The organism is Tessaracoccus palaemonis, assembly GCF_019316905.1.
In the GTDB taxonomy this organism is placed as follows: domain Bacteria; phylum Actinomycetota; class Actinomycetes; order Propionibacteriales; family Propionibacteriaceae; genus Arachnia; species Arachnia palaemonis.
This window is the reverse complement of sequence record NZ_CP079216.1, coordinates 1603938-2059109: the sequence shown is the minus strand read 5'-3', so window position 1 is coordinate 2059109 and position 455172 is coordinate 1603938. Positions and strand designations below refer to the sequence as shown.

The 455172-nt window shown below is 69.6% G+C and carries 426 protein-coding genes, 8 tRNA genes, 3 rRNA genes, 1 other RNA gene, 4 pseudogenes and 1 riboswitch (2 of these 443 running past the window's edge); of the genes and pseudogenes, 287 read left to right on the top strand and 155 right to left on the bottom strand.

Going from position 1 to position 455172, the window contains the following annotated elements; all coding sequences use genetic code 11:
* The 10 genes from KDB89_RS09370 to KDB89_RS09325 all read left to right on the top strand — a co-directional run.
* Nucleotides 1-70, top strand: the 3' end of a protein-coding gene (locus tag KDB89_RS09370) for an energy-coupling factor ABC transporter ATP-binding protein (RefSeq protein ID WP_219080457.1). The gene continues 635 nt to the left of window position 1, outside the view; 70 of the gene's 705 nt are visible here — the last part of the coding sequence; the start codon falls outside the window, past its left edge; the stop codon is at nt 68-70.
* The gene (locus tag KDB89_RS09365; RefSeq protein ID WP_219080455.1) at nt 67-693 is read left to right on the top strand and encodes an energy-coupling factor transporter transmembrane component T family protein; all 627 of its coding nucleotides are present in this window, start codon (nt 67-69) and stop codon (nt 691-693) included. The genes KDB89_RS09370 and KDB89_RS09365 overlap by 4 nt, the downstream gene beginning before the upstream one ends.
* Before the next feature lie 35 nt (nt 694-728).
* Nucleotides 729-1589 carry an RNase adapter RapZ gene (rapZ, locus tag KDB89_RS09360; protein WP_219080453.1) on the top strand — a complete coding sequence of 287 codons (861 nt, stop codon included), beginning with the start codon at nt 729-731 and terminating at the stop codon, nt 1587-1589.
* Complete coding sequence (locus KDB89_RS09355) at nt 1586-2530, top strand: gluconeogenesis factor YvcK family protein (RefSeq protein ID WP_219080451.1); 945 nt, start codon at nt 1586-1588, stop codon at nt 2528-2530. The genes rapZ and KDB89_RS09355 overlap by 4 nt, the downstream gene beginning before the upstream one ends.
* A 55-nt stretch (nt 2531-2585) precedes the next feature.
* A complete protein-coding gene (gene whiA / locus KDB89_RS09350) occupies nt 2586-3569 on the top strand; it encodes a DNA-binding protein WhiA (RefSeq protein WP_255555866.1) in 984 nt (327 codons plus the stop codon).
* Between the two features lie 111 nt (nt 3570-3680).
* Nucleotides 3681-4676, top strand: coding sequence for a type I glyceraldehyde-3-phosphate dehydrogenase (gene gap / locus KDB89_RS09345; protein WP_219080447.1), 996 nt, complete (start codon nt 3681-3683; stop codon nt 4674-4676).
* A 102-nt stretch (nt 4677-4778) separates the two neighbouring features.
* On the top strand, nt 4779-5993 hold the full coding sequence (locus KDB89_RS09340) for a phosphoglycerate kinase (RefSeq protein WP_219080445.1): 1215 nt from the start codon (nt 4779-4781) through the stop codon (nt 5991-5993).
* Nucleotides 5993-6772, top strand: coding sequence for a triose-phosphate isomerase (tpiA, locus tag KDB89_RS09335; protein WP_219080444.1), 780 nt, complete (start codon nt 5993-5995; stop codon nt 6770-6772). The genes KDB89_RS09340 and tpiA overlap by 1 nt, the downstream gene beginning before the upstream one ends.
* 132 nt (nt 6773-6904) lie before the next feature.
* On the top strand, nt 6905-7165 hold the full coding sequence (gene secG / locus KDB89_RS09330) for a preprotein translocase subunit SecG (protein ID WP_255555865.1): 261 nt from the start codon (nt 6905-6907) through the stop codon (nt 7163-7165).
* 57 nt (nt 7166-7222) lie between these two features.
* Entirely contained in the window at nt 7223-7579 is a 357-nt protein-coding gene (locus KDB89_RS09325; RefSeq protein WP_219080443.1) for an RNA polymerase-binding protein RbpA, read from the top strand.
* A gap of 80 nt (nt 7580-7659) precedes the next feature.
* Here KDB89_RS09325 and pgl read toward each other — a convergent pair whose 3' ends face one another.
* The 3 genes from pgl to zwf are packed head-to-tail and all read right to left on the bottom strand — an operon-like array spanning nt 7660 to nt 10848.
* Nucleotides 7660-8394, bottom strand: coding sequence for a 6-phosphogluconolactonase (gene pgl / locus KDB89_RS09320; RefSeq protein WP_219080442.1), 735 nt, complete (start codon nt 8392-8394; stop codon nt 7660-7662).
* Nucleotides 8394-9305 (bottom strand): glucose-6-phosphate dehydrogenase assembly protein OpcA, encoded by a 912-nt coding sequence (locus KDB89_RS09315; RefSeq protein WP_219080440.1) that lies wholly within the window; start codon nt 9303-9305, stop codon nt 8394-8396. Before KDB89_RS09315 ends, pgl begins: the two co-directional genes overlap by 1 nt.
* 13 nt (nt 9306-9318) lie before the next feature.
* Complete coding sequence (gene zwf, locus KDB89_RS09310) at nt 9319-10848, bottom strand: glucose-6-phosphate dehydrogenase (protein ID WP_255555864.1); 1530 nt, start codon at nt 10846-10848, stop codon at nt 9319-9321.
* A gap of 158 nt (nt 10849-11006) precedes the next feature.
* On the opposite strand from zwf, the gene KDB89_RS09305 reads away from it, so the two are divergent.
* The 9 genes from KDB89_RS09305 (at nt 11007) to KDB89_RS09265 (ending at nt 24214) form a co-directional block, all read left to right on the top strand.
* Nucleotides 11007-11942, top strand: coding sequence for a heme o synthase (locus tag KDB89_RS09305; protein ID WP_219080438.1), 936 nt, complete (start codon nt 11007-11009; stop codon nt 11940-11942).
* Between the two features lie 7 nt (nt 11943-11949).
* Nucleotides 11950-13230 carry a DUF4921 family protein gene (locus KDB89_RS09300; protein WP_219080436.1) on the top strand — a complete coding sequence of 427 codons (1281 nt, stop codon included), beginning with the start codon at nt 11950-11952 and terminating at the stop codon, nt 13228-13230.
* A 124-nt stretch (nt 13231-13354) separates the two neighbouring features.
* Nucleotides 13355-14071, top strand: coding sequence for a restriction endonuclease (locus KDB89_RS09295; protein ID WP_219080435.1), 717 nt, complete (start codon nt 13355-13357; stop codon nt 14069-14071).
* Nucleotides 14026-18099: a type ISP restriction/modification enzyme gene (locus KDB89_RS09290; RefSeq protein WP_219080433.1), complete on the top strand. Its 4074-nt coding sequence runs from the start codon at nt 14026-14028 to the stop codon at nt 18097-18099. The genes KDB89_RS09295 and KDB89_RS09290 overlap by 46 nt, the downstream gene beginning before the upstream one ends.
* An 86-nt stretch (nt 18100-18185) precedes the next feature.
* A complete protein-coding gene (locus KDB89_RS09285) occupies nt 18186-18821 on the top strand; it encodes an ATP-binding cassette domain-containing protein (protein WP_219080431.1) in 636 nt (211 codons plus the stop codon).
* Nucleotides 18818-19492, top strand: a complete 675-nt coding sequence (locus KDB89_RS09280; RefSeq protein WP_219080429.1) for an ATP-binding cassette domain-containing protein — start codon at nt 18818-18820, stop codon at nt 19490-19492. Before KDB89_RS09285 ends, KDB89_RS09280 begins: the two co-directional genes overlap by 4 nt.
* Nucleotides 19489-21027: an ABC transporter substrate-binding protein gene (locus KDB89_RS09275; protein WP_255555863.1), complete on the top strand. Its 1539-nt coding sequence runs from the start codon at nt 19489-19491 to the stop codon at nt 21025-21027. The genes KDB89_RS09280 and KDB89_RS09275 overlap by 4 nt, the downstream gene beginning before the upstream one ends.
* The gene (locus KDB89_RS09270) at nt 21017-22735 is read left to right on the top strand and encodes an ABC transporter permease subunit (RefSeq protein WP_219080427.1); all 1719 of its coding nucleotides are present in this window, start codon (nt 21017-21019) and stop codon (nt 22733-22735) included. Before KDB89_RS09275 ends, KDB89_RS09270 begins: the two co-directional genes overlap by 11 nt.
* Before the next feature lie 42 nt (nt 22736-22777).
* Nucleotides 22778-24214: an MDR family MFS transporter gene (locus KDB89_RS09265; protein ID WP_219080425.1), complete on the top strand. Its 1437-nt coding sequence runs from the start codon at nt 22778-22780 to the stop codon at nt 24212-24214.
* A 4-nt stretch (nt 24215-24218) separates the two neighbouring features.
* On the opposite strand, the gene KDB89_RS09260 is transcribed toward KDB89_RS09265, so the two are convergent.
* From KDB89_RS09260 to KDB89_RS09240, 5 genes are read right to left on the bottom strand one after another with little or no spacing between them, the layout of a single operon-like run.
* A complete protein-coding gene (locus KDB89_RS09260) occupies nt 24219-24794 on the bottom strand; it encodes a DinB family protein (protein WP_219080423.1) in 576 nt (191 codons plus the stop codon).
* A gap of 9 nt (nt 24795-24803) precedes the next feature.
* On the bottom strand, nt 24804-26780 hold the full coding sequence (locus KDB89_RS09255; protein WP_219080422.1) for a M3 family metallopeptidase: 1977 nt from the start codon (nt 26778-26780) through the stop codon (nt 24804-24806).
* Nucleotides 26758-27687, bottom strand: a complete 930-nt coding sequence (locus KDB89_RS09250; protein ID WP_219080419.1) for a COX15/CtaA family protein — start codon at nt 27685-27687, stop codon at nt 26758-26760. Before KDB89_RS09250 ends, KDB89_RS09255 begins: the two co-directional genes overlap by 23 nt.
* Nucleotides 27675-28436, bottom strand: coding sequence for an ABC transporter permease (locus KDB89_RS09245; protein WP_219080417.1), 762 nt, complete (start codon nt 28434-28436; stop codon nt 27675-27677). The genes KDB89_RS09250 and KDB89_RS09245 overlap by 13 nt, the downstream gene beginning before the upstream one ends.
* Nucleotides 28433-29134, bottom strand: coding sequence for an ABC transporter ATP-binding protein (locus KDB89_RS09240; RefSeq protein WP_255555862.1), 702 nt, complete (start codon nt 29132-29134; stop codon nt 28433-28435). The genes KDB89_RS09245 and KDB89_RS09240 overlap by 4 nt, the downstream gene beginning before the upstream one ends.
* A gap of 187 nt (nt 29135-29321) precedes the next feature.
* Between KDB89_RS09240 and KDB89_RS09235 the strand changes: the two genes are divergently transcribed.
* The 9 genes from KDB89_RS09235 to KDB89_RS09195 all read left to right on the top strand — a co-directional run bounded on the left by KDB89_RS09235 (nt 29322) and on the right by KDB89_RS09195 (nt 36974).
* A complete protein-coding gene (locus KDB89_RS09235; RefSeq protein WP_219080415.1) occupies nt 29322-30020 on the top strand; it encodes a helix-turn-helix transcriptional regulator in 699 nt (232 codons plus the stop codon).
* 6 nt (nt 30021-30026) lie between these two features.
* Nucleotides 30027-31469, top strand: coding sequence for a Fe-S cluster assembly protein SufB (gene sufB, locus KDB89_RS09230; RefSeq protein ID WP_219080414.1), 1443 nt, complete (start codon nt 30027-30029; stop codon nt 31467-31469).
* 39 nt (nt 31470-31508) lie between these two features.
* Nucleotides 31509-32681: a Fe-S cluster assembly protein SufD gene (gene sufD / locus KDB89_RS09225; protein ID WP_255555861.1), complete on the top strand. Its 1173-nt coding sequence runs from the start codon at nt 31509-31511 to the stop codon at nt 32679-32681.
* Complete coding sequence (locus tag KDB89_RS09220; RefSeq protein ID WP_219080412.1) at nt 32678-33004, top strand: non-heme iron oxygenase ferredoxin subunit; 327 nt, start codon at nt 32678-32680, stop codon at nt 33002-33004. Before sufD ends, KDB89_RS09220 begins: the two co-directional genes overlap by 4 nt.
* Before the next feature lie 21 nt (nt 33005-33025).
* Nucleotides 33026-33796, top strand: coding sequence for a Fe-S cluster assembly ATPase SufC (gene sufC / locus KDB89_RS09215; protein ID WP_219080410.1), 771 nt, complete (start codon nt 33026-33028; stop codon nt 33794-33796).
* Nucleotides 33797-33879: 83 nt separating this feature from the next.
* A complete protein-coding gene (locus tag KDB89_RS09210; protein WP_219080408.1) occupies nt 33880-35127 on the top strand; it encodes a cysteine desulfurase in 1248 nt (415 codons plus the stop codon).
* Nucleotides 35124-35564 (top strand): Fe-S cluster assembly sulfur transfer protein SufU, encoded by a 441-nt coding sequence (sufU, locus tag KDB89_RS09205; protein ID WP_219080406.1) that lies wholly within the window; start codon nt 35124-35126, stop codon nt 35562-35564. The genes KDB89_RS09210 and sufU overlap by 4 nt, the downstream gene beginning before the upstream one ends.
* Nucleotides 35564-35959, top strand: coding sequence for a metal-sulfur cluster assembly factor (locus KDB89_RS09200; RefSeq protein ID WP_439654843.1), 396 nt, complete (start codon nt 35564-35566; stop codon nt 35957-35959). Before sufU ends, KDB89_RS09200 begins: the two co-directional genes overlap by 1 nt.
* A 7-nt stretch (nt 35960-35966) precedes the next feature.
* Complete coding sequence (locus tag KDB89_RS09195; RefSeq protein ID WP_219080399.1) at nt 35967-36974, top strand: aminoglycoside phosphotransferase family protein; 1008 nt, start codon at nt 35967-35969, stop codon at nt 36972-36974.
* On the opposite strand, the gene KDB89_RS09190 is transcribed toward KDB89_RS09195, so the two are convergent.
* Nucleotides 36956-38272: an HNH endonuclease signature motif containing protein gene (locus KDB89_RS09190; protein WP_219080397.1), complete on the bottom strand. Its 1317-nt coding sequence runs from the start codon at nt 38270-38272 to the stop codon at nt 36956-36958. The two genes, KDB89_RS09195 and KDB89_RS09190, sit on opposite strands and share 19 nt — an antisense overlap.
* A 288-nt stretch (nt 38273-38560) precedes the next feature.
* Nucleotides 38561-39475, bottom strand: coding sequence for a glycosyltransferase family 2 protein (locus tag KDB89_RS09185; RefSeq protein ID WP_219080395.1), 915 nt, complete (start codon nt 39473-39475; stop codon nt 38561-38563).
* 214 nt (nt 39476-39689) lie between these two features.
* Here KDB89_RS09185 and KDB89_RS09180 point away from each other — a divergent pair, with 214 nt between their 5' ends.
* The 3 genes from KDB89_RS09180 to KDB89_RS09170 all read left to right on the top strand — a co-directional run bounded on the left by KDB89_RS09180 (nt 39690) and on the right by KDB89_RS09170 (nt 43643).
* Nucleotides 39690-40517, top strand: coding sequence for an alpha/beta fold hydrolase (locus KDB89_RS09180; protein WP_219080393.1), 828 nt, complete (start codon nt 39690-39692; stop codon nt 40515-40517).
* A 316-nt stretch (nt 40518-40833) separates the two neighbouring features.
* On the top strand, nt 40834-41724 hold the full coding sequence (rarD, locus tag KDB89_RS09175; protein ID WP_219080391.1) for an EamA family transporter RarD: 891 nt from the start codon (nt 40834-40836) through the stop codon (nt 41722-41724).
* A 320-nt stretch (nt 41725-42044) separates the two neighbouring features.
* A complete protein-coding gene (locus tag KDB89_RS09170) occupies nt 42045-43643 on the top strand; it encodes an ABC-F family ATP-binding cassette domain-containing protein (protein WP_219080389.1) in 1599 nt (532 codons plus the stop codon).
* Nucleotides 43644-43666: 23 nt separating this feature from the next.
* Here the strand turns inward: KDB89_RS09170 and KDB89_RS09165 are convergent, their stop codons facing one another.
* The 5 genes from KDB89_RS09165 to KDB89_RS09145 are packed head-to-tail and all read right to left on the bottom strand — an operon-like array spanning nt 43667 to nt 48923.
* Nucleotides 43667-45625, bottom strand: coding sequence for an alpha-glucosidase (locus KDB89_RS09165; RefSeq protein WP_219080387.1), 1959 nt, complete (start codon nt 45623-45625; stop codon nt 43667-43669).
* Complete coding sequence (locus KDB89_RS09160; RefSeq protein ID WP_219080385.1) at nt 45612-46970, bottom strand: glycoside-pentoside-hexuronide (GPH):cation symporter; 1359 nt, start codon at nt 46968-46970, stop codon at nt 45612-45614. The genes KDB89_RS09165 and KDB89_RS09160 overlap by 14 nt, the downstream gene beginning before the upstream one ends.
* Nucleotides 46971-46999: 29 nt before the next feature.
* Complete coding sequence (locus KDB89_RS09155) at nt 47000-47794, bottom strand: putative RNA methyltransferase (protein WP_219080383.1); 795 nt, start codon at nt 47792-47794, stop codon at nt 47000-47002.
* A complete protein-coding gene (locus KDB89_RS09150) occupies nt 47791-48597 on the bottom strand; it encodes an SURF1 family cytochrome oxidase biogenesis protein (RefSeq protein WP_219080381.1) in 807 nt (268 codons plus the stop codon). The genes KDB89_RS09155 and KDB89_RS09150 overlap by 4 nt, the downstream gene beginning before the upstream one ends.
* Entirely contained in the window at nt 48594-48923 is a 330-nt protein-coding gene (locus tag KDB89_RS09145; protein WP_219080379.1) for a DUF3099 domain-containing protein, read from the bottom strand. The genes KDB89_RS09150 and KDB89_RS09145 overlap by 4 nt, the downstream gene beginning before the upstream one ends.
* A 91-nt stretch (nt 48924-49014) precedes the next feature.
* Between KDB89_RS09145 and fabG the strand changes: the two genes are divergently transcribed.
* The 5 genes from fabG to KDB89_RS09120 are packed head-to-tail and all read left to right on the top strand — an operon-like array spanning nt 49015 to nt 53013.
* Nucleotides 49015-49728: a 3-oxoacyl-ACP reductase FabG gene (gene fabG, locus KDB89_RS09140; RefSeq protein WP_219080377.1), complete on the top strand. Its 714-nt coding sequence runs from the start codon at nt 49015-49017 to the stop codon at nt 49726-49728.
* A gap of 13 nt (nt 49729-49741) precedes the next feature.
* Nucleotides 49742-50515 (top strand): enoyl-ACP reductase FabI, encoded by a 774-nt coding sequence (gene fabI / locus KDB89_RS09135; protein WP_219080375.1) that lies wholly within the window; start codon nt 49742-49744, stop codon nt 50513-50515.
* Nucleotides 50516-50551: 36 nt separating this feature from the next.
* Nucleotides 50552-51337: an ABC transporter ATP-binding protein gene (locus KDB89_RS09130; protein ID WP_219080373.1), complete on the top strand. Its 786-nt coding sequence runs from the start codon at nt 50552-50554 to the stop codon at nt 51335-51337.
* Entirely contained in the window at nt 51334-51810 is a 477-nt protein-coding gene (locus tag KDB89_RS09125; protein WP_219080371.1) for an NfeD family protein, read from the top strand. The genes KDB89_RS09130 and KDB89_RS09125 overlap by 4 nt, the downstream gene beginning before the upstream one ends.
* A 15-nt stretch (nt 51811-51825) precedes the next feature.
* Nucleotides 51826-53013, top strand: coding sequence for an SPFH domain-containing protein (locus KDB89_RS09120; RefSeq protein WP_219084263.1), 1188 nt, complete (start codon nt 51826-51828; stop codon nt 53011-53013).
* Here the strand turns inward: KDB89_RS09120 and KDB89_RS09115 are convergent.
* Nucleotides 53010-53972, bottom strand: coding sequence for a bile acid:sodium symporter family protein (locus tag KDB89_RS09115; RefSeq protein ID WP_219080369.1), 963 nt, complete (start codon nt 53970-53972; stop codon nt 53010-53012). The two genes, KDB89_RS09120 and KDB89_RS09115, sit on opposite strands and share 4 nt — an antisense overlap.
* Nucleotides 53973-54022: 50 nt before the next feature.
* Here KDB89_RS09115 and KDB89_RS09110 point away from each other — a divergent pair, with 50 nt between their 5' ends.
* Nucleotides 54023-54796 (top strand): TrmH family RNA methyltransferase, encoded by a 774-nt coding sequence (locus tag KDB89_RS09110; RefSeq protein WP_219080367.1) that lies wholly within the window; start codon nt 54023-54025, stop codon nt 54794-54796.
* Between the two features lie 238 nt (nt 54797-55034).
* Here the strand turns inward: KDB89_RS09110 and KDB89_RS09105 are convergent, their stop codons facing one another.
* The 3 genes from KDB89_RS09105 to def all read right to left on the bottom strand — a co-directional run bounded on the left by KDB89_RS09105 (nt 55035) and on the right by def (nt 58542).
* On the bottom strand, nt 55035-55673 hold the full coding sequence (locus KDB89_RS09105) for a TetR/AcrR family transcriptional regulator (protein WP_255555859.1): 639 nt from the start codon (nt 55671-55673) through the stop codon (nt 55035-55037).
* 59 nt (nt 55674-55732) lie between these two features.
* The gene (locus KDB89_RS09100) at nt 55733-57787 is read right to left on the bottom strand and encodes a beta-galactosidase (protein WP_219080363.1); all 2055 of its coding nucleotides are present in this window, start codon (nt 57785-57787) and stop codon (nt 55733-55735) included.
* A gap of 107 nt (nt 57788-57894) precedes the next feature.
* Nucleotides 57895-58542: a peptide deformylase gene (gene def, locus KDB89_RS09095; RefSeq protein WP_219080361.1), complete on the bottom strand. Its 648-nt coding sequence runs from the start codon at nt 58540-58542 to the stop codon at nt 57895-57897.
* Nucleotides 58543-58637: 95 nt separating this feature from the next.
* Here def and KDB89_RS09090 point away from each other — a divergent pair, with 95 nt between their 5' ends.
* On the top strand, nt 58638-59534 hold the full coding sequence (locus KDB89_RS09090) for a tyrosine recombinase XerC (protein WP_219080359.1): 897 nt from the start codon (nt 58638-58640) through the stop codon (nt 59532-59534).
* 3 nt (nt 59535-59537) lie between these two features.
* On the opposite strand, the gene KDB89_RS09085 is transcribed toward KDB89_RS09090, so the two are convergent.
* Nucleotides 59538-60422 (bottom strand): M23 family metallopeptidase, encoded by an 885-nt coding sequence (locus KDB89_RS09085; RefSeq protein WP_219080357.1) that lies wholly within the window; start codon nt 60420-60422, stop codon nt 59538-59540.
* Between the two features lie 234 nt (nt 60423-60656).
* On the opposite strand from KDB89_RS09085, the gene rpsB reads away from it, so the two are divergent.
* From rpsB to KDB89_RS09040, 9 genes are all read left to right on the top strand, one after another.
* On the top strand, nt 60657-61544 hold the full coding sequence (gene rpsB, locus KDB89_RS09080; RefSeq protein ID WP_219080356.1) for a 30S ribosomal protein S2: 888 nt from the start codon (nt 60657-60659) through the stop codon (nt 61542-61544).
* A 34-nt stretch (nt 61545-61578) separates the two neighbouring features.
* The gene (gene tsf / locus KDB89_RS09075; protein WP_219080354.1) at nt 61579-62388 is read left to right on the top strand and encodes a translation elongation factor Ts; all 810 of its coding nucleotides are present in this window, start codon (nt 61579-61581) and stop codon (nt 62386-62388) included.
* A 66-nt stretch (nt 62389-62454) separates the two neighbouring features.
* The gene (gene pyrH / locus KDB89_RS09070; protein ID WP_219080352.1) at nt 62455-63195 is read left to right on the top strand and encodes a UMP kinase; all 741 of its coding nucleotides are present in this window, start codon (nt 62455-62457) and stop codon (nt 63193-63195) included.
* Nucleotides 63196-63226: 31 nt separating this feature from the next.
* Entirely contained in the window at nt 63227-63781 is a 555-nt protein-coding gene (gene frr / locus KDB89_RS09065; RefSeq protein ID WP_219084262.1) for a ribosome recycling factor, read from the top strand.
* Nucleotide 63782: 1 nt separating this feature from the next.
* Nucleotides 63783-64643 (top strand): phosphatidate cytidylyltransferase, encoded by an 861-nt coding sequence (locus KDB89_RS09060; protein WP_219080349.1) that lies wholly within the window; start codon nt 63783-63785, stop codon nt 64641-64643.
* A gap of 91 nt (nt 64644-64734) precedes the next feature.
* Nucleotides 64735-65874 (top strand): dual-specificity RNA methyltransferase RlmN, encoded by a 1140-nt coding sequence (gene rlmN, locus KDB89_RS09055; RefSeq protein ID WP_219080347.1) that lies wholly within the window; start codon nt 64735-64737, stop codon nt 65872-65874.
* Nucleotides 65875-65926: 52 nt separating this feature from the next.
* On the top strand, nt 65927-66652 hold the full coding sequence (locus KDB89_RS09050) for a GntR family transcriptional regulator (RefSeq protein WP_219080345.1): 726 nt from the start codon (nt 65927-65929) through the stop codon (nt 66650-66652).
* A 1-nt stretch (nt 66653) separates the two neighbouring features.
* Nucleotides 66654-67169, top strand: coding sequence for an ECF transporter S component (locus KDB89_RS09045; RefSeq protein WP_219080343.1), 516 nt, complete (start codon nt 66654-66656; stop codon nt 67167-67169).
* Nucleotides 67166-69121 carry an ATP-binding cassette domain-containing protein gene (locus tag KDB89_RS09040; protein ID WP_219080341.1) on the top strand — a complete coding sequence of 652 codons (1956 nt, stop codon included), beginning with the start codon at nt 67166-67168 and terminating at the stop codon, nt 69119-69121. The genes KDB89_RS09045 and KDB89_RS09040 overlap by 4 nt, the downstream gene beginning before the upstream one ends.
* Here KDB89_RS09040 and KDB89_RS09035 read toward each other — a convergent pair.
* The gene (locus tag KDB89_RS09035) at nt 69118-70263 is read right to left on the bottom strand and encodes a hypothetical protein (protein WP_219080339.1); all 1146 of its coding nucleotides are present in this window, start codon (nt 70261-70263) and stop codon (nt 69118-69120) included. The two genes, KDB89_RS09040 and KDB89_RS09035, sit on opposite strands and share 4 nt — an antisense overlap.
* Nucleotides 70264-70332: 69 nt before the next feature.
* Here KDB89_RS09035 and gdhA point away from each other — a divergent pair, with 69 nt between their 5' ends.
* From gdhA to KDB89_RS08985, 10 genes are all read left to right on the top strand, one after another.
* On the top strand, nt 70333-71688 hold the full coding sequence (gene gdhA, locus KDB89_RS09030; protein WP_219080337.1) for an NADP-specific glutamate dehydrogenase: 1356 nt from the start codon (nt 70333-70335) through the stop codon (nt 71686-71688).
* 122 nt (nt 71689-71810) lie between these two features.
* Nucleotides 71811-72140: a hypothetical protein gene (locus KDB89_RS09025; RefSeq protein WP_219080335.1), complete on the top strand. Its 330-nt coding sequence runs from the start codon at nt 71811-71813 to the stop codon at nt 72138-72140.
* Nucleotides 72141-72176: 36 nt separating this feature from the next.
* The gene (locus tag KDB89_RS09020; RefSeq protein WP_219080333.1) at nt 72177-73016 is read left to right on the top strand and encodes an HNH endonuclease signature motif containing protein; all 840 of its coding nucleotides are present in this window, start codon (nt 72177-72179) and stop codon (nt 73014-73016) included.
* A 634-nt stretch (nt 73017-73650) separates the two neighbouring features.
* A complete protein-coding gene (locus KDB89_RS09015) occupies nt 73651-74991 on the top strand; it encodes an amidohydrolase family protein (protein WP_219080331.1) in 1341 nt (446 codons plus the stop codon).
* Between the two features lie 17 nt (nt 74992-75008).
* A complete protein-coding gene (locus KDB89_RS09010; protein ID WP_219080328.1) occupies nt 75009-76103 on the top strand; it encodes a glutathione S-transferase C-terminal domain-containing protein in 1095 nt (364 codons plus the stop codon).
* A 34-nt stretch (nt 76104-76137) separates the two neighbouring features.
* The gene (locus tag KDB89_RS09005) at nt 76138-77496 is read left to right on the top strand and encodes a GNAT family N-acetyltransferase (protein WP_219080326.1); all 1359 of its coding nucleotides are present in this window, start codon (nt 76138-76140) and stop codon (nt 77494-77496) included.
* Entirely contained in the window at nt 77493-78476 is a 984-nt protein-coding gene (locus tag KDB89_RS09000; RefSeq protein WP_219080324.1) for an ABC transporter permease, read from the top strand. Before KDB89_RS09005 ends, KDB89_RS09000 begins: the two co-directional genes overlap by 4 nt.
* The gene (locus KDB89_RS08995; RefSeq protein ID WP_219080322.1) at nt 78473-79342 is read left to right on the top strand and encodes an ABC transporter permease; all 870 of its coding nucleotides are present in this window, start codon (nt 78473-78475) and stop codon (nt 79340-79342) included. The genes KDB89_RS09000 and KDB89_RS08995 overlap by 4 nt, the downstream gene beginning before the upstream one ends.
* Entirely contained in the window at nt 79339-80961 is a 1623-nt protein-coding gene (locus tag KDB89_RS08990) for a dipeptide ABC transporter ATP-binding protein (protein ID WP_219080320.1), read from the top strand. Before KDB89_RS08995 ends, KDB89_RS08990 begins: the two co-directional genes overlap by 4 nt.
* A 102-nt stretch (nt 80962-81063) precedes the next feature.
* Nucleotides 81064-82743 (top strand): ABC transporter substrate-binding protein, encoded by a 1680-nt coding sequence (locus KDB89_RS08985; RefSeq protein ID WP_219080318.1) that lies wholly within the window; start codon nt 81064-81066, stop codon nt 82741-82743.
* 67 nt (nt 82744-82810) lie between these two features.
* Here KDB89_RS08985 and purT read toward each other — a convergent pair whose 3' ends face one another.
* The 3 genes from purT to KDB89_RS08970 form a co-directional block, all read right to left on the bottom strand.
* On the bottom strand, nt 82811-84019 hold the full coding sequence (gene purT, locus KDB89_RS08980; RefSeq protein WP_219080316.1) for a formate-dependent phosphoribosylglycinamide formyltransferase: 1209 nt from the start codon (nt 84017-84019) through the stop codon (nt 82811-82813).
* A gap of 40 nt (nt 84020-84059) precedes the next feature.
* On the bottom strand, nt 84060-84575 hold the full coding sequence (locus KDB89_RS08975; RefSeq protein ID WP_219080314.1) for a hypothetical protein: 516 nt from the start codon (nt 84573-84575) through the stop codon (nt 84060-84062).
* Nucleotides 84576-84678: 103 nt separating this feature from the next.
* Nucleotides 84679-85383, bottom strand: coding sequence for a phosphotransferase (locus KDB89_RS08970; protein ID WP_219080312.1), 705 nt, complete (start codon nt 85381-85383; stop codon nt 84679-84681).
* A 90-nt stretch (nt 85384-85473) separates the two neighbouring features.
* Here KDB89_RS08970 and dxr point away from each other — a divergent pair, with 90 nt between their 5' ends.
* The 5 genes from dxr (at nt 85474) to KDB89_RS08945 (ending at nt 91886) form a co-directional block, all read left to right on the top strand.
* Nucleotides 85474-86676, top strand: a complete 1203-nt coding sequence (gene dxr / locus KDB89_RS08965) for a 1-deoxy-D-xylulose-5-phosphate reductoisomerase (protein WP_219080310.1) — start codon at nt 85474-85476, stop codon at nt 86674-86676.
* Entirely contained in the window at nt 86673-87956 is a 1284-nt protein-coding gene (locus KDB89_RS08960; protein WP_219080308.1) for a M50 family metallopeptidase, read from the top strand. Before dxr ends, KDB89_RS08960 begins: the two co-directional genes overlap by 4 nt.
* A gap of 56 nt (nt 87957-88012) precedes the next feature.
* A complete protein-coding gene (gene ispG / locus KDB89_RS08955) occupies nt 88013-89155 on the top strand; it encodes a flavodoxin-dependent (E)-4-hydroxy-3-methylbut-2-enyl-diphosphate synthase (RefSeq protein ID WP_219080306.1) in 1143 nt (380 codons plus the stop codon).
* Nucleotides 89156-89233: 78 nt separating this feature from the next.
* Nucleotides 89234-90067, top strand: a complete 834-nt coding sequence (locus tag KDB89_RS08950) for a GNAT family N-acetyltransferase (protein ID WP_219080304.1) — start codon at nt 89234-89236, stop codon at nt 90065-90067.
* Between the two features lie 43 nt (nt 90068-90110).
* Nucleotides 90111-91886 (top strand): proline--tRNA ligase, encoded by a 1776-nt coding sequence (locus tag KDB89_RS08945; protein WP_219080302.1) that lies wholly within the window; start codon nt 90111-90113, stop codon nt 91884-91886.
* 51 nt (nt 91887-91937) lie between these two features.
* Here KDB89_RS08945 and KDB89_RS08940 read toward each other — a convergent pair whose 3' ends face one another.
* Nucleotides 91938-92867: a hypothetical protein gene (locus tag KDB89_RS08940; protein ID WP_219080300.1), complete on the bottom strand. Its 930-nt coding sequence runs from the start codon at nt 92865-92867 to the stop codon at nt 91938-91940.
* Nucleotides 92868-92957: 90 nt separating this feature from the next.
* On the opposite strand from KDB89_RS08940, the gene rimP reads away from it, so the two are divergent.
* The 8 genes from rimP (at nt 92958) to KDB89_RS08900 (ending at nt 101941) form a co-directional block, all read left to right on the top strand.
* Nucleotides 92958-93443 (top strand): ribosome maturation factor RimP, encoded by a 486-nt coding sequence (gene rimP, locus KDB89_RS08935; protein ID WP_219080298.1) that lies wholly within the window; start codon nt 92958-92960, stop codon nt 93441-93443.
* A 2-nt stretch (nt 93444-93445) separates the two neighbouring features.
* Complete coding sequence (gene nusA / locus KDB89_RS08930; RefSeq protein ID WP_219080296.1) at nt 93446-94414, top strand: transcription termination factor NusA; 969 nt, start codon at nt 93446-93448, stop codon at nt 94412-94414.
* Between the two features lie 134 nt (nt 94415-94548).
* Nucleotides 94549-96426 (top strand): sulfatase-like hydrolase/transferase, encoded by a 1878-nt coding sequence (locus KDB89_RS08925; RefSeq protein WP_219080294.1) that lies wholly within the window; start codon nt 94549-94551, stop codon nt 96424-96426.
* An 8-nt stretch (nt 96427-96434) separates the two neighbouring features.
* Nucleotides 96435-96659, top strand: coding sequence for a YlxR family protein (locus KDB89_RS08920; RefSeq protein WP_219080292.1), 225 nt, complete (start codon nt 96435-96437; stop codon nt 96657-96659).
* Nucleotides 96660-96878: 219 nt separating this feature from the next.
* Entirely contained in the window at nt 96879-99716 is a 2838-nt protein-coding gene (infB, locus tag KDB89_RS08915) for a translation initiation factor IF-2 (RefSeq protein WP_219080290.1), read from the top strand.
* The gene (rbfA, locus tag KDB89_RS08910; RefSeq protein WP_219080288.1) at nt 99716-100156 is read left to right on the top strand and encodes a 30S ribosome-binding factor RbfA; all 441 of its coding nucleotides are present in this window, start codon (nt 99716-99718) and stop codon (nt 100154-100156) included. Before infB ends, rbfA begins: the two co-directional genes overlap by 1 nt.
* Nucleotides 100153-101016 carry a tRNA pseudouridine(55) synthase TruB gene (truB, locus tag KDB89_RS08905; RefSeq protein WP_219080286.1) on the top strand — a complete coding sequence of 288 codons (864 nt, stop codon included), beginning with the start codon at nt 100153-100155 and terminating at the stop codon, nt 101014-101016. Before rbfA ends, truB begins: the two co-directional genes overlap by 4 nt.
* Nucleotides 101017-101026: 10 nt before the next feature.
* Nucleotides 101027-101941, top strand: coding sequence for a bifunctional riboflavin kinase/FAD synthetase (locus KDB89_RS08900; RefSeq protein WP_255555857.1), 915 nt, complete (start codon nt 101027-101029; stop codon nt 101939-101941).
* A gap of 4 nt (nt 101942-101945) precedes the next feature.
* On the opposite strand, the gene KDB89_RS08895 is transcribed toward KDB89_RS08900, so the two are convergent.
* The gene (locus KDB89_RS08895; protein ID WP_219080283.1) at nt 101946-102425 is read right to left on the bottom strand and encodes a GNAT family N-acetyltransferase; all 480 of its coding nucleotides are present in this window, start codon (nt 102423-102425) and stop codon (nt 101946-101948) included.
* Nucleotides 102426-102653: 228 nt separating this feature from the next.
* Here KDB89_RS08895 and rpsO point away from each other — a divergent pair, with 228 nt between their 5' ends.
* A complete protein-coding gene (rpsO, locus tag KDB89_RS08890; protein WP_219080282.1) occupies nt 102654-102917 on the top strand; it encodes a 30S ribosomal protein S15 in 264 nt (87 codons plus the stop codon).
* A gap of 198 nt (nt 102918-103115) precedes the next feature.
* On the opposite strand, the gene KDB89_RS08885 is transcribed toward rpsO, so the two are convergent.
* Complete coding sequence (locus KDB89_RS08885; RefSeq protein ID WP_219080280.1) at nt 103116-106466, bottom strand: proline dehydrogenase family protein; 3351 nt, start codon at nt 106464-106466, stop codon at nt 103116-103118.
* Between the two features lie 247 nt (nt 106467-106713).
* Between KDB89_RS08885 and KDB89_RS08880 the strand changes: the two genes are divergently transcribed.
* The 16 genes from KDB89_RS08880 to KDB89_RS08805 all read left to right on the top strand — a co-directional run bounded on the left by KDB89_RS08880 (nt 106714) and on the right by KDB89_RS08805 (nt 121736).
* Nucleotides 106714-108918 (top strand): polyribonucleotide nucleotidyltransferase, encoded by a 2205-nt coding sequence (locus KDB89_RS08880; RefSeq protein WP_219080278.1) that lies wholly within the window; start codon nt 106714-106716, stop codon nt 108916-108918.
* Between the two features lie 116 nt (nt 108919-109034).
* Entirely contained in the window at nt 109035-109775 is a 741-nt protein-coding gene (gene dapB, locus KDB89_RS08875) for a 4-hydroxy-tetrahydrodipicolinate reductase (RefSeq protein WP_219080276.1), read from the top strand.
* Nucleotides 109776-109916: 141 nt separating this feature from the next.
* Nucleotides 109917-110450 (top strand): GNAT family N-acetyltransferase, encoded by a 534-nt coding sequence (locus KDB89_RS08870; protein WP_219080274.1) that lies wholly within the window; start codon nt 109917-109919, stop codon nt 110448-110450.
* A 284-nt stretch (nt 110451-110734) separates the two neighbouring features.
* Nucleotides 110735-112027, top strand: coding sequence for a DDE-type integrase/transposase/recombinase (locus KDB89_RS08865; protein WP_219080272.1), 1293 nt, complete (start codon nt 110735-110737; stop codon nt 112025-112027).
* Nucleotides 112028-112199: 172 nt separating this feature from the next.
* Complete coding sequence (locus tag KDB89_RS08860; RefSeq protein WP_219080270.1) at nt 112200-113876, top strand: ribonuclease J; 1677 nt, start codon at nt 112200-112202, stop codon at nt 113874-113876.
* 139 nt (nt 113877-114015) lie between these two features.
* A complete protein-coding gene (rplU, locus tag KDB89_RS08855; RefSeq protein ID WP_219080268.1) occupies nt 114016-114324 on the top strand; it encodes a 50S ribosomal protein L21 in 309 nt (102 codons plus the stop codon).
* 13 nt (nt 114325-114337) lie between these two features.
* Nucleotides 114338-114589 (top strand): 50S ribosomal protein L27, encoded by a 252-nt coding sequence (gene rpmA, locus KDB89_RS08850; protein ID WP_219080266.1) that lies wholly within the window; start codon nt 114338-114340, stop codon nt 114587-114589.
* A gap of 128 nt (nt 114590-114717) precedes the next feature.
* On the top strand, nt 114718-116217 hold the full coding sequence (gene obgE / locus KDB89_RS08845; protein WP_219080264.1) for a GTPase ObgE: 1500 nt from the start codon (nt 114718-114720) through the stop codon (nt 116215-116217).
* On the top strand, nt 116207-117301 hold the full coding sequence (gene proB / locus KDB89_RS08840; protein ID WP_219080262.1) for a glutamate 5-kinase: 1095 nt from the start codon (nt 116207-116209) through the stop codon (nt 117299-117301). The genes obgE and proB overlap by 11 nt, the downstream gene beginning before the upstream one ends.
* 198 nt (nt 117302-117499) lie before the next feature.
* Nucleotides 117500-118117: a PQ-loop domain-containing transporter gene (locus tag KDB89_RS08835; RefSeq protein WP_219080260.1), complete on the top strand. Its 618-nt coding sequence runs from the start codon at nt 117500-117502 to the stop codon at nt 118115-118117.
* Between the two features lie 64 nt (nt 118118-118181).
* Entirely contained in the window at nt 118182-119423 is a 1242-nt protein-coding gene (locus tag KDB89_RS08830; RefSeq protein WP_219080258.1) for a glutamate-5-semialdehyde dehydrogenase, read from the top strand.
* 36 nt (nt 119424-119459) lie between these two features.
* The gene (locus tag KDB89_RS08825) at nt 119460-119597 is read left to right on the top strand and encodes a hypothetical protein (protein ID WP_219080255.1); all 138 of its coding nucleotides are present in this window, start codon (nt 119460-119462) and stop codon (nt 119595-119597) included.
* Nucleotides 119594-120265, top strand: coding sequence for a nicotinate-nucleotide adenylyltransferase (gene nadD / locus KDB89_RS08820; protein ID WP_219080253.1), 672 nt, complete (start codon nt 119594-119596; stop codon nt 120263-120265). Before KDB89_RS08825 ends, nadD begins: the two co-directional genes overlap by 4 nt.
* Nucleotides 120252-120632 carry a ribosome silencing factor gene (gene rsfS / locus KDB89_RS08815; protein WP_219080251.1) on the top strand — a complete coding sequence of 127 codons (381 nt, stop codon included), beginning with the start codon at nt 120252-120254 and terminating at the stop codon, nt 120630-120632. The genes nadD and rsfS overlap by 14 nt, the downstream gene beginning before the upstream one ends.
* Nucleotides 120629-121228, top strand: coding sequence for a histidine phosphatase family protein (locus KDB89_RS08810; protein ID WP_219080249.1), 600 nt, complete (start codon nt 120629-120631; stop codon nt 121226-121228). Before rsfS ends, KDB89_RS08810 begins: the two co-directional genes overlap by 4 nt.
* A gap of 19 nt (nt 121229-121247) precedes the next feature.
* The gene (locus KDB89_RS08805) at nt 121248-121736 is read left to right on the top strand and encodes a hypothetical protein (RefSeq protein ID WP_219080247.1); all 489 of its coding nucleotides are present in this window, start codon (nt 121248-121250) and stop codon (nt 121734-121736) included.
* A 98-nt stretch (nt 121737-121834) separates the two neighbouring features.
* On the opposite strand, the gene hemQ is transcribed toward KDB89_RS08805, so the two are convergent.
* The 3 genes from hemQ to KDB89_RS08795 are packed head-to-tail and all read right to left on the bottom strand — an operon-like array spanning nt 121835 to nt 124883.
* Nucleotides 121835-122557: a hydrogen peroxide-dependent heme synthase gene (gene hemQ / locus KDB89_RS14655; RefSeq protein WP_255555856.1), complete on the bottom strand. Its 723-nt coding sequence runs from the start codon at nt 122555-122557 to the stop codon at nt 121835-121837.
* Between the two features lie 26 nt (nt 122558-122583).
* Nucleotides 122584-123615: a ferrochelatase gene (locus tag KDB89_RS14650; protein WP_255555855.1), complete on the bottom strand. Its 1032-nt coding sequence runs from the start codon at nt 123613-123615 to the stop codon at nt 122584-122586.
* Complete coding sequence (locus tag KDB89_RS08795; protein ID WP_219080245.1) at nt 123612-124883, bottom strand: glutamyl-tRNA reductase; 1272 nt, start codon at nt 124881-124883, stop codon at nt 123612-123614. The genes KDB89_RS14650 and KDB89_RS08795 overlap by 4 nt, the downstream gene beginning before the upstream one ends.
* A gap of 56 nt (nt 124884-124939) precedes the next feature.
* On the opposite strand from KDB89_RS08795, the gene hemE reads away from it, so the two are divergent.
* The 10 genes from hemE to KDB89_RS08745 all read left to right on the top strand — a co-directional run bounded on the left by hemE (nt 124940) and on the right by KDB89_RS08745 (nt 135667).
* The gene (gene hemE / locus KDB89_RS08790) at nt 124940-125947 is read left to right on the top strand and encodes a uroporphyrinogen decarboxylase (protein ID WP_219080243.1); all 1008 of its coding nucleotides are present in this window, start codon (nt 124940-124942) and stop codon (nt 125945-125947) included.
* Entirely contained in the window at nt 125944-127233 is a 1290-nt protein-coding gene (locus KDB89_RS08785) for a protoporphyrinogen/coproporphyrinogen oxidase (protein WP_219080241.1), read from the top strand. Before hemE ends, KDB89_RS08785 begins: the two co-directional genes overlap by 4 nt.
* Entirely contained in the window at nt 127230-128858 is a 1629-nt protein-coding gene (hemC, locus tag KDB89_RS14760; RefSeq protein ID WP_219080239.1) for a hydroxymethylbilane synthase, read from the top strand. Before KDB89_RS08785 ends, hemC (KDB89_RS14760) begins: the two co-directional genes overlap by 4 nt.
* Entirely contained in the window at nt 128855-129820 is a 966-nt protein-coding gene (gene hemB, locus KDB89_RS08775; protein ID WP_219080237.1) for a porphobilinogen synthase, read from the top strand. The genes hemC (KDB89_RS14760) and hemB overlap by 4 nt, the downstream gene beginning before the upstream one ends.
* The gene (gene hemL, locus KDB89_RS08770; protein WP_219080235.1) at nt 129817-131106 is read left to right on the top strand and encodes a glutamate-1-semialdehyde 2,1-aminomutase; all 1290 of its coding nucleotides are present in this window, start codon (nt 129817-129819) and stop codon (nt 131104-131106) included. Before hemB ends, hemL begins: the two co-directional genes overlap by 4 nt.
* Nucleotides 131107-131171: 65 nt before the next feature.
* On the top strand, nt 131172-132851 hold the full coding sequence (gene hemC / locus KDB89_RS08765) for a hydroxymethylbilane synthase (RefSeq protein ID WP_219080233.1): 1680 nt from the start codon (nt 131172-131174) through the stop codon (nt 132849-132851).
* A gap of 120 nt (nt 132852-132971) precedes the next feature.
* Nucleotides 132972-133044, top strand: a tRNA-Ala gene (locus KDB89_RS08760).
* A gap of 141 nt (nt 133045-133185) precedes the next feature.
* Nucleotides 133186-134445 (top strand): APC family permease, encoded by a 1260-nt coding sequence (locus tag KDB89_RS08755; protein ID WP_219080231.1) that lies wholly within the window; start codon nt 133186-133188, stop codon nt 134443-134445.
* A 74-nt stretch (nt 134446-134519) separates the two neighbouring features.
* The gene (locus tag KDB89_RS08750) at nt 134520-134951 is read left to right on the top strand and encodes a DUF6153 family protein (protein ID WP_219080229.1); all 432 of its coding nucleotides are present in this window, start codon (nt 134520-134522) and stop codon (nt 134949-134951) included.
* A 107-nt stretch (nt 134952-135058) separates the two neighbouring features.
* On the top strand, nt 135059-135667 hold the full coding sequence (locus tag KDB89_RS08745) for a CueP family metal-binding protein (RefSeq protein ID WP_219080227.1): 609 nt from the start codon (nt 135059-135061) through the stop codon (nt 135665-135667).
* An 80-nt stretch (nt 135668-135747) separates the two neighbouring features.
* Here KDB89_RS08745 and KDB89_RS08740 read toward each other — a convergent pair whose 3' ends face one another.
* Nucleotides 135748-136698: a 2-hydroxyacid dehydrogenase gene (locus KDB89_RS08740; protein WP_219080225.1), complete on the bottom strand. Its 951-nt coding sequence runs from the start codon at nt 136696-136698 to the stop codon at nt 135748-135750.
* Between the two features lie 175 nt (nt 136699-136873).
* On the opposite strand from KDB89_RS08740, the gene arr reads away from it, so the two are divergent.
* The gene (arr, locus tag KDB89_RS08735; protein ID WP_219080223.1) at nt 136874-137284 is read left to right on the top strand and encodes an NAD(+)--rifampin ADP-ribosyltransferase; all 411 of its coding nucleotides are present in this window, start codon (nt 136874-136876) and stop codon (nt 137282-137284) included.
* Nucleotides 137285-138384: 1100 nt separating this feature from the next.
* On the opposite strand, the gene arfA is transcribed toward arr, so the two are convergent.
* Nucleotides 138385-139896 carry an arabinosylfuranosidase ArfA gene (gene arfA, locus KDB89_RS08730; protein WP_219080221.1) on the bottom strand — a complete coding sequence of 504 codons (1512 nt, stop codon included), beginning with the start codon at nt 139894-139896 and terminating at the stop codon, nt 138385-138387.
* Between the two features lie 112 nt (nt 139897-140008).
* On the opposite strand from arfA, the gene KDB89_RS08725 reads away from it, so the two are divergent.
* The 5 genes from KDB89_RS08725 to rrf all read left to right on the top strand — a co-directional run bounded on the left by KDB89_RS08725 (nt 140009) and on the right by rrf (nt 148415).
* Nucleotides 140009-142117 (top strand): glycoside hydrolase family 36 protein, encoded by a 2109-nt coding sequence (locus tag KDB89_RS08725; RefSeq protein WP_219080219.1) that lies wholly within the window; start codon nt 140009-140011, stop codon nt 142115-142117.
* Nucleotides 142118-142364: 247 nt separating this feature from the next.
* Nucleotides 142365-142613 (top strand): hypothetical protein, encoded by a 249-nt coding sequence (locus tag KDB89_RS08720; RefSeq protein WP_219080218.1) that lies wholly within the window; start codon nt 142365-142367, stop codon nt 142611-142613.
* Between the two features lie 612 nt (nt 142614-143225).
* Nucleotides 143226-144747, top strand: a 16S ribosomal RNA gene (locus tag KDB89_RS08715).
* Between the two features lie 326 nt (nt 144748-145073).
* Nucleotides 145074-148180: ribosomal RNA gene (locus KDB89_RS08710) — 23S ribosomal RNA — on the top strand.
* Nucleotides 148181-148298: 118 nt separating this feature from the next.
* Nucleotides 148299-148415 (top strand): 5S ribosomal RNA (gene rrf, locus KDB89_RS08705).
* The 16S, 23S and 5S rRNA genes sit together here, the layout of an rRNA operon.
* Before the next feature lie 440 nt (nt 148416-148855).
* On the opposite strand, the gene KDB89_RS08700 is transcribed toward rrf, so the two are convergent.
* Together KDB89_RS08700 and KDB89_RS08695 are read right to left on the bottom strand one after the other, a co-directional pair.
* Nucleotides 148856-149599 carry a hypothetical protein gene (locus KDB89_RS08700; RefSeq protein ID WP_219080216.1) on the bottom strand — a complete coding sequence of 248 codons (744 nt, stop codon included), beginning with the start codon at nt 149597-149599 and terminating at the stop codon, nt 148856-148858.
* A gap of 585 nt (nt 149600-150184) precedes the next feature.
* On the bottom strand, nt 150185-151516 hold the full coding sequence (locus KDB89_RS08695; protein WP_219080214.1) for a family 4 glycosyl hydrolase: 1332 nt from the start codon (nt 151514-151516) through the stop codon (nt 150185-150187).
* 163 nt (nt 151517-151679) lie between these two features.
* On the opposite strand from KDB89_RS08695, the gene KDB89_RS08690 reads away from it, so the two are divergent.
* Genes KDB89_RS08690 through KDB89_RS08675 form a run of 4 tightly spaced genes read left to right on the top strand, consistent with a single transcriptional unit; the run spans nt 151680 to nt 155830 of the window.
* Nucleotides 151680-153041 carry an ABC transporter substrate-binding protein gene (locus tag KDB89_RS08690; RefSeq protein ID WP_219080212.1) on the top strand — a complete coding sequence of 454 codons (1362 nt, stop codon included), beginning with the start codon at nt 151680-151682 and terminating at the stop codon, nt 153039-153041.
* Nucleotides 153013-153933 carry a carbohydrate ABC transporter permease gene (locus KDB89_RS08685; RefSeq protein WP_219080210.1) on the top strand — a complete coding sequence of 307 codons (921 nt, stop codon included), beginning with the start codon at nt 153013-153015 and terminating at the stop codon, nt 153931-153933. Before KDB89_RS08690 ends, KDB89_RS08685 begins: the two co-directional genes overlap by 29 nt.
* Nucleotides 153930-154736: a carbohydrate ABC transporter permease gene (locus tag KDB89_RS08680; protein WP_219080208.1), complete on the top strand. Its 807-nt coding sequence runs from the start codon at nt 153930-153932 to the stop codon at nt 154734-154736. Before KDB89_RS08685 ends, KDB89_RS08680 begins: the two co-directional genes overlap by 4 nt.
* Complete coding sequence (locus tag KDB89_RS08675) at nt 154733-155830, top strand: carbohydrate kinase family protein (RefSeq protein WP_219080206.1); 1098 nt, start codon at nt 154733-154735, stop codon at nt 155828-155830. The genes KDB89_RS08680 and KDB89_RS08675 overlap by 4 nt, the downstream gene beginning before the upstream one ends.
* A 219-nt stretch (nt 155831-156049) precedes the next feature.
* Here the strand turns inward: KDB89_RS08675 and KDB89_RS08670 are convergent, their stop codons facing one another.
* Together KDB89_RS08670 and KDB89_RS08665 are read right to left on the bottom strand one after the other, a co-directional pair.
* On the bottom strand, nt 156050-157702 hold the full coding sequence (locus KDB89_RS08670) for a SulP family inorganic anion transporter (RefSeq protein WP_219080204.1): 1653 nt from the start codon (nt 157700-157702) through the stop codon (nt 156050-156052).
* The gene (locus tag KDB89_RS08665) at nt 157699-158064 is read right to left on the bottom strand and encodes an ArsR/SmtB family transcription factor (protein WP_255555854.1); all 366 of its coding nucleotides are present in this window, start codon (nt 158062-158064) and stop codon (nt 157699-157701) included. The genes KDB89_RS08670 and KDB89_RS08665 overlap by 4 nt, the downstream gene beginning before the upstream one ends.
* 117 nt (nt 158065-158181) lie before the next feature.
* Here KDB89_RS08665 and KDB89_RS08660 point away from each other — a divergent pair, with 117 nt between their 5' ends.
* Nucleotides 158182-159879 (top strand): cation:proton antiporter, encoded by a 1698-nt coding sequence (locus tag KDB89_RS08660; RefSeq protein ID WP_219080202.1) that lies wholly within the window; start codon nt 158182-158184, stop codon nt 159877-159879.
* Here KDB89_RS08660 and KDB89_RS08655 read toward each other — a convergent pair whose 3' ends face one another.
* Complete coding sequence (locus KDB89_RS08655) at nt 159880-160875, bottom strand: YeiH family protein (protein ID WP_219080200.1); 996 nt, start codon at nt 160873-160875, stop codon at nt 159880-159882.
* Nucleotides 160876-160945: 70 nt separating this feature from the next.
* On the opposite strand from KDB89_RS08655, the gene KDB89_RS08650 reads away from it, so the two are divergent.
* Nucleotides 160946-161851, top strand: a complete 906-nt coding sequence (locus KDB89_RS08650) for a LysR family transcriptional regulator (protein WP_219080198.1) — start codon at nt 160946-160948, stop codon at nt 161849-161851.
* Here KDB89_RS08650 and KDB89_RS08645 read toward each other — a convergent pair.
* Nucleotides 161827-162111 (bottom strand): hypothetical protein, encoded by a 285-nt coding sequence (locus tag KDB89_RS08645; RefSeq protein WP_219080196.1) that lies wholly within the window; start codon nt 162109-162111, stop codon nt 161827-161829. The genes KDB89_RS08650 and KDB89_RS08645 overlap by 25 nt on opposite strands.
* Nucleotides 162108-163340 (bottom strand): inorganic phosphate transporter, encoded by a 1233-nt coding sequence (locus tag KDB89_RS08640; protein ID WP_219080194.1) that lies wholly within the window; start codon nt 163338-163340, stop codon nt 162108-162110. The genes KDB89_RS08645 and KDB89_RS08640 overlap by 4 nt, the downstream gene beginning before the upstream one ends.
* A gap of 152 nt (nt 163341-163492) precedes the next feature.
* Between KDB89_RS08640 and KDB89_RS08635 the strand changes: the two genes are divergently transcribed.
* From KDB89_RS08635 to KDB89_RS08625, 3 genes are all read left to right on the top strand, one after another.
* On the top strand, nt 163493-164206 hold the full coding sequence (locus KDB89_RS08635; RefSeq protein ID WP_219080192.1) for a M48 family metallopeptidase: 714 nt from the start codon (nt 163493-163495) through the stop codon (nt 164204-164206).
* Nucleotides 164207-164261: 55 nt separating this feature from the next.
* Entirely contained in the window at nt 164262-165431 is a 1170-nt protein-coding gene (locus tag KDB89_RS08630; protein ID WP_219080190.1) for a L,D-transpeptidase family protein, read from the top strand.
* A 104-nt stretch (nt 165432-165535) separates the two neighbouring features.
* The gene (locus KDB89_RS08625) at nt 165536-166468 is read left to right on the top strand and encodes a DMT family transporter (protein WP_219080188.1); all 933 of its coding nucleotides are present in this window, start codon (nt 165536-165538) and stop codon (nt 166466-166468) included.
* A 7-nt stretch (nt 166469-166475) separates the two neighbouring features.
* Here the strand turns inward: KDB89_RS08625 and KDB89_RS08620 are convergent, their stop codons facing one another.
* Nucleotides 166476-167120: a hypothetical protein gene (locus tag KDB89_RS08620; RefSeq protein WP_219080185.1), complete on the bottom strand. Its 645-nt coding sequence runs from the start codon at nt 167118-167120 to the stop codon at nt 166476-166478.
* An 81-nt stretch (nt 167121-167201) separates the two neighbouring features.
* On the opposite strand from KDB89_RS08620, the gene KDB89_RS08615 reads away from it, so the two are divergent.
* The 6 genes from KDB89_RS08615 (at nt 167202) to KDB89_RS08590 (ending at nt 179207) form a co-directional block, all read left to right on the top strand.
* The gene (locus KDB89_RS08615) at nt 167202-168128 is read left to right on the top strand and encodes a DUF4192 family protein (protein WP_219080183.1); all 927 of its coding nucleotides are present in this window, start codon (nt 167202-167204) and stop codon (nt 168126-168128) included.
* A 22-nt stretch (nt 168129-168150) separates the two neighbouring features.
* Nucleotides 168151-169074, top strand: a complete 924-nt coding sequence (locus KDB89_RS08610) for a PfkB family carbohydrate kinase (RefSeq protein ID WP_219080181.1) — start codon at nt 168151-168153, stop codon at nt 169072-169074.
* 113 nt (nt 169075-169187) lie between these two features.
* Nucleotides 169188-171656, top strand: a complete 2469-nt coding sequence (gene leuS / locus KDB89_RS08605; protein WP_219080179.1) for a leucine--tRNA ligase — start codon at nt 169188-169190, stop codon at nt 171654-171656.
* Between the two features lie 80 nt (nt 171657-171736).
* Nucleotides 171737-172495 carry a ComEA family DNA-binding protein gene (locus KDB89_RS08600; RefSeq protein ID WP_219080177.1) on the top strand — a complete coding sequence of 253 codons (759 nt, stop codon included), beginning with the start codon at nt 171737-171739 and terminating at the stop codon, nt 172493-172495.
* Nucleotides 172492-174804 (top strand): ComEC/Rec2 family competence protein, encoded by a 2313-nt coding sequence (locus tag KDB89_RS08595; RefSeq protein WP_219080175.1) that lies wholly within the window; start codon nt 172492-172494, stop codon nt 174802-174804. The genes KDB89_RS08600 and KDB89_RS08595 overlap by 4 nt, the downstream gene beginning before the upstream one ends.
* A 74-nt stretch (nt 174805-174878) precedes the next feature.
* Nucleotides 174879-179207, top strand: a complete 4329-nt coding sequence (locus KDB89_RS08590; protein ID WP_219080173.1) for an acyl-CoA dehydratase activase-related protein — start codon at nt 174879-174881, stop codon at nt 179205-179207.
* On the opposite strand, the gene KDB89_RS08585 is transcribed toward KDB89_RS08590, so the two are convergent.
* Nucleotides 179197-179790 carry a TetR/AcrR family transcriptional regulator gene (locus KDB89_RS08585; RefSeq protein WP_219080171.1) on the bottom strand — a complete coding sequence of 198 codons (594 nt, stop codon included), beginning with the start codon at nt 179788-179790 and terminating at the stop codon, nt 179197-179199. The genes KDB89_RS08590 and KDB89_RS08585 overlap by 11 nt on opposite strands.
* 2 nt (nt 179791-179792) lie before the next feature.
* The gene (locus KDB89_RS08580) at nt 179793-180785 is read right to left on the bottom strand and encodes a Gfo/Idh/MocA family protein (protein ID WP_219080169.1); all 993 of its coding nucleotides are present in this window, start codon (nt 180783-180785) and stop codon (nt 179793-179795) included.
* Nucleotides 180786-180906: 121 nt separating this feature from the next.
* Here KDB89_RS08580 and holA point away from each other — a divergent pair, with 121 nt between their 5' ends.
* Complete coding sequence (gene holA, locus KDB89_RS08575) at nt 180907-181869, top strand: DNA polymerase III subunit delta (protein WP_219080167.1); 963 nt, start codon at nt 180907-180909, stop codon at nt 181867-181869.
* A gap of 106 nt (nt 181870-181975) precedes the next feature.
* Here holA and rpsT read toward each other — a convergent pair whose 3' ends face one another.
* Nucleotides 181976-182236, bottom strand: coding sequence for a 30S ribosomal protein S20 (gene rpsT / locus KDB89_RS08570; protein ID WP_219080165.1), 261 nt, complete (start codon nt 182234-182236; stop codon nt 181976-181978).
* Nucleotides 182237-182456: 220 nt separating this feature from the next.
* Here rpsT and lepA point away from each other — a divergent pair, with 220 nt between their 5' ends.
* The 11 genes from lepA to araA all read left to right on the top strand — a co-directional run bounded on the left by lepA (nt 182457) and on the right by araA (nt 194199).
* On the top strand, nt 182457-184289 hold the full coding sequence (gene lepA / locus KDB89_RS08565) for a translation elongation factor 4 (RefSeq protein ID WP_219080163.1): 1833 nt from the start codon (nt 182457-182459) through the stop codon (nt 184287-184289).
* An 8-nt stretch (nt 184290-184297) separates the two neighbouring features.
* A complete protein-coding gene (gene hemW, locus KDB89_RS08560) occupies nt 184298-185488 on the top strand; it encodes a radical SAM family heme chaperone HemW (protein ID WP_219080161.1) in 1191 nt (396 codons plus the stop codon).
* Nucleotides 185489-185580: 92 nt separating this feature from the next.
* Nucleotides 185581-187023, top strand: a complete 1443-nt coding sequence (locus KDB89_RS08555; RefSeq protein WP_219080159.1) for a glycoside hydrolase family 1 protein — start codon at nt 185581-185583, stop codon at nt 187021-187023.
* Between the two features lie 249 nt (nt 187024-187272).
* On the top strand, nt 187273-187653 hold the full coding sequence (locus tag KDB89_RS08550; protein WP_219080157.1) for a GntR family transcriptional regulator: 381 nt from the start codon (nt 187273-187275) through the stop codon (nt 187651-187653).
* Nucleotides 187650-188342, top strand: a complete 693-nt coding sequence (locus KDB89_RS08545) for an ABC transporter ATP-binding protein (RefSeq protein ID WP_255555853.1) — start codon at nt 187650-187652, stop codon at nt 188340-188342. The genes KDB89_RS08550 and KDB89_RS08545 overlap by 4 nt, the downstream gene beginning before the upstream one ends.
* Complete coding sequence (locus KDB89_RS14635; protein ID WP_255555852.1) at nt 188339-189154, top strand: hypothetical protein; 816 nt, start codon at nt 188339-188341, stop codon at nt 189152-189154. The genes KDB89_RS08545 and KDB89_RS14635 overlap by 4 nt, the downstream gene beginning before the upstream one ends.
* 14 nt (nt 189155-189168) lie before the next feature.
* Nucleotides 189169-190008: a DUF3097 domain-containing protein gene (locus KDB89_RS08540; RefSeq protein WP_255555851.1), complete on the top strand. Its 840-nt coding sequence runs from the start codon at nt 189169-189171 to the stop codon at nt 190006-190008.
* A 48-nt stretch (nt 190009-190056) separates the two neighbouring features.
* A complete protein-coding gene (locus tag KDB89_RS08535) occupies nt 190057-190830 on the top strand; it encodes an inositol monophosphatase family protein (RefSeq protein ID WP_219080151.1) in 774 nt (257 codons plus the stop codon).
* A complete protein-coding gene (locus KDB89_RS08530; protein WP_219080150.1) occupies nt 190830-191840 on the top strand; it encodes a LacI family DNA-binding transcriptional regulator in 1011 nt (336 codons plus the stop codon). Before KDB89_RS08535 ends, KDB89_RS08530 begins: the two co-directional genes overlap by 1 nt.
* A gap of 119 nt (nt 191841-191959) precedes the next feature.
* Entirely contained in the window at nt 191960-192679 is a 720-nt protein-coding gene (locus tag KDB89_RS08525) for an L-ribulose-5-phosphate 4-epimerase (RefSeq protein ID WP_219080148.1), read from the top strand.
* Between the two features lie 8 nt (nt 192680-192687).
* Nucleotides 192688-194199, top strand: coding sequence for an L-arabinose isomerase (araA, locus tag KDB89_RS08520; protein WP_219080145.1), 1512 nt, complete (start codon nt 192688-192690; stop codon nt 194197-194199).
* 65 nt (nt 194200-194264) lie between these two features.
* On the opposite strand, the gene KDB89_RS08515 is transcribed toward araA, so the two are convergent.
* On the bottom strand, nt 194265-195035 hold the full coding sequence (locus tag KDB89_RS08515) for an MBL fold metallo-hydrolase (protein WP_219080143.1): 771 nt from the start codon (nt 195033-195035) through the stop codon (nt 194265-194267).
* 71 nt (nt 195036-195106) lie between these two features.
* Between KDB89_RS08515 and hrcA the strand changes: the two genes are divergently transcribed.
* From hrcA to KDB89_RS08490, 5 genes are read left to right on the top strand one after another with little or no spacing between them, the layout of a single operon-like run.
* On the top strand, nt 195107-196108 hold the full coding sequence (hrcA, locus tag KDB89_RS08510; protein ID WP_219080141.1) for a heat-inducible transcriptional repressor HrcA: 1002 nt from the start codon (nt 195107-195109) through the stop codon (nt 196106-196108).
* 20 nt (nt 196109-196128) lie between these two features.
* Nucleotides 196129-197301, top strand: coding sequence for a molecular chaperone DnaJ (gene dnaJ, locus KDB89_RS08505; RefSeq protein ID WP_219080139.1), 1173 nt, complete (start codon nt 196129-196131; stop codon nt 197299-197301).
* Nucleotides 197298-198026, top strand: a complete 729-nt coding sequence (locus KDB89_RS08500) for a 16S rRNA (uracil(1498)-N(3))-methyltransferase (RefSeq protein ID WP_219080137.1) — start codon at nt 197298-197300, stop codon at nt 198024-198026. Before dnaJ ends, KDB89_RS08500 begins: the two co-directional genes overlap by 4 nt.
* A complete protein-coding gene (tgt, locus tag KDB89_RS08495) occupies nt 198023-199258 on the top strand; it encodes a tRNA guanosine(34) transglycosylase Tgt (RefSeq protein WP_219080135.1) in 1236 nt (411 codons plus the stop codon). Before KDB89_RS08500 ends, tgt begins: the two co-directional genes overlap by 4 nt.
* A 35-nt stretch (nt 199259-199293) precedes the next feature.
* Nucleotides 199294-200244: an aldo/keto reductase gene (locus KDB89_RS08490; RefSeq protein ID WP_219080133.1), complete on the top strand. Its 951-nt coding sequence runs from the start codon at nt 199294-199296 to the stop codon at nt 200242-200244.
* 19 nt (nt 200245-200263) lie between these two features.
* Here the strand turns inward: KDB89_RS08490 and KDB89_RS08485 are convergent, their stop codons facing one another.
* Nucleotides 200264-200986 (bottom strand): queuosine precursor transporter, encoded by a 723-nt coding sequence (locus KDB89_RS08485; protein ID WP_219080131.1) that lies wholly within the window; start codon nt 200984-200986, stop codon nt 200264-200266.
* A 141-nt stretch (nt 200987-201127) separates the two neighbouring features.
* Here KDB89_RS08485 and KDB89_RS08480 point away from each other — a divergent pair, with 141 nt between their 5' ends.
* The 9 genes from KDB89_RS08480 (at nt 201128) to leuA (ending at nt 210659) form a co-directional block, all read left to right on the top strand.
* The gene (locus KDB89_RS08480) at nt 201128-201556 is read left to right on the top strand and encodes a DUF5709 domain-containing protein (protein WP_219080129.1); all 429 of its coding nucleotides are present in this window, start codon (nt 201128-201130) and stop codon (nt 201554-201556) included.
* A gap of 117 nt (nt 201557-201673) precedes the next feature.
* Complete coding sequence (locus KDB89_RS08475) at nt 201674-202630, top strand: PhoH family protein (RefSeq protein WP_255555850.1); 957 nt, start codon at nt 201674-201676, stop codon at nt 202628-202630.
* Nucleotides 202627-203079, top strand: a complete 453-nt coding sequence (gene ybeY / locus KDB89_RS08470; RefSeq protein WP_219080127.1) for an rRNA maturation RNase YbeY — start codon at nt 202627-202629, stop codon at nt 203077-203079. The genes KDB89_RS08475 and ybeY overlap by 4 nt, the downstream gene beginning before the upstream one ends.
* On the top strand, nt 203076-204392 hold the full coding sequence (locus tag KDB89_RS08465; protein ID WP_219080125.1) for a hemolysin family protein: 1317 nt from the start codon (nt 203076-203078) through the stop codon (nt 204390-204392). Before ybeY ends, KDB89_RS08465 begins: the two co-directional genes overlap by 4 nt.
* Complete coding sequence (gene era / locus KDB89_RS08460; protein ID WP_219080123.1) at nt 204385-205311, top strand: GTPase Era; 927 nt, start codon at nt 204385-204387, stop codon at nt 205309-205311. The genes KDB89_RS08465 and era overlap by 8 nt, the downstream gene beginning before the upstream one ends.
* Before the next feature lie 152 nt (nt 205312-205463).
* The gene (locus KDB89_RS08455; protein WP_219080121.1) at nt 205464-206744 is read left to right on the top strand and encodes an extracellular solute-binding protein; all 1281 of its coding nucleotides are present in this window, start codon (nt 205464-205466) and stop codon (nt 206742-206744) included.
* Nucleotides 206745-206831: 87 nt separating this feature from the next.
* On the top strand, nt 206832-207773 hold the full coding sequence (locus KDB89_RS08450) for a carbohydrate ABC transporter permease (protein WP_219080119.1): 942 nt from the start codon (nt 206832-206834) through the stop codon (nt 207771-207773).
* Between the two features lies 1 nt (nt 207774).
* Nucleotides 207775-208623, top strand: a complete 849-nt coding sequence (locus tag KDB89_RS08445; RefSeq protein WP_219080117.1) for a carbohydrate ABC transporter permease — start codon at nt 207775-207777, stop codon at nt 208621-208623.
* A 290-nt stretch (nt 208624-208913) separates the two neighbouring features.
* Nucleotides 208914-210659 (top strand): 2-isopropylmalate synthase, encoded by a 1746-nt coding sequence (gene leuA / locus KDB89_RS08440; RefSeq protein WP_219080115.1) that lies wholly within the window; start codon nt 208914-208916, stop codon nt 210657-210659.
* 30 nt (nt 210660-210689) lie between these two features.
* Here leuA and KDB89_RS08435 read toward each other — a convergent pair whose 3' ends face one another.
* Nucleotides 210690-211481 carry a transglutaminase-like domain-containing protein gene (locus KDB89_RS08435; protein WP_219080113.1) on the bottom strand — a complete coding sequence of 264 codons (792 nt, stop codon included), beginning with the start codon at nt 211479-211481 and terminating at the stop codon, nt 210690-210692.
* Between the two features lie 137 nt (nt 211482-211618).
* On the opposite strand from KDB89_RS08435, the gene KDB89_RS08430 reads away from it, so the two are divergent.
* Both KDB89_RS08430 and KDB89_RS08425 read left to right on the top strand, forming a co-directional pair.
* Nucleotides 211619-212386 (top strand): C40 family peptidase, encoded by a 768-nt coding sequence (locus KDB89_RS08430; RefSeq protein ID WP_219080111.1) that lies wholly within the window; start codon nt 211619-211621, stop codon nt 212384-212386.
* Nucleotides 212387-212580: 194 nt separating this feature from the next.
* On the top strand, nt 212581-215115 hold the full coding sequence (locus KDB89_RS08425; RefSeq protein ID WP_219080109.1) for a DEAD/DEAH box helicase: 2535 nt from the start codon (nt 212581-212583) through the stop codon (nt 215113-215115).
* 580 nt (nt 215116-215695) lie between these two features.
* On the opposite strand, the gene KDB89_RS08420 is transcribed toward KDB89_RS08425, so the two are convergent.
* The 5 genes and pseudogenes from KDB89_RS08420 to KDB89_RS08400 form a co-directional block, all read right to left on the bottom strand.
* Nucleotides 215696-216964: an IS256 family transposase gene (locus KDB89_RS08420; RefSeq protein ID WP_219080107.1), complete on the bottom strand. Its 1269-nt coding sequence runs from the start codon at nt 216962-216964 to the stop codon at nt 215696-215698.
* 223 nt (nt 216965-217187) lie between these two features.
* The gene (locus KDB89_RS08415) at nt 217188-217757 is read right to left on the bottom strand and encodes an HNH endonuclease signature motif containing protein (RefSeq protein ID WP_219080104.1); all 570 of its coding nucleotides are present in this window, start codon (nt 217755-217757) and stop codon (nt 217188-217190) included.
* Between the two features lie 18 nt (nt 217758-217775).
* A protein-coding gene (locus tag KDB89_RS08410; protein WP_219079980.1) for an IS3 family transposase occupies nt 217776-218992 on the bottom strand; the annotation gives its coding sequence in 2 pieces (ribosomal slippage) (nt 217776-218716 and nt 218716-218992; 1218 coding nt in all).
* Between the two features lie 349 nt (nt 218993-219341).
* Nucleotides 219342-219905 (bottom strand): annotated as a pseudogene (locus KDB89_RS14755) (DUF222 domain-containing protein); the annotation flags it as partial.
* A gap of 520 nt (nt 219906-220425) precedes the next feature.
* Nucleotides 220426-221199: an isoprenyl transferase gene (locus KDB89_RS08400; protein ID WP_219084259.1), complete on the bottom strand. Its 774-nt coding sequence runs from the start codon at nt 221197-221199 to the stop codon at nt 220426-220428.
* Nucleotides 221200-221220: 21 nt separating this feature from the next.
* Between KDB89_RS08400 and recO the strand changes: the two genes are divergently transcribed.
* Together recO and KDB89_RS08390 are read left to right on the top strand one after the other, a co-directional pair.
* Nucleotides 221221-221940, top strand: a complete 720-nt coding sequence (gene recO, locus KDB89_RS08395; protein WP_219080102.1) for a DNA repair protein RecO — start codon at nt 221221-221223, stop codon at nt 221938-221940.
* A gap of 10 nt (nt 221941-221950) precedes the next feature.
* On the top strand, nt 221951-222754 hold the full coding sequence (locus KDB89_RS08390) for a Cof-type HAD-IIB family hydrolase (RefSeq protein ID WP_219080101.1): 804 nt from the start codon (nt 221951-221953) through the stop codon (nt 222752-222754).
* 4 nt (nt 222755-222758) lie between these two features.
* Here KDB89_RS08390 and KDB89_RS08385 read toward each other — a convergent pair whose 3' ends face one another.
* Genes KDB89_RS08385 through KDB89_RS08365 form a run of 5 tightly spaced genes read right to left on the bottom strand, consistent with a single transcriptional unit; the run spans nt 222759 to nt 226727 of the window.
* Nucleotides 222759-223616 carry a PhzF family phenazine biosynthesis protein gene (locus KDB89_RS08385; RefSeq protein ID WP_219080099.1) on the bottom strand — a complete coding sequence of 286 codons (858 nt, stop codon included), beginning with the start codon at nt 223614-223616 and terminating at the stop codon, nt 222759-222761.
* Nucleotides 223617-223648: 32 nt separating this feature from the next.
* Nucleotides 223649-224065: a Fur family transcriptional regulator gene (locus KDB89_RS08380; protein ID WP_219080097.1), complete on the bottom strand. Its 417-nt coding sequence runs from the start codon at nt 224063-224065 to the stop codon at nt 223649-223651.
* Nucleotides 224052-225038: a metal ABC transporter permease gene (locus KDB89_RS08375; protein WP_369408082.1), complete on the bottom strand. Its 987-nt coding sequence runs from the start codon at nt 225036-225038 to the stop codon at nt 224052-224054. The genes KDB89_RS08380 and KDB89_RS08375 overlap by 14 nt, the downstream gene beginning before the upstream one ends.
* Nucleotides 225035-225790, bottom strand: a complete 756-nt coding sequence (locus KDB89_RS08370; protein ID WP_219080096.1) for a metal ABC transporter ATP-binding protein — start codon at nt 225788-225790, stop codon at nt 225035-225037. Before KDB89_RS08370 ends, KDB89_RS08375 begins: the two co-directional genes overlap by 4 nt.
* Nucleotides 225777-226727 carry a metal ABC transporter substrate-binding protein gene (locus KDB89_RS08365; protein ID WP_255555849.1) on the bottom strand — a complete coding sequence of 317 codons (951 nt, stop codon included), beginning with the start codon at nt 226725-226727 and terminating at the stop codon, nt 225777-225779. Before KDB89_RS08365 ends, KDB89_RS08370 begins: the two co-directional genes overlap by 14 nt.
* Nucleotides 226728-226810: 83 nt before the next feature.
* On the opposite strand from KDB89_RS08365, the gene KDB89_RS08360 reads away from it, so the two are divergent.
* The gene (locus tag KDB89_RS08360; protein WP_219080093.1) at nt 226811-227110 is read left to right on the top strand and encodes an antibiotic biosynthesis monooxygenase family protein; all 300 of its coding nucleotides are present in this window, start codon (nt 226811-226813) and stop codon (nt 227108-227110) included.
* Between the two features lie 18 nt (nt 227111-227128).
* Entirely contained in the window at nt 227129-229261 is a 2133-nt protein-coding gene (locus KDB89_RS08355; RefSeq protein ID WP_219080090.1) for an alpha-galactosidase, read from the top strand.
* A 21-nt stretch (nt 229262-229282) separates the two neighbouring features.
* Here the strand turns inward: KDB89_RS08355 and KDB89_RS08350 are convergent, their stop codons facing one another.
* On the bottom strand, nt 229283-229972 hold the full coding sequence (locus KDB89_RS08350; protein ID WP_219080088.1) for a GNAT family N-acetyltransferase: 690 nt from the start codon (nt 229970-229972) through the stop codon (nt 229283-229285).
* Nucleotides 229973-230117: 145 nt separating this feature from the next.
* On the opposite strand from KDB89_RS08350, the gene KDB89_RS08345 reads away from it, so the two are divergent.
* The 8 genes from KDB89_RS08345 to dnaG all read left to right on the top strand — a co-directional run bounded on the left by KDB89_RS08345 (nt 230118) and on the right by dnaG (nt 240215).
* The gene (locus tag KDB89_RS08345; RefSeq protein WP_219080085.1) at nt 230118-231164 is read left to right on the top strand and encodes an iron-siderophore ABC transporter substrate-binding protein; all 1047 of its coding nucleotides are present in this window, start codon (nt 230118-230120) and stop codon (nt 231162-231164) included.
* Nucleotides 231165-231240: 76 nt separating this feature from the next.
* Entirely contained in the window at nt 231241-232209 is a 969-nt protein-coding gene (locus tag KDB89_RS08340) for a FecCD family ABC transporter permease (protein WP_255555848.1), read from the top strand.
* On the top strand, nt 232206-233234 hold the full coding sequence (locus KDB89_RS08335; protein ID WP_219080083.1) for a FecCD family ABC transporter permease: 1029 nt from the start codon (nt 232206-232208) through the stop codon (nt 233232-233234). The genes KDB89_RS08340 and KDB89_RS08335 overlap by 4 nt, the downstream gene beginning before the upstream one ends.
* Nucleotides 233231-234037, top strand: coding sequence for an ABC transporter ATP-binding protein (locus KDB89_RS08330; RefSeq protein WP_219080081.1), 807 nt, complete (start codon nt 233231-233233; stop codon nt 234035-234037). Before KDB89_RS08335 ends, KDB89_RS08330 begins: the two co-directional genes overlap by 4 nt.
* 231 nt (nt 234038-234268) lie before the next feature.
* Nucleotides 234269-235432, top strand: coding sequence for a tRNA dihydrouridine synthase DusB (gene dusB / locus KDB89_RS08325; RefSeq protein WP_219080079.1), 1164 nt, complete (start codon nt 234269-234271; stop codon nt 235430-235432).
* A 109-nt stretch (nt 235433-235541) separates the two neighbouring features.
* Nucleotides 235542-236879, top strand: coding sequence for a citrate synthase (locus tag KDB89_RS08320; RefSeq protein ID WP_219080077.1), 1338 nt, complete (start codon nt 235542-235544; stop codon nt 236877-236879).
* Nucleotides 236880-236920: 41 nt separating this feature from the next.
* A complete protein-coding gene (locus tag KDB89_RS08315) occupies nt 236921-237985 on the top strand; it encodes an HD domain-containing protein (RefSeq protein WP_219084256.1) in 1065 nt (354 codons plus the stop codon).
* Between the two features lie 388 nt (nt 237986-238373).
* Nucleotides 238374-240215 (top strand): DNA primase, encoded by a 1842-nt coding sequence (gene dnaG, locus KDB89_RS08310; protein ID WP_219080075.1) that lies wholly within the window; start codon nt 238374-238376, stop codon nt 240213-240215.
* Here dnaG and KDB89_RS08305 read toward each other — a convergent pair.
* Nucleotides 240212-241048: a sigma-70 family RNA polymerase sigma factor gene (locus KDB89_RS08305; RefSeq protein WP_219080073.1), complete on the bottom strand. Its 837-nt coding sequence runs from the start codon at nt 241046-241048 to the stop codon at nt 240212-240214. The two genes, dnaG and KDB89_RS08305, sit on opposite strands and share 4 nt — an antisense overlap.
* 206 nt (nt 241049-241254) lie before the next feature.
* On the opposite strand from KDB89_RS08305, the gene KDB89_RS08300 reads away from it, so the two are divergent.
* The 3 genes from KDB89_RS08300 (at nt 241255) to KDB89_RS08290 (ending at nt 242998) form a co-directional block, all read left to right on the top strand.
* Nucleotides 241255-241749 carry a hypothetical protein gene (locus KDB89_RS08300; protein ID WP_219080071.1) on the top strand — a complete coding sequence of 165 codons (495 nt, stop codon included), beginning with the start codon at nt 241255-241257 and terminating at the stop codon, nt 241747-241749.
* Nucleotides 241750-242014: 265 nt separating this feature from the next.
* Nucleotides 242015-242090: transfer RNA gene (locus tag KDB89_RS08295), tRNA-Asn, on the top strand.
* Between the two features lie 254 nt (nt 242091-242344).
* Complete coding sequence (locus KDB89_RS08290; protein ID WP_219080069.1) at nt 242345-242998, top strand: GNAT family N-acetyltransferase; 654 nt, start codon at nt 242345-242347, stop codon at nt 242996-242998.
* A 19-nt stretch (nt 242999-243017) separates the two neighbouring features.
* Here the strand turns inward: KDB89_RS08290 and KDB89_RS08285 are convergent, their stop codons facing one another.
* Entirely contained in the window at nt 243018-243503 is a 486-nt protein-coding gene (locus KDB89_RS08285; protein ID WP_219080068.1) for a VOC family protein, read from the bottom strand.
* 57 nt (nt 243504-243560) lie between these two features.
* Nucleotides 243561-244955, bottom strand: coding sequence for an alpha,alpha-trehalose-phosphate synthase (UDP-forming) (locus KDB89_RS08280; RefSeq protein ID WP_219080066.1), 1395 nt, complete (start codon nt 244953-244955; stop codon nt 243561-243563).
* A 221-nt stretch (nt 244956-245176) separates the two neighbouring features.
* Between KDB89_RS08280 and otsB the strand changes: the two genes are divergently transcribed.
* Nucleotides 245177-246004: a trehalose-phosphatase gene (otsB, locus tag KDB89_RS08275; protein ID WP_219080064.1), complete on the top strand. Its 828-nt coding sequence runs from the start codon at nt 245177-245179 to the stop codon at nt 246002-246004.
* Between the two features lie 107 nt (nt 246005-246111).
* The gene (locus tag KDB89_RS08270) at nt 246112-246744 is read left to right on the top strand and encodes a bactofilin family protein (protein WP_219080062.1); all 633 of its coding nucleotides are present in this window, start codon (nt 246112-246114) and stop codon (nt 246742-246744) included.
* Here the strand turns inward: KDB89_RS08270 and KDB89_RS08265 are convergent.
* From KDB89_RS08265 to KDB89_RS08240, 6 genes are all read right to left on the bottom strand, one after another.
* Nucleotides 246734-247663, bottom strand: coding sequence for a ketopantoate reductase family protein (locus KDB89_RS08265; protein WP_219080060.1), 930 nt, complete (start codon nt 247661-247663; stop codon nt 246734-246736). The genes KDB89_RS08270 and KDB89_RS08265 overlap by 11 nt on opposite strands.
* Nucleotides 247664-247707: 44 nt before the next feature.
* Nucleotides 247708-249414 carry a serine/threonine-protein kinase gene (locus KDB89_RS08260; RefSeq protein ID WP_219080058.1) on the bottom strand — a complete coding sequence of 569 codons (1707 nt, stop codon included), beginning with the start codon at nt 249412-249414 and terminating at the stop codon, nt 247708-247710.
* The gene (locus tag KDB89_RS08255; RefSeq protein ID WP_219080056.1) at nt 249411-251105 is read right to left on the bottom strand and encodes a hypothetical protein; all 1695 of its coding nucleotides are present in this window, start codon (nt 251103-251105) and stop codon (nt 249411-249413) included. Before KDB89_RS08255 ends, KDB89_RS08260 begins: the two co-directional genes overlap by 4 nt.
* Before the next feature lie 4 nt (nt 251106-251109).
* Nucleotides 251110-251379: a hypothetical protein gene (locus KDB89_RS08250; RefSeq protein ID WP_219080054.1), complete on the bottom strand. Its 270-nt coding sequence runs from the start codon at nt 251377-251379 to the stop codon at nt 251110-251112.
* Complete coding sequence (locus KDB89_RS08245) at nt 251376-252584, bottom strand: serine/threonine protein kinase (protein ID WP_219080052.1); 1209 nt, start codon at nt 252582-252584, stop codon at nt 251376-251378. Before KDB89_RS08245 ends, KDB89_RS08250 begins: the two co-directional genes overlap by 4 nt.
* Nucleotides 252585-252712: 128 nt before the next feature.
* Nucleotides 252713-253261 (bottom strand): KH domain-containing protein, encoded by a 549-nt coding sequence (locus KDB89_RS08240; protein WP_219080050.1) that lies wholly within the window; start codon nt 253259-253261, stop codon nt 252713-252715.
* Nucleotides 253262-253471: 210 nt separating this feature from the next.
* Between KDB89_RS08240 and KDB89_RS08235 the strand changes: the two genes are divergently transcribed.
* From KDB89_RS08235 to KDB89_RS08220, 4 genes are all read left to right on the top strand, one after another.
* Entirely contained in the window at nt 253472-253969 is a 498-nt protein-coding gene (locus KDB89_RS08235; RefSeq protein ID WP_219080048.1) for an ASCH domain-containing protein, read from the top strand.
* Between the two features lie 318 nt (nt 253970-254287).
* Nucleotides 254288-256000 carry an IlvD/Edd family dehydratase gene (locus KDB89_RS08230; RefSeq protein ID WP_219080046.1) on the top strand — a complete coding sequence of 571 codons (1713 nt, stop codon included), beginning with the start codon at nt 254288-254290 and terminating at the stop codon, nt 255998-256000.
* Nucleotides 255895-256932, top strand: coding sequence for an SMP-30/gluconolactonase/LRE family protein (locus KDB89_RS08225; protein ID WP_369408081.1), 1038 nt, complete (start codon nt 255895-255897; stop codon nt 256930-256932). Before KDB89_RS08230 ends, KDB89_RS08225 begins: the two co-directional genes overlap by 106 nt.
* Before the next feature lie 22 nt (nt 256933-256954).
* A complete protein-coding gene (locus tag KDB89_RS08220) occupies nt 256955-257782 on the top strand; it encodes an HpcH/HpaI aldolase family protein (protein WP_219080042.1) in 828 nt (275 codons plus the stop codon).
* 10 nt (nt 257783-257792) lie between these two features.
* Here KDB89_RS08220 and KDB89_RS08215 read toward each other — a convergent pair whose 3' ends face one another.
* Nucleotides 257793-258809, bottom strand: a complete 1017-nt coding sequence (locus tag KDB89_RS08215) for a zinc-dependent alcohol dehydrogenase (protein WP_219080040.1) — start codon at nt 258807-258809, stop codon at nt 257793-257795.
* Between the two features lie 129 nt (nt 258810-258938).
* Between KDB89_RS08215 and KDB89_RS14750 the strand changes: the two are divergent.
* A pseudogene (locus KDB89_RS14750) lies at nt 258939-259124 on the top strand (helix-turn-helix domain-containing protein); the annotation flags it as partial.
* Between the two features lie 93 nt (nt 259125-259217).
* Complete coding sequence (locus KDB89_RS08210; protein ID WP_255555847.1) at nt 259218-259748, top strand: IclR family transcriptional regulator; 531 nt, start codon at nt 259218-259220, stop codon at nt 259746-259748.
* Nucleotides 259749-259895: 147 nt separating this feature from the next.
* Here KDB89_RS08210 and KDB89_RS08205 read toward each other — a convergent pair whose 3' ends face one another.
* The 3 genes from KDB89_RS08205 to KDB89_RS08195 all read right to left on the bottom strand — a co-directional run bounded on the left by KDB89_RS08205 (nt 259896) and on the right by KDB89_RS08195 (nt 261524).
* Entirely contained in the window at nt 259896-260363 is a 468-nt protein-coding gene (locus tag KDB89_RS08205; protein WP_219080036.1) for a hypothetical protein, read from the bottom strand.
* A 128-nt stretch (nt 260364-260491) separates the two neighbouring features.
* A tRNA-Ile gene (locus KDB89_RS08200) sits at nt 260492-260568 on the bottom strand.
* 38 nt (nt 260569-260606) lie between these two features.
* A complete protein-coding gene (locus KDB89_RS08195; protein ID WP_219080034.1) occupies nt 260607-261524 on the bottom strand; it encodes a hypothetical protein in 918 nt (305 codons plus the stop codon).
* Between the two features lie 61 nt (nt 261525-261585).
* Here KDB89_RS08195 and KDB89_RS08190 point away from each other — a divergent pair, with 61 nt between their 5' ends.
* Genes KDB89_RS08190 through KDB89_RS08175 form a run of 4 tightly spaced genes read left to right on the top strand, consistent with a single transcriptional unit; the run spans nt 261586 to nt 265729 of the window.
* Nucleotides 261586-262728, top strand: coding sequence for an AAA family ATPase (locus KDB89_RS08190; protein ID WP_219084255.1), 1143 nt, complete (start codon nt 261586-261588; stop codon nt 262726-262728).
* A 59-nt stretch (nt 262729-262787) separates the two neighbouring features.
* The gene (locus tag KDB89_RS08185) at nt 262788-263810 is read left to right on the top strand and encodes a DUF58 domain-containing protein (protein WP_219084254.1); all 1023 of its coding nucleotides are present in this window, start codon (nt 262788-262790) and stop codon (nt 263808-263810) included.
* The gene (locus tag KDB89_RS08180) at nt 263811-264776 is read left to right on the top strand and encodes a VWA domain-containing protein (RefSeq protein WP_219080033.1); all 966 of its coding nucleotides are present in this window, start codon (nt 263811-263813) and stop codon (nt 264774-264776) included.
* Complete coding sequence (locus tag KDB89_RS08175; RefSeq protein ID WP_219080031.1) at nt 264773-265729, top strand: VWA domain-containing protein; 957 nt, start codon at nt 264773-264775, stop codon at nt 265727-265729. Before KDB89_RS08180 ends, KDB89_RS08175 begins: the two co-directional genes overlap by 4 nt.
* A 125-nt stretch (nt 265730-265854) precedes the next feature.
* Here the strand turns inward: KDB89_RS08175 and KDB89_RS08170 are convergent, their stop codons facing one another.
* Nucleotides 265855-267684 (bottom strand): alpha/beta hydrolase family protein, encoded by a 1830-nt coding sequence (locus tag KDB89_RS08170; RefSeq protein WP_219080029.1) that lies wholly within the window; start codon nt 267682-267684, stop codon nt 265855-265857.
* A gap of 142 nt (nt 267685-267826) precedes the next feature.
* On the opposite strand from KDB89_RS08170, the gene KDB89_RS08165 reads away from it, so the two are divergent.
* Nucleotides 267827-268351, top strand: a complete 525-nt coding sequence (locus tag KDB89_RS08165; RefSeq protein ID WP_219080027.1) for a DUF3145 domain-containing protein — start codon at nt 267827-267829, stop codon at nt 268349-268351.
* A gap of 117 nt (nt 268352-268468) precedes the next feature.
* Here the strand turns inward: KDB89_RS08165 and KDB89_RS08160 are convergent, their stop codons facing one another.
* From KDB89_RS08160 to KDB89_RS08140, 5 genes are all read right to left on the bottom strand, one after another.
* The gene (locus tag KDB89_RS08160; RefSeq protein WP_219080025.1) at nt 268469-269728 is read right to left on the bottom strand and encodes a beta-ketoacyl-[acyl-carrier-protein] synthase family protein; all 1260 of its coding nucleotides are present in this window, start codon (nt 269726-269728) and stop codon (nt 268469-268471) included.
* Between the two features lie 101 nt (nt 269729-269829).
* Nucleotides 269830-270075 carry an acyl carrier protein gene (locus KDB89_RS08155; protein ID WP_219080023.1) on the bottom strand — a complete coding sequence of 82 codons (246 nt, stop codon included), beginning with the start codon at nt 270073-270075 and terminating at the stop codon, nt 269830-269832.
* 43 nt (nt 270076-270118) lie between these two features.
* Nucleotides 270119-271105, bottom strand: coding sequence for a beta-ketoacyl-ACP synthase III (locus KDB89_RS08150; protein WP_439654885.1), 987 nt, complete (start codon nt 271103-271105; stop codon nt 270119-270121).
* 1 nt (nt 271106) lies between these two features.
* Nucleotides 271107-272039: an ACP S-malonyltransferase gene (locus KDB89_RS08145; RefSeq protein ID WP_219080019.1), complete on the bottom strand. Its 933-nt coding sequence runs from the start codon at nt 272037-272039 to the stop codon at nt 271107-271109.
* Between the two features lie 150 nt (nt 272040-272189).
* Entirely contained in the window at nt 272190-273371 is a 1182-nt protein-coding gene (locus KDB89_RS08140) for a PucR family transcriptional regulator (RefSeq protein ID WP_219080017.1), read from the bottom strand.
* A 62-nt stretch (nt 273372-273433) separates the two neighbouring features.
* Here KDB89_RS08140 and cobF point away from each other — a divergent pair, with 62 nt between their 5' ends.
* The 4 genes from cobF (at nt 273434) to KDB89_RS08120 (ending at nt 279839) form a co-directional block, all read left to right on the top strand.
* A complete protein-coding gene (gene cobF, locus KDB89_RS08135) occupies nt 273434-274168 on the top strand; it encodes a precorrin-6A synthase (deacetylating) (RefSeq protein ID WP_219080015.1) in 735 nt (244 codons plus the stop codon).
* A 122-nt stretch (nt 274169-274290) separates the two neighbouring features.
* A complete protein-coding gene (gene aceE, locus KDB89_RS08130) occupies nt 274291-277074 on the top strand; it encodes a pyruvate dehydrogenase (acetyl-transferring), homodimeric type (RefSeq protein ID WP_219080013.1) in 2784 nt (927 codons plus the stop codon).
* A gap of 120 nt (nt 277075-277194) precedes the next feature.
* Nucleotides 277195-277632 (top strand): DUF3052 domain-containing protein, encoded by a 438-nt coding sequence (locus KDB89_RS08125; protein WP_219080011.1) that lies wholly within the window; start codon nt 277195-277197, stop codon nt 277630-277632.
* Nucleotides 277633-277649: 17 nt separating this feature from the next.
* On the top strand, nt 277650-279839 hold the full coding sequence (locus KDB89_RS08120; protein WP_219084253.1) for a 6-phosphofructokinase: 2190 nt from the start codon (nt 277650-277652) through the stop codon (nt 279837-279839).
* Nucleotides 279840-279848: 9 nt separating this feature from the next.
* Here KDB89_RS08120 and KDB89_RS08115 read toward each other — a convergent pair whose 3' ends face one another.
* Complete coding sequence (locus tag KDB89_RS08115; protein WP_219080009.1) at nt 279849-280658, bottom strand: hypothetical protein; 810 nt, start codon at nt 280656-280658, stop codon at nt 279849-279851.
* Between the two features lie 97 nt (nt 280659-280755).
* Between KDB89_RS08115 and KDB89_RS08110 the strand changes: the two genes are divergently transcribed.
* Nucleotides 280756-281601, top strand: coding sequence for a TspO-related membrane protein (locus KDB89_RS08110; RefSeq protein WP_219080007.1), 846 nt, complete (start codon nt 280756-280758; stop codon nt 281599-281601).
* On the opposite strand, the gene KDB89_RS08105 is transcribed toward KDB89_RS08110, so the two are convergent.
* Nucleotides 281592-282626 carry a LacI family DNA-binding transcriptional regulator gene (locus KDB89_RS08105; RefSeq protein WP_219080005.1) on the bottom strand — a complete coding sequence of 345 codons (1035 nt, stop codon included), beginning with the start codon at nt 282624-282626 and terminating at the stop codon, nt 281592-281594. The two genes, KDB89_RS08110 and KDB89_RS08105, sit on opposite strands and share 10 nt — an antisense overlap.
* A gap of 83 nt (nt 282627-282709) precedes the next feature.
* Between KDB89_RS08105 and KDB89_RS08100 the strand changes: the two genes are divergently transcribed.
* Nucleotides 282710-283711 (top strand): Gfo/Idh/MocA family oxidoreductase, encoded by a 1002-nt coding sequence (locus KDB89_RS08100; RefSeq protein ID WP_219080003.1) that lies wholly within the window; start codon nt 282710-282712, stop codon nt 283709-283711.
* 13 nt (nt 283712-283724) lie between these two features.
* A complete protein-coding gene (locus KDB89_RS08095; RefSeq protein WP_219080001.1) occupies nt 283725-284513 on the top strand; it encodes a TIM barrel protein in 789 nt (262 codons plus the stop codon).
* Nucleotides 284514-284753: 240 nt separating this feature from the next.
* On the opposite strand, the gene KDB89_RS08090 is transcribed toward KDB89_RS08095, so the two are convergent.
* Nucleotides 284754-285941 (bottom strand): zinc-dependent alcohol dehydrogenase, encoded by a 1188-nt coding sequence (locus KDB89_RS08090; protein WP_219079999.1) that lies wholly within the window; start codon nt 285939-285941, stop codon nt 284754-284756.
* Nucleotides 285942-286208: 267 nt separating this feature from the next.
* Here KDB89_RS08090 and KDB89_RS08085 point away from each other — a divergent pair, with 267 nt between their 5' ends.
* Genes KDB89_RS08085 through KDB89_RS08075 form a run of 3 tightly spaced genes read left to right on the top strand, consistent with a single transcriptional unit; the run spans nt 286209 to nt 288403 of the window.
* Entirely contained in the window at nt 286209-287915 is a 1707-nt protein-coding gene (locus KDB89_RS08085; protein ID WP_219079997.1) for an FAD-dependent oxidoreductase, read from the top strand.
* A gap of 18 nt (nt 287916-287933) precedes the next feature.
* Nucleotides 287934-288203 (top strand): metal-sensitive transcriptional regulator, encoded by a 270-nt coding sequence (locus KDB89_RS08080; protein ID WP_219079995.1) that lies wholly within the window; start codon nt 287934-287936, stop codon nt 288201-288203.
* A 29-nt stretch (nt 288204-288232) separates the two neighbouring features.
* Nucleotides 288233-288403 (top strand): DUF8730 family Cys-rich protein, encoded by a 171-nt coding sequence (locus KDB89_RS08075; protein ID WP_219079994.1) that lies wholly within the window; start codon nt 288233-288235, stop codon nt 288401-288403.
* Here the strand turns inward: KDB89_RS08075 and KDB89_RS08070 are convergent.
* Nucleotides 288389-289798: a dihydrolipoyl dehydrogenase family protein gene (locus KDB89_RS08070; RefSeq protein ID WP_219079993.1), complete on the bottom strand. Its 1410-nt coding sequence runs from the start codon at nt 289796-289798 to the stop codon at nt 288389-288391. The two genes, KDB89_RS08075 and KDB89_RS08070, sit on opposite strands and share 15 nt — an antisense overlap.
* Before the next feature lie 104 nt (nt 289799-289902).
* Here KDB89_RS08070 and KDB89_RS08065 point away from each other — a divergent pair, with 104 nt between their 5' ends.
* The 9 genes from KDB89_RS08065 (at nt 289903) to KDB89_RS08025 (ending at nt 296310) form a co-directional block, all read left to right on the top strand.
* Entirely contained in the window at nt 289903-290715 is an 813-nt protein-coding gene (locus KDB89_RS08065) for an ABC transporter ATP-binding protein (RefSeq protein ID WP_219079991.1), read from the top strand.
* The gene (locus KDB89_RS08060) at nt 290712-291404 is read left to right on the top strand and encodes an ABC transporter permease (protein WP_219079988.1); all 693 of its coding nucleotides are present in this window, start codon (nt 290712-290714) and stop codon (nt 291402-291404) included. The genes KDB89_RS08065 and KDB89_RS08060 overlap by 4 nt, the downstream gene beginning before the upstream one ends.
* A complete protein-coding gene (locus KDB89_RS08055; protein ID WP_219079986.1) occupies nt 291401-292087 on the top strand; it encodes an ABC transporter permease in 687 nt (228 codons plus the stop codon). The genes KDB89_RS08060 and KDB89_RS08055 overlap by 4 nt, the downstream gene beginning before the upstream one ends.
* Nucleotides 292088-292100: 13 nt before the next feature.
* A complete protein-coding gene (locus KDB89_RS08050; protein ID WP_219079984.1) occupies nt 292101-293015 on the top strand; it encodes an ABC transporter substrate-binding protein in 915 nt (304 codons plus the stop codon).
* A gap of 69 nt (nt 293016-293084) precedes the next feature.
* Nucleotides 293085-293258, top strand: a complete 174-nt coding sequence (locus tag KDB89_RS08045; protein WP_219079982.1) for an SDR family oxidoreductase — start codon at nt 293085-293087, stop codon at nt 293256-293258.
* A gap of 36 nt (nt 293259-293294) precedes the next feature.
* Nucleotides 293295-294511, top strand: a protein-coding gene (locus KDB89_RS08040; RefSeq protein WP_219079980.1) for an IS3 family transposase whose coding sequence is annotated in 2 segments (ribosomal slippage) — nt 293295-293571 and nt 293571-294511 — 1218 coding nt in all. Because the reading frame shifts where the segments join, the coding sequence is not laid out codon by codon here.
* Between the two features lie 7 nt (nt 294512-294518).
* Nucleotides 294519-295250, top strand: a complete 732-nt coding sequence (locus KDB89_RS08035) for an NmrA family NAD(P)-binding protein (RefSeq protein ID WP_255555841.1) — start codon at nt 294519-294521, stop codon at nt 295248-295250.
* A 32-nt stretch (nt 295251-295282) separates the two neighbouring features.
* A complete protein-coding gene (cmtR, locus tag KDB89_RS08030) occupies nt 295283-295642 on the top strand; it encodes a Cd(II)/Pb(II)-sensing metalloregulatory transcriptional regulator CmtR (protein ID WP_219079977.1) in 360 nt (119 codons plus the stop codon).
* On the top strand, nt 295639-296310 hold the full coding sequence (locus tag KDB89_RS08025) for a cation diffusion facilitator family transporter (protein WP_219079975.1): 672 nt from the start codon (nt 295639-295641) through the stop codon (nt 296308-296310). Before cmtR ends, KDB89_RS08025 begins: the two co-directional genes overlap by 4 nt.
* Nucleotides 296311-296337: 27 nt before the next feature.
* On the opposite strand, the gene KDB89_RS08020 is transcribed toward KDB89_RS08025, so the two are convergent.
* Nucleotides 296338-297039 (bottom strand): glutamine amidotransferase, encoded by a 702-nt coding sequence (locus tag KDB89_RS08020; RefSeq protein ID WP_219079973.1) that lies wholly within the window; start codon nt 297037-297039, stop codon nt 296338-296340.
* Between the two features lie 9 nt (nt 297040-297048).
* Nucleotides 297049-297489, bottom strand: coding sequence for a DUF4262 domain-containing protein (locus tag KDB89_RS08015; protein ID WP_219079971.1), 441 nt, complete (start codon nt 297487-297489; stop codon nt 297049-297051).
* Between the two features lie 226 nt (nt 297490-297715).
* Between KDB89_RS08015 and KDB89_RS08010 the strand changes: the two genes are divergently transcribed.
* Entirely contained in the window at nt 297716-299383 is a 1668-nt protein-coding gene (locus tag KDB89_RS08010) for a DUF222 domain-containing protein (protein WP_219079970.1), read from the top strand.
* A gap of 420 nt (nt 299384-299803) precedes the next feature.
* Here the strand turns inward: KDB89_RS08010 and KDB89_RS08005 are convergent, their stop codons facing one another.
* Both KDB89_RS08005 and KDB89_RS08000 read right to left on the bottom strand, forming a co-directional pair.
* Nucleotides 299804-300289: a ribbon-helix-helix domain-containing protein gene (locus KDB89_RS08005; RefSeq protein ID WP_255555840.1), complete on the bottom strand. Its 486-nt coding sequence runs from the start codon at nt 300287-300289 to the stop codon at nt 299804-299806.
* Nucleotides 300290-300430: 141 nt separating this feature from the next.
* Complete coding sequence (locus tag KDB89_RS08000) at nt 300431-301234, bottom strand: DeoR/GlpR family DNA-binding transcription regulator (protein WP_219079968.1); 804 nt, start codon at nt 301232-301234, stop codon at nt 300431-300433.
* Nucleotides 301235-301281: 47 nt separating this feature from the next.
* Between KDB89_RS08000 and KDB89_RS07995 the strand changes: the two genes are divergently transcribed.
* Nucleotides 301282-301665 carry a DUF4406 domain-containing protein gene (locus tag KDB89_RS07995; protein ID WP_219079966.1) on the top strand — a complete coding sequence of 128 codons (384 nt, stop codon included), beginning with the start codon at nt 301282-301284 and terminating at the stop codon, nt 301663-301665.
* Nucleotides 301662-302327 (top strand): NUDIX domain-containing protein, encoded by a 666-nt coding sequence (locus tag KDB89_RS07990; protein ID WP_219079964.1) that lies wholly within the window; start codon nt 301662-301664, stop codon nt 302325-302327. Before KDB89_RS07995 ends, KDB89_RS07990 begins: the two co-directional genes overlap by 4 nt.
* Before the next feature lie 168 nt (nt 302328-302495).
* Here the strand turns inward: KDB89_RS07990 and KDB89_RS07985 are convergent.
* Nucleotides 302496-302569 (bottom strand) — tRNA-Val (locus KDB89_RS07985).
* Nucleotides 302570-302615: 46 nt separating this feature from the next.
* Nucleotides 302616-303074 carry a GatB/YqeY domain-containing protein gene (locus tag KDB89_RS07980; RefSeq protein ID WP_219079962.1) on the bottom strand — a complete coding sequence of 153 codons (459 nt, stop codon included), beginning with the start codon at nt 303072-303074 and terminating at the stop codon, nt 302616-302618.
* An 82-nt stretch (nt 303075-303156) separates the two neighbouring features.
* Here KDB89_RS07980 and prfB point away from each other — a divergent pair, with 82 nt between their 5' ends.
* The 7 genes from prfB to ssrA all read left to right on the top strand — a co-directional run bounded on the left by prfB (nt 303157) and on the right by ssrA (nt 308957).
* Nucleotides 303157-304269, top strand: a complete 1113-nt coding sequence (gene prfB / locus KDB89_RS07975; RefSeq protein WP_255555839.1) for a peptide chain release factor 2 — start codon at nt 303157-303159, stop codon at nt 304267-304269.
* A gap of 119 nt (nt 304270-304388) precedes the next feature.
* Complete coding sequence (gene ftsE / locus KDB89_RS07970; RefSeq protein WP_219079959.1) at nt 304389-305075, top strand: cell division ATP-binding protein FtsE; 687 nt, start codon at nt 304389-304391, stop codon at nt 305073-305075.
* Between the two features lie 19 nt (nt 305076-305094).
* The gene (gene ftsX, locus KDB89_RS07965) at nt 305095-305997 is read left to right on the top strand and encodes a permease-like cell division protein FtsX (RefSeq protein ID WP_219079957.1); all 903 of its coding nucleotides are present in this window, start codon (nt 305095-305097) and stop codon (nt 305995-305997) included.
* A 19-nt stretch (nt 305998-306016) separates the two neighbouring features.
* Complete coding sequence (locus tag KDB89_RS07960) at nt 306017-307399, top strand: M23 family metallopeptidase (protein ID WP_219079954.1); 1383 nt, start codon at nt 306017-306019, stop codon at nt 307397-307399.
* Between the two features lie 19 nt (nt 307400-307418).
* Nucleotides 307419-307901 (top strand): SsrA-binding protein SmpB, encoded by a 483-nt coding sequence (smpB, locus tag KDB89_RS07955; protein ID WP_219079953.1) that lies wholly within the window; start codon nt 307419-307421, stop codon nt 307899-307901.
* Nucleotides 307902-307965: 64 nt separating this feature from the next.
* Entirely contained in the window at nt 307966-308568 is a 603-nt protein-coding gene (locus KDB89_RS07950) for a DUF1707 domain-containing protein (protein WP_219079951.1), read from the top strand.
* 22 nt (nt 308569-308590) lie between these two features.
* Nucleotides 308591-308957: a transfer-messenger RNA gene (gene ssrA / locus KDB89_RS07945) on the top strand.
* Between the two features lie 71 nt (nt 308958-309028).
* On the opposite strand, the gene KDB89_RS07940 is transcribed toward ssrA, so the two are convergent.
* Nucleotides 309029-310345, bottom strand: coding sequence for a glycoside hydrolase domain-containing protein (locus KDB89_RS07940; protein WP_219079949.1), 1317 nt, complete (start codon nt 310343-310345; stop codon nt 309029-309031).
* 230 nt (nt 310346-310575) lie between these two features.
* On the opposite strand from KDB89_RS07940, the gene KDB89_RS07935 reads away from it, so the two are divergent.
* The gene (locus KDB89_RS07935) at nt 310576-310938 is read left to right on the top strand and encodes a 13E12 repeat family protein (RefSeq protein ID WP_219079947.1); all 363 of its coding nucleotides are present in this window, start codon (nt 310576-310578) and stop codon (nt 310936-310938) included.
* Entirely contained in the window at nt 310884-312029 is a 1146-nt protein-coding gene (locus KDB89_RS07930; RefSeq protein WP_219079945.1) for an HNH endonuclease signature motif containing protein, read from the top strand. Before KDB89_RS07935 ends, KDB89_RS07930 begins: the two co-directional genes overlap by 55 nt.
* Nucleotides 312030-312043: 14 nt before the next feature.
* On the opposite strand, the gene KDB89_RS07925 is transcribed toward KDB89_RS07930, so the two are convergent.
* On the bottom strand, nt 312044-312595 hold the full coding sequence (locus KDB89_RS07925; protein ID WP_219079943.1) for a type 1 glutamine amidotransferase domain-containing protein: 552 nt from the start codon (nt 312593-312595) through the stop codon (nt 312044-312046).
* A gap of 39 nt (nt 312596-312634) precedes the next feature.
* A complete protein-coding gene (locus tag KDB89_RS07920) occupies nt 312635-313402 on the bottom strand; it encodes a DeoR/GlpR family DNA-binding transcription regulator (protein WP_219079941.1) in 768 nt (255 codons plus the stop codon).
* Nucleotides 313403-313540: 138 nt separating this feature from the next.
* Between KDB89_RS07920 and KDB89_RS07915 the strand changes: the two genes are divergently transcribed.
* The 9 genes from KDB89_RS07915 (at nt 313541) to secA (ending at nt 324854) form a co-directional block, all read left to right on the top strand.
* Nucleotides 313541-314527 carry a phosphotransferase family protein gene (locus tag KDB89_RS07915; RefSeq protein WP_219079939.1) on the top strand — a complete coding sequence of 329 codons (987 nt, stop codon included), beginning with the start codon at nt 313541-313543 and terminating at the stop codon, nt 314525-314527.
* Nucleotides 314528-314533: 6 nt separating this feature from the next.
* A complete protein-coding gene (locus KDB89_RS07910; protein ID WP_219079937.1) occupies nt 314534-315877 on the top strand; it encodes an MATE family efflux transporter in 1344 nt (447 codons plus the stop codon).
* Nucleotides 315878-315904: 27 nt separating this feature from the next.
* The gene (locus tag KDB89_RS07905) at nt 315905-316468 is read left to right on the top strand and encodes a YqgE/AlgH family protein (RefSeq protein WP_219079935.1); all 564 of its coding nucleotides are present in this window, start codon (nt 315905-315907) and stop codon (nt 316466-316468) included.
* A 108-nt stretch (nt 316469-316576) separates the two neighbouring features.
* Nucleotides 316577-317278, top strand: coding sequence for an MtrAB system response regulator MtrA (gene mtrA / locus KDB89_RS07900; RefSeq protein WP_219079933.1), 702 nt, complete (start codon nt 316577-316579; stop codon nt 317276-317278).
* 52 nt (nt 317279-317330) lie between these two features.
* Nucleotides 317331-318818 (top strand): MtrAB system histidine kinase MtrB, encoded by a 1488-nt coding sequence (gene mtrB, locus KDB89_RS07895; protein ID WP_439654842.1) that lies wholly within the window; start codon nt 317331-317333, stop codon nt 318816-318818.
* A complete protein-coding gene (locus KDB89_RS07890; protein ID WP_219079929.1) occupies nt 318815-320506 on the top strand; it encodes an LpqB family beta-propeller domain-containing protein in 1692 nt (563 codons plus the stop codon). The genes mtrB and KDB89_RS07890 overlap by 4 nt, the downstream gene beginning before the upstream one ends.
* A gap of 57 nt (nt 320507-320563) precedes the next feature.
* Nucleotides 320564-321205 carry a ComF family protein gene (locus tag KDB89_RS07885; RefSeq protein ID WP_219079927.1) on the top strand — a complete coding sequence of 214 codons (642 nt, stop codon included), beginning with the start codon at nt 320564-320566 and terminating at the stop codon, nt 321203-321205.
* 105 nt (nt 321206-321310) lie between these two features.
* Entirely contained in the window at nt 321311-321910 is a 600-nt protein-coding gene (gene hpf / locus KDB89_RS07880; protein ID WP_219079925.1) for a ribosome hibernation-promoting factor, HPF/YfiA family, read from the top strand.
* Nucleotides 321911-322055: 145 nt separating this feature from the next.
* Entirely contained in the window at nt 322056-324854 is a 2799-nt protein-coding gene (gene secA, locus KDB89_RS07875) for a preprotein translocase subunit SecA (RefSeq protein ID WP_500809352.1), read from the top strand.
* Between the two features lie 4 nt (nt 324855-324858).
* On the opposite strand, the gene KDB89_RS07870 is transcribed toward secA, so the two are convergent.
* The gene (locus KDB89_RS07870; protein WP_219079921.1) at nt 324859-325233 is read right to left on the bottom strand and encodes an Rv3235 family protein; all 375 of its coding nucleotides are present in this window, start codon (nt 325231-325233) and stop codon (nt 324859-324861) included.
* 131 nt (nt 325234-325364) lie between these two features.
* On the opposite strand from KDB89_RS07870, the gene KDB89_RS07865 reads away from it, so the two are divergent.
* Genes KDB89_RS07865 through KDB89_RS07855 form a run of 3 tightly spaced genes read left to right on the top strand, consistent with a single transcriptional unit; the run spans nt 325365 to nt 326855 of the window.
* Nucleotides 325365-325841 (top strand): DUF6912 family protein, encoded by a 477-nt coding sequence (locus KDB89_RS07865; protein ID WP_219079919.1) that lies wholly within the window; start codon nt 325365-325367, stop codon nt 325839-325841.
* Nucleotide 325842: 1 nt separating this feature from the next.
* On the top strand, nt 325843-326649 hold the full coding sequence (gene ku, locus KDB89_RS07860; RefSeq protein WP_219079917.1) for a non-homologous end joining protein Ku: 807 nt from the start codon (nt 325843-325845) through the stop codon (nt 326647-326649).
* Nucleotides 326649-326855: a hypothetical protein gene (locus tag KDB89_RS07855; protein ID WP_219079915.1), complete on the top strand. Its 207-nt coding sequence runs from the start codon at nt 326649-326651 to the stop codon at nt 326853-326855. The genes ku and KDB89_RS07855 overlap by 1 nt, the downstream gene beginning before the upstream one ends.
* A 20-nt stretch (nt 326856-326875) precedes the next feature.
* Here KDB89_RS07855 and KDB89_RS07850 read toward each other — a convergent pair whose 3' ends face one another.
* Nucleotides 326876-327346 carry a DUF2505 domain-containing protein gene (locus KDB89_RS07850; protein ID WP_219079913.1) on the bottom strand — a complete coding sequence of 157 codons (471 nt, stop codon included), beginning with the start codon at nt 327344-327346 and terminating at the stop codon, nt 326876-326878.
* Nucleotides 327347-327396: 50 nt separating this feature from the next.
* Here KDB89_RS07850 and KDB89_RS07845 point away from each other — a divergent pair, with 50 nt between their 5' ends.
* Together KDB89_RS07845 and trpS are read left to right on the top strand one after the other, a co-directional pair.
* Nucleotides 327397-328248: a PHP domain-containing protein gene (locus KDB89_RS07845; protein ID WP_219079911.1), complete on the top strand. Its 852-nt coding sequence runs from the start codon at nt 327397-327399 to the stop codon at nt 328246-328248.
* Between the two features lie 67 nt (nt 328249-328315).
* Entirely contained in the window at nt 328316-329407 is a 1092-nt protein-coding gene (trpS, locus tag KDB89_RS07840; protein WP_219079909.1) for a tryptophan--tRNA ligase, read from the top strand.
* Between the two features lie 49 nt (nt 329408-329456).
* On the opposite strand, the pseudogene KDB89_RS07835 reads toward trpS, so the two are convergent.
* From KDB89_RS07835 to ligD, 5 genes and pseudogenes are all read right to left on the bottom strand, one after another.
* Nucleotides 329457-330940: pseudogene (locus tag KDB89_RS07835) on the bottom strand (IS1634 family transposase).
* Nucleotides 330941-331173: 233 nt separating this feature from the next.
* Entirely contained in the window at nt 331174-332520 is a 1347-nt protein-coding gene (locus tag KDB89_RS07830; protein WP_219084251.1) for a DEAD/DEAH box helicase, read from the bottom strand.
* A 201-nt stretch (nt 332521-332721) separates the two neighbouring features.
* Nucleotides 332722-332946: a DUF3107 domain-containing protein gene (locus KDB89_RS07825; RefSeq protein WP_219079907.1), complete on the bottom strand. Its 225-nt coding sequence runs from the start codon at nt 332944-332946 to the stop codon at nt 332722-332724.
* Nucleotides 332947-332990: 44 nt separating this feature from the next.
* Nucleotides 332991-333782 carry a PP2C family protein-serine/threonine phosphatase gene (locus KDB89_RS07820; protein WP_255556427.1) on the bottom strand — a complete coding sequence of 264 codons (792 nt, stop codon included), beginning with the start codon at nt 333780-333782 and terminating at the stop codon, nt 332991-332993.
* A gap of 36 nt (nt 333783-333818) precedes the next feature.
* Complete coding sequence (gene ligD, locus KDB89_RS07815) at nt 333819-334763, bottom strand: non-homologous end-joining DNA ligase (RefSeq protein WP_219079903.1); 945 nt, start codon at nt 334761-334763, stop codon at nt 333819-333821.
* A 61-nt stretch (nt 334764-334824) separates the two neighbouring features.
* Here ligD and KDB89_RS07810 point away from each other — a divergent pair, with 61 nt between their 5' ends.
* The 3 genes from KDB89_RS07810 to nudC are packed head-to-tail and all read left to right on the top strand — an operon-like array spanning nt 334825 to nt 341899.
* Complete coding sequence (locus tag KDB89_RS07810; protein WP_219079901.1) at nt 334825-337914, top strand: ATP-dependent DNA helicase; 3090 nt, start codon at nt 334825-334827, stop codon at nt 337912-337914.
* Nucleotides 337911-341072 (top strand): ATP-dependent helicase, encoded by a 3162-nt coding sequence (locus tag KDB89_RS07805; protein WP_219079899.1) that lies wholly within the window; start codon nt 337911-337913, stop codon nt 341070-341072. The genes KDB89_RS07810 and KDB89_RS07805 overlap by 4 nt, the downstream gene beginning before the upstream one ends.
* On the top strand, nt 341069-341899 hold the full coding sequence (gene nudC, locus KDB89_RS07800; RefSeq protein WP_219079897.1) for an NAD(+) diphosphatase: 831 nt from the start codon (nt 341069-341071) through the stop codon (nt 341897-341899). Before KDB89_RS07805 ends, nudC begins: the two co-directional genes overlap by 4 nt.
* Here the strand turns inward: nudC and KDB89_RS07795 are convergent.
* Entirely contained in the window at nt 341886-342086 is a 201-nt protein-coding gene (locus tag KDB89_RS07795; protein ID WP_219079895.1) for a DUF7455 domain-containing protein, read from the bottom strand. The genes nudC and KDB89_RS07795 overlap by 14 nt on opposite strands.
* A 163-nt stretch (nt 342087-342249) precedes the next feature.
* On the opposite strand from KDB89_RS07795, the gene KDB89_RS07790 reads away from it, so the two are divergent.
* On the top strand, nt 342250-344328 hold the full coding sequence (locus tag KDB89_RS07790) for a DNA gyrase/topoisomerase IV subunit B (protein ID WP_219079893.1): 2079 nt from the start codon (nt 342250-342252) through the stop codon (nt 344326-344328).
* An 84-nt stretch (nt 344329-344412) separates the two neighbouring features.
* Here KDB89_RS07790 and KDB89_RS07785 read toward each other — a convergent pair whose 3' ends face one another.
* The 4 genes from KDB89_RS07785 to KDB89_RS07770 are packed head-to-tail and all read right to left on the bottom strand — an operon-like array spanning nt 344413 to nt 348990.
* Nucleotides 344413-345066: a LutC/YkgG family protein gene (locus tag KDB89_RS07785; RefSeq protein ID WP_219079891.1), complete on the bottom strand. Its 654-nt coding sequence runs from the start codon at nt 345064-345066 to the stop codon at nt 344413-344415.
* Nucleotides 345063-346547: a LutB/LldF family L-lactate oxidation iron-sulfur protein gene (locus KDB89_RS07780; protein WP_219079889.1), complete on the bottom strand. Its 1485-nt coding sequence runs from the start codon at nt 346545-346547 to the stop codon at nt 345063-345065. The genes KDB89_RS07785 and KDB89_RS07780 overlap by 4 nt, the downstream gene beginning before the upstream one ends.
* The gene (locus tag KDB89_RS07775; RefSeq protein ID WP_219079887.1) at nt 346544-347302 is read right to left on the bottom strand and encodes a (Fe-S)-binding protein; all 759 of its coding nucleotides are present in this window, start codon (nt 347300-347302) and stop codon (nt 346544-346546) included. The genes KDB89_RS07780 and KDB89_RS07775 overlap by 4 nt, the downstream gene beginning before the upstream one ends.
* Nucleotides 347303-347322: 20 nt before the next feature.
* Entirely contained in the window at nt 347323-348990 is a 1668-nt protein-coding gene (locus KDB89_RS07770) for an L-lactate permease (RefSeq protein WP_219079884.1), read from the bottom strand.
* A gap of 145 nt (nt 348991-349135) precedes the next feature.
* On the opposite strand from KDB89_RS07770, the gene KDB89_RS07765 reads away from it, so the two are divergent.
* On the top strand, nt 349136-349816 hold the full coding sequence (locus KDB89_RS07765; RefSeq protein WP_219079882.1) for a FadR/GntR family transcriptional regulator: 681 nt from the start codon (nt 349136-349138) through the stop codon (nt 349814-349816).
* A gap of 6 nt (nt 349817-349822) precedes the next feature.
* Here the strand turns inward: KDB89_RS07765 and KDB89_RS07760 are convergent, their stop codons facing one another.
* The 3 genes from KDB89_RS07760 to KDB89_RS07750 are packed head-to-tail and all read right to left on the bottom strand — an operon-like array spanning nt 349823 to nt 353697.
* The gene (locus KDB89_RS07760) at nt 349823-350314 is read right to left on the bottom strand and encodes a beta-class carbonic anhydrase (RefSeq protein WP_219079881.1); all 492 of its coding nucleotides are present in this window, start codon (nt 350312-350314) and stop codon (nt 349823-349825) included.
* A 21-nt stretch (nt 350315-350335) separates the two neighbouring features.
* Nucleotides 350336-352840, bottom strand: a complete 2505-nt coding sequence (locus KDB89_RS07755; protein ID WP_219079879.1) for a DNA gyrase/topoisomerase IV subunit A — start codon at nt 352838-352840, stop codon at nt 350336-350338.
* A 59-nt stretch (nt 352841-352899) separates the two neighbouring features.
* Nucleotides 352900-353697, bottom strand: coding sequence for an App1 family protein phosphatidate phosphatase (locus KDB89_RS07750; protein ID WP_255556426.1), 798 nt, complete (start codon nt 353695-353697; stop codon nt 352900-352902).
* Nucleotides 353698-353967: 270 nt separating this feature from the next.
* Here KDB89_RS07750 and KDB89_RS07745 point away from each other — a divergent pair, with 270 nt between their 5' ends.
* Genes KDB89_RS07745 through KDB89_RS07730 form a run of 4 tightly spaced genes read left to right on the top strand, consistent with a single transcriptional unit; the run spans nt 353968 to nt 357533 of the window.
* Nucleotides 353968-354525 (top strand): DUF5998 family protein, encoded by a 558-nt coding sequence (locus KDB89_RS07745; protein WP_219079875.1) that lies wholly within the window; start codon nt 353968-353970, stop codon nt 354523-354525.
* On the top strand, nt 354525-355646 hold the full coding sequence (locus KDB89_RS07740) for an alkaline phosphatase family protein (RefSeq protein ID WP_219079873.1): 1122 nt from the start codon (nt 354525-354527) through the stop codon (nt 355644-355646). Before KDB89_RS07745 ends, KDB89_RS07740 begins: the two co-directional genes overlap by 1 nt.
* On the top strand, nt 355643-356890 hold the full coding sequence (locus tag KDB89_RS07735) for a glycosyltransferase (RefSeq protein ID WP_219079871.1): 1248 nt from the start codon (nt 355643-355645) through the stop codon (nt 356888-356890). The genes KDB89_RS07740 and KDB89_RS07735 overlap by 4 nt, the downstream gene beginning before the upstream one ends.
* Nucleotides 356883-357533: a thymidine kinase gene (locus tag KDB89_RS07730; protein ID WP_219079869.1), complete on the top strand. Its 651-nt coding sequence runs from the start codon at nt 356883-356885 to the stop codon at nt 357531-357533. The genes KDB89_RS07735 and KDB89_RS07730 overlap by 8 nt, the downstream gene beginning before the upstream one ends.
* Before the next feature lies 1 nt (nt 357534).
* On the opposite strand, the gene sepH is transcribed toward KDB89_RS07730, so the two are convergent.
* Nucleotides 357535-358479 carry a septation protein SepH gene (gene sepH, locus KDB89_RS07725; protein WP_255556425.1) on the bottom strand — a complete coding sequence of 315 codons (945 nt, stop codon included), beginning with the start codon at nt 358477-358479 and terminating at the stop codon, nt 357535-357537.
* A 151-nt stretch (nt 358480-358630) separates the two neighbouring features.
* Between sepH and KDB89_RS07720 the strand changes: the two genes are divergently transcribed.
* On the top strand, nt 358631-358927 hold the full coding sequence (locus KDB89_RS07720) for a DUF4193 domain-containing protein (protein WP_219079865.1): 297 nt from the start codon (nt 358631-358633) through the stop codon (nt 358925-358927).
* Nucleotides 358928-358994: 67 nt separating this feature from the next.
* Here KDB89_RS07720 and KDB89_RS07715 read toward each other — a convergent pair whose 3' ends face one another.
* The gene (locus KDB89_RS07715; protein WP_219079863.1) at nt 358995-359288 is read right to left on the bottom strand and encodes a DUF4235 domain-containing protein; all 294 of its coding nucleotides are present in this window, start codon (nt 359286-359288) and stop codon (nt 358995-358997) included.
* 63 nt (nt 359289-359351) lie between these two features.
* Between KDB89_RS07715 and KDB89_RS07710 the strand changes: the two genes are divergently transcribed.
* The 4 genes from KDB89_RS07710 to KDB89_RS07695 are packed head-to-tail and all read left to right on the top strand — an operon-like array spanning nt 359352 to nt 361371.
* Nucleotides 359352-359813, top strand: coding sequence for a DUF3093 domain-containing protein (locus tag KDB89_RS07710; protein ID WP_219079861.1), 462 nt, complete (start codon nt 359352-359354; stop codon nt 359811-359813).
* On the top strand, nt 359810-360271 hold the full coding sequence (gene dut, locus KDB89_RS07705; RefSeq protein ID WP_219079859.1) for a dUTP diphosphatase: 462 nt from the start codon (nt 359810-359812) through the stop codon (nt 360269-360271). Before KDB89_RS07710 ends, dut begins: the two co-directional genes overlap by 4 nt.
* Nucleotides 360268-361011, top strand: coding sequence for a DUF3710 domain-containing protein (locus KDB89_RS07700; RefSeq protein ID WP_255555836.1), 744 nt, complete (start codon nt 360268-360270; stop codon nt 361009-361011). The genes dut and KDB89_RS07700 overlap by 4 nt, the downstream gene beginning before the upstream one ends.
* A 3-nt stretch (nt 361012-361014) precedes the next feature.
* Complete coding sequence (locus KDB89_RS07695) at nt 361015-361371, top strand: OB-fold nucleic acid binding domain-containing protein (RefSeq protein ID WP_219079857.1); 357 nt, start codon at nt 361015-361017, stop codon at nt 361369-361371.
* Nucleotides 361372-361383: 12 nt separating this feature from the next.
* Here the strand turns inward: KDB89_RS07695 and KDB89_RS07690 are convergent, their stop codons facing one another.
* Together KDB89_RS07690 and KDB89_RS07685 are read right to left on the bottom strand one after the other, a co-directional pair.
* Entirely contained in the window at nt 361384-362055 is a 672-nt protein-coding gene (locus KDB89_RS07690) for a potassium channel family protein (protein WP_219079855.1), read from the bottom strand.
* 16 nt (nt 362056-362071) lie between these two features.
* Nucleotides 362072-362719, bottom strand: a complete 648-nt coding sequence (locus KDB89_RS07685; RefSeq protein ID WP_219084249.1) for a potassium channel family protein — start codon at nt 362717-362719, stop codon at nt 362072-362074.
* 133 nt (nt 362720-362852) lie between these two features.
* Here KDB89_RS07685 and KDB89_RS07680 point away from each other — a divergent pair, with 133 nt between their 5' ends.
* The 5 genes from KDB89_RS07680 to dxs all read left to right on the top strand — a co-directional run bounded on the left by KDB89_RS07680 (nt 362853) and on the right by dxs (nt 371385).
* The gene (locus KDB89_RS07680) at nt 362853-364847 is read left to right on the top strand and encodes an APC family permease (RefSeq protein ID WP_439654841.1); all 1995 of its coding nucleotides are present in this window, start codon (nt 362853-362855) and stop codon (nt 364845-364847) included.
* The gene (locus KDB89_RS07675) at nt 364844-365968 is read left to right on the top strand and encodes a class I SAM-dependent RNA methyltransferase (protein WP_219079853.1); all 1125 of its coding nucleotides are present in this window, start codon (nt 364844-364846) and stop codon (nt 365966-365968) included. Before KDB89_RS07680 ends, KDB89_RS07675 begins: the two co-directional genes overlap by 4 nt.
* 263 nt (nt 365969-366231) lie before the next feature.
* Entirely contained in the window at nt 366232-368910 is a 2679-nt protein-coding gene (acnA, locus tag KDB89_RS07670; RefSeq protein ID WP_219079852.1) for an aconitate hydratase AcnA, read from the top strand.
* A 96-nt stretch (nt 368911-369006) separates the two neighbouring features.
* Nucleotides 369007-369396: a hypothetical protein gene (locus KDB89_RS07665; protein ID WP_219079850.1), complete on the top strand. Its 390-nt coding sequence runs from the start codon at nt 369007-369009 to the stop codon at nt 369394-369396.
* A gap of 69 nt (nt 369397-369465) precedes the next feature.
* A complete protein-coding gene (dxs, locus tag KDB89_RS07660) occupies nt 369466-371385 on the top strand; it encodes a 1-deoxy-D-xylulose-5-phosphate synthase (protein ID WP_219079848.1) in 1920 nt (639 codons plus the stop codon).
* A 12-nt stretch (nt 371386-371397) separates the two neighbouring features.
* Here dxs and KDB89_RS07655 read toward each other — a convergent pair whose 3' ends face one another.
* The 5 genes from KDB89_RS07655 to KDB89_RS07635 form a co-directional block, all read right to left on the bottom strand.
* The gene (locus tag KDB89_RS07655; RefSeq protein WP_219079846.1) at nt 371398-372600 is read right to left on the bottom strand and encodes an HRDC domain-containing protein; all 1203 of its coding nucleotides are present in this window, start codon (nt 372598-372600) and stop codon (nt 371398-371400) included.
* Nucleotides 372597-373178 (bottom strand): DUF3000 domain-containing protein, encoded by a 582-nt coding sequence (locus KDB89_RS07650; RefSeq protein ID WP_255555835.1) that lies wholly within the window; start codon nt 373176-373178, stop codon nt 372597-372599. The genes KDB89_RS07655 and KDB89_RS07650 overlap by 4 nt, the downstream gene beginning before the upstream one ends.
* Nucleotides 373179-373226: 48 nt before the next feature.
* A complete protein-coding gene (gene msrB / locus KDB89_RS07645) occupies nt 373227-373643 on the bottom strand; it encodes a peptide-methionine (R)-S-oxide reductase MsrB (RefSeq protein ID WP_219079844.1) in 417 nt (138 codons plus the stop codon).
* Nucleotides 373644-373680: 37 nt separating this feature from the next.
* Complete coding sequence (locus tag KDB89_RS07640) at nt 373681-374451, bottom strand: sirohydrochlorin chelatase (RefSeq protein ID WP_219079843.1); 771 nt, start codon at nt 374449-374451, stop codon at nt 373681-373683.
* A gap of 70 nt (nt 374452-374521) precedes the next feature.
* Nucleotides 374522-374593, bottom strand: a tRNA-Val gene (locus KDB89_RS07635).
* Nucleotides 374594-375122: 529 nt separating this feature from the next.
* On the opposite strand from KDB89_RS07635, the gene KDB89_RS07630 reads away from it, so the two are divergent.
* The 19 genes from KDB89_RS07630 (at nt 375123) to KDB89_RS07540 (ending at nt 387886) form a co-directional block, all read left to right on the top strand.
* Nucleotides 375123-375195: transfer RNA gene (locus KDB89_RS07630), tRNA-Gly, on the top strand.
* 48 nt (nt 375196-375243) lie between these two features.
* A tRNA-Cys gene (locus tag KDB89_RS07625) sits at nt 375244-375314 on the top strand.
* Between the two features lies 1 nt (nt 375315).
* Nucleotides 375316-375387, top strand: a tRNA-Val gene (locus tag KDB89_RS07620).
* A 160-nt stretch (nt 375388-375547) separates the two neighbouring features.
* Nucleotides 375548-376432 carry an EamA family transporter gene (locus KDB89_RS07615; RefSeq protein ID WP_219079841.1) on the top strand — a complete coding sequence of 295 codons (885 nt, stop codon included), beginning with the start codon at nt 375548-375550 and terminating at the stop codon, nt 376430-376432.
* Nucleotides 376389-376874: a Cys-tRNA(Pro) deacylase gene (gene ybaK / locus KDB89_RS07610; protein ID WP_219079839.1), complete on the top strand. Its 486-nt coding sequence runs from the start codon at nt 376389-376391 to the stop codon at nt 376872-376874. The genes KDB89_RS07615 and ybaK overlap by 44 nt, the downstream gene beginning before the upstream one ends.
* A 9-nt stretch (nt 376875-376883) precedes the next feature.
* A complete protein-coding gene (locus tag KDB89_RS07605; protein ID WP_219079837.1) occupies nt 376884-377174 on the top strand; it encodes a GNAT family N-acetyltransferase in 291 nt (96 codons plus the stop codon).
* An 80-nt stretch (nt 377175-377254) separates the two neighbouring features.
* Nucleotides 377255-379291, top strand: a complete 2037-nt coding sequence (thrS, locus tag KDB89_RS07600; RefSeq protein ID WP_219079835.1) for a threonine--tRNA ligase — start codon at nt 377255-377257, stop codon at nt 379289-379291.
* Complete coding sequence (locus KDB89_RS07595) at nt 379284-379820, top strand: HIT family protein (protein ID WP_219079833.1); 537 nt, start codon at nt 379284-379286, stop codon at nt 379818-379820. Before thrS ends, KDB89_RS07595 begins: the two co-directional genes overlap by 8 nt.
* Nucleotide 379821: 1 nt before the next feature.
* A complete protein-coding gene (locus KDB89_RS07590; RefSeq protein WP_219079831.1) occupies nt 379822-380646 on the top strand; it encodes an LpxL/LpxP family acyltransferase in 825 nt (274 codons plus the stop codon).
* Entirely contained in the window at nt 380643-381671 is a 1029-nt protein-coding gene (locus KDB89_RS07585) for a glycosyltransferase family 4 protein (RefSeq protein WP_219079829.1), read from the top strand. Before KDB89_RS07590 ends, KDB89_RS07585 begins: the two co-directional genes overlap by 4 nt.
* A gap of 9 nt (nt 381672-381680) precedes the next feature.
* Nucleotides 381681-382268 carry a CDP-alcohol phosphatidyltransferase family protein gene (locus KDB89_RS07580; RefSeq protein ID WP_219079827.1) on the top strand — a complete coding sequence of 196 codons (588 nt, stop codon included), beginning with the start codon at nt 381681-381683 and terminating at the stop codon, nt 382266-382268.
* Nucleotides 382265-383032: a DUF881 domain-containing protein gene (locus KDB89_RS07575; RefSeq protein ID WP_219079825.1), complete on the top strand. Its 768-nt coding sequence runs from the start codon at nt 382265-382267 to the stop codon at nt 383030-383032. Before KDB89_RS07580 ends, KDB89_RS07575 begins: the two co-directional genes overlap by 4 nt.
* 9 nt (nt 383033-383041) lie before the next feature.
* On the top strand, nt 383042-383374 hold the full coding sequence (locus tag KDB89_RS07570; RefSeq protein WP_219079823.1) for a small basic family protein: 333 nt from the start codon (nt 383042-383044) through the stop codon (nt 383372-383374).
* On the top strand, nt 383367-384161 hold the full coding sequence (locus KDB89_RS07565; RefSeq protein WP_219079821.1) for a DUF881 domain-containing protein: 795 nt from the start codon (nt 383367-383369) through the stop codon (nt 384159-384161). Before KDB89_RS07570 ends, KDB89_RS07565 begins: the two co-directional genes overlap by 8 nt.
* Before the next feature lie 96 nt (nt 384162-384257).
* Entirely contained in the window at nt 384258-384740 is a 483-nt protein-coding gene (locus KDB89_RS07560) for a double zinc ribbon and FHA domain-containing protein (RefSeq protein ID WP_219079819.1), read from the top strand.
* Nucleotides 384740-385414 (top strand): transcriptional regulator FtsR, encoded by a 675-nt coding sequence (gene ftsR, locus KDB89_RS07555; RefSeq protein WP_219079817.1) that lies wholly within the window; start codon nt 384740-384742, stop codon nt 385412-385414. The genes KDB89_RS07560 and ftsR overlap by 1 nt, the downstream gene beginning before the upstream one ends.
* Nucleotides 385415-385448: 34 nt before the next feature.
* The gene (locus KDB89_RS07550) at nt 385449-385919 is read left to right on the top strand and encodes a bifunctional nuclease family protein (RefSeq protein WP_219079816.1); all 471 of its coding nucleotides are present in this window, start codon (nt 385449-385451) and stop codon (nt 385917-385919) included.
* A gap of 171 nt (nt 385920-386090) precedes the next feature.
* Nucleotides 386091-386642, top strand: a complete 552-nt coding sequence (locus tag KDB89_RS07545; protein WP_304650870.1) for a MerR family transcriptional regulator — start codon at nt 386091-386093, stop codon at nt 386640-386642.
* Between the two features lie 38 nt (nt 386643-386680).
* Nucleotides 386681-387886, top strand: coding sequence for a YhjD/YihY/BrkB family envelope integrity protein (locus KDB89_RS07540; RefSeq protein ID WP_219079814.1), 1206 nt, complete (start codon nt 386681-386683; stop codon nt 387884-387886).
* A gap of 54 nt (nt 387887-387940) precedes the next feature.
* On the opposite strand, the gene KDB89_RS07535 is transcribed toward KDB89_RS07540, so the two are convergent.
* Entirely contained in the window at nt 387941-389161 is a 1221-nt protein-coding gene (locus KDB89_RS07535) for a pyrophosphate--fructose-6-phosphate 1-phosphotransferase (RefSeq protein ID WP_219079812.1), read from the bottom strand.
* Between the two features lie 152 nt (nt 389162-389313).
* Here KDB89_RS07535 and KDB89_RS07530 point away from each other — a divergent pair, with 152 nt between their 5' ends.
* The 3 genes from KDB89_RS07530 to KDB89_RS07520 are packed head-to-tail and all read left to right on the top strand — an operon-like array spanning nt 389314 to nt 390743.
* Nucleotides 389314-389673 carry a TadE/TadG family type IV pilus assembly protein gene (locus KDB89_RS07530; protein ID WP_219079810.1) on the top strand — a complete coding sequence of 120 codons (360 nt, stop codon included), beginning with the start codon at nt 389314-389316 and terminating at the stop codon, nt 389671-389673.
* Nucleotides 389670-390089, top strand: coding sequence for a TadE/TadG family type IV pilus assembly protein (locus tag KDB89_RS07525; protein WP_219079808.1), 420 nt, complete (start codon nt 389670-389672; stop codon nt 390087-390089). Before KDB89_RS07530 ends, KDB89_RS07525 begins: the two co-directional genes overlap by 4 nt.
* Before the next feature lie 33 nt (nt 390090-390122).
* Nucleotides 390123-390743 carry an L-threonylcarbamoyladenylate synthase gene (locus tag KDB89_RS07520; protein ID WP_219079807.1) on the top strand — a complete coding sequence of 207 codons (621 nt, stop codon included), beginning with the start codon at nt 390123-390125 and terminating at the stop codon, nt 390741-390743.
* A gap of 18 nt (nt 390744-390761) precedes the next feature.
* On the opposite strand, the gene KDB89_RS07515 is transcribed toward KDB89_RS07520, so the two are convergent.
* The 5 genes from KDB89_RS07515 to KDB89_RS07495 form a co-directional block, all read right to left on the bottom strand.
* A complete protein-coding gene (locus KDB89_RS07515; RefSeq protein ID WP_219079805.1) occupies nt 390762-391331 on the bottom strand; it encodes a DUF4870 domain-containing protein in 570 nt (189 codons plus the stop codon).
* A gap of 5 nt (nt 391332-391336) precedes the next feature.
* Nucleotides 391337-392035 carry a DUF937 domain-containing protein gene (locus tag KDB89_RS07510; RefSeq protein ID WP_219079803.1) on the bottom strand — a complete coding sequence of 233 codons (699 nt, stop codon included), beginning with the start codon at nt 392033-392035 and terminating at the stop codon, nt 391337-391339.
* A 100-nt stretch (nt 392036-392135) separates the two neighbouring features.
* The gene (locus KDB89_RS07505; RefSeq protein ID WP_219079800.1) at nt 392136-392768 is read right to left on the bottom strand and encodes an MBL fold metallo-hydrolase; all 633 of its coding nucleotides are present in this window, start codon (nt 392766-392768) and stop codon (nt 392136-392138) included.
* Nucleotides 392769-392935: 167 nt separating this feature from the next.
* On the bottom strand, nt 392936-393205 hold the full coding sequence (locus KDB89_RS07500) for a Txe/YoeB family addiction module toxin (protein WP_219079798.1): 270 nt from the start codon (nt 393203-393205) through the stop codon (nt 392936-392938).
* Nucleotides 393202-393444: a type II toxin-antitoxin system Phd/YefM family antitoxin gene (locus KDB89_RS07495; protein WP_219079796.1), complete on the bottom strand. Its 243-nt coding sequence runs from the start codon at nt 393442-393444 to the stop codon at nt 393202-393204. Before KDB89_RS07495 ends, KDB89_RS07500 begins: the two co-directional genes overlap by 4 nt.
* 160 nt (nt 393445-393604) lie before the next feature.
* On the opposite strand from KDB89_RS07495, the gene KDB89_RS07490 reads away from it, so the two are divergent.
* Nucleotides 393605-394048 (top strand): PTS sugar transporter subunit IIA, encoded by a 444-nt coding sequence (locus KDB89_RS07490; protein ID WP_219079794.1) that lies wholly within the window; start codon nt 393605-393607, stop codon nt 394046-394048.
* Nucleotides 394049-394248: 200 nt separating this feature from the next.
* Here the strand turns inward: KDB89_RS07490 and lpdA are convergent, their stop codons facing one another.
* The gene (gene lpdA / locus KDB89_RS07485) at nt 394249-395649 is read right to left on the bottom strand and encodes a dihydrolipoyl dehydrogenase (RefSeq protein WP_219079792.1); all 1401 of its coding nucleotides are present in this window, start codon (nt 395647-395649) and stop codon (nt 394249-394251) included.
* A gap of 94 nt (nt 395650-395743) precedes the next feature.
* On the opposite strand from lpdA, the gene KDB89_RS07480 reads away from it, so the two are divergent.
* Nucleotides 395744-397288, top strand: coding sequence for a UDP-N-acetylglucosamine 1-carboxyvinyltransferase (locus KDB89_RS07480; protein ID WP_219079790.1), 1545 nt, complete (start codon nt 395744-395746; stop codon nt 397286-397288).
* On the opposite strand, the gene pdxY is transcribed toward KDB89_RS07480, so the two are convergent.
* Nucleotides 397289-398143 (bottom strand): pyridoxal kinase PdxY, encoded by an 855-nt coding sequence (gene pdxY / locus KDB89_RS07475; protein WP_219079788.1) that lies wholly within the window; start codon nt 398141-398143, stop codon nt 397289-397291. It lies immediately after the preceding gene.
* 51 nt (nt 398144-398194) lie between these two features.
* Between pdxY and KDB89_RS07470 the strand changes: the two genes are divergently transcribed.
* Both KDB89_RS07470 and KDB89_RS07465 read left to right on the top strand, forming a co-directional pair.
* Nucleotides 398195-398965, top strand: a complete 771-nt coding sequence (locus tag KDB89_RS07470) for a glycerophosphodiester phosphodiesterase family protein (protein WP_219079786.1) — start codon at nt 398195-398197, stop codon at nt 398963-398965.
* Between the two features lie 59 nt (nt 398966-399024).
* A complete protein-coding gene (locus tag KDB89_RS07465) occupies nt 399025-399366 on the top strand; it encodes an RNA polymerase-binding protein RbpA (RefSeq protein ID WP_219079784.1) in 342 nt (113 codons plus the stop codon).
* A gap of 60 nt (nt 399367-399426) precedes the next feature.
* Here the strand turns inward: KDB89_RS07465 and KDB89_RS07460 are convergent, their stop codons facing one another.
* The 4 genes from KDB89_RS07460 to KDB89_RS07445 are packed head-to-tail and all read right to left on the bottom strand — an operon-like array spanning nt 399427 to nt 403579.
* Nucleotides 399427-399939 carry an FxsA family protein gene (locus KDB89_RS07460; RefSeq protein WP_219079782.1) on the bottom strand — a complete coding sequence of 171 codons (513 nt, stop codon included), beginning with the start codon at nt 399937-399939 and terminating at the stop codon, nt 399427-399429.
* Nucleotides 399940-399944: 5 nt separating this feature from the next.
* A complete protein-coding gene (locus KDB89_RS07455) occupies nt 399945-400727 on the bottom strand; it encodes a polyprenol monophosphomannose synthase (protein ID WP_219079780.1) in 783 nt (260 codons plus the stop codon).
* Between the two features lie 31 nt (nt 400728-400758).
* Nucleotides 400759-402273: an apolipoprotein N-acyltransferase gene (gene lnt, locus KDB89_RS07450; RefSeq protein WP_219079778.1), complete on the bottom strand. Its 1515-nt coding sequence runs from the start codon at nt 402271-402273 to the stop codon at nt 400759-400761.
* Nucleotides 402274-402307: 34 nt separating this feature from the next.
* On the bottom strand, nt 402308-403579 hold the full coding sequence (locus KDB89_RS07445; protein ID WP_219079777.1) for an ion channel protein: 1272 nt from the start codon (nt 403577-403579) through the stop codon (nt 402308-402310).
* An 86-nt stretch (nt 403580-403665) separates the two neighbouring features.
* On the opposite strand from KDB89_RS07445, the gene KDB89_RS07440 reads away from it, so the two are divergent.
* On the top strand, nt 403666-404586 hold the full coding sequence (locus KDB89_RS07440) for a 5'-3' exonuclease (RefSeq protein ID WP_255555832.1): 921 nt from the start codon (nt 403666-403668) through the stop codon (nt 404584-404586).
* A gap of 40 nt (nt 404587-404626) precedes the next feature.
* Here KDB89_RS07440 and metW read toward each other — a convergent pair whose 3' ends face one another.
* Together metW and metX are read right to left on the bottom strand one after the other, a co-directional pair.
* Nucleotides 404627-405229: a methionine biosynthesis protein MetW gene (metW, locus tag KDB89_RS07435; RefSeq protein WP_219079775.1), complete on the bottom strand. Its 603-nt coding sequence runs from the start codon at nt 405227-405229 to the stop codon at nt 404627-404629.
* Nucleotides 405226-406368 carry a homoserine O-acetyltransferase MetX gene (metX, locus tag KDB89_RS07430; protein ID WP_219079773.1) on the bottom strand — a complete coding sequence of 381 codons (1143 nt, stop codon included), beginning with the start codon at nt 406366-406368 and terminating at the stop codon, nt 405226-405228. The genes metW and metX overlap by 4 nt, the downstream gene beginning before the upstream one ends.
* A gap of 55 nt (nt 406369-406423) precedes the next feature.
* Here metX and KDB89_RS07425 point away from each other — a divergent pair, with 55 nt between their 5' ends.
* The 3 genes from KDB89_RS07425 (at nt 406424) to KDB89_RS07415 (ending at nt 409529) form a co-directional block, all read left to right on the top strand.
* Entirely contained in the window at nt 406424-406855 is a 432-nt protein-coding gene (locus tag KDB89_RS07425; protein WP_219079771.1) for a VOC family protein, read from the top strand.
* Between the two features lie 116 nt (nt 406856-406971).
* The gene (locus tag KDB89_RS07420; protein WP_219079769.1) at nt 406972-407349 is read left to right on the top strand and encodes a hypothetical protein; all 378 of its coding nucleotides are present in this window, start codon (nt 406972-406974) and stop codon (nt 407347-407349) included.
* Nucleotides 407350-408218: 869 nt separating this feature from the next.
* Nucleotides 408219-409529 (top strand): ISL3 family transposase, encoded by a 1311-nt coding sequence (locus KDB89_RS07415; protein WP_219079767.1) that lies wholly within the window; start codon nt 408219-408221, stop codon nt 409527-409529.
* A 145-nt stretch (nt 409530-409674) separates the two neighbouring features.
* On the opposite strand, the gene KDB89_RS07410 is transcribed toward KDB89_RS07415, so the two are convergent.
* The 6 genes from KDB89_RS07410 to KDB89_RS07385 all read right to left on the bottom strand — a co-directional run bounded on the left by KDB89_RS07410 (nt 409675) and on the right by KDB89_RS07385 (nt 415066).
* Nucleotides 409675-410019, bottom strand: coding sequence for a hypothetical protein (locus KDB89_RS07410; protein ID WP_219079764.1), 345 nt, complete (start codon nt 410017-410019; stop codon nt 409675-409677).
* A gap of 30 nt (nt 410020-410049) precedes the next feature.
* Nucleotides 410050-410463 (bottom strand): hypothetical protein, encoded by a 414-nt coding sequence (locus KDB89_RS07405; RefSeq protein WP_219079762.1) that lies wholly within the window; start codon nt 410461-410463, stop codon nt 410050-410052.
* 470 nt (nt 410464-410933) lie between these two features.
* Nucleotides 410934-411794: a carbohydrate ABC transporter permease gene (locus tag KDB89_RS07400; protein ID WP_219079760.1), complete on the bottom strand. Its 861-nt coding sequence runs from the start codon at nt 411792-411794 to the stop codon at nt 410934-410936.
* Nucleotide 411795: 1 nt separating this feature from the next.
* Nucleotides 411796-412764: a carbohydrate ABC transporter permease gene (locus KDB89_RS07395; RefSeq protein WP_255555831.1), complete on the bottom strand. Its 969-nt coding sequence runs from the start codon at nt 412762-412764 to the stop codon at nt 411796-411798.
* 73 nt (nt 412765-412837) lie between these two features.
* Nucleotides 412838-414229, bottom strand: a complete 1392-nt coding sequence (locus KDB89_RS07390; protein ID WP_255555830.1) for an ABC transporter substrate-binding protein — start codon at nt 414227-414229, stop codon at nt 412838-412840.
* A 120-nt stretch (nt 414230-414349) separates the two neighbouring features.
* On the bottom strand, nt 414350-415066 hold the full coding sequence (locus tag KDB89_RS07385; RefSeq protein ID WP_219079758.1) for a YggS family pyridoxal phosphate-dependent enzyme: 717 nt from the start codon (nt 415064-415066) through the stop codon (nt 414350-414352).
* A gap of 113 nt (nt 415067-415179) precedes the next feature.
* On the opposite strand from KDB89_RS07385, the gene KDB89_RS07380 reads away from it, so the two are divergent.
* From KDB89_RS07380 to KDB89_RS07370, 3 genes are read left to right on the top strand one after another with little or no spacing between them, the layout of a single operon-like run.
* Nucleotides 415180-416271, top strand: coding sequence for an LLM class flavin-dependent oxidoreductase (locus KDB89_RS07380; protein ID WP_219079756.1), 1092 nt, complete (start codon nt 415180-415182; stop codon nt 416269-416271).
* Between the two features lie 40 nt (nt 416272-416311).
* A complete protein-coding gene (locus KDB89_RS07375) occupies nt 416312-417418 on the top strand; it encodes an AI-2E family transporter (RefSeq protein ID WP_219079754.1) in 1107 nt (368 codons plus the stop codon).
* Between the two features lie 43 nt (nt 417419-417461).
* Nucleotides 417462-418202 carry a class I SAM-dependent methyltransferase gene (locus KDB89_RS07370; protein ID WP_219079752.1) on the top strand — a complete coding sequence of 247 codons (741 nt, stop codon included), beginning with the start codon at nt 417462-417464 and terminating at the stop codon, nt 418200-418202.
* Between the two features lies 1 nt (nt 418203).
* On the opposite strand, the gene KDB89_RS07365 is transcribed toward KDB89_RS07370, so the two are convergent.
* The 7 genes from KDB89_RS07365 to KDB89_RS07345 form a co-directional block, all read right to left on the bottom strand.
* Nucleotides 418204-418563 (bottom strand): DUF2200 domain-containing protein, encoded by a 360-nt coding sequence (locus KDB89_RS07365; RefSeq protein ID WP_219079750.1) that lies wholly within the window; start codon nt 418561-418563, stop codon nt 418204-418206.
* Between the two features lie 24 nt (nt 418564-418587).
* A complete protein-coding gene (gene yddG / locus KDB89_RS07360; RefSeq protein WP_219079748.1) occupies nt 418588-419496 on the bottom strand; it encodes an aromatic amino acid DMT transporter YddG in 909 nt (302 codons plus the stop codon).
* Between the two features lie 63 nt (nt 419497-419559).
* Complete coding sequence (locus KDB89_RS07355; RefSeq protein ID WP_219079747.1) at nt 419560-420219, bottom strand: VOC family protein; 660 nt, start codon at nt 420217-420219, stop codon at nt 419560-419562.
* Between the two features lie 259 nt (nt 420220-420478).
* Nucleotides 420479-420952, bottom strand: coding sequence for an IS30 family transposase (locus tag KDB89_RS14625; protein WP_255556422.1), 474 nt, complete (start codon nt 420950-420952; stop codon nt 420479-420481).
* A gap of 2 nt (nt 420953-420954) precedes the next feature.
* Nucleotides 420955-421200 (bottom strand): hypothetical protein, encoded by a 246-nt coding sequence (locus KDB89_RS14620; RefSeq protein ID WP_255555829.1) that lies wholly within the window; start codon nt 421198-421200, stop codon nt 420955-420957.
* 4 nt (nt 421201-421204) lie between these two features.
* On the bottom strand, nt 421205-421522 hold the full coding sequence (locus tag KDB89_RS14615; RefSeq protein ID WP_255555828.1) for a helix-turn-helix domain-containing protein: 318 nt from the start codon (nt 421520-421522) through the stop codon (nt 421205-421207).
* Nucleotides 421523-421694: 172 nt separating this feature from the next.
* On the bottom strand, nt 421695-422246 hold the full coding sequence (locus KDB89_RS07345) for a hypothetical protein (RefSeq protein WP_219079746.1): 552 nt from the start codon (nt 422244-422246) through the stop codon (nt 421695-421697).
* 113 nt (nt 422247-422359) lie between these two features.
* Between KDB89_RS07345 and KDB89_RS07340 the strand changes: the two genes are divergently transcribed.
* On the top strand, nt 422360-423430 hold the full coding sequence (locus tag KDB89_RS07340) for an IS30 family transposase (protein ID WP_255555827.1): 1071 nt from the start codon (nt 422360-422362) through the stop codon (nt 423428-423430).
* 749 nt (nt 423431-424179) lie between these two features.
* Here KDB89_RS07340 and KDB89_RS07335 read toward each other — a convergent pair.
* Entirely contained in the window at nt 424180-424341 is a 162-nt protein-coding gene (locus tag KDB89_RS07335; RefSeq protein WP_219079745.1) for a hypothetical protein, read from the bottom strand.
* A gap of 122 nt (nt 424342-424463) precedes the next feature.
* Between KDB89_RS07335 and KDB89_RS07330 the strand changes: the two genes are divergently transcribed.
* On the top strand, nt 424464-424862 hold the full coding sequence (locus tag KDB89_RS07330; RefSeq protein ID WP_219079744.1) for a hypothetical protein: 399 nt from the start codon (nt 424464-424466) through the stop codon (nt 424860-424862).
* Between the two features lie 9 nt (nt 424863-424871).
* Here KDB89_RS07330 and KDB89_RS07325 read toward each other — a convergent pair whose 3' ends face one another.
* The 4 genes from KDB89_RS07325 to KDB89_RS07310 all read right to left on the bottom strand — a co-directional run bounded on the left by KDB89_RS07325 (nt 424872) and on the right by KDB89_RS07310 (nt 429672).
* Nucleotides 424872-425339, bottom strand: a complete 468-nt coding sequence (locus tag KDB89_RS07325; RefSeq protein WP_219079742.1) for a MarR family winged helix-turn-helix transcriptional regulator — start codon at nt 425337-425339, stop codon at nt 424872-424874.
* Nucleotides 425340-426950 carry an MDR family MFS transporter gene (locus KDB89_RS07320; RefSeq protein ID WP_219079740.1) on the bottom strand — a complete coding sequence of 537 codons (1611 nt, stop codon included), beginning with the start codon at nt 426948-426950 and terminating at the stop codon, nt 425340-425342. It lies immediately after the preceding gene.
* Nucleotides 426951-427114: 164 nt separating this feature from the next.
* Nucleotides 427115-428788, bottom strand: coding sequence for a nuclease-related domain-containing DEAD/DEAH box helicase (locus KDB89_RS07315; protein WP_219079738.1), 1674 nt, complete (start codon nt 428786-428788; stop codon nt 427115-427117).
* 116 nt (nt 428789-428904) lie between these two features.
* Nucleotides 428905-429672, bottom strand: a complete 768-nt coding sequence (locus tag KDB89_RS07310; RefSeq protein ID WP_219079736.1) for an SGNH/GDSL hydrolase family protein — start codon at nt 429670-429672, stop codon at nt 428905-428907.
* 110 nt (nt 429673-429782) lie between these two features.
* On the opposite strand from KDB89_RS07310, the gene KDB89_RS07305 reads away from it, so the two are divergent.
* On the top strand, nt 429783-430493 hold the full coding sequence (locus KDB89_RS07305; RefSeq protein ID WP_255555826.1) for an NYN domain-containing protein: 711 nt from the start codon (nt 429783-429785) through the stop codon (nt 430491-430493).
* Between the two features lie 24 nt (nt 430494-430517).
* Here the strand turns inward: KDB89_RS07305 and KDB89_RS14610 are convergent, their stop codons facing one another.
* The 4 genes and pseudogenes from KDB89_RS14610 to KDB89_RS07285 all read right to left on the bottom strand — a co-directional run bounded on the left by KDB89_RS14610 (nt 430518) and on the right by KDB89_RS07285 (nt 433641).
* On the bottom strand, nt 430518-431114 hold the full coding sequence (locus tag KDB89_RS14610; RefSeq protein ID WP_255555825.1) for an HAD hydrolase family protein: 597 nt from the start codon (nt 431112-431114) through the stop codon (nt 430518-430520).
* Nucleotides 431115-431134: 20 nt separating this feature from the next.
* A pseudogene (locus KDB89_RS14745) lies at nt 431135-431353 on the bottom strand (HAD hydrolase family protein); the annotation flags it as partial.
* Between the two features lie 105 nt (nt 431354-431458).
* Nucleotides 431459-432136, bottom strand: coding sequence for a TY-Chap domain-containing protein (locus KDB89_RS07290; protein ID WP_219079730.1), 678 nt, complete (start codon nt 432134-432136; stop codon nt 431459-431461).
* A gap of 38 nt (nt 432137-432174) precedes the next feature.
* On the bottom strand, nt 432175-433641 hold the full coding sequence (locus tag KDB89_RS07285) for an ADP-ribosylglycohydrolase family protein (protein ID WP_219079728.1): 1467 nt from the start codon (nt 433639-433641) through the stop codon (nt 432175-432177).
* A 91-nt stretch (nt 433642-433732) separates the two neighbouring features.
* On the opposite strand from KDB89_RS07285, the gene KDB89_RS07280 reads away from it, so the two are divergent.
* Both KDB89_RS07280 and KDB89_RS07275 read left to right on the top strand, forming a co-directional pair.
* On the top strand, nt 433733-434470 hold the full coding sequence (locus KDB89_RS07280; RefSeq protein WP_219079726.1) for an NUDIX hydrolase: 738 nt from the start codon (nt 433733-433735) through the stop codon (nt 434468-434470).
* 28 nt (nt 434471-434498) lie between these two features.
* Nucleotides 434499-435353 (top strand): NAD-dependent epimerase/dehydratase family protein, encoded by an 855-nt coding sequence (locus KDB89_RS07275; protein WP_219079724.1) that lies wholly within the window; start codon nt 434499-434501, stop codon nt 435351-435353.
* Nucleotides 435354-435406: 53 nt separating this feature from the next.
* Here KDB89_RS07275 and KDB89_RS07270 read toward each other — a convergent pair whose 3' ends face one another.
* The gene (locus tag KDB89_RS07270; protein ID WP_219079722.1) at nt 435407-435769 is read right to left on the bottom strand and encodes a hypothetical protein; all 363 of its coding nucleotides are present in this window, start codon (nt 435767-435769) and stop codon (nt 435407-435409) included.
* A 42-nt stretch (nt 435770-435811) separates the two neighbouring features.
* On the bottom strand, nt 435812-436171 hold the full coding sequence (locus KDB89_RS07265; protein ID WP_255555824.1) for an iron chaperone: 360 nt from the start codon (nt 436169-436171) through the stop codon (nt 435812-435814).
* 110 nt (nt 436172-436281) lie between these two features.
* Between KDB89_RS07265 and KDB89_RS07260 the strand changes: the two genes are divergently transcribed.
* On the top strand, nt 436282-437280 hold the full coding sequence (locus tag KDB89_RS07260; RefSeq protein ID WP_219079720.1) for an NAD(P)/FAD-dependent oxidoreductase: 999 nt from the start codon (nt 436282-436284) through the stop codon (nt 437278-437280).
* Nucleotides 437281-437781: 501 nt separating this feature from the next.
* Here the strand turns inward: KDB89_RS07260 and KDB89_RS07255 are convergent.
* Nucleotides 437782-439242 (bottom strand): HNH endonuclease signature motif containing protein, encoded by a 1461-nt coding sequence (locus KDB89_RS07255; RefSeq protein WP_219079718.1) that lies wholly within the window; start codon nt 439240-439242, stop codon nt 437782-437784.
* 318 nt (nt 439243-439560) lie between these two features.
* On the opposite strand from KDB89_RS07255, the gene KDB89_RS07250 reads away from it, so the two are divergent.
* Nucleotides 439561-439827 (top strand): acylphosphatase, encoded by a 267-nt coding sequence (locus KDB89_RS07250; RefSeq protein ID WP_219079716.1) that lies wholly within the window; start codon nt 439561-439563, stop codon nt 439825-439827.
* Nucleotides 439828-439885: 58 nt separating this feature from the next.
* Nucleotides 439886-439998: riboswitch (SAM riboswitch) on the top strand.
* Between the two features lie 34 nt (nt 439999-440032).
* Nucleotides 440033-440866 carry a DUF3293 domain-containing protein gene (locus KDB89_RS07245; RefSeq protein ID WP_219079714.1) on the top strand — a complete coding sequence of 278 codons (834 nt, stop codon included), beginning with the start codon at nt 440033-440035 and terminating at the stop codon, nt 440864-440866.
* A 48-nt stretch (nt 440867-440914) separates the two neighbouring features.
* Here KDB89_RS07245 and KDB89_RS07240 read toward each other — a convergent pair whose 3' ends face one another.
* Nucleotides 440915-442726, bottom strand: a complete 1812-nt coding sequence (locus tag KDB89_RS07240; RefSeq protein WP_219079712.1) for a phosphoenolpyruvate carboxykinase (GTP) — start codon at nt 442724-442726, stop codon at nt 440915-440917.
* 128 nt (nt 442727-442854) lie between these two features.
* On the opposite strand from KDB89_RS07240, the gene KDB89_RS07235 reads away from it, so the two are divergent.
* Entirely contained in the window at nt 442855-444285 is a 1431-nt protein-coding gene (locus KDB89_RS07235; protein ID WP_219079710.1) for a helix-turn-helix domain-containing protein, read from the top strand.
* Here the strand turns inward: KDB89_RS07235 and KDB89_RS07230 are convergent.
* Both KDB89_RS07230 and KDB89_RS07225 read right to left on the bottom strand, forming a co-directional pair.
* On the bottom strand, nt 444270-446063 hold the full coding sequence (locus KDB89_RS07230) for an ABC transporter ATP-binding protein (RefSeq protein WP_219079708.1): 1794 nt from the start codon (nt 446061-446063) through the stop codon (nt 444270-444272). The two genes, KDB89_RS07235 and KDB89_RS07230, sit on opposite strands and share 16 nt — an antisense overlap.
* Complete coding sequence (locus KDB89_RS07225; protein WP_219079706.1) at nt 446060-447721, bottom strand: ABC transporter transmembrane domain-containing protein; 1662 nt, start codon at nt 447719-447721, stop codon at nt 446060-446062. The genes KDB89_RS07230 and KDB89_RS07225 overlap by 4 nt, the downstream gene beginning before the upstream one ends.
* Nucleotides 447722-447846: 125 nt before the next feature.
* On the opposite strand from KDB89_RS07225, the gene KDB89_RS07220 reads away from it, so the two are divergent.
* The 7 genes from KDB89_RS07220 to KDB89_RS07190 all read left to right on the top strand — a co-directional run.
* Nucleotides 447847-448665 (top strand): helix-turn-helix transcriptional regulator, encoded by an 819-nt coding sequence (locus KDB89_RS07220; RefSeq protein ID WP_219079704.1) that lies wholly within the window; start codon nt 447847-447849, stop codon nt 448663-448665.
* A 123-nt stretch (nt 448666-448788) separates the two neighbouring features.
* Entirely contained in the window at nt 448789-449841 is a 1053-nt protein-coding gene (locus tag KDB89_RS07215; RefSeq protein ID WP_219079702.1) for an iron-siderophore ABC transporter substrate-binding protein, read from the top strand.
* A gap of 43 nt (nt 449842-449884) precedes the next feature.
* The gene (locus KDB89_RS07210) at nt 449885-450781 is read left to right on the top strand and encodes a siderophore-interacting protein (RefSeq protein ID WP_219079700.1); all 897 of its coding nucleotides are present in this window, start codon (nt 449885-449887) and stop codon (nt 450779-450781) included.
* A 38-nt stretch (nt 450782-450819) separates the two neighbouring features.
* Nucleotides 450820-451827: a FecCD family ABC transporter permease gene (locus tag KDB89_RS07205; RefSeq protein WP_255555823.1), complete on the top strand. Its 1008-nt coding sequence runs from the start codon at nt 450820-450822 to the stop codon at nt 451825-451827.
* Entirely contained in the window at nt 451824-452870 is a 1047-nt protein-coding gene (locus tag KDB89_RS07200; RefSeq protein ID WP_219079697.1) for a FecCD family ABC transporter permease, read from the top strand. Before KDB89_RS07205 ends, KDB89_RS07200 begins: the two co-directional genes overlap by 4 nt.
* Nucleotides 452867-453670 (top strand): ABC transporter ATP-binding protein, encoded by an 804-nt coding sequence (locus KDB89_RS07195; RefSeq protein WP_219079695.1) that lies wholly within the window; start codon nt 452867-452869, stop codon nt 453668-453670. Before KDB89_RS07200 ends, KDB89_RS07195 begins: the two co-directional genes overlap by 4 nt.
* Nucleotides 453671-454002: 332 nt before the next feature.
* Nucleotides 454003-455172, top strand: the 5' portion of a protein-coding gene (locus KDB89_RS07190; protein WP_219079693.1) for a hypothetical protein. The gene runs 690 nt beyond the window's last position; the window shows 1170 of its 1860 coding nt (coding positions 1-1170); its start codon is at nt 454003-454005; its stop codon lies beyond the right edge, outside the window.

The following is a 455172-nucleotide window of genomic DNA, read 5'->3' as shown; positions in this document are numbered from 1 at the left end:
CATCGTCGCGGACGGCGACCCCGGCACCGTGATCGACGGCTACGTATCGGCGATGCAGGCCCTGCGGTGAGCGCCCACACCAGCCTGCTGGGGCTCTACGAGCCGGGAGACGGGTGGCTGTTCCGGCTGCCGGTCGGCTGGAAGTACGTCCTGATGCTCGCCGTCGCGCTCGTCCCGATGGCGCTGTGGACCTGGCAGGCCACAGCGGCCGCGCTGGTCGTGGCCGTCGCCTCGATGCTGACCTCGGGGATCGCGTGGCGCCGCATCTTCGCGCTGGGCGGCTACCTGTGGGTGCTGCTCGGCACGCTGGCGGCCTACCAGCTGATCTCCACGCGCCTCGTGCTGGCCTTCGTGTCTCCCGGCACCGTGCTCGCCGCCGTGCTCGCGGCCCGCATGCTGACCCTGACCACGTCGACCCCCGTGCTGCTCGACGCCCTGACGACCGGGCTCCGTCCGCTGCGTCTGGTCCGGCTGAACCCGGACGCCGCCGCGCTGGCCGTCGCACTGATGATCCGCTCGATCCCCTTCCTGGCCGGCTCCGTCGCCGATGCCCGCGACGCCGCGCGGGCCAGGGGGGTCGACCGCAACCCGGCCCTGCTGCTGACGCCGGCCGTCGTGGGCGCCGTCGCCTATGCGCAACGCACCGGCGAGGCGCTGCACGCCCGCGGCCTGCCGGGCGACGCCCTGCCCTGACCCGGCCCCGCGGCGCGACCGGTAGTGTGGCGGGCATGACGAATGCCCCCGAGATCGCGCTCATCACGGGCCTCTCCGGCGCCGGCCGCCGGACGGCGGCGCACGCCATGGAGGACCTCGGCTGGTATGTCGTCGACAACCTGCCTCCGCTGATGATGGCGAGCCTGGCCCGCACCGCGGCCGGCTTCGGGGCAGACCGCGTCGCCATCGTGGTCGACGTGCGCTCCCGCGAGCAGTTCGACCAGCTTCCCCAGGCGCTGCGCGAGCTGAAGGACATGGGGTGCAGCATCACCAGCGTGTTCCTGGAGGCGGACGACGACGTGATCGTGCAGCGCCAGGAGTCCAACCGCCGCCCGCTGCCGCTGCAGTTCGGCGGCAGGCTCATCGAGGGCATCGACCGCGAGCGCCGGTTGCTGGCCGACCAGCGCGCCAAGGCCGACATCGTGGTCGACACCACCCGGCTCTCGGCCCGGCAGCTGGTCCAGCGCATCGTCAACCACTTCGGCGACGAGGCCACGGACCGCCTGAAGATCGCGCTCATCAGCTTCGGGTTCAAGAACGGCGTCCCGATCGACGCCGACATGGTCTTCGATGTGCGGTTCCTGCCCAACCCGTACTGGATCCCGGAGCTCCGGCCCAAGTCGGGGCTCAGCCGCGACGTGGCGAGCTACGTCCTGAAACACGACGCCGCGCAGCGCTTCCAGGACCACATGCTCGCGCTCCTCGCCACCGTCGCGCCCGGCTACCTGGCCGAGTCCAAGCGCCAGGTGACGGTGGCGATCGGCTGCACGGGCGGCAAACACCGCTCCACGTCGATGAGTGAGGAGCTGGCCGTCAGGCTGCGGGGGCAGGGCTTCCCGACGACGGTGCTGCACCGGGATCTGGGGAAGGAATGAGCCTGGCCCGGCTGCCGGCGGTCGTCGCGCTGGGCGGTGGTCACGGCCTCGCGGCCTCCCTGACGGCGCTCCGGCGCATCACCGACCGCCTCACGGCGGTGGTCACCGTCGCCGACGACGGCGGCTCGTCCGGTCGGCTGCGCGACGAGTTCGACATCCTCCCGCCCGGGGACCTCAGGATGGCGCTGGCGGCGCTGTGCTCCGACGACCACGAGGGGCGCACCTGGGCCAACGTGCTGCAGGCGCGCTTCGACGGGAACGGGCCGCTGGCGGGGCACGCGATCGGCAACCTCCTGATCGCGGGTCTGTGGCAGCACCTCGGTGATCCCGTCGCCGGCCTCGACATGGTCGGCGACCTGCTGCGGACCCGCGGCCGGGTCCTGCCGATGAGTTCGGTTCCGCTCGAGATCGAGGCGGACGTGCTGGGCCTCGATCCGCTGGAGCCCGACGAGCTCTGCACGCTCAGCGGGCAGGCCACCGTCGCGAAGACCCGCGCCACCGTCGAGTCCGTGCGGCTCGTACCGGACAGGCCTCCGGCGTGTCCCGAGGCCGTGCGGGCGATCCGCGACGCGGATGCCGTCGTGCTCGGCCCCGGTTCCTGGTTCACCAGCGTCATCCCGCACCTGCTCGTGCCCGATCTCGCCGACGCCATCCTCACCACGCGGGCCCGCCGGGTGCTGATCCTCAACGTCGCGTCCGCGGCGGAGACCGACGGCTTCAGCGCATCGCGGCACATCGAGCTGCTCGCGGAGCACACGCCCGAGCTCAGGCTCGACGTCGTGATCGCCGACGAGCGCTTCGGATCGGCCGACGGCCACCTCGAGCCGTTCGTCACGTCGCTCGGCGGGCGCCTGGTGATGGCGGACGTCGCCGCGCGCGACGGGTCGGCCACGCATGATCCACTGCGGCTCGCCTCGGTCCTCAGCGAGGTCATCGTCTGATCTCTCCCAGCCTCGGTCGGCGGAGCGCAGGGGAGCGATATGGCACAATCCACGGGTGGCACTGACGCAGAAGGTGAAATCCGAACTCGCGACCGTCGCCGCCCCGCACGCCTCCGTGCGGCGCGCGGAGGTGGCCGCCATGCTGCGTTTCGCCGGCGGACTGCACCTGGTCGGGGGCCGCATCGTCGTGGAGGCGGAGCTCGACACGGGCTCGGCGGCCCGTCGCCTGCGCGCCTTCATCGCCGACCAGTACAACGTCGAGTCCGAGCTGCTCGTCATCAACGGCTCCGGCGTCCGACGGGGACCCCGCTACGCGCTGCGCGTCGTGCGCGAGGGGGAGCAGCTCGCCCGCCTCGTCGGCCTCGTCGACCAGCACCGCCGGCCCGTCCGGGGCCTCCCGCCCGTCGTGGTGGGCGGCTCGCTCGCCGACGCTGTCGGCGCCTGGCGCGGGGCGTTCCTTGCGAGGGGCTCGCTGATCGAACCCGGTCGTTCGATGTCCCTCGAAATAACATGTCCCGGGTCCGAGGCCGCGCTCGCGCTGGTGGGCGCGGCCCGCCGGATGGGGATCACCGTCAAGTCGCGCGAGGTCCGCGGAGTCGACCGCGTCGTGATCCGCGACGGGGACGCCATCGCCGACCTGCTCACCCGGCTCGGGGCCGTCGCGACCCGGCTCGAGTGGGACGAGCGCCGCCGCCGACGCGAGGTCCGTTCGTCGGTCAACCGGCTGGCCAACTTCGACGACGCGAACCTCCGCCGCTCCGCCCGCGCGGCTGTCACCGCCAGCGCCCGCGTCGAGCGCGCCATGGAGATCCTGGGCGACGACGTGCCCGAGCACCTGCGCGAGGCGGGCCAGCTGCGCCTCCAGCACCGCCAGGCCAGCCTCGAGGAGCTCGGCCAGCTGCACACTCCGCCGCTCACCAAGGACGCCATCGCGGGCCGGATCCGACGGTTGCTGGCGACCGCGGACAGGGTCGCGGAAGCGACCGGGGTGCCGGGCACGGAGGCCTCGCTGCCGGCCGACCTGCGCGACCCCGAATGACGCCGCGGGGTTCAGCACCCCCCCGGTTGATTGTGGGCGCCCGGGGGATAGGATGATTCTCGTCCGTAGGCGCCCGTCGGCGCTAGGTTAAGGAAAGGGATCAAATTCCTCATGACCGTTAAGGTTGCAATCAACGGCTTCGGCCGCATCGGCCGTAACTACTTCCACGCGCTCACCAAGCTGGGCGCCGATCTTGATGTGGTCGCCGTCAACGACCTGACTGACAACAAGACTCTTGCCCACCTCCTGAAGTTCGACTCGATCCTGGGTCGCTGGGACGGGGAGATCACCTACTCCGATGACGCCATCACCGTGGGCGGCAAGGAGATCAAGGCGTTCGCCGAGAAGGATCCCGCGAACCTCCCCTGGGCCGAGCTGGGTGTTGACATCGTCATCGAGTCCACCGGCTTCTTCACCGACGCCACCAAGGCCAACGCGCACATCGCGGCCGGCGCCAAGAAGGTCCTGATCTCGGCTCCCGCCAAGAACGAGGACATCACGATCGTCATGGGCGTCAACGACGACCTGTACGACACCGAGAAGCACAACATCATCTCGAACGCTTCCTGCACCACCAACTGCCTCGCCCCGATGGCCAAGGCGCTCAACGACGGTCTCGGCATCGTCAAGGGCCTCATGACCACCATCCACGCGTACACGCAGGACCAGAACCTGCAGGACGCCCCGCACAAGGACCTGCGTCGCGCCCGCGCCGCCGCCCTGAACATCGTCCCCACCTCCACCGGTGCCGCCAAGGCTGTCGCCCTGGTCCTGCCCGAGCTGAAGGGCAAGCTGGACGGTTTCGCGATGCGCGTTCCCACCCCGACCGGTTCCGCGACCGACCTCACCTTCGAGGCCTCCCGCGAGACCACCGTCGAAGAGGTCAACGCGATCGTCAAGGCTGCTGCCGACGGCAAGGTGCTCGTCTACACCGAGGACGAGATCGTCTCCAAGGACATCGAGACCGACCCGGCCTCCTGCATCTTCGACTCGAAGCTGACCAAGGTCATCGGCAACCAGGTCAAGGTCGTCGGCTGGTACGACAACGAGTGGGGTTACTCCAACCGCCTCGTGAACCTGACCGAGCTCGTCGCCTCGAAGCTCTGAGCTTCGGCACTCCAGTGCTCTGAAACGACGGCCCTGCGCCCCCGACGGGGTCCGCAGGGCCGTCGTCTCGTCCGACGCATCTTTCGAAGAAAGGCTGAACCTATGAAGTCCGTTGCAGATCTCGGCGATCTCACCGGCAAGCGGGTCCTCATCCGCTGCGATTTCAACGTCCCGCTGGACGCTGACAAGAACATCACCGACGACGGCCGCATCAAGGCCGCACTCCCGACGCTGACCGCGCTGCGCGACGCCGGCGCCCGCATCGTCATCATGGCCCACCTCGGCCGCCCGAAGGGCGAGGCCAACCCCAAGTACTCGCTGGCCCCCGTCGCCAACCGCCTCGGCGAGCTGCTGGGCGTCGACGTGAAGCTGGCCACCGACGTGGTCGGCGACTCCGCCAAGGCCACCGTCGCCTCCCTGGAGGCCGGCGACGTCGCCCTCCTGGAGAACGTGCGCTACGAGCCGGCCGAGGAGTCCAAGGACGAGGCCGCCCGCGCTGAGCTGGCCGCCAGGTACGCCGCCTTCGGCGACGTCTTCGTCTCCGACGGCTTCGGCGTCGTGCACCGCAAGCAGGCGTCCGTCTACGACGTCGCGAAGCTGCTGCCGAACGCCGCGGGCTTCCTCGTCGCGAAGGAGGTCGGCGTCCTCAAGCAGCTGACCGAGAACCCCGAGCGCCCCTACGTCGTCGTGCTCGGCGGCGCCAAGGTCGCCGACAAGCTGTCTGTGATCGACAACCTGCTCAAGGTAGCTGACACGCTCGTCATCGGCGGCGGCATGCTCTTCACCTTCCTGAAGGCCGAGGGCAGGAACATCGGCGGCTCGCTGCTCGACGAGTCGAACCTCGAGACCTGCCGCAACTACCTGGCCGAGGCCAAGGTCGCCGGCAAGACGATCCTGCTGCCCGTCGACGTCCGCGTCGCCGACGGCATGGACTTCGACGCCCGCGAGGCCAAGGGCGAGGTGGAGGTCGTCTCCGTCGACGAGATCCCCGAGTCCAAGATGGGCCTCGACATCGGCCCCGAGACCGAGAAGCTGTTCGCCGACGCCGTCAAGGGTGCAAAGACGGTGTTCTGGAACGGCCCGATGGGCGTCTTCGAGATCCCCGCCTTCGCCCAGGGTACCGCCGCGGTCGCGCAGGCGCTGACCGAGGTCGACGGCCTGAGCGTCGTCGGCGGTGGCGACTCCGCCGCAGCCGTGCGCGTCCTCGGCCACGCCGACGATGAGTTCGGCCACATCTCGACCGGCGGTGGCGCGTCGCTCGAGTTCCTGGAGGGCAAGGAACTGCCCGGTATCGCCGTTCTGGAGGAGAGCAAGTAATGGCACGCAAGCCGATCATGGCCGGCAACTGGAAGATGAACATCGACCACGTCGAGGCCACTGGACTCGTGGAGAAGCTCCACTACACCCTCGTCGACAAGGAATGGGACCCGGCGAAGTCGGAGGCGGTGCTGTGCGTGCCGTTCACCGACCTGCGCACCGTCCGTACCCTCATCGACGGCGACCGCCTGCACTTCGGGCTCGGCGCGCAGGACGTGTCCGCGCACGACAACGGCGCCTACACCGGCGAGATCTCGACCGCCATGCTCAGCAAGCTGGGCGTCGGCTACGTCATCGTCGGCCACTCGGAGCGTCGTGAGTACCACGGCGAGACCGACGAGGTCGTCAACGCCAAGGCCACCAAGGCACTGTCCGCCGGCCTGACCCCGATCATCTGCGTCGGCGAGGGCCTGGACGTCCGCAAGGCCGGCCAGCACGTCGAGCACACCCTGGCGCAGGTCCGTGGCGCCCTGGCAGGCCTCACCGCCGAGCAGGTCGCCTCGCTGGTGATCGCCTACGAGCCCATCTGGGCCATCGGCACCGGCGAGGTCGCCACCGCTGCCGACGCGCAGGAGGTGTGTGGCGCCATCCGCAAGGAGGTCGCCGCGCTGTACGACGAGCCCACCGCTGAGGCCGTCCGCATCCAGTACGGCGGCTCGGTCAAGTCGGGCAACGTCGCGGAGATCATGGGCCAGCCCGACATCGACGGCGCGCTCGTCGGTGGCGCGTCGCTGAAGCCGGAGGAGTTCGCGGCGATCGTGCGCTTCTACCAGCTCTGACAAGCCTGAAACGACGACGGCGCGGGCCAATCGGCCCCCGCCGTTTCGCGTTCCGATGACCCTCGCCCGGCGCCCGTGACGCGTCGCACCCCCGATGTGGAGAAACCAGACCGGTCCGTTAACATTGGGCCCGTGATTGTCCCCCTCGTGTCCTGGCCCATCACCACGCTCTCGATCATCGTGGTGATCCTCAGTGTGCTGCTGGCAGCCACCGTCCTCCTCCACAAGGGTCGTGGTGGAGGCATGTCCGACCTCTTCGGAGGTGGCATGTCCACCTCGATGGGTGGCGCGTCGACCGCCGAGCGTCGTCTCGACCGGATCACCGTGGTCCTCGGCCTGCTGTGGCTGGTGACCATCATCGGTCTCCTGGTCCTGTACCGCCTGGCCAACTGACGCCCGGACACGGGTCACAAGAACACCACAACTTCACGCTCAAGGGAGAACAGCAAAGTGGCAGGTGGCAACGCCATTCGCGGCAGCAGGGTCGGAGCAGGACCGATGGGCGAGGCCGAGCGCGGCGATTCCGCGCCCCGCTTCCAGGTGTCCTACTACTGCGCCAGCGGGCACGTGACCAGGCCGTCGTTCGCGGCGGAAGCACAGGTTCCCGAGTCGTGGGACTGCCCGCGCTGCGGGCTCCCTGCCAACACGGACGCGGAGAACCCCCCGCCGCCCCCGAAGATCACCCCGTACAAGACGCACCTCGCCTACGTGAAGGAGCGTCGCACGGAGGCCGAGGCGGCCCAGATCCTCGAGGAGGCCGTGACCGCGCTCCGCGCGCGCCGCGCCTCCGGGGAGATCATCTACTGATCCCGCGACGGGCCTGACAGACTAAAGAGTCCGGGGACCGACCAGCTGGTCGGTCCCCGGACTCGTGTCGTCTGGTGTGCTCAGAAAGGGCAGACGTAGCGCGGGGGCAGCCCGGAGGCGGCCGCCTCGTCGAGGAACCACCACGTCGACCGGCGCCCGTGCACGTGGGAAGCGGGGAGGTCCGGGTCGCCGTCGAGGGCCCCGGCGACGGCGGTGGCCTTCGTGGGCCCGGTGGTCATGAACCAGACCTCGTCGGACCTGTTGAACATCGGGATCGTCAGCGAGATGCGCTCGTCAGGGGCCTTGGGTGAGTCCTCGACGCCGATCACGCGGCGGGTCGTGTTCGGGTCGAAGCTCGGGTGGCGCGGGAAGATCGAGCCGATGTGCCCGTCGGCGCCCAGCCCGAGCAGCGTGATGTCGAAGGTGGTGTCACCCAGCTCCGTGGCGTACTCCGCGGCCGCCTCGTGGCTGTCCTTCCGCCCGTCCTTCGCCGCCATCATGTGCGTGTCGGCCGAGCTGATCGACACCGTCCGCGCCAGCCGAGTGATGGCCTGCAGCGAGTTGCGTTCCGGGTCCGTCGACGGCAGGAACCTCTCATCGCCCCACCACAGCTGCAGGCGGGACGCGTCGACCTCGGCGCCGGCGGCCAGCGCCGCGAACCTCTCGTACAGGTGGTTCGCGGCATCGCCCCCGGTCAGACACAGGTGCACGATGTGCTGGCGGGCCTGGAGGTCGATGATGCGCTCGAGCAGCCGGACGGCGACGAGCTCCGGAACATCCCACTCGTCGTCGAGGCGCACCACCCGCGTAAACATCAGCATCCGCCGTCGGAGTCCCGGCAGACGCGCTGCGTGGCGGCCTCGAAGATCTCGTCGGCGTCCGTGCGACGGAGCTCCTCGGTCAGCAGGTCGGGCAGCGACCGGCGGCGCAGAGCCACGGAGCGCCGGGGCTCGCCCGGCACCTGGTAGACGGCGGTGATGTCATCGATCCGGCGCACGCTGATGTCTCCCTCCTCGGTGCTCAGCACGACCTCGTTCACTCCGACCATATCGCCGTCGAGCCGCTCGACGTGCAGGCCGAGCCGTTCGCTCAGCCAGGCGGCCAGCAGCGTGGCCGGCGCGTTGTCGGGGGCGGAGACCACGCGTGCGGACGTCACGGGCAGCTGCGTCTGGTCCATGGCGGCCGCCAGAAGAGCCCGCCACCTCGTCAGCCGGGTCCACGCCAGGTCCGTGTCGCCGTCCGCGTGCGCGCCCGCACGGCGCACCAGCGCGGCCTGAGGATCGGCGCTGCCACTCGCGTCGGTGATCCTGCGGTCGGCCAGCGACCCGATCGGGTCGGCGGACAGGTTGTCGGGGGCCTCGTTCGGCCACCACACGATGGTGGGCGAGTCGGGCAGCAGCAGGGGAAGACACACCGAGTCGCCGTGCGCACGGAGCCCCCCGTGCAGGCGAAGCACCACGAGATCGCCGGGGATGCCCTCGCCGACCTCGATGGAGGCGTCGAGCCGCGCGTCGTCGTCATCGTCGACGAAGGTCACCACGATCACGCGGGACGGGTGCGCCGTGGCGGACTCCTTCGCGGCGTGCAGCACCTCCTCGAAGTGGGCGTCGTCGGTCACGATCAGCAGCGTCAGCACCATGCCGGACGCGGTCCCGACGAAGCGGCGGCCCTTCAGCAGCGCCTCGTCGATGTCACGCGCCGAGGTGTCCTTGAGCTCGACGATCATCAGCTCACTCCTTTCACGGCCTGCGCCAGGCGAAGCCGTCGCGGGCCAGCATGTCGTCGCCGACCTTCGGACCCCACGTGCCGGAAGGATACTGCTCGGGCTCCTCGTCGAGCGAAGCCCAGTAGTCGATGACGGGGTCGAGGATCTTCCAGCTCAGCTCCACCTCCTCCTGCTGCGGGAACAGCGGGGGGTCGCCGAGCAGCACATCGAGGATGAGGCGCTCATAGGCCTCGGGTGACGTCTCGGTGAAGGAGCCGCCGTAGCCGAAGTCCATCGAGACCTCGCGGATGTCCATCTGGGTGCCGGGCACCTTGGCCCCGAACCGCAGGGTGACGCCCTCGTCGGGCTGGATGCGCATCACCAGCGCGTTCGTGCCGAGCTCGGTGGTGTCGGTGGCGGCGAACGGCAGATGCGGGGCGCGCTTGAAACTCAGCGCCACCTCCGTCACGCGGCGCGGCATCCGCTTCGCGGTGCGCAGATAGAAGGGGACCCCCGCCCAGCGCCGGTTGTCGATGTCGACGCGCATCGCGGCGAAGGTCTCGGTGTGCGAGTCCGGCGCGACGCCGTCCTCCTGCCGGTACCCGCCCACGGCCCGCCCGCCCTGCCAGCCCGCGGCATACTGGCCGCGCGCCGTCGAGAGGTCGTAGCGGTCCGGCACGTGTGCCGCGGCCAGGACCTTCTGCTTCTCCGCGCGCAGCTGCGAGGCCTCGAAGCTCGTCGGCTCCTCCATCGCGGTCAGCGCCAGCAGCTGCAGGAGGTGGTTCTGCATGACGTCGCGGGCGATGCCGATGCCGTCGAAGTAGCCTGCGCGGCCGCCGATGCCGATGTCCTCGGCCATCGTGACCTGCACCTGGCTGACGTAGTGGTTGTTCCAGATCGGCTCGAACATCTGGTTCGCGAAGCGCAGCGCCAGCATGTTCTGCACCGTCTCCTTGCCCAGGTAGTGGTCGATGCGGAAGACCTCCTGCGGGAGGAACAGCGTCTCGACAACGTCGTTCAGCTCGCGCGCGGAGGCCAGGTCGTGCCCGAAGGGCTTCTCGATGACGACGCGGTGCCAGGTGCCGGGACGGCGCTCGGCCAGCCCGTGCCTGGACAGCTGGCTCATCACCTGCTCGAAGCCCGACGGGGGGATGGAGAGGTAGAACGCGTGGTTCCCGCCGGTGCCACGCGCGGTGTCCAGCTCCTCGAGCGTCGCGCGGAGCCGCTCGAACGACTCGTCCGAGTCGAACTGGCCAGGCACGAAGCGGATGCCCTCCAGCAGCTGCTGCCAGACCTCCTCGCGGAACGGTGTCCTGGCGTGTTCCTTGACCGCCTCGTGGACCACCTGGGCGAAGTCCTGATCCTCCCAGTCCCGGCGGGCGAAACCGACGAGCCCGAAGCCCGGCGGCAGGAGCCCGCGGTTGGCCAGGTCATAGACGGCCGGCATGAGCTTCTTGCGGGACAGGTCGCCCGTGACGCCGAAGATCACCAGCACGCAGGGGCCCGCGATGCGCGGCAGCCTCCGGTCGAGCGGGTCACGCAGTGGGTTCACGTAGTCGTTCATCAGTAGGCCACCCTAGTCCGACCGGCCGCCGACGGGACTCATGTGCGCCAGTGGCGATCGCGCGAGTCTCATCAATCGGGTTCGGTGTCCGGCCGAGCCCGGCTAGACTGCCGTGGACGGTCGCCGCTACCGGTGTGCGGGCGTCTCACCGGTAGCGGATGAATGGGGAGTTTGTGGCTGTCAGCTCAGTGGCCGCGGTGTCGGAGGTTCGCCTCGGCGACGTCGTGAAGGCATACGTCGCGTTGACGAAACCGCGCATCATCGAGTTGCTGCTCGTCACGACCCTGCCTGCCATGTTCCTGGCCGCCGGTGGCGTGCCGCCGTGGCAGCTCATGCTGGTGACGTTCGTGGGCGGCCTGTTCGCGGCCGCGTCCGCGAACACGTTCAACTGTGTGCTGGATGCCGACATCGACGAGGTAATGCGCCGCACCCGACGCCGTCCCGTGCCGCGGCACCAGGTCACTCCCGCGGCCGCGACGACCTTCGGTGCCGTGCTGGCGGTCCTCGCGACGGTCATCCTCGGCTTCGGCGCGAACTGGCTCTCGGCCATCCTGGCGCTGGCCGCGAACGCCTTCTACATCTTCGTCTACACGATGTGGCTGAAGCGCCGCACGTCGCAGAACATCGTCTGGGGCGGCATCGCCGGCTGCTTCCCGCCCCTGATCGGCTGGACGGCCGTCACCGGGGCGGTGGCCTGGCCCCCGCTGGTCCTGTTCGCGGTGGTCTTCCTCTGGACGCCCCCGCACACCTGGGCGTTGAGCTTCCGCTACAAGGACGACTACGCCGCTGCGGGCGTGCCGATGCTGCCCGTGGTGATGGGTGCCCCGCGGGTTGCCAAGCGCATCTTCTGGTACTCGGTGGCGACCGTCGCCGTTTCGCTGCTGCTGTGGCCGCTGGCCCCGACGGGATGGCTGTACCCCGTGGCCGCGGCCGTGTTCGGTGCCGTGATGCTGCGGGAGGCCTGGGCACTCTGGTCGCGGGCCCGTGCCGGACTCGAGGGCGCCCAGCTGAAGGCCATGCGCCTGTTCCACTGGTCGAACACATATCTCGCGCTGCTGTTCCTCGCGGTGGCGATCGACCCGCTGATCTTCTGAGGCCCGTGTGCCACGGTTCCTCCAGACGCTGCCCGACGGCACCGTCAAGCAGGTCAACCCGTTCACCGGCACCCAGGTGTGGACGGTGCCCGGCCGCGGCAACCGCCCGCTGGGCCTCCCGCATCCTGATCCCCGTCCGCTGACCGACGAGCGCCGCACTCGCGAGTGCGCCTTCTGCCAGGACCGCTACCTCGACACGCCGCCGGAGAAGGCCCGCATGGTGGCGGGGGCGACGTTCGACTGGCTGCCGGCCGCCCGACTGTTCGACACCGTCGCCGACTTCCGCCGGGTGCCCAACCTGTTCGAGATCCTGAGCTACGACTACTGGCGCCTCAACCACGGCTACGAGGTGGCCCCGAGGATTGCGAGACGCCGCGCCGACTACCTGGCCGACCCCGCCGGCCGCGCCCACGTCCTGCGCGTGATCGACGCAAAGCTGCGGGCCGCGGGGGAGGACCCCGGTGAGCTGGCCGAGGACGAGCGGCTCGCCAGGGCCGACGGCTTCTTCGGGGGCGGCCACGACGTCGTGATCGCCCGCCGCCACTTCACCGACGGCGCAGTGGACGACTCCGGCCTCGCGTCGTCGGGCACGCTGAGCCCCGACGAGCACCGCGCGTTCGTCGGCTTCGCCGCCGACTCCGCGCGGCGGCTGTACGCAGTCAACCCGTACGCCCGCTACGTCGCGGTCTTCCAGAACTGGCTGCGCCCCGCGGGCGCGTCGTTCGACCACCTGCACAAGCAGCTCGTCGCCATCGACGAGCTGGGTGCATCGCAGGAGGCGACGCTGGCGCGGCTCGAGGCGGAGCCCGACCTCTTCAACGCCGCCGGGGTGGACCACGCCGCGGCCGCCGGGCTGATCATCGCCACCACGGAGCACGCCGTCGCGTGGGCCGGGTTCGGGCACCGGTATCCGACGATCGAGATCGCCTCCCGCAGCCCGCACACCCGGCCGTGGGAGCACACGCGCGCCGAGCTCGACTCCGTCAGCGACCTGCTGCACGCCATGCACGCCGCCACCGGGGCGGACGTGCCGTGCAACGAGGAGTGGTACTACCAGCCGCCCGGCGTCGCGACGGCGATGCCGTGGCGCGTGCTGCTGAAGTGGCGCGTCTCCACGCTGGCGGGCTTCGAGGGGGCCACCCGGATCTACCTCAACACCGTCTCGCCCGCGGCACTGCACGAGCGCGTGGTGACACGGCTCGTGGCGCTGCAGGCATCGGGCGCGGTCGCGGACTCCGTCCGGATCGGCGGGGATCCGGGGCCCGCGCCGCTGCGCTACCTGGGCTGAACGGCCAACCGCACGGAACGATCCGACTTGGCCGTCTCGTGGAGGCGATCGACCCACTGATCTTCTCAGGCTGCACATCAGAACCCGGCCACGGGCCGGGGCGGATAACGGTATACATTGAAGCGTGCTGACAACCATCGATGACGTGATCGCTTCGCTCGACAAGTTGCCGACGAACTCCGAGAAGGGGACGAAGTTCGAGGAGTTGATGGTCGGCTACTTCGCGCACGACCCGATGCTTTCCTCCCAGTACAAGAACGTGTCGCGGTGGATCGACTGGGCGCATCGCGGCAGTACGGCCGATGTGGGTATCGACCTGGTGGCCCAGGACAGGGCCACCGACGAGTGGACGGCGATCCAGTGCAAGTTCTATGCCCCCACCCAACCCCTGGCCAAGAGCAGCATCGACTCGTTCTTCACCGCATCGGGAAAATCGTGGGATGGGGTCGGGTTCACGAATCGGATCATCATCTCCACCACCGACAAGTGGACATCGCATGCTGAGGATGCGCTGGACGATCAGGCGATTCCGGTCCAGCGCATCGGGCTGCCGGAGATCGCTGCTTCCCCCATCGACTGGGTCGTCGCGAACCCGGCCAGGCCCCTCGACCTGAACTTGGCGAGGGGCACGAGGTTTGCCGCCCGTCCTCACCAGGTTTCTGCGATCGAGAAGATCCTGGAGGGCTTCGCTTCCTCTGACCGGGGTCAGTGGATCTCGGCCTGCGGCACGGGCAAGACATTCACGTCATTGAAGCTCGCCGAGTCGATGGCCAAGGAAGCGGGGGGGGGCTTCGGGTGCTGTTCCTGGCGCCGTCGATCCAGCTCGTTGCACAGACTCTGAGGGAGTGGACCGCACAGGCCACGTTGGATCTGCGGGCCAATGTCGTGTGCTCCGATTCGAAGGCCTCGTGCGCGGCCGAGGACATCAGCCCCCACGACCTGCCGCTGCCGGCCACCACTGACGCCGAGGTACTAACCGGGCGGCTGACCGCAGGCAAGCGACTGGCAGGCCTGAATGTGGTGTTCTCCACCTACCAGTCCCTGGACGTGGTGGCCCGGGCGCAGAAGGCCGGCGCCCCGGACTTCGACCTGATCCTGTGCGACGAGGCGCATCGCACCACGGGTGTGACGCTGTCGGGTGCGGACGAGTCGGCGTTTGTGAAGGTCCACGATTCCACCTACATTCGCGGGGGAAAGCGGCTCTACATGACCGCGACTCCTCGGATGTTCGGCGATGAGGTCGCGAAGAAGGCAGACGAGCATGGCGCGGTGCTCTCGTCGATGGATGACGAGACGGTTTTCGGGCCAGTGTTCCACCGCCTCGGGTTCGGCGAGGCCGTTGAACTGGATCTGCTGACCGACTACAAGGTGTTGGTGCTGGTGGTCTCCGAGGACCAGATGACCGGCCCCGTGCAAGACATGGTCGCCACCAACGAGCTGGAGATCCCACTTGATGACGCGGCGAAAATCCTAGGCTGCTGGAACTCGCTGGCCAAGCGCTCCCATCAGGGCGATCCCAACCCGTCGTTCCCGCCCGGCGCATTGCCGATGCGCCGGGCGGTGGGGTTCCTGGAGAACATCAGGAGCTCCAAGCGCGTGGCAGAGGCATTCGAGACAGTGGTCGAAGCTGCTGGCGGTTTTGATGCCACCGCTCATCTCGCGGTCGAGGCCCACCATGTCGACGGCACCATGAACGCTTTGGAGCGCGGCGAGCAGCTCAAGTGGCTCAAAGCTCCCGTGCCGGCAGGGCAGTGCCGGATCCTGACCAACGCCCGCTGCCTGTCCGAGGGGGTCGACGTGCCAGCGCTGGATGCGGTGATGTTCCTGTCCCCGAGGAACTCTCCCGTCGACGTGGTGCAGTCGGTAGGCCGTGTGATGCGTAAGGCCCCCGGCAAGGAGTACGGCTACATCATCTTGCCGGTGGCGGTCCCCGTCGGCGTCAAGCCCGAGGATGCGCTGAAGGACAATAAGCGGTTCAAGGTCGTCTGGGACGTCCTCAACGCGTTGCGTGCCCACGATGACCGGTTCGAGTCGCTTGTGCAGTCGATCAACCTCAACGGCGGCACTGATCCCTCCGGAAAACTCATCATCGATACGCCCGACACCCCCAATACCGACAGCGGCACCGAGGGCAAGGGCCTTCAGTTGCCGTTGCTGGCGTTGGATGCGTGGCGAGATTCGATCTATGCCCGCATCGTGGCCAAGGTCGGCACCCGCGAATACTGGGACCAATGGGCCGCCGACGTCGCGACGATGTCGGCAGCTCAGATCGCCCGCATCAACCAGATCCTGGCCAGCTCCAGTCGCGAGGTCACTGCCACCTTCGACGCGTTCCTCAGCGGGCTGCGCGCCAACCTGAACGAGCGGGTCACCCGCGATGACGCGATCTCGATGCTGTCGCAGCACCTGATCACCGCACCCGTTTTCGATGCCCTGTTCGGCGGCTCCGGGTTCGCCTCATCCAACCCGGTTTCCATCAGCATGCAGACCATGCTCGACGTCCTTGAGGGCCAGGGACTCGACAGCGAGACCGCCGCACTGGAGCGCTTTTACGACTCCGTGCGGGTGCGTGCCTCCCAGGTCACCGACGCCGCCGGTCGACAGACCGTGATCCACGACCTGTACGAGAAGTTCTTCAAGAACGCCTTCCCGAAGCAGGCCGAGGCCCTCGGCATCGTCTACACCCCCGTGGAGGTGGTCGACTTCATGCTGCGCGCCGCCGACGAACTCAGCCGCCGCCACTTCGGTCAGGGCCTCACGGATGAGGGCGTGACGATCCTCGACCCGTTCACCGGCACCGGCACCTTCATCGTGCGCCTCCTCGAATCGGGCATCATCACCCCTGCCGACCTAGCCCGCAAATACACCTCCGAGTTGCTGTGCAACGAGATCATGCTGCTGGCCTACTACATCGCGGCCGTCAACATCGAAGCCACCTACGAAGCCGTCACCGGCAGCACCGACTACCTGCCGTTCCCGGGCGCGACCCTGACCGACACGTTCCAGATCAGCGAGGAAGGTGACCGCGCCGACACCTCCCTGATCCCCGCAAACAGCGAACGCATCGCGATCCAGCTGGCCACCGACATCACCGTCATCATCGGCAACCCGCCCTACTCGGTGGGGCAGACCAGCGCCAACGACAACAACGCCAACCCCTCCTACCCCACCCTCGACGCCCGGATCCGCGACACCTATGCCGGGCTGTCGACCGCGACGAACAAGAACAGCCTCTACGACTCCTACATCCGCGCGCACCGCTGGGCAACCGACCGCCTCGGGGAACGCGGCATCATGGCCTTCGTTTCCAACGGAGGCTGGCTGGACGGCAACACCGCAGACGGCATGCGCCTGTCGCTCCAGCAGGAGTTCAGCGAGATCTGGGTCTTCAACCTCCGCGGAAACCAGCGCACCGCCGGCGAGCTGTCCCGCAAGGAGGGCGGGAAGATCTTCGGATCCGGTAGCCGGAACACCGTGGCCATCACCCTCGGCGTCAAGACGCCCGGCCACACCGGACCCGCCACCATCCACTACCGCGACATCGGGGATTACCTCGACCGGGACACCAAACTGGGCATCCTCACCAAAGCCACCCTCCGTGACCCCTCCTGGAGCCGGATCCAGCCCAACGCTCACGGCGACTGGCTGAACCTCCGCGACGACACGTTCACCAGTCACACAGCCATCAACGACATCTTCACAATCCATGGACGTGGCGTCGAAACGACCCGTGATGCTTGGTGCTACAACTTCTCCGCAGCCGCGGTCGAAACCAACATGCGTCGCATGATCAACACTTACAACGCCGAAGCGGCCCGACATGTCACCGACGATCGTGATCTGCTCAACGACCCCACCCAGATCAGTTGGTCGCGCGATATCAAGCGCATGGCCATCAAGGGCCTTACCGCCCAGTTCCACAACGACAGCCTGCGTACGTCCATGTACCGCCCCTTCACTCGGCAGGCTGTCTACTTCGACGACGTTATGAACTCCGTTCCGGGGAAGAATCGCAAGTACTTCCCCACCCCCCACACGCCCAACATCGGCTTCCAGGTCATCGAGCCGAACCAGCGGACGCCTTTTTCTGTGCTGGCTTCGGAGCTGCTGCCTGATAGCAAGCTCTACGTCGATGCGGCCCAGTTCTTCCCGCGCTGGACCTACGTGCTCGCGGCGAAACGCGCCGAGCCCTCGGGCATGCTGTTCGATCCGGATCAGGGTGAGGTCGTTGATGGTTACCGGCGGGTCGACAACATCACCGACGAGGCCCTGGTCCAGTACCGCGAGGCGTTCGGTCCTCGGGTCAGCAAGGACGACATCTTCTCCTACGTCTACGGCGTGCTGCATTCATCTGACTACCGGACCCGTTATGCGGCGGATCTGAAGAAGCAGTTGCCGCGGATCCCGCTGGCGGCTTCTGCACCGGACTTCCTGGCGTTCGTGGCTGCAGGCAAGCAACTGCTGGACCTGCACACCGGCTACGAGCAGGTGGCCCCGTACCCGCTGGATGAGATTGTCACCCCGGCGGCGGGTGTGGACGAGTTCGAGCTGTTCTCCGTCACGGACAGGAAGATGCGGTTCGTCTCGAAGGCGGATCGCTCCACGCTGCTCTTCAACCCGCATGTGAGGCTGAGCGGCATCCCGGAGGAAGCCCACGAGTACCAGCTGGGTTCCCGCTCGGCGCTGGAGTGGATCATCGACCGCTACTGGATCAAGACGGACAAAGCCTCCGGGATCGTCAACGACCCCAACGCCTACTCGCGTGAACAGGGCGATCCCCGTTACATCGTGGACCTGGTCAAGAGGGTCGTCACCGTGTCGGTCGAGACGATGAAGATCGTCAACGCACTCCCAGCACTCAGCCTCTGACGCCGCTGCGCTACCTGGGCTGAACACCCAACCGTACGGAACGGTCCGATTTGCGCCACGGGCCGTTATAGAGAATGATTATCACTATGTCTTCCTGTGCCGCGCTGCTGTCCCTCCGGGGCGTCGCCGTCGCGACCCGCGACGGCCGGGAGCTGCTGCGGGTCGACGCCCTCGACCTGGCGGCCGGCGAGCGGGTCGCCGTGACCGGCGCATCGGGCAGCGGCAAGTCGATGCTCCTGCGCGCGCTCGCCGGCCGCGTGCCCGCCGGGCTGACGCTGTCCGGGGAGCGAGCCACGGAGCTGACCCGCATCGGCATCGTCCCGCAGCGCGGTCTCGACGCGCTGCACCCCCTGATCCCGCTGCGCCGCCAGCTGGGGCTCGTCACCCGGGCCGACTGGGCGGAGGTCGGGCGCGTGCTCGACCGCGTGGGGCTCGACGACGACGCGCTGCAGGGACGCCGCCCCGCGGAGATGAGCGGCGGGCAGCGCCAGCGAGCCGCCCTCGCCCTGGCGGTCCTCACCCGGGCCCGCGTGATCCTCGCCGACGAGCCGACCAGCGCCCTCGACCACGACACCCGCGACCAGATCCTCGACCTGCTGACCGCGGTCGTCGAGCCGGAGCAGACGCTGGTCGTCGCCACGCACGACGAGGCCGTCGCCGACGCGCTGGCCACCCGCCGCATCTGCGTCTCCGCCGACCGCCTGGAGAGTTCCGACGCATGACCGCCCTCGAACTGCGCGGCGTGACCGCCGCCTACGGTCGCGGCGCCCGCGCCCGCCATGTCCTCGACCGGGTCGACCTCGGCGTCGAGCCGGGGGAGAGCGTCGCCGTCGTCGGCCGCTCCGGGTCCGGCAAGTCCACCCTGGCAGACGTCGTCCTCGGGCTGAGGCGCCCGACCGGCGGCATCGTGCACGTCGACGGGCGGCCGTGGATCTCGGCCTCGGCCGCCGCGCGGCGCGCCGACCGGCACCTGGTCCAGGGCATCCCGCAGGACCCGGCCGCCGCGTTCGTGCCCGGCTGGACGCTGCGCCGGTCGATCGGGCTGGCCGCCGCCCGGCTCCTGGGGGACCACGACGCCACCGAGCGCATCGAGCGCGCGGCTCGCCTCGCCCGGCTGGACGCCGCGCTTCTCGACCGCACCCCCCGGGAGGTGTCCGGAGGCCAGGCGCAGCGCGCGGCCATCGCCCGGGCGGTCGCCATGGGTCCCGCCGTCCTGGTGGCCGACGAGCCCACCAGCGCCCTCGACGGCCCGACCGCCGCGGCGGTCGCCGACGCGCTGTTCCAGGTGGCCGAGGTCACCGGCACCGCGCTGCTGCTCGTCACCCATGACCCTGCGCTCGCAGCCCGCTGCGCGCACACCGTGACCATCACCGCCCCGGAAGGACGACGATGACCCGAACCCCTCGCCCCGCCCGACTGAAGCTGCTCGCGGCCGGTTCCCTGGCCGCCACGCTGCTGGCCACCGGCTGCTTCGCCGAATCGCCCGAGGCCGCGACCGGAGCGGGCTCCGCCGGCGACGACCGCATCGCGCTCGCCATGCTGCAGCCCCCGCGCTCCGGGCTGAGCCCGCTCAGCGACGACGCGTTCAAGCTGTCGCGCTGGTCTACGGCGGAGACGCTCGTCACGCTCGGCGACGACGACTCCGTGCAGCCCGCGCTCGCCACCTCCTGGGAGCGCGTCGGCGACGACACGCTGCGCCTCACCATCCGCGACGGCGTGACCTTCCACAATGGCGAGTCCCTGACACCGGAGGCCGTCGCCAACTCCCTGCAGCAGGCGATCGACGCCTCCCCGACGCCGCGCATCCTCGACGGCATCGACATGTCCGTCACTCTCGACGGCGACACCGTCGTCGTCAGCACCGCGGACCCCGACCCGCTGCTCGCCAACCGGCTCTCCAGCCCCCAGCTCGTCATCCTCGCCCCCGCCGCGTACACCGACTCGGGCGTCAGCCCGCTCGGCACCGGCACCGGCGCGTTCGAGCTCACCACGATCGACGGCGTCACCGGCGCCACGCTCGAACGCTACGACGACTACTGGGGCGAGAAGGCCAAGGCGTCCGGCATCGACGCGACCTATGTCCCGTCCGGCACCGCCCGCGCCGCCGCGCTCCGCACCGGCACCGCCGACATCGTCGAGGCCGTCCCCGCGGGCCAGGCCGCCAGCATCGACGAGGACCTCCTCACGGAGGTGCCGATGCCGCGCACCAATACCCTGTACCTGAACACCGAGTCCGGCCCCTTCGCCGACCCGGCCGTCCGCGCCGCCGCCCGCGAGGCGATCGAACGCGCCTCCATCATCGCGAGCGTGTACGAGGGCCGCGCCGACGAGGCCGCCGGCCTGCTCGGCCCCGCGCTGGCCTGGGCCGCCGACCACCGCGACGACGCCGACTACCGCGAGATCCTGGCCGGCCGGGCCGAGGCCGCCACCGTCGACGGGGTCGAGATCACGCTCGGCACCTTCACCGACCGCGCCGAGCTGCCCGAGGTCGCCGTCCTGATCGAGCAGCAGCTCGAGGCCGCGGGCTTCGTCGTCACGCAGGACGTCCGCGAGTACCAGTTCATCGAGGCCGACGCGCTCGACGGCGCCTTCGACGCCTTCATCCTGTCCCGCGCCACCGTCCTCGACTCCGGCGACCCCGTCGCCTACCTCGCCTCGGACTTCTCCTGCGACGGCGGCTTCTCCATCGCCCAGCTGTGCGACGAGACCGTCGACGAGCTGATCGCCCGGGCCTCGGCCACCGAGGCCGGCGACGACCGCCACCACGCCACCATGCTCGCCGAGGCCTCCATCCTGGCCGCCGACGCCGCCATCCCGCTGCTGCACGAGCGCGTCATCCAGGGCGAGGCCGCCGGCGTCACCGGCGCCGAGCGCGACCCGCGCGAGCGCATGCTCATCACGCCCGGGACGAGCGTGCATGCGTCATAGCAGGGCGCTGGGCGTCGCCTCCCGCATCGGGTCCGTCGTCGTCCTGCTGCTCCTGGCCGGGGCCCTGCCCTGGCTGTCGCGCCGGGACCCCGCGGCCTCCGTGCTGCGGGCCCGGTACGCGGACCTCGAGGCCACCCCGGAGGCCCTCGCGCAGGTCCGCGCCGAGCTCGGGCTCGACGACGGCCCCGTGGCCATCAGCCTGCGCTGGTGGGCCGGGGTGCTGCGGGGCGACCTCGGCACCTCCTGGGTCAGCGGCGGCTCCGTGGGGCCGTCCGCGGTCCGCGCCTTCGGCGTCTCGCTGACGCTGGCCGGGTTCGCTCTGCTGGTGGCCGTCGTGATCGCCGCGCTGCTGGTGCTGCCCGCCTGTCGACGCGTCCTCCGCGACCGCCCGCAGCGCGGCTCCGGCCCCGTAGGCGTCGCGCTCACCGCCCTCCCGGAGTTCCTGCTCGGCAGCGCACTGCTGATCGTCGTCGCCGTCCAGCTGCAGTGGATGCCGCCCTACGGCTGGACCGGCCTCGACACGGCCGTCCTCCCGGCCCTGTCGCTCGGCATCCCCGCGGGCGGACTGCTGGGGCGCCTCCTCAGCGACGCCGTCGCCGGCGTGTCCGAGGAAAGCTGGGTCGACGTGTGGCGGCTGGCCGACGCGCCCCGCACCGTGATCCTCGGCGGGGTCCTGCGCCGCGCCGGGGCCGCCGTCGTCGACCAGTTCGGCCTCGCGCTGATCGGCCTGCTCGGCGGCGCGGTCGCCGTCGAACAGATCTTCGCCATCCCCGGCATCGGCCGCTACCTGCTCGGCGCGGCCAAGTCCCAGGACCTGCCCGCGCTGCAGGCGGGCATCCTGCTGATGGCCGCCGCCGCGGTGGCCGTCGGGGTCCTCACGGGCGTCGCCCGGTGGGCGCTGCGCGGCGGCCGGCTAGAGCCGGGCAGCCTCCCGGCGCCGCCGGAGCACCGCGGCGACGGCGTGGGAGCGCGCTGGGCCGCCGGGATCTCGCTGGGCGCCATGGCCCTGATCCTCGCCGTCGGCCTGCCCCGCGACCCGTACTCCATCGCCTACGAGCGTCTCGCCGCGCCCAGCCTCCAGCTGCCCTTCGGCGCCGACGCCAGCGGCCGCGACCTCATCGCCCGCGTGGCGCACGGCACGCTCAGCACGCTGGCGCCCGCCCTGCTCATCGTCGCCGCCGCGGTCCTGGTCGGCCTGGTGCTCGCCGTCGCGGGCGAGGCGGCCCGCGGCCCGGCCGAGATCGCCAACGCGACCCCCACCATCCTGGCCGGCGTCATCATCGCCGCCCTCACCGGCCCGTCCGTGGCCGGGGCCGCCGTCGCCGTGCTGTGGGTGACGTGGCCGCCGCTCACCACGCACGCGGCGGCGCTGATCGACGAGGCGCTGGCGCAGCCCCACGTGCGCTGGTTGCCGCTCTCGGGCGTCTCCCGCCTCGAGATCTGGGTACGCCACGTACTGCCCGCGACCCTGTGGCCGCTGATCCGGCACGCGCTGCTCAGGCTGCCCGGCGTCGCCCTGGCGCTCGCCTCCCTCGGCTTCCTCGGGCTCGGCGCCCAGCCCCCGACGCCCGACTGGGGCCTCCTGCTCAGCGAGGGCCTCGACTACGTCGAGCGCGCACCCTGGACCTCGCTGGCGCCCACCGCCGCCATCGTGCTGACCTCCGTGCTCGCCGTCGCGCTGGCCGGATTGCGGCGCAGCGGTCGCTGAGCCCCGCCGGGGTTAGTGTGTCCCCCGACCGAGGGGGGAGACATGTCCGCTGCAGCGCCCGGACCCGACGCTCCCAGGGGAGTCATCGGGGTCCTGATCGTCGCCGCCTTCATCGTCATCCTCAACGAGACGACGATGAACGTGGCGCTGAGCAGCATCATGGCCTCGCTCGGCGTCACCGAGCGCACCGCGCAGTGGCTGACCACCGCGTTCCTGCTGACGATGGCCGTCGTGATCCCCGTCACCGGGTGGCTGCTCGACAGGCTCACGACCCGCCAGGTGTTCACGATCGCCATGACCACCTTCACGATCGGCACGGCCGTGTGCGCGCTCGCGCCCGGCTTCCCCGTGCTGCTGCTCGGGCGCATCGTGCAGGCCTCCGGCACCGCCGTCATGATGCCCCTGCTGATGACCACCGTGATGAGGCTCGTGCCGGCCGACAACCGCGGCGCCATGATGGGCAACATCTCCATGGTGATCGCGGTCGCCCCCGCCATCGGGCCGACGCTGTCCGGGGTGCTGCTGCAGCTGGGCAGCTGGCGCTACGTGTTCTGCCTCGTCGCTCCCGTCGCCGCGGTGATGCTGCTGCTCGGGCGCCGGCGGCTCGTCAACGTCGGCCGCCCCGTCGACACCCCGCTCGACCTGGTCTCGGTGCCGCTGACCATCCTGGCGTTCGGGCCGCTGGTCTACGGGCTCAGCCTGATCGGCGCCAAGCACGTCGCGTGGTGGCAGCCCTGGCTGTCCATCGGCATCGGGGTCGGGGCGCTGGTCGCCTTCGTCGCCCGCCAGCTCGTGCTGCAGGGCCGCGACGCCGCCTTCCTCGATCTGCGAACCTTCACCGTCTCCTCGTTCACGGTGTCGGTGGTGATGATGGCCGTGGCGATGATGGCGCTGTTCGGGACCATCATCATGCTCCCGCTGCTGCTCCAGCGCGCCTTCGGGCTGGCCCCGCTGCAGGTCGGGCTGATGCTGCTGCCCGGCGGCATCGCGATGGGCCTGCTGTCGCCGGTGGTCGGCCGGCTCTACGACCGGCTCGGGCCGCGCGTGCTGGTGGTGCCGGCCAGCCTCGCGGTGCTGGCCGTGTTCGCCTTCCTCAGCACCATCTCGCTCGCCACGCCCTGGTGGGCCGTGATGGCCTCGCACATCGTGCTGAGCCTCGGCTTCGCCTGCCTCTTCACACCCCTGTTCACCGTCGGCCTCGGGTCGCTGCCCGAGAGCCTCTACGCGCACGGGTCCGCGGTGATGGGAGCCACGCAGCAGGTCGCGGGCGCGGCGGGCACCGCGGTGTTCGTCACGATCTTCGCGACGCAGAGCGCCGCGGCGTCTGCCACCGCCCCGAGCGAGGCCGCCGCGATGCTGGTCGGCGCGCACTGGGCCTTCCTCGGCGCCGGCGCCATCTGGACCGCGGGCGTCGTGTGCTCCTTCTTCGTCCGCCGGCCCGCGGAGGAGCGCGCACCCGCGGAGGGCGCCCACACCTGACGGCTCAGGCCCGCCCGGCCTGCTCCGCCAGCGTGGTGAGCCGCGCGACGTGGGCCTCCCAGCCGTCGGCGGGCTCGCCGATGTTGTCGCCGGGGGAGCGCAGGCCGACGGTGCCGTCGGCCTGCTCGCGGAGGATGTCGGCCTGCCCGGCGTGCTGGGCCAGGTCGCCGAGCGTGTGCACCAGGAGGTGTCCCAGCGTCGTCTCGCCGCGGTCGCCCCACCACGGCACGCGGCCTGGCGCGTCCAGCGGCAGCGCCTCCACCGAGGCACGCACGGCCTCGCCGACGCGGGCGTACAGCTCCAGCACCCCGGCGACCGACTCGCCGGCGGCCAGGTACAGGTCCGCGTTCGGGTCGGCGTCGAAGTCCGGCTCTGCGACGCCCGGCACCGCGTCGCGCCCGACGCAGGCGACCAGGTAGCCGTGCTCGATGAAGCAGCAGTGCTTGACGAGCCCCGCCAGGTTGGTGCCCGTGGGCGTTCGGGGGAGCCGCGCGGCGCGCTCATCGAGGCCGGAGAGATTGCCGATCAGGTTGCCGCGGACGGTCTCCAGTTCCCGCAGCAGCGACTCCCCGACGCCCATGGTCAGTCCTCAGCCGAGGGTCAGGCCGAGGCGGTCGAGGAGGGCCTGCAGCTGCGGGTCGCGGCCGCGGAACCGGCGGTAGGTCTCCATCGGGTCGACGGAGCCACCGGGCTGCAGCAGGGTGCGGCGGAAGTGCTCGCCGGCCTCGCGGACGCTGCCGGTCTGCTCCTCGAACCACGCAACGGCGTCGGCGTCCATGACCTTGGCCCAGGCGTAGCCGTAGTAGCTGGCCGCGTAGCCGCCGCCCCAGATGTGCGCGAAGTACGAGGTGCGGTAGCGCGGCGGGACCAGCGGGTCGGCCAGGCCGAGCTTCTCCAGCGCGGCGGACTCGAAGGCCTCCACCTCGTCGGCCGACGTCGGCAGCTCGTCGAGCGGGGTCGTGTGCCACACCATGTCCAGCAGGGCCGCGATCTCGGTCTCGGCGGTCGCGTAGCCCTGGCCGAACCTGTCGGCCTCCGTGAGCCGCGCCACCCACTCGGCGGGCAGCACGCGGCCGGGCGTCCAGGCCCAGTGCTCGTTGACCTGGCTCGGGAACTCGACGAAGTCCCGCGGGGTGTTCGTCCCGGACCGCGACGCGTAGCGCGAGTGCGCCAGCAGGCCGTGCAGCGCGTGGCCGAACTCGTGGAACATCGTGATGACGCCGTCCCACGTGATCGTGGTGGTGCCGGGCGTGTAGTTGCAGTTGTTGGTGACCACCGGCAGCGTCTGGTCGCGCAGCGACTGGTCGACGATGTTGCTCATCCACGCCCCGCCGTTCTTGGTGGGGCGGGCCCAGAAGTCCATCACGAAGGCGCCGATGACGCCCTGCTCGTCGTGCACCTCGTAGACCTGGGAGCCGGGGGCGTGCCCGACGAGGTCCTCGCGGGGCACGAACGTCAGCCCGTACAGCTCCTCGGCCGCGGCGTAGACGGCGGCCAGCACCTTGTCGACCTGCAGGTACTCGCCGAGCTCCGACTCGTCGAACGCGTAGCGCTCCTTCCGGACGATCGCCTCGACGAAGGTCCAGTCGGCGGCGGTGAACTCGGCGCCGGGGTTGAGCTCGGCGTAGCGCGCGGCCAGTACCTTCGCCTCCTCGCGGGCCTTCGCCAGGGCGGCGCGGGCCAGCGGCACCTCCATGTCGAAGATCGCGTCGGTGGTCTTGGCGCAGCCGGCGTCGGCGATCAGCGCGGCGTGGTTCGCGTAGCCCAGCAGCGCGGCGCGCTCGGCCCGCGCCCGCGCGGTGGCGACGACGACCCCGCGGGTGTCGAACTCGCCGCCCAGCGCCCTGCCGGTCGAGGCGGCCAGCAGCCGGGCGCGCACGCCGGCGTCGGTGAGCTTCGCGGCCAGGAACTGCTGCGTGGTGTTGACCAGCTCGATGCGGTAGCCGCCGTCCTCGGTGCGCAGCGCCTCGCGCTCGGCGTCGCCGAGCCCGGCCAGCTCCGCCTCGGTGACGGCGAAGCCGCCCGCGTTGCGGGCGCCGCGGTTGAGGACCTCGAAGCGCGTCGAGAGGTTCGCCAGCTCCTTGTTCAGCTCGCGGAGGCGGTCCTGCTGCGCGTCGTCGAGCGTGACGCCCGCGCGGCGGAAGGAGCGCAGCGTCTCGTCGAGCGCGTAGCGGTCCTCCTCGTCGGCCTCCACTTCGCCCGCGTCGATGCGGGCCTGCAGCGCCTCGAGGCGCGCGTAGAGGCCGCGGTCGAGGAAGATCGCGTCGTTGTGCTCGGCCAGCAGCGGGGAGAACTCCTCGTCGATGGCGTCGAGTTCGTCGGTCGCGTTGGACGAGCGGACGGCCCAGAACGCGCTGAGCGCCCGGCGGAGCACGGCCTCGGCGTCGTCCCAGGCGCCGAGCACGTTGGCGACGGTGGGCGGCTCGGGGTTGTCGCGCAGCGACACGAGCCCGGTCAGGTGCGAGTCCATGCCCGCCTCGATGGCGGCGCGGTAGTCGGCCGCGGTGGCCGCCGCGAAGTCGGGCAGCAGGAAGTCAAGCTCTTCAGTCAGTACCGGATTCGGCATGGACACTCCTCGAGGGATCGGTGGTGGTGGGCGCGGCCGGCGAGCCGGCCGTGGAGAACAGGAGCCAGGCGGAGGCCGCGGCCACGAGCGTCATCCCCACCATATGCAGGGCGACGATCCAGGCCGGCACGCCCAGGAAGTACTGCGTGTAGCCGATCACGCCCTGCAGCAGGACGGTGCCGAGCAGCAGCCGCGTGGCGTGCGCGGGGCGGCCGGTGCCGCGGAGCAGCCACAGCGACGCGACGGTGCACGCGACGACCAGCCAGGCCGACAGGCCGTGCAGCCGGGAGACGACCTCGATGTCGAACCCGGTCCGGACGGCGTCGAGGTCGCCCGCGTGCGGGCCGGAGCCTGTGACGACCGTGCCGACCCAGATCGACAGCATCGTCGCGGCGAAGGTCGCGAGGACGACGAGGCGCGCCGCCCGGCCGACCGGGGTGGGGACGACACGGTAGCCGATCCGCAGGGCGAGCACGCACAGCACGATGAGGACGACGGACAGCAGCAGGTGCAGCGCGACCACGAACGGGTTGAGCCCCGACCACACGGTGAAGCCGCCGATGACGCCCTGGAACGGGATGCCGATCCCGATGCCCAGCGTCAGGCGCCACAGCGTCGAGCGGCGGCCGCGGTTCACCCAGGCGGCGAAGAACGCGCCGAGCGCGACGGCGATCAGCACGAACGTCAGCGTCCGGTTGCCGAACTCGATCAGCCCGTGGATGCCGGACTCGGGGTGGGGCACGTAGCTCTCGTCGGTGCACTTCGGCCAGGTGGGGCAGCCGAGGCCCGAGCTGGTGAGCCGGACGATCGCGCCCGTGACGACGATCGCCATGTTGCCCACCAGCGACGCCCAGAGCCAGCGCCGCAGCGCCTTCTCCCCGGCGACGAGCTTCTTCATGAGGTCCATCGGAACACCTTCCAGGCGAGGGCCAGGGTTGCGGCGCACCACAGCGCCGCGACGAGGATCGGCCAGCCGGGGACCGGCCCGACGGCGGCGGCCCGCAGCGTCTCGCCGAGCGCCCCGGTAGGCAGGCACGAGATGACGGTCCCGGCCCAGCCGGGGAAGCGATCGAGCGGGATGAGGATGCCGAGCGGCATGCCGACCAGGTACAGCAGGTTCGCGACGCCGAGCGTCGCCTCGGGCCGCAGCGAGCCGGCGATCGCCAGGCCCAGGCCCGCGAAGGCGCCCATCGACAGCACGGAGACGAGCACCGCCACGACGAGGCCGCCCAGCGTCGGCGTGGGCCGCCAGCCGAGCGCGAGCGCGGCCAGCGCGAGGACGACCACCTGGCCCAGCGTGATCAGGGCGATCGCGAGTCCCTTCCCGGCCAGGATGCCTGGGCGGCCGAGGGGAGTGGCGGCCATCCGCTCCAGCACGTTGTAGCGGCGCTCGAAGCCCGTCGAGATCGCGAGCGTCGTCAGGCAGGAGCTCCACATCACCAGGCCGAGGATCGACGGCGCGGACGTGGTCAGGCCGAGCCCGAGGGTGTCGCCGAACAGCGCCGCGCCGACGAGCACGCCGAGCGGGATCACGATCGCGAGCAGAATCTGCTCGCCGTTGCGCAGGATCAGCCCGGCCTCAGTGCGGGCGTGCGCGAGAACGCGTCGGGTCACGGGGGCGGCCCCGGGACGGGGCGTGAGGTCGAGCGTGGTCACCTGGCGGCTCCCGTCGTGTGCCGCAGGTAGGCCGTCTCGAGGCTGTCGTCGACCGCGAGCTCGGCGACGGTGCCGCTGGCGGTGACGCGGCCGCCGTCGATGATGTGCACGTGGTCGGCCAGCTGTGCCGCCTCCACCATGTCGTGCGTCGTCAGCAGCACGGCGACGCCGGCGTCGCGGGCCGCCGTCACCAGATCCCAGGTCAGGCGGCGGGCGCGCGGGTCGAGGCCCGCGGTGGGCTCGTCGAGGAAGACGAGCTCCGGGCGCCCGATCAGCGCGCCGGCCAGGTTGACGGCCTGCTGCTGCCCGCCGGAGAGCCGCCGGTACGGCGTGGATACGAAGGGCGCGATGCCGAGCAGGTCGATCAGGTCGTCGACGGGCTGCGGGTTCGCGTACAGCGAAGCCAGGTAGCGCAGCAGCTCCCCTGCCCGAATTCCCGACCAGGCGCCGGTCGACTGGGGCATCAGGCCGATCCGGGGGAGCACACCCGGGGATCCGGCCGGCATTCCGAGGACCCGTAGGGTTCCCGAATTCGGCTCTGCCAGGCCGGTGCAGCAGCGGATGAAGGTGGTCTTCCCGGCCCCGTTCGGACCCAGCAGGGCAGTGATCCGGCCGTCTGCGGCGCTCAGGGTCAGGCCGTCGAGCGCCGTGGTTTGCCCGAACGTCACCGTCAGGTCATGGGCTTCGAGGGCAGTCACGGCCTCAGCCTAGTCGAGGCGGCGCCGGAAGTGCGCCCACGAGGCGGGTACCGTGTTGCGTAAATGCGGCCTACCGGCCCCTGAGGTAAGGGAACCCTCACTTGAACGCGGCGAACGAATTGGCAACACTGGCATGTGGTAATTGGGTTGACCACGACCCGGACATGCGCGGCTGGAGGTGACCGACATGACTACAGAGCTCCACGCTCCGAACCCGACCCAGGCTGAAGCCGACGTGCCTACGCGTCAGCGCGTCGTGCAACTGATCCTGAACGACGGTCCGCAGACCGCCAAACAGCTCGCCGACAAGCTCGAGCTGACCCCTGCGGCGATCCGCCGTCACCTCGCTGCGCTCCTCGACGAGGGGACCCTCGCCTCGCGGGCCGAGCGCGTCTACGGCTCCCGCGGCCGGGGACGCCCGTCGAAGGTGTTCGTGCTGACCGACGAGGGTCGCGCCGAGTTCCGCCAGGCCTACGACGACCTGGCGATCGCCGCGCTGCGTCGCCTCGTCGCCGCCACCGGGCCCACCGCGATCCGCGAGCTGGCCAAGGACCGGCTCGACGAGGTCGAGGCGAGGTTCCGGCAGAACCGCGCCGACCATCCCGACGCCCCGCCGATCGATGCGCTGGTAGAGGCGCTCGCCGTCGACGGGTACGCCCCGTCGGTCAGGCCGGTGGCCTCGGGAGACCAGCTCCTGCAGCACCACTGCCCGGTGGCCCACGTGGCTGCCGAGTTCCCGGTGTTCTGCGAGGTCGAGACCCTGCTCTTCTCGCGGCTGCTGGACTCCCACGTCCAGCGGCTCGCGACCATCGCCCACGGCGACGGGGTGTGCACCACGCACGTCCCCCGCCCCCTTCCGACTCCCCGCATCCCCAAGAGAAAGTAGACGCAGATGACTCAGACAGCTCCCCAGGCGCCCGGGCTGGGCGCCACCCAGGACGAGCACATCGAGGCCCTCTCCAACTACCAGTGGGGATGGCACGACAAGGACGTGGCCGGCTCGTCGGCCAAGCGCGGCCTCAACGAGGACGTCGTCAACAACATCTCGCACATGAAGGACGAGCCGGAGTGGATGCGTGAGCTCCGACTCAAGGCCCTGCGCCTGTTCGACAAGAAGCCCATGCCGAAGTGGGGCGCCGACCTGACGGACATCGACTTCGACAACATCAAGTACTTCGTGCGGTCCACCGAGAAGCAGGCCCAGACCTGGGAGGACCTGCCCGAGGACATCAAGAACACCTACGACCGGCTCGGCATCCCGGAGGCCGAGAAGGCCCGCCTCGTCGCGGGTGTCGCGGCCCAGTACGAGTCCGAGGTGGTCTACCACAAGATCAACGAGGAGCTCGAGCGTCAGGGCGTCATCTTCCTCGACACCGACACCGCGCTCAAGGAGCACCCGGAGATCTTCCAGGAGTACTTCGGCACCGTCATCCCCGTCGGAGACAACAAGTTCGCGTCGCTGAACACGGCCGTCTGGTCGGGCGGCTCCTTCATCTACGTGCCCAAGGGCGTGCAGGTGTCCATCCCGCTGCAGGCCTACTTCCGCATCAACACGGAGAACATGGGCCAGTTCGAGCGGACGCTGATCATCGTCGACGAGGGCGCGTACGTGCACTACGTCGAGGGCTGCACCGCCCCGATCTACAAGTCGGACTCGCTGCACTCCGCCGTCGTCGAGATCATCGTGAAGAAGGGCGCCCGCTGCCGCTACACGACGATCCAGAACTGGTCGAACAACGTGTACAACCTGGTCACCAAGCGCGCCACCTGCGAGGAGGGCGCGACCATGGAGTGGATTGACGGCAACATCGGTTCCAAGGTCACCATGAAGTACCCCGCCGTCTACCTGATGGGCGAGAACGCGCGCGGCGAGACCCTGTCGATCGCGTTCGCGGGCGAGGGCCAGCACCAGGACACCGGCTCCAAGATGGTGCACTGCGCCCCGCACACCTCCAGCTCGATCATCAGCAAGTCCGTCGCACGCGCCGGCGGCCGCGCGTCCTACCGCGGCCTCGTGCAGGTCGACCCCGGCGCGAGCTTCTCGTCGTCGTCGGTCAAGTGCGACGCCCTGCTGGTGGACAACGTGTCGCGCTCCGACACCTACCCCTACGTCGACGTGCGCGAGGACGACGTGTCCATGGCGCACGAGGCCACCGTGTCCAAGGTCTCCGACGACCAGCTGTTCTACCTGATGAGCCGCGGCATGGAGGAGGACGAGGCGATGGCGATGATCGTGCGCGGCTTCATCGAGCCCATCGCGCGCGAGCTCCCGATGGAGTACGCCCTGGAGCTGAACCGGCTCATCGAGCTCCAGATGGAAGGCGCGGTCGGCTGACGCCGCCGGCACGACAACGAGATAAGGACAAGGCAACAATTGACTACCGCAACCGTGCCGAACGTCGCTGAGGCGATCGAGACCGTCGAGTCGCACCTGCACCCCACCCCGTCGTGGAGCATCGCCGACCACCCCATGCCCACGGGCCGCGAGGAGATCTGGCGCTTCACCCCCGTCAAGCGCTTCAGGAAGCTGCTCGACGAGACCGCGACCGGCGCCACCCCGAACTGGGCCGAGGCCCTCCCCGAGGGCGTCACCGTCCGTCAGCTGAGCGTCGACGAGGCGCGCGAACTGTCCGTCGAGGCCCCCGTCGACCGCATCGCCGCGCTGGCCCACGACCTGTCGGGCGGCGCACAGCTGATCGAGGTGCCCGACGACTTCGTCGCGCACGAGCCCATCACCCTGACGCTCGAGGCCGACGGGGGCAACCTCTACGGCCACACCATCATCCGCATCGGTCGCCACGCACAGCTGACGCTGGTCATCGTGCACCGCGGCACCGCCTCCTACGCCGAGAAGACCGACATCCGCGTCGGCGACGGCGCGCAGCTGAACCTCGTGACGCTGCAGGACTGGGAGGCCGACGCGGTGCACGGCGGTCAGCGCTCGCTGAGCATCGGCCGCGACGCCCAGGTCAAGGCGATCACCGCCTCGATGGGCGGCGTCATCCGCCTGCAGGAGAACGCCCGCTACGAGGGCCCGGGCGGCGACCTGCACGCCTACGGCCTGTACTTCGTCGACGGCGGCCAGCACGTCCAGCACCGCCTGTTCGTCGACCACAACCAGCCCAACACCGCCAGCAACGTCGACTACCGCGGCGCGCTGCAGGGCGAGGGCGCGCACTCCGTGTGGATCGGCGACGTGCTGATCCGCAAGGTGGCGCTGGGTATCGAGACCTACGAGGCCAACAAGAACCTCGTGCTCACCGACGGCTGCCAGGCCGACTCCGTGCCGAACCTGGAGATCGAGACCGGCGAGATCGTCGGCGCCGGCCACAGCTCGACCACGGGTCGCTTCGACGACACGCAGCTCTTCTACCTGATGAGCCGCGGCGTCCCGGAGGAGGAGGCGCGTCGCCTGATCGTGCACGGCTTCTTCAACGACATCATCCGCCGGATCGGCGTCGACAGCATCGAGGAGAAGCTCCTCGCCCAGGTCGAGCGCGAGCTCGAGCTGGTGCACGGCACGACCCGCACGGCGGTCGAGGCGTGAGTTTCCGCACCGTCGCCACCGTCGATGAGCTCGTCGACGACACGCCGCTCGCCTGCGACGTGACGGACGAGCTGACGGTGGCGATCGTGCGGCAGCAGGGCGACCTGTACGCCATCGAGGACGAGTGCAGCCACGGCAAGGTGGCGCTCAGCGAAGGCGACGTGTACGGCTGCAGCATTGAGTGCTACCTGCACGGATCGAGCTTCGACCTGCGCACCGGCGCTCCGCTCAACCCGCCCGCCACGCAGCCCGTCCGCGTGTTTCCCGTCCGTCTCTCGGGTGACGACATCCAGGTCGACCCCGACAACCCACTTTCCTTCTGACATCTAGGAGTACCGCTTACCATGTCCACGCTCGTCATCACCGACCTGCACGCCGACGTCATCACCGAGGAGGGCGACAAGCCGATCCTCAAGGGCGTCAACCTCACCATCAACCCCGGTGAGATCCACGCCATCATGGGCCCCAACGGTTCCGGCAAGTCCACGATGGCCTACGCCATCGCCGGGCACCCGAAGTACAAGATCACCTCCGGCTCCGTGAAGCTCGACGGCGTCGAGCTGACCGACCTGACGGTCGACGAGCGCGCCCGCGCCGGCCTGTTCCTGGCCATGCAGTACCCCGTCGAGGTCCCCGGCGTCTCCGTCGCGAACTTCCTGCGCACCGCCAAGACCGCCCTCGCCGGTCAGGCGCCCAAGGTCCGCCACTGGGTCAAGGACGTCGAGTCCGCGCTCGGCCGCATGCAGCTGGACAAGACCTTCGCCGGCCGCTCGGTCAACGAGGGGTTCTCCGGCGGCGAGAAGAAGCGCCACGAGATCGCGCAGCTCGAGCTGCTCAACCCGAAGGCCGCGATCCTCGACGAGACCGACTCCGGCCTCGACATCGACGCGCTGAAGGTCGTCTCCGAGGGCGTGAACCGCTACGCCGGGCAGGGCGACCGCGCCGTCGTGCTCATCACGCATTACACGCGCATCCTGCGCTACATCGAGCCCACCGTCGTGCACGTGTTCGTCGACGGCAAGGTCGTCGAGACCGGCGGCCGTGAGCTCGCCGACAAGCTCGAGGCCGAGGGCTACGAGTCCTACGTCCGGGCCAACGAGGCTGCGGGCGTCTGACCGTTGCCCGGTCCCGGTGGGTCCGCCGCACGGCGGGCCCGCCGGCACACTCTTCAGACAGCTCAGCCAAGGTGAGGAATCCCGTGTACGACGTCGAAGCCATCCGGCAGCTCTTCCCGATCCTGCAGCGCGGGGTGGGTGACTACCCGCTGGTCTACCTCGACTCGGCCAACACCTCGCAGAAGCCGCAGCAGGTCGTCGACGCCATCGCCGAGCACTACCTGCAGCACAACGCGAACGTCGCGCGCGCCATGCACCTGCTCGGCGCCGAGGCGACAGGCGCCTTCGAGGGGGCCCGCGCGAACGTCGCGACGTTCGTCGGAGCCGGCCGGCCCGAGGAGATCGTCTTCACGAAGAACGCCTCCGAGGCGCTCAACCTCGCGGCCAACACCCTCGGCGCGAAGCTCGGCCCCGGCGACGAGATCGTCATCTCCGTCATGGAGCACCACTCGAACATCGTCCCGTGGCAGCTGGTCGCCCAGCGCACCGGCGCGACGCTGCGCTGGTTCGACGTCACCGACGAGGGCCGGCTCGACCTCGAGGCCGCCGAGCGGGACTCGCTGATCAACGAGCGCACGAAGGTCGTGTCGCTGACCTGGGTCAGCAACGTGCTCGGCACGCGTAACCCCGTCGCCGACATCGCAGCTCAGGCGCACGCCGTCGGCGCGGTGATGGTGGTCGACGCGTCGCAGGCCGTCCCGCACCAGGCGATCGACGTCGCGACGCTGGGCGCCGACCTCGTCGCCTTCACGGGCCACAAGATGTGCGGCCCGACCGGCGTCGGCGTCCTGTGGGGACGCTACGACCTGCTCGAGTCCCTGCCCCCGTTCCTCGGCGGCGGCGAGATGATCGAGATCGTCGAGATGGAGCGCTCCACCTACGCCGCGCCGCCCGCGCGCTTCGAGGCCGGCACGCCCCCGATCGCGCAGGCCGTCGGGCTGGGCGCCGCCGTCGACTTCCTGACCGGCATCGGCATGGACGCCATCGAGGCGCACGAGCACGAGATCACCGCCTACGCGCTGGCGAAGCTGACCGCGATCGACGGGCTCACCATCCTCGGCCCGACCGAGGCCGTCGAACGCGGCAGCGCCATCTCCTTCAACCTCGACGGGGTCCACCCGCACGACGTGATGCAGGTCCTCGACTCGCGCGGCGTCGCCATCCGCGGCGGGCACCACTGCGCCAGGCCGCTCCACAGGCGGCTCGGGCACCAGAGCTCCACGCGCGCGTCGAGCTACCTCTACACCACACCCGCCGAGATCGACGCACTGGCCGACGCGCTAGTGTTCACGCGCGACTACTTCGCGCCGCGACTGGGAGGAGTCAAGTGAACATCGACGAGCTGTACCAGACGATCATCCTCGACCACTACCGCGAGAAGCACCACGCGGGACTGCGCGCCGGCGACGTCGAGGTGCACCACGTGAACCCCTCGTGCGGCGACGAGCTGACGCTGCGGGTCAAGGTCGACGGTGACACCGTCACCGACATCTCGTACGACGCCGAGGGCTGCTCCATCTCGCAGGCCTCCACCTCCGTGATGACCGACCTGCTCATCGGCGGCTCGGTCGGGCACGCGCTCGACCTGCACGACCGGTTCCTGGAGATGATGCAGTCGCAGGGCAGGATCGAACCCGACGAGGACGTCTTCGAGGACGCCATCGCCTTCGCCGGAGTGTCCAAGTTCCCGGCGCGCGTGAAGTGCGCCCTCCTCGGGTGGTCCGCCCTGCGCGATGCCGCCCTGCAAGCCACCGCCAAGGAGAAGTGATGTACGACGCTGAACAGCGGCCCAGCGACCTGGTCCGCGACGAACTGCCCGACGTCGACGCCGTCGACGCCCCCAAGGCGACCGCCGTCGCCACCCGTGACGAGATCATCGAGGCGATGAAGGACGTCGTCGACCCCGAGCTGATGGTCAACGTCGTCGACCTCGGCCTGCTGTACGGCTGCCAGGTCGACGAGCAGGGCAACGTCACGCTCGACATGACCCTGACGTCGCCCACCTGCCCGCTGACCGACAAGATCGAGTACGACACCAAGTACGTGCTGGACACGCTGGCGAACTCCGTGACGATCAACTGGGTCTGGCTGCCGCCGTGGACGCTGGAGATGATCACCGAGGACGGCCGCGAGCAGCTGCGCGCCATTGGCTACAACCTCTGATGACCACGTGAAGGCCGCCCCCGGAGAGTTCCGGCGGGCGGCCTTCGTCGCTGGTGCGCGGCTCGAGGGCGTGCTGCGCGCCGGCGGGCTGGCGCTGCCCGTCGCGCTGGACCCGGCGGTGGTGCGCGTCGAGGCGCTGGGGGTGGGGGAGAGCTACGCCGCCTGGCTGGCGAGCGACGGGCGAGGCTCGCTGGTGTTCCGGCTGCCGGTTCGGCCCGTCGACGAGCTGCCGCGCGGGATGGCCGGGGAGTTGCGCGCGGCTCCGCTGATCCCGGCCGGGGTCGGGTCGGTGCCGCTCGCCGTCGACGAGGCGTCGGACAACGCGCTGGGGCACCCGTACCTGGTGTCGTCGCACGTGGCCGGTCGTCACGTGCCGGCCGGGGAGTGGGACGACGCGCTGCTGGCCCGCCACGCCGGCCAGCTGGCGCGCCTGCACCGTCGGCGATTCCCGGTCGAGGACGTGGACCGGCTGGACCTGGTCGCGGAGTTCGACGCGGGTGCGGAGTGGTGGGCGGCGCATCACCCGGAGGTCGGCGACACGCCCGAGGCGCGTCGGCTGGCCGGTGAGATCCACCGTCGGCTCGACGACGTGGCGGGGGAGTTCGAGGCGATCACCTACGCGTTCGTGCACGCGGACCTCGTCGCGACCAACGTCGTCGTCGGCGACGACGGGGTGCCGCGATTCATCGACTGGGAGTGGTCGCGGATCGGCGACGTCGCGAACGACCTGGCCATGATCGGCGGCACCATCATGGGTGGTCGCTGGTACGTCCCGATGGACGACGCCGCGATCGACCGTTTCATCCGCGCGTACGTCGAGGAGTCACGCTCGCTCGGGTCACCGCCCGAGGACCCCGCCGGGCTCCGTGCGCGCCGCGACGCGTGGGAACTGCACGAGAGGTTCCAGAACAGCCTGCACTGCGACGCGCGGTCGCGTGAAGAGGGCGCCGACCCGAGCTACGCCCGGGCGACGGCACAGCTCCGCCACGGACTCCGTCAGCGCCTCAGCCTGTAGACCTCCCGCTGGAGGAGGTAGCGGTGGTGGATGCGTGGTTGTCTGTTGCCGGGCATGGTGGTGGGTGGGGTGAAGGCGGGGAGCAGGGTGTCGGGGTCGAGGTGGACCTGCCATTGGAGTTCGGGTGGTCTGGCGGGGTCGGGTTCGACGAGTCGGTGGTGGGCGGGGCAGAGGAGGGCGGCGTTGGTGAGTTTCGTTTCTCCGCCGTTCTGCCAGGGGTTGATGTGGTGTCCTTCGCAGGCGATGGGGGGTGCGTCGCAGCCGGGGAAGGCGCAGCCGCGGTCGCGGGCGGCGAGCGCGCGGCGTAGTGGGCCGGTGAAGAGTCGTCTGGTCTGGCCGAGGTCGAGGGGGGCGCCTTCGGCGTTCAGGACGAGGCGGGCGAAGCGGGCGTCGCAGGCGAGCCGGCGGGTCTCGGCTGCGGAGAGCCGTTCGCCGGTGTTGAGGAGGGTGGCCTGGGTTTCGCGGTTGTCTGCTTCGGTGGCGGTCATGGTGAGGTAGATCACGGGCCGGTCGCCGGCTTTGGAGGGGAGGGTGTGGTCTCCGGCGAGGCGTGCGGTCCATTCCTCGAGGGCGTCGGCTCTGCGCGCGGCCATGGAGGGGACGGGCTCGCCGGCGTCGGCGTAGGACTGGGCGGTGGGGATGAGTGCGTCGAGTTGGGCGCGGAGGGCTTCGCCGATGGCGCGGGGGACGCGGCCGTGGATGAGGGTGGAGCCGGCGTGGTCGTCGGCGATGAGGATTTCGCGGGTGGCGTGGGCGGTGCGGGCGTCGAGTTCGATCTTGCGGGCTTCGGCCTGGTCGGCGGCGTGGGGGTTGAGGAGGGTGCCGAGGTGTGCGGCGAGGTGTTCGTAGGCCTGGGGGTCGAGCTGGTCGTGCCACTGGAGGAGTTCCTGCTGCGCGGTGTCGAGTTGGGCGGGGCCGAGCGTGATGGGGATGCGGCGCAGGCCGCGGATGATGCCGCGGAGCTGGGCCTGGGAGAGGGTGCCGTCGCTCCAGGCATCCCTGAGCAGGGGGTAGGTCTCGAGGTCTTTGGCGAGGCGGACCTGTGCGGCGGCTTCGCGCGCGGTGACGCGCGAGGTGGCGTGGATCAGTGGGGCGAGGTCGGTGCTCTTCGTGGCGGCGAGGTCTGCTTCGCGGATGATGGTGGATCGGAGGGCGGCGACGCGGTCTTCGAAGCCGGCGAGGAGGTGGAGGATCTTGACCTGTTCGGCGAAGCTCAGCCCGGCGACGCGGGCGTGGGCGAGCTGCTGCACGGTACCGTCGAGGTACTGCGCGAGCTCGGCTGCCGGCGTCGTTTCCATACCTCTAGTACAGCCGTCGGGACTGACAGAAAGTGCGTCGGAATAGGCGAATGTGCCTAATCGGCCCAACCGTTATTCAATCGTTACACGCTTGTTGTCGGAGGCCGCTGTTTCCTGTCGGCCGCCCCTTCCGTAGACGCCAACGAAATACGCAGACGCCAACGAAATACGCGCGAATACCCTTGGCGTCTGTGCATATCGTTGGCGTCTGGGAAATCTCGGATCACGCCCGGGGTGTCAACCAGCAGTGAACCGACTCCGGCGATGACGTGACACCGGGAGCGTCGATCAAATTGCCTCGCCCAACTGCGGTTCCCTGAGAAGCACAGGCAAGCTGTCGCGCTTGAGTGTGTAGTAATGCCAGTAGCCCGCCAGTCGTCCTGCGGAATCGACGAGCCATTTCACCTCCCGGATGCGGGAATGGCGTGGGCGGAGAAGCCTGATGGGCAGGAGGGCCGCGTGGGTGGCAAGATCGCGGACGCAGTAGCCGAGCGAATAGGGGCGGTCCACGAAGTGTGGATGGCGCTGTGCCAGCGCGACGCGGGCCTTGGAGGAGAGGAACTCCTTGCGGACAACCCGTGACCGAGGCGTGGGGATGAAGGTGATCCACAGATCGTGCTCGTACGCCAGTGCGTAGCCCGCCTCCTGAATCCGCCAGGACACATCGACGTCCTCAAACCCGTACGGCGGCAGCGACTCGTCGAAACCGCCGATGTCGAAGTAGGCCTCACGGCTGACGGCGAAACTGCCTCCCAGGGCAAAGGGCAGATATCCGAAGGACCACAATCCCTCGGGTAACTGATCGCGTCCGGAGCCCTCCGCAACGACCGCCCGGCCTCCCACGGCGTCGACAGTGGGGGTGATGCTGGAATGAGCGATCGAAACCCAGCGCTCAGACACCTCATCATCGGAGTCGCAGAATGCGAACACGGACCCTTTCGCAACGCGCGCGGCCGTGTTCTTCGCAAAGGAGATCCCTGGTTTGGCCCCGGCGTCGACGACGCGTAGCTCGAACGCGGGCCGTTGCTCGGCTGCCCAGCGGTGGACGACGTCGCGGGTCCCATCGGTCGATCCATTATCGGAGATGATCACCTCGAAGGTGGGTGCGTCGACCTGTCTCGCGAGTGCATCCAGCTGTCGCCCGATGTGGGGCGCACCGTTCTTGACGACGATGATGACCGAGGTGCTCGGCTGCTGGTCCACGGATACGCCCTTCCGGCTGTTGCCATCGCAGATTCCCGCTGCCTGGGGCGCCGATCAGCGCAGGGAGGGGCAGTCCGAAACCCTATCCGAGCAACAAGTCGGTGATCAGGCAGGGCCCTGTCGGTGTGGAACTCCACCTCATCTGCCACCAGATCTTCAGGGTCGACCCGCGCTCCGGTATTTTCCAGGTATAGGCCCACGAGAAGGAGCAACGATGCCAACTCTCACCACGCCCAGCGGCGTCAACCTGCACTACACCGACTCGGGCGGTGACGGTCGCCCGCTGGTCCTCATCCATGGCTGGCCGTTGTCGGGGGAGTCGTTCACGGCGAACATCCCGACGTTCGCGTCGGCCGGATACCGGGTCGTGACCTACGACCGGCGCGGGTTCGGCCAGTCCGACAAGCCGCAGGTCGCCGTCGACTACGACGAGCTGGCCGACGACCTCGCCGTCGTGCTGGAGGCACTCGACCTCCGGGACGGCGTCATCCTCGGGTTCTCGATGGGCGGGGGCGAGGTCGCACGGTTCCTGGGCCGCCACGACCCGTGGCGCATCGCCGGGGCGATCTTCTCCGGCGCGATCACGCCCGCGCTGTGCATCACCGACGACAATCCCGACGGCGGCATGCCTATCGACGGCTTCACCGGGATGGCCGAGAGCTGCCGCGACGACCGCGACGGCTTCCTCGACTCGTTCATCACCACGTTCTTCAGCAACGACGCGGGTATCCAGGTGCCCGAGGAGGTCCGCGCGGAGGCGCTGCGGATCGCGCACCAGAGCGACCCCGTCAACGCCGTCGCGTGCATCCTGATCTGGGCGACGGACCTGCGCAAGGACTGCGAGGCCATCAAGGTCCCGACCCTCGTGGTGCACGGGACGCAGGACCAGAACGTGCCGTACCAGCCGTCGGCCGCGCGCATGAAGAACTACATCCCGCAGGCCGAGGTCGTCCCGATCGAGGGTGGGCCGCACGGGGCGAACCTGTCGCACAAGGAGGAGTGGGAGAAGGCGATCCTCGACTTCCTGGCCGGGCTGGGCTGAGGCGGTGGCTCGTTGAGCACTTCGACAGGCTCAGCACAGGCCTGTCGAAACGCCCTGAGCGAAGCGAGGGGTGCCAGGCCGAGTTCGACACCTCGCTCCGCTCGGCGCCCTTCGACAAGCTCAGGGAACCGGCGCAAGCTCAGGGAACCGGGACAAGCTCAGGGAACCGGGACAAGCTCAGGGAACCACGGGTCGTTGAGCCTGTCGAAACGCCCCGAGCGCAGCGAGGGTCCCAGATCCGGCGGGGCTCATGGGCGACGGGGCAGGCGGCGAGACGACGCCGAGCCGCCGGGCGCGGCGCCCCTAGTCTGGGCCGGTGGAGAAGACGAAGACCGGCCTGATCAGCGGCATCACCGCCTATGCGCTGTGGGGGCTGTTCCCGCTCTACTTCGTGCTGTTCGCCAGGTCGGGTGCGTTCGAGGTCGTGGCCTACCGCGCGTTGTGGTCGCTGGTCTTCTGCCTGCTGCTGCTCGCCGTCACGCGCAGCCTCGGCCAGCTGCGCGCCATCCTCCGCGACCGACGCTCCGCCCTCGTGCTCGGCGTCGCCGGTCTGCTGATCGCGATCAACTGGACGACCTACGTCTACGGCGTCGCGACGGGGCGGACGCTCGACGCGGCACTGGGGTACTTCATCAACCCCCTTGCCGTCACGCTGCTCGGCGTCCTGGTGCTGGGGGAGCGGCTCCGGAGGGCGCAGTGGATCGCGCTCGGATTCGGGGCCGCGGCGGTGGTGGTGCTGGTCGTCGCCTACGGCGAGTTCCCGTTCATCGCGATCACCCTGGCGCTGAGCTTCGGGACGTACTCGCTCGTGAAGAAGCTGGCCGGCCGCTCCGTCGCGCCGACCCCCGGCCTCGCCATGGAGACCGCCGCCGTCGCGCCGATCGCGCTCGGCTACTTGATCTACCTCGGTGTCACCGGCGGGGGCACCGTCGACCTGTTCAGCGGCTACGGCCTGCTGATGGCGACGACGGGCATCGTCACCGCCATCCCGCTGATCCTGTTCGCCGACGCGGCCCGGAAGGTGTCGCTGGTGACGATCGGCATGCTGCAGTACCTCGCGCCGATCGGCCAGTTCCTTGTCGGCTGGCTGGCCTTCGGCGAGCCAATGCCCGCGGCCCGCTGGGCGGGTTTCGCGCTGGTGTGGGTCGCGGTGCTGATCTTCGCCGTCGACGCGGTCCTCCTCGCGCGTCGCCGTCGCCTGGGCTGACGCGGCGAACGGTCGTCGCCTTGGCTGACCCGGCGCACCGCCGTCCCCAACGGGCCTTCGCCGCCCACGTCGTCCGGCCCCTCACGAAAAGCGGGCAGTGGTCGCTTCTCCTCGAATGACCGGGGAGAAGCGGGCAGTGGTCGCTTTTCGCGCTCGCGGCGGCCGAAGGCAGTGGGCGATTCTCGTGACCGGACCGGGGAGAAGCGGGCACTGGTCGATTTTCGGAGAAGGTCCGGCAGATCCGGGGTGTCGGGGTGTGGTCGGACGGGGACGACGGGGCGCGGTTTGGACTCTGCGGGCGCAGCGGGGAAAATGGGTAGGTGCTACAGGTCAATGACATCGAGGTGCGCGTCGGCGCAAGGCTGCTGCTCAGCCCCGTGAGCTTCCAGGTGACCCCCGGTGACAGGATCGGACTCGTCGGGCGCAACGGCGCCGGCAAGACGACCCTGACCAAGATCCTCTCCGGCGAGGCGCTGCCCGCCGGCGGCACCGTGACCCGCTCCGGCCAGCTCGGCTACCTCCCTCAGGACCCCCGATCCGGCGACCCCGAGCAGATCTCCCGCGACCGCATCCTCGGCGCGCGAGGCCTGGACGAGACCATGCGCCGCATGCGCAAGGCCGAGGAGACCATGGCTACCGCCGCCGGCGTCGGACGCGACGAGGCCATGGCCGCCTACACGCGCGCCGAGGCGGCGTTCGTCGCGGCCGGCGGCTACGGCGCCGAGTCCGAGGCGGCGCGCATCGCGTCGAACCTTGGCCTGCCCGACCGCGTGCTGTCGCAGCCCCTGAAGACGCTGTCCGGCGGCCAGCGACGACGGATCGAGCTCGCACGGATCCTGTTCAGCCACGCCGACACCCTGCTGCTCGACGAGCCGACCAACCACCTCGACCACGACTCCATCCTGTGGCTGCGCAGCTATCTGCAGGGGTTCAGCGGCGGCCTCATCGTCATCTCGCACGACACCGAGCTGCTCGACGCCGTCGTCAACAAGGTGTTCCACCTCGACGCGAACCGCTCGGTGCTCGACATCTACTCCATGAACTGGAAGCGCTACCTGCTGCAGCGCGAGACCGACGAGAAGCGCCGACGCCGCGAGCTCGCCAACGCCGAGCGCAAGGCCACTCAGCTGATGGCGCAGGCCGACAAGATGCGTGCCAAGGCCACCAAGGCCGTCGCGGCGCAGAACATGGCCCGCCGGGCCGAGAAGCTGATGGCCGGAGTCGAGGGGGAGCGAGTCAGCGACCAGGTCGCCAAGATCCGCTTCCCGGAACCCGCCCCGTGCGGCAAGACGCCGCTGCGCGGCTACGACCTCAGCCGTTCCTACGGCTCGCTCGAGGTGTTCACGGCCGTCGACCTCGCCATCGACAAGGGCTCGAAGGTCGTCATCCTCGGCCTCAACGGCGCCGGCAAGACGACCATGCTGCGCATCCTGGCAGGCATCGACGAGGCGTCGTCGGGTCGGGTCGAGCTGGGTCACGGCGCCAAGATCGGCTACTACGCGCAGGAGCACGAGACGCTGGACGTCAACCAGTCCGTGCTACACAACATGGTCAGCGCCTCGCCCAACCTCAACGACACCGACGTCCGCAAGGTGCTCGGTTCGTTCCTCTTCACCGGCGACGACGTCGAGAAGCCGGCACGCGTCCTCTCCGGCGGCGAGAAGACCCGCCTGGCGCTGGCGATGCTCGTCGTGTCGGCCGCGAACGTCCTGCTGCTCGACGAGCCCACCAATAACCTCGACCCCGCCTCCCGCGCTGAGGTGCTCAATGCCATCCGCACCTACGCGGGCGCGGTCGTGCTCGTGACGCACGACCCGGGGGCGGTCGAGGCCCTCGAACCCGACCGGGTGCTGGTGCTGCCCGACGGTGTCGAGGACCTGTGGAGCGACGACTACGCCGAGCTGATCGACCTGGCCTGACAGGGCCAGTCCACGGTGAGGCGTCACAGCACCCGGCTCACGCTCGCCTCCCACGGAGCCAGGCGGCGCCCGTCCCTGATCCCCAGCACCGGCTCGGCCGGCGGGGCGGCGGACGGGCGACGCATCGCCGTGTCCGACGCGTTGCACTCGACCAGGAAGGCCTCCCCGCCCAGTTCGCGCACGTAGGCGAGGTAGTTGCGGCGGCGCGGCGCGACCCAGGTGAGTGACCCGCGGGTCAGCGCCGGGTGCCGACGGCGCAGCGCGATCAGCGCGCGGTGCCAGGAGTACACGGAGTCAGGGTCGGCGGCCTGCTCGGCCGCGGAGAAGCCGGGGACCTCGTCGGTGCCGGCGAGCCACGGGACCCCGGTGGTGAAGCCGCCGCCCGGCGTCCACCGCATCGGCACCCGCGCGTGGTCCCTGGTGCCCGACAGGATCTGCGCCCACGCCGCGCGGGGCCCCAGGCCGGAGGCCATCAGCTCCGGCAGGCGGTTGATCGACTCGACGTCGCGCAGGTCGTCCAGCGACGCGAACTCCTGGTTCACGGCCCCCAGCTCCTGACCCTGGAACAGGAAGGGAGTGCCGCGCATCGTCAGCTGCAGCGTGGCCAGCAGCTTGCCGATGGCCGTGCGGACGGCGGGGTCGGCCTCGCGCCCCGCCCCGATCTTGCTGAGCATCCGCGGGTTGTCGTGGTTGTCGAGGAACACCGAGATCCAGTCGCGCGGGCCGAGCCTCGCCAGGTAGTCGCGCCAGTAGCGCTTCAGGTACTCCGGGTCGTAGGCGTAGCTGTCCCAGCGCACGCGTCCGGGCGGCTCGAGCACGTCGAAGTTGAACGTCAGGTCCAGCTCGTCGCGGCCCCGGGCGCTCAGCATCCGGCCGAGCTCAACGCCGATGCCGGGGGTCTCGCCGACCATCACGCCCACCTCGTCGGCGGGCAGCGGGCCGCCCAGCGCGCCGTCGGCCAGCCGCTCCCGCGGCGTCGAGGCCGGCGGCCGGTCCCGCGTGAACCCGTCGCGGCGCAGCGTCCGCAGGAACTCGCCCAGCCTGGGTCCGTAGAAGTAGTGCTCGACCCCGGTGAACTCCAGCAGCTGCCCGACGAAGGGGTGACCGTCCGGCAGGCCGGGCGCCTTGGAGATGTAGTTGATGACGTCGAGGCGGAAGCCGTCGATGCCGCGGCCCAGCCACCACTGCACGACGTCGGCCACCTCGCGCTGCACGTCGGGATTGTCCCAGCGCAGATCCATCTGCGAGTCGGCGAACAGGTGAAGCGCCCACCGCTTCGCCTCCGGGATCCAGCGCCACGCCGGGCCGGAGAAGAACGACTTCCAGTTGTTCGGCGGCGCGTCCTCGGTACCTTCCTCGAGGAAGTAGTAGCGGCCGTACGGCCCGTCCGGGTCGGCGACGGCGCGGCGGAACCACTCGTGCTCGTCGGAGGTGTGGTTGACGACGAGGTCGAGGATGATCCGCATGCCGCGCTCGTGGCAGCCGGCGATCAGGTCGTCGACGTCGGCCAGCGTGCCCATCTCGTCCATCACCGCGCGGTAGTCGCTGATGTCGTAGCCCATGTCCCGGTTCGGGGAGGCGAAGATGGGGGAGAGCCACAGGCAGTCGACGCCGAGGTCCTCCAGGTGGTCGAGGTGTTCGATGATGCCCCGGATGTCGCCGACGCCGTCGCCGTCGGAGTCCGCGAACGAGCGGGGATAGACCTGGTAGAACACGGCGGAGCGCCACCAGGGGTCGTCGCCCTCGGCCTCGCCGGTCAGCGGCACGTCCGGCTCCGCGTTGACCAGGCCGAGGACCGTCTCCATCACGCCGGGCCCCATCAGGCGGTCGGTGAGCTTGTCCACCGTCCCGATCCGCAGCCCCGAGACGGCCTTCACCAGGCCGCGGGGGAGCGCCGACTGCAGCAGGATCTTGTCGATCACGTCGCGCCCGACCGGCGTCGCGTACAGGTCGCCGAGCCGGTCTCCCTTATCGAGTGGCATGTCGCTCCTCCAGGTCCGCGACGATGCCGGCGTAGGTGGCCTCGTCGAGCCGGTACCCGGCCCGCATGATCAGCCAGCTCGCCGCCATCAGCGCGGCGGGCAGGGCCAGCATCGCGACCTTGAACAGCCCGGCCCCCTCGGCGGTCACGTCGGCGGGGCCGGCCGCGCGGTCGATGCCCGACGCGATCACCGTCGCGCCGACGACGCCCGACGCGATCGCGTTGCCCAGCTTGTAGATGAACGGCTGCAGCGAGAACGTGACCGACTCGTTGCGGCGGCCGAGCTTCCACTCGCCGTACTCGACGCTGTCCGCGATGAACATCACCAGCAGCAGCTGGATGGCGCCCTGCCCGGTGAAGAGCAGCACGCCGGCGACCCCGACGAGCCCGAGAGACGTGCCGGACAGCCAGAACACGGCGTAGCCGGCGATGGACAGCACCGTGGCGGTCAGGTGGATGCGGCCGCGCGTCAGCCGCTTCGACACGACGGGGAACAGCGCCAGCGCCACGATCTGGGTTACGCCCAGCACCGCGGCGAAGATCGGATACGCGCCCTCGTCGCCGAAGATGTACTTGAAGTAGTAGAGGCCGAACGACGTCGTGGTCAGGTATCCGGCCATGTAGGCGATCATCGCCAGCGTCACCCACATCAGCTGGTCGTTGCGCCAGATCACCTGGAACAGCTCCCGCAGCGGGGTGGACTGCGGCTCCGCAGCCACCTGCTCCCGCGCGAACAGGAGCGTGAACGTCTGGAACACCAGCATGATGACCACCAGCGCCGCGGCCAACGCGAACCACGCTGCCTCCGCGGAGCCCAGCGCCTCGGTCAGCGCGGCGGTGACCGGCACCAGGCCGACGACCACCGAGAACAGCCCGACGTTCGCGCAGATCCGCGCGACGCCCGCGATCTTCTCGCGCTCCTTCTGGTCCTTGGTCAGGGCCGGCAGCATCGACCAGAACGCGATGTCGTTGATGGTGTAGGACACCTCATAGACCAGGTAGATCACCGTGAACGCGATGACATAGCCCCAGCCGTCGGCGCCGAAGTCGAAGAACATCAGCAGCGTCGCGACGGCCCAGGCGAGCGCTCCCCAGAAGATCCAGGGCCGGAACTTGCCCCAGCGCGTGTGCGTGTTGTCGACGATGACGCCCATCACGGGGTCGTTGACCGCGTCGAAGACGCGCATGACCACCAGGATCGTCGTGATGACGCCCAGCTGGGCGCCCGAGATGTCCAGCACGTCGGTGAGGTAGAACATCAGGTACAGCGACACGAGCGCGGCGACCATGTCGCGCCCGAGCGTGCCCAGTCCGAATCCCCAGCGGGTGCCCGCTGCGTTGCGCATGGCCGTCACTCTAGCCAGCATCACGCGGCTCAGGGGCGTGCGAACTCCAGCACGTCGACGTCGAGGGTGGTCGTGATGGGGGCGGCCGCATCGCCGTGCTCGTGGAAGGCGTTCGGCCCCATGCCGACCAGGTCGGCGGCCTCCCGCGCGGTCAGGTCCATGGATCCGGAGACCCGCTCGCCGCCGAGGTGTGCCCAGCCCGCGTCGCCGAGGGAGGCGACGAGCGCGTCCGCCTTGTCGTCGGCGACCTCCAGTAGGCCGTCCCGCTCACGGAGTTCGGCCAGGTGCCCGGCGCGGGGGACGACGACGACCAGCCGCCCGCCCGGGGCGAGGATGCGGGCGAAGTCGGCCGCGTTGCGCGGGGCGAAGACGCACAGCACCAGGTCGACGGCCCCGTCCTGCACGGGCAGCCCCACCCAGGTGTCCGCGACGACCGCGTCCATCCGCGGGTGGGCTCTGGCGCAGCGCTTCGCGGCGGCGACGGACACGTCGGTCGCCAGCCCCTCCGCGGCGGGGGACGCGTCGAGCGCGCGGGCCAGGTACCAGCCGGTGCCGGCGCCTACCTCGACGATCCGCCTCGCATCGCCGACACGGGAGTCGATCGCGTCGGCGATGGGCCGGTACCGACCCGTCGCGAGGAAGCTGGCTCGGGCCTCGAGCATGGCCGGGGTGTCGGCGTTGGCCGGGGCAGCCCGGCCGAGCAGGTTCACGTAACCCTGCCTGGCGACGTCGTAGCCGTGGCCCGCGGCGCAGCGCAGCGAGCCCTCGACGCGGCCCAGCGGCAGCGAGCAGTGCGGGCAGCGGGTCCAGTCGAGTCCGCTCACGAGCCGCCGACCTTGCCGCCCGCGTCGACCGCGTCGGGGGAGCCCACCGGCGACTCTGGGGAGGCCGCAGCCTCCGCGGCCTTCCGCTTCGCCTTCTTCCGGTCGCGGATGTCGGCGCGGATCAGCACCACGAGCCCTCCGACGGCGATGGCCGCGAACGAGAACCACTGCAGCGCGTAGCTGAAGTGCGACCCCTCCGTGAGCTCGGGCGTGCCGAGCGGCGTCAGGCCGCCGGTGTCGGCAGGATCCGACTCGATCAGGATCACGTAGCCGTTGACCAGGTCCATGCCCAGTGCCTCGCCCAGCGAGTCGGAGTTGATCAGCCGCACCTGGTCCCCGTGCGGGGTCTGGGCGTTCTCGTCGCCGTACTCGTTGCGGTGCACGTAGCCGGTGATGGTGACCTCGCCCGTCATGACCGGCGGCATCTCGCCGTCGGGCTGACCGGACTCGCGCGCCAGGAACCCGCGGTCGACCAGGAGGTGGTCCCCCTCCTGCGTCGTCAGCACCCCGACGACCTCGGTGCCGTAGGCGTTGTCGTGGGTGCGGTAGCGGACCTGGAACTGCTGTGGCTCGAACGTGCCCGTGGCGGTGACCGTGAACCACTGGTCACCCTCCTCGATCGTCTTGTTCATCACGTCGGTGTAGTGCTGCACCTCGTCGTTCTCGTGCGCCACGACCGCCGAGTTACGCTCCCGGCGCTGCTCCAGCCGGTCCAGCTGCCAGCGGCCGAGCATGATGAAGGCCGTCACGAGCACCACGACCAGCACCCCCATGCTGATCCAGCGCATTACCTGTCGTCTCACGGGTGGTCAGTCTCCTCGTTCTCGACGGTGCCCCTCACCACGGGGCCGGGGGCGATGGCGGGGCGCGGCGACGGGTCCTCGTCGTCGGCCACCGTTGCCGGTGTGTGGTGGTCGGCGTTGTTGGCGAGCAGGACGCCGACGGCGGGCAGCACCGCTGCGCCGATCAGGCACGCCACCTTCCACCAGCCGGGCACGAACAGGAAGGCGATGAAGCAGGCGGTGCGGAGCCCCATCGTGATCAGGTAGCGGCGCTGCCGCTCCGCCACGTCGAGGCTGGCGCCCTTCCGCGCGCTCGTGATGAGCGTCGCGTCGCTGCTCCTGGACATGGCCGCCAGCTTAGCCGCGCGCCACCCCCGCGGGAGCCGCCCGTGAGTCCGCTCAGGGGTGAACCCCCGCCCTGCGGTAAGTTGCTGCCTTGTGACAGATCAAGCACGAGTAGTCCTGGTGACCGGCGGCTCGAAAGGCATCGGCCGGGCCATCGCAGAGGCGTTCCGCGACGCCGGGTACCGCGTCGCCGCCACCTGCCGCTCCGGAGGAGTCCCCGACGGGGTCCTGCCCGTGGTGTGCGACATCACCGACCAGGTCCAGGTCGACGCGGCCTTCGAGCACGTCGAGGCCGAGCTTGGCTTCGTCGAGATCCTCATCGCCAACGCGGGCGTGACGAAGGACACGCTGCTGATGCGCATGTCGGACGACGACTGGGACACCGTCATCGACACCAACCTCACCGGCACCTTCCGCGTCGTCCGTCGCGCGTCCCGCGCAATGATGCGCGCCCGCTTCGGCCGCATCGTGCTCGTCTCCTCGGTCGTGGCGCTGCTCGGCTCGCCCGGCCAGGTCAACTATTCCTCCTCCAAGGCTGCGCTGGTGGGCATGGCCCGCAGCGTGACGCGCGAGATCGGCACCCGCGGCGTGACGTGCAACGTCGTCGCGCCCGGCTTCATCGACACCGACATGACCGCGGTCCTCGGCGACGACGTCATCGCGGACTACAAGAAGCGGATCCCCGCGGGCCGCCTCGGCAGCGTCGACGACGTCGCCTCCACCGCGCTCTTCCTCGCCAGCGACCAGGCTGGCTACATCTCCGGAGCCGTGCTGCCCGTCGACGGCGGCCTCGGCATGGGTCACTGAAAGGCAACTGAACATGGGTCTGCTTGAGGGCAAGAACATCCTGGTGACGGGCGTCACCATGCGCACGTCCATCGCGTACGCCGTCGTCGAGATCGCGCAGCGGGAGGGCGCCAACGTCGTGGTGTCCGCCGCCGGCCGCGCCGTCGCCCCCGCCACGCGGGCGCTGTCGAAGCTGGAGACGGTCCCGCCGATCATCGAGCTCGACATCACCGACCCCGAGCACCTCGCCGCGCTGCCGGCGAAGCTCGAGGAACACCTCACCGGCGGGCTCGACGGCATCGTGCACTCCATCGCCTATGCCGACCCGGAGAAGGCGCTGGGCGGCGCGTTCCTGACGACCGACTGGGACACCGTCGGCAACGCGCTGCACATCTCGGCGTACTCGCTGCAGTCGCTGACCATGGCCGCGAAGCCCGTGCTGAACACCGGCGCGAGCGTCGTCGGCCTGACGTTCGACGCGCGCGTCTCCTGGCCGGCCTACGACTGGATGGGCGTCGCCAAGGCCGCGCTCGAGTCCACGTCGCGCTACCTCGCCCGCTACCTCGGACCCGACGGCATCCGCTGCAACCTGGTCGCGGCCGGCCCCGTCGACACCGTCGCGAAGAAGGCGATCCCCGGAGCCGCGTCGTTCAACGACATCTGGGCCGAGCGCGCGCCGCTGTCGTGGGACTCCTCGGACGCGGTGCCGTCGGCCAAGGCCGTCGTCGCCCTGCTGAGCGACTGGTTCCCCGCCACCACCGGCGAGATGGTCCACGTCGACGGCGGGCTGCACTCCACCGGCGCCTGACCCACTTCGAGGGGCGAACCCTAGTAGGTTGGTCGCATGGCATCGGTGGCAGAACTCGCGGGGGTTACGGTCAGGCGCGGGGACGCCGTCCTGTTGGACAGCATCTCCCTCATCGTCGACGAGGGCGAGAGGTGGGTCGTGATCGGCCCCAACGGCGCCGGCAAGACCACCCTGCTGCAGCTGCTGTCGGCACAGATGTACCCGAGCGACGGCGTCGTCGGTCTGCTGGGTGAGGTCGTCGGGGCCGTCGACATTTTCGAGCTGCGCCCGCGCATCGGGCTCACGTCCTCGGCGCTGGCACACCGCATCCCCGACCACGAGACCGTCCGTGACGTGGTGCTCTCGGCCGCCTACGCCATCGTGGGGCGCTGGCGCGAGGAGTACGACGAGTACGACGTCGCCCGCGCGGACGAGCTGCTCGCCTCGCTGCGCGTCGACCACCTGGCCGACCGGACCTTCGGCACCCTGAGCGAGGGCGAACGCAAGCGGGTCCAGATCGCCCGCTCGCTGATGACCGACCCCGAGCTCCTGCTGCTCGACGAGCCCGCCGGGGGCCTCGACCTGGCCGGCCGCGAGGCCCTCGTACAGACCCTGTCCGACCTGTGCCTCGACCCCGACTCCCCGGCGACGGTGCTCGTCACGCACCACGTCGAGGAGATCCCCGACGGCATCACGCACTGCCTGCTGCTGGACCACGGCCGCGTCGTCGCGGAGGGCCCGATCGGGCAGACGCTGACCGCGGCCAACCTGTCGGCGGCCTTCGGGCTGCCGCTCGAGGTCGGGCACGTCGACGGCAGGTGGAGCGCCCGGGGAATCAGATGAGCGAGTTCTTCGACTGGATCTCCAGCCACCTGTGGGCCGGGTGGGGGATCCTCGCGCTTCTGCTCGCCGCCGCCGAGCTGCTCACGCTCGACCTGACGCTGCTCATGCTCGCCTCCGGCGCGCTGATGGGGGGCGTCACCGCACTGATCTTCCCGTCGATGGTGTGGCTGCAGGCGCTGGTCGCGCTCGCCACCGCCGTCGCCACGCTGTTCCTGCTGCGCCCGACCCTGCTCGAGCGCGTGCGCCGGGCGCCCGGCTACCGCTCCAGCCTCGACAACCTGATCGGCTCCCAGACGACCAACTCCGTGCCCATCACGGGCAGCAGCGGGGAGGTCACCATCCAGGGCGAGACGTGGCCCGCGCGGTCCTACGATCCGTCCATGACCATCGAGGCGGGCGAGAGCATCGAGGTGCTCGGCATCGAGGGCATCGTGCTGCTCGTCTACCCGACAAACCGCCCGCTCGGAAGGTAGTCCGCCATGCCCGACATGAGTGTCTTCGTCCTCATCGCGCTCGCGATCCTCGTCGTGCTGCTGCTGATGGCGACGCTGAAGATCATCCGGCAGCAGCAGGTCGCGATCGTCGAGCGGCTCGGCAAGTTCCGCAAGGCGCTCGAGCCCGGGCCGCACCTCGTCGTCCCGTTCTTCGACCAGATCCGCTACACGCTCGACATGCGCGAGCAGGTCGTCCCGTTCCCGCCGCAGGGCGTGATCACCGAGGACAACCTGATGGTGTCGATCGACTCGGTGATCTACTTCCAGATCGTCGACCCGGTGCGGGCGGCCTACGAGGCGCAGAATTACCGCGCCGCCATCGAGCAGCTCACCATGACGACGCTGCGCAACATCATCGGAGGCATGGACCTCGAGGCCGCGCTGACGTCGCGCGAGGAGATCAACCAGCGGCTGCGCGCCGTGCTCGACGACGCCACCGGCAAGTGGGGTATCAAGGTCAACCGCGTGGAGCTGCGCGCGATCGAGCCGCCGCCCACCATCCGCGACGCCATGGAGAAGGGCGCGCGCGCCGAGCGCGACAAGCGCGCCCAGATCCTGCTGGCCGAGGGCCAGCGCCAGTCGCAGATCCTCGCCGCGGGCGGCGACCGCGAGGCAGCGATCCTCAGGGCGCAGGGCGACCGCGAGGCGCAGGTGCTGCGCGCCCAGGCCGACCGGCAGGCGCAGATGCTCCGCGCCGAGGGCGAGGCGCAGGCCATCACCGCGGTGTTCGAAGCCATCCACGCCGGGCAGCCCGACCAGGCGCTGCTGGCCTACCAGTACATGCAGATGATGCCGAAGCTGGCTGCCGGGGACGCGAACAAGGTGTGGATCGTCCCGAGCGAGCTGAACGACGCACTGAAGGGACTCGGCCAGGTGTCCGGCGAGAGGGACGTCCGCGAGTACGTCTCCAGGGCTGCCGCGCAGTTCACTGCGCCCGAGCGGGTCGACGTGCAGGCCGAGATCGAGGAGCAGGCCCGCCGCGACCGCGAGCTCTCGAACAAGACCGTGGAGAAGGCGATCTCGGAGGCCCAGTCCCTGGATGCCCCCCGCGCCAAGCGGACCCTGGGCGGCAACACTCCGCACCCGCACGGTGCGCCGGCCATCGGGGACGCCGTCGACCCGGCGTCGTCGGGCGGGTCCCCTGACGGTCAGCCATCCGCCGGTCCGGATTTCCACGTCTAGCCCGAGGGCGTCCCCCGACGCAGGCGGCCGGCCAGGAAGCTGCTGACCAGCAGCTGGAGCTGGTGGTAGAGCATCAGCGGGATCACGATCACGCTGACCGCGCTGGCGGAGAACAGCACGCTCGCCATCGGCACGCCGGTCGCGAGCGACTTCTTGGTGCCGCAGAACATCACGGCGATCCGGTTGGCGCGGTCGAAGCCGAGCCAGCCGCCCACGTGCCAGGTGAACCAGAACATGAAGGCCAGCACCGCCGCGACGATCACGACGATGAGCACGAGGTCGGTCCACGCCACCTGGCGCCACACGCCGGAGACGCGCAGGTGCGAGAAGGCGCCGTAGACGATCAGGAAGATCACCGCCTGGTCCAGCAGCCTCAGCCGCGACCGGTGCCGCGCCATGAACGACGCGGTCACGAACCGGGAGGCCTGCCCCAGCACGAAGGGCAGCAGCAGCTTCACGACGACGTCGAGCAGCTGGTCGAACCCGATCGCGCCGCCGCTCGAGGCAGGGATGAACAGCATCGCCAGCAGGGGCGTGACGATCACGCCGATCACGTTCGACGCGGTCGCCGCCACCATCGCGGAGGCGATGTTGCCGCCCGCCAGCGACGTGAAAGTCACGCTCGACTGCACCGTCGACGGCACCAGGCACAGGAAGACCAGTCCGATGCGCATCGGCTCGGACAGGATCGCGTCGGGGATGGCCAGGATCGGGAGCGCGATCAGCGGGAACACCACGAACGTGCAGCCCAGGATGGCCAGGTGCAGCTTCCAGTTCCGGACCCCCGCGAGCGCCTCCGCGCCGGACAGGCGCGCGCCGTAGCCGAAGAACAGGACGAAGATGCCGACGTTCGTCACGACCTCCAGCACGTCGGCGGCGGTGCCGCTCACCGGCAGCACCAGCGCCAGCGCGAGCGTGCCGAGGATGATGACCAGGATCGGGTCCGGCTTGAACTTCACCGGCTCAGGCTAGCGGCATGCCATCCTCCACGTCGGGGTAGCCTCGTCGGGTGCAGATCGACATCACGGACGCCGCCGACCCCCGACTGGCCGACTTCGTCGGCCTGCGCGACGCGCAGCTGCGCCGCGGCGAGGAGCGCTTCATCGCCGAGGGGCTGAAGATCATCGAGCGCGCGTTCGCCGCCGGCTGCCGACCCCGCTCGCTGCTGCTGCAGCCCCGCTGGCTCGCCGACCTCGAGCCCCTCCTGGAGCGGTTCCCCGACGTGCCCGTCTACGTCGCCACCGAGAAGCTGATCGAGAAGGTCAGCGGCTTCCACGTGCACCGCGGCGCGCTCGGCTCCTTCGACCGCCCCGCGGAGGCCGGCTGGGACCAGCTGCTCGAGGCGCGCCGCCTCATCGTGTGCGAGGAGGTCGTCGACCACGCCAACACCGGCGCCATCATCCGCGTCGCCGCCGGGCTGGGCTGGGACGGGGTGCTCGTCTCGGCCGGGGGAGCGGACCCGCTCTACCGTCGCGCCATCAAGTCGTCGATGGGCGCCTCGCTGGAGCTGCCCTGGCGCCGCCTCGACGGAGACGCCGACCTCGCCCGGCTGAAGGAGGCCGGCTTCCGGCTGGTCGCGTCCACGTTGTCGCCGCGCGCCGTCCCGCTGAAGGACTACGAGGCGCCGGAGAAGCTCGCGCTGCTGCTCGGCACCGAGGGCAGCGGGCTGAGCGACGCCTGGCTGGCCGCCGCCGATGACCACGTGACCATCCCGATGACGGACCTGGTCGACTCACTCAACGTCGCCACCGCCGCGTCGATCTTCGCCTACGCGCTGCGCTGACTGTCGGGCGGGACCCTTCGCTGCGCTCAGGGCGTTTCGACAGGCTCAACGAACCGGTTGCGGTTGCCTGAGCTTGTCTTCGGTTCCCTGAGCTCGTCTTCGGTTCCCTGAGCTCGTCGAAGGGCGTCGAGCGGAGCGAGACGTGGCGGTGGTTGGGTTGGGACCCTTCGCTGCGCTCAGGGCGTTTCGACAAGCTCAACGAACCGGGTTGGCGTTCGACAAGCTCAACGACCCGCGGTCAGCGGCAGTCGTCCCACAGCGGCGACGGGAAGAGGACGCGCTCGTAGCGGTCCCATTCCTCGACCAGGTCGATGGGGGGCTCGCGGAACGAGCGGATCTGCATCCCGTCCATGGCCGCGATCGCCATCTCGACCAGGCCGCGCTGGTCCTTCCAGGCGCCGACCGCCTCCGGCAGCCGCCACCGCGTGCCGGAGTACAGCCCCCACACGGCGTCCGGGCGGTTGCGGAAGTAGTCGTGGGCCGGGTGCTCCGGGGAGGCGGCCTCGACGCCCAGCACCATGTAGAGCCGCATCAGCTGCGGGTTCTCCGCATTGTGGGCCACCAGGTAGCGCAGGTAGCCGGGCAGCGAGGCGCCGTCGGGGTGCGTGGCCGACGGGTCCCCGGTCGCGATGTAGTCCTCGGGGTCGAAGCGGCGGTCGTAGCCCTCCTCGACCAGCAGCCGCAGCAGGCCGTCCTTGGAGCCCACGTAGTGCAGCAGCCCCGGCTGCGTCAGGTCCACGGCGTCCGCGACATCCTGCAGGGAGACGCCGTAGAAGCCCCGCTCGCCGACCAGCCGCACGGCGGCGTCAACGATCTGGCGACGACGCACCTCCGGCGTCAGGCGGACGCGTCTGCGGGGGGTCGTCTGGCTCGGCACGTCACCCAACGTACCGCGTGGGACGCGGGGCGCACGGGGCATGGCATGGACCACCGGGGTCAGGACTCGATGATCGCCAGGTCCCAGGCGTCGACGGTGACGGGCGCGCCCTCGGCGATCTCGACGCCGTCCAGCACCGTCGTGCCGGCCACGGGGGAGTCGATCGTCACCGGGGAGCCGGAGTAGTTCAGCAGATAGGTGATCTCGCGGCCGCGGCCGTTGGTCCCGCGCCGGACGGTGACCGTCCCCGCCAGGTCCTGCGGCCAGGACCACAGCCCGGCCTCACGCAGCACCAGCTCGAGGACGCCCCGCAGCACCTCCGGCGACGTGACGGTCGCCACATACGTAGCGGTGCCGTCGCCGAACCGGTTGCGCGTGACCGCGGCGTAGTCGGACCACGCCGGGTGGTCGTAACCGGCCAGGACGTCGGCGCCCCGCGGCACGAGCAGCTCCAGCAGCCTCCCGGCCGCCTGATCGGCGCCGTCGACCAGCGGTGCGAGCGCCGCGCCGGGGGCGATCAGCGCCCCGTCGGGCCTGGTGAACTGGTTGTACGTCATGCCGAAGACGTCCGTCAGCGCGTGCGGCGCCCGGTCGTGCCAGACCTTGACGTGCTCGTCGGCCACTGCCGTGCGGAGCGTCGAGACCAGGTGGCCGCCGCGCTCGACGAAGGCCCGCAGCGAGGCGAGCGTCTCCTCCGACGCCGTGTACAGCGCCGGAGTCAGCAGCACGTCGTACGTCGAGAGGTCCGCGTCGACGGGGACGAAGTCCACCTCGACGTTCAGGTCGAACAGCGCGTCGTAGACCCAGCGGAGCACGTCGTTGTAGGTCGCCGACGGCCCGGCGAACTCCGGGAAGCCCGTCTCGAGCGTGAACCACTTCAGCGCCGTGAGGGCCTCGTTGCTCACCATCACCGCGACGCGGTTGGCCTTGCGCAGGTGCAGCAGCGAGGGCGAGTGCTCGGCCCACTCGCGCCCGACGACGGCGGCCTCGTCGTAGGTGGGGTTGGTCTCGAAGTCGTGAGACAGCAGCCCCTTCCAGTACGTCTCGAAGGAGTTGTGCAGCGAGTGCCAGTGCCAGTACATGACGCCGTCGGCCCCGCTCGCGAGGTGGCTGTAGGCATGCAGCCGCAGCTGGCCGGGGTAGGGGAGCCAGCCCATCTGGCCCTGCGCCTGGGTCTCGAGCACGAGGTAGTTCGCGCCGCCCTTGATCGAGCGCGTCATGTCGCCGCCGAACGCGATCTCGCGCCCGGTCAGCTGCGACTGTGTCGGGTGGTAGATGTCGACGCCCGCCAGGTCGACCGTGCGGGCGGCGGTGAAGTGGTTCACGGCGGGCTGCAGCCCGTAGGACCAGCCCGGCGCCCAGTCGAAGTCGAAGTTCTGCGTCACGAACTGGTCCTCGCGCGCGTACTCGCGCACGATGCCGGCCTGCCAGCCCAGGAAGTTGTCCACCAGCGAGCGGCGGAACTCGTCCCACGCGGCCCCGAGCGAGCCGTTGATCGTGCCGCGGACATCCGGGAAGTCCTCCCAGGCATCCACGCGGTTCGACCAGTAGGCCAGGCCGAACGCGTCGTTCAGGGCGCCGAGGTCGCCGTCGAAGCGGGCCTTCAGGTGCTTGACGAAGGCCCTCTGCGCCCCGACCGAGGCGGTGTCGTAGTACTTGGTCTCGTTGTCGACCTGGAAGCCGATGACCGCGGGGTGGTCCGCCACGTGGCTCAGCAGGGCCCGCATCGCGCGCTCGGCGTGGAACAGGTACGCCGGCGAGGTGATGTCCATAATCTGGCGGGCGCCGTAGCGCGCCTCACCGCGGGACGTCTCCGCCAGCACCTCGGGGTGCGAGGCGACCAGCCAGGCCGGCACCGCGTACGTCGGGGTGCCGACGATGACCTTCATCCCGGCAGCCGCCATGGTCTCCAGCGCCTTGTCGACGTGGCTGAGGTCGAAGACCCCGGGCTGCGGCTCGAGCGAACTCCAGGTGGACTCTGCGATGCGCACGACGTTCAGGCCGGCGTCGCGCATCATGCCGGCGTCCGCCTCGACTCGGTCGCAGGGCAGGTACTCCTCGTAGTAGGCCGCCCCGTACAGCAGGCGGTCGTTCGTCGCACGGTTCGTCGTCACGGCGCTCTCCCTTGTCAGCTCGCCCTCGTTGGCGATGAGGGCGAGTTTACCAAGTAACCACTAGATAAGTGATGGTGGAGGCGGTCGCGACGCCCGTGCCGGACGGGTCAGCGGCGCTGCGGGCCCTTCGGGGTGGGCTCGGCCTGCGGCTCGGTTGAGCCGGGCGGGGTGGCGGCCTTCGCCTTGGGGGAGACGGGCCAGTCGTCCGGGTAGCGCCAGGCCAGCTCCTCGACCTGGCTGTCGAGCTTGCGGCGCGAACGCGCCGAGAGGCGGTCGCCGAAGACGGTGCCGTTCAGGTGGTCGGTCTCGTGCTGGAGGCAGCGGGCGAGCAGCCCGGTGCCGTCGATCGTGATGTCGTTGCCGAACGCGTCCTGGCCGGTGCAGGTGGACAGGTCGGGGCGGGGGACGCTCTGGTAGCCGCCCGGCCACGACAGGCAGCCCTCCTCCGACGGGTCGAGGTTGCGGTCCCTGCCCTCGGGGAGGGTGACCACCGGGTTGCAGACCACGCCGCGGCGGATCCGGTCGTCGCCGTCGGGGCACTCGTAGATGAACACGGCCAGCCCCACGCCGACCTGCGTCGCGGCCAGTCCGACGCCCTCGGCGGCGCGCATGGTCGCGAACATGTCGCGCACCAGCGTGTGGAGATCCTCGCCGAACTCGGTCACGGGCTCGGTCTGCTGGTGCATCACAGGGGTGCCCCACCGTGTGATGGGCAGGATCCTGCCGCCCTTGGTCAGATCCGGCTGCGTGCTCATGCGGCGTCCTCCTGCTCGTCTACAACAGTGGTCAAGTATGCCGCACCGCGTGGCGGTGGCCCCGCTTGCGGTGGGTCCGGGCCAGACTGGGCGGCATGGACCTCGCGCCCGGCTGGGACGCCCTGATCGACGAGTACCGCTCCCACCTGACGGCCGAGCGGGGACTGTCCGTGCACACCGTGCGCGCCTACGCCTCCGACCTCACCGACCTCGCCGCGCAGGTGGCGGTGCCGCCGTCGGCTGTCACGCTGGGGGGGCTGCGCGGCTGGCTCGCGGCGATGGCCGACGCCGAGGCCGCGCCCGCCACCGTGCAGCGTCGCGTCGCGTGCGTGCGGGGGTTCTTCGCGTGGGCCGCCCGAGAGGGATATGTGGCGGCCGACCCCGCGGCCCGCCTGAAGGCGCCGAAGCGGGGCGGGCGCCTGCCGAAGGTGCTGTCCGCCGACACCATGGCCGAGGTGCTCGACGGCGCCGAGGTTCGCGCGGTGGAGGAGGGCAGTGCGATCGCGGTGCGCGACGCCGCCCTGCTGGAGATCCTCTACTCGAGCGGGCTGCGCGTCTCCGAACTGGTGGGGCTGCGGCTGCGCGACGTCGACGGCGAGCGGCGCGCCGTCATGGTTCTGGGCAAGGGGGGCAAGGAGCGCACCGTCCCGCTCGGTGCGCCGGCCCTTGCTGCGCTGAAGGCCTGGCTGGTGAGGCGGCCGGAGCTGGCCGGCCCGGCCAGCCCCGACACGGTCTTCCTCGGTGAGCGCGGCGGCGCCCTCGACCCGCGGGTCGCCCGCCGAGTCGTGCACGCCGCCACCGGACCGGGGGAGGGGGTCGGCCCGCACGCCCTTCGGCACGCCATGGCGACACACCTCGTGGAGGGCGGCGCGGACCTGCGCAGCGTGCAGGAGATGCTCGGCCACGCGTCGGTCGCCACCACCCAGATCTACACGCATGTCACCTCCGAGCGGCTCAACCAGGCCTACCGCCAGGCGCATCCCCGGGCCTGAGGGTCACAGGGTGAGCGGGTCGATCAGCTGCCCATCCCGCCAGGCCATCCAGTGCAGGTGGCACCCCGTCGACAGGCCCGTCGTCCCGACGCTGCCGAGCCGCTCTCCGGTGCCGAGCCGCTGCCCCACCTGCACCTCGATACCGGGCAGGTGGTTGTAGGCGGTCACCAGAGCGGTGCCGTGGTCGACGAACACCCGCCATCCGTAGGCCGGGTTCCAGAGTGTCCGGGTCACCGTCCCCGCCCACGGGGTCACCACCGCCGTGCCGCAGTCCGCGGCGATGTCGGAGCCGTCGTGGAGTGATGTCACGCCGGTGATCGGATGCACCCGCATCCCAAAGCGTGAGGTGATCCGCCCCTGCACGGGCAGCCCGCCCGGCGAGGAGCGCGCGGGCCCGATGGTCCGGGGCGTCGGCGGCGAGGCCCCGAGGGGGAGGAGCGCGACGACCGGGGCGTCGAGGTAGCCGAGCGGGTCCGCGTAGTCCGCCCCGTCCGTCAGCCCCCAGTGCAGGCAGGCCCGCGGGCAGTGCCCGGCCAGCAGCGTGCCGATGACCTCGCCCGCCGCGACCACCGTCCCTGCCGATACCGCGGCCCGCACGGGCTGATAGGTCGTGCGCCAGCCGTTGCCGTGGTCCACCGAGACCGTGGCCGTCCCGGCGACGGTGCCCGCGAAGGACACGGTGCCTGCGGCGCCCGCGGTCACGCTCTGGCCGACCTCGCCGGCCAGGTCGACTCCCCGATGCCCCGCCGCATAGCGGCCCACGTCGTCGAAGGCTCGCAGCACCTCGCCGTCCACCGGACGGGTCAGCCTGAGGCCCTCTGCCTGGGCCGGGCGAGGGCCGGAAAGGAGCGCGAGGACGGTGACGAGGAGCAGCAGGAGACGTCGCATATGACAGTGATGACCGAACCGGGCCGTCGCGCGTCGAGGAGCGTGCCGCCTGTGGACAGGGCAGGGTACCCGCGGTTTGTCGCCCGCGAGGTCGCGGGCGTAAGATGGGCGGTCGCAACCCGCACGGGTTGACAACGCATGCGCTGCACGGGAGACCGTCGGCCGTCGCAGGGTCCCGCAACGGCGGGTGCGGCGGACGGGCGCATCAGGCAAGAACCTACGAAAGGAACGGCCATGGCCGTCGTCACCACGCGTCAGCTGCTCGAGAGCGGCGTCCACTTCGGGCACCAGACCCGTCGCTGGAACCCCAAGATGAAGCGATTCATCTTCACCGAGCGCAACGGCATCTACATCATCGACCTGCAGCTGTCGCTGACCTACATCGACAAGGCGTACAAGTTCGTCAAGAGCACCGTCGCCCGCGGCGGACAGGTCCTGTTCGTCGGCACCAAGAAGCAGGCCCAGGAGGCAATCGCCGAGCAGGCCACCCGCGTCGGCATGCCCTATGTCAACCAGCGTTGGCTCGGCGGCATGCTCACCAACTTCCACACCGTCACCAAGCGGATCCAGCGCCTGAAGGAGCTCGAGGCCCTCGACTCCGACACCGCTGCCTCCAGCGGCCTGACGAAGAAGGAGCTCCTGCAGCTCGACCGCGAGCGCACCAAGCTCGACAAGACCCTCGGCGGCATCCGCGACATGGCCAAGACCCCGCAGGCCGTGTGGATCGTCGACACCAAGAAGGAGCACCTCGCCGTTGACGAGGCCCGCAAGCTGAACATCCCGGTCGTCGGCATCCTCGACACCAACTGCGACCCCGACGAGGTCGACTACGCCGTTCCGGGCAACGACGACGCGATCCGCTCCGTCGCCCTGCTGACCCGCATCATCGCCGACGCCGTCGCCGAGGGCCTCATCGAGCGCTCCGCCGGCAAGTCCGGTGACGAGGCCCAGGCCGAGCCCATGCCCGACTGGGAGCGCGAGCTCCTTGGCGCCGACCAGGCTCCCGCCGAGGTCGCCGAGGAGGCCACCGACGCCCAGGCCGCCGAGCTGACCGAGGCCGTCGAGGCCGTCGAGGCTCCCGCTGCCGAGGCTCCCGCCGCCGAGGCCACCGAAGCCAACTGATCTCCACACTCGAGAAGACGGGAAGAACCGACACATGGCAATCACTGCCGCTGATGTGAAGAAGCTCCGCGACGCCACCGGCGCGGGCATGATGGACGCCAAGAACGCCCTCGTCGAGGCCGACGGCGACTTCGAGAAGGCCGTCGAGGGCCTGCGTATCTCGGGTCTCGCCAAGGCCGCGAAGCGCGCCGACCGCGAGGCCACCAACGGCATCGTCGCGGGCCGCGACGGCGTCCTGATCCAGTTCGCCGCCGAGACGGACTTCGTCGCGAAGAACGCCGAGTTCGTCGGCCTGGCCGACCAGATCGTCGACGCGGTCGCCGCCGCCGGCGCGTCCGACATCGACGCCGCCAACGATGCCACCCTCGCCTCCGGCGAGAAGGTCATCGACGCCGTCAAGCACCTCGGCGCGAAGATCGGCGAGAACCTCTCGCTGGCCGCCGTCGCCAACTTCGGCCCCAACTCGCACCTCTACCTCCACCGCCGCGCCGCGGACCTGCCCCCGCAGGTCGGCGTGATGGTCGAGTTCGAGGGCGACGAGGACCTGGTGCACTCCACCGCGCTGCACATCGCCGCGATGTCCCCCCGCTGGGTGAACCGTGACGACGTCCCGGCCGACCTCGTCGAGAGCGAGCGTCGCATCGCCGAGGCCACCGCCCGCGAGGAGGGCAAGCCCGAGAAGGCTCTCGTCCGCATCGTCGAGGGCCGCGTCGGCGGCTTCTTCAAGGACGTCGTGCTCGTCGACCAGGCCGCGGTCTGGGAGGACAAGAAGACCGTCGGCGACGCGCTCAACGACGGCTCCACCAAGGTGGTGCGTTTCGTTCGCTTCGCCATCGGTGAGTGAGCGTCACCCACCCCAAGTGAAGTAGAGTTACGTGCGCCGTGGCCTTCGGGCTACGGCGCACGTGCCATGTCTGACCACAACCGAAGTTCAGGAGTACTGGTGGCATACCAGCGAGTGTTGTTGAAGCTGTCCGGCGAGGAGTTCGGGGGTGGCAAGCTCGGCGTCGACCCGCTGGTCGTCGCCGCCATCGCCAAGGAGATCGCCGACGTGGTCCGGTCCGGCACCCAGGTCGCGGTCGTCGTGGGCGGAGGAAACTACTTCCGCGGTGCGGAGCTATCCACCAACGGCATGGCCCGCGACCGCGCCGACTACATGGGCATGCTCGGCACCGTGATGAACTCCATCGCGTTGCAGGACTTCTGCGAGAAGGAGGGCATCGAGACCCGCGTGCAGTCGGCCATCAGCATGGCGCAGGTCGCCGAGCCCTACATCCCGCGCCGCGCCGAGCGCCACATGGAGAAGGGCCGCCTTGTCATCTTCGGCGCCGGCTCCGGCATGCCGTACTTCTCGACCGACACCGTCGCGGCCCAGCGCGCGCTCGAGATCGGGGCCGAGGTGCTGCTGATGGGCAAGCGCGGCGCCGACGGCGTGTACAACAAGGACCCGAACGTCCACGACGACGCTGTCAAGTTCGACTCCCTGACCTACGACCAGTTCCTCGCGGCCAACCTCAAGGTCGCCGACGCGACGGCCATCTCGCTGGCCCGCGACAACGACCTGCGCATGGTCTTCTTCAACCTTTCCGTGCCCGGCAACATCGCCCGCGCGGTCGCCGGTGAGCCCATCGGCACCATCCTCACCCGCTGACCTGACGGTCGAAACCCAAGGAGATCTCATGATCGACACCATCTCGAAGGACGCGGCCGCCAAGATGCAGCAGGCCGTCGACTACGCCCGCGAGGACATGGCCACCATCCGCACCGGCCGCGCCCACCCCGCGATGTTCAACAAGCTCACGGCCGACTACTACGGCGCGCCGACCCCGATCCAGCAGCTTGCCAGCTTCACGTCGCCCGACCCCCGCTCGCTGCTGATCACCCCCTTCGACCGTTCCGCCATCGGCGCGATCGAGAAGGCCATCCGTGACGCCGACCTCGGCGTGAACCCGAGCAACGACGGCAACGCCGTGCGCATCGTGATGCCGCAGCTGACCCAGGAGCGCCGCAAGGAGTACATCAAGATGGCCAAGGGCAAGGCCGAGGACGCGAAGATCGCCGTCCGCAACGCCCGCCGTGGCGCCATCGACGCCTTGAAGAAGGCCCAGAAGGAGGGCGAGATCAGCGAGGACGACCTGACCCGCGCCGAGAAGGCCCTCGACGCCTCCACCAAGAAGTACGTCGAGAGCGTCGACGAGGTCCTCAAGAACAAGGAAGCCGAGCTCTCCGAGGTCTGAGATGACCGATTCCCCGACGCACACCACCACGCCGAAGGCCGGCCGGGACCTCCCGGCGGCCATCGGCGTGGGCGTCGGTATCTTCCTGGCCGTCGCCGTCGGCCTGCTGTGGGCGCCGTGGTTCTTCGTGGCCGTCGTCGCGCTGGGCCTGTGCCTTGCCTCGATCGAGATCCACCGGGCCCTGCTGCGGAAGGGGATGAAGGCCGAGGTCGTGCCCATCGCCATCGGCACCGTGGCATCGGTGCTCGGCGGGTACTTCTTCTCGCGCTGGGACATCGGCATCGTCCCGATCGCCTGGGTGGTGATATGCCTTGCGGCCACCCTGTTGGCCTCGCTCGTCGCGCGCCTGTTCCGCGGCGCCGAGGGTTTCATCCGCGATGTCAGCGCCAGCGCTTTCATCATCGCCTACATCCCCATGCTCGGCGTGTTCATGCCCCTGCTGATGACTCCCGACGACGGACGGCTCAGGATGCTCGCCGTGATCTGCTGCGTCATCGCCTCCGACACGGGTGCCTTCGCCGTCGGCGTCCTGACCGGGCGCCACAAGATGGCCCCCGCCATCAGCCCGAGCAAGACATGGGAGGGCTTCGCGGGCGGCGTCGCCTTCTCGGCGATCGTCGGCGCGCTGATGGGCGTGTTCCTGCTCGGCACCTCGTGGTGGGCCGGCCTGGTCCTCGGTATCCTCTGCAGCCTCGCGGGCACCGTCGGCGACCTCGTCGAGTCGCTCATCAAGCGCGACGCCGGCATCAAGGACATGTCGAACTTCCTGCCCGGCCACGGCGGCGTGATGGACCGCCTGGACTCGATGCTGGTGGCCGTCCCCGTCGGCTGGCTGGTGCTCTACCTGGCGCTCGGGGGCTGACCGGCCTCGACGATGCGGCCTTCCGGGGCTCCTCGCGTACAATGGCTTGTCGCCGTTCGGCGGAACCTCCCGAGGAGAGCCTGAGTTTTTCATGACCGGCACCATGCTGCCCATCGTCTTCGACCCGCCCATGCGCGGTAAGCCGCCGCGCCACTGGTTCGACCTCACGCACGACGAGCGCGTCGACGCCACCGTCCGCCTCGGGCTCCCGAAGTTCCGTGCAGACCAGATCTCCCGCCACGTCTTCGACCGCCTCGAGGACGACGCCACCCGCTTCACCGACATCCCGGCCGCGATCCGCGGCGAGCTCGGCGAGCAGCTGTTCCCCGAGCTCCTCGAGAGGGTGACCCAGCGCGCCACCGACGACGGTCGCACGGTCAAGACGCTGTGGAAGCTGTTCGACGGCTCGCTGCTCGAGTCGGTCCTGATGCGCTACACGCACCGCACCACGCTCTGCATCTCCTCGCAGGCGGGCTGCGGCATGGCATGCCCGTTCTGCGCCACCGGCCAGGGCGGCCTCAAGCGCAACCTGTCGCAGGCCGAGATCGTCGCCCAGGTGCTCAAGGCAGACCAGCAGCTGGCCGCGGGCGCCGTGCCCGGCACCACCGGTCGTCTCAACAACATCGTGTTCATGGGCATGGGGGAGCCGCTCGCCAACTATCGTCAGGTGCTCGGCTCCATCCGAACGTTCCTGGAGCCCGGGCCCAACGGGTTCGGCATGAGCGCGCGCGGCATCACGGTCTCCACGGTCGGCCTGGTGCCCCGCATCCAGCAGCTCACCGAGGAGGGGCTGCCGCTCACGCTCGCCGTGTCGCTGCACGCCCCCGATGACGAGCTCCGCGACGAGATCGTGCCGATCAACAACCGGTACAAGGTCGACGAGGTCGTCGATGCCGCGTGGGAGTACGCGAAGGCGACCAAGCGCCGGGTCTCGATCGAGTACGCCATGATGCGCGACATCAACGATCAGGTCGAGCGCGCAGAGCTCCTCGCCCAGGTGCTCAAGCGCCGCGGCGACTGGGGCTGGGTGCACGTCAACCTCATCCCGCTGAACCCGACGCCGGGATCGCGCTGGACGGCGTCGCGCAAGGCCGACGAGAAGGCGTTCATCGAGACGCTCGAGCGCCGCGGCGTGCCCGTGACCCTGCGCGACACGCGGGGCCAGGACATCGACGGCGCCTGCGGCCAGCTGGCGGCCAAGAACACCCCGGAGCCACAGCCGGCCGCCTGATCGGCACCCCGCCGTCGCGTCGGGGCGGCACCGGAGTATGGTTCGAACCAATATGAACCAATTGACCTCCGATCACGAGTCCCGTCGCGCGGCCGAGCGCATCCGGCTGCGCGTGGCCGGCCTGGCCCCGGGTACCCGACTGCCTCCCGAGCGCGAGCTCGCCGACCAGCTCGGCGTGACCCGGACCCTGCTGCGTCACGTGCTCGCCGACCTCGCTGACGAGGGCCTCGTCACGCGGCGCCAGGGGGCCGGCACCTTCGTCTCCCAGGCGCCCGCCACCGTCGCCTCCGGCCTGTCGCAGGAGCTGTCCCGGCACGGCCTCACCTCGACGGTGCGCCTGCTGTCCGTGGACCGGGCACCCGCACCGGCAGGGGGACCGATGACCGGAGAGGTCACCGTGCTCCGGCGGACCAGGGACGTCGCAGCCACGACGGTGTCCTACGAGACCTCGCTGGTCCCCGGGGACGTCGACCTCGACGTCGAGGCCGTCGCCCACGGCTCCCTCTACGCCCAGCTGGCGCGACTGGGGCTCGCCCCCGTCGTCGCCCGCGAGCAGCTGACAGCGGTCGTCGCCGACGACGAGGCGGCCGCCGTCCTCGGGTGCAGGACCGGAGCCCCGCTCCTGCGCGTCCGCCGGATCGGCAGCGCCGCCTCCGGGCGGATCGTCGAGGACGTCGTCACCCTGCTGCGCGGCGACCGCTTCCGGCTCGCCACGGGCGCCGACGGCCAGGGTGGCCTCGCGTCCATGCTCACCTACACCCATCCAGATCAGGACTGACATGACCACTGCCACCACCCACCGACCCGTCGCCCCCGCCGTGCGCATCGCCCGCGTCGCGATCCTCATCGCGCTCAGCGCCGTCGGGGCGCTGATCAAGATCCCCAGCCCCGTCGGCACCGTCGCGTTCGACGCGGCCCCGGCCTTCGTCGCCGCTTTCGCGTTCACCATGCCCGAGGCGGCGCTCGTCTCGTTCCTCGGCCACCTGTTCACCGCCGCCACGAGCGGGTTCCCCCTGACGGTGCCGGTGCACCTGATCGTGGCGGCCATGATGGTCGTCGCCGTGCTCGCCGGCGGCTGGCTCGCGCGCCGCGTCAACCTATGGCTCGGCGTGGTCGTGGCCGTCGTCGTCAACGCGGTCGTCGCTCCGCTGGTGCTCGTCCCGATGTTCGGCTGGGGCTTCTTCATCGGGTCGCTCGTGCCCCTGCTGGTCGGGGCGGCCGCGAACGTCGCCGTCGGCGTGCTCGTCGCCAGGGCACTCGCGGCGGCGGGGCTCGCGGAGACGCCGACGAAGTGACCCTGGTCGAGGGCCTCACGGTCGACTTCGACGACGCCCGCGCGCTGGATGACGTGACCGTCGAGCTGGCCGCTGGCGGGTCGGTGGTCGTCCTGGGTGCCGCCGGTGCCGGGAAGAGTACCCTCGCGCGGACCGTCGTGGGGCTGATTCCCGACCTGACGCCCGCCGCCGTCGCCGGTCGCGTGGACCGGCCCGACGTCGTGGGCTTCGTCCCGCAGGACGCGGCCGCCGCGCTCATCGAGCCGCGCGTCGGCGACGACGTGGGGTATGGGCTACCGGCCGACGTGGCGGAGACGGCCGTCGCCGCGGCGCTGGCACGCGTCGGCATGGCCGGGTTTGAGGATCGTCTCACCGGGCAGCTCAGCGGAGGCCAGGTGCAGCGCGTCGCGATCGCGGGGGCGCTCGCCCGGGACGCCGACCTGGTCGTGCTCGACGACCCCACCTCCGAGCTGGACGCCGAGGGGCGTCGCTCGGTCCTCGACGCGCTGGCCGGCGTCTCGTCGCTCGTCACGACGCAGGATCCGGTGGTCGCGGCGGCGGCCGACCGCGTGATCGTCCTCAGCAGTGGCCGCGTCGCCTACGACGGGACGCCCGGGCGGCTGTACGTCGACGCGGACCGGTGCCGGGGCCTCGGCCTGCGGGTCCCCGCGGCCGGCGGCCTGCGGGAGCGGCTCGCCCTGCCCTCCGCAGCAGACCCGGGTGCCCCGGTCGCGCGCGTGTCGGGACTCGACTTCACCTACCCGAACGGGGTCCGGGCGCTGTCCGGCGCCGACCTGACCGTGGCGCGCGGCGAGGTCGTCGCGCTGCGGGGAGACAACGGGTCGGGCAAGTCCACGCTCGCGCGCTGCCTCGCCGGCCTGCTCGACGGCGGCGACGCCGTGCGCGTCGATGGTCTCGTCGCGATGGTCTTCCAGGACCCGGACGCGCAGCTGTTCGCCTCGACGGTGCGGGAGGAGGCGGGCTACGCCGCCCGCTGTCAGGGTGCCACGCCCGACGAGGTCAGGGCGCGCGTGGACCGGGCGCTGGCCGCGCTCGGGTTGGCCGGCGAGGCGGAGCTGCATCCCATGCGGCTGTCCCGCTCGGCGCGACAGCTGGTGGCCGTCGCCTCGGCGCTCGCTGCCGGCCCGGACCTGCTGATCCTCGACGAGCCGACCGCCGGCCTGGACGCCGCCTCCTTCGACGCCGTCGCTCGCGCGATCGCCGCCGCGGCCGCCGGGGGAGCGGCGGTGCTGCTCGTCACGCACGACGAGGAGCTCGCCTCGCTGGCCACCCGCGTCGTCACCCTGACCGCCCCCGCGCAGTCGGCCCCGGAGGCCGGGACCGCGAGGGCCGAGGTCGCACCCACCCGGCGCCCCTGGGACCCGCGGCTGGTCGCCGCGACCCTGCTCGTGGTCGTCGTCGCGCTGGCGCTGCTGAGCTCGTGGCAGGTTCTTGGCGCCATGCTCGTGGCGGGGTTGGTCGCGCTCGCGCTGACCGCCGGCGGGGCGTCGCGCCTCCGGTCGGCGCTGCTGCCGATCCTCCCGCTCGTCGCCCTGATCGGCGTCTTCGGCTACCTGTTGCCCCCGACCTTCGCGACCAACCCGCTCGCCTACGCCGCGTCGCTGGTGCTGAGGCTGCTGGCCATGCTCACGTGGACGCTGTGGGCGCTGGCGCGGTTCGACGCGGAGCGGGCGATCGCGCTGGCCCGCGCGTCCCGGTTGCCGACGCAGCTGGTCCTCGTCGTCACGATCGCCGTGCGGTTCATCCCGACGCTGACCGCACGCCTCGATCAGATCCGCCAGGCCCAGCGGTCGCGCGGCGCCCGCCTGGACGGCGGCCCGGTGCAGCGGACCAGGTCGCTGCTCAGCGTCCTGATCCCGCTGTTCGTCGGCGCGATCCGCACGTCGAACGACCTCGCAGCGGCGCTGGTGGTCCGCGGCGTCGCGTCGGGCGGCAGAGCCAGGGAGCGCTAGACCCAGCCCTGGTCGCCGTCGTCGTCCTCCACGCGGCGCCATGGGACGGCCTCGCCGTCGATGTCCGTGAGGTCGGTGAGCCAGTAGGTGGCGTCCGGGTTCCATCCCGCGATCAGGCTGCAGGCGGGATCACCCGGCACGGCTCCCTCGACGGGGATCGCCCGTCCGGCCGCGGACAGGTACCCGGCGTAGCTCAGGTGCACCGCGTCGTAGTGCTCGGCGACCGCGGCCCAGTCCGGGACCAGCCAGCGCCCCGCCCACCCCGGCTCGAGGACACCGCCCGTGGCGCGGTACCAGTCGTGGCGCCGCAGGGCGGTGACCTCGAAGGGGTACGCGCGGCAGAGCGACGCCCAGTCTCCGGGTCCGTCGATCTCGAGGACGCGTGCGTCGAGGGGGAGCGCCACGTGCCGCGCGGTGGCCCGGTCCCACCCGAGGGCGTCCTCGACGAACCACAACCCCGACGGGGTTGCGTCGAACAGCTCCCCGCAGGTCACGGGCAGCCCGTGCGGGGGAGTCGACCACCACTCGCCGGTCCAGTTCGCGGCCGGGTCTGCCGGGCGCTCTCGCCTGGCCACGGCCTCCTCCTCCGAGACCGCGTCGCGCCACGTCGCCAGCACCGCGACAGCCGGGCGGGGCGGCGGATCCTGCGCCTCCTGCCAGTCCAGGATCACCTGCCGCCCGGGCTCGAAGCCCCCGGCCAGCCAGGCGGACCCGGGCGCGGCGCACAGCCGGTCCGCAACGCGTCGCAGGGCCTCCCTTACGGCCGGGTCCGCGCACAGCAGGTCGTCGCCGTCCGGCCCCTGCCAGTACATGGCCGCGTCGACGGAGCTGGCCAGGCACGACCGCAGCAGCTGGGGGGTGGGCGTCGACAGGGGCGAGGTCTCGAGCGCGGCGGCGACGTCTGCCGGCATGGCCGACGGGATCTCCTCCGGGTCCACGGGCGGCCATCCGAATCGCGTGACGGACCGGCCGGCCAGCTTCGCCAGTCGATAGCTGGCGTCGAAGGCGGCGGAGCCGAGCGGGTGCCTGTCCGCGACGTCGGCCTCCCTCCCGAACTCCTGGGCGAAGTCGAGCAGCATCCTGCGGCCGCGAGGGCCGGCGAGCAGCTGGTCGGCGGAGATCCCACGGCGGGTGGTCGTCATGGCCCGATGCTAGTGGGATCACCGCGACCCCAGTAGTGTGGCGGCGAATGTCCAACCCCGAGGAGTTACATGTTCACGAAGTCCACCGCGCTCGACCAGCTGGAGGCCATCTACGGGGAGGTCATCGGCCGAAATCCCGGGGAGGCCGAGTTCCATCAGGCCGTGCGTGAGGTCTTCGACAGCCTCGCGCCGGTGGTGCAGCGGCACCCGGAGTACCTGGACATGAAGATGCTGGAGCGGATCTGCGAGCCGGAGCGGCAGATCATCTTCCGCGTGCCGTGGACCGACGACAAGGGCGAGGTCCACATCAACCGCGGCTTCCGCGTCGAGTTCAACTCCGCGCTCGGCCCCTACAAGGGCGGCCTGCGGTTCCACCCCAGCGTCTACCTGGGCGTCATCAAGTTCCTCGGCTTCGAGCAGGTCTTCAAGAACTCCCTGACCGGGCTGCCGATCGGCGGCGGCAAGGGCGGCTCCGACTTCGACCCCCGCGGCCGCTCCGACGGTGAGGTCATGCGGTTCTGCCAGTCGTTCATGACGGAGCTGTACCGCCACATCGGCGAGTACACGGATGTGCCGGCGGGCGACATCGGCGTCGGCGGTCGCGAGATCGGCTACCTGTTCGGTCAGTACAAGCGCATCACCAATCGCTACGAGTCCGGCACGCTGACCGGCAAGGGCCTGGCCTGGGGCGGATCGCTGGTCCGCACGGAGGCCACCGGCTACGGCACCGTCGTGTTCGCCAGCGAGATGCTCGCCACCCGCGGCGACTCCTTCGAGGGCAGGCGCGTGACGGTCTCCGGATCCGGCAACGTCGCGATCTACGCGATCGAGAAGGTCCACCAGCTCGGTGGCAGGGTCGTCGGCTTCTCCGACTCCAGCGGCTACGTCGTCGACGAGGCAGGTGTCGACGTCGGCCTGCTCAAGCAGATCAAGGAGGTCGAGCGCGGCCGCGTCGCCGACTACGCCGACCTGCGTGACTCCGCGACGTTCTCCGACCGCGGCTCCATCTGGGACGTCCCCGTCGACGTCGCGCTGCCCTGCGCGACGCAGAACGAGCTCAACGGGCCGCAGGCCGCCGCGCTCGTGAAGAACGGCGTCATCGCGGTGGCCGAGGGCGCCAACATGCCCACCACGCCGGAGGGCATCCGCACCCTGCAGGCCGCCGGGGTGCTGTTCGCGCCAGGCAAGGCGGCGAACGCGGGCGGCGTCGCCACGTCGGCCCTGGAGATGCAGCAGAACGCGTCGCGCGACTCGTGGAGCTTCAAGCACACCGAGGCCCGCCTGACGGAGATCATGCAGGGCATCCACGAGACGTGCGCCGCGACGGCCGACGAGTACGACGCCCCCGGCGACTACGTCGTCGGCGCCAACATCGCCGGCTTCACCAAGGTCGCTGACGCCATCGCCGCCTTCGGCCTGATCTGAGAGCCGACCTCGGCAATAGGTAGGCGCCGCCCACCCGGGCGACTGCCGGACCGGCCGGACTTTGAACGGTTTTCGGGGGTGAGAACCCTTCTCCCTGGATTCGTACGGGTGTATGATTAAGTATGGATTCGTTGGGTGACGCCGGAGCGGACGCGTGGGAGGTTGCCTCCCGTCGTGCTGGCGTCATCGCGGGCCAGGTCGCCCAGCTGAATGCCGATCTGGTGGATCTGATGGTCGAGGTGCTGGAGACCAACTGCTGGTCCGGTGGCGGGATCAGATCCCCTGAGCATTGGCTGCACTTGATGACCGCCGTCTCACCCTCCCGCGCCGCCGACATCGTGGCGGTGGCGCGTCGGAAGGGCGACTTCCCTGGGTTGGAGGCCCGGCTGGCGCGGGGGACGGTGAGTCTTGATCGGTTGGTCGTCGTGGCGCGCCATGTGCCGGCCGAGTAGGCCGAATCGGTCACCGAGTTCGTGCAGGCCGCGACCGTGTCCCAGCTACGCCGCGTGTTGCCGAAGTACCTGTTCGAGCCCGGCACCCCGGGACCGGTCGAGGATCCTCCCGAGCCCGTGGCGCCGGTCGATGACGCACCGAGACTGCAGATGAGTCTGACCGATGGCCGGTTCGTGCTGCGGTTCGACGCGAACCCCCTGGACGGGGCCCTGGTGGAACAGGCCATTCGGGAAGCCAAGGACGCCCTGTTCACCGCCGGCGACCCCGACGCCACGCTGGCGGACGGGCTCGTGGAGTGCGCATCCCGCAGCCTGCACCAGGCCGCGCCGGCGTCGCGTCGAGAGCACTACCGCGTCCTTGTCCACCTCGACGCCGACGGCAACGGCTGGATCAACAAACGTGGCTCGTTACCGTCACGGCTGATGAAGAAGCTGACCTGCGACGGGACCCTGAAGCCCGTCTGGACCCAGGAAGCGAAACCCGTCTCCGTGGGGCGCAGTATGCGGATCGTGCCCGAACGCACCCGCCGGTTGATCGAGGACCGCGACGGGGGCTGTCGGTTCCCCGGCTGCACCGTGACCGGGTTCCTGGAGAACCACCACCTGTTCCACTGGTCAGAGGGTGGTTCCACGGACATGGACACGCTGATCTCGCTGTGTTCCAGGCATCACCGGGAACACCACCAGGGAGAGTTCACTATCACCGGCGATCCGGGCACTCCGACCGGACTCAGGTTCACGAACCGCCACGGACTGCCCATCGAACGCGACATCCCCGACGAGATACCCCCACCCGATCATCCTCCACCCGAGAAGCAGCCGACCCGAGGCTGGATCATGGACACCACCTCCATCAACTTCCGCCCCACCGGCTGAAGCACCGACCGAACCCCCTCCGATCCGTGTCAGTGTGGTCGCGTCGGTGCGCGGTTGAGGGCCGAGGCCTCCCGATGATGGAGTCTCTCACCGCCCATCCGGTAGTCCCGGCGTGGGCTGCGGTGGGTGTTGGAAGGCCCTCGGCTTCGGGAACCTCACCCAGTACATCGCGCGGAGTCTGCTCGAAGCCGGCGGTTTCAGACCACACCTGCACCCCCATGTGCGATGAGCCGCTTTACCCTCGATCGTGAAGAGCCCCATTTCTTTTCCATCAATGAGACGGGCGTTGCGTTCCCGGTTCCTTCCTGCTAGGTTTCCCGTACAGCCACTTGAAGGGAAACCCATGAACGAGAGCATGCACGGTCGCTCGGCCGCCGCGTCCTTCGTCATGCGAATGAGCCCCTGCCGCTGTTGCTGTCGCTTCTGCTGACCCGCACGCAGCCACTGACACCGCTGTACGCCGGCCGGGTCTCGCACCCGCAGCCATCTGCTAGGTCCTGACAGACCACCTGCGCCCCCTGCCGGGCGTTATTGAGTCACCCCCATTGCGTCACGAATGCAACGTGCCCTTTTGCCGGCCGAATTGCGGACCCTGGGTGGCGACGCATTCATTTCCTCAGATAAGGACTTCGGCATGCCCGAATATGCCCATTCTCTCCGTGATGTCGATCCGGCTGCCCCGCGTGAGAGCCACGTGATCATCGCCTCGAGGGTCTTTCCCGCCACGGGTGCCGCAACCATCATCGACGGGGCAGTCGTCACCGACGGCGACGGCATCGTCTGGGTCGGTCCCGCCTCCGACCTGCCTCACCGCTGGGCGGAGCAGGCCGTCCACCATCCGGGCGCGACGATCCTTCCCGGCCTCATCGAGACGCACGCGCACCTTGGCTCGTACGCCCCGCGTCTTGACCCCCGGCCCGAAGGTGACCGGGAGGTGGCCCTCACTGCGCTGTCGTCGGCCGCCATGGCCCGTCAGCTCGCCTCCCTCGGCGTGACAACAGTGCAGAGCCTCGGGTCTCCCCACTATGCGGACGTCGCGCTCCGGGACGCGATCGCCTCCGGGATCCTCGCGGGTCCCAGGATCGTTGCCGCGGGGCCGCAGCTGACCACGACGGGCGGACATGCCTGGCGAAACGGAGCGGAGGTCGATTCCCTGAGCCAGATCCGAGCCGAGGTGCGGGCCCACCACAAGGCAGGCGTCGACGTCATCAAGGTGATGGCCACAGGAGGGTTCATGACCGCGGGCACCGCCCCGTGGAACGCGCAGTTCACCGAGGAGGAGCTTCGCACGGTGGTGGAGGAGGCCCACCGCCTCGGACACCACACCGCAGCTCATGCACACGGCACCGAGGGAATCCGACGTGCTGTCCGTGCCGGGTTCGACTACATCGCCCACGCGAGCTTCGTCGACAAGGAAGGGCGCACGGCATTCGACAGTGAGCTCGCCGACGAGCTGGCCCGCAACGGAACCTTCGTGGACGTCTGCAGCCCGCCGTCCTGGCCCGCCGTGGCCGGCGAGACGATTGCTCCTCGGGCAGGCGAGTTGTACCGCCACGGCGTCCGGTTGGTCACCGGTCACGACATCGGTGCCGTGATCCCAGCCAGCGCCTTCATCCACGGGCTCGAACAGCTCCACGAGGCCGGTCTGCCAATCACCGAGGTGCTCCTGTCGGCCACGTCGCGTGCCGCGGCCGCCGTCGGGCTGGCGGGCCGCACCGGAGTACTGGCGCAGGGCTACGCAGCGGACCTCATCGTCGTCGACGGCGACCCGACAGCTGACCTTTCCTCGCTGCGCAACCTGCGATTCATCCTCACCGACGGGCATCGCTTCATTCCGCAGGCCGTCGAGCCCTTCGATCCGAACCGCCTGCACTCGCCCGGCGGTGCAGGGCCACAGGAGGCCCGCTCCGCGTACGCGGCCGGTCTCAGACGCCGGCTCACACATCCCGATCCCATCCCTCAGCCCATCGCCTGACAAACCAAGGAGTACCGATGTCCACCCTGACCAATGATCTCGAGAATGACGTGCGCTCCCGACCGGCGCGCGTCTCCACCGCCTCGTTCCCGGAGACCAATGTCGAGCAGACGCCCGACGGCGCGTTCCGGCGCCAACGCAACTGGTTCACCGCGCGGTTCGGCGAGGGCGAAGGGAGGGTGATCCCTGAGGCCGGGCGCTACCTGCTGCTGGGCAACCCCGGGTGCGGCTGGAACCGCCGCCAGCTCATCACGCTCCGGCTGCTCGGCCTGACCGAGGTCGTCCCCTTCGTGCTGCTCACGGGCCGCGATGATCAGGGGTGGCGCATCGCCCCCAGCGGCAACGATCTCGCCCAGCGCTTCGGCAGCAACCTTCTCAACGACTTCTACCGCCGCACCGATCCCGACTTCCGTGGCCGAGGCACCTCGCCGACCGTCATCGACTCCGTCACCGGCACCGTCGTGACCAACAACTACCACCCGCTCAGCCTTGACTGGGAGACTGCCTGGGCACCGTTCCACCGGGCTGGTGCCCCGGACCTGTACCCGGAGGCCCTCCGCGCAGAGATCGATCTGCTCAACCAGCAGATCTTCGACGACGTCAACAACGGCACGTACAAGGTCATCTTCGCCACCAACCCCGAGGCCGCCCGGGCGGCGAAGACAGTGTTCGAGGCACGACTCGCCGACTTCGACTTCCGCCTTGCCTCACGCCGATACCTGTTCGGCGACCAGCTCACCGACTCCGACATCCGCCTCTTCGTGACGCTCTCGAGCTTCGAGCGAGGCTATCGCCCGGGGATCGCGCGGATCTTCGGCGAGGAGAACACGGCGCGGGTGCAGGACTTCCCGAGCCTGTGGGCCTACGCACGCGACCTGTTCTCCCAGGGACTCGTGGATGACCGGGAGCTGTACTTCCTCGGGCTGGTCCCCGGGCCGTCGGGGGACTATCTCGAGGGCAGCCTCCTCGTCGGCGACGCACCGCTGCCGACTCCCGAGGAGTCCCTGGCCGCATGGCGAGAGCCTCACGGGCGAGATGCCCTTGGCGGATCGCCGCTGTACTCCGGCCCCGGCGGTGGCGGCAGCTACGAGCTGTGGCACTTCGCCGACTGAGGCGTGACGGACCAACCATCGAGGAACTGAGGCCATGAACGGACAGGACACCACCCACATTCCGGAGGACCTGCTGCGGTGGGAACTCGGCGACGGGCGTGAGTTGCGGCTTGCGCGCACCGACGAGTTCTGTCGCATCGGCGCCCTCCTCCAGGAGGCGTTCACAGCCGGCTGCTGGGTCACCCCGCGCTATCTGGAGCACCTGGCTGACGTCGCGGGCCGTGCCGCCGTCTCCCACGTGTGGGTCGTGTCCGACTCCGCGGGCCTGCTCGGAGCCGTCCTCACGCCGAAGCCGCAGCACCACCGGGGCCGCCAGTTCACATTCAATGTGCTGGGAGTCGGACCCCGGGGGCGCGGGCTCCAGGTCGGCTGGGCACTGGTGGACCACAGCGTCGCCCTGGCCAGCGCGCTCGGGTACGCGGGACTCGAGCTGCGCTCCAGCCCGCAGATGACCGCAGCGCACGCGTTGTACCAGCGCTACGGATTTGTCCGAAGGCCCGAGTTCGAGACCGCGGTCGTCGACTCAGGCCAGCGGCTCTTCGCCTTCACCTACCGAGTCATCGACCCGGCGTCGACGACGCCGATCGCCTACCAGGAACCAGAGGTGGTCTGGGCCTTCCCTGGCCACCACGAGGAGGAAGCAGTGGACATCACAGAACTGAGGCCCATCGCCAGCAGCCCGCCCGAGCCCGGCGAGGACGCCACCGGCGCCCTGCCGCCAGGGGCAAGGGTGCGCATCGACCCCACGAGTCTGCGGGGACGCGCGACCGCCGCCACCCTGACCGTCACCGGGCGCGGTGAGCTGATCGACTGGGTCGATGACCCGACCGGAGACCCTCTCGTCGTCGTTGACGCCGTCCCTGTGCGCGCCGACCCGGCGCCGCTCTCACGCCGGGTCGCCTGGGGGACCCCGTGGTATCCCGCAGAGCAGGCCGCACGCGTCGACGTGGTCGTCGATCAGATCCGGAACGACCTGGTCGCCGGTCTGGAGGACGCGGTCTTCGCCGAGGACCCGGACACGCGCACCGCGGCGCTTCGCCTCTTCTACGCCCGCCTCGGCAGGCTCGAGGCGTCGCTCGACGGGCGGCTGTGGTTGGTGGGAGACACACCCTCCGTCGCGGATCTCGAGCTGCTCGCCGTACTCACTGCGCTGGACCTGCAACAGCGCGCCCATCTTGCTCCAGGCTCCGCGGCGGTGGCCGACTACCCACGCCTGTTCGAGCTCGGCCGCAGACTGCTCGCCACCGGGACCCTGCCACCCGAGATCCTCGCGGCGGTCGGGCTGGGTGGCACAGGCGCGCTGCTCTGGGGGGAGCCACGGCCTGTCGAGGGGATCGACGACCTGCGCGCTGCCTGGCTGTCGCCCGCGACCCGGCGCGAGGCCCTCGCATGACCGCGGTGCACCGGGCCACCGGACGCCGACGCGCAGGGAGGAGCCTCGCCTGGCTCATCCTGCATCGCCTCCTCGCCGCGGTCCTTGTCCTGTGGGTCGCGGTCACGCTGACCTTCATCGCGGTTCAGCTCACTCCCGGCGACACTGTCTCACTGCTCCTCGGAGAGAACCGCAACGACCCTGAGCTCAGGGCTCAGACGATCGCCCGATGGGGACTCGACCAGCCGGTATGGGTGCAGTACCTCACCTACCTCACCCGCATACCGAGCGGTGACCTCGGGATCTCGTACACCCTGCGCCGGCCGGTCGCCGACCTGATCGCCGCGGGCATCGGCCCGACGCTGCAGCTCACGGCTGTCGCCGCGGTTGCGGCTATCGTCCTCGCGGTGGTCGGTGCCGTGGCCACGACAGCAGCGATACCTGGCCTTCGTCGCGTCGCAGGGACGGTCGAGCTGGTGCTGCTGTCAGCGCCCCCGTTCTGGCTTGCGATCGTTCTGCTGTGGGGAGTCAGCTTCCAGCTCGGCTGGTTCTCCATAGTGGAGCAGGGCAGCTGGCAGGCCCTCGTGCTGCCCGCGGCATCCCTCGCTCTGCCCATCGGTGCCTACCTCACCCAGGTGCTGGTTGAGGGAATCGACCGGGCAATGGAGCAGCCGTTCATCACCACCGCGCGCTCGCGGGGCATCTCGCAGTTCGCTGCCCGGGCCCGCCACGCGCTCCGGCACGCCGCGATGCCAGCCATCCATCTCCTCGGTCTCATCGTCGGGTCGCTGCTCGGCGGGGCCGTGATCGTCGAGCAGGTCTTCGGCCGCCCCGGCCTCGGCCAGCTGGCCGTCGACGCGGTCACGGTCAAGGACATCCCCTTGATCCTCGGCGTCGCACTCGTCAGCACGGCGGCGTTCGTCGTGGCCTCCACGGCTGCCGACATCGTTGCTCTCTCAGTGGACCCCCGGACGCGCGTCGCGGCGGGAGTGTCCAGATGACCAGCCAGACGCTTCCCGTTTCCCGCCCCGTCACGCTCCGCAGGTTGGGCTCCTTCGGCCTCAGGATCCGGTGGGACGCCATCCTCGCCGCAGCCGTACTTGCGCTCACGTTCGTGGCGGTGGTCGCGCCAGGGCTCCTCACCTCGGGCGACCCGCTCGCCGCTGATCCTCTGGCGGCCCACCAACCGCCCAGCCTCGCCCATCCCGTGGGCACCGACATCCAGGGCCGCGACGTCCTGGTGCGCATCATCTACGGTGCCCGACACTCGGTTCTGATCGGGCTGGGAGCCACGCTCGTTGCGGTGCTGCTCGGCGTGTCGTTCGGGGCGCTGGCCGGCGTGGCCAGGGGGTGGATCGACCAGGCGGTGTCTCGACTCGTCGACGTCGTGGCTGCCTTTCCCGAGGTGCTCCTCGCACTGTTGATGATCGCCTTCACCGGCCGAGGCACGCTCAACCTCGTCCTCGCCCTCGGCGTGGCAGGGCTGCCCAAGTACGCGCGCATCATCCGCGGCAACGTACGGCTCGCCACCGCCTCCGGCTATGTGGAACAGGCCGCCACCTTCGGCGTCTCGCGGACCCGGAGTCTGTTCAGGCACGTCCTGCCCAACGCGCTCGGCGCGCTCCCGGTGATGATCACCATCGGCTTCGGAGGTGCGATCATCGGGTCCTCGAGCCTCAGCTTCCTCGGACTCGGCCCGCAGCCTCCCACCGCCGAGTGGGGGCTCATGCTGTCGGAATCGCGTGCCTACCTGCGCCAGGCCTGGTGGACCGGCGTGTTCCCCGGCCTCGCCCTCACCGCAGTCGTCATCGCGGCCACCGGGCTGGGCCGCCACCTCCAGACCGCATACGAGAGGCGCAACCGATGAACGCCCTGATCGAGCTCCGCAACCTCAACGTCACCTTCGAAACCCGTCGAAGGACAGTGCACGCCGTCCGGGGCATCGACCTTTCGATAGGCCGGGGCGAGGTGGTGGCGGTGGTGGGGGAGTCGGGCTCCGGCAAGTCCGTCACCGCCCGCACCCTCGTCGGGCTCACAGGGCAACGGGCGAGCATCACGGCCGACGAGTTCAGCGTGCTGGGCCGCGATGCGCGCACGTTCACAGAGCGCCAATGGCGCTCGGTGCGCGGCCGGCACATCGGGTTGGTGCTGCAGGACGCCCTCAGTTCGCTGGACCCGCTGCGGACGGTGCGTCGTGAGGTGGGCGAGGTCATCCGTGTCCACCGCACGGTGCCCCGACATCAGGTGGGCAGCGCGGTGATCGAGGCCCTCGACAGCGTCGGGTTCCCCGACCCGGAGCGACGCGCCGACCAGTTCCCGCACCAGCTGTCCGGAGGGCTCCGCCAACGGGCACTGATTGCGTCCGCCGTGGCCGGGCGTCCCGAGCTCCTTATCGCGGACGAGCCCACGACCGCCCTGGATGTCACCGTCCAGGCCCAGATCCTGACGCTGCTGCGTCGCCTCCGAGAGGAGGGCACCGCGATCCTGTTCATCTCGCACGATCTTGCGGTGGTCTCGCAGCTTGCCGACCGGATCCTGGTCATGCGCGACGGGTCCGTGGTGGAACAGGGCCCGACGGCCGGCGTGCTGGCCCATCCGCAGCACGAATACACCAGGCAGCTCCTGCGGGCGATCCCATCCGCAGCCACCCGCGGTCAGCGGCTCGGCCTCGTGCCTGACCCGTCGGGCCCGGCCCCTGAGCACGGTCCGGAGCACGGCGACCCCGTCGTGCTGAGCGCCACGGACGTGCGACAGTGCTTCAGCCTGCCCCAGGGTGGGAGCCTCGCCGCCGTCGATGGCGCAAGCCTGGTGGTCCGCCGCGGGCGCAAGGTCGGCATCGTGGGGGAGTCCGGGTCGGGCAAGAGCACCCTGGCCCGCGTCCTCCTCGGCCTCCAACGGCCGGACGCAGGCACGGTGCTTGTGAACGGGCGCCCATGGGGAGCCGACATCACCGACCGAAGGGCGGTCCAGTTCGTATCCCAGGACCCGCTCGGCTCATTCGACCCTCGCTACAACGTCGGCGAACTCATCGCCGAGCCTCTCCGCGGCGTGCTCAACGCTCAGGAGCGGGCCACGCGCGTCGAGGAGGTGATGCGCGCGACGCACCTCGACGCCGAACTGCTCACCGCCATGCCCCGCGCTCTGTCCGGCGGACAGCGTCAGCGAGTGTCCATCGCCAGGGCGCTGGCCCTCAGGCCGGCGGTGCTTGTGTGCGACGAGCCGGTCTCGGCACTGGATGTCTCCATCCAGGCCGAGATCCTCGATCTTCTCGATCAGCTCGTCCGCAGCACAGGGACGTCCCTGGTGTTCATCTCTCATGATCTCGGCGTGGTGCAGCACCTGGTCGACGAGGTCCTCGTGATGAGCCACGGACGCATCGTCGAGGAGGGAGAGGTGACGAGGGTTCTCACCGACCCACAGCACCCCTACACGCGCGAGCTACTGGCGGCAGTGCCCCGGCTGAGAGTGAATCGGAGCGCTGCATGACGTTCGTCACCCGACGCATCAGGTGGCTGTGTACCCCGCCGCCCCGCAGGGCGGCCTCACCCCGCACCCCCGGAACAGACCACCAATCCACAAGGAACAACCATGCCCAACACCTCTCGCCCCCTCAGCAGACTGCACAGGACCGTGATCGTGGCCATCGGTGCCGCGCTCGCGCTTCCGCTGGCCGCCTGCGGTACCGGCCAGACCAGTCAACCTGCTCCGGCGGCTTCATCCGCTTCCCTCTCTGAGGGAGGCACGCTCTACTGGGCGATCGAAACGAAGCTGCAGACGGTCAACCCCCAGCGCAACGGCCAGGACAAGGCCACGCCCATCCTCCGCAACGCCTTCGACTCCTATCTGTACCGCACCGAGTCCGGCGAGTACGAGCCCTGGCTCGCGAAGGCGTACGACGTCTCCGGGGACGGCACCACCGTCACCCTGACCCTGCGTGATGGCGTCACCTTCAGTGACGGCGCGAAGCTCGATGCAGATGCAGTCGTCGCAAACTTCGACAAGATCACCTCCGAGGGCTACCTCACGTCGATCCCCGGCGGGCTTCGCTTCCTCAAGAGCTACGAGAAGACCGCGGAGGACGAGGTCACCTTCACGCTCGAGAAGGCCGACTCACTCTTCCTCCTCTACCTGTCGGCGACTGCATCCACCCCGCTGTCGCCGGACACGCTCACGCTCGACCAGAGTGTCCTCGAGTCCGGTGGCCCTGAACTCTCCGGCATCGGCCCGTTCACCATCGACGAGTTCACGCCCAACACGGAGCTGTCGTTCGCTAAGCGGGCGGACTACGAGTGGGCACCTGAGTCGATCGCCGGGGGGCAGAAGGCGGCTCACCTGGACGAGGTGGTCTACCGGACCTTCACAGAGGGCGCGACGCGCACCGGTGCGTTGCAGCAGGACCAGGTGCAGATCTCGTCCGATATCCAGCCGGTCGACGTCGCGGTGTTCGAGGACACCGACCAGTTCGACTACCAACGCAACTACGTCTCCGGGCTGCCCTACACCCTGTACTTCAACGTGTCCAAGGCGCCACTGAATGACGCTGCGGTCCGCGAGGCCTTCGTCAAGGGATTCGATCTCGACGCGATCCTCTCGGCCATCTACAACGGCGCGTTCGACCGGGCCACGGCGCCGATCAGCGCCCGCGGCCCCTTCGCAGACCCGTCATCGCTCGACGACTATGCCACCGACATCGAGGAGGCGAACCGGCTGCTCGATGCCGCAGGCTGGACCGAGCGCAACAGCGACGGGGTGCGGGTGAAGGACGGTACGGCTCTCACCATCCGTGCGGTATCGGGAGCGCCGTACGTCCGGGAGAGCCGCGACCAACTCAACATCGCCATCGGCGCGGCGCTGAAGCAGAACGTCGGAATTGACTACCAGTTCCAGATCGAGGACACCGGCACCGAGACGGCTCGCACCGAGGCCAACGACTACGAGGTGTTCGACAACTCCTACGGAGGCGCCGACCCGGCAAGCGGCCTCGATCTGCTCTACCACTCCGACCCGAGCCGCGGCTTCATCGCGAGGGGCAAGTTCCAGGACGCCACTCTCGACTCGCTGATCGACAACGGACGTTTCACCACGGACCTCACGACCCGTCAGGAGAACTACACCGAGCTCCAGCACCTGGTAACCGGCAACTTCTGGGTGCTGCCGCTGTACCAGACGCAGGACAACCTCGCGTCGAGCAGGAAGGTGCACGACATCACCATCGACCAGGCGACAGGCCAGCCGTTCGGCGCCTTCACCATCTGGCTCGAGAGCTGATCCCACGGCACTCCGACTCTGGCCCCGGACCGCCACCGGGCGGTCCGGGGCCAGAGTCGTCGCAGCATCAGGCGGAGGGTAGGTCGATGGTCAGATGGGCAGCGGCCTCTCGGGCGCGGGCGCGGGCCTCGTCGACGTCCGCGCCGCGCGCCAGCGTCACGGCGACGCGACGGCGACCCTCCACCTTCGGCTTGCCGAAGAGCCTGAGCTGCGTCGTCTCGCCGGCCAGCGCGGCGTCCACGCCGCCGAACACCGGCACCCCCGTGCCCTCCGCCAGCACGGCGCACGACGCGGCCGCCGGGGCCTCCGGGCCGCCGATCCGCACCGCACCGCCGGCGGGCAGGCCGAGGATCGCGCGGGCGTGCAGCGCGAACTGCGACAGGTCCTGCGACACCATCGTGACCATGCCCGTGTCGTGGGGCCGGGGGCTGACCTCGGAGAACAGCACGTCGTCGCCGACGATGAACAGCTCGACGCCGAACACGCCCCAGCCGCCCAGCGCCTCGGTCACGCGCCCCGCGACCTCCTGAGCCCGCTCCAGCGCGACGGGGGACAGCGCGGCAGGCTGCCAGGACTCGCGGTAGTCGCCGTCTACCTGCACGTGCCCGACGGGGTCGAGGAACGACGTGCCGCCCGCGTGGCGGACCGTCAGCAGCGTGATCTCGGAGTCGAACCGCACGAAGCCCTCGACGATGCAGCGTCCGGCGCCGGCGCGCCCGCCCTCCTGCGCGTAGGCCCAGGCCGCGGCGAGGTCGTCGGCCGAGCGCAGCACCGACTGGCCCTTGCCGGACGAGCTCATCACGGGTTTCAGGACGCACGGGAAGCCGACGGTGCGCGTTGCAGCGACCAGCTCGCGTTCGCTGTCGACGAAGCGGTAGGGGGAGGTCGGGAGCCCCAGCTCCTCGGCGGCGAGGCGGCGGATGCCCTCGCGGTCCATCGTCAGCTGCGTCGCCCTGGCGGTGGGTACCACGCGGATGCCGTCGGCCTCCAGCCCCGCGAGCACGGACGTGGCGATGGCCTCGACCTCGGGCACGATCACGTCCGGGCGCTCCATCATCACGACGGTGCGCAGCGCGATCGGGTCGAGCATGTCGATGACGTGGCTGCGGTGGGCCACCTGCATGGCGGGCGCAGCGGCGTAGCGGTCCACGGCGATGACCTCGGCCCCCAGGCGCTGCAACTCGATGGCGACCTCCTTGCCCAGCTCGCCTGCGCCGAGCAGCAGGACGCGCGTCGCGTCCGGGGTGAGGGGGGTGCCGATGCTCACATGCGTCATGTGCTCATCCAACCATCTGGCGACGCGCGATGCGTGGTTGTCAGCGGGTCACGCGCTGGCGCTGCGGCGCACGGCACCCATGCCGACGCTCCGGCGCGGTGGCGTAGCCGAGCACCGTGCAGCGGCGGGGCGTGAGGCCCGACGACGCGACGTGCCCACCTCGGCGGACGAGGCGGATGCCCGAGAGGTCGAGCGGGAACGTGGAGCCGACGAGGCGCACCCGGACCACCCCGTCGAGGGTCACGAAGCTCTCGACGACGCCCTCGCGTGCGGTTCCGGGGCGCAGCCGACCGTCGTAGGCGACGTGGTCTCCCACGCGGATGGGGGAGCCGGAGGCGCGCTCCGGGAGGGCCTCCAGGTCGGAGAGGTAGCGGTTCTCGTCGACGTCAGTCGACGGGAAGGGGCGGGACATGGCGGCCAGCTCGGTCGCCCGCGCCCAGCGGGTCGTGGAGCCTCCGGTCAGGCGCAGCAGCAGCCAGGACTGGTCGTCGCTGATGACCTCGTACTGGTCGGAGTTGTCGCGGAGCCGCACTGCAGAGCCGTGCCTGTTGGGCATCTACCCGGTCACCCTTCCTGACCTGCCGGTCATCGCTACGTCCCCCAGGATGCATCCTGCCAGGAACGGTCACATGCGCGGGGTCGGTTAAGGAAATTGCTTGTCAGAGGCCGACGGGGGCGGATCCCCACTTCTTGCGGTAGAACGCGATGCGGTCGGCGTCCGGCGCGATGCCGTAGGACTCCCAGAACGGCGCCTGGTGGCCCGGCCCGTAGTTCCAGTCCAGAGACCAGGAGGCGATCGCCAGGTCGGCCCAGCGGTCCGCGACGCCGAGGTCGCCGAGGTCGACGTGCCCCACGAACCGGCCGTCGGCGCCGATCATGGTGTTGGGGGCGCAGGCGTCGCCGTGCGCGATGACGAGGTGGTCGATGTCCGAGACGTCGCCGACCCAGCCGACGGGGCCGAACAGCGAGTCGTCGGGGTCCAGGGTGTGCAGCATCGCCAGGCCCTCGCCGACGGCGGCCGCCGCCCGGTCGGGCTCGGCCCGCCACCTGGCCGACACGGCCGACTCGCCGCGCAGCGCGCCCGTCACCAGCAGCCACTGGTCGCCGTCGTCCACGAAGTCGAACACCCGCGGGCACAGGTGCCGGGAGCTGAGCCAGCTCATCCGCTCGGCCTCGTCGATCAGGTCGTCGCGGGAGAACTTCGCGAACAGGTCCTTGGCGTCCTCGGCGACGAGCCGTGCCGTGATGCCGCCGTCCTCGTTGAGCCACACGAGCTCGGCCACCCGACGGCCGTGCGTCGCGGCCCAGCGGTCGATCAGCTCGGGAACCGGCGTGCCGGGCGGGGGAGCGGAGGTGAGTGCCATGATCGAAGGATCCTTGCACACTTCGGCTCTCGACCGCCTATCCCGCACTCGCCACAGGACCGTCCCAGGCGCCCGACATAGAATCCCCTGGTGCGCACAATCGTCCTGCTCGGCAGCACCGGCTCCATCGGCACCCAGACTCTCGACGTGATCTCGTCGCGACGCGACCAGTTCCGCGTCGTCGGCCTCGCGGCGGGGGGCGGCAACGTCGACCTGCTCGCATCCCAGATCATCGAGTTCGAGCCGGAGGTCGTCGCGCTCGCGAAGCCCGCCGCCGCCAACGCGCTGCAGCGGGCCCTCTACGCCGAGGCCGACCGGCGCGGCTGGAACGCCGGCGAGTACCAGCTGCCGAAGCTGCTGCTCGGCCCCGACGCCGCGACCCAGCTGGCCGCGGCCGACTGCGACGTCGTCGTCAACGCCATCACGGGCACCGCCGGCCTGCTCCCGACGCTTGCCACGCTGGAGAAGGGCACGACGCTGGCGCTGGCCAACAAGGAGTCGCTGGTGATCGGCGGCCGCCTGGTCACCGGCGCGGCCCGCCCCGGCCAGATCGTCGCCGTCGACTCCGAGCACTCCGCCTTCGCCCAGGCCCTCCGATCGGGCCGCGCCGACGAGGTCCGCCGCCTGATCCTCACGGCCTCCGGCGGCCCGTTCCGCGGCCGCACCCGCGACGAGCTCGTCGACGTCACGCCGCAGCAGGCCATGGCGCACCCCACCTGGGACATGGGCCGCGTCATCACCATCAACTCCGCCACCCTGGTCAACAAGGGCCTCGAGCTCATCGAGGCGGCTCTGCTGTACGACGTGGACCTCGACGACGTCGTCGTCACCGTGCATCCGCAGTCGGTCGTGCACTCCATGGTCGAGTTCCACGACGGCGCGACCATCGCGCAGGCCTCGCCGCCCGACATGCGGTTGCCCATCGGCATCGCCCTGACCTGGCCGGAGCGGCTGGCCGACGCCTCCGCCCCCTGCGACTGGACCACGGCGGCCACGTGGACCTTCGAGCCCCTCGACGCCGACACCTTCGGCGCCGTCGAGCTCGCCCGCACGGCCGGCAAGGCCGCCGGCACCGCGCCGGCCGTCTTCAACGCCGCAAACGAGGCGCTCGTCGACGCCTTCTGGGCGGGCCGGATCGGGTTCCTGGACATCACCGACATCAACGCGGAGGTCGTCGCCGAGCACCTCGCCTCGGGCCACGTGGCCGACGACGACCTCACGGTCGATGCCGTGCTCGCCGCCGACGCCTGGGGGCGCGCCCGCGCCGCCGAGATCGTGGGGGAACGCGCATGACCATCGTCCTCACCGTCGTCTTCGCGCTGCTGTTCTTCGCGCTGATCATGGCGTCCATAGCGCTGCACGAGGTGGGCCACCTCGTGCCGGCGAAGCTCTTCGGGGTGAAGGTCACGCAGTACTTCGTCGGCTTCGGAAAGACCCTGTGGTCGAGGCGGCGTGGCGAGACCGAGTACGGCTTCAAGGCCGTGCCGCTCGGCGGCTACGTCCGGCTCGTCGGCATGTACCCGCCGGCCAGGGCCACCGCGAAGCCCGGCTGGCTGACCAGGCTCGCCGACGACGCCCGCGCCGTCGAGTACGAGGAGATCACGCCGGCCGACGACGGCCGGCTGATGTACCAGAAGAAGACCTGGCAGAAGGTCATCATCATGCTGGGCGGCCCGGCGATGAACCTGCTGCTCGCCTTCCTGATCTTCCTCGGCATCAACCTGTTCCACGGCACCTGGCAGGCGACGACCACCGTCGCCGCCGTCAGCGACTGCGTCATCTCCGCGGAGCGCGAGGACCGGACCTGCACCGACGCCGATCCCCTCACGCCGGCCAGCGAGGCGGGCATCGCGGTCGGCGACACCATCGTCGAGTTCAACGGCACCGCGATCGGCAGCTGGGACGAGATGAGCGAGCTCATCCGCGCCAACGGCGACGGGCCGGCGAGCATCGTCGTCGAGCGCGACGGGGAGCGCGTCACACTGCCGACCGTCAACACCGAGCTCAACCACGTCGCCGACACGCTCGACCCGAGCCGCTACGTCGAGGCCGGCTTCCTCGGCGTCTCACCCGGCAGCGAACTCGTGCACGGCGGCCCCGTCGCCACCGCGAAGCAGATGTGGACCCTCACCCAGCAGTCCGTCGTCGCGCTCGCGAGCTTCCCCGTGCGCGTCTGGAACGTCGCCGCGGACCTGGTCACCGGCCAGCCCCGCGACGAGAACTCGCCGCTGTCGATCGTCGGCGCCTCCCGGATCGCCGGCGAGATCGGCGTCAGCGACCAGCTGGGCTTCGGCGACAAGGTCGCCACCTGGATGTCGCTGCTCGGCTCGGTGAACCTGTTCGTCGCGCTGCTGAACCTCGTGCCGCTGCTCCCGCTCGACGGCGGCCACATCGCCGGAGCGATCTACGAGTGGATCAAGCGCAGGGCTGCACGCCTGCTCGGCCGGCCCGATCCCGGCCACGTGGACACGGCCCGCGGCCTGCCGCTGACCTACCTCGTCGCGGGCTTCCTGCTGGTCGGTGGCGTCGTGCTCATCCTCGCCGACATCATCAGCCCCATCTCGCTGTTCTGACGACGTCCCAGCCCACGACTTAGGGACTCCCGCCCCGGCAGCGTAATCTTGTGCCCATGTCCGTGAACCTTGGTATGCCCGCCGCGCCCGCGCCCGTGCTGACCCCCCGCCGTACGTCCCGCAAGATCAAGGTCGGATCGGTCTACGTCGGCGGCGACGCTCCCATCAGCGTGCAGTCGATGTGCACCACCAAGACCACGGACATCAATGCGACGCTGCAGCAGATCGCCGAGCTGACCGCGACCGGCTGCGACATCGTCCGGGTCGCCGTGCCCAGCCAGGATGACGCCGAGGCGCTGCCGATCATCGCGATGAAGTCGAAGATCCCCGTCATAGCGGACATCCACTTCCAGCCGAAGTACGTCTTCGCCGCCATCGACGCCGGCTGCGCGGCCGTCCGCGTCAACCCCGGCAACATCCGCCAGTTCGACGACAAGGTCGCCGAGATCGCGAAGGCCGCCTCCGAGGCCGGGGTCAGCCTCCGCATCGGCGTCAACGCGGGATCGCTCGACAAGCGGCTGCTCGCCAAGTACGGCGCCCCCACCCCGGAGGCGCTCGTCGAGTCCGCCTTGTGGGAGGCGTCGCTGTTCGAGGACGTCGGCTTCTACGACTTCAAGATCTCCGTCAAGCACAACGACCCCGTCGTGATGGTCCGCGCCTACGAACTGCTCGCCGAGAAGTGCGACTACCCGCTGCACCTCGGCGTCACCGAGGCCGGGCCGGCGTTCCAGGGCACCATCAAGTCGTCCGTGGCCTTCGGCGCGCTGCTGAGCGAGGGGATCGGCGACACGATCCGCGTGTCCCTGTCCGCGCCGCCGGCCGAGGAGGTCAAGGTCGGGCTCAAGATCCTCGAGTCGCTCAACCTGCGCCCCCGCAAGCTCGACATCGTGTCCTGCCCCTCCTGCGGCCGCGCCCAAGTCGACGTCTACACGCTCGCCGAGCAGGTCACCAAGGGCCTCGAGGGCATGCAGGCCCCGCTGCGGGTCGCCGTCATGGGCTGCGTCGTCAACGGTCCGGGCGAGGCTCGGGAGGCGGACCTCGGGGTCGCCTCCGGCAATGGCAAGGGCCAGATCTTCGTCAAGGGTGAGGTCATCAAGACCGTCCCCGAGGCCGAGATCGTCGAGACGCTGCTGGTCGAGGCCCGCCGGCTGGCCGCCGAGATGGGCGAGGTCGGCGCGCCGGAGGTCAGCGTCTCCTGACCGCAGGCCCGTGCGACGCAGGTGTCGGCGTCGCCGATCGGTGGGTCTCACGTCTCAGGGATGGCTAGGCTGACCGCCATGACCGCACGCCTGCGTACCCTCGGCGCCGCCGACCGCGACGAGGCGATGGAGTATCTCGCCGCCAGCCCCGTCGAGAACCTCTTCCTCATGTCGAAGCTGAACATGTTCGGCATCGACCGCCGCAGGCTCGGCATTCTCTGCGCCTGGCAGCGCGGCGACCAGATCAGCTCCCTGCTGCTCGACGGCGGGACGGCGTGTGTGGCGGGATTCGACCCGGAGGCCCTGCCGGCGTTCGTGACCGAGCTGGGCCCTGTGCGGCGCTGCAGCTCCATCGTCGGGCCGGCCATCAGCGTCCTCGGCCTCTACGTCGGCCTGTCCGGCCGCTGGCCGGGAGGCTGGGGCACGGTCTCCAACATCCGCCGCCGCCAGCCGCTGATGCTGCTGGACCACGTCAGCGACGTGAGTCCCGACCCCCGCGTCAGGCTGCTCGGAACCGGTGACTTCGAGAGCTACCTCGAGGCGTCCGTGCACATGTACACCGAGGAGATCGGCTCGTCGCCCTTCAAGTTCGGGCCCGGCTACGAGCGGTTCGTGATGGACCGCCTGCAGCGCGGCGACGCCTACGGCATCGTCGAGAACGGCCGGGTGATCTTCAAGGCCGATCTCGGCCCGCAGTACGGGACCCAGGCCCAGCTGCAGGGCGTCTGGGTCGCGCCCGACCTCCGCGGTACCGGCCTCAGCGTCCCGGCGTTGTCCGGGATGCTCGGGCTCGCCATGCGGCGGTACCCGTCGATCAGCCTGTACGTCAACGACTTCAACACCCCGGCGATCCGCGCCTACGAGCGCCTCGGTTTCGTCGAGGTCAGCGCCTTCGCGACCGTGCACTACTGAGCCTGTCGGCGCCCCCGGGGCACCCGGCGGTAAGATCGCCCGCGTGATTGCCAAGCTCTCGACTCTTTTCGTGCGCACTCTGCGTCAGGACCCCGCCGACGCGGAGGTGCCCAGCCACCGCTGGCTGGTGAGGGCGGGCTACATCCGCCGCGCCGCGCCCGGCATCTACACGTGGCTGCCGCTCGGGCTCAAGGTCCTGCAGAAGGTCGAGGCCGTCGTCCGCGAGGAGATGGAGGCCATGGGCGCCCAGGAGGTGCACTTCCCGGCGCTGCTGCCCCGTGAGCCCTACGAGCTGACCAACCGCTGGACCGAGTACGGCGACAACCTGTTCCGCGTCGTGGACCGCAAGGGCGCCGACATGCTGCTCGGCCCCACCCACGAGGAGATGTTCACGCTGCTCGTGAAGGACCTGTACTCGTCGTACAAGGACCTCCCCCTGTCCCTGTTCCAGATCCAGACCAAGTACCGCGACGAGGCCCGCCCGCGCGCAGGCCTGCTGCGCGGACGCGAGTTCGTGATGAAGGACTCCTACTCCTTCGACATCGACGACGCAGGCCTGGAGGCCTCGTACCAGAGGCACCGCGAGGCCTACATCCGGATCTTCACCCGGCTGGGCCTCGACTTCGTGATCGTCGCCGCGATGGCCGGTGCCATGGGCGGATCCCGCTCCGAGGAGTTCCTGGCCGTCGCGGCCAACGGCGAGGACACGTTCGTCCGCTCGCCCGGCGGCTACGCGGCCAACGTCGAGGCCGTGCGCATCGCGGCCCCCGCGGCGCTGCCCCTCGGCGACGCCCCGGCCATGGCGCTCGTCGGGACGCCCGAGGTGGGCACCATCGCCGGCGTGGTGGACCTCATGAACTCCAGCCACCCGCGCGAGGACCGCCCCTGGGTCGGCTCCGACACGCTCAAGAACGTCCTGTTCATGGTGACCGACCCCGACGGCACCCGCCGCCCGCTCGCGCTGGGCCTGCCGGGCGACCGCGAGGTCGACCTCAAGCGCCTCGAGGCCGCCCTCGAGCCCTCCGAGGCCGCGGTGTTCACCCCCGACGACTTCGAGAAGTACCCTGACCTGCACGTCGGGTTCATCTCCCCGGTCAGCCTCGACGGCACCCGCGTCCTCGGCGAGGAGTCGGCCACGAAGATCCGCTACGTCGTCGACCCCCGCGTCGTCGAAGGAACCTTCTGGCTCACCGGCGCCAACGTCGTCGACCACCACCTCACGGGCGTCACCGCGGGTCGCGACTTCATTGCCGACGGCATCCTCGACGTGGCCGAGGTGCGGGAGGGTGACCCGGCCCCCGACGGCTCGGGCCCGCTGCACCTGGCCCGCGGCATCGAGATGGGTCACATCTTCCAGCTCGGGCGCAAGTACGCCGATTCGCTGGACCTGAAGGTCCTGGACCAGAACGGCAAGCTCGTCACCGTCACCATGGGCTCCTACGGCGTCGGCGTGTCGCGCGCCGTGGCCGCCGTCGCGGAGGAGACCTGCGACGACAAGGGCCTGAGCTGGCCCGTCGAGCTCGCCCCCTACCAGGTACACATCGTCGCCACAGGCAAGGACCAGGCCGTCTTCGACAAGGCCTTCGAGATCGCCGGCGAGCTGGAGGCCAGCGGGGTCGACGTGCTCGTCGACGACCGCAAGGCGAGCCCCGGCGTGAAGTTCGCCGACGCCGAGATCATGGGCATGCCCGTCATCCTCGTGGTGGGCCGCGGGCTGGCGGAGGGGAAGCTGGAACTCCGCATCCGCGCCACCGGTGAGAAGTCGGAGATCGCCGTAGACGACGCCGTGGCCTCGCTGCTGGCCGCGGTCGGCCGCTAGGGGCTCAGCGGGGTCGGTCCGGGACCGCCGAGGGCATCCGCCGACGCGGTCTCAGGCCACCCAGCCCGGCCACGTGGGCACGGAGGAGCCCAGCGCCTGGATCGGGGAGACCTGTCCCGTGAGTCGGGAGCGCCACACCCTCGCTTCGTCGGCCGCCACCAGCGACGCGTATCCCTCCAGGAGGTTGCCCTCCAGGCGGGCCCAGCCGGCGCGGATGGTCGTGGCGTCGTCCATGTCGGTGGGCAGCACGAAGGACGCGGGCTGCTCGGGCACGCCGTCGGTGAACGCGGCACGCAGTTCGTTGCGCAGCCCCTTCGCGGCGGCCAGGCGAGCGGCGCCCAGCGAGGCCAGGGAATCGGATGACGAGAGCCTGCCGAGGCCGACGCCGAGCCCGTAGACCAGCGCCCAGGCGTGGCTGATGGCGACCTCGAGGGCCGCGTTCCGTGTCGGCGGGACCAGCCGCCTCGGTGCGGCGTCTCCCTCGGTCGGCGCCACGGACCGGTCCAGCAGTGCGGTGGTCGCGGCCGATGCCGACGTCCAGGTCAGCCGCAGGTCGGCCTCGGACGCGGCGGCGGCCGACGAGTTGAGGGCCTTGGCGGCGGCTTTGATGCGGGTCCTGAGTTCCTTGGCCGCCGAGGTGGCGTCCGCAGGGGTCGCGGGCGTCGCCGCCTCGACGGTGAAGGGGTCCTGTTCCTCGGCCGACAGCGGATCCGGCAGGCTCAGCAGCGCCAGGTGCGCGTCGACCTGCGCGGATGCCTTCTGCACCCACGCCTGCTCGGTCCAGGCCGGCAGGGTGACCAGCGTCTGCAGCAGGGCCGACAGCTCGGTCAGGGCGACCTGTGTCGCGGTGTCCTGCGGCGACTGCGTCGGCGCCGGAATCGACGGCGCGAGCGCGGGTTCGCCGTCGACGACCGGGCTCGCTGCGCATCCCGACACGGTCAGGGCGAGGGCGGCGAGCGCGGCACGTCGGGAGATCAGCACGGCCCCACCTTAGTGTCCGGTTCTTAGGCGGATGGGGTGGGTATGCTTGTCCGGCACAACCAACCTCACAACCGGATGCGGAGCCGAAACATGCAGGAATCCACGCTCACCGCCGTCATCGAGCCGATTCTGGCGGACCACGGACTGGAGCTCGACCGGCTTGAGGTGACGCCCATCGGGAAGCGCTCCGTACTGCGCATCACCATCGACGGTGACGGCCCCGAGGGCCGCGGCCCCCTGCTCGACGACATCGCGCAGGCCTCCCGGCTCATCTCCGAGGCGCTGGACGAGTCGGCCGCCGTCGGCAGCGCCCCCTACACGCTCGAGGTCAGCTCGCGCGGCGTCAGCAAGCCGCTGACCGAGGCCAAGCACTTCCGCCGCAACCGCGGGCGGCTCGTCAAGCTCTGGCTCGAGGAGGGCCAGGTCACCGGCCGCATCCTCGCAGTCGCGGACGAGGCGGTCACCGTCGACATCGACGGGACCGAGCGCCAGGTTCCCCTGGCGGACATCACGAAGGCCGTGGTCCAGGTGGAGCTGAACCGCCAGGCCGACGACCTCGACGGAGAGGACAACTGAACATGGACGTCGATCTTGATGCGCTGCGCACCATCGAGCGGGACCGCGAGATCCCGATGGACTACCTCCTGAAGACGCTGGAGGACGCGCTGCTCAACGCCTACACCAAGACCCCGAACGCCCTGCGTGGCGTGAAGGTCGAGGTGGACCGCAAGTCCGGCAAGGTCGCGGTGCTCGCGCCCGAGTTCAACGACGACGACGAGGTCATCGGCTATTTCGACGACACGCCCGAGGACTTCGGCCGCATCGCGGCCGCCACTGCCCGCCAGGTCATCTTCCAGCGGATCCGCGAAGCCGAGGACGACCAGAAGTACGGCCACTTCCAAGGCGTGGAGGGCGACATCCTGGTGGGCACTGTCCAGCAGGACCGTGACTCCAGGGCCATCCGCGTCGACCTCGGTGAGCTCGAGGCCGTCATGCCGCTGGCCGAGCAGGTCCCCGGCGAGGACTACGCGCACGGCCGACGCCTGCGCGTCTACGTCGTGAGCGTGCGCCGCGAGCTTCGCGGCCCGCAGGTCATCGTGTCGCGCACGCACCCCGGGCTGGTGAGGAAGCTGTTCTCGCTGGAGGTGCCCGAGATCGACAAGGGCGTCGTCGAGATCAAGGAGATCGCCCGCGAGGCCGGCCACCGCACCAAGATCGCCGTGGTCTCGCACGACCAGAACGTCTCCGCCAAGGGCGCCTTCATCGGCCCGATGGGCCAGCGGGTGCGCGCCGTCACCAACGAGCTGGGTGAGGAGAAGATCGACATCGTCGACTTCTCGGAGGACCCGACGAAGTTCGTCGCCGCCGCGTTGTCTCCCGCCAAGGTTCTCTCCGTCACCGTGGTCGACGAGGCGGCCCGCGCCTGCCGCGCCATCGTGCCGGACTACCAGCTGTCGCTCGCCATCGGCCGCGAGGGCCAGAATGCCCGCCTGGCCGCCCGCCTGACCGGCTGGCGCATCGACATCCAGCCCGACGTGCAGCGCTGAGCGGGGGCCGCTGAGCCTCGCCCGGTTCCCTGAGCTTGGTCGAAGGGCGCCGAGCGGAGGGAGGCGGTGCACCCGGCCCACGACACGAGGGTGAACGGAACGCAAACAGCTGATTGCCGTACGATGTCCCGACGATGAGCACCACAGAGAAGATCCTCGACCGACTGCGCCGGCCCCGACATGTCTGGGGGCGGCTGGTCCTGCTGCTCGTGCCCATTGCCGTGATGGGCGTGTGGCTGAAGCTGCTGAGGATCGGCGCGTTCTACTCGGACTCCGGGCCGCTGGAGGTCGCCGCGAAGGTGTCCTCCGACGTCGCGTTCGGCGCCGCCTGGGTGCTGCTGTGGCTGCTCGCCTGCTACTTCACCCGGGGTCGTCTCCGCACCACGCTGTTCTACCTCGCGCATGTCGCGACGCTGGCGTTCGGCCTCCTGACGGTCATCAACCACGAGTACATGATCCGCACGGGCACGCCGCTGACGCTGGCGAAGATGGCCTTCGCGATCAGCGAGGGAGAGCAGCTCGGCGGGCTGTTCGGGTCGCAGATCACGGCCAGCGCCGTCGCGCTGATCGTGTTCGTCGTGCTCGCCACGACCGTCCTGCCGACCGTGCTCGGCTCGCTCGGCTCCCGGCTCATCCGTCGCCGCCCCACCCGTCGCGTCAAGGTCGTGGCCGCCACGGCCTTCGTGCTGCTGCTGGTGGCGAGCACCTGGACCGCCCCGACATCGTCCGCGGCGTTCTCCCTGTCCGCTCCGGTACAGCTGGCGCTCTCCCCGGTGCGCGAGGCGCAGGCCTACCCGGCTGCCCTCGGCGACAGCCCCACCCCCGACCCGGACTCGACGAGGCTCGTCGCCCGCGACGCATCCGCCGAGCAGAAGAACGTCGTCGTCATCACGCTGGAGTCCCAGCGCGACTCGTCGACGTTCCCCGAGACCAGCGAGCCCGTCACCCCGATCCTCGACGCGCTGAAGGAGGACGTGGCCATCGCGCCGGAGCGCGGCTACACGGTGCTGCCGCACACCTCGAAGGCGCTCACCTCCGTCTACTGCGGCCAGACCCCGCCGCTCGACAACCAGAACTCGGAGGCCGATCCGGGCTCGCTGCCGATGCGCTGCCTCCCGGAGCTGCTGGCCGAGCAGGGCTACCACACGACCTTCTACCAGAGCGCCACCGAGAACTTCGAGCGTCGCCGCGGCACGGTCACCAACTTCGGTTTCGAGGAGTTCACCCCCGTCGACGAGATGGACACCGCCGGCTACCACAAGGCCGGCTATTTCGGCTGGGAGGACGACATCATGCTCGCCCCGCAGCGCGAGTGGCTGCAGGCCAACGGCGACGAGCCGTTCCTGATGGGCATGCTGACCGTCACCGCCCACCACGACTACAACCTCGACGGCTGGGACACCATCGACTTCGTCGACGACCCGCTGCTGAACAAGTACCTCAACGTCGTGCACTACCAGGACCAGTTCGTCGGCAAGGTGCTCGACATGTTCAAGGACCTCGGCCTCTACGACGACACCATCTTCGTCATCACCGGCGACCACGGGGAGGGCTTCGGCGAGCACCGCATCTACCAGCACGACGACACGATCTACGACGAGGGCCTGCGCATCCCGTACCTGATCATCGACCCGTCGCGCGACGCGCAGACCGTCGACGGTGCCGCGAACCAGCTGGCCGTCGTCCCGACCGTCGCGGACCTTGCCGGTTTCGACCTCGTCAGCAACGACGAGTACCGCCCGTCCCTGGTGAGCGGCGAGGAGCAGGGCACGCTGTTCGCGACCTGCTACGCCCGCGGGAAGTGCGCCGCCACGTTCACGGGCGACTACAAGGTCATCCACCACTTCGGCGACCGTCGCGACGAGGTCTACAACCTCGTCGAGGACCCCTACGAGCTCAACGACCTCGCAGCCGAGATGGACAGCGAGTGGATCGCTGAGCAGGCCGACGCCGCGGTCGCGTGGTACCTCACCACCGAGCACGCCTACGCCAACTTCCGGGGCGAGGAGTAGCGGTGCCGGTGCGCACCTGTATCGCGTGCCGCGGCCGCGCACCCCAGTCGGAGCTTGTGCGTCTGGTGCGCCGCGGGGACCTCGTCGTCGACGCCACCGCGCCCCGGCTGGAGGGGCGGGGCGCCTACGTCCACCGTGGCTGCATCGAGCTCGCAGTGAAGCGGCAGGCGGTGCGCCGGACGTTCGGCCCCGGCTCGGAGCTGGACGCGGCGCTGCGCGCCGATCCGGCCTGACGCGCGACACGCTCCCGCCACGCGGCGGTTGGCCCGACCCGGCAGGCCGCGTTATGATGTCCCTCGGCCCACGTGCGCGTGGGTGCCATCGTTCCACGCCCCACGGGGCAGCAACCAAAAGGTGGGCTAACGCTCATGACCACTCGATGAGTATCAGACGATGACCAAGCACAACTAGGGATCCCGGCCTCGGACGGTCGGGACCTGCGAAGGAGAGTAGTGGCTAAGCCTCGCGTCCACGAGATCGCCAAGGAAATCGGGATCACAAGTAAAGAACTTCTGGCCAAGCTGGGGGAGATGGGCGAATACGTTCGCGGCCCGTCCTCCACGCTGGAGACGCCGGTGGTTCGTCGCGTCCGGGAGGCGTACAACGCCCCCGCGGACGACGCCCCCAAGACCCAGACCACGGCACCGGCCCCCAGGCCGGCGCCGAAGCCCGCCGCGCGTCCGGCCGCCAAGCCGGCCAGCCCGGCGGCCCCCGCCGCGCCGAAGCCGGCCGCCGCGCGCCCCGCGGCCCCCGCCGCGCCGACCGCGACCCCCGGTGCCCCGACCGCGTCGGAGAGCCAGGCCGCGTCCCCGACGCGTCCCGCCGCTCCTCGCCCGGCCGCGCCGAAGCCGCACGCCCCCGCACCGAAGCCCGCCGCCGCGCGTCCCGCGGCCAAGGCTCCCGGTGCCGGTCGCTCCGGCGGCGCGCCGACCCCCGGCCCGCGTCCCCAGGCCCCCGGCCGTCCGGGCGCCCCGACCCCCGGCCCCCGCAAGCCGGGCGCCCCGCGCCCCGGCAACAACCCGTTCGCCGCGTCCCAGGGCATGGGCACGCAGCAGCGTCGCAACGACCGCCCCGGCGGCGGTCAGCGTCGCGACGGTGCCGCCCCCCGCTCCGGCGGTGACCAGCAGCGCATGCCGCGCCCCGGTGGCACCGGCGGCCTGCCCGGCATGCCGCGCCCCAACCCCGCGATGATGCCGAAGACCGCGAACGCGGCCATCGGCGCGCGCCCGAGCCGTCCCGGTGGCGGCCCCGGCCGTGGTCGTCCCGGCGGCGGCGGTGGCGGCGGTGGTCGTCCCGGTGCCGGTGGCCCGCCCATGGGCGGCGGCATGGGTGGCGGTCGCGGCGGCGGTCGTGGCCGCAGTGGCGGCACCCAGGGCGCGTTCGGTCGTGGTGGCTCCGCAGGTAAGCGGGGTCGCAAGTCGAAGAAGCAGCGCAGGCAAGAGTTCGACCAGATGGAGGCCCCGACGATCGGCGGCGTGCGTCTGCGCAAGGGCGACGGTGCGACCGTCCGCCTGCGTCGCGGCGCCTCGCTGACCGACCTCGCCGAGAAGATCGGCGTGGAGCCGGCGTCGCTGGTGCAGGTGCTGTTCCACCTCGGTGAGATGGTCACCGCCACGCAGTCCGTGGCCGACGACACCCTCGAGGTGCTGGGCGCCGAGCTCGACTACAACATCGAGGTCGTCTCGCCCGAGGACGAGGACCGCGAGCTGCTCGAGAGCTTCGACCTGGAGTTCGGCGAGGATCTCGGCGGCGAGGAGGACCTCGCGCCGCGTCCGCCGGTCGTCACGGTCATGGGCCACGTCGACCACGGCAAGACGAAGCTGCTCGACGCGCTGCGTCACACCAACGTCGTGGCGGGCGAGGCCGGCGGCATCACTCAGGCCATCGGCGCGTACCAGGTCGAGACTGAGGTCGACGGCAAGGACCGCAAGATCACCTTCATCGACACCCCGGGTCACGAGGCGTTCACCGCCATGCGTGCCCGCGGCGCGAAGTCGACCGACATCGCGGTGCTCGTGGTCGCGGCCGACGACGGTGTGATGCCCCAGACGATCGAGGCTCTGAACCACGCCAAGGCGGCCGAGGTGCCGATCGTGGTCGCGGTCAACAAGATCGACAAGGACGCGGCCGACCCGACCCGGGTCCGCGGCCAGCTGTCCGAGTTCGGCCTGGTGCCCGAGGAGTACGGCGGCGACACCCAGTTCGTCGACGTGTCCGCCGTGACCCGCCAGGGTCTCGACGAGCTGCTCGAGTCCATCGTCCTGACCGCCGACGCGGCCCTGGACCTGCGCGCCAACCCCGACATGCCCGCCCAGGGTGTGGCGATCGAGGCGCACCTCGACAAGGGCCGCGGCCCGGTTGCCACCGTCCTGGTGCACCGCGGCACGCTGCGCGTCGGCGACTCGATCGTGGCCGGCTCGGCCCACGGCCGCGTCCGCGCCATGATCAACGATCAGGGTGACACCGTCGACGCCGCCCCGCCGTCGCTGCCCGTGCAGGTGCTCGGCCTCACCGCCGTGCCCGGCGCTGGCGACAACTTCCTGGTTGTCGACGATGACCGCATGGCCCGACAGATCGCCGACAAGCGTGAGGCGCGCATGCGTGCGGCGCAGCAGGCGAAGTCCAGCCGTCGCAAGACCCTCGACCAGCTGTTCGAGCAGCTGGAGAAGGGCGAGACGCAGGAGCTGCTGCTCATCCTCAAGGGCGACGGCGCCGGTTCCGTCGAGGCCCTCGAGGACGCGCTGTCGAAGATCGAGGTCGGCGACGAGGTGTCGCTGCGGGTCATCGACCGTGGCGTCGGTGCCATCACCGAGACAAACGTCTCGCTGGCCGCCGCCTCCAAGGCCGTCGTCATCGGCTTCAACGTGCGGCCCACGCCGCATGCGCAGCAGCTGGCCGACCGGGAGAACGTGGACATCCGCTTCTACTCGGTCATCTACCAGGCCATCGACGAGATCGAGGCGGCTCTCAAGGGCATGCTCAAGCCGATCTTCGCCGAGGAGGTCCGCGGCCACGCGGAGATCCGCGAGATCTTCCGCTCGTCCAAGTTCGGCAACATCGCGGGTTGCATGGTCACGAACGGCTCCATCCGCCGCAACGCCAAGGCGCGTCTGCTGCGCGACGGCGTCGTGATCGCCGACACCTCCATCGCGTCGCTGCGTCGCGAGAAGGATGACGCCTCCGAGGTCCGCGAGGGCTTCGAGTGCGGCATGACCCTGTCGAACTACAACGACATCAAGCTCGGTGACGTCGTCGAGACGTACGAGATGGTGGAGAAGGAGCGCGAGTGATGGCCAACCCCCGCAACGCGAAGCTGGCCGACCAGATCAAGGTCGTCGTCGCCAAGACCATCGAGCGTCGGGTCAAGGACCCGCGCCTGGGGTTCGTGACGCTGACCGACGTCAGGCTGACCGGTGACAACCGTGAGGCGACCGTGTTCTACACGGTGCTCGGGGACGACGAGCAGCGCGCCGGCACCGCCGCCGCGCTGGCGTCGGCCACCGGCATGCTGCGCAGCACGGTCGGTCAGCAACTGGGGCTCCGCTTCACGCCGACGCTCGCGTTCGTCGAGGACGCCACGCCCGAGACGGCCAAGCAGATCGAGGATCTACTGGCCCGGGTGCAGGCCAGCGACGCCGCCGCGGCGGCGTCGTCCGAGGGCAAGGAGTTCGCCGGCGAGGCGGACCCCTACCGCAGGCCCAGGCTGTCCGAGGAGGACGACGAGCAGTGAGCTCACCGTCAGGGCTGGTGATCGTCGACAAGCCGTCGGGGGTCACCAGCCACCAGGTTGTCGGGCGCCTTCGCAGGCTGCTCGGCACCCGCAGGATCGGGCATGCCGGGACGCTGGACCCGATGGCCACCGGGGTGCTCATCCTGGGAGTCAACCGGGCCACCCGTCTGCTCGGCCACCTGGCCCTGCACGACAAGGAGTACCTCGCGACCGTGCGGCTGGGGGAGTCGTCCCCCACCGATGACGCGGACGGCGAGGTCGTCGCCGTGGCGGACGCCTCGGGTCTCACCGGGGCCGACGTGGACGCGGCCCTCGAGCCGCAGCGCGGCGACATCCTCCAGCGGCCCTCAGCCGTGTCCGCGATCAAGGTCGACGGCAAACGCGCCTACGCGCGCGTCCGCTCCGGCGAGGACGTCGTGCTCAAGGAGCGCCCCGTCACCGTCTCCCGACTCGAGGTCCTCGACGTGCGCCCCGCCGGCCGTTGCCTCGACGTCGACCTCGCCGTCGAGTGCTCGTCCGGCACCTACGTCCGGGCCATAGCCCGTGACCTGGGCGACGCCCTGTCGGTGGGCGGCCACCTGACAGCGCTGCGCCGCACCCGCATCGGCGGCTACGGCATCGACGACGCCGTGGCGCTCGGCGACGATCCGCCGCACCTGATGGGCATGGCCGAGGCCGCCCGGCTCAGCTTTCCCGTCGTTGACCTGACCGAGGCTGAGGCCCGCGACGTCGGCTTCGGCCGATCCCTGGCACGCGTCGTGCCGGCCGACCCGACCGGCGTCATCGGCCCGGACGGCGACCTCCTGGCGCTCTACCGTCCGTCGGGCAATGGCTCGGTTCCGGTTGCGGTGCTGGTGTGAGGATGTCACATTGAGTCCCGTGAAGGACATCGAGCACGGCAGTGTCGTCGTCGTCGGCAACTTCGACGGCGTCCATCAGGGACACCGTAAGGTGCTGACCGAGGCCAACCGGGACACCCACCACCCCCTGATCGTGGTCACGTTCTGGCCCCATCCCGTCTCTGTCCTGCGGCCCGACAAGGCGCCGCAGCTGTTGACCGACCTGCGCACCCGGATCGAGCTGCTCAAGGCGGCGGGTGCCAGCGAGGTGCGCGTCATCCGCTTCACGAGAGACGTGGCGGCCATGTCGCCCGCGGCCTTCGTCGAGCGTTTCCTGCTGCCACTTCGTCCTGTCCGGGTCGTGGTGGGGGAGAACTTCCGATTCGGCAACCGGGCCTCAGGCGATGTGTCCACGCTCGCGGAACTGGGGAAGGGGCACTTCGAGGTGCGCCCGATGTCGCTGGCCTCCGTCGACGAGGAGATCAGCTGTTCCACGGGGGTGCGCGCGGCGCTCGAGGCAGGCGACGTCCGCACGGCGGCGCTGCATCTGGGTCGTCCGTTCCGCTTCCGTGGCGTCGTTGAGGTCGGGGACCAGCGCGGCCGCGAGCTGGGCTTCCCTACCGCGAACCTCGCCGTTCCCAACGAGATGGCCGTTCCCGCCGACGGCGTGTACGCCGGCTGGCTGACCAGGCTGGACGAGCCCGACGCCCCACGGCTTCCCGCCGCGATCTCGGTGGGCACGAACCCCACGTTCGACGGGGCCGACCACCGCGTCGAGTCCTACGTCCTCGGCCGCACCGATCTCGAGCTGTACGGCGTGGAGATCGGCGTCGACTTCGTTGACCGCATCCGCGGGCAGGTGCGTTTCGCCGGCATCGCGGCGCTGATCGACCAGATGAACGACGACGTCGCCGCGACGCGAGTCATGCTCGCGATCGACGACTGAGTGCCTACAGGGCCGTGAGGCTCTTCTTGTAGATCGCGTAGTGGGTGCTGGGAGTCTCGCCCTCCTCGACCTGGCGCACCTCGGGCTCGTCGACGAAGAGGTGCTCGCCCGTGGGGTGGTACTCCAGCGAGATGTAGAGCGGGACGGCCTTGTAGTTGTTGGGGTCGACGGCCAGGAAGACCGCGGTGTACCCGCGCGCGCGGGCCGCCTGCTCGATGAACTGCGTCAGGAGCCGGCCGGCGCCCTGGCGACGGGCGGACTTGAACACATACATGTGCCGCAGCTCCGGCGTCAGCTGCCCCGCCTCGAAGTCGATGACCGCGCTGCCGACCGGCCGTTCGCCGTCGCGTACGACGGCGAAGATGATGCGACCTGTACCCTGCTGACGGAAGTGCTCGTCGACCAGCCCCAGCTCGGGCCGGTCCTGGTGCTGGCGGAGGACCTCCAGGTCTGCATCGGTTGCTTGGCTGACGGTCAAGACCATGGCTCCTCCTCGAGTCGATCACTGATGTGGCCTCACATTAGCGCGCGCCCGTCCCGTTGAGGAGGGGCTGCGCTCGTGGAGAACCCCGCGTTGGTCAGGGCAATTAGGCCCGCACCTGCGCCGGATGGTAGTCTGCTCAGGTTGCCGTCGATCGGCCACGGCCCGGTAAGAGTCCCGAAAGCACCCGCGACTGGGACGCCGTGCAGCGAACTGGAAGGAGCACCAAGTATGGATGCAGAACTGAAGAAGAAGACGATTGAAGAGTACGCGACCGCGCCTGGTGACACCGGTTCGCCCGATGTGCAGATCGCGCTGCTGTCCAAGCGCATCGCTCACCTGACCGAGCACCTGAAGCAGCACAAGCACGATCACCACAGCCACCGTGGCCTGATGCTCATGGTCGGTAAGCGTCGCCGCCTTCTCAACTACGTTGCGAAGAACGACGTCGACCACTACCGCGAGCTCATCGCGCGCCTCGGGCTGCGTCGCTGACCTCGTCTCGACTTCTCACGCAGGGCGTCCCCTTCATGGGGGCGCCCTGCGTCGTTGTTCCCGGGGCCACAGGTGCCCCGCCCGCCTGCCGCGATGAGCACGACACACTTGTCGTCGCGCGAAACGGCCGTTTTCGGGCGTTTATGGGCAACGAGAAGGAGCATGTGCTCATCGCGGGGTGGCCGCGGGAGCAGAAACCTACAGGGAGAGCCTCGCGGTGAGCTGCGTCGGGTGCCCGAAGCGGTGGTTGGTGATGGACACGGCCTGCTCCCGCACATAGGGGAGCAGCGCGATCCGGCCGGCCGGCACGCTGGGGCCGTCGTACACCGTCAGGTCGATCGACCCGCCGACCGCAGCCAGCAGCGAGCGGCCGCCGAGAAACCGGACCCGGCCGACGGCCGATGCGTCGAAGGCCTCGTCGGCGACGACCGTGACGGCGAAGCCGGCGTCCTCCAAGGCGTCGGCGAGGTCCCCGTGCGGGGCCGTGCCGAAGGAGAAACCGACCCGGGAGCCCGCGGCCAGGGCCGCGGACGCCTCACGGAGCACGTCGCGAGCGCCTGCCTCCTCGACGCGCACCGTGACCGGGACCGGCCGGTAGCGCAGCACGTTGATCTCGCTGACCAGGGCCGACGGGTCGTGCGCGACGCGGAAGATCGTGCGGGCGGCCGCCTCGTCGGAGACCGCCGCCTGGTGCAGCCAGCGGGCGTCCTCGGCGTCGAGCAGCCCGACGGAGCGGCCGACGAGTCGAGCGGCGGTCGGGGCGCGCAGCGCGCCTCCCTCGACGGGAGCGGCCGGCTCCCAGTGGCCGAAGCCGGTGAGGTAGTTCGGACCACCCGCCTTGATGCCGGGCCCGACGGCCGAGCGCTTCCAGCCGCCGAACGGCTGGCGGCGGACGATGGCGCCGGTGATCGTGCGGTTGACGTAGGCGTTGCCGGCCTGGATCCGGTTGATCCAGCGCTGCACCTCGGTGGCGTCCAACGAATGGAGACCTGCGGTGAGTCCGTAGCGCGTGCCGTTCTGCCAGGCGATGGCCTCGTCGAGGTCGCGCGCGGCCATCAGCCCCAGCACGGGGCCGAAGTACTCGGTCTGGTGGAACTCGCTGCCCGGGCGCACGCCGTCGCGGACCCCGGGTCGCCACAGCCGGTCGCCGAGGCGCTCCGGCTTGAGCAGCCAGCTCTGCCCCGGCTCCAGCTCCGTCAGGCCGCGCAGCAGCTTCTCGCCCGGCTCCTCTGTCAGGGGACCCATCTCCGCGAGGGGTTCTTCCGGCCAGGCGACCGTCAGCGAGCGGGCGGCGTCGAGGACCTGGTCGAGGAAGCGGCGGGACGTCGCCACGTCGCCCACCAGGATGCCGAGCGACGCGGCCGAACACTTCTGGCCGGCGTGCCCGAAGGCCGAGTAGACGAGATCGGCGGCGGCCAGGTCGAGGTCCGCCGACGGGGTGACGACGATGGCGTTCTTGCCCGAGGTCTCCGCCAACAGGTGGAGATCCGGGCGCCAGGAGCGGAACAGCTCGGCGGTCTCGGCGGCCCCGGTGAGGACCACCTGGTCGACGCGGTCGTCCGTGATGAGCTGCTCGCCGAGCGGGCCGTCCTCGACGAACAGCAGCTGCGCCGCGTTGGCCGGGATCCCCGCCCGGCGGCACGCCTCGATCAGCAGTGCGGCGATCCGGCGCGCGGGCGGTGCCGGCTTCAGGATGACGGCCGCCCCCGCGGCCAGGGCGGCGGCGACGCCGCCCAGCGGGATCGCGATGGGGAAGTTCCAGGGAGAGGCGACCAGCACGAGCGCCGGCGGGACGTGCGTCGCCCCCTCGACCTGCTCGGCGGCCAGCGTCGCGTAGTAGTGCGCGAAGTCGCAGGCCTCGGAGACCTCGACGTCGGCCTGGTCGATGAGCTTGCCCACCTCGTCGGCGGCGACGCGGACCAGGTCGCTGCGCGCGGCCTCGAGCTCGGTTCCGAGGCGGTGCAGCGCGGCGACCCGTTCTTCGACGGGTGTCGAAGCCCACTCGGCCCCGGCCGCCCGGCCGGCCGCGACGACCCGCGCCACCGTGGCGGCGTCGTCGGTGGTCGCTGCGTCGAGGGTGTCGGCGCCGAGGTCGGGGCAGGGGAGCCCGGCGCGGATCGCCTCGGCCCAGGCCTGGTTTGCGGGCAGGGCCGGGTCCGTGTCGCTGGTGTTGACGAAGCCGTCCGTGACGGCACCTCGGATCTGCGTCTGCCAGGCCGTCGGCGCCGGGTCGTCCAGGTGCGTGCAGGCCGCCCGGAAGCGGGCCTCCTCGCGGTCGAGGAAGGCGGGGTCGCTGCCGAGCGAGGCGGCCCCGGACATGAAGTTCTCCGGAGCGGCGTTCTCCTCGAGCCGGCGCACCAGGTAGGAGATCGCCGAGTCGTACTCGGCGCGCGGGACCACGGGCACGTAGAGCCTCAGCCCGCCGACCTCCTCGCGGATCACGTGCTGCAGCGGCACCGCCATGCCCGAGAGCATCTCGATGTCGACGGCGTCGGTGACGCCGCGGGCCTTCGCCAGCTCCCACGCCATGGCCAGGGTGTAGATGTTGTGGCTCGCCACCCCGATCTGGACGCGGGCCGTGCGCTCCGGCGTTAGGCACCGGTCCAGCGCCCGCAGGTAGGACGCGTCCGTGGTCTCCTTCGTGGGGTGCACGGGGTTCGGCCAGCCGCGCAGTTCGGCCTGCACCTTCTCCATGGCGAGGTTGGCGCCCTTGACCAGCCGCACCTTGATCGGCACGCCACCTGCGGCGACGCGGGCCGCGGCGAACGTGTCCAGCTCGTCGAGCACGAGGCCCGACTCCCGCAGGTAGGTCTGGATCGCGACGCCGGCGCGGAGGCGGATCAGGTCGGGCTCCATCATGAGCCGGCGGAACACGTCGAGGGTCAGGTGGAGGTCGCGGTACTCCTCCATGTCCAGGTTGACGAACTTCCCCTCCCGGGCGGCGAGCGTCATCAGCGGCCGCAGCCGCTCCACCGCCGCGTCGACCGCGGCGGCGTGCGCCCACTGCGAGTGGGCCCCGAGCACGGAGGAGACCTTGATGGAGACGTAGTCGACGTCGTCGCGGGCAAGCAGCTTCGTCGTGGCGTCGAGCCGCGCCGCGGCGTGCTCGTCGCCGAGGACGGCCTCGCCGAGCAGGTTGATGTTCAGGCCGGATCCGCCGGCACGCAGCCGCTTCAGCACCGGAGCGAGCTGGCCGTGCGTGTCGACGACGAGGTCGCCGACCAGCATCGCGAACGTGCGCCGGACGGCCGGCAGGGCCGCGCGCGGCGCGGCGCCGACCGAGCGCATGGCCACGCGAAGCGGTGCCGGCAGGAAGTCGACCGGGCGCTTCGACAGCTCGAGCAGCGCGCGGGAGGCCACCTGGGGGTCCTCGGGGCGCATGACCGAGTCGACGAAGTCCAGGGTGAAGCGGAGGCCCGAGGGATGTTTCAGGGCGGCGGCCAGGAGCCGTGCGGCCCTCGGCTCGGGATGGGCGCGGCACTCGTCGGCCCAGCGACGGGCGGTCGCGACGGCGCTCTCGGTCAGCGAAGCGATGTCGATCTGCTGCATGAGTACATGGTGACCTACGCGCACCGATGGCGTCGATTCGGGTCTGACAGCTAGAATGTCGGCGGGCCTGGAGTTTTCCAGGCACGTCAACGTGCGGCCCAGAGCGGTGTGAGTCTGGTCCTCGGTAGTGGCCCTCGGGTTCCCCCACGCAGGGGAGGCCCCGCAGGCCTCGATCGAAGACCGGCTGGCGCGACGGGGAAGAGCCCCGTGGGTTCTCGGGCGCACAGCTACCGAAAGGAGCCTGTCCGTGGAAGGACCAGGCATCGAATTCGCCGAAGCCGTCATCGACAACGGCAAGCACGGCAAGCACACCGTCCGCTTCGAGGCCGGCGTGCTCGCGCAGCAGGCCGACGGCTCGGCCGCGGTCTACATCGACGGCGACACCATGCTGCTGTCGGCGACCACCGCCCAGAAGACCCCGCGCGACGCGATCGACTTCTTCCCGCTGACGGTCGACGTCGAGGAGCGCATGTACGCCGCGGGCCGCATCCCCGGGTCGTTCTTCCGTCGTGAGGGCCGCCCGGGCGAGGGCGCGATCCTCGCCTGCCGTCTCATCGACCGCCCGCTGCGCCCCGCCTTCGTGAAGGGCCTGCGCAACGAGGTCCAGGTCGTCGTGACCGTGCTGGCGCTCAACCCCAACGTCATGTACGACGTGGTGGCCATCAACGCCGCCTCCATGTCGACCCAGATCGCCGGGCTGCCGTTCTCCGGCCCCATCGGCGGCGTGCGCGTCGCCCTGATCGACGACCAGTGGGTCTGCTTCCCGACCGTCGAGCAGGTCGCGAAGTCGACCTTCCAGATGGTCGTCGCGGGCCGCGTCCTCGAGGACGGCGACGTCGCGATCATGATGGTCGAGGCCGGCGGCACCGAGGCCACCTGGGAGCTCGTCCGCGCCGGGAAGACCGCGCCGACCGAGGAGATCGTCGGCCAGGGCCTCGAGGCCGCGAAGCCGTTCATCAAGACCCTGTGCGACGCGCAGTCGGAGCTCGCGGCCAAGCTGCCCAAGGAGACCTACGACTTCCCGGTCTTCCGCGACTACCAGGACGACGTCTTCGCCGCCGTCGAGGAGCTCGCCGCGACCCGCATCGGCGAGGCGATGACCATCGCCGGCAAGCAGGAGCGCGACGACGCCACGCACGCCATCCGCCAGGAGGTCACCGAGGCGCTCGCCGAGCGTTTCGCCGGCCGCACCAATGAGATCTCGGCCGCCGTCAAGGCGCTGACCAAGAAGATCGTCCGCCACCGCACCCTGACCGAGAGGGTCCGCATCGACGGCCGCGGCGTCACCGACATCCGCGCCCTGTCCGCAGAGGTCGCCGTGATCCCGCGCGTGCACGGCTCTGCGCTGTTCCAGCGTGGCGAGACCCAGATCCTTGGCGTCTCCACCCTGAACATGCTCGACATGGAGCAGAAGATCGACACGCTCTCGCCGGAGACGACGAAGCGCTACATGCACAACTACAACTTCCCGCCCTTCTCGACCGGTGAGACCGGCCGCGTCGGGTCGCCGAAGCGTCGCGAGATCGGCCACGGGGCGCTCGCCGAGCGTGCGCTCGTGCCCGTGCTGCCGACCCGCACCGAGTTCCCCTACGCGATCCGTCAGGTGTCCGAGGCGCTGGGCTCCAACGGCTCCACCTCGATGGGCTCGGTCTGCGCGTCCACCATGTCGCTGCTGAACGCCGGCGTGCCGCTGAAGGCCCCCGTGGCCGGCATCGCCATGGGCCTCATGAGCGAGGACGTCGACGGCGAGACCCAGTACATCGCGCTGACCGACATCCTGGGCGCCGAGGACGCGCTGGGCGACATGGACTTCAAGGTCGCGGGTACCCGTGACTTCGTCACCGCCCTCCAGCTCGACACGAAGCTCAACGGCATCCCCGCCTCCGAACTCCAGAAGGCGCTCCTGCAGGCCCGTGACGCCCGGCACACCCTGCTCGACGTCATGGGCGAGGCCATCGACATGCCCGACGAGATGAGCCCCTACGCGCCGCGGATCATCTCCCTGCGCATCCCGGTCGACAAGATCGGCGAGGTCATCGGCCCCAAGGGCAAGGTCATCAACACGATCCAGGACGAGACCGGCGCCAACATCTCCCTCGAGGACGACGGCACCGTCTACGTCGGTGCGGACTCGGGCGAGGCCGCGGAGGCCGCCGTCGCGCAGATCAACGCCATCGCGAACCCGCACATGCCGGAGCGCGGCGAGCGTTACCTGGGCACCGTCGTGAAGCTGACCAGCTTCGGCGCCTTCGTGTCGCTGATGCCGGGCAAGGACGGCCTGCTGCACATCTCGAAGCTCCGCGTGCTCGCCGGTGGCAAGCGCGTCGAGGACGTCGAGGACGTGCTGAGCGTCGGCCAGAAACTGCAGGTCGAGATCTCCGACATCGACGACCGCGGCAAGCTGTCGCTGGTCCCCGTCGTCGAGGAGACCGAGGCGGCCGACGAGGCCTGAGCCTCACGCTGAACGCCTGAGCAGGGGGCGCCGGGGATTCCCCGGCGCCCCCTTCGTGCGCTCCGTGGGGCTCTCGACGTGTGGTTGACTGGGGAGGACAGCGAAGGAGACCAGCAATGAGCGAGATCAGGGTCGGCGTGTTCGGCGCCAGCGGGCGGATGGGCAGCCAGGTCGTCCACGCGGTGGACAAGGCCGAGGGCATGACCATCGTCGGGGGAGTGGACATCGGCGAGCCCCGCGAGACGGTCGGGCCGGCTCAGGTCATCGTCGACTTCACGCATCCGGACGCCGTGATGGACAACATCGAGTGGGCGGTCAGCCACGGCATCAACATGGTCATCGGCACCACGGGATTCACACCGGAGCGCATCGCGCGCGTACGAGAACTGGTCGAGGCCCATCCGAAGGTCGGCGTGCTGATCGCGTCGAACTTCGGCATCGGCGCCATCCTGATGATGCGGTTCGCGGAGATCGCGGCGAAGTTCTACCCGTCGGTCGAGATCATCGAGCTGCACCACCCGAACAAGGTCGATGCCCCGTCGGGCACGGCGGCGACGACCGCCCGTCGGATCGCCGCGGCCCGCGACGAGGCCGGCCTTGGCCCGGTCCCGGACGCGACGGTGCACGACGACGGCGCCCGTGGCGCGGTCATCGACGGCATCCACGTGCATGGCGTGCGGCTGCAGGGGCTGGTCGCGCACCAGGAGGTGCTGTTCGGGCAGGCGGGGGAGACGCTGACGATCCGGGAGGACTCCTACGACCGGGTCTCCTTCATGCCCGGCGTCGTCGCGGGCATCCGCCACATCGTCGCCCACCCCGGCCTGACCCTCGAGATGGACGACGTCCTCAACTTCTGACCCTCCCCTAGGAGACTCCCGACCCTCCCCGAAAATCGGTCAGTGGTCGATTCTCCCCGGTCCGGCGTCGAGAATCGACCACTGCCTCGCCCCGGCAGCCGAGGTCAGCGTCACGCGAGCGGTCTGACTACGATGGGGCGCATGTCTGCCATCGACACCGTCCGCCTCGCCCTGCCTTCCGAGGCCGTCGACGTCGCCCGCATCCAACGGCGCGCCTGGAGCGAGTCGGAGGTGCTGGCGGCGGCGGTGGCCGACATGCCCGCCGACGAGGCGGCCCGCGCCTGGCACGAGGCGATCGTCAAGCCGCCGCTGGCGCACTTCCGGGTGCTCGTCGCGATCGGCGAGGCGGGCGTCGTCGGATTCGCGGTGACGGGGCCTTCGCCGGACGACGACGCCGACGAGCGCGACGGCGCCATCGGCGAGTTCGTCGTGGACCCGAAGTTCCGCGGCCACGGGCACGGCTCGCGGCTCATCAACGCGGCCGTCGACACGCTGCGCACCGACGGCTACCACGTCGCGACGATATGGGTCCGTGCCGCCGACGACGCGTTGCGCGCGTTCCTCGTCGGGTGCGGGTGGGGTGCCGACGGGGCACACCAGGAGGTCGCCGTCGACGAGTCCGGCACGCACACCAAGCTGGTGCGCCTGCACACGGACATCTCGCCGGCCGACTGACCGTCGCACTCGCAGGCAGTGGGCGTTTTTCGTCGCCGGACCGGGGAGAATCGACCACTGCACGGTTCTCGCGTGCGGCTGGCGTCTGAGAACGGCGAGGCTGTGAGCGTTTCTCGTCGCGGGACCGGGGAGAATCGATCATGTGAAGTCTCATACCTTCGTGGACGGTTGTGTCTCATAGCTTCGTAGACAGATGTGTCTCGACCTTCGTTGACAGTGGGTGTTGACGGTTCTGTCTCACGGTTTCGTGGACAGTTCCCGGTGTCCGCGGTGAGGGTCGGGCCATGGCTGCTCGTATCGATGTTCGTGTTCGTCTACTGATCATCAACTTCCCTGACCGTCCTCGTAGGGGCGAGGTCACGAGGTTCTGCCGGGAGCACGGGATTTCTCGCGCCGAGTTCTACAAGGTCCGGTCCCGGGCCGCCGACGAGGGCAAACTCGCCGCGGTGACGGCCCGGCAGCCGATCGCCAGGTCCGTGGCGCGACGCACCAGCGACGAGATCGAGACGATCGCGTTGCAGGTCCGTGCCGGGTTGAAGCGGGAAGGCTGGGACCATGGGCCGTTGTCCGTGGCGGCCGCGATGCGCCGTCAGGGGATCGACCCGCCTTCCAGAGCCACCCTGGCCAGGATCTTCACCCGGCACGGGGTGGTCCGTCCGGAACCCGCGAAACGCCCCCGGGCGTCGTATCGCAGGTTCCGCTACCCGGACCCGAACGGCTGCTGGCAACTCGACGGAGTCGAGATCGTGCTCGACGACGATGCCGGGTCGAGACGATGCGTCCTCCAGGTCGAGGACGACCACTCACGCTTCATCCTCGCTTCACACGTCGCCTTGTCCGAGACCAGCCAGGCAGCGATCACCGTCGTCGCCGCGGCGATCGGCCACCACGGCGCCCCGGCCCGATTCCTGACCGACAACGGGACCGCGTTCAACCAGTCACGCCGAGGCAGGACCTCCCAGCTCGAGGGTTTCCTCCGACGCCAGGGCGTCGAGCCGATCACCGGTCGGCCCGGCAAACCCACCACCCAGGGCAAGAGCGAACGCCTGCACCAGACGTTCCACACCTTCCTCGACGCGCACCGCCCGATCCGCTCCCAGGCCCGACTCGCAGAACTCGCCGACCAGTTCGCCCAGTACTACAACACCCAGCGGGCCCATCAGTCACTGGACCCCGACCAGACTCCCGCCGACGCCTACCAAGCCCGCCCGAAAGCACTCCCCGGCCCACCGACACCCCCACCACCCCAGCCAACCCCGACCAGCCGACGGACCGTGAAGTCCGGCATCACACGCCGCCTGAAAGGAGAACGTCCCGCCACCGACCCCAGCCAGGCCCGCTGGGCCGACCGGCAGGTCTCCCGCAGCGGCCGCGTACACATCTGCAACGCGAAGATCTACGTCGGCAGCAGCCACATCGGCGAAACACTGCACATCATGTTCAACGCCACCACAATCGAGATCTTCGACACCAACGGCGTCCTGGTCGGCACCACCCCACACCCCGGCAAAGTCCCCACCGGCACCACCCGACTGCTCACAATCAGCCCCAGAACCACCAGCCACCGTGAGACATAACCGTCAACAAGCCACTGAGACACAACCGTCCACGAAGCACCGAGACATGGCAGGGAGAATCGATCACTGCACGATTTTCGGAACGTGGGGCGCCAGGTGGAGTCTCACAGGGGGCGGCGTCGGGGGGCCGCTGACGGGCCGATCGGGGCCGGGACGCACTAGGGTGAGACCCATGAACGATGTGAAGACGCCGCCGAAACTGGCCCCCGGAACCCTGCGCGTGATCCCGCTGGGCGGGCTGGGCGACGTCGGCCGGAACATGACCGCGTTCGAGATCGACGGGCAGATCGCCCTCGTCGACTGCGGCGTCCTCTTCCCCGAGGACCACCACCCCGGCGTCGACCTCATCCTCCCCGCCCTCGACTACCTCGAGGGGCGCGAGCAGGACATCGTCGCCCTGGTGCTCACCCACGGCCACGAGGACCACATCGGCGCCGTTCCCTACCTCCTGAAGCGCCGCCCCGACATTCCGGTCTATGGCTCCAAGCTGACGCTGGCCTTCGTCGCCGCGAAGCTCCGCGAGCACCGCATCCGGAACTTCACCCTCGACGCGGTCGAGGAGGGCGACATCCTCGAGATCGGGCACTACGAGTTCGAGTTCCTGGCCGTCAACCACTCCATCCCCGACGCGCTGGCCGTCGCCATCCGCACCAAGGCCGGCCTGGTGCTCCACACCGGCGACTTCAAGATGGACCAGTTGCCCCTCGACGGCCGCATCACCGACCTGCGGGGCTTCGCCCGCCTCGGTGAGGAGGGCGTCGATCTGTTCATGGCCGACTCCACCAACGCCGAGGTGCCCGGCTTCACCACCCCCGAGCGCGACACCGTCCCCGCGATCCAGCGGGTGTTCGAGAGCTCGACGGGCAAGCTGATCGTTGCCTGCTTCGCGTCGCACGTGCACCGCGTGCAGCAGATTCTCAACCAGGCCGTCCGCTACGACCGCAAGGTGGTCTACGTCGGGCGCTCGATGGTCCGCAACATGTCGACGGCCCGAGACCTCGGCTACCTCCAGGTCCCGGCGGGCACGCTGATCGAGTTGAAGGACATCGACAAGTACCCCAAGGACAAGGTCGTCATCGTCTCCACCGGGTCGCAGGGCGAGCCGCTGGCCGCGCTGAGTCGCATCGCGAACAAGGACCACCCCGTCATCGAGGTCGGCCCCGGCGACACCGTCCTGCTGGCCAGCTCGCTGATCCCCGGCAACGAGAACTCCGTCTACCGCGTCATCAACGCGCTGTCGAAGCTCGGCGCCAACGTCGTGCACAAGGGCAACGCGCTGGTGCATGTGTCGGGTCACGCCTCTGCGGGGGAGTTGCTCTACTGCTACAACATCCTGCGCCCGAAGAACGCCCTTCCCGTCCACGGCGAGGCGCGCCACCTGATCGCCAACGGCAAGCTCGCCGAGCTGACCGGCGTGCCGCACGAGCGGGTCCTCGTGATCGGCGACGGTGACGTCGTCGACCTGTTGGACGGCGTGGCGAAGCAGGTCGGTTCCATCGATGCGAGCTACATCTTCGTCGACGGGTCCTTCGTCGGCGACATCTCCGACTCCATCATGGATCGCCGCATCCTCGGCGAGGAGGGCTTCGTCTCGGTCATCACGGTGGTCGACCTGCACAACCGCCAGATCGTCTCCGGCCCCGAGGTCCAGATCCGCGGCCTTGCCGAGGACGACTCGGTGTTCGAGGACGCCCGCTCCCGCGTCGCGAAGGCGCTCGAGGACGCGATGAACGACGGCGTCAACGACGCCTACCGGCTGCAGCAGATCACGCGCCGCACCGTCGGCCAGTGGGTGAGCAAGCGCCTGCGTCGCCGCCCGATGATCGTCCCGGTGGTCGTCACGACGTAGTCGCCGCGTGGTGGACCGCCCCGGTTTGACCCGCTGCAGCCCACCGCGTAAAGTAGCCCATCGGTGCATTGCCCCCTGGGTTGAAATCGGGTCGGGCATCCCGCAACGCTTTTGAAGTTGAAACGAAGGTAGGTCAGTCGTGTACGCGATCGTGCGCAACGGTGGCCGTCAGCACAAGGTTGCTGTCGGTGACGTCCTGGACATCGATCTGGTGTCCGAAGAGGTCGGCGGTACCGTCACCCTGCAGCCGCTGCTGCTGGTCGACGGCGACTCGATCACCTCTGACGCGAAGAAGCTCGACAAGGTGTCCGTCACCGCCGAGGTTCTTGGCGAGACCAAGGGCCCGAAGATCCGGATCCTGAAGTACAAGAACAAGACCGGTTACAAGAAGCGCCAGGGTCACCGTCAGCGGTACACCCAGGTCAAGGTCACCGACATCAAGGCCTGAGGAGGAACTTCAGATGGCACACAAGAAGGGCGCGTCCTCGACGCGCAACGGTCGTGACTCGAACGCTCAGCGTCTCGGCGTCAAGCGCTACGGCGGTCAGGTTGTCGGCGCGGGCGAGATCCTCGTCCGTCAGCGTGGCACCCACTTCCACCCCGGCGACGGCGTCGGTCGTGGCGGCGACGACACGCTGTTCGCTCTCGTTGAGGGCCAGGTCGAGTTCGGCGTGAAGCGCGGTCGTCGCGTCGTCAACGTCGTCCCCGCCTGATCCGGGAAGACACTCTCCGAGAAACGGCCCTCCGGGGCCGTTTCTTCTTTTTCCAGGCACGAATCGCGCGGATGACCCGCGCCGCGGTCGCACTAAGCTGGCCGTAACCGACCCGTAGGAGTCACTTCATGGCCATCCCCTCGTTCGTCGACCGGGTGAAGCTCACCGTCCAGGCAGGCAACGGCGGCCACGGCTGCGCCTCCATCCACCGTGAGAAGTTCAAGCCCCTCGGGGGACCCGACGGCGGCAACGGCGGCGAGGGAGGGTCGATCGTGCTCAGGGTCGACGACTCGCTGTCCACCCTGGTCGAGTACCACCGCCAGTCGGTGCGCAAGGCCACCAACGGGCAGCCCGGCATGGGTGACTTCCGCCACGGCGCCCGCGGTGAGTCGGTGGTGCTGGCGGTGCCGAAGGGCACCGTCGTGACGGACGCGGAGACGGGGGAACTGCTGGCCGACCTGACGACGCCGGGCGAGGAGCTCGTCGTCGCGCAGGGCGGCAGGGGCGGTCTCGGCAACGCCGCGCTGGCCACCGCCGCGCGCAAGGCCCCAGGCTTCGCCCTGCTGGGTGAGGAGGGCTCGTCGCGCCTGATCCAGCTCGAGCTCAAGGTCGTCGCCGACGTCGGCCTCGTCGGATTCCCGTCGGCCGGCAAGTCGTCGCTGGTGGCCGCCATCTCCCGCGCGCGGCCCAAGATCGCCGACTACCCCTTCACGACGCTCGTCCCGAACCTCGGCGTGGTCGTCGCGGGTGACGTCACCTACACCGTCGCCGACGTGCCCGGCCTCATCGAGGGTGCCTCGGAGGGTCGGGGTCTCGGCTTCGACTTCCTCCGCCACATCGAGCGCTGCCAGGCCATCGTGCACGTCATCGACCTCGGGACCTACGAGCCCGGCCGCGATCCGGTCGCCGACCTCGAGACCATCGAGGCCGAGCTCGACGCGCACGGAGGCCTCGAGGACCGCGTGCGGCTCATCGCGCTGAACAAGGTCGACCTGCCCGACGCACACGAACTCGCCGAGATCACCCGGCCCGAGCTGGAGCGCTTCGGCCACCCGATCTTCACCATCTCCACCAAGACCGGCGAGGGGCTGAACGAGCTGAAGTTCGCCATGGCCGACATCGTGGAGAAGCGCCGCGCCGCCCTGCCCGCACCGGTCGAGCGGAAGGTGCTGCGACCTGCACCCGTCGGCTCCCGCAAGGGGGAGAAGGTGGAGGAGTTCACCATCGCGAAGAAGGGCGACGGCGAGGGCGGCTTCGTGTGGCGCGTCCGCGGCGATAAGCCCGAGCGCTGGGTGCGCCAGACCGACTTCACCAACGCCGAGGCCGTCGGCTACCTCGCGGACCGCCTCAACCGCCTCGGCGTCGAGACCAGGCTGCTGGAGATCGGCGCCCGCGCCGGCGACGCGGTGGCCATCGGCGGCGAGAACGCCGTCGTGTTCGACTTCGCCCCGCAGGTCGAGATCGGCGCGGAGATCCTCAGCCGTCGAGGCGAGGACCAGCGCCTCGAGTCCGAGCGCCCCGCCGTCGCGCGGCGCCGCAGGCTCGACGCCGAATACCACGCAGCCAAGGCGATCGACGCCGCCAGCCAGGGCGTCGAGTTCGATCCCGAGGGCGTCGATGAGGCCTGAGGTCACGGAGGCGGGGAGGATCGTCGTCAAGGTCGGCTCCTCCGCGCTCACGGGTCCCGGTGGCCGCCTCGATCCGGCGCGCGTCACCCAGCTGGCGCGCCTGCTCTCGGCCGTGCAGGCGCGCGGTATCCGGGTGGTGCTGGTGACCTCCGGCGCCATCGCCGCGGCGATCGGGCCGCTCGGGCTCAAGCGGCGGCCCCGTGACCTCGAGTCGCAGCAGGCCGCGGCCGCTGTCGGGCAGGGCCTGCTCATCCGAGCGTATGCAGACGCGTTCGCGGAACACGACACGATGGTCGCGCAGCTGCTGCTGACCGTCGAGGACGTGCTGCGGCCCAAGACCTACCGCAACGCGCTGAACACGATCTCCCGGCTGTTCCGGCTCGGCGTCGTGCCCATCGTCAACGAGAACGACACCGTCGCGACGCACGAGATCCGCTTCGGCGACAACGACCGGCTCGCCGCGCTCATCGCGCATCTCGTCCGCGCCGACGCACTGTTCCTGATGAGCGACGTGCCCGGCCTCTACACGGCGCACCCCGAGACGCCCGGTGCCCGGCTGATCGAGCGGGTCGAGGACATCGCGGACCTGGAGGTCGACACGTCGCGGGTCGGGTCCAAGGTCGGCACCGGCGGGATGACCACCAAGCTCATCGCGGCCGACATCGCCACCCAGGCTGGCGTGAGCGTCGTGCTCGGGCACGCCGACGACCTGGAGCGGGCCCTCGCCGGCGACGAGGTGGGGACGTTCTTCCCCGCCCGACGGAAGCGCCGCCCCCGTCGGCTGCTCTGGCTGGAGTTCGCCGCGGAGCCGCGTGGGGCCCTGCACATCGATGCGGGAGCGGTGCGCGCGCTGCAGTCCCGGCATGCCTCACTGCTCGCCGCCGGTCTGACCGGCATCGACGGCCACTTCGCCGAAGGGGAGGCCGTCTCGATCGTCGGCCCCGAGGGCATGCCCGTCGGCCGCGGCTTCGTCGGATACTCCAGCGCTCAGCTGACCCGCGAGATCGGCCACTCCAGCGACGAGGCCGGCCACCACAGGCAGCGCCCCGTCGTGCACCGCGACCACCTGATCCTCAGCGACTGATCCACAGCCTCGGCTGATCGCACTCACGACCCCGGGCTCCCCACAGCCGGGCACAAAAGTGGCTGGAGACGGAGCACGTGTCGTATATCCGGATGCTGGTGACCTGGCCACTCTTGTGCACGACAGGGCGAGGTGGGACCGGACGGGATTCGGGGTGCCGGTTTCAAAATGTGTGAACCCGACCCGTAGGCTGCTGGGGTGATCGAGGTCTTCGGGTGGGTAGCAGCCGTCATCGGCATCGTGTCGAACATCCCGCAGCTGGTGCGGATCCTGCGGGCCCGCACGAGCGCCGGGGTCTCGCTCAGGCTGTGGCAACTGACTGTCGCGACGGCGTCGGCGTGGTGCGTGCACGGCTACCTCGTCCAGCAGCAGCAGATGCAGTGGCCCAACATGCTGATGGCGGCCGCGGGCCTTGTCATCGTCATCTTCATCCTCCGCGATAGGGGGCAGAAGCTGCTCCCCGCCCTCGTGCTGCCCATCACCATGGCACTGCTCCTCTCCTTCACGAACATCGTCTTCGGCGCCCTGGCGTTCGGCATCGTTGTCGCACTTCCGCAGCTTGTCGGCCAGGGGGCCCAGCTGCGCGAGCTCATCACCGCGCCCGACCTGACGGGCGTCTCCGGGGTCTTCCTCGTGATCTTCCTCGTGGTGCAGTCGATGTGGTTCTCCTTCGGGATCATGACGACGGACTGGGCGCTGATCACGTGCGCCGGCGCGATGGTGGTCATCTGCGTCGCCAACCTGTGCGTGTACCTGGTGCGCACCGCGCGCGCACGGGCCAGGATCCGCGCCGTCGACGTGTCCCCGGCCCGCTGACCCGGCCCGTCCACGCGACCTGAGGCGGCCGCGCGGTGTCCCGGCCGTCACTAGAATCGCGCCCATGAACTTCCAGACCCAGGCTGTTGCCGCCCGCGGGGCATCGCTCGAACTGTCGACGCTGACCAGGAAGGCGAAGGACGCAGCCCTGCACGCCATGGCCGATGCGCTGGCCGCGGTAGAGGCTGATCTGCTGGCCGCCAACGCCGAGGACGTGGCCGCGGCCCGCGCCGCGGGCACGGAGGAGTCGCTGATCGACAGGCTGGCGCTGAGCGCGGCACGCGTCGCCGGGATGGTGCAGGGGCTGCGCGACCTCGCCGCCCTGCCAGACCCCGTCGGCGACGTCATCCGCGGATGGCGGCTGGCGGGCGGGGTGAAGGTGACGCAGGTGCGCGTCCCGTTCGGGGTGATCGGCATCATCTACGAGAGCCGACCCAACGTCACGGCCGACGCTGCCGGGATCTGCCTCAAGTCCGGCAACGCGGCGCTGCTGCGCGGCTCGTCGGCGGCCCTGCACAGCAACCGTGTCACCGTCGCCGCGCTGCGCCGCGGGCTCGAGAGCGTCGGCGTCTCACCGGACGCCGTGCACCTCGTGGAGGGGGGCCGCGACGTGACGGGGGAACTGATGCGCGCCCGCGGGCTCGTTGACGTGCTCATCCCGCGCGGCGGCGCCGGCCTGATCCGCGCGGTGGTCGACGGGTCCACCGTGCCCGTGATCGAGACGGGGACGGGCAACTGCCACATCTTCGTCGACGCCTCCGCGGACCTGGACTCGGCGGTGGCGATTCTGCTCAACGCGAAGGCCCAGCGCCCCTCGGTGTGCAACGCCGCGGAGACCCTGCTCGTGCATCGTGACGTCGCCGACGCGTTCCTCCCGACGGCCCTGGCCGCGCTTGCCGAGGCCGGAGTGACCGTGCACGGCGACGAGGCCACCGCCGGCTTCTCGGACGCCGTGGTGCCGGCCCGTGACGACGAGTACGACGCGGAGTACCTGACCCTCGACCTCGCCGCCCGGGTCGTCGGCGGGATCGACGAGGCCATCGAGCACATCCGCCGCCACACCACGGGCCACTCGGAGACCATCGTCACCGGTGATCGCCGCGCGGCCGACCACTTCATCGCATCGGTCGACGCCGCCGCGGTGCTGGTCAACGCGTCGAGCCGGTTCGTGGATGGGGGAGAGTTCGGCTTCGGCGCCGAGATCGGCATCTCCACGCAGAAGTTGCACGCCCGCGGCCCCATGGGGCTGCAGGAGATGACGTCGTACAAGTACATCGTCGAGGGGGACGGACAGATCCGGTCCTGAGACGAACGTGGGCGGGGATTGGTAGGATCCCGATCCATGACATTCCTTCTTGAGGCCGCGGCGTCGGAGCCGCTCGTGCCGAGCTGGGTCATGGGCCTGATCTTCCTGTGCATCCTCCTCGGCGTCGTCGCCTGGATCATCGGGTTCGGGTCCGGGCGCCCGCACTCCAAGTGAGTTCGACCGAACTCGCGCTGGCCCGCGCCGCCCACCAGGGCCGTCGGTACCGGCTCGGGGTGATGGGCGGCACGTTCGACCCCATCCACCACGGCCACCTCGTCGCGGCCTCGGAGGTCGCGTCGAAGTTCGGGCTCGACGAGGTCGTGTTCGTGCCGACGGGGCAGCCGTGGCAGAAGCGCGACCGTGTGGTCTCGCTCGCTGAGGACCGCTACCTCATGACGGTCATCGCCACCGCCTCGAACCCCCGGTTCTCCGTGTCCCGCGTCGACATCGACCGCGAGGGCGACACCTACACAGTCGACACGCTGACCGACCTGCGTCGCGAGCGCGGCGATGACACCGACCTGTTCTTCATCACCGGCGCCGACGCGCTGCGCCAGATCCTGACCTGGCGCGGCGCGGAGCGCCTCTTCGAGCTGGCGCACTTCGTCGGCGTCACCCGGCCGGGCGTGCCCCTGACCAGCAAGGATCTGTCGCACCTGCCGTCCGACGCCGTCACGCTGCTCGAGGTTCCCGCGCTGGCCATCTCCTCGACCGACTGCCGCGACCGGGTTCGTGCGCAGCAACCGATCTGGTACCTCGTGCCAGACGGCATCGTCCAGTACATCGCCAAGCGGGGCCTGTATCCGGTCCCCGGAGTAGGGGTCCCTGATGACCGTTCCTGAAGACATCCTGAGCTGGGTCCGCGTCGCGGGCCAGGCCGCCGCCGACAAGCTCGGCAGCAACATCGTCGCGTTCGACGTCTCCGAGATGCTCAGCATCACCGACATCTTCCTCATCGCGTCGGCGGGCAACGAGCGCCAGGTCGGCGCCATCGTCGACGGCGTGGAGGAGGCACTCCTGAAGGTCGGCGTGAAGCCGACCCGCCGCGAGGGCGACCGCGAGAACCGCTGGGTGCTGCTCGACTACCTCGACTTCGTCGTCCATGTCCAGCACGACGAGGAGCGCACGCTCTACAACCTGGAGCGACTGTGGAGCGACTGCCCGCAGATCGAGCTGAACCTGGACCTCCCGCCCGCCGAGGAAGCGTGACCTTCGCCGACGGGACGCGCCTTGTCCTGCTGCGGCACGGGCAGACGGACTGGAACTTCCAGCGTCGGTTCCAGGGCCGTGCCGACATCCCCCTCAACGCGACGGGGATCGCGCAGGCCGAGGCCGGACGCAAGCAGCTCGCGGACTTCGACTTCGACGCCGTCTACGCCTCTCCGCAGGCGCGGGCGCTCGAGACCGCGCGTCTGGTGCGACCGGGCGCGGACATCGTCACCGACCCGCGGCTGATGGAGATCGACGTAGGCACGTGGTCGGGCCGCACCTGGGACGAGGTCAAGGCCGAGATGCCCGAGTACGACGAGCTCTACGCCAAGGGGATCGACTTCCGTCGCTCCGAGACGGGGGAGACCCTCGCCGAGGTCGTGGCCCGCGGGCTGCCGGCGGTGGAGGAGATCGCCGAGCGTCACCCGCGCCAGACGATCCTGGTCGTCGCCCACGGGCTCCTGCTGAACCGCGTGCTGCACGGGCTGCTGGGCCTCAACGGCCGCATCCTCGGCGGCCTGGGCAACGCCCACTACTCGGAGCTGGACTATTCGCACGGCGGCTGGCGCCTCATCGCCCACAACGTCGGCCACTGACGTGGCAGCAGTGCGGTGGGTGTCGGTGATCGTCGCAAGCGCGGCCACAGTGGCTGGAGTCGGTTGCTGGGCTCTTCGCGACGAGCCTCGTCTGACACCGCTCACCGCGGGCTTTCGGATGTGTGCGCCGGCCAATGCCGATGGTGAGGTGGTGTACGGCTGGGATGTGTTCCGCAACGACAGCGCTGAGCCGATCCGTGTCGCGGAGTTCGTGCCAGCCGAGCCTTCCGGAGTCACCGTCGTCGGAGGGTACTTCCTGATAGACGATGAGGAGGGACCCCGTGGCGCGATAGACGACCCTCGGCTTGTGCCCCACGGCTGGGCATTTGAGGTGGTGCCGCCGGGCTCGAAGGCGACTCTTGTCATGGGCCTGCAGCTGACAGACCCCGACGCCGGCGGGAAGATCAACGGCGGCGACCTCGTCGGTGAGGGACCCAGGGGCGTGACAGTGGGGCAGTCCAGCACGCAGTACCTGATGGTTCCAGCCGGCGACGTGTGTCAGCCGTAGCCGCTCCGTCCCGTACCTGGTGAGCGGCGACGCCCCACCGCTCAGCCCATGGCCCCGTCTCGGTCAACGACTCCCAGCGGCTGAATGGGCCTCGTCGATCACTCGAAGACGGGCTGGCGGGAGATCCACTCCGACAGCGACACGCGCGGGCCGGTGTAGAACGGCGTCTCCTCGCGGACGTGGAGGCGGGCCTCCACGCCGCGCTGGTGACGCATCGCGTCGGTCAGGCGGTGCAGCTCGTCGGCCTCGAAGGCGAGGATCCACTCGTAGTCGCCCAGCGCGAAGCTCGACAGCGTAGACGCCACGACGTCCGGGTACTCGCGGCCGGCCATGCCGTGCTCGTAGAGCATCTTCGAGCGGTGCTCGTCGTCCAGGACGTACCAGTCGTAGCTGCGGACGAACGGGTAGACCGTCAGCCATGGGCGCGGGGCGAAGCCCGCGAAGCAGCTGGGCACGTGCGTCCGGTTGAACTCCGCCGGGCGGTGCACGCCCATGACGGACCAGACGGGCTCCAGGTACTGGCCGAGCGAGCTCTGGCGGAACGCGTGGTAGCCGGCCTGCAGGTCGCGCGGGTCGCTGGCAAGCGTCCACACCATGAGGTCCGCGTCCGCCCGGAAGCCGCCGACGTCGTAGAAGCCGCGCACGGTGACGCCCGTGGCCTGCAGCTCCTGCTCCGCACGGTCGAGGGTCTCGTCGATGGCGGACAGCGGCGTGCACGTCGCGTACACCGAGTACATGGCGTAGAGGGGGGAGGCATTGATCGCCTCGAGGTCGACGTCGGTGGCGTCGCGCTCGTCGCGGCCGGGGTGTTTCACGGTCATGGGGACTCCTTCGTCGGATCGGGTGATCAGCGGGGCAGGCAGTGCTCGACGTCGCCCGGCGCGCAGGCCAGCGCGGCGGAGCTCAGCTCGCCGCGGGCGACGGCCGCCAGCTCGACCAACTTGTCGACGAGCAGCTCGACGAACTCGGGGTCGTCGTCGACCGTGGCCGCCCGCACGTAAGCCAGCCCCTGGGCCTCGGCGGTCTCGCTCGCCTGGGTGTCGAGGTCGTAGCGGACCTCCATGTGGTCCGAGATGAACCCGATGGGGGCCGTGACGACGCCCTCGACGCCCTCAAGCTCCTCCATGCGGTCGTTCACGTCGGGCTCCAGCCACGGGATGTGCGGGGATCCGGAGCGGGAGCAGTAGGTCAGCTCCCAGTCGAGTTCCTCGCCGAGCTCGGCGGATGCCACCTCGGCGACCTTCTGAGCGACACGCAACGTCTGCGCCTCGTAGCGGGTCGACGCGGCGCCCGAGCCGGAGGCCGCGTTCATGGCCAGCGGGATGGAGTGCGTCACGAACAGCAGCTTCGCGGTGCCGTCGCCCATCGAGGCGCGCAGCTTCCGCCACGCGGCGACGACGGCCCGGGCGTTCGCCCGGATGAACTGTTGCGACTCGGCGAAGGGGCCGACCTTGTCGAAGCGCACGGCGCCGTCGACGGCTGCCTCGGCCGCGTCGAGGTCCTCGCGGTACTGACGGCACGACGAGTAGGAGGAGTAGGCGCTGGTGGCGAGCGCGACGACCCGCTCGTGGCCGTCGGCCGCCAGCTGGCCGACCGTCTCGGCGAAGTAGGGGTGCCAGTTGCGGTTGCCGATCACGACGGGGATGTTGATCCCGCGGCGGTCCAACTCGGCGTGCAGCCGCTCCATCAGGGCGGCGTTCAGCTCGTTGATCGGTGACTTCCCGCCGAAGAGGTCGTAGTGTCTCGACACCTCGACCAGCCGCTCGTCCGGGATGTTCCTCCCGGCGGTGGCGTTGCGCATGAACGGCAGCACGTCCTCGGTCCGGTCGGGGCCCCCGTAGGAGGCCACCAGCACGGCCGTGTACGGTGCCAGGCTCACATGGCCTCCTGCATTCCGTGCACCGACTCCAGGTCGCACACCTTCAGGTTCGTGACGGGGCATGTCTGCTCCTCCAGCTTGTCGGCATCGATCATGTCATCCTGCCGGATGCCGTAGAGCTCAGCCATCGCAGTCAGGTATGCGTCGGTGCGTCCCTCCTCGGCGGCCTGGTGGGCGCGCGCGGAGGGGACGTGCAGGAGTCGGGTCGCGAGCCGGCGCAGGGCCAGAGCGGCGTCCTCGTGGGTCAGATCGCGGTGGGGGAGGCGGGCGACCTCGTCGGCGACCATGTCCATCACGGACTCGCGCAGGCCGACGACCACCGGGTCGACGACCCGGGCCCGCAGCTTGGTCATCGCTCCCGAGATGCCGGCGTTGACCAGCGACTTCGCCGCCCTGGCATCCTCGGCGATGTGCTCGCCCACGTGCTCCTGGATGGTCGCGAGGTCGATGACGCGGACCCCGTCGAGGGTCGCGACGTCGGGGGCGACGTCGCGCTTGAGGGACAGGTCGAGGAAGGTGTGGGGGCGACGCACGTCGGCTGACGTGATCGCAAACGCGCCCTGTCCGCGGCAGGTGATGACGAGGTCTGCCTTCGCGAGGCCGTCGGCCAGGTGCGTGACGTGGTCGATGTCGTGACCCGCGGCGAAGGTGGCGGCGCGGCCCGAGGACGAGTGGACCGTGATGTCGGTCACGCCGCGCTGACGCAGGGACGCGACGACCGCGCCCGCGTAGGAGCCGGTGCCGACGATGAGCGCGCGGAGCCGCGGCCAGTCGATCGCGCCGATCAGGTCCAGTCCCGTGCTGACGACCGACCGGCCGGTGCCCTCGAGCGTGGTCTGGTTCGCGATCCGGCGCGACGTCTTGAGCGCCTCCTCGATCGCGATGGTCAGCGGCAGGGACACCTGGCCCGCCTCCTGGGAGGCGCGCAGCGCGCGCTTGAGCTGGCCGGCGATCTCCCGCTCGCCCACCACCATCGAGTCGAGTCCCGCGGCGACGCGGAACAGGTGGCCCAGCGCTGCCTCTCCGAGGTACAGGTCCCACGCGGGTGCCGTGTCGTAGCCGCGGTTCAGCACGCTGCGCAGGCAGGAGTTCGGCACCTCGGCGACGGTGTCGAGGATGACCTCCACGCGGTTGCACGTGCTCAGGACGACGGCGCCGGCGACGCCCTGATACGAGAGCAGGGCCTCGGCAACGCCGTCGATGTGTTCGCTGACCCGGGCGACTTCGGTCAGGCCCTGGCGGTCGTGTTGGATGGAGAAGACTCGCATTGTCACAGTGGGGCCATTCAACCACTTTTCGGGGGGTGAGGCAGAATCTAGGCATCATGAGTGCACTGCTTTCCGCGCTGGGCGGACATCGTCCCAAGAGGCTTCCCGTCTGGTTCATGCGACAGGCCGGCCGGTCGCTTCCCGAATACAGGATCGCGAGGGCCGACACCACGATCCTCGAGGCGTGCCTCCAGCCCGACCTGGCCGCCGAGATCACGCTGCAGCCCGTCCGGCGCCACGGCGTCGACGCCGCGATCTTCTTCTCCGACATCATGACCCCGCTCGTGCTGGCCGGCGTCGACGTCGAGATCGTCTCCGGCATCGGCCCGGTCGTCGAGAACCCGATCCGCACGGCGGCTGACGTCGACCGCATCACCCGCAGCCGGATCGAGGACCTGAGCGCCATCACGGAGGCCGTCCGGCTCGTCGTGGCCGAGCTCGGCGAGGAGACGCCGCTGATCGGCTTCGCCGGCGCCCCGTTCACGCTGGCCGCCTACCTCGTCGAGGGCCGCGGCTCCCGCGACCACCTCGCCGCCCGCTCGATGATGCACGCCGAGCCCGGGGCCTGGCACCGGCTGCTGGACTGGGCGGCGCGGCTGTCGGGCCAGTTCCTCACCGCCCAGGTCGACGCCGGCGCCCGCGCCGTGCAGCTGTTCGACTCGTGGGCCGGGTCGCTGACCCGCGCCGACTACACCGGATTCGTCGCCGACCATTCGGCGACGGCGCTGTCGGCCGTGGCGGGGCGCGTCCCGCGCATCCACTTCGGCACCGGCACCCGTCATCTCCTGACCGACATGGCCGGCTGCGGGGTCGAGGCGATGGGCATCGACTACCGCATCCCGCTCGACGAGGCGGCCGCGGTCCTGCCCGGCCTCCCGCTGCAGGGCAACATCGACCCTGCCCTCCTGGCCGCCGGCTGGGGACCGCTGGAGGCCCACGCCCGCGACGTCGTCGAGCGGGGAAAGGCCGCGCCGGCGCACGTGGTCAACCTCGGCCACGGCGTTCCCCCCACCACCGACCCCGCGGTGCTCACCGACCTGGTGGCGCTCATCCACGAGCTGTGAGCCGCGTCACGGTGGTCGGCGGCGGGCTGGCGGGCCTGCTCGCCGCGTACCGGCTCCTCGGTCAGGGACACCAGGTCGTGCTGTGCGAGTCCGCTCCGACGCCGGGCGGGATGATCGCGTCGGTCGAGCTGGCCGGGCTGCGCGTCGACTCGGGGGCGGAGGCGTACGCCACGCGCGGCGGGAACGTCGCGCCGCTGATGGCCGAGCTCGGGCTCGAGGTCGCCGGACCGACGGGGGACCCCTTCGTCTGGTGGCCGACCGGCAGCTACCCCCTCGCGGGTGGCGTGCTCGGCATCCCCGCGTCCCTCGACGACCCCGCGCTGGCGGCCCTGACAGTCGCTGAGCGCGCCGTCGTGGCCCGCGACGCGGATCTCGGACCCGAGGTGGGGGCGGACGCCACGACCGTCGGCGAACTCGTCGCCGCCCGGCTCGGCCAGGCGGTCGTCGACAAGCTGGTCGCCCCGCTCACCAAGGGCGTCTACGCCAGCGACCCCGCCCGGCTGTCGCTGGCGGTGGCGCCGGCCCTGCTGCCCGCACTCGCGTCCGAGGGATCACTGATGGCGGCGGTCGCGAAGGTTCGCCGACCCGGCGCGCCGTCGGTCCAGCAGCCCGTCGGAGGCATGTTCCGCCTGATCGACGTCCTCGCCGAGCGGGTCGTGCGGCTGGGTGGCGACCTCCGCCTTGCCATGCCCGTGACGGCCCTCGCGCCCGGCACCGGAGGCGGGTTCGTCGTCTCCTGCGGCGACGGGTCGAGCATCGACAGCGACCGGGTCGTGCTCGCCGCGCCCGCGGCCGTGTCGTTGCGGCTCTTGGCCCAGCTGGGCGTCGAGGCGGAGGTCCCGGCCGTGAAGAAGGCCCGCCACGTCATGCTCGCCGTCACGACCCCCGCCCTGCGCGACGACCCGATCGGGTCCGGAGTCCTGATGGGGACCACGGACCCGTCGGTCCGCGCCAAGGCGCTGACGCACTACTCCGCCAAGTGGCCGTGGGCCCGCGAGGGCACGGACGTCGAGGTGCTGCGGGTGTCCTACCCAGAGCACGTTTTCCCAACCCGAGGCGACGCCGTTGCAGATGCGTCCGCGCTGACCGGGGTCGACATCGACGACGCCGATGTGGTGGGTCTCGCGTCGCTAGGGTGGGAATCGATGCCAGTGCGAATCGCCCCCGCCACGCGCGACCACCTGCTGCAGGCCGCAGCCGGGGTCGGCGTCGAGCTGGTGGGCGCCTGGCTGGACGGCAACGGCATCTCCACCGTCGTCGCGGGAGTGGAGCGGGTGACCAGATGAGGCTCAGGCTCGGCACGCGCGGCTCGGCGCTGGCCGTCGGACAGTCCGGAATCGTCGCGGACCTGGTCCGCGGGCTGGGCCACGAGGTCGACCTCGTCCGCATCAGGACGGGTGGAGACGTCGAGCAGGGGTCCCTGACGAGGCTCGGGACGCTGGGCGTGTTCGCGGCCGAGCTGCGCCAGGCGCTCCTCGACGACCGCGTGGACTTCGCCGTGCACTCCCTGAAGGACCTCCCCGTCGCGCCGGTCCCCGGCCTGACGATCGCCGCGGTGCCCGGCCGCGAGGATCCGCACGACGCGTTGTGCGCCCGCGACGGGCTCACGCTGGCCGGGCTGCCCGCCGGCGCCACCGTCGGCACCGGGTCCCCGCGCCGCGTCGCCCAACTGCGCGCGCTCCGCCCGGACCTGAGCTTCGTCGACGTCCGCGGCAACGTCGGTACGCGGCTCGCCCGGGTCGCGTCGGGCGACCTCGACGCCGTCGTGCTGGCGGCCGCCGGCCTGCGGCGCCTCGGCCTCGACAGCCACATCACGGACCTGCTCGGCATCCTGCCGGCCCCCGGCCAGGGGGCGCTGGCCGTCGAGTGCCGGGCCACCGACACCGAGGTGCAGGCCATCCTGGCGGCCCTCGACGACCCTGCCGTGCACGCCGCCGTCGACGCGGAGCGGGCCGTGCTCGCCGGGCTCGGCGGGGGATGCGCCGCACCCATCGCGGCCTGGGCGCACGACGGCATCATCACGGGCGGCGTCTTCGCCCTCGACGGCACCTCCGCGGCCCACGCCACCCGGGCACTCGAGGCCGGCGCGGGGGAGCGGGTCGTCGCCGACCTGCTCGCCGGCGGCGCTGCCGACGTCACCGACCTGGCCTCCGCGCGCCGATCGAGGCTGGCCGAACTGCACGACGACACGTCGCTGTGGGGTTCCGACACCGTCCTGGCCGGCACCCGCGTCTTCCTGCCTCGCCCCGAGGGCGCCCTCGCCGAGGGCATCCGCGCGGCGGGCGCGGAAGTCGTCGCCCACCCCGTCCAACACCACCGCACGGTGCCCGCCGACCTCGCGCTCGACGGCGCCGACTGGGTCGTCTTCACCTCCGCCGCGACGCTCGACGCGCTCGACCAGCTCGGCGTCCTCGTGCCCGAGGGGTCGCGCATCGCGGCGGTCGGAGCCTCCACCGCCGAGGCGCTCGCCGCACGCGGCCTCGACGTCCACCTCGTGCCCGAGGGGCCGTCGACCGCCGCCTCCCTCGTCGACGCCTTCCCCTCCGGCCACGGCACCGTCGTGATCCCCGGCTCCGCGCTCAGCTCGCCGACGCTCGCCGACGGCCTCGCCGCCAAGGGGTGGCGCGTGACCGCGGTGCCCGTCTACACCGTCGAGCCCGTGCGGCAGCTGCCGCAGAGCCTGCTCGAGGAGTGGCACTCGGGACACTTCGACGTCGTCGTCGTCAGCGCGGGATCCATCGGCCGCGCAGTCGGCGAGCTGCTCGGCTGGCGCGACGAGGTCCGTGTCGTGGCCTTCGGTGAACCCACCGCCCGCGCGCTCGCCGAGCAGGGCGTCCGGGTGCACGCCGTCGCACAGACCCAGGACGCCGCTGGCGTCATCGAAGCCATTTCCTCGTTGGGAGAGTCATGATCACCATCCGTCCGAGAAGGCTGCGCACCACGCCCGCCATGCGGCGTCTCGTGCGCGAGGTCAACCCGCGTCCCTCGCAGCTCGTGCTGCCCATGTTCGTCGGCGAGTCCGGCGCCGACATCTCCTCGATGCCCGGCGTGCGGCGCCACGACCTCGACGGGCTCAGGCGGGCCGCCGTCGAGGCTGTCGAGGCGGGGGTCGGCGGGCTGATGCTCTTCGGGGTGCCGGACGAGGCGGACAAGGACGACCGCGGAACGCAGGCGTGGGCCGCGGACGGGATCCTGCAGCGCGGGCTCAGCGCCCTGCGCGAGGAGGTCGGCGACGACACCGTCATCATGGCCGACACCTGCCTGGACGAGTTCACCACGCACGGCCACTGCGGCTTTCTCACACCCGACGGCCGCGTCGACAACGACCCGACGCTCGCCGCCTACGTCTCGATGGCCGTCGCGCAGGCCTCCGCCGGCGCGCACGTCGTCGCCCCGTCGGGGATGATGGACGGTCAGGTCGAGGCCATCCGCGCCGGCCTGGACGGCGAGGGCTTCGAGGACGTCGCGATCCTTGCGTACGCGGCCAAGTACGCCTCTGCCTTCTACGGCCCCTTCCGGGAGGCTGTCGACTCCACGCTCACGGGCGACCGGAAGACGTACCAGCAGGACCCCGCGAACCGTCGAGAGGGGCTCCGCGAGGCCGAGCTCGACCTCGCGGAGGCCGCCGACATGGTCATGGTCAAGCCGGCCGGCTACTACCTGGACGTCCTGGCCGACGTCGCCGAGATCTCCGACGTGCCGGTGGCCGCCTACCAGGTGTCGGGGGAGTACGCGATGATCGAGGCCGCGGCCGCCAACGGCTGGATCGACCGTCAGCGGGCGATCGACGAGTCCGTGACCGCGATCGTGCGGGCCGGCGCGGACATCGTGCTCACCTACTGGGCCAAGGAACTCGCAGGATGGTGGAAGTGAACCGCGACCAGGAACTCTTCGAGCGCGCCCGCCGCGTGATCCCAGGCGGCGTCGACTCGCCCGTCAGGGCCTTCGGGTCGGTCGGCGGCACGCCGCTGTTCATCTCACGCTCCGAGGGCGCGTACGTCTTCGACGAGAACGGCGACCGCTACGTCGACCTTGTCTGCTCGTGGGGACCGGCGCTGCTGGGTCACGCGCACCCGGATGTCGTCGAGGCCGTCCGCGAGGCCGCCGCGAAGGGCCTGTCTTTCGGTGCCCCGACCCTGGCCGAGGTCGAGCTCGCCGAAGCCGTGCGCGCGAGGGTGCCCGCCGCCGAGCAGGTCCGTTTCGTGTCGACCGGCACCGAGGCCACCATGACCGCGGTCCGGCTGGCCCGCGGCGCCACGGGCCGCGACGCCATCGTCAAGTTCGCCGGCTGCTACCACGGGCACTCGGACGCGCTGCTCGCCGCCGCCGGGTCCGGCGTCGCCACGCAGGGCCTGCCGGGCTCCGCCGGCGTCACGCAGGCCGCCGCCCGCGACACGATCGTCGTCGACTACAACGACCTCGACGCGCTGGAGCGCGTCTTCGCCGAGGCCGGCGACCGGATCGCCGCCGTCATCACCGAGGCCGCCCCCTGCAACATGGGCGTCGTCGCCCCCGCGCCCGGCTTCAACGCCGCCCTGCGCGACCTGACGAGCCGCCACGGCGCGCTCCTGATCGTCGACGAGGTCCTCACCGGCTTCCGCGTCCACGAGGCCGGCTGGCTCGGCCTCGAGCGCAACGCGTACGCGCCCGATCTCGTCACGTTCGGCAAGGTCGTCGGCGGCGGCATGCCGCTCGCCGCGCTCGGCGGCCGCGCCGACCTCATGCAGCTGCTCGCCCCCGTCGGGCCGGTCTACCAGGCCGGGACGCTGTCGGGGAACCCGTTGGCCACCGCCGCCGGCCTCGCCACGCTCCGGCTGGCCGACCGGGGCGTCTACGACCACATCGACGACCGCTCGGCCCAGCTGCAGCTGGCCGTCGGCGAGGCTCTCTCGGCCGCGGGGGTGCCGCACGTCGTCCAGAACGCCGGGAACCTGTTCTCCGTCTTCTTCCGCGACGGCGAGGTCTCCACCTACGACGACGCGAAGGCGCAGGACCAGGCGGCCTTCGCCCGGTTCTTCCACGCCATGCTTGACCAGAAGGTGGCCCTGCCGCCGTCGGCGTTCGAGGCGTGGTTCCTGTCCGCAGCGCATGATGACAAGGCCATGGACCAGATCGTCTCCGCACTCCCGGCAGCGGCACGCGCCGCCGCGGGTTCATGAGAAACTAGGCACACTTTCGTGTGCGATGTACTTCGGCCACAGGCGGCCTGAGGGAAGGAATCATTGTGAAGCTTCGGTTGGGTGTGCGCGGGTCGGCATTGGCGCTGGCACGTAGCGAGTACGTGGCGGGCAGGCTGCGCGACGCCGGACATGAGGTTGAGGTGGTGCAGGTCACCACCGAGGCGGCCGACGCGAGCCACATGGCCGACGGCTACTCCGTGCTGTCCTTCGCCGCAGAGCTCCGCGACGCGCTGCGTGACGGCAAGTGCGACGTGGTCGTCCACTCCCACAAGGATCTTCCGCTGAGCAACTACCCCGAGGATCTGACGATCGCCGCCGTCCCGAAGCGGGGCGACCACCGCGACGTGCTCGTCTCGCTGTCGGGACACCCGCTCGCCGCGCTGCCGCGCAAGTCCCGCGTCGGGGTCTCGGCCTTGCGCCGGATGGCCCAGGTCCGCGCGCTACGGCCCGACCTGACGTTCGTCGAGGTCGGGGGCACCGCAGAGGAGCGGTTCCGCCGCGTCGAACCGGGCGACCTCGACGCGATCGTCATCTCGGCCATCGCGGCCAAGTCGCTGGGCCACGAGGACCGCATCGCCGAGTACCTGCCCATCCTCCCCGCGCCGGGTCAGGGCGTGCTGGCGCTCGAATGCCCCAGGGATGCCGCCGACGTGATCGAGGCGCTGTCGGTCATCGACGACATCGAGACCCGCATCTGCGTGGAGGCCGAACGCGCCGTGCTGACGGGCCTCCACACGACCTACCTGGCGCCGGTCGGTGCGATCGCGTCGCGCCGCGGCGTGCTCGGCCTGAAGGCCGGCGTGTTCTCCGTCGACGGCACCAAGCGCGTCGTGCTGGAGATCGGCCTCCCGACCTCGCACCTGCACGCCGAGCGCACCGGCCACAACGTGGCGAACGCCCTCCTGCAGCGCCGCGCCGACCGTTTCATCGCGCCCGAGGTCCTCGCCAACGTCGACCTCAACGCGGAGCAGGTCGACCCCGAGTCGATGTTCGTGGAGAGCGCCGCCGACGACGATCGCGTCCGCGTGCTGCTGCCGCGACTGGAGGGCCGCCTCGCGACCTCGCTGCGCAGCAACGGGCTCCGCGTCGACTGCGTCACGATCCAGGAGGGAAAGCTCGTTGCGGCAGACAACCTGATGCGCGGCGCCGACTGGGTCGTCATCCCGTCGGGCCAGACCATGTGGGCACTGCGCGAGCGAGGCTGGGACATTCCCGACGGCGCGAAGGTCGCCGCGATGGGCACCACCACCCAGCAGATCGTCGAGGAGGCCGGCTACACGGTGACGCTGTGCCCCGAGGGCACGGCGAGCTCGCAGCGCCTCGTCGAGATGTTCCCACCCGCGGAGGGCGACCAGCGGGTTGTCATCCCCGGGCCCCGTCAGCTGTCCACCAAGCTGGAGCAGGGGCTGCGCGACAAGGGCTATGCCGTCGAGCGCAACGAGATCTACTCCATGGAGGACGTGGCCGAGATCGAACCGGAGCTGCGGGCCAAGTGGGACGCCGGAACCTGGGACGCGATCCTGCTGTCGCAGCCGTCGACGGCCGAGGCCTACATCAACGTCCTGGGCAACCGCGACGACGTCCTCGCGCTCGCCTGGGACGACGAGACCGCCTCCGTTCTCGAGGCCGCAGGGGTCCCCGTTTTCGAGACTGCGAAGTCCAAGGACGTCTACGGCGTCGCCGCCCTCGCCCGGGCCCTGAAAGGCAAGTTCAACAGGGAATGACAAGGACTTCTGCTGTGTCCCGGCGGTCACGGACCCCCGATTTGGCACCCTCCGCCGGGATGCGCTAAAGTCTTCCAAGTCGCCGGGAGGCGGCAGGAGAGTGATCCAGATCACAGGTCTGGGGGTATGGCGCAGTTGGTAGCGCGCTTCCATGGCATGGAAGAGGCCAGGGGTTCGAATCCCCTTACCTCCACCGACAGCAGAAGGCCCGCCGGAGACGGTGGGCCTTCTGCTTTTCCCCGACGGTGGCCTCGCGCATCCGGCCTGCGACCCGAGCGCTCGATCCAGAGCTTCCGGTCACCCGGCGTTCACTCAAGGGTGTCAGGATCGCCACATGAGTCAGTCACACCTCGCGAGACAACTCGGAACGGGTGACGCCGTCGTGATCGGTCTGTGCGCGATGATCGGAGCTGGCGTGTTCGTGGTCTTCGCTCCCGCGGCGCAGGCGGCGGGCGCCGATCTGCTCATCGGGTTGGTCATCGCGGCCGTCGTCGCGTTCTGCAATGCCGTCTCGGCGGCGCAGTTGGCCATTGCCTACCCTTCGTCGGGAGGCGCGTATCACTTCGGGCGGATCGTGCTCGGCCCCTGGTGGGGGTTCCTTGCTGGATGGGGATTCGTGATCGGGAAGACCGCCTCGTGTGCGGCGATGGCGATGACATTCGCCGCCCACGCCCTGCCCGAAGCCTCGTCGTGGTGGCACCGCCTCCTCGCCGCCGCTGCCGTTGTCACCCTGACGGCGGCCAACCTGCGGGGCATCCACAGAACGGCGTTGGTCGCGCGGGTGCTGCTCGGAGCCACGCTCCTGACATTGGGCATGGTGATCATCGTCTGCACGGCGGGCGAGGCAGGGAACCCCGATGCGTGGCGCTCGGGCGATCACGGGGGCCTTCCCGGGGTTCTCCAGGCCGCGGGCCTGTTCTTCTTCGCATTCGCCGGGTTCGCCCGGATGGCGACGCTCGCTGAGGAGGTCCGCCGCCCTCAGTTGCTGGGCCGTGCGATCCTCATTGCGCTGGGCATCGCGGTCACGGTCTACGCCCTTGTGGCGGTCAGCCTCATGCGGGTTCTTGGCGCCGGGCTTTCCGACGCCCTGACTCCGGCGGCGGTGGCCGCCGAGGCGACGGGTGGCACCTGGGCCGGAGTCGTCGTGCGGGTCGGAGCGATGGCAGCCTGCCTGGGGTCGCTGCTTGCGCTGCTCGCGGGGGTCAGTCGAACGGTGCTGGCGATGGCGCGAGAGCGGGACCTCCCCAGGGTTCTCGCATCCGTGGATACACGGCATCATGTCCCCGATCACGCACAGGTCGTGATCTCCGTGGGGATCATCGTGCTTGTGGCGCTGACCGACGTGCGCACCGCGATCGGTTTCAGTTCCTTCGGGGTGCTCGTCTATTACGCGGTCACGAACCTGGCGGCGCTGCGTCAGCCGCGGGAGGAGCGCCGCTGGCCCCGTGCGCTCAACGTCGTCGGCCTCGTGGCGTGCGTCGTGCTCGCGTTGTCGCTGCCGCCCGCTGCGGTGCTGATGGCGGCAGCCGTTGGGTGCATCGGCGTCGTGGGGCGTGTGGCCCACCAACGAGCCGGGGGCACGGCAGCGCAGTGAGCCGCTCGCGGCCGACGTTGTAGCCGGAGGGGCCGGTGGGTGGGTGCCTCTGTGCCAACAGCTAGGCTGAGGGCGTGACAGGGGATTCCTCGATGGCGGTGCGCGCGACCCGTCTGCTCAGGTGTCTGCTTCTCGGCGGGGCCGTCATCCTCGGACTACTCACCATGCATGGTCTGAACGCGCCTGAGGCGACGGCACTGCCCAACGGGCAGACGGTCCTCGGCTCGGAGTCGCCTGCGGGACCCATCACCGACGCCGAGACACACGTCGCCGTCCACTTCGACGGCGGGTCCGCCGGGGCGATCGACTGCGGGTCCGGAGCTGGCCTGACCACCGCCATGGCCTGCCTCCTCGCGCTGTTCCTGTTGCTCGGCACCCTTGGGTCGCCGCGTGAACTGCGCGAGTCGGTGGCGACGCGCTGGCGCCGGCTTCTGCGCGTGTCACGGCCGGAGCCGGTCCGGGCGGCGGTCCCTCGCCTGGAAGTCCTCTGCATCAGTCGAACCTGACGGGTGATCCTTGCCGAGTGCTGGAGCATCCGGCCCCGTCATTCACGCGTCTCCGCGGTCTGCCGCATGGCGCGCCAGGTTCACCCATGCTTATGAAGGACAATCCCATGACAACCTCCATCACACCCCGCAGGCGCACATTCATCGTTTCGGCTGCCCTCACCCTGCTTGTGACCGGTCTCGCAGTGAGCGGTTGCGCGGAGTCAGCGCCGGATGCGTCAAGCCAGCAGGCAGGCGACGGGCTCCTCGCCGACCATGACCTCGAGGGCCTCGACGCTGCGGCGATCATCGAGCGACTCGACACCATGCCCGTCGCGCAGCGCCCGACCGATCTGATGGCCTCGATCCGGCCGGACTCGTTGCTGCTCTCCGATGACGAGGGTCGCGAGGCGGAGCTACCCATGCCACGAGACGTCGTATACGTCTCGGTCGCGCCCTACCTCGATGAGACCCACGAGTGCTACTTCCACAGCCTGACGACCTGCACGGGTGAGCTCGCCAGCGCTGACATCTCGGTCACGCTCACCGACGACTCGGGAGATGTCCTCGTGGACGACGTGCTCACGACCTACGACAACGGTTTCGTCGGGCTCTGGATTCCTCGTGACCTGGAGGCGACGCTGACCGCAAGCTACGCGGGGCGCAGCGCCACCACGAGTGTCTCCACGCGCAGCGACGACGACGCGACCTGCATCACCACGCTGCACCTGATCTGAGCAGATCCCAGTGGTAGCTGGGGTATCCTGTATCCCATGCGGGTGTGCGGCGTCGGGCACCCGACGCCGCACATGCATGCTCAGGCGACGCGGTTGATGGGGCTGCCTGCGGCGAACGCCCGGATGTTGTCGCCGACCATCCGGACGAGGCGCTGCCTCGTCTCCAGGCCGCGCCACCCCATGTGCGGCGTGATGATGACGGTGTCCATGGAGTACAGCGGGCTGGAGTCGTCGAGCGGCTCGTTCTCCTGGACATCCAGGCCGGCGCCGGCGACGACGCCGTCGCGGATGGCCTCGATGAGCGCCTGCTCGTCGATCAGGGGCCCCCGGGCGGTGTTGATGACGTAGGCGGAGGGCTTCATCAGCGCGAGGGTGTGCGCGTTCACGAGATGCCTCGTCTGCTCGTTCAGAGGGCAGTTGAGCGAGAGGAAGTCGCTGCGCCGGAACACCTCCTCCTGGGTGGTGAAGTGCACGCCGTCGGCGTCCTCACGCGGGGTGCGGGTGGCGACGATCACCTGCATGCCGAGAGCCTGGGCGACGGTGATCATCTGCCTGGCGATGTTGCCGTAGCCGATGACCCCCAGCGTCTTGCCGTTGACCTCGACGTGGTCGACCATCAGGTGCCGGTGGAAGTTGTCGTGGTTGCCGTCGGCCAGCATCCGGATCTGCTTCTGCAGCGAGCTGGCCAGGCTGAGGATCAGGAGGATCGCGGTGTGTGCGACGCGTTCGCTGCTGTAGGCGGGGATGTTGCAGACAGCGATGCCCTTCTCCCGCGCGGCCTCGAGGTCGAGGTTGTTGTATCCGGTGCCCGCCTCGCAGATCATCTTCACGCTGTCCGGGAACTGCCGGATGATCTCCCCGCTGACCCGCATCTCCTTGGTGACGACGACGTCGAAGCCCGCCACCCGCTCCAGGACCAGCTCCTCGGGGGTCTCGTCGTAGATGACGACCTCGTCGGCGATCCGGTCGTATCCGGCCAGGCCGTCGTAGTTCACGAGTGCGGCGTTCAGCACCACGGTCCGGTAGGTCAAGATTTCGTCTCCTTGTGAGGGCGGTGGGTCTGCTCGCCTCTGAGGCCCCGCGTCGCCAGCGACTCTACCGCCAGTTGTCCGGCCGGTTCCCTGAGCCCATCGAAGGGCGCCGGGCGCAGCGAGGCGACGGTCCTCATCGGGACGTCGACGCACCGGCGGCAGTAGAGTCGGGGCCGTGACAGGCGCACTGGACGAGGGACCGTTCTTCCACGGCACGAGGGCCGAGCTGCGGGTCGGGGAACTTCTGACCGCGGGGTTCGCGTCCAACTACCGGCCGGAGGTGGTGATGAACCACATCTACTTCACTGCGCTGCCCGATGGCGCCGGGCTGGCGGCCGAGATCGCGGCCCTGGGCGACGGCGCGCCGCACGTCTACGAGGTCGAGCCGACGGGGGACTTCGAGAACGACCCGAACGTCACGGACAGGAAGTTCCCCGGGAACCCGACGCGTTCGTACCGGAGCAGGGAGCCGCTGCGCGTCGTCCGCGAGGTCGAGGACTGGACCAGGCTGAGCCCGGAGGCGCTGCAGGCCTGGGAGGATCGCCTGTCGGTGCTACGCCAGCAGCGGGCCGAGATCATCAACTGAGCGCGGGGCTGCCCTGCGGGGCACGCTTGATGCCCCACGGGGCGCCGCCGTCAGGAACAGAGAACCGGAGGAGGATCGATGGGGTTGAGCGACGCAGACCCGGCCCTGTGCGGCTTCGCTCAGCTGCCCGGAGAACCCGACCTGGAGCGCGATGAGGCCGTCAGCTCGGTCGTTGAGCGCCTGGTGGAATGCGTTGCCCTTGCTGTCAGTGAGATGGGCCACCGGCCGACCGTTCTTCTCAGCAGGCGACGCTTTGGAATCCGGATCGATGATCTGGGGCTGCGCGTCAACCTGGGAGCGCTGATCGCTGAGTCACTCGGGCATCCGGAGATGGCGTGGCCGGGCCTCATCGAATCGTGGCTCGAGTACGTTGGACCTGCCAGGCGACGGGGCGAAGGTGAACGCCTCACGCCCTCCCACATCCGTTGGGCGGTCAGGACACGGTTCATGCCGGACGATGCTTATGCCGCGAACAATCTCAGGTACGCGCGGCCCTTCGTGAAGGGGCTTCTTCTTGCATTGGTCCTCGAGGAGCAGGGACATCAGGACCTGTTCACCTCGGGTGTCACCGACACGACGCTTGGGCAGCTTCAGGTCGATCGCGACTCGCTATGCGTCATGGGTCAGGCCAACACGGATCGTACGGAGACGGCGTACTCCACGATCCGCGAGTTCGAAGGGGTGAAGGTGCTGCTGGGGCGGGGAACGTCAACACCGGCCAAAGCCGCAGACATGCGGAGGCTCCTCGAGCGCCTCGGGGAGACCGCTCCCCACGGCGTGCACTTCAGCGTGCCGAACCAGAATGCACTCGCCTTCTCCATCCCCACCAGCGGAGGGCATGGCAGCAGCGACTCAATGGTGCAGTTCACTGCGCTGCTGGTGAGCGAGACGGACCCGGTGGCGAACGGTCCGGTGCTGAGTGAACGCATCTACCACTGGAACCCTTCTGGCCGCATTCGCGCCGTCTATGGGCCCGGCGGTGAGGCGTCTTCCCGCGCCGCTGATCGACGGTTTGGCTGGGTGGCCCTCAACGGATGGTCTAGCCATCGAGCGCCCGGTGACTCTCTGCCGGGCGCTCGCGTTGTGGTGGGTGGTTGGACTCAGAACTCCAGCCGGATCGCTGCCCAGGAGACCGGAGGCAACTGCGCGGAGACCATCGGGTCGACAGCGACCTCCAGCGACTTCGGGGCGACGCGCTCCGGATCGGGCAGTGTGTTGGCGGCCGTCAGGTCCTCGTCGGCGATCACGTGGGCCTCGGCGAGGCTCAGCGTGCGGCTCCCGGCGAGCTGGCTGAGGTCGACGTCGAGGTCGAAGGCGTCGGTCAGGGACCGGTTCACCACGAACAGGGAGACGCCCCCGTCGTCGAGCGTGGCGACGGCGTTGACGGTCGGGACGTCCGCGTCGGCCTTGCGGGAGAAGACCGAGGGGCAGGTGACGTCGACCGGGATCGACTCGCCGGCGGTGAGCCGCGAGGTGATCGAGAACGGGAAGAAGGTCGTCTGGCGCCAGGTGGGGCCGCCGGGCTCGGTCATGATCGGGGCGATCACGTTGACCAGCTGGGCCAGCGACGCCGAGCGGACCCGGTCGGAGTGACGAAGGAGCGTGATGAGGAGGTCGCCGACGACGACGGCGTCCTTGACGTTGTAGGTGTCCTCCAACAGGCGCGGCGCCGTCGGCCACACGTCGACGGGGATCTTGCCCTCGATCTTCTGCCACTCGGTGAGATACCAGACGTTCCACTCGTCGAACGAGATCATGATCTGCTTGTCGGACTTGTGCTTCGCCGCGGCGGCGTCGCACACGGCGACGACCTGCTTGATGAAGAGGTCCATGTCGGCGGCCGAGGTCAGGAACTCCTGCGTGTCGCCGTCGATCTCCTCGTAGTAGGCGTGGCAGGAGATGAAGTCGAGGTCGTCGAAGGCGTGCTCGAGGACGGTCTCCTCCCACTTCCCGAAGGTCGGCATGGCGCGCGACGACGAGCCGCAGGCGACGAACTCCAGGGAGTTGTCGAGCATCTTCATGGCCTTGGCGGTCTGCGACGCGATCTTGGCGTAGTCCTCGGCCGAGCGGTGCCCGACCTGCCAGGGGCCGTCCATCTCGTTGCCCAGGCACCACATCGTGATGCCGAAGGGGTCGGGGTGTCCGTTGGCGGCGCGCTGGCGGGTGCGGGCCGTCGGGTTGGGGACGTTGCAGTACTCCAGCAGCGCGAGGGCCTCCGCGACGCCGCGGGTGCCGAGGTTGACGGCCATCATCATGTCCGAGGCGACGGCGTCGCACCAGTGGGCGAACTCGTGGAGGCCGACCTGGTTGGTCTCTGTGGTGTGCCAGGCGAGGTCGAGTCGCTCGGGACGCTGGTCGCGCGGCCCGACGCCGTCCTCCCAGTTGTAGCCGGAGACGAAGTTGCCCCCGGGGTAGCGGATGGTGCTGACGCCGAGCTCCTTCACGAGCTCGATCACGTCGGTGCGGAAGCCGTTCTCATCCGCGGAGGGGTGGCCGGGCTCGAAGATCCCGTCGTAGATGTGGCGGCCGAGGTGCTCGACGAAGCCGCCGAAGATGCGTCGGTCGATCTGGCCGAGGGAGCGTTGGGGGTCCACCGTTGCCGAGACGTTCACAGTTCGTCCTTGTCTGTGGTCGGTTGGTTTGTTGTGAGGTGAGTCTATCTAGAATGTGACCGTTCAGATTCCTGGGACGACGGTACGGCGATGTGCGAGGAGGATGCGCGACATGTTCGAGCTGGCCTGGGGCGAGGATGACTCGCCGCTGTACCTCACCGACGACGCCGGGCCGGTGCGCCTGGCGCTCACGCAGCGGCGGTTCGCTCCCGACTCGGGGCCGGTCCACACGATCGCGCTGGTGGAGGTGCTGGCCGTCGGGTACGGCCGCTCGCCGAACAGCATGCGCGCCAGTCGGACGGTCATCGGCGACCGACTCCGGTACGTCGGCCACGAGACGGCCAGCGTCGGCGAGGTCCGGACGCTGCTCGTGCGGCAGGTCGATGAACGTTCTGGCCTGTCGGCGGTCACGTCGGTGACGCACACCGTCGGACAGCGGGCGTACCGGTTCGCCACGACGCTCACCAACGGTGGCGAGGAGCGGCTGCACATCCAGCAGGTCACGTCCGCGGCGGTCACCGGGCTGACCGGGTTCCTCGGGGAGCGGTCCGAGCTTGACCTCTGGAGGGCGAGCAACGAATGGTGCGGTGAGAGCCGCTGGTTCGCCACCGGCCTCGGAGGAGCGGCCGGCCTGGCCGACATCGATGCCCGCGCCCATGGGCACTTCACACGCGGCGCCTTGTCGTCGGTCGGACGGTCGACCTGGTCGTGCGACGGGGCGCTGCCTGTCGCGGTGCTCGAGAACCGCACGTCGGGTCGTGCCGTGGCCTGGCAGATCGAGAACAACGGACCCTGGCGGTGGGGGCTGGAGACGCTGTTCGAGGACGGCGACGCGCTCGGCCTGGCGCTGCTCGGACCCACCGACCTCGACCACTCGTGGCTGATCGACCTCCGGCCGGGGGAGGCCTTCACGACGGTGCCGGCTTCGGTTGTCCTGTCGGACAGCGGGCTCGAGGGGGCGATCGGCGAGCTGACGCGGCACCGTCGGTCGTCGCATCTCGGCGTGGAGGCCGACGCGTACCGGCCGCTGGTCTTCAACGACTACATGAACGCGCTCATGGGTGACCCGACAACCGAGAAGCTGATTCCGCTGATCGACGCGGCCGCCGAGGTGGGCGCCGGGTACTTCTGCATCGACGCAGGCTGGTACGACGACGGTGGTGACTGGTGGCCAAGCGTCGGCGCCTGGGAACCGTCCACCGTCCGGTTCGGGGAACTCGGCCTCGTCGGCGTGCTTGACCGCATCCGTGCGAAGGGTATGAGCCCGGGCCTCTGGGTGGAGCCTGAGGTTGTCGGCGTGCGGTCGCCCGTCGCCCACCAGCTTCCCGAGGAAGCCTTCATGCACAGGGGTGGCGCGCGCATCGTCGAGCACGACCGCTACTTCCTCGACTTCCGCAGCCAGGCCGCGCGCGACCATCTCGACGGCGTCTTCGAGCGCCTCATCGGCGAGTACGGCGCGACGTATTTCAAATGGGACTACAACGTCACCCCGGGCACGGGGCCGGACACCGAGGCATCATCTCCGGGAGCCGGACTCCTCGACCACACCCGAGCACTGCTGGCGTGGGTGGAGGAACTTCGCGCTCGACACCCGGACATCATCCTCGAGGCATGCTCGTCGGGCGCCCAACGAATGGATCCCGCGACTCTGGCGCACTTCGACCTGCAGTCCACCAGCGACCAGCAGGAGTCCCTGCTGTACCCACCCATCGCGGCGGCGGCTCCGATGGCGATGCCTCCCGAGTTCGCAGGCAACTGGGCCTACCCCCAGCCGGAATGGACGCTCGAGCAGGTGGCCTTCACGCTGGTGACCGGCCTGTCGGGCCGCCTGTATCTGTCCGGACATCTCGACAGGCTCGATCAGGAGCAGCTGTCCCTCGTGCGGGAGGCAACGGCCGTCTACCCGGAGGTGATGGCTCATCATGCGCGGGCGCTGCCACGGTGGCCGATCGGTCTCCCGGGCTGGGACGACGGTCAGGTCGCCGTCGCGGGCGTCGACGCAGCCGGTGCCGTTGTCTTCGTCTGGAACCGGGACGAGGCCGCTGCCGAACTGGAACTCGCGTTCCCCGACCTCGTCGGCCAGGACGTCGACGTGAGGTGCCTGTTCCCGACGTCGTTGCCCCCGTGGCAGACGCGCTGGAGGCCAGAGCACGGGAAGATGACGGTGGACCTTGCGGGCGCAGGCGCTTCGGCGAGGATCCTCAGGCTGACCAGGCGGTGACCGGACGGGCCCGCACGCCATGACCCGATCGACGCTCTGGCGGGTGACCCGGTCGGACGCCCAACAGGTGAGGCGTGCGGACGGAACCCCACCGTTTCCCCCGGCTCCTTGCCCGCCTCGCGTCCCGCGCGCCCTCTCCCGAAAATCGTTCAGTGGTCGATTCTCCTCGGTCTGGTCACGAGAACCGCGCAAAGCCCTGACGGAGATGGCCAGGACGGGTGCTGGATCGGAGTGGCATCGTTGGACCATGAACGAGACCCGCTACACCTACACCGCCACTGACGACAGCACCTTCTCCGGCACCGCCGCAGAACTTGGAGGACAGCTGGCCGACTGGCACGGCGTCACCGACGACAACCCCGGGCCCTGGCTGATCCTGGGCGAGGATGGGGACACAGCTCCGCGCGAGTGCACCCGCGACGAGCTTGTCGAGTGGATCAGCGAGGTGGAGGAGCGCCCCGAGGACCAGGTTCACGAGGCGCTGATCGAGGACTGAGTCCCTGAAAGCGGCGAAGTCGGGGCTGGGCGGGCTGACAAGGCCCTTGGCCGGACGCCCTGGCAAGCCGGCCGACCCCACGCCCGATTTGCCTTCCTGCCGGAGTCGGGGTAGTGTTCTCCGAGTTGCCACGGCAGCAGCAAGACAACGGCGCAAGGCGAGAAGATCCCGGATTTGACCGGGGAGAACGAGCTGAGTAAGGTTGATCGAGTTGCCGAAAGGCGGCTAACAACTCGATACGATCTGGTCGAAATGCTGGTTTGACAGTGTGGAGATTTGGGGAGTAGGGTTGGTGGAGTTGCCCCGGGGTTGATTCGGACAAGGTTTTTGTCTGGGTTGGCGCGGTGTGTACCCGAAACTTGAGAACTCAACAGCGTGCTTTAAGTCAATGCCAATTTTATTGATGCACCAAGCAATGTGGCCTCTTTGGGGGTTGTGTTGTTTGTCGCGTTTTTACCCCGTCGGCATGGCCCTTTGTGGTTGTGTCGCGGTTTTTTCTTTGAGATTGATTGATTGATTCAGCCAGTTTTGGTTGTTTCTGTTTGTCAGTGTCTTCTTTTTGTTGACAGTGTTTTCCTGCTGGCCTGGTGGTTGGTGGGTGCTGAAATGTTTTCAACGGAGAGTTTGATCCTGGCTCAGGACGAACGCTGGCGGCGTGCTTAACACATGCAAGTCGAACGGTAAGGCCCTTTCGGGGGTACACGAGTGGCGAACGGGTGAGTAACACGTGAGTAACCTGCCCTTGACTCTGGGATAACATCTGGAAACAGGTGCTAATACTGGATATTCTGCGATGCCTGCATGGGTGTTGTTGGAAAGCTCCGGCGGTCAGGGATGGACTCGCGGCCTATCAGCTTGTTGGTGAGGTAGTGGCTCACCAAGGCTTCGACGGGTAGCCGGACTGAGAGGTTGACCGGCCACATTGGGACTGAGATACGGCCCAAACTCCTACGGGAGGCAGCAGTGGGGAATATTGCACAATGGACGCAAGTCTGATGCAGCAACGCCGCGTGCGGGATGACGGCCTTCGGGTTGTAAACCGCTTTCATCCATGACGAAGCGAGAGTGACGGTAGTGGGAGAAGAAGCACCGGCTAACTACGTGCCAGCAGCCGCGGTGATACGTAGGGTGCGAGCGTTGTCCGGATTTATTGGGCGTAAAGAGCTTGTAGGCGGTTTGTTGCGTCGGGAGTGAAAACTCAGGGCTTAACCCTGAGCCTGCTTTCGATACGGGCAGACTTGAGGAAGGTAGGGGAGAATGGAATTCCTGGTGAAGCGGTGGAATGCGTAGATATCAGGAGGAACACCAGTGGCGAAGGCGGTTCTCTGGACCTTTCCTGACGCTGAGAAGCGAAAGCGTGGGGAGCAAACAGGCTTAGATACCCTGGTAGTCCACGCCGTAAACGGTGGGTACTAGGTGTGGGGGACATTCCACGTTCTCCGTGCCGCAGCTAACGCATTAAGTACCCCGCCTGGGGAGTACGGCCGCAAGGCTAAAACTCAAAGGAATTGACGGGGCCCCGCACAAGCGGCGGAGCATGCGGATTAATTCGATGCAACGCGAAGAACCTTACCTGGGTTTGACATATGCCGGAAACATCTAGAGATAGGTGCCCCTTTTTGGTCGGTATACAGGTGGTGCATGGCTGTCGTCAGCTCGTGTCGTGAGATGTTGGGTTAAGTCCCGCAACGAGCGCAACCCTCGTCCTATGTTGCCAGCGGGTCATGCCGGGGACTCATAGGAGACCGCCGGGGTCAACTCGGAGGAAGGTGGGGATGACGTCAAGTCATCATGCCCCTTATGTCCAGGGCTTCACGCATGCTACAATGGCCGGTACAAAGAGCTGCGAGCCTGTGAGGGTGAGCGAATCTCAAAAAGCCGGTCTCAGTTCGGATTGGGGTCTGCAACTCGACCCCATGAAGTCGGAGTCGCTAGTAATCGCAGATCAGCAACGCTGCGGTGAATACGTTCCCGGGGCTTGTACACACCGCCCGTCAAGTCATGAAAGTCGGTAACACCCGAAGCCGGTGGCCTAACCCCTTGTGGGAGGGAGCTGTCGAAGGTGGGACCGGTAATTAGGACTAAGTCGTAACAAGGTAGCCGTACCGGAAGGTGCGGCTGGATCACCTCCTTTCTAAGGAGCTTTTGGCAGGCCGGCCCGTGTGGTTGGCTTGTTTATTCACTTCAGTTCCGGGGCGTGTGTTCCCGGCTGGAGGGTTCTGGTTGGTGGAACATTGACTGAGAGTCGTCCCCCGCGAGTACAACCTGGTTTCGGCTGGGAGTGGGAAGTGGTGGGGTGGCTTGTTTGCACGTTGTTGGGTCCTGAAGGGTCGGTTGCCTGTTGGTGGCGCCTTCTTGCGGACTGCTTGCCGGCCTGGTCACTTGTTGGTGGCTGGTTGGTGGTGGGCTCGCTCGTTTTTTGAGAATTTCACAGTGGACGCGAGCATCTTTGTAGATTATTGACAAGCTACTAAGTGCGATCGGTGGATGCCTTGGCACCAAGAGCCGATGAAGGACGTTGTAACCTGCGATAAGCCTCGGGGAGTTGGTAAACAAGCTTTGATCCGAGGATGTCCGAATAGGGAAACCTTGAAATACCGGAGTCATGTCCGGCGACCTCTGCCTGAATGTATAGGGCAGTTGGAGGGAACGGGGGGAAGTGAAACATCTCAGTACCCTCAGGAAGAGAAAACAATAGTGATTCCGTGAGTAGTGGCGAGCGAAAGCGGAAGAGGCCAAACCTCAGTTGTGTGATAGCTGACAGGCGTTGCAGCTGGGGGGTTGTGGGGTCTCTCGGGCCGTGCTGTTGAACGGTCGAAGAGTTAGAAATGGTTAGTGAAGTTGAAGTGTGCTGCGAAGGCCACAGCAGAGAAGGTAATACTCCTGTAGACGTAAGCTTTCCACTCTTGAGAGTGTCCCCAAGTAGGGCGGAACCCCTGAAATTCCGCTTGAATCTGGCAGGACCATCTGCTAAGCCTAAATACTCCTTGGTGACCGATAGCGGACAAGTACCGTGAGGGAAAGGTGAAAAGTACCCCGGGAGGGGAGTGAAATAGTACCTGAAACCGATCGCATACAATCCGTCGGAGCCCTTCGGGGTGACGGCGTGCCTTTTGAAGAATGAGCCTGCGAGTTAGTGGTACGTGGCGAGGTTAACCCGTGTGGGGTAGCCGTAGCGAAAGCGAGTCCTAATAGGGCGTTTGAGTCGCGTGCTCTAGACCCGAAGCGGAGTGATCTATCCATGGCCAGGTTGAAGCGACGGTAAGACGTCGTGGAGGACCGAACTCACTTGGGTTGAAAACCGAGGAGATGAGCTGTGGATAGGGGTGAAAGGCCAATCAAACTCCGTGATAGCTGGTTCTCCCCGAAATGCATTTAGGTGCAGCGTCGCATGTTTCTTACCGGAGGTAGAGCACTGAATGGTCTAGGGGGCCCAACAGCTTACCGAAATCAGTCAAACTCCGAATGCCGGTAAGTGAGAGTGCGGCAGTGAGACAGTGGGGGATAAGCTTCATTGTCGAGAGGGAAACAGCCCAGATCATCAGCTAAGGCCCCTAAGCGGTAACTAAGTGGAAAAGGATGTGGAGTTGCGGAGACAACCAGGAGGTTGGCTTGGAAGCAGCCACCCTTGAAAGAGTGCGTAATAGCTCACTGGTCAAGTGATTCTGCGCCGACAATTTAGCGGGGCTCAAGTTATCCGCCGAAGCTATGGCATTCAAACGTATAGGCCGTAAGGTTGTTTGGATGGGTAGGGGAGCGTCGTGTGCGCGTTGAAGCGGCGGGGTGACCCAGTCGTGGAGAGCACACGAGTGAGAATGCAGGCATGAGTAGCGAATGACGGGTGAGAAACCCGTCCGCCGAATATCCAAGGGTTCCAGGGTCAAGCTAATCTGCCCTGGGTTAGTCGGGACCTAAGGCGAGGCCGACAGGCGTAGTCGATGGACAACGGGTTGATATTCCCGTGACCGGCGAAATATCGCCCCTGCCGAGGTGAGTGATGCTAAGCATGCAAGACACTTCTCCTGATGGCCTTCGGGTTGTCGGGGTTGTGTTGAGTCTGTGATCCGATCTCATAGTAGGCAAGCTGCGGAGGGACGCAGGAAGGTAGCTCCTCCCGGGTATGGCTATACCGGGTCAAGTGTGTAGGGTGAGACGTAGGCAAATCCGCGTCTCATTGAGCCTGAGACATGATGTGTCCACACCTTTTGGTGTGGTTGGAGTGATCCTATGCTGCCTAGAAAAGCTTCGTGAGCGAGATATGAGCCGCCCGTACCCTAAACCGACACAGGTGGATAGGTAGAGAATACCAAGGCGATCGAGATAATCGTGGTGAAGGAACTCGGCAAAATACCCCCGTAACTTCGGGATAAGGGGGACCTGATACGTAGTAGAACTTGCTTCGAAAGCGTTGAGGGTCGCAGAGACCAGGCCCAAGCGACTGTTTACTAAAAACACAGGTCCGTGCCAAGTCGAAAGACGATGTATACGGACTGACTCCTGCCCGGTGCTGGAAGGTTAAGGGGAAGGGTCAACACTTCGGTGTGAAGCCTTGAACTTAAGCCCCAGTAAACGGCGGTGGTAACTATAACCATCCTAAGGTAGCGAAATTCCTTGTCGGGTAAGTTCCGACCTGCACGAATGGAGTAACGATTTGGGCGCTGTCTCCACCACGAACTCGGCGAAATTGCATTACGAGTAAAGATGCTCGTTACGCGCAGCAGGACGGAAAGACCCCGGGACCTTTACTATAGTTTGGTATTGGTGATCGGTGTGACTTGTGTAGGATAGGTGGGAGACTGTGAAGCCCGGACGCCAGTTCGGGTGGAGTCATCGTTGAAATACCACTCTGGTCACTCTGGTTATCTAACCTAGGTCCATTATCTGGATCAGGGACAGTGCCTGATGGGTAGTTTGACTGGGGCGGTCGCCTCCTAAAAGGTAACGGAGGCGCCCAAAGGTTCCCTCAGCCTGGTTGGCAATCAGGTTTCGAGTGTAAGTGCACAAGGGAGCTTGACTGCGAGAGAGACATCTCGAGCAGGGACGAAAGTCGGGACTAGTGATCTTCTGGTGGCACATGGAAGCGCCAGGACTCAACGGATAAAAGGTACCCCGGGGATAACAGGCTGATCTTGCCCGAGCGTCCATAGCGACGGCATGGTTTGGCACCTCGATGTCGGCTCGTCGCATCCTGGGGCTGGAGTCGGTCCCAAGGGTTGGGCTGTTCGCCCATTAAAGCGGCACGCGAGCTGGGTTTAGAACGTCGTGAGACAGTTCGGTCCCTATCCGCTGCGCGCGTAGGAGTCTTGAGAAGAGCTGTCCTTAGTACGAGAGGACCGGGACGGACTAACCTCTGGTGTGCCAGTTGTTCCACCAGGAGCACGGCTGGTTGGCTACGTTGGGAAGTGATAACCGCTGAAAGCATCTAAGCGGGAAGCACGCTTCAAGATGAGGGCTCCCACAGAATAATCTGGTAAGGCCCCCTGTAGACCACAGGGTTGATAGGTCGGACGTGGAAGCACAGTAATGTGTGGAGCTGACCGATACTAATAGGCCGAGGGCTTGTCTTCTACAAAGATGCTACGCGTCCACTGTGTAATGTCTCGAACAACGATCGAGACAACCCCCGCACCACAACCCTCGGGTTTGTGGCCGGCAGGGTTGTTCGTGATACAGTTCAATAAATGTTTCGGTGGTCATAGCGAGAAGGAAACACCCGGTCCCATCCCGAACCCGGAAGTTAAGCTTCTCAGCGCCGATGGTACTGCAGCGGGGATGCTGTGGGAGACTAGGACGCCGCCGGACCAACACTTACAAGAGAGAGCACCCACCCCCACCAGGGGTCGGGTGCTCTCTCTTTTTTCATCCCCCGACGCACAACACCCCCCGGGAACGAACGCGGAAAAGTGGGCAGTGCCCGCTTCTGGCCGGTCCCGGCACGAAAACCGCACACCACCCCCGCCTCCTCGGCCGCCGTCACGCACCTCCGGCCGCGTGCGTGCGCCGAGCCTCCTGACAGCTGGGGAAAGTGGTACGCGCGGAGGTGGCGGGGCGTCCCTCCGCAATGAGGACGCTGGGCCCGTCGCCCATCACTGGACCATCGGGCGATAGGTGAGCAGATCGTCCTGCCCACCGAGCATGTCAACGTCAACATCACCAGATTCGGTGATGACAAGTGTGTCGTGCTCATCGACCCCAACTGAAATGCGGGAGGCGGCCGTCGGCGGGCGAGGGGATCGGGGACTCTAGTTCGGCAACTGGCGCCAACCGTCGAGATCGTGGATGGCGATGCCGTCGAAAGTGGCTTCTTCACCGATGGTCGAGGTGACGGCGTTCAGCTCGCGCTCCATGGCCCGCCGCCCCTCCTGGAAGAAGGTCACATGCGCTCCCTCGCGTGATGCCCTTGTCTCGACGCCGAGTCTGTAGTGACGGCCGAGCATGGTGAGGATCGCACGTGCCTCTTCGGCCGCGTTCAGGATTGCCGACGCACGGTCGCGGTAGGCCAACACCGTCACGGCATCGGCCTCCGCAGCTACCTGCCTGAAGGCCGGCCCATGCCGGACGGCGATCCAGCTCGGAAGGTCGATTTCGGTGGGAAGTCCGGTCCGGGCGCGGAGGAAAGCGGTGAGCTTGGCCAACCTCGCGAGATATGTCACCTCATGTCCCGGCCACGACCGACTTGTCCACGGCTCCACATCCAGATGCACCGCGCAGAAGGCGTATCCCGCGAGGCGCCGTGCCCACTCGGCGGCGAGGCTCGGCCGGGAGGCCCACTCTGGGGAGCCGCCGAGAGCGGAGACCCTGACACCCCGTCGGGTCAGGGCTTCGAGGGTATCCAGGACAGCGGGAGTGGGACCGACCCACGGAATGGCGAGAAAGACCTCACCCACACCGTGCACCGTCGTGAAGTTCGTGACCTGTCGCGGTTCCAGTCCTGTGCGCCACAGCCACGTCGCGCGCAGCGTGGCAGCGGTCCCGGCGCCATCCATGATTCCCAACCTAGTCTCGGCGCCCGCTGGTTGGGCGGGCGTCGTGCGGTTTTCGAGGCTGGACCCGGGAGAAGTGGGCAGTGGTCGATTCTCGGGGTGGGTAAGCGTTGGCGCGTGGCGGGCATCGTGCGGTTTTCGGGGGCGGACCGGGGAGAAGCGGGCGGTGGTCGATTTTCGAGGATCGCGCGCACCGACTTGTGGTGGACAACCGGTCGGCCGCGCGCGTGGATCTGTCGGTGTTACGAGCGAGCGGCGGGTGTGACCTGACCGCTGCCTACCGAGGCGGGCGTCGGGGGCGCCTACGGAGGCGGGCATCGGGGCGCCAACGGAGGCGGGCATCGGGGGCGCCAACGGAGGCGGTCGTCGGGGGCGCCGAGCGAGGCGGGTGTCGGGGTTGCCAACGGTGGCGGGGCGCTGGGGTCGGCCCAGGAATCGATGCGTCGGGAGGCGCGACGGTGCGGGCGGGAGTGGTTGGTCGGGACGGAGTTGGGTGAGTGGCCGGTCGTCGGTGCTCGGGGAGGTCAGTCGAAGACCGACGCGACCTCTGGATCGTCGTCGCCCGGTTGTGTGCCGCCGGCGGGGAGGTCAGTCGAACAGAGAGGCGATCTCAGGATGGGCGGCGGTGTAGCCGGTCAGGAGCTTGGCGCCCAGGGCGGGGGAGTTCACGAGGGGGTGGATGCTGAAGCCTTCCCAGGCGCGGTCCCGCGAGCCAGTGAGCGCCGCGTCCATGATGGCCGCCTCCGAGGCGCGGAGGGTCGCCAGCCGGCCCAGCTGATCGAGCGCGAGCGGTGCCACCTGCTGCGGGTGGGGACCGTCCGCGTCGACGATGCACGGAACCTCGACGACGACGTCGTCCGGCAGCGCGTCGCTGACCCGACCCCATGCGTGGGCGTTGCCGACGTCGAGGATCATGCGCTCCCGGCTGCCCGTCGCGATCGCGGTCATCAGGCGCAGCGCCACCTCCTGATACCCGCCCCCCGCGACGTCCTCCTCGCGACGGTCCTCGTCGCGGGCCTCGGCCATGTAGGTCTCCTCGCGGTTGCGGAGCGCGGAGCGCCAGGTCTCCAGCGGCGAGTCGGCGCAGCAGGCGGCCTCGTAGAACCGTCCCTGCGTCGCGTGGAGGAACTCGCCGCGGGTCTGCCCGCCGTCGAGGATGCTGGCCACGGCCTCCTGGGTGTGCAGGTAGTAGTAGAGGTACTCGTTCGGCAGGGCCCCGGTCGCGCGGACCCAGTCCTTGCCGATCAGCCGCGCCTCCTCGATCTGGTCGAGCGCCGCATCGTCGGCGAGGATCCCGCCGAGCCTATCGACCCCGTCGATCCGGACGGAACGGAGCCAGCCGAGGTGGTTGAGTCCGATGTAGTCGTAGTCCACGCGTGCCTCTTCGGTCTGCAGGTCGACGCCCAGGAGGCGCGAGACCCGCTTCACCAGGCCGATCGGGGTGTCGCAGATGCCGACGACCCGGTCGCCGAGCACGCGGCGCATCGCCTGCGTCACGATGCCGGCCGGATTGGTGAAGTTGATCGTCCAGGCATCCGGTGCGACGCGGGCGATCGTTTCCGCCACCTGGTTCATGACGGGGATGGTGCGCAGGGCGTACGCGAGGCCGCCGGGCCCGATCGTCTCCTGGCCGAGGAGACCGAGGCCGAGCGCGACCCGCTCGTCCGCGATCCGCCCGGCGGTCCCGCCGACGCGAATGGCGGCGAACACGAAGTCCGCGCCGGTCAGGGACCGGGCGAGGTCGGCGCTGATCGTGAGCCGCGGGCCGGCTGGCAGCTGCCTGATGATCCGTTCGATGGTGCGGAGCCGGTCGGTCGAGGAGTCGTACAGCGTCACCTCGTCGATGAGTGGGCTGCCCGTGAGCGCTCCATAGACGAGGGGCACGCGGAATCCTCCGCCGCCAAGGATGACCAGCTTCACTTCTCTTCCTCCACGTCGACGTCCCGCCAAGGGTATCGCCGCACTCATCGACGTGCGCAGCAGAGCCGCCGGCCTCAATCCGGCCCGGTCCGGCGTGCGGTGGCCGGGGTGATGCTTGAAAAGTGGAAGGATGTGCAGGAAGCACCCGACCGAGGAGGATCCCATGCCACTGTTCCGACCCGCCCTGCGCGTGCTGGGTGGTGGGGCCCTCGCCGGCGTGCTGGCGCTCACCGCCTGTGCCCCCGGCGACAACTCCACCAGCTCCACGCCCACCGCGTCCTCCCCGTCGGCCGTCTCGACGGACATCTCAGCCCTCGGGGATGTCGAACTGGTCGTGTGGGACCAGGAGGTCCGCGGCTCACAGAATGATGCCCTCGAGGCGCTCAACGCCGCGTTCGAGGACACCTATCCGAACGTCACGATCAAGCGGACCAGTCAGTCCACCGATGACCTCAAACAGCAGGTGACGCTTGCTCTCGGCGGCTCGGACGTGCCGGACGTCGTGCAGGTCAACAACGCCCGCGGTGACATGGGGCAGTTCGTCTCGGCCGGCCAGCTGACCGACCTCACCGGCTATGCGGAGGCCTACGGCTGGGAGGACAGGTTCACCGACTCGGTGCTGAGCAAGGTCCGCTACTCGTCCGACGCCACGACGTTCGGCGACGGGAACCTGTACGGGCTGCCGCAGACCGGCGAGATCGTCGGCATCTTCTACTCGCAGTCCAAGCTCGACGACCTCGGCCTCGAGGCGCCGACGAGCTGGGACGAATACCTCACGGCCCTCGATACGGCCAAGGAGGCCGGCCAGCAGCCGATGGCGCTCGGGAACCTCGACAAGTGGCCCGCACTGCACGTCTTCGGCCCCCTGCAGAGCAACTTCGTCGCCGCCGACGAGATCGTCGCGCTCGGCATGGGCAACGCGGGGGCGACCTGGCTCGACGACGGCAACACCGCAGCCATGGAGCAGTTCGAGACGTGGGGCTCCGAGGGCTACTTCGGGTCCTCGCCCAACGGGACCGACTATGACGCGGCCTGGACGGCCTTCACCAAGGGCACCGGTGTGTTCCTGCCGGGCGGGAGCTGGCTGGCCACGGACATGGAGGCGGTGATGGGCGACGACCTGCACTTCATCACCCTGGCGGGCCTCGACGGTCAGGTCGCCACCACGGGTGGCACGGGCATCCCGTTCTCCATCCCCGCCAAGGCCGAGAATCCGGACGTCGCGGCCGCCTACCTCGACTTCATCACATCGGACGAGGCGATGACGATGATCGCGGACAACGGCGGCATGCCCGTCAACGACACCGCCGAGCTCGCTCCAGCCGACGGCGTCCAGAACGACATCTTCACCGCCTTCGCGACGGTGTCCGAGACGGGCACGCTGCTGCCCTACCTCGACTACGCGACGCCGACCTTCTCCGACACCGCGGGCCAGGGACTGCAGGAGGTCCTCGGTGGGCAGCGTTCCGCGCAGCAGGTTCTGGAGGCCTTCGAGGATGACTACTCTGCCTTCGTCGGCTCCTGAGCGACGTGCCCGGACGCGGCCCTCGGCCGTCGCCGCCTCCCGGGCGACCCCGTACCTCTACCTGCTGCCCGCGCTGGTGGTCTATGCGGCCTTCATGCTGTACCCCCTCGTGCAGACGGCGAACTACTCGCTGTACGAGTGGAAGGGCTTCGGGCCCGCGACGTTCGTCGGCGCGCAGAACTACCTTGATCTGCTCTCCGACCGCGCCTTCCACGCCGCGATCTGGCACGCGCTGGTCCTCGTCTTCTTCTACGCCATCGCCCCGACCGCCGTCGGGCTGGTGCTGGCCTCGGTGCTGCGCCGCGGCCGGGTCCGGGGGCTCGGCGTCTTCCGGGCCCTGATCTTCCTGCCGCAGGTGATCGCCCTGGTGGTCGTCGCCGTGGCCTGGCGTCACATCTACGCCACCGACGGCACGCTCAACTCCCTGCTCGGGGCTCTCGGCATCCACTCCGACATCGGCTGGCTCGGAGACGCCGACCTCGCTCTCCCCGCCGTCGGCGTCATCGGGTTCTGGCTCTCGACGGGGCTCGTCATGCTCATCCTGCTGGCCGGCATGCTCCGCATCCCGCGCGAGCTCTTCGAGGCCGCCCGGCTCGACGGGGCGTCCGCGGTGCAGGAGTTCTTCGCCGTGACGCTGCCGAGCGTCCGCGGGGAGATCGCCACGGCGCTCGTGCTGACGATCATCGCGGCGCTGAAGACGTTCGATCTGGTGTACATGACGACGGCGGGCGGCCCCGGCACGGCGACGACGGTGCCGAGCTACGAGGTGTTCAACCGCGCTTTCAACCACAAGAACGTCGGCTCGGCGGCCGCCGTCGCCGTCGTCCTGACGGTCCTGGTGTTCCTCATCAACGCCGCAGTCAGCCGCATCGGCGAGGAGAGGGACCGATGAGGGTCAGCTCGACCGAGCGGATCCTCAACTACGTCCTGCTCATCGTCTTCGCAGTCTTCGCCACCGCTCCGGTGGTTACCATCGTGCTCACCGCGCTCGGCCCGCAGCTCGGGGTCGCGACGGGCGGGCTGCACTGGGGGAACTTCGCCGACGCGTGGGCCCAGGGCGACTTCGGCGGCGCGCTGACCCGTTCGCTGACCGTGGCGGTCGTCGTGGTGTGTACCTCCCTGGCGCTGTCCATCCTCGCCGGTTATGCGTTCGGGACCATGCACTTCCGCGGCGCCACCGCGCTGTTCTGCCTGTTCCTGCTCGGCCTGATGATCCCGGCCGAGGCGATCGTCATTCCGCTGTTCTACAGCTTCCAGTCGCTTGGCCTCACCGACACGCTCTGGGCGGTCGCGCTCCCGCAGATCGCACAGTCGACGGCGTTCGGCACGTTCTGGATGCGCACGCAGTTCCGTGCCCTGCCCGACAACCTGATCGAGGCTGCCGCGCTCGACGGGGCCACGAGTTGGCCTGCGCTGTGGCGGGTGGCCGCGCCGCCGCTCGTGCCGGCCATCTCGACCGTCGCCGTGCTGATGTTCATGTGGACCTGGAACGAGTTCCTGATCCCACTGGTCATGTCGCCGTCGCGGACCTGGGCGACAGCGCCGCTCGCCCTGAACATCTTCCAGGGCCAGTACACCGCGGACACCGCGCTGATGTCTGCGGCCGGGGTGATCATCGCCGCGCCGATCGTCGCGGCCTTCGTGGTCCTGCAGCGGTACTTCATCAACGGAATGCTGGAAGGGGCCGTCAGATGACCGTCCGACCTGAGCGCTGGGACCCGCTCGCGGATCTCCGGCGGGCCGACGACCCGCCGCTGGATGTCCTGACCAGCGGGCGGGTGTTCTTCGACATCATCTTCACGTCGTTGGAGCGCATGCCACGCCCCGGGGAGGAGATCTGGAGCGGAGGCCTCGGCTCGTGCCCCGGCGGCATCGCCAACCTGGCGACGGCCCTCTCGCGGTTGGGGCTCAGGACCGGCCTCGTCGCGGGATTCGGCGACGACGCGTATGCCGACTGGATGTGGGACACGCTGCGCGACCAGGAGCACATCGACCTCGACAGCTCGCCGCGTTTCTTACGGTTCCACACGTCGCTGACCGTCGCCATGTCGGTCGGCGGGGACCGGGCGATGGTCACCCACGGGCACGACCTGCCGACGCCGTTGGACGAGCGGATCCTCCAGGCACCGCGGGCGCGCGCCGCGGTCGTCGACCTCGGCGGGGAGACGGGCTGGTTCGCGGCCATGGCTGAGCGGGGCACGGCACTCTACGCCGACATCGGTTTCGACGACACCGGTCGGTGGGACCCTGCGGACCTCGAGCCGCTGCGGCACTGCCGCGCGTTCATGCCGAACGCCGTCGAGGCGATGAACTACACCCGGACGGACTCACCCCGCGCCGCGCTCAGGGCGCTCGGGAACCTGGTCGAACTCGCCGTCGTCACCGACGGCGCCTCCGGGGCCTATGCGTTGGATCAGACGACGGGAGAGGAGTGCTGGTGCCCTGCGCTGCCGGTGACGGCGGTGGATCCCACCGGCGCGGGCGACGTGTTCGGGTCGGGATTCGTGCTCGGCACGCTGGCGGGCTGGCCCCTCGAGATCCGGCTCCGCTTCGCCACCCTCACCGCCTCGCTCGCAGTGCAGGAGTTCGGCGGATCGCTCGCCGCTCCGGGGTGGGGTGACATCAGCGACTGGTGGTACCGACTCCGGGCACGGGTCCGCCACGGCGACGGGCTGGCCGCCCGCACGGAGGCCCGCTACGGGTTCCTCGCCGACCTGCTGCCGCCGGGCCGGGTGCAGGGCGTGCGTCGCGCCCAGGCCACCTTCGGCATGCATCCCGATCTGCGCTGAACCGGAGATCCCCGGGTCAGCGGTAGCCTGCGGTCATGAGCGCCGGTGACGTGAGTCCTGCCGATCCCTCCTCGGCCCTCGATGTGGCGGAGGGCTCCGGGGCCGACGCGGACGGGTAGGACCGGGCCAGACCGGGGTCCCGGAGGAGCTCGTGGCGGCGGTTCTCGACCATCCCGACAGCAGCCACGAAACGGGCGTCGCTCCCGTGAACCGGCGGCCTCAGCCGGCTGCGGCCAGCTCGCGGGCCACGTGACTGCGGGCATGGGCGACGGCGTCGTAAAGGCCGTCGAACAGGTGCTCCGTCACGCGCAGCGAGTCGATCACACCGACCCGGGTGGCCAGTTTCATGTGCGAGGCGCGGATGCCCTTGATGAGCACGGTGATGCCGCGCCCCTCCAGCGCGGTCACAAGCTCCGTGAGCGCCTGCGCGCCGGTGGCGTCCAGGATCTGCACCTGCGACATGCGCAGCACGACGACGCTGACCCCCTGCGTCGCCTCGACGCGCGCGAGCACCCGCTCGGCCGCACCGAAGAACAGGGCGCCGTCGATCCGGAAGACCGCGATGCGTTCGTCGCCAGGCTGGGCCGGGCCGGGGAGCTCCTGCCGGTGCACGCCGCTGCTCTTCGCGAGGGCCCGCAGCGAGAAGAACGCGGCGGCCAGGATGCCGATCCCGACGGCGTAGATCAGGTCGACGCTCACCGTGACCAGCGCGGTCAGGACGAAGATGGCCGCGGCTGAACGGGTCGAGGTGAGGATGACCCGCATGGCGCGTACCGGCACCATCTTCACGGACGTGACCATCAGCACCCCGGCGAGGGCGGCGAGCGGGATGGTAGCGACAGCCTGACTGGCCAGGTAGACGACGCCGAGCAGGACGACGGCGTGCACCACTGCGGCCAGGCGCGTGCGGCCGCCCGAGCGGATGTTGACCGCCGTGCGGGCGATGGCGCCGGTGGCTGGCATTCCGCCGAAGAACCCGGCTGCGATCGACGCCAGCCCCTGGCCGACGAGCTCCCGGTCGGCGAGCACCTGGCCGGTGTCCGAGATGGAGGCTGCCACCCGCGCGGACAGCAGCGACTCGATCGCGGCCAGCATCGCAACGGTGAACGCCGGGCCCAGTAGCGCGATCCAGGTCTCGAGCCCCGCCATCGGCATCGACGGTGCGGGCAGTGCGTCGGGCAGTTCCCCGATCGTGGCCACCGGGAGTCGCAGCACGGCGGCGGCCGCGGCGGCCACCACGATGGCGATGATCGAGCCGGGGACGGCCCGCGTGATCCGCGGCGTGAGGAGCATGATGGCGACGACCAACGCGACGATGCCCAGCGTCCACCCGGCCACCGACCAGTCGACGCCGGGGGCGGCCTGGACGGCTGCCAGGAACGCGTTGCTGCTCGGTCCCGCGGCCACGCCGAAGGCGGCGGGCACCTGCTGCAGGAAGATGATCACGGCGATGCCGAGCGTGAACCCCTCGATCACCGGCCAGGGGATGAAGGAGACCAGCTGTCCGAGCCTGCACAGACCCATCGCAAGGACCATCGCGCCGGCAAGCACACACACAACGCCGAGGGCCCGGATCCCGTAGTTGGCGATGATCGGTCCGAGGACCACGACCATCGCGCCCGTCGGGCCGGAGACCTGTACGTTCGACCCGCCGAAGACCGCCGCGACGATCCCGGCGATGATGGCGGTGATGAGGCCGGCCTCGGCGCCGGCGCCGGAACTGACACCGAAGGCCAGCGCGAGGGGGAGTGCGACGATGCCGACGGTGACGCCCGCAAGGGCGTCCCTGCGCCAGGTGTGCTTCACATCGCGGTAGTCGTCCCGGTGGGGGAGCAGATCGACGAAGTGGCGCCAGAGTGCTGCGCTGCTCATCGCTGCTGGCCCAGGTCAGGAAGCGCTGCTGTCGAGGCCAGCTGCTCCTGCGTCGTGTGCAGCAGCTGCGCGAGCAGCCCACGGGCGATGCTCAGCAGGTCCGCCACCTCCGGAAAGGAGAGGCGGTAGAACACCTGCGAGGCCCGGCGGTCCGAGACGACGAGGTTGTGGCGGCGCAGGACGGCCAGGTGCTGCGACAGGTGGGAGGCCTCGAGCCCGGTGTCGTCGATGAGCTGGGTGACGGACGCCTCGTCGGCGGCGGCCAGGATCTCGAGGATCCTTACCCGCACCGGGTGCGAAAGCCCCTTGAAGAGGTTGGCCTTCACCTGATAGAGCGGTAGCTGCCCGCCGACTGAATCCACTGGATCTCCTGACTTGATGAAATGAGCATATCGTCAAGTCGTGCGGTCGTGAAATCGCAGGGGCAGGCCAGTTGGACCGTCGCGCCACACTGGTGCCCACGAGTCTGGAGGTTGCAGATGGATGATGCCCTGCTGCTGATCGCGGCTGCCGTGATCATCATCGTGGTCGTGTCGGTGGCCGCGAAGCGGTTCGGGATCGCCGCGCCGGTGGCGCTGGTGGTCGTCGGGCTGCTCGTCAGCCTGGTGCCGGGCGTGCCAACCGTTGCGCTGGAGCCGGAGTGGATCCTCATCGGAGTCCTCCCTCCGCTGCTCTACTCGGCCGCAGTCAACATGCCGACCACCGACTTCAGACGGGACTTCGGCGCTATCGGAGCGCTGTCCGTCCTGCTGGTGATCGCTTCGGCCTTCGCCTCTGGTGCCGTCATCTACTGGCTGCTGCCCGACCTCAGCTTCGCCTCCGCCGTCGCTCTCGGCGCCGTCATCAGCCCGCCGGACGCGGTCGCCGCCACCAGCATCGGCAGGCGCCTCGGCCTCCCGTCCAGGCTCGTGACCATCCTCGAGGGAGAGGGCCTCGTCAACGATGCGACCGCGCTGGTGCTGATGCGCACCGCCATCGCCGCGACGGCGGGCGGCATCTCGCTCGGCGGGGCGCTCGGCGACTTTGCGTACGCCGTTGTCGTCGCGGTGGTGGTCGGGTTCGTGGTCGGGGCCGTCAGCGTCTGGGGCCGCTCCAAGGTCGACGACCCCGTGCTGACCTCATTGATCTCGTTCGTGGTGCCCTTCCTCGCCTACATCCCGGCTGAGGAGTTGGGCGCCTCGGGGGTGCTCGCCGTCGTCGTCACGGGCCTCATCACGGGCGCGACGAGCGTGAAGCACCTGACGCCGCACGACCGGATGGCGGAGCGCACGAACTGGCGCACCATCTCACTGATCCTCGAGTCCGGCGTGTTCCTCCTGATGGGGTTCCAGCTGATGGACCTCGTCGACGACGTCATCGACGGCGGGCTGAGCGTCGGTCATGCGGTGCTCATCGGGATGGCCGCCACCGCGGTGCTGATCGCGGTGCGGTGCGTCTTCGTGATACCGCTCATGGCGTGGCTGCGGAACCGTCAGGACCGCAGCCGCGACCTGCTTGGCCGGATGGACGACTTCCGGGAACGGGTGGACGCGGCCCCGGACCACCCGCGCAAGGCCCAGGTCGAGCGACGGTTGGACCGTGTCGAGGCCGATGCGCAGTTCTACACAGAGCAGATGCTCGGCTGGCGCGGAGGGGCGGTCATCGCGTGGTCCGGGATGAGGGGAGTGGTCACGCTGGCCGCGGCCCAGTCGCTGCCGCACAGTTTCCCGTACCGCTCCGAGCTCACCCTGATCGCGTTCACCGTCGCCATCGTGACGCTGATCGGTCACGGGTCGACGCTGCCGTGGGTGATCCGGACCCTCGGTGTCCGCGGCGATGATGAGGCCCGGCAGCGCGAGGACTACGTCCGGCTCGTCGAGGAGTTGAGTCGCGCGACGATGGATGCCCTCGACAGCGATGCCCTGAGGCGAGCCGACGGGTCGAGGTTCAGTGCCGAGATCGTCGAGCAGGCTCGGAAGCGCGCGCTCAAGGCAGACAGCAGGAAGTTCACCAAGGCCACCGAGGAGCTCAGTGATGAGCTGCGGCAGACCCTCGAACTCCAGCGGATGATGGCCGAGGCCAGGCAGGAGGCGCTGCTCGAGGCCCGCAGCAAGGGCACCTACCGCTCGTCGACCATCCGCAGGGCGCAGGGCTTCCTCGATGCGCAGGCCACCAGGTTCGGGATCGTCGCGGAGTAGTCAGCCGACGAGCAGGACCCCGGCCAGTCCGATGCCGGAGACCAGAACGGTCGCGAGGGTGGCAAGAACGATGGGTGCCGGGCCGATCCGGGCGAGGATCCTCGCCCGTGCGCCGGTTCCCAGCGCGAACATCGCCGCGCACAGCAGCACGTCCTGGGCCTCCGCAGCCACCGGCACGACCGCTGTGGGCACGAGGCCGGCGGACCGCAGGGCCGCCGCGGCCAGGAAACCGATCACGAACAGGGGAACCACAGGTGGGTGGGCTCCGGTCGACGCGCCGTCGCGGCGCTGCAGGATGGAGATCACGGCCAGCGCCGGCGCGAGCAGGACGACCCGGGCCAGCTTGACCACGACAGCGACGGCCAGGGCCGGGCCGCCGAGCGAGGCCCCGATCGCGACGACCTGAGCCACCTCGTGTACGGAGGCACCCGCCCACATCGCCGTCGACTCCGACGCCAGCCCCAACCGCGCGCCCAGCAGGGGGATCACCGGGATCATGACGGTGCCGAAGGCCACCACGAGCCCGATGGCCGTGACCACCTCCTCCTCGTCCGCGTCCACGACCCCGTCGAGGGCCCCGATCGCGGCGGCCCCGCAGATGGAGAAGCCACAGGCGATCAGCAGCGACTGGGAACGGCCGAGGCCGAACCGCAGCCCCAGCCAGGTGGTGGTGGCGACGCCGACTGCCACGACCGCCGCAACGGTGAGCAGCATCCCCGCGCCCAGGGACGTGACATCGGAGAGCGTCAACCGCAGACCGAGCAGCACCACGCCGAGGCGCAGCAGCCGTCGCGAGGCGAACGCGATGCCCGGCGCGCAGGACGCAGTCAGCCGGACCGTGTTGCCCACGGCGATACCGAGGACCATGGCCACCAGGAGCGGGCTCAGCCCCGGCAACAACCTGCCCAGGGAGAGCGCCGCGACGGTGCCGCACGCGCAGAGCGCCAGGCCCGGCCAGGCGTTGAGTCTCCAGACGGGGGTCGATTGTCGCAGCATGGGGTCAGTCTCACCGGCCGAGCTCCGGGACGGTAGCCCTCGATCCCGGGTGAGGGCATACGATTCCGATATGACCAGTCGGTGGCCGGACCTCGTGGCGTTGGAACTGCTGGCAGCGGTCGCGGATCAGGGCAGCATCGGGGCGGCCGCCCGCACGCTGAGGATCGCACAGCCCAATGCCAGCAGGAATCTGGCGGCTCTGGAGGCGCAGCTCGGGGTCCGGCTGCTCGTCCGACATCCCCGCGGTGCCCGCCTGACACCGGAGGGGCAGCGGATCCTCCAGGCCGCCCGGCAGGTGCTGACCGCGGCCGATGCCCTGATGACCGAGGCCGCCGCGACCAACGAGCAGCTGAGCGGACACCTGGACGTGGCCGCCTCGCAGACGATCGCCGAGCAGCTCCTACCGGCCTGGCTGGCGGCCGCGCACGCGGCGCGACCGGGGCTCGAGGTGCGGCTCAAGGTCTGCAACAGCGAGGAGGTCTTCGATCTCGTCGAGGCCGGACGCTACGAGCTGGGGTTCGTCGAGACCCCTGAGGTGCGGCCCGGGCTCCGGTCCGCCGTCGTGGGCAGGGACGAGCTGGTGGTCGTCGTGCCGCCGTCGCACCCGTGGACCTCAGGCGGCCCGATCACCGCGGCCGAGCTCGCGGCCACCAGGCTGGTCCTCCGGGAGCCGGGATCCGGCGGGCGGGCGACCCTGGATGCGGCGCTGCGGGGCGAAGGACCCGCGCGGGCGGCGCTGGAGCTGGGCAGCAACGCGGCCGTCCGTGAGGGTGTGCTCGCCGGGGCCGGACCGGGGGTGATCAGCGAACTGGCTGCGCTGAGCGATCCTCGGCTCGTCGTCGTGCCCACCGCCGGGATGCTGCTCGGGAGAGAGCTGAGGGCGGTGTGGCGCGGCAGGCCGACCGCCGCGGCCAGCTGGCTGGTGCGGCTGGCGGAGGGGGCGGCCCGGCGTCAGATCAGGTCGCCGGGTACGTAGAGGTCGATCCCCAGGCCGTGACTCACGATCACGGCGATGCCGTAGAGGATCGCCAGAATCACGATGGCGAAGCACAGGTACGCGACGATCCGGGCTACCGGATGCGGCTTGTGGTTGACGATGTCGGCGTCGCCACCGACCCCGTACGAGAGCGCGCGGATGCCGAGCGAGAAAATGAGCGGCAGCCCGGCGCCGAGCACCATGCCTGCCAGGAGCACGTGGAAGCCGCCCTCCAGGGCGAGCCAGAGCTGGTTCATCATCGGGCGCTCCTGGCGGCTGCGGCGGTCTCGGGGGTACGGTCGGTGGCGTTCTCGACCCATTCGTCGTTGACGTTGCTGTGGTCGACGCGCGTGCGGCGCGAGTACAGGAACATCCACAGCGACAGGGCCAGCAGGATGGCGAAGACGACCAGCGCGCCGGCGAGCCCGCCGATCGTGTGGCCGACGAACCACGTCAGAGCGCCCATCGCCCCGGCCGCCGGGAGCGTGATACCCCAGGCCATCAGCATGCGCAGCGCCACGTTCCAGTTGACCTTCGCTCCGCGCTTGCCGACGCCCGACCCGAGGATCGATCCCGTGGCGACATGCGTCGTCGACAGCGCGAATCCCAGGTGACTGGAGGCAAGGATGACCGCAGCGGAGGAGGACTCTGCCGCCATGCCCTGCGGCGCGCTGATCTCGACCAGCCCCTTGCCGAGCGTACGGATGATGCGCCAGCCACCGATGTAGGTGCCCAGTGCAATGGCGAGAGCGCAGGCGAGCTTCACCCAGAACGGGACCGCGGTCAGGTCGGTCCAGGCGCCGGTGGCGATCAGGGCGAGGGTGATGATGCCCATGGTCTTCTGCGCGTCGTTGGTGCCGTGCGCCAGCGAGACCAGCGAGGCCGACCCGATCTGTCCCCAGCGGAAGCCGGACTCACGGTACTTGTTGGCGACGCCCTCGGTCACCTTGTAGACGAGCCAGGTGCCGACCGTGGCGATCGCAATGGCGATGAACGGAGACATCAGGGCGGGGAGGATGACCTTGCCGACGACGCCGTCGAGCTTGGTCCCGTCGCCGACCCATTTCACGCCCTCCACGCCGAGGCCGGCGATGGTAGCGCCGATGAGGCCTCCGAACAGGGCATGCGAAGAGCTGGACGGCAGGCCGAGCAGCCAGGTCAGCAGGTTCCAGACGATCGCTCCGACCAGGCCCGAGAGGATGATCAGCAGAAGCGACATGCCGCCGTCGGCGATCAACTCGGCGCGGGGGGAGCCGTCGTCGGCCTGGATCCGCACGACCGCGTTCGTGACGGTGAGGGCGACCTGCACCGAGAGGAACGCGCCAACGAGGTTCAGGATCGCCGACAGCGCGACCGCCGTCTTGGGGCGGAGCGCACCGGTCGCGATGGATGTGGCCATCGCGTTCCCGGTGTCATGGAATCCATTGGTGAAGTCGAACGCCAGAGCGGTGACGACGACGAGACATAGCACGACCAGTTCAGGGGGCACCCTCCTAGTCTGCTACTTCAGGGCCTCATCCGCGACATCGGGGGTCAGGTTACTGCCCGGTTACTGAGCGCTGCGCCGATCAAACGCGCAGTCGTGACGGGCGATGTCGAACCGGTGAGACTGTCGGAGCCGCCGTCTAGCCTGGGGACACCATGAGGAGCCCAGCCGCCCGTCCCGTACGCCTCGAACACAGGGGATTCCATGTCGAGGTGACCCGCAAGGACGTCAAGACGCTGCGGCTGCGCGTCCAGCGCTACACCGGAGAGATCCGGCTCAGCGTGCCTCGGCGCGCGCCCATGTCGACGGTCTACGCCTTCCTCGACGCCAACCTCGACTGGCTGGCCGACGCGCGCCACCGCATGCAGTCGGTCGAGCCTCCGGCGGAGAAACGACTCTCCCAGCTGACCCGGGTTCCGCTCTGGGGCAACGAGCTCGAGCTCGAGGTCCGACAGGGCCCCCGGGCCACCGCGAACCGTAACCCGGACGGCAGCCTGCTCCTGACCGGGCCCGACGACGCCGGTCTCCGCAGGGCGCTGGACGCGTTCTACCGCCGGGAGCTCGGCCGCGTCGCCGAGGGGATGCTGGCCGCCTGGCAACCGGTGGTCGACCGCGAGGCCTCATCGCTGAAACTGCGCCGCATGACGACGCGGTGGGGCACCTGCAATGTCCGCTCCCGGGCAGTCACGCTGAACCTGGCGCTCGCCGAGCGGGAACCCGACCTGCTCGAATACGTCGTGGTCCACGAACTCACGCACCTGAGGGTGGCGGACCATGGGCCGGACTTCCAGTGGTTCATGGGGATGTACCTGCCGGACTGGAAGCAGCGGCGCCGGCGCCTGAACAGCCGCGCCGCGGACGCCGTCTGACGCGGGACCCGAGCGTGTTGTGCGGCTCCCCGGTTCGACGCAACGTATGCTCCACATGTCCACCGACGTCTTCTTCCCCGAGGTCTGTGTCGTGAGAGTCCACTGGAAGTACGCCGCCGCGTCCGTCGCGGTCGCCCTGATCGCCGCGCTCAGCGGGTGCGCCCCCGACCCGGAGGCCGTGCCGGCCGAGCCTGTCGTCGAGACGAGCGTCGCTGTCGCCTCCACCCCGCCCGCCACCTCCACTCCCACGCCGTCTCCGACGCCGAGCGCGGCGGAGTCCGTGACGGCGACCCCGGACGCCACCGAGACGCCGACGCCCACCCCCACGTCGGCCGCGCTGCTGAAGGAGGGCGACGACTCCGACGAGGTTCGTGAGCTCCAGCACCGGCTGCTGCAGCTGCAGTGGTACGAGGGCGACATCACATCCACGTTCGACGAGAAGACGCGCCTGGCTGTCGAGGGGTTCCAGACCAAGCGGGGGTTCAATGCCACCGGGGAGGTGGATCAGGAGACCTGGGACAAGCTCGTCGACATGACCCGGCAGCCGACCGACGACGAGATGCACAACATCCTGCGCGCCGGCCCCGCGCTCTTCAGGAAGGGCGACAGCGGGGACGAGGTCAAGGACATCCAGGCCAGGCTCAAGCAGATCGCCTGGTTCTCCGGTGACATCACGGGCAACTACGGGGACGTGACAGTGGAGGCGGTCAAGGGGTTCCAGAAGAAGCGGGGGATCCCTGTCACGGGTGAGGTCGACCAGCGCACCCTCGACCGTCTGGTTGCCATGACCCGCACCCCGACCACGGACGAGCTGAACAACGTGGTCCCGACGGCGTCCTCCACGTCCATGACGCTGGATGACCGGTGCCTCTCCGGGCGCGTCATCTGCATCTCCAAGGCCCAGCGCAAGCTGGCCTGGGTGGTCGACGGCAAGATTTCGATGGTGGTGGACGTGCGGTTCGGTTCCGAGCTCACGCCCACCCGCAACGGTGTCTTCTCCGTGAACTGGAAGTCGCGGGACCACGTGTCGAGTCTCTATCACACGTCGATGCCCTACGCGCTGTTCTTCAGCGGCGGCCAGGCGGTGCACTACTCGTCCGACTTCGCGGCGCGAGGGTACAACGGCGCCTCGCACGGCTGCGTGAACGTCCGCGACAAGGCCGCCGTCGCGAAGCTGTTCGACCTCGCGCAGGTCGGCGACAAGGTCGTGGTCTACACGGGCTGACGAACCTGGACCCTGGTCGCACCCTGGCCAGACCCCGGGCCGAGCCGGTTGCGGAGGCCTGTCGGATACGATTCCCAGGTCAGCCAGCGCCCAGGAGGCCAGTTGTGGATCCCATGATCTTCGTCGCGATCGGCATGCAGGTCGTGTCCTCGTTCCTCTTCGCGAGTGGGGCGATCCTCCAGAGCCTCGGCGTCCACAGCACGTTCGCTTCGGGTCGTTCGGCCTCCAGCAACAGGCTTTCCCTGCGCGGGCTCCTTTCGCTGTTCCTGATCCCGAAATGGCTCCTCGGCCTGCTGTTCGTGCTCGTCGGGGCCGGCATCCATCTCGTCGCCCTGTCGTTCGCGCCGGTGGCCGTCGTGCAGCCGGTCGGCATCCTCGCCGTCCCGTGGTCCGTCCTGCTCGCCTCCCGCATCCACAAGCACCAGATCACGCGGAAGCTGTGGCTCGCCGTCGCCGTGACCATCCTCGGGGTGATGGGCTTCACGGTGTTCTCCGCGAAGTATGCGACGGGGGAGAAGGAACTCACCTTCCCGCCGATGGTCTCCGCGTTCGTCATCGTCTGCATCGTGTGCGCCGTGATGTCGTTCTTCGCCATGCGCGCAGCGCCCTGGGCCAAGGCGATGCTGTGGTCCGCCGTGGGCGCAACGTTCTACGGACTCGCCTCCGGTTTCATGAAGGCCGCGATGCTGCTCTACCAGCATGGTCACCCGCTCACGGGCTGGCACATCATCGCGACCATCGCCATGATGATCGCCTGCTACGGGCTCGGGGTGTGGATGATCCAGCAGGGCTACGCCTCCGGGCCCGCGGAGATCACCGTCGGCACCATGACGACGGTCGATCCTCTCGTCGCGGTGCTGTTCGGGCTCATCGTGCTCGGCGAGGGCACCGACCTGACGGTTGCCTCCATCATCGGCATGGTCGTCTTCGGTGCGGTGGCGGTCTACGGGGTCGTGATGTTGAGCAAGGACCACCCCGACGCCATCGCGGAACGCGAGAAGGCCGAGGCAGCGGCAGGGACCGCCGGGGTGAGCTGAGGGACGTTCAGCCCTTCACGGGCAGAGCGTTCAGGGCGATGCGCCCCGACGGCGTCGTCAGGACGATGGTCGAGTCGGCCTTGGGCATGATGAAGGTCACGTCCCCCTCGAACGGTGCGTCCTCGGAGGCGCTGAATGCGCCGGGGTCGACTGGGTCGTAGCTCTCCCTGGTGTCGTTGGTGAAGGCGAACAGCGCGAAGCTGTACTCGCCACCCGTCACCTCGACCCGGACCCGCAGGTTCAGCTGGTCCTCACCGTCCCACGAGGCGGACACGATCTCGAAGATGCCGTCGCCGTTGCCCTCGAACGGGATGTAGTTGCCCGTGCGGGTGGCCGTCGGGGCCGCCGTGGCCACGCTGGCGGACGGGCTGGCCGTGGAGGTGGCCTGCGGCCCCCCGAGGAACTGCATGCCCAACACCACCGCGGCCACGATCACGATGGCGCCGACGACGTACCAGATCCTCTTGGGCGAGCCCTTGGGTGGCTCCGGGTCCCAGGCAGGCTGCGGCGCACCGCCCGGCTGCTGACCGAACGGCTGTCGGGGGTCGCGCGCGGGAGCGTCATGGAACTGCTGCGGGCGCCAGTTCGGGTCCTGCCTCGCCCACGGCGAGCTGTTCTGGTTGCCCTGGCCGGGCCACTGCGCGTTGCTCATGATGCGGCCAGCGTACTGGCCTGTGTCCACAGGGCCGTACGAAGTTGGGCCACACGGACCCCGAACCGTCATCACGGACACATGAACCCTGTCATCATCCGCGGAGCCAGCCGCGAAGAGATCCTGGCCGCACCTCCCGTCCTGCTCGGCTTTCACCCGCGTGAATCGGTCGTCCTGCTGCTGCTGGACGCCGGCGTGGTCGCATGCTGCATCCGCGTCGACCTCGACTGGTTCGCGCACGACTTCTTCCCTGTCGCCTCCCAGCTGGAGCGCGCCGCCTCCCAGGTGCCGGAGGCTGCAATCGTGCTCATCGGGTACGGCGCCGACGAGGACGGTGTGCGGCTGGCCATGGACGAGCTGCTCACGGTCGTCGGTCACGGCCGACGGACGGACGAGTTCCTCCTGCGGGACGGCAGCTTCCTCTGCCTGTGCGGAGACTGCGAGGAGGCGCCGTTCCAGTTCGAGAACACCGGTCTCGCCGCGCAGGCCGTCTACGAGGGAATCCGGATCGAACCGGACAGGGACACCGCGGTCGCGCCGGTGCTGCTGCACCATCCCGTCTGCGACGAAGAGGCCCTGCGCGCGCTCGAGGAGGCCGCCGCGCTCCCCGAGCGTCGGGCGATGCGGCTCACGAGGGAACTGGCCGAGCGACCTGGCCCGCTGACCGCCCACGAGGCGCTCATCCTCGGCACGCTGCTCGGAGACGAGGAGCGTCAGTCGGCCCTCGCGCAGCGGCTGCTCGGCCGCTCCGTGGGGCCCGAGATCGGCGACCGCATCTGGGAGCATCTGGCCCAGGCGAGGGCCGTGGTGCCGGACCACCTCGTGGGAGATGTGCTCGGGTTGCTGGCGCTGGGGTCCTGGACCACGGGTCGGGGCGCGGCGCACAGCTGCTGCCTGGAGCAGCTGGCTCTCATCGACCCCTGGAACCCGTTCGGTCTGTTCGCCGCCCAGGTGCACCGCGAGGCGACGTCGCCGCGAACTTTCCGGGCCGGACGCAGGCCGAGGTGAGCGATGCCGGTAGGGTGCAGCCATGCGTTTCGTCGTATGTGGTGAGGCCCTGATCGACCTCATGCCCCAGGAGGTGCTCTCGCCGGAGGAGAGCCTGTGGGTCGCGCGTTCCGGTGGGGGGCCGCTCAACTCCGCGGTGGCCCTTGCGAAGCTCGGGTGCGACACCCATTTTCTCGGCCGACTGAGCACCGACGCGTTCGGGAGGCAGTTGTCAGCGCACCTGGCATCGGCCGGCGCCCAGCTCGACCTGGCCGTCACCACCGACGACCCGACAACCATGGCCGTCGTCAGCCTCGACGACGAGGGCAAGGCCACCTACGCCTTCCACTTCGAGGGCACCACGAACTTCAACTGGCGACCCGAGGAGTTCCCCACCCTCGCCGGGGACGACTGGCTGCACCTCGGCTCCATCGGAACCATCATCGAGCCTGGCTTCCGGCACGTCCGTGACTTCGTGAACCAGACCGAGGCGACCGTCAGCTTCGACCTCAACGTCCGCCCCTCGACGTTGCCCGACCGCGCCGAGTATTTCGCACGGATCTCCGACCTGATGGCCGCGGTGGGCCGCAACGGCGGCATCGCCAAGGCCAGCGACGAGGACATCGCCTGGCTCGTCGACGACGACTCGGATCCGCTGGCCTACGCTGGCACGTGGGCCGAGGAGTTCGGGCTCTCCCTCTTCATCGTCACCCTCGGCCCCGACGGCGTGGCCGCGGTGAAGCCCGACGGCAGGGTCGTCCGGGTCCCCGGACGGCGCGTCGAGGTCGTCGACACCGTCGGTGCGGGGGACACGTTCATGGCCGGGTTCCTGTCGGCGTATGCGGAGGACCCCTCCGACGTGGAGGGTGCGCTGGCCCGGGGCGCGGCCGCCGCCGCGATCGTCTGCACGCGCCAGGGGGCCAAGCCCCCGACCGCCGCAGAGGTGGACGCACTGCTCGCGTCCTGACGGGTGGGCCCGCGGCTCTCCGACTAGGGACGCCGCGGCGCCGCGCGGTATATTTGGCGCCTTAGTGCGCGGAGGTCTTCCGCGCGCCGATTTCAACGTGCAGGAGATGAGCCGTGAGCCAGGAACCGGGTCACTACGACAAGGTGCAGGCGCAGGAGAAGTGGCAGGCCTTCTGGGAGGCCGACCGCACCTTCGAGCCGCTCGATGACGGTAGTCGCGAGCGCCGCTACGTGCTCGACATGTTCCCCTACCCCTCCGGCGACCTCCACATGGGGCACGCCGAGGCGTACGCCATGGGCGACGTCGTCTCGCGCTACCTGCGCCTCAAGGGTTTCGACGTCATGCACCCGATCGGCTGGGACTCCTTCGGTCTGCCCGCCGAGAACGCGGCGATCAAGCACAATACGCACCCGTCCGAGTGGACCTACGCCAACATCGAGACGCAGGTGCGCTCTTTCAAGCGCTACGGTCTGAGCCTGGACTGGTCGCGTCGGCTGCACACCTCCGACGAGGAGTACTACCGCTGGACGCAGTGGCTGTTCCTGCGGTTCTTCGAGCGCGGGCTGGCGTACCGCAAGGACTCCTACGTCAACTGGTGCCCGAAGGACCAGACCGTGCTCGCCAACGAGCAGGTCGTCCAGGGGCACTGTGAGCGGTGCGGGACCGAGGTCACCAAGCGCAAGCTGAACCAGTGGTACTTCACGACCACCGACTACGCCCAGCAGCTGCTGGACGACATGCAGCAGCTGGAGGGTGGCTGGCCCGAGCACGTCCTCGCCATGCAGCGCAACTGGATCGGCCGCTCCGAGGGCGCGCACGTCCAGTTCGCCATCGAGGGCCGCGACGAGCCCGTCACCGTGTTCACCACCCGCCCGGACACGCTCTTCGGCGCCACCTTCATGGTCGTCGCTCCCGACAGTGAGCTGGCGCAGCAGCTGGTGACCGCCGCCCAGCGTCCCGCCTTCGACGCCTACCTGGAGCAGGTGAAGAAGACCACCGAGATCGAACGCCAGTCGACCGAGCACGAGAAGACCGGTGTCTGGCTGGGTCTGAGCGCCACCAACCCGGTCAACGGGGAGCAGGTGCCCGTCTGGGCGGCCGACTACGTGCTGGCCGACTACGGCACCGGCGCGATCATGGCCGTGCCCGCTCACGACCAGCGCGACCTGGACTTCGCCCTGAAATACGACCTGCCCGTGCGCACGGTGCTCGACGTGGACGGCACCGACCCCGCGGTCACCGGCGTCGCGACGGTCGGCGACGGCGCCTACCTGAACTCCGGGCTGCTGGATGGCCTGAGCGACAAGAAGTCGGGCGTGTCGACGATCATCGCCCAGCTGGAGGAGCAGGGCACCGGCACCGGCACCATCCAGTACCGCCTGCGGGACTGGCTGCTGTCGCGCCAGCGCTTCTGGGGCTGCCCCATCCCGATCGTGCACTGCGAGCAGTGCGGCGAGGTCGCCGTCCCCGACGACCAGTTGCCGGTGAAGCTGCCCGACCTGCGCGGCGCCGCCCTCGCTCCCAAGGGCATCTCGCCCCTGGCCGCGGCGACGGACTGGGTCGCCACGACGTGCCCCCGGTGCGGCGGCCCGGCCAAGCGGGACACCGACACGATGGACACGTTCGTCGACTCCTCGTGGTACTTCTTCCGCTACTGCTCGCCCCACTTCGCCGACGGCCCGTTCGACGTGGAGGCAGTCCGCAACTGGATGCCCGTCGCCCAGTACGTCGGTGGCGTCGAGCACGCGATCCTGCACCTGCTGTACATGCGGTTCTTCACCAAGGTGCTGCGCGACATGGGCATGGTCGACTTCGACGAGCCGATGCTCAAGCTGCTGAACCAGGGCCAGGTCATCAACCAGGGCCGCGCGATGAGCAAGTCGCTCGGCAACGGTGTCGACCTGGGCGCGCAGATCGACGAGTTCGGCGTCGACGCGGTCCGCCTCACCGTCGTGTTCGCCGGCCCTCCGGAGGACGACATCGACTGGGCCGACATGTCCCCGGCCTCCAGCCTGAAGTTCCTGCAGCGCGCCTACCGCATCGCCTCCGAGGTGACGTCCGCTCCCGACGTGGACTTCGCGGCCGGCGACGCCGCGCTGCGCAAGGCGACGCACAAGGCGATCGGCGAGATCTCGCAGCTCATCGAGTCCGGCCGCTTCAACGTGGCCATCGCGCGCACCATGGAGCTCGTCAACGCGACGCGCAAGGCGATCGACGGGGCTGCCGGCCCAGCCGATCCGGCCGTGCGGGAGGCCACGATGTTCATCGCGCAGTCGCTGAGCCTGGTTGCCCCGTACGTCGCGGAGGAGATGTGGGAGGCGCTCGGCCTGCCGCCGTCGATCGCGAACAGCGAATGGCCCGCCTACGACGAGTCCCTGACCCGGGACGACACCGTCACGATGGTTGTGCAGATCCAGGGCAAGATCCGCGGCAAGCTGGAGGTTCCCGCCGACGTGACAGAGGAGGCGGCCCTCGAGCTGGCGCTGGCCGATGAGGGCGTGCAGCGTTCGCTGGCCGGCCGCGAGATCGTCAAGGTCATCGCGCGCCTGCCGAAGATGCTGAGCCTCGTGCCCGGAAGGTGACCTGCGGTCCTGCCGACCGAATTCTCCACAGCTGGCGCGGAGTCTGACGCGCCGGGGGCGGGAATGACCATCACGGTCGCATGGGACGAAGTGACGACGAGGAACTCATCCGTGCCCGGCTCGCATACCTGGGGGCGGGGCGGCGCGGCCTGGGAGACCCGCGGCGCGGTGTCGTGGACGACGACGCGCCGGCGTCGCAGCCGCCTGCCTCAGCGCCCGTGCCACCCCTCCTCCCGCGGTTCAGGGTGCAGTTGCGCCACGTCGCCGTCGTCGCGCTGCTCGTACTGATCGGCATCGGCGTGAGCTTTGCGACGCTCGGTCGCAGCTCAGCCACCGTGGTTCCTGTGGAGCCTGTCGTCGTGAGCACGGCAGCGCCGGCCGCAGCGGTCTCCACCACAGACGGGCCATCCTCGTCGGCTCCGCTGCGTGTCCACGTGGCCGGAGAGGTCCGCAGCCCCGGCGTCGTTCTCGTCAGCCCCGGCGCGATCGTGCAGGACGCGATCGAGTCCGCCGGAGGCCTGACGAAGGAGGCCGATCCAGCGTTGCTCAACCTGGCGGCGCAGCTCGCGGACGGCATGCAGATCGTCGTGGGGAGCAGCCAGAGCCCCGCGGGGGAGATCGTGGGCGAGGCCACCGCCACCCAGGGTCTGCTGGTGAACCTCAACACCGCCACAGCCGAGCAGCTCGAGGAGCTGCCGGGGGTAGGGCCGGTCACCGCCGCGGCGATCGTCGCGTGGCGCGCGGAGAGCGGCCCGTTCAGCGCCGTCGACGATCTGCAGGAGGTCAGTGGCATCGGGCCGAAGACGTACGAGCAGCTCAGGGAACTCGTGACGATATGAGCGCCACGCATGACCTGAGGCTGGTGCCGGTGGCGGCCGTGACATGGGTCGGCGCCTGGGTCGGTGTCTCCGGCTGGCGCCCCGAGCCCCGGGTGCTGCTTCCGCTGACCGCGGCGGTGGTGCTCGCGATGGTCGTGGCGGCGCGGGCGGGGCGATGGTGGCTGGCGGTGTGCCTGCTGGTGCTCACCTGTTCATCGCTGGCCGCGGGGGCGCTTTCCTGGCAGCGCCACGGGTCGCCCGTGGCCGACCTCGCGGCGGACGGGCGGATCGGCACGGTGGAGTTCGTGGTGCGGGCACTCCCGCATCAGGGAGCCAGGGCCGTGGCGGTCGACGCGGATCTCGTACGCGTGCAGGCGCGTGGAGTGGAGGTCGGCGCGTCCGTGCCGGTGGTGCTCCTCGGGTCGGGGGAGCGGGCGGATGATCTGCTCGCGCTCCGCGTGGGCGGCCGGTACCGCGCGGTCGCGCGGCTCGGTGCCACGGAGCTGTCCGATCGCGAGGCGGCCGTCGTGAGCCTCCGGTCGGCTCCGCAGGAGGTGGCAGCGCCGGGGCCAGCGGACGCCTGGGCGGCCACCCTGCGGGAGGGGTTACGCGCCGCGATGGCGCACTCTCCGCCCGACCAGGCCGCCATCGTCCCCTCGCTGGTGGTCGGCGACACGAGGGCGGTGGGCGAGGGCCTGAGGGAGGACTTCCGGTCCACGGGGCTGACGCACCTCATGGCCGTCTCCGGAGCGAACCTCTCCCTGATGCTGGGGGCGCTCCTGGCTGCGGCCAGGGTCTGCGGAGTGCGCGGCTGGGGACTACGGGGGCTCGCCGCAGTCGGCGTGGCCGCTTTCATCGTGCTGTGCGGCAGCGAGCCGTCGGTGCTTCGGGCCGCGGCGATGGGGCTGATCGCGCTGGCGGGGATCGGCGCGGGGCGGGGCCGACGCAGCCTGCGGGCCCTGAGCCTCGCCGTCTGCGTCCTGCTGTGGCTCGACCCCTGGCTGGCGTCGTCGGCGGCGTTCGCGCTGTCCGTGCTCGCCTGCGCGGGGATCGTGCTGCTCGGTCCCCTCCTGCGGTCCTCCCTGGCGCGTTGGCTTCCCGTCTGGCTCGCGGAGTCGCTGGCAGTGCCCATCGCGGCCCAGCTGGCCACGCAGCCGATCGTGACGGCGATCAGCGACCACGTCTCCGTCGTCGGTGTGCTCGCCAACGTCCTGGCCGGCCCGTTCGTCGGACCGACCACCGTGCTGGGCTTCGTGGCGGCCTTCCTGAGTCCGCTGGGGGTGCCCGCGGTGCTGCCGGCCTGGCTTGCCGGGTGGTGTGCCCAGCCGATCCTGTGGCTGGCCGGAGGCGGCGCATCGCTGCCGAGTGCCTCCTGGGAATGGCCGGCGACGACGTCGGGACTGGTGCTCGTGGCTCTGGGCTCCGCCGCGCTGGGTAGCCTGCTGGTGGTCGCCCTGCGGAGCCCGTGGGGCGGGGCGGCATTCGCGGCGCTCCTCGTGTCCGCCTGCCTCATCCGACCGGTGCCGCTCGGCTGGCCAGGGGAGTGGAACGCGGTGTTCTGCGATGTCGGGCAGGGAGACGCAACCCTCATCAGGGCCGGGCCCCGGGCGGCGGTGGTGATCGACGCCGGGCCGGAGCCCGCGCCTGCGCTGACGTGCCTGGACGCGGCAGGGATCGACGCGGTTCCTCTGCTCGTGCTGACGCACTATCACGCCGACCACGTCGGCGGCGCGACGGAGATCATCGCGCGCTACAGGCCGGGGCTTGTCCTCGTGCGCGGCGGTGCCGTGCCCGCCTGGCTGAGCGCCGCGGCCGGTCCGGTCGGGGCCACCGTGCGCTCCACCGCTCCGGGCGAGTCGATCGTCGTGGGCGATGTCACCTGGACGACCGTCTCCACCGGGCAGGCCCCACCCGGGCCCGGGGTCGCGGGAGAGGGAGAGGGGAGCGCGGAGAACGACGCGTCGGTCGTCGCCGTGGCGGAGTCCGGCGGGCTGAGGGTGGTGCTGCCCGGCGATGCGGAGCCCGCTGGCCAGGCGGCGGCGCTGCGCGGTGCGGCGCGACTGGGGATCAGCCTGTCGGCCAGCGTCCTCAAGCTTCCCTATCACGGGTCGGCGCGCCAGGAGCCCCGGTTCTTCGCGGCCACGGGAGCCAGTCTGGCCGTGGCCAGCGCCGGCCGCGACAACGACTACGGCCACCCGGCCGAGGCGGCCCTCGAGCTCAGCACCCGGCTCGGCATGACGGTCGCGCGCACCGACGAGCAGGGCTCCGTCGCTGTCGCCCTGGATGAGGCTCAACTCGTCGTGCGGGCCGCGCGCTCCCCCCGGGGGTAGTCCGCCGGTCTGATTCACTACGCTTCGTAGTAGTCTTGCACTAAACAGAACGAGTGTTTTGCTTGGAGGGGTGTATGAGCGACCTTGGTCTCGATATCGGGTCCACGACGGTCAAGGCCGCTGTCATGGACGGAGAGCGTCTCGTGTTCAGCGCCTACCGGCGCCACAACGCCGACGCCCGCGGGGCGCTGCGCGACCTCCTCCACGACATCGACGAGGCCCTGCCGGGGCGGGAGTTCCGCTGCCACGTCACCGGATCTGCGGGTCTCGGCGTCGCCGACCTGATGGGCGTCGGCTTCGTCCAGGAGGTCATCGCCTCGACCGAGGCCATCGAGAGGTTCAACCCGACCGCGGATGTCGTGATCGAGCTCGGCGGCGAGGACGCGAAGATCACCTACCTCCACCCCGTCGTCGAGCAGCGCATGAACGGCACCTGCGCCGGTGGTACCGGCGCCTTCATCGACCAGATGGCGACGCTGCTGCACACCGACGCCGGCGGCCTCGACGAGCTCGCGTCCCGCTACCAGAACCTCTACCCGATCGCTTCGCGGTGCGGGGTGTTCGCCAAGTCCGACCTGCAGCCGCTGCTGAACCAGGGCGCCCCGCACACGGACCTGGCGGCCTCGGTCTTCCAGGCCGTCGCGACCCAGACCATCGCCGGCCTGGCCTGTGGCAACCCCATCCGCGGCAACCTCGTGTTCCTCGGCGGGCCACTGCACTTCCTGCCCCAGCTCCGCGCGGCCTACGAGCGCGCGCTCGGCGATCACGTCACGTCGTTCACCACCCCGGCGGACGCCCACCTCTACGTCGCCATCGGGGCCGCACTGGTGGCGGGTCAGCAGGCCGAGACACCGCGCCACCGTCTCACCGACCTTGCGGACGGGCTGCGTCAGCGCACGCTGATCCCCCTGGCGACCACGAGGCTGCGGCCCCTGTTCCTCGACGACCAGGAGCGCGCGGAGTTCCTGACACGCCACGCCCGCGCCACTGTCCCGCGCCGGGAGCTGTCCGAGGCGAGCGGGCCGGTCTTCCTCGGCATCGACGCCGGGTCCACGACGGTCAAGGCCGTCGTGACCACCGCCGACGGAGAGCTGCTGTTCACGCACTACCAGGGCAGCAACGACCCGGTCTCCGTCGCCTCGGCGATCCTGCGCACCGTCTGGGAGGCGCTTCCCGAGTCCGCCTACCTGGCCCGCGCCTGCGTCACCGGCTACGGGGAGGGCCTGGTCAGGGCCGCGCTCCGGCTGGACGACGGCGAGATCGAGACGATGGCGCACTACCGGGCCGCCGAGCACCTCGCGCCCGGCGTCACCTCGGTGATCGACATCGGCGGCCAGGACATGAAGTACCTGCGGATCCGCCGGGGAGCCGTCGACTCCATCGCCGTCAACGAGGCCTGTTCGTCGGGCTGCGGGTCCTTCCTGCAGACCTTCGCCGCGACGCTCGGCACCGACATCCAGAGCTTCGCCGCGCAGGCGCTGACCTCCACGGCCCCCGTCGACCTCGGCACCCGCTGCACCGTCTTCATGAACAGCTCGGTCAAGCAGGCCCAGCGCGAGGGCGCATCGCCCGCCGACATCGCCGCGGGCCTGTCCTACTCCGTCATCCGCAACACCCTCTACAAGGTCATCAAGCTGAAGGACGCCTCCCAGCTGGGGGAGCGCGTCGTGGTGCAGGGCGGCACGTTCCTCAACGACGCGGTGCTGCGCTCCTTCGAGCTGCTCACCGGGGTCGAGGTCGTCCGGCCCGACGTCGCCGGTCTGATGGGCGCGTACGGAGCGGCGCTGACCGCCCGCCGGAACTGGGGGCAGGGCGAGCGCTCGCAGGCCCTCGACCTCGACGAGCTCGACGCGCTGCGGGTCGACACGTCCATGGACGTCTGCCGGCTGTGCCAGAATCACTGCCAGCTCACCATCTCCCGGTTCTCCGACGGCACGCGCCACGTGTCGGGCAACCGCTGCGAGCGCGGCGTCAGCACCGAGAAGGTGCCACCGAAGTCCGAGCTGCCCAACCTGTACGACTACAAGTACCGACGGCTGTTCGGCTACCGGCGGCTCACGGCGGAGAAGGCCACGCGCGGCGACATCGGCATCCCCCGTGTGCTGAACATGTACGAGAACTACCCCTTGTGGTTCACGGTGCTCACGAAGCTCGGTTTCCGCGTGATGATCTCGGGCCGGTCCAACCATGAGCTGTTCGAGCGCGGCATGGACTCCATCGTCTCCGAGAACATCTGCTACCCCGCCAAGCTCGCGCACGGGCACGTTGAATCGCTGCTGGACAAGGGCGTCGACACCATCTTCCTGCCCTGCGTGCCGATCGAGGCCAAGGAGGTCGACGGCGCGGACAACCACTTCAACTGCCCCGTCGTCGCCTTCTACCCGCAGGTGCTCGGCAAGAACGTGGCCCGGCTGCGGGAGGAGGACGTGCGCTATCTCGCCCCGATGCTGAGCCTCGACGACCCCGCCAAGCTGGCCACCCGGCTCGTGGAGGTCTTCGCCGACTGGAACGTGACGCTGGAGGAGGCAACCGCCGCCGTCGAGGCGGGCTTCGCCGAGGACGCGGCGGCCAAGGCCGACGTGCGCGCCGAGGGCCGCCGGGCGCTCCAGTACCTCGCGGAGCGTGGCCTGAAGGGCATCGTGCTCGCCGGCCGCCCCTACCACGTCGATCCCGAGGTCAACCACGGCATCCCGTCGCTCATCAACGGTCTCGGCATGGGCGTGCTCACCGAGGACTCGATCCTCGACCCCGCCGCGAGCGAGCTGGAGCGCCCGCTGCGCGTGCTGGACCAGTGGGCCTACCACACCCGCCTCTACGAGGCCGCCGCCCGCGTCGCCACCCGGCCGGACCTGCACCTGGTGCAGCTCAACTCGTTCGGCTGCGGCGTGGACGCGATCACCACCGACCAGGTGGCGGAGATCCTCGAGCGCTCCGACGACCTCTACACGCTGCTGAAGATCGACGAGGTCTCGAACCTCGGCGCCGCCACCATCCGGCTGCGGTCGATGAAGGCGGCCGCCGCCGAGCGGCGCGGGTCCGAGACCGTGGAGACCTACGACATCGACCGCACCCCGCCGCTGTTCACCCTTGAGGCCCGCCGCACGCACACCGTCTACGCCCCGCAGATGGCCCCGACCCACTTCCGGCTCATCGTGCCGGTGCTGAGGAAGGTGGGCATCAACGTCGAGCTGCTCGAGCATGCGAGCACCGAGGACGTCGAGGTCGGCCTGAAGTTCGTCAACAACGACGCCTGCTTCCCGGCGATCATGGTCGTCGGGCAGCTTGTGAACAAGATCCGCTCCGGCGAGGCGGATCCTGAGCGCTCGTCGGTGATCATCACGCAGACCGGCGGCATGTGCCGCGCCACCAACTACGTCGGGCTGCTGCGCAAGGCTCTGGCGGACGCGGGATACCCGCAGATCCCCGTGCTTGCCGTCAGCGTGCAGGGCCTCGAGGAGAGCCCGGGGTTCACGCTGAGCCCGTCGATGATCCACCCCCTCCTGCAGGCGCTGGTACTCGGCGACCTGCTGCAGTCACTGCTGCTGCGCGTGCGCCCGTACGAGGCGCGGCAGGGCAGCGCGAAGGAGCTCTACGGACGCTGGGACCTGATCTGCCAGGAGTGGCTGCAGTTCTCCGGCCGCAGCGCGACGCTCGGGCGGAGCGTCGGCTACTCGAAGCTGGTCCGGCTGATCGTGGGCGAGTTCGATGCGCTCCCGCTGGCGGACGGCCCGCGGCGACCACGCGTCGGCATCGTCGGCGAGATCCTGGTGAAGTTCCACCCGGACGCGAACAACCACGTGGTCGACGTCGTCGAGGATGAAGGGTGCGAGGCCGTGCTGCCTGGCATGCTGCCGTTCTTCCTGATGGGGATGTACTCGTCGAGGCACCGCTACGAGACGCTCGGCGTCGGAGGCAGCTCGCGACACCTCAAGGCGATGGCGACGTGGCTCGTGGAGCGCTACCAGGACCCGGTCCGGCGCGCGCTGGCCGCCACCGGTGGCAAGTTCGACGTGCCGGCGACGATGAAGGAGCTGGCGGGCAAGGCCGACGGCATCATCTCGCTCGGCACCCTGGCCGGCGAGGGCTGGCTGCTGACCGCCGAGATGGTCGAGCTGATCGAGCTCGGTGCCCCCAACATCATCTGCGCGCAGCCGTTCGCCTGCCTGCCGAACCACGTCGTCGGCCGCGGCATGTTCGCGGAGCTGAGGCGTCAGCACCCTCAGGCCAACGTGGTGAGCGTCGACTACGACCCCGGTGCCTCCGAGACCAACCAGCTCAACCGCATCAAGTTGATGATCGCCACCGCCCACAAGCAGGCGGCCAGGGCAGGGGACGGGTTCCGGCTGGGGGCGGCCACGCCCGTCTCCCCGGTCGACGTCTGGGAGGACTCACTCACCCGCTGACGGCGAGTCCGGTCACGACCGAGCGGCGGAGCTCCTCCCGGTCGGCGCCCGGCTGCAGCACGATGCGCACGACGAACCCGTGCATCGCGGCCAGGACGACGCCCGCGGCGTCCCTGACCCGGTCATCCGCGTCGGCTCCGAAACGCTCCCGCCCCCAGGGGGCCAGCGCGCCGGTGACGACGTCGAGGAGGTCGGTGACCGCGGCGCTGGCCAGCCCCGCCAGCTCCCGCTCGAACGGGACCTGCGACCAGACCTGCAGCAGCAGGGAGGCCGTCGCCTCGAACGGCTCGTCCTGCTCGAGGAGCAGCTGGTCGAGCACGTCGGCAGGGGTCGGCCGGTCGCGGGAGTCCAGCCCGGTCTGCAGGGACGCCAGCCGTGCGGTGAGCACCTCGGCGATGGCGTGGCGCAGCAGGGCCGCCTTGCTGTCGAAGTGGGAGTAGATCGACCCGGCGGACAGGCCGGACTCCGTGATGATGTCCGCCATCGACGTGCCGGCGAACCCGTCGCGCACGAAACAGCGCAGCGCCGCCGCCGCGATCTGGTCGCGCCGGTCGCGGCGCCGGTCGTCGGAGAGACGGGGCATGGTCAGCGGGTCTCGCGGGGCCCGAGCCCGGCGGCCAGGTACATCGCGTCGATGACCTGCATCTGCGCGACCGCGTTGGCGGTCCCCGTCAGCAGCGGGGCCCCATCGCGCACGGCGGCGACGAAGGCGGCCAGCTGCTCCTCGTAGCTGGTGGGGGAGCCGGGCACATCGTGACTGGTGGTGACCCCGTCGACCGTGACGGCGATCGAGTTGCCCTCCTGGGGCTTCACGAAGCCCTCGATCCGGATGGTGCCGCGGGTTCCGGTGATGGTGGCGCTCTGGCGCTCGACGTCCTCCAGCAGGGAGCTGGAGATCGTACCCGTCACGCCGTCGGGGAAGCGGAGTTCCGCGGACAGCGCCTCGTCGAGCCTCGGGTCGCTCGAGGGCCGCGCGACGGCCGAGACAACCTCGGGTTCCGCACCGGCGATGGCGCGGGCGAAGAACAGGCTGTAGCACCCGAGGTCCATGGTCGCGCCTCCGGCCAGCTCCTGGATGTAGCGGATGTTGGTGCGGTCCGGCATGTGGATGTCGAAGTGGGCCGACACGTCGACGAGGTCGCCGATCGCGCCCTCGGCGATGAGGGACAGCACCTGGGTGACGAGCGCGTGGTAGCGGGAGTGGATGGCCTCCATGACCACGCGGTCGGTCGCGTCGACCCTCCGCGCGACCTCCTGGGCCTCGGCCGCGTTGGAGGCGAACGGCTTCTCCACGAGGACGTGCCTGCCGGCGTCGACCGCGGCGACGGTCCAACGGCCGTGCTCCGAGTTCGGCAACGGGATGTAGACCGCGTCGATGCCCGCGTCGGCGAGCAGCGCCTCGTAGCTGTCGTGCACGGTGGGGATGCCATGCCGCGTCGCGAACTCCTGGGCCCTCGCCCGGTCGCGGGCGGCGACCGCGACGATCTCGACGTCCCTGTTGCGGGCGGCGGGTTCGAGCAGCGCGGACGGCGTGATGCCTGCGGCGCCGAGGATGCCGAAGCGGAGTGGTGCGGTCATGGTCTCTCCCTTGAGGCTGGCTGTTGCTGCACGAGTCTAGGGGCACGGCACCTGACCCGGGTGACGGGCGCCGGGAGACGCCGGGTTCGTGCCTGTCGGTGGGCGCTGGCAGAATCTCCCCATGCCCGCCTTCGGATCAGCCCTCCTCGTCACCGGACCCGAGCCGCTGCTCGCCAGCCGCATCGTGGCCGACGCGAAGGCGGCCGCACTGCGCGAGCAGCCCGGGGCCGACGTCAACGAGATCACGGCGACCGACCTCGAGGACCACATGCTGTCCGAGGTCATCGGCGGCTCGCTGTTCTCCACCCACATCGTCGCGGTGATCGACGACCTCGGCTCCTGCCCGCCCGAGGTGGTCGAGCAGCTGGTCGACGTGGCGAGGAATCCTCCCGAAGAGCTCTGCCTGATCCTCGTGCACCCGGGCGGCAACAAAGGCAGGGGAGTGGTCGACAAGCTGAAGAAGGCCAAGGTGCCGACGCAGGTCGTTGCGGCGTTGAAGCCAAGCGAGCTCGGCCAGTTCATCACGGCGGAGGCGAGGCGCGCGAAGATCCGCATCGGGGCCGAGGCGAACCAGGAGTTGCAGCAGGCGGTCGGGGGCGACCTGCGGGCGCTGGCGGCCGCGGTCACGCAGCTGGCCGTCGATGCCGAGTCCGGCGAGATCGACAAGGCGCTCATCCACCGCTACTTCGCGGGTCGCGCCGAGGCGTCGTCGTTCAAGGTGGCCGACGCGGTGCTGGCCGGCAACGGCGCGGTCGCGATGGAGAACCTGCGGTGGGCCCTCGAGACGGGCGTGGCGCCGGTGCTCATCACCAGCGCGTTGGCGGGATCCTTCCGCGGCATGGGCCGGCTGCTGGACGCGCAGAGCCGACGGATGTCCGGGGGCGAGCTGGCGCGGGCGCTGGGCATGCCTCCGTGGAAGATCAGGAACCTGGAGCGCACATCGCGCAACTGGCGATCCGGCGACGTCGCTCAGGCCATCCGCATCGTCGCCGAGGGCGACGCGGCGGTCAAGGGAGCGGCGACGGATGCCGACTATGCCCTGGAGAAGATGGTGCTGGCGATCCTCAAGCTGCGGAGCCGCTGACACGCGCGAGGGCACGCAAAACAGCGCCTTGACGACCGAGGGTCAAGGCGCTGTTCCTGCCAAGAGATCAGCGTGCGGCCGGGCCCGGGGCCCGGCCTGCGCAGGATCAGAGAGCGGCGACTGCCGTGGAGATGGCCGACTTACGGTTCGCGGCCTGGTTCTTGTGGATGACGCCCTTGCTCACGGCCTTGTCGAGGCTGCGGTTGGCGGCAACGGCCAGTTCGGCGGCCTTCGTGGCGTCACCGGCGGCAACGGCCTCACGGACGGCGCGGACGTTGGTGCGCAGGTTCGACTTCACGGCCTTGTTACGCTGGCGCGCGATCTCGTTGGTCTTGATGCGCTTCTTCTGGGACTTGATGTTCGCCACTGGGCAAGCCTCTTCACGGTAAGTTGGTGTACTCGGTCTGTTGCGTTTGCACGCGACGATCAAGCTTACCTTGACCGGCCGAGAGCCGCCAAATCCGCCCCGCGGCGGAGCCGTCTGGCCGCGGATCGGGGCCTCACGTAGGGTCCCATCCGGCCAGATTCCGGGGGCGGCGGGTTCCGTGAGAGACTTACCTGTCCCACATCCACTGACGAGGAACTGCATGTCCGCACCGCGCCCCGGCAAGACCGATCCGGCGATCATCCGCAACTTCTGCATCATCGCCCACATCGACCACGGCAAGTCCACGCTTGCCGACCGGATGCTGCAGTTGACCGAGGTCGTCGACGCACGCCAGATGCGCGCGCAGTACCTCGACCGGATGGACATCGAGCGCGAGCGCGGCATCACGATCAAGTCGCAGGCCGTGCGCATGCCCTGGGTCAAGGACGACCGGGCCTACGTCCTGAACATGATCGACACACCCGGGCACGTCGACTTCACCTACGAGGTCTCCCGCTCCCTGCAGGCGTGCGAGGGTGCGATCCTGCTGGTGGATGCCGCGCAGGGCATCGAGGCGCAGACGCTCGCGAACCTGTACCTCGCCATCGACGCCGACCTCACGATCATCCCGGTGCTGAACAAGATCGACCTGCCGAGCGCCAACCCCGAGAAGTACGCGGCCGAGATCGCCGGCATCATCGGCTGCGACCCCGACGACGTCCTCAAGGTCAGCGGCAAGACCGGCGCGGGCGTCGCCGAGCTTCTCGACCGCGTCGTCGAGCTGATCCCCGCCCCGCAGGGGGACCCGGCGGCCCCGGCCAGGGCTCTGATCTTCGACTCCGTCTACGACACCTACCGCGGCGTGGTGACCTACGTCCGCGTCGTCGACGGCGAGCTCGGTCATCGCGAGCGGATCCGCATGATGTCGACCAGGAGCAGCCACGAACTGCTCGAGGTGGGCGTCATCTCGCCGGAACCCGTCAAGGCCGAGGCGATCGGCGTCGGCGAGGTGGGCTACCTCATCACAGGCGTCAAGGACGTCCGCCAGTCGCGGGTCGGCGACACCGTGACGCTCGAGTCGCGGCCGGCCGAGACCGACCTCGGCGGCTACAAGAACCCCAACCCGATGGTCTACGCCGGCCTCTACCCGATCGACGGCGACGACTTCGGCCTGCTGCGCGAGGCGCTGGAGAAGCTGCAGCTCAACGACGCTGCGCTCACCTACGAGCCCGAGACCTCCGGCGCGCTGGGCTTCGGCTTCCGCATCGGTTTCCTCGGTCTCCTGCACATGGAGATCGTCCGTGAGCGCCTCGAGCGCGAGTTCAACCTGGACCTCATCTCCACGGCCCCCAACGTCGTGTACCGCGTCGTGATGGAGGACGGCACCGAGCACGTCGTCACGAACCCGTCGGAGTACCCCGAGGGAAAGATCGCCGAGGTGTACGAGCCGGTCGTGCGGGGCACGATCCTTGCGCCGTCGGAGTACATCGGGACCATCCTCGAACTGTGCCAGACGCGCCGCGGCGTCCAGCGGGGCCTCGACTACCTCAGCGAGGACCGCGTCGAGATCCGCTACACGCTCCCGCTCGCCGAGATCGTGTTCGACTTCTTCGACGCGCTGAAGTCCCGGACCAAGGGCTACGCGTCGCTCGACTACGAACCCGACGGCGAGCAGGAGGCCGACCTGGTCAAGGTCGACATCCTGCTGCACGGCGACCCCGTCGATGCCTTCTCCGCGATCGTCCACCGGGACAAGGCATACTCCTACGGTCTGCAGATGGCCTCCAAGCTCAAGGAACTCATTCCCCGACAGCAGTTCGAGGTACCCATCCAGGCCGCCATCGGCTCGCGCGTCATCGCCCGCGAGACCATCCGCGCCATCCGCAAGGACGTGCTCGCCAAGTGCTACGGCGGCGACATCTCGCGTAAGCGCAAGCTGCTGGAGAAGCAGAAGGAGGGCAAGAAGCGGATGAAGATGGTCGGCCGGGTCGAGGTGCCCCAGGAGGCATTCGTCGCGGCCCTGTCGACCTCCGAGGTCAAGAAGGGAAGCTGAGCCGCCCGATGGCCCAGCTGCCCGACGGCGACGAGGCGCCCCGCGACGGGGCGCTGCCCGCGTCATCACTCGATGCGGGGCGCCCGCTGTCGCTGTACATCCATGTGCCCTTCTGCCGGGTGCGCTGCGGCTACTGCGACTTCAACACGTACACGCCGGCCGAGCTGGGCGACCTGTCGCCCGACACCTACCTCGGCGCGGCCATGCGCGAACTCGACCTTGCCCGCCGGATCCTCGGACCCCGCAGGATCGACACGGTGTTCTTCGGAGGCGGGACCCCGACCATGCTGCCGGCCGAGGCGCTGACGGACCTGCTCCGCAGGGCCGGAGAGCTGTTCGAGGTCTCTCACGACGCGGAGATCACCACCGAGGCCAACCCGGAGACGGTTACTCGGCAGTACTTCGATGATCTTCGAAGTGGTGGTTTCACGCGCATCTCACTTGGCCTGCAGTCGGTCGTCCCGCACGTGCTGCAGGTGCTCGAACGGGTCCACACGCCGCGTCGAGGACTGGACGCGGCACGCTGGGCCAGCGAGGCCGGTTTCGAGCATGTGAGCCTCGACCTCATCTACGGCACGCCAGGGGAGAGCCGGGACGACTGGGCCGCCAGCCTCGAGGCGGTATCGTCGGCCCCGGTCGACCATGTGAGCGCGTACTCGCTGATCGTCGAGGACGGCACCCGTCTGGCGGCGCAGGTGCGCCGTGGCGAGATCGGGATGCCCGACGACGACGACCTGGCCGACAAGTACCTGATGGCCGACGAGGCGCTGACCGCCCTCGGGCTGGCCAACTACGAGGTGTCGAACTGGGCCCGGCCCGGCGGCGCCTGCCGGCACAACGTCGCCTACTGGCAGGGCGCGGACTGGTGGGGGATCGGGCCGGGGGCCCACTCGCACATCGGCGGAGTGCGGTTCTGGAACCGTAAGCATCCCCGCAGCTACGCGGCCGCGCTCGCGGCGGGCGACTCACCGGCGCTCGCCCGCGAGGTGCTGGACGACGAGCAGCGCCGCGTCGAGCGGGTGCTGCTCGAGCTCCGCATCGACTCCGGGCTGCCGCTCGACGTCCTGACCCCCGCCGAACGGGCGCGCGTCGCGGACCCGGTCGCGCGCGGACTTGCCGTCATCGACGGTGACCGTCTCAGACTCACGCGCGCGGGTCGGCTGCTTGCCGACGGTGTGACGCGCGATCTGCTGGACTGACCCCGCTGCGATCCATCGCGGTCAACTGGTGCCCACGCTGGTGAGAGCGCTCCCATGGCTCTAGGGTGGGACCCACACGCAAGGAGGCGAGCATGAGATTCCCCGCAGACTTCACCTGGGGCGCGGCCACTGCGGCGTTCCAGATCGAGGGCGCCGCTCAGGAGGACGGTCGCACCGACTCCATCTGGGACGCATACTGCCGCGCGCCGGGGGCCGTCGTCGACGGCGACACCGGCGATGTGGCCTGCGACCACTACCACCGGATGCCCGACGACGTCGCGCTGCTCGCGGACCTCGGGTTCAGGGCCTACCGTTTCTCGACCTCCTGGGCGCGGGTGTGCCCAGACGGCGCGCTGCCGAACGCCGCGGGCCTGGACTTCTACTCGAGGCTGGTCGACGAGCTGCTCGCCGCGCGGATCGAGCCGTGGCTCACGCTGTATCACTGGGACCTCCCGCAGGCCCTGCAGGAGGAGGGCGGCTGGACGAATCGCGCCACGGCCGAGCGCTTCGCCGACTACGCAGAGGCCACGTACCGCGCCCTCGGTGGGCGCGTCAGGAACTGGACAACTCTGAACGAGCCGTGGTGCTCGACTTTCCTGTCCTATGCCGGCGGTGAGCACGCGCCGGGGCACACGGACCCGCGCGAGGCGGCTGCGGCCGTGCACGTGATCCTGCTCGCGCACGGCCTCGCCTGCCAGCGGCTGCGCGCCGTCGCCGACGAGATGGGCTGGGAGCTGAACCTCGGCATCACGCTCAACTTCTCGGCGCCGATCCCCGCCGACCCCGACGACGACGGTTGCCTCGAGGCCGCCCGCCGCATCGACGGCGCGACCGCGCGGGTGTTCCTCGACCCGCTCTTCAAGGGTTCCTATCCAGACGACGTGCTCGACGACATGGCCGAGGCCGGCCTGGGGGAGAACATCCAGGAGGGCGACCTCGAGATCATCGGCGAGCGGCTCGACTTCCTCGGCGTGAACTTCTACAACGCCGTCGCGGTTGCACCGCCGGCCGACGGGGGCCCCTGGGGTGGTTCGCACCCTGACGACGGGCTCACCTACACCGGGCCAGGCGGCCGGCCGCGGCGCAGCCCCTGGGTGGGTAGCGAGCGGGTGCAGGTCGTCGACCGTGGGCTGCCGAAGACCGCGATGGGTTGGGAGGTGCACGGCCCCGACATCGGGCGGCTGCTCGTGGACCTGCACGAGGGGTGGACCGGCGAGGTCGGTATCCCGCTGTACGTCACGGAGAACGGTGCCGCCTACGACGACCAGCCTGACGCTGACGGTTTCGTGGACGACTCGTCCGACCGCGGCGCGTACTACCGCCAGCACCTCGCCGCCGTCGCGGAAGCCATCGAGCGGGGCGCCGACGTGCGTGGCTACTTCGCCTGGTCGCTGATGGACAACTTCGAGTGGGCCTTCGGATACTCGCGTCGGTTCGGGATCGTCCGCGTGGACTACGAGACGCAACGTCGCACGCCCAAGTGGTCGGCGCGCTGGTTCGGTCGCGTCATCGAGGCAGGCGAGCTGGTCGACTGACCACCCCGGTCGGACCCCTCCGAAAAACTGTCAGTGCCCGGTTCTCCCCGGTCATCCAGGGAGAACCGGGCACTGGTCGATTTTCGCGCCTCGAGCCCGAGAGCCGGGCGAGGAGGCAATGAGCGAAAGTCGTGACCGGACCGGGGGGAATCGACCACTGCCCGATTTTCGGGATGGAGTGGGCGAGTCTGTGCTACTGTATTAACTACCTAATACAGAGATACAGAAGGCACAGCGAGGAGGTGTTCCGTGGAGTTCGACCCCAGCGTCCCGATCTGGCTCCAGCTCACGGGCGAGTTCACGCGTCGCGTCGTGACCGGCAGCTGGCCGCCCGGCGCGAAGATCCCAGCGGTGCGCGAGTTGGCGGTCGACCTGAAGGTCAACCCCAACACCGTGCAGCGCGCCCTGGCGGAGCTGGAGCGCGGCGGGCTCACCCGCACCGAGCGCACGGCAGGTCGGTTCGTGACCGACGATCTGGCGGCCATCGACGCGGCCCGTCGCGGGCTCGCAGCCGAGGCCGCCACTGACTACGCACGCAAGGCGGGCGGCCTGGGGATGGACCTGGCGACCGCGCGCGAACTGCTCGGCCAGCAGTGGCTGGCCGGCACCGAGGAAGGAGACGCCAGGTGAACGCCATCGACATCACCGGCTGCACCAAGAAGTACGGCAGCCTCCCGGCCCTGAACGGGCTCAGCCTCTCGCTGCCGCCCGGCCAGATCGTCGGGCTGCTCGGCGAGAACGGCTGCGGGAAGACGACGCTGCTCAAGATCCTGGCCGGCGCGCTCACGCAGTACGACGGGGAGGTCCTGATCCACGGGCGGCGGCCCGGCCCGGAGACCAAGGCCATTGTCTCGTTCCTGCCCGACGCCAGCTTCCTGGCGGGCGGCGTGACCATCGATGAGGCCATCGCCTACTTCCGCGACTTCTTCTTCGACTTCAACGAGCCCAAGTGCCGGGACCTGCTCGGCGTCTTCGGACTCGACGCGGGCCGGAAACTCAACACCCTGAGCAAGGGCATGCGGGAGAAGGTGCAGCTCTCCCTGGCGATGAGCCGCGAGGCGAAGGTGTTCCTGCTCGACGAGCCCATCTCCGGCGTCGACCCGGCGGCCCGTGAGGTGATCCTCTCGGCCATCGTCCGCGACCTCAACCCCGACGCGCTGGTCCTGATCTCGACGCACCTGATCCACGACCTCGAACCCATCCTCGACGGCGTGGCGATGATGCGCTACGGCCAGATGCTGCTCGCCGACAGCGTCGACCACCTCCGCGAGGTGCACCACAAGTCCATCGATGAACTGTTCAGGGAGGTCTACCGATGATCAAGATGCTCTTCAAGCACGAGTTCCTGCGCACCTGGAAGCTCGTCCTCGTCGCCATCGGAGGCGGCGCCGTCATCGCCGCGCTCGGGGCGCTCGGCGCGCTCTGGTTCCCCGGCCCCGTCGGCGCGCTGACCGGAGTGCTCGGCATCCTGGTCGCGAGCGTCCTGCCGTTGGCCGTGACGCTCGGCCTCGGCGTCGACTTCTACCGCTCGACGTACGCGAAGACCGGGTACTTGACCGCGGCGCTGCCCGTGAAGGGGTCGACGATCTACGGCGTCAAGCTCGCCTATGCCTACCTGGTCACGCTGCTGAGCCTTCTGGTGGCCGTGCCGCTCGCCGCGTTCGCCATCGCGGCTCTGCTCGGCCTCTCCGGCGAGCTGACCTTCGCCGAGGCGTGGGCCGGCATCGGTGAGGTCGGAGACGTCTTCGGCGCGTTGCCCTTCTGGCTGCAGGCCTGCGTCGTGCTGCTCGTCCTGCTGTTCCCGCTCAGCAGCCTCGCCCAGTACTGGTTCGCGGTCACGGTCGGCAGCGAGTCATGGATCAACCGGCTGGGTCTCGGCGGCGTCGTGCTCACCTGGTTCGGCTACTACGTGGCGGCTCAGGTGGTCGCGGTCATCGCCGTCTTCATCCCGCCGTACCTCGACATCACCGACCCGTCCGACGTGCACGTGTTCGCCAACCCGATGCTGCTGTTCTCGGAGTACAGCGAGGGCGGCGTGCCGGTCATGGCCGTCGTGGTGGGCCTCGCCCTGGCGATCGCGGCGATCTGGTGGGGGAAGGTGTCGTACGACCGGAGGCTGGAGCTTCGCTGATACGGTCCTTGACCGTGGATCGATACGCGAAGGACGTGCTGAGCGCAGGCTGGCAGAAGTCCCACCTCAGGCAGTCCCGCGACGTGGCCGTCGAACTCGACCTGGTGGTCGAGTTCGACGACTTCTGCGGGGCGGTCGTCGGCTGGGAAAACGGCATCGTGCTGCTGGAGGATCGCCGGGGGAAGCGCCGCGGCGCGCCGTTCGGCCCTGGGTTCCTGCTCGAGGGTCAGCCGGTCGCCCTGCGTGCCCCGCTCCGTGAGGCGGCGAGGAAGCCGGCCTACACCGCCTCCGGGTCCCGCGCCTCTGCCGAGCCGCAGAAGGCGAGGGTCGCCCTCCCCAGCCGGATCTACGTCGAGGGACGCCACGACGCGGAGCTCATCGAGAAGGTCTGGGGCGACGACCTGCGCCACGTCGGCGTTGTCGTCGAGTTCCTGGGCGGCATCGACGATCTCCCCGCCATCGTCGCGGAGTTCGCGCCCGAGCCCGGACGCAGGCTCGGCGTGCTGGTAGACCACCTCGTCCCCGGCTCCAAGGAGTCGCGGATCGCGAAGCAGGTGTACCAGGCCGGCTACCGCGACACCGTGCTGATCGAGGGGCACGAGTTCATCGACATCTGGCAGGCCGTCCGGCCGCAGCGCATCGGCCGCAGGGCCTGGCCCGAGGTCCCGCGCGACGTCGACTTCAAGCTCGGCACGCTCGCGGCGCTCGGCCTGCCGCACGCCGACCAGGCGGACATCGCCCGCGGCTGGCAGGGCATCCTGGCGCGCGTCGGCGGCTGGCGTGACCTCGAGCCGCAGCTCAACACCCAGGTGGAGAGGCTCATCGACTTCGTGACGCAGGACCACCTCGAGTGAGGTGACCGTTCTCACAGCCGCGGGACAGGACCGCTAAAGTGCGTGGGTATGGACACCGAAGCCATCCTGGGGCTGCTCAAGGAGACCGCCGCTGAGGTGATCACGCCGCGGTTCCACCAGCTCGCGGCCGAGGAGATCGTCGAGAAGCGTCCCGGCGACCTCGTGACGATCGCCGACCGTGAGGCCGAGCAGCGCATCGGCGCGCGCCTGGCGCACGCCTTCCCCGCCGCGGTCATCGTCGGCGAGGAAGCCGTCTTCTCCGACCCCGGGCTGCTGAGCGCTCTGGCCGGCGCCGACCACGCCTTCGTCATCGACCCGATCGACGGGACCAGGAACTTCGTGCGCGGCCGCGACGAGCACGGGGTGATGCTCGCGGAGACGCGTGGGGGCATCACGACCCGCGGCTGGATCTGGCAGCCGATGACCGGCCGCGCCTACGTCGTCGAGCGTGGCTCGGGGGTCAGGCTCAACGACGAGGCGGTCACCCGGGCGCAGCACGACAGGGCGCCGCTGGGGGCGTCATCGAAGAAGAGGTTCGTCGGCTACGACGCAGACGGCCACCTCAGCCCCGCTGTGCTCAGCCACTTCTGCTGCGCGTTCGACTACCCGGCCGTGCTCCACGGCGACATCGACTTCATGGCCTACACGTCCATGCACCCGTGGGACCACCTCGCCGGATCGCTCATGATCACCGAACACGGGGGAGTCAGCCGCACGATCGAAGGGCTGGCCTACACGCCCACCTCTAAAGGGAAGGGACTCATCATCGCAGGAGACACCGTGAGCTGGATGGCAGCGCAGCAGTACTGGCCGGTGGCGTGATGGCGCGCAAGGCACAACCCCGCCCCTCGATCCGCGACGTCGCGGCCCTGGCGGGCGTCTCGTACCAGACGGTCTCGCGGGTCATCAACGAGCCGCAGCGGGTCCGCCCCGCCACCGCGCAGCGCGTCAACGAGGCCATCGCCGAACTCGGCTACCGGCCGAGCAAGGCCGCGCGCTCGCTGGTGACGCGCGACTCCATGACCATCGGGGTCGTCGCCTACCACGGCGAGCTCTACGGCCCGCACCAGATGACGCTGGCGATCGACGAGGGCGCCCGGGCCCGCGGCTACGCCACCGCGACGGTCACGGTGCGCGACGACTCCGACGAGTCGCTCGCGGAGGCGCGCGAACACCTCCTCGGCCTCGGCGTCGACGGGGTCGTGATCATCGCCTGGACGAGCGCCATGCTCGAGCTGGCCCGTACCTTCGCCGCAGAGCTCCCCACGTGCGTCATCGCCGAAGGACAGGTTCCGCCCGGCATCGCCCGCGCGCACAGCGACCACTTCTCCGGCGCCCACCAGGCCACCAGCGCCCTGCGGGCGGCCGGCAGGCGCCGCATCGCGCACCTGAGCGGCCCCGTCGAATGGCTGGAGGCGCGCACCCGTATCGAGGGGTGGAAGGCCGCCGCCGGCGCCGCCTGCGGCCCCCTCGTCGAGGCCGGGTGGGGCGTGCGCGGCGGCTACCTCGGCGTGGACCGGATCCTTGAGGCCGACGACTCGGTCGACGCCATCTTCGCGTCCAACGACCAGGTCGCCGTCGGGGCGCTGCGCCGGCTGCAGGAGCTGGGTCTCGACGTGCCCGGTCGGGTGGCCCTCGTCGGCTACGACGACCTCGACATCGCGCCCTACCTGCGGGTGCCGCTGGCCTCCGTGCGCCAGCCATTCGCCGAGGTCGGCTCGGCGGCGGCCGAGCTGCTGTTCGAGGTGGTCGAGGGGGGCGAACCCGGTTCCCGCACGCTGCCCGCGCAGTACGTGCCCCGAGAGTCGGCGGGGATTCCCGCAGCCGGGTAGGTGCCCCTCCGTTGACCCCGGAATCGCGGCCGGGTAGCATGATGTGTGAACGGTCACATGGCGGTGCCGTGCAGTCAGGCCGATGCCGCCACTGGCGCCTCAAACCCCGGAGGAGATGTATGACCATCCGCCTTGCCGACCTGCCGGCCGATGTGCAGGAGGAGGTCGCCGCGACGCGCACCATCGTCGCCGACCTGCACGCCGAACTGCCCCGATGGGAACTCGTCGTCTGGACCGCCGGTAACGTCTCGCAGCGCATCCGTTGCGCGGACCGCATCGGGCAGGACCTGTTCGTCATCAAGCCGTCCGGCGTGTCCTACGACCAGCTCTCGCCCGAGGCGATGGTCGTGTGCACGCTCGACGGGAAGAAGATCGACGACGGCACGCCCGACAGGCTGCAGCCGTCCAGCGACACCGCCGCGCACGCCTACGTCTACGAGCACCTGGACCGCGTCGGCGGCGTCGTGCACACGCACTCCACCTACGCGACCGCCTGGGCGGCCCGCGGCGAGGAGGTGCCCTGCGTCCTGACGATGATGGCCGACGAGTTCGGCGGCCCCATCCCGATCGGCCCCTTCGCCCTGATCGGCGACGACTCGATCGGCCGCGGCATCGTCGAGACTCTGAAGGACTCCCGCAGCCGCGCCGTCCTCATGCAGAACCACGGCCCCTTCACCATCGGCACCGACGGCCGCGACGCCGTCAAGGCGGCCGTCATGGTCGAGGAGGTCGCCCGCACCGTGCACATCTCGCGCCAGCTCGGCGAACTCATCCCCATCGAGCAGTCAAAGATCGACTCGCTCTTCGACCGCTACCAGAACGTCTACGGACAGAAGTAGGAGAGACCATGGAAAACCCGTACGCAGGCCGGAAGGTCTGGTTCTTCACCGGCTCGCAGGACCTCTACGGCCCCGAGGTCCTCCAGCAGGTGGAGGAGCAGGCCAGGCAGGTCGTCGCCGACCTCAACGCCTCCGACGAGATCCCCTTCGAGATCGAGTGGCGCCCGACCCTCAAGGACCGCGTCGCGATCCAGCGCGCCATGGTCGAGGCCAACGCCGACGAGTCCGTCGTGGGCGTCATCTGCTGGATGCACACGTTCAGCCCCGCCAAGATGTGGATCCTGGGCCTCGACGCCCTGGCCAAGCCCATGCTGCACCTCCACACGCAGGCCAACGAGGCCCTGCCGTGGGACACCATCGACATGGACTTCATGAACCTGAACCAGGCCGCCCACGGCGACCGCGAGTTCGGCTACATCGTCAGCCGGCTGGGCAAGCAGCGCAAGATCGTCGTCGGGCACGCCAGCCACGCCGACGTGCAGCACAAGGTAGCCGTCTGGGCGCGCGCCGCCACCGGCTGGGCCGAGCTGCGCACCATGAAGCTCGCACGCTTCGGCGACAACATGCGCAACGTCGCCGTCACCGAGGGCGACAAGACCGAGGCGGAGCACAAGCTCGGCGTCTCCATCAACACGTGGGGCGTCAACGAGGTTGTCGCCGCCGTCGAGGCCGTCTCCGACGCGGACGTCGATGCGCTGGTCGCCACCTATGAGGACCTCTACGACGTGGCCCCCGAGCTCCGCAAGGGCGGGGACCGTCACGAGTCGCTGCGCTACGGTGCGCGCCAGGAGATCGCGATGCGCGGCTTCCTCGAGTCGGTGGGAGCCAAGGGCTTCACCGACACCTTCGAGGACCTCGGCGGCCTGAGGCAGCTCCCCGGCCTGGCCGCGCAGCGCCTGATGGCCGACGGCTACGGCTTCGGCGCCGAGGGCGACTGGAAGACCGCCATCCTCGTGCGGCTGGCCAAGGTGATGGGCTACGGCCTGCCCGGCGGCGCCTCGCTGATGGAGGACTACACCTACGAGCTGACCCCCGGCAAGCAGAAGATCCTCGGCGCGCACATGCTCGAGGTCTGCCCGTCGCTGACCACCTCGAAGCCGACGCTGGAGATCCACCCGCTCGGCATCGGCGACCGCGAGGACCCTGTCCGCCTGGTCTTCAACACGGACCCGGGCGAGGCCATCGTCGTGGCCATGTCCGACCTGCGCGACCGCTTCCGCCTGACCGCCAACGTGGTCGACGTCGTCGAGCCCGACCAGCCGCTGCCCAAGCTGCCGGTCGCGCGCGCCGTCTGGGAGCCCCGCCCGAACCTGTCGACGTCCGCCGAGTGCTGGATCACCGCCGGCGCCGCGCACCACACCGTGATGTCGACCGCCGCGGGCCTCGAGCACTTCGAGGACTTCTCCGACATGGCCGACATCGAGCTGGCGCTGATCGACGAGAACACCACCACCCGTGGGTTCGCGGCCGAGCTGCGCTACAACGCCGCGGTGCGCAAGTTCACCGACGGCCTGCGCTGATCCGACGCCAGAGGGCGGCGCCTCCCATGGGGGGAGGCGCCGCCCTCTCGTCGTGTCCGGGGGCATCAGAGGCCGAAGATCGGCAGCTGTTTCCTCGGCGTGATGCCCTTGGCGGCCAGCTCCGCGTACGCCTTGGGGAGCGCGACGGCGAGCGTCTCGGGCGAGAAGGGCCACTCGGTCGCGGCCGCCGCGTCCTCCAGCGCGGTGCCCTGCTGGATCAGCATCTCCGTCTGCCCGTAGAGCATCGAGATCTCGGCCCGGGCGATGAAGGCGAAGTCCCGGTCCACGACGTCTCCATGGCCCGGCACGAACCGCGTGGTCGCGTTCGTGGCGCCCAGCACCCCGTCGAGGAACGTCGGCCAGTTGCTCAGGTTGGTGGTCTCGTCGACCTGGATGTCCGCGCCCTCCTCGAGCAGGTCCCCGGCGATCACCACGTTTTCGCCAGGAACGAACACGACGACGTCGCTGCGGGTGTGCGCCTCGCCGAAGTGCAGCGCCTCGACCCGCTGGTTGCCCAGGTCCACCGAGACGGCCATCGAGAAGGTGCGGGTCACCGGCACTGCCGTCAGGTTCTCGTGGGCCAGCGACTCGACCTCTCCCATGCCGTTGAGGCCGCCGTAGTGGTCCTCGTGTGCGTGCGTGAGGATCACGTGCGTGACGGGCACCCCTGCTCGCTCCGCGGCCGACGCGATCAGCTCCGCCCCCTGCGCGGGCGTGTTCCCGGCATCCACGAGCAGCGCGGCGTCGTCGCCGACCACCAGCGTCGAGTTCACTCGGTGGGGCTCGAGGCGGGTCACGAGCACGCGTTCGGTAACGGGGGTCCAGGTCATCGACATGGGTCACATCATAATTCGGCGCTACACTGGCACTCGGCATCCGAGAGTGCCAGGATTCCACGGGAGGTGACATGCTGGACGACCGCAAACTCGAGGTCCTCAAGGCCATCGTCACCGACTACGTGGCCAGCCGCGAGCCCGTCGGCTCCAAGGCCCTTGTCGAACGCCACCAGCTGGACGTGTCCGCCGCCACAGTCCGCAACGACATGGCCGCGCTGGAGGAGGAGGGCTACATCATGCAGCCCCACACCAGCGCCGGACGCATTCCCACGGACAAGGGCTACCGGCTGTTCGTCGACAAGCTGTCGAAGGTCAAGCCGCTGTCGACCGCGGAGCGTACGGCCATCACGACCTTCCTCGGCGGGACGGCCGACGTCGACGACCTCGTCAGCCGCACGGTCAGGCTGCTCGCCCAGCTGACGCGCCAGGTCGCCATCGTGCAGTACCCCATCGCGCAGCGCGACGTCATCCGGCACCTCGACCTCGTGACGCTGAGCCCCGAGCGGCTCCTGGTCATCGTCGTGCAGTCCAACGGCCGCGTCGACCAGACGACGCTCGAGGCCCCGGTGCTCGACGAGCCGCGCCTGCAGGCGCTGCGGGTCCGGATCGCCTCGGCCATCGTCGGGCAGACGGCGGCCGACGCCGCCAGCGTGCTCGCCGGGTTCCTGGAGACCATCGCCCCGGAGGACCGGGCGCTGGCCGGCCCGGTCGTGGCCGCGGTCCTCGAGGCCATCGCGACGCAGCCCGCCTCGCAGGTTCTCGTGGCGGGCGTCCCGAACCTCGCCGGCACCGCGTTCGAGGCCAACATGCGGCCGCTGCTGGAGGCGCTCGAGGAGCAGGTCGTGCTGCTCCGGCTCCTCGGCGAGGCCGCGGGCGACGACGTCACCGTGCGCATCGGCCAGGAGAACCGGGCGCAGGGCTTCCACGCCACCAGCCTGGTGGCCGCCGGCTACGGCGCCCAGTACGGTGCCTCGCTGGGGGTCGTCGGCCCCACCCGCATGGACTATCCCTCCACCATCGCCGCGGTCCGCGCCGTGGCACGCTACGTGAGCCGTATCCTCACCGAAGGCTGACAGCCCAACCGAGAAGAGACATGACCAAGGACTACTACGACATCCTCGGCGTCGAGCGCGACGCAACCCCCGAGGCCATCAAGAAGGCGTACCGTCGCCGCGCCATGAAGGTGCACCCCGACGTCGCGCCCGACGATGCCGACGCGGCCGAGAAGTTCAAGGAGCTCAGCGAGGCCTACGAGGTGCTGAGCGACGCGAACAAGCGCGCCGTGTTCGACAGGGGCGGGGACCCGATGTCCGGGGCGGGCTCCGCGGGCTTCAGCGGCTTCGGCGGGGGATTCTCCGGGGGCTTCGACTTCACCAACCTCGTCGACGCGATGTTCGGCCAGGCCGGCGGCCGCGGGCCGCGCTCGCGCGTGCGGCAGGGCCAGGACGCGCTCGTGCGCGTCACGCTGCAGCTGCACGAGGCCGTCTTCGGGGTGACCAAGCCCGTCAAGGTCGCCACCGCCGTCGTGTGCCCGAAGTGCTCCGGCAAGGGTGGCGAGCCCGGCTCCGAGCCCGTCACGTGCTCGACGTGTGACGGCGCCGGCGAGGTGACCGCGATCCAGCGGAGCTTCCTCGGCGACATCCGCACCACGCAGGCCTGCCCGACGTGCCGCGGCTACGGCACGATCATCCCGCAGCCCTGCTCCGAGTGCTCCGGCGAGGGCCGCGTGCGCACCACGCGGACCCTGCAGGTCAAGATCCCCGCGGGCGTCAGCACCGGCATCCGCATCCACCTGGAGGCCCAGGGCGAGGTCGGCCCCGGCGGCGGCCCCGCCGGCGACCTGTACGTCGAGCTGTCGGTCGCCGACCACGAGACGTTCCGCCGCGACGGCGACAACCTCGAGATGGTCGTGAAGCTGCCCATGACGGCCGCGGCGCTCGGCACCACCGTCAACGTCACGACGCTCGAGGCCGAGTGGGAGGGCTCCGACCCGGCAGACCGCAGCGTCGCCGTCGACATCCCCGCCGGCACGCAGTCCGGCACCCGCATCGCGCTCAAGGACCGCGGCGTGCCGAAGCTGCGCGGCGGCGGCCGCGGCGAGCTCGGCGTCACGGTGCTCGTGCAGACCCCGACGAAGCTGGATGACCAGCAGCGCGACCTGCTGCGCCAGCTCGCCGAGTCGCGCCACGAGGACCACCCGGAGGCGGAGACCGCGAAGCACGGCAAGGGCGTGCTCGGCAAGCTCTCCGAGTGGTTCACCTCGTGACCTTCCCCCTGTTCCTGGCCGACTTCGACGATTCCGTCGTCGTCGGCTCGAGGATCTCCGTCGTGGGGGAGGAGGCGCACCACGGCATCGTGAAGCGCATCGCCCCCGGCGAGTCGGTCCTGCTCAGCAACGGCGCGGGACTCGGCCTGACCGGCACGGTGGTGGCCGTCGACAAGCGGGAGTTCGTCGTCGAGGTCACGGCCCTCGAGCCCGTGGGCGACCGGGTCTGGAATTGGACGGTCGTGCAGGCGCTCGCCAAGGGCGACCGGTCCGACCTCGCCGTCCAGATGGCCACCGAGCTGGGTGCCTGCCGCATCCTCGCCTGGCAGGCGTCGCGCTCGATCGTGCGCTGGTCCGGGGACAGGGGCGACAAGTCGCTCGCCAGGTGGCGGGCCACGGCCCGGGAGTCGGCCAAGCAGGCGCGTCGCATGGTCGTCCCCATCGTCGAGGCCGCCTCGACGGCAGACGTCGTGGCCGCCATCGGCTCCGTGGACGTCGCGCTCGTGCTGCACGAGGACGCCGAGGTGCACATCGCCGACGTCGTGCTGCCCGACCGGGGGACCGGGCTGGTCATCGTCGGCCCCGAGGGCGGCATCTCCGGCGAGGAGCTCGACCGCTTCGTCGCCGCGGGAGCCCGGCCGGTGCTGATCAGCGACGGCGTCCTGCGCACCTCGACCGCCGCGGCCGTCGCGCTCGGCCAGCTCGACGTCCTGGCCCGCCGATGACCGGCTTCTCCTTCGACGTCACCCACCGGCTCGACGGCGCCCCCGGCCGCGCGGGCGTCATCCACACGCCGCACGGCGACATCGAGACCCCCGCCTTCGTGGTCGTCGGGACCAAGGCGACCGTCAAGGCCGTGCTGCCGGAGAGCGTCGCGGAGCTCGGCGCCCAGGCCGTGCTCGCCAACGCCTACCACCTGTACCTCAGGCCCGGCTCCGACCTGATCGACGAGGCCGGCGGCCTCGGGCGGTTCATGAACTGGCCCGGCCCCACGTTCACCGACTCCGGCGGCTTCCAGGTGATGAGCCTCGGCGCAGGGTTCCGCAAGGTGCTCGCGATGGACACCAAGGGGCTCGCGAACGACGACGTCATCGCCGAGGGGAAGACCCGCAGGGCGCACGTCGACGAGGACGGCGTCACGTTCGTCTCGCACCTCGACGGCACGAAGCACCGCTTCACGCCCGAGGTCTCGATGCGAATCCAGCACGAGCTCGGCGCCGACATCATGTTCGCGTTCGACGAGCTGACCACGCTCATGAACACCCGCGCCTACCAGGAGGACTCCGTCGAGCGGACCCACCGGTGGGCCGTGCGCTGCCTCGCGGAGCACGCGAAGCTGACCCGGGAGCGCGTCGACAAGCCGTATCAGGCGTTGTTCGGCGTCATCCAGGGCGCCCAGTACGAGGACCTGCGCCGCCGGGCCGCCTCCGGGCTGGCCGCCCTCGAGGTCGACGGTACGAGCTTCGACGGCTTCGGGCTGGGCGGGGCGCTGGAGAAGGAGAACCTCGGGGAGATCATCGGCTGGATGGTCGACGAGCTGCCCGAGGACAAGCCCCGCCACCTGCTCGGCATCTCCGAGCCGGACGACTTCTTCGCGGCCGTCGAGATGGGCGTCGACACGTTCGACTGCGTCAACCCGTCGCGCGTCGCGCGCAACGCGGCCATCTACACGGCCGACGGGCGCTACAACGTCAACACCGCCAGGCACCGACGCTCGTTCATCCCGCTGGAGGAGGGCTGCGACTGCTACACCTGCGCGCACTACACGCGGGCCTACCTGCACCACCTCTTCAAGGCCAAGGAGATGCTGGCCTCGACGCTGGCGACGATCCACAACGAGCGCTTCACGGTCCGCCTGGTCGACAACATCCGGGAGGCGCTGAAGGCCGGCGAGTTCCTCGCCTTCCGCGACGAGTTCCTCGGCCGGTTCTACGGGGACTCCTCGCCCGTCGGCTGACCGGCCGGGTTCGGCCCCGCGGTAGCGTGGGGGCCATGCAGTACGCACAGCTGGGGCGCAGCGGCGCCCGCGTCTCCCGCCTGGTGCTGGGGACCATGAACTTCGGCCCGCACACCGACGAGGCGGACGCGTTCGCCATCATGGACCGCGCCTTCGACGAGGGCATCAACTTCTTCGACACCGCCAACGTCTACGGCGGCGTCGAGCACCGCGGCTGGACCGAGGAGATCGTGGGCCGCTGGCTGGCGAAGTCCGGCCACCGCGACGAGATCGTGCTCGCCACCAAGGTGTTCGGCAAGATGAGCGAGCGCATCAACGACCGCGGCCTGTCGGCCTTCAACATCCGCCGGGCGGTCGAGGACTCGCTGAGGAGGCTCGGCACCGACCACATCGACCTCTACCAGATGCACCACGTCGACCGGGACACCGGTTGGGACGAGATCTGGCAGGCGATGGACGTCCTCGTGACGCAGGGGAAGATCACCTACGTCGGCAGCTCGAACTTCGCCGGCTGGCACATCGCGCAGGGCTCCGAGGCCGCCCGCGCCCGCCACGGCCTCGGCCTGGTGACCGAGCAGTCGCTGTACAACCTGCTCGCCCGCGACATCGAACTCGAGGTGCTCCCCGCGGCCCAGCACTACGGGCTCGGCGTCATCGCGTGGTCGCCGCTGGCCTCCGGTCGTCTCGGCGGCTCCTCCGGCGGCGTGCGTCGGGCCGGGTACAAGGTCGACGACGCCAAGGCCGCGGCCCTGGCGAAGTGGGAGGACTTCTGCGCCGAGCTGGAGGTCAGGCCCGGCGAGGCCGCCCTCGCGTGGCTGCTGCACCGCCCCGGCGTGCTCGGCCCCATCGTCGGCCCCCGCACGCTCGACCAGCTGACCTCCGCCCTCGCGGCGTTCGACATCACGTTCGGCGAGGACGCCCTGGCGCGGATCGACGAGATCTTCCCAGGCCCCGGCGGCCCCGCCCCGGAGGCCTACGCCTGGTGATCCCTCGGCCGCGCCGGACTCAGACAACGGGGTCCGGCTCGGCCGCGCGGCCGGCGTAGGACGGCTCGAGCCGCTTCACGACGCGGATCACGCGGTACGTGACGGGCAGGAAGACAGCCTCCACGCCGACCTTCCACAGGTAGCCGACCAGGATGTAGTTGACCATCGTCCCGCCCGAGATGACGCCGCCGAAGGCGATCAGGCAGAACAGGATGGTGTCGGCCGCCTCGCCGACCACCGTCGAGCCGAGCAGGCGCGCCCACAGCGACCGCTCGTCGGTGCGCTCCTTCAGCTTCACCAGCACCCATGCATTCAGCAGCTGGCCGGCCAGGTAGCCGACCAGCGACGCGACGACGATCCGCGGCACGAAGCCCAGCACCGCCAGGAACGCCTCCTGGTTCGCGTAGTCCGCAGCCGGCGGCAGCGCCCCGACCACCACGAAGGTCAGCGACGCCAGGACGGACACCGCGAAGCCGATGAAGATCGCGCGCCTGGCCCCCCTCAGCCCGTAGACCTCGGCGAGCACGTCGCCCAGCACGTACGTCAGCGGGAACAGCAGTGCACCGCCGTCCGTGATGAGCGGCAGCAGCGGGAACCCCCACAGCGTCAGCTCGGGGCCGAGCTGGATCAGCTTCGTCGCGGCGATGTTCGAGATCAGCAGCAGCGCGCAGAACAGCGCAACGACGACGTCGAAGACGCCGCGGGGACTCTCGGCGAAACGGGTGCGGGAGGTGGGCGTCACGGGTCAGATCCTACGGCCGACGCGCCGCGCGGCCTCATCGGGACCCTCCGCTCCGGCCCGGCGGAGGCCTGATCGGAGGGGAATGCGCGACGCCCGGGGGTTTCGCCTGAACCTGTCGCCCGGGGGTGGCAGACTCAGCACATGAGCGAAGAATTCGGAGACGGAATCCCCGAGGGATCGGAGCAACTCGACCAGCTTCAGCGGTCTGACTCGCTGATCGACCGCGGCGTCGACGACGTGCTGGACGAGGGCTACATCGCCCCGGACAACTGGTCGCCCGCCCAGGGCTTCGGCAACACGCCCGAGGAGATGCGTCAGGGGGAGACCCTCGAGCAGCGGATGAGACAGGAGATCCCCGAGCCCGTCCCGGATGTCGAGAACTGGAACCCCAACAACGAGAAGCGTGAGGTCGGAGCCGAGCGGGCCGGCCGGCTGATGCACGTGCAGGGCAGCGGCCGGGAGGACACGCTAGGCGTGGATGTCGGCATCAGCGGAGGCGCTGCGTCGGCCGAGGAGGCCGCGATGCACATCATCTCGGACGACCAGAGCGACGACGACATCATCGAGTGAGCCGGGCCGCACCCCGGTAGTAAGCTGGGACGCCGGGCGAGACACGCCCACACCGACCAGGAGTGAACCCTGAACAGCAGCAACGCACACGACCTGCAGCTCGCGACGCGCACCGTGATGGTGCCGAGCTCGATCGACATGGTCAGCCTGCTCGGACCGAGCGACGCCTTCCTGCGGATCCTCGAGGACCAGCTGGCCGCCGACATCCACGTGCGCGGCGCGCGGGTCACGATCAGCGGTGCCGCCGACCAGGTCGCGAAGGCGGCGGAGATCGTCACCGAACTCGTCACCATCCTGCGCACCGGTCAGGGGCTGACCAGCGAGACCGTCGAGCGCGTCATCGGCATGGCAGACGACCCGCACGCGGCCGCCGCCGAGATCCTGACGCAGAACATCGTCAGCTCGCGCGGGCGGGCCGTGCGTCCCAAGACGCTCAACCAGAAGCGGTACGTCGACGCGATCGACCGCCACACCGTCGTGTTCGGCATCGGGCCGGCGGGCACCGGCAAGACCTACCTCGCCATGGCGAAGGCGGTGCAGGCCCTCCAGAACAAGGAGGTCAGCCGCATCATCCTGACGCGCCCCGCGATCGAGGCGGGGGAGCGTCTCGGGTTCTTGCCCGGCACGCTGAACGACAAGATCGACCCCTACCTGAGGCCGCTCTACGACGCGCTGCACGACATGGTCGAGCCGGACTCGGTGCCGAAGCTCCTGACGTCCGGGACGGTCGAGGTCGCGCCGCTGGCCTACATGCGCGGGCGCACGCTCAACGACGCGTTCATCATCCTCGACGAGGCGCAGAACACGTCGATGGAGCAGATGAAGATGTTCCTCACGCGCCTCGGCTTCGGCTCGAAGATCGTCGTCACCGGAGACATCACCCAGATCGACCTGCCCGGCGGCACCCGCTCCGGGCTCCGGGGCGTGCAGGACGTCCTCGACGGCGTCGACGACATCGCCTTCTGCACGCTGACGTCGCGCGACGTCGTGCGGCACAAGCTCGTCGGCCGGATCGTCGCCGCCTACGACCAGTTCGAGAGCCTCAACCAGCCCCGGGAGCAGCACCGCCGATGATCGACATCAACAACGAGTCAGGCCTCGAGGCCGACGAGCTGGGGCTGGTGGCGCTCGCGCGCTTCGCGCTGGCGCAGCTGCGGATCCACCCGCAGGCCGACCTGTCGATCCTGCTGGTCGACGAGAAGACCATGGAGGACTACCACGAGCGGTTCATGGACCTGCCCGGCCCGACCGACGTGATGAGCTTCCCCATGGACGAGCTCCGTGCGCCCGCCGAGGATGAGGAGCCGCCGAGCGGCCTGCTCGGCGACATCGTGCTCTGCCCGGCCGTCACCGCCAGGCAGGCGGCCGAGAACGGCCGCCTCCCCAACGCCGAGGCCGAGTACCTCCTGATCCACGGGCTGCTGCACCTCCTGGGGCACGACCACGCAGAGCCGGAGGAGAAGGCCGTCATGTTCGGGCTCAACGACAAGATCATCGCCGCCTGGGAACTGGCCCGCCCGTGACACAGGCCGAATGGATCCAGGTCATCGGCGCGCTCGTGTGCGCCGTCGCCGCGTCCCTCCTGGCCGCCGTGGAGACCGCCCTGAGCGTCATCACACGTTCCCGGGCCGAGCGGCTCGTCGAGCAGGGGGTCCGCGGTGCCGAGCGGATCCGGCTCATCGCGGCCGACCCCGCGCCGTCGATCAACGCAGTGATGTTCACGCGTGCCGCCTTCGAGACAGCGTCGATCGTGCTGGCCGCCATCGTGATGTTCACGCAGTTCCCGGCCGACTGGGTCCGTGCGCTCGTGACGATCGCCATCATGCTCACGGTGTCGTTCATCCTGTGGGGGGTGGCCCCGCGCACGCTGGGCAGGCAGAACCCCGAGAAGACGCTCACCATCTTCGGCCCACTGGTCAGCGGCCTCACCACCGTGCTCGGCCCCGTCGCGCAGCTCATGATCCTCATCGGCAACGCGCTGACCCCGGGCCGCGGTTACGCGGACGGGCCGTTCGCGAGCGAGGCCGAGCTGCGTGACCTCGTCGACATCGCCGAGGCGAACGAGGTCATCGAGGCCGGCGAGTCCAAGATGATCCATTCGGTGTTCGAGTTGGGCGACACGATCGTCAAGGAGGTCATGGTCCCGCGCACCGACATGGTGTACGTGACCCGCGACAAGACGCTGCGCCAGCTGCTGAGCCTCGCCCTGCGCTCGGGCTTCTCGCGCATCCCCGTCATCGGCAAGGACCTCGACGACATCCTCGGGGTCGTGTACCTCAAGGACGTGTCCAAACGCATCTACGACTTCCCCGACGCGGAGCGGCAGGAGAGTGTGGGCGACATCATGCGGCCCGCCGCGTTCTGCCCCGACTCCAAGCCGGTCAGCGAGCTCCTGCACGACATGCAGCTCAGCCACTCGCACCTCGTCGTCGTCATCGACGAGTTCGGCGGCACCGCGGGGCTGGCGACGATCGAGGACATCCTCGAGGAGATCGTCGGCGAGATCGTCGACGAGTACGACACCGACCAGCCCGCGGTCCAGGACCTGGGGGAGGGACGGTTCCGCGTCTCGGCACGGCTCCCCGTCGACGAGCTCGGCGCCCTGTTCGACGAGAGGATCGACGACGACGACGTCGAGACCGTCGGCGGGCTGATGGCCAAGCAGCTCAACCTCGTACCCATTCCCGGATCGCGCACCGTGGTGAGCGACATCGAACTGATCGCCGACAGGGCGATCGGCCGCCGCCACCAGATCGGCACCGTCCTGGCCCGCAGGCTCAGCGACGAGGAGCTCGCGGAACTCCGCGGCGAAGAAGGAGAACCCGAAGATGACTGACACCGCATTCCACTCGGGCTTCGCCTGTTTCGTGGGGCGTCCGAACGCCGGCAAGTCGACGCTGACCAACGCGCTCGTCGGCCAGAAGATCGCCATCGCGTCCAGCAAGCCACAGACCACGCGGCACGCGGTGCGCGGCATCATCACGCGTGACGACGGCCAGCTCGTCCTCATCGACACCCCCGGGCTCCACCGCCCCCGCACGCTGCTGGGCCAGCGCCTCAACGACCTCGTCTACGAGACCTGGAGCGAGGTCGACGTCGTCGGCGTGTGCCTGCCGTGCGACCAGCGGATCGGCCCCGGCGACAAGTTCATCATCTCGGAGATCGCCAAGCTGCCGAAGAAGCCGACGCTCATCGCGCTGGCCACCAAGACCGACCTCGTGACGAAGGAGCGGCAGCTGTCGCACCTGGTGGACGTCGCGGCCGTGGCCGAGGAGCTCGGGGTGACGTGGGCCGAGGTCATCCCCTGCTCCGCGACGGCCGGGGATCAGGTCGACACCGTCCGTGACGTTCTCATCTCGCTGCTGCCCGAGGGCCCGGCCTACTACCCGGACGGCGAGATCACCGACGAGCCGGAGGAGACGCTGATCGCGGAGCTGATCCGCGAGGCCGCTCTGGAGGGAGTCCGCGACGAGCTGCCCCACTCCATCGCCGTCGTCATCGACGAGATCATGCCGCGACCCGACCGCCCGGAGGACAAGCCGTTGACCGACGTGTTTGCGTCGATCGTCGTCGAGCGGGAGTCCCAGAAGGGCATCATCATCGGCCACAAGGGCGCCCGCCTGCGCGAGATCGGCACGACGGCCCGAGAGCAGATCAACCGCCTGCTGGGCACCCGCGTGCACCTGAATCTGCACGTCAAGGTGCTCAAGGAATGGCAGCGCGACGCGAAATACCTGAACCGGTTGGGGTTCTGAGAGCCTCAAACGCGCAGTCGCTCTGATCGTTTCGGCCAACCCAGTAACTTTCCGGTTACGAGGACTTTTCGACGCTTCCCAATCACCGTGGCCCTTCCTAGTGTTCCGGGTAACAGCCAGTCCGGCTGCTTATTGCTAGGAAGGCACCACACGTGAACCATCGTGTCCTCAAGCTCGGCGTCCTGGCCACTGCCAGTGTTCTTGCGCTCTCCGCGTGCGGGGGATCATCCACCCCGTCATCCACGGACGCCTCCGCAGGCGAGTCGATCGACCCGGCAGACCTCACCACCACCATCAGCATCCTCGCGCCGTCCTACGCGGACAGCTCGGAGGCTGACTGGCAGACCATCATCGACGAGTTCCACAAGACCTACCCGAACGTCGAGGTGAAGCTCCAGATCGAGGGCTGGGACGGATTCACCGAGAAGGTCTCCGCCCGCATCCAGGCCGGGGACTACCCCGACATCCTCAACGACAACGCATTCGCCGGCTCCGCGGATGCCGGACTGCTCTACGACATCAGTGACGTGATGAGCCCGGAGACCATCGCCGCCATCGAACCCTCCCTGCTCGCCAACGGCGTCGGAGCCGACGGCACCCAGTGGGCAGCCCCGGACATCGCCAGCGCACGCATGCTCGTCTACAACACCGATCTGTTCAAGAAGGCGGGCATCACGGAGGCCCCGAAGTCCTGGGCCGAGCTGGAGGACGCGGCCGGCAAGCTCGTCGCCCTCGGCGACGGCGTTGTCGGGTACGGTATGCCGCTCGGCGAGGAGGAGGCACAGGTCGAGTCCTCCCTGTGGCTGTGGGGCGCCGGCGGAACCTGGGTGGATGGTGAGAACCTCACTGCCACCAGCCCCGAGGCTGTCGAGGGCTTCACGGAGATGAGGAAGCTGTTCGAGGCGGGTCTCACCCAGCCCAAGCTGGAGGACAACAGGCAGGACATCACCAACCTGATGCAGGCGGGCACTCTCGGCATGATGGTGGGCCACTCGCAGGTCGTGGTCGACTCCGAGGCCAAGGGGGTCAACGTCGCGCTCGCCCCCGTTCCGGACAAGGACGGCGGCGACGGCGTCGCAACCGGCGTGACGGACTTCATCGTCGCCTTCAACAATGACGATGCTGACCGGAAGGCAGCGACCGGTGCATTCCTTGACCTCATGTACTCCGATGCCATGTACGAGTCGTGGTACAAGGGCACCAAGCTGCTGCCCGTGACAACGAGCATGATCGAGAAGGCAAAGAGCGAGGCATCGACCGAGAACGAGAAGGGATTCCTGGACGCGCTGTCCATCGTGAAGTTCCTTCCCGTCGGCAACACGGCGTGGGATGCCCTGCAGTCCGCGCTCCAGGGCAGCGCCTACAAGGTCGGCACAGAGGACCCCGCCGAACTGCTCGCCCAGATCCAGGCGCAGGTCGACGCGCAGGGCTGATCAGATCCGGTGAACCGGCGGGAGGCGCGGCCGGGTGTCGCGCCTCCCGCCCTCCGGCCCGCCTGGTTCCAGAAAGGTCCATCCTCCTTGTCTCTCAATGCCACCGCAGAAGCGGCGATCATCAGGAGGCCGTCGCGGCTGCGTGAGGCCGCGACGGCCGTCCCCTGGCTGTTGCCGTCGCTGATCCTCATCGCGGGTGTGGTTCTCTACCCAGCGTGTCTCATGGTCTACACGTCGTTCTTCAAGTACACCAAGCAGGGCATCCGGAAGGGTGACGACCCGATTGGCCTCGACAACTACATCGGCCCTGCGGGCGCGCTCACCTTCCCGGGGGTGCCGATCGGCAGGATCCTGCTGAACACCGTCGTGTGGGTCGTGGTCGTCGTGCTGGTGACCCTGGTGTTGTCGCTGCTGCTCGCCCAGTTCCTCAACAAGCCCTTCCGCGGACGCAAGCTGTTGCGGCTCTTCATCATCATCCCGTGGGCCTGCTCGGTCGTCATGACCGCCACCGTCTTCAGATACGGGCTGCAGGAGAACATCGGACTGTTCAATCGGCTGCTGGTGGACACCGGCGTCCTCGAGGTCGGGCGCGCCTGGACCAAGGACCCGACCAGCGCCTTCTGGATCGCGGTGTTCGTCGCCATCTATGTGTCTCTCCCGTTCACGACCTACACGATCCTCGCCGGGCTGCAGTCCGTTCCGGAGGACGTCCTGGAGGCCGCGCACGTCGATGGGGCGACGTCCCCGCAGCGTTACCTTCACATCGTGCTTCCGCTGCTGCGACCGGCGATAGCGACGGCGGCACTGATCAACATCATCAACGTGTTCAATTCCCTGCCCATCCTGAGGCTGCTCCAGGAGACCCCGGGATACCACACGGGCCACATCACCACGACGCTCATGTACGAGTACCAGCGGGCCCTCGGCCCGGGAGTCTCGTCGGCGCTGTCCGTGCTGAACTTCCTGTTCTGCCTGGTGATCATCGCGATCTACCTGGCGGCCGTCCGCCCGACCAGGGAGGTGGACTGACATGGCCAGGCGCCAGCAGGGCATCCACAAGCGTCCGAACCCCTGGCTCGTCGCGCTCGGCTCGATCGCGGTCGTGGTGTTCTTCGGGTTCCCGTACGCGCTGATGTTCGTCACCTCGCTGAAGACGAGACTGGAGGTGACCGAGATCCCGCCTGTCTACTTCCCGGCGACGCCCCAGTGGAGCAACTACATCTCGGTGTGGTCCTCCGAGGTCAACCCAGCGTCGTCGCTGCTGTCCACCGTGGTCATCGCCTCCGGTGCGACGCTGCTCGTGCTGGTGGTCGCGACGCCGGCCGCCTACTATGTCGCGCGGTTCAGGTTCCCGGGTCGTCTCTCCTTCCTTCTACTCGTGCTCGTGACCCAGATGCTGCAGCCGACGGTGCTCGCCGTCGGTCTCTATCAGGAGTTCCGCGGTTGGCAGGGGTACGCGGTCTGGGGCGCGCTGATCCTGATCAACGGGGCGTTCAACCTGAGCTTCGCGATCTGGATCATGCAGGCGTTCTTCGCCTCGGTGCCCAAGGAGATCGAGGAGGCTGCCCTGATCGACGGCCTCGGCAGGCTCCAGACGATGTTTCGGATCTCGCTTCCGCTGGTGTGGCCGGGCATCGTCACCGCAGTGGTGTTCGTGTTCGTCAACGCGTGGAACGAGTACGCCGCCGCGCTGATCCTGGTGCAGACCCCGGACCTGCAGCCGCTGACGGTGTCGATGCCGAGGTTCCTCGGCCTCTACATCCAGGACTGGCAGTACCTGTTCGCCGTGGCACTCATCGCCGTCGTCCCGGTGATCATCCTGTTCGGGTTCATCGAGAAGCGTCTCATCGGCGGCCTGACTGCCGGCGCAGGCAAGTAGCTCCCCACCGGCCGTCCCGGATGACGGTCCGGCCACCCACACCGACCCTCGCGCGTCGGTGTGGGTGGGCCCGGCGGTGGACTGCGGGTCGCCGTCGGTGGTCCCCATCGTGAGAAGGCCAGCGCATGATCTTGCCTCTGCACCCGGGCCGGGTTAGTCTCGGCTCCGTGCGTGGCAGGCTTCTCCTCCTTGGCCGCCGCAGCGGGGCCCAGTCCTGAACGACCAGCCGGCCTCCTCGCTGCGGTGAACTTCCGTGCCCGGCACCACACCCCATCGAGGAACCCGAGGACATGACCACCACCTTCAACACCCGCACGCAGTCCGTGCCCACGCAGCAGCCGACGCCGATGCCGGTGCACCGCTACACCCCGTTCCAACCCGTCGACGTGCCGGACCGTACCTGGCCGACGAAGCGCATCGAGAAGGCGCCGCGCTGGCTGTCGACCGATCTCCGCGACGGCAACCAGGCGCTCATCGACCCCATGACGCCTGCGCGCAAGATGCGCATGTTCGAGCTCCTGGTCTCGCTGGGGTTCAAGGAGATCGAGGTCGGGTTCCCGTCAGCCTCGCAGACCGACTTCGACTTCGTCCGCCAGCTCATCGAGGGCGACAGGATCCCCGACGACGTGACGATCTCGGTCCTGACGCAGGCGCGCGAGGACCTGATCTCCCGCACGGCGGAGTCGCTGATCGGGGCTCGAAGCGGCACGATCCACATGTACAACGCGACGGCACAGCTGTTCCGCGACGTCGTGTTCCGCATCTCCGAGGCCGAGTGCGTCCAGCTGGCCGTGCACGGCACGGAGACCGTCATGAAGTACGCGGACAAGTTCCTGGGCGACGTCGAGTTCGGCTACCAGTACTCGCCGGAGATCTTCACGCAGACTCCCACCGACTTCGCCGTCGAGGTCTGCAATGCCGTCAGCGACGTGTGGCAGCCCGGCGAGGGTCGCGAGATCATCTTCAACCTGCCGGCCACCGTCGAGCGCTCCACGCCCAACACGTACGCCGACCAGATCGAGTACTTCATCCGCAACGTCAACAACCGCGAGCACGTCGCGGTGTCGCTGCACCCGCACAACGACCGCGGCACGGCCGTGGCCGCCGCCGAGCTGGCGCAGATGGCCGGCGCTGACCGCGTCGAGGGCTGCCTGTTCGGCCACGGGGAGCGCACAGGCAACGTCGACCTCCTCACCCTGGCGCTGAACCTGTACACGCAGGGCGTGGACCCGCAGTTGGACTTCTCCGACATCGACGCCGTACGGCGCACCGTCGAGTACTGCACAGGGCTGCCCGTCCACCCGCGTCACCCGTACGCCGGCGACCTCGTCTACACGGCCTTCTCCGGCTCCCACCAGGACGCCATCAAGAAGGGCCTGGAGCATCTGGAGGCGGAGGCGCTCAAGGCGGGCAGCGTCGTCGGCGACATGCCGTGGGAGGCGCCGTATCTGCCCATCGACCCGCATGACGTCGGCCGCACCTACGAGGCCGTCATCCGCGTGAACTCGCAGTCGGGCAAGGGCGGCATGGCCTACCTGATGAAGTCCGAGTACAAGATGGAGCTGCCGCGCCGGCTGCAGATCGAGTTCAGCCGCGTCGTGCAGCAGCACACCGACGCCCGCGGCGGCGAGGTGTCCCCGCAGGAGATCATGGACATCTTCACCGACGAGTACCTCAGCGAGGGAGCGTGGAAGCTGATCAGGGAGGGCTCCACGTCGGCCAACGGCCAGTTCCACGTTGCCGCCGTGGTCGACGGCCCGACGCGCAAGGGCGTCTCCGTCGAGGGTGAGGGCAACGGCCCGCTGTCGGCCTTCGTCGACGCGCTCAGCCGGGAGGGCGCGAAGATCACCGTGCTCGACTACTCGGAGCACGCGCTCCAGTCCGGCGGCGACGCGAACGCCATCGCCTACGTCGAGTGTGAGGTCGGCGAGGGCGACGATGCCCAGGTGCTGTGGGGCGTCGGCATCGACCCGAGCATCACATCCGCCTCGAAGAAGGCGATCCTGAGCGCGCTGAACCGCGCACAGCGCGGCTGAGCCGCCACCTGCACGCCCTGAATGAGCTGGTCAGCCGAGGCTGACCAGCTCATTCACGTTGTCGGTGGGGAGCTGATCCGCGACGGCCGTCACCTGCAGGGCGTCCAGCGTCGCCATGCCGTGGTGCACGGACATGAACGCCGTGTCCGCCGCGTCCCGACCGGTCGCGATGCGCAGGAACGCCTGTCGCGGCGCCAGCGTCGTGGCGTCGACGACCCGCCACTGACCGTCGACGAAGGCCTCGGCGACGGCGTGGAAGTCCATGGGGTCGAGCCCGGGGGCGTATACGGACACCAGCCGCGCCGGGACGTCGAGCGCGCGCAGCAACGCGACGACCAGGTGCGCGTAGTCCCGGCAGACGCCCTGCCGGGCCAACAGTGTGCGGACGGCGCCATCGGTGGGAAGTGAGGAGCCGGGCACGTAGGTCAGCCGCGTGCCGACCCACGAGCTCACGGCAGCCAGGAGGTCGGCCCCCTGCAGACCTGAGAACTCCGCGTGCGCCGTGGGGGAGAGCTGGTCCGACTCGCAGTAGCGGCTCGGTCGCAGATAGTGGAGAAGGTCGTAGTCATCGATGGGTGCTGAGGCGCTCAGGCCGTCGATCTCCAGCCGGTAGTCGACGGATACCTGCCCGGCCCGGACATCCAGCACGTGCCACCGGGCGCCGTGGGGAGCCGTGATGACGCGGATGGTTGGCGCGTGGTCCGAAGCGGTCGCGGACAGCGTCTCAGCTCCGTTTCCGCCCGCGGCGGCGGCGACTTCCAGGACGATCGTCGCGTCGGTGGCGGCTGTGATCTCAAGGTGGGCGGTCACGGTCCGGTGCATGCCGTTCTCCTGTCTCGGTGGCGTCACCCTACAGCCTGAGAAATTCTGAGAACTTGCATTCAAATCTGAGAAAACTTAAGGTAGCGTGCGGTCAGCCCCCAAGAACGGCCATCCCGGTCGGACGAAAGGACCACACCATGAATCTGCGAAGGACCATCGCCTCCGTGTTCGTCGCCGTCGCTCTCCTGGGAGCCGGCTTCGTGCCCGCCGCGTCCGCCGACGCGCCGGCGCTCCCGGCCAAGTCGTCGGCCTCCGCACCGAAGTCGAGCAAGACGAAGGTGACGTCGAAGCCGTCCACGGTGACGAACAAGACGAAGTTCACCGTCAAGGGCAAGGCGTCCCCGGCACGCAAGGGTGCGGTCGTGGAGCTTCAGCGTCTCAACGGCAAGAAGAAGTGGGTCAAGGTCGCCTCCACGAAGACCAGCTCGTCGGGTGCCTACAAGCTGAGCGCCAAGATCTCGCGAACCAGCAGCAGCGCGACGCTGCGAGTCGCGACGAAGAAGACGGCCAAGTACGCGAGCTCCGCGACGGGCCGCTTCCGGGTCGAGATCCTGACGAAGAAGGCCGCGAAGGCCGTGGCAGTCGCGAAGAAGCAGGTCGGCAAGCGGTACCGCTACGGAGCCACCGGCCCCAGCGCCTTTGACTGCTCAGGGCTGACGAGCTACGCCTACAAGTCGGCGGGCGTGAAGCTGAGCCACTCCGCGAGGACGCAGTCCAGGAACGGGAAGAAGGTCGCCAAGAAGGACCTGCAGGCGGGCGATCTGGTGTTCTTCTACGCTCCCATCAGCCACGTCGGGATCTACATCGGCAACGGCAAGATCGTGCATGCCGGATCCTCGCGCACCGGCGTAGAGATCGCCAAGCTCTCCTGGATGCCCTACAGCGGAGCCCGACGGGTCGGCTGAGTCGGCTGCTCGGCCGACGGGGTGAGGATGACGGCGCCGACCCGCAGACAGTCCAGGCACACGTCGAGGGCCCCGGGAAGCGCGCCCGACTCGGCCGGCCGACGGCGGCGGGCCACCGCAGTGCCTCCGCGACGAATGCCGAGGCCGGGAGACCTGGCTCTGCACGTCGACGCCCGGAAGGTAGGGTGAACGCCATGCCGAAGCTCACCGACCGCGTCGCCGGTGACGCCGACACCCTGTACGAGCACTTCACGGCCTGGGTCGAGGGCGAAGGCATCCAGCTGTATCCCCACCAGGACGAGGCCGCGATCGAGCTGTTCAGCGGCAACAACCTGATCCTCGCGACGCCGACAGGGTCGGGAAAGTCGATGGTGGCGTTGGCCGCGCACTTCGCGGCGCTGGCCACGGACCGGGTCTCCTTCTACACGGCGCCCATCAAGGCACTGGTGAGCGAGAAGTTCTTCGCGCTGTGTCAGGTCTTCGGGGCCGACAACGTCGGCATGGTCACCGGCGATGCCTCCGTCAACGCGGACGCGCCCATCATCTGCTGCACGGCCGAGATCCTCGCGAACATCGCGCTGCGCGAGGGCCGTGATGCCGACGTCGGTCTCGTGATCGCGGACGAGTTCCACTTCTACTCCGAGCCGGACCGCGGCTGGGCCTGGCAGGTCCCCCTCCTGGAGCTGCCGCAGGCGCAGTTCCTGCTGATGAGCGCCACATTGGGCGACGTCTCCGAGATGGCGGCGCAGCTGAGCGAGTTCACCGGGCGCCCCACCAACGTCGTCGACGACGCCGAGCGTCCCGTCCCCCTGCTGTTCGAGTGGTCGACGACGCCGCTGCAGGAGCAGGTCCTCGAGCTGGTGCGCGAGCAGAAGGCACCCATCTACATCGTTCACTTCACACAGGCGGACGCACTGGAGCGCGCCCAGTCCCTGCTCAGCGTCAACCTCATCACCCGACACGACGCGGACCTGCTCGCCGAGGAGATCGGGGCATTCCGGTTCGGACCCGGTTTCGGGAAGATCCTGCAGGGGCTCGTGCGGCGCGGCATCGGCGTGCACCACGCCGGGATGCTGCCGAAGTACCGGCGCCTCGTCGAGCAACTCGCCCAGACGGGCCTGCTGAAGGTCATCTGCGGCACCGACACGCTCGGCGTCGGCATCAACGTGCCCATCCGCACCGTGTTGTTCACGGGCCTGACCAAGTACGACGGGAACCGGGTACGGCGCCTGAAGTCGCGTGAGTTCCACCAGATCGCCGGCCGGGCCGGGCGGGCGGGGTTCGACACAGTCGGCTTCGTCGTGGTCCAGGCGCCCGAGCACGTGATCGAGAACGAGCGGGCGCTCGCCAAGGCCGGCGACGACCCGAAGAAACGCCGGAAGGTCGCGCGGAAGAAGCCGCCGGAGGGCTTCGTGAACTGGAACGAGGAGACGTTCGACAGGCTCAAGGTCGCCGAGCCGGAACAGCTCGTCAGCCGGATGCAGGTCAACCACGGGACGCTCCTGAACATCGTTCAGCGACCCGGCGACGCGGCTTCCGCGCTGAGGAACCTCATCGAGATGAGCCACGAGTCGCCTGACCGGAAGCGCGGGCTGAAGCGTCGTGCCGTGTCCCTCGCCCGTGGTCTCGTCGCCTCCAACGTCATCGTGCGCGGCGACGACGGGTACCGGCTGGCGGACGACGTAGCCGAGGATTTCGCGTTGAACCAGCCGCTCGCCCCGTTCGCGGTGGCCGCGTTGGAACTGCTCGACCCCGAGGGCGACTCCTTCGCCCGCGACGTCGTCTCCGTCATGGAGTCTGTGCTCGACGACCCGTTCCAGGTCCTGCTTGCGCAGCAGCATCAGGCGCGCGGCGAGGCCGTCGCGCAGCTGAAGGCCGACGGTGTCGAGTACGAGGAGCGCATGGAGAGACTCGAGGCGATCACCTGGCCGAAGCCGCTCGCCGACCTGCTCGAGCCCGCCGTCGACATCTACGCGCAGGCACACCCCTGGGTCGACGCCACCGCACTGTCCCCGAAGTCCGTGGTGCGCGACATGTGGGAACACGCGATGAACTTCACCCAGTTCATCGGCTTCTACAAGCTGCAGCGTAGTGAGGGCACTGTGCTCAGATACCTGTCCGACGCGTACCGGGCGCTCCGTCACACGGTCCCGGACGAGTACCGCAACGAGGAGTTCGAGGACATCGTCGAGTGGCTGGGGGAGACCATCCGCCAGACCGACTCGTCGCTCCTCGATGAGTGGGAGTCACTCACCGACCCGGAGAAGGTCGCCGAGGCCGCGGCGCTCGCCGCCCAGGGAGCGCCCCCGCCGCCCCCGCGTCCCGTCACGGGCAACGAGAGGGCTTTCACCGCGATGATCCGCACCGCCATGTTCCGCCGCGTCGAGCTCGCCGCCCGGGACAGGTGGGAGCAGCTCGGAGCCCTGGAGGAGTCCGCGGCCCAGCTCGCAGAGCCGGCGCTGGAGGTCCTGTTCGACGCCGAGGCCTGGGACGACGCGCTCGCCGACTACTGGGACGAGCACGACGACATCGGCATCGACGGCGGCGCCCGCAGCCCCGGGCTATTCTCCCTGGCGAAGGGGCCGAAGGTCTGGACCGCGACGCAGATCATCGACGACCCCATGGGCAACCACGACTGGCGGATCACCGCCGACGTCGACCTCGCCGCCAGCGACGCAGCCGGCTCGGCTGTCGTCCGGACCACATCCTTCGGCCGCCTCGACGGCTGACAGCAGACCCACGCCTTCGCAGTCGACTCGGTAGCCGTTGGGGCGTGGGCCGTCACCGGAAGCGGGCACGCCGTTGCGGGCAGCATGTCCGGACGCCTGGCGTCTCGGACGGCTGGCCACGACGGCGGCAACCATCTTCAGCGGCCAGCGGCCAGCGGCCAGCGGCCAGCAGCCAGCGGCCAGCAGCCAGCGGCCAGCCGGCGGTCAGGGTGGCGGGAGCCCGAGGTATCGGGGCTGGCGACAGTCGTTGCCTGGCTGTCCACCCGCCCTTCTCTGACCGTGCCTGGGCAGCGCGTCCAGCCGGGTCCTGCGTCGGGCTTCCCGCACCGCCCGATGCCCGCTGCTGTGCGGCGCGATGCCTTGCGTCCGGACTCCGCCCGTTGCCCCGCTGCTGTGCGCCGCACGATGTGCTGCGCGCGGACGCCGCCCGATGCCCGCAGCCCGGGAGGCCACGCGCTGTCCCGACGCTTGGCAGCGTGCGTGGAGTCGCTCGGCCCGTCTCGGCGCGGCACTGCCCGGCGCCGGGGGTCAAGTCCCGTGGTGTGGTGTCATTCCGTTGCTTCCTGTTGGTGGGTGATGGTCAGGCGGTGAGGTAGAGCTCGTGGTGGGCGGGTTCGGTGTGTTCGTGGAGGGTGTGGACGAGTTTGCGCATGGAGATGTCGGAGAAGTAGCGGCGTTCGCCGTAAGACCATTCCTCGTGCTGCTCCTGGAGGACGGCGCCGATGAGGCGGGTCACGGAGTCGCGGTCGGGGAAGATCTGGACGACGTCGGCGCGTCGTTTGATCTCCCGGTTGAGGCGCTCGATGGGGTTGTTCGACCAGACCTTTTGCCAGTGCTCGCGCGGCAGCGTCGCGAACCCGGTCAGGTCCGCTTCGGCGGCCTCGAGCATCGCGGTGACCTCGGGAAACGCGGAGCGGAGGCTGTCGGTGACGGCCTTGTATTGCGCGATCACGGTTTGGGTCGTGGTCTGCGCGAAGATCGTGGAGATCAGCGCGTTGACCGGTTTCGAGTGGGCCGATCCGAGGCGTTGAGTTACGTTGCGGGCGAAGTGGACCCGGCATCTCTGCCACCCCGCTCCGGGCAGGATCGCTTTCACTGCCGCTTTCAGTCCGGCGTGCGCGTCGCTGGTGACCAGGGTCACCCCGAGCGGGTCCGCATCGGTGGCGACCTTGAGGCCACGGTCGCGCAGCGAGCGGAGGAACTCGGTCCAGAAGTCGGTGGTCTCCGCGTCACCGAGCGCCATCCCGAGGATCTCGCGTCGGCCCTCACCAGAGACTCCGGTCGCGACGACCAGTGCTTGGGAGACGACCCGGCCGCGGTGGCGGACGTCGAGGTAGGTGGCGTCGAGGAACAGGTACGGGAACCAGGTGTGATCGAGTCTGCGGTGCAGGAACTCGTGGACTGCTTCGTCGATCTCGCCGCAGATCCGCGACACCGTCGAGCGGGAGATGCCGGTGTCGTTGCCGAGGGCCCGGATCAGGTGCTCGACCTTGCGGGTCGAGACCCCGTCGATCCAGGCCTGGCAGATCACCGCGTAGAGGGCCTTATCGACCCGCCGCCGCGGGTGCAACAGAGACGGGAAGAACGACCCTTCCCGCAGCTTCGGGATCTGCAGGTCGACCTCCCCGGCCGGGGTCGCGAGGACCTTCGGGCGCGTGCCGTTGCGGCGGGTGGTCCGTTCCGGGGTGCGCTCGTAACGGGCGGCGCCGATCTTCGCGGTCGCTTCCGCGTCGACAAGGTCTTGCAGGCCGGCCTGCAGCATCCGGCGGAACACGTCCTGATGCGCGAGGTCGGGATCGGCGAGAACTTCACCGATCAGGGTCGAAAGGGCAGACTGGTACTGGGTCATCGTGGGATCTCTGCTTTGCTTCTTGCCGGAAACAACTGGTCATCCCACGATGGCCCTTCAACGTCCACGACGACGAGAACCCCCACAGGATTGACACCACGCTATGGGACTCACCCGCGCCGGGCGCTTTCAGGTGGGTGCGCGCGGCATGCGGGGCCCGAACTGGGCGGCCCTGCGTCGTCCGTTCTCCGGAGTGGGGGTGTGTCGGGGCGCGTCGGCTGGGTCAGCTGGTGTCTGGTGGTTTTCGGCTCAGTGTGGGTTTGCCGGTGGTCGGGTTGATGGTGATGTGCCAGCCGTCGGCGGAGGTGGTGCCGGCGCCGGGGCCGGTGTGGGTGGGTTCGACTTTGGGGTGGTGGTAGGGGCAGAGGAGTGCGAGATTGGTCAGGGATGTTGATCCTCCGGCCCACCAGGGGGTGATGTGGTGGGCGTCGCATTCGAGGGCGGTGGCGTGGCAGCCGGGGAAGATGCAGCCGTTGTCGCGGAGGTTGAGGGCGTGTCGGATGGCGGGGGTGACGAAGCGGTGGGCGCGGCCGACGTCGAGGATTTCTGACTGTGCGCCTAGGACGATGGGGATGATCTGGGCGTCGCAGGCCAGCCGGCGGAGCTCTCGGGCCGGGATCGGGGTGCCGGAGGGGAGTTGGCCTGTGGCGTGGAGTTGGGTGGCGAGTTCGGTGTAGTCGATGGTCACGACAAGCGTCGCGGGTGTGTATGGGTCCGGGCTGTTGCTGGCGTCGGAGCCGTCAGTTCCCCGGTTCGTTGAGCTTGTCGAAACGCCCTGTGGGGTTCTCCGCAAATTGTGGACACGTGCCGCTTACGCGGCTTGATCCTTGGTGACCCGGCCGGTGTCGGTCTGGGTCTTGGTGGTTTCGAACTCGACGGGGCGTTGGTAGCCCAGGGCTGAGTGACGTCGTCGTCGGTTGTAGACGACCTCGATCCAGCGGGCGACCTCCCGTCGGGCTTGGGCCCGGGTCGGCCAGGTGTGCCGGTGGTAGAACTCGTGCTTCAGCGTGGACCAGAACGACTCAGCCATCGCGTTGTCGAAGCACACCCCGGTGCGTCCCATCGACTGCTCCACCCCGAGGCGTTTCGCGGCGCGGTGCAGTTGGTCGGAGGTGTACTGCGTGCCGCGGTCGGCATGGAACACGACCTGCCCCGGGACGTCACCACGGAGGGTTCTCGCCATAGTCAACGCGCGTTCGACCAGGTCACTGTCCTGGTGGGAGTCCATCGCCCAGCCCAGCACCCGCCGGGAACACCCGTCACGCACCACACACAGGTAGAGCCAGCCCTCCCCGGTCCGCAGGTAGGTGATGTCCGAGACCCACACCCTGTTCAACTCTCCCGTGTCCCACTCGCGGCTGACCCGGTCGGGAATGTGGTGAGTCGGGACCCCCGGGATCGTGGTCACCGGCGAGAACGAGCGCGGGGAGATCCCCTCCAGACCCTGCCGACGCAACGACGAAGCGACCGTCTTCACGTTGACTGCCGTGCCCTCCTGGTGGAGATCAGCGGTGATCCTCGGCGCGCCGTAGACCTGGTCAGAGGCCTCATGCAGAGCACGGACCCGTTCATCCAAGCTCGCCTGCCGGCGAGCCCGGCTGCTCGGACCAGCCACGCGGCGCTGGGCCCACTGGTAGTAACCCGACCTGGACACCCGCAACAGCCGCGCCATCCGGGCCACCTCAAAGTTGGCCTTCTCCGCCGCCATCAGTTCGAACCGTTCGATCGTGGTGGCTTCGACGCGAAGAAGGCAGCTGCTTTTCCCAGGAACTCGTTGTCCTTGCGTAGCTCGCTGACTTCCCGACGCAACCGCTTCAACTCGGCCCGCTCGTCCAAGCTCAGATCGCCGTCGGGCTCGCCAGCGTCCCGATCACGCTCCGCCTGGACCCACCGCCCCAACAGCTGGGACCCGATACCCAACTCCTGGGCCACATGCGCGATCGGCCGCCCGGTGTCGATCACCAACCGAGCCGCCTCGGCCCGATACTCCGCCGTGTACCTCCGACGACTCTTCTTCTCTGCTGCCATCAGGCACCCTCCCGCGGAACCCACGATCCCGCTTACTCAGGTGTCCACAAATCCAGGGTAGGCCCACCTGAGCCTGTCGAAGGGTTGGCGGCTTCGGCTGTGGGGGATCGGCTGGCGGTGCTGCCGTGGTCGCGAGCGGGGCTGGGGTGTCGTGTCCTGCGGCGCGGCGGGTGCCTGGGGTTCGGGTCCGTGAGGGTCCCGAGGATCCCGAGGTAGCCGGTTCGCCGTTCGAGGCGGCTGGTGTCGGTGTGGTGGGGGAGTTGTCGGTGTCGCGGATGGGGGTGGCGTGGGTGGTGAGGGTGGTGAGGGCGTCGGCCTGGTGTTGGTCCCAGCGGGGTGTGTCGTGTCGGCGGTGCTGGCGGCGTTGGGCGCGTTTGGCGTGGTTGACCTCGATGGTGATCGCGCGGATGACCTGTTCGGCTTCGAGGGTGGGGAGGGAGCCTTTGAAGTACCAGGAGCCGGGGTGGGTGGTGTCTTCGCCCCAGGTGAAGGAGCGGCGGGCGAGTGCGTCGGTGCGTTGCCGGGCGAGCCTTGCGTCGCGTTCCTCGGCGGTGGGGACCAGGTCGGGTGCGACGGCGGCCAGCAGGTCGTCGGTGGAGGCGGTCAGGCGGCCGGGTGTGAGGGTGGCGGCCTTGTCGATGAGGTATGAGCGTGCGTGGTCGCGCTGGCCGGTGTTGAGGGTGTGGGGGAGGGTGTCGAGGGTGCGGCGGATGGCCTGGGCGTGCTGGGGCGAGAGGTTGCCGTCGATGACGCGGTGGGCCACGTCGTCGTGGCGGGCGATGTCGCGGGCCTGCGTGACGGAACGCAGGGCGTCGCGGACATCGAGGTGTTCCTGCTGACCGAGCAGGGTGGGGAGCTGGGTTCCGGCGACGGTTTCGGCGGAGTGGTTTGCTTCTGCTTCGCCGGTAAGCATGGCCACGAGTCCGGCGAGCTGTCCCTGGGCGCGGCGGGCGGTCTGGAGGAGGGTGAGGCGTTCGCGGTGGCTGATGCTGGTGCGGTGGGGGTGGTCGATGGCGGCCAGCGCGGCACGGATCGCGGTCAGTGCCGCGTGGGTGCTGAGTCTGGTCGTTGGTTCCATGTGTTCACGGTAGAGATCGGCACCGACAGAAATCGTTCGTATGTTCGGCTTGTTCGCTGAGGGTGAAACCGGGTGGGAGGCGCTGGGCGATTCTCGTTACCGGACCGGGGAGAACCGGGCACTGCACGATTTTCGGGGGAGACGGAAGGGTCAGGGCGGCGGCAGGCGGGTGGGGGTGAGTTGGCGAGGCGGTGGGCGGTTCTCGTGACCGGACCGGGGAGAACCGGGCACTGCCCGATTTTCGGCAAGCGGCCGGCGGTGGGCTGGTGCGTGGCGCGGTGCCGCTGATGGCGGTCAGGGTGTGGCGCCGTTGCCGCAGCCGCCTGAGGCGGGGAGGTGTGGTGAACGAGGGCGGTCAGGCGGTGCCGAAGCGGCGCTCGCGCGTCACGTACTGCTCCACGGCCGCCCAGAGGTCGCGGCGGTCGAAGTCCGGCCACAGGCGGTCGAGGAAGATGAACTCCGCGTAGGCCGACTGCCACAGGAGGAAGTTCGACGTGCGCTGCTCGCCGGAGCTGCGGAGGAACAGGTCGACGTCGGGGATCTCCGGCTCGTCGAGGAACTTCGCGAAGCGTTCCTCGGTCAGCCGGTCGGGGTCGAGCTTGCCGGCCTTCGCCAGGCGGGCGATCTCGCGGGCCGCGTCGACGATCTCCGCCCGGCCGCCGTAGTTCACGCAGAACTGCAGCGTCAGCGTGGTGTTGTCCCGGCTCATCTCCTCGGCGACCTCGAGCTCCCTGATGACCGACCCCCACAGCCGCGGGCGGCGCCCTGCCCAGCGGATCCGGACGCCGAGGTCGTTGAGCTCGTCGCGACGACGGTGGATCACGTCGCGGTTGAAGCCCATCAGCCAGCGCACCTCCTCCGGCGACCGCTTCCAGTTCTCCGTCGAAAAGGCGTAGGCCGACAGGTACGGGATGCCCTGCTCGATGGCCCCGTGGACGACGTCCAGCAGCGAGGCCTCGCCCATTGCGTGACCCTCCGTGCGCTTCAGGCCGCGCTGCTTCGCCCAGCGGCCGTTGCCGTCCATCACGATCGCGACGTGCCGGGGCAGCGCCTTCTTCGGCAGGTCGGGCGGGGTGGCGCCACTGGGGTGAGGCGTGGGGCGACGGCGAGGCTCAGGCACGCTCCAAATCTAGCGGCCTACAATTCTCCGGTGCCCACCTACCGTGACGAAGCCGTGGTGCTGCGGACTCACCAGTTCGGTGAGGCTGACCGCGTCATCATTCTGCTGACACGCGCCCACGGCAAGGTGCACGCCGTCGCGAAGGGGGTCCGGCGAACCTCGTCGAAGTTCGGTGGCCGGCTCGAGCCGTTCCAGCACATCGACATCCAGTTCGCCCAGGGACACGGCCTCGACATCGTGACGCAGGCCGTGTCGCTGCACAGCAGCAGCCTCGGCGCCGACTACTCAAGATTCACGGCGGCCCAGGTGCTCGTCGAGACGGCCGAGCGACTCGTCGCGGAGGAGGGAGTCCCCTCCCTGCAGCAGTACCGTCTCCTCCTCGGTGCGCTGCTGGCACTCGACGCCGAGGACCGGCCTGCGCCGCTCATCGTCGACTCCTATCTCCTGAGGGCGCTCGCCGTCGCCGGATACGCCCTCGCGACGGCGGCCTGCGCGGGCTGCGGAGACGTGGACGTGCGCTGGTTCTCCCCGCAGGGCGGTGGCGCGGTGTGCACGGCGTGCCGGACCCCCGGCTCCGCCCAGCTGTACGCTGGGGACTCCGCGTACCTCGGGGCGCTGCTCGCCGGCGACTGGGCCGAGGTGACCGCCGCCGACCGCGCCACGCAACAGCGTGTCGACGGAATGGTCGTGGCCTACTCCACCTGGCACCTGGAGAGGGCGCTCCGGTCGCTCCCGTTCTTCGAACGTTAGGGTTGAGGCCATGCGCCTCATTGCCACCGACGTCGACGGGACCCTCATCCGCAGCGATCACACACTCTCCGCGCGGACCCGCCGGGCCTTCCAGGCGGCGCGCGATGCGGGCATCCGGGTGCTGGCGATCTCGGGCAGGCAGCCCTATTCCATCGGAGCGATCGTCCAGGGCACCGCGCTGATGGGGCCGTGCGTCGGCAGCAACGGCGCGGTCATCACCGACCTCGACGCCCGTCAGGTGCTCTGGCAGGCGACCGTCGCGGTGGACGTGCAGCGGCGGCTGGTTGCTGAGATGACCGCCCTGTTCCCGACTCTGAAGGCCGTGTCCGTGCGCGACGGGGGAGACCTGTACTTCGCCGAGGCGGGCTACCAGGGGCTGGCCGACCCGGGCGAGCTCGAGACCCTCTGGCCGGTCACCCAGCGCATCGGCGACCGCGAGGAGGTGTTGGCGGCACCCTCGGGCAAGCTGGTCCTGCGTGATGACCACCACGAGCCGGCGGATCTCCTGGCTGCCGCGCGCGGCCTGGGCATCGACGGCTTCCACGCCACCACCAGCGGTGCGCCGTTCCTGGAGGTCGGCCCGGTGGGCGTCACGAAGGCAGCGGCCCTGGCACGCCTGTGTGACCGCTGGTGCATCGACCCGGCCGACGTCGTGGCCTTCGGCGACAACCTCAACGACGTCGAGATGCTGCGCTTCGCAGGCCTCGGCGTGGCAATGGGCAACGCCGAGCCGGAGGCCAGGGAGGCCGCCGACCGCGTGACGCTGACCAACAACGAGGATGGTGTCGCCGCCGTGATCGAGACGCTGCTGTAGCCGGTCAGGCCCCGGGAACGACCATCGTGCCCGACCCGATGCGGTGCACCCCGCCCGCCACCTCGACCCGCGAGGCGACGCCGTCGGTGGCGGCGACGCGGCCGTGCAGCACCGACGGTCGGCCCATCTCCGCCCCCTGCCGGATCACGTAGTCTCCGCCCTCGGGCAGAACGCCGGAGTCGGCGAGGACCAGTCCGAAAGCCGCCGCGGCCGACCCCGTCGCCGGATCCTCCGGCACGGCCTCGCCCGGGATGAAGACCCGGGCGTGCGAGGTGACGGTGCCGTGGGGGCCGTCGGCCAGCGCGTAGACCACGGTCCCGTCGAAGCCGTCGGTGGGCTTGGGTCCGGAGAAGATCGACGCGCGCCCGACGGCGTCGTCGCTCACCCGCAGGAACGAGAACGGCAGCCCCGCGCTGGCGACGTGCCCCGTCCCCAGCAGGTCGTCGGCTGCCAGGCCCAGCCCGGCCACGAGCCGGAGAGCGACGGCACGGTCGAACTCCCCGACGGAGACCGGCGCCGCCGCGAGCCGGACCAGGTCGCCCTCGAAGGCCAGCTCGATGTCGCCCGCGCCGCAGCGCTGGACGGCGGACGATCCCTCAAGCAGGCCGGCCGCCCTCAGTGCCCAGGCGGTGCCCAGCGTCGGGTGCCCGGCGAACGGGAGCTCGCCGCGGGGAGTGAAGATCCGCACGTCGTAGGAGGTTGCGGACACAGCTGTCGGGAAGGCCGTCTCGGAGAAGTTGAACTCGGCGGCCACCAGGCGGAGCTGCTCGTCGGTCAGCCCCTCGGATCCGTGGACCACCGCCAACTGGTTGCCCGCGAAGGGCCGCTCGGCGAACACATCCACCACGTCATACGTCAGCATCCGACGATCCTGGCACGACTCGGGAGAGTGGGTCAGGAGTCGTCCGCCAGCCGGGAGCAGTCCTGACACAGCCCGAAGATCTCGAGCTCGTGGCCGACCTGCGTGAAGCCGTGCTGCTGCGCGACGGTGGCCGCCCAGGCCTCCAGGTCTGTCGGCTTGATCTCGATCGAGAAGCCGCAGCGTCGACAGACGAGGTGGTGGTGGTGACCGGCGGAGCAGCGACGGTAGGCCGCCTCGCCGTCGGGGGTACGCAGCACGTCCACCTCGCCGGCCTCGGCCATCGCCTGCAGCGCCCGGTAGACCGTGGCGAGCCCCACCTTCGCCCCGATCCCGCGCAACTGGTCGTGGACCTGCTGCGCGGTGCGGAACTCGCGTGCCCCCTCCATCAGGTCGCGCACAGCGGCGCGCTGCCATGTCTGGCGGGTGACCGGGCTGTTAGTGCTCGTCATAGTGGTCTCCGTGGAGGGCGTGCCGGTGCCCGTCGTGGACGTAGTCGACGTGGTCTCCGTGCTGAATGACCTTGACCCCGCCCTTGTGGGCGAAGGTGTCGTCGTGGTTCTCGGCGCGCATGTAGTCGTGGTCGCCGTCGTCCTCGACGAACGGGATGAAATGGTGCGCCCTGCGGATCCGCCCGCCGAGCAGCCAGGCGATGCCGAGCAGCACGATGGAGGTCACGACGATGGTGGCGCCGGTGGCCGTGTCGAGGTAGTAGGAGCCGACGGTGCCGCCGAGGGCCGCCAGCACGCCGACGACCATCGACCCGAAGAAGGCACGGTAGAAGCCGACGAACAGCTGCTGGGCGGCGGCCACGGGGATGACCATCAGCGCGCTGATCAGCAGGAGCCCGACCGTCCGCATCGCCGCCGTGATGCTGATGGCGGCCAGCACGACCACCAGCAGGTTGATGACCTTGACGCGGATGCCGAGCACGCGGGCGAAGTCCTCGTCGACACACACGGCGAACAGTCGGGGGGCCAGCCCGATGCAGGTCACCAGGATCACGACCCCGAGCACGGCGATGAGCACGATGTCGGTCTCGCTGACCGAGGTGAGCGAGCCGAACAGGTACGACGAGAGGCCGCCGGCGCCCTGCCCGGCGATGCCCGCCATCAACACGCCCGAGGCAAGGCCGCCGTAGAACAGGATGGCCAGGCCGAGGTCGCCGGTCGCCTTGCCGTGCTGGCGCAGCAGCTCGACGGCCACCGCCCCGACGACGCAGACGACGACGGCGACGGGCATGGTCGCCCAGCCCGTCATCAGCGCCAGGCCGACGCCCGCGATCGCCACATGGCCGAGCCCGTCGCCCAGCAGGCTCATGCGCTTCTGGACGATGAAGGTGCCGATGGCGGGCGCGATGAGTCCGCTCAACACGGCGGCGATGACCGCGCGCTGCATGAAGGGCAGGGAGAGGATCTCGATCATGATGCCGCTCCTGCGATGGGGTCGGAGAGCCCGATCAGCGACGGCTCGGGGGCAGGGTGGTCGTGTTCGGTATCGACGGGGTGGTTCTCGCCGGTGACGACGCGTCCGTCGCACAGCGTGACCGTGCGGTCGAGGACCTCGGCCATGGCTCCGCGTTCGTGCAACACGACGAGCAGGCCGAGCCCCGCGTCTCGGAAGCCACGCAGCAGCTCCGCCAGCCCGGCCTGGCTGTGCAGGTCGACGCCGGCCAGCGGTTCGTCCATCACGAGCAGCTCGGGCTCGGCGGCCAGTGCGCGGGCGATCAGCACCCGCTGCTTCTGGCCTCCGGACAGCGCGCTGAACGGCCACTTCGCGCGGTCGGCCAGCCCGACCTGTTCGAGGGCGTGGTCCCTGGCAGCCCGGTCGGCGGCGGACAACCATTGGAAGGGCCTGCGGTGTGCCAGCCGCCCGGCCGAGGCGATCTCGCGGACGGTCGCGCCGGCCACGTTCACCGTCGACAGCTGTGGCACGTAGCCCACGCGCCGCCAGTCGTGGAATCCGGGCAGCCGCTCGCCGAACAGCTCGACGACGCCCTCCTGGTGCGGGATGAGCCCCAGCACGGCGCGGATGAGCGTCGACTTGCCGGATCCGTTGCCGCCGATCAGGGCGACGGCCTCACCGGCCGCGACGTCGACGTGGACGTCGCGGAGGATGGGCATCCCGCCGAGGGAGACGTAGACGCCCTCGGCGTGGACGAGGTCAGCTGCAGCCATTGGCCGTCCGTAGTGCTTCGAGGTTTGCGCGCATGATTGAAGGGTAGTCAGTGCCGGGCGACTTTTCCGTGACGCCCTCGAGGGGGTCGAGCACAGCGGTCTTCAGGCCGAGATCGCTGGCGATCGATGAGGCGACTGCGTCGGAGCTGAGGGTCTCGAAGAAGATCGTGGTGATGTTGTGCTCCGTCGCCTCCTCCTGGATGGCGGCGATGCGGGCCGGCGAGGGCTCCTCGTCGGGGCTGATGCCCGAGATGCCGATCTGGGTCAGGTCGTAGCGGTCGGCGAGGTAGCCGAAGGCCTCGTGCGTGGTGATGAACTCGCTGATCGCGCAGTCGGCCAGGCCGGTGGTGAACTCGTCGTCGATCTTGCCGAGGTCCTCTGACGCGGTCTCCGCGTTGGCCTGGAACGTCGCGGCGTCGTCGGCGTCGACCTCGGCGAGCGCGTCGGAGATCGCCGCGACAACCTTCTGCATCCGGGTCGGGTCCTGCCAGAAGTGCGGGTCGAAGTCGCCGTGGTCGTGCTCGTCCTCGGTGGCCTCCTCCTCGTGCTCGTCCGCCTCGTGGTCGTGGTCCTCGACGGGGGTGAGCAGGTCGACGTACTGGGCGACGTCCAGCACGTTTGTCGCGCCGGACTGCTCGATGGCGTCGTCGACGGCGCTCTGGAAGTCGGAGAGGTAGATGACCAGGTCGGCGTCGGCAAGGGAAGCGACCTGCTTCGGCGTGAGCTCCAGGTCGTGGGGCTCGACGCCCGGCGCGGTGAGCGTCGAGACGGACCCGATGTCGCCCATCACCTGGGTGCTCGCCCACTCCAGCGGGTAGAAGGCCACGACCACGTCGGGGCCGTTGTCCTCGGCGTCGGTCGAGCTGGTGGCTGCGGTCGAGCCGCAGGCCGCGAGGCTGAGCGCTGCGGCGGCGGCAAGTGCGGGCTTCAGGTTCATGAGAACCATTATCAACTGGTGGAGGGTCGCTGTCAAAGCCCAGGGCGTGTGACCACCGGAGATCGTCCGCTAGTGTCGTGACCATGCTCGCCATCAGCCGCTTCCGCGACCAGGGCGACGGGTTCCGGGACGAGGCTCAGCCCGTCGTCGACTGGTGGTCGGCCCGTCCCGGCTGCGTCAGCATGGACCTCGTGCAGAACCTCGACGAGCCGGGTCTGTGGGCCATCGTCGGCCGCTGGGCGTCCGTCGGCGCCTACCGTCGCTCCTTCAACGGGTACGACGCGAAGATGCTGCTGACCCCGCTGCTCAGCCGGGCCGTCGACGAGCCGAGCGCCTACCTGCCGCCCGACGAGGTCGGCGAGAACCAGCCCCGCAACACCTGATACGACTGAGGAGTCATCGTGGACACCCGCCTCGTCCTTTCCGCCGCCGGAGTCAGCATCGCACTGGAGACGACGGGGGGAGACCTCCCCGAAGTGCTGCACTGGGGAGACCACCTCGGCCCCGTCTCCGAGACCCAGCTCACCGAGCTGTCGGCGGCGACCCGCGCCACCGTCGCGCCCAGCGCGCCGGACCTGCCCGTCCGTTACGCCGTCCTGCCGGAGGCCAGGCGCGGCATCACGGTGCGACCCGGGCTGATCGGCTCGCGCGACGGCCGCGAGTGGACGCCTTACTGGCGGGTGGACGCCGTGACGGTCGACGGCGCGCCCGCCCCTGCCTTCGCCTCGCTCGGCGCCGCCAGCGTCGGCTTCCACGCCGTCGCGCCCGGCCTCGAGCTGACCATTACTGTGGAGCTGACGCCGCAGGGCCTGGTCGCGGCGCAGGCCGCGGTCACCAACCTCGGCGCGGGGACGTTCACCGTCGATGAGTTCACGCTGGCGCTGCCGGTGCCGACCCGCGCCACGGAGGTCCTCGACTTCGCCGGGCGCTGGGGCGTGGAACGGTTCCCGCAGCGCACGACACTCGGCACGGGCGCCCACCGCAGGGAGGGGCGACACGGCCGCACCGGCGCTGACGCCGCCTATGTCCTCCACATCGGGGAGGCGGGCTTCGGGTTCGGCGCGGGCGAGGTCTGGTGCGTCCACACGGCGTGGAGCGGCAACCACATCCACCAGGTCGAGCGCGACCTCTACGGCACCCAACTCATCTCCGGCGGCGAGCTGCTGCTGCCGGGGGAGGCCAGGCTGGCGACGGGGGAGAGCTACGCGACCCCCTGGCTGTACTTCGGCCACGGGCACGGCCTCGACGCGGTCGCCGATCGTTTCCACGGCTTCCTCCGGGCCCAGCCCCACGCCCCGTCGGCCGACCGCCCGGTGACGCTCAACGTCTGGGAGGCCGTCTACTTCGACCACGATGCCGACCGTCTCGTCGACCTCGCCCGCCGCGCGGCGAGGGTGGGCGTCGAGCGGTTCGTGCTCGACGACGGCTGGTTCGGTGGCCGCCGCAACGAGCGCGCCGGCCTGGGCGACTGGGTCGTCTCCCCCCAGGCGTGGCCCGACGGCCTGCACCCCTTGGTCGACCAGGTCAAGGACCTCGGCATGCAGTTCGGGCTCTGGTTCGAGCCCGAGATGGTCAACCTCGACTCCGACGTCGCCCGGGCGCATCCAGAGTGGGTGCTGCAGCCCGCCGGCCGGCTGCCTGTCGAGTCGCGCTTCCAGCAGGTGCTCAACCTCGCCGACGAGGGCGCCTTCGCCCACGTCCTCGGCCAGGTGGACGCCGTGCTCGCCGAGTACCGCATCGATTACGTGAAGTGGGACCACAACCGCGACCTGGTCGACGCCGGCAGCGGGCCGGACGGCCGGCCCGGCGTGCACGCGCAGACCGCCGCCTTCTACCGGCTGCTCGACGAGCTGCGCCGGCGGCACCCGGGCGTGGAGTTCGAGTCGTGCAGCTCCGGCGGCGCCCGAGTCGACCTCGAGGTCCTCAAGCGGACCGAGCGGGTGTGGGTCTCCGACATCATCGACCCGGCCGAGCGGCAGCGGATGCTGCCGTGGACCGGCCAGCTGATCCCGCCGGAGTTCCAGGGCAGCCACATCGCCTCGGGCCGTTCGCACACGACGGGGCGCTGGCACGACCTCACCTTCCGGGCCGCCACCGCCGTGTTCGGGCACCTGGGCATCGAGTGGGACCTCGCGCAGGCCACCGAGGACGAGCTGGCCGAGCTGGGCTGGTGGATCGACTGGTACAAGGCCAACCGATCAGTGCTGCTCGGCGGTCGGCAGATCCGCGTCGACACCCCGGATCCCGGCACCTGGTTCAAGGGCGTCGTCACGAATGACAAGGCGATCTTCTCGCTGGCTCAGCTGTCCGCCACGCCTGGCGCCAACCTCGGCCTTGTGCGGTTCCCCGGCCTCGACAGTGACGCGGACTACCGGCTGACCGTCATCGACCGGCAGCCGGTGCCGCCGCAGCTGCGCCCCGCGTGGGAGGCGCAGCCCGTCGTGCTGCCGGGCAGACTGCTCGGCACCGTCGGGGTGCGCGCCCCGATGATGCTGCCCGAGTCGGCCGTCCTGTTCGAGCTGGAGCGCCTCTGAGCCGGGCGGCAGGCCCGCTGGTCAGAGGGGAACGGTGTCCACGGTGTCGCCCCCCAGGGCGGCCAGCAGCTCGACGGCCTCGGGGTCGGTGGGCGGGCGCTCCTCGGTGGCCGCGATGTAGTCGGCGACGAATGCCCGCAGCGGCGGCGCCGAGACGCTGAGGTGCCCGTCGACCTCCTCGCCCACCCTCGCGGAGGGGGAGATGTTCAGCAGCATGAGGTACATCGGGATACGGTGGCGTGCCGGCGCGATCCCGGGCTGGAAGAACGGGGCGACGACGCGCCGCGCACCGAAGCGGCGGTAGAACCGCAGCCTGGCCTCCGGGTCGCCGTGTTCCTCGACCACGTCGGCGCGGTCGCCCGGCCGCTCGACCTCGCCGATCACGAAATCCGGGGAGAAGACCTCGTCCCACCGCTGGAGAGAGCCCGCCATCAGCGCGTTGCCGTACCCGCCGCCGCGCGTGCCCGGCCGGACCGCCAGATAGGCGAGCAGCAGCACTCCCGCGCCGGCGTCGTGGAAGGCGATCGACACGGCCAGGTCCAGGCCCTCGTCGTCCCGCAGAGTCAGGACCAGCGAGCCGGGATCACCGAGGTCGGCCTGGAGCGCCTCCAGTGGACCGAGCTCGTCGGCGGGGAAGCTGGGCTCCAGCAGCTCGCGGTAGACGCGCGCCAGCTCGTCCGGGTCGGAGACGGCTGTCAGGTGCGTGCTCATCGGTGGTTCCTCATGAAGGCAATGCTGCCCTATCCCGCCGTCGCTGTGGCGACTGAGTGTCCGCCCCGGTTTAGCTCTATATTGTCCTTGCTTTATTCCAGACCGGCCCGCGGCCCTGACAAGGGCCGCCTCCGAAAGGTTCCCCATGCATGCCATCGCCAAGCGAGCAGCCCTCGGCGTCTCGTCGGTGCTGGTCGCCGCCCTCGCGCTGACCGGTTGCGGTTCCAGCAGCGACGCGACCACCGATGCCGCCTCGACCTCCTCGTCCGCCGCCGACGACGCATTCCCCGTCACCATCACCTCCGCCCTCGGCGACGCGGTGATCGAGTCCAAGCCCGAGCGCGTCGCGACCTGGGGCTGGTCCGCGCAGGATGCCGTGCTCGCACTGGGTGTCGTGCCCGTCGCGATGCCAGCCAACACCTACGGCGGCAACGAGGACGGTGTCCTGCCCTGGGACGCCGACAAGATCACCGAGCTCGGCGGCGAGACCCCGACGCTGCTCACCGGCACCGAGAACGGCGAGCCGGACGTGGAGGAGTTCGTGGCCGTCAGGCCCGACGTCATCCTCGCCCCCTACTCCGGCCTCACGCAGGAACAGTTCGACTCGCTCAGCCAGATCGCTCCGGTCGTCGCCTACCCCGACCAGATGTGGGCCACCACCTGGCAGGACCAGACGACGATCGTCGGCCGGGCCCTCGGGCTGGAGGACGAGGCCGCCGCTCTCGTGCAGCAGACCGATGACGCCGTCGCCAAGCTTGCCGCCGACAACCCGGTGCTCGACGGGAAGACGTTCGTCTACGCCGCGAACAACCAGCCCGAGGTGCTCAACATCTTCCGCGACACCGACCCGCGCGTGCAGCTGCTCGCCCAGCTCGGCATGTCGGTGGCCCCGTCGGTCGACGCGCTGGATCCGAAGGAGGACGACTCGTACTTCTTCCCCGTCTCGTTCGAGAACCTGCAGAAGGTGGAGTCCGACGTGCTCGTGGCCTACTTCGGCAGCCAGGACGAGGCCGACGCGTTCGTCGCCGACCCGCTGGTCGCGGCCATGCCGCAGGTCAAGGAGGAGCGCTTCGCCCCGATCGTGGGCGAGTCCTTCGTGATGGCCTCCAGCGCACCGACCGTCCTGTCCATCCCGTGGATGCTCGACCAGTACGTGCCGCAGCTCGCCGCGGCCGCTGAGCGTGTCAAGTAGCACCAGCACCTCCAGCAGACCGGCCCCGGGGCTCGACCGGGGCCGGTCCACGGACCGGCGCGCCCTGGGGGCCGTGGTGCTGATCGTCGCTCTGGTGGCCGCGTCGTTCCTCAGCCTCGCCGTCGGCAGCGCCGACATCTCGCTCGAGAGCGTGTGGCGGGCGATCGTCGCCTACGACGCGGCCGACCCCGAGCACATCGCCATCATCGACAAGCGGCTGCCCAGGACGGTGGTCGGCATCGCCGTAGGGGCCGCGCTGGGGCTGGCGGGGGCCGTCGCACAGGGCCTGACCCGCAACCCCATCGCCGACCCTGGCCTGCTCGGCATCTCCCCCGGAGCGTCGCTCGCCGTGGTGGTGGGCATCGTCGCCTTCGGCGTCACGAACCCCGCGGGCTACCTCTGGTTCGCCTTCGCCGGCGCCTGCATCGCCTCCGCGCTCGTGTGGTTCATCGCCTCGCGCGGTCGGGAGGGCGCCACACCCGTCAAGCTCACGCTCGCCGGCGCCGCGATCGGCGCCGCCGCCACCTCGCTGGTCTCGGGCCTCCTGATCGCGCGCGCCGAGGCGCTCGACACCATGCGGTTCTGGCAGGTCGGCGCGCTCGCCGGCCGCGGCTTCGACGTGCTCGGGCCGATCGCGCCGTTCCTCGTGGCCGGCGTCGTCGCCGCGCTGTTCCTCGGCCGGCCCCTCAACCTGCTCGCGCTCGGCGACGACACCGCCGCAGGCCTCGGCCTGAACGTCGGCCGCACGCGGCTGCTGGTCGGCGCGATCCTCGTGGTGCTCGTCGGAACCGCCACCGCCGTCGCCGGCCCGATCAGCTTCCTCGCGCTGGTCGTCCCGCACGCCGTGCGCCGTTTCACGGGGCCCGACTACCGCTGGATCCTGCCCTACAGCGCGCCCGCGGCCGCCGCGATCCTGCTGTTCGCCGACGTCGTGGCGCGGATCGTCGCCCGGCCGAGCGAGCTGCAGGTGGGCATCGTCGTGGCCGTCGTCGGCGCCCCGGTGTTCATCGCGTTGATCCGACGGGGAAGGGCGGCCGGCCTGTGAGCGTCACCGCGACCTGCCGGCGGAACCTCCGCCGCCGCACCATGACCGTCGGCCTATGCATGACGACGCTGGCTCTCGCTCTGTTCGTCGTCGCGCTGATGCTCGGCCAGGCGGGGCTCACCCCGACCGAGGTGCTCGAGGCGCTCACCGGACGCGGCGACCGGATCACCAACTTCGTCGTGCTGCAGAACCGCCTCCCACGGGCGCTGGCCGCCGTGCTCGTCGGCGGCTGCCTCGGCGCGTCCGGCGCCGTGTTCCAGGCCGTGCTGCGCAACCCGCTCGCCAGCCCGGACATCATCGGCGTCACGTCCGCGTCCGGCACCGCGGGCGTTGCCGGCGTGCTGCTGCTCGGCATCTCCGGGCTGCCGCTCACCCTGCTGGTCGCCGTCGGCGGCGTCGTCGGGGCCGCGATCGTGGCGGGCCTGACGTGGAACCGCGGGCTCGTCGGGATGCGCCTGGTGCTGGTCGGCATCGGCGTGGCCGCGGTCGCCACGGCGTTGACCAGCTACCTGATCACCACGGTCGACAGCCGTGACGCGGCCGTGGCCTACACCTGGCTGGTCGGCTCGCTGAACGGGGCGGGGTGGCCGGTCGTGACCGTCACCGCCGTCGTCGGCATCCTGGCGCTGGTCGCGCTTGCGCTGCAGGCCAGGGGGCTGCGCGCGCTCGAGCTCGGCGACGCGACGGCCGCGGGCCTCGGGTTCCGGGTCGAGCGCACCCGCGTCCTCGTGCTCCTGACCGCCGTCGTGCTCGCCGCGGTCGCGGTCGGAGCGGCCGGCCCCGTCGGGTTCGTCGCGCTGATGGCGCCCCAGATCGCGCGCCGCCTGGTCGGCCACGCGTCAGCCTCGCCCGCCGCGGCCACCGCGGTCGGCGCCGCGCTCGTCATCGGCGCGGATCTCATCGCCCAGTACGCCGTTTCGGGCGTCAACCTGCCCGTCGGCGTCGTCACCGGCGCCCTCGGCGCCCCCTACCTCGCCTGGCTGCTGGCCAGGAACGACACCAACCGCCCGGGAGGACGATCGTGACCACGTCGCACCAGCTGAGCGCCGAGAGCGTCAGCCTCGGCTACGACCAGCGCACCGTCGTCGACGGGCTCGACCTCGACGTGCCCCCCGGCCGCCTCACCGTCATCGTGGGCGCCAACGCGTGCGGCAAGTCCACGCTGCTGCGGGGCCTGGCGCGCCTGCTGGCGCCGACCTCCGGGAAGGTGCTACTCGACGGCCACGACATCCACACCATGCCGACCTCACGTGTCGCCACACTGTTGGGCCTCCTGCCGCAGTCGCCCATCGCGCCCGACTCGATCACCGTGGCCGACCTCGTCTCCCGCGGCCGCTACCCGCACCAGGGCTGGCTGCGGCGAGGCACGGCGAACGACGACGAGATCGTCGACGAGGCGATGGCCTCCGCCGGGGTGATCGACCTGGCCGAGCGCAGTGTGGACGAGCTGTCCGGCGGCCAGCGTCAGCGCGTCTGGATCGCCATGGCTCTGGCGCAGGCCACCGACCTGCTCCTGCTGGATGAGCCGACCACCTACCTCGACATCTCGCACCAGATCGACGTGCTCGACCTGCTCGCTGACCTGAACGAGCGTCGCGGCACCACCGTCGTGATGGTGCTGCACGAGCTGGCGCTGGCCTGCCGCTACGCCGAGCATCTGATCGCGATGAAGGACGGCCGGATCGTGGCGCAGGGCGCCCCCGTCGACATCGTCGACGCGGCTCTGGTGAAGGAGGTCTTCGGCATCGACTCCGAGGTCCTCCCGGACCCCGTGAGCGGCACTCCGATGGTCGCCCCCTACAGTCGCCGCCACCGCCCGGTCGGCTGAAGCTCTCCGCCCGGAGACTCCTCTCGCTGCGCTCGAGGCACCTCGACAGGCATGTGCTGAGCCTGTCGAAGTGCTCGGCGACCCGTCAGGTTCCCTGGGCCTGCCCCGGTTCCCTGAGCTTGTCGAAGGGCCCTGAGCGGAGCGAAGGGTTCCACCCCGACGACGATTCTCGCCTCGCCTCATCCACGACGTAGACTGTCACGTCGCCCTGCTACCCCGAGGAGCCCCGCGTTGACCGCGACCGCCACCACCTTCGCCCCGCTGCGCCTGCACGCGCCGAGCCGGCGCGACGCCGTCGTCGTCGAGCTGCCCGTGGTGCTCGCGCCCATGGCGGGTGTGACGAACGCCGCGTACCGGCAGCTGTGCCGCGAGCAGGGCGCCGGGCTGTACGTGTGCGAGATGATCACGTCGCGTGGGCTGGTCGTCGGTGATCCGAAGTCGCGCGACATGGTGCGCTTCGACGACGGCGAGACCACCCGCTCGGTGCAGCTCTACGGCGTCGACGCCCCGATCATGGCCGAGGCCGCCCGCATCCTCGCCCGAGACTTCGCCGTCGACCACATCGACCTCAACTTCGGCTGCCCCGTGCCGAAGGTCACCCGGAAGGGCGGCGGGGGAGTGCTGCCCTACAAGCGGGACCGGCTGCGCGCCATAGTCCGTGAGACGGTCGCCGCGGCCGACGAGTTCGGCGTGCCCGTCACCGTCAAGACCCGCATCGGCATCGACGACGCCCACATCACATTCCTCGACGCGGGCCGCATCGCCGAGGAGGAGGGCGCGGCGGCGATCACCCTGCACGGCCGCACCGTCGCGCAGGCGTACTCGGGGGAGGCCGACTGGGCCCGGATCGCGGAGCTCAAGCAGGCGGTCGGCATCCCGGTGCTCGGCAACGGCGACATCTGGGAGGCCGAGGACGCGCTGACCATGATGGAGGAGACCGGCTGCGACGGCGTCGTCATCGGCCGCGGCTGCCTCGGCCGCCCCTGGCTGTTCGGCGACCTGGCTGCCGCCTTCCGCGGGGAGGGCCAGCGGATCCGCCCGACGCTCGGCGAGGTCGGCCGGATGATCATCCGGCACGCGGAGCTTCTCGCCGAGCACCAGGGCGAGCGACACGGGCTGACGGACCTGCGCAAGCACATGGCCTGGTACTTCAAGGGCTACCCCGTCGGCGAGCTGCGCCGGTCGTTCGCGATGGTCTCGTCGCTGGACGAGCTCCGGGACCTGGTCAGCCAGCTCGATGCGGACGCACAGTTCCCCGTCGCGGAACTGGGGACGCCGCGCGGGCGGCAGGGGTCGCCGCGAGGCAAGGTCGTCCTTCCGCACGGCTGGTACGACGACACCTCCGGCTGCGACCTGGACCTGAGCGACGCTGAGGTCGGTGTCTCGGGCGGCTGAGGAGTCCCGTTATCCGACCCGACCCGGGAACGCCAGAGAAGGCCGGAGTAGATTCCCCGAAACGCGGTTGCTCCTCGTGGGCTGCCCCTTCGATCGGAGGAAATCCCCAATGACCGAATCTGTGACCCTCGTCGTCGACGGGGTCGAGCACGTGCTGCCCGTCGTGACCGGAACCGAGGGCGAGCGCGGCATCGACATCAGCTCGCTGCGCGCCGCGACCGGGCTCATCACCCTCGACGACGGCTACGGCAACACCGGCTCGTGCGAGTCGGCGATCACCTTCATCGACGGCGAGAAGGGCATCCTGCGGTACCGCGGCGTGCCCATCGAGGACCTGGCCGCCCGCTCGAGCTTCATCGAGACCGCCGAGCTGCTGATTTTCGGCTCGCTGCCCGACAAGGAACAGCGCGACGAGTTCCGCGACCTGCTGACCGAGAACTCGTCGCTACACCGCGATATGCGCAAGCACTTCGACGGGTTCCCCGTCAACGCACACCCGATGAGCATTCTCTCGTCGATGATCAACGCGCTGCAGAGCTACGAGCCGCACCAGGAGTTCGACGACGAGGCGGGATTCCGTCGGGCGGCGGCCAGCCTGCTCGCCAAGACCCGCACGATCGCGGCGGCGTCCTACAAGTCGCACCTGGGGCAGCCGGTCACCTACCCTCGCTACGACCTGCCCTACGCCGAGAACTTCCTGCACATGATGTTCTCGGTCCCGTACCGCGACTACGAGGCGACGCCCGAGGTCGCCCACGCGCTCAACATGTTCCTTGTCCTGCACGGCGACCACGAGCAGAACTGCTCGACGTCGACCGTCCGCATGGTCGCCTCGTCGCAGGCGAACCTGTTCGCGTCGGTGTCCGCCGGCGTCAACGCCCTGTGGGGTCGCCTGCACGGCGGCGCCAACATGGCCGTCATCGAGATGCTGGAGCGGATCAACGAGGGCGACCTGACGGCCGCGGAGTACGTCGCGAAGGTCAAGGACAAGTCATCCGACGTCAAGCTGATGGGCTTCGGACACCGCGTCTACCGCAACTTCGACCCGCGGGCGAAGATCCTCAAGGAGGCCGCGGACTCGCTGCTCGACTCGATGCACGTGACCGACCCGCTGCTGGACATCGCCCGTGAGGTCGAGCAGATCGCGCTCGCTGACGACTACTTCACCTCGCGCCGCCTCTACCCGAACGTCGACTTCTACTCCGGCATCATCCTGCGCGCCATCGGCATCCCGAAGGACATGTTCACGGTGCTGTTCGGGATCGGCCGCACGCCGGGCTGGATCGCGCACTGGAAGGAGGTCCACGACAACCCGGGTCAGCGCATCTACCGGCCCCGGCAGATCTACACTGGGGAGCCGCTGTCGGAGTGGGTCCCGCAGGGCGAGCGGCCGGCGGTTCCGCCTACGCGCTTCCGCCGTTGGCGTGGACTACGTTTGAGGGGATGAACGACAACCTGTTGCCGCGCGCACGGGCCTGGGCCGAGACGATGCACGGCCACGGCTCGGACGTCACCGTCGCCCACTCGTCCTCGCGGGCGCGCGTCTCGCCCCGCGAGCCGCGCCGCCGGGAGGCCCGAGAGGAGCTGGAGCGGCTGACGCTGGTGCCGGAGGCGGCCTTCTCGCGCGGCTCGGGCGAGCGGGCCATTCAGGAGGAACCCGACCCGCTGCGCACCTGCTTCGAGCGTGACCGCGACCGGATCGTGCACTCTGCGGCCTTCCGCAGGTTGGCGGGAAAGACGCAGGTGGTCGTCTACCCGACCGACCACCAGCGCACCCGCCTGACGCACGCGCTCGAGGTGGCCCAGGCCGCCGTCGCGATGGCGCGGGGCATCGGCGTCAACGTCACGCTGACCGACGCCATCGCGCTCGGCCACGACTGCGGCCACGGACCAGGCGGCCACGCCTCGGAGGACGCGTTCGACGAGTTCATCTCGGAGGGCTACGACCACGGCCCGTGGGGGGCCGACGTCGTCCTGGCCGACCTGAACCTCACCGTCCAGACGCTCGACGGCATCCGCAATCACTCCTGGTCGCGCCCCGCACCGCTGACGGTGGAGGGGGAGATCGTCTCCTGGGCCGACCGCATCGCCTACTGCGCTCACGACCTCGAGGACGCCATCCACGCGGGCATCGTCACGATCGACGACGTGCCCCCGATCGTGCGCGAGGTGGCCGGCACGAGACGGAGCCAGCAGCTCGCCACGTTCATCAACGCGGTGATCGAGACGACGGCCGCGACCGGCACCGTCGGCATGGACAAGACGACGGCTGAGGCACTCGCGGAGCTGCGTCGCTTCAACTACGAACGGATCTACACCCGCCCGGAGTCCGTCGCCCAGTCCACCACCGTCGTCGACGTGCTGCGCGACCTCGTCACGTACTACCTGGAGAACCCCGAGTCGCTGCCTGCGGAGTACACCCGCGGCAACCTCACGCACGGCGCCGTCGCCTACGTCGGGGGCATGACCGACCGGTTCGCCTTCGAGCGCGCCCAGCTGCTGCTGGGCTGGGACCCGAAGAAGCTGCCCCGCGGCATCGGTCGCGGCGCCTGACTCTCGGCTCGCCGAGCTTTCCCGGGTCGCCGAGCTTTCCCGGGTCGCCGAGCTTTCCCGGGTCGCCGAGCTTTCCCGGGTCGCCGAGCCTTCCCGGGTCGCCGAGCCTTCCCGGGTCGCCGAGCCTGTCGAGGTGCCTCGAGCGAAGCGAGAGGAGATCCCTTCGCTGCGCTCAGGGCCCTTCGACAGGCATGTGCTGAGCTTGTCGAAGTGCTCAGGGAACCGGAGGAGATCCCTTCGACAGGCTTGTGCTGAGCTCGTCGAAGTGCTCAGGGAACCGGAGGAGTGCCATTCGACAGGCTTGTGCTGCGCTTGGCGAAGTGCTCAGCGAACCGGCTGGGCGGGACGCGTGCGGGAGCCCCTGGAGAGTGCCACTAGACTTCCCGGCATGGCGGGTCGCATCAACGAGGAGGACATCGCCCAGGTCCGTGAGCGGAGCCGCATCGACGACGTGATCGGCGGGTACGTGCAGCTGCGCAACGCGGGCGGTGGATCGCTGAAGGGGCTGTGCCCGTTCCACGACGAGAAGACCCCCAGCTTCACGGTCACCCCGTCGCGTGGCTTCTACTACTGCTTCGGCTGCGGCGAGGGCGGAGACGTCATCACATTTCTCCAGCGCCAGCAGAACCTGTCCTTCGTCGAGGCGGTGCAGGTGCTCGCCGACCGTGCCGGGATCGTGCTGCGGATCGACGACGACGGCCAGCCCGGCCAGCAGCCGGGGCTCCGCAAACGGGTGCTGGAGGCCAACCAGGCGGCGCAGGACTTCTTCAGCGCGCAGCTCGACTCCGCCGAGGCGGTGGAGGCGCGTCGCTTCCTGAACGGCCGCGACTTCGACCGGGCGGCCGCGCTGCAGTTCACCGTCGGCTACGCGCCGCGGCACGGTCAGGCCCTGCGACAGACGCTGCGTGGCAAGGGCTTCGACGACGCGGTGCTCAAGGCCGCGGGGCTGATCCGCGACGGCGGCCGGGACTTCTTCACCGGCCGCGTGCTGTGGCCCATCCGGGACTCGGCGCAGGCCGTCCTCGGGTTCGGCGCCCGCCGCATCTACGACGACGACCGGCTGCCCGCCAAGTACATCAACACGCCGGAGTCGCCGGTCTACAAGAAGTCGCACGTCCTCTACGGGCTCGACCTTGCCCGACGCGAGATCGGCCGCAGGTCGCAGGCCGTGATCGTCGAGGGCTACACCGACGTGATGGCCGCGCACCTCTCGGGGGTCACGACCGCCGTCGCGTCGTGCGGCACCGCGTTCGGTGAGGACCATGCGCGGCTTCTGCAGCGCCTGATGGGCAGCTCCGATGGCCTGCACGGCGAGGTCATCTTCACGTTCGACGGCGACAAGGCCGGCCAGGCCGCGGCTCTGAAGGTCTTCAAGGGGGACCACAACTTCACGGCCCAGACGTACGTCGCGGTCGAGCCGAGCGGGCTGGACCCCTGCGATCTGAGGATGCAGCAGGGCGACGCCGCGGTCCGGGAACTGGTCGCGAGACGCGTGCCGCTGTACCGCTTCGTGATGAGCAACATCGCCAAGAGCTACGACCTGGACCGCGCCGACGGCAGGCTGTCGGCTGCCCGTGAGGGCGCCGAGCTGGTCGGCTCCATCCGCGACCAGTCGCTCGTGACCCAGTACCTCCGCGAGCTCGCCGGGGTGCTCGGGATGGACGTCGAGGACGTGCGACGCGAGGCGCAGCGGGTCGCCCGCCGAGGCCAGCACGCTGAGCCGCCGCGCCACGAGCCTCCGCCAGAGGACGCGGCCTCGGGCCCGGACCCCGACTGGCCTCGGCCCGACGACCCGGCGCTGAGGCTGGAGCGCGACACGCTCAAGCTGATGCTGCAGTTCCCCCTCACGTTCGACACGGCCTGGAACGCGGTGACCGCCGACGACTTCACGCATCCCGGCTACCAGGCGGTGTTCCGGCTGATCAGCTCGGTCCCGTTCGGGGAGGGATGGACGGATCAGCTGCGTTCTCTGGCGCCGAACGATCTGGTGCGCCAGCTGCTGGTTGCGTTGCTCGTCGAGCCTCTTCTGCGGGTGCCGGACGAGGGCTATTCGCTGGCCTACAGCTCCCGGCTGCGGCTGACGCATGTGACCCGCGACATCGCACAGGTGAAGTCGCGGCTGCAGCGCACGGATCCGCTGAAGGACCCCACGGGACACCGCGCCCAGTTCGCGCAGCTGACGGAGCTGGAGATGCTGCGCAAGAAGCTGCAGAGCGTCTCGCTGGGCTAGGCGCAGCTCTCATCATCGAGCGACGCGCCGCGGCTCCGCAGCGCCGTCGTCCGCTCCTCCTCGAGGATCCGGCGGGCCGCCCGCAACGCGCCCTGGTGCACCCGTAGCGCCGTCGACGACGAGATTCCCAGGACGGCCGCGGCCTCCTGGAGGGTGTGGGCGGGGCCGTCGAGGCCGAATCTGAGCTTCAGCATCGTGCGATGCCGGGGATGCAGCAACTCGAGGAAGTCCGTGCCCAGCTCGTCGATCCGGTGGAAGGCGAGGGCTGCGTCGGGGTCGGCGAGCGGCTCGTCGGGGAGGCCGACGATCATCGTCGCGCCCCTCGCGGCCGCGGTCGCCGACACGCCGGTCAGGGCGGCGATCTCGTGCGGGGCCAGCCGGATGCCCCGCTCGGCGAGGCGTGAGTGCTCGTCCGCGACGACCCGCGCCGCGCGCCGGTCCCCCTTGCTGGAGGACCAGGAACCGCCCCTATGGCGGCCGACGCTCTGCATGGCGAAACTCACGAGGTGGTACACGTGCGTCGTGAACGAGGCGCCTCTGCGGCAGTCCCAGGTGCAGACAGCCTCGGAGACCGCGACGCACGCGTCCTGGAGGACATCGTCGACCGGCAGGCCGCTACGGGCGGCATGCCGGTAGGCGAGCGAGGCAGCGGTGCGGACCCCGGCCCACCAGAGCCGCTCGCGGGCCTCGTCTCCGGCGGCGACTATCGCGCGGAGCTCACGCCGCTCCGGCAGTGTCGCCGCGTACACGCCCGCCTCCACGGCCAGGGCGAGGTGGGTGTCTTCGCCGGGCAGGAGGGTGACCAGCGGGAAATCCAGGGTGGTTGTGCTCATGGCAGGAGATCCTGCTCCGCGACGGTGGCCGTGGCGCCGGGGTGTTGGCGGGTGTGGAGAACTCCACGACGGACAACACGACTTCTCCACAGGCGCGGTCTGTTCGCGCCCCGGCCGGTTCGCCCGTTGTCCCGCGGCCGGCTCCTGCCCGACCTCCCGCGGTGCAGCGGCTCTGCCCGCTTTCGGGGGTCGGGCAGAATGGGGACATGCCGCTGTTTCGACGCTCCACCCCCGACCACTTCGCAGGACTCGCCGAGGCGGTTGGGCACGCGGTCAAGCCGCTCGCGTTCGGGACCGGCGAGGGCTCGACGGTGCTGGTCGGCACGCGCGAGGAGCTCGCGCTGTGCGTCGACGGAACGTGGACCAGTTGGCCGTGGGAGACGATCGCCGGCGGCTCCTGGAAGGGTGAGTCGAGGACCTTCCGCTGGCGCACCGTCGAGGCCGACGAGCACGAGGTGGTGCTCGAGGACGCCAACCGGCTGCCGCAGCTGTTCCGTGAGCGGATCGAGGCGTCCACCGTCGTGCAGTCGGTCATCGCCACCGACCCGGGACACGTCCAGGTGGTGGGCCGCCGCGGCCTCGGAGCCGACGAGACGGTCCGCTTCTACGCCGTCCCCTCGGGTGGCGCGGACCTCCTCGACGACGTCACCCGCGCGGCCATCGTCGCCGAGACCGACCGCCTGCGGGCCGAGTACTTCTGACCCCGAACCTCCCGGCCCGACCCGGGCCTCACCTCCAACCCGACCCCGGGGCCTCACCTTCGACCCGACCCCGGGGCCTCACCTCCGACCCGACCCCGGGGCCTCACCTCCGACACGAAAATCGTTCAGTGGTCGATTCTCCCCGGTCCGGTGCCGAGAATCGCACACTGCCTCCGCTGTTGCGGGGTCGGCGACGGTGACGCCTGGCCGATTGGCGTGTCCCGCGCGGGGTCTGCTAGAGTTTCATCTCGCGCGAGGGCGCTGATCCCTGGTAGCTCAATTGGCAGAGCATTCGACTGTTAATCGAAGGGTTACTGGTTCGAGTCCAGTCCGGGGAGCCATCGAAGACCGCTCCGACAAGCATAACCGCTTGTCGGAGCGTTTTTTTGTACAGAGCCCAGGCCGTGAGCCGCGAGGCCCAGAACGCAGGCAACGACTCCAGGTGGCCGATGCGACAGAGGGTGAATGGGCTGTGGGCGAAACTCGTCGCCGGACCGGGGAGAATCGACCACTGAACGATTTTCCGGGTGGGGCCGGGGATCGCTGGCGGCGTGGGCCGTGGCGGCGGGGGAGACGCGGCGCTAACGTCGGGCGGGTGAGAACCTGGTCAGAGATCTATCCGCCCTTCGGGGTGGCCATCCGCTGCGGCGACGTCGAGCTGAGCGCCCTGACGCCCGACGTCGTGCCGGAGCTGGTCGAGCTGGCCATCGCCGGCACCGCGCGGCCCGACACCGGCTACCCGTTCGTCACCAACTGGGCACTTCTCCCACCCGCGGAGTTGAGGCTCAGCGCCGCGCAGTTCTACTTCGACACGTGGGGTTCCGCGCGGCCCGAGAGCTGGCAGCTGCTGATGGTCGTGCGTCGGGGCGGGCAGCTCGTCGGCTGCCAGGACCTGCGCGCGACGCAGTTCCCGGCGACCCGGATCGTGCACACCGGCTCGTGGCTCGGGCTCGCACACCAGGGCCGGGGGACAGGCACCCTGATGCGCCAGATGGTCTGCGCCTTCGTCTTCGACGCACTCGGCGCGGCCCAGTGCCGCACTGAGGCCTTCCTCGACAACCCCGTCAGCCAGCGCGTCAGCGCGAAGGTCGGCTACGAGCGCTTCGACCAGCGCCCGGTTGACAGACTCGGAGAGCCGGCAGAGGAGGTGTACTTCCGGATGACCGCGGAGCAGTTCAACCGGCCGACCGAACCCGTCACCTTCGCCGGCGTGGACGCCTTCCGGAGGTTCATCGACCTCGTCGACTGAGCCACGCGCAGGCGAACGGCTATCCGCCGGCGACGGCCTTCTCGATGGCTGCGATGTCGATCCTGTTCATCGTCATCATCGCGGCGAACGCCCGCTCGGCGACGCCCGGCTCGGCCGACGACATCGCCTCGGTCAGCGCGCGCGGCGTGATCTGCCATGACAGGCCCCATCGGTCCTTGCACCAGCCGCAGTTGCTCTCCTGACCGCCGTTGCCGACGATCGCGTCCCAGTAGCGGTCGGTCTCAGCCTGGTCGTCGGTCGCGACCTGGAATGAGAACGCCTCACTGTGGTGGAACGCGTCGCCGCCGTTGAGCCCGACGCACGGGATCCCGCAGACGGTGAAGTCGACGGTCAGGACGTCGCCCGCCTTCCCGTCCGGGTAGTCCCCAGGCGCACGGTTCACGGCGTTGACGCGACTGTCCGGGAACACCGAGGCGTAGAACTCGGCGGCCTCCTCGGCATCGCCGTCAAACCACAGGCAGATCGTGTTCTTCGTCGTACCCATCACCCATCTCCTTCGACGTGTCCGGCGTCTGCAACGCTACGTCCGATGCGGGTCGGGCTACGACGTGAGCGCGCGGAGGTCGTTGAGGAAGCTGTCGGCCCAGCTGTCGATCGTGTTGGCGAGCACCTGCTTCTTCAACGCCCGCATCCGGCGCTGCCTGACCATTCGCGGGTCGGTGACGGCCCGCATGATCGACTCCTTGAGCCCGTTGAGGTCGTACGGGTTCACCAGGTAGGCCTGGCGCAACTCCTGCGCGGCGCCTGCGAACTCGCTCAGCACGAGGGCGCCGCTGGTCTTCGGGTGGCACGCGACGTACTCCTTGGCCACCAGGTTCATGCCGTCGGCGAGCGGGGTGACGACCATCACGTCGGCGATCCGGTACATCGCCGCCATCGTGGTGCGGGGGAAGCTGGCGTGGCGGTACACGATGGGCGGGCGCCCGATGCCGCCCACCTCCGAGTTGATGCGGCCGACCAGCTGATCGATGTCGTCGCGGAGCCGCCGGTACTCGTCGACCCGTTCCCGCGACGGTGTGGCGACCTGCATGAACACCACATCGGCCGGGTCGAGGCGCCCCTCCTCGAACAGCTCGCCGATCGCGCGGACTCGCTGCCGCAGGCCCTTGGTGTAGTCGAGGCGGTCGACGCCCAGCAGCACGACCTTGGGATGCCCGAGCTCCTCGAGCAGCGCATCGGACTCGGCGACGACGTCGGGGTCGTGCGCCATGTCGATGAACCCCTCGGTGTCGATGGAGATGGGGTAGGCCTTCACGTTGCACGCGTGGTCGGGGAGCAGCACGCGGTCGCGGTCGAGCTTCAGACGGGTCCGCTTGCGGACCAGCCGTCGGAAGTTCGACGCGGCGCCCGGCACCTGGAAGCCGACGAGGTCGGCGCCGAGCAGCCCCTGGATGATCTGCTCGCGCCACGGCAGCTGCAGGAAGATCTCGATGGGCGGGAACGGGATGTGCAGGAAGAAGCCGATCTTCAGATCGGGCCGCATCTCGCGGAGCAGCTGCGGCACCAGCTGCAACTGGTAGTCCTGGATCCACACCGTCGCGCCCTCGGCCGCGACCTCCGCGGTCCGCTCCGCGAACCGACGGTTGACCTCCACATATGCGTCCCACCACTCACGGTGGAACTCCGGGAAGGCGACGGTGTCGTGGTACAGCGGCCACAGCGTGGCATTGGAGAATCCCTCGTAGTACTCCTCGAACTCCTGCTGGCTGAGCGGGATCGGCACGATCCGGTAGCCGTCGTGGTCGAACGGGTCGAGCTCCTCGTCGGGTGCGCCGTGCCAGCCGATCCAGGCCCCGCCCTGCTTGCGCATGACGGGCTCGAGGGCTGTCACCAGGCCGCCGGGCGATGTGCGCCAGTCGACGCTTCCGTCGTCGGCCACGACCCTGTCGACTGGGAGACGGTTGGCGACGACGACGAACTGGGCATCTCTGTTCACTGCTGAACCTCCTGGTTGCGTTCCACCCTATCGACCCGTCAAGGCCCGCCGGGCGCATCCGGCCAACCGGGGGAGAATCCCGCGCCGGTCCCGCGGATGAGCACGACACACTTGTCATCGCGGAAAACGGCCCGAAATCGGCCGATTCCGGCCGTGAGAAGTGTGTCGTGCTCATCGCGTCTGCGGCGGCAGGTGCCCGGAGGCTGGCTAGGTTGGAGCCCATGAGTGACTTCGAGCTCCGCACCGACGACGCCTCCGCCTTCTTCGACAAGGGGGCGGCCGACCCGGCCCGAGTCCTGGTCGCCATGGACTTCGACGGCACCCTGGCGCCGATCGTGCCGGACCCCACCGACTCCCGTCTGCTGCCCGCCGCGGCCGACGCCCTGGCCGATCTCGGCCCCCGCGTGGGCCGCATCGCCATCATCACCGGACGCGCCGTCGCGACGGTGCGGGAGCTCGGCAGGCTCGACGAACGACAGGGGCTCGAGAACGTCGTCGTGCTCGGCCAGTACGGTGCCGAGCGCTGGGACGCGTCGACGGGCCAGGAGACTCCCGCTGAGGTGCCGCCCGGGATCGACGAGGCGCGCGCCGAGATCGTCGACCTGCTCGCCGACGACCGCTTCGTCGGCGTCCATCTGGAGGACAAGGGTCGCGCGCTGGGCGTCCACACGCGTCGCGCGGCCTCCCCGCACGAGTCCTTCGCCGCGCTGGAGGGGCCGCTGAGCGGGATCGCGGCGCGCCACGGCCTCACGCTGGAACCGGGCCGCAGCGTGCTCGAGCTGCGCGCCTCCACCATCACCAAGGGCGACGCCCTGCGCGGCCTGGTCGCCGAGACCCGCGCGACGGCCGTCGCGTTCTGCGGCGACGACCTCGGTGACCTGCCAGCCTTCGACCTCCTCGACGAGCTGGCCGGCGAGGGCGTCGCCACCTGCCGCGTCGTCAGCGCCTCGGCTGAACAGGCCGTCCTGGCGGCCCGGGCCGACGTGCTGGCCGACGGCCCCGACGGTGTCGCCGCCTGGCTGAAGACCCTCGCCGAGTGCCTGCGATGAAGATGAGAGGTCTCTCACTAGGGCGTCACCGGCGTCTCATGCATGCCCGACAGGATGAAGCCATCACAGCGGAAGGCAGCTTCCGCGGCTCACGAAAGGCAACCACCATGAAGACCTCCCGCATCCTCGCCGGCACCGCCGCGATCGGCCTGCTGGCCACCCTCGTTCCGATGACCGCCAGCGCGGCCCCCACCACGGAGAAGAAGGGCAGCTACACCGTCGCCGCCCGCACCGTCATCCGTGGCGACCTGATCGTCCGTGACGGCAACCTCACCATCAACGGCAAGGTCACCGGCAACGTCCGCCAGACGGGCAACGGCAGCATCACGATCGGCCGCACCGGCGAGGTCGAGGGCAACGTGACCGAGACGGGCAGCGGCTCCGTGGCCGTCGTCGGCGAGATCGACGGCACTGTCACCGAGACCGGGTCGGGCGATGTGCGCGTCTCCGGCAGCGTCGACCGCGGCATCTCCGAGGCCGACCACGGCGGCGTCATCATCCGTCTCTCCGGCGAGATCGACGGCTCCATCACCGAGAAGGGCGAGGGCGGCCTGCGCGTCTACGGAGAGGTCGACGGCAGCGTCACCGAGCGCAACTCCGGCAACCTGACGCTCCACTCGACCGCCGAGATCGACGGCAGCGCCCGCGAGTACGACGCCGGCAACCTGCTCACCTACCGCGGCTACGACGTCGACGGCAGCGTCGTCGAGTCCGGCTCCGGGTCCCGCGTCAGGCGCTGACCCCGGCCGAGGTGCGGGCCCGCGCGACGCGATGGGTCCGCACCTGCAGCAGGGCCGCGTCCAGCAGGGGAGTCGGCACCCCCACCGACCTCGCCCGGTGGGCGAGGTCGCCAAGGATGTGCTCGGCCTCCAACGGGTCGCCGAGCCTGAGGTCCCGGTAGAGCGACGACGTGAAGTGCGAGCCGGGCTCCGTCAGCATGGCGACGGAACCCTCATGGCCTTGCCGACCGACGGTGTGGCCGGCGGCCGCGGCCACCCGCTCGCACTCCTCGATGGCCTGCAGGATCTGCTCCTCGCCGCCCGCCTCGAGGATGTCTCCGACCTCCCCGCGGAACAGGCAGGACACCACGCCCGCCGACGCGATGAAGGCCCACTTCTCCCACAGCCGTCCGATGATGTCGCCGCTGACGGACAGGTGGATGCCGGGCACGTCGAGCGCCTCGCGTACCGCGTCGGGGACCTCGCCGCCGTCGAGCCGTCCGATCGTCATGGCGCTGAGCGTCGTCAGCTGGACCGCCTGGGAGTTGCGGTCGAGCGTGGCCACGATCTTCACCAGCCCACCCAGCACGCGTGCCCCGAACACCTCCACCAGCGCTTCGATGTGGCGCATGCCGTTGAGCAGGGGGAGGATCAGCGTGTCGTCGCCGACCGCGGGGCGGATCGTGCCGATCGCCGCGTCGAGGGCAGGGGCCTTGACCGCGATGATGATCAGGTCGTAGACGTCGCCCTGCGCCACCGAGGTGACGCATCGCACGTCGAGCCGCGTCGTCACGTCCGGGGCCGAGAACGCCAGCCCCTCGCTGCGCAACTGCTCCGCCCTGTGTTCCCGCACCAGGAAGGTGACGTCGCGCCCGGCCTGGATCAGCCTGGCTCCGAACGCGCCTCCCGTGGCCCCGGCCCCGACAATGAGAATCCTCACAACGACTCCTTACCTCAGGCCCCACACTAGTGACGTTCCGCCGCCTACAGCAGGCCTCCGAGGAGGAGCCAGCCGAGCAGGATGCCGACGACGAGCCCGGTCGAGGCGCAGATGAGTGCGACCAGCCACCGCGGCGCGCGTCGCGCGGGCGCCCGCTGCGGCAGACCCAGCATGAGGCGGAGGGCCGCGGCCGACTGCTGGTCCGCGAACGGCTCGGCGAGCAGCGGCGTGTCCTCGCCGGAGGCGGAGTGCAGCTGCCGGAGCAGCGAGACGACGAAGCGGTCGGGATCCTTCAGTCGGCCCTGCAGCCGTTCCGCTGCCACGATCAGGTCGGGCACCTCGTCCGGAGCCAGGGCCGTTGGGTGTTTCCGCAGGAAGCTGGCGAGGGCGTTCGACGGCGCCAGGGCGACGAGCAGGTGGAGCCTGGCCGCGGGGGCGGCCTGCATGAGGGCGGCCAGCTCCTCGTCCCAGCGTGCCTCCCCACGGGCGAACTCGATGGCCCCGGCGACGTTGCGGGGGGCGGCGCGCAGCTGGGCGGCGACATCGGAGCGGCCGGGTGGGAAGAGGTCCTCGTTGCCGGACCTGTCCAGGCCGAGGGCCTCCAGCCACGGTGCGGCCGCGCGGAGCTCAGGCGCCGTGCTGCCGTCGAGCACGTCGCGGGCCAGCCGGGCCCTGTCGACGGGCGCCAGCGACCGCAGGGCGGCGGGGGCGGGCCGTCCCTGCCGGACGGCGGCCTTCTGCACCCGGACCAGTTCGGCCCAGGGCGCTTCCCGGGTCACGACGTCCGCCACACCCTCGGCGACCCACGCCATGCGCTGCCCGAGCAGCGGCCCCAGCCAGGCGGGGTCCCTGGCCACGAGCTTCGCCGCGTGCCCGCCGTCGGTCCACCGCTGGCGGTCGGCCTCGACCAACGCGTCCGAGCGCAGCAGGCCTGCCGCCTCGCGGTCGGTCATCGGCCGCCGGTGCTCCAGGGCCGCGGCCCACTCGAGCGGGTCGGTGGCGTCGACGAGCCGACCCGGGTGGCGACCGGCGGAGGCCTCCCGCGCCGCCCAGACGACGGCCTTCGGCGGCTGCGGAGGCGCGCCGGTCGACGCGGCGGCGAGCTTGAGGAAGGCGGCGTGCTCCTGCGGGTATCGGGCAGCGAGGTCTGCGGGCCAGGGTCCGCTGATCAGCGGACCGTCCCGGCCCGGCCGACGGACCGCGGCCGACGTGGACCAGGCGGTGCGCCGCAGGATCCCCTCCGGCAGTGCGCGGGACGCGGCGGCGAAGAGCGCCGCCGGCGACGCGGCCTCGACGACGGTGACCGCAGGCGGTGCGGGCCGGTCGAGCAGCGTCGCGAGGAGCCGGAGGAGTTCGTCGGGGCGGCACCGCGGCGGAGCAGTCGGGCCTCCGTCATGCCGCGGACTCAGCCAGCCGCCGACCTCGACGTCGGCCAGCGCCCTCGTCACGCAGTCGGCCATCGTCCAGCTGGCGGGGGCGAGCGCGAACTGCGTCGCGCCGGCGTTGCCGTACCGCCCGCCCGAGCCCTGGAGCACGGTCAGCCAGGCTCCCGCCTCCGGGCTGAAGCGCCACGTCAGCACGTACAGGGCCTCCAGAGCCCCGTCGGCGACGGGCAGCTGCCGGTAGCTCTGCTCGAGTGACCCGAACAGCGACCTGGTGGGGCCGTCGATCATCGCCGACGAGAGGTCGGCGTTGGGGTGGTAGCCGGCCCCGGTGTCCGACTTCGTCTGCAGCGTCCAGTCGCCGCTCATCTCAGTGCCCCCTGCAGGACGTCGGCCAGCACCTGGAGCACCCCGGAGTTCTCCGCCAGCCTGGCCCGTGGGTCGTCGTCCGCACGGACGGGCCCGTCGCCGGGGAGGAACTCGCGGGTGCTGGTGAGCGCGAAGCGCAGGTGCGAACTGTGGGCGCTGATCCCTGCGACCCGGTCCCGGCCGTAGTCGGTGGCGAGCAGCGCCTGCACGAGGACGGAGCAGGCGACATCGCGCGCCATGAGGTCGAACCCGGCGGTGGACAGGAACCAGTAGTCGCGGGCGCTCTCCATGGAGACGATGCCGCCGCCGGGCAGGTGGAGGTCCACCGGCCCCTCGGAGACGATCACCCGGTGGAACGCCCCGGAGTCCCCGAGGTCCGCGAGCAGCGACGCTGACAGCGCCATCGCCCGCGCGAACCGCTGCCCTCCTGGCAGGGCGGAGATGGGCTGCAGCAGCCGGTCGGCCGCCGCGGTCCGTTCCCCGTCGAAGCCGCAGAGGTGGACGAGCGCGGCGGCCCCGGCCTCGACGAAGGCGTTGAGCGCGGCGGCCTTGTCGGTGGCGTCGGCCCAGAGGAACGACCAGCGGTCCAGGCCGTGGTGGGCGACCTGGCGGCGGGCCAGGATGCGGTGCAGCGCGTCGGACTTGGCCAGGCACAGGGTGAGCGGGATGCTGCGGGTCGCCCCGTCGGCGACGCGGCCCATCGACTGCAGGAAGACCAGCAGGGACTCGGTCTCCTTGCGGCTCATCCGGTGGGCCACCTCGGGGGTCACGTTCGACCTCTTGCGCAGGGCGGCCTCCCGCTCCGCCGGGTCGAGCGCGCCGAAGACGCCGCCCAGCGACATGCAGTCGATCACGGCGACGAACTGGTGGGTGTAGCTCAGCTGTGCGAGGTCGCTGCGGGACATGGGAGGGAGCGGCTCGTCGGAGCCGGTGCCGCCGGAGAGGTGACGGACGATCTCGCCGGGCAGGTCGATGATGGGGGTGATGGACTTGGCGGTGGCCCCACCGCGCTCCTGGTACGTCGTGAGCACGTAGGGGGTGCGCACGCTGCCCCAGTCGCGGATCTCCTCGCCGGTGGCGAAGGGCAGGAGGCGCGCGAGCAGGTCGTCGAGCTCCTGCGCCTGCTCCCAGCCGCCCAGATAGGCGAGGTAGTTGTGGAGGGTGTCGCGCGCGGTCTTGTCGAAGCTGGTCGTCGGCAGCAGCGCACCGTCGTCGAGGGTCGGTCCCTCGGCGGGGCTGGGCAGACGGTCGATGTCGATGGCCGAGGCCGAGATGCCCTCGATCATGCAGAACGTCGGGTCGGGCGTCTGGGCCTCGAAGCGGAGCGCCCGGACCAACTGCGACTTCCCGCTGCCCGTCGAGCCGAGGAGGCGGATGACGTTGGGCGACTCCCGCAGCGGCTCGGCGGGTGCCTCGGTCGGGGCGGCATCGGCGCGCAGGGCCCAGGCGACCAGCCGCTGGTGCCAGGCACGGCGCCTCCCGGACTGCGCGATCGGGCGCGGCCGCATGTGGCCGAGGCGGCAGATCGTCCAGCGCTGGTTCGGCTCACCCGACCCATCCCACCGGCCCATGCCCTCCCGCTGGCCGGTGGCCGTGTGGAACAGGCGGAACGTCTGGGCGTGGCCGACCTGGCAGACGAGCAGAGTCAGCCACTCGCCGTCCTCGTGGCCGCAGAAGTAGCACGCCGTCATCGGTTCAGCCCACCGAGCCGATGAGGTGCGCGACCCAGCCGAGCACGAGGCCGGCGACGCCCATGGCGAGGACCAGGATCGCCTGCAGGTAGCGGCGTCCGGTCCGCAGCGGGGCCTCCTTCTCCCTGAGGTAGGCGTCGACCACCAGCTGCGACGTCCGCGACGGGGTCGTCAGCCGGGTCCTGACGGCACGGTCGTCGGCGCCCGAGAAGGGGTAGTCGTCGGGGACGACGGTGCGGAACAGGTAGTCGATGAGCCTGTCGAGGGTCTTCACGGCATCCCCCAGGTGATGAGGAAGGCGATGATCGCGACGATCACGCCCAGCGCGATGGTCGGCGGGAGAGAGCGGCGGATGTCTCGTCGGAAGCGTTCCTCCAGAGCCCCGCGGATCGTCGCCTGGAACACGGCCGCGTGCCGGTCGATCCGCTCCCGGGCAGCCGTGACGGCCCGGTCGAAGACGGCGCGGTTCTCGTCGCTGACGAGCTCGATCGCCGACGCCGTCGGGACGGCAAGGGGAGCCTCCACCCGGGTGTGCGCCACATCGGTCGGCAGCACCCGCGTCCCCTGCGGGCCCGGCCCGGCTTCCCTGAGGGTCGTCGCGGTGTCGGACGCGATGGCCTGCGTCGCGGTGCCGCCGAACGACGCAACGTGCAGCACCGCGTCGGACATCGAAGCGGCGGTCGGGTAGCGGTCCTCGGGGTGAGGCGACAACGCCGTGATCAGCAGCTGCCCGACGGCGGCTGATCCGGGGAAGGACTGGAAGATCGCACTCCAGTCGGGCGACTGTTTCGCCCGCATCGTCGCGGGGGAGTCGCCGACGGGGAACGGGTGGCGGCCGCTGAGCAGCTCGAAGAGCACCACGGCGAGGCTGTACAGGTCCGTGCGAGGGTCGACGGGGCACGCGTCCATCTGCTCGGGCGACATGTACCTCCACTTGCCGATCACGGAGCCGACCTCCGTGAGCCGAGGCGAGGACGACGGGCTCAGCGCGATGCCGAGGTCGATGATGGTCGCGTGACCGTCGGGCGAGATCATGATGTTGCGCGGGCACAGGTCGCGGTGGATGATGCCGGCTGCGTGCAGGTGCCGGAGGCCGTTCAGGACCCCGACGGCGATGCCGGCGGCCTCGTCCCAGCCCATCGGCCCCGTCTGGCGCATCCGCTCGTCGAGCGTGACGCCGTCGACGTGCTCCAGCACGAGGTAGGGGACCGGGGCGCGCGAGCTGGCCTGGGGGTGGACGTCCATCCCGGAGTCGATCAGCCGCACGGTGTTCGGGTTCGGTGCGGCGAGCAGCGCCCGCCCTTCGGCCTCGAATCTGGCGCGCATGGACTCGTCGGCGTCGACCTTCGAGAACTTGATCATCGCCTTTGTGCCGGCGCCGTCGACGGCTGGGAACAGCACGCTCATGCCGCCGCGGATCGGGAGCCCGTAGATGCTCCACCGGCCGCCGATGATCGTGTGCGGATGCTCTGATATCAACGCGCCTCCCCGTCTGCTCCGGCAAGGCTACTGGATCCGCGCTGCCCGGCGGGTGCCAACCCAGGGGCCCGCCGGACGATCCCGGGTCCGGTCAGGGGAAGCCCTGACCGGACGCCCTGGACGGTAGATCAGATCCGCGCGGCCCGGCGGATGCTCTGCTGGGCCTGCCGCACGCTGTCCGCGTCGTCGGCGCTGATGCGGAAGGTGGTGCCGTCCTGCACGATGCGTGCGTCGTGGGCGCTGCGGATGCCGCGGATGGTGGCCCCGCCCTTCCCGATCACCCGCCCGAGGGAGGCGCGGGGGACGGTCACCTCGCCGGTGTAGTCGGCCCAGGCCGTCGACTTGACGACCGCCTCCCGCTCGGGAGGCCAGGGCGCGACGACCCACACCTTCAGCGTCCGGCCGCCGAGGTCGCGTTCCAGCCGCACGCTGCCCTCGGCCGCGTCCGCGACGGCCCGCTCGGGCCTGGTGACGACGGCGCGGACGCTGTCGGCCGAGACCCCGCGCTGGGCCATGCGCTCGCGGGCGTGGGTCGTCCACCGGACCTCGGTGCCGGCGGGCAGCCGGGGGACGGACGGCCGCGTCGGCGCGATGGGTCGCGTGGGGCGCGTCGGGCGCCGCAGGAGACGTAGCGCGACGAGCGCCAGCACGGCGATCAGCAGCGCGATAAGCAGCACCTCGGTGGGGGGGCATCGTTCTCCTCGGGGTCGAGCCGGCCTCCGATGCTAGGCCACCGCGCCCCGGCGGCACGAGACGCGTCCCGATCAACTACATTGGGTAGTGGACATGGTGGCGAGGATGCCGTCGACCCAGGACATCGACGTCCCAGGCGATTCGGTCCCCGCGACGATGTCCGGGACACGAATCGATCAAGGAGGATCATCACCGTGAGTACCGCCGCCGCCTTCGCACCTGCCCGCCGGACGGGTCTGCCTGAGATGCGGTTGCTGAGCGTTCGCCAGCCCTGGGCCTGGCAGATTCTGCACGAACACAAGGACGTCGAGAACCGGATCATCCCCACCAGCGGGTACCGGGGCTGGGTGGCGATCCACGCCGCCCGCACGCCCGACGACGAGGCCCTCGGCCTCCTGCCGGCCGTCCCGCCGCAGTGGGTCGACGCCGAGCGCCAGTTCGAGTACGAGGCCGTCATCGGAGTCGTCAGGCTCGTCGACGTCCACGACGCGTCCTGGTGCGGCGAGGACCAGTACGGCCGCCCGCTGGAGATGTGCTCGCCGTGGGCGCTGAGGTCCTTCCTGCACCTCGTGCTCGCCGATCCGCACCCGCTGCCGCAGCCCATCCCGCGGATCGGGCGTCTGGGGCTGGGCCTCGCGCGCCCGGACCGCCACCTCATCGAGAAGGTCTGCGAGCAGCTGCCTTTCCTGTGAAACCACTCTTCGTGTTCTTCAGGCGCGCTGGCGTGTCCACCTGCCCGCCGTGACACCGCGGCCTCGGGCTGGTTCACGCCCAGCCGGCGCGGCGCGGACGTGCGTTCGCCCGTCGTCTGGCTCGCGTGATCCAGGCTGGTCGTGACGTGCCTTGGCCCTCCGGAACCGGCTTTCGCCGGCTGATGGGGTATCGGGAGGAGGGGGCGATACCCGGTTCGTCCACGACGGCTGCCGCCCTGCGCCTCCGGGGCGGTCGCAGGGGTACGATGTAGATTCCTACTAATGAGATGGCGTTCCGCTAAATGGAAAGGTGGCGCGATGGCTCTGCGCAGTGACCAGTGGTACTCGGGTGAGGACCGAAATGCATACATCCATCGGGCATGGATGCGTCGCGGTGTGCCGGGGAGCGCGTTCGAGGGACGGCCGCAGATCGCCATCGCGAACACTGCTTCGGACCTGACCCCGTGCAACATGCACCTGGGTGAGGTGGCACAGGCGGTGAAGAACGGTGTCTACGAGGCGGGCGGCATTCCACTCGACCTTCCCGTCATCTCCCTCGGCGAGACACAGGTCCGCCCCACCGCCATGCTGTGGCGCAACATGGCTGCCATGGCCACGGAGGAGATGCTCCGGGCGAACCCGATCGACGGGGTGGTGCTGCTCGGTGGATGCGACAAGACCATCCCCTCGCTTCTGATGGCCGCCGCGTCCGTAGACCTTCCGGCGCTCGTCATCCCCGGGGGCCCCATGCTGACGGGCCACTTCCAGGGTCGCCCACTCGGCTGTGGCACGGACGTCTGGCGGCTCTCCGAGGAGGTCCGCGCGGGGACCCTGTCGCAGGACGACTTCACGCGCAGCGAGTCGTCGACGATCAGGTCCAAGGGCCACTGCAACACCATGGGGACCGCGTCCACGATGGGACTCCTGGCCGAGGCCCTCGGCATGGTGATCCCGGGGACGGCGGGCACGCCAGCTCCCGACAGCCGCCTGCTCGAGGCCTCTCATGAGGCTGGGCGCCTGGCTGTCGAACTCGTCCGGGCCGACCGCCGTCCCAGCGAGGTCCTCACCCGCGCGTCGTTCCACAATGCGATCGTCGCGCTGGGTGCCGTCGGAGGCTCCACGAATGCCGTCGTGCATCTGCTCGCCATCGCCGGACGCCTTGGTATCGACCTCTCGCTCGACGACTTCGACACCATCGGTTCGAGGGTGCCGCTGCTGGTCGACCTCCTGCCGGCCGGCAGGTTCCTCATGGATGATCTCCACCGCGCTGGCGGACTCCTCGCCGCGTTGCGCGAGGTGCGGGACCTGCTCGACGACTCCGCGCTCACCGTGACCGGGAAGACGTTCACGTCCTACCTCGACGACGCCAGGATCTGGGACAGGGAGGTGATCCGTCCTCGCGAGGAGCCGATCCTGGATGAGGGCGGCATCGCCGTGCTGCGAGGCAACCTCGCCCCGCTGGGCGCCGTGATCAAGCCGGCCGCCGCTTCCCCTCACCTGCTCCATCACCGCGGCCGGGCCGTGGTGTTCGAGAGCATCGAGGATTTCCACTCCCGCATCGATGATCCGGAGCTGGCGGTCGACGCCGACTCGGTCATGGTGCTGCGCGGGTGCGGGCCAAAGGGGTATCCGGGGATGCCCGAGGTGTCCAACATGCCGCTGCCCGCGAAGCTGCTTGAGCAGGGCGTGCGGGACGTGGTTCGCGTGTGCGACGGCCGGATGAGCGGCACCGCCTATGGGACCGTCGTGCTCCATGTGGCCCCCGAGGCCGCTGCCGGTGGCCCACTCGCGCTGGTGCGCGATGGCGACTGGATCGAGCTCGATGTGCCCGGCCGGACCCTGACGCTGGACGTGCCCGAGGATGAGCTTGCCGGGCGTGAGCCGAGCCTCGCCGCAGCTTCCGCGTACGCGGCGCCGAGTCGAGGATGGGAGCGGCTGTACGTCGACCATGTCGAGCAGGCGGACACCGGAGCGGACCTCGACTTCCTTGTCGGGGCGTCCGGTTCGCAGGTTTCGCGGGAGTCCCACTGATGCGCATCCGGAGTTTCGCTGGTCTTGAACTGGTTGACGCAGAGCCGTGCCTCCTGGGGGAGGGACCGACGTGGGACCCCGTCACGGGCAAGCTGAGGTGGGTGGACATCAGGCGTGGCCTCCTTCTCGAGGCTGCTGTGGATGATTCGGGCGTCGGGCGTGCACGCGAAGTGCTGCGCGTAGAAGGGACCCTTGGGGCTGCTGTGCCCGCAGTGGGTGGCGGGCTTCTGCTCGCGACGGCCCGCCACCTTGCGCACGTCGATGGCAGTGGAATGGTGCTGGGGGCGGTGGAACTCATTTCCCGCGGTGCCGGTCGTCGTCTCAACGACGGAGCATGTGACCCGGCCGGCCGATACCTCGTCGGCAGTCTCGCGCTGGGCGACATCACAGGGGAAGAGGAACTGTGGCGGCTTGAACATGATGGTTCCGTGACCCAGCTTGCCTCAGGGATCTCCCTGTCCAATGGCCTCGCCTGGAGCCCCGACGGCCGTGTGATGTATCACGTAGACACACTCGCGCATCAGATCACCGCGCGCGGGTACGACGTCGCGTCTGGTGCTGTGGGCGAACCGAGTATGTGGCTCGACTGCGCAGCGGACTTCCCCGATGGGCTCACGGTGGACGCCGACGGCTCGGTCTGGATTGCGTTCTGGGGTGCCGGCGAGGTCCGCTGCTACTCGCCCGAGGGCGAACTCCAGTCTGTCCAGGGAACCGGGGCGAGCCTGACGACGAGCTGTGAGTTCGTCGGGCCGGGCCTTGACCAGCTGGCGATCACCACGGCCGCCGCAGACGGTGACGAGCCGTCGGACCCCGGCGACTCGCCGCATGCGGGACGTGTCGTCATCGCACATCCCGGCGCGCGCGGCCTCCCGAGTACGCCGTGGCGTCCGACCCCGATGGCGGACGCCGATCCCGGCCTGAGCATCCTCTGACGACCCCTCCCAAGGAGAACCTATGGACCACTCACATGGCACTGTGGCGCGCACCGTCGCCCGGCTTCGCGATACCTGGGCGGGAGGTGATGGCGCCTACGGCATCTGGAGCTCGATCCCCGATGCATCGGTGGCCGAACTGGTCGCGGCATCCGAGGCCGACTACGTGTGCATCGATCTTCAGCACGGCGTCACGACCTTCTCGGAGTTGCCCGTACTCGCTCAGGTGATGCGTGGCGCCGGACGCGCCCCCATCGTGCGGGTGCCCTGGAAGGACGGGGCCGAGATCATGCGGGCGCTGGACTGTGGCGCGGCGGGCGTGGTGGTGCCGATGGTCTCGACCGCGGAGGAGGCGGCCTCAGCCGTCGCAGCCTGCCGATTCCCGCCCCATGGCGTCAGGAGTTGGGGGCCGATGTTCGGCTATGTACGCTCCGACGGTGCCCCTTCCCCCGCGGAGCAGGACTCAACCGCCCTGTGTCTGGTCATGATCGAGACGGCTGAGGGGGTGGCCAACCTGGACGCGATCGTGGCCACGCCGGGCCTCGACGGTGTGTACATCGGGCCGAACGATCTCGCTCTCGCCTGTGGTCTCGGTCGGCGGACCTACCGGGACAGCGAAGAGGTTGCCGCACTGATCCAGCGCGTTGTCGATGCCTGTCGACAGCGCGGCATCGCAGTCGGGCTCCACTGCTCCGATCCCGCCATGGGAGAGGACTGGGTTGAGCGCGGCGTGTCGATGGTCACCATCGCCCAGGACACGGGCCTGCTGCAGCAGGCCGTCGGAGCGGCCGTCCGGGCCGCCAGAGGCGGCGAGGCCGGGGCCGTGCCAACCGGCCCCGCGCCCTACTGATCCGCGGCGGTCAGAGGAGTGTCGGGTCCACATGGATCTTGGGCCCGGCACCTGCCCCCTCGGGACGTTGCCCGGCGAGCACGGCTGCGACCCGGCCGAGGCCGACCGTCGCCGCAACCAGCGGGCGCGGGTCCACGGCACCCGACGCGTACAGCTCCACGGTCTCCTCAAGGCCTCCCGACGCGGACAACACGCCGACCGCCGTCACATCGGCGAGTGCGACCGTGCGGGTGTCGATGAGACTCGGGGTCCCCGACAGGCCGACCAGGACGATCCTGCCTCCGGGCTCAACGAGTTCGGTGGCGAGGGCGGGGGACCCGGGAGCATTCGATGCGTCCACCACGCTGTCGAAGGGGATGCTCCGGTCCAGGTCCTCCAGGGTCGTGGACTGCGTGAATCCGAGGGTGCGGGCGAAATCCAGGGACCGGGCTGAGCGGCCGAGCAGGTGCACGTCGGCGCCCTTGGCCCGAGCGATCTGGGCAACCAGGAGCCCGATCGCTCCGGCGCCGATCACCAGCATGCTGTCCCCGGGCTTCACCTTCGCGCCGCGAACGGAGCGCAGGGCGTTGCCGCCAGGCTCCACCATGGCCCCAGCCAATGCGTCGATTTCCCCGAGCGTCACCAGCGCCTTCGCAGGCACCGCGATGCGTTCCGCCAGCGCCCCGGGGAAACCTCGGCGGACGCCGATCTCGAAGCGGTCCTCGCACAGGTGCTGCCTGCCGGAGGTGCATCGGCGGCATGAGCCGCAGCCGAGCATGGTGTCTGCAGTCACGCGTCGGCCGAGCCAGTCCTCCGAGACGCCTTCGCCGACCTCGATGACACGCCCGCACCACTCGTGACCGATGCGCATCGGGTAGGACGCCTCCCCGGTTGCCAGGTAGGCCATCTCCCCGCCGAAGAACTCCGCGTCTGTTCCGCACACGCCCACGCGCTCGACCGCGACCACGACTGAGCCGGGCGTTGCTCTGGGTGTGGCGACCTCCTGAACCTCTCCGCGGCCGGGGGCGGTGATGACGAAAGCGCGCATATTCGGGTTCTCCTGGGACTTGGGCCGTGCCTACCCGGGAATTCTATCGGATTCCACCTGACAGAAGGCGATTCGAATTAGTGGCATCAGCTAGAATCGGCTGAGGTTGACTATCGAGCCGGAGGTCGAATGATGCGCGTGGACGACAGGCGTGACGAGGGTGCGCGGCTGGTGGGTGCTGACCGTGTCCTTGCTCTGGTGGCGGAGCTGGGGGGAAGGCCCGACGGCGCGTCCCTGGATGAGTTGGCGGGCGCGGTGTCGAGCCCGAAGTCGACGGTTCACCGCGCGTTGGCGACTCTGTGTCGCGCGGGATTCGCTTCGCGCCTTCCGGGGGGGCGGTATGCCCTGGGTGACGAGCTCCTGAGAATCGCGAACCAGTACCAGACGGCCCGGCCGGAGTCTGTGAGCGTGGCTCCGGTCCTCGAGGCGCTCGCAGGGCGGTTCGGGGAGACCGCCCACTATGCGGTTCTTGACGGTGACGAGGTCGTCTACCGGGCGAAGGTGGACCCCCCATCCGGTGCCGTACGGCTGACCTCCGTCATCGGAGGCCGTAATCCGGCGCGGGCAACGGGAGTCGGAAAGGCACTGCTTGCAGCGCGATTCTCGACGCGCGCTGAGGCGCTCGAGTGGGGGCGCGCCCACCCCGTCGAGCAGCGCACTCCCAATACCCTGACGGACGACGAGGATTTCGCGGTCGAGCTGATGGCTACCCGAGAGCGTGGGTATGCCATCGATGATCAGGAGAACGAGATGGGCATCAACTGCATCGCCGTCCGCCTGACCACCGCGTTCGGTGACGGCGCCGTCAGCGTCTCGGCCTTGGCGTACCGCACCCCACTCGAGGTGCTGATCTCCGCCGTCGGTGACATCAGAATGATGATGGACGGGTCGATGTCGCGTGGAGTGCCGACCGGTAGTCGGGACTCCGGTACTTCCTGATGCCGGCTGTCGCCGGCCCGAGGCCGTCATCACGCTGCCCCAGCCGATCCCGCGGATCGGGCGCCGCGGGCTCGGCCTCTCGCGCCCGGACCGTCACCTCGTCGAGAAGGTCCGCGAGCAGCTGCCTCTCCTCGGACGCTGACGCCGTCAGCGTCCGAGGGCGTCCTCGGGGATCACCTCCGCGAGGGCTTCCGCCTGCGCTGGCGGGTCGGGGAACCGGATCATCACGCTCTCTGCGCTGCCGGTGAAGGCGGTGTTGACCACTTCGGCCCCACAGTCGAAGGTCGCGGACGATACGGGTGTGTCGTCAACGACGAGTTCGTAGCTGATGCGGGGTGCCCCCACGCAGGCCGCGCGCACGACGTAACTGCCGTCGGTGGCCGGACCGACATGGGTCCCCACCTCACCGTCCCCAGCTTCCGCATAGGCGACCGCCTCGGCGCTCGGGGACTCGGGCACCTCGAAGGAGGAGCCGGTGGCGGACACGGTCGGCGAACCCACCGGGGTCGGGGCTCCCGTCGGGCTCGGTGGGTCTGTCGCCCGGGGCGCGGCGGTGCACGCTGTCAGCCCGACGAGCACGAGCGCCGACAGCGCCAGCGGAATGCGTCGTCCCATCAGAAGACCTCCTGGTTCGGTACTCGGGAGGCTACTTCGACCAGAGCGTCTGCGCGGGCGATAGCCCGGTTTCGACGCGAGGTCCACTCGGGGTAGTACTTGTTCGCGCGCTGTCTCGGAGGTGGAAGTGGTGGGGCGTGCGGGGCTCGAACCCGCGACGGGCGGATTATGAGTCCGCTGCTCTAACCGGCTGAGCTAACGCCCCTCGTGCGGCCCCAACCCTAGCGGGCCAGCGCGGAATCGTCAGAGCTTGGGGTTGGGAGACGGGTCGCCGGGGCCGGACTGGGACCCGCTCGGGATGTTCATCGACGGTGAGTGCGAGTACGGGTTGTTCTCGTCGCCTGGCGACGGGCTGCCGCTGGGGGAGCCGCCCGACTCGGACGGCGATCCGGAGGCCGAGCCTGACGGGGAACCGGATCCCTCGGACGGCGAGCCGCTCGGGGACCCGGAGCCGCCGGACCCCTCGGCCGACGACGGGATCGGCTGGGGAGCGTTGACGAGCGGCTGGTTCTGGAACACGAGGATCGCGAGCAGCAGCGCCAGCGCCGCGATCAGCGCCATCAGCAGGAACGAGACCAGGATGGTGATCCAGCCGGCGCGGTCCTTGCGGCCCGGCCAGGAGAGCGGCCACACGCGGGTCGTGCCCGTGGCGGTGTCGTCGATCCAGTGCAGCTTGTAGTCCGGCCCCGACGGCTCGCTGAGCGGAGGCGACATCATCAGGTCGATGGCGCGCAGCACCCGCATGGCCTCGCGGGCGGCATCGGCTGACCCGTCGAAGGCGAGGGCGGCCCACGGGGCAAGTGGGGTGTGACCGACCAGCGTCGGGTCGTCGTCCTCGGGCCGGAACCGGACCTTGAGGAGACCCTCGTCCTGGTCCTGGCCGCCGCGGGCCACGACGGTGTCGATGTGCATGGCGTTGATCTCGCCGGAGAACCGCGACCTCGCCGCCGCGTCCCGCGCCGCACCGGCCGAGAGCAGGATCAGCATGACGGCGTCGCCGCCGCTCTCGTGGGCCACATAGGTGGTGCCGGCGGGGGTCGCGTTGAGGCGGGCGTCGAGCCAGAAATCGCCGACCTTCACCGGATCGGTGTCCAGCAACGGAGCATGCGTCGCCAGCGGGACGGAACCGGTGCCGTCGTCGGGGACTGACTCGTTGCTCATCGCCACTATCGAACCACACCGGGCCAAGTTGGCGCCCACCAGCGCGGCCGCCCTGGACGCGATGTCGCCGCGACGGTGTGCTGGCGTGGGGGCGCTATCGTTGTGGCGGACCCGACGACACATCCCAAGGAGTGACCGCGTGAGCACACCGCAGGCGCCAGATTCCCAGCTGCCCACCAGCGTCGCGGATGCAGCAACGCTCCTGGGCAAGGCCATCTCCCAGGTGCAGTGCGTCATCGTCGGCCAGGAGCACATGGTGCAGCAGTTGATGGTCGCGCTGCTGGCCAAGGGCCACTGCCTGCTCGAGGGCGTCCCCGGCGTCGCCAAGACGCTGGCCGTCCGCTCGTTCGCGACCGTGGTCGGCGGCGACTTCGCCCGCGTGCAGTTCACGCCCGACCTGGTGCCCTCCGACATCGTCGGCACCCGCATCTACTCCGCGAAGGCCGAGAGCTTCGAGATCGAACTGGGACCCGTCTTCGTGAACTTCGTGCTGGCGGACGAGATCAACCGCGCGCCCGCCAAGGTGCAGTCCGCCATGCTCGAGCTGATGGCCGAGAAGCAGGTCTCCATCGCGGGCAAGACGTACCCGGCGCCCAAGCCGTTCATCGTCATCGCCACGCAGAACCCCGTCGAGTCCGAGGGCGTCTACCCGCTGCCCGAGGCGCAGCGGGACCGCTTCCTGCTCAAGGTCGACGTGCCCTACCCGCGCGGCAACGAGGAGCTCGAGATCCTGCGCCGCATGAGCGTCTCCCCGCCCGAGGCCGACGTCGTGCTCAACCCCGCCGTGGTGCGCCACCTGCAGGACATGGCGAGCAACGTCTTCGTGCACAACCTGGTCGCCGAGTACATCGTGCGGCTGGTACTCGCGACCCGCACGCCGGCCGACTTCAACATGCCCGACCTCACCAGCGTCATCCAGATCGGCTGCTCGCCGCGCGCCACGCTCGGCCTGGTGGCCGCGTCCCGCGCGCTGGCGCTGATCAACGGCCGCGACTACGTGCTCCCGACCGACGTGCAGGCCGTGGCCCGCGACGTGATGGCGCACCGCATCGTGCTCGGCTTCGACGCGGTGGCCGACAACGTCTCCGTCACCGACGTCGTGGACAGGATCCTGGCGATGGTGCCCGCCCCGACGCCGGTGTGGAACGACCAGCAGCGCCAGGCCAGCCACCAGCAGCACGCCCACCAGCCCGGCCACAACTGAGACCCGTGGCCCGACCCGGATTCAGCCTCGACGGCCCCCCCGAGGGGCCGAGGCTCGCCGTGCCCGACCCGCAGGGCGCCGAGTTCTCGGTGCTGCGGGTCCCGACCGGGCCGACGGTGCCGCTGAACAAGCTGGCCCCCGAGGCCGCGCTGCGCCGTCTCGAGCTCACCATCGTCCGCCGCCTCGAGGGTTTCCTGCACGGCGATCACCTCGGCCTGCTCCCCGGGCCCGGGTCCGACACCAACGACGCCCGCGTCTACCAGCCCGGCCAGGACGACGTCCGCAAGATGGACTGGGCCGTCACGGCCCGCACGACCGTCCCGCACGTCCGCGACACCATGGCGGACCGCGAGCTGGAGGTCTGGGCGCTGCTCGACGTGACCCCGTCGATGAACTGGGGCACCGAGGGCATCACCAAGCGCGACCTCGGCATCGCGGCCATCGCCACCATCGGCTTCCTCAGCCAGAAGATGGGCGACCGGTTCGGCGGCATGATGATGCGCCCCGATCAGGTCAAGAGGCTGCCGGCCCGCTCCGGGCGCACCGCCCTGTACGGGCTGCTGCGCAAGATGTTGACCGAGCCGATCGTCGCCGACCACGCCCCCGGCGACCTCGAACTGGCGGACGGCATCGAACAACTCAACCGCTCGCAGCGTCGCCGCGGCATGCGGGTCGTCGTCTCCGACTTCCTGACCCCGGGCGACGCCGAGCTCGACCCCGAGGTCCCGCCGCCGTGGGAGCGGGCGATCCGCCGCCTGTCGGTGCGCAACCAGGTGCTGTGCATCGAGGTCGTCGACCGTCACGAGCTGGAGTTCCCCGACGTCGGCGAGATGCTCATCCGCGACCCGGAGACGTCGTTCGCGCGCTACGTCAACACCTCCGACGACGCCGCCCGTCGACGGATGGACGCCGCCTCCAAGGCACAGCGCGACCGCGTCCGGCTCGCGCTGCGCCGCGCCGGCGCCGGGCACATCCAGCTGCGCACCGACCGCGACTGGGTGGCCGACATCGCCCGCTTCGTGCTGAACTACCGCCGCGTCGCCGGCATGCTGCACCAGCCGCCGCAGGGGGTGAGCCGCTAGATGCTCGACTGGATCCCCGACTTCCAGAACCCGGACCGGCTGTGGACCCTGGTGCTGCTTCCCGTCCTGATCATCGCGTACCTGATCCTGCTGCGGCTCAAGGGCCGCGTCGCGCTGCGCTACACCAACACCGGCGTGCTCGGCCGCATCGTCGGCTCGCAGCGTCGCTGGACCCGGCACCTGTTCGTGGCGATGTCGCTCGCCTCGCTGATCGCGCTGGGGCTGGCCTACGCCAATCCCCTTGGCGTCGAGAAGCAGCCCCGGGAGCGGGCGACGGTGGTGCTCGTCGTCGACACGTCCCTGTCGATGTCAGCGACCGACGTCAGCCCCAACCGGCTGGCCGCCGCGCAGACCGCAGCCGTCGCGTTCATGAACGACCTCCCGAGCAGCTTCAACGTCGCCGTCGTCGGCCTCGATGGCGACCCGTCCATCGCGATCCCGCCGACCACCGACCGGGGAGCCACCCAGCGCGCGATCGAGGCGCTCCAGCTGAGCGACGGGACGGCGATCGGCGACTCCATCACGCAGGCGCTGAAGGCGGTCGACCAGGCCCCCGTCGGCGACGATGAGGAGGAGGCGCCTGCGATGATCGTGATGCTCTCCGACGGCACCAACACCGAGGGGGCGTCGGCGACGGAGGCCACCGCTCAGGCCCGCGACCGGGACATCCCGATCTTCACCATCGCGTACGGCACGGAGAACGGGTACGTCGACGTCGACGGGCAGCGCGAGAACGTCGCACCGGACCCGGAGACGCTGAAGCAGATCGCCACCGCCACGGGCGGGAAGTCCGTCGCCGCAGACGACCTGACGTCGCTCAAGGACGCCTACCGGCAGATCGGGTCGGTCGTCGGCTACGAGGAAGTGTCCAAGCCCATCACCGCGACATACGCCTCCATCGCGCTCGGCTTCGCCGTCGTCGCGGCGCTCGGCGCGGTGTTCATGGCCGCGAGGTGGCCACGATGACCCCGCTCGCCATGGAGTTCCTCGCCGCGCCCCGCCTGTGGGCCCTGGTGGTGATCCCTGTGATCGCCGTGCTGTACGTCGTGCTGTCCGGTCGCACCGTGAAGCGGCCCATGAGCTCGCGGCTGCGGATCGTCGTCCCGAAGGACGCCGCCTGGAAGCGCCACGGGGCGGTGCTGCTCGCGCTGCTCAGCCTCGCGTCGCTCATCGTCGCCTGGGCCATGCCGACCGACCTGGTCGACAAGCCTCGCGACCGGGCGACGGTGGTCGTCGCGATCGACGTCTCGTGGTCCATGGAGGCCGAGGACGTGTCGCCGAACCGCATGCAGGCTGCCCAGACGGCGGCGAAGGAGTTCGTAGAGTCGCTGCCGGAGCGCTTCAACGTGGCGCTGGTCTCGTTCGCCGGCACCGCGTCCATCGCCGTGCCGCCGACCGTCGACCGCGACGTGATCGACCGCGCGATCGACGCGCTGGAGATGGGCCCGTCCACCGCGGTGGGCGAGGGGATCTACACGAGCCTCGAGGCGCTCACCCAGGTGCCGGAGGACCCCGACGACCCGGAGGCGGTCGCCCCTGCCGCGATCGTGCTGCTGTCCGACGGCGCCACCAACATCGGCCGCTCGTCCGCCGGCGCCGCCGAGGTGGCGAAGGAGCAGGGCGTCCCCGTCTACACCATCGCCTTCGGCACGGACAACGGCTACGTCGTGCAGGACGGTCAGCGCCAGCGCGTCGCCGTCGACCACTATGAGCTGAGCGAGATCGCCCGCATCTCCGGCGGCAAGAAGTACGCGGCCGAGTCGGCGGGGCAGCTGAACGAGGTCTACGAGGCCATCCGCCAGTCCGTGGGCACGGAGCAGGTCGCCGCGGAGGTCACCGACCGCTACGCGGGCCTGGCGATCATCTTCGCGGTCCTCGCCGCCCTGGGCGTCATCTCGCTCGGTGCCCGCTGGCCCTGATCGGGTTCCCTGAGCTTGTCTCCTCGGTTCCCTGAGCTTCGTCGTTGGGCCCTGAGCGGAGCGAAGGGTTCTCCCCTCGCTGCGCTCGAGGCGTTTCAACGAGCTCAACGACCCGGCGGAAACGCCTACAGGTTCTCGATCGGCAGCACGGGCACGTCGGGGCTCTGGGGGAGGCCGAAGACCTGCTCCAGGAACGACACCTGCGCCTCGAGCGCGAGCCGCCGGGTCGCCATCGCGCGGAAGCCGTGGCCCTCGCCCTCCAGCAGGAGCAGCGCGACGGGCAGGTGCGCGGCGCGCACGGCGTCGGCCATCGCGACGGCCTGGCTCGGCGGGACCACCTTGTCGATGGTGCCCTGCAGGATCAGCATCGGCGTGCGCAGCCGGTCGAGGTGGTTGATGGGGGAGCGGTCCTCGTAGACTGCCCGACCCGCGGGCCACGGCGCGATCAGCGAGTGCGGGTAGCGCGACTCGGCCTTGTGCGTGTCCGTGACCAGCGTCGTGAGGTCGCCGATCCCGTAGCGGCTGACGCCGGCCGTGAAGACGTCGGTCGAGGTGAGGGCCCGCAGCGTCGTGTAGCCGCCGGCCGACCCGCCGGTGATGGCGACCCTGGCCGGGTCCGCCAGGCCACGGGAGACCACCTCGGCGACCGCGGCGGTCGCGTCGGTCACGTCGTAGATGCCCCAGTTCCCCTTGAGGCGGTCGCGGTAGGCGCGGCCGAAGCCCGTGGAGCCGGAGTAGTTCACGTCCAGCACCCCGAAGCCGCGCGAGACCCAGAACTGGACGGTGGCGTCGAAGCTCGCGGTGGCCATCGAGGTGGGGCCGCCGTGCGTCATGACGATCAGGGGAGCCGGCGCGGCGCCGGCGGGCGAGTAGAGCCAGGAGTGGACCGGGCCGGCTTCGCCGTCGCACCACAGGGCAGTGGGGACCGTGACGTCGGCCTCCGGGTCGGTCGGCCCGGCGAGTTGGCTGACCGTGCCGTCGGCGGAAACGCGGTGCAGCGTCGCGGCGCGGTCGGCCCACTCGGCCACGACGAGGAGGTCCTCGCCGCTGACGGCCAGCGACTCGACGTAGGTGGTGCCGGGCAGCGGGTTCGCGACCTCTCCGGTGGCGGGGGTCCAGATCCCGACGGTCCCGAAACCGTCGTCGATGACCAGCGACGCGACGCGGCCGCCGGGCAGGATGGCGGCCGCGGGCGGGTTCAGCACCCATGTCGGGGCGGCGCAGTCCAGGTCGGTGCGCCAGCGGTTCCCGCCGTCGATGCGCCAGTTCCAGAAGCCGCTGTCGTCGGCGACGAAGGCGAGGTCGCCCGGTGCGACCCACAGCGGGTCCTTCGCCGAGACGTCGTCGCGGGAGTAGACCGGGGCGGCGTCGGACGGGTCAGCGAGCGTCGCGGACCACACCGAGCTGGTGTCCCAGCTCATGTTCGGGTGGTCCCACTGCATCCAGGCGACCCGCCCGTCCAGCACGGTCACGGCTGCGTAGAAGTCCGCACCGGTGGCGATGACCCGACCGCCCGACGGGTTGTCGCCGTCGAGATCCAGGGCCACGATCTCGGTCCGGGCCTCCGGCTGCGCATGGTGGTCCTCTCGGACGGCGAGCACGAGTCCCTCCGACGGCACGAGTTCCAGCCCGCCGTAGACGAAGCGTCGCTGGTCGATCGTGATGGGGCGGGTGCCGAAGGTGTCGCGGACCATGACCCTGCCCGTCGTGACGTCGCAGAAGGCGAGCAGGTCCGCGGCCACCGCGTAGGCGCCGCCGCCGTACTCCATCGCGTGGGAGCGCACATTCGCGTCGGGGGTCAGGTCCTCAACGGCCCCGTCCCGCAGGCGGCGGACGGTCACCCGACCGTCCTGGGCGGCGAGGGAGGCCAGCCAGAACACCGCGTCGTCGGTCGCGCGGACCTGCGAGATCGCGTCGGGGTAGTTCAGGACGGAGTCGAGCGAACGTGCTGCCATGCGTCAATTCCTACTTGCCCCCGCGTGGGCTTTCAAGGCCGGCGTTGCGCGTGGCCCCCGGTCACGGCAGAATTGGCCCCGCACCTGGACGGGCCCCGATCGCAGGGGAAGGCAATTAGGGCCCGACCAGGAGGTACCCACCATGACTGCTCGAACTCCTTCGACCAGCCAGCCCCAGGCGCGCGGGATGATCTACATCCACTCCGCGTCGGCAGCGCTGTGCCCTCACATCGAGTGGGCGATCGGCGCGGTGGCGGGAGCACGCCTGCAGTTCGACTGGACGAATCAGCCCGCCGAGCGGGGAGCGCAGCGCGCGGAGGCCGCCTGGACCGGCGACATCGGCAGCGGCGCGGCGTTCGCGTCGGCACTCGCGCGGCTGGGGCAGGCGAGGTTCGAGATCACGGAGGAGCCGACGCGGTCCTCCGACGGTCAGCGCTTCTGCTTCACCCCGACGCTGGGGTCGTTCACGGCGATCGTCGGCATCCACGGCGACATCCACGTCCCGGAGGACAGGCTGAAGCACGCCGTCGCCAACGACGCGCTGGGCGGCGAGCCGATCCACAAGGCGCTCGAGAAGCTGCTGGGCGTGCCGTGGGACGAGGAACTCGACGTGTTCCGTTACGCCACGGAGGACGCCCCGATCCGCTGGTTGCACCAGGTCGTCTGACCCCGTCGCCCGAGGCCGCGATGAGCACATCCTCCTTCCCGTCGAGCTGAAACGGCCATGTGACCGTTCATCCTCGCGACGAGAAGTGTGTCGTGCTCATCGCACCCCCGTGAGCCGTCAGTCGGTGACGTTCTCGTTGCTCACGACGATGGCGACGTTGTGGCCGCCGAAGCCGAAGCTGTTGTTGATCGCGACGAGGTCGCCGGTCGCGGGCAGGGCCCGGTTGGACGTGGCGACGTCGATCGGCAGGTCGGGCTCGATGTTGTCGACGTTGATCGTGCCGGGCACGACGCGGTTCTTCAGCGCCAGCACCGTCGCGACGGTCTCCAGCGCCCCGGCGCCGCCGAGCAGGTGACCCGTCATGGACTTGGTCGAGTTGACGACGACGTGCTCGGCGTCGGGGCCCAGCGCCTTGCGGATCGAGTGGGCCTCGGTGACGTCGCCCTGGGGAGTCGACGTGCCGTGCGCGTTGATGTGCACGACGTCGGCGGGCGAGATGCCCGCGTCGGCGACGGCGCGGCGCATCGCCAGCGCCTGGCCGTAGCCGTCGGGGTCGGGCTGCACGATGTCGTGGCCGTCGGCGGAGATGCCCGAGCCGCGGACCGTGCCGTAGATCTTCGCGCCGCGCGCCTTCGCAGCGTCGAGCCGCTCAAGCACGAGCAGGGCGGCACCCTCGCCGAGCACGAATCCGTCGCGATCGACGTCCCACGGGCGCGACGCCCGCTCCGGCTCGTCGTTGCGGCGTGACAGGGCCTGCATCTGGCCGAAGGCGCCGATCGGCAGCGGATGGATGACGGCCTCGCCGCCGCCTACCAGGACGGTGTCGGCGCGGCCGAGGCGCAGCATGTCGAGGCCGAGCGAGATCGCCTCGTTCGACGATGCGCAGGCGGAGACAGGGGTGTGGATCCCGGCGCGGGCGCCCAGCCGCAGGCCGAGGTTCGCGGCGGGGGCGTTGGCCATCAGCATGGGGATGGTGAAGGGGGAGACGCGGCGGAGCCCCTTCTCCTTCATGACGTCCCACTGGCCGAGCAGGGTGTGGAGGCCGCCGATGCCGGTGGCGGCGACGACGCCGATGCGGTCGCGGTCGAGCTGGTTGTCCTCGCCGAGCCCGAGGCCGGCGTCGGCCCAGGCGGCGAGTCCTGCGACGAGCATCAGCTGCGACGAGCGGTCGAGCTTGCGCGCCTCGACGCGATCGATCACCTCGAGCGGGTCGACGGCGGCCCTGGCGGCGATGCGGGTGGGCAGGGCCTCTGCCCACTCCTCGGTGAGGGAGACGACGCCGGAGCGGCCGGCGAGCAGGGCGTCCCAGGTGCTGCTGACGTCGCCGCCCAGCGGGGTGGTGGCGCCGATGCCGGTGATGACGATCGCGTCGGACATGTCTCTCCTGAACTCATAGCGGCGGGCCGATGGGCCCGGTGTGGGGGAGCGGCGCGGGGCGCCGGTCGGTGGGCGGCGCCTGGCCGCCCACCGCTGAGGCGTCAGTTGGAGGCGCGCTCGATGTAGGCGACGGCGTCGCCGACGGTCTTGAGGTTCTTGGAGTCCTCGTCGGGGATCGAGACGCCGAACTTGTCCTCGCAGGCGTAGATGATCTCGACCATCGAGAGGGAGTCGACGCCGAGGTCGTCGATGAAGGACTTGTCGAGCTGGACGTCGTCCGCGGCGACGCCGGCGATGTCGTTGACGATTTCGGCGAGGTCGGTGCGGATCTCTTCGGTGCTTGCCATGGTGGTTCCTTTACTTGTTGGGTCTGTCAGGGTGGACGGTGGTTCAGGGGAGCAGCAGGGTCTGGCCCGCGAAGACCAGCCCGGCGCCGAAGCCGATGATGAGTGCGGAGTCGCCGCTCTTCGCCTTGCCGGAGGTCAGCAGTTCCTCCATGGCGAGCGGGATCGAGGCGGCCGACGAGTTGCCCATCGAGATGATGTCGCGGCCGACGACGACGTCCTCGGGCAGCTTGAGGTGGCGCAGCATCGAGTCGGTGATGCGGTTGTTCGCCTGGTGCGGGATGAAGCAGTCCAGCTCATCCGGGGTGAGGCCGGAGGCCTCGAGCGCCTCGACGGCCTTGCCGACGATCGCGGTGGTCGCCCACTTGAAGACCTCGCGGCCCTCCATGTGGATCTTGGGGCCCTCGTCGCCGGCGGTGCGCCAGTCGTCGATCTCGATGACCTGGTAGGCCTCGGGCTTCGATCCCCACACGGTGGGGCCGATGGCCGGGGTCTCGGAGGGGCCGACGACGACAGCGCCCGCGCCGTCGGAGAACAGGAACGCGGTGGAGCGGTCGTTGAAGTCCGTGTAGCGCGACAGGGTCTCCGCGCCGAGCACGAGCACGTGCGTCGCGGAGCCGGAGCGGACCATCGACTCCGCCAGCGAGACGCCGTAGCAGAAGCCCGCGCAGGCTGCGGAGATGTCGAACGCGGCGGGGGCGTCCATGCCGAGCTTGGCGGCCATGATCGTCGCGAGCGACGGGGTCTGCTGGAAGTGGGACACGGTCGAGACGATGATCGCGTCGATGTCGGTCGCCTGCAGTCCGGCTCGCTCGATGGCCTTCGACGCGGCCTCCAGCGCCAGGGTCTCGACGTCCTCGCCCTCGGCGACCCAACGGCGCTCGGTGATGCCGGTGCGCTGCGTGATCCACTCGTCGGTGGAGTCGATCATGGTGCACATCTCGGCGTTGGTGACCACGCGGCTGCCGCGCGCGGCACCCACGGACATCAGACGCGCGTACTGTGCGCCGGTAGAGCTCTTGAGGGGCACGATGTCACTCGCTTTCGGTGGTGGCGTGGGCGGCGACGAAGGCACGGGCCTCGTCGAGCTGGTCCGGGGTGTCGAGCTGGAAGGTCTCGACGCCCTTCAGGTTCCTGGTGGCGATCTTCGCCAGGGTGCCGGCGGGCGCGAGCTCCAGCAGGCCGGTGACGCCCAGGTCGACGAGCGTGGCCATGCAGAGGTCCCAGCGGACCGGGTTCGCGACCTGGTTCACCATCCGCTCGAGCGCGTCCGCGCCGGAGGTGACGACGGCGCCGTCGCGGTTCGACAGCAGCGGCACGACCGGGTCGTGCGTGGCGACCCCCGCGGCCACCGTGCGTAGGTGCGCGACCGCGGGCTCCATGTGCACGGTGTGGAAGGCGCCGGCGACGCTCAGCGGCACGAGCCGGGCACGGCGGGGCGGGTTCTCGGCGAAGGCGGCGAGCTGCTCGACCGTGCCGGCGGCGACGATCTGGCCCGTGCCGTTGTTGTTGGCGGCGGTCAGGCCGGCGGCCTCGATCGCGGCGAGCACCTCGTCGGCGTTGCCGGACAGTACGGCGGTCATGGAGGTCGGCCTGGCCGCGGAGGCCTCTGCCATCGCGCGGCCACGCTCGCGGACCAGCACCAGCGCGTCGTCGTCGGAGATGGCGCCGGCCAGCGCCATCGCGCCGAGCTCGCCGACCGAGTGGCCGGCGAAGGCACCGACAGCCGAGGTGTCGGAGCCCAGCAGCGCGCGGCCGGTGAGCAGCGCGGCGGCGACCAGCAGCGGCTGGGCGACGGCCGTGTCGCGGATGGTGTCGGCGTCGGCCTGCGTCCCGTAGTGCGCGAGGTCCAGCTCACTGACCTCGCTCAGGGCGGCCAGCTGCGCGGCGAGGGAGGCGTCCTCGAGCCACGGGGCGAGGAAACCGGGAGTCTGGGCGCCCTGACCTGGCGCAACGATGGCTAGCACATGCCCTACCTTGCCCCCTCGCGCCGGCCGAGGTCGGCTGCGAAACGTTGAAAATGCCGGGCGCGCGTTTGTGGGATCCCCACAAGGGGGTGGCGATGCGAGCTCCGGGTGGGGGTGGTGGGCTTGTGGGGAGCGCTGAAACCGCCCTGTTCAGTCCTGCAGACGCCCCAGCGTGATCGCCATCCGCAGGACGAACGCCTCCCGCGCGTCGGCTGGGTTGTAGCCGGTCAGGTCCTGGATGCGCTTGAGGCGGTAGCGCACGGTGTTGGGGTGCACGAACAGGGCGCGCGCGGTGGCCTCCATCGACGATCCGCAGTCGAGGAAGCCGACGCAGGTCTCGAGCAGCTCCTTGCTGGCGGCCAGCGACGGGTAGACGTCGCCGGCCAGGATGCGGCGGGCATGTCCGTCTCCGGCGAGCGCACGCTCCGGCAGCAGGTCGCTGGCGAGCAGTGTGCGGGGCCCCTCGGGCCAGGCCTTCGCCGCCCGGTAGCCGGACGCGGCGGAGCGGGCGGAACGGTGGGCGCCCGCGAGCCCGTCGACGGTGGGGCCGACGACGATCGGGCCGGGCGCGAAGAACTCGGCGAGCTGCCCGACCCGCTCGCAGGTCTCGACGGCGTCGCCGACGCCGGGTCCGCCGAGGATGCAGACCAGCCGGTCACCCTGCGGCGCCGCCAGCACCTCCATGCCCAGCCGCGACGCGCCGCGACGCAGGCCGTCGAGCTGCCTGGTGTCGGGGGCGCCGCCGATCGCGACGACGACCCTCGGGTCGGCCGGCCAGCCCAGTGTCGAAGCCCGCGAGAGCACCGACTCGTCCGTCTCGGCCCGCACGACGGCGTCGACGATCGTCGCCTCGATACGGGAGTCCCATGCGCCGCGGGCCTCGGCCGCCTTGGCGTAGATCGCGGCGGCGGCGAACGCCACCTCGCGCGAGTAGTGCACGATGCCCAACTGCAGCGGCTGCCGGTCGCTGCGGGGGAGCAGATGGGCGATCTGCTCCTCGACGACGTCCGTGGTGGTGCGGACCAGGTCGACGGTCTGCGCGAGCGTGATGCGCCTGGCCATGGCGCGCGGCGCCGCGTCGAAGATGGACTCGGGGTCGAACTCCTCGCCGGCGAACCAGGTCACGAAGCCGTCGATTCCGGTTCGGGCCAGCACCCCGATCCAGGAGCGTGACTCGGGGTCGAGTTCGGAGAACCAGACGTGGCGCTCCGTCATGGCCGTCAGGGTCGCGGTGTTCATCTGGGCGGTGGCGGCCGTGAGTCTGCGGAGCATCGCCGAACGGGTGCGCGCGGAGGCGACCAGGGCTGGTGCGGTGCCGGGGCGGGGGTCCATCCCTGCACCCTAGTCCCCGCTCAGCACGCGTCGTGCGGCGACGATCCACTATCGTGCGGCACGTGGCGCGCAACGTATTCGTGATCGGTATGGGCCCCGGCGGGTTCGGGCACCTCACGTTGGATGCCGTCGAGGCCATGAACAGTGTCGACGTGTTCCTGGTCGCGGACTCTGCCACCGACCAGGCCGACCTGGTGTGGCTCCGTTCGGAGTTGCTGCGTCGGCATGTGCGACGTCAGCACCGCGTGATCACGGTGCTGGACCGGCCGGACGGCGGCGCCGTCGACGACCTGGATCAGGCGACGCTCGAGACCTATTCCGCCATCATCTCCGGGCTCGACGACGACGCCTGCGTCGGGTTCCTCAGCTGGGGCGACCCGGCTCTGTACGACTCGATCCTGCGCATCGTCGACGCGTTGAGCTCGCGGCTGCCGCTGCGCGTTACCGTGATCCCCGGGGTGAGCGCGCCGCAGGTGCTGGCCGCAGCGCATCGCATCCCGCTCAACCGGACCGACGGCAGCGTCTCCTTTGTCAGCGGCCCGCGACTGCTGAAGGACTTCGATCCGGCACTCGGGGACGTCGTCGTCCTCAATGACACCGAGCTGGCCTGCCGCGGGCTCGTGGCGGAGTTCCCAGAGATCGAGGTGTTCTGGGGCGCCTACCTGGGCACCCCCGACCAGGTGCTGGCCAACGGGCCGCTCGGTCAGGTGATCGACGACCTGCTGAGGCTACGGGAGCAGCTTGTCGCGCACCACGGGTGGATTCAGGACACCTATCTGCTGAGGGTCCAGTCCTGACCTGTCCACCGCTTCGAGACGGGGCGTCGCGGGTCCTGGCGGGGTCGACATGTCGGCGACGCGTTCCATAGCACGGTAGGGTGTCGGGAGCGGCAGCACCCCACGGTAAGGCTGCCGATCGTATGCGTGGAGAGGAACCAGAAGTGGCTCAGAACGAGGTCGGCCCGATTCTCAACGGCCTGCCAACCAATCTGCCCGACATCGACCCCGCAGAGACCGCCGAATGGCTGGAGTCCCTGGACGGCGTCATCGAGGCAGGGGGCAGGAACAGGGCCCGCTACGTGATGCTGAAGCTGCTGGAGCGGGCGCGCGAGCGTCAGATCGGCGTGCCTTCGCTCACCGGCACCGACTACGTCAACACCATCCCCGCCAGCAAGGAGCCGGCGTTCCCCGGCGACGAGACGCTCGAGCGCGGCATCCGTCGGCTGCTCCGCTGGAACGCGGCCATCATGGTGCACCGCGCGCAGCGCCCCGGCGTCGGTGTCGGGGGCCACATCGCCTCGTACGCCTCCTCGGCGACGCTATACGAGGTGGGCTTCAACCACTTCTTCCGCGGCAAGGACCACCCGGGCGGCGGCGACCAGCTGTTCTTCCAGGGCCACGCGTCCCCCGGCATGTACGCCCGCGCCTTCCTCGAGGGCCGCCTGAGCGAGGACGACCTCGACGGCTTCCGCCAGGAGCACTCGCACTACGCCTCGGACGGGAAGCTGCACGCGCTGCCCAGCTACCCGCACCCGCACCAGATGCCGAACTTCTGGGAGTTCCCGACGGTGTCGATGGGCATCGGCCCGATCAACGCGATCTATCAGGCGCAGTTCAACCGATACCTGCACAACCGCGGCATCAAGGACACCTCCCAGCAGCGCGTCTGGGCGTTCCTCGGCGACGGCGAGATGGACGAGGTCGAGTCGCGCGGCGCGCTGCAGCTGGCCGCCAACGAGGAGCTCGACAACCTGACCTTCGTCGTCAACTGCAACCTGCAGCGCCTCGACGGCCCGGTCCGCGGCAACGGCAAGATCATCCAGGAGCTGGAGGCGTTCTTCCGCGGCGCCGGCTGGAACGTCATCAAGGTCGTCTGGGGCCGCGGCTGGGATCCGCTGCTGGAGAACGACTCCGACGGCGCGTTGGTCAACCTGATGAACTCCACGACCGACGGCGACTTCCAGACCTATAAGGCCAACGACGGCGAGTTCGTCCGCAAGCACTTCTTCGACCGCGATCCCCGCACCTCCGCGATGGTGAAGGACTGGAGCGACGACGACATCTGGCGCCTGACGCGCGGCGGCCACGACTACAACAAGGTCTTCGCCGCGTACAAGGCCGCCACCGAGTTCACTGGCGCCCCGACCGTGATCCTGGCGCACACCATCAAGGGCTACTTCCTCGGCAAGCACTTCGCCGGCCGCAACGCCACGCACCAGATGAAGAAGCTGGCCCTCGACGACCTCAAGGGCTTCCGCGACCGCGTCAACGTGCCCGTCACCGACGAGCAGCTCGAGGCCGACCCGTACCGCCCGCCGTACATCCACCCCGGCCAGGACGATCCCCGCATCCAGTACCTGCAGGAGCGCCGTCGCGAGCTCGGCGGCTACCTGCCGGAGCGTCGCGGCGACCGGAAGTTCATCTCGCTGCCCGGCGAGAAGGCCTACGCGTCGTCGAAGAAGGGATCCGGCAATCAGCAGGTCGCCACGACCATGGCCTTCGTCCGCCTCCTCAAGGACCTGATGCGCGACAAGGAGTTCGCTCCCCGCGTCGTCCCGATCATCCCCGACGAGGCGCGCACGTTCGGCATGGACGCGTTCTTCCCGACCATCAAGATCTACAACCCGCACGGCCAGAACTACACGCCGGTCGACAACGAGCTGTTCCTCAGCTACCGGGAGTCGAAGTCGGGCCAGATCCTGCACACCGGCATCAACGAGGCCGGCTCGACCGCCGCGTTCACCGCCGCGGCCACGTCGTACGCCACGCACGGCGAGCCGATGGTGCCGATCTACATCTTCTACTCGATGTTCGGCTTCCAGCGCACCGCCGACGCCATCTGGGCCGCCGCCGACCAGCTGTCGCGCGGCTTCCTGATCGGCGCCACCGCCGGCCGCACGACCCTGACCGGCGAGGGCACGCAGCACATGGACGGCCACTCGCCCATGATCGCCTCGACCAACACGGCCGTGGCCAGCTACGACCCGGCCTACGGGTACGAGATCGCGCACATCGTCGCCGACGGCCTGCGCCGCATGTACGGCGAGAAGCCCGAGAGCGTCATGTACTACCTGACGGTCTACAACGAGCCGATCGTCCAGCCGGCCGAGCCCGAGGGCGTCGAGGTCGAGGGCATCCTCAAGGGCATGTACCTGCTGAGGCCCGGCTCCTTCGAGGGCGTCGACGCCAACGCGCGTCGCGCGCAGATCCTCGCCTCCGGCGTCGGCGTCCCGTGGGCGCTCGAGGCCCAGGAACTCCTGAAGAACGACTTCGGGGTGGTCGCCGACGTGTGGAGCGTCACCTCCTGGGGTGAGCTGCGCCGCGAGGGCCTGAGCCACGACAAGGCCAGGTTCCGCGACCCGTTCGGCCAGATCGAGCCCACCTGGGTCGAGAAGAAGCTCACCGACGCGCCCGGCCCCGTCGTTGCGGTGTCCGACTTCATGCGCGCGGTCCCCGACCAGATCCGCGAGTGGGTCCCCGGCGACTACACGACGCTGGGCGCCGACGGATTCGGCTTCTCCGACACCAGGGCGGCCGCCCGTCGCTACTTCAACATCGACGGACCGTCGATCGCGGTCGCGGTGCTGCAGCGCCTCGCCGCCGCGGGCGAGGTCCCGCAGGAGTGGGCGACGCAGGCCGCCGCGAAGTACGAACTGGACGATGTGACCAAGGGGTCGTCCGGCAACGCCGGCGGCGACGCCTGACCTCCAGCCCGGATACCCGACGGGGCCGGTCCCGGAAGGGGCCGGCCCCGTCGGCCGTCCACTGGTCACTAGCGGGGGTCCCCGGTGAAAAGATGCGCACTATCTGGCAATCTTGAGTCCGTGGACAAGGCAGAAAGCAACGACCGCACGTCGACCGATGCCCTCGCGGGCGCTGACCTCCTGGGGCTCGCACTCGGTCAGGTCGTCCAGGAGCTCGGGTGGGACGAGGACGTCGACGACGCGCTCCGCGACGACATCATGGACATCATCGACGCCGAGATGATCGAGGAGCCCCTCGAGGCCGTCGACGTCGTGGTGCTCTGGTGGCGCGACGAGGACGGCGACGTGGCCGACGGCCTCGTGGACGCCATGACGGACCTCTCCGGCAAGGGCTGGATCTGGCTGCTCACCCCGAAGGTCGGCCGTCCCGGCTTCATCGATCCCGCCTCCATCGCCGAGGGGGTGACCGTCGCCGGACTCTCGCTGACCAGCACCGCGAACTGCGCCGACGACTGGCAGGCGACCCGCGTCGTTCGCCCCAAGGGCGCGCGTCGGTGACGGCCCGCATCGGGGTCATGACCTCGGGCGGCGACGCCCAGGGGATGAACGCGGCGGTCCGCGCCATCGTGCGCGCGGGCATCCACAAGGGAGCCGAGGTCTTCGCGATCCGCGAAGGCTGGCAGGGGGCCATCGAGGGCGGGGACCACATCGTCCACCTCGGCTGGAGCGACGTCTCCGGCATCCTGAACAAGGGCGGCACCGTCATCGGGACGGCCCGCTCGACCGAGTTCCGCACACCCGAGGGGCAGCTGAAGGCGGTCGAGAACCTCATCGCCCGCGGCATCGACCGCCTCATCGTCATCGGCGGCGACGGGTCGCTGACGGGCAGCCGGGCGCTGCTGCTCAGGTGGCCCGACTATGTCGCCCAGCTGCTCGAGCAGGGCCGGATCTCCCGGGAACAGGCCGAGCGTCACCCTCGACTGTTCATCGCCGGCCTGGTCGGATCGATCGACAACGACATGGTCGGGACCGACATGACGATCGGCACCGACTCCGCGATGCACCGGATCACCGAGGCCATCGACGCGATCAGCTCCACCGCGGAGTCGCACCGTCGCACGTTCATCGTCGAGGTCATGGGCCGCCGCTGCGGCTACCTCGCGCTGATGACCGCCATCGCCGGCGGAGCCGACTACACGTTCCTTCCGGAGTCCCCGCCTCGCGAGGGCTGGGAGGACCGCATGGTCGAGGTGTTGGGCCGCGGCCGCGCGGCGGGTCGCCGCGACTCGATCATCGTCGTCGCCGAGGGGGCCGCGGACCGCGAAGGCGAGCCCATCACCTCGCAGCGGATCCAGCAGGTCATGAAGGACCGCACGGGCGAGGAGGCCCGGATCACGATCCTCGGGCACGTCCAGCGCGGTGGCACACCATCGGCCTACGACAGGTGGATGGCGACCGCGTGCGGCGTCGAGGCCGTCGATCAGGTGCTGAGCGCCAAGGCCGACGCCGAGCCGGTGCTCGTCGGCGTGCGGCGCGACCAGGTCTGCGCCCAGCCGCTGCTGAAGGCCGTCGAGGACACCACGAAGGTCGCCGACTTCATCGCCTCGGGGGACTACGAGGATGCGGTCAAGGCCCGCGGAGCGGGATTCACCCGGATGATCGACATCTACCGGATCCTGATAGAGACGACGCCCACGGTCGCCACGTCCGAGCATGCCAAGCGGATCGCGATCATGCACGCCGGCGCACTGGCGCCCGGCATGAACCAGCTGGCCCGCGTGGCGGTCCGGGCGGGACTCGACCGCGGGTACCACATGATGGCCGTGCAGGGTGGCGTGCCGGGACTCGTGGCGGGCGAGATGCGCGAGGTGCTGTGGTCCGATGTCGAGGGCATGGCCAACACCGGCGGAGCAACGTTCGGCACCCGCCGCTACGTGCCGACCGAGGGCGACCTCTACCAGATGGCCCGCTCTCTCGAGGAGAACGAGATCGACGCGCTGCTGGTGATGGGCGGCCACCACGCCTACGCCACCGTCGACATCATGGAACGCGAGCGTCGGCGCTACCCGGCGTTCAACATCCCGATCGCGCTGCTGCCCGCGAGCATCGACAACAACCTGCCGGCCTGGCCGATGGCCGTCGGCTCGGACACGGCGCTGAACACGGTCGTCGATGTCATCGACATGGTCCGCATGTCCGCCTCGGCGTCCAAGCGGGCCTTCGTCGTCGAGACCATGGGCCGCGGCTGCGGCTTCCTGCCGCTGGTCGGCGGGCTGGCGGCCGGCGCGGAGAAGGCGTACACCCCGGAGGGTGGCATCACGCTGGAGGAACTGACGCAGGACGTCGCGGCCCTGGTCGACTCGTTCGCGAGCGGTCGCTCCTTCTACCTCACGGTGATGGGAGAGGAGACCAGCGAGTTCTACACGAGCGACGTGGTGGCCAAGCTCTTCGAGGCCGAGGGCAGGGGCACGTACTCGGTGCGCCAGGCGGTCATCGGCCACATGCAGCAGGGTGGCACGCCCAGCCCGTTCGACCGCATCAACGCGACGCGGCTCGCCTTCATGGCCATCGCCAACCTCGATTCCCAGCTCTCCGAGGGCAGGAAGGACTATGTCGCTGCGGCGAGCGATGAGCCGGAACTGATGGCTCCGCTCCGCCGGGTGCTCGCGGGGATGGACTGGGACGTCCAGCGCCCCCGCGAACAGTGGTGGACGGCACTGCGTCCGGTGTTCGACCAGCTCAGTCGCCGCCCCGGCCAGGAGTAGCGGCGCGGCTCAGTTGCAGCGGGTCAGGTCGACGTCGAAGCTCGCCGCGGCCGAACAGGTCAGCGCCTCCAGTTGTGCCGCGGCCTGCGTGTCGTCCGCGGCGGTGTCCGGGACGCTGGCGCGCAGCACCAGCGTGTGAGCGTCCGCGTCCCTGCGGAGCATCGTGAACGTGACCGTGACGGGCTGTTCGTCGGAGGTCCGCTCGCCTCGGAACCCGCAGCTGTAGCCCTCGCCACCCGGCGCGACGGGGACGGTGAACGCCGTCGTCTGAGCCGGATCCGTGTAGTTCGACTCCAGTTCGGTGACCAGCAGGCTGCATGCCGTCGACAGGTCCCCGTCAACCGATGTGAGGGTCACGGCCTGCACACGCACGCCGGTCTCGCCCTGTTCCAGCCGCACGAGCCGGCGGTCGTCCTGTACCTGCTCGTCGGCGTACACGTCCCAGCCCTCGGGGACCTGCAGCGTCGCGTCGTCCAGCGGGAGAGGGCTCGTCATGGCAGAGGGGCTCGGTGCCGGCGAGGCCGGTGTGGTGGGCGAGGCAGAGCGCGAAGCAGTGGCCGCAGGGCCGGAGGAGCCGGGTAACCAGAACGCGGCGACCAGCGCCGCGGCAAGCAGCGCACCCAGGGCGGCGAGCGGGACCCAGAACCGCCGCGGGGCCGGGTCCGGCGCGATGCCTCGCCGTGCCCCGCCGCGAGCGGACGGCTCTGAGGAGGCGGCGGGGCTGGCGGCGCCGCGGCGGGCCACCGTGGCGGGGGGCGCGTCCGCATCGGGTTCCTGGTCGTCGGCGGGAAGGCCGCGCCTGCCGAGCGTCTCGCCCATGGCCGCCTCCTTCAGCTCAGGTGTTCCAGCTTGCCACACGGGCGCCGGGCCGGGCGTGTCGGCACGGCCTGGGCGCCCCGACCCGTAGGCTCATCGCATGAAGGTCTCCTCGCCCACACCGTCGTCGGTCGCAGGCGGCCGGATTCTGGTGACGCTCGCCGCCGTGGTGTGGCTGCTCGGCACCGCCGTCGGAACCGGGATCCTCGGAGAGGGCGGTGTCGAGTCTCAGGCGGGAGGTCTGCTGTCGGACCACGCCACGCTCATTGCTCCCCACGGGCCGGCATTCTCGGTGTGGCTCGTCATCTACGTCGGCATGGCCGGCTATGTCGTGTGGCAGTGGCTGCCGCGTGCCACGACGTCGGTCTGGGCGTCGGCGACGCGCGTGCCGGCTGCCATCTCCCTGGCGCTGAACGGCATCTGGCTGCAGGCGGCTTTCGCGGGCCTGCTGGGGGTGTCGGTGCTCGTGATGGCCGGAATCCTCGTGTCGCTGTGCTGGATCGTGGCCATCGGCAAGCAGCTGCCGAAGGAGGGCCGCCAGGAGTTGGTGTGGGTGCAGGTGACCTGCGGGCTGTACCTCGGCTGGATCTGCGTGGCGACCGTGGCGAATGTCGCTGCCTGGCTGGTGGACCTCGGTGTCCCACCGACGGGGGAGAACGCCGTCGGGCTGACGGTGGTGATGCTGCTGGTGGTCGTGGTGCTGGCGGCCGTCGTGTTGCGGTCGACCACCATGGTGGGCTTCCAGATCGGCTTCACGTGCACCGTCGCCTGGGGCCTCGCCTGGGTGGGTGTGGCACGGCTCACGGGGCAGCTCATCAGCACGCCCGTCGGTTGGGCGGCGGTGACCGCCGCGGGCCTCGTGCTCGTCGTCGGCACCATTCGCGTCGTCCAGCGCCTGGGGTCGGCCAAGGCACGCCCCGCCCAGCGGAGCGTGCCTCAGGGCTGAGGAGCCTCGGGCGCGTCGGGCACCCGAGGCCCGGTGCTCGTGCGCACCACGAGTGAGGTGGGGATCACCGCCGTGAACCGGTCCAGCCCCGGCGATGCGATGCGCTGGGCTGCCCGCGCAGCGGCCGCCCGGGCCAACGCCACGGGATCCTGCCGGATGCTGGTCAACTGCCGGTAGGAGAGGCTGGCCGTCTCGGAGTCGTCGATGCCCACGATGGAGACGTCGACGGGGACCCGCACACCTGCCCGGGTCAGGACGTCCTGCATCCCGGCGGCTGCCGCATCGTTGAAGCACACGACCGCCGTCGGCAGCCCCTCGCGGGCCAGCAGCGTGCGCGCGGCCTCGGCCCCTCCCTCGATCCTCGAGCCGCCCGCGACGACGTCTGGTGCCAGGCCGAGGTCATCCATGGCGCCGAGGTAGCCCGACAGCCGCTCGGGATTGCCTCCGGACTCGGCCGACTGCGCGAAGGCGATCCGGGTGTGCCCCAGCGATGCGAGGTGCGCAACGGCCGCGCCGAGACCGCCGGCGTCGTCGGAGACCACAGTGTCGACGCCGACCGCCTCGACGGTGCGGGCCACCACCACGACGGGGATCCTGCGCGCCGTGGCCTCGAGGACGTCCCGGTCGAGACGGGAGCCGAGCGTGATGACCGCGCCGCAGCGCTGGCCGACGAGCGAGGCAACTGCGCGCTCCTCGTCGTGGCCTGGCGTGACGGCGGACAGGATCACCGGGTGGTCCGCCCTCCGGGCCGATTCGTAGATGGCGTCGATGAGGGCGGCGTGGAACGGCTGATCGGGCTGGAACGCGACGCCGATGGCGGCATTTCCCTGCCGCCTCAGGGCCTGAGCCCTGGCATCCGGCACGTACCCGAGCCGTGCCGCGACCTCCTTGACGTGGGCGCGGGTGCGCTCGCTCGCGCCGGGGGCCCCGCGCATGATGATCGACACCAGGGCGCGCGAGACGCCCGCCTCCCGCGCCACGTCGAGCATGGTGGGGTTTCGTCCGGCGTCGGTCTCGGGATCCATGGAGCCACCCTACCGACTCCTGTTGACACGATCTAGTAGATCGTTCTAGAGTCAAGCCGTCGACCACTGCAAGGGAGCAGCCAATGGTGGAGGAAGCCGTCCGTATCGGACTCGTCGGTGTGGGCAGGATCGGCCGCAATCACGCGGAGATCCTTGCCCGCCACACCCCGGGCGTCGTCCTGCAGGCGATCGCGGACCCGGATGCGTCGGCCGTGGCGGACGTGGCCGAGGCGCTGCGGGTGCCGCAGACCTGCTCGTCCCTGGCGGAGCTGCTGTCCTCGGGGGTGGACGGTGTGGTCATCGCCGCTGCGTCCACGTCGCACGCCGAACTCATCGTTTCGGCGGCTGCCGCCGGGGTACCGGTCTTCTGTGAGAAGCCCGCAGGCATGTCGCTGGCGGAACTGGACAGGGCCGCAGGGGCGGTCGACGGCTCGGGGGTGGTGTGCCAGGTCGGCTTCAACAGGCGCTTCGCACCGGGGTTCGCCGCGGCCCGTCGCGCCGTCGACGAGGGTCGGCTCGGCTCGGTGCAGCTGCTGCGGTCCACCACCCGCGATCCGCGGCTGCATGATCCCTCCGTCGTGCCGCCGTGGACCATCTTCACCCAGACCCTCATCCATGACTTCGACACGCTCAACTGGCTCAACCCCGGCGCCAGGGCTGTTCGCGTCTTTGCTCAGGCCGATGCTCTGATCCGGCCGGACTTCCGCGGCGCCGGCCTGTTGGACACGGCGCTCGTCACCGTCGCGTTCGACAACGGTGCGCTCGCCGTGGCAGACGCTTCGTTCCAGGCGGCCTACGGCTACGACGTGCGTGCCGAGGTCTTCGGCTCCGGAGGGCTCGCGACAGCGGGACACGTGCGACGCACCGACCTCACCCTGTTCGGGGCCGAGGGCATCTCCGTCGAGACCTCCCGCAGCGACACCGATCTCCTGCAGGACTCGTACCGCGCGGAGTTCTCGGCCTTCGTCGAGGCCGTCCGGACGGGTGTCGCCCAGGGCCCGACCCTCCACGACGCGCGCGCCGCCTTCGCCGTCGCCCAGGCGTGCATCGACTCCATCACCACCTCCCTCCCCGTCCACCTCTGAGCAGGAGCCCCCTATGAGTACGCCGTTCGTGCTGGCCGTCAGCGCCGAGACCATCCACACCGACCTGCCGTACACCGAGCGGCTGCGACGCATCGGTGCCCGCGGACTGGAGGCGGAGATCTGGGACTGGACGACCAAGGACCTGCCGGCCCTGGCGGCCGTCGGAACGCCGATCACCTCGATGACCGGCTACATCCGCGGCGAACTCATCGACCCGGCAGGCGCGGACGAGCTGTTGCGGACCGCGGAGGAGTCCGCCCGGGCGGCCGAGATCATCGACTGCCCGCGCCTCAACGTCCACGGGACGGGCCTTGACGCGCAGGGACTGCCCGTGCGGCCGGGCGAAGCCACCGGTGGGGCCGACTGGCTGGCGGCGGCCAGGACGCTGGAGCGGCTGGCCCGGCTGGGGGAGCGCGTCGGCCGGGTGTTCACGCTCGAGAACCTCAACCTGGCTGTCGACCACCCTGGCACGCCGTTCGCCCGGGCGCACGACACCCTCGCGCTGGTCAGGGCGATCGACCACCCGAACCTCCGGCTCAACCTGGACCTCTACCACGCCCAGATCGGGGAGGGGAACCTCATCGAGCTGTGCGAGGAGGCATTGGCGTGGGTCGGCGAGATCCAGGTCGCCGACGTGCCCGGGCGGATGGAGCCCGGCACCGGGGAGGTCAACTATCCCGCGGTGGCGGCGGCGCTGGCCCGGTTCGGCTACCGCGGCACCGTCGGGCTGGAGGCCTTCGCCTCCGGTGACGCCGAGGTGGCGGTCGACCGGTTCGTGGCGGCGTTCAGCCTTCCTGACTGACCGGCGGGTGCGTTTCAATGGGGCCCATGTCGACGAAAGGACGTCCCATGACGCAGCCCTGGCGCCGCGAGGCAGCGGTGGCGACGATCGAGATCGGCGACGAGAGACCGGACCGAATCGGCCCCTGGTGGCGCGCCGCCATCGAGACGTGCGATGTCGCTCACGGGGTGAGGGTCGCCTCGAGCTGTTCGAAGACATCGCGCGCGGACTCCAGGCGGCAAGCCCTGAGGGCGTCGTCGTTCAGCTCGTGGGGTCCAGTACGACCTTGATACAGCCGTCGCTCTTGTGCTGGAACATCTCGTAGGCTGCGGGTGCCTCGGTGAGCGGTAGCCGGTGGGTCACCAGGTCGTCCACGCCGAAGGGGTCGTGTCCGGTCAGGGTCCGCAGCAGGTCGTCGGTCCACTGACGCACGTGGCACTGCCCCATGCGCAGGGAGATCCCCTTGTCGAACATGTCCATCAGCGGCATCGGGTCGATGGCCCCGCCGTAGACCCCGGAGATGGACACGGTGCCGCCGCGGCGGACGGCTGAGATGGCCGTGTGCAGGGCCTCGAGGCGGTCGATGCCTGCGTTCTCCACCGCCGCCCGGGCGACGGGCTTCGGTAGCCGGGTGGAGGCCGAGATCACGGCCGCGGCAACGGGATTGCCGTGCGCCTCCATGCCGACGGCGTCAACGACCGCGTCGGGACCGCGGCCCGAGGTCAGGTCGCGCAGGATCGCGGCGACATCGTCGACGTCATCCATGTTGATGACCTCGGCGCCGAGCCCCTGTGCCCTGTCCAGACGCTCGGCGATCCTGTCCACTGCGAGGACACGCCCAGCGCCCTGCTGCTGTGCGCAGGTCACTGCCAGTTGTCCGACCGGTCCAAGCCCAAGGATGGCGATCGTTCCACCTGGTTCCAGGTCGGCGAATCTGACGCCCTGCCAGGCCGTGGGAAGGATGTCGGAGAGGAACAGGAACCGCTGGTCAGGCAGGTCGTCCGGGACCTTGATGGGACCGAAATCCGCGTGCGGTACGCGCACGAACTGGGCCTGCCCGCCCGGCAACTGGCCGTAGAGGCTGGTGTAGCCGAAGAGGGTGGCGCCCTTGCCCCGCTCGGTGACCTGGGTGGTCTCACACTGCGCGTAGAGGCCCCGGGCGCACATCCAGCACCGCCCGCAGGAGACGTTGAACGGCACGACGACCCGGTCGCCAGGTGCGATGCCCGTGACCTCGGGGCCCACCTCTCGCACGATTCCCATGAACTCGTGCCCGATAATGTCGCCTGGGCTGAGGAATGGAGCCAGCACCTTGTAGAGGTGGAGGTCGGAGCCGCAGATTGCTGTGGATGTGACCTCGACGATGGCGTCGGTTGGGTCCTGGATCGTCGGCTCCGGCACATCGGAGACGGCGACCTTCTCGATGCCCTGCCAGGTGACTGCCTTCATGGTGTGTCCTCTTTCGTCGTCGTCATTCCCCGCTCCGCTGCGTGTCGAGGAACAGATGTGCAGGTCCTGTCGGTCATGGACCGCGACCTATGTGCCGCCGGACACCCACGTTGATTCCTGGCTGGACGCTACCGCGCGACGGGTTCGGGCCGGGCGGCCTCCGCTGCCACCGCAGCGGGAGGCATCCCATTGATCAATCAATGAACCGCTCCGGGTTGCCCGGGCTGGAGACTTGACACAGATACCCCCGGGGGTATTATTCACTTCATGAGTGAAGTTGGTCGCCGCAGGCGGATCGTTGTTGTCGGGGGAGTGGCCGGAGGGATGAGCTGTGCCGCGCGGGCGCGGCGCCTCGATGAGGAGGCCGAGATCGTCGTCCTTGAGCGGGGCGAGCACGTCTCCTTCGCCAACTGTGGGCTGCCGTACCATGTGGGTGGGGAGATCCCCGACGAGAGTCAGCTGCTCGTCCAGACGCCCGCCTCGCTGCGGGCAGCGCTGGCGCTCGACGTGCGGCCAGGGCACGAGGTCACCGGGATCGACGTGGCGAGCCGCAGCGTCACGGTCGCGTCTGCCGACGGCGTGGAGCAACTCACCTACGACGCGCTCGTGCTGTCGCCGGGCGCGCGGGCAGTCCGGCCGGACACCGCCGGGATCGACTCCCCGCGCGTGCGGACCCTGCGGACCGTCGCCGACGCCGTCGCGCTCAAGGAGCGGGTCGACCGGGGTGCCGGCCGTGCCGTGGTGCTGGGCGCCGGGTTCATCGGCCTCGAAGCCGCCGAGGCGCTCGCGCACCGCGGGCTGCAGGTCAGCGTCGTCGAGCTCGCCGACCATGTCCTCCCGCCGCTCGAGTCGGAGCTCGCCCACCTGGTGGAGCGTGAACTCGTCGACCTCGGCGTGGAGCTGCGCACCGGAGTCGCCGCGGCGGCCATCGAACCCGGGGCCGACCACGACGTGGTCGTCCTCGCCGACGGCTCGCGCATCGAGGCCGAGCTGATCGTGCTCTCCGTGGGCGTGCGCCCCGACACCCAGGCCTTCGAGGCGGCGGGCATCGCATGTGAGCGGGGCGCGATCGTCGTCGACGATCATGGCCGTACGTCGGCCGATGGCGTCTGGGCCGTGGGCGACGCGACCGCACGGACCGATCCGACGACGGGGCTGCGCCGGCCCGTGCCGCTGGCCGGCCCGGCGAACCGTGCGGGCAGGCTCGTCGCCGACGACATCTGCCGGCCGGGCAGCGCGCGCCCCATCCCGCAGCCGCTGGGTACCGCCATCGTGCGCGTCGGGGAGCTGACCGCGGCGATGACCGGGACCAACGCGGCGACGCTGCGGGCGGCCGGAATCCCGTTCGTCACGCTGCATCTGCACCCGAACCAGCACGCCGGCTACTTCCCCGGTGCGACCCAGGTCCACCTCGTCGTCCACATCTCGGAGGGCGACGGCCTCCTGCTCGGCGCCCAGGCCGTCGGGCTCGACGGCGTGGACAAGCGCATCGATGTGCTGTCCACCGCGATCCGCTCCGGGATGGCCGTCGGCGACCTGATCGACCTCGATCTCGCCTACGCCCCGCCCTACGGCCAGGCGAAGGACGCCGTGAACCTCGCGGGCATGGTCGGGAGCAATGTCCTGGATGGCACGCTGCGGCTCTGGTACGCCGACCAGCTCGACGACGTCGCGTCGTCGTCGCTCGTGCTCGACGCCCGCTCCGAGGCCGAGTACGCGACGGGGCACGTGCCGGGCTCGCTGAACATCCCCCACACCGAGCTGAGGGGGCGCCTCGACGAGGTCCGCGCCGCCGCCGACGGGCGACCGGTCCGGGTGCTGTGCGCCTCGGGAGTCCGCTCCGCCATCGCCCACCGCGTGCTGACGCAGGCCGGCTTCGACTCCGCGTCGCTGTCCGGCGGGATGCTCACCCTGCGGGGACTGCTCGGACGGCGGGTCGACGGGGTGCTCGCCCGGCCCGTCCCCGTGGCCTGACCGAAGAGAGGAACCGACATGACTCCCGATCACACCAGCCAGCGCCGCATCGTCAACCGGCTGCGGCGCGCCCGCGGCCAGCTCAACGCCGTCATCGAAGCCGTGGAGGAGGGCGGCTCGTGCCGTGACGTCGTCACGCAGCTCGCAGCCGTCTCATCGGCCCTCGACAGAGCCGGCTTCGCGATCATCGCCAGTGCCATGAAGAACTGCCTCGGTGACCCCGAGGGTGTCACCGAGGACGGCATCACCGCCGAGGAGCTGGAGAAGCTCTTCCTCACCCTCGCCTGAACCGACATCACCAGAAGGAGAAACGAATCATGTGCAGAGCAGTCACCTGCAAGGTCTGCGGAAAGACCACCTGGGCCGGATGCGGCCAACACATCGAGTCCGTGAAGCGGACCGTCCCGCCGGCCCAGTGGTGCCAGGGACACGACCGGGCCGAGCAGGCGCCGCGCGGAGGCCTGTTCTCCCGGCTACGCACCCGCTGACCGGCGCGCCTCCCGGTCGGAGTCAAGCAGCCGCAGCCACAGCTCGGAGGCGGTCGGGTACGACGGCACCGCGTGGGCGAGCACGTCGAGCGGCACCTTCGCGGTGATCGCCACCGTCGCGGAGTGGAGCAGCTCGGCGACGTCGGGCCCGACGAACGTGGCGCCCAGCACAGTGTCCGTGTCCTCGTCGATGACAAGGCGTGCGAAGCCGGCGGCGTCGTCGCGCAGGAGGGAGGCCCCCGCCGCCGAGCCGAAGGGCACCTCGGCGATCCTCACCCGGCGCCCGGCGGCCCGGGCAGCCTCGGCCGTCGGCCCGACGGCGGCGACCTGGGGATCGGTGAACACCACCTGGGGAACCGGGACGTCGGAGGGCACCGGAGCCGGGGTGCGGCCCTCGGCCAGCGCCGCGATCCGGTCGCCGACGAGCCTGGCCCGGTACTTGCCCCAGTGTGTGAGCGGGGCCTCGCCGCTCACGTCGCCGACCAGGTGCAGCCAGGTCGGCAGCGGCCCGTCGAGGTCCGCGGGCGTCAGGCCGATGCTCTCCAGGCCGAGGCCTTCCCGGGCCGGTCGCCGTCCGGTGGCCACCAGGACCTCGGCGTGCGTCGACTCGTGGCCATCGGCCTCCACGAGCCGGACCGGGCCGCCGTGGACCCGGCCGAGGCCGGTGCGGCGGGCGTCCGGCCGGCTGGCCTCGGCCAGCGCGACGCCGAAGCGCAGCTCGACGCCCGCCTGCCGCAGCCCTTCGGCGACCGCCGCCGAGACCCCGGACTCGAACCTGCCGAGCAGGCCGGGGCCGCGTACCAGCATCGTGACGTGGGAGCCTAGGGCAGCCAGCCAGCGGGCCGCCTCGCAGGCGACCACCCCGCCGCCGATCACGGCGATCGAATCGGGTACCTCGACGATGCCGGTCGCGTCGCGCGAGCCCCACGGCAGCGCCGCGGCCAGGAGGTCCGGCACGACCGGCAGCGAGCCCGTCGCCAGCACCACCGCGTGCGCGGCGCGCAGCCTGCGCGGTCCGTCGGGGCCGTCGACCTCGACGATGCGCTCGCCGCCGAGTCGGCCGGTTCCCCGCACGACGGTGATGCCCGCGCCCTCGGCCCACGAGACCTGCCCGCGGTCGTCGTAGAGGCTGACCCACGAGTCCCGCCGACGCAGCAGGGCCGCCCGATCGATGTCGATCCGGTGCGGCAGCCCACCCAGGTGGATGGCGGCCGCGTGCACGTCGAGGGGACGTAGCAGCGCCTTACTGGGCATGCACGCGTAGTACGAGCACTCTCCGCCGACGAGCTCCGCCTCGACCAGGGCCGCGGTGCGGTCGCTGCCCCTGATCGCAAAGTCCGCCGCGTTCTCCCCGGCCGGTCCGGCGCCGATCACGACCACATCGAAGTCATCCATGGCCCCATTGTGTCGGCCGGGTCGTTCGATGGCCGGGTACCGGGTAGCGTCGCTGGTGTTGCAGGCGTTGCCGCCCGGCTGTTGGCGCGTGTGGAGGAGGGGTGATGATCGAGTTCGACGAGGTGACCAAGGAGTACCGGCGCGGGATCGTGGCCGTCGAGACCTTCTCGCTGGAGATCCCTTCGCACCGCACGGTGGCGCTGCTGGGCTCCTCGGGATCGGGCAAGACGACGCTGTTGCGCATGGTCAACCGGATGGTCGAGCCGACCTCGGGCCGCGTGCTGATCGACGGGGAGGACGTGCGCGCCCGCGACGTCGTCGAGCTGAGGCGCTCGATCGGCTACGTGCTGCAGGCGGGCGGCCTCCTGCCGCACCGCACGGTGATCGACAACGTCGCCACCGTGCTGCGGCTGAACGGCATGGCGCGCACGCCCGCCCGCCTGAGGGCGGCCGAACTGATGGAACGCGTCGGGCTGGAGTCGTCGCTGGCCCGGCGCTACCCGGCGGAGCTGTCCGGCGGCCAGCAGCAGCGGGTCGGCGTCGCCCGCGCCCTCGCGCCCGACCCGAACATCCTCCTGATGGACGAGCCCTTCGGCGCCGTGGACCCGATCGTGCGCCGCGAGCTCCAGGACGAACTGCTGAGGCTGCAGGAGGAGCTGGGCAAGACCATCGTGTTCGTGACGCACGACGTCGACGAGGCCTTCCGGCTCGGCGACGAGGTGGTCGTGCTGCGCGGCCACGGCGTCGTCGCGCAGCGTGGCACCCCCGCCGAGATCCTCGCGGCCCCCGCCGACGACTTCGTCGCGGACTTCATCGGCGCCAACCGGGCCGAGCGGAGCCTCAGAACCGTGAACGTCGCCGGGCGCAGCATCGCCGTCGACGGCAACGGCCGGCCCGTCGGGGTGATGCGGGGGTGAGGTGGCTGGCGCTGAACTGGCCGCAGGTGCTCGAACTGGCCGGTGCGCACCTCCTGCTCGCCCTGCCGCCGATCGTCGCGAGCGTGCTCATCGCGGTGCCGCTCGGCAGGCTGGCGCACCGGCGGCCCGTCATCGGCGCACCGCTGCTCGGGGTGGCCGGCCTGATGTACGCGATCCCGGCCCTGCCGCTGCTGATCGTGATCCCCGCAGTCCTCGGCATCCCGCTCCGCTCGCCCGCGACGATGATAGTCGCGCTGACGGTCTACGGCGTCGCCCTGCTGGTGCGTACCGCCGCCGACGCTTTCGCGGCCGTCGACGCACGGACGCACGACGGGGCGGTCGCCATCGGTTACTCCCCACGGGCGGTCTTCTGGCAGGTCGACCTGCCGTTGGCGGTCCCCGTGCTCCTGTCCGGCGTGCGCGTCGTGGCGGTGTCCACCATCTCACTGGTGACCATCGGGGCGCTGATCGGCGTGCCGAGCCTCGGCACGCTTCTGACCGACGGTTTCCAGCGCGGGATCGCCACGGAGGTGGGCGTCGGCGTGGTGGCGACGGTGGCCCTCGCGCTGCTGGCCGACGCCGGCCTTCTGGTGTTGGGACGCCTCCTCACTCCATGGCTCCGGGCGGGCCGCGACGGCCGGCCGCGCACGGCCGAGCCGAGCCCTTCAGGCCGGGGGAGGCGCGGATGAACCTGTTCTCCCAGGCTGTCGCCTGGCTGGGCGACCCGACCAACTGGACCGGCCCTTCCGGCATCCCCACGCGCGCCGCACAGCACCTCCTCGTGACCGCAGTCGCCGTGGGCCTGGCCGCCCTGATCGCGCTGCCCGTCGGGGTGCTCATCGGGCACACCCGGCGCGGTGCCGGTGTCGTCGGCGCGATCGTCGGCGCCGCGCGCGCCATCCCCACGCTCGGCCTCCTCACCCTCTTCGGGCTCGCACTAGGCATCGGCATCGAGGCTCCGCTGCTCGCCCTGGTGCTGCTCGCGGTCCCGTCGTTGCTGGCAGGCGCCTACGCCGGCGTGCAGTCCATCGATCCCGCCATCGCGTCCGCGGCAAGGGCCGTCGGCATGAGCGGCCCACAGGTTATCGTCGGCGTGGAGTTGCCGCTCGCGCTGCCGGTGATCGTCGGCGGGCTGAGGGCGGCCACTCTGCAGGTGGTGGCCACGGCGACGCTGGCCGCCTACACCTCCGACACCGGGCTGGGGCGGTACCTGTTCGCGGGGCTGAAGTCCCGCGACTACCCGCAGATGCTCGCCGGGGCGCTGCTGGTCATCGCGCTCGCGCTGCTCCTCGAGCTCGTGCTGGCGGCCGTCCAGCGGCTCTGCACCCGCATCGCCGATCCCTCCCGCCAGACCACCCGCACCCGATCCTGAGAGAGACACCACCATGACCCACCGCATCGCGCTCGCCGCGCTCAGCGCCGTCCTGGGAGCATCGCTGCTTGCCGGCTGCGCCGGCACCGACCCGCTGGCCACCACCGAGACCGGCCAGAGCACGCCGTCTGCCTCGATCGTGATCGGATCCCAGGACTACTACTCCAACGAGATCATCGCCGAGATCTACGCGCAGGCCCTCGAGGGGGCCGGGTACACCGTCGACAGGCAGTTCCGCATCGGCCAGCGCGAGGCCTACCTCCCCGAGATCGAGGCGGGGAGCATCGACATCTTCCCCGAGTACAGCGGAAACCTGCTCCAGTACTGGGAGCCCGACACCGAGGCGCGGCTGGCCGACGACGTCTACACCGCGCTGCAGGAGGCCACCCCCGACGGCCTGCGCGTGCTCGACCAGTCCGAGGCGAGCGACCAGGACTCCTACACCGTCACCCGCGAGTTCGCCGACACATGGGACCTCACCACGATCGACGACCTGGCCGACGTCACCGAGCCCCTGACGCTCGGCGCCAACTCGGAGGCGGAGTCCAGGCCCTACGGCCCGAAGGGCCTGATGGATACGTACGGGATCGAGATCAGCTTCACGCCGATCGAGGACGCGGGCGGCCCGCTGACCGTCAAGGCGCTCAAGGACGGCGACATCCAGCTGGCCAACATCTACACGGCGGACCCGGCGATCAAGGCGAACGACCTCGTGTCGTTGCAGGACACCAAGGGGCTGTTCCTCGCCTCGCACGTCGTGCCGCTGGCCAGCGACAACGTCGACGACGCGGCGGCCGCGGTGATCAACAAGGTCAGCGCCGCCATGGCCCCCGACGACCTGATCGCGCTCAACGCCCGCAGCGTCGACGAGGAGCTTCCCGCAGCGACGATCGCCACCGACTGGCTCTCGGACAAGGGGCTCGCCTGACCGGACGAGCTCCTGTGGCGATCCCGCCACCCGCATCCGCGCCATCTGCCACCTCTGAAGGAGCACCGCATGACCATTGCCGTGACGGGCGCGACCGGCGCCCTGGGCGGGCTCATCGCCCGGAATCTCGCCGAGCGCGGCGTCCCGCAGCGGCTGCTCGCCCACACTCCTGAGCGCGCGCCGCGCCTGCCACTCGCCACCGTGCAGGCCTTCTGGGCCTACCCTGGATTTGTGGACACCTGAGTAAGCGGGATCGTGGGTTCCGCGGGAGGGTGCCTGATGGCAGCAGAGAAGAAGAGTCGTCGGAGGTACACGGCGGAGTATCGGGCCGAGGCGGCTCGGTTGGTGATCGACACCGGGCGGCCGATCGCGCATGTGGCCCAGGAGTTGGGTATCGGGTCCCAGCTGTTGGGGCGGTGGGTCCAGGCGGAGCGTGATCGGGACGCTGGCGAGCCCGACGGCGATCTGAGCTTGGACGAGCGGGCCGAGTTGAAGCGGTTGCGTCGGGAAGTCAGCGAGCTACGCAAGGACAACGAGTTCCTGGGAAAAGCAGCTGCCTTCTTCGCGTCGAAGCCACCACGATCGAACGGTTCGAACTGATGGCGGCGGAGAAGGCCAACTTTGAGGTGGCCCGGATGGCGCGGCTGTTGCGGGTGTCCAGGTCGGGTTACTACCAGTGGGCCCAGCGCCGCGTGGCTGGTCCGAGCAGCCGGGCTCGCCGGCAGGCGAGCTTGGATGAACGGGTCCGTGCTCTGCATGAGGCCTCTGACCAGGTCTACGGCGCGCCGAGGATCACCGCTGATCTCCACCAGGAGGGCACGGCAGTCAACGTGAAGACGGTCGCTTCGTCGTTGCGTCGGCAGGGTCTGGAGGGGATCTCCCCGCGCTCGTTCTCGCCGGTGACCACGATCCCGGGGGTCCCGACTCACCACATTCCCGACCGGGTCAGCCGCGAGTGGGACACGGGAGAGTTGAACAGGGTGTGGGTCTCGGACATCACCTACCTGCGGACCGGGGAGGGCTGGCTCTACCTGTGTGTGGTGCGTGACGGGTGTTCCCGGCGGGTGCTGGGCTGGGCGATGGACTCCCACCAGGACAGTGACCTGGTCGAACGCGCGTTGACTATGGCGAGAACCCTCCGTGGTGACGTCCCGGGGCAGGTCGTGTTCCATGCCGACCGCGGCACGCAGTACACCTCCGACCAACTGCACCGCGCCGCGAAACGCCTCGGGGTGGAGCAGTCGATGGGACGCACCGGGGTGTGCTTCGACAACGCGATGGCTGAGTCGTTCTGGTCCACGCTGAAGCACGAGTTCTACCACCGGCACACCTGGCCGACCCGGGCCCAAGCCCGACGGGAGGTCGCCCGCTGGATCGAGGTCGTCTACAACCGACGACGACGTCACTCAGCCCTGGGCTACCAACGCCCCGTCGAGTTCGAAACCACCAAGACCCAGACCGACACCGGCCGGGTCACCAAGGATCAAGCCGCGTAAGCGGCACGTGTCCACAATTTGCGGAGAACCCCACTTCGACTATGGGGACGCGGAGGCGTCGCGGGCGGCGCTGACCGGGGTGGACACGCTGCTGATGGTCTCCGCCCCTGAGAGCGCGGACCGCCTCGAGCAGCACCGCACCTTCGTGGAGGCGGCCGCGGCCGCGGGGGTCGGGCACGTCGTCTACACCTCGTTCGTCGCCGCGGCACCCGATGCGACCTTCACCCTCGCCCGCGACCACTACGCCACCGAGGAGTACGTCAGGGCTTCGGGGATGGCGTGGACGTTCCTCCGCGACAGCTTCTACATCGACTTCATGGAGGCCCTCGTCGGCGACGACGGCGTCATCCGCGGGCCTGCCGGGAACGGCCGGTGCGCGATCGTCGCCCGCCGAGACGTCGCCCGCGCTGCTGCGAGCGTGCTGGCGGCCCCGGAACCCCACCGCAACCGCACCTACGATCTGACCGGCCCCGAGGCCCTCTCGATGACCGAGGTCGCCGAGACCATCTCCGCCGTGCGAGGGCGCCCCGTCCGCTTCCACGACGAGACGGTGGAGGAGGCGTATGCGTCCCGCGCCGGGTACGGCGCGCCCGCCTGGCAGCTGGACGCGTGGGTGAGCACCTACACCGCCATCCGCAGCGGGGCCATGGCGAAGGTCAGTGACGCGGTGCGCAGCATCACGGGAACCGACCCGATCAGGCTGGCCGACCACCTGAGGTCTCATCCGTCGACGGCATGACAACTGGTCAGCATTGGCTGTATGGTCAGCGCATGCTGACCATAACCTCCCGGTTGGACGTGATGCACCGGCTCGGCCGCGCCATGGCGGACCCCACCCGATCCCGGATCCTGCTCGAGCTGCTCGACGGCCCGAGCTACCCGGCGGCCCTCGCGGCCCACCTGGGGCTGACGAGGACGAATGTGTCGAATCACCTGGCGTGTCTCAGGGGCTGCGGCATCGTGGTGGCGGAGCCCGAGGGGCGGCGCACGCGGTACGAGATGGCGGATGCCCACCTCGCCGCGGCCCTCCGGGCGCTGGTGGACGTGACGCTCGCCGTCGACGAGGGAGTTCCCTGCATCGACCCGGCCTGCGGGGTCATCGGCTGCTGCGACGCGGGGGAGTCCCGGTGACCGCGACGGCCCTGGAGCCTGCCCGTAGGGACCTGCTGCGGCGCCGGATCCGGCTGGTCGTGGCGGTCACGATCACGTGGAACGTCGTCGAGGCCGCTGTTGCGCTGATCGCGGGGCGGGCGGCCTCGTCTGCCGCGCTCATCGGGTTCGGGCTCGACTCCGTCGTCGAGGTCCTCTCCGCCGCGGCCGTAGCCTGGCAGTTCGCCTCGCCGGACCCGGAGAAGCGGGAGCGTGCGGCGCTGCTTGTCATCTCCGTCGCGTTCTTCGCGCTGGCGGCCTACGTCACCGTCGAGTCCGTGCTCGCGCTGACCGGGCTGCGGGAGCCCGAGCACTCGACCGTCGGCATCGTGCTCGGCGTGTTGAGCCTCGTGGTGATGCCGGTCCTGAGCTGGTCCGAGCGTCGCACCGGCCGCGAGCTCGGCTCCGCCTCCGCGGTTGCGGACTCCAAGCAGACCCTGATCTGTGCCTACCTGTCGGCCGCCCTCGTCGTCGGGCTCGGGCTGAACGCACTGTTCGGCTGGGCCTGGGCCGACTCGGTTGCCGCACTGTTCATCGCCGGCTTCGCGGTACGGGAGGGGATAGAGGCCTGGCGCGGCCGCGCCTGCTGCGCCGCCCCGGTGTCCGTCCTGACGGGCGAGGTCGAGGCCTGCGACGACGGCTGCTGCTGAGGGTCCGCTGGATTTCCTGGGTGACGCTCAGGCGTCGAGACGGTCCAGCCACGCGTCGATGACCCGGGCGGCCGTGAGTGCCAGGCCGGGACCGAAGGCAATGGCGTCGCTCCGGAGGCGGCCCGGGTCGATGCCCGCCGCCGCGAGCTCGTGGGCGTGGCCGATCAGCCAGCTCTCGATCCGCGTGTGATCGGCCTCGAGGTGGAACTGCAGCGCCAGCACCGTGTCGCCGAGCGCGAAGGCCTGATTCGGGAAGCCGGGTGTCTCGGCCAGCCGGGTCGCCCCATGAGGGATCTCGAACTGGTCGCCGTGCCAATGCAGCACCGGGTGTCCCTGCAGTGGGGCGAGGACGGAGGCCTGTCCCTCGTCTGTCAGCGTCAGCGGCGCGTACCCGATCTCGTGGCGGCCGGTGGAGGCGACCTCGGCGCCCATGGCCTGCGCGATCAGCTGAGCCCCGAGGCAGACGCCCAACGTCGGGAGTCCTGCGTCGAGTCGAGCCCGGATCGCGCGCTGCTCCTCGATGAGGAAGGGGTAGCGGTCGCGGTCATACACGCCGATCGGCCCGCCGAGCACCACGAGGAGGTCGGCCGCGCTCACAGTTTCCGGCGTGATGGCCGCGATGCCCGCGTCGAGGTACGCGATGCCATAGCCGCGGTTGCGCAGGACCGCATCGAGGGTGCCGAGATCCTCGAACGGGACGTGACGGATCGCGAGCGCGGTGCGGGGCATGGCGCGACCCTACCGCCGGAACGAGTCCCGGTCACCGGAGTCGAGCAGGCGGGCCGGCACCGGCCCCAGCAGCCAGTCGGGATCCGTGATGCTGCCCAGCTCCCACGGCCACCTGCCGTATCGATCGGGGCACAGCACCTGCATGGCGGTGACCACCGCGTCGTCTCCGTACAGCGTCAGGGCAGCCAGGGGAAACTCATTCATCGCTTCCCAGCCCAGCGGGATGAAGGTGGCCGGGTAGCCCCGGAATACCCTGTGGTCGATCTCGCCGGCCTCAAGTCGACGGCCGGCGCGTACCTGGAGGGCCAGGTCGTTCAGAAAGACCTGGGCCGACTCGGGTGGGACCCCGTACGTGACCAGTTCCGGCTGCCCGATCGCGGTGAGGCCGACGGTGTACGCAAACGTCGGCCCGGGATCGTCCTCGGTGCCGATCACGCAGGGGATGGCCACCCCGTACTCCCCTTTCAGCACAACGATGCCTATGTCGGGGCCGCTGCAATATAGGAGCAGCCACCCCCGGCGTGGGCATTGTTGTGCGCGGAAACCGAGCTGAGCCGACCGTTGGCGAGGTGCCCTGAGGTCATCGATCGCCTGGTTCATGGGGCTCGCACACCAGTCTGTGGATAATCGTTCGGGCGTGTGAAAACTGTCGGTGGCGGGTCGTAGCGTGGGTGTCATGGAAAGCAGACGACGCGACGAGTCCCGGGAGGCGACCCACCGCCTCCGCGCCGGTGTCGACCTGCGTCGCCGCGGCGAGGCCGAGGAGCTGGAGGCCCTGTGCGACCTGGCCCTGGCGTACCGGTTGGACGAGGCCGACCTGTTGGATTACGGGACCGAGATCTACCGTGACCGTGACACCAGACTCCCGGAGAAACTGATCCGTCCCGGCGGGGAGGGTACCCCGGGTGTGTCGGAGTTCCTGGCGATGGAGGTCGCCGCGTTGCTGCGGTGTTCCCAGACGGCGGCGATCGAGAGGATCGCCTCCGCGCTGAATCTGAAGTACCGGCATCCGATGCTGTTCGAGGCCGTGATCAACGGGGAGGTCGAATGCTGGCTCGCAGCGAAGGCGGCCTGGTTGTGTCGGGATCTGGATCCGATGCAGGCCGAGTCCGTCACGGCCCGTTGGCTGCCGAGGCAGTACGGGCTGGTGCCCGGTGCCGCGCTGGGGGAGCTGAAGAAGCTGATCATCCGGGTCGACGCGGCCGCCGCGAGGGCACGGGAGGCCGAGGCCCGGGCGCAGCGCGGGGTGTGGCTGCGTGACGAGGAACCCGGTGTCACCAGCATCGGTGGCCGGCTCGATGTGTTGGACGGCAGGATCGTCGACGAGCGCCTCCATCAGATCTCGGAGCGGTTGAAGGCCAGGTATCCCGGTCTGGGCCACTCCGCCCGCCGCGCGAAGGCCCTGTCGCTGGCAATGAACCCCGACCTGCTCCTCGCCATCCTCGAAGCGGATCAGCCAGCCTTGGCCATCGACTGCTCGGGCAGCGACCACGACACGCAGGTGATCACGGCGGTGCCGACGGAGCCGCCGGACGAGGACGAAGCGCCGCTCCCGGACGAGTTGCCCGAGATCGAACCCCCACCTCCTCCCGGACCAGGTCCTTTCGCTTCGCTCAATGCACCTCGACAGGCTCGGCGACCCGACACGTCACCTGAGCCGTCCCGGTTGCCCGAGCCGCCATCCCGGTTCCCTGAGCTCGTCGAAGGGCGCCGAGCGCAGCGAGGCGAAGACCCACCGCCGCCCACACCTGCGCCGTTGCCGCGGGTGGAGATCGTCGTGCATATCACCGCGGACGCGGATGGAACCCTTGACCCGGTCGCGTCGGTGGAGCGGGCCGACACGCTCACCACCGCGCTGCTCGGCGAGTTGCTCGGCGACGGGTACCGCAACGGGGAGATCGCGCTGAAGGTCCAGCCCGTGATCGACCTGAACAACACCCCCGCCGCCGACGGGTACCGGCCGACTCGGCGGATGCGCAAGGCGCTGCGGCTCCTGCGCCCGACCGAGGCGTTCCCGTTCTCCACCCGCACCCGACGCCTGGATATCGACCACAACACCGCCTACCAGCCCGGCCGACCGGGCCAGACCCGGCTGGACAACCTCGCCCAGCTGTGTCGCCGGGTCCACCGCGGCAAGACGAAGGGGGTGTGGGTGTTGAACCAGATCGCAACCGGCCACTTCCGCTGGACCAGCCCCCTGGGCTACGTCTACGAAGTCACCAGCGGCGGCGCCTGGCTGGAATGCACCCCCGACCTCGGCCCACAACTCAGCCCCGTCGAGAGGACCATCCAGGACTGGTGCGACACCATCGCCGACGCCGCCGACCTCGCCCGCTGCGGCTGACCCCTGACACGGGTTCGGCCCCTTCGCTGTGCTCAGGGCACCTCGACAGGGCCTGTGCTGAGCCCGTCGAAGTGCTCGGCGACCCCAGGGACGCCTCGGTCGGCCCGCGCTGAGACCGTCGAAGTGCCGGCGACCCGGGCACGTGAACACTTCAGGGTTCGAGCGCCGAAGACACTCTCCGGCCCAGCTTGGCGATCCACGGGTACGGAGGTGTGTGTCTGGGGCCTCGACGTGCGTCACGATGCGGCGTTGATGAGTCGCGACACGCGTCACGCCTCAGAGTGTTGCGGCGAGGGATCCTGTTGTTGTTCTGCTGCCATCTCCGCGCAGCTGAGCATGACCGCAGCGGCGGCGCCGCACAGATCGCGGTGACGACCGCGTAGTCGCCGGACAGAGCCAGGGGGGCCAACGGGTGCTCGTTCATTGCATCCAAGTCGAGCGGGATGAACGTGGCCGGGTAGCCCCGGAATACCCGGAGTAGACGACTCCGGGCAGAAGGATCACTGGGAAGGAGATCAAGCATCTGTGGCCGGGCCTCCATGGCGTGATCACGAGTTCGTTGCCACTGTCGAAGACCAGCACGACCGTCTCCAGCAGTCGGCCGCGGGTATCGAATCCGAGCCGCGGTTGTCGGCCTGGGCTGTCGTCATCGAGGTCTTCGATCCAGGTCGGCCATGTTGCTGCCTGAATCGCGTCCTTTGGGTCGATCCCGCTTGAGTGCAGAGGGGTGGACTCGCACGCCAAGGCCAATGCCTCGCGGATCACCTCGGGGCGGGACTTGCCCTCACGTTCCGCCCGCACATCAAGGGCCCTGATCTCGTCGGCTGTCAGACGCAGCGCGATGACCTGTGAGGGCTCAGCGCCGCGACCGGGCCGACCACGGCCGCGCTTCTTCAGCGCCGCCATGTCGTATCCAGCCTCGGCCTCATCGACCCGGTGGCAATCTGGTCCTCGGTGACGGCCTCCCCGTCGATGGTCTCGGACTGACTCATGTCATCACTGTTATACGAAAATGTGTGAAGCGGTCCGAATGGGACATGGCTCGCCCTACTGCCGGGACACGGAGTCAGGGTCTGAAGGAGCGTGACCTCCCACGGTGGCGTGCACGATCTCGACGCCGCGTTTCGCCACCTCCTTGATGGTTGCACTGGACGGGTCTGCGTCAGTGATCACTCCGGCTGTCTGATCCCAGGACAGGACGCGGTACGGCGATGCTGTCCCGATCTTCTCTGAAGAAGCCAGGATGTAGGTCTCGGCCGCACGCGAAGCAAGCGCTCGTTTCATCGCGGCATCCTCGGCGTCTCCCGTAGTGAGCCCGGCCTCCGGGTGCACTCCTGTGACGCCAATGAAGCAGAGATCGGCCGAGACGTTCTGGGCGGCCTCGACAGCAGCAGCCCCGCATGCGACGGCAGAGTGTTTGAAGATCCGGCCGCCGAGCAGGAACAGGTCAGCATGTGGGTGCTGCAAGAGTGCAGAGGCGATCGTCGGGCTGTTGGTGATGACGGTGCATTCCAGGTCCCTCGGGAGAAGCTGCGCGACGGCGAGTGCCGTCGTGCCGCCGTCGAGGATCAGCGTTCCTCCTGCGCGGACCAGGGTGGCCGCCGTCGCGGCCACCGCGCGCTTGCCATCGGGTTCGACCCACTGGCGGGTCGTGTAGTCGACGATTGCCGGGGAGACAGGCAGGGCGCCGCCGTAAACGCGCTGACACAGTCCTTCTGCGGCGAGATCGCGCAGGTCTCGGCGGATGCTGTCCTCTGAGATGCCAAGATCGGCGGCGACGTCCTTGGCCACGATCCTGCCTGTTTCTTTGAGGAGTTGGAGTAGCTGAGTGCGGCGCTGAGCGACGAGCATTCACGTTCCTTCCTGTTCATGCATAGTATTGCATGTATGGTGGCACTATGACGACAGCGAAACCCATGCTCATCCTCATTGCAGGGCCTTACCGTTCGGGCACGGACGGTGATCCGGCTGCGATGGCCAGCAACCTCGCTCGATTGGAGGAGGCAGCGTGGCCGATCTTCGCTGCGGGGCACCTTCCGATGATTGGAGAGTGGGTGGCACTGCCAGTGCTGCACTCGGCCGGTGCGGGCCCCACCGATCCCATCGCCGAAGAGGTTCTCTACCCAACTGCAGAGCGACTGCTCAACCGATGCGATGCCGTGCTGCGCCTGCCGGGTGCCTCGTCCGGTGCGGACCAGGATGTTGCGATCGCTGAGAGCAGGGGACTTCCGGTGTACTACGACATCTCGGACATCCCGGCCGTTGACGCGCAGATCGCATGAGCCGGCGCCCAGGCATCGACGTTCCCGATCATCGCGGACGCACTGGCCTCGATCGTGTCGGCCGAGGGCTGGCACGCAATCCGAACGTCATCATCCGGGATGTCGAGCTGACCTCGCAGGGTTGGCATGTGCTCAGGCGCACCACGTTCGACTACCGGCGACGCGACGGCCGTTGGGAGAGCCAGCAGCGGGAGACCTATGATCGCGGCAACGGCGCGGCGATCCTCCCCTATGACGTCGAGCGGCGCACGGTCCTCCTGACGAGACAGTTCAGGTTCCCGGCCTACGTGAACGATCATCCCGACGGACGCCTCATCGAAGTGGCAGCGGGCCTGCTCGATGCCGAGGATCCCGTCACCGCGATCCGGCGCGAGAGCGCTGAGGAACTCGGGGTGAGCCTCACGCGGATCGAGCATGTCTTCGACGCGTACATGAGCCCTGGTTCGGTCACGGAGCGGCTCCACTTCTTCGCAGCCGCCTACACACCGGACAGCCGCACGGGCGACGGCGGAGGAGTTGTCGAGGAGGGTGAGGACATTGAGGTACTCGAACTCGACTTCGCCGAAGCACTGGCGATGGTCGCAGACGGGCGGATCGTGGATGGCAAGACCATCATGCTCCTGCAGTGGGCGGCGTTACGCGGGCCGTTTCGCCTCACGTGATCGCCCGAGGCATCGTTGGAGTCATTGGTCGAGCATGTCTGGATCTGGAGTCTCCACCAGCTGACCACGGCTGGTCGAGCGGGAGTTGACCCGGCTCGCTGAGGCACTCGCCACCCGCGTTCAGGAACCGGCAACTCCCGATCAGAGGGTCTGGATCGTCCGAGACGGTGGGCGCAGAGGGACTCGAACCCCCGACATCTTGCTTGTAAGGCAAGCGCTCTAACCAACTGAGCTATGCGCCCGAGGGATCCCCAGGGTAGCGGCTCGCGCTCCCCGGGGCATCCCGGATTAGGCCTGGAGACGGGCACGCACGCGCGCCGCGACCTCCTTGCCCTCCGCGCGGCCGGCGGCCTGCGCGTTGACGGCCTTGACCAGGGCACCCATGTGCTTCATGGTCGGGGCCTCGCCGAGCGCCTCGAAGGCCTCCGCGACGAGCGCGTCGAGTTCCTCGGACGTCAGGGGAGCGGGGAGGTAGCGGGAGATGAAGTCGGCCTCGCTGGCCTCCTTCTCCGCCAGCTCCGGGCGGCCGGCGTCGGCGTAGGTGGCGGCCGCGTCGCGACGCTGATGCATCTCCTTGGTGATGACGGCGAGCTCCTCGGCGTCGGTCAGCTCACGGGCGGTGTCGCCTGCCACCTCGGCGACGGTGATGGCGCCCATCATCATCCGGATGTTCATCTTGGCGGCCTCGTCCTTGGCGCGCAGCGCGTCGGCCAGGTCCTTCTTGAGCTGGCTCTTGGTGGCTCCCATGTGGGTTGCTCCTCTTCTTCTGCAGATGCGCCAACCATTCTGGCAGGTCGCGGACGCGGGCGGCACGGTAGAGTGGCCCACTGTGGCAAACGATGACCTGACCGCCCGGATTTCCGAACTGGCCCATTCCCTCGAGTCGATCGAGGCCGTGGCCGACCTCGACGCGCTCCGCAAGGAGATCGCCGAACTCGAGGAACAGGTCGCGGCACCTGACCTGTGGGACAACCAGGAGAACGCGCAGCGCGTGACCTCCCAGCTGTCCGCCAAGCAGGGCGAGGTCGACCGGATCACCGGCCTGCGTTCCCGCCTCGACGACGTCGAGCTCATGCTCGAGCTGGCCGACGAGGAGGGTGACCCCGACGCGCACGCCGAGGTCGAGCGCGACCTGGCCAAGCTGGGCAAGGACATCGAGGCACTCGAGGTCCGCACGCTGCTGTCGGGAGAGTACGACGACCGCGACGCGCTCATCACCATCCGCGCGGAGGCCGGCGGCGTCGACGCCGCGGACTTCGCCGAGATGCTGATGCGCATGTACCTGCGCTGGGCCGACCGCCACCACTACAGCACCGAGGTCTACGACACCTCCTACGCGGAGGAGGCGGGCCTCAAGTCCGCGACCTTCGCCGTCAAGTGCCCCTTCGCCTACGGCACCCTGTCGGTCGAGCAGGGCACGCACCGCCTCGTGCGCATCTCGCCCTTCGACAACCAGGGCCGCCGCCAGACGTCGTTCGCGGGCGTCGAGGTCCTCCCCGTGACGGAGGAGACCGACCACATCGACATCCCCGAGGGTGACCTGCGCATCGACGTGTTCCGCTCGTCCGGCCCCGGCGGCCAGTCGGTCAACACCACCGACTCCGCCGTCCGCATCACGCACCTGCCCACCGGCATCGTCGTGAGCTGCCAGAACGAGAAGTCGCAGCTACAGAACAAGGCAGCCGCGCTGCGGGTCCTGCAGTCCCGCCTGCTCGAGAAGGTCCGCCAGGACCGCGAGAAGGAGATGAACGCGCTCAAGGGCGACGGCGGCAACTCGTGGGGCGCCCAGATGCGTTCCTACGTCATGAACCCGTACCAGATGGTCAAGGACCTGCGCACCGACTACGAGGTGGGCAATCCCGAGGCCGTCTTCGACGGCGACATCGACGGCTTCATCGACGCCGGCATCCGCTGGCGCAAGAAGTCGGAGGCCTCCGCCTGACGGTCTCAGACTGATGTCTGTACTTCACCGCGTGTCAGTTCGCGGCTGCAGAACGGGTGGCATACAATTCATCGAGTTCTGAGAGTTTCTCAGGATCTTCCCCATCTGCCGGAGCCGCTGTGATCACGTTCGAGGACGTCACCAAGTTCTACCCGGGACAGGAGCGACCTGCCCTCAGGAACATCAACCTGGAGATCGACAAGGGCGAGTTCGTGTTCCTCGTCGGTCAGTCCGGGTCCGGCAAGTCCACCTTCCTCCGGCTCATCCTGCGCGAGTACAAGCCGACGAAGGGCACGCTCTACGTCGCCGGCAAGAACCTCGCCACCATGAACCAGTGGAAGGTGCCGCAGCTCCGCCGCCAGATCGGCACGGTGTTCCAGGACTTCCGCCTCCTGCCGGGCAAGACGGTCTATGAGAACGTCGCGTTCGCGCTGCAGGTGATCGGCAGCCCCGCCAAGCACATCAAGCGGATCGTGCCCGACACGCTCGACCTGGTCGGCCTCGCCGGCAAGGGCGACCGCCCCTGTGAGGAGCTGTCCGGCGGCGAGCAGCAGCGCGTCGCGATCGCGCGCGCCTTCGTCAACCGGCCCAAGATCCTCATCGCTGACGAGCCGACGGGCAACCTCGATCCGGAGACCTCGGTCGGCATCATGAAGCTCCTCGACCGCATCAACCGGGCCGACACCACCGTGATCATGGCCACCCACGACTCGTCCATCGTCGATCAGATGCGCCGCCGCGTCCTCGAGCTCCGTTCCGGAGAACTCGTCAGGGATCAGGCCAAGGGCGTTTACGGCACGGCGTAGGACAGGAGAACTTTCTTTCATGCGGCATTCACTTCGCGAAACCTGGTCCGGGCTGCGACGCAACCTGGCCATGACGATCGCGGTCATCGTCACGATGGCTGTTTCCCTCACCCTGCTCGGCGCGGGATTCCTCACTGCAATGGAGGTCAACGTCGCCAAGGCGGACCTCTACCAGAAGATCGAGATCTCGGTGTATCTCTGCACCGAGAGCACACAGGGCGGGCAGTGCGAGGAGGGCAAGGGGACCACCGACGCGCAGCGGGAGCAGATCCAGGCCACCCTCGAGGCCAATCCCGAGGTCGCGACCGTGACCTACCAGTCTAAGGAGCAGGCCTTCGAGGAGTTCCAGCGGGTCTTCGCCAACTCATCCGCGGCAGCGTCGCGCACCGTCGACGACATGCAGGACTCCTTCACCGTCTCGCTGGTGAACCCGGAGAACTACGCGGGCGTCGTCAGCGAGGCCAAGGGGCTCACCGGCGTGCAGAACGTCCAGGACCTGCACAGCGTGCTCGACCCGATGTTCAACTGGCTCAGCACCCTGCAGTGGGTGACGCTGGTCATGTCCGGGCTGCTGCTGTTCGCCGGTGCCCTGCAGATCGCCAACACCATACGGATGGCCGCATTCTCCCGTCGACGGGAAATTGGCATCATGCGGCTCGTGGGCGCCTCAAATATCTATATCCTGTTGCCGTTCCTGCTGGAATCCCTGGTCGCGGGTCTGATCGGCATCATCATCGCCGCAGGCGCCTTGACGGCGGGGTTCTGGTTCATCATCGTCCAGAACGCTCAACCCTCACTCTCTGCTTTAGCTTGGATTGGCTGGAGTCACCTCGGTGCTGCCATTGTGGGCACAGCACTGGTGGGAGTTGCGCTTGCCGTGATCCCCACACTCGTTGCCACCCGCAAGTATCTGAAGATCTGACTTCCCCGAAGGAGGCCGCGTGAACAGGGAACTTCCCCCCCAGCCCGTTCATCGCAGCATCACCACTCGACTGGTCCGCGGCATCGTCGCCGCAACCGCCTCGGTGGCACTGATGTGCTCGATCTGCCTGCCCACGCAGGCTGATTCGCTCGACGACCGCAAGGATCGGCTCGAGCAGCAGATCGACGAGCAGGAGCAGGCCGTCGACCAGGCCGAAGCTACCGCGGACGACGCCTCGGCCGCCGCCGAGACCGCCCGCAACCAGCTCGCGAGCGCCGAGGCCGAACTCGCCGCGGCCGAGGCCGCGACGGCCAAGGCGAAGAAGCTCGACGAGCAGCGCGCGGAGGAGCTTGCCGAGGCCGAGCACAAGCTCGAACAGGCCAAGGCGAGCGTCGCGGCCGCGAAGGCCGCCGTCGACTCTGTCGACAAGCGCATGAACGAGGAGATCGTCGTCACGACGCAGACCAGCGACGGTCTGATGAATCTGGCGCTCCTGTTCAGCGATCTGACCACCGCGAACCTGAATGCGCGCGCCCAGATGGCCCAGACGCTGCTCGACTCGTCGCAGCAGCAGCTCGACGAGCTGGAGGAGCGTCGCCTGGCCCTCGAGACCGCCGAGCAGGAGGCTGACGCCGCCGAGCAGGCCGCAACCGACGCCCGCGAGGCCGCCGCGAAGCAGCTCAAGGCCAGCCAGGACGCCGAGGCTGCCGCCGAGGACCTCCGGGCCGAGGTCGCGGCCCTCGTCAAGCGCCGAGACGCCGCCGAGCGTGAGGCCAACGCGCAGGTCGCGACGGAGACCCAGCGTCAGGCCGACCTCGAGTCCGAGGCCGCGTCCGTCGAGAAGCGCATCCAGGCCCGCATCGCCGCCGAGAAGAAGGCGGCGGCGGAGAAGGCGGCCAAGGAGAAGGCCGCGCGGGAGAAGGCCGCGTCGAGGAACAAGCAGCGAAGCTCGTCGTCCTCCTCGTCGTCGTCCTCCTCCTCGTCCTCGTCGAGTTCCTCCAGCTCGTCGGGCTTCATGTACCCGGTCAACGCGCGCATCACCTCTCCGTACGGCATGCGCCTGCACCCGGTGCTCGGCTACTGGAAGCTGCACGACGGCACCGACTTCGGCGCCGCCTGCGGAACCGCCATCAAGGCGGCAGGAGACGGGGTTGTCAGCGAGCGCTACTACAACGCGGGCTACGGCAACCGCCTGATGATCGACCACGGGAAGATCAACGGCCGCTACGTGACCACCGGCTACAACCACGCGACCCGCTACATCGTGAGCGTGGGCCAGCGGGTGCGGAAGGGGCAGGTCATCGGCTATGTCGGCACCACCGGCTACTCGACCGGCTGCCACCTGCACCTGATGGTCTGGGAGAACGGCACCGTCGTCAACCCGATGAGCCGATACTTCTGACAGCTGTCATACTGGACAAATGCCCAGAGAGACCGGAGAGAAGCTCGTCGCGCAGAACCGCCGCGCGCGGCACGACTACGCGATCGGCGAGACCTTCGAGGCCGGCCTCGTCCTGACCGGCACCGAGGTCAAGACGCTGCGCAACGGCCGGGCGACGCTGTCAGACGCCTACGCGACGGTCGACGACAACGGGGAGGCCTGGTTGATCAACGCCAACATCCCCGAGTACGAGTTCGGGACCTGGCGCAACCACTCGGCCAAGCGCAGCCGCAAGCTGCTGCTGCACCGCAAGGAGATCACCCGCATCCAGCGGGCCCTCGACTCCTCGGGCCGCACCCTGATCCCGCTGTCGCTGTACTTCAAGGACGGCTACGCCAAGGTCCAGATCGGCATCGCCACGGGCAAGAAGGACTGGGACAAGCGCCGCGACCTTGCGGAGCGCGACGCCAAGCGAGAGGCAGAGCGGGCGCTCGCCTCCCGCAACCGCTACCGCAGGGGCTGAGCCGGGGTCCGTCCAGGGGAGTTCCCGATGGTCCGGGCGACGGTCGCCGATCAGACTGGATGGCATGACCCAGCAGCCTTTCGGTACCCAGCAGCCGTTCCATCCCGGAGCCATCACCGAGCAGCAGCGCGAGCGCGCCATCGCTCACCTCCAGTCGCTGTACGCGAACGGCACCCTCGGGGAGGCCCAGTTCAACCAGCGCCTCGACCTGGCATTCGCCGCCCGCGACCGGGCCGAGCTGAGCCGCGCGCTGCAGGGACTTGCCCGGATCGCCCCGATGGCGCTCACGCGGCCCGCGCCCGGGCAGCCGACGCCGGCCGAGAACGTCGCCGGAGGGCTCACGCACCTGAGCGGCCTCGTCACCTCGTTCATCGGCCCCGCGATTGTCCGCGCCGTCGCCACCCCCGGCTCCAAGCTGTGGTGGGAGGCCTCGCGGGCGTTCAGCCTCCAGCTGACGGCCTTTGCCCTCGGCGTCTCGGCTCTCGTCCTGACATCCATCCTCGGCTTCGGCGGGGGAATCATGACGCTCGGCTGGCTGGCCTGGGTCGGCGCGACGGTGTTCGCGGCCGTCAGGGCGTTCAACGGCCGGCCGGGCACCGACGGCTACGGGCACCTGCTCCTGGCGCGGCCCAAGGCGCCGCAGGCATCCCTTGTCTACACACGCTAGACTGGTGGGCGACAACTCAACAGGGGGTGACTGGTTTCGACTTGGGCGGTAGTCCCAGGGGAAGCGGGTCGAGGATCCACGCTTATCTCGTTAACGACGTGTGGAAACCAATAAGTGCCAACAACAACCGCACTGACTTCGCTCTGGCTGCCTGATCAGCTAACGAAGGGTCAACCCGGGGGTGCCTTCACCTCGGGACCTGGCCTCATTTAGAGGGCTTGCTGAGTAACCTGCGTGCCAGGGGTTGCTCGGGACTTTACTGGTACTGGGTCTGTCTGCGACATGCTGATGTGAGTGCAGGGACCGAGTAACGCGCCTAGTCAGCTGCACCCGGAGAAGCCCTGGTTCGTCTCTCAAGGACGCGGGTTCAATTCCCGCCACCTCCACCACCCCTGTGGGCATGAGGCCCTGTTCCCCTCGGGGAGCAGGGCCTTGTCGTATCTTTCCTCGAACCCGGCGGTCAGCAGCGCTGAAGGGGGGCGCTCCAGGTTGTGTTGCTGCGGTTGGTGACGTAGTAGTCGCTGACCCAGGTGGCGTCGTCGAGCTTGTTCCAGACGGTCGTCGTGCCGACCTTGCTGCCCTTCTTCTGGCAGACGACCGCGGCGAGGCCGCCGTTCGGGATCGACCCGGCGGTGGCGTACGACGTGCCGGGTCCCGTGCGGACGTTCACCTTCGACGACACATCCACCTGGTAGCTGTGTCGGCAGCGGGGGAGAGGCCTGCTCATGCCGGTGCCCGACGGCGTGCTGACGTAGAGGTCGCTGACGTAGGTGCCGTCGGAGAGCCGGTCCCACACCTTGGTGGTCTTCACCGTGGCCCCGTTGGTCTGGCACACGACCTTGAGGCTGGCCCCGGCCGGGAGCTTCTTCACGGTCTCGTAGCTGGTCGACGGGCCGGTGCGCGCGTTGAGAGAGACCGGGGCGGTCACCTTGTAGCTGTAGAGCACCGTCGCGACGGGAGCGTCGAACTGGTCGCTGTCGATGTTCATCGTCACGCCGCCGTAGGTCTCGGTGTGGTCCCCGCGGTACTGCTTGCCGCGCTGGTGTACCGCCCACTTCGAGTCCGAGATGCCGGCCCAGCCCTTCAGCGACGTGGAGCCGTCCCACCGGGCGATCCAGATCGCGTCCGCGCGGGCGTAGGACGTGGAGGTGTAGACCCCGGCGGTGTCGGCCGCGCCACGCGTGAGGTTCAGGTACAGGCCCGACAGGTAGCCCTTGGCGTGCAGCTCCCGCGTCCAGGCGGACTCGAACGCGAGGACTGCCTTGACGTCGTTCGTGTTGCTGCGGTCGTAGGCCTCCACGTCGTAGTAGATGGCGCTACCGGCGATCATGCCGAGCGCCTTGGCCTGCGCGATCGCGTCGTCTGCCGCCGCCTTGCCCTGGGCCGCGGCCGTGGACAGCTTGATCGTCGAACCCCGGGGACGGTTGGCGCTGACGGGCTGGGGGCCGAGGTAGATCGGGATCAGCTTCCAGCCGAGCCTGCTCACCGAGCCCACCCACGACGAGGTGAGGTTGGGCTGGGCGCACGTGCGGCCGTCTCCGCCGATGTAGACCCCGAGCGCCCGGTACGGCGAGTCCTCCCATGCCCTGATGTCATCGAGCGACGGTGCCGTGCAGGTGTCGAAGGCCCTGCCCATGTAGCGCGTGTTCGACGACGCGGCCGGGTAGGAGATCGATGTCGCGGGGTCGGCGGCCGCGGGGGGTGTCTGCCCCCACGAGAGGCCGAGCGCCAGCGCTGCCGAGGCTCCGATGATGAGCAGTCTCTGCGTGAGGTTCATGATGGCTCCAGCCACTCACTTCGCTCGTCGCGCCATCGCGACGAGACGTTACCCTTGGGCCAATTCTAGGTCCGTCCGGGCGGGAAAGCGCCGACGGAAATCGGCGTCGCCGGGTCGTCCGGCGGCGCACATGTTCGCCTCTGGTGAACACGTCGAGAATCCTGGTGAAGATGGCCCGTGCCACCCGATCCTGAGCAGTTTCTGTCGGTGCCGGGTGGTGGACTGGGGTCATGGCTGGGGGCGGCATGGTGGCGGGGCTCGAGGAGTATCTGGACGGTGCTCTGGAGGAGCTCTCCGCCCTGCGCTCTCACGATGATGACGCCGTCGCCCTGGTGGAGATCGCTGCGGTGCTCGACCGGTTCGGCGAGCGGTTGCAGGCCCTCCGGGTCGACGTGATCCGGCGCGCGGACCTGGTGGCGGACGAGCACACGGACGTGAAGATGCTGGTGCACGCCTCGAACTTCATGACGCAGGCCGAGGCCGGCGCTCAGGTGAACCTGGCCAGGGCACTGGAACGGCTGCCTCTGCTCCGCGACGCGTGGCGCGCCGGGACGCTCTCCAGGGCGCAGGCCAGGGGATTCTCCGGGGCCTGAAGCAGGTGCCCGTCGCGCTCGGGCCGGCGCTGCTGGAGCGGGCGCAGGAGGAGCTGCTGGCCTGGGTCGGCCAGTTGGACCCCAAGGGCCTCGAGGTTCTCGCCGCGTCCCTCGGGGACCTGCTCGTGCCGGAGCTGGCGGAGGAGCGCGAACGGGAGCGCGTCGAGCGTGATGCGCGGCTCGCCCGTGACCGTCGGGAGCTGATGCTGGCGGGCGACCACCACGGGTCGATGACCATCCGGGGCCGCGTGCCGATCGCGGTCGGCGAGGCCTTCCGCGCGCAGTTGCAGGCGCTGGTCCCGACGTCCCAGTCGTACCGCGAGGCGCACGAGACGCCTCCATCGATGGCGGCGCGGATGGCCGACGCGCTTGAGGCCTGGACCTCGATCGTCTCGGGTGTCGACAAGGACGCGATGCCGTCCCGCGGAGGTGACCGGCCGACGCTGTACGTCACCGTCAGCGAGGAGGGGCTCCTTACCCGCGACGCCCAGGCCCGGCTACTGGACGATCAGACCCGCCTCGACGCGCCGGAGACGCGGCGCATCGCGTGTGATGCGCGGCTGGCTCGCCTCGTGTTCTCGGCGGAGGGCGCCATTCTCGATCTCGGGCAGAGCCGACGCCTGTTCACGGGGGCCCTGCGCCGTGCGCTGGCGGCCCGGGACCGTGGGTGCGCGTTCCCGGGGTGCGACATGCCCGCCGTCGCCTGCGAAGGGCACCACATCGTGCCCTGGCAGTCCGGCGGCTCGACCTGCCTGGACAACGCGGTGCTGCTGTGTCCGCGTCACCACCGGCTGGTGGAGCCCGATCCCGGTCGCCCGGCGCACCTCCAGTGGCAGGTCCGCCTCGATCCCGAGACCCGGCTCCCTGTCTTCATCCCTGCCTCCGGGATCGGCGAAGCGGAGAAGCCCCGGATGCACCATCGATTCCTCCGGCGATACCAGCCCCCACCCGGTGACGGGGAAGGGGAACCGTCCGACCAGCGGCCCGCCGGCGGGGCGGCAGGCCCGCCCACACGCGAGGGGAGAGGTGCGCCCGGATGCTGGGGGACGAGTGCGCCCGTGAGCCAGGGGACAGGTGCGCCCCGAAGCTAGGGACGAGTGCGCCCTCAGACTCCCGCGGCCTGTTCGAAGGCTCGGATGATGCCGGCGTTGAAGGCCTCGATGTCGCGCGGGCTGCGGCTGGAGAGCAGGTTGCCGTCCGCAACGAACTCGTCATCGACCCAGGTGGCGCCGGCGTTGCGCAGGTCCGTGCGGATGCGAGTGGTCGAGGTGAGGGTGCGGCCGCGCACGGCGTCGATCTCGATCAGGATCCACGCGCCGTGGCAGATTGGGGCGACGGGCTTCCCGGCATCCATGAACGCCTTGACGAATGCCTGGGCGGCCTCGTTGGTGCGGATCTTGTCGGAGTTGAGCGTCCCTCCGGGCAGCACGAGGCCGAGGTAGTCGGCCGGGTCCGCGTCGTCGAGCGTGACGTCGACGGTGAAGTCGTCGGCGCGGTCCCAGTCGCCCAGCAGGGCGGTGATGGTGCCGGCCTCCTCGCCGACGAGCACCGGCTCGCCGCCGGCCTCGAGTACCGCCCGCCAGGGTTCGGTGAGTTCGGGTTGTTCGACTCCGCGCTTGCAGAGGAACGCGATCCTGTGTCCGGTCAGCTGTACCATGCGGCCATTCTGCCCCCGGCCGGGTGCCCGGGCCAGGGGTCAGTCCTCCTGCTCGACGAGCTGGACCTCGACGCCCTCGACGCGCAGTTCCTCGAGCACGACGGGTGACACGTCCGGGGTGGTGAGGACCACGTCGAGGTCGGCAAGGGGGCCGAACCGGTGGGCGGCGGTGCGGGAGAACTTGTCCGCCGTGGCCACCAGCACCGTGCTGCGTGCGGACGCGATGGCCGCCCTCTTGACCCGTGCGTCATTCCAGTCGGCGACGGTCAGTCCGCTGGCGGGATCGGCGGCGCAGGCCCCGATGAAGGCAACGTCGAACCGCATGGCCTCGACGGCCTCGGCGACACCCGCCCCGGTGAAGGACAGGTCGTCCGGCCCGACCGTGCCGCCCGGCACGATGACCTGGTTGCCGGGCACCCTGGCCAGGGCCGCCGCCGCGTGCAGGGAGAGCGCCATGGCTGTGATGCCCAGGCCGGCGAGCTGGTCGGCCACGGCCAGGGCGGTCGTGCCGTTGTCGATCAGGACGCTGTCGCCGGGGCGCACGCGCGCGGCCGCCGCTGCGGCCAGCGCCTGCTTGGCGGGGGCGTCGGAGGTCTGGCGGAGGCCGAAGGGGTACTGCGTCCCCCGCTGGACGACGGGGGCCGCGCCGCCTCGGATGCGTCGAAGCGCGCCCTGCTCGGCGAGCTCGGTCAGGTCGCGGCGGATCGTCACCGGCGACTGCCCGGTCAGCGTCACGAGGTCGGCGATGCTGCGGGCGCCACTGTCCACCGCCCGGATGATCACTCTGTGTCGTTCCGATCGTTGCATGCGATCACTCTAGGTCGTAGGTTCGCCCCGAATCATGCGGGTCCTCGACGAACTTCTGGCGCGGCCGCCCGCGCGCTGCGAAACTCGTGGCATCCGCCGGCAGCGCAGCCACGACGGTGTCACCAGGAAGAGAAGCACATGGAGAGCCTCACCAAGAACCGCCAGTCACCCGAGACGCTGCGTCGGCTCATCGCTCGCGCGTACGGGCCGGAGGAGGTGCCCACCCGCGAGGACTTCGCCGAGGAGATCACCGAGGGCTGGTTCAACGTCGCCTACCGCATCACGCTTCGGGACGGGCGGCGCGTGGTGCTGAAGATCGCCCCGCCGGCCGGCGTCGAGGTGCTCACGCGCGAGGTCGGGATGATGGGCGTCGAACTCGAGGCGATGCGGCTTGTCTCCACCCTGACGGCCGTTCCCGTGCCGCACGTCGAGCACGTCGACACCTCCCACGAGATCGTGGACGCCGACCTCTTCTTCATGGAGTACATCGACGCAGACAACTTCGGGCTCGCAGCCGACGCCGGACGCCTCAGCCCCGAGACAGTCTCGGCGGGCAACCGGGAGCTCGGCGCGCTGAACAGGGAGATCAACTCCGTGGTCGGGCCCCACTTCGGGCCGCTGCTGGGGGAGGGATACGCCACCTGGCGGGAGGCGTTCACGCGGCTGGTCACCGACATCCTCGACGACGGGAGCCGGGTTGGCATCGACCTCGGCTGGGATCCCGACGAGATCCGCGCGGTCCTGGCGGAGAACTCGGACGCGCTCGACGAGGTGACCGTGCCGCAGTTGATCGAGGTCGACCTCTGGAACAAGAACTCCATGATCCGCGACGGGCACATCGTCGCGATCCTCGACCACGAGCGGGCGCTGTTCGGGGATCCCCTCATGGAGGCGGGGCTGACCGGGCTCGACATGCCGGCCTTCGGGGACCCGACCGACTTCATGGCGGGCTTCGGGATCGACACGCTGACGGAATCGCAGCGGACCAGGCGGCGCCCCTACTCCCTGGCGCTCGCGGTCGTCATGATCGTCGAGACGAAGTACCGCGGTCACACCGACACCGAGGTCTACGACTTCGGCCGCGAGAACCTGGACAACCTGATGCACGCCTTCGGGCGGGGCTGAGGCGCGATGCGGGGCCGTGACGCCGCGGCGGAGCTCGCGACGCGCCCCGTCGGGAGCCTGCTGTGGTGGGCGTGCACGCAGACCACGCTCTCGGTCGGCGCGTACGGCATCTACGCCGTCACCAACGCCTGGTTCGTCTCGCGCGGCGTCGGCGAGGTGGCGCTGGCCGCCGTGAACCTCGTCGCACCGCTCCTGCTGCTCGTCGGCGCCGTATCGACGACGGTGGGGGTGGGCGGCGCGTCGCTGGTCTCCAGGTCGCTCGGGTCGGGGGACCGCGCGCAGGCGGCCCGCGCGGCAGGCACATCCTTCACGATCTTCTGGGCGGTCGCGGTCGTCACCTCGGTGCTGGGCATCATCTTCGTCGAGCCGCTGCTGCGCCTGATCGGGGCCACGGACCAGACGCTGCCCTACGCCGTGCCGTACGCGATCGTCATCCTCGGCGGCGCCATCCTCTCGACGGGGTTCTCGTCGATCGTGCGCGCCGAGGGCAGGCTCACGTTCTCACTCCTGCTGTGGGTCATCCCCGTGGTCGTGCAGGTCTGCCTCGACCCGCTGCTCATCTTCGGGCTCGGGCTGGGCGTCGTCGGCGCCGGGCTGGGCACGGTCGGCGGCCAGGCCGTGTCCGCGGCGATGGCCGTGTGGTTCTTCTTCCTGCGGCGGGACCGGGCCTACCGCATCCGGGCCCGCGACCTCGTGCCCGACCCCGGCCTGGCCCGCCAGGTGATCGCGGTGGGCGCGCCGTCGTTCCTCGCCAGCTTCGGGGCGACGATCCTCGCGGTGGTCATCAACACCACCCTCGCCGCAGCCGGGGCGGTCGCGCTCGCCGCGTACGCCGTGACGGCACGCGTCCAGACCCTGGCGACGATGCCGCAGCTCGGCATCACGCAGGGGGCACAGCCCGTCATCAGCTACAACGCGGGCAGCGGACACCTGCACCGCGTCGACCGGGCCCGCGTCCTGTCGCTGCGGGCCACGATCGTCTACGGAGCCTGCGCGGCGGCGCTGGTCGCGGGCTCCGCGCGACCCCTGGCGGCGTTCTTCCTCGCCGACCCCGCCGCCGTGGACCTCGCGGCCGGGGGACTGCGGCTCGTCGCCGTCGGGTTCCTGTTCTCGGGCGTCACTCCACTGGTGTCGGGCTACTTCCAGGCGCTCGGCCGCTCGACCCCCGCCTACGCCATCTCGCTCGGCACGCTGCTGGCGATCCGCCTGCCGCTGGTGCTCGGCCTCGGAGGTCTCGGCCCGGCGGGCGTCTGGGGAGCGTTGGCGACGGGCGAGGCGGCCTCGGCGCTGGTGGCCTGGCTCGTCCTGCGGGCCGCGACCCGCACCCGGCCCGCCGCGTTCCGCCCCTGACGACGGCCTCCTTGTAGGATCGACGGCGTGGAACACACTGGAGCAATCGGCGTCGGACAGTTGCTCATCGCGACCCAGCCCGGCCGTGGCGGCTTCTTCGACGGGTCCGTGGTGCTGCTGATCGAGCACCGCTCCGAGGGCACCGTCGGACTCTGCCTGAACCTGGTGTCCACCGCGGTCAGCGACGAGGTCCGCGCCGAGATCGAGCAGTTCAACACGGCGCCGGGGCGTGTCATGGACGGCGGGCCGGTCAACCTGGACGTGGTCGTCGCGCTGGGGGAGCCCGCCAACCCCGAGGCCCCACCGCCCGGCTGGGACCGCGTGATCGGCGACATCGGGGTGGTGGACATCAACTTCCCCCGCGAGCTCCTCGAGACGTCCTTCTCCCAGCTCAGGGTGTTCGTCGGGCTCTCGTGCTGGGCGCCGGGCCAGCTGGAGGGTGAGCTCATCCGCGGCTCGTGGTTCCGGACGACGGCGCGGACCGAGGACGTGTTCGCCGACCCGGAAGGCCTTTGGAGGCAGGTGCTGCGGCGCATCGGTGGCGCGACAGGCCGCTGGTCGACGTGGACCGAGGACCCGGAACTCAACTGATTTCGCTGGCCGCGTGGGTCCCGCGCGGCCGTGACCTTCCCGTGACCTTGAGCTGTCGCGGCTGGGTGGCCCTCGCTACCATGGTCGGCAACGCAAGGAGGCTGTGAGGTGACAGAGGTTAGGTCCCGTCCCAAGATCCTGGTTGTCGACGATGATGCCGCGCTCGCTGAGATGCTGCAGCTCGTCCTCCACCAGGAGGGGTTCGACACGGTCCGCTGCGCCACCGGCGATGCCGCGCTGCAGGAGTTCCGCGCGTCGGACCCGGACCTCGTGCTGCTCGACCTGATGCTGCCCGGGCGTGACGGGGTCAGCGTGTGCCGCGACATCCGTGCCGAGTCGGGCGTTCCGATCGTCATGCTCACGGCCCGTTCGGACACCGCCGACGTCGTGAGCGGCCTGGAGGCCGGTGCCGACGACTACATCGCCAAGCCCTTCAAGGCGAAGGAGCTCGTCGCCCGCATCCGCACCAGGCTGCGCCGCACCATCGCCGACGCAGGCAAGGACCAGCTCGCCATCGGGGACCTGACCATCTCCGTGTCGGCGCACCAGGTCAAACGCGGCACGCGGCCCCTGACGCTCACGCCGCTCGAGTTCGACCTCCTCCTCGCGCTGGCCAAGCGGCCGAACCACGTCTTCAGCCGTGAGGCACTCCTCGACGAGGTGTGGGGATACCGCAACGCGGCGGACACCCGGCTCGTCAACGTCCACGTCCAGCGGCTGCGCGCCAAGGTCGAGAAGGACCCGGAGAAGCCGGAGATCGTGATCACGGTCCGCGGCATCGGGTACCGGGCCGGTGAGCCGACGGCCTGACCCGCGGGGACGGCTCAGGTCCCTGTGGTGGGGCTCGCTCCCGCTGCGGGTCATGTTCACCACGCTCACCCTGTCCGTCGTCCTGCTCGTGCTCGCCGGCGTGCTGCTCCTGCAGCAGGCGACCGCCGGTGTCGTGGAGGCGAAGAAGGAGGCCTCTCTCAACGAGGCGGCCGGCGTGTTCGAGTTCATGCAGGAGCAGCTCCGCACCCCCGACGTCCGGGGCGCCGCCGTGCACGAGGCGCTCAACCAGCTGGCCGACCTGGCCGATGCGCAGGCGGCGCAGTACCGCGTCGTCATCCTGGGCCCCACCTCGACGCTCGTCTCCGCCGGGATCAGGGCCGAATCGGTGCCCGATGACCTGCGCTCCCGGGTCGAGGAGTCGCAGGGCATGTTCATCACCCCCACCGAGGTGGTATTCACCGACACGACGGTGGACCCGGAACCCGGCTGGGCGATCGGCGCCTCCCTGGTGGGCACCAACGGCGAGCGATACCCCATCTTCTACATCTTCCCGATGACGTCCGAACTCAAGACGCTGCAGGCCCTGCGCAGCGCGGTCCTGGTGACAGGCGCCGCCCTGGTCGTGGCCCTGGCGGCCGTCGCCTACCTGGTGACCGCGCAGGTCGTCGGCCCGGTCAGGAAGGCGAGCACCACGGCCCTGAAGCTTGCCTCCGGGCAACTGGGGGAGCGGATGCCGGTGCGAGGGACCGACGACCTGGCCTCGTTGGCCCGCTCCATGAACCGGATGGCCGCTCAGCTGCAGCAGCGCATCCGCGAGCTCGAGACGCTGTCGACTCTGCAGCAGCGGTTCGTCAGCGACGTCTCGCACGAGCTGCGCACGCCGCTGACCACCATCAAGATGGCGGCAGACGTGCTGTACGAGGCGCGCGACGAGATGAGCGCACTGCCCCGACGGTCCGCCGAGCTGATGGCCACGGAGATCGACCGCTTCGACGTGCTGCTCGCCGACCTCCTCGAGATCTCGCGGTTCGACGCCGGCGCCGCGGTCCTGGCGCTCGACGACGCCGATGTCGCCGCGCTGGTCGACGCCGAGGTGGCAGCCGTCGTACCGCTGGCCGACACGCTGGGCGTGGAACTGAGCGTGGAGCTGCGCACATCGGACAACACCGCGGCGGTGGACCCGCGTCGCATCCGGCGGATCGTCCGCAACCTGGTGACCAATGCCGTCGAGCACGCGGAGGGTCGTCCGGTGACGATAACGCTGGCCTCGGACGCCGACTGCGTCGCGGTCACCGTCCGCGACCACGGCGTGGGCTTCGAGGCCGAGGACGCCAGCCGCGTCTTCGACCGGTTCTGGCGGGCCGACCCGAGCCGCAACCGCGTCGTCGGCGGATCCGGTCTCGGGCTGTCGATCTCGCTGGAGGATGCACGCCTGCACCGTGGTCAGCTGAGTGCCTGGGGGCGCCCGGGACGCGGCGCCCAGTTCCGGCTCGTCCTGCCGCGAGAGCCGGGGTGCGGCATCGGCCACCCACCCCTGCCGGTGATCCCTGTCGATGACGCCCCGCAGGAGGTCGCGTGAAACGCCTGCTGGCCGCCATGACGGCCGTCGTCGTCCTCACCCTCGTCGGATGCGCCACGCTCCCCACATCCGGGCCCGTCGAGGAGGTGCCGTTGTCCGCCCAGCCACCGGGCATCGACGTCGCGCCGGAGCCGCCGGCGGACGGGGTGCTCCCCGGCCGGCTCGTCGAGGGCTTCCTCCAGGCGATGGCGGACCCCAGCGACGACTACGCGGTCGCGAGGCAGTACCTCACGGGCGACGCTGCCCGTGTCTGGGAGCCGACCAGCGCCGTCATCTACAACGGCTCCGTGTCGTCGGACAACAACTCCGCAGGCATCGACGGTCAGCTGCTCGGCCGGCTGGACTCCGGGGGCCACTACACCGCCGCGAATGACACCTTCACCTTCGACTTCGGCGTCGTGGAGGAGAACGGCCAGTGGCGCATCGGAACACCCCCCGCCGGCCTGCTGCTCTCCAGCTACATCTTCGATCGCTACTACTCCCTCGTGTCGCTCTACTACATGGCGCGGGCCGGCACGCACGTCGTCCCCGAGGCCATCCACCTGCCTGAGACGCTGGTCACGCCCACCTCGGTCGTGCTCGCGCTCCTTGAAGGCCCGTCGCCGACCATCGAGCTGAACGTCACCAACGCCATCCCCGCTTCGGTCGGGCTCGGACCGGAACGGGCGACCATCGATGCCCAGGGCGTGGTGACCGTCGACCTGACGGGACTGAGTGACGATCTGAGCACCGACGCGCGCCGTCGCCTCGGCGCGCAGCTGATCTGGTCGCTGACGTCCGTGGCCCGGATGACCGGCCTCGTCGTCACCGTCGACGGCATGCCCTACGCGCTTCCGGGAGCCACCGCCGACGGCGTCCTCGAGCTGTCCGGCCAACAGGGCTACCAGGTGCTCTCCCGCGGCTCCAGCCCCGACCTGTACGGCGTGCGCCAGGGCGTCGCCGGGCAGCTGAGTGAGGCGGGCGACCTGATCCCCATCTCGCCCCGCCCGGACGAGGTCAGCGAGGTCGCCATCTCGCTGGACGGCGTGAGCCTCGCCTACGTCGACACCGACCGCACCCGGCTCCTGACCGGATCCTCCGGCGGCGAGCTGACCAGCGTCGAGACGGGCCTGACGAACCTCAGACACCCCCAGTACGTGCTCGGGACGCTCTACGTCCTGGGCGATGAGGACGGCATCCCGCGCATCGCCGAGGTCGACAGGTCCGGGACGGTCGAGATGCTGGACCTGGACCTCCCGAACGGCGCGGTGCTGGCGGGCTTCGCCGTCTCGCCGACGCAGGCGCGTCTCGCGCTGGTCGTGCAGACCGCCTCGGAACGCAGCCTCGGAGTCGTCGGGCTGCTGCCCGATGGCACCTCGACCACGCCCTGGGTGAAGCTCGAGCTGGTCAGTTCCACCGGCCAGGAACTCACCGACGTGCACGCGGTCGCCTGGCAGGCCGAGCTGTCGCTGGCGGTCCTCGCCACGGGCGCCAGCATCCGGTCCGTCTACACCACCGAGGTGGACGGCTCACTGATCGAGGACCTCGGGCCTGTCTCGACCGACGTCGACGACATCTCCGCCATGGCGCGCCTCGGCGGAGGCAACGTGGCCATCAGGACCGGCCTCGGCGTCGTGTGGCGCTACGAGGCCCGCACGCGCTGGACGCGGGTGGCCGACGAGATCTCGGCCATCTCCTACAGCTCCTGAGTCCACAGCCGGTCGGGACGGTGACCCAGACCCCCCAGAAGGCGTCATCACGGGGGCATGAACCCGCTCCTCAACGCCGCCGCCGACCTGCTGCTCGGCTCCTCCTGCCCTGGCTGTGACAAGCCAGGCTGGGGCATCTGCCCCGACTGCCGCGCCGCACTGGAGCGGGCCCCGCTGATCCTGGGCGGATCACCGCCGGTGGTCGCCGCCTGCGACTACCGCCCGCTGCTGATGCGCATCATCCCGCGCTACAAGGACGACGGGGCCCTGCACCTCGCGGGGGTGCTCGGGAGTCTGCTCGCCCTGGCCGTCGAGGAGCTCGGGGTCGAACCGGACGCGGCACTCGTTCCCGTGCCGTCCCTGCCGTCGGTGGTGCGGTCCCGCGGCCTCGACCATGCCGCCCGCCTCGCCGCGGTGGCCGGGCGGCGGACGGGCCGACCGGTCGCCCGGGTCCTGAGGCGCCGTGCCGTCGGCGGGCACCAGCGAGGCCTCGGCAGGTCGGGGCGCGCGGCCAATCTCAGTGGATCCATGACAGCCCGGCCGCTCCCCGGACGGGTCGTCCTGGTAGACGACGTCATGACCACGGGCGCGACGCTGCGGGAGGCGACAAGGGCGCTCTCGGCGGCCGGGATTCCCGTGGCGGGGATCGCCGTGGTGGCCCGCGCGGACAAATCGCGCGACTCTGCTGCGATGGGCTGACATGCCTTGAGGGGAACGGTAGCGTTGGTGCATGGAGACGCCGCAGGGCCCACGAAGTGGGAACCGACCTGCGGCGTTTCGTGCCCCACGAAAGATGGAGGAACCATGGATATCGTCGTCACCGGCCGACACTGCACGATCAGCCCCGAGCTGAGGGAGGTCGTCACCGACCGCCTCGCCACCGTCTCGCGTCTGCGCGACAGGGTGATCCGCGTCGAGGTCGACTTCAACGTCGATGACAACACCAGGGATCCCGCCCACGCGACGAACGTGCAGCTGACCCTGCGCAGCAAGGGCCCCGTGATCCGTGCGGAGGCGATGGCCAGCGACAAGATGGCCGCCTTCGACATGGCCCTCGACAAGCTGAAGGCCCAGCTCCGCAAGGCCGCGGACCGTCGCAAGACCCACCGCGGGCTCCGGACGGCGCTGGTCGCCGACGCGGTGTCCACGACGGCGCAGCAGCCCGAGACCGACGGCGTGGAGACGCGCGAGATCGCGGGCATGGTCGTCACCGGAGACGGGCCGCTGGTCGTGCGCGAGAAGGAGTTCGACGCGACCCCGCTGACCCTGGCCCAGGCCCTGGACGAGATGGAGCTGGTCGGCCACGACTTCTTCCTCTACCAGGACAGGGACTCCGGTCGCCCGTCCGTGGTCTACCGCCGCAAGGCCTACAACTACGGTGTGCTGCACCTGAACGTCAGCTGAACCACCCGCTGACAAGACAACGGCCCGCCCGGCCGGTCCACGGACCGGCCGGGCGGGCTTCGTTCAAACTTGCCGCTGGGGGATAGGATGGCGGGCGCATCGTCGCACGCGCGTGCGGCTCGACCTGGACAGAAGGACACAACCCGTGGGTTTCATGGAATTTCTGAGCGGCCTCGGCTCGGGAGCCCAGCTCCGTAAGCTGCAGAAGGTGGCCGATCAGGTCAACTCCATCGAGGAGGACTTCCAGGCGATGTCCGACGCGGAGCTCCGCGCCGAGACCGACACGTTCAGCGAGCGGATCGCCGACGGCGAGTCCCTCGACCGGATCATGCCCGAGGCCTTCGCCGTGGTGCGTGAGGCCTCCGTCCGGGTGCTCGGGAAGAGGCACTTCGATGTGCAGCTGATCGGCGGCGCGGCCCTCCACTGGGGCAACATCGCCGAGATGAAGACCGGTGAGGGTAAAACGCTGGTCGGCACGCTCCCCGCCTACCTGAACGCGCTGACGGGCCGGGGCGTGCACATCGTCACCACCAACGACTACCTCGCGAAGTACCAGTCGGAGCAGATGGGCCGCATCCACCACTTCCTCGGGCTCGAGGTCGGCGCGATCCTGGCACAGATGACCCCCGAGGAGCGCCGCGAGGCCTACGCCTGCGACATCACCTACGGCACGAACAACGAGTTCGGCTTCGACTACCTGCGCGACAACATGGCGCTGCGCAAGTCCGACATGGTGCAGCGCGGCCATCACTTCGCCGTCGTCGACGAGGTCGACTCCATCCTCATCGACGAGGCCCGCACGCCGCTGATCATCTCCGGTCCCGCCGAGGACAACAAGGAGTGGTACCCCGTGTTCTCGCGGCTCGCCCGCACGCTGACGCGCGACACCGACTACGAGGTCGACGAGAAGAAGCGCACCATCTCCGTGCTCGCACCCGGCATCGAGAAGGTCGAGGACCGGCTCGGCATCGAGAACCTGTACGAGTCCGCGAACACCCCGCTGATCGGCTACCTGAACAACTCGATCAAGGCGAAGGAGCTGTTCAAGCGAGACAAGGACTACGTCATCGCCGACGGCGAGGTGCTGATCGTCGACGAGCACACCGGCCGCACGCTGGCCGGGCGCCGCTACAACGAGGGCCTGCACCAGGCGCTCGAGGCGAAGGAGGGCGTGAAGGTCAAGGACGAGTACCAGACACTCGCCACGATCACGCTGCAGAACTACTTCCGCATGTACGACAAGCTCGCGGGCATGACCGGCACGGCCAAGACCGAGGAGTCCGAGTTCCAGAAGATCTACGGCCTGGGAGTCATCCCGATCCCGACCAACAGGCCGATGGTCCGCATCGACCAGGCCGACCTGATCTACCGCACGCAGGAGGCGAAGTACGACGCGATCGTCGCCGACGTCGTCGAGCGGCACGCCAAGGGTCAGCCGGTCCTCATCGGCACCGCCTCGGTGGAGAAGTCCGAGGTGCTGAGCGCGCTGCTGAAGAAGGCGCAGGTCGCGCACACGGTCCTGAACGCCAAGCAGCACGAGCGCGAGGCCGCGATCGTCGCGGAGGCGGGCCGCAAGGGCGCCGTCACCGTGTCGACCAACATGGCAGGCCGAGGCACCGACATCATGCTCGGTGGCAACCCGGAGTTCCTCGCCGACCTCCAGCTGCGCAAGGAGGGCCTCGACCCGGTCGACACCCCCGAGGAGTACGAGGCGCGGTGGAACGACACCCTCGAGGCGCTCGAGAAGCAGACCCAGGTCGAGCACGAGGAGGTCGTCGAGGCCGGCGGCCTGTACGTCGTCGGCTCCGAGCGTCACGAATCCCGCCGCATCGACAACCAGCTGCGTGGCCGTTCCGGCCGCCAGGGCGACCCGGGCGAGTCCCGCTTCTACCTGTCGCTGAGCGACGACCTGATGCGCCTGTTCCGCCCCGAGCTCCTCGAGCGTGCCCTCCTGATGATGAAGGTGCCCGACGACGTCCCCATCGACATGAAGTCGGTGTCGAAGTCCATCGAGGGGGCCCAGAAGCAGGTCGAGGGCCAGAACTTCGAGATGCGCAAGAACGTCCTGAAGTACGACGACGTCATGAACCGTCAGCGGCACGCCATCTACGGCGACCGTCGTCGGGTGCTCGACGGCGCCGACGTCTCGGAGCAGCTGCGCAGCACCTGCGAGCGGGTGGTCGCGGACGTCGTGCGGGCGCACACCGTCGGGATCCCGGAGGACTGGGACCTGGAGACGATGTTCACCGAGCTGAAGACGCTCTACCCCGTCAGCATCTCTGTCGAGGACGTCGAGGACGAGATCCCCGAGCAGGGCGAGCTCATCGAGCTGGTGCAGGCCGATGCACTCAAGGCCTACGACGCACGCGAGGCGGAACTCGGCTCCGAGACCATGCGCGAGCTGGAGCGCCAGGTGCTGCTGACGGTCCTGGACAGGAAGTGGCGCGAGCACCTCTACGAGATGGACTACCTCCGCGAGGGCATCGGCCTGCGTGCCATGGCGCAGCGCGACCCGCTGGTCGAGTACCAGCGCGAGGGCGGCGACATGTTCAACGCCATGATGGAGGCCTTCATGGAGGAGGTCGTCGGCTTCCTCTTCAACCTCGAGGTCAAGCCCCGCGCGGTCTCCGACGCCCCGCAGGTCGGCGTCGTCACCGACGAGCACGGCCACCGCGTCGACGTCGGCACGCTGACGGCCGCCCTCGACGCCGGCGAGGCCGGGGAGGTCGTCGACGAGCCCGAGCCGGAGCCTGCCGCACCGCTGGCCAAGGGCCTCGAGCGTAAGGCCGATGCCAACCTGTCCTACTCGGCACCCAGCGAGACCGGGGAGGCGACCGACGTCAGCGGGGCCGCGAAGGCCGAGCCGAAGGTCGGACGCAACCAGCCCTGCCCCTGCGGCTCCGGCAAGAAGTACAAGTTCTGCCACGGGCGCGCCGGCGCCTGACCCGTCACGCCGCGGCGGTCCTGGGTGCGAGGATGACGAACTCGCTGCACACCCAGGACCGCCGCGTCGCGTCCAGCCGGATCACGCAGCTGACCCAGCGGTCGCCGCGCATCAGCGACACGGTCGCCTCCACCGCCTGTGGCGTGGGCATCTGCGCCCTCAGCCGCCCGGGCGGCATGCGTCGATACACGCCGGCGCCCGCGTGGAGCGCCAACTCGAGGAACGCGCGCTCGGACAGGCGTGGACGCACCTGGTGCAGGGCACGACGCCCGGTCATTGCCTCCAGGGTGGCCAGGATGAGGGCGAGGGCGCCGGGCGGGACCTCCTGGTCCGGGTGGATCGCCGAGGCGCTGGGCCGGGGTGAGAGCATCGTCGTCATGCAGGGACGCTAGGAGCCGCCCTGCGGCACCCCTGGACGACCCCCGCTCCCGGACAACACCGCCTCCGTCCCTGACAACACCTCCCGGGTTGCGGACACCACCTGGGATCGCCCGGCACTAGGCTGAGGCCGTGAAGCGACAACTGGTTTTCATCCCCGTCGGCCCCGATGAACTGGGCGTCATGAGCGGTGACCCCGCCATCGTGCAGCGCACCGCCTACACCGTCACCGACGAGCTCGTCGCCGAACTCGGCTACGAGGCCAAGGACGCCGAGGACGCCGAGTACGCCGCGCTCGTGCTGGCATCGGTCGCGGCGCTGTGCAGCTACGGGGCGCGGACGGTCGTGGTGGCGGAGGTCGATCCGGCCCTCGTGTCGGGGGGAGTGGACCCGGTCAACGGGCAGATCGTGCTCGCCTCCTGTCCCGTCGGGGCGATCACCTCCTGGTTCGCCGACGAGCCCGGCGCCGACGTCGCCGACGCCGCGGCCATCAGCCGGGGACTCACGATCGACCAGGCCTGGGACCAGCCGGCGGTGCAGGCGCTCCTGAACTCGCATGACCTACTCTGGAACGACGTCGTCGAGTACCGGCGAGGTGAGGAGGGCTGATATGCCGCGGGCCATCTGGAAGGGAGCCGTGTCCTTCGGGCTGGTGAGCATCCCCGTGAAGCTGTACGGCGCCACCGAGGACAAGGACGTCTCGTTCCACCAGGTGCACTCCCTGGACGGAGGACGCATCCGGTATCAGCGGATCTGCGAGAAGTGCGGCGAGGTCGTCTCCTTCGCGGACATCGCCAAGGGCTTCGAGGCCGCGGACGGCCGCACCGCGATCCTGACCGACGAGGACTTCTCGCATCTCCCGCTGTCCACGCTGAGGTCGGTCGACGTCGTCCAGTTCGTGCATGCCGACGACATCGACCCGACCTATATCGACCGCACCTACTTTCTGCAGGCCGAAAGCGTCGGGGTGAAGCCCTACGTGCTGCTGCGGGAGGCCCTGACCAGTGCCGGCCAGGTGGCGGTCGTGAAGGTCGCGCTCCGGCAGCGTGAGTCGCTGGCGTTGATCCGGGCCCGCGACGACCTGCTGCTGCTGCACACGATGTACTGGCCCGACGAGCTGAGGGACGGGTCCTTCGCGGCGCCGCCCGCTGACGTCACGGTGACCGACGACGAGGTCGCGCTCGCGAAGCTGCTGATCGGCCAGCTGGAGGGGTCCTTCGACCCCGAGGCTCACAGCGACTCCTACCGCGAGGCGCTGTTGCAGGTCGTCGAGGCGAAGCTCTCCGGCGGCGAGGCGCCGGCCCCGGCGGAGCAGGGCGGCGGCGGCGACGTGGTCGACCTGATGGCTGCGCTCAAGGCGTCGGTCGAGGCGGCACGGCAGCGACGCGAGGACGCGGCGAAGGCGAAGGCGAGCTGATGCGCCCGACCACGATCACGTTCGACGACGCGGACGAGGCGGCGGCGACGTCCGCCGCGCTCGAGGCCGCCGGCTGGTATGTCGAGGCGGACAGGGACCGGTTCCTGGGCGAGGACGACGACGAGGAGGTGGTGTTCCTCGTCCTGACCGACGCGAGCGCCGATGAGGCGAGGGCACACGTGGCGGGCGACGGGTTCGTCGTCTGAAGCCGTCGCCCGGGGAGCTGTCAGCGGGCCAGCCAGGCGGCGGCGCGGCGCTCCAGGCCGCCGAAGGCGTCGCGGATGAAGGGCTCCACCTGCTTCTCCACCTTGCGTCCGACCAGCGGGATCTTCACGGTCAGCGTCCCCGCATAGTGGGCCACCGTGGTGCCGCCGGTGGGGGTCAGCAGCGCGCGGGCCGCCACATCGACGGGCAGACCGGCCACGTCCACGTCCACCGTTCCCGGGACGCTGCCGTCAGCGGCGGGCGGCTGGAACCGGAAGGTCATCTCCAGCGAGATCGTCGCGCCCACGAACTTCGCCAGGCTCTCCGGGACGGGCAGCTTCATCGCGAGAAGGGTCTTCTCCGGCCCCACCTCGACCGTGTGCGACACCGCTCCGGCGTGGGTGGCGACGTCGTCGATGAACTCCTCAGTGCGCATCAGATCGACGACTTTGTCGGGTGTGGTCGCGTAGGTGTGGGTGTAATCGAACTGCATGCTGCCAACCCTACCCATGAGCCCCGCCTGACCCCCGTAAGATGGCGCCCATGAAGATCGACCTCCACACGCACTCGCGGGTCTCCGACGGCACGGACACGCCGACCGGCCTTGTCATGCGGGCCTTCGACGCAGGGCTCGACGTTATCGCGCTCTGCGACCACGACTCCTTCGGCGGCGTCCCGGAGGCGCAGGAGGCGGGCAAGCGCATCGGGGTGAAGGTCATCAGCGGCCTCGAGATGTCCACCGAGTACGCGGGCCGGTCCGTGCACCTGCTCGGCTACGGCTGCGACCCCTACGACCGGGGGCTGGGGGAGGAGCTGGCCCGCATCCGCGTCGGCCGCACCGAGCGCATCCCCGCCATGCTGCAACGGCTGGCCGAGCTCGGCCTGCCCGTCACGGTCGAGGAGCTGCAGGCCGCGGCACACGGCGCCCCCGTCATCGGGCGGCCGCACGTCGCGGACGCGCTCGTGGCGAAGGGCTACGCCGCCGACAGGGACGAGGCGTTCGCCCGCTGGCTGCACGACGGGGGACCGGCTTACGTCAAGCGGTACGCCTGCCCGCTGGAGCGTGCCATCGACCTCGTGCACGACGCGCGCGGCGTGGCGGTGATCGCCCACCCCTGGTCCCGGGGCACCCGTGAGGTGCTGACGGCGCCCTACCTGGAGTCGCTGGTCACGACGCATGGCCTCGAGGGGATCGAGGTCGATCATCCGGACCATGACGAGGACACGAGGTCTCTGCTGTTCGAGATGGGTGCCCGGCTCGGTCTGATCCGCACCGGGTCGAGCGACTACCACGGCACGGGCAAGAAGAACAACCCGCTTGGCGCCAACCTGACGCGACCCTCGGCGTACCGGGACCTGACCTCGCGGATCAGGCGCCGAGGCGGCGTCGTCTGACCCGGACGACGGGCGGTAGGGTAGGGGACGTTTGACAGCCCTCCCACCCGCAAGGCAGGTCCCGTCCATGTCGCTCGAGCCGAACACGCACGATTTCGAAGCCTCCCTGGCGCGCTCCACGCAGCGCAGCCGGGAGATCGAGGCTCAGGTGGCCAAGGACCCCTCGAAGTGGCGCGTGCTGACCGGCGACCGGCCGACGGGACATCTGCACATCGGACACTACTTCGGGTCGCTGCAGAACCGGGTGCGGCTGGCCGGGCTCGGGATCGACACCATGGTGCTGATCGCGGACTACCAGGTCATCACTGACCGCGACGGCGTCGGCCCCGTCAAGGAGCGCGTCTACTCGCTGCTGACCGACTACATCGCGGCCGGTATCGACCCCGAGAAGGTCACGATCTTCACCCACTCGGCCGTCGCGGCCCTCAACCAGCTGATGCTGCCGCTCCTTTCGCTGGTCACCGACGCGGAGCTGCGGCGCAATCCGACCGTCAAGGCCGAGCTGGACGACACGGGGGACCGCCCTATGTCGGGCCTGATGCTCACCTATCCGGTCCACCAGGCCGCAGACATCCTGTTCTGCAAGGCGAACCTCGTGCCCGTCGGCAAGGACCAGCTGCCGCACCTGGAGCAGGCCCGCGTCATCGCCCGACGCTTCGACGAGCGCTACGGCCGCTTCGACCCGGCCGCGCCCGTGTTCCCGGAGCCGGAGGCCCTGCTGAGCGCGTCGGGGACCATCCTCGGCCTGGACGGCACGAAGATGAGCAAGTCGAAGGGCAACACCATCGAGCTGCGGATGACCGCCGACGAGACCGCCAAGCTCATCAAGCGGGCCGTGACGGACTCCGACCGCCACATCACGTTCGATCCGGAGCATCGACCCGAGGTGTCCAACCTCATCAACATCGCCGCGCTGTGCCTCGACCGCGACCCCGTCGAGATCGCCGCGGAGATCGGCGACGGCGGAGGCGGCGGCCTGAAGAAGCTCGTCACGGCCGCCGTCAACGACTACTTCGCGCCGCACCGCGCCCGACGCGCCGAGCTGGAGGCCGACCCGGGCTATCTGCACGACCTGCTCGCGGCCGGCAACGCGAAGGCCAACGAGATCGCGGAGGCGACGCTGCACGAGGTGCGCGTGGCGATGCAGATGGACTACTGACCTGACTTAGGCCAATTAGTGCCCATCGTTCGGGGCCGTCGAGGGCGGTCTATCGGCGCTGATTGATCCGGTCCAGGAGGTCGGTGACGTTGTCGGGGAGGGGGTCTTCAGCGGTGACGGTCTGATCGCCTGCCTGGATGTCGATGGTCCGGTAACGCCGCAGGGTCTTCACGAACTGCTTGATGCTCACCCCGGTCGTGTTCTCGAGCCATCTGGCGACGGCCAGCGCGGCGAACACGATGGTCAGGTGCGCCTCGATGGAGTCGCGCTTGTGGTGGTAGATCGGCCTGGCGCGCAGATCTGACTTGGACATCCGGAACGACTTCTCGACCTGCCAGAGCTGGTGATAGGCGCCGATCACCATCTCCGGCGTCGGGTTCGGAAGGTTGGTGATGTAGCCCTTCCACCCGGCCAGGGTCCGGGCCTTCGCCTCCAACTCCAGGTTGATGGACTTCTTGCCGCCGTCGAGGCGGACGAACCGGTTGCGTTTGACCGCGGTGCGGCCGGCGACGGCGTCGGCGGCTTTGCGGACCTGCTCATCGATCCCGCGCAGGCTCCGCCGGGCCCGATCGGCGCGGTACTGGTAGTAGATCGTCTCCGCCTGCTGCGCCTCCAACGGTCCGCGGGACCACGGCTGCGTCAGGATCATCTGGTCCGTGGGCTGCTGGCCGGGATGTGTCTTCTGCCACTGCTCGAGTTGGTAGAACACCTGCGGGATCCGTTGCCCGACGATGAACCGCAACCCCGCCCCCGCGAGCGCCTTCAGATTGGTGTCGGACAACATCCCCGCATCCGCGACCACGGTCACCTCGGGGAGCCGGTGCGCGGCCATGAACTCCGTGAGCACCGGGATCATCGTGCGGGTTTCGGCCTTGTTCCCTTCGAACGCGTTGACCATCAACGGGAATCCTGTGGCGTCGGCGAGGAGGCCGACGGTGATCTGTGGTTCGAGGCGGCGTTCCTTCGAGAACCCGGACTCCCGGAACCCGTCACCCTCATCGGTCTCGAAATACAGCGTCGTCACGTCGTAGAGCACCAACGTCGCCGGCCCCAGACCGGCATGCTGAGCGAACCCTCCGGCGATCCGGCGGCGCCATTCACCGGTCGAGTAGCCGGCCAGGCGGCGCTCGATCGTGCGATACGACGGGGGCGTGATGCCGATCTCGTCGAGGACCCGGATCGAGTCCAGCTTGCTCGTCGGCTCGATCAACCTGGCCAGGACCAGCTGCTTGAACACCTCATCCCCAGCACACGTCGCTCAAGACCCACGGCCCGGTAGCCGGCCGACAACGCTTCCCACAGGTGTTCCGAGCGTGACGCTTGGATCGTCAACGCCCGTCCACGCGGTCTCCCGTCGCCGAGATCGAGCTCGTCCTGACCGGCCGTCATCCGCTGACGGGCGATGGTCTTGAGGACCTCCAGATCCTCCGGGGTGTGCGCGGAACCGATGTGGTCCATGTCCTTCTTCCCGCGCTTGTTGGACCAGACCACCTGCACGGCGGTCGCGCCGCTGGCGGTCTTGACCGTCCGCACGTAGGGAGACACGCGACCAAGGCTAGAACCAGCACCCGATTAGTGCACACCCCGCGGACACGAACCCCTAGTCAGCCCGTGATCGACCCCGGAATCCAAAGAATGTGGCCTAAGTCGGGCGACGCTGCACGAGGTGCGCGTGGCGATGCAGATGGACTACTGAGGCCCGCCTCAGACGCGAGGGGCGCCCCACCGGCAGGTGGGGCGCCCCTCGTTCGTCGGTGGCGACGCGGTCACTCGGCGGCGGGAGTCTCCGCCGCCGGCTGCGTGCGTGGCACGTCGACGCCGGCGCGCGTGCGGCGGCGACGTCGGGGACGACGCTCGCCGTCGGTGCTGCCGGAGCCCTCGGCAGGGCGGTCGCCCTTGGCCTCGGTGCCGCGGGTGCGGCGGCGGCCACGGCCTGCATCGCCGCCCTCGGTTCGCCGCTCGGTGCGCTCGCGCGCCTTGGGTGCGGTGCCGGGCATGCGGCCCTTGGTGCCCTCCGGGATGTCGAGATCCGTGTAGAGGTGCGGCGACGTCGAGTAGGTCTCGACGGGCTCGGGGATGCCGAGCTTCAGGGCCTCGTTGATCAGCTTCCAGCGGTGTACATCCGACCAGTCGACCAGCGTGACGGCGACGCCCGTGTGGCCGGCGCGGCCCGTGCGCCCGATCCGGTGCACGTAGGTTGCGTCGTTGTCGGGGCACTCGTGGTTGATGACGTGGCTGACGCCGGAGATGTCGATGCCGCGGGCGGCGACGTCCGTGGCGACGAGCACGGAGATCGTCCCGGCGCGGAACTTCTTCAGGGCACGCTCACGCGCCTGCTGATTCAGGTCGCCGTGGATGGAGGCCGCCGGGAAGCCGCGGTCGACCAGGTCGTCGGTCAGTCGCTGCGCCGCGCGCTTGGTCCGGCAGAAGACCATGACCTTGGTGGTCTCGCGTCCCTGGAGGATGCGGCCGATGATCTCGGGCTTGTCGAGGTCGTGCGCCTGGTAGACGAACTGCGTGATGTCCGGGACGGTCATCTGGGCGTCGGCGCCCTCGGCGCGGATGTTGATCGGGTGGTTCAGCGTCGCGCGGGCCAGGGCCAGGATCGGGCCGGGCATGGTGGCGGAGAACATCATCGTCTGGCGGGACGCGGGGGTCTTGCGCAGCAGACGCTCGACGTCCGGCAGGAAGCCCAGGTCGAGCATCTCGTCGGCCTCGTCGAGCACCAGGACCTGGATCTCGCTGAGGTCGAGGGCGCCGCGGTCCGCGAGGTCCAGCAGACGACCCGGGGTACCGACGGCGATGTCGATGCCCGCCTCGAGGGTGCCGAGCTGCTCGTCGTAGCCGGTGCCGCCGTAGATGGTCAGGACCCGCATCCTGAGGTCCTTGCCTGCGACGTCGAGGTCGCGGCCGACCTGCAGCGCGAGCTCACGCGTCGGGCAGACCACCAGTGCGCGGGGCTTGCCGTGGGACGGCTTCACCCCGTCGGACAGCGTGACCATGCGGTGCAGCAGGCTGACGCCGAAGGCCAGCGTCTTGCCGGTGCCGGTGCGCGCCTGCCCGATCAGGTCAGAACCGCCGAGCGCCAGGGGGATGGCGAGGGTCTGGATCATGAACGGGTGGACGATGCCGGCCTCGGCGAGAGCCGAGGTGATGGATTCATGCACTCCAAGGTCGGCGAACGTCTCGTCGACCGGATTCTCGTTGTCGCTCAGGGCTCAACCTCTGTCAGGAGAAGAACTCACGGCGCGCCGGGCGCAGCCGGAGGCAGGCCCATCTGAGGGCCCGCTGCCCGAGAGTCTATCGCAGAGCGCTCAGACGGCGCCGAAACCCACCGCGCGCGCCGTCGGGCTGCCCAGATCGACGTAGCCGATGCGGTCGCCGGGGATGAGGATGCGGCGTCCCTTCTCGTCGACCAGGTCCAGCAGCGTCTTGTCCTCGACGGCCTTGCGCACCAGCTCGGAGACCTCCTCCGGGGTGGCGGTGGACTCCAGCGCGACCTCTCGCGAGAGGTGGGTGATGCCGATCTTGATTTCCATGCTGCTCACTCTAGTCACCATGGAAAAGCGGGCGGGGCGACTCCTCAGGGGTCGATGCGGGCCACGATGACCGTGATGTTGTCGCGGCCGCCGCGCTCGATGGCCCACGCCACCAGAGCCTCGGCCAGCGCGTCGGTCGGCGTACTGGTCGCCGCGGCGCGGGCAAAGAGCGCCGACATGTCGTCGGGCGAGCTTGCGTAGTTCCAGAGCCCGTCGGAGCACAGGAGCAGCCACCCTGGTCCGGCGGGCTGCAGTGTCGTCACGCTGGGGGACGCATTCATCGACTGCCGGCCCAGCCACTTCGTGATGGCGTGGGCCTGGCTGGACTGTTCTGCCTCAGCGCGCGACATGCCGAGCATGATCCGCGCCTGGGCCATCGAGTCGTCGGTGCTGAGCAGCTGACACGACCCGTCCTCGCCGACCCAGTAGGCGCGCGAGTCGCCGACGTTGCCGACGGCGATGGTGTCTCCCGCGACCATCGCGGCGATCAGCGTGCAGGCCGACGGGTCGTCACCCGCGTCGAGGACGGCCTGGTTGGCCTCGGCGAAGGCCTTCATGAACACGACATTGGGCGCGTATCCCCGGTCGTGGCCCTGCGTCATGAACTCGATGGCCGTCTCGGTGGCGACGGCCGATGCCACCTCGGAGCCGTGCGCGGTGGTCACCCCGTCGGCCAGCGCCAGCATCGCGGCGTGGGGTTCGCCCTCACGAACCGCCATGCACAGGGCATCCTGATTTGTGCGGTGCCTGAGCCCCGTGTCGCTGCAGCCGGCGATCCAGGGAGCCGGAAATCTGAGGTAGTGGGAACGCTCCGACCGGCCAGCCTGCTCGTGCATCGGGTTCCCTTCCGTCAGGTCCATGGGCGCATTGTGTCAGGTCGCGAGGGTTGGCAGGGGAGCTGAGGCGTCACCGCGTAGCGCTGCCTGCCACAGATCGCCGTTCCTGGACACCCGGTCGAGCACCTGAGCGGGGGTGATCCTCAGTGGTTGCGTCCGACGGGTGAGGCCGCCGACCTCGTCCCAGGTCAGCGGCGTCGCGACGGAGGGGGTCTCGACGCCCCGCACCGAGTACGGGGAGATCGTGTTGCGCGCGGCCAGGTTCTGGCCGAAATCGACATACACCAGCCCGGCGCGGGCGGCCTTCGCCATGGTCGCGACGAAGGTCTTCGGATGCCGACGCGCCAGCAGCCCGGCCAGGGTGCGCGCCCACGCGTGCACCTCGCTGCAGGGGGTGGGCGCGATCGGCACGCTCAGCTGCAGGCCCTTGTTCCCGGATGACTTCACCAGGGCCTCCAGCCCGAGGTCGGCCAGCGTCGTGGCGGCGAGGATCGCGGCGGTCGCAGAGTCGGCGATCGTCAGCCCCTCGCCAGGGTCGAGGTCGACCATGAGGGTGCGCGTGAGAGGCTCGTCTGCGCCGTCGAGGACGACGCCGTCGGGGCCGAGGGTCGCGTCGCCCGCGCGCCACTGCGGGGTGTGCAGCTCGACGGCGGCGAGGTTGCCGAGCCAGGCCAGCGTCGGGCGGTCCTCGGCGAGCACATAGGGCAGCGGGCCGGACGACGTTGCGACGGGGAGCGTCCGGACCCAGGTGGGGGCGCCGGCCGGCACGTTCTTCTCGTAGAACGACCCTCCGGCGGTGCCCTGCGGGAACCTGACGCGCGTTATCGGACGCCCGGCCAGGTGCGGGAGCAGGACGTCGGCGACCTCGACGTAGTAGGAGATGAGCTCGCCCTTGGTGAAGCCATCGGGGAACATCGGACGTTCCGGGTGGGTCAGGGCCAGCGTCACCCCGTCGAGGCTGGTCGTGATGGTCCCGCTCATGGCTGCCTCCTCCGGTCGCCTCGCTTGGCCAATTGTCGGGGGCGGATGGTTGCATGGTGCCATGAGCTCGCGCATTCTCCCGCACAGACACCTCGAGTCGCCGGAGCTCACGGCGGGGCAGCTGGCCGCGGCCGGGCCGCACGACGGGGTGCGTGTGGTGCTGGGCGGTCCCGGCACAGGCAAGACCACCGTCGCCGCCGCGGCCGCCGCGGCGCGGGTCGCCGCTGGCAGCGACCTCGAGCGCACGGTGGTGCTGGCGGGCTCGAGGCCGGCCGCGCAGACGCTCAGGCGCGACATCACCCGGCAGCTGACGCACGCGCAGACCTCCGCCCAGGTCACCACGGTGCACGGACTTGCGCTGGGCCTGATGCGCCGTTTCCTGCCCCACGGCGAGGCGCCGTGGCTGCTGCTGAGGGCCCCCGAGCAGGAGGCGCGTATCCGTGAGCTGCTGGCCGGCATGAGCCCCACCGCGTGGCCGGAAGGGCTGCGCGCCGCGGTCGGTACCCGGGCCTTCGCCCGCCAGCTGCGCGACGTGCTCGCCCGCACCCGACAGCTCAACCTCGACGCGGAGATCCTCGCCCGCCTCGCCTCCGAGGCCGGCGACGAGGGTTTCGTGGCAGCGGCCGCGTTCATGGAGGAGTACCTCATCGTCGGCGACTTTTCCGGGCATCTGGACTACGCCGAGCTGGTCTACCGCACCCGGCTCCTCCTGCAGGAGCCGCAGGTGGCCGACGCGGTGCGCGCGTCCTTCGACGAGGTGATCGTCGACGACGCGCAGGAACTGGACCCGTCGCAGGGTGCGCTCATCGCCGACGTCGCACGGGCGGGGGTCCCCGTGCTCGCGCTGGGGGACCCGCACCAGTCCATCGGCTGGTACCGCGGGGCGTCGGCCACCGCGCTGCGGGATCTGGCCAGGGCCACCGACGCCGAGGTCCTGACGCTGACGGACGGCTTCCGACTCGGCGAGGAACTGGGCCTGGCGCTGGCCAGCCTCGGCACGCGGCTGGGGGCGCGCGACGCGGCCCCGGCCCCCGGCCCGGCCCGGGCCGGCGGCACCGTCGACGTGCGGGTCTTCGACGACGGCTCTGCCGAGCTGGCCCACGTCGCGGCGGAGCTCCGCGAGGCCGTGACGCGCGGGGGGCTGCAATGGCGGGACCTCGCCGTCGTGACCCGGGCCGGTCGGGCCCAGCTCAGCCTCGTGGCGCGGGAGCTCGTCCGCCTCGGCATCCCGGTGGACGTGTCCGGCGACGAGATCGCGCTGGCGGAGCAGCCAGCGGTCGCGATCCTGCTGCTCGGCCTCGGCGTGGCCGCCCGCGGCGCGACCCCGGGCCAGGAGGAGGCGAGGCAGCTCCTCGCGTCCCCGTTGGCGGGCCTCGACGGCGTCGCGCAGCGGCAGCTCGGCCGCGCGCTGCTGCGGGCCCATCCGGGGCTTGGTACCTCGGCGGCGCTGGTCACCCGGGCACTGGCCGAGCCGGAGCTGCTCGCCGGCGACGAGTCGGAGGCGGCGGGGCGGGTCCGCGACCTCGCCGCGCTGCTCGGCCGCGCGGCGAAGACGCTGTCGGACGGCGCCGAGGTGCAGGTGGCCCTGTGGGAGCTGTGGGACGGCACCGGCTGGCCGGAGCAGCTGCGCGGCCAGGCGCTGCGCGGCAGCCGCCGGGCCGGCGCGGATCTCGACGCCCTCGTCGAGCTGTTCGAGACGGCCGCGCGTGCGGACGACCTCCGCGGGTCCGCCGGGGCCCGGACCTTCCTGGGCGAGGTCTCGGCGCAGGAGATCCCGGCAGACACGGGCCGGGAACTGAGCCCCGAGTCGCGCGGCGTGCGCGTGGTGACAGCCCACCGGACCCGCGGCCTCGAATGGGAGCGGGTCTGGGTCATCGGCGTGCAGGAGGGGCAGTGGCCACGCTCGTCGCGGGGCGGGCTGCTGCTGGACGCGCAACGCGTCACGGCCGACGTACTGGAGCCACCGGACCCGCTGGCGCACCTGCGCTCGGAGCGGCAGCTGTTCCTCGTCGCCTGCTCTCGCGCCCGCAGCGGGCTGAGCGTCAGCGCCGTGCAGGGCATCGACGGGGAGGGCGGCCGTCCCTCGCGTTTCCTCGCCGAGCTCGGCCGCGGCGTGACCCGGGTCCACGGCCGCCCCGACCTGCTCCTGTCGCCCGCATCGCTCGTCGGCGACCTGCGTCGCACGCTCGCCGACGAGGCGGCGTCACCGTCGCTGAGGAGGGCCGCCGCGCTCCGGCTGGCCGACCTCACCCGCGTCACGACGCCCGACGGCGGGCCCGGCTTCCCCGGCGCGCATCCCGCCGCGTGGTGGGCCACGGGCGACCTCACGTCGCAGCCGCCGGCGCTCGACGGGCCCGTCACCATCACCGGCTCGTCGCTCGAGGCGCTGCTCGAGTGCCCGCGGCGCTGGTTCCTGGCCAGGCGGGCGCAGGCGGAAGGCACGCGGCAGTCCAGGGCATCGGTCGGCGACGTCGTGCACCTGATCGCCAGCCAGGCAGGCCGCGAGGGCATGGACGCCGAGGAGATGCACCGGCATCTCGACGAGGTCTGGGGCGCGATCGGCTTCGAGACCGAGTGGCTGTCGGCCACGGAGAAGGTCGAGATCGACGCCGCCATCGACAGGTTCGCCCACTACCAGTCGTCCGGTTCGGAGGAGCTGTTGGCCGTCGAGAAGGAGTTCCGCGTGGGGCTGCGCGTCGCGGACACCGACGTCGCGCTGGTCGGCACGGTCGACCGCCTCGAACGCGACGCCGAGGGCAGGCTCCGGATCGTCGACCTCAAGACGGGCCGGAAGGCCCTGAAACCGGCCGACGTCGCAGACCACGCCCAGCTGGGCGTCTACCAGCTCGCCGCGAGCCTGGGCGCCTTCGACGACGTCGCGCCGGGGGAGCGGCGCGTCGCGCCCCCGGCGTTGGCCTTCCTGCGCTCCGGGGACACCTTCCCCGCGCTGGTCAGCCAGCCCAGCCTCGACGAGGCACCCGCCCTGTCAGGCGAGGAGCTGCAGCAGGGACCGACCTGGGTGCACGACCGCATCGCCAGCGCCGTCGGCGTGCTGCGCTCCGGCGAGTTCCAGGCCGTCGAGTGCGGGGCGTGCCGCTTCTGCCAGTTCACGAAGACCTGCCCCGCCCTCAGGACGGAGACCACCCCATGACCCGGAGCACCCCTCTCGAGACCCCTGCCCAGCTGGTCGACGCCCTGGAGATCCCCTTCTCCGACGAGCAGCTCGCCGCCATCTGTGCGCCGCTCGAGCCGGCCGTGATCATCGCGGGGGCGGGGAGCGGGAAGACGACGGTGATGGCCGCGCGCGTCGTATGGCTCGTCGGCACCGGGCAGGTGCTGCCCGAGGAGGTGCTCGGCCTGACGTTCACCCGCAAGGCCGCCGCCGAGCTGGGCAGTCGTGTCTCGGCCGCGCTGCAACGCGCGGGCGTGCTCGTCGACAAGGAGGGCGAGGGGGCCGAGCTCGTCATGACCTACGACTCCTTCGCGGCCCGGCTCGTCAGCGAGTTCGGCCTGCGCATCGGGCTCGACCGTGACCCGGTGATGGTCACAGGCGCCAGCAGATACCGGCTCGCCGCCCGTGTGGTCGCCAACGCCCCCGGCCCCTTCCACCGCATCAGCCGCCTGAGCCACCACAACATCCCTGAGCGCGTGCTGTCCCTGGACGCCGAGCTGCAGTCTCACCTGGTGGGCGTCGCGGAGCTGCAGGAGTTCTCCGAGCGGGCACGGGCGCGTTTCGAGGCGGCCCCGCTGTGGCGAGGCAAGCCGTACAAGGACGTGGGTGACGCGCTCGCAGCCACCGACGAACGCCTGGAACTCCTCGACCTGGTGGCCGACTACCAGCGTCTCAAGCAGGCGCTGGGAGTCGTGGAGTTCGCGGACCAGCTGCGGGAGGCGGTTCGGCTGGTGGGGCGTGTTCCGGACGTCGGCCGCGAGCTGCGTCACCGGTTCCGGGTCGTGCTGCTGGACGAGTACCAGGACACGTCGTCCGCGCAGGCGATCCTCCTGCGGGACCTCTTCGGAGGCAGCTCCGAGGGGACCGGATTCCCGGTCACCGCCGTCGGCGACCCGTACCAGGCCATCTACGGCTGGCGGGGCGCCGCCGCAGGCAACATCCTCGAGTTCCCCCACCAGTTTCCCCGGGCCGACGGCAGCGCCGCATCGCGCCTGACGCTGAGCGTGAACCGCCGCAGCGGGCAGCGGATCCTCGACGTCGGCAACGCGCTGGCAGCGGGCCTGCATGCCGCCCCCGGCGAGGACGGGGTCTCCCTGATCGCGCCCCCCCGCGCGCAGGCCGGCGAGGTGTGCGCAGCCACGTTCGACACCGCCCCCGACGAGGTCGCCTGGCTGACCGGCCGCATCGTCGCACGGCACGACGAGGGCACCCAGTGGCGGGAGCAGGCGGTGCTCGTGCGGCGCAACGCCACCCTCACCCCGGTCTTCACCGCACTGCGCGACTCGGGGGTGCCGGTGGAGATCGTCGGCCTCGGGGGGCTGCTGACGCTGCCCGAGATCGCGCCCATCGTGTCCACGCTGCGCATCCTCGACGACGTGACGGCCAATCCTGACGTCGCCGCGCTGCTCACCGGCCCGCGCTGGTCCATCGGGCTGGCGGACCTGGAGGCGCTCGGAAGACGGTCCCGTGAGCTGGCGGCCGACGCGGCGGAGGCGCCGTCGCGGGACTTCGACGCTGAGCTCGCCGCGACGGTGACCCAGACGGACCCGGGGGAGAGGCCCTGCCTGCTCGATGCGGTCGCCGACCCGGGCGACACGCCGCTCAGCCCTGAGGCCCGGCGGCGGATCGCCCGCTTCCACGCCGAGATCTCGGGGCTGAGGAGGCACGCCGGTGACCCCGTGGCGGACCTGGTGACCCGCGTCGTGGCCGTCCTCGGCCTCGAGGCTGAGCTGCTGTCGACCGGCAACGCCCTCAATCAGGTCGCGCGGTTCGTCGACGAGGTCGCCACCTACGTGGATGTCGACGGGGACGGGTCGCTCAGCGGACTGCTCGCCTATCTGGACGCCGAGGAGGAGCATGGCGAGGGCCTGATGCAGGCGGTCGTGTCATCCGAGGATTCGGTCAAGCTGATGACGGTGCACCGGGCGAAGGGACTCGAGTGGGACACCGTCTACCTGCCGTCCCTGGCCGACAAGGTCTTCCCCTCGCAGCCGCGGTCGGGCGTGTGGCCGCAGCGGGCCGAGTCGCTGCCCTCGCCGCTGCGGGGAGACGCCGACTCCATCCCACAGCTGGCCGAGTACTCCAAGGCCGGGCTCGCCGAGTTCCGCGTCGCGCTGGCCGCCGAACACCGGCTGTCCGAGGATCGCCTGGCCTACGTGGCCGCCACCCGCGCGAAATCGCTGCTGGTGGGCACCACCCACATCTGGACGCCGGGCACCGTGCGGCCACGCGACGAGTCGCCCTACTTCGCCGTCATCCGCGAGGCAGCCGAGGAACGGGGGCGCTACGAGGACCATGCCACCCGCGGAGCCGACTCCAACCCCATTCCGGCGGAGCCCGTGCGCGCGGCCTGGCCGGAGGAGCTCAGCCCGGAGCTGCTTGCGGTGCGCCGCGACGCCGCGGGCCTGGTGGCCGCGGCGGCCGCACTACCGGCGACGCGCGAGGAGCGCGAGGCCTGGGTGTGGCGCTCGGGCATCGTCGATGCCGCCGACGCGGAGAAGGTCGCAGCCTGGGACGACACGGCCCGGCACCTGACCGCTCTGCTGCAGGAGCGCGGCCAGCGCCGGATCGAGCTGCCCGACGGGCTGTCGGCCACCGCCCTGATGGCGCTGCGCAGCGACCCGGACGAGTTCGTCGACTCGCTGTTGAGAAGGATGCCACGGCGCCCGTCGACCGCGGCCCGGGTCGGCACCCGCTTCCACGCGTGGCTCCAGGAGCGGTTCGAGCTGCCCGCATCCCTCGAGGAGCTGGTGCCAGACAACGCCCCTGCCCCGACGGGACTGCGGAGGCTCATCGAGGCCTTCGAGCAGGGGCGGTTCGCCGACCGGGTGCCGATCGGCGTCGAGGTGCCGTTCCTGATGCACCGCTCCGGGGTGGTGCTGCGCGGCAGGATCGACGCGGTCTACGACGGCGCCGCAGAGGGGTACTCCTATCTCGTGATCGACTGGAAGACCTCCGGGGCGGAGGCCGACCCCCTGCAGCTCGCCGTCTACCGGCAGGCCTGGGCCGAGGCCCGCGGCGTCGACCCCTCTCAGGTGGGTGCGGGGTTCTACCATGTGGCACAGGACCGGCTGCGCCTCATCGACGCCCCTGCCAGCCTGATCGACGCCGCCATCGCAGCGGGAGTGCAGACGTGACCCAGTGGACAGACCCCTCGACGCTCGACCGGATGCCGCTGGAGCGCGGCGAGGCGGACCTGGACGAGGCCTGGCGCGGGGCGCTGGTGCTGAGGGTCGATCCGGAGGGGCGCATCGCCGCCGCCGACGGCATCCCCGAGCCGCTGGCCGCGCCGGGCCGGCGTCGGCCGTCCGACATCCTGCTGGGTCGCGCCCGCGACCACGTGTGGTTCGCCCGACCCGTCGATCGGATCGTCGGCGGGTCCATCGGGTGGAGGCAGGCGGCGGCCGCGGACCAGGATGTCCTGGCGTCGGCCGTGGCGCTGGGCCGTTGGCACGGCAGCGCGCCCGCCTGTGAGCGGTGCGGCGCCGCCACCAGGTCCCACCAGGCCGGCGCCAGCCGACGATGCACGCACTGCGGGGAACTCGCCTTCGCGCGCACGGACCCCTGCATCATCATCGCCATCACGGACGCGGACGACCGGCTGCTGCTCGCGCACAACGTGGCGTGGGAGGCGAGCCGGGTGTCCATCGTCGCGGGCTTCATCGAGGCGGGGGAGTCCGCTGAGCAGGCCTGCTTCCGCGAGGCGCAGGAGGAGGTCGGCATCACGCTCGACTCGGTGCGCTACATCAGTTCGCAGCCGTGGCCGCTGCCCCGCTCGCTGATGCTGGGGTTCGTCGGGCGCACCGTCGACTCCCGGATAACGGTCGACGGCGACGAGATCGCCACCGGTGCCTTCTACACCAGGGAGGAGCTCGTCGCCGCCGTCGAATCGGATGAAGTTGTCCTGCCTCAGCGGGCCTCGATCGCTCGCTCGCTGATCGAGCAGTGGCTCAGCGGTCGCTGAGCCTGCTGGTCTCGTCCTGGATCCGCGCCGCCACCTCCACGAGCTTCTCGCGGTGCGCGGCAGCGTGGTGAGCGCAGAAGAGCAGCTCGCCGCCAGAACGTAGGAAGACACGAAGGTAGGCCTGGGCGCCGCATCGGTCACAACGATCGATAGCGGTCAGAGTAGGATCCGCAGCTAGTTCGGTCATGGTCGCCTCCCATCGGTGTTGTTGTCACAGTGTGCAACGAATGCCGGTCACGGTTTGTTCCCGTCTTGCTCCGCGACCAGTCTCCGCTGGACTGAGCCCCGATCCTAGCGCCGCGCCCAAGGGCTTCGGTGCGCGACGCGGGGAGCCACGGTAATCTGGCGCGGTGCAGACCCCGACCGCCAGGCAGACCCACTCGCGCGACTATGAGGCCAAGAATCTCCTGGTCCTCGAAGGACTCGAGGCCGTGCGTAAGCGCCCGGCCATGTACATCGGTTCGACGGACACCCGGGGCCTCATGCACTGCCTCTGGGAGATCATCGACAACGCGGTCGACGAGGCGCTGTCGGGGTTCGGCACCCGCATCGCGGTCGCGCTCAACCACGACGGTTCGATCACCGTCGTCGACAAGGCACGCGGCATCCCGGTGGACACCGAGCCGCGCACCGGGCTGAGCGGCGTGGAGGTGGTCTTCACCAAGCTGCACGCCGGAGGCAAGTTCGGGAACTCGTCCTACAACGCCACCGGCGGCCTGCACGGCGTGGGCGCCTCCGTGGTCAACGCGCTCAGCTCGCGGCTCGACGTCGAGGTCGACAGGGACGGCGCCACCTGGGCGATGAGTTTCCGCCGCGGCACCCCCGGCATCTTCGACGGCGACGGCCCGGACGCCCCCTTCACCCCCGGCGGCGGGCTGCGGAAGGTGGGCCGCGTCCGCAGCAGGGCGGTAACCGGAACCCGGGTCACCTACTGGCCGGACCGGCAGATCTTCCTCACCGATGCGCAGCTGTCGGTGACGCAGCTGCACGACCGGGCCCGCCAGACGTCGTTCCTGGTCCCCGGCCTCGAGATCGAGGTGACGGACGCGAGAGGCGACGGCCCGGCCACCGAGTCCTTCCTGCACGAGGGGGGCATCGGCGAGTTCGCGGACTTCCTCGCAGCTGACGCGCCCCTGACAGACATCATCAGGCTGCAGGGCACCGACTCGTTCGTCGAGACCGTGCCCATGCTCGACGACGCCGGGGCCATGACCGCCACCGACGTCGAGCGCCAGCTCGAGGTCGACATCGCGGTGCGATGGGGCACCGGCTACGACACCGTCCTGCGCAGCTTCGTCAACATCATCGCCACACCCAAGGGCGGCACGCATGTGACCGGCTTCGAGCGTGGCCTGACGAAGGCCATCGTGAAGTCCTTCGAGGGCACCCGCGGCCTGCTCAAGGCCGGCGAGGAGGTCATCAAGGAGGACTGCCTCGAGGGCATCACGGCCGTGGTGACGGTCCGGCTGGCCGAGCCCCAGTTCGAGGGCCAGACGAAGGAGGTGCTGGGCACGCCACCCGTCCGCGGGCTCGTCGCCCGCATCGTCGAGGCCGAGCTGACTGCGTTCATGAACGCCCCGAAGACGAAGGCGGTGGCCCGGCAGCTGCAGGAGAAGGTCGTCGGTGCGGCGCGCACCCGCGTGCAGGCCCGCAACCACAAGGAGAACCAGCGCCGAAAGAACGCGCTGGAGAGCTCCACGCTGCCCCCGAAGCTCAAGGACTGCCGCTCGAACAACGTCGACCTGACCGAACTGTTCATCGTCGAGGGCGACTCCGCACTCGGGACGGCCAACGTCGCACGGGACTCCGAGCACCAGGCGCTGCTGCCCATCCGCGGCAAGATCCTCAACGTGCAGAAGGCCTCCGTCGGCGACATGTTGAAGAACGCCGAGTGCGCCGCGATCATCCAGGTCGTCGGCGCCGGGTCCGGCCGAACATTCGACGTGGACAACGCGCGCTACGGCAAGATCATCTTCATGGCCGACGCCGACTCCGACGGCGCCCACATCCGGTGCCTGCTTGCCACCCTGTTCTTCCGCTACATGCGGCCGATGGTGGAGGCCGGGCGCGTCTACTCCGCCGTCCCGCCGCTGCACCGCTTCGAGCTGACGAACCCACGCAAGGGTCAGGAGAAGTACATCTACACGTACTCGGACGCCGAGTACCAGCGCAAGCTGGCCGAGCTGACCAAGCGCGGCACCAAGTTCAAGGAGCCGCAGCGCTACAAGGGCCTCGGCGAGATGGACGCGCACCAGCTGGCCGACACCACGATGAGCCCGAAGCACCGCACGCTCAGGCGCCTCACCGTCGATGACGCGCTCGCGGCGGAGAGGGTGTTCGAGATGCTGATGGGCAACGACGTCGCACCCCGCAAGGAGTTCATCATCGAGGGCGCCTACCAGCTGGACTCCGAGCGGATCGACGCCTGAGCACCGACGCTCCGTCAGCCCACAGGCCCCCGGCACTCGTCCAGACGAGTGCCGGGGGCCTCTGGTGGTCGTGGTGGTCGCCGGTCAGTCCTCGACGAGGATCACCGACAGGTGGCGGGGGCCGTGGACACCCTCGACACGGCTGAGCTCGATGTCCGAGGTCGCCGAACCGCCGGAGAGCCAGGTCACCGGGCTGCCGGCCCGGATGGCCGGTGCCAGGCGGGCGATGCCTTCGGGCACGTCGCTGACGACCTGGTCGGCCCGGATCACGCAGATGTGCCGGTCCGGCAGCAGAGACAGGGCGCGGCGGCCCTGGCCGACGCCATGGTCGAGCGCGATCGTGCCGGAGTCGGCCATGCCGACGGCCGTGGTCGTCAGCACGGCGTCGATGGTGTTGAGCTGGGCGTGCGTGAGCTGCGGCTCGTCGCCGTGTGTCACGATGCCTGCCGCCTCGACCGCAGCGATCCACTCGGCGGGCAGCCCGGCGGGGAGCACGACGCTCGTCGTGTCGAGGGCCTGCATGGCCTCCACGATGGTGGCGGGCACCGCGTCGGCCTTCACCCGACGCACGGCCGCCTTGTAGTCCTCGACCTTCTCGACGAAGTCCTCGAGCACGTCGGGCGTGGTCAGGGGCTGGCCATAGGCCCAGTCGACGGGCACGTCCTTGACCGGGTCCTTCTCGGTCACGTCGGCGGTGGCCCGGCGGACCCGGGCCAGCACCTCATCGCGGGCGCTCATCGCTGCCCTCCTTCGCGGTTCTTCTTCCACCACTGGCGGAAGTTCTGGGTGGGCAGCGGCTCCAGGTCGCGGCCCTTCAACCATTCCTTGGCGATCGGGATCGGGCCCATGGGGCCCAGCCACTTGCCGCGGAAGACGCGGCCTCCGATGCGCTCGCCCGCCTGGACGGTCGCCAGGTGGCTGCCCTCGGCCATCACCCAGCCGGCGCCCTTCATGATCCCCTGCTCGACCGTGGGGTGCTTGGCCGTCTTGTACTCGACGACCTTGTGGCGCAGGTGCACGAGGATGTCGGTGAACGGGATCCGCACGGGGCACACCTCGTTGCAGGCACCGCACAGCGACGACGCGAAGGGGAGCGCGCGGTCGCGCTCGTCCTCCATACCGCGCAGCTGCGGGCCGAGGATCGCGCCGATCGGGCCGGGATACGGGTTGCCGTAGGCGTGGCCGCCGACACGCTCGTACACCGGGCAGATGTTGAGGCACGCGGAGCAACGGATGCAGCGCAGCGCGGCGCGGCCCTCGGGGTCGCTCAGCACATTGCTGCGGCCGTTGTCGAGCAGGATCACATGCAGATCCTGAGGGCCGTCGCCCTCCGTGACGCCCGTCCACAGGGAGGTGTACGGGTTCATCCGCTCGCCGGTCGAGCTGCGGGGCAGCAGCTTGAGGAAGACCTCCAGGTCCTCCAGGGTGGGCACGAGCTTCTCGATGCCGACGACCGAGACGAGAGTCTCGGGCAGCGTCAGGCACATGCGGCCGTTGCCCTCGGACTCGACGATCACCAGCGTGCCGGTCTCGGCGACGATGAAGTTGCCGCCGGAGACGGCCATCTTCGCGCGGAGGAACTTCTCGCGGAGGTGGACGCGGGCAGCGGCGGCGAGCTCCTCCGGGTTGTTCGAGATGCCCTCTGGGGCGGGGGTGCCGTACAGGCCCATCTCGCGGGTGAAGATGTCCTGCACCTCGTCGCGGTTGCGGTGGATCGCGGGGACGAGGATATGGCTCGGCAGGTCGTGGCCCAGCTGGACGATCAGCTCGGCCAGGTCGGTCTCCCAGGCCGCGATGCCCTCGGCCTCGAGGGCCTCGTTGAGGTCGATCTCCTGCGTGACCATCGACTTGATCTTGACGACCTCGTCGACGCCCTTCGCCTTGGCGATCTCGGCGACGATCTGGTTGGCGTCGGCGGCGTCGCGGGCCCAGTGGACCGTGATGCCGGCCTTCGTCATGGCCTCCTCGGCCTGCACGAGGTACTCGTCCAGGTGCCGGCCGACGCGGTCCTTGATCTGGGCGCCCGCGGTGCGGAGCTCCTCCCAGTTGGGGACCTCGGAGGCGCGCACGACGCGCTTGGCCCGGATGGTGGTCGTGGCGTGCCGCAGGTTCCTGCGCTGCGTCTCGTTGGCGAGCTCGCCGGGGGCGGCCTTGGGGAAGGCCGGGATGCCGAGCCAGGAGCCGGGCTCCGGCGTGCGGCGGGTGGGTGTGGCGGTCATCGCGCGTCCTCCTTCGTGGCTGCCAGGATCTCGACCAGGTGGATCGGCGTGATGTGCTGGCCGTTGCGGTGGGCCACGCCGCCGATGTTCATCAGGCAGGCGTGGTCGCCGCCGGTGATGTACTCGGCGCCGGTGGACACGGCGTTGTTGGCCTTGTCCGTGGCCATCGCGATGGAGACGTCCGAGTTCTTGACCGAGAAGGTGCCGCCGAACCCGCAGCAGGACCTGGCGTCGGGGAGGTCGACCAGCTCGATCCCCTCGACCGCGCTCAGCAGCCGCTCGGGCCGGTCACCCACGCGGGTGATGCGCAGGCCGTGGCACGAGGGGTGGTAGGTCACCTTGTGTGGGAAGTAGGCGCCTACGTCGGTGACGCCGAGCACGTCGACGATGAACTCGGTGAGCTCGTACGTGCGCGCCGCGACGGCGCCGGCCTCCTTCTCGAGGCCGGCGTCGCCGGCGTGGCGGGCCAGCATCGTGTGCTGGTCCCGCACGGACCCCACACAGGAGCCCGAGGGGGCGACGATGTAGTCGTACTCGCCGAAGGACTCGACGAAGTTACGCACCGTCGGGACCGCCTCGTCGAAGTAGCCCGTGTTCGTCATGATCTGACCGCAGCAGGTCTGCTTCGCGGGGTACTCCACCCGGCAGCCGAGCCGCTCGAGCAGCTTGACCGTCGCGATGGGCACGCTCGGCTTGACGGTGTCGGTGATGCAGGTGGCGAACAGGGCCACCTTGGCTCCGGTGAGGGGTGCCATGGTTTATTCCTTTACTTGACTCAACGGACCGGGAGCATCCAGGAGAGCACCGGGGTGGACTGCAGTCCGATCAGGATGCACAGCACCAGGAGCAGCCCGAGGCTCCAGAGGACGACCTTGCGGAACAGCAGCGACTCGGCGCCGACCAGGCCGACGGCGGAGCAGGCGATGGCCAGGTTCTGCGGGGAGATCATCTTGCCGACCACGCCGCCCGAGGTGTTGGCGGCCACGAGCAGGTACTCGTCGACGCCGATCTTGTTGGCCGTGGTCTGCTGCAGGGTGGCGAACAGCGCGTTCGCGGAGGTGTCCGAGCCCGTGACCGCGGTGCCGATCCAGCCGAGGATCGGCGAGAGGAACGCGAATGCGGCGCCGATGCCGGCGACCCAGTAGCCGATGGTGGTGGTCTGCCCGGACAGGTTCATCACGTAGGCCAGGGCGAGCACCGAGGCGATGGTGAGTGCCGACCAGCGCATCTTGTGCATGACGGCCCACAGCTCGCCGACCATGTTCTTGAAGGAGACGCGGTAGATGATGCCTACCAGGATGGCCGTGATGACCAGCAGGGTGCCGGGGCTCGACAGCCAGCCGAAGGTGTAGATCGCCGAGGTCGACGGCTCGCCGTCCTTCAGGAGGTTGCCGTAGAGGCCGGGCCAGTGGATCTTGAGGTCGGTGCTGGCGAGGAAGGCCTTCACGGGGCCGACGAGCTTGGCGACGGTGAAGATCAGGATGACCAGCAGGTAGGGGACCAGGGCCATGAAGATACGACCAGTGGTGAGGGCGCCCGCGGGGGCGTGTCCCACGTGCGCGGGCTCGACAGCGTCGGCGACCTTGGAGTTCTCCCGCTCCACCGCCATGCGCTGCAGCGCCTCGGCGCCGCCCTGCGGCTTCCAGAAGCGGAGGAATACGACGCCGACGGCCAGCGCGGTCAGGGAGGCGACGATGTCGGTCAGCTCGGTGGAGAAGTAGGTGGCCGACAGCCACTGGGCGATCGCGAAGGAGACGCCGATCACGACGGCGGCGGGCCAGGTCTGCTTCAGGCCCTTCTTGCCGTCGGCGAGCAGCACGAGCAGGCAGGGGACGAACAGCGCGAGCACCGGGGACTGGTGGCCGACGTAGGCGCCGATGGTGTGGTAGTCGAGGCCGGTCAGACCGCCGGCGGTGATGATCGGGGTGCCGACGGCGCCGAAGGCGACGGGGGCGGTGTTGGCCAGCAGGACGACCATGGCGGCGCGGACGGGGGAGAAGCCGATCGACATCAGCATGACGCCGGTGATGGCGACGGGTGCGCCGAAGCCGGCCAGGGCCTCCATCAGGCCGCCGAAGCAGAAGGCGATCAGGATCGCGAGGATGCGCGGATCATCGGAGATGAGCCCGAAGGTGGCTCGCAGATCCTCGAAGCGGCCGCTGACGACGGTCACCTGGTACAGCCAGATGGCGGTCAGCACGATCCAGGTGATGGGGAACAGGCCGTAGACGGCGCCCTCTGCGCCCGACAGGAGTGCGAGACCCACGGGCATGTTGAAAGCGGCCACGGCCACGATGATTGCGGTCAGCAGCGATGCGAGGCCGGCCCAGTGGGCCTTCCACTTCAGGCCGCCGAGGGTGAGGAACATCACCACGAGTGGCAGGAGCGCCACCAGTGCCGACAGCGCCAGGCTCCCGAGAGGCGCTAGTTCAGGTTGGTACATGTAAGGACTCCGTTGTCGAAACGTCAGTTCGCCGGCCGTCGTTGGCCTGCCGCACCAAGATAACAGGCGACTTCCATCTGGTCAGACCAACCCCGACATAATGTTCCAAATCTCCCGGATTGCCGTCACAATGAGTCATATGACAGTGAGTGTCGGCGGTTTTGATTCCGCCCTTGACTATCTGACGGGTGAGATCCTGGAGGGCAACGTGGCCCCGGGGGAGCGTCTCCCCAACGAGCGTGAACTCGCTTTGCAGCTCGGTGCGAGCCGGTCCGCGGTGCGCGAGGCGATCAAGGTTCTGCAGGCTCAGGGCGTAGTCACGTCCCAGACGGGGCCGCGAGGGGGCACGCGGGTGGCAACGGGCCAGGGCGTCGCGCTCGCTCGCGTGCTGCGCCTCCACGTCGCTCTGGGGGCCATCTCGTTCGACGAGGTGACGTCGACGCGCGTGGTTCTCGAGCGGGCCGCGGCCGAGGCGGCGGCCCACTCCATTGACGACGACGGCGTCAGATTACTGCAGGGGATTGTTGCGGAAATGCAATCCACGGAAGGCGTCGAGGAGTTCAATGAGCTCGACACCCGCTTCCATGTCACCATCGCGCTCCTTGGCGCGAACCGCCTTGTCCGCGACCTGACCATCGCGATCCGGGAGGCGGTGGCGGCACGCATCCTCGAGGGGGAACGCGAGAGCGACTGGGAGCCTCTGCGGACCCGCCTCAACGAGGAACATGCCGGCATCCTCGAGGCGCTGAGGATGCGGGACGGCCGACTGGCGACCGAGCGCTGTGAGGCCCACATCCGCGGGGCTCACCGGGCGATCTTCGGCTGAGCCGGTTCAGATGACCTGACGGAGCAGGCCGCTGTCGACGTCGTAGACGAAGCCTCCGACCTCGGCCTCGCCGCGGATCAGGGGGTGGCTGCGGACCCGGTCGACGTCCTCGTGGAGCCGGCCCATCTGGTCCGGGTTCGCGCCGAAGTCGATCCAGCTGGTGTCCTCCCCGGTGCGCTCGGCGATCCTGCGGCGGATGTCGGCGTCGGTGCCGGAGGCCATGGCGCAGCGGGTGTGCGGCACGATCATGATGCGCGTGACCTGCAGCAGCTGGACGCTCAGCACGCATCCGGTCAGCGTCGAGGTGGTGACGCGACCGCCCGGCGTCCGCAGGATCTTGGCGTCTCCCAGGTGCAGGCCGAGCATCGCGAGCGGCTCGATGCGTGAATCCATGCAGGTGACCATGGCCACGCCGGCCTTGGCGACGCCGTCGAAGAATCCGTCGTGGAAATCGGCGGCGTAGCGCTCGTTTGCCTCAAGCAGGTCGTCAAAGGCCATGGTCAGCTCCCGTCAGTGGTCCTAGAACAGGGACTCTACCGCCGAGGAGTCGCCCCCGCTGGCGTCATCTCGGCCACCCGCATCCGCCGCGGACGGGCCGCCCGGACGCCCGGCGATCATGGTCACCGGCTGGGCCAGCGCGACGCCTGAGCCGTCGCGTCGGGGGTCGGCGGCGGGCAGGTCGACAGCCGAGCCGCTCGCGGCCGCGGCCACCACGGGTCGCGGGCCGACGGCCGCGATGAGCAGCGCACCCTCACCCTTGAGGAACCGGTGGCAGCGCACGCCCCCAGTGGCCCTGCCCTTCGCCGGGTACTCGGCAAGCGGGGTGACCTTGGCCAGGCCCGCCTCGGTGCCGGGCAGGGCGTCGGCTGAACCCGAGACAGTCACGACGTCGTCACTGTCGGCCCGCACGGCTCCGAACCAGATGACGCGCGCGCCGGCGCCGAGCTTGATGCCGGCCACGCCTCCGCCGGCGCGGCCCTGCGGGCGCACCGCGGCGGCGGGGAAACGCAGCAGCTGGGCGTCGCTGGTGACGAAGGCCAGATCTGCGGCCTCGTCGTCGGCCATCGCGCCGACGACCTCGTCTGCGTCATCGAGCCTGATGACGTCCCAGGCGTCCTTGGCAAGCACCTCGTTGTTGACGCGCTTGACGACGCCGAGGCGGGTGCCGAGCACCAGGCCGGGCGCATCCTCGGTGAGCGGCACGAGCCCCAGTGGCCGCTCGTTCTTCGCCAGCGGCCACAGCTCGTGCGCCAGGCTGCCGCCCTGCAGGGACGGCGCGGTGGCCGTCAGCGGGACGGTCGGCAGCTCGATCGCGCGGCAGCGGATCAGGCGCCCGAGGTTGGTGACGACGCCGAACTCTGCCTGGGCCGTGGTGCGGCAGCTGGCCACCACGACGTCATGCCGGGACCGGCCGGACGTGGGCAGCGGGTCCGCGGAGTCGGTGCGCGCGACGAGTCCCGTGCCGCTGAGTAGGACCCAGCAGGGGTCGTCTGGCACCTCGAGTGGGCCGACCGCGGTGGCCGGGGCCCCGCCGGAGGCCAGCAGGATGGTGCGGCGCGGGGTGCCGAACTGCCTGGAGACCTGGGTCAGCTCGTCGCCGACGACCCGGTGCAGCACGGACTCGTCGTCGAGGATCAGGCGCAGGGAGGCGATGGTGGTCGAGAGCTCCTCGGCCTCCTTCTCCAGTTCGATGGTCGAGTAGCGGGTCAGCCTGCGCAGCTGCATGTCGAGGATGTAGTTCGCCTGGATCTCGGTCAGGTCGAAGGCGCCCATCAGGCGCTCGCGCGCCTCGCCGGCGTCGGCGGAGCTGCGGATGATCGCGATGACGTCGTCGATGTCGGCGATGGCCGTGATGAGGCCACGCACGAGGTGCAGCCGGTCCTCGGCCCGGGTCAGCTGGTGGCGGGTTCGCCGGGTGGTGACCTCGAGGCGGTGCGCCAGGTAGACCTCGAGCATCTCCTTGAGCGGCATGGTGCGCGGCTGGCCCTCGACCAGCGCGACCGCGTTGATGGCGAACGTGTCCTCGAGCTTGGTCGCCCGGTAGAGCTGCTGCAGCAGCGCCTCCGGGTTGATGCCGTTCTTGACCTCGATGATCAGCCGGGTGCCGTGCTTGAGGTCGGTGAGGTCCTTGACGTCGGCGATGCCCGTGAGCTTCTTGTCGTCGACGCCCTTCTTGATCTGCTCGATGATCTTCTCCGGACCGACCATGTACGGCAGTTCGGTGACGATGATGCCCATCCGGCGCGGGGACACCTTCTCGATGCGCGTGGTGGCGCGGATCCGGAAGCTGCCCCGGCCCGTCGCGTAGGCGTCGCGGATGCCGTCGAGCCCGACGATCTTGCCTCCCGTCGGGAAGTCGGGGCCGGGGATGTGGCGCATGAGGGCGTCGAGGTCGATGCTCGGGTCCTTCAGCAGCTGCTTCAGGGCCGCCACGACCTCGATGAGGTTGTGGGGTGCGATGTTGGTCGCCATGCCCACCGCGATGCCGGTGGCGCCGTTGACCAGCAGGTTGGGGAAGGCCGCGGGCAGGACGGCCGGTTCGGACTCCTTGCCGTCGTAGTTCGGCTTGAAGTCGACGGTGTCCTGGTCGATGCCCGCCGTCATGGCCAGCGCCGCGGGTCCCATCCGGCACTCGGTGTAGCGCATGGCGGCGGGGCCGGCGTCGAGCGAGCCGAAGTTGCCGTGCCCGTCGACCAGCGGGAGCCGCATCGCCCACGGCTGACCCATGCGCACCAGCGCGTCGTAGATGGCAACGTCGCCGTGCGGGTGGAGAAGGCCCATGACCTGGCCCACCACGCGGGCGCACTTGACGTGGCCCCGGTCGGGGCGGATCCCCATCTCGTCCATCGAGAAGAGGATGCGCCGCTGCACAGGTTTGAGGCCGTCCCGGGCATCCGGGAGTGCCCGGGAGTAGATCACCGAGTAGGCGTACTCGAGGAAGCTGGCCTCCATCTCGGCCGTGACGTCGACGTCGAGGATGTTCTCCTCTTCGAGGGCGTCATCGTCGATCGTGGGCTTCGCCATGCGAGCGGCCTCCTGGTGTCGGTTCAGTTGACGGGTGCGAGGGTGAGGATATCGCGCCGTCAGAGGATCTCTGCCAGCTGGTCGGCGAGGCCGTCCCCGTCGGGTGCCCGGACCTCGGGTGCCTTCTCCGGCTCCCACTGCTTGTCCGAATCGGGGACCTCCATCGGCAGGCCGTGCGCAAGGGCGTGCTCACCGGGAGTGAGCTGGCGGATGGCGCGCGCCCGGACGTGGCGGGGCTGCAGCGCCGCGAACTCCGCGTAGAGGTCCGGATCGTGCTGGCCGTCATCGCCGACGAGCAGCCAGGCGATGTCGGGAAGGTCCCGCGCGAGCTCGCGCAGGCAGCGGCGCTTGTGGTCGACGCCGCTGCGGAACCACCCGGTGTTGGTGGGTCCCCAGTCGGTCAGCAGCATCGCCCCGGCAGGGATGCCGTGGCGGGCGATGAAGCGCGAGATCATGGGGTAGGTGTTCCAGGCGCCCGTGGAGACGTAGATGATGGGCGAGCCGGGGTTCTCGGCGAGCAGCCTCTGATACATGCGCGCCATGCCCGGAACGGCCTGTCGGGCCTGCTCGGTCAGGATCAGCGAGTTCCAGGCGGCGATGAAGAGCCGCGGCAGCCAGGTGGACAGGATCGTATCGTCGATGTCGCTGACGATGCCGAAGGTGACGTCGTCCCCGATGACCTGCACCCGCGCCGTGGCGCTCGCATCGCCTGTGACGAGCTGGACATCGTGCCAGCCGGGCCCGAGTCCGGGGTTGACGATGCGCACGTCGATGTAGCCGCCGCGGTCCGCGGTGACGGGAATGTGCGTGTCGCCGATGACGACGGTCACCTTCGCGCCGACCTTCGCGGCGTTCATGAAGTTACGCCAGCCACGGCGCCACAGCAGGGCGTTGGCCGCCTGGACGATGCCGAGCTCCTGCGACGGGCGCAGCACGACGCGGGCCAGGATGCGCAGCTGCTCGCTGGTCCCGTAGCCGGTGAACGGGATGATCGACTCCTGCCATCCGCGCCGCTCGAGGGCGCGGCCGAGCAGCCCGTTGAAGCGGTCCTCGACACGGGCGGCGATGAAGGGTCGCGATGCCATGGCTCCTAACCTAGTCCAGCCGCGACATGACATGATGGACCGGTGACCCGACCCGACCAGTCCCAGCTGCCCGCTGATCTTGCCGCTGAGATCGCGCAGAGCGGCTTCTATCCGAACCTCGTCGCCGAGTCGGTCGAACTGGGACTCGGCGGCCGCGAGATCCTCGACCACCTCGTGCAGCACGAGGCGACGTTCGCCGGCCGCGAGCTGCACCGTCACATCACCGTCCTGGTCCGCACCGCGACGCAGCTCCTGCTGGTCCACATCGACGAGGGGGAGGGGACCCGCGAGGAGGCCCTTGCCACGACCGAGATCGTCGCGCTGCGGGCGATCGACTCGGTCGTGCTCACCCGCTCGCTCACCGACCCGGAGAACCTCACGGGGCTGAACGAGGCGTGGCTGTCGATCGTGTGGGGTGCCGCCCGGCGCGTCGACCTCGGCCCCGCCGCCTGCGAGGACCCGAGCTGCGAGGCCGACCACGGCTACACCGGAGTCATCCAGCCCGACGACATCACGGTCCGGATGAGCCCCCAGGCCGACGGTGACAACGCCCGCAAGCTGATCGGATTCGGGCTGAGGCTGCAGGGGGCGATCGGCTGATGGGCGGCTCCTTCATCGAGCCCCGCTACGCCGACCACGCGCTGGTCAACGTCCTGGGAAGCGTCCAGGCTCGGCTCACGGGCGCCCACCCCGTGCTGCAGCTCCCGCACGCCTCGCGATACGTGGTGCTGCTCGTCGACGGTCTCGGGTGGCACCAGCTCGCCGCGTTCGCCGACCATGCGGAGACGATGGGCGCCCTGCAGGCAAGGGCCGACCGGCTCACGTGTTCGGTGCCGTCGACCACCGCGACCTCGCTGACCTCGCTGGGCTGCGGAGCGCCGCCGGGAGAGCACGGCGTCGTGGGCTACAGCTTCCGCGAGCCGAGCGTGGACCGCGTCATCAACGCGCTGACCTGGGAGGGCGGGCCGGCCGACGTCGACGCGTTCGCCTCCGTGCCGACCGTCTTCCAGCAGCTGGCGGCCGAGGGCATCGGGTCCGCGACCGTCACGCTCGACAGGTTCTCCGGCAGCGCGCTCACGCGCCTTGCGTTCAGGGGCGCGACCCCGGTCCCCGTCACACGCGAGGGCGACGTCGAGCACGTCGCCGGCCGCATCACCGAGGCGCTGCAGAGCGCCCGGCTGGTGTACGCCTACGAGCGGATGCTCGACCACGACGGCCACGGATTCGGCGTCGGCTCCTGGCAGTGGCTCGACAGGCTCGGCGCCGTCGACGACCTCGTGGACCATCTGATCAGGCAGCTGCCCGACGACGTGTGCCTCCTCGTCACGGGCGACCACGGCATGATCAACGTGCCGGAGAGCTCCCGCATCGTGCTGGAGGACGAACCGAGGCTGGTCGGGCACGACGCGGTGGGCGGCGAGCCGCGTTTCCGCCATGTGTACGGCGACGATGCGCGCGCCCTGGCGGTTGCCTGGCGCTCCTGCCTCGGCGAGCGCGCCCAGGTGCTGCTGCGCGACGAGGCCATCGAGGCAGGCTGGTTCGGGCCGCTGGTCCGCGACCGTAGCCAGGCCCGCATCGGCGACGTCGTGGCGGCGATGACCGAGGACCACGCGGTGATGAGCCGGGCCACCCCCAAGGAGTTCGGTCTGGTCGGGATGCACGGGTCGCTGACCCGCGACGAGATGGAGGTCCCGCTCCTGGTGGCAGGTGGCGTTTCGTGAGTGGGCTGCGGATCGCGCTCATGATCGACGACTTCTTCCCGTCCTCCGGTGGCATCGGACGGTCGGTGCAGACCCAGATCGAGGAACTGACGGCACAGGGCCACCACGTGACGCTGATCGCCCCCGACCGGCACCTGCAGAAGCCGCGGCTGGCCAGGGTCATCGAATGCCCGACGATGTACATCGAGGGCCTGCCCGCGCATCTGAGCATCCTGCACTGCAGCGCCCGCCGGGCGAGGCTGATCACGGACATCGCGGCGTTCGACGTCGTGCACAGCCAGACCGAGCGCGGCGCGCTGATCCTCGGCGCGCGCATCGCACGCCTGCAGGACATCCCGCACCTGCATACATTCCACGCCAACATCGCCGGCACGCACCGCGCCATCAAGGCCGCGGTGTTGGGCACCTGGAGCTATCAGGCGCTCGTCCTACCGCTCCTGCGCCGGGCCACGCCCCTGGAGATCGTCCCTCCGACCAGGCTGCCGTCAGCCAGGCACGAGACGGGGGGCTTCTTCGCCCGCACCGACTGGCGGTCCTTCGCGCGCATCGCGCAACGCGTGGACGCCTACACCGTGCCCAGCCCGTTCATGCGCGGCCTGATCGACGAGGCGGCCGGCTACCCGCTGCCCAGCTACGTGGTCCCCACCGGCTACAACCGCGACCTGCTCGCCGCCATCGGGAGGGCCCGTCGTGAGAGGACCGACGGCCGTGTGCGGTTCCTGTCCATCGGCCGGCTCGCCAAGGAGAAGCGCCTCGACGTGCTCGTGCGGGCCTTCCGACGCGCCGATCTGCCGGACGCGGAACTGGTCATCGTCGGAGACGGCGACCAGCGGGATCTGCTCAAACGGCTCGCGAAGGGCGCGGACAACATCGACTTCCGCGGCCATCTCTCCAGCCTGGACGCGATCGCCTACGAACTCGTCAACGCCGACGCGCTGGCTCTCGGCTCCCACCGCTTCGACTCCCAGGGGCTCGTGATCGCCGAGGCCGTGTCTGCGGGCCTGCCGGTCATGTACTGCGACGACCGGCTCACGGTGGGTCTGTCGCCCGACAGCGCGCTGCTGACCGGCCCGGACGTGGCCTCGATGGCGGAAGGGTTCCGGGTGCTGATGGACCCGGCCCGACGCCGCTCGATGGCCGAGGCGTCGACCTTGTTGCTGCCGGATCTCGCGCCGGAGCGCACAGCGGAGCAGTACGCACAGGCATATCAGGATCTCATCTCACGAAGGGAGCCACGTGGCTGAGCTCGTCTTCCACACCGGCCCGATGGACTGCGGCAAGTCGACACTGGCCCTGCAGCTCGACTACACGCAGTCGAGCCACGGCCGCCGAGGCCGCGTCTTCACGTCGCAGGACCGTTCGGGCAGCGGCGTCATCACGTCGCGGCTCGGCCTCAAGGTCGCCGCGCTGGAGGTGGATGCGGAGTTCGACTTCTGGCGGTACGTGATCGGTGAACTGACCCAGGCGCGCCGCGTCGACTACATCGTGTGCGACGAGGTCCAGTTCTACGCCCCTGAGCAGGTCGACCAGTTGGCCCGGATCGTCGACGAACTCCAGCTGGACGTATACGCGTTCGGCATCCTCGCGGACTTCCGCACGCGCCTGTTCCCCGGATCGCAGCGGCTTGTCGAGCTCGCGGACCGGATGGAGACGCTGCCGATCGGACCGCTCTGCTGGTGCGGCGCGCGGGGTACGCACAACGCGCGCACCGTGGGCGGCCTGATGGTCACCGAGGGCACCCAGGTGGTCGTGGGGGACACGGTCGCGGGGTCTGAGGTCCGCTACGAGGTGCTCTGCAGGGCGCACCACCGTCGCAGGATGACCGCGGTGCGTGCCAAGGCGACACTGAACCCGGAGCCCCTGCCGTTCGATCCGGAGAACTTCTAGCTCAGCTGGTCGGCCCGCCGAACATGATCTCGTCCCAGCTCGGGACCGAGGCGCGGCGCTTGCGGGGGCGGGGGGCCTTCTTCGGCTCGTCGCTGTCCACGAGGGCCTCCTGCGTGGGCTCCTGGTCCACCTCGACCTGCACCGTCGGCTCGTCGGCCTCCGGGTCGTGCCCCGGTGCCGCCTCCACATCGGGCTCCGGCCGGGCAGCGGGCTCGGACCCCGGTGCGGGGGCCTCCTCCTCATCGTCGCCGACGGGGTCGAGGATCCCGGTGTAGATCCGCACCGAGTCCTCGCTGATCCCGCTCAGCATGTCGTAGAGCCGGTCGAGCTGCGAGGTGTCCTCGTTGCCGTCCAGCATCAGCTCCGAGCTTGGCACCTCGTCGCCGGGCGGTTCCGGCTGGGTGACGGCACGCACGAGGGCGAGCTCGTCGTGGAAATCGACGGTGATCTCCTCCTCGGGCCTCGACCCGGCGCGGGACTCCTCGCCGATCATCCAGCGGGCATCCTCGTTGTCGGCGATCGAGAACCGCGCCTTCGGGTCGAAGATGAACTCGGCAGAGCGTGACTCGGGTTCCGGGTCCGCCTGCAGGCGGGCGGCGATACGCCACTTGAGATCCACCTGACGCCAGGCGTCCCACGTGACGGCCTCGGGGTCGATGCCCCTCGACAGGAGGCGTTGGGTGATCAGCTCACCGAGCTTGCGGTGCGAGCCGGTCTCGCCGCGACGGCGGACCGTCGCCGCCTGCGCAGCGCCCGCGATGTGCTCCCGTTCGGCGAGGACGGGCCCTGCGAAGGCCTCGATGCGGGCGGCGTCCATGCCCGACTCCTCGGCGACATCGGCTACCGAGGCGCCCGAGCGGATCCTGGTCTGGATCTCGCGGGGGGTCAGAGCGTTGTCCATGGTTCCTCGTCGGTGGTGATGCTGTGGGTGAGCACAACCTACCAGCGCGGGGCGACCGCGTGCGTCAGCCTCTCCGGGCGCCCCGTTCGGCCGTCGGAAGCTCGCGCGGCACGGTTGGTGCCAGGCTGCCTGTTGAAGTCAACCAGGGATGTGGTACACATATCCGCGTCGCGGCGAAGGAAAGGAAACACACTGGATGGCTACCGACTACGATGCACCTCGTAAGACCGACGAGGAGATGAGCGAGGACTCGCTCGAGGAACTGAAGTCGCGCCGCAACGACAAGAACTCCGGCAAGGTGGACGAGGACGAGGTTGAAGCGGCCGAGTCCTTCGAGCTTCCCGGGGCGGACCTCTCCCATGAGGAGCTGACGGTCCGGGTTCTCCCGCGCCAGGCGAACGAGTTCACCTGCGCCTCGTGCTTCCTCGTGAAGTCGACGAGCCAGCTGGCCGAGACCCGGGGCGGCAAGCAGTACTGCGTGGACTGCGTCTGAGCGACGATCCGACACATGAGACCGGCGGGGCACCTCAGGGTGCCCCGCCGATTCCATGCCCGCTGCGTCAGATGTCCAGCTTGTTGCGCAGCTTGCCGGGCGACGCGTGATTGAAGTTGCGTATCCAGCGGCGCTGTACGAAACGGTTCATGGCCAGTTGCGCGATCCCCACGCCCAGGCCACTCGCGACGGCCCAGATGAGTGCCTGGGTCAGAGGCGTGTCGGGGTCGTTGGGGTCCGGAGGGGTATCGCCCGTGGAGGCGACCCACACCTGCGTCACGACCTTCTGCGCCACGATGGTCGTCACGGCCCCGAGGGCACCGGCGTAGACCTTCCACATCAGCTTCTCTGTCATCGCCATGGGGGCTCCTCTCACGCGTCTTCGATCCGCGTCCCATTATGCACAGAAGGCTAGGCTGGCTACGTGACGTACTCTGAAAGACTCCACGCCCCCTGGACGTGGTGGCTGGTGGGCCTCGGATTCGAGGTGTGTATCGCGGTGGCGGTGCTCGCCTACCTTCCGCTGCCTGCCGGCATCACCGTCTGCGCCCTCTTCCTGGTGGCGGTCATCGCGGGGATCCTGGCCTACGGGAGCATCGTGGTGAGGGTCGACGAGAGCGGCCTCAGCGTCGGCCGGTACCGTCTCGAGTCGCGCTACATCGCCGCGGCAGAGCCCTACGAGGGGGAGGCGGCCCGGGAGGCGCTCGGCCCCGCTGCCGACCCGCGGGCCTTCCTGTTCACGCGACCCTTCATCACCGACGTCGTTCGCATCGATCTCGACGACCTCGCGGATCCGCACCCCTACTGGCTGGTCAGCACGCGCCGACCGAAGGAACTGGCGGCCGCTCTGCGGGCCCTGCCCGCGAAGGAGGTGACCGTGCGATGAGGATCGAGATCGTCGCCGACGACGCGTCCCGCCCGACCTACGCCCGTCCGGGAGACGCCGGCGCTGACCTGCGCGCTACCGAGGACATCGAGCTGGCCCCCGGCGAGCGCCGCCTCGTCGGGACCGGTGTACGGATCGCCATCCCCGAGGGCCACGTGGGCCTCGTGACGCCGCGATCGGGGCTGGCCGCCCGCGTCGGCCTGAGCATCGTCAACTCGCCCGGCGTCATCGACTCGGGTTACCGCGGCGAGATCAAGGTGTGTCTGGTCAACCTGGACCCTCAGACCCCTGTCACGCTCTCTGCGGGGGACCGGGTCGCACAGCTGCTCATCATGCCGTTCGTGACCGCCGACTTCGTGCCCACCGACACCCTCGATGACACACAACGGGGGCAGGGTGGTTATGGTTCTACGGGCGGTTTCACCCGCCCGGACGAAGACGTGAAGGACATGCAGTGATTTTCGGACGCAGGAAGCGCGCAGCCACCGAGACCCCCGACCAGCTCGACGAGGTCCTCGCCGAGGAGGAGGCCGCAACGGGCGAGGCGGAGGCGGAGACCCCGCCCAACCAGGCAGACGACGCCTTGGCAAGGGCTGAGAAGCAGGCCAGCGAGTGGGACGCGGCCTTCGGCCGTGACGAGGGCCCGTTCGACGTCGAGGAGGTCGATCTGGAGGCCGACGCCGACGAGGTGACCCGCATCGACTTCGGCTCGCTGATCGTCACGCCCTTCGAGGGCATGACGATGCAGCTGCAGATGAACCGCCAGACCGAGGCCGTGCAGGCCATCCTCGTCGGGGACGGGGAGTCGGCCCTGGAGCTGTCCGTCTTCGCCGGCCCGGCACGCACCTCGCTCGCCCCCGAGGTCCGCAGCGACATCATCGCCGCCACCGCCAGGCAGAAGGGCCGGGTCCAACTCGCCGAGGGACCCTTCGGCGCCGAACTGCGCCGGATGCTCCCCGTGAAAGACGCGGAGGGCAAGCAGGGCATGCACGTGTCGCGGACCTGGCTCGTGCCCGGCCCCGGCTGGCTGCTGCGCGGCGTCGTCATGGGCAGGGCCACGCTGGAGACGACCAACGAGGACGCCCAGCTCAAGCTCACCGAGTTCTTCAGCAACGTCGTGGTGCGGCGCGACGGCCGGCCCCAGGCGCCCGGCAGCCTGCTGCCGCTCGTCGTCCCTCAGAAGCCCTCCGAGGACTGAGCGATGCCTGAGAAGACCTTCTCCGAGAAGGTGCGTCGGGTCTTCGCACCCGAGGAGGAACTGGAGGCCGAGGAACTGCGCGAGCAGGCCGCCGACTGCGGCGCCCAACAGCTCACAGACTGCTCCCCGCGATCGCACGTGACGATCCGGGGCACCGTCGTCTCCGTCACCTCCGACGCCGACAACGGGTGGCTCGAGGCCGAGGTCACCGACGGCACCGCGCATGTCCGTCTCGTCTGGATGGGTCGCAGCCGCATCGAGTGCCTGCTGCCCGGCCGCAACGTGCTGGTCCACGGCCGGCTGGCGGTCGATCACAAGGCCTATGTGATCTACAACCCGGACTTCGAGATCGTCCCCTGAGCGGAGTCCCGCTCAGCCCTCCGGATCCTCGTTGGCGAGCATTTCCGCCAGGTCGGCCTCCGCGTCCTGCGTGACGATGAAGAGCATCTCGTCCTCACCCTCGAATGCGCGGTCGCGCTCCGGCGTGAGCGGCGCCCCGTCGCGGATGATCGCGACCAGCACCGCATCGCCGGGGAAGGACACGTCTCGGACCCGGCGCCCGACGAGCGTCGAGTCGTCCGGCAGCGTGAACTCCGACAGGTGCGCGGTCGACCTCTTGAACGTCAGCAGGCGGATGAGGTCGCCCGTCGAGACGGCCTCCTCCACCAGCGCTGAGAGCAGCCGCGGGGTGGACACCGAGACGTCGACGCCCCACTGCGCGTCGAACATCCACTCGTTGCCGGGATGGTTCACGCGGCCGACGGTGCGCGGGACCCCGAATTCGGTCTTGGCGAGCAGCGAGAAGACCAGGTTCGACTTGTCGTCACCGGTGGCGGCGATGGCCACGTCGTAGGTGTCGAGCTCGGCCTCCTCCAGGGACTGCAACTCGCAGGCGTCGGCGTGCTGCCAGGTCCCCCCGGGCACCGAGTCCGGCTTGATGGCCGCCGATTCCTTCTCGATCAGCAGGACCTTGTGCCCGTTGGCGATGAGCTCGCGGGCGATGGAACGCCCGACGTTGCCGGCCCCGGCGATTGCGACTCGCATCTTCGACTTCTCCTTGTTACGGCTTCACCGGCGGGTGGGCGAAGAGCGACTCGACCTCGTCGGTGCGCTCCACCATGCATGCGACGTAGATGAGGTCGCCGTCCTGGTAGATGGTGTCCCGGTCGGGCACGATGCCGCGACCCACGCGCAGCACGAAGGGGATGGGGCAGTTGGCGTGGTTCGACAGGTCACGGATCTTGTGACCGACCCACCCGCTGTGCACGCGCACCTGCAGGAGCCGGGCGTCGCCGGTGGGATCGCGCCAGACCGGCTCGCTGCCCTCGGGAAGCAGCCGACGCAGCACCTGCATCACGGTCCACCGCACGGTCGCGACGGTGGGGATGCCCAGGCGCTCGTAGACGGCGGCGCGGCCCTGGTCGTAGATGCGGGCCACCACGTTCTCCACGTGGTAGATCTCGCGGACGACGCGGGCGGCCAGGATGTTGGAGTTGTCGCCGCTCGATACGGCGGCGAAACCGTCGGCCTTGCGGATGCCCGCCGCCTCGAGGACCTCGCGGTCGAAACCGACACCCTTGACCGTCACGCCCTTGAACTCGGGGCCGAGTCGGCGGAAGGCGTCGACGTTCGAGTCGATGACCGCGACGCTGTGGCCCCTCTTCTCGAGGCCTGTCGCGAGCATGGCGCCTACCCGCCCACAGCCCATGATGACGATGTGCACGCTGGGTCCTCCTTGGGGTCCAACAGAAGATAGCAGGATCGTCCGCGTCAGCGTCGCCGGGCGCCGATAGGGCGGGACCCGACCTGACAACGCACTGCCCAGGGTCTACCGTAACCGGGTGAGTGTTCTCTCGGGCGTCAAGCGCCTCCTTGTCGGGCGTCGTCTCGCGTCCAATCAGATGGGCGAGACCCTGCTCCCCAAGCGCCTCGCGCTACCCGTGTTCGCATCGGATGCGCTGAGCTCCGTGGCCTATGCCCCCGATGAGATCCTCATCACGCTCTCCCTGGCGGGCATGGCGGGCTTCATGTTCTCGTGGCCCATCGGCCTGATGGTCGGCATCGTCGTCGCCGTGGTGGTGATGTCCTATCGGCAGACCGTCTACGCCTACCCCAACGGCGGTGGCGACTACGAGGTGGCCAAGGAGAACCTGGGCCGCCACGCCGGCCTGACTGTGGCCTCCGCGCTGCTGGTCGACTACGTGCTCACCGTGGCCGTCTCGGTCTCCTCCGGCGTGATCAACGCCAAGGCGATGTTCCCGTTCCTCGAGGGGCACGAGGCCTGGACCGCCGTCGGCGTGATCGTGCTGCTCACCATCGTGAACCTCCGCGGCGTCCGGGACTCCGGCGGCGCGTTCGCGATCCCCACCTACGTCTTCATGATCTCGATGCTCCTGATGATCTTCATCGGGCTGTTCCGGATCTTCGTGCTGGGCCACGAGTTGCTCAGCGAGACGGCCAACCTCGAGGTCGTGCGGCCGGACGGGTCGGGCGACCTGGTCGGCTGGGCGCTGATCGCGATCCTGGCACGCGCGTTCTCGTCCGGCTGTGCCGCGCTCACGGGTGTCGAGGCCATCAGCAACGGCGTGCCGGCCTTCAAGCCGCCCAAGAGCCGCAACGCGTCGACCGTGCTCGGGGCGCTCGGCCTGATCGCCATCACGATGCTGCTCGGCATCATCGCCCTGGCGAACCTCACGAAGGTGCACCTGATCGACGAGTTGACGGGCACGCACTACATCAACGAGGCGGGTGAGACCATCCACACGGCGGCCACGACCGTCGTCGGCCAGCTCGCCGCCGTCGTGTTCTCCGACTGGTTCCAGCCCGGCTTCTACATCATGGTCGCCGCGACGATGCTGATCCTGTTCCTGGCCGCGAACACCGCCTTCAACGGGTTCCCGGCCCTGGCGTCGATCCTCGCGCGCGACTCCTACCTGCCGGTCCAGCTCCACACCCGCGGCGACCGTCTGGCGTTCTCCAACGGCATCCTGATGCTGTCTGTCGCCGCGATCGTGCTGGTGCTCGCGTTCAATGCCTCGGTCACCGCGCTGATCCAGCTGTACGTGGTGGGGGTGTTCATCTCCTTCACCCTCGGCCAGATCGGCATGGTCCGGCACTGGACGGGGACGCTGCGCACCGAGCGTGACCCTGCCGTGCGCCGTCGACAGCAGCGGTCCCGCGTCATCAACATCGTCGGCGCGACCATGACCGGGGTCGTCCTGATCGTCGTCCTGATCTCCAAGTTCACGCACGGCGCGTACCTCGCGCTCGTCGCCATGGGGCTGATGTACGTGCTGATGCTGGGGATCTCGAACCACTACCGCGCCGTGGCGGAGGAGGTGAAGCTCACGCCGGAGTCGGACAGGGCACTGCCGAGCCGCGTGCGCGCCGTCATTCTGGCGCAGAACGTCAATCTGCCGGCCATCAAGGCCATCGCCTTCGCGCGCGCCACGCGCCCCACCACCCTGACGGCGGTCTGCGTTGCGATCGACGATGACCAGGTCGAGACGATCCTCGACGAGTGGGAGGCCGAGGACTTCGGCATCCCACTCAAGGTGATCGCGTCCCCCTACCGGGAGGTCACGGGGCCGTTCCTCAAGTTCGTCAGTCAGCTGCGCACCGAGAATCCGCGTGACGTCGTGAGCGTGTTCATCCCCGAGTACGTCGTCGGGCACTGGTGGGAGCAGGTGCTCCACAACCAGACGGCGCTCATGATCCGCACGCGCCTGCACTTCATGCAGGGCGTCATGGTCACGTCCGTGCCCTACCAGCTGGAGAGCTCCGACCGTCGCAGGGACCGTGCCCGGACGCTCACCGAGAACCAGGTGCGCCGGTGACCGTGGAGCTTGAGCTCGAGCGCGTCGCCCACGGCGGCTTCGTCGTCGGGCGGGCCGACGGCAAGGTCGTGTTCACCGTCGGCGGTCTGCCGGGCGAGCGCGTGATCGTCGACATCACGGAACGGGGCTCGCGCTTCGACCGCGGACAGGTGGTCGAGGTGCTGGACCCCGCACCCGGCCGCGTCGCCGACGGCTGGCCCGTGCCGCCCGAATGCGTCGGCACCGACTGGTTCTACGCGGACCGGGCCACACAGCTCGACCTGAAGACGGAAGTCGTCGCCGAGCAGCTCCGGCGGCTGGCCGGAATCGAGTGGGACGGGCGGGTCGAGGCCACCCGGGGCGGGCTGACGCACTGGCGCACCCGCATGCGCTACGCGATCGACGACGTCGGCCGGGTCGGGCTCCGGGCCCACCGGTCGCACCAGGTCGTCGCACTGCCGCCCGAGGGTTCCGTGCTCGCCGTGCCGCACCCGCTCGACCCCGTCGCCGCGGTGGGCCGCCCCGGCGACGAGGTGATCGTCGCGATCTCCGGCGACGGGCTCACCTGCTCCGGGCCCCGCCGCGCCACCGGCCCCGATCCGGTGCACCAGAGCGTGCTCGGCAGGACCTTCGAGGTCTCCGCGCGCGGCTTCTGGCAGGTCCACACGCACGCGGCTGAGACGCTCAGCCGCGTGGTGCTCCACGCGCTCGACCCGCAGCCGGGGGAGCGGGCGCTCGACCTGTACTGCGGCGTCGGCCTGTTCGCCGGTGCACTCGCGGACCGTGGCTGCGAGGTGATGGGGCTGGAGTACGGCCGCGACGCGGTGGCCCACGCCCGCCGCAACGTGCCCGACGGCCAGTTCCACGTCACCGACCTCGGCCGCGACGTCCGCGACATCCCCGACGAGGCGGACCTCGTCGTGCTCGACCCGCCCCGCAAGGGCGCCGGCGCGCGCGTGGTGCGGGCCGTCGCGGAGGCCGACCCGCGCGCCGTCGCCTACGTCGCCTGCGACCCTGCCGCCCTGGCGCGCGACCTGGCGACCTTCGAGGCCGCCGGCTACCGGCCCGACTGGATCCGCGGCTTCGACCTGTTCCCCATGACGCATCACGTCGAGTGCGTCGCCCTGCTGACCCGCCCCTGACCTGGCCCGCCCCTGCGCGTCTGCGGGGGAGGTGCGGCGACGGGAAAATGCCAAGGCCAAGCTAGCGAAAATGGCTGGCCGCCGCGCCCCGGGATCTCGCCGTGGTAAGGGGCAATGCCCTTCCTGAGCCATCCTGAGCGAACTCCCGCCGACGGGGTCCCGACTGCCTAGGATGGCGTATAGGTGCGGCGACGCCGACCTTCACTCTGCGTGGTATCTTGATGTCAAGATAACTTCGTGGATCGCTGACGATGAGGAGAACGATGAGCGTCAACAGTTTCGGGGCACGGTCGAGCATCGACGTGGACGGCACCCAGTACGAGATCTTCCGCCTGGATGCGGTCGAGGGTTCCGGGAAGCTGCCCTTCAGCCTCAAGGTGCTGCTGGAGAACCTGCTGCGCACCGAGGACGGCGCGAACATCACGGCCGATGACATCTCCTTCCTCGGCAACTGGGACCCGACGGCGGAGCCTGACCACGAGATCCAGTTCACCCCGGCGCGCGTCGTCATGCAGGACTTCACCGGCGTGCCGTGTGTGGTCGACCTCGCGACGATGCGCGAGGCCGTGTCTGCGCTGGGCGGCGACCCGACCAAGGTCAACCCGCTCTCGCCGGCCGAGATGGTTATCGACCACTCCGTCATCGCCGAGGTGTTCGGCATCTCGTCGGCCTTCGAACAGAACACCGACATCGAGTACCAGCGCAACCGCGAGCGCTACCAGTTCCTCCGCTGGGGCCAGACCGCCTTCGACAACTTCAAGGTCGTCCCCCCGGGCACCGGCATCGTGCACCAGGTCAACATCGAACACCTCGCACGCGTGGTGTTCCCCCGCACCGTCGACGGTGTGCTGCAGGCGTACCCCGACACCTGCGTCGGCACCGACTCGCACACCACGATGGTCAACGGTCTCGGCGTCGTCGGCTGGGGCGTCGGCGGCATCGAGGCCGAGGCCGCCATGCTCGGCCAGCCCGTCTCGATGCTCATCCCGCGCGTCGTCGGCTTCAAGCTGAGCGGCAAGCTCAACGAGGGCACCACCGCCACCGACCTAGTGCTCACGATCACCGAGATGCTGCGCAGGCACAAAGTCGTCGGCAAGTTCGTCGAGTTCTACGGTGAGGGCGTCACCGCCGTCCCGCTCGCCAACCGCGCCACCATCGGCAACATGAGCCCCGAGTACGGCTCGACCATCGCGATCTTCCCGATCGATGACAAGACCATCGACTACATGCGGCTGACCGGCCGCGACGAGCACCAGCTCGCGCTGGTCGAGGCCTACGCCAAGGCCCAGGGCCTGTGGCACGACCCGGCGCACGAGCCCGTCTACTCCGAGTACATCGAGCTGGACCTCGGCTCGGTCGTCCCGTCGATCGCCGGTCCGAAGCGACCGCAGGACCGCATCCTGCTCAGCGAGGCCAAGGAGAACTTCGAGGCCAACGTCCCGACCTACACCTCCGACCCCGACAAGGTCGTGCCCGTCACGCTGGCCGACGGCACCTCGTTCGAGCTCGGAAACGGCGCTGTCACCGTCGCGTCCATCACCTCGTGCACCAACACCTCCAACCCGAGTGTCATGATCGGCGCGGCGCTGGTCGCGAAGAAGGCGGTCGAGAAGGGCCTGACCCGCAAGCCGTGGGTCAAGACGTCGCTGGCCCCCGGATCCCAGGTCGTCACGGACTACTACGACAAGGCCGGCCTCACGCAGTACCTCGACGCCATCGGCTTCAACCTCGTCGGCTACGGCTGCGTCACCTGCATCGGCAACACCGGCCCGCTGATCCCCGAGATCTCCAAGGCCGTCAACGACGAGGACCTCGCCGTCGCCGCGGTCCTGTCCGGCAACCGCAACTTCGAGGGTCGCATCAGCCCCGACGTGAAGATGAACTACCTCGCCTCGCCGATGCTCGTGATCGCCTACGCGCTGGCCGGCACGATGGACATCGACCTGCTCAACGACCCGATCGGCACCGCCACGGACGGCTCGGAGGTCTTCCTGGCCGACATCTGGCCGTCGCAGGCCGAGATCGAGGAGGTCATCGGCACCTCGATCAACTCCGAGATGTTCGCGGAGCGCTACGCCGACGTGTTCCGCGGCGACGAGCGGTGGCGCTCGCTGCCGACCCCCGAGGGCAACACGTTCTCCTGGGATGACGACTCGACCTATGTCCGCAAGGGCCCGTACTTCGAGGGCATGCCCGCCACCCCGGACCCCGTCACGGACATCTCCGGCGCGCGCGTGCTGCTGAAGCTCGGCGACTCCGTCACCACGGACCACATCTCCCCGGCGGGCAACATCAAGCCCGACTCGCCGGCGGGGAAGTACCTCTCGGAGCACGGCATCGAGCGTCGCGACTTCAACTCCTACGGCTCCCGTCGCGGCAACCACGAGGTGATGATCCGCGGCACCTTCGCCAACATCCGCCTGCGCAACCAGATCGCCCCCGGCACCGAGGGCGGCTTCACGCGCGACTTCACGCAGGCCGACGGGCCGGTCACCACCGTGTTCGAGGCATCCGAGGCCTATGCGGCCGAGGGCACCCCCCTGGTGGTCCTCGCGGGCAAGGAGTACGGCTCCGGGTCCTCGCGCGACTGGGCGGCCAAGGGCACCGCACTGCTGGGCGTCCGCGTCGTCATCGCCGAGAGCTACGAGCGTATCCACCGCTCGAACCTCATCGGCATGGGCGTCCTGCCGCTGCAGTTCCCCGAGGGCCAGTCGGCCGCCTCGCTCGGTCTGACCGGCGAGGAGACCTTCTCGGTCGCCGGTGTGACTGAGCTCAACGACGGCGTGACGCCGAAGACGATGAAGGTCACCGCGGTGGCCCCCGACGGTACCCTGACCACGTTCGACGCGGTCGTGCGCATCGACACCCCCGGGGAGCGCGGCTACTACGTCAACGGAGGCATCATGCAGTACGTGCTGCGGAACCTGGCCGCGGCCGCCTGACCCGCCAACCGACCTCGACGGGGTCGCGTCCCTTCCCGGACGCGGCCCCGTCGCCGCGTCTGGATTCTGTCGGCCCCCGGGTGTTCAATGGAACACATGTTCGATGAAGAAGATGTGATCCGCGTCTACGTGCCGCCCGGCTGGCCGGGATCGGTCCGCCCGCCAGGCTCGCCCGGGTGGCAGTCCAGCGCCGAGAGCTTCCTGCTCGACTCCTGCCCGGCCGAGTACCGCGGCTACCCGGTGCTGCGTCGCCATCCCGTGGTGCTGGCCCGGCTGGCGAAGGAGTTCCTCGCGTCGCAGCTGGCGGCCACCCGTTCCGCGCTGGCGGGGGTGCGCACGTCGCTCACCGGGCTGGTCGACACCGGCACGGTCGATCAGACGGCCGCCGTGCTGCAGCAGGAGGAGGCGCGCCTGGTGCGGGTCGCCAGGGGAGTGGATCTGGTGGATCAGGCGCTGCGCGACGTCCGGTTCGTGCCTCGACTGTGAGCCGTCGCGGTCCGGGGCGATGGGGCGCGGCGTCAACCGGCCGGTTCGCTTGGCCGTAAGATGACACCTATGTCGTTGTTGGAGTCGATCAGCAGTCCCCGTGACCTGCGGGCGCTGTCCCGGCGTCAGCTGGAACAGCTCGCCGACGAGATCCGCTCCTTCCTGATCACCAAGGTCAGCCGGACGGGAGGGCACCTCGGGCCCAACCTCGGTGTCGTCGAGCTGACCATGGCCATCCACAAGGTGTTCGACTCACCGCGCGACCCGATCATCTTCGACACCGGTCACCAGAGCTACGTCCACAAGATCCTCACCGGGCGCGCCTCGCAGTTCGACCACCTGCGTCAGCGTGGCGGCCTGTCGGGTTATCCCGAGCCGGCTGAGTCGGAGCACGACTGGGTGGCAAACTCCCACGCATCCACCGCGCTGAGCTGGGCGGAAGGCATGGCCAAGGGGTTCAGGCTGAGCGGCGAGGAACGCACGGTCGTCGCGGTCGTGGGCGACGGTGCCCTGACCGGTGGCATGGCCTGGGAGGCGCTCAACGACATCGCCGACAACGACGACCTGAGGCTCGTCATCATCGTCAACGATAACGGTCGCTCCTACACGCCGACGGTGGGCGGGCTGGCGAACCACCTGGCAGGCCTGCGCACCGACCATCGCTACGAGCAGACGCTGTCACTCATCAAACGTTCGGTGATGCGGATGCCGATCTTCGGCCGCCCCGTCTACGACCTGATGCACGGGTTCAAGACGGGTGTGAAGGACGTCCTGGCGCCGCAGTCGATGTTCTCCGATCTGGGCATCAAGTACACCGGCCCCATCGACGGGCATGACATCACGGCGCTCACGAACCACCTCGAGCAGGCCAGGCAGTATCCCGGTCCGGTCATCGTGCACTGCGTCACCCGCAAGGGGCGCGGGTTCCTTGCCGCGGAGCAGAACGAGGAGGACCGCTTCCACGCGGTCGGCAAGATCAACGAGTTCACCGGCGAGCCGCTGTCAGCCTCCGTGCAGGCCACCTGGACCGACGCGTTCGCCGAGGCCATGGTGCGGCTCGGTCAGCGGCGTCGCGACGTCGTCGCCATCACCGCGGCCATGCTGAACCCCGTCGGGCTGGGCCGCTTCGCGGCGGCCTTCCCTGAGCGCATCTTCGACGTCGGCATCGCCGAGCAGCACGCCATCACGTCGGCCGCAGGCATGGCCAGGACGGGGCTGCACCCCGTCGTCGCGCTGTACGCCACCTTCCTCAACCGCGCCTTCGACCAGGTGCTGATGGACGCCGCGCTGCACCGGGTCGGCATCACCATCGCACTCGACCGCGCCGGCGTCACCGGCTCCGACGGCCCCAGCCACAACGGGATGTGGGACATGGCGATGCTCGGCATCGTGCCGGGGCTGCAGCTCGCGGCCCCTCGCGACCAGGCCCGCCTCGTCGACGCACTCGACCGCGCGGTCGACGTCGACGACGCCGTGACGGTCGTGCGCTACTCCAAGGAACGCCTCCCCGACGAGCTGCCGGCCGTCGCCCATCACGGGGAGGCGCCTGACCGCGTCGACGTTCTGCACCACGGTGAGGACGCGACGGTCCTCATCGTCGCCATCGGGCAGTTCGCCGGGCTCGGGCTGGCTGTGGCCGACAGGCTCTGCAGCCAGGGCATCACCGCCACGGTCGTCGACCCGCTCTGGGCGCTGCCCGTCAGCGGCACCCTGGTCGGGCTCGCGTCGTCCCACGACCTGGTCGTCACGCTCGAGGACGGGCTGGTCGACGGCGGCGTCGGGGAGCGCGTGGAGGCGGCTCTGCACAGGATCGGCGCCCCGAGCCGGGTGCTGGCCTTCGGCGTGCCGAAGCAGTTCCTCAGTCAGGGCTCCCGCGATGAGGTCCTGGACGAGATCGGCCTGACGGCGCCGAAGATCACCCTCACGGTGCTCGACGCCGTCCTCGGTGCCGACGACGCCAGCGACGTCTCCCGGCAGCGCTCGGCCTGACGGGCCCGTAGGTCAGGCGCCGAGCGCCTGATCGATCAACGGTGCGAGGAACTCCACCTGCCAGGGGCGGGCGCCCAGCCGTGTCAGGTCGTCGGCGCTCGGATGCACCTCGGTGAAGAGGGCCTCCTGCAGCACCTGCGGGGGAGCGATCAGGCTCGCCTGCAGGCCACCGAGATCGCAGGCCAGCTCCTCGACCAGCGGCCGGACCAGCGACCATCGCCGGGCGGCGTCCGGATTGATCCGCTCCCAGGTCCTGGGCTGCGGGATGCCCGTCGTCCTGACCCGACGCGGAGGATACGTCGACTCGGGAGCGTCGCGCAGGTCGTCGAGTGCGCGGAGCCAGTCGTTCATCCACCTGGCGCCCGGTGTCCCGGCGAAGGCGGAGACCCGGCGCAGCGACTCGCGCGTCGGGATCTCGTCGCGCGAGCGGGAGGCCGCCTCGATGATCGCGGAGTCCGGGAGGATCCAGCCCGGGGGACGGTCTCGCCGCTGCGCGATCGCGTCCCGTGCCTCCCACAGGGCCCGGGCGACCGCCAGCTGTCGGACGGTCTTGAGCGTGGTGATCTCCTTGAGGCGACGCCAGGGATCGACGCGCGGGACCGGAGGGGCGGTGTAGCGTACGAGCTCCTCGGCGCTCTCCTGCAGCGCCCACTCGAGGCGCCCCGTCGTTTCGAGCTGCGTCGAAAGAGCCTCGGCCAGCTCGAGCAGGTAGTCGACGTCGAGGGCGGCGTAGATGAGCCACGACTCCGGCAGCGGTCGCCTCGACCAGTTGTCGGCAGAGTGGGCCTTCCGGAGCTGGATGCCGAGCTCCCCCTCGAGCAGCGGGCCGAGGCCGGCCCCGGGTTTGCCGAGGAGGCGGGCGGCGAGTTCGGTGTCGAAGACGCTGGGAGGCACGATGCCGAGTTCCGTCATGCACGGCAGGTCCTGGCTGGCCGCGTGGATCAGCCAGGTGGCGTCGCGGCAGACGGTGACGAGGTCGGAGAGGTCGGTGCGGGTGCCCTCGAAGGCGACGGGGTCGATCAGCCAGGTGCCCGCCCCCGCACGGCGGATCTGCAGAAGATAGGCCTTGGGCCAGTAGCGGTGGCCGTGGGCGCGTTCGGTGTCGAACGCGACGGGGCCCGTCGCGTCGGCCAGCGAGACGAGGCACCGGTCGAAGTCGGCGGCAGTCGAGACGACGGGCCGCAGAGGCTCGCGGGAGGATTCGATGTAGCTCATGAGCGTCGCCCCGTCGGGAAGGCCGCGATGTCGGGCGGCAGCGGTGGTTCGCCGGCGACCATCAGCAGAAGCTCCTGCCAGGCCTCCAGGTGCGGTGTGAGAGGGCGACTCGGATCGAGTCCCGGCGTCCAGGAACTGCGCAGCTCGACCTCGGCCCGGTCGGCGTCGGTCATCTCGCCGAACCCACGGCCGTACGACGCGGTGACGGTGCCGGCCAACGCATCGGCCGAGCAGTCGTGCGTCTGCAGGGCGTCGGTGAACCACGACCAGGCGACGTCGGGCAGCAGAGGGTCCACGACCATCTCGAGGTCGACCTCGGCACGGACATAGGTGACGAGTCGGAACGTGCCTCCCCATGCCTGGTTGCCGAGCGGGTCATGCAACAGGATGAGCCGCCCGGTGGCCAGTGGATCGTCCGGCCCGGTGAGCTCGCCGGCGATCGCGACGGAGTGGGGCGCGATGCGCTGCGGAGAGCCGATCTCGTCGATGCGGAGGTCGCCTCGCCAGTGCATGTCCCGCAGCTCGGTGAGAGCGCGGGCGAAGCCCTCGGGGACGAGGCTTGTCACGTTGGCTGCCACACAGGAAGACTAGGGCCGGGCGGCCGGGATCGACGGTGGACGCGCCGGTCAGTCGCGCCGAAGGCGTAGCGACACGGAGTTGATGCAGTACCTCAGATCGGTGGGGGTCTCGTAGCCCTCGCCCTCGAAGACGTGACCGAGGTGGGAGTCGCAGGCGGCGCAGCGGACCTCTGTGCGCACGCGGCCGGGTAGCGAGTCGTCGCGCAGGTAGCGGACGCGGTCCTCGGCGAGCGGCGCAAAGAAGCTCGGCCAACCGCAGTGCGACGCGAACTTCGTGGTGCTGCGGAACAGCTCCGCACCGCAGGCTCGGCATTCGTAGACGCCCTCGTCGACGGTGTCGGTGTACTCACCCGTGAACGGCGCCTCGGTGCCGCCCTGGCGGAGCACCTGGTACTCGAGCTGGCTCAGCTGCTCACGCCACTGACTGTCCGGCCTGGTGAGCTTCGGCATGTACTCCTCGGTCATGCCCGCGATCGTAGCTCGCCGGGCAACCGGACCAGGCTCACGCGTCCTCGTCGTCGTCCGACTCGAGCGGAAGCTGCGTCGGGGTTCCGTCGAGCAGCTCCATGGCGCCGAACGCGTACCGTGCCAGGATCAGCAGCCTCAGCTGCTCGGAATCGCCGATGGGTGCGGTCACCGCGATCGCGCCGGCACGGGCGCCCGCGTGGGCCATCGTGTGGTACTGCACCGTGGGTGTGAGGTACATGGCTGCCACGGTGATGTGCCGGCGGCCCTGGGCGCGCAGCGACGCAACCGCCGTCGCGGTCGCTCGACCGTCACCGTCGTCGGTGGCCAGCTGCACGGGCAGGCGGTGATGCGCGGCCCACTGCCGTGCGCGGCGGCCGAGCAGGGACGTGCCGCGCAGGTCTCCGTGGGCCGGGGCCGCGAGCACGAGCCCGTCGATCTCGAGCGCCCCGTTGCGGTGCAGCGCCTCCCGCACCCGCCCGTCCAGGATGTTCAGGAGTTCGCTGGTCGGCCCGATGGGGCGTGACACGGCCACCCGGATGTCAGGGGAGTGAGCGAGCGTGGCGAGTCGTTCGTCGTGGCTGGCCGCCGACACGAGATCGAGCGGGACGAGGACCGCCTCGGCGACGTCGCGGCTCGCCAGGCCCGCAAGGATGTCGGAGATGTTGGGCTCGCCGTCGACACGCCCGATGTGTACCTTCAGGTCTCGGCGCGCATGGCGCAGCGACGTGACGATGGTGGAGAGGGTCTCTGCGACGCCGGGCTCCTCAGGGCCGGAGGTCACGAGCACGATGGCAGGTGCTGTCATGGCCTCGCTTTCCGACGTACCCGCGCACCGTTGCACGCGGCGGGGTAGTGGGTTCCGTCAGGAACCAGCGTGGGCGATGGCGGTTTCGAACCGCCGACCTCTTCGGTGTGAACGAAGCGCGCTACCACTGCGCCAATCGCCCCAGCGAGAAGGGAGTCTAGTGCAACCTTGTCCGGATTGCGAACCGGTGATCTCGACCGTGGCGAAGGGGTGACAATGCCGCCCCGTCGTCGAGCCCGGGCACCCTCTCCCGCGTCGCCTCTCCTGCGTCGCCTCTCCTGCGTCGCCCTCCCAAGGACGCCCCTCCTGCGTCGGCCTTCCCAAGGACGCCAACGAAATCAACGGACGCCAACGCTATTCACGCAAATATCGTTGGCGGCGGTGAACTTCGTTGGCGACTGGGGAATCTCGTTGGCGTCTGCGGGTGGAGGAGGGGCGCCTGGGGCGAGCTGAGGGGTGGAAGGTGGCGGCCCGGCGGCGAGGCGACACGCCGGGGCACGACCGTTCTTGAGAGCGCTGAACTCGCTGTTGACAAGGTGTGATGGTCTGGTCGTGGGGGGCGGGTGCCACGGTCCACCCACCCCGATTTGTCATCCCCGGCACGGGTGGTCTAGTGTTTTCCATGCGCCGAACGGAGCAGGCCAAGGGCCGGTAGCGAAGTTCAGGGCAATGCGGACGTGGCTCAGTTGGTAGAGCATCACCTTGCCAAGGTGAGGGTCGCGAGTTCGAATCTCGTCGTCCGCTCGGAGATCAAGTCTCTCCCCCCACTCCGGGAGGGTGAACCTCCATCCCGGTGGAGTGGCCGAGAGGCGAGGCAACGGACTGCAAATCCGTGTACACGGGTTCAAATCCCGTCTCCACCTCGGGCGGTTGGCGCAGTGGTAGCGCGCTTCCTTGACACGGAAGAGGTCGCCAGTTCAAACCTGGCATCGCCCACCGACGATGAACCCCCAGCTCAGCTGGGGGTTCTTTCGTTCCCCGTCCCGGCCTCCGTGCGGCACATCTCGCAGTCGTGGTTGTCCGTTCTCCAGATGCTCGCCTCTGTCGCCTCGGACACGGTCAGGACTGACCGGGAGCGGCACGGTAGCGTGCCGGCATGGCACGAGTAGCGGCGCACCCCGTGGGGCTGGTCCTCATCGCGATCGCGTCCGTGCAGTTCGGGGCCGCGCTGGCCAAGGGTGTCTTCGACGAGGCCTCGCCCTGGACGCTGGCCTTCCTCCGGGCCGCGGTCGCCAGCGTCGTGCTGCTCGCCATCGCCCGGCCCCGCCTCCGCGGCCGCACTGCGCGGGACTGGCTGCTCGTCGTCGCCTACGGGCTGTCCCTCTCGGGGATGAATCTGGCGATCTACCTGAGCTTCGAGAGGATTCCGATCGGCGTCGCGGTCACGCTGGAGTTCATCGGCCCCCTCGCGCTGGCGGTGATCGGATCCCGACGACTGATCGATCTTCTGTGGGTCGCTCTGGCGGCGGGCGGGGTCGTGCTGCTCGGGGCCTTCGGAGCGGAACTGGACCCCGTCGGCGTCGCGTTCGCGTTCCTCGCGGGGGTGCTGTGGGCCTGCTACATCGCGCTGGCCGGGCCGCTGGGCACCCGGTGGGCCGGGGTGGAGGGGCTGGCGGTCGGCAGCAGCCTGGGTGCGCTGACACTCGCCGGCCCCGTACTCGCGATGGGCGGCGTCGGGCTGGGCAGCGCTCACGTGCTGTTGGTGGGAGCCGCGGTCGCGCTGCTCAGCAGCGTCGTGCCCTACGCCCTGGAGCTCAACGCGAGGCGCACGATCCGGGCGTCGACATTCTCGATCCTCATGAGCCTCGAGCCGGCGGCCGCCGCCGTGTTCGCGTGGCTGGTGCTCGGTGAGGTGCTGGGATATACAGAACTGACGGCGATGGCCGCCGTCGTCGCGGCATCGGTGGGAGCGGTACGGACGGCCGGGAGGAGAGGTCATGGCACGCAGGCAGCAGGGGACGCCGGCGCTCAAGGCGCTTGAGGCGGCCGGCGTCGAATTCGTCACACACGAGTACGAACACGACCCCCGGGCCGACAGCTTCGGCCTCGAGGCCGCCGAGGCGCTCGGATTCCCCGCGGCCCGCGTGTTCAAGACGCTGCTCGCGACGAACGGCCAGGCGCTGGTGGTCGGCGTCGTGCCGGTCACGGGCAGGCTCAACCTCAAGTCGCTGGCGCACGCGGCGGGACACAAGAAGCTCGAGATGGCCGACCCCCGCCTGGCGGAGCGGAGGACCGGGATGGTCGTCGGGGGCATCAGCCCGGTCGGCCACCAGCGCCGGCTGCCCACCGTCCTGGACGCCTCCGCGATGGCGCACGACACCATCCTCGTGTCCGGAGGACGGCGCGGGCTGGACGTCGAACTCGCCCCCGGCGACCTCGTCCGCCTGACCGGGGCGACCGTCGCCGACATCGCCGCGGGGTAACCTCACCAGATGAGCGACAACGACGTGACCCTGACCAAGAACGACACCGCCAACCGATTCGAGCTGCGCGTCGGCGAGAACCTCGTCGGACTCATCGACTACCGCGCGCTCGCGAGCGGCGCCGTCGACATGTTCCACACCGAGATAGATCCTGCCTACGGCGGGCAGGGGCTGGGGCAGCGGCTCGCCGCATTCGCCCTGGCCGACGCCCGCGAACAGGGCTACCAGGTCGTCCCCAGCTGCCCCTTCATCGACCGCTACCTCGACCGCCATCCCGAGGACGCCGAACTGCGCGCCTGAGGACCGGCGCGCGGCCGTGGCGCGCTTGCGGCACAATGGACCACGCGCAGACTGCGCGCCCATGAGAACAAGGAGCACCGATGAGTGGAGTCATCACCGTCCGTCGTCACGACAACGCGGAACAGGTGGAACTGACTCAGACCACCACGGGGCTCGACATCTTCGGCGACGACCGCACGGTTGTCGCGATGCGCGTGACTGGGACGACCGTCGACCTGCAGCGCGAGCTGAGCGACGGAGACGTCGTCGAGCCGGTCCTGATCAGCGAGCCCGAGGGACTCTCGATCCTGCGCCACTCTGCCGGCCACGTCACCGCCCAGGCCCTCCAGTCCCTGTTCGTGGAGGCGAAGCTCGGCATCGGTCCGCCCATCACCGACGGCTTCTACTACGACTTCCAGACCTCGCCGCTGACCCCCGAGGACCTCAGGTCGCTCGAGAAGAAGATGGGGCAGATCGTCAAGGAGAAGCAGCGCTTCGTGCGCCGTGTCGTCACGGACGACGAGGCCCGCGACGAGCTTGCGGAGGAGCCGTTCAAGCTCGAGCTGATCAGCGACAAGTCGAAGGCGTCCGACGACGACGGCTCCTCCGTCGAGGTCGGCGCGGGCGAGCTGACCATCTACGACAATGTCCGCCGCGACGGCAGCGTCGCGTGGAAGGACCTGTGCCGCGGCCCCCACGTCCCCAACACCGGCTACCTCGGCAACGGCTGGGCCCTGACGCGCACGTCCGCCGCCTACTGGCGCGGCGACCAGGCAAACGCCGGACTGCAGCGGGTCTACGGCACAGCCTGGGCGAGCAAGGACGACCTGCAGGCCTACAAGGCCCGCCTCGACGAGGCCGCGAAGCGCGACCACCGCAGGCTCGGCCAGGAACTCGACCTGTTCAGCTTCCACGAGATCGTCGGCTCCGGGCTGCCGCTGTTCCACCCCAAGGGCGGCGTCATCAAGCGCGCCATGGAGGACTACGTGCGCGCCCGCCACATCGAGGAGGGCTTCGACTACGTCGGGACCCCGCACATCGCCAAGGAGGAACTCTTCTACACCTCCGGGCACCTGCCGTACTACGCCGAGGGCATGTTCCCTCCCCTCCTGGAGGACGCGGAGCGCGACGAGCAGGGCAACGTCGTCAGGGGCGGCACCGCCTACCGGCTGAAGGCCATGAACTGCCCGATGCACAACCTGATCTTCTCCTCTCGCGGGCGCTCCTACCGTGAGCTGCCGCTGCGGTTCTTCGAGTTCGGCACCGTGTACCGGGACGAGAAGTCCGGCGTGGTGCAGGGGCTCACCCGCGTCCGCTCCATCACGCAGGACGACTCCCACAGCTACGTCGCCAAGGAGCAGGCCCCCGACGAGGTGCGCCACCTGCTGCGTTTCATCCTGTCGCTGCTCCACGACTTCGGGCTCACCGATGTGGCTCTCGAGGTCTCGACCCGCGACGAGGACGGCAAGAAGAAGGACAAGTTCATCGGCTCCGACGAGCAGTGGACCGAGGCGACGGCCATCCTGCAGCAGATCGCCGACGAGTCCGGCCTCCCCGTCGTCCCCGACCCGGGCGGCGCCGCCTACTACGGTCCGAAGATCTCGATCCAGGCCAAGGACGCCATCGGACGCATCTGGCAGATGTCGACCATCCAGTACGACTTCAACCAGCCCGAGCGCTTCCACCTCGAGTACACGGCCCCCGACGGCTCCCGGCAGCAGCCCGTCATGATCCACTCGGCCAAGTTCGGCTCGATCGAGCGGTTCATGGGCGTGCTGATCGAGCACTACGCGGGCGCGTTCCCGGCCTGGCTGTCGCCCGTCCAGGTGGTCGCGGTGCCCGTCGCGTCCGAGTTCGACGAGTACCTGGCCGGCGTGGTCGAGAAGCTGCGCGCCCAGGGTGTGCGCGTCCACTTCGACGACTCGGACGACCGGTTCGGCAAGAAGATCCGCAACGCGACGAAGGAGAAGGCCCCCTTCATCCTCATCGCCGGCGGCGAGGACCGCGACACCGGTGCCGTCTCCTTCCGCTACCGCGACGGCTCGCAGCACAACGGCGTCCCGGTCGATCAGGCGGTCGCCGACATCGTCGACTTCATCGCGTCGCGGTCCAACGCCTCGCCGTCTGCGAATGCCTGACATCGAGGACGCGGCCTCCCTGCCCGGGGTCCCGGACGCCTTCCAGCGTCTGTGGACCCCGCACCGGATGGTCTACATCAACGGTGAGGGCAAACCGAAGGACGCGGGTCAGTGCCCGTTCTGCGCCTCGCCGGGGCGCGACGACGCCGACGGGCTGGTCGTGTACCGCGGCGAACACGCGTTCGTCGTGATGAACCTGTTCCCGTACTCGCCCGGCCACCTGCTCGTGTGCCCGTACCGGCACGTCGCCGACTACACGGACCTCACGACCGACGAGACCAGCGAGGTCGCCGAACTCACGCAGCAGGCGATGCGGGTCGTGCGGCGCGTGTCTGGTCCCGACGGCTTCAACCTCGGCATGAACCAGGGCGCCGTCGCCGGGGCGGGCATCTCGATGCACCTGCACCAGCATGTGGTCCCGCGTTGGGGCGGCGACATGAACTTCCTGCCGATCGTCGCCCGGACCAGGGCCGTGCCGCAGCTGCTCGGGGACGCCAGGCAGCTGCTCGCCGACGCCTGGCGGGAGTGAGGTGGGCCTGACCGGCGTCGCCTGGGCGGTCGGCCGCAGGATCCCGCGACGCGTCGGCGATGCGCTCGCGCGGGTCCTCTCCGCCCCGCTGGCGCTGCTGCCCCTGCCGGCCGTCGGGGCCTGGGCGGACACGGTCGCCATCGCCACCGGACGTCGGCCGGGGCTGCGCCGGCGCAGGAGGCTGCTGGAGAACTGGCTGCGCAACACGCTGTGGTCGCTGAGCCTGGAGCGGTGGAGCGACGCCGACGTGCTCGGCGTCGCCGACATCCCCGACGCTGACGTCGCCGGTCTGCGCGAGTCGCTGGCCGGCCCCGGGCTGGTGCTCGCCCTTCCCCACATGGGCTCGTGGGACCTCGCCGGCGCGTGGTGCGCCCGCGTCGGGATCAAGGTCGTCTCCGTCGCGGAGCGGCTGCCGGGCGGCCTGTTCGAGCGCTTCCGCGACGCCAGGGCGGCGATGGGGATGGACATCTACGCCGTGGACCAGCCGGACCTGATGCGTCTCCTCGCCCGCGATGTCGCCGACCGACGGGTGGTCTGCCTGCTCAGCGACCGCGACCTCAGCTCCCGCGGGGTGGCCGTTGCCTGGCCGCGCGGTGACGCCCGGCTCAGCGTCCCGGCCGGAGCCGCCCTCCTTGCGCGCCGCACGGGGGCCGACCTGCGGGTCGTCAGCACGCGCTTCGACGGCGCCCGGCTGCGCATGCGCGTGTCCGCGCCCGTGCGCGGCGACACGCTCGAGGAGGTGCTCACCGGCATGGTCGCCGGATTCGCCGCGGCCGTCGAGGACTCTCCCGAGGACTGGCTCATGCTCCGGAGGGCGTTCGCGTGAGGGTCGCGCTGCTCTGCCCCTATTCGCTCGACGTGGCCGGCGGAGTCGGCACCCATGTCCTCGGCCTGGCGGACTGGCTGGCGGGGGAGGGACACGACCCGGTCGTGGTGGCCCCGGGAACCCGCGAGCCCTCCGTGCCCTCCGTGTTGCTCGGCGGCGCCGTCCGCCTACCCTTCAACGGCTCGACCGCCAGGCTCGCACTCGGCCGAGGCCAGGTCCGCGCGGCCCGGCGCGCGGTGGAGACGGCCGACGTCGTCCACGTCCATGAACCCCTGACACCCGGCGTGGCCTTCGGGGTCGCACGGACGGCGCGCCGCCTCGTCGTGACCCATCACGCGAGCTTCGCACCCGGGCCTCTTGTCCCGCTACTGCGTGCCAGGGCCGCGCTGCTGGCCCCCGACCGCGTCCCGCTGGCCGTGTCTCGCGCCGCGGCAGACACCGCAGCCGCCGCCACGGGGACGCGCCCGCCGGTCGTGCCCAACGGTGTCGTGCTGCAGCCCCCTCCCATCCCGCGGAGCGGGCGACCGATCGTGGTCTTCGTCGGGCGGCTCGACGAGCCGCGCAAGGGCTACGCGTTGTTCGCGCGTCTCGCCCGACAAGGGCTGGACGCCGATTTCGTCGCCGTCGGGCGCGGAGGGACGGGGGCCGATGGTGTGGTGGAGCTCGGCGAACTCGCCGACGCGGCCCGCGACGCGCTCCTTGCCCGGGCGAGCGTGCTGGTCGCCCCCAACCGCTTCGGGGAGTCATTCGGCCTGGTGCTCGTGGAGGCGCTCGGGGCCGGGTGCGCGGTGGTCGCGTCCGACCTGCCCGCCTTTCGAGACGTCGTCGACGACCCCGCCGTGGCGACGTTCTTCCCGCCCGACGACCTGGCTGCTGCGACCGCCGCCCTGCTCGCGCGGCTCGCCGACCCCGCCGACGTCCACCGCGCCCGCAGCGTCGCCGAGCGGTACGGCTGGGACCGCGTCGGGCCGAGGGTCCTGGCTGCCTACCAGGAAGCCGGGGGAGGGCCGACAGCCATGGCATAGGCTGGGGACGTGCCTTCATCGCTCGTACCGCAGCAGCAGTGGGATACCGACGCGGTCTGGACCATCCCCAACGTCATCTCCTTCGTGCGGCTGCTCGGCATCCCCGCGTTCTGCTGGCTCATCGTCATCGGCAACGACCTGGGGGCCATCATCCTGCTGGTCGTGTTCGGCGCGACGGACTGGGTCGACGGCTTCGTCGCCCGCCGACTGAAGCAGCGCACCCAGCTCGGCGCGCGGCTCGACCCCATCGCCGACCGGCTCTACATCCTCGCGACCGTCGCAGCCCTGATGTTCCGCGGCCTGGTGCCGTGGTGGTTCGTGATGATCCTGTTCGCCCGCGACGTGATGCTCGCCTGCCTGCTGCCGATTCTGAAGAGGCACGGCCTCGTGTCCCTGCCGGTCAACTACGTCGGGAAGCTCGGCACGCTTCTTCTGCTCTTTGCGCTCCCGTTGATCCTGTTGGGGGGCCACTCGTCGATCGGTTGGCCGGCCGCGCACTGGATCGGCTGGTCCCTCGGCATCGCGGGCGCCCTCGCCTACTGGGCGGCGGGCCTCCTCTACGTGCGTGAGACCCTGCACCTGGCTAAGGACAGATGAACCGCCCCGACGCCAGCATGACCCTGCTGCGTGACCTGCAGGAGGGCGCACTGGAACCCGAGTACAGGCAAGGGTCGAGGCGCCCCCCGAGTCGGCTGCGGTTCGGGTTCACGGTCACGCTGCTGGTGCTCCTGATCACGGTCGCCGCCCTGCAGACGACCCGCGGTGCCGGCACGGCCGCCGATCAGCGTGCGCAGCTGCTGGAACGCATCGCATCGGCTCGCACCCAGCAGGCCGAGCTCTCTGCCCGGGTCACCTCGCTGGAGGGGGAGATCCGCGATCTGGGGGACGCCGCCATCGGCGACCCCGCCGAGCAGCAGAGACAGGAAGCGCTCGAGGCGGTCACGGGTGCCGTCGCGGTCACCGGGGAGGGTGTCATCGTCGAGGTCGGAGACGCGCCGGGCGCCAGCAACGCGCAGGGTCTCGTGCTCGACAGCGACCTCACCAGGCTGGTCAACGGTCTGTGGGAGGCCGGCGCGGAGGCCGTCAGCATCAACGGTCAGCGGCTCACGGTCCTGACCCCCATCAGGTCGGCAGGCGCCGCCATCACGGTCGACTACGTCTCGCTCAGCCCGCCCTACACGCTGCAGGCCATCGGCGACCCCGCCACACTGCCGGCGCGATTCAACGAGACCGACGCCGCCCAGTGGTGGCACTATCTGACTCAGAACTACGGGCTGACACTCAGCATCAAGGTGTCCGAGGACGACCTTGAGCTGCCGGCTGATTCGGGCATGACGCTGCGCTACGCGGAGCGGGGATAGGAGGATTTCGTGTTCGCGATTCTTGGGCTGATCGCCGGCATCGTGCTCGGCGTCGTGCTGCAGCCGAGCCTTCCGGTGGCGCTGACCCCCTACCTTCCGATCGCCATCGTTGCCGCTTTCGACGCGATCCTCGGCGCCACCCGCTCCTATCTCGAAGGCGTCTTCTCCGACCGGGTGTTCCTCGTCTCGTTCCTCAGCAACGTGCTCATCGCGGGTCTCATCGTGTTCGTCGGCGACCAGATCGGCGTCGGCTCCCAGCTGTCGACCGGCGTCGTCGTGGTCCTCGGGATCCGGATCTTCACCAACGCGGCGGCCATCCGCAGGGCGCTGCTCCATGCCTGACACCGAGCCCACCCGGCCGCCTCAGACGACGGGTCCCGGGCCTGCCGACGGTGCCCGGCGCGCGGCCGAGCCCAGGCGTACGGGCATCATGCGCGACTTCTTCCGTCCCGGTCGCGGACAGCTCGTGGTGGGCGCGGCACTGTTCCTCACCGCCTTCATCGTCGTCATCACACTCCAGTCGCAGGCCTCGCAGCCGGAGTTCGCCAACGTGCGCCAGGCCGACCTGATCCAGCTCCTCGACAACGTCACCTCGGAGACACGGCGGCTCGAGGACCAGGTCCGCGAACTCGAGTCGGCCCGCTCCGAGCTCCAGAGCGGCGTGGACAGCGACAAGGCAGCCAGACAGGAGGCCGCCCGCCGGATCGAGCAGGCCGAGATCCTGGCTGGTACCGTGCCGGCCACCGGCCCTGGCATCAGGATTCAGATCAGCGACCCCGACCGGGCCGTCACCGCCGCGCTGCTGCTCGACGCCATCGAGGAGCTGCGCGATGCCGGAGCGGAGGTCATCGAGCTCAACGACTCGGTGCGGGTCGTGATGCGTACCTTCTTCACCACAGCCGACGACGGAGGCATCGTGGCCGACGGCGTCACGCTGACGGCCCCGTTCACCATCGAGGCGATCGGGGACCCGGCCACCCTGGAGGCCGGGGCCAGGTTCCGCGGAGGACTGGTCAGCGAGATCGAGGGGGAACGCGTCGGGGGGAGCGTGCAGATCACGCAGCTTGACCAGGTGTCCATCGACACCACCGTCGAGGTGGTGGAGAACCAGTTCGCCCGTCCGCGTTAGCCGACATATCTCAGGGTGGCCACGACACAGGTGATAGGTTCTACGGGTAGCGTTGGCCGTAGTTGTCCCGACTTGCAGATCAGGAAGAGTGAATCAATGAAGTGCCCCAGGTGTGGATCTGTCAGCCCGGCCGAGGCGCGGTTCTGCAGTGTGTGCGGAGCGCCGCTCGTCGATCATTCCGGCGACACCACAACGATGTTCGCCGTGACAGGGGAGGGGGCCCCCACCGCCGAGTCGCTGTCCGAGGCCGAGCACGAGAAGGTCCGCCGCGACCTGCCGGCCGGCAACGCTCTGCTGGTCGTGACCCGCGGCGCCGGTGACTCGAACCGATTCCTGATCGACCACGACGTCACGACCGTCGGCCGTCACCCCGAGTCGGACATCTTCCTCGACGACATCACGGTCTCGCGGCACCACGCCAAGTTCGTGCGCAGCGGCGGCCACCTGTACCTGGAGGACCTCGGCAGCCTGAACGGGACCTACGTCAACCGGACGTTGCTCGACGGCAGGTCGCTGATTCGCGACGAGGACGAGATCCAGATCGGCAAGTACCGCGCCATCATCTCCCTGGGTGAGTGATGGCCGGCGCGGCACGCACCATCGGCCGCGTCCTGGAGATGCTTCGTCCGGAGTTCCCGGACATCTCCGTGTCCAAGCTCCGGTACCTCGAGGCTGAGGGGCTGGTTGCACCGGACCGGCAGCAGCCCTCCGGGTATCGCAGGTTCTCCCAGGCCGACATCGACAGGCTCGTCTACGTGCTCCGGGCCCAGCGCGACCGTTACCTGCCGCTGAAGGTCATCCGCGAGGAACTGGAGGCCATCGACCGCGGCGAGGAGCCGCCCACGCACCCCGCACCGTCGGAGGATGAGCCGCAGCCCGAGCCGAGCCGCAGCGGACGCTCAGGGGGCAAGGGGCTCGTGACCCGCCGTCAGGTGATGTCGCAGTCGGGGCTTGGCGAGGCGGCGCTGATCCAGCTGGAGCGCCTCAAGATCATCGTCCCGAGGCGCGGCAGCCAGTTCTACGGCCCGGAGGCCGTCGCGCTGGCTCAGGCCGCCAGGAAGCTCGCGGGCTACGGCATCGATCTGAGGCAGCTCAGGGTCCTGCAGCAGGCCGCCGGGATGGAGGCCGCGATCGTCGAGCAGGCGATCGAGCCCTACCGACGGCGCTCCGGCGTTCCCCAGGACATCGTCGTCGACCTCTACCGCGTCGTGATGCAGGCGCACGCGGCCCTGCTGCACGGCCAGATCCACTGACCGCGCGTCGATCTCCTGAGCTACGGTGGTGGACATGATCGGCCTTGACGTGATCGGGATCCGGCTCGTGTCGCCGGAGGATCCCCCGGTGCTCCTGTTGCAGGAGGAGGGGGGCACCAGATGCCTGCCGGTATGGATCGGCACGCAGGAGGCGGCGGCCATCGCGTCGGCGCTCGAGGGTGAGCTGCCGGCGCGGCCCATGACGCACGACCTCCTGGCCGCGCTGCTCGTCATGATCCGCCCCGAGGGCGGAGAGGTACTCATCACGGGGATCGAGGAGGGCGTCTACCAGGCCCGCCTGCAGCTCGGTGACGTCAGCATCGACGCAAGGCCGAGCGACTGCGTGGCCGCCGCGCTGCGCCTCGAGTGGCCCATCCGGTGCCCCCGCGAGCTGATGGATCAAGTGGGGGTTGAGGTTTCCGAAGGTGCCCCGGACGAGGTCGAGGCGTTCAAGGCGTTCCTCGACTCCGTCAACGCGGACGACTTCGAGGATGAAAACCCCTAGTCGGACCCGTTTGAGGGTCAGGACTCCGCCGATGCCCCCCCAACGAGGGTAAGTTTCCTGCAGACGAATCGGATGGTGGTTGGGCGTGTCGTTGACCCGGCGGTCGGCGGGCGGTTAGCGTTTCGGGGTCGGTTCCTTTGGCCGACGGACCTGCTGGGTGAGTGAGGAATCGTGGCTGAGAAGCGTGCGCTGCAGGGGTTGCTGTTCGACGGTGACTTCGCCCCCGTGCCCAGCGACACCGGCTACCGAGGTCCGATCGCGCATCGCGTCGCCGGCATCACGTATCGACAGCTGGACTACTGGGCGCGCACCGGGCTGGTCGTGCCCAGCATCCGCAACGCCGAGGGGTCGGGGACCCAGCGCCTCTACTCGTTCCGCGACATCCTGCTCCTTCGCATCGTCAAGCGCTTCCTGGACGTTGGCATCTCTCTGCACCAGATCCGCGTCGCCATCGACCACCTCCGCGAGCGCGGCGTCGATGACCTGACCGAACTCACGCTGGTCAGCGACGGGTTCTCGGTCTATGAGGTCACGTCGGCCAACGAGCTTTTCGACCTGACGCGCGGCGGCCAGGGGATGTTCATGATCTCCGTCAGCAGCGTGTGGCGCGAACTCGAGGGCACGCTGTCGACGCTCCCCGGGGAGCGGACCGTGAGCAGGGACCAGGCCGAGGAGCATCCCGACGACGAGCTGGCCGCCCGGCGCCGCTCGCATGCCGTGTGACGGAGTCCGCGGACTCGGTTCCCGGTAGGCTCACTCCGGTGAAGGACTGGATAGCGCGCACCATCGACCGCCCCGTCGTGGCCCACGCCATGAGCGCAAACACACGTTACGGTCAGCGCCTCGGCGCGCAGTTCGCCGCCGGTGTCACCTACTTCTCGGTGCTGTCGCTGATCCCCATCCTGATGCTCACCTTCTCGACGCTCGGACTCACCCTCACGGTCCTGCGTCCCGACATGCTCGACCAGCTGAAGTCCTACATCGACGAGCAGCTCGGCGACGCGAACGACCTGGCAACGGCGCTGACCAGTGTGATCGACCAGGCGCTGAGCAACTGGCAGTCGATCGGCATCGTCGCACTCTTCACCGCCGCCTACTCCGGATCCAAATGGGCGGGGAACCTCAAGCGCGCCGTGCGCGTCATGTGGTCCGAGACCTTCGAGGACGCGATCGGGAAGAAGAACTTCGTCATCGAGCTTGGCGTGAACCTGCTGATCTTCCTCGGCCTGATCACCTGCATCGGCGTGGGGCTCGGCGTGTCCTCCATCGGAACCAGCTTCTCCACCCAGGTGATCGCGTGGCTCGGCTGGCAGGACGTTCCCGGAATCGAGCCGCTCGTGCGGATCGTGGCGGTCCTCGGGACGTTCGTGGCCTGCTGGCTGCTGTTCGCCTTCCTGTTCATCGTGATGCCCAATGAACCTGCCGCGCCACGGACCTGGCTGTTCGGCACCCTCATCGGGGCATTGGGCGCCACCGTGCTGCAGTCGCTCGTCGGAATCCTCGTGCGGCTGATGTCGGGCAACGTGTCGGCCGCCATCTTCGGCAACATCATCATCTTCATGCTGCTGTTCAACGTGCTGGCCACGCTGATCCTCATGACCGCGTCGTGGGTGGGCACGGAGAAGGTCTGGCGCGGCGAGCGGGCGGACCGGCGGGCTGAGAGGGCTCGAGCCCTGCTGGACAGCCCGGACCCGACGAAGTTCATCGATGTCCCGGCATCCACCGTCGTCGCGGCGACGCCCATCGGGCCGACCATGCGGTTCGCCGGGCGGCACAACGCCGACGAGTTGCGCGAGCCGGTCACCCGGGTGCCCGAGCCCGATCCCGACGCCTATGTCCGCCAAGGCGTGGCACGTCGAGGCATGCAGACGAACCTCGCGGTGGGCTACGGCATCGGCACCGCCACCGGACTCGGATTGGGCGCCCTGCTCATCAGCCTCCTCAGCCGCTTCTCGAAGCGAAGCTGACAAGCACAGACGCCGGCCACCCGCGAGGGGTGGCCGGCGTCGGGGCGCTCAGGGTCAGTGGGCCTCGGTCTGCACCGGGAACTCCTGACCGATGCCGGCCAGCATGTCCGTGTACCAGTCCTGGTTGATGTCGAACGGCTTGCCGCCCTTGATGCGGTCGAACGCGATGGCGGTCAGGACGTCGCCGTTCTCCTCGTCGTGGCCGATGACGCCGGGCTCACCGCGCAGCGCGGAGTCGACGGCGAGGTCGGTGCACTGCTTGATGAGCGCGAGGTCGGCGTCGTTCGCGGCGGCGGACCGGGCGAAGTAGCCGGACTTCTGGATCATGACCTTCTCGGCGTCCAGCTTCTCGGCGAACTTCGACGCGAACCAGGCGCCGGGGTTGATCTTGTCGAGCTTGACGTGGCCGAAGGGGTCGCGCGGGACCTCCTCGCCGTCCGCCTCGAGCTCGGCGACGATGGCGTCGAGGCCGGCGCCCTCGGAGAGGAAGATCGTGACGTTGCCGACCTCGTCCATGACCTTCTTCAGGCGCTCGGACTCCTTGGCGATGTCGATGACGCCCTCGGGAACGTACACGCCGTGGACGTCCCAGGCCTCCCTGCTCAGGCCGAGCTCGGGGAGCCACTCCTGGGTGTCGAGCCACTCGCGGTACTTCTGCGCGGTCGCGGCGGTCAGCCAGCCGCAGTGGCGGCCCATGACCTCGTGCACGATGAGCATGCGGGAGCCGGAGTTGTGCTCGCCAACGATGTTCTGCGCGAACACCGAACCCTGCTCGGCGGCGGTCCAGGCGCCCAGCGACTGACGGATCGGGATGACGTCGTTGTCGATGGTCTTCGGGAGGCCGACGACGGTCAGGCCGTAGTCGTGCTCGGCGAGGTAGGCGGCCAGGTCGGCTGCGGTCGTGTTGGTGTCGTCGCCGCCGATGGTGTGCAGGACGTCGACGCCGTCGGCGACGAGGCGGTCGGCCGCGACCTTCAGGGGATTCTCACCCTCGGCGACGAGCCCGCGCTTGACGAGGTCTGCGGCGTTGGTGAGCTTGACACGCGAGTTGCCGACAGGGGAGCCGCCGAACTTGTGCAGCAGCGCCGCGTTGGCGCGGACGGTGTCCGTGACGACGAGGAAGTCTCCCTTGAGGAGGCCCTGGTACCCGTGGCGGTAGGCGATGATCTCCACCTCCGGCGCAACCTGCGTGTAGCGCTCGATCAGCCCGCCGATCGCCGAGGAAAGGCAGGGAGCGAAGCCGCCGGCCGTGAGGATGGCTACCTTCTTGACCATGAGTGTCCTTTCGTGAGTCTGCGACGCAAACGCGTCAGACCCCAGCCTATTGCACGGCGACGGACAGCTTCCCGACGGGTCACGCGACCCGCCCGTCCACAGGGTCGGCGTCGGCGCCCGAGGTGACCCGAGGCGGCGGGAGGATGGTGCGCATGTCTGACCAGCGGGGGATGAGCGAGTCGGTGCAGCTCGCCGTGCTGCTGCCGCTCCTGATCGGCATCTTCCTGCTGCTCCTCCAGTGGGCGTTGATCAGCTGGGCGCAGTCGACGGCGATCTCGGCGGCCCAGGAGTCGGCCGCGGCCGCGGCCCTGCACGGGGCCCGCGAGGCCGACGGGCTCGCCGCGGGGGAGCGGGCCCTGTCCAACGGGTCGCTCAGTCGGGCGAGCGTCCGCGTCGAGAAGGGGGCCACGATCACAAGTTCCGTGGTCCGTGGCCGCGCCGTCGCCGTGATCTTCCCCTACGAGGTCGTCGCCGAGGCAACCTCGCCGACGGAGCGGGTGACGGCCCCGTGAGGGACGAGCGGGGGCTGTCGGCGTCGGTGGAGACGGCGCTCATCCTGCCAGCCGTCGTGCTGTTCGTCGGCCTGCTGCTGACGCTGGCCCGCATCGCGATCGCCGACCAGCATGTCGAGGCCGCGGTGGCAGCCGCGGCGCGGGCCGCCTCCCTCGAGCGCAGCGTCGCTGCGGCCCAGACTGCGGCCGGCGAGGCCCTGGAGCGGTCGCTGGGGGAACGCGGGATCGACTGCCTGAGCACAGGGCTCACGGTCGACGCGTCAGGGGTGGCGCGCGAGCTGGGGGAGTTTGCGACGGTGTCGGTCACCGCCACCTGCACCGTCGGGTTGGGGGACGTGAGCCTGCCGTTCGTGCCCGGATCGGTGAGGGTGGCGGGCTCGCACGACTCTCCGGTCGATCCCCTGCGTGGCAAGTGACCTTGTGAAGTCGCACGACGCTAGCCTTGCGGCATGGCTCAGTACTTCGACGTGCATCCGGTCAACCCTCAGCCCCGGGCGCTGGCGCAGGCGACGCGCATCCTCGAGAACGGTGGTCTGATCGCGTATCCCACCGACTCCTGCTTCGCGCTGGGCTGCATGCTCGGCAACGCCGACGGCATCGAACGCATCAGGAGGATCAGGAGGCTGGACGCCAAGCACCACTTCACGTTGGTGGTCGACGAGTTCGCCAAGCTCGGGCGTTTCGTGGAGATGGACAACTGGGTGTTCCGAGCGGTCAAGGCCGTGACGCCCGGTCCCTACACCTTCATCCTGCGGGCCTCGCGCGAGGTCCCGAAGATGATGCAGCACCCGAAGAAGCACACCGTCGGCGTGCGCATCCCGGACCATCGCACCACGCTGGCGCTGCTGGAGACCGTCGGGGCGCCGCTGCTGAGCTCGACGCTGCTGCTGCCTGACTACGACGAGCCGCTGACCGACGGATGGACGATCAAGGAGGTCCTCGACCACGAGGTCGACGCCGTCCTCGACTCGGGCGACTGCGGCGTGGACCCGACCACCGTCGTCGACCTGACCGGAGACGAGCCCATCGTCGCGCGGGTCGGCGCGGGGGACCCGACCCCGTTCGAATGACGGGGCCGGCGCCCAGCGTCAGCTGATGAAGCGGAAGTTCCAGGGGTAGCGGTACTGCTGGCCTGCCTTGTAGGCGTCCGGCCCGTTGAGGGCGCCCATGATGCCGATGATCAGCGTCGCGATGCTCGCGATGGCCCCGAGGATCCACCCGACGACCGGAATCGCCCAGATGACCCCTGCGATGACGCGGACGATGCCGAAGTTCAGCACCTCCTTGAGGTGGTCGTCCAGGAGCGGGGTCTTGTCCTTGTCGATGGCCCAGAAGATCACGGCCGGCCAGCCGAAGATGGCCGTGAGCCAGTAGTTGAGCTGCACGTTGGTCAACGTCGAGTCAGCGGAGTAGGCGGGCACCCGCTGCGCTGTGTAGCCGGGGGGCGGGCCGGGCGGGCCTGTCGGGGGAGAGTACTCGGCCCGGGGCGGCGGAGCGTAGTTGGCCTGCTGCTGCGGGGGAGGAGCGCTGGCCTCTCGCTGCTCCTCGGCCTCCTGCTGCTCGGGTGCAGGGGCAGGCGGCACCGTCGGATCGTCGACGGGCTGGGTGAGGTCGTCGCGACCGATCTGCTGATCGTCGGGCTCGGGATGCGTGCTCATGGCCTTCACCGCTTTCCGCCGCCGAGCAGGCCGCCCAGCAGGCCGCCGAGGATGCTGCCGCCGAGGAGGTCGCCCAGTCCGCCGCCCGAGGTGGTGACCGTTGTGGACGAGGAGGTGTCGGGCATCGGGATGGTGGGGGCGCCCGTCGTCGAGGCCGACTCGGTCTGTGTCTTGAAGACCCCGCCGGAGGTGGACGTCGGCTGCGCGGTGTCGGACGAGGCCGCGGCCCCGCCGCCGAGGATCGATCCCAGGAGCCCGCCGAGGATCCCGCCTCCCGCGGAGGAACCTGAGGACTGGCCCTTGTCGACATTCATCAGCTTGCCTGCCAGCCACGCCATGACGATCGGGGCGAGCATGGGCAGGAGCTTGGAGATCAGGCCCTCGTCTGCGGGGGTGGCCGAGCCGAGCCTCGAGACGACCGCCTGCTCGTTGTCGCCGAAGACGTTGCGGGTGATCTTCTCCCCGTCCGAGACGTCGATGTCACCGACGTTCACGCCGCCTTGGAGCAGGGTCGGGCTGTGTCCGCTGACCGCCCTCGCCAGGGACGCCTCGCCCGCGGGATCCTGGGCGTTGGCGTCCATGCCCATGAGGAGTGCGGGGAGCGCACTCTGCACGGCCTGCCGGACCTCGGCAGGGCTCGCCCCGACCTGCGTGGCCAGTTGATCGATGGGCAGTTGCTCCAGAAGATCCTGGATGTCTGACATGCATGTCTCCCTTCCTTGCGCGCTTCTGATGGCGCTCGAGGATCACGCTAGGACCAGTGAGGGCCAACCAGGCGGGGCTCCGTGCCGGCGGGGCCGGACCTCACATCTCGATCGGGACCTCAGGTCGCGCCCGGGAGAATCGCTCGCCGAGCACACCGTCGAGGATCCTGTCCGCGAGCCCGATCCCGGGGGCCGAGAGCAGGGCGTCGTGGATGGGGTGGGCCTTGGCCGACGGGTAGCGCTGGGCGAAGTCGATGGCGTCGGCGAGCTTCAGCCAGGGACCAGCGATGGGGATGAGGACATGCTCGACTGAATCGGGGTCGCCGATGTGCGGGAAGGCATCGCCGGGGACCAGGAGTCGGCCGTCTACCAGGTAGCTGGCGTTCAGGGGAGTGGGGATCCCGGGGTAGATGACGGCGTGGTCCCCGACGGCTGCGGTGATCCTGAGTGACCCGAACGTCAGTACCGCGCCATCCTCGACGACGTTGAGGCGCTCCTCGGGGATGCCCTGGTCGCGCAGCACGTCGATGGCGTCGCGCGGGGCGTAGATCGGGGAGCTGGTCTGCGCCAGATAGCCGGGCTCGGCGTGGTCGGCGTGCTGATGGGTGATGAGCATCGCGTCCGGGCGGCCGACGTCGTCGAGCTTGCTGAAGGCACCTGGGTCGACGAGCACGTTGGCGTCGTCAGCGACGATGCTCAGGCAGGCGTGACCGTGGAGTGTGAACTTCAGCATGAGCCAACGATAGTCGCTGGGTGGCCGGCGGAGGGGAGATGTGACCCTTCACGCCGGCCGCGGAAGGCACGGGGGTGATGAGGATCCCGACGACAGAATGACATAATGTGGCTTATCGGACTTGCGCGGGACCGTACCCCTGAGAGGGTCGCCAGTCCTTCCCCGGCCTACTCGTAGCGCGTCCACATGCGCAGTACGTGCACCACGTGGTCCTCGGGAAACACCTCGTAGACCAACCGGTGCTGGATGGTGATCCGTCGTGAATAGCAGCCTGCCAGATCGCCGACCAGCTTCTCGTAGCGAGGCGGCGTGGCGAATGGATCGGAGCTCATGACCTCGAGAAGGTGTTGCGCCTTGGGCTTCAGCCCTGATGCCGCCAGCTTCCGTGCGTCCTTCTGTGCGGCGCGGGAAAGGACCAGTGTCCAGTCGTCGCTCACCAGTCGAGTTCCGTGGTGCCGGCGCTGACGCCCTCACTGCGGGCCTGCCGGATCGAGTCGCCGAGCCTGGGAATCGACTCCAGGGCGAGGGTCTCCTGGATGGCGCGCCAGTCTGACTCGCTGATCAGCACAGCGTTTCCGCGCTGCCCCGTGATGGTCACGGGCTCGGACTCCTCGTTCACCTGGTCGATCAGTCGGTAGAGATTCGCTCGTGCGTTGGTTGCGCTGATTGCCGTCATGATGACCTCCTGCGCTCAAGCGTACGCCTTGGCGTACGTCAAGGCCGGGTGGGTGGGAAATGATGATCCGAAGACCGCTCCCGCTTCCGGGGATCTTCCCGCGGTGTCGCGCCGGCGCTAAGGTCGCTGGCAGGCATCGATGTAGAACCGAGGTTCACCCATGCAGGTACTTGCCCCGTGCGCAGGCCATGTCATCCCGATCACCGAGGTGGGTGACCCGACGTTCGCAGGACAGGTCGTCGGGCCGGGTGTCGGCATCAACCCGCCCCCCGGATATGCCGAGGTCGTGGCGCCCGCCGACGGGATGCTCCTGAAGGTCGACCCGCACGCGTTCATCCTGTTGGTCGACGGCGAGGTCGGGATCCTGGTGCACATCGGTATCAACACGGTGCGGCTCCAGGGCCGTGGCTTCGAGGTGCTCGCAGCCAAGGGCGCGACGGTCAAGGCCGGCTCCCCCGTCGTCGCCTGGGTTCCCGGCGACATCGACGACCCGGAGATCAGTACGACCGTCGTCGTCGTGGCCATGGACCACGCGCCGGACTCGATCACGCCGCTGGCCAACGGCACCGACGTCGTCGCCGGTGACCCGATCTTCACCGTCTGAGCGCCTCCGGTCACCGTCACTGACCGGGTCTCGATGAGCACATCCTCCTGCTCGTCGGCCCGAAACGCCTATGTGAACGCTGCCAGACGCAACGACAAGTGTGTCGTGCTCATCGCGACTCCCCACACACGGCACTCGGCCCGGGCCATCAGGCCCGGGCCGAGTCGCGTTGCGTCGCAGTCGCCCGCTGGCGGGGCCGATCAGAAGTTGATCATGTGGCCGGCGATGCCGTGCGCGGCCTCCTTGATGGCCTCCGACAGCGTCGGGTGCGCGTGGATGTTCGACGCGACCTCGTCGGCGGTCAGGTCGAAGGCCTGAGCCAGCGTCAGCTCGGGCAGGAGCTCGGTGACGTCGGGGCCGATCATGTGGGCGCCGAGGATCTCGTTGTAGCGGGCGTCCGCGACGATCTTCACGAAGCCGCCGCCGTCGCCAAGCCCCCAGGCCTTGCCGTTGGCCGCGAACGGGAACTTGGCGACCTTCACCTCGTAGCCCTTGTCCTTCGCCTGCTGCTCCGAGTAGCCGAACGAGGCGACCTGCGGCTGGCAGTAGGTGGCGCGCGGGATCATGTCGTAGTTGATCGGGTGCGTCTCGACGCCGGCGATGGTCTCGGCCGCGACGATGCCCTGGGCCTCTGCGGTGTGCGCCAGCATCATCTTGCCCGTGCAGTCGCCGATGGCGTAGATGTTGCCGACGTTGGTGCGCATGAAGTCGTCGATCGCGATCGCCTTGCGCTCCGTCAGCGCGACGCCGGTCTTCTCCAGGCCGTAGCCCTCGACGCGCGGCGCGAAGCCGACGGCCGAGAGGAAGCGGTCGGCCTCGAGGACCTGGGACGATCCCCCGGCGGCCGGGCTGACGGTGACCCGCACGCCCGAACCGGTGTCCTCGATCGTCTCGACCTTGGTGGAGGTCAGCACCGTGATGCCGAGCTTCTTGTATGCCTTGGCGAGCTCGGCGGAGATCTCCGCGTCCTCGGTCGGCACCATGCGGTCGAGGTACTCGACGATCGTCACCTTGGCGCCGAACTGGCTGAGCACGTAGGCGAACTCGGTGCCGATGGCGCCGGAACCGCCGATGATGATGGAGCCGGGCACGGCGTCGGAGAGGATCTGCTCCTCGTAGGTCACGACGTTCGCGGAGCGCGAAGTGCCGGGCAGCATGCGGGTGGTGGCGCCGGCCGCGACGATGGCGTTGGTGAACGTGACGCTCTGCTTGGAGCCGTCGTCCCCGACGACCTCGATGGTGTTGGCGTCGACGAAGGTGCCCCAGCCGTTGATCTCGTCGATCTTGTTCTTCTTCATCAGGAAGTGGATGCCCTTGGTCATCCGCTCCGAGACCTGGCGGCTGCGCTTGAAGGCCTTGCCGTAGTTGAAGGTGACGTCGCCTTCGATGCCGAACGTGTCCTTCTCATGGGTGAAGATGTGCGCCAGTTCGGCGTTGCGCAGCAGGGACTTGGTCGGGATGCAGCCGACGTTGAGGCAGACACCGCCCCAGTAGCGCTTCTCGATGATGGCGACCTTGAGGCCGAGTTGGGCGGCGCGGATGGCGGCTACGTAGCCACCGGGGCCGGCGCCGAGGACAACGACATCGTATGCAGAGCTCATGGGGCTCACTCTAGCCATGCCGGGCGGGACTTTTGGACACTGCGGCCGGAGCTAGGATGTGGCCTTATCTCATCCATGAGATAGTCTGCTGGGTATGAGCAGTGCAACGAGTGAATCTGTCGGTCGCATGATCCGCGACGGGCGAACGGCCCGCGGCTGGTCGCAGAAGCGGCTCGCCGACGAGCTCGGGACGGTACAGAGCGCGGTGCACCGCATCGAGACCGGGCAGCAGAACCTGTCGCTCAGCATGATCAACCGGCTCGCCGAGGCCCTCGAGATGCCGCTCATCCAGACGGCCACGCAGGGCGACGTGAACCTCAGGATCGAGGGCCCCACCACGCTGTCCGGCGAGATCGACGTGCGCACCTCCAAGAACGCTGCGATGGCGCTGCTGTGCGCCAGTCTGCTGAACCACGGCCGCACCGTCCTGCGAGGCATCGCCCGCATCGAGGAGGTCGACCGCATCTGCGAGGTGCTCGCCTCCATCGGCGTGCAGCTGACCTGGATGGGCGACGGCAACGACCTGGAGATCGTGCGCCCCGACGTGCTGACCCTCGACGACATGGACGAGCGCGCCGCGCGACGCACCCGTTCCATCCTGATGTTCCTCGGCCCGCTGCTGCACGAGTTCGCCGACTTCCGCCTCCCCTACGCCGGCGGCTGCGACCTCGGCGCCCGCACGGTGCACCCGCACCTGGCCGCGCTGCAGCGCTTCGGCCTGACGGTCGAGGCCACCGAGGGCGCCTACCACGCCACCGTCGCCGACCAGCGCCCGCGGGAGCGGCGCATCACGCTCATCGAGCGCGGCGACACCGTCACCGAGAACGCCCTGATGGCCGCCGCCGGCATCCCCGGGGTGACCGTGATCCGCAACGCCTCGGGCAACTACATGGTCCAGGACCTGTGCTTCTTCCTGCAGCGCCTCGGCGTCGAGGTCGACGGCATCGGCACCACGACGCTGACCATCCGCGGCATCGAGCACATCTCGGCCGACGTCGAGTACCACATCTCCGAGGACCCGATCGAGGCGATGAGCCTCCTGACGGCCGGCATCGTGACCCGCTCCGGGATCACCGTGCGCCGCTGCCCCATCGAGTTCCTCGAGGTCGAGTTCGCCGTCCTCGAGGAGATGGGCCAGCAGTTCGTCGTCTCCCCCGAGTACCCGAGCCTCAACGGCAAGACCCGGCTGGTCGACGTCACCGTCATCCCGTCGGAGCTGCGGGCGCCGCTCGACAAGATCCACCCGATGCCGTTCCCGGGACTGAACATCGACAACCTGCCGTTCTTCGCCGTCATCTGCGCGACGGCGACCGGGCAGAGCGTCATCTACGACTGGGTCTACGACAACCGTGCGATCCACCTGTCCAAGCTGTCGGAGCTCGGTGCCAACATTCAGCTGATGGATGCCCACCGGCTGCTCATCATCGGCCCGACGAAGTGGCGCGGTCGCGACATCGACACTCCCCCGGCGCTGCGCCCCGCGGTGTGTGTCCTGCTCGCCGCCATGGCGGCCCGCGGCACCACGAACCTGATGGACGTCTACGTCATCAACCGCGGCTACGAGGACCTGCCTCACCGCCTCAACGCGCTGGGAGCCAACATCAGGATCTTCTGGGGCACCCCGGACTCCGACGACTGATCAGCTGAGGCGCGTCGCCTCGAACCGGTGGCGCGGCGCGACGATGTCCTCCTGTGCCGCGACGAGCCGCAGCTCGCGGTGCCCGGCGGACGCGGTCGCCTCCAGAACGGAGTAGACGATCGACGCGGTCGCGCCGAGTGCGCCGCCGAGGTCCTTGTCACGCAGCCAGTGGGCCAGGAACATGGCGGTGGTCAGGTCACCGGAACCCGTGAAGGTGCGCTCGATCAGCGGGGTCTCGACAATCCAGGCGCCGTCGTCCCCGAGGGCCAGCATGCGGACCACATCGTCGGGCATGCCCTCCCCCACGACCGATGTCACGACGACGGTCTCCGGGCCGCGGGTCCGCAGCTCGGCGGCCGCCTCGACGACCTCGGCCAGCGTCGACGTGCTCCGGCCGACGAGGAACTCCAGCTCGAAGAGGTTCGGCGTCATGATGTCCGCCTTCTCCACGACGCTGTCGCGCCAGAACTCAGGGATGCCGGGACGCGCGTAGAAGCCGCGGCCGACGTCGCCCATCACGGGGTCGGCGCAGAAGACCGCGCGGGGATTGCGCTCCTTGACCAGTGCGGCCGAGTCGAGGATCACCTGGCCGACCTCCGGTGTGCCGAGGTAGCCGCACAGCAGCGCGTCGGCCTGGTCGAGCACGCCGCGGTCGTCGATGCCCTGCACGACCTCCCACACGTCGGTGGCGGGCAGCAGTGGGCCGCGCCAGGAACCGTAGCTGGTGTTGTTGGAGAAGTTGACGGTGTAGACGGGCCATGCGTCGACGCCCAGTCGCTGCAGGGGGAAGATGGCTGAGGAGTTGCCGGCGTGGCCATAGGCGACGGCAGACTGGATCGAGAGCACGGTGGTCATGATGACCATCCTTGCACTGCCGACGAAGGCCCGGCATTAGACTCCCGGTTCATGGCACAGGTGCACACGGACTACCTCGCTCCGAAGTTCATTGCGATGGCGCATCGGGGCGGCGCGCTGCTCACCGCGAACCTGGGCATCGAGAACACCGTCAGGGCATTCAGCAACGCCGTCGCGCTCGGCTTCACCTACCTGGAGACCGACGTGCACGTCACGGCCGACGGGCATCTCGTCGCCTTCCACGACGCGGACCTCGAGCGCGTGACGGGCTACAGAGGCTCGTTGTCCGACCTGCCGCTGGACGAGGTACTGGAGCTGCGTGTCGGCGACCGGGAACCGATCCCCTCGCTCGACGAGCTTCTCGACACCTTTCCCGACATCAACTTCAACATCGACATCAAGCAGCCGACCGCCATGCTGCCGCTGATCGACGCCATCCGTCGGCACTCCGCCGAGCGGAGGGTGTGCGTCGGTTCGTTCAGCCGCACCTCGATCCGTCGCTTCCGGGCCGGGCTGACGCAGGTCCCGACCGCGGTCTCGACCGTCGGCGTCGCGGCCCTGGCGATGGGCACCATGCCCCCCAACGGGCAGGTTTTCCAGATGCCCATGAAGTACACCGTCGGCCCGGTCAACGTGGACCTGGTGACGCCGCGCAACATTCAACGCATCCACTCCACGGGGCGACGCGTGCACGTCTGGACCATCGACGAACCGACCACAATGCACCGCCTCATCGACTGGGGGGTCGACGGGATCATGACCGACCGGCCTGATCTGCTCAAAGGCGTGCTCCGTGCACGGGGTATGTGGTCTACTCGTTGAGGGAACGTTTCGGCGTCTTGAGGCGTTGTCATCTGTGAGTAGACGAAGGAGGGGAAAACATGGCAGATCGTGCACTGCGCGGCGTGGGCCTCGGCTCGAAGACCTTCGAGGATGAGCAGGGCGTCGAGTTCGCCGAGCGCCAGAGTCTCGCATTCGACTGTCCTAAGGGCCACCACTTCGAGGTCACGTTCTCCGTCGAGGCAGAGCTTCCCACCGAGTGGGAATGCAAGAAGTGCGGCCTGATGGCTGTGCGCTCCGATGGGGTCGTCGGCGAGGAGAAGGTCACGAAACCCGTTCGGACCCACTGGGACATGCTGCGTGAGCGGCGTTCGATCCCTGAGCTCGAGGAGATCCTGTCCGAGCAGCTGACCAAGCTGCGGGAGTCGGACCGGATCTACTAGGTCCGTGAGACATGCGTGACGCCCCGGCCGTAGGGCCGGGGCGGCACGCATGTCGAGGTGTCAGTCGTCGTCGCGGGAGTCGACGACCGTTCCCTCGATGACCCCGGGGATCAAGGTGTCGTCGGCCGGGCCGGTCGTGCCGGTGATGACCTCGCCCTCGATAACCACCGCGCCGGACTGTCCCGCCCTGCGCAGCGTGCGCCCCGCGAACCAGCTGAACGCGGAACGCACGAACTGGCGGGTGAACGGAATCAGCAGCAGGAGCGCGAAGACGTCACTGATCACCCCGGGGATCAGCAGCAGAAGGCCTCCGATGAGGATGAGTGACGCGTCGGCGAGCTTGCCGGGTGGCAGGTGGCCGGTGCGGGCGGCCTCCACCAGGGCGCCCCACACCCTCGACCACTGCCAGCGGATCAGCGCCAGCCCGAGCAGGGCCGAGCCGGCCAGGAGCGCAAGGGTCCACCACCCGAGCTCGGCTGCGACCCACACCAGGGTCGCGATCTCGGCGCCCACCATCAGGAGCACACCGAGCAGTGGAAGCAGGAGGGGCCACGTCGACCCTTGCTCCCGCACGCCGGTCACGCCTTCCTGAGCAGCTGGCGGGCGGTCTTCCTGCCGATCGAGAACAGCTGCTTCGCGCGGTACTCGATGCCCCACAACGTCGTGCGGACCAGTGCCTCGACGACGATGTTTCGGCTCATCTTGGAGTCCCCGAACTCCCGCTCGACGAACTCGATGGGCACCTCGACGACGGTGTAGCCGTTCCTGATGGCGCGCCAGACAAGGTCGATCTGGAAGCAGTAGCCGGCGGAGGCGACCTCATCGAGGCTGATGCCGCGCAGCGTGGAGGCACGGAAGGCGTTGAAGCCGCCCGTCGCGTCCTTCACGGGGATACCCAGCCACAGCCGGGTCCAGAGCGACCCCCCGCGGGAGATGAACTGGCGGCTCTTCGGCCAGTTGACGACGGAACCCCCCTTGACCCAACGGGACCCCTTGACCATGTCGGCTCCTGCCCGGATCGCCTGCAGCAGCCGGGGAAGTTCCTCGGGCTGGTGCGAGCCGTCCGCGTCGTGCTCGACCAGGATGTCGTAGCCCTCGTCGAGGCCCCAGTGGAATCCGGCCAGGTAGGCGGCTCCGAGGCCCTCCTTGCCCTTGCGGTGCATGACGTGGATGTGGTCGTCGTCCGACGAGAGGCGGTCCGCGATGTCACCGGTGCCGTCCGGGGAGTTGTCGTCCGCGATCAGGATGTGCGCGTCGGGCACTGAGCGGCGCAGTCGGTTCGTGATGCTCTCGATGTTCTGCGACTCGTTGTAGGTCGGGATGATGACGAGCACCCGGTCGAGCGATTCCTCGCTGGTCATGAAGTTCCTCTGTGTCGGTTGTCCCACCATGTTACTTGGCCCGGCGACGGCCCATGACGACCGCGCAGGCGAAAGCGATGAGCGTCAGGAGGCCCGCCCCCACCGAGATGGCCGGGCCCACGTGTACCGACAGGTTCACGTTGTAGCGCAGCGGGACCTCCGCGAAGCGGGTGGCCGACGTGAACTCGGTGGTCGGGTCCAGCACCCGGCCGTGCGTGTCGATCGGCGACGACACCGAGTTGAGCGTCGAGGCGAGGACCTCCCGTCCGAGTTCCATCGCCCGCACGCGGTTGATAGTGAGCTGCTGGGACACCTGGAACGTGCCGCCGTAGGTATTGGTGTTGGACTGGCTGACGATGAGCTGAGCCCCAGCGAGCACGGTCTCGTAGCTCGTGTCGTCGTAGGCGAGCTCGAAGCAGATGATGGTGCCGATCTGCAGGTTCGGGTGCCCGGGCAGCGGGGCCGTCACCACTCCGGGTGCGTCCCCGGGGATCGACTGTCTCCCGATCTGCTTCAGGATGGGCAGCCGGGGCAGCAGGAAGTCACGGAAGGGGATCCACTCGCCGAAGGGGACGAGATCGCGCTTGTGGTACGTCGAGCCGGGGCCGTCGACCGGGTCCCACCAGATGCTGGTGGTCTGCCGGGTGTCCTCCTGCTCGCCGTCGGTGACGGCACCCACGAGGATGGGCACCTGCGCCAGTGATGCCGCGGTCTCCACCAGCGAGCGGGTCTCCGCGTCGTTGATCGGGTCGACGTCGGTCGCGTTCTCCGGCCACAGCACGAAGTCGATGTCCGTGGCCTGCGTGCGCGCCGTCGCGACGGCGAAGATGGTCTCGCTGAGGGCGTTGTTGGTCACGGAGCGGGCGTAGCTGGAGGTGCCGTGCTCGTTCCGGTTGACGTTCGGCTGGACCATCGCGACCGTGACGGACTCCTGGGGGGTGGCCCCGGGCACGAGGTTCAGGAGGCCGCCGACGACGAAAAGGGTGAGGACCACGGCCGCTCCGCGGCGCCACCTGGCCCGATCCAGCGCGACGTACAGCAGGGTCGTGCCGAGGACAGCGACGAGCAGGCTCACGCCCGCCAGCCCGATCCAGGCGTACCAGCCGCTCAGCGGGGTGTCGACCGCGGTGTAGCCGAGGCGGGACCAGGAGAATCCTCCGAAGGGGACCTTGCCGGAGGCGTACTCCATCGCGACGAAGGCCGGTGGGACGAGCAGCGGCCACCAGCGCAGCCGCAGGAGTTGAGAGATGAACAGGCCGAGGAGGCCCCACCACAGCGCGAGGAACGCGATCAGCGCGACGCCCACGGCGGCCCCCAGCACCGAGATCCACGACACCGTGAGCGTGTTCATCGCGGCGCCGGTCAGGTAGCCGAGGCCGAACGCTCGCCCGGGGCTGCGGTCGATCAGGAGCCACGTGAGTCCGGCCACCCCGAGGATGGTCAGCGGCCACAGCCCCATGGGGGCCTGTCCGGCGCCGATCAGCAGCCCGGAGGCGACGGCGACGGCGAGCGAGAGGACCGGGTTGAGGGTGGGGCGGGTCGGCACGGGGGCACTCTACCCGAGCGTGTCGGGTCGGCCGTCAGCCGGCTGCGGGCGCCTGCGGCTGTGCGGGGGCGGGTTCGTGGACCATCATCTCCGGCCCGGCAGTCAGGATCAGCCACGCTGGCAGCACGATGATGCACAGGACCGGAAGCACGTGGGCGTCCCCCACGATCAGGGCTCCGCCGAAGATCGCGAACCAGCCGTCCCTGCTGACGGCAAGCAGCACGCCGAGCACGCCGGCTGCGACCGCGAGGGTGACCGGCATGCTAGGGACGAGCGTGTGGCCCAGCAGCCCGACCGCGACGCCGGTGAACAGGGCGGGGAAGACACGGCCTCCGCGGAAGCCGGACGCACCGGCGATGACGATGGCGATGAGCTTGATCACGACGATCGCGAGCAGCGCGAGCGCACCGTAGGCGTCGCGGTCCGCGATCAGTTCGGCGGTCTGCTCGGCGCCCTTGAAAAGGGTGATGGGCCCGCCGATCGCCCCGAGGATGCCGAGCAGCAGGCCGCCGAGGGTGACGTAGACCAGCGGGTGCCGCAGTCGACGGAACAGCGCATGGACGGGGGCGAAGGCTGCGGCAGCGACGAGGCTGAGAATGGCGCCCAGGGCAGCCACTGCGGTGCCGGTCAGCAGGTCCATCCACTGCGGCGCGTAGGCGGGGAATGCGCCTCCCCAGGCCTGTCCCCCGAGCAGGTAGTACCCGACTGCGCCGGTGCCGGCGGCGACCAGCGGGGTGAACATCCGGTCCCAGAGGCTGCCGGCGGCCTTGCCGCCCATCGCTCCCGTGCACGCCAGCGCGGCGGCGATGGGTGTGCCGAGCATCGCGCCCAGCATGCCCGCGGCGGTGATCGCGATGACCATGGGGATCGGCACCTGGGGCAGCAGCCGGCGGTAGGCGGCGACGACCAGCCCGGTCGCCACCATGATGATCGGGCCCTCGGGGCCGAGGCTCACGCCGCCGGCGAGGCCGAGCACCAGCACCGCGGCCACGCCGGGCAGCGAGCTGAGAGGCAGTGGAGGCGAGACCATCTCCACCGTCGCCGTGTCGTGGCCGCCGTGGCCCGGGGCCTTCCAGAGCACGAGCCCGACGAGGGCCCCGGTGGCCGTGAGGACGAGCACGATCCACCATCGGGAGGCGGGATCGATGCCGAGCAGCGACGGCAGGGCCTCCCACCAGCCGTGGTGCAGCACCTCCGCGAGCAGATCCGCGAGGACGAGCAGCACGGCGCAGACGAGGCCGACGACCATGGCCGGGACGGCGGCCGCGGCCAGTTGTGCGGGCGAAGGCCCCTTCATGGTGTCCATGCCACCTCCTGGGCGTCACCCTAGCGGCGACGACAATCGAGCGAAACGGAAGGTTCCCCGGTGTCCTCACATGTCACGATTGCGCCATGGCAACGCTGATGGCATTCGACACGTCGTACCTGTACTTCCGCGCGTTCTTCGGCGTGCCCGCCACCTTCCGCTCCCCCGACGGGCACCCGGTCAACGCGATTCGCGGCACGATGGACTTCATCTCGAGGCTTGCGACCCAGTACGGGCCCGATCAGCTCGCCTGCGCCTGGGACGACGACTGGCGCCCGCAGTGGCGGGTGGACCTCGTCCCGTCCTACAAGACCCACCGCGTCGCCGAGGTGACGGCGGACGGCGCCGAGGAGGAGGTCGACGACGACCTCGGCTGGCAGGTCCCCCACATCCGGGCCTGCCTGGCGGCCGTCGGGATCCCCGTCATCGGGGCGAAGCACCACGAGGCGGACGATGTCCTCGCGTCGCTGGCGGCCCGGCACGACGGCCGGACGCTGGTCGTCACCGGCGACCGCGACCTGTTCCAGCTCGTCGACGACGATACGTCGGTGGTGTACGTCGCCCGCGGCGTGGCCAAGCACGAGCTCGTCACACCGGAACTGCTCAGGGCGAAGTACGACCTCGCCGCAGGGCGATATGTCGACTTCGCGGTGCTCCGGGGCGACCCCTCCGACGGGCTGCCTGGCGTGAAGGGCATCGGCGAGAAGAGTGCAGCAACGCTGGTCGAGCGCTATCCCACCCTCGAGGCGATGGTCGAGGCCGCGGCCGACCCGGCGTCGGCCATGACGCCGTCGGTCAGGTCGAAACTGCTGGCCGACGTCGACTACCTGGCTCGCGCCAGGGAGGTCGTCACGGTCGTCAGGGACCTGGCCATTCCCACGCCTACGTACACCCCCGTCGACCAGAGGCGGGTGGACGACCTGACGAAGGCTCTCTCCCTTGGCGGCTCGCTGCGGCGGCTTGCCGACCACCGCCTCACAGCCGGCCAGGAGCCCTCCGCGTCCTGAGAGCCACCACCCGAGGCTCTCCCCGGAATCGCGGGCCGCGTCAGCGCCGGGCGTGCAGCAGGTACAGCGACGAGCTCGCCGCCCAGTTGGCCGCGAGATTGCCGAGCCGGTGTGGGTGGCCCTCCGCGTCGAGCGGGATCCGACGGTCGATCTCCATCTCCAGGCTCCGGAAAAGCGGCTCCAGATCCGGCAGCGAGGAGTGGTGGAGGTTGGGTGTGTCGTACCAGTGGTACGGGAGGTCCTTCGACATGGGCATGTGGCCGCCCAGCAGCCGCAGCCGGTTGCGCCAGTAGGCGAAGTTCGGCATGGACACCACCGAGTGCACGGCGATGCGGCCCATCTCACGGAGGACCTCGCGCGGCCGGTGCACGGTCTGCAGCGTGCGCGAGAGCACGACGAAGTCGAAACTGTCGTCGCCGAACTCGGTGAGCTGGGTGTCGAGGTCGAGCTCGATCACGTCGACCCCGGCCCGTAGACATGCCAGCACGTTGACGGGATCGAGGTCGACTCCGACGCCTGTGCACCCCTTCTCCGCGAGCAGTTGCAGCGTGTCGCCGTTGCCGCAGCCGAGGTCCAGCACGCGTGACCCCTCGGGCACGAGGTCGGCGATCAGCGTGAGGTCCGCCCGGAACTGCAGGCTCATGCGATTTCCTCCGCCGCCCGGTCCATGAATGCCCGCACCGAGGCGTGGTAGTCATCGATCTCCAGCAGGAAAGAGTCGTGCCCCCACGGCGAGGAGATCTCCCTGAACGAGGTCGGCAGCCGAGCCCCCTCCAGGTGGCGCACGATCCGCCGCGAGTGAGCGGTGGAGAACCGCCAGTCGGTGTCGAAGCTCATGATGAGGAAACGGACGGGGTCCGCGACCAGCAGGTCGAGCGCTCCGTCGCGCGAGAAGGGGTCGAAGTAGTCCATCGCCCTGGTCAGGTACAGGTAGCTGAGCGGGTCGAAGCGGCTGAGGAACCGCTGCCCCTGGTGCTCGAGATAGCTCTCGACGGCGAAGTCGACGCCGAAGTTCGGCGACAGCTCGCCCTCCTGTGGAGAGCGGCCGAACTTCTCCTGGAATGCCTCCTCGGAGAGGTAGGTGATGTGCGCCATCATCCGCGCCACCGACAGCCCCTTGCCGGGGAAGGCGCCCTGCGAGATGAAGCGGCCGTCGTGGAAGTCCGGGTCCCGCATGATCGCCTGGCGCCCTACCGCGGAAAAGGCGATGTTTTGAGCCGTGAGCCGGCTCGAGGCCGCCAGGATCACGGCCCGGTCGAGGTCCTCGGGGTGGGTCAGGGCCCACTGGAGTACCTGCATTCCGCCGAGCGATCCCCCGACGACGGCGGCGAACCGCTCGATGCCAAGGTGCCGGGCGAGGCCGCGGTGCACCGAGACGAAGTCGGCCATGTCCAGCAGCGGGAAGTTCAGCTCATACGGCCGGTCGGTGCGCGGGTCGATCGACGACGGCCCCGTGCTGCCCTGGCAGCCGCCCAGGATGTTGGAGGCCACCACGAACCAGCGGTCGGTGTCGATCGGGCGGCCGGGCCCGATGAGGTTGTCCCACCAGCCGGGGCGGGTGGCGCCGACGTGGTAGCCGGCGGCGTGCGCGTCGCCGGTCAGCGCGTGACAGATGTAGATCGCGTTGCTGCGTTCGTTGTTGAGGGTCCCGTACGTCTCGTAGGCCACGTCGACCTGCGGCAGCACCGCCCCGCTCGCGAGCACCAGAGGGTTCGCGGCATCGAACACGCGCGCGGTGTGCGTCTCGACCACGCCAAGACCGTCGGCAGCGGAGCTAGTCACGCGGTCATTGTTGCAAACTCTTGACCGCGGCGATCCGCTCGTTCATCGTGGGCAGATGAGTAGACACCCCTTTCACCTGACCCTCGACGCGAGTGACCCCACCGCCCTCGGCGAGTTCTGGGCACTGGCCCTCGGCTACCGCAGGGAGGACCCGCCCGCCCCGCACTCCACGTGGGAGGAGGCGCTGACCGCCTGGGGGCTGCCCGAGGAGCGGTGGAACGACGCCAACGCGATCGTCGACCCGACCGGCGCCGGTCCCCGCATCTTCATCCAGAAGGTCCCCGAGCCGAAGACAGCGAAGAACCGGCTCCACCTTGACGTGGTCGTCAGCGAGTCCGCCGAGGGCAAGGACAGGGGCGCGCTGCGCGCGAAGGCCGACGAGCTGGTGGCCGCCGGTGCGACCGAGATGCTGGTCTTCGACGACCCGATGCTCGGCCACTGGATCGTGATGGCGGACCCGGAAGGCAACGAGTTCTGCGTCATCTGAAGGCGGGCGGCCCACCGTGTGGAAGCGAGCGGCGCCCGCGGTCGCGTGTGTAGCGGTGTGAGGTGATGGATCGGCTCCACGACGCCTGAGGCAAGCCAGAGGCGTGCCCCGGGAGGGTGCTGAGCGTCATCAGCGCCTACCCTTCCAAGACCACTGCACGTAGGAGACCTGTTCATGGAAGCCATCCTCGACTCGGTGGACGCCTACCGGTCCCCAATGCTCTTTCTACTCAAGGTCCTCTCGCGGGAGGGGTCCCGGTCAAGCGGCTGGTCATCGACGAACTCGGGATTGCAGAGATCATCGTTCCCGAACCGGAGCTGTTCAGGCGGTACCTCGCAGCGCTCACTGAGTTCGATGACGAGTCGCTGGCCGACGTTCACTTGAGCGAGGAGCTGACCGCTGACTACATCACCGACGACGGGCCGATGACGCTCGAGCTCTGCGAGGAGGACGGGTTCATCTCCTGGCGGCGGCTCTCTGCCGGCGCACGGTGACGCACGGGTAGATAGTCCGGCTGCCCCGACGCGGTAGAAAAGGCCCTCCTCGACTCCCCGTTTTCGCCTGCCGCCGCACACCGGGGCAGGTATAGACCCGAACACCAACAGGCAGCACCGGGCCAGCGACAACCGCGGCCGCTGGGGCGAGATGCTGCGGGCCGAAGCCGACCTTGATGTCGACGAGCTCAATGATGTGTGTTTCATCGGAAACGATGGTGTCGTGTGGCATTCAGAAAGTGGGCTGTGGAGCTCCGCTCTAGCCACAGGGGAAACGGTTTGCCTACTGCGTCGCGCCGAGGATGATCGGAGCTCGTGGTTACCCCAAGCCGACGTTGTTGTGCGAGTGGAGCGCCCGGGCGGAAGCCGGAGTTACCAGATCTCGACAGTCTCTATTCAGACCGGCGCACTTGTTCATGAGGCGATCCGCATCGACGTCGAAGGCCCAAGAGACCAGGATCACTTCGGAGCAGGACTGCTGCATGGGTCGCCCGTGCCGAAAGAAGGGTAGTTTGGGGCGGGGCGACCTCCACCCCCAAACGTGCCACCCTTGACACTGCTTTCCAGCAGGCGCAATGCTCGGTGCTGTGAAGCCCAGAAGGAGGAACCGAATAGGCGCTCTCGCGGTTTGGTGCCTCTTCTTGGTTTCCCTGACTGGTTGCGACGTCAACACGCCGGCTCCATCCGCACCCGAGGAACCATCGCACACGGCAACCGCCGATGGGCCAGCCACAGCCGCTCAAACGGGCTCTTCGGACCTGAGCGTGGGTTGAGCGTGGATCCGATGGTGGGCGTGTCGGTGGGGTGGAGGGGGTCGAGGCCCTCAAGAATCGGGGTTACCACACCACTCGACTTCGAGGACCTCGACGATGCCCGATCCTACTTCCTACTGCCAGCGCTGTGATGTTCTTCTGGGCCTGCCCGGGCTCCATGTGACCGGTGTCCATCGCGACGACGCGGGGCTTCGGGTTGAGGTCGAGTCTCGGCCTCCTGCGGTGATGGGCTGCGCGACATGTGGGGTCGTGGCGCATGCGCATGGCCGGCAGCGGGTGGAGTTGATCGACGCTGCCTGTTTCACGGCGCCGGTGCGGTTGTGGTGGCGGAAACGACGATGGCTGTGTCCGGAGCCGTCGTGTCCGGTGACCTCGTTCATGGAACAAGACCCCGACGTGGCGCGGCCCAGAGCGTTGCTCACCGCTCGGGCGACATCGTGGGCGGTCGGGCAGATGCGCCGCGAGAACGCTTCGGTTCAGGGTCTTGCCCGTCAGCTGGGTTGTGCTTGGAGGACGCTGTGGCGAGCCGTCAAGCCGAACCTTGAAGCCGCTGCTGCCGATGAGTCGCGCTTCGCCGGTGTCACCTCGCTGGGTGTTGACGAACACATTTGGCATCACGTCTCGACCAGGCCTGTCGAGCAGGGTGGACGCGGCCCGAAGGAGTTCACCGGCATGGTTGATCTCACCCGTGACAAGGACGGACGCGTCCGGGCGCGGCTCCTTGATCTGGTCCCGGGTCGTTCCGGCGAGGCCTACACGTCGTGGCTGAAGGTCCGCGGCGACACGTTCCGCGAAGGCGTCGAGATCGCCACGCTGGACCCGTTCCACGGCTACAAGAACGCCATCGACGACCAGTTGGAGGACGCCATCGCGGTGCTTGACGCGTTCCACGTCGTCAAGCTTGGCACGGCCGCGGTCGATGAGGTCCGCCGCCGGGTCCAGCAAGACATCCACGGCCACCGCGGCCGCAAGAACGATCCGCTGTATCGGATCCGGAACCTGCTGCGCGCCGGTCTGGAACACCTCAGCGACGGGCAGAAGACCCGCCTCAAAACCGCGTTCACCGCCGATGACCGCCACGTCGAAGTCGAGGTCGCCTGGCACTGCGCCCAACAACTGCGCTCGGTCTACCACCAGCCAAGCCACGCCGACGGGCGCAGGGTCGCAGAGAAGATCCTGGCCACGTTCCCGTCGTGTCCGATCCCGGAGATCGCCCGCCTCGGCCGGACCCTGAACCAGTGGCGAGACGCGTTCCTAGGCTACTTCACCACCAGCGGCGCCAACAACGGCGGAACCGAAGCCATCAACGGGCTGATCGAACTCGCCCGCCGCATCGCCCGAGGATTCCGCGACCCCGACAACTACCGCCTCAGAATGCTCCTCATCGGCGGCGGACTACGCCTCTGACCCCACGCTCAAGTCAGAAGAGCCCTCAAACGAGCCGTGAGGACGCAGAACAGTTTCTGGACGAGCGCCTGAGCGCGTTGGCACCGAGTCGTGTGTACTTGTCTTCCCGGGACGGCCTCCCACTACCGGGTTCATTCGATCCGAATCACTCCGACGACAGCATCTCGATACTGACGACATGCTTGACGGAGACGGTTGAGTCCACAACGATCACTATTACCCAGGGTGATACCCCGCTGGGGTCGCTGGTGGTCCCATGCGCGGTTGGAGAGAACATGGCGGGCGAATATGCCCCTTCCCTGTATTCCCCCACGGGTGGCCTCGTCACCGTCGAGGTGTCCGAGCCAAGAGTTGTTGCGTTCAGAGCAGTTGGTTCCAGCAAGTAGTCGACAAGCACGGCTCCGCTACCCCGACCGCTGGCACGGCATGTCGCGATACGGCCGACCTTGCAGACCTCGACGGACGCCTCAGGAGCACCGATGGCGATCATGGCGAACACTCCGCCAATCACTCAGCGACGTCATAGTTCGACCCGGTACCAGTTGTAGAAGAAGAAGACGGACATTTCAACGGTGCCACCCGGTCCCTCCAGAGTGAGCGTGGACCTGCTGCCGTCTTCGTCACCCAGCCGCATCTGGACCTGATCCGCCGAGGAGGGCGCTCCCAGCTGCTCGCGGACCTCCGCTGCCAGTTCTTCCAGTTGCGCATCGGTCTGCTTGTCGACCAGGACCGCACACATGGCGGCAGGGTCTGAGGAGACCAGGGCATCCGTGAACTCCTGAGCAGCGGCCATAGGCGTTGAGGCGCCACTGGGCAGCCCGTCGCACGAGTAGACAGTTCTCGGGGTCCACCAGAGCTGCCAAGACGCCACGGCAAACAACGCGAACGCAGCCACAAATAGTGCGCTCAGGCATGCAAGCAGCCATTGCTTCATGCACCCCAGCCAATCACAGAAGTGGCACCGTCAGTTCCGGGCCGGTGGATCGCCGCGCTGGTGTTCCTCGCCTCGCCGCAATCGTCGTATCGCGCGACCGCAGGCGGGCGCGGGCCTCCAAGTAGAGCTGGTGGATCGGGTCACCGGGACACGGGCTCGGCTGTCGCCGTCGCGCCTGAGCCGGTTGCGGAGACAGTCACCGGCCTAGAACTCGAGAACACGTCGACGTCGGCATCCATGAGGACCTCGAAGGGCGCCAGTGTCGTCGGCCACCGGGTCGGCACCGAGACTCTGATCAACAGCGGTGAGGGGAACGCGCTCCGCGCAGCGTGAGGCGACGAGTCCAGTCAGGTGTACCGACCAGCTCCAGGATTGAGGCGAGACGGGGCGAAAGCCGCCCGAGGCAACGGAGCCGGGGCCCAGTCACGGGGCCAGGGCTCCGAGAAGGTGATGTCGCCAATGGGCCGCGCCTACCCCTTCAGGCCGCCCGCCAGCAGGCCGCGGACGAAGTACTTCTGCAGCGACAGGAACACGATCACGGGCACGATCATGGAGATGAACGCGCCGGCGGACAGCAGGTACCACTGGCCCCCGAGGGTGCCGGACATCTCTGCGACGCGGACCGTCAGCGGCGCGTACTGTCGCGACGGGGCGAAGATCAGCGCGACGAGCAGGTCGTTCCAGACCCACAGAAACTGGAAGATGCCGAAGCTCGCCAGGGCCGGCTTCATCAGCGGGAGGATGATGCGGAAGAAGATCTGGTTGTGCCCTGCGCCGTCGACCCTTGCCGCCTCCATGAGGTCGGCCGGCAGGTCCTTCATGAAGTTGTGGAGCAGGAACACCGCCAGCGGCAGCGCGAAGATGGAGTGCGAGAGCCAGACCCGCCAGAACGGCGTCAACTCCAGCACGTTGTAGACCTGCTGCAGCGGGATCAGCGCCACCTGCAGCGGGACGATCTGCAGGGCGAAGATGCCGACGAACAGCCAGTCGCGGCCGGGGAACTTCGTCCACGCGATCGCATAGGAGGCGAGGGCTGCGAGCAGCAGCGGGATGATCACCGCGGGGATGGTGATCACGATCGAGTTGATGAAGTAGTCGATCAGGCTCGTGGAGCCCCCGAAGAGCGCCTCCTGGTAGTTGCGCATGGTGAACCAGGGGTTCGTGAACGCTGTCCACCAGCCGGTGGTCTGGATGTCCTCCTGCGTACGGAAGGACGTGATGAGCAGCCCGAGGGTCGGCGTCGTCCAGGCCACGGCGAGCAGGACGGCCACCACGGAGGCCCAGGGCGATGAGATGGCGCGGGCGGCGTTGCCCGCTGCGGTCCTTGCCATGTCAGGCGTCCCTCCTCGTCTGGATGACGTTGTAGATGACGATCGGCAGCACGAGGATGAACAGCAGGACCGCGATGGCGGCTCCCGTGCCGTACTCGAAGTACCTGAACGAGTAGTTGTAGAACTCGAGAGCCAGCACCGAGGTGTCGAACTGGCCGCCGGTCATGGTGCGCACGACGTCGAAGACCTTCAGGGTGGCGATGCCCACGGTCGTCAGCACGACGACGACGGACCCGCGGATGCTGGGCAGCGTGATGCTGCGGAAGAGCCGCCAGCCGGTGCTGCCGTCGATCTTGGCTGCCTCGACGACTTCGTCGGGGATGGCCTTGATGGCGGCCGAGAGCACGGTCATGGCGAAGCCGGCCTGGATCCACACCATGACGACGATGAGCCAGAAGGTGTTCCACGGCCGCGACTGCATGAAGTCGACGGGGTCTCCCCCGAAGGTCGTGATGATGGCGTTGAAGAGGCCCGTCTGGGCAGCGCCGGCCGGACGGTACTCGTAGACGAACTTCCAGATGATGGATGCGCCGACCATGGAGATGGCCATGGGCAGGAAGATGAGGGCCTTGGCGAAGGCCTCGAAGCGGGACCGGTCCACCAGCACGGCGTAGGCCAGCCCGACGACCGTGGCCAGCACAGGCACCGCGATCACCCAGACGGCCGTGTTGATCAACGGGCGCAGCAGCTCCGGGCTCGTGAAGATGTTCGCGAAGTTGGTCAGGCTGAAGCCGACGTCGCCCGTCGGGCCGCCGAAGGCCTGGCGGATCGTCAGGAGCGCCGGGTACACCAGCCCGGCTGCGAGCATGAGGACGACGGGGGCGACGTAGACGACCCCCTGCAGCCGGTCCGACGAGCGCGAGCGCAGCCGGCCGACGAGCCAGGCGATGCCCACGATGAGGGCGACGACCACGGCGAACAGCGCGATCGCGCCGAACATCGCGAGGAACTTGTCAACGATCTGGGTCACGGAGTGTCTCCTGTCCGGACAGACGCCGGTGGGGCGGCCCTCAGGCCCGCCCCACCGGCCGTGTCAGATGGGGTCACGAAGGCCAGGACGACTCGACGAAGTCGAGGGTGTCCTGCGTTGACTGGCCGGTGATCCAGTCGGTCATGCCCTTCCAGAAGGTGCCGGCTCCCACCTTGGCGGGCATCATGTCGGAACCGTCGAAGCGGAACACCGCCGCCTCGTCCTGCAGCGTCGTGGCCGACAGCTGGTCCATCGGAGAGACGAGGTTGTTGATGTCGAGGCCCTTGTTCGCCGAGACCCAGCCACCGTTCGGGGTGTCCTTCGCCTTCTCGTTGGCCCAGTCCGCGCTGGAGAGGTAGGTCTGGAACGCCTGCACTTCCGGGCGGTCGGCGAAGGCGACGACGAACTCGCCGCCGCCGAGGACCGGCTTGGCGGCGCTCGGGTCGACGGCCGGCAGGTAGAACGCCCACGCGTCGCCGTTCTCGGAGACGTCGGTGCCCTCCGGCCAGTTGGCGGCGTAGAACGACGCCTGGCGGTGCAGGTAGCACCCACCGGTCAGGATGGGCTGTCCGCCGTCCTGGAACGTGGTGGTCGCGATGGAGTTGACGTCGCCGAAGCCGCCGTTGACGTAGGCGCTGTCCTTGAGGATCGCGCCGACGGTGTCGAGAGCCTCCACGACCTGCGGGTCGTTGAACGGGATCTCGTGCGCGACCCACTGGTCGTAGACCTCCGGGGAGGCCGTGCGCATCAGCACATCCTCGAGCCAGTCGGTGCCGGGCCACCCGGTGGCGTCGCCCGATCCGAAGCCCGCGCACCAGGGCTTGGCGTCAGGGTCGTCGGCCGCGATCTGCTTGGTCAGCGCCATCAGGTCGTCCCACGTCTCCGGGATCTCGTAGCCCTTCTCCGCGAAGACCTTGGGCGAGTACCAGACGTACGACTTCACGTTCGCGCCCAGCGGGGCGGCGTAGAAGGTCCCGTCGACCGATCCGTACCCCTTCCACGCGGGGTCGAAGAACTCGTCGACGTTGGCCGCGGTCGCGTCGGGCGCCGCGACGACCTTGCCGGTGTCGTGGACCAGGGTCTGCAGCAGGCCGGGCTGCGGGACGTACGCGATGTCGGGGGCGTTGCCGCCCTTGACGCGCACGATGAGCTGGGCCTCGAACTCCTTCGAGCCCTCGTACTGCACGTCGACGCCCGTGCAGTCTTCGAAGGGCTTCCACGAGTCGATGTGCGGCTGGTCCTCGGGGGCGACGATCGACGTGTAGACGGTCACCGTCGTGCCGTTCAGATCGCCGAAGGCCTCATAGGGCGAGCAGTCGAACGAGCCGGCCTCGCCGGCACTCCCGGAGGTGGTGGCCTCGGCGGTGGTCGTGCTCGATGTCTGGGTATCTGCGCAGGCGGTCAGAAGCGCGGAAACTGCGACTCCTGAGGCCAGCAGGATCGCGGGGATTCTGCGACGTGCCACGGTGACTCCTTTGTTCCTGTGGTCGGTCTATGCACGTGACAATAGGCCGCATCGGGCCTAGTAGGAACCTGAAGGAGTCACATTATTGTAACGATGGGTATCGCGTACCACGCACGCGGCTCACTTCGTGGGAAGCGCTCTCACGCCGAAGAGGGCAGTTCCGATCCGCACGCAGGTCGCGCCCTCCTCGACGGCTGTTTCGAAATCTCCGGACATCCCCATGGACAGTTCTCCGTCGCCCACCAGTGACTCGTCAAGCCCGCGGTCCCGCAGGTCGCGCAGCCGCCGGAAACAGGCCCGGACCGCCTCGTCGTCCTCGGATCGGGCGGCCAGGGTCATGAGCCCGTTGACGCGCAGCGACGAGAACGGCCGGAGCGCCCGCAGCAGGTCGAGGGCCTCCCCCGGTGCGACGCCGGACTTGCTCGCCTCGTCGGACGTGTTGACCTGGACGAGGACGTCCATCCCACGCCCCACCGCCTGGAGGCGCCGGTCGAGGGCCGCTGCCAGCCGGAGCGAGTCGAGCGCCTGGAACTCGGTCGCGAAGTCAGCGACGTCGCGCGCCTTGTTGGTCTGCAGGTGTCCGATGACTGACCATTCCACGTCAAGGTCCGTCAGTTCGTCGCGCTTGCGGGCCGCCTCCTGCACCTTGTTCTCCCCCAGCCGGCGGCAGCCGGCCGCGACGGCCTCCCGCAAGCGGGCTGCCTCCACAGTCTTCGTCACTGGAAGCAGTCTCACGCTGGCGGGGTTCCGGCCTGCGGACCTGGCGGCCAGGTCGATGCGTTCGCGGATAGCCTTCAGCCGGGTGGCGAACCCGCTGTCAGGGGTGGAATCAACCATGAGTTCATCCTCCCACGTCGGCATCGTCCGCGGACCTGGGCTACAGTGGCGCTGCGCCGAATATCGCGCAGTGTCGGTTGTCAAATAGCTTCACCTTGTAGAGAGTGACCTCGATGAGACGCCTCAAGATCGGGTTGTGCCTTTCCCCGTCGTGGCTCCGCGGCGACACCTGGCGGCGCCCTGACTCGCGCGTCGAGGAGCTCTTCACGGCGGACTTCCATGTCGACGTCACCCGGCTGGCCGAGGCGGCCCATCTCGACTTCGTGTTCAAACCCGACGCACTGCTGCTCGACCCGCGTGCCCTGGAGGAGGGGCCCGGCCTCAGCAGCCTTGAGCCACTCGTCCTCATGGGCCTCCTTGCGGCACACACGCGGCACATCGGGCTCATCGCGTCGGTCTCCGCGGCGTACGCCCAGCCCTACACAGTTGCCCGTCAGCTGCAGTCGCTCGACCTGATCTCCGGGGGGCGGGCCGGCTGGAACGTGATGGCCTCCCTCGGTGGCGCCGACAACTACGGCAATGTCCGGCGCCCGCAGGATCCGCAGGCCAACGCGAGCGACTTCATCGAGGTCGTCGAGTCGCTGCGTCAGAGCTTCCCCGCCGAAGCCCTGAGGATGGATCGCGCGACCGGTCAGTTCGCCGACGTCCGCAGGATCCGACGTGTCTCCCAGATCGGGCGCTACGCGTCGGCCGGTCCACTGACGACGCCCGCCCGCGACGAGCGGCGCCTTCCTCTCCTGCACGCTGGGGCGGCCCCCGGCGCCGAGGGATTCGCCGCCCGGCACGCCGCCGCTGTCTTCGTGATGCAGCCCGACGCGGAGACGGGGTTGGCGCAGGTCCGGGGCCTTGACGACGCCGCGGACTCGCTGGGGCGGCCACGGCGGCCCCTCGTGCTCCCGGGACTCTCCGTATGCCTGGCCGACACCAGGGAGGCGGCGCAGGCGCTCGCCGGCCGCGCGGACCTGGTCCCACGGGCCGGGAAGGCACGGCACTGGAGCATCGTCGGCACGGTGGCCGATGCCGTCAACGCCATCGTCGAGAGGGCGCGCTCCGGCGCCATCGACGGGCTCATCGCGTTGCCCGCCGGTTCGTGGCAGTCCCTGGAGCTGTTCACCACCCAGGTTGTGCCCGCCCTGGCCGCCGTGGGGTTGTTCCGTGAGGACTACTCCGGCTCGACGCTGGCGGAGCATCTCGCCGAGTACTGATCCGCGTGCGCACACCCGTCGCTGGACTAGGGTCAGGGGCATGTCAGAGGAGAACCTGCCAGTCGATGTGATCCGCACCCCCCGCAGGGCCATCGCCGGCCCGTTGCGGCTGGGCTTCACCGTCACGGTGGGTGGCCTGATCGCGCTGGCCCTCGGCGGTGCGCTCGCCAGCCTGTCCTCGGTGCTCGTGACCGTCGGCGTGGCTCTCTTCGTCGCCATGGCACTGGAGCCGCTCGTCCAGAAGCTTCAGAAGCGCGGCGTGGGCCGCGGCCTAGGCATCGTCATCGTGTTCGTCGTGTTCGCGCTGCTGATCGTGGGCCTGCTGGCGATCGTCGTTCCGGTGGCCATCTCGCAGATCGGCGAGCTCATCGCCCAGGCTCCGGCATTCATCCGTTCGCTGGAACAGCAGGCCTGGTACGAGCGGATCGTCGACGCGACAGGGCAGGCGGACCTGTACAGCCAGCTGCTGACGCAGCTTCAGAGGTGGATCAGCGACCCCGCCAACCTGGCGGCTCTCGGAGGCGGAGCGCTCGCAATCGGGAGCAGCGTCGTCGAGGCGCTGTCCGGCGGTCTGCTGACCCTCGTCCTGACCCTGTACTTCCTTGCCTCCCTTGAGCAGGTCAAGGGGGCCGTGGTGCGGTTGAGCCCTGCCTACGTGAGGCCGCGGGTCTCCCGCGTCACAGACCAGCTGACGACCGCCGTCGGCGGCTACGTCTCCGGGATGGCCGTCCTGGCTTTCTGCAACGCGGTGGTCTGTTTCCTGATGCTCTCTGCCATCGGCGTCCCCTTCGCCGCCCTGCTCGGGGCGCTGGCGTTGGTCGTGACGATGATCCCGATGATCGGTTCTGTCATGCAGTGGATCATCGCCAGCATCGTCGCACTCTTCACGGTCGGATGGATCGCGCTCGTCTTCGTGATCGTCTACTTCGCGTACATGCAGGTCGAGGCCTACCTGATGACGCCAAGGATCATGACCAAGGCCGTGTCCGTACCTGGCGCTCTGGTGCTCATCGGAGCCCTTGTGGGTGGCGCGCTCCTCGGGCTGCTCGGCGTGCTGATCGCCGTGCCGATCACCGCGTCGATCCTCATGGTCATCAACGAGATGGTCGTCCCGGTCCAGGACGCCAAGACGACTGCTGAGCTCTGACTCGCGGAGACCATCCCGGCTGAGGGCTCGGTAGGGTCGCGGCATGGCACTTGACCTCTCCCGATCCTTCGGCCAGGCGGCCTCGTCCTATGAGGCCGGCCGACCCGACTACCCGCCGTACGCGGTCGCCTGGCTGCTGGAGCGCGTTGCCGACCGACGCTCGCTCAGGGTGGCCGACGTCGGAGCCGGGACCGGCAAGCTGGCGCGGGTCGTCGGGCAGCTGGGAGCCCAGGTAGTGGCGGTCGACCCCGACCCGGCGATGCTCGTGGCACTCAACATGGCCGTGCCGTCCGTGCCCACGTTCCTCGGCACAGCCGAGTCCCTCCCCCTCCCGGACGACTCCGTCGACGCCGTCGTCCTCGGCCAGGCCTGGCACTGGGTCGATCCGGCCGCCGCGTCGCTGGAGGTCGGCCGCGTGCTGCGCGCGGGCGGCGCGCTCGGGCTGATCTGGAACTTCCGCGATGAGAACGTCGGCTGGGTCGCCGACCTCGGTGAGATCGTCGGTCCCAGCGCCGCCGAGACGATGGACGCCGTCGGCGGCCCGCGCGTCGACGAGCCCTTCACCGGGCTCGAGGCGCGCACCTGGCGCTGGACCCGCACGGTGGACCGGGCGGGCGTCAGGGCCATGGTCCACTCGCGCAGCGGCTTCATCACGGCCACGACCGAGGAGAAGGTGCGCATCGACAGGGAGTTGTCGAGGCTGCTGGACTCCGTGAGAGCCGTCGGGGAGGCGACGGTCGAGCTGCCCTATGTCACGCGGGCCTACCGCGCGGTGCGCCCCTGAATCAGGAGCGCAGGATCTTCTCCATCGCCTTGCCCTTGGCCAGCTCGTCGACGAGCTTGTCCATGTAGCGCAGCTTGCGCATCAGCGGCTCCTCGATGTCCTGCACCCTGACGCCGCACACCACGCCGGTGATGAGGGAGGCGTTCGGGTTGAGGGTGGCCTCCTCGAAGAACTGCTCGAAGCTGGTCTCCTCGGCGACGAGCCGAGCGATGTCGTCGTCGTCGAAACCGGTCAGCCACGAGATGACCTGATGCAGTTCGGCCACCGTGCGGCCCTTCCGCTCCACCTTGTTGACGTAGTGCGGATACACCGATCCGAAAGGCATCCGGTAGACGCGCTCGTTCCTCGTGCTCGTGTCCATGGAGGCGATCGTAGCGGGGGCGGGTCACCGTCCCGCGCGCCGAAGGGCCCACCAGCAGAGCAGGGAACCGACGGCGACCAGCGCGACACCCTGCCAGAACGTGGGACTCAGCGCGGCACCGAGGATGATCGAGGCCGCCGCGGCCTGCAGGACCGGCGCGGCATACGAGGCGACGGACAGCACGTTCATGTTGCCCTTCCCGATCCCGACGTTCCAGCACGCGTACCCGGCGGCGATCACCGCCGCCCCTGCGATCAGGCTGAGCACGCCGCGCGCCGTCACGGCGTCGGGGGAGGGCGCGCCGCCGGCGAGCCACAGCACCCACAGCGCGACCGCGACCGAGCACATGAACAGCGTGATGCCGTCGTGGCCCTTGGCGAGCGGAGGCACCAGCACGCTGTAGCTGGCCCAGGCGACGGCGCCGCTCAGCGCCAGGGCGTAGGGCAACGGGTTCGTCGCGATGTTGGCGATGATGCCCACCGGGTTGAGTCCCCGTTCCCCGCCGACGACCCAGGCGACGCCCGCCGTCGCGACGACCAGGCCGGGGACCAGCGCCCACACCCCGCGGCGGCCGGGCCTGATGAGGACGGTGAGGAGGACGGTCAGCGTCGGCCACAGGTGGTTGACGATGCTGACCTCGATGGCCTGGTTCGGCCCGTGCGCGAGCCCGATCGCCAGCGACACGGCCACCTCGTAGAAGACGAACAGTCCCCCACCGATCAGCAGGTATCGACGGGGCATGGTGGACAGGGACCGGGGACGCCGCGTGACCCACAGCGCAGCCCCGGCCAGCGTGTAGAGCAGCGCCGCGCCGAGCGTCGGGCCGAAGGCGTCTGCGGCGACGCGGATGAATCCGACGTAGCCTGCCCAGATCACCAGCGCCGACAGTCCGATGAGCGTGGCGCTGCGGGAGACGGGCGGCCGGGAGTGCATGCGCACACGCTAGTGGGACCGGATTCGGCGGGCGGCACCCCAGCGGATCGGTCCGTCAGGCGGTCAGGAGACGTAGGGCGTGCCCACGGTGTGGAACGTCTCGATCGTCTTCAGTCCCCAGGCCTGGCCCTTCTTCCGTTCCGCCTCCGTCCAGGTCACGAGCGGCCAGTCGGGCGCGAGGACGAGGCGCGTGAGCGGGTTGCACAGCTCGATGCGGTTGCAGCCCGGCTCCCAGACGTAGAGGAAGAAGGTCTGCTGGATGGCGTGCTTGTGGAGCCCGGTCTCGATCTGGATGCCCGTGTCGATGGCGAGGTCACAGGCGCGCAGGAAGTCGTTCCGCTCGTCGGTGGCGAAGGCGATGTGGTGGAGGCGGCCGCGGGAACCCGTCCAGTCCTCGGTGTAGACCACGTCGTATGACTTGTTGTTGTAGCTGAGCCAGCGTGCCGCGACGCGGCCGGAGTCGAGCTGGATCTGCTCGGTGGGGCGCCCGCCGAGCAGCTTCTCGTGGAAGTCCGAGTTGGCGAGGACGTCGGCCGCGAGGAAGTTCACGTGATCGAGCCTGCGGACCCCCACCCCGCGGTTCGGCTTGGCCTGGGCCTGATTCTTCAGCGCGGGCCGCTGGGCCTCCGGGGCGGTGTACCGGGTGGTGTCGTAGTACAGGTCCAGCGGGTGTCCGTCGGGGTCCTGGGTGCAACGTCCGCCCGATGCCCGCGGTGGCGTCACCGTCGACCCACCGGCCGACCCCGCCGGCGTCGAGCACGGCGCGCGCCCGACGCTCGAGGGCGGCGGCGCTCGAGGCGCGCAGCGAGATCCGGCCGAAGCCCGGAGTGTCGCGGCCCGTCACGATCAGGCTCGTCTGCTTGTAGTCAAGGAGCGACGAGACGCGCTTGATGAAGGCGACGGGAAGCGCTGCTCAGTCGGCCATATGTCCGGCGCTTTGCAGTGGTTGCTCCGAAGGAGAAGGCGCTCTGGAGTTCTCTCCTCAAGTGGTCCACGGTGGTGTCAAGGCGTGGAAGCAACATGGGGTTCGCCGGCCAGTAGCCGGGTGAAATGCCTCTGTCGGGGTGAGGTAGCCCAGCCGGCGGCGGGGGCGGTTGTTGATCTCCCCGGCGATCGCGGTGAGGTAGGGCTGGTGATCGGGGATCTTCGTGCCCTTGGGAAGGTACTCCCGGTAGAGCCGGTTCGTGTTCTCGTTCGATGGTCGCTGCCAGGGCGAGTGGGGGTCAGCGAAGTAGACCGGCATCGCGGTCGCGAGGGTGACCTTGGCGTAGTGGGCCATCTCGCTTGCCTGGTCCCAGGCCAGCGAGGCCCGCATCATCTCAGGCAGAGCGTTGAAGTACTTGATCACGGTATCCGCAGCGTGTTCGGCGTGTTTCGAGGGCAGGGCCAGCAGTCCGGTGAAGCCGCTCATCCGCTCCACCAGCGTTGCCGCGCAGGAGGCGCCGTTTTTCCCGATGATCAGGTCCCCTTCCCAGTGGCCGGGGACCGGCGCTCGGCGGCGTCCTCGCCCCGTTCGGAGAGTGGGACCATTCCGATGATCGGCCCGCCCCGTGACCGGCCCGTGGTGCGGGGCTTCCGCGTGGTCCTCTTGGATTGCAGGAAGATGCCCTTGCGGGCGAGTTCTCCGCGGGGGATGGCGTAGATGTACTGGTAGATCGCCTCGCCGGAGACGGTCCGGCCTGCTGCGTCGGGAGAGTTGCCCATGCGCTCAACGGTCGGGTCTGCGGCTTCCAGACGCAAGTGGCCCGCGATCTCGTTCGGGGTCCACGACGGCCAGGTCCGCTTCCACGCGGGCCTGGAGCACCGGGTCGGCGGCGACCTTCCGCGCCCGGAAGCGGGAACGGCGGCGCTGCGCGGCCACGTCCGCGGTCACGGCCTGGCAGCCGCGAGTCTTGGTAGTGTTCCGGTGGATCTCCCGGAAGATCACCCAAGCGCAACTACCCAGGTGACGAGCGAGCTTCCGGACTCCCCAGCCGGCCTCCGACGCGGTCGAGATATCCGACCGATCAGAAAACGACAACGCCATCCGCACCATCCGAGCACCCCGATCGATCGCCCACGCCAGCCAGGGGGTGTTCCTACGACGCCAAGACACCGCCCACGTGGTCTCCGTGGAATGTAGGTCTGAGTAGCTCGGGGAGGAACCGGACAATGGTGGTGCCGGCAATGTCGCCTGCACCACCATTGTCTGATGTGAATCAGTTGATGGTGATTGCCTTGGACGACTTCGTGAGCTCAAGTCCAACGCTGTTGTAGCCGATATTCAGGCCTCTCCAACCGGCGCTGACCGAGACGACTGATCCACCCTGATTGGCTTCGTAGTCGAAGGCGGCCTGAACCTTCTTGGAGCCGCATCCCTTGGTGTCGTACTTCACCGTGAAAGCGCCGACGTCAGCCTGATTTGCGAACCCTGATGTGGTTGCGTTGACGTTCCAGATCGGGGAGTTGGTGCCGACACCTGCAGATCGGAGCGATGTGCGCTTGGTTGAAGCACCGGTAACGCTCTTGGTCGAGGAGGCGTGTCCAGACATGGTCCCACAGCCACTGCTGAACCGGAGCGCAGCGAAATTCAGCGGTGCCCCCTGCCCGGAGAAGCTGTCTCGCCAGTTGAAGGAGCCCGTCACAACCTTGGTCGTGCCGACCGACCCGGAGACGATGCTCACAGTGAACACGTCGTCGGGGAAGTTGCCGCGCGCCGTCGGACCTCCGGGGGTCACGGTTGTCGGGTCGAGTCCAGGTACCTCGTCCACGTAGAGAGTCTGGGTGGAAGCGGTCGACGTGCCTCCCAGTGACCGGACGAGTTCCTGGAAACCCTCGACGTCAGCCGGGTGTTCGTCCGCGTAGGCGGTGGCAGTGTCATACCGTGGAAGCAACACTGCAGGTCAATGAGAGGTTCTCCCGCGTGACGCAACGACGGCCACTGACCGCCCACGACAGGGCCGAGATCTCCACCGGTCTGAAGGCCGGCTGGGGCATCCGCCGGATCGCGGTCCACATCGATCGGGCCCCGTCCGTCATCAGCCGTGAAATCCGGCGTAACTCCACTAAGACCTGCGGCTACCGCGTGGTGAGAGCCGATGTCGAGGCCCAGCGTCGCCGCCGACGACCCCAGACCCGCAAGATCGATGCCGACCCGGTACTGCGGGCCCGGGTGATGGGCGACCTGAAACGCTCCCGAACGCCACGCCAGATCGCGGGACGGTTGCGTCTGGAGGCCTGTGACCCCACTGTGGAGACCATGGTCCACTCCACACCCGCTGATGGTGCGCAGGTCTCCCACGAAGCGATCTACCGGTTCATCTACGCCCTCCCCAAGGGCGAGCTGGCCCGCCACTCGGTGATGCTCAGATCCAAGCGCACCAGCCGTGAACCACGCTCAAAAGACGGGCGCCGGGCCCCGATCGTCGCGATGGTCTCGATCGATGACCGGCCCGCCGACGTCACCGAACGAAGGATCCCCGGTGCATGGGAGGGAGACCTGATCATCGGGGCCCACGGCAAATCAGCAGCAGCCACGCTGGTGGAACGAGTCACCCGTTTCACTATCATCTGCGGCCTCCCCGAGGGGAAGAAAGCCGTCGCGGTGGCCGACACCCTGGCCGAGCGGATGTGGCCCTTCCCCGAGGTACTGCGGACCTCGCTGACCTGGGACCAAGGATCCGAGATGGCCGAACATGCCCGGTTGACCGCTGCCGTGAACCTGCCGGTCTACTTCGCCCATTCCCGCTCGCCATGGGAACGGGGCACCAACGAAAACACCAACGGACTGATCCGGGAGTACCTACCCAAGGGCACCTACATCACCAGCAACCAGGCCTACCTCGACGCGATCGCCGATGAGCTCAACGACCGCCCCCGAGCATCACTGGGGTTCTACACCCCGAGGGAGAAGTTCGAGGCCCTCCTCGCAGCCGATGTTGCTTCGACGAGTTGACACCGCCGGTGACCTGTGCGATGAATTCCTTCTCGCTAACTGTATCTGACGCGAATGCTCCGGTCGGGACGAGGAGCGCGCATGCGCTGAGAGCCGCAGTGGATGCTGCAAGCGCTCGCTGAATGTGTCTATTCAAGAAAATCTCCTAGAAACTCAGACCTCCGCGTTGAGGTGTTCGCCATACCCGCAGTGGGAATCTGGCGGCGGCAACGGGTGGTATCTGCCTGGCATGCCCGCGGGGTGGGCGTCTGAAAGTCGTCTGCTCCGAACGAGTTCCGTGGTGGCGTCGTGCGCGGCGATGGGCCGCGATCCCAGTGTATTTGTCAAGAAGTCCGCAATATACTATATTGTTCAACCCGTCACCCTGTGGAGGTGGAGGGATCGCACATTCACGATATGGGCACTGGGTCTGGCCGGCCCTGCGCAGACGGCACTGAACTGTGCGAAGCTGGCAGATGAATCCGTCGGGGGGAAGGTGAAGACAGAGGCTCTTCGGCGCATACCGGGATGCCTGTGGCCGGGGACCCTGCAGGGAAAGCGACCCCGACTGTCTGTGACGCAGCCTGCTGCCACTGGTATCCCAGCGGCAGTGCGGTATCGAGCACTCGAGTCCGCCAATCTGCTCTACTGCCGGCGGCCGGCGAACCCCAGACACCACGAACGAGGTTGGCAGCCCAGCCTCTTGACCGCCGCGACGCTGGGTCCCAAGAGGGCAACGCGACGCGGAGAAGCGTGCCGTTCGCGCGGCGCTACCGGGGGACGTCGTTGGTGGTCGCCCCCGGAGCGATGTCCGCAGTGCTCGCGGCGTCGCGGATCCCACCGGCGACAGCCCTTCGAACCACCCAGTAGAGGACGTAGAAGGCGACAGCGGCCGTGACGACAGTGAAGACGATGCTTGTGAGCGGGTCCATGCTCCCAATCTCCCACATGTATCTCTCGGACGGCCACAGCCTGCTCCGTGGGGAGCCCCTTTGTATGCTGCGAAACCTTGCGGGCAGCGCCGGTGTCCACAACTCAGAAGAGAACCGACGGCATGAACGAGAAAGAGACTGCCCCGGCAGCGACTCGATGGTCGAAGTACCCGCGAGACCCACCCGCTCAACCAGCAACCAAGACGAGCCGCCAGCCGGTCGTCGGTTCGGTGTTCGCCTCCAACCTGGCCGGGCTCCTCGCGGAGCGCATGCCCGCGGAGGCCGCGGCGAGCGTCGGAGACACGAGCAGCTTCACGCCCGAGCTGGTCCACTCCCTGCCGGACGCGGTGCAGAGCATCATCGTCGGCGCCTACAACGACGCCCTGACCCCCGTCTACCTGTGGCTGGCCCCGCTGGCGGCCGTTGCGGTCGTGGTGCTGGTGTTCATCCGCCCGAAGCCGCTCGCCACCTCCATCGACCGCGCGGTCAAGGATGCCAGGAAGCTGAAGGAAGCCGCCTGAGCCGTCGGCTCACCCGCCGGCCGGGGTGGCCCTCAGGCCGGCGGCGAGGTCGGTGATCAGCGAGCTGAGCCGCTCGACCTGGTCGACCGGCCAGTCGCCGAGCCCGCCGGCCATCATGTGCTCGTAGCTGACCCGCACAGCGTCGAGTCGGCGGGTGGCCTCTGGCGTGACGACGAGGCGCCGCACCCTCCGGTCCGCCTGGTCGACCACGCGGTCGACCAGGCCGAGACGCACGAGGTCGCTCACGTGCCGGCTGCACAGCCCCTTGTCGAGGCGCAGCCGCTCCGCGACGGCCGAGACCGTCGTCGGGCCCATCCGGTCGACCATGATGAGTGCCCGGAACGTCCCGACGGCCATACCGGGGCTGATCAGCTCCGCGGCGTGCGCGTAGAAGCGCCGGAACTCGGACATGAGGTCAAGGAGCGCGCCCTCGAGCTCCTTGACCGCCACGTCACGGTCGGTTGGGTGCGGGTTCATCTACCCATTGTCCACCGCGACCGCCGACTCCTCGGCGCGCTGACTGGTGGTCATCCGGGTCAGCGGCGCGTTCGGGAGGAAGGCGATCGCGAGGATGCTGAGCACCGCGAACGGCACGGCCAGCTGGAACGCGTGCGAGATGCCTTGCGCGTAGACGTCCTCGAAGATGACCCGGATCGGCTCCGGCATCTCGGAGACCTTGGGCACCGAGGTCGACTGGAGCTGCTGGCCCCAGTAGGCGGCCTTGTCGCCGAGGCTGGCGACCGCCTGCATGAGCTCGCCCTTGCGCTGGGTGAGCTGCTCGGTCACATGGGACGCCAGGCCGGCGCCCATCACCGTGACGCCGATGGTGCCGCCGAGACTGCGGAAGAACGTCACGCCCGAGCTGGCGACGCCGATCTGGGAGGGCAGGGCCCGGTTCTGGACGACCAGCACGAGGTTCTGCATCGTCATCCCGACGCCTGCGCCGAGCAGGAACATGTACACGGACACGAGCGCGAAGTTCGTGTCGTAGTGGATGGTCGACAGCAGGGCCGCGCCGGCCGTCAGCAGCACGCTGCCGACGACGAGATAGGGCTTCCAGATGCCATGCCTGGAGATGAGCCCGCCGACGACGATCGACGTGATGAGCAGGCCGGCGATCATCGGGATGGTCATCAGGCCGGCCTCGGTGGGGGTCGCGCCGCGGGAGAGCTGCATGTACTGGCTGAGGAAGACCGAGGCGCCGAACATGGCGATGCCGGTCGCGATCGACGCGATGACGGCGAGCGTGAAGGTCGCGTCGCTGAACAGCGTGAGCGGGATCAGCGGTTCGCTGGAGCGCAGCTCGACGATGACGAACGCGACGGCGCAGATCACCGCGCCCCCGACCATCCAGAGCGTCGTGGTGCTCCACCAGTCGTAGGAGTCGCCGGCGTAGGTGATCCAGATCAGCACGAGCGACACGGCCACCGCGAGAAGGACGATGCCGAGGTAGTCGATGCTCGCCTTCCCCGGGCGGCGCGGCGGGGTGTGCAGGGTGAGCTGCACGATCACGAGCGCGAGGATCGCGACGGGCAGGGCGACGAAGAAGTTCCAGCGCCAGCCGATGGAGTCGGTGATCAGGCCGCCGAGCAGCGGACCGCCGATGGTGGACACGGCCATGACGGCCCCGAACAGGCCCATGTAGCGGCCCCGCTCCCTGGGGCTGAGGATGTCGGCCATCAGGACCTGGCTGACGGCGGCGAGGCCGCCGGCTCCGATTCCCTGGATCGCGCGCATGGCGATGAGCATGGCGGCGCTCTGGGAGAAGCCGGCTGCGGCGGTGGCAAGCACGAAGATCACGATGGCCAGCTGATAGAGCAGCTTGCGGTTGGTGAGGTCGGCGAGCTTGCCCCAGATGGGCGTCGAGATTGCTGTGGTCAGGAGCGTGGCGGTGACCACCCAGGTGTAGGAGTTCTGGTCTCCCTCGAGGTCGTGCACGATCACCGGAAGGGACGTCGAGACGACCGTGGAGGCGAGCATGGACACGAACATCCCGAGGATGAGTCCGGCCAGCGCCTCCAGGACGCGACGATGTTCCACCGGAGTCTGGTTGAGGTCGCTCGAGGGCGCAGTGGTATCAGCTGACATGCAGGAAGGGGGTCCTTCGGTGAGAATGGGCGCGGTTGGCGTCACAGAAGAAATTGACCGGTCAATAGTTGACCGGCGTCAACCATATGCTCCGCAGCGGTCCAGCGCAACACGACTGCCCTGCCCCGGCCGTCAGGGCCTCAGACCAGGTCTGCCCCGTGACATCAGGCCCCGGTGACGCCCTCGCGGAGGCGACTCAGGACATCGGGGCCGCCGACCCTCTCGATGACGTCCGGGTCGCCGACGACGATCAGCTTGTCCGTGGCGCGGGACAGGCCTACGTAGAGGCGCTCCCGGCTGCGCTCGCGACTGCCGTGCTCGTTGAGGCAGAGGACGACGGCGCGTCGTTCCATGCCCTTGAACCCGAGGACGTGCCCGTAGAACACGTCCTCCTCGGACCAGAAGTCCTCCCAGTAGGCCGCGAACCCGACCGCCTCCTGCTGCTCCTTCTGCACCGGGTGCCTGGCGCCGGTCGTCAGCAGGGCGATGTCCCCTGGTCGCCAGCCCTCGTCCATGAGGCGCTCGACCTGGTCATCCGCGGCATCCAGCGCGTCGGCGACGTCCACCTCGACGAACTCGACCTCCGGCCCTTCTCCGCCCCGCAACACCATCGACGTCGGGGCGAGCGAGGCGAAGCTCTGCGCGATCTGGCGGGTGTTGCGCAGGTTGTGGTCGAGAACCAGCGGCACCAGCGCCACCGACGGGCGCCCGAAGCGGGCGAAGACCCTCTGCCTCTCGTCGCTGTAGGCGAAGATCCCGCCCGTCTCCTCGTCGCGGAGCGCGGCCAGCAGCGGCGTCCACCAGTCCTCCGCGAAGTCCTGCGCCTCGTCGATGATGAAGGCATCGAACTTCTGGCCGTCGGCCAGGGTCATTGCGCGCTCGGCCATCAGGCGCGGCAGCGTGTCCTCCCAGAACTCGGAGTCGTCGCGCGATCCGGTGATCTCGATGCCCCACTTCCGTGCAAGGTCCTCGAAGGTGCCGACGAAGGCCGGCCGCTTGCTCCTGGAACCCACCTCCAGGTTCCGCTTGAGATGATGAGCGAGCCCGTAGCTGTAGCAGACCACCGCGACCCGCTGCCGTTTGTCGGTCAGCACGCCCCCGGCCAGGTCGGCCGCCTGGCGGATGGCGAGCACCGTCTTCCCGCTGCCGGCGGCGCCGCGTATCTCCATCCGGTTGAGCAGTCGCGTCACCTTCAGCAGGCTGGCCTGCTCCATGGTGAGCCGGTCGGCGAGATCGGCGCGGTCCTCGGCGATCGACGACTCGACCCTGGTGGGTAGGTGCCGACCCCGGAGAATCTCCTGGATCAGCTCGACGTCGTCCTGCGTCGGTGGGCGCGCGTCCGTGCGGTGCAGGGAGGTCGTGTCCCAGATCCGCTCTCCCAGGTTCTCGAGGTCCCCCTGTCCGGAGACCTGCCAGCGGGGGCAGTCCGGTGTGGCGAAGTTCGAGTCCAGCTCGGTGCGCGCCAGGACGACGTGGTGGCTCCACCTGATTCGCGTGCGCGACCCCCAGCGGGGATCACGCTCGACGTAGTTGCGCATCGCGTAGGTCGCGTCGCGGGCCTGGTCGACGGGGTGGATGCGCTCCTCCCCGCCTTCCCGGGCGATCATCCAGCCGCCGTCGGCGTCGGTCCAGACGTGGCTGCCCTTCACCTCGATCACGACGATGCCGGAGTCGGGCATGAGCGCGACGAGGTCGGACTCGTGGTCCTTGTGCTGGTCGCTGAGGCGGTAGTTCGCCAGCAGCACGCAGTCAGGTCCGAGCTGCTTCCGCAGCTTCTTCCACACCTCCTTCTCGGAGGTCGTGGTGAACGCGGGCTGCTCGGGGACGCAGGTCGCCATGCGGGTCTCCTCGGGGACGATCGGCCGTCGATCGGATCTGGCAAGGAGCGTATCGGGCCTGACGTGGGTCGGAGCCGGTTCCCAGGTCCCGATCCGACCAGGCGACCTGTGCTGGCTCAGCGGTTGGTGATGCCGGCCGCCACCCGCTGGGCGATCGCCGCGTGCCCCTCGTCGTTCGGGTGGGCGCCGTCGGCGGCGAGCAGGTCAGCGGACAGGACCGGCGGATCGATGAGCTGGACGAAGGTGGCGTCGATCGAGGCGGCGGCGGCCTGCACGGCAGCCGACATGCCCGTGACCGTGGGGCCGATCTCCCACGGCGTGGACGGGCCGACGACGATGATCTCCGCGTCCGGGAGCTTGGCGCGCAGCGCGGTCAGCGTCGAGTCGATCGCCGCCGTGACCTTCGCGCTGTCCTCCTTCCAGGCGTTGAAGTCGTTCTGGCCACCGGCGATGACGGCGATGTCGGCGTCGGCGGGCAGTTCCTCGGCGATCATCTCCGGATACGAGGGGCAGTACTCCAGCCCGCAGCCGCTGACCCCCGACGTCGAGACGTAGCCCGTGCCGCCCCGGCCGAGGTTCACCTCGGTCCAGCCCTCCTGCGCGGCGAGCAGCGTCGTCCACCGCAGATCCTTCGTGGTCGCGCCCACACCCTGGGTGTAGGAGTCGCCGAGGAAGACCGCCTCGGGCCTCTCCCCCTGCGCGCTGCTCGATGTGGCGGGTGCCCCCGACGCGGCTGGTTGCGTCGTGAGCGGGTTCCGGATCGCCACCGCGACCCCCCACACGACCAGCCCGACGACGACCAGCCCCGACAGCGCGATGAGCCATTTCCTACCGCGGGGACCCTCCGACGACGGTCGCGGCCCCCGACGCGACTGCATGTCCATGCGTCGAGACTAGGCCCGGATCGAGTGGGGGCGGGCGGAATCCGGAGGGAGTGTCGCCTCCGCCGTGACCCGCCTGCCGCGACGGCCTGCGGGGGGCTAGTGTGCCGAGCGTGATCACTCTCCCGCAGACAGTTGCCCTCCTCGTGGACGCCGACAACGCGCCGTCCGCCAGCATCGACAAGGTGCTGGCCGACCTGGCCAAGGTCGGCGATGTCCGGATCCGCCGGGCCTACGGCAACTGGTTCAAGCCCGCGCTGCGGGCCTGGGATGCGGAGCTGACGAGCCGAGGCTTCCGGGCGGTGCAGCAGTCGGATCCGGTGAAGGGGAAGAACGCCACGGACCTGGCGCTGGTCATCGACGCGGTGGACCTGTTCCACTCGCTGCGGCCCGACGTGTTCGCCATCGTGTCCAGCGATTCGGACTACACCCCGCTGGCGAACTACCTGCGCGAGCGGGGCGCGAGCGTCCTCGGCTTCGGCCGCGCCAACACCGCCGCGTCGTTCCGGGCGGCGTGCACGTCGTTCACGGTCCTTGCAGGCAAGACGGACGAGCCAGCCGCCCAGGGCGCCACCAGGAAGAAGGTCGAACCGAAGCGCGAGCCCACCCTGAACGAGATCCTTGCGCAGGCAGTCGCGAGGAACGCCGACAAACAGGGCTGGGCGCGGGTCAGCACAGTGGCGAACCAGATCCGGCAGCAGCACGGCCAGTCGGCGAAGGACCACGGCAAGCCGACCTGGACGAAGGTGCTGAAGTCACTTCCGGGGTTCGAGTTCCGCGACGAGGGCACCACGAACGTCGCGGTCCGGCTCCAGGCCAGGTGACTCGGGGCTGCGCTGTAGGCCCTGTCAGATGAGGCCCTGGGACCTGAACGCGTTCCAGATGCCGTCGTCGAGGATGGTGCTCGTGGTCTCGTCTGCCGCCGACTTCGCGGCCGGGGATGCGTTGCCCATCGCGACGCCGACGGCGCAGTAGTCGAGCATCTCGAGGTCGTTGGAGCCGTCGCCGATGCCGATCGTCGCCCCGCGGTCGATGCCCAGGTGGTCGATCACCGCCGCGATCGCGGTGGCCTTGTTGACGCCCGGCTGACACAGCTCGCCGGAGAGATCACCGAAGAGCGGTACGGTGCCGGCGATGACATCCAGGTCCCCCGCGAAGGCAGCCCTCACCTCAGACATCGACGTGTCTCCGAAGCCGACGAATGTCGCTTTCCCGACGCCATCGCGCTCGAACGGGCCTCGGTAGACGAGGTTCCGGGCGAAGTCGCTGGCCATGAACTCCGCAGGAGAGATGGCAGGTCCCCGGTCGGCCGCGGCGGCGACGAGCCGGGCGAGGCCGTCGTGGAAGCCGGGGCTGGCCTGCACGTGGTCGAAGGACTGCAGGTAGAACTCGATGCCGAGCCGGGTGAGGATCTCGTCGATGTGGTCGACCAGTTCGGGCGCCATCGGGAGAGAACGAGTTCACCGTCGACCTCGGCGAATGCACCGCCCGCGCAGATGAAGCCCTCGAACCCGAGGTCATCGAGGAAGTCGTGGATCTCGGTGCGGGTCCTGCCGGACGCCAGGAACAGCCGGTGCCCGTTGCGCCGGGCCACCCGCAGCGCCTCCAGCGTCGAGTCCGGGACGTGGTCTCCTTCGGCCACGACGGTCCCGTCGACGTCGAGGAAGACAGCGCGCGGTTCCATCGGACTCCTGTTCATGAACGCTCACGATTTGTCACGGCATCGGCAGCCGCCGTTGCCGCCGGTTCCGCAGCGCCGCAGGGGAAAGCCGAGCCTCCGTCGCCGGCGTCATCTGGGGAACTTCGCCATGTCGAGCGTGTCGAGCACGTTGTGGTGAGGCCATTCGACCTCGATCACACCGACTTTCGTGTCGCAGGTGATCTGGTACAGATCCTTGCTGACCGTCCAGACCTCGCTGTTGCGCCAGACGATGTCGTCAGCGGCGAAGTGCTCCACGTGCTCGTCGCCGTCCCAGTCGACGGGCTTGGCTTCGAGCCAGTTGTTCAGCTTGTCGATGTTGATCATGCCGATCATCGTGGTCGCCCGGGCAGGCTGGGACGGCCTGACCGCCGCGCTCGATTCCGACCGTCTGGTGGGCAGGCGCATACCGCTGCAGATCTCCTCGATGCTGAGGCCATAGACGCGGGTGAGCGCAGTCAGCACGGCTCGGGCTGCGGCGGCGAACTCCTCATCGCCTCCGTCGTCGATGAGGATCCACCAGTTGGGACGGGAGTCGGTGGGCCGGTTGAAGCCTAGGGCGACCATCGCTTCGGCGCTGCCCGCGGGCAGCTTCCGCCCACTTGACGCGTACTCATCGGTTGAGATCTCGACCAGTACCAGGGGGCCATCGGCGGCAGCCTGGACGTAGTAGTCAGGCCCTGCATCGTCCGAGAAGGAGCCCTCGGTCCCCTTCAGCGCGCCGAGCTTCTGCTTGATCCATGTGACAGTCAGTGCGTTCTTGTCCATGATTCCTCCAATGGTTGACTGTGGGTTTTAGGGCTGGTTCAGCGACAGGGGCCCTGCGCGGGCAGGATCTTGAAGGCGGTGTTCCACAGCAGACCGTTGCGCTCGCTGCCCACGGCCCTCTCGATGGCCGGGTCATCCTGGGGGCCGTGGCCCAGCAGGCGGCTGTAGGCGACGGCGACGGCCGGCGTGCGGTGCTGGGCGGCGACGCAGTGCACGAAGACGGTCTTTCCCTCTGCGCGCAACTCCTCCACTGCCCTTGCGGCGTCGTCCAGGACGAAGTCGAGGTTCGGGTCGAAGGCCGGATCCCCGTCGTCGACGAGCCACACATCGATCTGGTTCTCGCGGGCGATCCCCTGCTGGCGTACGGCTCCTCGGCGGCACAGGCTGACGACGGCGTCGCAGCCGTGGTCCGGCGTGTTGACGGTGCCGAGCAGCACCCCGGAGTCGAACGGGTGCGGCACCGCCATCGGGGCCGACCATCCGCTGTAGGCGTGGTCGGGCGCCGTCGGCCAGCCGGACCGCGACGGCTTCCCGCCGCGGGCGGCGAGCACAGCCAGGCGGACCAGGTCGGCGGCCTCGACGCCGGGCCAGCCGTTCACGAGCCGCCGGTAGCGGGCCGGGACCGCTGACGCGCCCCAACGGGCGCCGAGCAGCGAGCCGGCGATGGCCGCGACGGTGTCGGTGTCGTGGCCGGCCTGGACCGCGGCGAACAGGCCGTCGCGCAGATGGTCGCAGGGGAACGTGCGGGGCACCTCCAGCGTCGAGGTGATCGCCGCCCAGGCGGCCTGCAGGGCCGTGACGGTGAAGCCGTTGCGGCCGAAGGAGGCAGGGTCGGCCCCGGTCGCTTCGTCGATCCACGTCGCCCAGCGCGACCGGCTCTCCTCGGGGAGGAGATCGAGCCCTCCGACGAGGTCGAAGCGCGCCTCGGTGACGGCCACGCGGATGGCCTCGCTCCACAGGATGCAGGACTCGGCCGCAAGCGGGTCGGCGTGCGTGAGGGCGCACACGGCCCGGCTGGCCTCCGCGACCTTCCCACGGTCGTCGAGCGCCGTCAGCGCGATGACTCCGGTGCGCATGAGGCCGCCGTTCCCCGCGGCGCTCCCAGTCATCTTCAGGACCCTGGCGGCGTTGTCGGTCAGCCGCTGGGCCGAGCCGCGGCCGGGCGTCACCCCGCGGAGGGCGGCGCTCGTGGTGATGCCGATGTCGGTCGCGCCGTGGCTCCGCCAGGCGAGGAAGCGGTCGGCGATGGCGTCGAGGGCATCCGCGGTGGTCAGGTCGGCGCCGGTGGCGGCCACCTCGGCGACGCAGACCGCCATCTGCGTGTCGTCGGAGTTCTCCCCCGGCGCATAGGGGCCGAGCCCGCCGCCGATCATCTCCGGCGCGTGGTCGATCCTCGGCGCGAACTCGTACGGGACCCCGAGAGCGTCGCCGACTGCCGCCGCCAGCAGCACGCCTGCGGCTCGATCCGACTGTCCGGGGGTTCGGTGGTCGAGGGTCTTGTCCATGTCGGTCTCCGCTCAGTCAATGGTTATTGTCGCTGGGACAACAGTGTCACCGGACTGGCGTTCTTGTCAACCCGACTATTAGACTGATCCTGTGACCAGCTCCCCAGACTTCCCTCCGTTCGGCGTCACCGCCGACCTGGTGATCCTCACGATCCAGGACAATCAGCTCCGCGTGGCCCTCGTCGAGCGGAAGGGCGACCCCTTCCGCGGTTGCCTGGCGCTCCCCGGCGGCTTCATCAGCAGGCACGGCCTCGACGACAACCTCGAACAGACAGCGCTGCGGGAGCTCAACGAGGAGACGGGTATCCGGGCGGACGAGGTGCACCTCGAGCAGCTGAAGACCTACTGGACGCGCGGCCGGGACCCCCGCCAGGAGGTCGTGACGGTCGCCTGGCTCGCCCTCGGTCCCGTCGCACGCGAACTGCGGGCAGGAACCGACGCCGCGAGCGCGGCCTGGTATCCCGTCATCGAGGCCCTCGACGCGCCATTGGCGTTCGACCACAACGTCATCCTTCGCGACGGCGTCGAGCGCGCCAGGGCCAGGCTGGAGTACACCGACATCGCCGCGACGTTCCTGGGGCCCCGCTTCACCATCGCCGCGGTCCGGGAGATCTACGAGACCGTCTGGGGCGAGGATCTCGATCCGGGCAACTTCCAGCGCAAGATGACAGGAATCTTCGACCGCGTGGAGAACGAGTCCGTCCGTCCCGCGGGCGGGCGGGGCCGGCCGGCGGCCCTCTTCACCCGCAAGCCCCCGTCCCACCGCGACGAACACGGCCTCGTGCCGATCGATCCCCCGTTCCGGCGGTCCTCGCGAGGAGGAGAGTGACTCCCAGTGCGTTGCTAGGGTTGCCCGCATGACACGCGTACTCGTCACAGGCAGCAGCGGAAAGCTCGGCAGGGCCGTCGTCCGGCACCTTGTCAGCGAGGGATACGACGTCCTCGCGACCGACCGCACCGCGCCCGCCCCCGGTGCGCCGGGCACCTTCGTGCTGGCCGACCTCACCGACGCGGCCCAGGTGTTCGACCTGGTGACCGGCGTCGATGAGAGGGGCGGCCGCGTCGACGCGGTGGTGCACCTCGCCGCGGTGCCCGCTCCCGGACTGGTGACCAACACGGCGACGTTCCACAACAACGTCCCCGCCACCTTCAACATCTTCCAGGCGGCGCGCGTGGCCGGCGTGAAGAAGGTCGTGTGGGCGTCCAGCGAGACAGTGCTCGGCCTGCCCTTCGACGAGGAGCCGCCGTACGCCCCCGTCGACGAGGAGTACCCCGTCCGTCCGAACTCCACCTACTCGATGGGCAAGGCTGTCGAGGAGGAGATGGCGCGTCACTTCGCCCGCTGGGACCCGGAGCTGTCCATCATCGGGCTCAGGTTCTCCAACGTCATGGAGCCCCACGACTATGCGGCATTCCCGACCTGGCAGGACGACCCGCAGGTGCGCCGCTGGAACCTCTGGGGCTACATCGACGCGCGCGACGGCGCCCAGGCGGTACAGCGCGCGCTGGAGACCGAGCTGCCCGGCTTCGAGGCGTTCATCATCGCCAACGCCGACACCGTCATGGAGGAGAGCAGCGCTGACCTGATGTCGAAGGTGTTCCCGAACGTGCCCCTGCGCGCCGTCGAGGGAACCCAGACCCTGCTCGGCATCGACAAGGCCCGCCGCCTGCTCGGCTACGAGCCGCAACACACCTGGCGCGACGAGGTCTAGCGGCGGTCGCGATTCACTACCGCTGCCGGCTCCGCCGGACGGGTCTGGTCGGACTAGAACTCCAACAGGGTTGCGTCAGGAAACACCGTGTAGCTGGTGCCGTCACTGCGTGGGGCGAGTTCCAGGTAGCTCGGGGTGCCGTCATCGATGAGCAGAAGGACCAGCGCGTCGCTGAGGCCGGCGCCTAGGATCACGCGCTCATCACCGGAGCCGACGGCTGGTTGGGCAGTGCTGGATAAGGAGACGCTGGGGCACACTCCGCATCCACACATGGAGTCGACGACGAGGCCGGCGACCTGGGCCCGCCAGGCATGGCGGGCGGCTGCGTTGGTCCGGGCCTCCCCGTCGAACGGCTCCGCGCGATCGATCATGGACACGAGGACCAGTCGTTCTTCGCTTGTGAGTGGACGGGGCATGCAGGCGACTCTAACCACCCCTTCGGGCCCACGGTGCCGCCGCTACACGCCGAGGTGGTGCCTGGCGGACTGCAGCAGCCGATTCAGGAGGTCATCCGGGATCGGCCGGGCGACGGTGAACGTGACGCCCGTCTTGGAGCACTTCAGTCCGGCCGCCGTCAGGGCCTCGGCCTGCTCGGTGATGGCCTCGGTGGGCAGGTAGAGGCCGCAATGCCTGCTGAAGGCGGCGTATCCGACGACGGTGACCCCGGCGATGCTGAAGCCCGGCATGCCATATCCCATGACCTCGTCGGCCTCCGGGAGGGCGTCCGCGACGCGGCCGTGCAACTCCCGAAGAATCGGCCTGAACCGCTCCGGGGCGCGTTCGATGTACTCGTCGTGCGCTAATGAGACCTGTGCCACGCCCGCCATCCTCCCAGACCGCCGGCGCCCGACGTCCTTCGCGCCGACGGCGACTTGCCCGTTCAGCAAGAATCATTGTCTGCTGAGCCGGCAGGACCGACGATGACCGCATGGATACGCAACACTCGTCAGCCGTGTGGGACTCGATCGTCGTCGGAGGCGGGGCGGCCGGTCTGTCCGCGGCCATGATGCTTGGTCGCGCGGGTCGGCACGTCCTGGTGATCGACGCAGGCAGCCCGCGCAACCGGTTCGCCGCTCACATGCACGGCGTCCTCGGCCACGACGGCCGCTCACCCCTCGACCTGGTCCGAGCGGGCCGGGAGGAGGTCGCCGCGTACGGGGTCCGGTTCCTCGACGGCGTTGTGGCAACGGTCGGGGACGGCCCGGACGGGGTGACGGTGACCACCCATACAGGCCAGGAGCTCCGGGCCCGCACGCTCATCGTCGCGACCGGCCTCACGGACGTGCTGCCCGAGGTGCCGGGGCCCGCGGACCGGTGGGGAATGGACGTGCTGCACTGCCCCTACTGCCACGGCTGGGAGGTCCGCGGCCAGCGAATCGGGGTCCTCGCGACCTCCCCGATGAGCCTGCATCAGGTCCGCATGGTGCGCCAGTGGACCGACGATCTCGTGTATTTCGCGGCGGGGGCTGGGCCCCTCGGACCGGCCGACCGGCAGCGGCTGGCCGCTCGTGGCATCGAGGTGATCGACAGCCCGGTGACCGGGATCGTCGTCGCCGACGACGCCCTCACCGGCGTCCGCACGGCCGACGGCCGGACCACGGCGGTGAGCGCGCTCTTCACCGCCGCTCCGCCGCGTCCCCACGACGGGGTCCTGGACGGTCTCGACCTGGCCAGGGCCGAGCCCATGCCCGGCGCCGAGATGACCATAGCCGTGGACGCCACCGGCAGGACGAGCCACCCCCGCATCTGGGCCGTGGGCAACGTGGTCGCCCCCGGCGCGAACGTCCCCATGGTCATGGGAGCGGCGTCCTTCACGGGCGGCGCGGTCAACGGCTGGCTCGTCGAGGACGACTTCGACCTCGCCGTCGCGGGTCGGGTCGTTGAGCACTTCGACAGGCTCAGCACAGGCCCTGTCGAAACGCCCTGAGCGCAGCGAAGGGAAGTCCTCCCCGGGCAGACCCCTCGCTCCGTTCGAGGTACACCCCGAGAAGAATGTGCTGAGCGTGTCGAAGTGCTTGTGCTGAGCTTGTCGAAGTGCTTGTGCTGAGCTTGTCGAAGTGTTCGGTGACCCGGACTGAGCCTGACGAAGGGACCCGCGAACCGGATCGCTGAGCCTGTCGAAGCGCCCTGAGCGCAGCGAAGGGACCCACCCCGCCCCGCACTACAGTGGCCGAGCGCGGCATACGGAAATGGGCCGCGTGATGTGGGCCAGGCCACAGTTGCGCACCACGACGACGCGCCAGACACCTCTCCACAAGCTGAAAGCCCGCTCTCGCCAAGCCAGCACTTGGTCCGCAGACTGCCGAAACGCCCTGAACGCAGCCGGGGAAGTCCGAAGCCGGTCCGACCTCTCGCTCCGCTCGAGGCACCTCGACAAGCATGTGCTGAGCTCGTCGATGTGCTCGGCGACCCAGGATCAGTGGGGCGGTCAGCCGGTGTCGGGTTCCACGACGACAGGTCGTCGGGTGGCGGGGTCGATGATGATGCGCCAGCCGTCGCGGCTTTCGATGCCGTCGGTCCGGGTGGGCTCCAACTTGGCGTGGTGGAACGGGCACACCAGCGCCAGATTCTCCAACGATGTCGATCCGCCGGCCCACCACGGAACGATGTGGTGGGCTTCGCACTCGACGGCGCTCGCCTCGCAGCCGGGGAGGATGCATCCCCCGTCGCGGATCGCGAGCGCCTGTCGGAGCGACGGTGTGACCCACCGCTCAGACCGGCCCAGGTCGAGGATCTCGGAGCGTCCACCCAGCACGACCGGGATCACCTCGGCGTCGCAGGCGATCCGTCGCAGCTCGCCCGCGGGAATCCGCTGACCGGACGCCAGGACACCACCCGCGTAGGACGCGTTCAGCAGGTCCTCGTAGCTGACGGTCACCACGAGCGTCGGCCGGGTCGCCGCGCCGGACGGCGCAGGCGTCGGCCGCAGCGCCGAACCAGCTGGCGCGGACGCTGGCCGGGGCGCCGCACCGCCGGGCACGAACGTCGGCTGCAGCCCCTCTCCGGACGATCCGGTGCCGGGCACGCCACTCTCCGGCTGGGCGTGGGCCGCCTCGACCGACACCGGCGAATCATCGTCCCGCACCACTGCGGGGATCTTCCCCGCCACGACCGCGACCAGCGCGTCGGCCTGACGCTGCTGCCAGGTGGGAGTCAGGTCACGGTGACGCTGGCGACGCTCCGCCCGCTTCTGGTCGTTGACCTGGGCGGTGATGGCCCCGACAACGATCTCCGCCTCGAGCACAGGCAACGACCCCTTGAAGTACCAGGAACCGGGATGCTCGGGATCGGGCCCGTAGACGAGGTGGCGACGCTGCAGTGCCCGCTCACGCCGCCTACGCAACTGCGCATCGAGCTGCGCAGCGGTGGGTAGCAGCTCCGGGGCCACGGCCTGCAGGACCTCGTCGTGGCTGTCGGCCACCTCACGCGGGGTGGCCGTGCGCGCCTTCTCGATGAGGAACTCGCGGGCGCTGGCGCGCTGCTCGTCGGTCAGCACACCGGGCAGCCCTCCCAGCGCCTCTCCGATTCCGATCGCATGCCCCGGAGACAGCTGACCCTCCACCACCCGCCGCGCGACCTCCTGGTGGCTCGTCATCCGTCCCGCCTCGGAGATCGCGCGCTGCGTCACCCGCCTGTCGAGATGCTCCTCCCGGCCGAGCAGGCTCGACAGCTGAGTCCCGCTCACCGCCTCTGCGGATCCGCTGCTCTCGGCCTCGGAGATCAGGCAGGCCTCCAAGCCGGCAAGGCGATCCTTCGCCCGTCGCACCTGACGCAGCAGATCCAGCCGTTCCCGGTGTTCGATCCCGGTGCGCTGGGAATGGTCGATGGACGAGAGCGCGCTGGCGATCGCGGCCAACGCCGCGCCAGTCGACAGCTGCTCATCCCCCATATCACGAGGCTACGGACCCCCACCGACAGTTTTCGAACAAACCCGTTCGATTCAAGGCTCGTTCACCCACAGCGAACGAAGTTGCTCCGACGGACCCTGGATGGATCCCGGGGGGGTGGTGCCCCGACTCCAACGGCCGGCGAGACGCCGGAGCCCAGCGAGCCACCTACCCGACTCGGCCTCCTCCACCAGCTCAGCTGCAGACGCGGGTCGCGTCCGGCCAGAGCACACCGTGGTTGCCTCGTCGGCGCTGGGGACCGACGATGTCTGCATGGAGCATTCTTCGGTGGCGTCGGGCTCTAGGGATGTGGGTGCCGCATGAGGCGCGTCGAGGTCGTCGTCCGCGGCCGGGTGCAGGGGGTCGGCTACCGGTACAGCTGCCGCAACGAGGCACAGCGACTGGGCCTCGCCGGGTGGGTGCGCAACGAGCCCGACGGCACTGTGCGGGCGGAATTCGAGGGGCGCGCCGAAGAAGTCGATTCCATGGTCAGCTGGTGCTGGGAAGGGCCGGACTACGCACGCGTGACGGGCGTCGAGGTGAGGGAGATCGCGCCGACGGGCGGGAGCGGATTCACCGTCGGCTGAACCGGGCTTTCGCCCACATCCGCAGGATTGTCGGAGAGGGCCGGCATAGTTATCTGCAGGTCAAGAGTCGCGGCCCCAACTCCTCGGGGTGGTCGCGCAGCAACCGGGGCCGCTCCGGTGCTTCCCGAGGAAGACCCGGCCCCGGCAGACAGCTGAGGTCAAGCGGCCTCGTCCCGACGAGGCTCGGAGACGAGGAGACACCTCCATGACCAGACTGCCGCTCCGCCCCGGACAGGGTGCGTTCCCCGACGACCAGATCCCCAGCCCCTACATCCCTGCACGGAGCCGCGCCCGGACGGACGGGATCCTCCGCCGGCCGCATGGTGAGAGCGTCACCGACTCGTACCGCTCGAACGTCGTGCGGGTCTGGCCCGCGGGGTCCTCGGCACCCGCAGTCGACCTTGTGCCGGCCGCGGCGTCCATCTCCGCCGCGCCGTCCGACCTGCTCGGCCCCGAATGCCGGGAGGCGTTCATCGTCGCCGGGACGCACGCGGCCGGACGCCTGACGACCCCGGCGGACGACGACGCCACAGTGCGCGCGCTCAGGTGGTTCCTGGATCTCAACGAGTGGATGTGGTGCCCGACCGTCGCGACGTCTCCGGACCGCGGCTGGGTCGAGGCCGGTGCCCTCATCCGCGGTGTACCGGAGGACGAGGTGGCGGATCAGGCCGCGTACCACGGGCAGGCGGTGGTGCTGCGCTGGGATGAGCGCGGCCTGGTCGCGATCCCCACCATCGCGGGCGTCGACGTCGGCGACCCGACGCCCACCCCCGTCGCGCTGGTCCCGGCGCTCACGGGCTGCCCGCTGCGGCGCGGTGCCGACGGGGTGTGCAAGACCCACGGCGGCGGGTGGACCAGCGGCTCCCGGGAGGCACTACTCGCGTGGAGGCTGCACCGCTCCCTGCTCCTGGACGCCTTCGGCTGCGACGTGTGCCACGGCGAGGGTCCTGAGGGACCGGACGCCTCCGAGCACTTCACCCCGTCGCGCGAAGGCGGGTGGCAGTGGGGTCCGCCCCGGGTGGTGCGAGGAGAGGAGTGATCTCCATACCCGGGGCGGACCGGATCGCCGCGACGCTGCGGCGGCTTCTCAGAGGCCGTCGGTGAACAGCTGGTGCTGGCGCCAGACGGCGGCCGGCACCTTCGCGCCCATGCGGGCCAGGAAGACCTCGGTGTCGTCGGCCTCGGCGCTCAGCGCCTCGGGATCGAGCGCGTAGAGCGCCTCCCAGTCCTCGTCGCTGACGCCGGCGGCCACGTGGTCGATCGCGCCCTCGACGGGGACGAGGCCGAAGAGCGAGTCCTCCGCCTCGGCGCGCCCCTCGATGCGCTCGGTGATCCACGCCAGGGCGCGGGAGTTCTCCGAGAAGCCCGGCCACAGAAAGCGGCCGTCCTCGCCGCGTCGGAACCAGTTCACCTGGAACATCAGCGGCGCGGCGGCGCCCAGGCCCTCCCCCACGTTCAGCCAGTGCTGCCAGTGGTCGGCCATGTGGGTGCCGGAGAACGGCAGCATCGCGAACGGGTCGCGGCGCAGCTCGCCCAGCGTGCCCTCGGCTGCGGCCGTGCGCTCGGAGGCGAGCGTGGCGCCGATGTAGACGCCGTGCTCCCAGTCCCGCGCCTGCGCCACGAGCGGCACATTGGTCGCGCGTCGGCCGCCGAAGATGATGGCGTCGATCGGCACGCCGGCCGGGTCACTCCAGGTGTCCGCGATGCTCGGGCACAGGTCCGCGGCGACGGTGAAGCGAGCGTTGGGGTGGGCGGCCGGCTCGTCGGAGTCGGGCGTCCAGTCGCGGCCCTGCCAGTCGGTCAGGTGCGCGGGCGCCTCGTCCTTGAGGCCCTCCCACCACACGTCGCCGTCGTCGGTCAGGGCGACGTTGGTGAAGACGGTGTCGCCCTTGATCGTCTCGATCGCGGTGGGGTTGGTCGAGTAGCCCGTGCCAGGCGCCACACCGAAGAAGCCGGCCTCCGGGTTGATGGCGCGCAACCGGCCGTCGGGACCGGGGGCCATCCAGGCGATGTCGTCGCCGATCGTCTCGACCTTCCAGCCGGGCATCGAGGGCCGTAGCATCGCGAAGTTCGTCTTTCCGCACGCGCTCGGGAAGCCCGCGGCGACGTGGAAGGACCGGCCGGCGGGGTTGGTCACCTTGAGCAGCAGCATGTGCGCCGCCAGCCAGCCCTCCTTCTCCCCGATCTTGGAGGCGATGCGGAGCGCGAAGCCCTTCTTCGCGAGGATCGCGTTGCCCCCGTAGGCGGAGCCGTAGGACCAGATCTCGAGCGTCTCGGGGTAGTGCACGATGTACTTGGTGTCGCTGCAGGGCCAGGCGACGTCGACGTCACCCGGCGCCAGCGGCGCCCCGACGGTGTGCACGGCGGGCACCCATTCGGTGTCCGGTCCGATCTGGGCGAGCGCCGCGGCGCCCATCCGCGTCATGATGCCGGTACTGATCACGACGTATGGAGAATCGGTGACCTGGACCCCCAGGCGGGCGAGCGGGCTCCCGACGGGGCCCATGGAGAACGGCACGACGTACATCGTCCGGCCCCGCATCACCCCGCGGAACAGGCCGCCCAGCGTCTCGCGCATCTCCGCCGGCGGCGCCCAGTTGTTCGTGGGGCCGGCGTCGTCCTCGTGCTCGGAGCAGATGAACGTCCGCGACTCCACGCGGGCGACGTCGCTGGGGTTGGAGCGGGCCAGGTAGCTGTTGGGGCGCTTCTCGGGGTTGAGCTTGATGAGCGTGCCGGCGGCGACGGACTCGTCGATGAGGCGCTGGCGCTCCTCGGGTGAGCCGTCGCACCAGACGATCCGGTCGGGTTCGGTCAGTTCGGCGATCGAGTTCACCCACTCGACCACGGAGCTGTCGGCGTACTCGGGTGCGGTCTCGGTGTATGTGGCGATGGCGGTCATGGGTCTCTCCAACCTGGATAGTTCGCGTCGTTGTAGAACTGGGTTGTCTTCACCATAAGGAACTAATCCGACCTGAATCCCAGATGAACGTGGTGAAATAGAGCCAATCTTCACATATTGTGAATCCCGTGACAGATCTCTCCACTCTCGGGCACCGCATCAGGCACTTCCGCGTCAAGGCGGGCATGACCCTTGAAGAACTCGGGAACATCACAGGAACGGCCCCCAGCCAGCTCTCCATGATCGAGAACGGGCGACGCGAGCCGCGCCTGTCTCTGCTGGAGGTGCTCGCCTCGGCGCTGGGTGTGGCGGCGTCGGATCTCCTGGAGGGCGAGGCTCCCTCTCCGCGTGCCGCGTTGGAGATCGAACTCGAGCGGGCCCAGGCCGCGCCTGCGTACCGGGAGCTCGGCCTGCCGGTCCTCCGACCGTCACGGGGCATGTCCGACGCGGTCCTCAGCACCATCGTCGGGCTGCACCGCGAGCTCGGCCGCCGGGCGCGCATGTCGATCGCCACGCCGGAGGAGGCACGCCGCGCCAATACGCAGCACCACGCCATGATGCGGGCGAAGAACAATCACCTGCCCGAGATCGAGGAGATTGCGGAGCAGACCACCAACGGGGTCCGGCACACCACCGGCGCGCTCACGCACCGCAGCGTCGCGGAGATCGCCAAGCGGGTGGGGCTGACCATCGTGCACACCAGCGACCTCCCCCACTCCGCCCGCGCGGTCGTCGACCGCGAACATGGGCGCATCTACATCCCGCCGGTCTCGATTCCCGGCGGCCACGGGCTGCGGTCACTCACGCTGCAGGCGGTGGCGAATACGGTCCTGGGACACCAGGCCCCCGTCGACTACGCCGACTTCCTCAGGCAGCGGCTCGAGGTCAGCTACTTCGCGGCGGCCTGCCTGATGCCCCGGGCCGCCTCGTTGGAGTTCCTGGAGCAGGCGAAGAAGGACCGCAACATCGCCATCGAGGACTTCCGTGACACGTTCGGCGTCACCCACGAGGCAGCGACCCTGCGGTTCACCAACCTCGCCACCCAGTACCTCGGCATCACGCTGCACTACCTGCGCGTCGACGGCGGCGGCGCCGTGATGGCCGCGTACGAGAACGACGGCCTCCCCCTGCCGCAGGACGCGACCGGGTCAACGGAGGGCGAGATGGTGTGCCGGTACTGGAGCGCCAGGAGAGCCTTCGCCAGGACGACGCGCACCAGCGAACACCACCAGTACACCGACACCCCTGTGGGCACCTTCTTCGAGTCGACGCAGACCGGCACCGGGACGACAGGGGACTTCTCCATCACGCTCGGCGTCCCCTACGCGGAGTCGAAGTGGTTCCGGGGTCGGGAGTCGCAGCGGCGCGAGAGTTCCACGTGCCCGGCCGCCAGCTGCTGCCGGCGGCCTCAGGACGGGCTCATGGAGCACTGGCAGGGACAGGGCTGGGCCTCCCCCAGGGTGCGCAGCCACCTGTTCGCTCCCCTGCCGCACGGTACCTACCCGGGCGTCGAGGACCGGGAGCTGTACGAGTTCCTCGAGACTCACGCCGGGGACTGAGCCTCGAACAGGCACCTGTCCACGTGGGGGGCTCCGCGGTTCGCCGCGGCGTGGAGCCGGGCGTACGCGTTGCCCGGTTGCCGAACCAGCTCGGCGTGGGTGCCGCGCTCGATGATGCGGCCGCGCTCCAGCACCACGACGAGATCGGCCGCCTCCGCCTGCGCGAAGCGGTGGGCGACGATGACCGCCGTGCGCCCGCGGGCCACGGCCTGCACGGCCGCGTCCAGCTCACCCTCCGCGCCCGAGTGCGCGGTCGCCTCGTCGAGCACGACGACCGCCGGATCCGCCAGGAGCACGCGGGCGAGGGCGAGCCCCTGAATGCGGCCGTCATCCAGGTCGTGTCCCAGCACGGTGTCCAGGCCACCGGGCAGCTCCCGGGCCCAGCCGGCCCCCACCTCGTCGAGGGCGCTCCAGAGCGCGCTGTCGGTTGCGGCAGGGGCGGCGAGCCGGAGGTTGTCGGCGAGGGTACCGGCGAATAGATGTGTGTCCTGGGTGACGAGCAGCACCGCCCGTCGCCGCCCGTGCCAGGCCTCGGCGGCGGGCACGCCGCCGACGAGGACTTCACCTGAGCGCGGCGTGAGTACGCCGGCGATCAGCTGGGCGAGCGTCGACTTGCCCGAGCCCGAGGCGCCGACCAGCACGGTCGTGCATCCCGCCGGGATGTCGAGCGCGATGCCGCCGAGGACGTCGGCGGCGTTCGGGCGGTAGCGGTAGGAGACCGATCTGAGGCTGATCCCGCCGTCCGCGATCTCCTGGCGAACCGGGGTGCCGGGGTGCGCGAGAAGCACGCCGACGAGGCGGCCGAGCCCGGCCGCGGCGCGCTGCAGGTCGTCGATGCTCGACAGCAGAGCGCCGATCGGCGCGAAGAGCCGGTGGAAGAAGAGTGCGGCCGCGGTGACGGCGCCCACGGTCAGCCCCGCATCGCCCGTGCGCCAGAAGCCCACCGCGAGGACCGCAGCCAGGCCGAGGAACTCGCCCAGATTGAGGCCGCCGTTGAAGCGGTTGCGGGCGCTGGTCGTCTGGCGCCCGGTCTCGACTGCGGAGAGGCTGCGGCGGGAGATCAGCTCCAGACGCGGTCCGTGGGCACGGCCGGCGATCACGGTGTCGGCCCCGCGCACGCTCTCGATGATCGCCTGCCCCCGCGTCGATTCCTCGCGGCGTAGCCTCCGGTACAGGGGCCGGGATCGGCGCAGGAACCGCACGGTCGCGTACAGCTGGACCGGAACCGCTGCGAGCGCGGCCAGAGCCAACCACGGGTCGATGGCCGTCAGGCCGACGAGCGTCAGGACGATCACGAAGGCCGCCTGCGTGAACCTCGGCAGCACGCCCGAGACCGACTGCGTGATCGCCTCGACGTCCCCGGTGACGCGCGAGACGACGTCGCTCGTGCCGGCGTCCTCGACCACGCCCTGATCGAGGCCGAGCGCCGCGGCGAACACCTCCTCGCGGAGCTCGGCGAGCGCCCGCTGCAGGCAGGCGACCAGCAGCCGTCCCCCGGCAAGCAGCAACAGGGCAGAGACGATGCCGGCGCCGGTCACGAGGCCCGCGAGGATCGCGACGTCGCGGAGTTCGGATCGGGCCACGACGGCATCCACGATCCGGCCGAGGAGGATCGGGGTGAGCACGCCCGCGACTGAGCCGAGCAGCAGCAGCACCGTAGTCGCGGCGAGCGCGCGCCACTGGACCTTCAGGAGCGACCTCAGGTGCCCCCAGCACTCGCGACCGCCCGCGATCGGGAGCCCGGCCGCGTCCTGCGCGGTGTCCATATCCATCGTCATCGTCCGACCTCCGTGAGCGGCTCGGCGGGGGTCAGGGGTGAACGGGTCAGGTCGAACACGTAGTGACAGGCGTTCAGGACCAGACGGCTGGAACTCACGACCACGATCGTGCGCCCGAGTCGGCGTAACCCTTCCGCCACCTGCAGTTCGGTCAAGGGATCCAGAGCGGACGTCGGCTCGTCGAGGATCACGACCTCCGCCGGGTCATGCAGGGCCCGCGCCAGCAGCACCCGCTGGCGTTGCCCGCCCGAGAGGCGTCGCCCGCCCTCGCCGATCTCGGCTTCGGGGGACCCGACATGCTCGAGCACGTCGTCGAGCGCGACCGCGCGGACCACATCCTCGTCCCACGCGGTCGAACGGCGCTCGGCCGCGATGCCGGAGACGTTTTCTCGGAGCGTGCCCGTGAACAGTGTGGCGTCGTGTGGAGGCGCGGCCACAACCCGCCGGTAGCGCTCCGGCCCGACCGCAAGGGCGTCGGCCCCGTGCACGCTGACCTCCCCGGGGTCCGGGAGAGCGCGCAGACCCAGCCGGGCCGACACCGTTCGCGCCATCGCCGCGCTGCCGACCTGCACGCCCACCAGCCTGCCAGGCACGGTCTCGACGACGCCGGACGCCGTCCTCCAGGTCAGTGCCGCGGCGTCTGCGGGTGCACACGGCTGACCGCCCTGCGGCAGCAGGAACGGATCCGTCAGAAGAGCCTGCACGCGACGCGATGACGCCCGCTTGTGTGCCCAGTTGCCGCCGAAGGTGCCGATGTGTTCGAGTGCCCCCTGGAGGAACTGCGCAAGGGCGACGACGGTCACGAGCTGGCCAGGCGTGATGTCGCCGCGGAGCGCCAGCCAGGCGGCCGCGAACGTGAGAACGCCCAGGTACACCACCGATACCGCCGAGCTCACCGCCTGGTACGTGAGGAGGTGCCGCGACGCGGAGACTGCGCCCCGCAGCGAGCCGGCCGACGCTATCCGGTACCTCCGGACCGCCTCGTCCTCAGCGCCGAGGCCGCGCACGATGCGCAGGCCCGACATCACGTCGGTCGCCACCTCGCTCGCCGCCGCGCCCGAGGTCTGCTCGGCCATACCCAGCCGTTCCAGTGGCCGGGCGAGCGCCTGCATGCCGAGCAGGACCGCGATGGCCCCGGCGAACACACCGACCCCGAGCGGGACCGAGATCACGAGCAGCGCTGTGCCCGCCGTCAGCAGCGACGCCACCGTCGCCCCCTGGAGGGCGATGCTCCACGCCACGCCGGCGACGCGGTAGGTGTCCGAACTGGCGATTGACAGCACCTCCCCGGTCCCGCGGCGTACGGCGAGGCCCCGCGGGTGGAGCACCCTGCCGATCGCCAGCTGCCGGAGGTCGTGCTCCCCGTGCCCGTACACGCGCACCATCGCCAACGCCGCCAGCTGGTAGCTCAGGGAGAGTACGACGAAGACGCCTCCCAGCACCGCCAGCCAGATGACCAGGGACGCGGCGTCATGGCGCACGATGGCGAGGTCGACGATCACGCCGATGAGGATCGGAATCGCCGTCTCGCAGGCCTGATGCAGGATGTAGCCGAAGGTCGCGAGTCCGAGGCGCCAGCCCCGGCCTCCCCGGGTCAGCGCGAGCGACAGCATCGACCCGACAGAGGTCGCCGGGGAAGGCTCGGGGATGATCTTCATGACGATCAACCCTAGGTCGCGCGGCCCGCGACGGTCAGACCGATTGTGTCGCGAACCGGACAACGAAGTGGACCGAGGAGCCACCGACAGTAAGGTAAGGCTTACCGAAACGACATGGAGGGTGAATGACCGCGACAGTGACCGAACGGCGGATCGACGACCGGGATCCCGTCCTCCGCGCACGGGCCGTACCCGATGGCTACCTGCTCACCACCACGAGCGAGAGCGTGTGGTGGCACCCCACCCTCGAACATCGGTGTGCGACCACACAGCATCGCCACAGCGAGCATGTCGTGGTGTGGCCCGAATCCCGCGCGGCGACGATCACGGTGGAGGACGAGCTGTGGTCGCTCTCGCTGGGCGAGGGTGCCTGGCTGCCCGCGGGCACCCCGCACGCGGTGACCGACGGCAGCGCGGCGCTGGTCTCCTGCACCCACATCCACCCCCTCGCGTCCGAGGTTGAGGCGGGCCGGCCGCGGGTCGTCACCGTCAACACGGCGCTGCGCGAGATGCTTCTGCACCTCGCCCACACCGGCATGCCGCGCGACCGCAGGCTCCGCGCGCAGCAGGTCTGCCTGGAGATGATCACGGACGAGGCCGGACCGCCGGTCACGGTCCCCTCCCCCGCCGATCCACGGATCCGGGACCTCGCCGCATCGATCATGGCGGATCCGTCCGACGACCGCTCGCTGGAGGACTGGTCCTGGCACACGTCCATGAGCGCACGCACCATCGCACGGGCGTTCCGCGCCGAGACGGGCATGACCTTCACCCAGTGGCGCACCCGCGTCCGCATGGTCGCGGCGGTCGACCTCCTGGGCGCGGGCGAGCCGGTCGGAATCGTCGCCAGGCGCGTCGGCTATTCGACGTTCAGCGCCTTCAGCGCCGCCTTCAGCCGGACGATGGGACGCACGCCGAGGGACTACCAGCAGCCTCGCGCCTGAGCCTGACGTCGCCGGTGTCTGATCGGCGACAGCATGTGTCGGCCAGCCGACAGCATCCCTCTCTACGCTCAGTTAGGTCACCCTAACCTCAGGCCGTCGAGCCGCGTCCCGGAAAGATCATCTATGCGTCGTCCACATCCCCTCAGCCTCGCAGCACTGCTCGTCGGAGCCACCCTGATGCTGGGAGCGTGCAGCCCCTTCGAGCAGGCCGACACGTCGACGGGCGTCGCCGCTGCGTCGTCTGACGCAGCCTTCCCCGTCACCATCGATCACGCCCACGGCGAGACCACGATCGAGTCCAAGCCTGAGCGTGTCGTGACCCTCGGCTGGATGACGGAGGACGTGGTGGCCGCGCTCGGAGTCGTTCCGGTCGGTGTACCGACGAACTACGCGGGTGAGAACGGGTACTCGGAATGGTTCAGCGACTACGTCACGGACGAGCTGGGCGCCGAGCTTCCGGAGATCATCGGCGTCGACGGTGAGGGTGAGTTCGACCTCGAGCAGATCCTCGCCCTCGAGCCGGACCTGATCCTGGCGCCCCACTCCGGCATCACCGAGGTGCAGTACGAGCGCATGAGCGAGATCGCCCCGACGGTCCCGTATGCCACGACCCCCTGGCTCTCCGCGCCGTGGCAGGACTTCACCCGCGACATCGGCCGCGCCCTGGGCGAGACCGAGCGGGCCGAGGAACTCGTCGCAGAGTCGGAGGAACTCATCGCCGACGCCGCGGCCGAGCATCCGGATCTGCAGGGAACCAGCTTCATCTACGGCGTGACCCTGTGGGAGGGCGAGACCGAGCTCGGCGTCTACGTCTCGGATGACCCCCGGGTGCAGTTCCTCCACGGCTTCGGGCTCGTCAACAGCCCGAGCCTCGAGGCGGCGACCGCGAACGCGGAGGAGTTTGCAGGCGGAGTCAGCCTGGAGGAGCTCGATACCCTCGACGCCGACGTGTTCGTCGCCTGGGAGGGCGGATCCGGTCGCACGCAGGCCACCCTGGAGGATCCGCTCGTGTCGCGCTGGGCGCCCATCGCCGGAGGCAACTACTACTTCATGAACGACAAGGGCTTCGCCATGGCGACCAGTGCGCCGACGGTCCTGAGCATCCCGTGGGTGCTCGAGCAGGGCTTCCTCGACGACCTGTCGAACGCCGTCGCGGGCGGATCCGTCATCCGCTGACCCGGATCCCGCACCGTCGCCCCGCCCTGAAAGGAACTTCCCCATGACCTCGCTGCCCGAGCACTACGAGCCCCGCATCCACCGGGCGGAGGTGACCGCCGCGCACCGCCTGAGCCCCGGAATGATCCGCGTGGTGTTCGGGGGCGGCGACCTGCGCGACTTCCCGACGACGGGCGTGGGCGACGAGTACGTGCGGCTGTTCTTCCCCGCGGATCCCGACGAACTCCCCGGCTTGCCCGTCGTCTCCGGTCGCGGGTGGGAGTTCGAGGACGGGGTGGAGCAGTCCGAGGCGCGGGTGTACACGGTGCGCCGACACGCGCCGGGCGAGATCACGGTCGACTTCGTCGTCCATGCCGGCGGGGTCGGCTCCCGGTGGGCCACCCAGGCCCGCCCGGGGCAGATCCTGGGCGTCACTCCCCCGTACGCGCTGTACGAGCGCCCCGAGGCCGCGAAGCGGCAGATCCTCGTCGCGGATGAGCCAGGGCTGCCCGCGGCCCTCCGCATCGCGGAGCAGACGGCCGGAACCGTGCCCGCGACCCTCGTGCTCGAGGTGCGGGATGAGGACCACCGCCTCGTCGCCGAGGCTGGAGACGTGCAGTACCAGTGGCTGTCCGGCACCGGGAACGGACACACGCCGAGCCAGCTCGAGGACGCGTTGCGCCGCATGCCGATCGACGAGAACACCTACGTCTGGGTCGCGACCGAGGGGCGTCTGAGCCGGTCGATCCGCAAGCTCCTCCGCCATGGGCTCGGGATGCCGGCGAGCCACTACAAGTGCATCGCCTACTGGCAGGACGACGCCGAGGCGTGGCGCGCCCGGTACGACGCGCTCGGGCCCGAGTTCCGCGACCGGATCCGCGCCCTGTGGTCGGACGAGGAACGCGACCCGGAGGAGATCTTCGACGACGTGCAGCGGATGTACGAGGTCGCCGGGCTGTGACGGCTCCGGTGACTGCTCTGGTCGGCAGGACCGACGGCGTGGCAGCGGTCGGGCGACTGCGCCTGCTGGGGCTGCTGATCGCCATCGCTGTCCTCGCCGTCACTGTCGTCGCCAGCATCGGGGTCGGGGCGCGCGACATCGCCCCGGGCACGATCTGGTCGGCGATCACGGCGTTCGACATCACGCAGGACGAGCACGTCATGATCCGGGAGCTGCGCGTGCCCCGCACGGTGGTGGGTCTGGTCGTCGGCCCGGCGCTCGGCGTGTGCGGGGCCCTGATCCAGGCCTATACGCGCAATCCCCTCGCCGATCCCGGCATCCTGGGCGTCAACGCCGGGGCCACCTTCGGGGTGGCGGTGGCGACGGGGCTGTTCGGGTTCACCGCTCCACTGGCCTACATCTGGTTCGCTCTGGCAGGTGCCGCCGCGATCACCGTCGTCGTCTACCTCCTCGGCTCCCTCGGAGGGAGCGGCGCGACGCCCGCCAAGCTCACGATGGCGGGCGTCGCGCTCAGCGCCGTGCTCGGTGGCATGACGAGCGCGATCATCCTCTCGAATCGAGCGACGTTCGACGACATGCGCTTCTGGGGCGTCGGAGCCATCGGCGGACGCTCGCTCGACGTCGTGCTCCACTTCTCGCCGCTGATCGTCGTGGGACTGGTTCTGGCGCTCTACGTGGCCCGACCGCTGAACGCGCTTGCGCTGGGTGACGACCTCGGCGTCTCGCTCGGCGTCAGGACCGGCCGCACCCGCGTCACGGTGGTGGTCGCCGTGACCCTCCTGGCCGGCACCGCGACGGCGCTGGCGGGACCGATCGGCTTCATCGGCCTGATGGTTCCCCACGCCGTGCGGTGGTTCGTCGGCCCCGACCAGCGATGGATCATCGCCTTCACGGTGGTGCTGTCCCCCATCCTGCTGCTGGCCGCCGACATCCTCGGACGTGTGATCCTCCCCAGCGGGGAGTTGCGGGTCGGGCTTGTGACGGGAGCCATCGGCGCCCCCGTGCTCATCCTGCTCGCCCGGCGCAGCTCGGTGAGCGCCCTGTGAGCGCCATCGACCTCGGCTACCGGGCCGTCGTCCTGCGCCGAGGCCCGGTCTCGGGGCTCATCGGCGTCCGCAGCATCGTCGTCTGCGGAATCCTCGTCGTCCTGATCCTCGGTCTCGGAATCGCCTCACTGGGGATCGGGACCTATCCGCTGTCGCCCGCGCAGGTCGTCGGGGCGCTGCTCGGCACGGACGACGACACACGGACGCGGCTGCTGGTGGTCACCTGGCGCCTCCCCCGCGCGCTCTTCGCGATCGCCTGCGGCGTCGCGCTGGCCGTCTCCGGGGCGATCTTCCAGTCGCTCACCCGCAACCCGCTGGGATCCCCCGACATCATCGGCTTCTCCACGGGGTCGTACACCGGCGTGGTGCTCATGACCCTGGTGGTCGGTTCCACCGGGTACCTGGATCGGGCCGCTGCGGCCGTCGTCGGCGGCTGTGTCACGGCCGCCATCGTGTACCTGCTGTCAGTCAGCCGCGGCACCGTCCGGTCCTTCCGCCTGATCATCATGGGCATCGGTGTGGGCGCGCTGCTCGGATCCCTCAACTCCGCCCTCATGATCTCCTCGGACGTCGACGCGGCCATGCTCACCGCCGTGTGGGCCGCAGGATCGCTCTACGGCCTGAGCCATGCCCAGCTCTGGCCGATGGTCGCCCTGCTGGTGGTGATGCTGCCGGTCGTCGCCTTCATCGCGCCCGGCCTGCGGCAGCTCGAGCTCGGCGACGATGCGGCGCATGGTCTCGGCGTCCGCGCCCGCCGGGTGCAGGCGACGGCCGTGATCATGGGCGTCGCCCTGACCGCCCTCGTCACGGCGGCCGCCGGACCGATCTCCTTCATCGCCCTCGCGGCGCCGCAGGTCGCCCGGCGGCTCACCCGCGGCAGCGGTCTCGAGCTCGTCCCCTCCGCCCTGGTGGGCGCGTTCCTCCTGCTCGCCTCGGACGTCCTGGCTGCGCAGCTCGGCTTCCCGGTGGGGATCGTGACGGTGAGCGTCGGGGGCGCTTATCTGGTCTGGCTTCTGGCTGCCGAATACCGAAAGAGAACATGACACACACAGCAACCCTGCCGCCCGCCATCCAGCTGGACGGGGTCCGCGTTGGGTATGACCGACGGATCGTCTGCGAGGACCTGAGCCTCGAGGTGCCCACCGGGAGCTACACCGCGATCATCGGACCCAACGCGTGCGGCAAGTCGACGATGCTGCGGTCGATCGCGCGCATCCTCCCCTACCGGTCGGGCAGCATCCTCCTCGACGGCGACGAGATCGCCACGATCCCCACGCGTACGCTCGCGACCCGGCTGGGACTGCTGCCGCAGACCTCGCTCGCTCCGGAGGGGATCCGGGTCGCCGACCTGGTCGCCCGCGGGAGGCACCCGCACCAGGGCGTGTTCGACCGCTGGTCCAGGGTCGACGAGGCCATCGTCGCCGAGGCGATGGAGGCGACCGGCGTGTCGGGCCTCTCCGGGCGCCTCGTCGATGAGCTCTCCGGCGGACAACGGCAGCGGGTCTGGGTGGCGATGATCCTGGCGCAGCAGACACCCGTGCTCCTCCTCGACGAGCCGACGACGTACCTCGACATCACCCATCAGTACGGGCTGCTCGAGCTCTTCGAGGTGCTGCGTCGGGACCTCGACCGCACCGTCGTCATCGTGCTGCACGATCTGAACCAGGCGGCGCGCTTCGCCTCCCATCTCATCGTCATGAAGGACGGCGACATCGTGACCGCGGGGCCGCCGTCGGAGATCATCACCGAGGCGCTGATCGACGAGGTGTACAACCTGCCGTGCCGGGTCGTCCCGGACCCGGAGACCGGCGCCCCGATGGTGATTCCGCGGGTGAGGCTGTAGGCCATGGGGCAGCCCCTGAAAGCAGGACCTGGAAGCTCATTGTGAACGGCCGGTCAAGTTGATGCGATGCACATCCGTCACTCGGGAAGACGCGAGTTGGGGACGCCGCGTGAGAACCGAGTCGCGAAAGGACCTGTCCAGTCAACGAAACCTGAACGCCGCCTGACGAACGAAACCGCTACACCACTTCGAGGTGACTTGACCGCGGCCCATCTGCGAGTTCCGCGTCCTTGGTGTCCATAAGTAGTCGGTCCACGTCGCATGGGAAGTATGTCGGTCTCGAACTGCTGGCTTATCTACACTGCTGGGCACAGTTCTGGGAAGCTATGCGTGTGACCGAGGGGACAGGGAACGAAAAACAAGACGAACAGCAGACTCCGAACGGGAGCCAGCGTTCAAAGCGCTCTTGCTTTCGCCTCGGCGTCGTCGCGACCGTGGCTGTAGGACTGTTGGCTGTTGCGGGCATCGTGTCTGTGGACAACTCGGACCGGGATTCCGATTCGGACGGCTTGACTGATCGAGTCGAAAAGGCGGGCTGGCTGACCGCTGACGGTGCCAAGCACATCACCGATCCACGCCTCGCAGATACCGACGGCGATGGATTGTGCGACGGAGAGGAAGCCGGTGCGGTCGTCTCGACAGGCGCCGGGACGGTGGTCTTTGCTGGCCTCTCAGATCCAGTCGACGCGGATACTGACAGCGACGGGCTCGATGATGGCGTCGAGGCACGTGGATGGTTGACGGTGCACGGCGCCTGGTTCCGCACGGATCCGTCGAACCCTGACACGGACCTGGACGGTCTCACCGATGGCGGCGAAGCCGGCCCCACCGCCACAAGTCTTGACGGGGTCATCCACTACCAGGGTGTGTCCAATCCCCTGAGGGCCGACTCCGACGGCGATGGTCTGGCCGATGCGACAGAGACTCGGGGGTGGACCAGTACCCGAGGCACACTCTACCTGACTGACCCCACGGACTCCGATTCGGATGAGGACGGCCTGACAGACCGGCAGGAGGCAGGCGAAGCCACTCACGTGATTCCACACGGCATTCAGTACCTCGCGTTCTCTGATCCGCTCATCGCCGACACGGACGCTGACGGCCTGAGTGATGCCGCAGAGTCCGACCTATCGCTTGACGCCTTTGAGGCAGATTCCGATGGCGACCAGCTCGACGACGAGGTCGAAGTCAACATCCTGGGCACGGCTCCAGATCTCGCGGACACGGACGGGGATGGCTTCAGCGACGGTTTCGAGGTGGCGAACAGGGAGAGCCAGGGTCTCGACCCTTTCGGGCCCGACATCAGGATCGAGCCAGCAACCTACGCCAAGGAGTTTGCTGCAGGAGCGTTCCTCGGGGAGTTTTCACAGGGTAACTCGATCGCCTGGTTGGCCGGCAACCTCGCATCCGGCGCCTCAAGCTTCATCCCAGGCGTGGGTTGGGTGATCGGTGGCGCCGCAGATCTCCGTGATGCCGTTGGTTCCGCGATCCACGACGATTGG

Bases quoted from the DNA above. Each gene is read 5' to 3' on its own strand.
- rapZ (WP_219080453.1), top strand. From the start codon at position 729: ATGACGAATGCCCCCGAGATCGCGCTCATCACGGGCCTCTCCGGCGCC.
- KDB89_RS09355 (WP_219080451.1), top strand. From the start codon at position 1,586: ATGAGCCTGGCCCGGCTGCCGGCGGTCGTCGCGCTGGGCGGTGGTCAC.
- gap (WP_219080447.1), top strand. From the start codon at position 3,681: ATGACCGTTAAGGTTGCAATCAACGGCTTCGGCCGCATCGGCCGTAAC.
- KDB89_RS09340 (WP_219080445.1), top strand. From the start codon at position 4,779: ATGAAGTCCGTTGCAGATCTCGGCGATCTCACCGGCAAGCGGGTCCTC.
- tpiA (WP_219080444.1), top strand. From the start codon at position 5,993: ATGGCACGCAAGCCGATCATGGCCGGCAACTGGAAGATGAACATCGAC.
- pgl (WP_219080442.1), bottom strand. From the start codon at position 8,394: ATGTTTACGCGGGTGGTGCGCCTCGACGACGAGTGGGATGTTCCGGAG.
- KDB89_RS09315 (WP_219080440.1), bottom strand. From the start codon at position 9,305: ATGATCGTCGAGCTCAAGGACACCTCGGCGCGTGACATCGACGAGGCG.
- zwf (WP_255555864.1), bottom strand. From the start codon at position 10,848: ATGAACGACTACGTGAACCCACTGCGTGACCCGCTCGACCGGAGGCTG.
- KDB89_RS09305 (WP_219080438.1), top strand. From the start codon at position 11,007: ATGAATGGGGAGTTTGTGGCTGTCAGCTCAGTGGCCGCGGTGTCGGAG.
- KDB89_RS09285 (WP_219080431.1), top strand. From the start codon at position 18,186: ATGTCTTCCTGTGCCGCGCTGCTGTCCCTCCGGGGCGTCGCCGTCGCG.
- KDB89_RS09280 (WP_219080429.1), top strand. From the start codon at position 18,818: ATGACCGCCCTCGAACTGCGCGGCGTGACCGCCGCCTACGGTCGCGGC.
- KDB89_RS09275 (WP_255555863.1), top strand. From the start codon at position 19,489: ATGACCCGAACCCCTCGCCCCGCCCGACTGAAGCTGCTCGCGGCCGGT.
- KDB89_RS09270 (WP_219080427.1), top strand. From the start codon at position 21,017: ATGCGTCATAGCAGGGCGCTGGGCGTCGCCTCCCGCATCGGGTCCGTC.
- KDB89_RS09265 (WP_219080425.1), top strand. From the start codon at position 22,778: ATGTCCGCTGCAGCGCCCGGACCCGACGCTCCCAGGGGAGTCATCGGG.
- KDB89_RS09260 (WP_219080423.1), bottom strand. From the start codon at position 24,794: ATGGGCGTCGGGGAGTCGCTGCTGCGGGAACTGGAGACCGTCCGCGGC.
- KDB89_RS09255 (WP_219080422.1), bottom strand. From the start codon at position 26,780: ATGCCGAATCCGGTACTGACTGAAGAGCTTGACTTCCTGCTGCCCGAC.
- KDB89_RS09250 (WP_219080419.1), bottom strand. From the start codon at position 27,687: ATGGACCTCATGAAGAAGCTCGTCGCCGGGGAGAAGGCGCTGCGGCGC.
- KDB89_RS09235 (WP_219080415.1), top strand. From the start codon at position 29,322: ATGACTACAGAGCTCCACGCTCCGAACCCGACCCAGGCTGAAGCCGAC.
- sufB (WP_219080414.1), top strand. From the start codon at position 30,027: ATGACTCAGACAGCTCCCCAGGCGCCCGGGCTGGGCGCCACCCAGGAC.
- sufC (WP_219080410.1), top strand. From the start codon at position 33,026: ATGTCCACGCTCGTCATCACCGACCTGCACGCCGACGTCATCACCGAG.
- KDB89_RS09200 (WP_439654843.1), top strand. From the start codon at position 35,564: ATGTACGACGCTGAACAGCGGCCCAGCGACCTGGTCCGCGACGAACTG.
- KDB89_RS09190 (WP_219080397.1), bottom strand. From the start codon at position 38,272: ATGGAAACGACGCCGGCAGCCGAGCTCGCGCAGTACCTCGACGGTACC.
- KDB89_RS09180 (WP_219080393.1), top strand. From the start codon at position 39,690: ATGCCAACTCTCACCACGCCCAGCGGCGTCAACCTGCACTACACCGAC.
- KDB89_RS09165 (WP_219080387.1), bottom strand. From the start codon at position 45,625: ATGCCACTCGATAAGGGAGACCGGCTCGGCGACCTGTACGCGACGCCG.
- KDB89_RS09160 (WP_219080385.1), bottom strand. From the start codon at position 46,970: ATGCGCAACGCAGCGGGCACCCGCTGGGGATTCGGACTGGGCACGCTC.
- KDB89_RS09145 (WP_219080379.1), bottom strand. From the start codon at position 48,923: ATGTCCAGGAGCAGCGACGCGACGCTCATCACGAGCGCGCGGAAGGGC.
- fabI (WP_219080375.1), top strand. From the start codon at position 49,742: ATGGGTCTGCTTGAGGGCAAGAACATCCTGGTGACGGGCGTCACCATG.
- KDB89_RS09130 (WP_219080373.1), top strand. From the start codon at position 50,552: ATGGCATCGGTGGCAGAACTCGCGGGGGTTACGGTCAGGCGCGGGGAC.
- KDB89_RS09125 (WP_219080371.1), top strand. From the start codon at position 51,334: ATGAGCGAGTTCTTCGACTGGATCTCCAGCCACCTGTGGGCCGGGTGG.
- KDB89_RS09120 (WP_219084263.1), top strand. From the start codon at position 51,826: ATGAGTGTCTTCGTCCTCATCGCGCTCGCGATCCTCGTCGTGCTGCTG.
- def (WP_219080361.1), bottom strand. From the start codon at position 58,542: ATGAGCACGCAGCCGGATCTGACCAAGGGCGGCAGGATCCTGCCCATC.
- KDB89_RS09090 (WP_219080359.1), top strand. From the start codon at position 58,638: ATGGACCTCGCGCCCGGCTGGGACGCCCTGATCGACGAGTACCGCTCC.
- KDB89_RS09085 (WP_219080357.1), bottom strand. From the start codon at position 60,422: ATGCGACGTCTCCTGCTGCTCCTCGTCACCGTCCTCGCGCTCCTTTCC.
- rpsB (WP_219080356.1), top strand. From the start codon at position 60,657: ATGGCCGTCGTCACCACGCGTCAGCTGCTCGAGAGCGGCGTCCACTTC.
- tsf (WP_219080354.1), top strand. From the start codon at position 61,579: ATGGCAATCACTGCCGCTGATGTGAAGAAGCTCCGCGACGCCACCGGC.
- pyrH (WP_219080352.1), top strand. From the start codon at position 62,455: ATGTCTGACCACAACCGAAGTTCAGGAGTACTGGTGGCATACCAGCGA.
- KDB89_RS09060 (WP_219080349.1), top strand. From the start codon at position 63,783: ATGACCGATTCCCCGACGCACACCACCACGCCGAAGGCCGGCCGGGAC.
- rlmN (WP_219080347.1), top strand. From the start codon at position 64,735: ATGACCGGCACCATGCTGCCCATCGTCTTCGACCCGCCCATGCGCGGT.
- KDB89_RS09050 (WP_219080345.1), top strand. From the start codon at position 65,927: ATGAACCAATTGACCTCCGATCACGAGTCCCGTCGCGCGGCCGAGCGC.
- KDB89_RS09045 (WP_219080343.1), top strand. From the start codon at position 66,654: ATGACCACTGCCACCACCCACCGACCCGTCGCCCCCGCCGTGCGCATC.
- KDB89_RS09035 (WP_219080339.1), bottom strand. From the start codon at position 70,263: ATGACGACCACCCGCCGTGGGATCTCCGCCGACCAGCTGCTCGCCGGC.
- gdhA (WP_219080337.1), top strand. From the start codon at position 70,333: ATGTTCACGAAGTCCACCGCGCTCGACCAGCTGGAGGCCATCTACGGG.
- KDB89_RS09025 (WP_219080335.1), top strand. From the start codon at position 71,811: ATGGATTCGTTGGGTGACGCCGGAGCGGACGCGTGGGAGGTTGCCTCC.
- KDB89_RS09015 (WP_219080331.1), top strand. From the start codon at position 73,651: ATGCCCGAATATGCCCATTCTCTCCGTGATGTCGATCCGGCTGCCCCG.
- KDB89_RS09010 (WP_219080328.1), top strand. From the start codon at position 75,009: ATGTCCACCCTGACCAATGATCTCGAGAATGACGTGCGCTCCCGACCG.
- KDB89_RS09005 (WP_219080326.1), top strand. From the start codon at position 76,138: ATGAACGGACAGGACACCACCCACATTCCGGAGGACCTGCTGCGGTGG.
- KDB89_RS09000 (WP_219080324.1), top strand. From the start codon at position 77,493: ATGACCGCGGTGCACCGGGCCACCGGACGCCGACGCGCAGGGAGGAGC.
- KDB89_RS08995 (WP_219080322.1), top strand. From the start codon at position 78,473: ATGACCAGCCAGACGCTTCCCGTTTCCCGCCCCGTCACGCTCCGCAGG.
- KDB89_RS08990 (WP_219080320.1), top strand. From the start codon at position 79,339: ATGAACGCCCTGATCGAGCTCCGCAACCTCAACGTCACCTTCGAAACC.
- KDB89_RS08985 (WP_219080318.1), top strand. From the start codon at position 81,064: ATGCCCAACACCTCTCGCCCCCTCAGCAGACTGCACAGGACCGTGATC.
- purT (WP_219080316.1), bottom strand. From the start codon at position 84,019: ATGACGCATGTGAGCATCGGCACCCCCCTCACCCCGGACGCGACGCGC.
- KDB89_RS08975 (WP_219080314.1), bottom strand. From the start codon at position 84,575: ATGCCCAACAGGCACGGCTCTGCAGTGCGGCTCCGCGACAACTCCGAC.
- KDB89_RS08970 (WP_219080312.1), bottom strand. From the start codon at position 85,383: ATGGCACTCACCTCCGCTCCCCCGCCCGGCACGCCGGTTCCCGAGCTG.
- KDB89_RS08960 (WP_219080308.1), top strand. From the start codon at position 86,673: ATGACCATCGTCCTCACCGTCGTCTTCGCGCTGCTGTTCTTCGCGCTG.
- ispG (WP_219080306.1), top strand. From the start codon at position 88,013: ATGTCCGTGAACCTTGGTATGCCCGCCGCGCCCGCGCCCGTGCTGACC.
- KDB89_RS08950 (WP_219080304.1), top strand. From the start codon at position 89,234: ATGACCGCACGCCTGCGTACCCTCGGCGCCGCCGACCGCGACGAGGCG.
- rimP (WP_219080298.1), top strand. From the start codon at position 92,958: ATGCAGGAATCCACGCTCACCGCCGTCATCGAGCCGATTCTGGCGGAC.
- nusA (WP_219080296.1), top strand. From the start codon at position 93,446: ATGGACGTCGATCTTGATGCGCTGCGCACCATCGAGCGGGACCGCGAG.
- KDB89_RS08925 (WP_219080294.1), top strand. From the start codon at position 94,549: ATGAGCACCACAGAGAAGATCCTCGACCGACTGCGCCGGCCCCGACAT.
- rbfA (WP_219080288.1), top strand. From the start codon at position 99,716: ATGGCCAACCCCCGCAACGCGAAGCTGGCCGACCAGATCAAGGTCGTC.
- KDB89_RS08895 (WP_219080283.1), bottom strand. From the start codon at position 102,425: ATGGTCTTGACCGTCAGCCAAGCAACCGATGCAGACCTGGAGGTCCTC.
- rpsO (WP_219080282.1), top strand. From the start codon at position 102,654: ATGGATGCAGAACTGAAGAAGAAGACGATTGAAGAGTACGCGACCGCG.
- KDB89_RS08885 (WP_219080280.1), bottom strand. From the start codon at position 106,466: ATGCAGCAGATCGACATCGCTTCGCTGACCGAGAGCGCCGTCGCGACC.
- dapB (WP_219080276.1), top strand. From the start codon at position 109,035: ATGAGCGAGATCAGGGTCGGCGTGTTCGGCGCCAGCGGGCGGATGGGC.
- KDB89_RS08870 (WP_219080274.1), top strand. From the start codon at position 109,917: ATGTCTGCCATCGACACCGTCCGCCTCGCCCTGCCTTCCGAGGCCGTC.
- KDB89_RS08865 (WP_219080272.1), top strand. From the start codon at position 110,735: ATGGCTGCTCGTATCGATGTTCGTGTTCGTCTACTGATCATCAACTTC.
- KDB89_RS08860 (WP_219080270.1), top strand. From the start codon at position 112,200: ATGAACGATGTGAAGACGCCGCCGAAACTGGCCCCCGGAACCCTGCGC.
- rpmA (WP_219080266.1), top strand. From the start codon at position 114,338: ATGGCACACAAGAAGGGCGCGTCCTCGACGCGCAACGGTCGTGACTCG.
- obgE (WP_219080264.1), top strand. From the start codon at position 114,718: ATGGCCATCCCCTCGTTCGTCGACCGGGTGAAGCTCACCGTCCAGGCA.
- proB (WP_219080262.1), top strand. From the start codon at position 116,207: ATGAGGCCTGAGGTCACGGAGGCGGGGAGGATCGTCGTCAAGGTCGGC.
- KDB89_RS08830 (WP_219080258.1), top strand. From the start codon at position 118,182: ATGAACTTCCAGACCCAGGCTGTTGCCGCCCGCGGGGCATCGCTCGAA.
- KDB89_RS08825 (WP_219080255.1), top strand. From the start codon at position 119,460: ATGACATTCCTTCTTGAGGCCGCGGCGTCGGAGCCGCTCGTGCCGAGC.
- rsfS (WP_219080251.1), top strand. From the start codon at position 120,252: ATGACCGTTCCTGAAGACATCCTGAGCTGGGTCCGCGTCGCGGGCCAG.
- hemQ (WP_255555856.1), bottom strand. From the start codon at position 122,557: ATGACCGTGAAACACCCCGGCCGCGACGAGCGCGACGCCACCGACGTC.
- KDB89_RS08795 (WP_219080245.1), bottom strand. From the start codon at position 124,883: ATGCGAGTCTTCTCCATCCAACACGACCGCCAGGGCCTGACCGAAGTC.
- hemE (WP_219080243.1), top strand. From the start codon at position 124,940: ATGAGTGCACTGCTTTCCGCGCTGGGCGGACATCGTCCCAAGAGGCTT.
- hemC (WP_219080239.1), top strand. From the start codon at position 127,230: ATGAGGCTCAGGCTCGGCACGCGCGGCTCGGCGCTGGCCGTCGGACAG.
- hemB (WP_219080237.1), top strand. From the start codon at position 128,855: ATGATCACCATCCGTCCGAGAAGGCTGCGCACCACGCCCGCCATGCGG.
- KDB89_RS08755 (WP_219080231.1), top strand. From the start codon at position 133,186: ATGAGTCAGTCACACCTCGCGAGACAACTCGGAACGGGTGACGCCGTC.
- KDB89_RS08745 (WP_219080227.1), top strand. From the start codon at position 135,059: ATGACAACCTCCATCACACCCCGCAGGCGCACATTCATCGTTTCGGCT.
- KDB89_RS08725 (WP_219080219.1), top strand. From the start codon at position 140,009: ATGTTCGAGCTGGCCTGGGGCGAGGATGACTCGCCGCTGTACCTCACC.
- KDB89_RS08720 (WP_219080218.1), top strand. From the start codon at position 142,365: ATGAACGAGACCCGCTACACCTACACCGCCACTGACGACAGCACCTTC.
- KDB89_RS08700 (WP_219080216.1), bottom strand. From the start codon at position 149,599: ATGGATGGCGCCGGGACCGCTGCCACGCTGCGCGCGACGTGGCTGTGG.
- KDB89_RS08690 (WP_219080212.1), top strand. From the start codon at position 151,680: ATGCCACTGTTCCGACCCGCCCTGCGCGTGCTGGGTGGTGGGGCCCTC.
- KDB89_RS08685 (WP_219080210.1), top strand. From the start codon at position 153,013: ATGACTACTCTGCCTTCGTCGGCTCCTGAGCGACGTGCCCGGACGCGG.
- KDB89_RS08680 (WP_219080208.1), top strand. From the start codon at position 153,930: ATGAGGGTCAGCTCGACCGAGCGGATCCTCAACTACGTCCTGCTCATC.
- KDB89_RS08675 (WP_219080206.1), top strand. From the start codon at position 154,733: ATGACCGTCCGACCTGAGCGCTGGGACCCGCTCGCGGATCTCCGGCGG.
- KDB89_RS08670 (WP_219080204.1), bottom strand. From the start codon at position 157,702: ATGAGCAGCGCAGCACTCTGGCGCCACTTCGTCGATCTGCTCCCCCAC.
- KDB89_RS08660 (WP_219080202.1), top strand. From the start codon at position 158,182: ATGGATGATGCCCTGCTGCTGATCGCGGCTGCCGTGATCATCATCGTG.
- KDB89_RS08655 (WP_219080200.1), bottom strand. From the start codon at position 160,875: ATGCTGCGACAATCGACCCCCGTCTGGAGACTCAACGCCTGGCCGGGC.
- KDB89_RS08650 (WP_219080198.1), top strand. From the start codon at position 160,946: ATGACCAGTCGGTGGCCGGACCTCGTGGCGTTGGAACTGCTGGCAGCG.
- KDB89_RS08645 (WP_219080196.1), bottom strand. From the start codon at position 162,111: ATGATGAACCAGCTCTGGCTCGCCCTGGAGGGCGGCTTCCACGTGCTC.
- KDB89_RS08635 (WP_219080192.1), top strand. From the start codon at position 163,493: ATGAGGAGCCCAGCCGCCCGTCCCGTACGCCTCGAACACAGGGGATTC.
- KDB89_RS08630 (WP_219080190.1), top strand. From the start codon at position 164,262: ATGTCCACCGACGTCTTCTTCCCCGAGGTCTGTGTCGTGAGAGTCCAC.
- KDB89_RS08620 (WP_219080185.1), bottom strand. From the start codon at position 167,120: ATGAGCAACGCGCAGTGGCCCGGCCAGGGCAACCAGAACAGCTCGCCG.
- KDB89_RS08615 (WP_219080183.1), top strand. From the start codon at position 167,202: ATGAACCCTGTCATCATCCGCGGAGCCAGCCGCGAAGAGATCCTGGCC.
- KDB89_RS08610 (WP_219080181.1), top strand. From the start codon at position 168,151: ATGCGTTTCGTCGTATGTGGTGAGGCCCTGATCGACCTCATGCCCCAG.
- KDB89_RS08600 (WP_219080177.1), top strand. From the start codon at position 171,737: ATGGGACGAAGTGACGACGAGGAACTCATCCGTGCCCGGCTCGCATAC.
- KDB89_RS08595 (WP_219080175.1), top strand. From the start codon at position 172,492: ATGAGCGCCACGCATGACCTGAGGCTGGTGCCGGTGGCGGCCGTGACA.
- KDB89_RS08590 (WP_219080173.1), top strand. From the start codon at position 174,879: ATGAGCGACCTTGGTCTCGATATCGGGTCCACGACGGTCAAGGCCGCT.
- KDB89_RS08585 (WP_219080171.1), bottom strand. From the start codon at position 179,790: ATGCCCCGTCTCTCCGACGACCGGCGCCGCGACCGGCGCGACCAGATC.
- KDB89_RS08580 (WP_219080169.1), bottom strand. From the start codon at position 180,785: ATGACCGCACCACTCCGCTTCGGCATCCTCGGCGCCGCAGGCATCACG.
- holA (WP_219080167.1), top strand. From the start codon at position 180,907: ATGCCCGCCTTCGGATCAGCCCTCCTCGTCACCGGACCCGAGCCGCTG.
- lepA (WP_219080163.1), top strand. From the start codon at position 182,457: ATGTCCGCACCGCGCCCCGGCAAGACCGATCCGGCGATCATCCGCAAC.
- hemW (WP_219080161.1), top strand. From the start codon at position 184,298: ATGGCCCAGCTGCCCGACGGCGACGAGGCGCCCCGCGACGGGGCGCTG.
- KDB89_RS08555 (WP_219080159.1), top strand. From the start codon at position 185,581: ATGAGATTCCCCGCAGACTTCACCTGGGGCGCGGCCACTGCGGCGTTC.
- KDB89_RS14635 (WP_255555852.1), top strand. From the start codon at position 188,339: ATGATCAAGATGCTCTTCAAGCACGAGTTCCTGCGCACCTGGAAGCTC.
- KDB89_RS08535 (WP_219080151.1), top strand. From the start codon at position 190,057: ATGGACACCGAAGCCATCCTGGGGCTGCTCAAGGAGACCGCCGCTGAG.
- KDB89_RS08530 (WP_219080150.1), top strand. From the start codon at position 190,830: ATGGCGCGCAAGGCACAACCCCGCCCCTCGATCCGCGACGTCGCGGCC.
- KDB89_RS08525 (WP_219080148.1), top strand. From the start codon at position 191,960: ATGACCATCCGCCTTGCCGACCTGCCGGCCGATGTGCAGGAGGAGGTC.
- araA (WP_219080145.1), top strand. From the start codon at position 192,688: ATGGAAAACCCGTACGCAGGCCGGAAGGTCTGGTTCTTCACCGGCTCG.
- KDB89_RS08515 (WP_219080143.1), bottom strand. From the start codon at position 195,035: ATGTCGATGACCTGGACCCCCGTTACCGAACGCGTGCTCGTGACCCGC.
- hrcA (WP_219080141.1), top strand. From the start codon at position 195,107: ATGCTGGACGACCGCAAACTCGAGGTCCTCAAGGCCATCGTCACCGAC.
- dnaJ (WP_219080139.1), top strand. From the start codon at position 196,129: ATGACCAAGGACTACTACGACATCCTCGGCGTCGAGCGCGACGCAACC.
- tgt (WP_219080135.1), top strand. From the start codon at position 198,023: ATGACCGGCTTCTCCTTCGACGTCACCCACCGGCTCGACGGCGCCCCC.
- KDB89_RS08490 (WP_219080133.1), top strand. From the start codon at position 199,294: ATGCAGTACGCACAGCTGGGGCGCAGCGGCGCCCGCGTCTCCCGCCTG.
- KDB89_RS08480 (WP_219080129.1), top strand. From the start codon at position 201,128: ATGAGCGAAGAATTCGGAGACGGAATCCCCGAGGGATCGGAGCAACTC.
- KDB89_RS08475 (WP_255555850.1), top strand. From the start codon at position 201,674: ATGGTGCCGAGCTCGATCGACATGGTCAGCCTGCTCGGACCGAGCGAC.
- ybeY (WP_219080127.1), top strand. From the start codon at position 202,627: ATGATCGACATCAACAACGAGTCAGGCCTCGAGGCCGACGAGCTGGGG.
- era (WP_219080123.1), top strand. From the start codon at position 204,385: ATGACTGACACCGCATTCCACTCGGGCTTCGCCTGTTTCGTGGGGCGT.
- KDB89_RS08445 (WP_219080117.1), top strand. From the start codon at position 207,775: ATGGCCAGGCGCCAGCAGGGCATCCACAAGCGTCCGAACCCCTGGCTC.
- leuA (WP_219080115.1), top strand. From the start codon at position 208,914: ATGACCACCACCTTCAACACCCGCACGCAGTCCGTGCCCACGCAGCAG.
- KDB89_RS08435 (WP_219080113.1), bottom strand. From the start codon at position 211,481: ATGCACCGGACCGTGACCGCCCACCTTGAGATCACAGCCGCCACCGAC.
- KDB89_RS08430 (WP_219080111.1), top strand. From the start codon at position 211,619: ATGAATCTGCGAAGGACCATCGCCTCCGTGTTCGTCGCCGTCGCTCTC.
- KDB89_RS08425 (WP_219080109.1), top strand. From the start codon at position 212,581: ATGCCGAAGCTCACCGACCGCGTCGCCGGTGACGCCGACACCCTGTAC.
- KDB89_RS08420 (WP_219080107.1), bottom strand. From the start codon at position 216,964: ATGACCCAGTACCAGTCTGCCCTTTCGACCCTGATCGGTGAAGTTCTC.
- KDB89_RS08390 (WP_219080101.1), top strand. From the start codon at position 221,951: ATGCGCCTCATTGCCACCGACGTCGACGGGACCCTCATCCGCAGCGAT.
- KDB89_RS08385 (WP_219080099.1), bottom strand. From the start codon at position 223,616: ATGCTGACGTATGACGTGGTGGATGTGTTCGCCGAGCGGCCCTTCGCG.
- KDB89_RS08380 (WP_219080097.1), bottom strand. From the start codon at position 224,065: ATGACGAGCACTAACAGCCCGGTCACCCGCCAGACATGGCAGCGCGCC.
- KDB89_RS08375 (WP_369408082.1), bottom strand. From the start codon at position 225,038: ATGATCGAGATCCTCTCCCTGCCCTTCATGCAGCGCGCGGTCATCGCC.
- KDB89_RS08370 (WP_219080096.1), bottom strand. From the start codon at position 225,790: ATGGCTGCAGCTGACCTCGTCCACGCCGAGGGCGTCTACGTCTCCCTC.
- KDB89_RS08365 (WP_255555849.1), bottom strand. From the start codon at position 226,727: ATGAACCTGAAGCCCGCACTTGCCGCCGCCGCAGCGCTCAGCCTCGCG.
- KDB89_RS08360 (WP_219080093.1), top strand. From the start codon at position 226,811: ATGCTCGCCATCAGCCGCTTCCGCGACCAGGGCGACGGGTTCCGGGAC.
- KDB89_RS08350 (WP_219080088.1), bottom strand. From the start codon at position 229,972: ATGAGCACGCACCTGACAGCCGTCTCCGACCCGGACGAGCTGGCGCGC.
- KDB89_RS08345 (WP_219080085.1), top strand. From the start codon at position 230,118: ATGCATGCCATCGCCAAGCGAGCAGCCCTCGGCGTCTCGTCGGTGCTG.
- KDB89_RS08320 (WP_219080077.1), top strand. From the start codon at position 235,542: ATGACCGAATCTGTGACCCTCGTCGTCGACGGGGTCGAGCACGTGCTG.
- KDB89_RS08315 (WP_219084256.1), top strand. From the start codon at position 236,921: ATGCACGGCCACGGCTCGGACGTCACCGTCGCCCACTCGTCCTCGCGG.
- dnaG (WP_219080075.1), top strand. From the start codon at position 238,374: ATGGCGGGTCGCATCAACGAGGAGGACATCGCCCAGGTCCGTGAGCGG.
- KDB89_RS08305 (WP_219080073.1), bottom strand. From the start codon at position 241,048: ATGAGCACAACCACCCTGGATTTCCCGCTGGTCACCCTCCTGCCCGGC.
- KDB89_RS08300 (WP_219080071.1), top strand. From the start codon at position 241,255: ATGCCGCTGTTTCGACGCTCCACCCCCGACCACTTCGCAGGACTCGCC.
- KDB89_RS08285 (WP_219080068.1), bottom strand. From the start codon at position 243,503: ATGGGTACGACGAAGAACACGATCTGCCTGTGGTTTGACGGCGATGCC.
- otsB (WP_219080064.1), top strand. From the start codon at position 245,177: ATGAGTGACTTCGAGCTCCGCACCGACGACGCCTCCGCCTTCTTCGAC.
- KDB89_RS08270 (WP_219080062.1), top strand. From the start codon at position 246,112: ATGAAGACCTCCCGCATCCTCGCCGGCACCGCCGCGATCGGCCTGCTG.
- KDB89_RS08260 (WP_219080058.1), bottom strand. From the start codon at position 249,414: ATGAGCGGCGACTGGACGCTGCAGACGAAGTCGGACACCGGGGCCGGC.
- KDB89_RS08255 (WP_219080056.1), bottom strand. From the start codon at position 251,105: ATGACGGCGTGCTACTTCTGCGGCCACGAGGACGGCGAGTGGCTGACT.
- KDB89_RS08230 (WP_219080046.1), top strand. From the start codon at position 254,288: ATGGCTCTGCGCAGTGACCAGTGGTACTCGGGTGAGGACCGAAATGCA.
- KDB89_RS08225 (WP_369408081.1), top strand. From the start codon at position 255,895: ATGGGAGCGGCTGTACGTCGACCATGTCGAGCAGGCGGACACCGGAGC.
- KDB89_RS08220 (WP_219080042.1), top strand. From the start codon at position 256,955: ATGGACCACTCACATGGCACTGTGGCGCGCACCGTCGCCCGGCTTCGC.
- KDB89_RS08215 (WP_219080040.1), bottom strand. From the start codon at position 258,809: ATGCGCGCTTTCGTCATCACCGCCCCCGGCCGCGGAGAGGTTCAGGAG.
- KDB89_RS08205 (WP_219080036.1), bottom strand. From the start codon at position 260,363: ATGGGACGACGCATTCCGCTGGCGCTGTCGGCGCTCGTGCTCGTCGGG.
- KDB89_RS08195 (WP_219080034.1), bottom strand. From the start codon at position 261,524: ATGAGCAACGAGTCAGTCCCCGACGACGGCACCGGTTCCGTCCCGCTG.
- KDB89_RS08190 (WP_219084255.1), top strand. From the start codon at position 261,586: ATGTCGCCGCGACGGTGTGCTGGCGTGGGGGCGCTATCGTTGTGGCGG.
- KDB89_RS08180 (WP_219080033.1), top strand. From the start codon at position 263,811: ATGCTCGACTGGATCCCCGACTTCCAGAACCCGGACCGGCTGTGGACC.
- KDB89_RS08175 (WP_219080031.1), top strand. From the start codon at position 264,773: ATGACCCCGCTCGCCATGGAGTTCCTCGCCGCGCCCCGCCTGTGGGCC.
- KDB89_RS08170 (WP_219080029.1), bottom strand. From the start codon at position 267,684: ATGGCAGCACGTTCGCTCGACTCCGTCCTGAACTACCCCGACGCGATC.
- KDB89_RS08165 (WP_219080027.1), top strand. From the start codon at position 267,827: ATGACTGCTCGAACTCCTTCGACCAGCCAGCCCCAGGCGCGCGGGATG.
- KDB89_RS08160 (WP_219080025.1), bottom strand. From the start codon at position 269,728: ATGTCCGACGCGATCGTCATCACCGGCATCGGCGCCACCACCCCGCTG.
- KDB89_RS08155 (WP_219080023.1), bottom strand. From the start codon at position 270,075: ATGGCAAGCACCGAAGAGATCCGCACCGACCTCGCCGAAATCGTCAAC.
- KDB89_RS08140 (WP_219080017.1), bottom strand. From the start codon at position 273,371: ATGGACCCCCGCCCCGGCACCGCACCAGCCCTGGTCGCCTCCGCGCGC.
- aceE (WP_219080013.1), top strand. From the start codon at position 274,291: ATGCGTGGAGAGGAACCAGAAGTGGCTCAGAACGAGGTCGGCCCGATT.
- KDB89_RS08120 (WP_219084253.1), top strand. From the start codon at position 277,650: ATGACCTCGGGCGGCGACGCCCAGGGGATGAACGCGGCGGTCCGCGCC.
- KDB89_RS08115 (WP_219080009.1), bottom strand. From the start codon at position 280,658: ATGGGCGAGACGCTCGGCAGGCGCGGCCTTCCCGCCGACGACCAGGAA.
- KDB89_RS08110 (WP_219080007.1), top strand. From the start codon at position 280,756: ATGAAGGTCTCCTCGCCCACACCGTCGTCGGTCGCAGGCGGCCGGATT.
- KDB89_RS08105 (WP_219080005.1), bottom strand. From the start codon at position 282,626: ATGGATCCCGAGACCGACGCCGGACGAAACCCCACCATGCTCGACGTG.
- KDB89_RS08100 (WP_219080003.1), top strand. From the start codon at position 282,710: ATGGTGGAGGAAGCCGTCCGTATCGGACTCGTCGGTGTGGGCAGGATC.
- KDB89_RS08095 (WP_219080001.1), top strand. From the start codon at position 283,725: ATGAGTACGCCGTTCGTGCTGGCCGTCAGCGCCGAGACCATCCACACC.
- KDB89_RS08090 (WP_219079999.1), bottom strand. From the start codon at position 285,941: ATGAAGGCAGTCACCTGGCAGGGCATCGAGAAGGTCGCCGTCTCCGAT.
- KDB89_RS08085 (WP_219079997.1), top strand. From the start codon at position 286,209: ATGAGTGAAGTTGGTCGCCGCAGGCGGATCGTTGTTGTCGGGGGAGTG.
- KDB89_RS08080 (WP_219079995.1), top strand. From the start codon at position 287,934: ATGACTCCCGATCACACCAGCCAGCGCCGCATCGTCAACCGGCTGCGG.
- KDB89_RS08075 (WP_219079994.1), top strand. From the start codon at position 288,233: ATGTGCAGAGCAGTCACCTGCAAGGTCTGCGGAAAGACCACCTGGGCC.
- KDB89_RS08070 (WP_219079993.1), bottom strand. From the start codon at position 289,798: ATGGATGACTTCGATGTGGTCGTGATCGGCGCCGGACCGGCCGGGGAG.
- KDB89_RS08065 (WP_219079991.1), top strand. From the start codon at position 289,903: ATGATCGAGTTCGACGAGGTGACCAAGGAGTACCGGCGCGGGATCGTG.
- KDB89_RS08055 (WP_219079986.1), top strand. From the start codon at position 291,401: ATGAACCTGTTCTCCCAGGCTGTCGCCTGGCTGGGCGACCCGACCAAC.
- KDB89_RS08050 (WP_219079984.1), top strand. From the start codon at position 292,101: ATGACCCACCGCATCGCGCTCGCCGCGCTCAGCGCCGTCCTGGGAGCA.
- KDB89_RS08045 (WP_219079982.1), top strand. From the start codon at position 293,085: ATGACCATTGCCGTGACGGGCGCGACCGGCGCCCTGGGCGGGCTCATC.
- cmtR (WP_219079977.1), top strand. From the start codon at position 295,283: ATGCTGACCATAACCTCCCGGTTGGACGTGATGCACCGGCTCGGCCGC.
- KDB89_RS08020 (WP_219079973.1), bottom strand. From the start codon at position 297,039: ATGCCCCGCACCGCGCTCGCGATCCGTCACGTCCCGTTCGAGGATCTC.
- KDB89_RS08010 (WP_219079970.1), top strand. From the start codon at position 297,716: ATGGAAAGCAGACGACGCGACGAGTCCCGGGAGGCGACCCACCGCCTC.
- KDB89_RS08005 (WP_255555840.1), bottom strand. From the start codon at position 300,289: ATGGCGGCGCTGAAGAAGCGCGGCCGTGGTCGGCCCGGTCGCGGCGCT.
- KDB89_RS08000 (WP_219079968.1), bottom strand. From the start codon at position 301,234: ATGCTCGTCGCTCAGCGCCGCACTCAGCTACTCCAACTCCTCAAAGAA.
- KDB89_RS07995 (WP_219079966.1), top strand. From the start codon at position 301,282: ATGACGACAGCGAAACCCATGCTCATCCTCATTGCAGGGCCTTACCGT.
- KDB89_RS07990 (WP_219079964.1), top strand. From the start codon at position 301,662: ATGAGCCGGCGCCCAGGCATCGACGTTCCCGATCATCGCGGACGCACT.
- KDB89_RS07980 (WP_219079962.1), bottom strand. From the start codon at position 303,074: ATGGGAGCCACCAAGAGCCAGCTCAAGAAGGACCTGGCCGACGCGCTG.
- ftsX (WP_219079957.1), top strand. From the start codon at position 305,095: ATGCGGCATTCACTTCGCGAAACCTGGTCCGGGCTGCGACGCAACCTG.
- smpB (WP_219079953.1), top strand. From the start codon at position 307,419: ATGCCCAGAGAGACCGGAGAGAAGCTCGTCGCGCAGAACCGCCGCGCG.
- KDB89_RS07950 (WP_219079951.1), top strand. From the start codon at position 307,966: ATGACCCAGCAGCCTTTCGGTACCCAGCAGCCGTTCCATCCCGGAGCC.
- KDB89_RS07940 (WP_219079949.1), bottom strand. From the start codon at position 310,345: ATGAACCTCACGCAGAGACTGCTCATCATCGGAGCCTCGGCAGCGCTG.
- KDB89_RS07935 (WP_219079947.1), top strand. From the start codon at position 310,576: ATGGCTGGGGGCGGCATGGTGGCGGGGCTCGAGGAGTATCTGGACGGT.
- KDB89_RS07925 (WP_219079943.1), bottom strand. From the start codon at position 312,595: ATGGTACAGCTGACCGGACACAGGATCGCGTTCCTCTGCAAGCGCGGA.
- KDB89_RS07920 (WP_219079941.1), bottom strand. From the start codon at position 313,402: ATGCAACGATCGGAACGACACAGAGTGATCATCCGGGCGGTGGACAGT.
- KDB89_RS07915 (WP_219079939.1), top strand. From the start codon at position 313,541: ATGGAGAGCCTCACCAAGAACCGCCAGTCACCCGAGACGCTGCGTCGG.
- KDB89_RS07910 (WP_219079937.1), top strand. From the start codon at position 314,534: ATGCGGGGCCGTGACGCCGCGGCGGAGCTCGCGACGCGCCCCGTCGGG.
- mtrB (WP_439654842.1), top strand. From the start codon at position 317,331: ATGTTCACCACGCTCACCCTGTCCGTCGTCCTGCTCGTGCTCGCCGGC.
- KDB89_RS07885 (WP_219079927.1), top strand. From the start codon at position 320,564: ATGAACCCGCTCCTCAACGCCGCCGCCGACCTGCTGCTCGGCTCCTCC.
- hpf (WP_219079925.1), top strand. From the start codon at position 321,311: ATGGATATCGTCGTCACCGGCCGACACTGCACGATCAGCCCCGAGCTG.
- KDB89_RS07870 (WP_219079921.1), bottom strand. From the start codon at position 325,233: ATGACGACGATGCTCTCACCCCGGCCCAGCGCCTCGGCGATCCACCCG.
- ku (WP_219079917.1), top strand. From the start codon at position 325,843: ATGCCGCGGGCCATCTGGAAGGGAGCCGTGTCCTTCGGGCTGGTGAGC.
- KDB89_RS07855 (WP_219079915.1), top strand. From the start codon at position 326,649: ATGCGCCCGACCACGATCACGTTCGACGACGCGGACGAGGCGGCGGCG.
- KDB89_RS07850 (WP_219079913.1), bottom strand. From the start codon at position 327,346: ATGCAGTTCGATTACACCCACACCTACGCGACCACACCCGACAAAGTC.
- KDB89_RS07845 (WP_219079911.1), top strand. From the start codon at position 327,397: ATGAAGATCGACCTCCACACGCACTCGCGGGTCTCCGACGGCACGGAC.
- trpS (WP_219079909.1), top strand. From the start codon at position 328,316: ATGTCGCTCGAGCCGAACACGCACGATTTCGAAGCCTCCCTGGCGCGC.
- KDB89_RS07830 (WP_219084251.1), bottom strand. From the start codon at position 332,520: ATGATCCAGACCCTCGCCATCCCCCTGGCGCTCGGCGGTTCTGACCTG.
- KDB89_RS07825 (WP_219079907.1), bottom strand. From the start codon at position 332,946: ATGGAAATCAAGATCGGCATCACCCACCTCTCGCGAGAGGTCGCGCTG.
- KDB89_RS07820 (WP_255556427.1), bottom strand. From the start codon at position 333,782: ATGCACGAGCAGGCTGGCCGGTCGGAGCGTTCCCACTACCTCAGATTT.
- ligD (WP_219079903.1), bottom strand. From the start codon at position 334,763: ATGAGCGGGACCATCACGACCAGCCTCGACGGGGTGACGCTGGCCCTG.
- KDB89_RS07810 (WP_219079901.1), top strand. From the start codon at position 334,825: ATGAGCTCGCGCATTCTCCCGCACAGACACCTCGAGTCGCCGGAGCTC.
- KDB89_RS07805 (WP_219079899.1), top strand. From the start codon at position 337,911: ATGACCCGGAGCACCCCTCTCGAGACCCCTGCCCAGCTGGTCGACGCC.
- KDB89_RS07795 (WP_219079895.1), bottom strand. From the start codon at position 342,086: ATGACCGAACTAGCTGCGGATCCTACTCTGACCGCTATCGATCGTTGT.
- KDB89_RS07785 (WP_219079891.1), bottom strand. From the start codon at position 345,066: ATGAGCGCCCGCGATGAGGTGCTGGCCCGGGTCCGCCGGGCCACCGCC.
- KDB89_RS07780 (WP_219079889.1), bottom strand. From the start codon at position 346,547: ATGACCGCCACACCCACCCGCCGCACGCCGGAGCCCGGCTCCTGGCTC.
- KDB89_RS07775 (WP_219079887.1), bottom strand. From the start codon at position 347,302: ATGGCACCCCTCACCGGAGCCAAGGTGGCCCTGTTCGCCACCTGCATC.
- KDB89_RS07770 (WP_219079884.1), bottom strand. From the start codon at position 348,990: ATGTACCAACCTGAACTAGCGCCTCTCGGGAGCCTGGCGCTGTCGGCA.
- KDB89_RS07760 (WP_219079881.1), bottom strand. From the start codon at position 350,314: ATGGCCTTTGACGACCTGCTTGAGGCAAACGAGCGCTACGCCGCCGAT.
- KDB89_RS07755 (WP_219079879.1), bottom strand. From the start codon at position 352,840: ATGGCGAAGCCCACGATCGACGATGACGCCCTCGAAGAGGAGAACATC.
- KDB89_RS07750 (WP_255556426.1), bottom strand. From the start codon at position 353,697: ATGAACGCCGCGAAGGTCGGCGCGAAGGTGACCGTCGTCATCGGCGAC.
- KDB89_RS07740 (WP_219079873.1), top strand. From the start codon at position 354,525: ATGGGCGGCTCCTTCATCGAGCCCCGCTACGCCGACCACGCGCTGGTC.
- KDB89_RS07720 (WP_219079865.1), top strand. From the start codon at position 358,631: ATGGCTACCGACTACGATGCACCTCGTAAGACCGACGAGGAGATGAGC.
- KDB89_RS07715 (WP_219079863.1), bottom strand. From the start codon at position 359,288: ATGGCGATGACAGAGAAGCTGATGTGGAAGGTCTACGCCGGTGCCCTC.
- dut (WP_219079859.1), top strand. From the start codon at position 359,810: ATGAGGATCGAGATCGTCGCCGACGACGCGTCCCGCCCGACCTACGCC.
- KDB89_RS07695 (WP_219079857.1), top strand. From the start codon at position 361,015: ATGCCTGAGAAGACCTTCTCCGAGAAGGTGCGTCGGGTCTTCGCACCC.
- KDB89_RS07690 (WP_219079855.1), bottom strand. From the start codon at position 362,055: ATGCGAGTCGCAATCGCCGGGGCCGGCAACGTCGGGCGTTCCATCGCC.
- KDB89_RS07685 (WP_219084249.1), bottom strand. From the start codon at position 362,719: ATGGGCTGTGGGCGGGTAGGCGCCATGCTCGCGACAGGCCTCGAGAAG.
- acnA (WP_219079852.1), top strand. From the start codon at position 366,232: ATGAGCGTCAACAGTTTCGGGGCACGGTCGAGCATCGACGTGGACGGC.
- KDB89_RS07665 (WP_219079850.1), top strand. From the start codon at position 369,007: ATGTTCGATGAAGAAGATGTGATCCGCGTCTACGTGCCGCCCGGCTGG.
- dxs (WP_219079848.1), top strand. From the start codon at position 369,466: ATGTCGTTGTTGGAGTCGATCAGCAGTCCCCGTGACCTGCGGGCGCTG.
- KDB89_RS07655 (WP_219079846.1), bottom strand. From the start codon at position 372,600: ATGAGCTACATCGAATCCTCCCGCGAGCCTCTGCGGCCCGTCGTCTCG.
- msrB (WP_219079844.1), bottom strand. From the start codon at position 373,643: ATGACCGAGGAGTACATGCCGAAGCTCACCAGGCCGGACAGTCAGTGG.
- KDB89_RS07640 (WP_219079843.1), bottom strand. From the start codon at position 374,451: ATGACAGCACCTGCCATCGTGCTCGTGACCTCCGGCCCTGAGGAGCCC.
- KDB89_RS07615 (WP_219079841.1), top strand. From the start codon at position 375,548: ATGGCACGAGTAGCGGCGCACCCCGTGGGGCTGGTCCTCATCGCGATC.
- ybaK (WP_219079839.1), top strand. From the start codon at position 376,389: ATGGCACGCAGGCAGCAGGGGACGCCGGCGCTCAAGGCGCTTGAGGCG.
- KDB89_RS07605 (WP_219079837.1), top strand. From the start codon at position 376,884: ATGAGCGACAACGACGTGACCCTGACCAAGAACGACACCGCCAACCGA.
- thrS (WP_219079835.1), top strand. From the start codon at position 377,255: ATGAGTGGAGTCATCACCGTCCGTCGTCACGACAACGCGGAACAGGTG.
- KDB89_RS07595 (WP_219079833.1), top strand. From the start codon at position 379,284: ATGCCTGACATCGAGGACGCGGCCTCCCTGCCCGGGGTCCCGGACGCC.
- KDB89_RS07575 (WP_219079825.1), top strand. From the start codon at position 382,265: ATGAACCGCCCCGACGCCAGCATGACCCTGCTGCGTGACCTGCAGGAG.
- KDB89_RS07565 (WP_219079821.1), top strand. From the start codon at position 383,367: ATGCCTGACACCGAGCCCACCCGGCCGCCTCAGACGACGGGTCCCGGG.
- KDB89_RS07560 (WP_219079819.1), top strand. From the start codon at position 384,258: ATGAAGTGCCCCAGGTGTGGATCTGTCAGCCCGGCCGAGGCGCGGTTC.
- ftsR (WP_219079817.1), top strand. From the start codon at position 384,740: ATGGCCGGCGCGGCACGCACCATCGGCCGCGTCCTGGAGATGCTTCGT.
- KDB89_RS07550 (WP_219079816.1), top strand. From the start codon at position 385,449: ATGATCGGCCTTGACGTGATCGGGATCCGGCTCGTGTCGCCGGAGGAT.
- KDB89_RS07535 (WP_219079812.1), bottom strand. From the start codon at position 389,161: ATGGTCAAGAAGGTAGCCATCCTCACGGCCGGCGGCTTCGCTCCCTGC.
- KDB89_RS07530 (WP_219079810.1), top strand. From the start codon at position 389,314: ATGTCTGACCAGCGGGGGATGAGCGAGTCGGTGCAGCTCGCCGTGCTG.
- KDB89_RS07520 (WP_219079807.1), top strand. From the start codon at position 390,123: ATGGCTCAGTACTTCGACGTGCATCCGGTCAACCCTCAGCCCCGGGCG.
- KDB89_RS07515 (WP_219079805.1), bottom strand. From the start codon at position 391,331: ATGAGCACGCATCCCGAGCCCGACGATCAGCAGATCGGTCGCGACGAC.
- KDB89_RS07510 (WP_219079803.1), bottom strand. From the start codon at position 392,035: ATGTCAGACATCCAGGATCTTCTGGAGCAACTGCCCATCGATCAACTG.
- KDB89_RS07505 (WP_219079800.1), bottom strand. From the start codon at position 392,768: ATGCTGAAGTTCACACTCCACGGTCACGCCTGCCTGAGCATCGTCGCT.
- KDB89_RS07495 (WP_219079796.1), bottom strand. From the start codon at position 393,444: ATGACGGCAATCAGCGCAACCAACGCACGAGCGAATCTCTACCGACTG.
- KDB89_RS07490 (WP_219079794.1), top strand. From the start codon at position 393,605: ATGCAGGTACTTGCCCCGTGCGCAGGCCATGTCATCCCGATCACCGAG.
- lpdA (WP_219079792.1), bottom strand. From the start codon at position 395,649: ATGAGCTCTGCATACGATGTCGTTGTCCTCGGCGCCGGCCCCGGTGGC.
- KDB89_RS07480 (WP_219079790.1), top strand. From the start codon at position 395,744: ATGAGCAGTGCAACGAGTGAATCTGTCGGTCGCATGATCCGCGACGGG.
- pdxY (WP_219079788.1), bottom strand. From the start codon at position 398,143: ATGACCACCGTGCTCTCGATCCAGTCTGCCGTCGCCTATGGCCACGCC.
- KDB89_RS07470 (WP_219079786.1), top strand. From the start codon at position 398,195: ATGGCACAGGTGCACACGGACTACCTCGCTCCGAAGTTCATTGCGATG.
- KDB89_RS07465 (WP_219079784.1), top strand. From the start codon at position 399,025: ATGGCAGATCGTGCACTGCGCGGCGTGGGCCTCGGCTCGAAGACCTTC.
- KDB89_RS07455 (WP_219079780.1), bottom strand. From the start codon at position 400,727: ATGACCAGCGAGGAATCGCTCGACCGGGTGCTCGTCATCATCCCGACC.
- KDB89_RS07445 (WP_219079777.1), bottom strand. From the start codon at position 403,579: ATGGACACCATGAAGGGGCCTTCGCCCGCACAACTGGCCGCGGCCGCC.
- KDB89_RS07440 (WP_255555832.1), top strand. From the start codon at position 403,666: ATGGCAACGCTGATGGCATTCGACACGTCGTACCTGTACTTCCGCGCG.
- metW (WP_219079775.1), bottom strand. From the start codon at position 405,229: ATGAGCCTGCAGTTCCGGGCGGACCTCACGCTGATCGCCGACCTCGTG.
- KDB89_RS07425 (WP_219079771.1), top strand. From the start codon at position 406,424: ATGAGTAGACACCCCTTTCACCTGACCCTCGACGCGAGTGACCCCACC.
- KDB89_RS07415 (WP_219079767.1), top strand. From the start codon at position 408,219: ATGCCCGATCCTACTTCCTACTGCCAGCGCTGTGATGTTCTTCTGGGC.
- KDB89_RS07410 (WP_219079764.1), bottom strand. From the start codon at position 410,019: ATGATCGCCATCGGTGCTCCTGAGGCGTCCGTCGAGGTCTGCAAGGTC.
- KDB89_RS07405 (WP_219079762.1), bottom strand. From the start codon at position 410,463: ATGAAGCAATGGCTGCTTGCATGCCTGAGCGCACTATTTGTGGCTGCG.
- KDB89_RS07400 (WP_219079760.1), bottom strand. From the start codon at position 411,794: ATGGCAAGGACCGCAGCGGGCAACGCCGCCCGCGCCATCTCATCGCCC.
- KDB89_RS07385 (WP_219079758.1), bottom strand. From the start codon at position 415,066: ATGGTTGATTCCACCCCTGACAGCGGGTTCGCCACCCGGCTGAAGGCT.
- KDB89_RS07380 (WP_219079756.1), top strand. From the start codon at position 415,180: ATGAGACGCCTCAAGATCGGGTTGTGCCTTTCCCCGTCGTGGCTCCGC.
- KDB89_RS07375 (WP_219079754.1), top strand. From the start codon at position 416,312: ATGTCAGAGGAGAACCTGCCAGTCGATGTGATCCGCACCCCCCGCAGG.
- KDB89_RS07370 (WP_219079752.1), top strand. From the start codon at position 417,462: ATGGCACTTGACCTCTCCCGATCCTTCGGCCAGGCGGCCTCGTCCTAT.
- KDB89_RS07365 (WP_219079750.1), bottom strand. From the start codon at position 418,563: ATGGACACGAGCACGAGGAACGAGCGCGTCTACCGGATGCCTTTCGGA.
- yddG (WP_219079748.1), bottom strand. From the start codon at position 419,496: ATGCACTCCCGGCCGCCCGTCTCCCGCAGCGCCACGCTCATCGGACTG.
- KDB89_RS14620 (WP_255555829.1), bottom strand. From the start codon at position 421,200: ATGGGCAACTCTCCCGACGCAGCAGGCCGGACCGTCTCCGGCGAGGCG.
- KDB89_RS14615 (WP_255555828.1), bottom strand. From the start codon at position 421,522: ATGGCGTTGTCGTTTTCTGATCGGTCGGATATCTCGACCGCGTCGGAG.
- KDB89_RS07335 (WP_219079745.1), bottom strand. From the start codon at position 424,341: ATGGACCCGCTCACAAGCATCGTCTTCACTGTCGTCACGGCCGCTGTC.
- KDB89_RS07330 (WP_219079744.1), top strand. From the start codon at position 424,464: ATGAACGAGAAAGAGACTGCCCCGGCAGCGACTCGATGGTCGAAGTAC.
- KDB89_RS07325 (WP_219079742.1), bottom strand. From the start codon at position 425,339: ATGAACCCGCACCCAACCGACCGTGACGTGGCGGTCAAGGAGCTCGAG.
- KDB89_RS07320 (WP_219079740.1), bottom strand. From the start codon at position 426,950: ATGTCAGCTGATACCACTGCGCCCTCGAGCGACCTCAACCAGACTCCG.
- KDB89_RS07315 (WP_219079738.1), bottom strand. From the start codon at position 428,788: ATGGCGACCTGCGTCCCCGAGCAGCCCGCGTTCACCACGACCTCCGAG.
- KDB89_RS07310 (WP_219079736.1), bottom strand. From the start codon at position 429,672: ATGGACATGCAGTCGCGTCGGGGGCCGCGACCGTCGTCGGAGGGTCCC.
- KDB89_RS14610 (WP_255555825.1), bottom strand. From the start codon at position 431,114: ATGGCGCCCGAACTGGTCGACCACATCGACGAGATCCTCACCCGGCTC.
- KDB89_RS07290 (WP_219079730.1), bottom strand. From the start codon at position 432,136: ATGGACAAGAACGCACTGACTGTCACATGGATCAAGCAGAAGCTCGGC.
- KDB89_RS07285 (WP_219079728.1), bottom strand. From the start codon at position 433,641: ATGGACAAGACCCTCGACCACCGAACCCCCGGACAGTCGGATCGAGCC.
- KDB89_RS07275 (WP_219079724.1), top strand. From the start codon at position 434,499: ATGACACGCGTACTCGTCACAGGCAGCAGCGGAAAGCTCGGCAGGGCC.
- KDB89_RS07270 (WP_219079722.1), bottom strand. From the start codon at position 435,769: ATGCCCCGTCCACTCACAAGCGAAGAACGACTGGTCCTCGTGTCCATG.
- KDB89_RS07260 (WP_219079720.1), top strand. From the start codon at position 436,282: ATGGATACGCAACACTCGTCAGCCGTGTGGGACTCGATCGTCGTCGGA.
- KDB89_RS07255 (WP_219079718.1), bottom strand. From the start codon at position 439,242: ATGGGGGATGAGCAGCTGTCGACTGGCGCGGCGTTGGCCGCGATCGCC.
- KDB89_RS07250 (WP_219079716.1), top strand. From the start codon at position 439,561: ATGAGGCGCGTCGAGGTCGTCGTCCGCGGCCGGGTGCAGGGGGTCGGC.
- KDB89_RS07245 (WP_219079714.1), top strand. From the start codon at position 440,033: ATGACCAGACTGCCGCTCCGCCCCGGACAGGGTGCGTTCCCCGACGAC.
- KDB89_RS07240 (WP_219079712.1), bottom strand. From the start codon at position 442,726: ATGACCGCCATCGCCACATACACCGAGACCGCACCCGAGTACGCCGAC.
- KDB89_RS07230 (WP_219079708.1), bottom strand. From the start codon at position 446,063: ATGACGATGGATATGGACACCGCGCAGGACGCGGCCGGGCTCCCGATC.
- KDB89_RS07225 (WP_219079706.1), bottom strand. From the start codon at position 447,721: ATGAAGATCATCCCCGAGCCTTCCCCGGCGACCTCTGTCGGGTCGATG.
- KDB89_RS07220 (WP_219079704.1), top strand. From the start codon at position 447,847: ATGACCGCGACAGTGACCGAACGGCGGATCGACGACCGGGATCCCGTC.
- KDB89_RS07215 (WP_219079702.1), top strand. From the start codon at position 448,789: ATGCGTCGTCCACATCCCCTCAGCCTCGCAGCACTGCTCGTCGGAGCC.
- KDB89_RS07210 (WP_219079700.1), top strand. From the start codon at position 449,885: ATGACCTCGCTGCCCGAGCACTACGAGCCCCGCATCCACCGGGCGGAG.
- KDB89_RS07195 (WP_219079695.1), top strand. From the start codon at position 452,867: ATGACACACACAGCAACCCTGCCGCCCGCCATCCAGCTGGACGGGGTC.